The 461373-nt window shown below is 36.5% G+C and carries 387 protein-coding genes, 5 tRNA genes and 6 pseudogenes (1 of these 398 running past the window's edge); 193 read left to right on the forward strand and 205 right to left on the reverse strand.

Annotated features, from left to right (window positions below; translation table 11 throughout):
• Nucleotides 1-133 precede the first annotated feature (133 nt).
• Entirely contained in the window at nucleotides 134-1249 is a 1116-nt protein-coding gene (gene ald / locus DCC35_RS16120) for an alanine dehydrogenase (RefSeq protein WP_137091782.1), read from the forward strand.
• A gap of 47 nt (nucleotides 1250-1296) precedes the next feature.
• On the opposite strand, the gene DCC35_RS16125 is transcribed toward ald, so the two are convergent.
• The gene (locus DCC35_RS16125) at nucleotides 1297-1734 is read right to left on the reverse strand and encodes a type I restriction enzyme HsdR N-terminal domain-containing protein (RefSeq protein ID WP_137091783.1); all 438 of its coding nucleotides are present in this window, start codon (nucleotides 1732-1734) and stop codon (nucleotides 1297-1299) included.
• Between the two features lie 17 nt (nucleotides 1735-1751).
• Between DCC35_RS16125 and DCC35_RS16130 the strand changes: the two genes are divergently transcribed.
• From DCC35_RS16130 to DCC35_RS16140, 3 genes are all read left to right on the forward strand, one after another.
• Complete coding sequence (locus DCC35_RS16130) at nucleotides 1752-3419, forward strand: amidohydrolase (RefSeq protein ID WP_137091784.1); 1668 nt, start codon at nucleotides 1752-1754, stop codon at nucleotides 3417-3419.
• Nucleotides 3416-5197 (forward strand): SLC13 family permease, encoded by a 1782-nt coding sequence (locus tag DCC35_RS16135; RefSeq protein ID WP_137091785.1) that lies wholly within the window; start codon nucleotides 3416-3418, stop codon nucleotides 5195-5197. Before DCC35_RS16130 ends, DCC35_RS16135 begins: the two co-directional genes overlap by 4 nt.
• 120 nt (nucleotides 5198-5317) lie before the next feature.
• Nucleotides 5318-7180, forward strand: a complete 1863-nt coding sequence (locus DCC35_RS16140) for a DUF885 domain-containing protein (protein WP_137091786.1) — start codon at nucleotides 5318-5320, stop codon at nucleotides 7178-7180.
• 136 nt (nucleotides 7181-7316) lie between these two features.
• On the opposite strand, the gene DCC35_RS16145 is transcribed toward DCC35_RS16140, so the two are convergent.
• The 19 genes and pseudogenes from DCC35_RS16145 to DCC35_RS16235 form a co-directional block, all read right to left on the reverse strand.
• A complete protein-coding gene (locus tag DCC35_RS16145) occupies nucleotides 7317-9515 on the reverse strand; it encodes a DUF3857 domain-containing protein (RefSeq protein WP_137091787.1) in 2199 nt (732 codons plus the stop codon).
• Nucleotides 9484-11391 carry a transglutaminase-like domain-containing protein gene (locus tag DCC35_RS16150; RefSeq protein ID WP_137091788.1) on the reverse strand — a complete coding sequence of 636 codons (1908 nt, stop codon included), beginning with the start codon at nucleotides 11389-11391 and terminating at the stop codon, nucleotides 9484-9486. The genes DCC35_RS16145 and DCC35_RS16150 overlap by 32 nt, the downstream gene beginning before the upstream one ends.
• A gap of 114 nt (nucleotides 11392-11505) precedes the next feature.
• On the reverse strand, nucleotides 11506-12843 hold the full coding sequence (locus DCC35_RS16155; RefSeq protein ID WP_137091789.1) for an MFS transporter: 1338 nt from the start codon (nucleotides 12841-12843) through the stop codon (nucleotides 11506-11508).
• Between the two features lie 150 nt (nucleotides 12844-12993).
• Nucleotides 12994-13458, reverse strand: a complete 465-nt coding sequence (locus tag DCC35_RS16160; protein ID WP_137091790.1) for an ExbD/TolR family protein — start codon at nucleotides 13456-13458, stop codon at nucleotides 12994-12996.
• Nucleotide 13459: 1 nt separating this feature from the next.
• Nucleotides 13460-14017: an ExbD/TolR family protein gene (locus tag DCC35_RS16165; protein WP_137091791.1), complete on the reverse strand. Its 558-nt coding sequence runs from the start codon at nucleotides 14015-14017 to the stop codon at nucleotides 13460-13462.
• Between the two features lie 148 nt (nucleotides 14018-14165).
• Nucleotides 14166-14630 carry an ExbD/TolR family protein gene (locus tag DCC35_RS16170; RefSeq protein WP_137091792.1) on the reverse strand — a complete coding sequence of 155 codons (465 nt, stop codon included), beginning with the start codon at nucleotides 14628-14630 and terminating at the stop codon, nucleotides 14166-14168.
• Nucleotides 14630-15199: an ExbD/TolR family protein gene (locus DCC35_RS16175; protein WP_137091793.1), complete on the reverse strand. Its 570-nt coding sequence runs from the start codon at nucleotides 15197-15199 to the stop codon at nucleotides 14630-14632. Before DCC35_RS16175 ends, DCC35_RS16170 begins: the two co-directional genes overlap by 1 nt.
• 7 nt (nucleotides 15200-15206) lie before the next feature.
• Nucleotides 15207-15524 (reverse strand): hypothetical protein, encoded by a 318-nt coding sequence (locus DCC35_RS16180; RefSeq protein WP_137091794.1) that lies wholly within the window; start codon nucleotides 15522-15524, stop codon nucleotides 15207-15209.
• Nucleotides 15525-15572: 48 nt separating this feature from the next.
• Nucleotides 15573-16418, reverse strand: a complete 846-nt coding sequence (locus tag DCC35_RS16185) for a MotA/TolQ/ExbB proton channel family protein (protein ID WP_137091795.1) — start codon at nucleotides 16416-16418, stop codon at nucleotides 15573-15575.
• A gap of 77 nt (nucleotides 16419-16495) precedes the next feature.
• Nucleotides 16496-16588: transfer RNA gene (locus DCC35_RS16190), tRNA-Ser, on the reverse strand.
• Nucleotides 16589-16674: 86 nt separating this feature from the next.
• Nucleotides 16675-17094: a hypothetical protein gene (locus DCC35_RS21885; protein ID WP_317128951.1), complete on the reverse strand. Its 420-nt coding sequence runs from the start codon at nucleotides 17092-17094 to the stop codon at nucleotides 16675-16677.
• Between the two features lie 113 nt (nucleotides 17095-17207).
• Nucleotides 17208-17753, reverse strand: coding sequence for an asparaginase (locus DCC35_RS21890; RefSeq protein ID WP_317128952.1), 546 nt, complete (start codon nucleotides 17751-17753; stop codon nucleotides 17208-17210).
• Entirely contained in the window at nucleotides 17753-18526 is a 774-nt protein-coding gene (locus DCC35_RS16200) for a TatD family hydrolase (protein WP_137091796.1), read from the reverse strand. Before DCC35_RS16200 ends, DCC35_RS21890 begins: the two co-directional genes overlap by 1 nt.
• On the reverse strand, nucleotides 18523-19626 hold the full coding sequence (locus tag DCC35_RS16205; protein ID WP_137091797.1) for a glycosyltransferase: 1104 nt from the start codon (nucleotides 19624-19626) through the stop codon (nucleotides 18523-18525). The genes DCC35_RS16200 and DCC35_RS16205 overlap by 4 nt, the downstream gene beginning before the upstream one ends.
• The gene (locus DCC35_RS16210; protein ID WP_217495863.1) at nucleotides 19623-20270 is read right to left on the reverse strand and encodes a polysaccharide deacetylase family protein; all 648 of its coding nucleotides are present in this window, start codon (nucleotides 20268-20270) and stop codon (nucleotides 19623-19625) included. The genes DCC35_RS16205 and DCC35_RS16210 overlap by 4 nt, the downstream gene beginning before the upstream one ends.
• Nucleotides 20270-21495: pseudogene (locus DCC35_RS21605) on the reverse strand (PP2C family protein-serine/threonine phosphatase). The gene DCC35_RS16210 and the pseudogene DCC35_RS21605 overlap by 1 nt, the downstream one beginning before the upstream one ends.
• Nucleotides 21496-21499: 4 nt before the next feature.
• Entirely contained in the window at nucleotides 21500-22738 is a 1239-nt protein-coding gene (locus tag DCC35_RS16225) for an ABC transporter permease (RefSeq protein WP_137091800.1), read from the reverse strand.
• Nucleotides 22735-23928, reverse strand: a complete 1194-nt coding sequence (locus DCC35_RS16230) for a glycosyltransferase (protein WP_137091801.1) — start codon at nucleotides 23926-23928, stop codon at nucleotides 22735-22737. The genes DCC35_RS16225 and DCC35_RS16230 overlap by 4 nt, the downstream gene beginning before the upstream one ends.
• Complete coding sequence (locus DCC35_RS16235) at nucleotides 23919-24794, reverse strand: hypothetical protein (RefSeq protein ID WP_137091802.1); 876 nt, start codon at nucleotides 24792-24794, stop codon at nucleotides 23919-23921. Before DCC35_RS16235 ends, DCC35_RS16230 begins: the two co-directional genes overlap by 10 nt.
• A 21-nt stretch (nucleotides 24795-24815) precedes the next feature.
• Between DCC35_RS16235 and ruvC the strand changes: the two genes are divergently transcribed.
• Nucleotides 24816-25382, forward strand: coding sequence for a crossover junction endodeoxyribonuclease RuvC (gene ruvC, locus DCC35_RS16240; protein ID WP_137091803.1), 567 nt, complete (start codon nucleotides 24816-24818; stop codon nucleotides 25380-25382).
• 712 nt (nucleotides 25383-26094) lie between these two features.
• Here ruvC and DCC35_RS16245 read toward each other — a convergent pair.
• The 6 genes from DCC35_RS16245 to rsmA form a co-directional block, all read right to left on the reverse strand.
• The gene (locus DCC35_RS16245) at nucleotides 26095-26487 is read right to left on the reverse strand and encodes an HIT family protein (protein WP_137091804.1); all 393 of its coding nucleotides are present in this window, start codon (nucleotides 26485-26487) and stop codon (nucleotides 26095-26097) included.
• A 4-nt stretch (nucleotides 26488-26491) separates the two neighbouring features.
• The gene (gene greA, locus DCC35_RS16250; protein ID WP_137091805.1) at nucleotides 26492-26965 is read right to left on the reverse strand and encodes a transcription elongation factor GreA; all 474 of its coding nucleotides are present in this window, start codon (nucleotides 26963-26965) and stop codon (nucleotides 26492-26494) included.
• A 156-nt stretch (nucleotides 26966-27121) separates the two neighbouring features.
• Nucleotides 27122-27955, reverse strand: coding sequence for a pentapeptide repeat-containing protein (locus DCC35_RS16255; protein WP_246070048.1), 834 nt, complete (start codon nucleotides 27953-27955; stop codon nucleotides 27122-27124).
• Nucleotides 27956-27959: 4 nt separating this feature from the next.
• Nucleotides 27960-28898, reverse strand: a complete 939-nt coding sequence (locus DCC35_RS16260) for an NAD(P)-dependent oxidoreductase (RefSeq protein ID WP_246070050.1) — start codon at nucleotides 28896-28898, stop codon at nucleotides 27960-27962.
• A 2-nt stretch (nucleotides 28899-28900) separates the two neighbouring features.
• Entirely contained in the window at nucleotides 28901-30268 is a 1368-nt protein-coding gene (mgtE, locus tag DCC35_RS16265; RefSeq protein WP_246070052.1) for a magnesium transporter, read from the reverse strand.
• The gene (gene rsmA, locus DCC35_RS16270) at nucleotides 30237-31028 is read right to left on the reverse strand and encodes a 16S rRNA (adenine(1518)-N(6)/adenine(1519)-N(6))-dimethyltransferase RsmA (RefSeq protein ID WP_137091807.1); all 792 of its coding nucleotides are present in this window, start codon (nucleotides 31026-31028) and stop codon (nucleotides 30237-30239) included. The genes mgtE and rsmA overlap by 32 nt, the downstream gene beginning before the upstream one ends.
• A gap of 100 nt (nucleotides 31029-31128) precedes the next feature.
• Between rsmA and pdxA the strand changes: the two genes are divergently transcribed.
• From pdxA to DCC35_RS16320, 10 genes are all read left to right on the forward strand, one after another.
• Nucleotides 31129-32193: a 4-hydroxythreonine-4-phosphate dehydrogenase PdxA gene (pdxA, locus tag DCC35_RS16275; RefSeq protein ID WP_137091808.1), complete on the forward strand. Its 1065-nt coding sequence runs from the start codon at nucleotides 31129-31131 to the stop codon at nucleotides 32191-32193.
• 69 nt (nucleotides 32194-32262) lie between these two features.
• Nucleotides 32263-32796: a YceD family protein gene (locus tag DCC35_RS16280; RefSeq protein WP_137091809.1), complete on the forward strand. Its 534-nt coding sequence runs from the start codon at nucleotides 32263-32265 to the stop codon at nucleotides 32794-32796.
• Between the two features lie 31 nt (nucleotides 32797-32827).
• On the forward strand, nucleotides 32828-33019 hold the full coding sequence (gene rpmF / locus DCC35_RS16285; protein ID WP_137091810.1) for a 50S ribosomal protein L32: 192 nt from the start codon (nucleotides 32828-32830) through the stop codon (nucleotides 33017-33019).
• Between the two features lie 329 nt (nucleotides 33020-33348).
• Nucleotides 33349-34383 (forward strand): glycosyltransferase family protein, encoded by a 1035-nt coding sequence (locus DCC35_RS16290; RefSeq protein WP_137091811.1) that lies wholly within the window; start codon nucleotides 33349-33351, stop codon nucleotides 34381-34383.
• 128 nt (nucleotides 34384-34511) lie between these two features.
• Nucleotides 34512-34703: a 50S ribosomal protein L32 gene (gene rpmF, locus DCC35_RS16295; protein WP_137091810.1), complete on the forward strand. Its 192-nt coding sequence runs from the start codon at nucleotides 34512-34514 to the stop codon at nucleotides 34701-34703.
• 136 nt (nucleotides 34704-34839) lie between these two features.
• The gene (locus tag DCC35_RS16300; protein WP_137091812.1) at nucleotides 34840-35838 is read left to right on the forward strand and encodes a beta-ketoacyl-ACP synthase III; all 999 of its coding nucleotides are present in this window, start codon (nucleotides 34840-34842) and stop codon (nucleotides 35836-35838) included.
• Nucleotides 35839-35884: 46 nt separating this feature from the next.
• Nucleotides 35885-36448, forward strand: coding sequence for an elongation factor P (efp, locus tag DCC35_RS16305; protein ID WP_137091813.1), 564 nt, complete (start codon nucleotides 35885-35887; stop codon nucleotides 36446-36448).
• Nucleotides 36449-36453: 5 nt separating this feature from the next.
• The gene (accB, locus tag DCC35_RS16310) at nucleotides 36454-36972 is read left to right on the forward strand and encodes an acetyl-CoA carboxylase biotin carboxyl carrier protein (protein ID WP_137091814.1); all 519 of its coding nucleotides are present in this window, start codon (nucleotides 36454-36456) and stop codon (nucleotides 36970-36972) included.
• A gap of 28 nt (nucleotides 36973-37000) precedes the next feature.
• On the forward strand, nucleotides 37001-38344 hold the full coding sequence (gene accC, locus DCC35_RS16315; RefSeq protein ID WP_137091815.1) for an acetyl-CoA carboxylase biotin carboxylase subunit: 1344 nt from the start codon (nucleotides 37001-37003) through the stop codon (nucleotides 38342-38344).
• Nucleotides 38345-38387: 43 nt separating this feature from the next.
• The gene (locus DCC35_RS16320) at nucleotides 38388-39053 is read left to right on the forward strand and encodes a hypothetical protein (RefSeq protein ID WP_137091816.1); all 666 of its coding nucleotides are present in this window, start codon (nucleotides 38388-38390) and stop codon (nucleotides 39051-39053) included.
• Here the strand turns inward: DCC35_RS16320 and DCC35_RS16325 are convergent, their stop codons facing one another.
• A complete protein-coding gene (locus tag DCC35_RS16325; protein WP_137091817.1) occupies nucleotides 39054-39623 on the reverse strand; it encodes a DUF3109 family protein in 570 nt (189 codons plus the stop codon).
• Nucleotides 39624-39890: 267 nt separating this feature from the next.
• On the opposite strand from DCC35_RS16325, the gene DCC35_RS16330 reads away from it, so the two are divergent.
• The 5 genes from DCC35_RS16330 (at nucleotide 39891) to DCC35_RS16350 (ending at nucleotide 48018) form a co-directional block, all read left to right on the forward strand.
• Nucleotides 39891-42185: an ATP-dependent helicase gene (locus DCC35_RS16330; protein ID WP_137092676.1), complete on the forward strand. Its 2295-nt coding sequence runs from the start codon at nucleotides 39891-39893 to the stop codon at nucleotides 42183-42185.
• Between the two features lie 26 nt (nucleotides 42186-42211).
• Nucleotides 42212-42847: a DUF4290 domain-containing protein gene (locus DCC35_RS16335; RefSeq protein WP_137091818.1), complete on the forward strand. Its 636-nt coding sequence runs from the start codon at nucleotides 42212-42214 to the stop codon at nucleotides 42845-42847.
• Nucleotides 42848-44158, forward strand: a complete 1311-nt coding sequence (gene murA, locus DCC35_RS16340; protein ID WP_137091819.1) for a UDP-N-acetylglucosamine 1-carboxyvinyltransferase — start codon at nucleotides 42848-42850, stop codon at nucleotides 44156-44158.
• A 2451-nt stretch (nucleotides 44159-46609) separates the two neighbouring features.
• Entirely contained in the window at nucleotides 46610-47164 is a 555-nt protein-coding gene (locus DCC35_RS16345) for a DUF4352 domain-containing protein (RefSeq protein ID WP_137091820.1), read from the forward strand.
• Between the two features lie 272 nt (nucleotides 47165-47436).
• The gene (locus DCC35_RS16350) at nucleotides 47437-48018 is read left to right on the forward strand and encodes a DUF4352 domain-containing protein (RefSeq protein ID WP_175402843.1); all 582 of its coding nucleotides are present in this window, start codon (nucleotides 47437-47439) and stop codon (nucleotides 48016-48018) included.
• Between the two features lie 1406 nt (nucleotides 48019-49424).
• Here DCC35_RS16350 and DCC35_RS16355 read toward each other — a convergent pair.
• On the reverse strand, nucleotides 49425-50702 hold the full coding sequence (locus tag DCC35_RS16355) for an alginate export family protein (RefSeq protein WP_137091822.1): 1278 nt from the start codon (nucleotides 50700-50702) through the stop codon (nucleotides 49425-49427).
• A 93-nt stretch (nucleotides 50703-50795) separates the two neighbouring features.
• Between DCC35_RS16355 and nrfH the strand changes: the two genes are divergently transcribed.
• From nrfH to ccsA, 3 genes are read left to right on the forward strand one after another with little or no spacing between them, the layout of a single operon-like run.
• The gene (gene nrfH / locus DCC35_RS16360; RefSeq protein ID WP_137091823.1) at nucleotides 50796-51410 is read left to right on the forward strand and encodes a cytochrome c nitrite reductase small subunit; all 615 of its coding nucleotides are present in this window, start codon (nucleotides 50796-50798) and stop codon (nucleotides 51408-51410) included.
• Nucleotides 51407-52909 (forward strand): ammonia-forming cytochrome c nitrite reductase, encoded by a 1503-nt coding sequence (nrfA, locus tag DCC35_RS16365; protein WP_137091824.1) that lies wholly within the window; start codon nucleotides 51407-51409, stop codon nucleotides 52907-52909. The genes nrfH and nrfA overlap by 4 nt, the downstream gene beginning before the upstream one ends.
• 44 nt (nucleotides 52910-52953) lie before the next feature.
• Nucleotides 52954-56079 (forward strand): cytochrome c biogenesis protein, encoded by a 3126-nt coding sequence (gene ccsA / locus DCC35_RS16370; protein ID WP_137091825.1) that lies wholly within the window; start codon nucleotides 52954-52956, stop codon nucleotides 56077-56079.
• A gap of 1760 nt (nucleotides 56080-57839) precedes the next feature.
• On the opposite strand, the gene DCC35_RS16375 is transcribed toward ccsA, so the two are convergent.
• The 4 genes from DCC35_RS16375 to DCC35_RS16390 are packed head-to-tail and all read right to left on the reverse strand — an operon-like array spanning nucleotide 57840 to nucleotide 61049.
• Nucleotides 57840-58133 (reverse strand): leucine-rich repeat domain-containing protein, encoded by a 294-nt coding sequence (locus DCC35_RS16375; protein WP_175402844.1) that lies wholly within the window; start codon nucleotides 58131-58133, stop codon nucleotides 57840-57842.
• The gene (locus DCC35_RS16380; protein ID WP_137091827.1) at nucleotides 58130-58729 is read right to left on the reverse strand and encodes a leucine-rich repeat domain-containing protein; all 600 of its coding nucleotides are present in this window, start codon (nucleotides 58727-58729) and stop codon (nucleotides 58130-58132) included. The genes DCC35_RS16375 and DCC35_RS16380 overlap by 4 nt, the downstream gene beginning before the upstream one ends.
• 47 nt (nucleotides 58730-58776) lie before the next feature.
• Complete coding sequence (locus DCC35_RS16385; RefSeq protein ID WP_137091828.1) at nucleotides 58777-59646, reverse strand: leucine-rich repeat domain-containing protein; 870 nt, start codon at nucleotides 59644-59646, stop codon at nucleotides 58777-58779.
• Nucleotides 59646-61049: an eCIS core domain-containing protein gene (locus DCC35_RS16390; protein ID WP_217495864.1), complete on the reverse strand. Its 1404-nt coding sequence runs from the start codon at nucleotides 61047-61049 to the stop codon at nucleotides 59646-59648. The genes DCC35_RS16385 and DCC35_RS16390 overlap by 1 nt, the downstream gene beginning before the upstream one ends.
• Before the next feature lie 1376 nt (nucleotides 61050-62425).
• On the opposite strand from DCC35_RS16390, the gene DCC35_RS16395 reads away from it, so the two are divergent.
• From DCC35_RS16395 to DCC35_RS16450, 12 genes are all read left to right on the forward strand, one after another.
• A complete protein-coding gene (locus tag DCC35_RS16395; RefSeq protein ID WP_137091829.1) occupies nucleotides 62426-62869 on the forward strand; it encodes a hypothetical protein in 444 nt (147 codons plus the stop codon).
• A 1-nt stretch (nucleotide 62870) separates the two neighbouring features.
• Nucleotides 62871-63305, forward strand: a complete 435-nt coding sequence (locus DCC35_RS16400; protein ID WP_137091830.1) for a hypothetical protein — start codon at nucleotides 62871-62873, stop codon at nucleotides 63303-63305.
• 71 nt (nucleotides 63306-63376) lie between these two features.
• Nucleotides 63377-64123 (forward strand): NERD domain-containing protein, encoded by a 747-nt coding sequence (locus tag DCC35_RS16405; protein ID WP_137091831.1) that lies wholly within the window; start codon nucleotides 63377-63379, stop codon nucleotides 64121-64123.
• Between the two features lie 38 nt (nucleotides 64124-64161).
• On the forward strand, nucleotides 64162-64674 hold the full coding sequence (locus DCC35_RS16410) for a hypothetical protein (RefSeq protein ID WP_137091832.1): 513 nt from the start codon (nucleotides 64162-64164) through the stop codon (nucleotides 64672-64674).
• 49 nt (nucleotides 64675-64723) lie between these two features.
• Nucleotides 64724-65599 (forward strand): hypothetical protein, encoded by an 876-nt coding sequence (locus DCC35_RS16415; protein ID WP_137091833.1) that lies wholly within the window; start codon nucleotides 64724-64726, stop codon nucleotides 65597-65599.
• A 483-nt stretch (nucleotides 65600-66082) separates the two neighbouring features.
• Nucleotides 66083-69085, forward strand: coding sequence for a type I restriction endonuclease subunit R (locus tag DCC35_RS16420; protein ID WP_137091834.1), 3003 nt, complete (start codon nucleotides 66083-66085; stop codon nucleotides 69083-69085).
• Nucleotides 69086-69139: 54 nt separating this feature from the next.
• Complete coding sequence (locus DCC35_RS16425) at nucleotides 69140-70312, forward strand: restriction endonuclease subunit S (RefSeq protein WP_217495865.1); 1173 nt, start codon at nucleotides 69140-69142, stop codon at nucleotides 70310-70312.
• Nucleotides 70313-70315: 3 nt separating this feature from the next.
• Nucleotides 70316-71398 (forward strand): AAA family ATPase, encoded by a 1083-nt coding sequence (locus DCC35_RS16430; protein WP_137091835.1) that lies wholly within the window; start codon nucleotides 70316-70318, stop codon nucleotides 71396-71398.
• An 11-nt stretch (nucleotides 71399-71409) separates the two neighbouring features.
• Nucleotides 71410-73020, forward strand: coding sequence for a type I restriction-modification system subunit M (locus DCC35_RS16435; RefSeq protein WP_137091836.1), 1611 nt, complete (start codon nucleotides 71410-71412; stop codon nucleotides 73018-73020).
• Nucleotides 73021-73032: 12 nt separating this feature from the next.
• The gene (locus tag DCC35_RS16440; protein WP_137091837.1) at nucleotides 73033-73596 is read left to right on the forward strand and encodes a hypothetical protein; all 564 of its coding nucleotides are present in this window, start codon (nucleotides 73033-73035) and stop codon (nucleotides 73594-73596) included.
• Nucleotides 73597-73775: 179 nt separating this feature from the next.
• Entirely contained in the window at nucleotides 73776-74309 is a 534-nt protein-coding gene (gene xrtK, locus DCC35_RS16445; RefSeq protein ID WP_137091838.1) for an exosortase K, read from the forward strand.
• Complete coding sequence (locus tag DCC35_RS16450) at nucleotides 74293-77109, forward strand: MSEP-CTERM sorting domain-containing protein (RefSeq protein WP_137091839.1); 2817 nt, start codon at nucleotides 74293-74295, stop codon at nucleotides 77107-77109. The genes xrtK and DCC35_RS16450 overlap by 17 nt, the downstream gene beginning before the upstream one ends.
• A 128-nt stretch (nucleotides 77110-77237) precedes the next feature.
• Here DCC35_RS16450 and DCC35_RS16455 read toward each other — a convergent pair whose 3' ends face one another.
• The 7 genes from DCC35_RS16455 to DCC35_RS16485 form a co-directional block, all read right to left on the reverse strand.
• The gene (locus tag DCC35_RS16455) at nucleotides 77238-79544 is read right to left on the reverse strand and encodes a synaptonemal complex protein 1 (RefSeq protein WP_137091840.1); all 2307 of its coding nucleotides are present in this window, start codon (nucleotides 79542-79544) and stop codon (nucleotides 77238-77240) included.
• Nucleotides 79541-80308 carry a hypothetical protein gene (locus tag DCC35_RS16460; RefSeq protein ID WP_137091841.1) on the reverse strand — a complete coding sequence of 256 codons (768 nt, stop codon included), beginning with the start codon at nucleotides 80306-80308 and terminating at the stop codon, nucleotides 79541-79543. Before DCC35_RS16460 ends, DCC35_RS16455 begins: the two co-directional genes overlap by 4 nt.
• Nucleotides 80309-81084: 776 nt before the next feature.
• Nucleotides 81085-82239 (reverse strand): leucine-rich repeat domain-containing protein, encoded by a 1155-nt coding sequence (locus DCC35_RS16465; protein ID WP_137091842.1) that lies wholly within the window; start codon nucleotides 82237-82239, stop codon nucleotides 81085-81087.
• Complete coding sequence (locus tag DCC35_RS16470) at nucleotides 82202-86044, reverse strand: LysM peptidoglycan-binding domain-containing protein (RefSeq protein ID WP_137091843.1); 3843 nt, start codon at nucleotides 86042-86044, stop codon at nucleotides 82202-82204. The genes DCC35_RS16465 and DCC35_RS16470 overlap by 38 nt, the downstream gene beginning before the upstream one ends.
• Nucleotides 86045-89183: 3139 nt before the next feature.
• Complete coding sequence (locus DCC35_RS16475) at nucleotides 89184-89540, reverse strand: hypothetical protein (RefSeq protein ID WP_137091844.1); 357 nt, start codon at nucleotides 89538-89540, stop codon at nucleotides 89184-89186.
• A 23-nt stretch (nucleotides 89541-89563) separates the two neighbouring features.
• Entirely contained in the window at nucleotides 89564-89935 is a 372-nt protein-coding gene (locus tag DCC35_RS16480) for a hypothetical protein (RefSeq protein ID WP_137091845.1), read from the reverse strand.
• On the reverse strand, nucleotides 89923-91584 hold the full coding sequence (locus DCC35_RS16485; protein ID WP_137091846.1) for a hypothetical protein: 1662 nt from the start codon (nucleotides 91582-91584) through the stop codon (nucleotides 89923-89925). The genes DCC35_RS16480 and DCC35_RS16485 overlap by 13 nt, the downstream gene beginning before the upstream one ends.
• A gap of 2311 nt (nucleotides 91585-93895) precedes the next feature.
• On the opposite strand from DCC35_RS16485, the gene DCC35_RS20745 reads away from it, so the two are divergent.
• Nucleotides 93896-96796 (forward strand): eCIS core domain-containing protein, encoded by a 2901-nt coding sequence (locus DCC35_RS20745; protein WP_217495866.1) that lies wholly within the window; start codon nucleotides 93896-93898, stop codon nucleotides 96794-96796.
• Between the two features lie 89 nt (nucleotides 96797-96885).
• Here the strand turns inward: DCC35_RS20745 and DCC35_RS16495 are convergent, their stop codons facing one another.
• Nucleotides 96886-98226, reverse strand: a complete 1341-nt coding sequence (locus tag DCC35_RS16495; RefSeq protein ID WP_137091847.1) for a WG repeat-containing protein — start codon at nucleotides 98224-98226, stop codon at nucleotides 96886-96888.
• Between the two features lie 299 nt (nucleotides 98227-98525).
• On the reverse strand, nucleotides 98526-99554 hold the full coding sequence (locus DCC35_RS16500; protein WP_137091848.1) for a patatin-like phospholipase family protein: 1029 nt from the start codon (nucleotides 99552-99554) through the stop codon (nucleotides 98526-98528).
• A gap of 1228 nt (nucleotides 99555-100782) precedes the next feature.
• On the opposite strand from DCC35_RS16500, the gene DCC35_RS16505 reads away from it, so the two are divergent.
• Both DCC35_RS16505 and DCC35_RS16510 read left to right on the forward strand, forming a co-directional pair.
• Nucleotides 100783-102801, forward strand: a complete 2019-nt coding sequence (locus DCC35_RS16505; protein ID WP_217495867.1) for an eCIS core domain-containing protein — start codon at nucleotides 100783-100785, stop codon at nucleotides 102799-102801.
• Nucleotides 102802-102832: 31 nt separating this feature from the next.
• Complete coding sequence (locus DCC35_RS16510) at nucleotides 102833-103993, forward strand: hypothetical protein (protein ID WP_137091849.1); 1161 nt, start codon at nucleotides 102833-102835, stop codon at nucleotides 103991-103993.
• A gap of 624 nt (nucleotides 103994-104617) precedes the next feature.
• On the opposite strand, the gene DCC35_RS16515 is transcribed toward DCC35_RS16510, so the two are convergent.
• Nucleotides 104618-108118, reverse strand: coding sequence for a PKD domain-containing protein (locus DCC35_RS16515; protein WP_137091850.1), 3501 nt, complete (start codon nucleotides 108116-108118; stop codon nucleotides 104618-104620).
• A 3-nt stretch (nucleotides 108119-108121) separates the two neighbouring features.
• Complete coding sequence (locus tag DCC35_RS16520) at nucleotides 108122-108886, reverse strand: LamG domain-containing protein (RefSeq protein WP_137091851.1); 765 nt, start codon at nucleotides 108884-108886, stop codon at nucleotides 108122-108124.
• A 573-nt stretch (nucleotides 108887-109459) separates the two neighbouring features.
• Here DCC35_RS16520 and DCC35_RS16525 point away from each other — a divergent pair.
• On the forward strand, nucleotides 109460-110782 hold the full coding sequence (locus tag DCC35_RS16525) for an aminotransferase class V-fold PLP-dependent enzyme (RefSeq protein WP_137091852.1): 1323 nt from the start codon (nucleotides 109460-109462) through the stop codon (nucleotides 110780-110782).
• A 562-nt stretch (nucleotides 110783-111344) separates the two neighbouring features.
• On the opposite strand, the gene DCC35_RS16530 is transcribed toward DCC35_RS16525, so the two are convergent.
• Nucleotides 111345-112484, reverse strand: coding sequence for a hypothetical protein (locus DCC35_RS16530; protein ID WP_137091853.1), 1140 nt, complete (start codon nucleotides 112482-112484; stop codon nucleotides 111345-111347).
• Between the two features lie 236 nt (nucleotides 112485-112720).
• Between DCC35_RS16530 and DCC35_RS16535 the strand changes: the two genes are divergently transcribed.
• From DCC35_RS16535 to DCC35_RS16560, 6 genes are read left to right on the forward strand one after another with little or no spacing between them, the layout of a single operon-like run.
• A complete protein-coding gene (locus DCC35_RS16535) occupies nucleotides 112721-115960 on the forward strand; it encodes a SusC/RagA family TonB-linked outer membrane protein (protein ID WP_137091854.1) in 3240 nt (1079 codons plus the stop codon).
• 11 nt (nucleotides 115961-115971) lie between these two features.
• Nucleotides 115972-117396 carry a SusD/RagB family nutrient-binding outer membrane lipoprotein gene (locus DCC35_RS16540; RefSeq protein WP_137091855.1) on the forward strand — a complete coding sequence of 475 codons (1425 nt, stop codon included), beginning with the start codon at nucleotides 115972-115974 and terminating at the stop codon, nucleotides 117394-117396.
• A gap of 23 nt (nucleotides 117397-117419) precedes the next feature.
• Nucleotides 117420-118190: a DUF4886 domain-containing protein gene (locus DCC35_RS16545; RefSeq protein ID WP_137091856.1), complete on the forward strand. Its 771-nt coding sequence runs from the start codon at nucleotides 117420-117422 to the stop codon at nucleotides 118188-118190.
• Nucleotides 118174-119652 carry an SLC13 family permease gene (locus DCC35_RS16550; RefSeq protein WP_137091857.1) on the forward strand — a complete coding sequence of 493 codons (1479 nt, stop codon included), beginning with the start codon at nucleotides 118174-118176 and terminating at the stop codon, nucleotides 119650-119652. Before DCC35_RS16545 ends, DCC35_RS16550 begins: the two co-directional genes overlap by 17 nt.
• Nucleotides 119653-119655: 3 nt before the next feature.
• A complete protein-coding gene (locus tag DCC35_RS16555; protein WP_137091858.1) occupies nucleotides 119656-121425 on the forward strand; it encodes an Ig-like domain-containing protein in 1770 nt (589 codons plus the stop codon).
• A gap of 56 nt (nucleotides 121426-121481) precedes the next feature.
• Nucleotides 121482-122813 (forward strand): Ig-like domain-containing protein, encoded by a 1332-nt coding sequence (locus DCC35_RS16560; RefSeq protein WP_137091859.1) that lies wholly within the window; start codon nucleotides 121482-121484, stop codon nucleotides 122811-122813.
• Between the two features lie 93 nt (nucleotides 122814-122906).
• Here the strand turns inward: DCC35_RS16560 and DCC35_RS16565 are convergent, their stop codons facing one another.
• On the reverse strand, nucleotides 122907-123419 hold the full coding sequence (locus tag DCC35_RS16565) for a lipocalin family protein (RefSeq protein WP_137091860.1): 513 nt from the start codon (nucleotides 123417-123419) through the stop codon (nucleotides 122907-122909).
• A 119-nt stretch (nucleotides 123420-123538) separates the two neighbouring features.
• Here DCC35_RS16565 and DCC35_RS16570 point away from each other — a divergent pair.
• From DCC35_RS16570 to DCC35_RS16590, 5 genes and pseudogenes are all read left to right on the forward strand, one after another.
• A pseudogene (locus tag DCC35_RS16570) lies at nucleotides 123539-125325 on the forward strand (glycosyltransferase).
• Nucleotides 125326-125462: 137 nt separating this feature from the next.
• The gene (locus DCC35_RS16575) at nucleotides 125463-126071 is read left to right on the forward strand and encodes a hypothetical protein (RefSeq protein ID WP_137091861.1); all 609 of its coding nucleotides are present in this window, start codon (nucleotides 125463-125465) and stop codon (nucleotides 126069-126071) included.
• Between the two features lie 310 nt (nucleotides 126072-126381).
• Nucleotides 126382-127017 (forward strand): T9SS type A sorting domain-containing protein, encoded by a 636-nt coding sequence (locus DCC35_RS16580; RefSeq protein WP_137091862.1) that lies wholly within the window; start codon nucleotides 126382-126384, stop codon nucleotides 127015-127017.
• Between the two features lie 203 nt (nucleotides 127018-127220).
• A complete protein-coding gene (locus DCC35_RS16585; RefSeq protein ID WP_137091863.1) occupies nucleotides 127221-127856 on the forward strand; it encodes a DUF3244 domain-containing protein in 636 nt (211 codons plus the stop codon).
• 84 nt (nucleotides 127857-127940) lie between these two features.
• The gene (locus tag DCC35_RS16590) at nucleotides 127941-128750 is read left to right on the forward strand and encodes a J domain-containing protein (RefSeq protein WP_137091864.1); all 810 of its coding nucleotides are present in this window, start codon (nucleotides 127941-127943) and stop codon (nucleotides 128748-128750) included.
• Nucleotides 128751-128989: 239 nt separating this feature from the next.
• Here DCC35_RS16590 and DCC35_RS16595 read toward each other — a convergent pair whose 3' ends face one another.
• The 4 genes from DCC35_RS16595 to DCC35_RS16610 all read right to left on the reverse strand — a co-directional run bounded on the left by DCC35_RS16595 (nucleotide 128990) and on the right by DCC35_RS16610 (nucleotide 132524).
• Nucleotides 128990-129970, reverse strand: coding sequence for a helix-turn-helix transcriptional regulator (locus DCC35_RS16595; RefSeq protein WP_137091865.1), 981 nt, complete (start codon nucleotides 129968-129970; stop codon nucleotides 128990-128992).
• An 83-nt stretch (nucleotides 129971-130053) separates the two neighbouring features.
• Nucleotides 130054-130437, reverse strand: a complete 384-nt coding sequence (locus DCC35_RS16600; RefSeq protein WP_137091866.1) for a VOC family protein — start codon at nucleotides 130435-130437, stop codon at nucleotides 130054-130056.
• A gap of 47 nt (nucleotides 130438-130484) precedes the next feature.
• Entirely contained in the window at nucleotides 130485-131378 is an 894-nt protein-coding gene (locus DCC35_RS16605) for a bestrophin family protein (RefSeq protein ID WP_137091867.1), read from the reverse strand.
• On the reverse strand, nucleotides 131379-132524 hold the full coding sequence (locus tag DCC35_RS16610; RefSeq protein WP_137091868.1) for a cystathionine gamma-synthase: 1146 nt from the start codon (nucleotides 132522-132524) through the stop codon (nucleotides 131379-131381). It abuts the gene before it with no gap.
• A gap of 64 nt (nucleotides 132525-132588) precedes the next feature.
• Here DCC35_RS16610 and DCC35_RS16615 point away from each other — a divergent pair, with 64 nt between their 5' ends.
• Nucleotides 132589-133269: a TVP38/TMEM64 family protein gene (locus DCC35_RS16615; RefSeq protein WP_137091869.1), complete on the forward strand. Its 681-nt coding sequence runs from the start codon at nucleotides 132589-132591 to the stop codon at nucleotides 133267-133269.
• Here DCC35_RS16615 and DCC35_RS16620 read toward each other — a convergent pair.
• On the reverse strand, nucleotides 133266-134906 hold the full coding sequence (locus DCC35_RS16620; protein WP_246070054.1) for a mechanosensitive ion channel family protein: 1641 nt from the start codon (nucleotides 134904-134906) through the stop codon (nucleotides 133266-133268). The genes DCC35_RS16615 and DCC35_RS16620 overlap by 4 nt on opposite strands.
• A 468-nt stretch (nucleotides 134907-135374) precedes the next feature.
• Between DCC35_RS16620 and DCC35_RS16625 the strand changes: the two genes are divergently transcribed.
• The 4 genes from DCC35_RS16625 (at nucleotide 135375) to DCC35_RS16640 (ending at nucleotide 143011) form a co-directional block, all read left to right on the forward strand.
• Nucleotides 135375-136619: an ammonium transporter gene (locus tag DCC35_RS16625; RefSeq protein ID WP_246070256.1), complete on the forward strand. Its 1245-nt coding sequence runs from the start codon at nucleotides 135375-135377 to the stop codon at nucleotides 136617-136619.
• 124 nt (nucleotides 136620-136743) lie between these two features.
• Nucleotides 136744-140976 carry an AsmA family protein gene (locus DCC35_RS16630; protein ID WP_137091870.1) on the forward strand — a complete coding sequence of 1411 codons (4233 nt, stop codon included), beginning with the start codon at nucleotides 136744-136746 and terminating at the stop codon, nucleotides 140974-140976.
• 55 nt (nucleotides 140977-141031) lie between these two features.
• Nucleotides 141032-141661, forward strand: a complete 630-nt coding sequence (locus DCC35_RS16635) for a TetR family transcriptional regulator C-terminal domain-containing protein (RefSeq protein WP_137091871.1) — start codon at nucleotides 141032-141034, stop codon at nucleotides 141659-141661.
• A gap of 15 nt (nucleotides 141662-141676) precedes the next feature.
• Entirely contained in the window at nucleotides 141677-143011 is a 1335-nt protein-coding gene (locus DCC35_RS16640; protein WP_137091872.1) for an ABC1 kinase family protein, read from the forward strand.
• Nucleotides 143012-143056: 45 nt separating this feature from the next.
• On the opposite strand, the gene DCC35_RS16645 is transcribed toward DCC35_RS16640, so the two are convergent.
• The 4 genes from DCC35_RS16645 to DCC35_RS16660 form a co-directional block, all read right to left on the reverse strand.
• A complete protein-coding gene (locus DCC35_RS16645; RefSeq protein ID WP_246070056.1) occupies nucleotides 143057-143704 on the reverse strand; it encodes a flavin reductase family protein in 648 nt (215 codons plus the stop codon).
• A 6-nt stretch (nucleotides 143705-143710) separates the two neighbouring features.
• Nucleotides 143711-144418: an SDR family NAD(P)-dependent oxidoreductase gene (locus DCC35_RS16650; RefSeq protein WP_137091873.1), complete on the reverse strand. Its 708-nt coding sequence runs from the start codon at nucleotides 144416-144418 to the stop codon at nucleotides 143711-143713.
• 3 nt (nucleotides 144419-144421) lie between these two features.
• Nucleotides 144422-144586 carry a Lacal_2735 family protein gene (locus DCC35_RS16655; RefSeq protein WP_137091874.1) on the reverse strand — a complete coding sequence of 55 codons (165 nt, stop codon included), beginning with the start codon at nucleotides 144584-144586 and terminating at the stop codon, nucleotides 144422-144424.
• Nucleotides 144587-144655: 69 nt separating this feature from the next.
• Nucleotides 144656-145414 (reverse strand): sulfotransferase family 2 domain-containing protein, encoded by a 759-nt coding sequence (locus tag DCC35_RS16660; protein ID WP_137091875.1) that lies wholly within the window; start codon nucleotides 145412-145414, stop codon nucleotides 144656-144658.
• Between the two features lie 70 nt (nucleotides 145415-145484).
• Here DCC35_RS16660 and DCC35_RS16665 point away from each other — a divergent pair, with 70 nt between their 5' ends.
• From DCC35_RS16665 to DCC35_RS16675, 3 genes are read left to right on the forward strand one after another with little or no spacing between them, the layout of a single operon-like run.
• Nucleotides 145485-146192 carry a tetratricopeptide repeat protein gene (locus DCC35_RS16665; protein ID WP_175402846.1) on the forward strand — a complete coding sequence of 236 codons (708 nt, stop codon included), beginning with the start codon at nucleotides 145485-145487 and terminating at the stop codon, nucleotides 146190-146192.
• A 1-nt stretch (nucleotide 146193) separates the two neighbouring features.
• Complete coding sequence (locus DCC35_RS16670) at nucleotides 146194-147153, forward strand: L-threonylcarbamoyladenylate synthase (RefSeq protein ID WP_137091877.1); 960 nt, start codon at nucleotides 146194-146196, stop codon at nucleotides 147151-147153.
• Nucleotides 147154-147213: 60 nt separating this feature from the next.
• Entirely contained in the window at nucleotides 147214-148401 is a 1188-nt protein-coding gene (locus DCC35_RS16675) for a phosphoglycerate kinase (protein ID WP_137091878.1), read from the forward strand.
• Between the two features lie 342 nt (nucleotides 148402-148743).
• Here the strand turns inward: DCC35_RS16675 and DCC35_RS16680 are convergent, their stop codons facing one another.
• The 3 genes from DCC35_RS16680 to DCC35_RS16690 form a co-directional block, all read right to left on the reverse strand.
• A complete protein-coding gene (locus tag DCC35_RS16680) occupies nucleotides 148744-149187 on the reverse strand; it encodes a hypothetical protein (RefSeq protein WP_137091879.1) in 444 nt (147 codons plus the stop codon).
• Between the two features lie 121 nt (nucleotides 149188-149308).
• A complete protein-coding gene (locus DCC35_RS16685) occupies nucleotides 149309-150529 on the reverse strand; it encodes an NADH:flavin oxidoreductase/NADH oxidase family protein (protein ID WP_137091880.1) in 1221 nt (406 codons plus the stop codon).
• Nucleotides 150530-150567: 38 nt separating this feature from the next.
• Entirely contained in the window at nucleotides 150568-151530 is a 963-nt protein-coding gene (locus DCC35_RS16690; protein ID WP_137091881.1) for a hypothetical protein, read from the reverse strand.
• Nucleotides 151531-151606: 76 nt separating this feature from the next.
• Between DCC35_RS16690 and DCC35_RS16695 the strand changes: the two genes are divergently transcribed.
• Nucleotides 151607-152155 (forward strand): alpha/beta hydrolase, encoded by a 549-nt coding sequence (locus DCC35_RS16695; RefSeq protein ID WP_137091882.1) that lies wholly within the window; start codon nucleotides 151607-151609, stop codon nucleotides 152153-152155.
• Between the two features lie 80 nt (nucleotides 152156-152235).
• Here DCC35_RS16695 and DCC35_RS16700 read toward each other — a convergent pair whose 3' ends face one another.
• Nucleotides 152236-152859: a porin family protein gene (locus DCC35_RS16700; RefSeq protein WP_137091883.1), complete on the reverse strand. Its 624-nt coding sequence runs from the start codon at nucleotides 152857-152859 to the stop codon at nucleotides 152236-152238.
• 135 nt (nucleotides 152860-152994) lie between these two features.
• Entirely contained in the window at nucleotides 152995-153558 is a 564-nt protein-coding gene (locus DCC35_RS16705; protein ID WP_137091884.1) for a DNA-3-methyladenine glycosylase I, read from the reverse strand.
• A gap of 21 nt (nucleotides 153559-153579) precedes the next feature.
• Between DCC35_RS16705 and DCC35_RS22145 the strand changes: the two genes are divergently transcribed.
• Nucleotides 153580-153804: a DUF2905 domain-containing protein gene (locus tag DCC35_RS22145; RefSeq protein ID WP_137091885.1), complete on the forward strand. Its 225-nt coding sequence runs from the start codon at nucleotides 153580-153582 to the stop codon at nucleotides 153802-153804.
• A 9-nt stretch (nucleotides 153805-153813) separates the two neighbouring features.
• Here DCC35_RS22145 and DCC35_RS16715 read toward each other — a convergent pair whose 3' ends face one another.
• The 5 genes from DCC35_RS16715 to DCC35_RS16735 all read right to left on the reverse strand — a co-directional run bounded on the left by DCC35_RS16715 (nucleotide 153814) and on the right by DCC35_RS16735 (nucleotide 158553).
• The gene (locus DCC35_RS16715) at nucleotides 153814-154893 is read right to left on the reverse strand and encodes an NAD(P)H-dependent glycerol-3-phosphate dehydrogenase (RefSeq protein WP_137091886.1); all 1080 of its coding nucleotides are present in this window, start codon (nucleotides 154891-154893) and stop codon (nucleotides 153814-153816) included.
• Nucleotides 154871-156562, reverse strand: a complete 1692-nt coding sequence (locus DCC35_RS16720) for a 1-acyl-sn-glycerol-3-phosphate acyltransferase (RefSeq protein ID WP_137092683.1) — start codon at nucleotides 156560-156562, stop codon at nucleotides 154871-154873. Before DCC35_RS16720 ends, DCC35_RS16715 begins: the two co-directional genes overlap by 23 nt.
• Before the next feature lie 65 nt (nucleotides 156563-156627).
• Nucleotides 156628-157341, reverse strand: a complete 714-nt coding sequence (locus DCC35_RS16725) for a hypothetical protein (protein WP_137091887.1) — start codon at nucleotides 157339-157341, stop codon at nucleotides 156628-156630.
• A complete protein-coding gene (locus tag DCC35_RS16730) occupies nucleotides 157319-157561 on the reverse strand; it encodes a hypothetical protein (protein ID WP_137091888.1) in 243 nt (80 codons plus the stop codon). The genes DCC35_RS16725 and DCC35_RS16730 overlap by 23 nt, the downstream gene beginning before the upstream one ends.
• Nucleotides 157561-158553 carry a cation diffusion facilitator family transporter gene (locus DCC35_RS16735; RefSeq protein ID WP_137091889.1) on the reverse strand — a complete coding sequence of 331 codons (993 nt, stop codon included), beginning with the start codon at nucleotides 158551-158553 and terminating at the stop codon, nucleotides 157561-157563. The genes DCC35_RS16730 and DCC35_RS16735 overlap by 1 nt, the downstream gene beginning before the upstream one ends.
• A 222-nt stretch (nucleotides 158554-158775) precedes the next feature.
• Here DCC35_RS16735 and DCC35_RS16740 point away from each other — a divergent pair, with 222 nt between their 5' ends.
• A complete protein-coding gene (locus tag DCC35_RS16740; protein WP_137091890.1) occupies nucleotides 158776-160026 on the forward strand; it encodes an NAD(P)/FAD-dependent oxidoreductase in 1251 nt (416 codons plus the stop codon).
• Between the two features lie 29 nt (nucleotides 160027-160055).
• Here the strand turns inward: DCC35_RS16740 and DCC35_RS16745 are convergent, their stop codons facing one another.
• The 6 genes from DCC35_RS16745 to DCC35_RS21340 form a co-directional block, all read right to left on the reverse strand.
• The gene (locus DCC35_RS16745; protein ID WP_137091891.1) at nucleotides 160056-160790 is read right to left on the reverse strand and encodes a DUF3291 domain-containing protein; all 735 of its coding nucleotides are present in this window, start codon (nucleotides 160788-160790) and stop codon (nucleotides 160056-160058) included.
• Nucleotides 160791-160930: 140 nt separating this feature from the next.
• Nucleotides 160931-163375, reverse strand: a complete 2445-nt coding sequence (locus tag DCC35_RS16750) for a TonB-dependent receptor domain-containing protein (RefSeq protein WP_175402847.1) — start codon at nucleotides 163373-163375, stop codon at nucleotides 160931-160933.
• A 164-nt stretch (nucleotides 163376-163539) separates the two neighbouring features.
• A complete protein-coding gene (locus DCC35_RS16755; protein WP_137091893.1) occupies nucleotides 163540-164109 on the reverse strand; it encodes an acyl-CoA thioesterase in 570 nt (189 codons plus the stop codon).
• Nucleotides 164110-164120: 11 nt separating this feature from the next.
• Entirely contained in the window at nucleotides 164121-164276 is a 156-nt protein-coding gene (locus tag DCC35_RS21330) for a hypothetical protein (RefSeq protein ID WP_246070058.1), read from the reverse strand.
• 26 nt (nucleotides 164277-164302) lie between these two features.
• Complete coding sequence (locus DCC35_RS21335) at nucleotides 164303-164581, reverse strand: CBS domain-containing protein (protein WP_246070059.1); 279 nt, start codon at nucleotides 164579-164581, stop codon at nucleotides 164303-164305.
• A gap of 14 nt (nucleotides 164582-164595) precedes the next feature.
• Nucleotides 164596-165171: a DUF21 domain-containing protein gene (locus DCC35_RS21340; protein WP_246070061.1), complete on the reverse strand. Its 576-nt coding sequence runs from the start codon at nucleotides 165169-165171 to the stop codon at nucleotides 164596-164598.
• Nucleotides 165172-165620: 449 nt separating this feature from the next.
• Here DCC35_RS21340 and DCC35_RS16765 point away from each other — a divergent pair, with 449 nt between their 5' ends.
• From DCC35_RS16765 to DCC35_RS21345, 4 genes are all read left to right on the forward strand, one after another.
• On the forward strand, nucleotides 165621-166217 hold the full coding sequence (locus DCC35_RS16765; protein ID WP_137091894.1) for a hypothetical protein: 597 nt from the start codon (nucleotides 165621-165623) through the stop codon (nucleotides 166215-166217).
• A 151-nt stretch (nucleotides 166218-166368) separates the two neighbouring features.
• The gene (locus DCC35_RS16770) at nucleotides 166369-167370 is read left to right on the forward strand and encodes an amidohydrolase family protein (protein ID WP_137091895.1); all 1002 of its coding nucleotides are present in this window, start codon (nucleotides 166369-166371) and stop codon (nucleotides 167368-167370) included.
• Between the two features lie 165 nt (nucleotides 167371-167535).
• Complete coding sequence (locus DCC35_RS16775) at nucleotides 167536-170064, forward strand: WD40/YVTN/BNR-like repeat-containing protein (RefSeq protein ID WP_246070063.1); 2529 nt, start codon at nucleotides 167536-167538, stop codon at nucleotides 170062-170064.
• 8 nt (nucleotides 170065-170072) lie between these two features.
• Nucleotides 170073-170834: a hypothetical protein gene (locus DCC35_RS21345; RefSeq protein WP_246070065.1), complete on the forward strand. Its 762-nt coding sequence runs from the start codon at nucleotides 170073-170075 to the stop codon at nucleotides 170832-170834.
• A gap of 73 nt (nucleotides 170835-170907) precedes the next feature.
• On the opposite strand, the gene DCC35_RS16780 is transcribed toward DCC35_RS21345, so the two are convergent.
• The 14 genes and pseudogenes from DCC35_RS16780 to DCC35_RS16845 form a co-directional block, all read right to left on the reverse strand.
• Nucleotides 170908-171294, reverse strand: a complete 387-nt coding sequence (locus DCC35_RS16780; RefSeq protein ID WP_137091896.1) for a 6-phosphogluconate dehydrogenase — start codon at nucleotides 171292-171294, stop codon at nucleotides 170908-170910.
• A gap of 103 nt (nucleotides 171295-171397) precedes the next feature.
• Complete coding sequence (argH, locus tag DCC35_RS16785; protein ID WP_137091897.1) at nucleotides 171398-172690, reverse strand: argininosuccinate lyase; 1293 nt, start codon at nucleotides 172688-172690, stop codon at nucleotides 171398-171400.
• The gene (locus tag DCC35_RS16790) at nucleotides 172690-173790 is read right to left on the reverse strand and encodes a M20 family metallo-hydrolase (RefSeq protein ID WP_137091898.1); all 1101 of its coding nucleotides are present in this window, start codon (nucleotides 173788-173790) and stop codon (nucleotides 172690-172692) included. Before DCC35_RS16790 ends, argH begins: the two co-directional genes overlap by 1 nt.
• 2 nt (nucleotides 173791-173792) lie before the next feature.
• Nucleotides 173793-174578, reverse strand: coding sequence for an acetylglutamate kinase (argB, locus tag DCC35_RS16795; RefSeq protein ID WP_137091899.1), 786 nt, complete (start codon nucleotides 174576-174578; stop codon nucleotides 173793-173795).
• Nucleotides 174550-175530, reverse strand: a complete 981-nt coding sequence (locus tag DCC35_RS16800; protein ID WP_137091900.1) for an N-acetylornithine carbamoyltransferase — start codon at nucleotides 175528-175530, stop codon at nucleotides 174550-174552. The genes argB and DCC35_RS16800 overlap by 29 nt, the downstream gene beginning before the upstream one ends.
• Entirely contained in the window at nucleotides 175505-176668 is a 1164-nt protein-coding gene (locus DCC35_RS16805; protein ID WP_137091901.1) for an aspartate aminotransferase family protein, read from the reverse strand. The genes DCC35_RS16800 and DCC35_RS16805 overlap by 26 nt, the downstream gene beginning before the upstream one ends.
• Nucleotides 176669-176712: 44 nt before the next feature.
• Nucleotides 176713-177693 carry an N-acetyl-gamma-glutamyl-phosphate reductase gene (gene argC / locus DCC35_RS16810; protein WP_137091902.1) on the reverse strand — a complete coding sequence of 327 codons (981 nt, stop codon included), beginning with the start codon at nucleotides 177691-177693 and terminating at the stop codon, nucleotides 176713-176715.
• Nucleotides 177686-178886, reverse strand: a pseudogene (locus DCC35_RS16815) (argininosuccinate synthase). Before DCC35_RS16815 ends, argC begins: the two are co-directional and overlap by 8 nt.
• Before the next feature lie 56 nt (nucleotides 178887-178942).
• Nucleotides 178943-179572: a GNAT family N-acetyltransferase gene (locus tag DCC35_RS16820; protein WP_137091903.1), complete on the reverse strand. Its 630-nt coding sequence runs from the start codon at nucleotides 179570-179572 to the stop codon at nucleotides 178943-178945.
• A gap of 477 nt (nucleotides 179573-180049) precedes the next feature.
• Nucleotides 180050-181966: a RecQ family ATP-dependent DNA helicase gene (locus tag DCC35_RS16825; protein WP_137091904.1), complete on the reverse strand. Its 1917-nt coding sequence runs from the start codon at nucleotides 181964-181966 to the stop codon at nucleotides 180050-180052.
• Nucleotides 181967-182739 (reverse strand): annotated as a pseudogene (locus DCC35_RS22150) (enoyl-CoA hydratase/isomerase family protein). It abuts the gene before it with no gap.
• The gene (locus tag DCC35_RS16835; protein ID WP_137091905.1) at nucleotides 182736-184745 is read right to left on the reverse strand and encodes a ComEC/Rec2 family competence protein; all 2010 of its coding nucleotides are present in this window, start codon (nucleotides 184743-184745) and stop codon (nucleotides 182736-182738) included. Before DCC35_RS16835 ends, DCC35_RS22150 begins: the two are co-directional and overlap by 4 nt.
• 46 nt (nucleotides 184746-184791) lie before the next feature.
• On the reverse strand, nucleotides 184792-185229 hold the full coding sequence (locus tag DCC35_RS16840; protein WP_137091906.1) for a GNAT family N-acetyltransferase: 438 nt from the start codon (nucleotides 185227-185229) through the stop codon (nucleotides 184792-184794).
• Nucleotides 185226-186203, reverse strand: coding sequence for a PhoH family protein (locus DCC35_RS16845; protein WP_137091907.1), 978 nt, complete (start codon nucleotides 186201-186203; stop codon nucleotides 185226-185228). The genes DCC35_RS16840 and DCC35_RS16845 overlap by 4 nt, the downstream gene beginning before the upstream one ends.
• A 92-nt stretch (nucleotides 186204-186295) precedes the next feature.
• Between DCC35_RS16845 and DCC35_RS16850 the strand changes: the two genes are divergently transcribed.
• The 8 genes from DCC35_RS16850 to DCC35_RS16885 all read left to right on the forward strand — a co-directional run bounded on the left by DCC35_RS16850 (nucleotide 186296) and on the right by DCC35_RS16885 (nucleotide 194747).
• Nucleotides 186296-187072: an SAM hydrolase/SAM-dependent halogenase family protein gene (locus tag DCC35_RS16850; RefSeq protein WP_137091908.1), complete on the forward strand. Its 777-nt coding sequence runs from the start codon at nucleotides 186296-186298 to the stop codon at nucleotides 187070-187072.
• Nucleotides 187073-187176: 104 nt separating this feature from the next.
• Nucleotides 187177-188394, forward strand: coding sequence for a hypothetical protein (locus tag DCC35_RS16855; protein WP_137091909.1), 1218 nt, complete (start codon nucleotides 187177-187179; stop codon nucleotides 188392-188394).
• Between the two features lie 44 nt (nucleotides 188395-188438).
• Entirely contained in the window at nucleotides 188439-188729 is a 291-nt protein-coding gene (locus DCC35_RS16860; RefSeq protein ID WP_137091910.1) for a putative quinol monooxygenase, read from the forward strand.
• 68 nt (nucleotides 188730-188797) lie between these two features.
• Nucleotides 188798-188879, forward strand: a tRNA-Leu gene (locus tag DCC35_RS16865).
• A 113-nt stretch (nucleotides 188880-188992) separates the two neighbouring features.
• Nucleotides 188993-190057 carry a hypothetical protein gene (locus DCC35_RS16870; RefSeq protein ID WP_137091911.1) on the forward strand — a complete coding sequence of 355 codons (1065 nt, stop codon included), beginning with the start codon at nucleotides 188993-188995 and terminating at the stop codon, nucleotides 190055-190057.
• Nucleotides 190057-191334 (forward strand): hypothetical protein, encoded by a 1278-nt coding sequence (locus DCC35_RS16875; protein ID WP_137091912.1) that lies wholly within the window; start codon nucleotides 190057-190059, stop codon nucleotides 191332-191334. The genes DCC35_RS16870 and DCC35_RS16875 overlap by 1 nt, the downstream gene beginning before the upstream one ends.
• A 114-nt stretch (nucleotides 191335-191448) precedes the next feature.
• A complete protein-coding gene (locus tag DCC35_RS16880; RefSeq protein WP_137091913.1) occupies nucleotides 191449-194004 on the forward strand; it encodes an adenosylcobalamin-dependent ribonucleoside-diphosphate reductase in 2556 nt (851 codons plus the stop codon).
• 122 nt (nucleotides 194005-194126) lie between these two features.
• The gene (locus DCC35_RS16885; RefSeq protein WP_217495868.1) at nucleotides 194127-194747 is read left to right on the forward strand and encodes a Crp/Fnr family transcriptional regulator; all 621 of its coding nucleotides are present in this window, start codon (nucleotides 194127-194129) and stop codon (nucleotides 194745-194747) included.
• A gap of 27 nt (nucleotides 194748-194774) precedes the next feature.
• On the opposite strand, the gene DCC35_RS16890 is transcribed toward DCC35_RS16885, so the two are convergent.
• The 9 genes from DCC35_RS16890 to ric all read right to left on the reverse strand — a co-directional run bounded on the left by DCC35_RS16890 (nucleotide 194775) and on the right by ric (nucleotide 201865).
• Nucleotides 194775-195557: an ABC transporter permease gene (locus DCC35_RS16890; protein WP_137091914.1), complete on the reverse strand. Its 783-nt coding sequence runs from the start codon at nucleotides 195555-195557 to the stop codon at nucleotides 194775-194777.
• Nucleotides 195554-195898, reverse strand: a complete 345-nt coding sequence (locus tag DCC35_RS21350) for an AAA family ATPase (protein ID WP_246070067.1) — start codon at nucleotides 195896-195898, stop codon at nucleotides 195554-195556. The genes DCC35_RS16890 and DCC35_RS21350 overlap by 4 nt, the downstream gene beginning before the upstream one ends.
• A 17-nt stretch (nucleotides 195899-195915) precedes the next feature.
• The gene (locus tag DCC35_RS21355; protein WP_246070069.1) at nucleotides 195916-196320 is read right to left on the reverse strand and encodes an ATP-binding cassette domain-containing protein; all 405 of its coding nucleotides are present in this window, start codon (nucleotides 196318-196320) and stop codon (nucleotides 195916-195918) included.
• On the reverse strand, nucleotides 196317-197549 hold the full coding sequence (locus DCC35_RS16900) for a nitrous oxide reductase family maturation protein NosD (protein WP_137091915.1): 1233 nt from the start codon (nucleotides 197547-197549) through the stop codon (nucleotides 196317-196319). The genes DCC35_RS21355 and DCC35_RS16900 overlap by 4 nt, the downstream gene beginning before the upstream one ends.
• Nucleotides 197550-197556: 7 nt before the next feature.
• Nucleotides 197557-198009 (reverse strand): nitrous oxide reductase accessory protein NosL, encoded by a 453-nt coding sequence (locus tag DCC35_RS16905; RefSeq protein ID WP_137091916.1) that lies wholly within the window; start codon nucleotides 198007-198009, stop codon nucleotides 197557-197559.
• A gap of 7 nt (nucleotides 198010-198016) precedes the next feature.
• On the reverse strand, nucleotides 198017-198598 hold the full coding sequence (locus DCC35_RS16910) for a hypothetical protein (RefSeq protein WP_137091917.1): 582 nt from the start codon (nucleotides 198596-198598) through the stop codon (nucleotides 198017-198019).
• A gap of 67 nt (nucleotides 198599-198665) precedes the next feature.
• Nucleotides 198666-200627: a Sec-dependent nitrous-oxide reductase gene (gene nosZ, locus DCC35_RS16915; protein WP_137091918.1), complete on the reverse strand. Its 1962-nt coding sequence runs from the start codon at nucleotides 200625-200627 to the stop codon at nucleotides 198666-198668.
• Between the two features lie 27 nt (nucleotides 200628-200654).
• Nucleotides 200655-201128, reverse strand: coding sequence for a c-type cytochrome (locus DCC35_RS16920; RefSeq protein ID WP_137091919.1), 474 nt, complete (start codon nucleotides 201126-201128; stop codon nucleotides 200655-200657).
• A gap of 29 nt (nucleotides 201129-201157) precedes the next feature.
• Nucleotides 201158-201865 carry an iron-sulfur cluster repair di-iron protein gene (gene ric / locus DCC35_RS16925; RefSeq protein ID WP_137091920.1) on the reverse strand — a complete coding sequence of 236 codons (708 nt, stop codon included), beginning with the start codon at nucleotides 201863-201865 and terminating at the stop codon, nucleotides 201158-201160.
• A gap of 219 nt (nucleotides 201866-202084) precedes the next feature.
• On the opposite strand from ric, the gene DCC35_RS21045 reads away from it, so the two are divergent.
• The 7 genes from DCC35_RS21045 to DCC35_RS16955 all read left to right on the forward strand — a co-directional run bounded on the left by DCC35_RS21045 (nucleotide 202085) and on the right by DCC35_RS16955 (nucleotide 210165).
• Entirely contained in the window at nucleotides 202085-202648 is a 564-nt protein-coding gene (locus tag DCC35_RS21045) for a TolB family protein (RefSeq protein WP_217495869.1), read from the forward strand.
• Complete coding sequence (locus tag DCC35_RS16930) at nucleotides 202648-204468, forward strand: S9 family peptidase (RefSeq protein WP_217495870.1); 1821 nt, start codon at nucleotides 202648-202650, stop codon at nucleotides 204466-204468. Before DCC35_RS21045 ends, DCC35_RS16930 begins: the two co-directional genes overlap by 1 nt.
• Before the next feature lie 18 nt (nucleotides 204469-204486).
• Nucleotides 204487-204903: a (4Fe-4S)-binding protein gene (locus DCC35_RS16935; protein ID WP_137091921.1), complete on the forward strand. Its 417-nt coding sequence runs from the start codon at nucleotides 204487-204489 to the stop codon at nucleotides 204901-204903.
• A gap of 21 nt (nucleotides 204904-204924) precedes the next feature.
• A complete protein-coding gene (locus DCC35_RS16940; protein ID WP_137091922.1) occupies nucleotides 204925-205674 on the forward strand; it encodes a sulfite exporter TauE/SafE family protein in 750 nt (249 codons plus the stop codon).
• A 137-nt stretch (nucleotides 205675-205811) separates the two neighbouring features.
• Nucleotides 205812-207398 carry an ATP-binding cassette domain-containing protein gene (locus tag DCC35_RS16945; RefSeq protein ID WP_137091923.1) on the forward strand — a complete coding sequence of 529 codons (1587 nt, stop codon included), beginning with the start codon at nucleotides 205812-205814 and terminating at the stop codon, nucleotides 207396-207398.
• Nucleotides 207399-207401: 3 nt separating this feature from the next.
• On the forward strand, nucleotides 207402-208760 hold the full coding sequence (locus tag DCC35_RS16950; RefSeq protein ID WP_137091924.1) for an HlyD family secretion protein: 1359 nt from the start codon (nucleotides 207402-207404) through the stop codon (nucleotides 208758-208760).
• On the forward strand, nucleotides 208678-210165 hold the full coding sequence (locus DCC35_RS16955) for a TolC family protein (protein ID WP_175402848.1): 1488 nt from the start codon (nucleotides 208678-208680) through the stop codon (nucleotides 210163-210165). The genes DCC35_RS16950 and DCC35_RS16955 overlap by 83 nt, the downstream gene beginning before the upstream one ends.
• 53 nt (nucleotides 210166-210218) lie before the next feature.
• Here the strand turns inward: DCC35_RS16955 and DCC35_RS16960 are convergent, their stop codons facing one another.
• The gene (locus DCC35_RS16960; RefSeq protein WP_175402849.1) at nucleotides 210219-212315 is read right to left on the reverse strand and encodes a TonB-dependent receptor plug domain-containing protein; all 2097 of its coding nucleotides are present in this window, start codon (nucleotides 212313-212315) and stop codon (nucleotides 210219-210221) included.
• Between the two features lie 224 nt (nucleotides 212316-212539).
• On the opposite strand from DCC35_RS16960, the gene DCC35_RS16965 reads away from it, so the two are divergent.
• Entirely contained in the window at nucleotides 212540-212968 is a 429-nt protein-coding gene (locus tag DCC35_RS16965) for a hypothetical protein (protein WP_137091927.1), read from the forward strand.
• Nucleotides 212969-213065: 97 nt separating this feature from the next.
• Here the strand turns inward: DCC35_RS16965 and DCC35_RS16970 are convergent, their stop codons facing one another.
• Complete coding sequence (locus tag DCC35_RS16970; RefSeq protein WP_137091928.1) at nucleotides 213066-215174, reverse strand: TonB-dependent receptor plug domain-containing protein; 2109 nt, start codon at nucleotides 215172-215174, stop codon at nucleotides 213066-213068.
• Nucleotides 215175-215554: 380 nt separating this feature from the next.
• Complete coding sequence (locus tag DCC35_RS16975; protein ID WP_137091929.1) at nucleotides 215555-215998, reverse strand: RrF2 family transcriptional regulator; 444 nt, start codon at nucleotides 215996-215998, stop codon at nucleotides 215555-215557.
• A 225-nt stretch (nucleotides 215999-216223) separates the two neighbouring features.
• Between DCC35_RS16975 and DCC35_RS16980 the strand changes: the two genes are divergently transcribed.
• The 3 genes from DCC35_RS16980 to DCC35_RS21910 all read left to right on the forward strand — a co-directional run bounded on the left by DCC35_RS16980 (nucleotide 216224) and on the right by DCC35_RS21910 (nucleotide 218299).
• Nucleotides 216224-216571, forward strand: a complete 348-nt coding sequence (locus DCC35_RS16980) for a hypothetical protein (RefSeq protein ID WP_137091930.1) — start codon at nucleotides 216224-216226, stop codon at nucleotides 216569-216571.
• A gap of 82 nt (nucleotides 216572-216653) precedes the next feature.
• On the forward strand, nucleotides 216654-217580 hold the full coding sequence (locus tag DCC35_RS21905; RefSeq protein ID WP_317128955.1) for a SulP family inorganic anion transporter: 927 nt from the start codon (nucleotides 216654-216656) through the stop codon (nucleotides 217578-217580).
• An 8-nt stretch (nucleotides 217581-217588) separates the two neighbouring features.
• The gene (locus DCC35_RS21910; protein ID WP_317128956.1) at nucleotides 217589-218299 is read left to right on the forward strand and encodes a SulP family inorganic anion transporter; all 711 of its coding nucleotides are present in this window, start codon (nucleotides 217589-217591) and stop codon (nucleotides 218297-218299) included.
• 27 nt (nucleotides 218300-218326) lie between these two features.
• Here DCC35_RS21910 and DCC35_RS16990 read toward each other — a convergent pair whose 3' ends face one another.
• Entirely contained in the window at nucleotides 218327-218962 is a 636-nt protein-coding gene (locus DCC35_RS16990; RefSeq protein WP_137091931.1) for a 4'-phosphopantetheinyl transferase family protein, read from the reverse strand.
• A gap of 310 nt (nucleotides 218963-219272) precedes the next feature.
• Between DCC35_RS16990 and DCC35_RS16995 the strand changes: the two genes are divergently transcribed.
• From DCC35_RS16995 to DCC35_RS17010, 4 genes are all read left to right on the forward strand, one after another.
• Nucleotides 219273-225188 (forward strand): SDR family NAD(P)-dependent oxidoreductase, encoded by a 5916-nt coding sequence (locus tag DCC35_RS16995; protein ID WP_394347709.1) that lies wholly within the window; start codon nucleotides 219273-219275, stop codon nucleotides 225186-225188.
• Complete coding sequence (locus DCC35_RS17000; RefSeq protein WP_137091933.1) at nucleotides 225175-225609, forward strand: lipocalin-like domain-containing protein; 435 nt, start codon at nucleotides 225175-225177, stop codon at nucleotides 225607-225609. Before DCC35_RS16995 ends, DCC35_RS17000 begins: the two co-directional genes overlap by 14 nt.
• A 38-nt stretch (nucleotides 225610-225647) precedes the next feature.
• Nucleotides 225648-226058, forward strand: a complete 411-nt coding sequence (locus DCC35_RS17005; RefSeq protein ID WP_137091934.1) for a hypothetical protein — start codon at nucleotides 225648-225650, stop codon at nucleotides 226056-226058.
• A gap of 294 nt (nucleotides 226059-226352) precedes the next feature.
• Nucleotides 226353-226700 carry a hypothetical protein gene (locus DCC35_RS17010; RefSeq protein ID WP_137091935.1) on the forward strand — a complete coding sequence of 116 codons (348 nt, stop codon included), beginning with the start codon at nucleotides 226353-226355 and terminating at the stop codon, nucleotides 226698-226700.
• A gap of 53 nt (nucleotides 226701-226753) precedes the next feature.
• Here DCC35_RS17010 and DCC35_RS17015 read toward each other — a convergent pair whose 3' ends face one another.
• From DCC35_RS17015 to DCC35_RS17035, 5 genes are read right to left on the reverse strand one after another with little or no spacing between them, the layout of a single operon-like run.
• Nucleotides 226754-229180, reverse strand: coding sequence for a TonB-dependent receptor domain-containing protein (locus tag DCC35_RS17015; protein WP_137091936.1), 2427 nt, complete (start codon nucleotides 229178-229180; stop codon nucleotides 226754-226756).
• A gap of 54 nt (nucleotides 229181-229234) precedes the next feature.
• Complete coding sequence (locus DCC35_RS17020) at nucleotides 229235-230503, reverse strand: sensor histidine kinase (protein ID WP_137091937.1); 1269 nt, start codon at nucleotides 230501-230503, stop codon at nucleotides 229235-229237.
• 1 nt (nucleotide 230504) lies between these two features.
• Complete coding sequence (locus DCC35_RS17025) at nucleotides 230505-231176, reverse strand: response regulator transcription factor (protein ID WP_137091938.1); 672 nt, start codon at nucleotides 231174-231176, stop codon at nucleotides 230505-230507.
• A gap of 58 nt (nucleotides 231177-231234) precedes the next feature.
• Nucleotides 231235-232041 (reverse strand): magnesium/cobalt transporter CorA, encoded by an 807-nt coding sequence (corA, locus tag DCC35_RS17030; RefSeq protein ID WP_137091939.1) that lies wholly within the window; start codon nucleotides 232039-232041, stop codon nucleotides 231235-231237.
• Complete coding sequence (locus DCC35_RS17035) at nucleotides 232038-232310, reverse strand: hypothetical protein (RefSeq protein WP_137091940.1); 273 nt, start codon at nucleotides 232308-232310, stop codon at nucleotides 232038-232040. The genes corA and DCC35_RS17035 overlap by 4 nt, the downstream gene beginning before the upstream one ends.
• A 38-nt stretch (nucleotides 232311-232348) precedes the next feature.
• Here DCC35_RS17035 and DCC35_RS17040 point away from each other — a divergent pair, with 38 nt between their 5' ends.
• Nucleotides 232349-233332, forward strand: coding sequence for an NAD(P)H-quinone oxidoreductase (locus DCC35_RS17040; protein ID WP_137091941.1), 984 nt, complete (start codon nucleotides 232349-232351; stop codon nucleotides 233330-233332).
• A 5-nt stretch (nucleotides 233333-233337) separates the two neighbouring features.
• Here DCC35_RS17040 and DCC35_RS17045 read toward each other — a convergent pair whose 3' ends face one another.
• From DCC35_RS17045 to DCC35_RS17070, 6 genes are all read right to left on the reverse strand, one after another.
• A complete protein-coding gene (locus DCC35_RS17045) occupies nucleotides 233338-233649 on the reverse strand; it encodes a hypothetical protein (protein ID WP_137091942.1) in 312 nt (103 codons plus the stop codon).
• 443 nt (nucleotides 233650-234092) lie between these two features.
• Entirely contained in the window at nucleotides 234093-234359 is a 267-nt protein-coding gene (locus DCC35_RS17050; RefSeq protein ID WP_137091943.1) for a four helix bundle protein, read from the reverse strand.
• Nucleotides 234360-234464: 105 nt separating this feature from the next.
• Nucleotides 234465-234548: transfer RNA gene (locus DCC35_RS17055), tRNA-Leu, on the reverse strand.
• A gap of 66 nt (nucleotides 234549-234614) precedes the next feature.
• Complete coding sequence (gene egtB / locus DCC35_RS17060; RefSeq protein ID WP_137091944.1) at nucleotides 234615-235889, reverse strand: ergothioneine biosynthesis protein EgtB; 1275 nt, start codon at nucleotides 235887-235889, stop codon at nucleotides 234615-234617.
• A gap of 156 nt (nucleotides 235890-236045) precedes the next feature.
• Nucleotides 236046-236351: a rhodanese-like domain-containing protein gene (locus DCC35_RS17065; RefSeq protein ID WP_137091945.1), complete on the reverse strand. Its 306-nt coding sequence runs from the start codon at nucleotides 236349-236351 to the stop codon at nucleotides 236046-236048.
• 13 nt (nucleotides 236352-236364) lie between these two features.
• A complete protein-coding gene (locus tag DCC35_RS17070; protein WP_137091946.1) occupies nucleotides 236365-237762 on the reverse strand; it encodes an MBL fold metallo-hydrolase in 1398 nt (465 codons plus the stop codon).
• 176 nt (nucleotides 237763-237938) lie between these two features.
• Here DCC35_RS17070 and DCC35_RS17075 point away from each other — a divergent pair, with 176 nt between their 5' ends.
• The 14 genes and pseudogenes from DCC35_RS17075 to DCC35_RS22155 all read left to right on the forward strand — a co-directional run bounded on the left by DCC35_RS17075 (nucleotide 237939) and on the right by DCC35_RS22155 (nucleotide 253576).
• The gene (locus DCC35_RS17075; RefSeq protein WP_137091947.1) at nucleotides 237939-239864 is read left to right on the forward strand and encodes an endonuclease; all 1926 of its coding nucleotides are present in this window, start codon (nucleotides 237939-237941) and stop codon (nucleotides 239862-239864) included.
• A 122-nt stretch (nucleotides 239865-239986) separates the two neighbouring features.
• The gene (locus tag DCC35_RS17080; RefSeq protein ID WP_137091948.1) at nucleotides 239987-240532 is read left to right on the forward strand and encodes a hypothetical protein; all 546 of its coding nucleotides are present in this window, start codon (nucleotides 239987-239989) and stop codon (nucleotides 240530-240532) included.
• Nucleotides 240533-240562: 30 nt separating this feature from the next.
• Nucleotides 240563-241372: a glutamate racemase gene (gene murI / locus DCC35_RS17085; protein ID WP_137091949.1), complete on the forward strand. Its 810-nt coding sequence runs from the start codon at nucleotides 240563-240565 to the stop codon at nucleotides 241370-241372.
• A 132-nt stretch (nucleotides 241373-241504) separates the two neighbouring features.
• Nucleotides 241505-242602 (forward strand): complex I subunit 1/NuoH family protein, encoded by a 1098-nt coding sequence (locus DCC35_RS17090; RefSeq protein ID WP_137091950.1) that lies wholly within the window; start codon nucleotides 241505-241507, stop codon nucleotides 242600-242602.
• The gene (locus tag DCC35_RS17095; protein ID WP_137091951.1) at nucleotides 242602-243333 is read left to right on the forward strand and encodes a 4Fe-4S dicluster domain-containing protein; all 732 of its coding nucleotides are present in this window, start codon (nucleotides 242602-242604) and stop codon (nucleotides 243331-243333) included. The genes DCC35_RS17090 and DCC35_RS17095 overlap by 1 nt, the downstream gene beginning before the upstream one ends.
• The gene (locus DCC35_RS17100; RefSeq protein ID WP_137091952.1) at nucleotides 243333-243857 is read left to right on the forward strand and encodes an NADH-quinone oxidoreductase subunit J family protein; all 525 of its coding nucleotides are present in this window, start codon (nucleotides 243333-243335) and stop codon (nucleotides 243855-243857) included. The genes DCC35_RS17095 and DCC35_RS17100 overlap by 1 nt, the downstream gene beginning before the upstream one ends.
• The gene (nuoK, locus tag DCC35_RS17105; protein ID WP_137091953.1) at nucleotides 243844-244149 is read left to right on the forward strand and encodes an NADH-quinone oxidoreductase subunit NuoK; all 306 of its coding nucleotides are present in this window, start codon (nucleotides 243844-243846) and stop codon (nucleotides 244147-244149) included. The genes DCC35_RS17100 and nuoK overlap by 14 nt, the downstream gene beginning before the upstream one ends.
• Nucleotides 244150-244152: 3 nt before the next feature.
• On the forward strand, nucleotides 244153-246177 hold the full coding sequence (locus tag DCC35_RS17110) for an NADH-quinone oxidoreductase subunit 5 family protein (protein ID WP_137091954.1): 2025 nt from the start codon (nucleotides 244153-244155) through the stop codon (nucleotides 246175-246177).
• 102 nt (nucleotides 246178-246279) lie between these two features.
• The gene (locus DCC35_RS17115) at nucleotides 246280-247914 is read left to right on the forward strand and encodes a complex I subunit 4 family protein (RefSeq protein WP_246070074.1); all 1635 of its coding nucleotides are present in this window, start codon (nucleotides 246280-246282) and stop codon (nucleotides 247912-247914) included.
• Nucleotides 247914-249443 (forward strand): NADH-quinone oxidoreductase subunit N, encoded by a 1530-nt coding sequence (locus DCC35_RS17120; RefSeq protein ID WP_175402850.1) that lies wholly within the window; start codon nucleotides 247914-247916, stop codon nucleotides 249441-249443. Before DCC35_RS17115 ends, DCC35_RS17120 begins: the two co-directional genes overlap by 1 nt.
• Before the next feature lie 12 nt (nucleotides 249444-249455).
• Nucleotides 249456-251341 (forward strand): annotated as a pseudogene (locus DCC35_RS17125) (amidophosphoribosyltransferase).
• A 267-nt stretch (nucleotides 251342-251608) separates the two neighbouring features.
• A complete protein-coding gene (locus DCC35_RS17130; RefSeq protein WP_394347738.1) occupies nucleotides 251609-252517 on the forward strand; it encodes an isoaspartyl peptidase/L-asparaginase family protein in 909 nt (302 codons plus the stop codon).
• A gap of 277 nt (nucleotides 252518-252794) precedes the next feature.
• Entirely contained in the window at nucleotides 252795-253421 is a 627-nt protein-coding gene (locus tag DCC35_RS17135) for a pirin family protein (RefSeq protein WP_394347739.1), read from the forward strand.
• Between the two features lie 8 nt (nucleotides 253422-253429).
• On the forward strand, nucleotides 253430-253576 hold the full coding sequence (locus DCC35_RS22155; RefSeq protein ID WP_394347740.1) for a pirin-like C-terminal cupin domain-containing protein: 147 nt from the start codon (nucleotides 253430-253432) through the stop codon (nucleotides 253574-253576).
• A gap of 95 nt (nucleotides 253577-253671) precedes the next feature.
• On the opposite strand, the gene DCC35_RS17150 is transcribed toward DCC35_RS22155, so the two are convergent.
• From DCC35_RS17150 to DCC35_RS17165, 4 genes are read right to left on the reverse strand one after another with little or no spacing between them, the layout of a single operon-like run.
• Complete coding sequence (locus tag DCC35_RS17150; RefSeq protein WP_137091959.1) at nucleotides 253672-254085, reverse strand: TrmH family RNA methyltransferase; 414 nt, start codon at nucleotides 254083-254085, stop codon at nucleotides 253672-253674.
• Nucleotides 254086-254095: 10 nt separating this feature from the next.
• Nucleotides 254096-254839, reverse strand: coding sequence for a LytR/AlgR family response regulator transcription factor (locus DCC35_RS17155; protein ID WP_137091960.1), 744 nt, complete (start codon nucleotides 254837-254839; stop codon nucleotides 254096-254098).
• Nucleotides 254839-255876 (reverse strand): sensor histidine kinase, encoded by a 1038-nt coding sequence (locus tag DCC35_RS17160; RefSeq protein WP_137091961.1) that lies wholly within the window; start codon nucleotides 255874-255876, stop codon nucleotides 254839-254841. Before DCC35_RS17160 ends, DCC35_RS17155 begins: the two co-directional genes overlap by 1 nt.
• A gap of 6 nt (nucleotides 255877-255882) precedes the next feature.
• The gene (locus DCC35_RS17165; RefSeq protein WP_137091962.1) at nucleotides 255883-256611 is read right to left on the reverse strand and encodes a LiaF transmembrane domain-containing protein; all 729 of its coding nucleotides are present in this window, start codon (nucleotides 256609-256611) and stop codon (nucleotides 255883-255885) included.
• Between the two features lie 199 nt (nucleotides 256612-256810).
• Here DCC35_RS17165 and DCC35_RS21610 point away from each other — a divergent pair, with 199 nt between their 5' ends.
• Nucleotides 256811-258670 (forward strand): T9SS type A sorting domain-containing protein, encoded by a 1860-nt coding sequence (locus DCC35_RS21610; RefSeq protein ID WP_137091963.1) that lies wholly within the window; start codon nucleotides 256811-256813, stop codon nucleotides 258668-258670.
• A 2-nt stretch (nucleotides 258671-258672) separates the two neighbouring features.
• Here the strand turns inward: DCC35_RS21610 and DCC35_RS17175 are convergent, their stop codons facing one another.
• Complete coding sequence (locus DCC35_RS17175; protein ID WP_175402851.1) at nucleotides 258673-259614, reverse strand: hydrogen peroxide-inducible genes activator; 942 nt, start codon at nucleotides 259612-259614, stop codon at nucleotides 258673-258675.
• Between the two features lie 105 nt (nucleotides 259615-259719).
• On the opposite strand from DCC35_RS17175, the gene DCC35_RS17180 reads away from it, so the two are divergent.
• The 3 genes from DCC35_RS17180 (at nucleotide 259720) to DCC35_RS17190 (ending at nucleotide 261985) form a co-directional block, all read left to right on the forward strand.
• Nucleotides 259720-260196, forward strand: a complete 477-nt coding sequence (locus DCC35_RS17180) for a Dps family protein (RefSeq protein ID WP_137091964.1) — start codon at nucleotides 259720-259722, stop codon at nucleotides 260194-260196.
• A 164-nt stretch (nucleotides 260197-260360) separates the two neighbouring features.
• Complete coding sequence (locus DCC35_RS17185) at nucleotides 260361-261440, forward strand: mechanosensitive ion channel family protein (RefSeq protein WP_137091965.1); 1080 nt, start codon at nucleotides 260361-260363, stop codon at nucleotides 261438-261440.
• 29 nt (nucleotides 261441-261469) lie between these two features.
• Nucleotides 261470-261985 carry a hypothetical protein gene (locus DCC35_RS17190; protein ID WP_137091966.1) on the forward strand — a complete coding sequence of 172 codons (516 nt, stop codon included), beginning with the start codon at nucleotides 261470-261472 and terminating at the stop codon, nucleotides 261983-261985.
• Between the two features lie 15 nt (nucleotides 261986-262000).
• On the opposite strand, the gene trxA (DCC35_RS17195) is transcribed toward DCC35_RS17190, so the two are convergent.
• The gene (trxA, locus tag DCC35_RS17195; protein WP_394347741.1) at nucleotides 262001-262351 is read right to left on the reverse strand and encodes a thioredoxin; all 351 of its coding nucleotides are present in this window, start codon (nucleotides 262349-262351) and stop codon (nucleotides 262001-262003) included.
• 23 nt (nucleotides 262352-262374) lie between these two features.
• Between trxA (DCC35_RS17195) and DCC35_RS17200 the strand changes: the two genes are divergently transcribed.
• Nucleotides 262375-263562: an MFS transporter gene (locus tag DCC35_RS17200; RefSeq protein ID WP_137091968.1), complete on the forward strand. Its 1188-nt coding sequence runs from the start codon at nucleotides 262375-262377 to the stop codon at nucleotides 263560-263562.
• A 32-nt stretch (nucleotides 263563-263594) separates the two neighbouring features.
• Nucleotides 263595-264275, forward strand: a complete 681-nt coding sequence (locus DCC35_RS17205; RefSeq protein WP_137091969.1) for a hypothetical protein — start codon at nucleotides 263595-263597, stop codon at nucleotides 264273-264275.
• 2 nt (nucleotides 264276-264277) lie between these two features.
• Here DCC35_RS17205 and DCC35_RS17210 read toward each other — a convergent pair whose 3' ends face one another.
• From DCC35_RS17210 to DCC35_RS17220, 3 genes are all read right to left on the reverse strand, one after another.
• Complete coding sequence (locus DCC35_RS17210; protein WP_137091970.1) at nucleotides 264278-265477, reverse strand: glycosyltransferase family 4 protein; 1200 nt, start codon at nucleotides 265475-265477, stop codon at nucleotides 264278-264280.
• 164 nt (nucleotides 265478-265641) lie between these two features.
• Nucleotides 265642-266574: a DUF6624 domain-containing protein gene (locus tag DCC35_RS17215; protein ID WP_137091971.1), complete on the reverse strand. Its 933-nt coding sequence runs from the start codon at nucleotides 266572-266574 to the stop codon at nucleotides 265642-265644.
• Between the two features lie 84 nt (nucleotides 266575-266658).
• Nucleotides 266659-267039, reverse strand: a complete 381-nt coding sequence (locus tag DCC35_RS17220) for a VOC family protein (RefSeq protein ID WP_217495871.1) — start codon at nucleotides 267037-267039, stop codon at nucleotides 266659-266661.
• Nucleotides 267040-267244: 205 nt separating this feature from the next.
• Here DCC35_RS17220 and DCC35_RS17225 point away from each other — a divergent pair, with 205 nt between their 5' ends.
• From DCC35_RS17225 to DCC35_RS17235, 3 genes are read left to right on the forward strand one after another with little or no spacing between them, the layout of a single operon-like run.
• Complete coding sequence (locus tag DCC35_RS17225; protein ID WP_137091972.1) at nucleotides 267245-268504, forward strand: hypothetical protein; 1260 nt, start codon at nucleotides 267245-267247, stop codon at nucleotides 268502-268504.
• Between the two features lie 4 nt (nucleotides 268505-268508).
• The gene (locus tag DCC35_RS17230) at nucleotides 268509-270143 is read left to right on the forward strand and encodes a BCCT family transporter (RefSeq protein WP_137091973.1); all 1635 of its coding nucleotides are present in this window, start codon (nucleotides 268509-268511) and stop codon (nucleotides 270141-270143) included.
• On the forward strand, nucleotides 270140-270997 hold the full coding sequence (locus DCC35_RS17235) for a universal stress protein (RefSeq protein ID WP_137091974.1): 858 nt from the start codon (nucleotides 270140-270142) through the stop codon (nucleotides 270995-270997). Before DCC35_RS17230 ends, DCC35_RS17235 begins: the two co-directional genes overlap by 4 nt.
• A 46-nt stretch (nucleotides 270998-271043) precedes the next feature.
• On the opposite strand, the gene DCC35_RS17240 is transcribed toward DCC35_RS17235, so the two are convergent.
• From DCC35_RS17240 to DCC35_RS17250, 3 genes are all read right to left on the reverse strand, one after another.
• Nucleotides 271044-272423: an alpha-amylase family glycosyl hydrolase gene (locus DCC35_RS17240; RefSeq protein ID WP_137091975.1), complete on the reverse strand. Its 1380-nt coding sequence runs from the start codon at nucleotides 272421-272423 to the stop codon at nucleotides 271044-271046.
• A gap of 122 nt (nucleotides 272424-272545) precedes the next feature.
• A complete protein-coding gene (locus DCC35_RS17245; protein WP_137091976.1) occupies nucleotides 272546-273880 on the reverse strand; it encodes a carboxypeptidase-like regulatory domain-containing protein in 1335 nt (444 codons plus the stop codon).
• Entirely contained in the window at nucleotides 273870-274472 is a 603-nt protein-coding gene (locus DCC35_RS17250; RefSeq protein ID WP_175402852.1) for an RNA polymerase sigma factor, read from the reverse strand. The genes DCC35_RS17245 and DCC35_RS17250 overlap by 11 nt, the downstream gene beginning before the upstream one ends.
• A gap of 120 nt (nucleotides 274473-274592) precedes the next feature.
• Between DCC35_RS17250 and DCC35_RS17255 the strand changes: the two genes are divergently transcribed.
• From DCC35_RS17255 to DCC35_RS17280, 6 genes are all read left to right on the forward strand, one after another.
• Nucleotides 274593-276464, forward strand: coding sequence for a vWA domain-containing protein (locus tag DCC35_RS17255; protein WP_137091978.1), 1872 nt, complete (start codon nucleotides 274593-274595; stop codon nucleotides 276462-276464).
• A gap of 264 nt (nucleotides 276465-276728) precedes the next feature.
• Entirely contained in the window at nucleotides 276729-276980 is a 252-nt protein-coding gene (locus DCC35_RS17260; protein WP_394347742.1) for a DUF2141 domain-containing protein, read from the forward strand.
• A 53-nt stretch (nucleotides 276981-277033) separates the two neighbouring features.
• Entirely contained in the window at nucleotides 277034-277477 is a 444-nt protein-coding gene (locus DCC35_RS17265; RefSeq protein WP_175402853.1) for a DUF2141 domain-containing protein, read from the forward strand.
• A gap of 87 nt (nucleotides 277478-277564) precedes the next feature.
• On the forward strand, nucleotides 277565-279055 hold the full coding sequence (gene glpK / locus DCC35_RS17270) for a glycerol kinase GlpK (protein WP_137091980.1): 1491 nt from the start codon (nucleotides 277565-277567) through the stop codon (nucleotides 279053-279055).
• A gap of 11 nt (nucleotides 279056-279066) precedes the next feature.
• Complete coding sequence (locus DCC35_RS17275; RefSeq protein WP_217495872.1) at nucleotides 279067-280554, forward strand: glycerol-3-phosphate dehydrogenase/oxidase; 1488 nt, start codon at nucleotides 279067-279069, stop codon at nucleotides 280552-280554.
• Between the two features lie 85 nt (nucleotides 280555-280639).
• Nucleotides 280640-281377 carry an MIP/aquaporin family protein gene (locus DCC35_RS17280; protein ID WP_137091981.1) on the forward strand — a complete coding sequence of 246 codons (738 nt, stop codon included), beginning with the start codon at nucleotides 280640-280642 and terminating at the stop codon, nucleotides 281375-281377.
• Nucleotides 281378-281441: 64 nt separating this feature from the next.
• On the opposite strand, the gene DCC35_RS17285 is transcribed toward DCC35_RS17280, so the two are convergent.
• The 10 genes from DCC35_RS17285 to DCC35_RS17325 form a co-directional block, all read right to left on the reverse strand.
• Nucleotides 281442-282617 carry a YfcC family protein gene (locus tag DCC35_RS17285; protein ID WP_217495873.1) on the reverse strand — a complete coding sequence of 392 codons (1176 nt, stop codon included), beginning with the start codon at nucleotides 282615-282617 and terminating at the stop codon, nucleotides 281442-281444.
• Between the two features lie 8 nt (nucleotides 282618-282625).
• Nucleotides 282626-282820 (reverse strand): hypothetical protein, encoded by a 195-nt coding sequence (locus tag DCC35_RS21615; RefSeq protein ID WP_217495874.1) that lies wholly within the window; start codon nucleotides 282818-282820, stop codon nucleotides 282626-282628.
• Nucleotides 282821-282843: 23 nt separating this feature from the next.
• A complete protein-coding gene (locus DCC35_RS17290) occupies nucleotides 282844-283740 on the reverse strand; it encodes a cyanophycinase (protein WP_137091982.1) in 897 nt (298 codons plus the stop codon).
• A 69-nt stretch (nucleotides 283741-283809) separates the two neighbouring features.
• Nucleotides 283810-284958: a PKD domain-containing protein gene (locus tag DCC35_RS17295; RefSeq protein WP_175402854.1), complete on the reverse strand. Its 1149-nt coding sequence runs from the start codon at nucleotides 284956-284958 to the stop codon at nucleotides 283810-283812.
• 2 nt (nucleotides 284959-284960) lie between these two features.
• Nucleotides 284961-286322, reverse strand: coding sequence for a PKD domain-containing protein (locus tag DCC35_RS17300; protein ID WP_137091984.1), 1362 nt, complete (start codon nucleotides 286320-286322; stop codon nucleotides 284961-284963).
• Between the two features lie 11 nt (nucleotides 286323-286333).
• Nucleotides 286334-287659 carry a RagB/SusD family nutrient uptake outer membrane protein gene (locus DCC35_RS17305; protein ID WP_175402855.1) on the reverse strand — a complete coding sequence of 442 codons (1326 nt, stop codon included), beginning with the start codon at nucleotides 287657-287659 and terminating at the stop codon, nucleotides 286334-286336.
• Between the two features lie 10 nt (nucleotides 287660-287669).
• On the reverse strand, nucleotides 287670-290702 hold the full coding sequence (locus tag DCC35_RS17310; RefSeq protein WP_137091986.1) for a SusC/RagA family TonB-linked outer membrane protein: 3033 nt from the start codon (nucleotides 290700-290702) through the stop codon (nucleotides 287670-287672).
• A gap of 204 nt (nucleotides 290703-290906) precedes the next feature.
• Complete coding sequence (locus tag DCC35_RS17315; protein ID WP_217495875.1) at nucleotides 290907-292469, reverse strand: type 1 glutamine amidotransferase family protein; 1563 nt, start codon at nucleotides 292467-292469, stop codon at nucleotides 290907-290909.
• A gap of 20 nt (nucleotides 292470-292489) precedes the next feature.
• On the reverse strand, nucleotides 292490-292909 hold the full coding sequence (locus tag DCC35_RS17320) for a type 1 glutamine amidotransferase family protein (RefSeq protein ID WP_137091988.1): 420 nt from the start codon (nucleotides 292907-292909) through the stop codon (nucleotides 292490-292492).
• Between the two features lie 323 nt (nucleotides 292910-293232).
• On the reverse strand, nucleotides 293233-293559 hold the full coding sequence (locus DCC35_RS17325; protein WP_137091989.1) for a HesB/IscA family protein: 327 nt from the start codon (nucleotides 293557-293559) through the stop codon (nucleotides 293233-293235).
• A gap of 116 nt (nucleotides 293560-293675) precedes the next feature.
• On the opposite strand from DCC35_RS17325, the gene mce reads away from it, so the two are divergent.
• On the forward strand, nucleotides 293676-294080 hold the full coding sequence (gene mce / locus DCC35_RS17330; protein WP_137091990.1) for a methylmalonyl-CoA epimerase: 405 nt from the start codon (nucleotides 293676-293678) through the stop codon (nucleotides 294078-294080).
• Here mce and DCC35_RS20750 read toward each other — a convergent pair whose 3' ends face one another.
• A complete protein-coding gene (locus tag DCC35_RS20750) occupies nucleotides 294081-294236 on the reverse strand; it encodes a hypothetical protein (protein ID WP_175402856.1) in 156 nt (51 codons plus the stop codon).
• Nucleotides 294237-294296: 60 nt separating this feature from the next.
• Here DCC35_RS20750 and thiL point away from each other — a divergent pair, with 60 nt between their 5' ends.
• Nucleotides 294297-295358, forward strand: coding sequence for a thiamine-phosphate kinase (thiL, locus tag DCC35_RS17335; RefSeq protein ID WP_394347710.1), 1062 nt, complete (start codon nucleotides 294297-294299; stop codon nucleotides 295356-295358).
• 30 nt (nucleotides 295359-295388) lie between these two features.
• Here thiL and DCC35_RS17340 read toward each other — a convergent pair whose 3' ends face one another.
• Both DCC35_RS17340 and rlmD read right to left on the reverse strand, forming a co-directional pair.
• A complete protein-coding gene (locus DCC35_RS17340; RefSeq protein ID WP_137091991.1) occupies nucleotides 295389-295763 on the reverse strand; it encodes a hypothetical protein in 375 nt (124 codons plus the stop codon).
• 1 nt (nucleotide 295764) lies between these two features.
• Nucleotides 295765-297183 carry a 23S rRNA (uracil(1939)-C(5))-methyltransferase RlmD gene (rlmD, locus tag DCC35_RS17345; protein ID WP_137091992.1) on the reverse strand — a complete coding sequence of 473 codons (1419 nt, stop codon included), beginning with the start codon at nucleotides 297181-297183 and terminating at the stop codon, nucleotides 295765-295767.
• Nucleotides 297184-297258: 75 nt separating this feature from the next.
• On the opposite strand from rlmD, the gene DCC35_RS17350 reads away from it, so the two are divergent.
• The 4 genes from DCC35_RS17350 to DCC35_RS17365 all read left to right on the forward strand — a co-directional run bounded on the left by DCC35_RS17350 (nucleotide 297259) and on the right by DCC35_RS17365 (nucleotide 302774).
• Nucleotides 297259-299169, forward strand: coding sequence for a T9SS type B sorting domain-containing protein (locus DCC35_RS17350; protein ID WP_175402857.1), 1911 nt, complete (start codon nucleotides 297259-297261; stop codon nucleotides 299167-299169).
• A 62-nt stretch (nucleotides 299170-299231) separates the two neighbouring features.
• Nucleotides 299232-300038, forward strand: coding sequence for an SDR family oxidoreductase (locus tag DCC35_RS17355; protein WP_137091994.1), 807 nt, complete (start codon nucleotides 299232-299234; stop codon nucleotides 300036-300038).
• Nucleotides 300039-300366: 328 nt separating this feature from the next.
• Nucleotides 300367-301356, forward strand: coding sequence for a BspA family leucine-rich repeat surface protein (locus DCC35_RS17360; RefSeq protein ID WP_217495876.1), 990 nt, complete (start codon nucleotides 300367-300369; stop codon nucleotides 301354-301356).
• A 29-nt stretch (nucleotides 301357-301385) separates the two neighbouring features.
• Nucleotides 301386-302774 carry a BspA family leucine-rich repeat surface protein gene (locus DCC35_RS17365; protein ID WP_137091995.1) on the forward strand — a complete coding sequence of 463 codons (1389 nt, stop codon included), beginning with the start codon at nucleotides 301386-301388 and terminating at the stop codon, nucleotides 302772-302774.
• 260 nt (nucleotides 302775-303034) lie between these two features.
• Here the strand turns inward: DCC35_RS17365 and DCC35_RS17370 are convergent, their stop codons facing one another.
• Nucleotides 303035-303271, reverse strand: a complete 237-nt coding sequence (locus DCC35_RS17370) for an SH3 domain-containing protein (protein ID WP_137091996.1) — start codon at nucleotides 303269-303271, stop codon at nucleotides 303035-303037.
• Nucleotides 303272-303599: 328 nt separating this feature from the next.
• Between DCC35_RS17370 and DCC35_RS17375 the strand changes: the two genes are divergently transcribed.
• Entirely contained in the window at nucleotides 303600-304196 is a 597-nt protein-coding gene (locus DCC35_RS17375; protein WP_137091997.1) for an MCP four helix bundle domain-containing protein, read from the forward strand.
• Between the two features lie 211 nt (nucleotides 304197-304407).
• Here the strand turns inward: DCC35_RS17375 and DCC35_RS17380 are convergent, their stop codons facing one another.
• The gene (locus DCC35_RS17380; protein WP_137091998.1) at nucleotides 304408-305145 is read right to left on the reverse strand and encodes an SH3 domain-containing protein; all 738 of its coding nucleotides are present in this window, start codon (nucleotides 305143-305145) and stop codon (nucleotides 304408-304410) included.
• A gap of 93 nt (nucleotides 305146-305238) precedes the next feature.
• Between DCC35_RS17380 and DCC35_RS17385 the strand changes: the two genes are divergently transcribed.
• The 16 genes from DCC35_RS17385 to DCC35_RS17455 all read left to right on the forward strand — a co-directional run bounded on the left by DCC35_RS17385 (nucleotide 305239) and on the right by DCC35_RS17455 (nucleotide 322267).
• A tRNA-Lys gene (locus DCC35_RS17385) sits at nucleotides 305239-305311 on the forward strand.
• A 534-nt stretch (nucleotides 305312-305845) separates the two neighbouring features.
• Complete coding sequence (locus tag DCC35_RS17390) at nucleotides 305846-306586, forward strand: FadR/GntR family transcriptional regulator (protein ID WP_137091999.1); 741 nt, start codon at nucleotides 305846-305848, stop codon at nucleotides 306584-306586.
• 193 nt (nucleotides 306587-306779) lie between these two features.
• Complete coding sequence (locus tag DCC35_RS17395) at nucleotides 306780-309857, forward strand: SusC/RagA family TonB-linked outer membrane protein (protein ID WP_137092000.1); 3078 nt, start codon at nucleotides 306780-306782, stop codon at nucleotides 309855-309857.
• Between the two features lie 11 nt (nucleotides 309858-309868).
• Nucleotides 309869-311293, forward strand: coding sequence for a RagB/SusD family nutrient uptake outer membrane protein (locus DCC35_RS17400; RefSeq protein ID WP_137092001.1), 1425 nt, complete (start codon nucleotides 309869-309871; stop codon nucleotides 311291-311293).
• A gap of 23 nt (nucleotides 311294-311316) precedes the next feature.
• The gene (locus tag DCC35_RS17405; RefSeq protein WP_137092002.1) at nucleotides 311317-312174 is read left to right on the forward strand and encodes a PKD domain-containing protein; all 858 of its coding nucleotides are present in this window, start codon (nucleotides 311317-311319) and stop codon (nucleotides 312172-312174) included.
• A 1-nt stretch (nucleotide 312175) separates the two neighbouring features.
• A complete protein-coding gene (locus DCC35_RS17410; protein WP_217495877.1) occupies nucleotides 312176-312892 on the forward strand; it encodes a polysaccharide lyase family 7 protein in 717 nt (238 codons plus the stop codon).
• Nucleotides 312826-313041, forward strand: a complete 216-nt coding sequence (locus DCC35_RS21620) for a polysaccharide lyase family 7 protein (protein WP_217495878.1) — start codon at nucleotides 312826-312828, stop codon at nucleotides 313039-313041. Before DCC35_RS17410 ends, DCC35_RS21620 begins: the two co-directional genes overlap by 67 nt.
• A 20-nt stretch (nucleotides 313042-313061) precedes the next feature.
• Entirely contained in the window at nucleotides 313062-313355 is a 294-nt protein-coding gene (locus tag DCC35_RS17415; RefSeq protein WP_137092003.1) for a hypothetical protein, read from the forward strand.
• Nucleotides 313356-313381: 26 nt separating this feature from the next.
• A complete protein-coding gene (locus tag DCC35_RS17420; protein ID WP_246070260.1) occupies nucleotides 313382-315301 on the forward strand; it encodes a heparinase II/III domain-containing protein in 1920 nt (639 codons plus the stop codon).
• A 10-nt stretch (nucleotides 315302-315311) separates the two neighbouring features.
• Nucleotides 315312-315653, forward strand: coding sequence for a cupin domain-containing protein (locus DCC35_RS17425; RefSeq protein WP_137092005.1), 342 nt, complete (start codon nucleotides 315312-315314; stop codon nucleotides 315651-315653).
• 2 nt (nucleotides 315654-315655) lie between these two features.
• Nucleotides 315656-316915, forward strand: coding sequence for an MFS transporter (locus tag DCC35_RS17430; protein WP_137092006.1), 1260 nt, complete (start codon nucleotides 315656-315658; stop codon nucleotides 316913-316915).
• Nucleotides 316916-316951: 36 nt separating this feature from the next.
• Entirely contained in the window at nucleotides 316952-317704 is a 753-nt protein-coding gene (locus tag DCC35_RS17435) for an SDR family NAD(P)-dependent oxidoreductase (protein WP_137092007.1), read from the forward strand.
• Between the two features lie 2 nt (nucleotides 317705-317706).
• Entirely contained in the window at nucleotides 317707-319776 is a 2070-nt protein-coding gene (locus DCC35_RS17440; RefSeq protein ID WP_217495880.1) for a chondroitinase-B domain-containing protein, read from the forward strand.
• Nucleotides 319777-320075: 299 nt separating this feature from the next.
• Nucleotides 320076-321086, forward strand: a complete 1011-nt coding sequence (locus DCC35_RS17445; protein ID WP_137092008.1) for a sugar kinase — start codon at nucleotides 320076-320078, stop codon at nucleotides 321084-321086.
• A gap of 9 nt (nucleotides 321087-321095) precedes the next feature.
• Nucleotides 321096-321767 (forward strand): bifunctional 4-hydroxy-2-oxoglutarate aldolase/2-dehydro-3-deoxy-phosphogluconate aldolase, encoded by a 672-nt coding sequence (locus DCC35_RS17450; protein ID WP_137092009.1) that lies wholly within the window; start codon nucleotides 321096-321098, stop codon nucleotides 321765-321767.
• Between the two features lie 248 nt (nucleotides 321768-322015).
• Nucleotides 322016-322267, forward strand: coding sequence for a hypothetical protein (locus DCC35_RS17455; RefSeq protein ID WP_137092010.1), 252 nt, complete (start codon nucleotides 322016-322018; stop codon nucleotides 322265-322267).
• A gap of 44 nt (nucleotides 322268-322311) precedes the next feature.
• Here the strand turns inward: DCC35_RS17455 and DCC35_RS17460 are convergent, their stop codons facing one another.
• Nucleotides 322312-323040, reverse strand: a complete 729-nt coding sequence (locus DCC35_RS17460; RefSeq protein ID WP_137092011.1) for a hypothetical protein — start codon at nucleotides 323038-323040, stop codon at nucleotides 322312-322314.
• A gap of 460 nt (nucleotides 323041-323500) precedes the next feature.
• Here DCC35_RS17460 and DCC35_RS17465 point away from each other — a divergent pair, with 460 nt between their 5' ends.
• On the forward strand, nucleotides 323501-323866 hold the full coding sequence (locus tag DCC35_RS17465; protein ID WP_137092012.1) for a hypothetical protein: 366 nt from the start codon (nucleotides 323501-323503) through the stop codon (nucleotides 323864-323866).
• A gap of 22 nt (nucleotides 323867-323888) precedes the next feature.
• Here DCC35_RS17465 and DCC35_RS17470 read toward each other — a convergent pair whose 3' ends face one another.
• From DCC35_RS17470 to DCC35_RS17500, 7 genes are read right to left on the reverse strand one after another with little or no spacing between them, the layout of a single operon-like run.
• Entirely contained in the window at nucleotides 323889-324812 is a 924-nt protein-coding gene (locus DCC35_RS17470) for a radical SAM protein (protein WP_137092013.1), read from the reverse strand.
• A complete protein-coding gene (locus tag DCC35_RS17475) occupies nucleotides 324809-325534 on the reverse strand; it encodes an ATP-binding cassette domain-containing protein (RefSeq protein ID WP_137092014.1) in 726 nt (241 codons plus the stop codon). The genes DCC35_RS17470 and DCC35_RS17475 overlap by 4 nt, the downstream gene beginning before the upstream one ends.
• Nucleotides 325534-326322 (reverse strand): ABC transporter permease, encoded by a 789-nt coding sequence (locus DCC35_RS17480; protein WP_175402858.1) that lies wholly within the window; start codon nucleotides 326320-326322, stop codon nucleotides 325534-325536. The genes DCC35_RS17475 and DCC35_RS17480 overlap by 1 nt, the downstream gene beginning before the upstream one ends.
• A complete protein-coding gene (locus DCC35_RS17485) occupies nucleotides 326309-327148 on the reverse strand; it encodes an ABC transporter permease subunit (RefSeq protein ID WP_137092016.1) in 840 nt (279 codons plus the stop codon). The genes DCC35_RS17480 and DCC35_RS17485 overlap by 14 nt, the downstream gene beginning before the upstream one ends.
• 10 nt (nucleotides 327149-327158) lie before the next feature.
• Nucleotides 327159-328376 (reverse strand): ABC transporter substrate-binding protein, encoded by a 1218-nt coding sequence (locus DCC35_RS17490; protein WP_137092017.1) that lies wholly within the window; start codon nucleotides 328374-328376, stop codon nucleotides 327159-327161.
• A gap of 6 nt (nucleotides 328377-328382) precedes the next feature.
• Nucleotides 328383-331379 (reverse strand): TonB-dependent receptor, encoded by a 2997-nt coding sequence (locus DCC35_RS17495; RefSeq protein ID WP_137092018.1) that lies wholly within the window; start codon nucleotides 331377-331379, stop codon nucleotides 328383-328385.
• 31 nt (nucleotides 331380-331410) lie between these two features.
• The gene (locus DCC35_RS17500) at nucleotides 331411-332100 is read right to left on the reverse strand and encodes a DUF2064 domain-containing protein (protein ID WP_175402859.1); all 690 of its coding nucleotides are present in this window, start codon (nucleotides 332098-332100) and stop codon (nucleotides 331411-331413) included.
• Between the two features lie 215 nt (nucleotides 332101-332315).
• On the opposite strand from DCC35_RS17500, the gene DCC35_RS17505 reads away from it, so the two are divergent.
• From DCC35_RS17505 to DCC35_RS17515, 3 genes are all read left to right on the forward strand, one after another.
• A tRNA-Lys gene (locus DCC35_RS17505) sits at nucleotides 332316-332388 on the forward strand.
• A 475-nt stretch (nucleotides 332389-332863) separates the two neighbouring features.
• On the forward strand, nucleotides 332864-333172 hold the full coding sequence (locus tag DCC35_RS17510; RefSeq protein ID WP_137092020.1) for a DUF2752 domain-containing protein: 309 nt from the start codon (nucleotides 332864-332866) through the stop codon (nucleotides 333170-333172).
• A complete protein-coding gene (locus DCC35_RS17515; RefSeq protein WP_137092021.1) occupies nucleotides 333136-333504 on the forward strand; it encodes a TM2 domain-containing protein in 369 nt (122 codons plus the stop codon). Before DCC35_RS17510 ends, DCC35_RS17515 begins: the two co-directional genes overlap by 37 nt.
• Here DCC35_RS17515 and DCC35_RS17520 read toward each other — a convergent pair.
• A complete protein-coding gene (locus DCC35_RS17520; protein ID WP_137092022.1) occupies nucleotides 333501-333668 on the reverse strand; it encodes a PLDc N-terminal domain-containing protein in 168 nt (55 codons plus the stop codon). The two genes, DCC35_RS17515 and DCC35_RS17520, sit on opposite strands and share 4 nt — an antisense overlap.
• Before the next feature lie 49 nt (nucleotides 333669-333717).
• Nucleotides 333718-334461: a DUF4184 family protein gene (locus tag DCC35_RS17525; RefSeq protein WP_137092023.1), complete on the reverse strand. Its 744-nt coding sequence runs from the start codon at nucleotides 334459-334461 to the stop codon at nucleotides 333718-333720.
• A 141-nt stretch (nucleotides 334462-334602) separates the two neighbouring features.
• Here DCC35_RS17525 and DCC35_RS17530 point away from each other — a divergent pair, with 141 nt between their 5' ends.
• From DCC35_RS17530 to DCC35_RS20755, 3 genes are all read left to right on the forward strand, one after another.
• Nucleotides 334603-336069 (forward strand): DUF5687 family protein, encoded by a 1467-nt coding sequence (locus DCC35_RS17530; protein WP_137092024.1) that lies wholly within the window; start codon nucleotides 334603-334605, stop codon nucleotides 336067-336069.
• Between the two features lie 3 nt (nucleotides 336070-336072).
• A complete protein-coding gene (locus DCC35_RS17535) occupies nucleotides 336073-336780 on the forward strand; it encodes an ABC transporter ATP-binding protein (RefSeq protein ID WP_137092025.1) in 708 nt (235 codons plus the stop codon).
• 243 nt (nucleotides 336781-337023) lie between these two features.
• The gene (locus DCC35_RS20755; protein ID WP_175402860.1) at nucleotides 337024-337200 is read left to right on the forward strand and encodes a hypothetical protein; all 177 of its coding nucleotides are present in this window, start codon (nucleotides 337024-337026) and stop codon (nucleotides 337198-337200) included.
• 85 nt (nucleotides 337201-337285) lie between these two features.
• Here the strand turns inward: DCC35_RS20755 and DCC35_RS17540 are convergent, their stop codons facing one another.
• From DCC35_RS17540 to DCC35_RS17555, 4 genes are all read right to left on the reverse strand, one after another.
• Entirely contained in the window at nucleotides 337286-337702 is a 417-nt protein-coding gene (locus DCC35_RS17540; RefSeq protein ID WP_175402861.1) for an OsmC family peroxiredoxin, read from the reverse strand.
• Between the two features lie 24 nt (nucleotides 337703-337726).
• Nucleotides 337727-339076 carry an acyl-CoA dehydrogenase family protein gene (locus tag DCC35_RS17545; RefSeq protein ID WP_137092026.1) on the reverse strand — a complete coding sequence of 450 codons (1350 nt, stop codon included), beginning with the start codon at nucleotides 339074-339076 and terminating at the stop codon, nucleotides 337727-337729.
• Nucleotides 339077-339222: 146 nt separating this feature from the next.
• Complete coding sequence (locus tag DCC35_RS17550; protein ID WP_137092027.1) at nucleotides 339223-341064, reverse strand: tetratricopeptide repeat-containing sensor histidine kinase; 1842 nt, start codon at nucleotides 341062-341064, stop codon at nucleotides 339223-339225.
• Nucleotides 341065-341066: 2 nt separating this feature from the next.
• Nucleotides 341067-341855: an SDR family oxidoreductase gene (locus DCC35_RS17555; RefSeq protein WP_137092028.1), complete on the reverse strand. Its 789-nt coding sequence runs from the start codon at nucleotides 341853-341855 to the stop codon at nucleotides 341067-341069.
• 132 nt (nucleotides 341856-341987) lie between these two features.
• Between DCC35_RS17555 and DCC35_RS17560 the strand changes: the two genes are divergently transcribed.
• On the forward strand, nucleotides 341988-342407 hold the full coding sequence (locus DCC35_RS17560) for an ATP-dependent zinc protease family protein (RefSeq protein ID WP_137092029.1): 420 nt from the start codon (nucleotides 341988-341990) through the stop codon (nucleotides 342405-342407).
• A 3-nt stretch (nucleotides 342408-342410) separates the two neighbouring features.
• On the opposite strand, the gene rimK is transcribed toward DCC35_RS17560, so the two are convergent.
• The 3 genes from rimK to DCC35_RS17575 all read right to left on the reverse strand — a co-directional run bounded on the left by rimK (nucleotide 342411) and on the right by DCC35_RS17575 (nucleotide 344303).
• Nucleotides 342411-343283 carry a 30S ribosomal protein S6--L-glutamate ligase gene (gene rimK, locus DCC35_RS17565; RefSeq protein ID WP_137092030.1) on the reverse strand — a complete coding sequence of 291 codons (873 nt, stop codon included), beginning with the start codon at nucleotides 343281-343283 and terminating at the stop codon, nucleotides 342411-342413.
• Between the two features lie 74 nt (nucleotides 343284-343357).
• The gene (locus DCC35_RS17570; protein ID WP_137092031.1) at nucleotides 343358-343927 is read right to left on the reverse strand and encodes an NUDIX hydrolase; all 570 of its coding nucleotides are present in this window, start codon (nucleotides 343925-343927) and stop codon (nucleotides 343358-343360) included.
• Between the two features lies 1 nt (nucleotide 343928).
• A complete protein-coding gene (locus DCC35_RS17575; RefSeq protein ID WP_175402862.1) occupies nucleotides 343929-344303 on the reverse strand; it encodes a carboxypeptidase-like regulatory domain-containing protein in 375 nt (124 codons plus the stop codon).
• A gap of 117 nt (nucleotides 344304-344420) precedes the next feature.
• Here DCC35_RS17575 and DCC35_RS17580 point away from each other — a divergent pair, with 117 nt between their 5' ends.
• Nucleotides 344421-344789 (forward strand): Rid family hydrolase, encoded by a 369-nt coding sequence (locus tag DCC35_RS17580; protein ID WP_137092032.1) that lies wholly within the window; start codon nucleotides 344421-344423, stop codon nucleotides 344787-344789.
• Here DCC35_RS17580 and yaaA read toward each other — a convergent pair.
• The 3 genes and pseudogenes from yaaA to DCC35_RS17595 form a co-directional block, all read right to left on the reverse strand.
• Nucleotides 344786-345555: pseudogene (yaaA, locus tag DCC35_RS22160) on the reverse strand (peroxide stress protein YaaA). The gene DCC35_RS17580 and the pseudogene yaaA sit on opposite strands and share 4 nt — an antisense overlap.
• A gap of 84 nt (nucleotides 345556-345639) precedes the next feature.
• Nucleotides 345640-349539: a PKD domain-containing protein gene (locus tag DCC35_RS17590; RefSeq protein WP_137092033.1), complete on the reverse strand. Its 3900-nt coding sequence runs from the start codon at nucleotides 349537-349539 to the stop codon at nucleotides 345640-345642.
• Entirely contained in the window at nucleotides 349539-350849 is a 1311-nt protein-coding gene (locus DCC35_RS17595; RefSeq protein WP_137092034.1) for a hypothetical protein, read from the reverse strand. The genes DCC35_RS17590 and DCC35_RS17595 overlap by 1 nt, the downstream gene beginning before the upstream one ends.
• A gap of 313 nt (nucleotides 350850-351162) precedes the next feature.
• Here DCC35_RS17595 and DCC35_RS17600 point away from each other — a divergent pair, with 313 nt between their 5' ends.
• From DCC35_RS17600 to DCC35_RS17615, 4 genes are all read left to right on the forward strand, one after another.
• Nucleotides 351163-352170 carry a PorP/SprF family type IX secretion system membrane protein gene (locus DCC35_RS17600; RefSeq protein WP_137092035.1) on the forward strand — a complete coding sequence of 336 codons (1008 nt, stop codon included), beginning with the start codon at nucleotides 351163-351165 and terminating at the stop codon, nucleotides 352168-352170.
• Nucleotides 352171-352181: 11 nt separating this feature from the next.
• Nucleotides 352182-353435 (forward strand): M48 family metallopeptidase, encoded by a 1254-nt coding sequence (locus DCC35_RS17605; protein ID WP_317128958.1) that lies wholly within the window; start codon nucleotides 352182-352184, stop codon nucleotides 353433-353435.
• Nucleotides 353436-353517: 82 nt separating this feature from the next.
• Nucleotides 353518-355827 (forward strand): OmpA family protein, encoded by a 2310-nt coding sequence (locus DCC35_RS17610; protein WP_137092036.1) that lies wholly within the window; start codon nucleotides 353518-353520, stop codon nucleotides 355825-355827.
• 154 nt (nucleotides 355828-355981) lie between these two features.
• Nucleotides 355982-358954 (forward strand): glycosyltransferase family 117 protein, encoded by a 2973-nt coding sequence (locus DCC35_RS17615; protein ID WP_137092037.1) that lies wholly within the window; start codon nucleotides 355982-355984, stop codon nucleotides 358952-358954.
• Nucleotides 358955-359021: 67 nt separating this feature from the next.
• Here the strand turns inward: DCC35_RS17615 and DCC35_RS17620 are convergent, their stop codons facing one another.
• Nucleotides 359022-359801 carry a class I SAM-dependent methyltransferase gene (locus tag DCC35_RS17620; RefSeq protein WP_137092038.1) on the reverse strand — a complete coding sequence of 260 codons (780 nt, stop codon included), beginning with the start codon at nucleotides 359799-359801 and terminating at the stop codon, nucleotides 359022-359024.
• An 87-nt stretch (nucleotides 359802-359888) separates the two neighbouring features.
• Here DCC35_RS17620 and DCC35_RS17625 point away from each other — a divergent pair, with 87 nt between their 5' ends.
• Genes DCC35_RS17625 through DCC35_RS21930 form a run of 3 tightly spaced genes read left to right on the forward strand, consistent with a single transcriptional unit; the run spans nucleotide 359889 to nucleotide 361848 of the window.
• Nucleotides 359889-361088 (forward strand): GWxTD domain-containing protein, encoded by a 1200-nt coding sequence (locus tag DCC35_RS17625; protein ID WP_175402863.1) that lies wholly within the window; start codon nucleotides 359889-359891, stop codon nucleotides 361086-361088.
• A 5-nt stretch (nucleotides 361089-361093) separates the two neighbouring features.
• Complete coding sequence (locus DCC35_RS21925; RefSeq protein WP_317128959.1) at nucleotides 361094-361507, forward strand: TrmH family RNA methyltransferase; 414 nt, start codon at nucleotides 361094-361096, stop codon at nucleotides 361505-361507.
• Entirely contained in the window at nucleotides 361504-361848 is a 345-nt protein-coding gene (locus tag DCC35_RS21930; RefSeq protein WP_317128960.1) for a TrmH family RNA methyltransferase, read from the forward strand. The genes DCC35_RS21925 and DCC35_RS21930 overlap by 4 nt, the downstream gene beginning before the upstream one ends.
• On the opposite strand, the gene DCC35_RS17635 is transcribed toward DCC35_RS21930, so the two are convergent.
• The gene (locus DCC35_RS17635; RefSeq protein ID WP_137092040.1) at nucleotides 361839-362915 is read right to left on the reverse strand and encodes a mannose-1-phosphate guanylyltransferase; all 1077 of its coding nucleotides are present in this window, start codon (nucleotides 362913-362915) and stop codon (nucleotides 361839-361841) included. The two genes, DCC35_RS21930 and DCC35_RS17635, sit on opposite strands and share 10 nt — an antisense overlap.
• A 45-nt stretch (nucleotides 362916-362960) precedes the next feature.
• Nucleotides 362961-363929: a KpsF/GutQ family sugar-phosphate isomerase gene (locus DCC35_RS17640; RefSeq protein WP_137092041.1), complete on the reverse strand. Its 969-nt coding sequence runs from the start codon at nucleotides 363927-363929 to the stop codon at nucleotides 362961-362963.
• A gap of 89 nt (nucleotides 363930-364018) precedes the next feature.
• Between DCC35_RS17640 and recQ the strand changes: the two genes are divergently transcribed.
• Entirely contained in the window at nucleotides 364019-366217 is a 2199-nt protein-coding gene (recQ, locus tag DCC35_RS17645) for a DNA helicase RecQ (protein WP_137092042.1), read from the forward strand.
• Here the strand turns inward: recQ and DCC35_RS17650 are convergent.
• Complete coding sequence (locus DCC35_RS17650; RefSeq protein WP_137092043.1) at nucleotides 366214-366843, reverse strand: HAD family hydrolase; 630 nt, start codon at nucleotides 366841-366843, stop codon at nucleotides 366214-366216. The genes recQ and DCC35_RS17650 overlap by 4 nt on opposite strands.
• Before the next feature lie 160 nt (nucleotides 366844-367003).
• On the opposite strand from DCC35_RS17650, the gene purD reads away from it, so the two are divergent.
• From purD to DCC35_RS17665, 3 genes are all read left to right on the forward strand, one after another.
• On the forward strand, nucleotides 367004-368278 hold the full coding sequence (purD, locus tag DCC35_RS17655) for a phosphoribosylamine--glycine ligase (protein WP_137092044.1): 1275 nt from the start codon (nucleotides 367004-367006) through the stop codon (nucleotides 368276-368278).
• 150 nt (nucleotides 368279-368428) lie between these two features.
• Nucleotides 368429-369859, forward strand: a complete 1431-nt coding sequence (locus DCC35_RS17660) for a PSP1 domain-containing protein (protein WP_137092045.1) — start codon at nucleotides 368429-368431, stop codon at nucleotides 369857-369859.
• Nucleotides 369859-370353 (forward strand): gliding motility lipoprotein GldH, encoded by a 495-nt coding sequence (locus tag DCC35_RS17665; RefSeq protein ID WP_137092046.1) that lies wholly within the window; start codon nucleotides 369859-369861, stop codon nucleotides 370351-370353. Before DCC35_RS17660 ends, DCC35_RS17665 begins: the two co-directional genes overlap by 1 nt.
• Nucleotides 370354-370372: 19 nt before the next feature.
• On the opposite strand, the gene DCC35_RS17670 is transcribed toward DCC35_RS17665, so the two are convergent.
• Nucleotides 370373-374392, reverse strand: a complete 4020-nt coding sequence (locus DCC35_RS17670; protein WP_137092047.1) for an AAA domain-containing protein — start codon at nucleotides 374390-374392, stop codon at nucleotides 370373-370375.
• Nucleotides 374393-374436: 44 nt separating this feature from the next.
• On the reverse strand, nucleotides 374437-375357 hold the full coding sequence (locus DCC35_RS17675; protein WP_137092048.1) for a ComEA family DNA-binding protein: 921 nt from the start codon (nucleotides 375355-375357) through the stop codon (nucleotides 374437-374439).
• A 142-nt stretch (nucleotides 375358-375499) separates the two neighbouring features.
• Here DCC35_RS17675 and hemA point away from each other — a divergent pair, with 142 nt between their 5' ends.
• Genes hemA through DCC35_RS17690 form a run of 3 tightly spaced genes read left to right on the forward strand, consistent with a single transcriptional unit; the run spans nucleotide 375500 to nucleotide 379023 of the window.
• Nucleotides 375500-376768, forward strand: a complete 1269-nt coding sequence (hemA, locus tag DCC35_RS17680) for a glutamyl-tRNA reductase (RefSeq protein WP_137092049.1) — start codon at nucleotides 375500-375502, stop codon at nucleotides 376766-376768.
• A gap of 9 nt (nucleotides 376769-376777) precedes the next feature.
• Nucleotides 376778-378688 (forward strand): WG repeat-containing protein, encoded by a 1911-nt coding sequence (locus tag DCC35_RS17685; protein ID WP_137092050.1) that lies wholly within the window; start codon nucleotides 376778-376780, stop codon nucleotides 378686-378688.
• On the forward strand, nucleotides 378679-379023 hold the full coding sequence (locus tag DCC35_RS17690; protein WP_137092695.1) for a WG repeat-containing protein: 345 nt from the start codon (nucleotides 378679-378681) through the stop codon (nucleotides 379021-379023). Before DCC35_RS17685 ends, DCC35_RS17690 begins: the two co-directional genes overlap by 10 nt.
• Nucleotides 379024-379091: 68 nt before the next feature.
• Here DCC35_RS17690 and floA read toward each other — a convergent pair whose 3' ends face one another.
• From floA to proS, 3 genes are all read right to left on the reverse strand, one after another.
• Entirely contained in the window at nucleotides 379092-380081 is a 990-nt protein-coding gene (floA, locus tag DCC35_RS17695; protein WP_137092051.1) for a flotillin-like protein FloA, read from the reverse strand.
• A gap of 24 nt (nucleotides 380082-380105) precedes the next feature.
• Nucleotides 380106-380579 carry an NfeD family protein gene (locus tag DCC35_RS17700; protein ID WP_175402864.1) on the reverse strand — a complete coding sequence of 158 codons (474 nt, stop codon included), beginning with the start codon at nucleotides 380577-380579 and terminating at the stop codon, nucleotides 380106-380108.
• 126 nt (nucleotides 380580-380705) lie between these two features.
• The gene (gene proS / locus DCC35_RS17705) at nucleotides 380706-382181 is read right to left on the reverse strand and encodes a proline--tRNA ligase (RefSeq protein WP_137092053.1); all 1476 of its coding nucleotides are present in this window, start codon (nucleotides 382179-382181) and stop codon (nucleotides 380706-380708) included.
• 137 nt (nucleotides 382182-382318) lie between these two features.
• Here proS and DCC35_RS21935 point away from each other — a divergent pair, with 137 nt between their 5' ends.
• On the forward strand, nucleotides 382319-383902 hold the full coding sequence (locus DCC35_RS21935; RefSeq protein WP_137092054.1) for a hypothetical protein: 1584 nt from the start codon (nucleotides 382319-382321) through the stop codon (nucleotides 383900-383902).
• A gap of 110 nt (nucleotides 383903-384012) precedes the next feature.
• Nucleotides 384013-385536 carry an OmpP1/FadL family transporter gene (locus DCC35_RS17715; RefSeq protein ID WP_137092055.1) on the forward strand — a complete coding sequence of 508 codons (1524 nt, stop codon included), beginning with the start codon at nucleotides 384013-384015 and terminating at the stop codon, nucleotides 385534-385536.
• A 53-nt stretch (nucleotides 385537-385589) separates the two neighbouring features.
• Here DCC35_RS17715 and DCC35_RS17720 read toward each other — a convergent pair whose 3' ends face one another.
• From DCC35_RS17720 to DCC35_RS17740, 5 genes are all read right to left on the reverse strand, one after another.
• Nucleotides 385590-386924, reverse strand: coding sequence for an N-acetylmuramoyl-L-alanine amidase (locus DCC35_RS17720; protein WP_137092056.1), 1335 nt, complete (start codon nucleotides 386922-386924; stop codon nucleotides 385590-385592).
• Nucleotides 386925-386984: 60 nt separating this feature from the next.
• A complete protein-coding gene (locus tag DCC35_RS17725; RefSeq protein ID WP_137092057.1) occupies nucleotides 386985-387515 on the reverse strand; it encodes a shikimate kinase in 531 nt (176 codons plus the stop codon).
• Nucleotides 387516-387521: 6 nt separating this feature from the next.
• Nucleotides 387522-388577 carry an ABC transporter permease gene (locus DCC35_RS17730; RefSeq protein WP_137092058.1) on the reverse strand — a complete coding sequence of 352 codons (1056 nt, stop codon included), beginning with the start codon at nucleotides 388575-388577 and terminating at the stop codon, nucleotides 387522-387524.
• Between the two features lie 86 nt (nucleotides 388578-388663).
• On the reverse strand, nucleotides 388664-389764 hold the full coding sequence (locus DCC35_RS17735) for a BT_3928 family protein (RefSeq protein ID WP_137092059.1): 1101 nt from the start codon (nucleotides 389762-389764) through the stop codon (nucleotides 388664-388666).
• 13 nt (nucleotides 389765-389777) lie between these two features.
• Nucleotides 389778-390323, reverse strand: coding sequence for a DUF1599 domain-containing protein (locus DCC35_RS17740; RefSeq protein ID WP_137092060.1), 546 nt, complete (start codon nucleotides 390321-390323; stop codon nucleotides 389778-389780).
• 45 nt (nucleotides 390324-390368) lie between these two features.
• Between DCC35_RS17740 and folP the strand changes: the two genes are divergently transcribed.
• Together folP and cdaA are read left to right on the forward strand one after the other, a co-directional pair.
• A complete protein-coding gene (gene folP / locus DCC35_RS17745) occupies nucleotides 390369-391190 on the forward strand; it encodes a dihydropteroate synthase (protein WP_137092061.1) in 822 nt (273 codons plus the stop codon).
• Entirely contained in the window at nucleotides 391187-392062 is an 876-nt protein-coding gene (gene cdaA / locus DCC35_RS17750) for a diadenylate cyclase CdaA (protein ID WP_137092062.1), read from the forward strand. The genes folP and cdaA overlap by 4 nt, the downstream gene beginning before the upstream one ends.
• A gap of 66 nt (nucleotides 392063-392128) precedes the next feature.
• On the opposite strand, the gene kbl is transcribed toward cdaA, so the two are convergent.
• Nucleotides 392129-393325, reverse strand: coding sequence for a glycine C-acetyltransferase (gene kbl / locus DCC35_RS17755; protein WP_137092063.1), 1197 nt, complete (start codon nucleotides 393323-393325; stop codon nucleotides 392129-392131).
• Nucleotides 393318-393980, reverse strand: coding sequence for a hypothetical protein (locus DCC35_RS17760; protein ID WP_137092064.1), 663 nt, complete (start codon nucleotides 393978-393980; stop codon nucleotides 393318-393320). The genes kbl and DCC35_RS17760 overlap by 8 nt, the downstream gene beginning before the upstream one ends.
• A 138-nt stretch (nucleotides 393981-394118) precedes the next feature.
• On the opposite strand from DCC35_RS17760, the gene DCC35_RS17765 reads away from it, so the two are divergent.
• Together DCC35_RS17765 and DCC35_RS17770 are read left to right on the forward strand one after the other, a co-directional pair.
• Nucleotides 394119-394667: a redoxin domain-containing protein gene (locus DCC35_RS17765; protein ID WP_137092065.1), complete on the forward strand. Its 549-nt coding sequence runs from the start codon at nucleotides 394119-394121 to the stop codon at nucleotides 394665-394667.
• A 172-nt stretch (nucleotides 394668-394839) separates the two neighbouring features.
• The gene (locus tag DCC35_RS17770; protein ID WP_137092066.1) at nucleotides 394840-395796 is read left to right on the forward strand and encodes an NAD-dependent epimerase/dehydratase family protein; all 957 of its coding nucleotides are present in this window, start codon (nucleotides 394840-394842) and stop codon (nucleotides 395794-395796) included.
• Nucleotides 395797-396161: 365 nt separating this feature from the next.
• Here the strand turns inward: DCC35_RS17770 and DCC35_RS17775 are convergent, their stop codons facing one another.
• From DCC35_RS17775 to DCC35_RS17795, 5 genes are all read right to left on the reverse strand, one after another.
• Complete coding sequence (locus DCC35_RS17775) at nucleotides 396162-396365, reverse strand: hypothetical protein (RefSeq protein ID WP_137092067.1); 204 nt, start codon at nucleotides 396363-396365, stop codon at nucleotides 396162-396164.
• 12 nt (nucleotides 396366-396377) lie between these two features.
• Entirely contained in the window at nucleotides 396378-396560 is a 183-nt protein-coding gene (locus tag DCC35_RS17780) for a hypothetical protein (protein ID WP_137092068.1), read from the reverse strand.
• Between the two features lie 186 nt (nucleotides 396561-396746).
• The gene (locus DCC35_RS17785) at nucleotides 396747-397355 is read right to left on the reverse strand and encodes a hypothetical protein (protein ID WP_137092069.1); all 609 of its coding nucleotides are present in this window, start codon (nucleotides 397353-397355) and stop codon (nucleotides 396747-396749) included.
• 493 nt (nucleotides 397356-397848) lie between these two features.
• Entirely contained in the window at nucleotides 397849-399219 is a 1371-nt protein-coding gene (locus DCC35_RS17790) for a cystathionine beta-synthase (RefSeq protein WP_137092070.1), read from the reverse strand.
• Nucleotides 399220-399325: 106 nt separating this feature from the next.
• Complete coding sequence (locus DCC35_RS17795) at nucleotides 399326-400762, reverse strand: pyridoxal phosphate-dependent decarboxylase family protein (protein ID WP_137092071.1); 1437 nt, start codon at nucleotides 400760-400762, stop codon at nucleotides 399326-399328.
• Nucleotides 400763-400919: 157 nt separating this feature from the next.
• Between DCC35_RS17795 and DCC35_RS17800 the strand changes: the two genes are divergently transcribed.
• On the forward strand, nucleotides 400920-401501 hold the full coding sequence (locus tag DCC35_RS17800) for a hypothetical protein (RefSeq protein ID WP_137092072.1): 582 nt from the start codon (nucleotides 400920-400922) through the stop codon (nucleotides 401499-401501).
• 87 nt (nucleotides 401502-401588) lie between these two features.
• Here the strand turns inward: DCC35_RS17800 and DCC35_RS17805 are convergent, their stop codons facing one another.
• The 9 genes from DCC35_RS17805 to wecB all read right to left on the reverse strand — a co-directional run bounded on the left by DCC35_RS17805 (nucleotide 401589) and on the right by wecB (nucleotide 412959).
• Nucleotides 401589-402077 carry an Lrp/AsnC family transcriptional regulator gene (locus tag DCC35_RS17805; protein ID WP_137092073.1) on the reverse strand — a complete coding sequence of 163 codons (489 nt, stop codon included), beginning with the start codon at nucleotides 402075-402077 and terminating at the stop codon, nucleotides 401589-401591.
• A 159-nt stretch (nucleotides 402078-402236) separates the two neighbouring features.
• Nucleotides 402237-405755, reverse strand: coding sequence for a PKD domain-containing protein (locus tag DCC35_RS17810; RefSeq protein ID WP_137092074.1), 3519 nt, complete (start codon nucleotides 405753-405755; stop codon nucleotides 402237-402239).
• Complete coding sequence (locus tag DCC35_RS17815) at nucleotides 405748-406890, reverse strand: polysaccharide pyruvyl transferase family protein (RefSeq protein WP_137092075.1); 1143 nt, start codon at nucleotides 406888-406890, stop codon at nucleotides 405748-405750. Before DCC35_RS17815 ends, DCC35_RS17810 begins: the two co-directional genes overlap by 8 nt.
• A 3-nt stretch (nucleotides 406891-406893) precedes the next feature.
• Nucleotides 406894-407772, reverse strand: a complete 879-nt coding sequence (locus DCC35_RS17820; protein WP_394347743.1) for a glycosyltransferase family 4 protein — start codon at nucleotides 407770-407772, stop codon at nucleotides 406894-406896.
• 47 nt (nucleotides 407773-407819) lie between these two features.
• Complete coding sequence (locus tag DCC35_RS17825; protein ID WP_137092077.1) at nucleotides 407820-408014, reverse strand: hypothetical protein; 195 nt, start codon at nucleotides 408012-408014, stop codon at nucleotides 407820-407822.
• A 112-nt stretch (nucleotides 408015-408126) separates the two neighbouring features.
• Nucleotides 408127-409236 carry a glycosyltransferase gene (locus DCC35_RS17830; protein WP_137092078.1) on the reverse strand — a complete coding sequence of 370 codons (1110 nt, stop codon included), beginning with the start codon at nucleotides 409234-409236 and terminating at the stop codon, nucleotides 408127-408129.
• Entirely contained in the window at nucleotides 409223-410440 is a 1218-nt protein-coding gene (locus tag DCC35_RS17835; RefSeq protein ID WP_137092079.1) for a glycosyltransferase family protein, read from the reverse strand. The genes DCC35_RS17830 and DCC35_RS17835 overlap by 14 nt, the downstream gene beginning before the upstream one ends.
• The gene (locus DCC35_RS17840) at nucleotides 410440-411819 is read right to left on the reverse strand and encodes a lipopolysaccharide biosynthesis protein (protein WP_137092080.1); all 1380 of its coding nucleotides are present in this window, start codon (nucleotides 411817-411819) and stop codon (nucleotides 410440-410442) included. The genes DCC35_RS17835 and DCC35_RS17840 overlap by 1 nt, the downstream gene beginning before the upstream one ends.
• Complete coding sequence (wecB, locus tag DCC35_RS17845) at nucleotides 411820-412959, reverse strand: non-hydrolyzing UDP-N-acetylglucosamine 2-epimerase (protein WP_137092081.1); 1140 nt, start codon at nucleotides 412957-412959, stop codon at nucleotides 411820-411822.
• 227 nt (nucleotides 412960-413186) lie between these two features.
• Here wecB and DCC35_RS17850 point away from each other — a divergent pair, with 227 nt between their 5' ends.
• The 3 genes from DCC35_RS17850 (at nucleotide 413187) to DCC35_RS17860 (ending at nucleotide 415560) form a co-directional block, all read left to right on the forward strand.
• On the forward strand, nucleotides 413187-414263 hold the full coding sequence (locus DCC35_RS17850; protein ID WP_137092082.1) for an acyltransferase family protein: 1077 nt from the start codon (nucleotides 413187-413189) through the stop codon (nucleotides 414261-414263).
• Nucleotides 414264-414463: 200 nt separating this feature from the next.
• The gene (locus DCC35_RS17855) at nucleotides 414464-414667 is read left to right on the forward strand and encodes a hypothetical protein (protein ID WP_137092083.1); all 204 of its coding nucleotides are present in this window, start codon (nucleotides 414464-414466) and stop codon (nucleotides 414665-414667) included.
• 2 nt (nucleotides 414668-414669) lie between these two features.
• Nucleotides 414670-415560: a glycosyltransferase gene (locus DCC35_RS17860; RefSeq protein WP_175402865.1), complete on the forward strand. Its 891-nt coding sequence runs from the start codon at nucleotides 414670-414672 to the stop codon at nucleotides 415558-415560.
• Nucleotides 415561-415742: 182 nt separating this feature from the next.
• Here DCC35_RS17860 and DCC35_RS17865 read toward each other — a convergent pair whose 3' ends face one another.
• The 17 genes from DCC35_RS17865 to DCC35_RS17945 form a co-directional block, all read right to left on the reverse strand.
• Nucleotides 415743-416675 carry an NAD-dependent epimerase/dehydratase family protein gene (locus tag DCC35_RS17865; RefSeq protein WP_217495881.1) on the reverse strand — a complete coding sequence of 311 codons (933 nt, stop codon included), beginning with the start codon at nucleotides 416673-416675 and terminating at the stop codon, nucleotides 415743-415745.
• A gap of 96 nt (nucleotides 416676-416771) precedes the next feature.
• A complete protein-coding gene (locus DCC35_RS17870; protein WP_137092085.1) occupies nucleotides 416772-418109 on the reverse strand; it encodes a hypothetical protein in 1338 nt (445 codons plus the stop codon).
• Complete coding sequence (locus tag DCC35_RS17875) at nucleotides 418109-418741, reverse strand: acetyltransferase (RefSeq protein ID WP_137092086.1); 633 nt, start codon at nucleotides 418739-418741, stop codon at nucleotides 418109-418111. The genes DCC35_RS17870 and DCC35_RS17875 overlap by 1 nt, the downstream gene beginning before the upstream one ends.
• A gap of 8 nt (nucleotides 418742-418749) precedes the next feature.
• On the reverse strand, nucleotides 418750-419955 hold the full coding sequence (locus DCC35_RS17880) for a tetratricopeptide repeat protein (protein WP_137092087.1): 1206 nt from the start codon (nucleotides 419953-419955) through the stop codon (nucleotides 418750-418752).
• A 73-nt stretch (nucleotides 419956-420028) separates the two neighbouring features.
• The gene (locus tag DCC35_RS17885; RefSeq protein ID WP_137092088.1) at nucleotides 420029-421162 is read right to left on the reverse strand and encodes a DegT/DnrJ/EryC1/StrS family aminotransferase; all 1134 of its coding nucleotides are present in this window, start codon (nucleotides 421160-421162) and stop codon (nucleotides 420029-420031) included.
• The gene (gene prfB, locus DCC35_RS17890) at nucleotides 421159-422271 is read right to left on the reverse strand and encodes a peptide chain release factor 2 (RefSeq protein WP_137092089.1); all 1113 of its coding nucleotides are present in this window, start codon (nucleotides 422269-422271) and stop codon (nucleotides 421159-421161) included. Before prfB ends, DCC35_RS17885 begins: the two co-directional genes overlap by 4 nt.
• 78 nt (nucleotides 422272-422349) lie before the next feature.
• Nucleotides 422350-422853, reverse strand: coding sequence for a hypothetical protein (locus DCC35_RS17895; RefSeq protein ID WP_137092090.1), 504 nt, complete (start codon nucleotides 422851-422853; stop codon nucleotides 422350-422352).
• A gap of 144 nt (nucleotides 422854-422997) precedes the next feature.
• Nucleotides 422998-424062: a branched-chain amino acid aminotransferase gene (locus DCC35_RS17900; RefSeq protein WP_137092091.1), complete on the reverse strand. Its 1065-nt coding sequence runs from the start codon at nucleotides 424060-424062 to the stop codon at nucleotides 422998-423000.
• Nucleotides 424063-424265: 203 nt separating this feature from the next.
• Nucleotides 424266-424814, reverse strand: a complete 549-nt coding sequence (locus tag DCC35_RS17905) for a cob(I)yrinic acid a,c-diamide adenosyltransferase (RefSeq protein WP_137092092.1) — start codon at nucleotides 424812-424814, stop codon at nucleotides 424266-424268.
• The gene (locus DCC35_RS17910) at nucleotides 424815-425528 is read right to left on the reverse strand and encodes an ABC transporter ATP-binding protein (RefSeq protein ID WP_137092093.1); all 714 of its coding nucleotides are present in this window, start codon (nucleotides 425526-425528) and stop codon (nucleotides 424815-424817) included.
• Between the two features lie 92 nt (nucleotides 425529-425620).
• Nucleotides 425621-428521 carry a tetratricopeptide repeat protein gene (locus DCC35_RS17915; RefSeq protein WP_137092094.1) on the reverse strand — a complete coding sequence of 967 codons (2901 nt, stop codon included), beginning with the start codon at nucleotides 428519-428521 and terminating at the stop codon, nucleotides 425621-425623.
• A complete protein-coding gene (gene gatC / locus DCC35_RS17920; protein WP_137092095.1) occupies nucleotides 428521-428808 on the reverse strand; it encodes an Asp-tRNA(Asn)/Glu-tRNA(Gln) amidotransferase subunit GatC in 288 nt (95 codons plus the stop codon). Before gatC ends, DCC35_RS17915 begins: the two co-directional genes overlap by 1 nt.
• Complete coding sequence (locus DCC35_RS17925; RefSeq protein ID WP_137092096.1) at nucleotides 428805-429566, reverse strand: lysophospholipid acyltransferase family protein; 762 nt, start codon at nucleotides 429564-429566, stop codon at nucleotides 428805-428807. Before DCC35_RS17925 ends, gatC begins: the two co-directional genes overlap by 4 nt.
• A gap of 11 nt (nucleotides 429567-429577) precedes the next feature.
• On the reverse strand, nucleotides 429578-430474 hold the full coding sequence (locus tag DCC35_RS17930) for an MBL fold metallo-hydrolase (protein ID WP_137092097.1): 897 nt from the start codon (nucleotides 430472-430474) through the stop codon (nucleotides 429578-429580).
• Between the two features lie 18 nt (nucleotides 430475-430492).
• A complete protein-coding gene (locus DCC35_RS17935; protein ID WP_137092098.1) occupies nucleotides 430493-431851 on the reverse strand; it encodes a M24 family metallopeptidase in 1359 nt (452 codons plus the stop codon).
• A gap of 60 nt (nucleotides 431852-431911) precedes the next feature.
• Complete coding sequence (locus tag DCC35_RS17940; RefSeq protein WP_137092099.1) at nucleotides 431912-433267, reverse strand: MATE family efflux transporter; 1356 nt, start codon at nucleotides 433265-433267, stop codon at nucleotides 431912-431914.
• Nucleotides 433268-433276: 9 nt separating this feature from the next.
• Nucleotides 433277-433816, reverse strand: coding sequence for an NUDIX domain-containing protein (locus DCC35_RS17945; protein ID WP_394347744.1), 540 nt, complete (start codon nucleotides 433814-433816; stop codon nucleotides 433277-433279).
• A gap of 142 nt (nucleotides 433817-433958) precedes the next feature.
• Here DCC35_RS17945 and DCC35_RS17950 point away from each other — a divergent pair, with 142 nt between their 5' ends.
• Genes DCC35_RS17950 through DCC35_RS17960 form a run of 3 tightly spaced genes read left to right on the forward strand, consistent with a single transcriptional unit; the run spans nucleotide 433959 to nucleotide 437171 of the window.
• Nucleotides 433959-436235: a TonB-dependent receptor gene (locus DCC35_RS17950; RefSeq protein WP_137092101.1), complete on the forward strand. Its 2277-nt coding sequence runs from the start codon at nucleotides 433959-433961 to the stop codon at nucleotides 436233-436235.
• 19 nt (nucleotides 436236-436254) lie between these two features.
• Nucleotides 436255-436863, forward strand: coding sequence for a ribonuclease HII (locus tag DCC35_RS17955; protein WP_137092102.1), 609 nt, complete (start codon nucleotides 436255-436257; stop codon nucleotides 436861-436863).
• On the forward strand, nucleotides 436860-437171 hold the full coding sequence (locus DCC35_RS17960) for an antibiotic biosynthesis monooxygenase family protein (RefSeq protein ID WP_137092103.1): 312 nt from the start codon (nucleotides 436860-436862) through the stop codon (nucleotides 437169-437171). Before DCC35_RS17955 ends, DCC35_RS17960 begins: the two co-directional genes overlap by 4 nt.
• 49 nt (nucleotides 437172-437220) lie before the next feature.
• Here the strand turns inward: DCC35_RS17960 and DCC35_RS17965 are convergent, their stop codons facing one another.
• Both DCC35_RS17965 and DCC35_RS17970 read right to left on the reverse strand, forming a co-directional pair.
• Nucleotides 437221-443358, reverse strand: a complete 6138-nt coding sequence (locus DCC35_RS17965; protein ID WP_137092104.1) for a S8 family serine peptidase — start codon at nucleotides 443356-443358, stop codon at nucleotides 437221-437223.
• A 46-nt stretch (nucleotides 443359-443404) separates the two neighbouring features.
• Nucleotides 443405-446926, reverse strand: a complete 3522-nt coding sequence (locus DCC35_RS17970; protein WP_175402866.1) for a discoidin domain-containing protein — start codon at nucleotides 446924-446926, stop codon at nucleotides 443405-443407.
• A 638-nt stretch (nucleotides 446927-447564) separates the two neighbouring features.
• On the opposite strand from DCC35_RS17970, the gene gcvT reads away from it, so the two are divergent.
• Both gcvT and DCC35_RS17980 read left to right on the forward strand, forming a co-directional pair.
• Nucleotides 447565-448656, forward strand: a complete 1092-nt coding sequence (gcvT, locus tag DCC35_RS17975) for a glycine cleavage system aminomethyltransferase GcvT (RefSeq protein WP_137092106.1) — start codon at nucleotides 447565-447567, stop codon at nucleotides 448654-448656.
• Nucleotides 448657-448659: 3 nt separating this feature from the next.
• A complete protein-coding gene (locus DCC35_RS17980; protein WP_137092107.1) occupies nucleotides 448660-449367 on the forward strand; it encodes a 2-phosphosulfolactate phosphatase in 708 nt (235 codons plus the stop codon).
• Between the two features lie 150 nt (nucleotides 449368-449517).
• Here the strand turns inward: DCC35_RS17980 and DCC35_RS17985 are convergent, their stop codons facing one another.
• Nucleotides 449518-449880 carry a single-stranded DNA-binding protein gene (locus DCC35_RS17985; RefSeq protein ID WP_137092108.1) on the reverse strand — a complete coding sequence of 121 codons (363 nt, stop codon included), beginning with the start codon at nucleotides 449878-449880 and terminating at the stop codon, nucleotides 449518-449520.
• 250 nt (nucleotides 449881-450130) lie between these two features.
• Between DCC35_RS17985 and DCC35_RS17990 the strand changes: the two genes are divergently transcribed.
• From DCC35_RS17990 to DCC35_RS18050, 14 genes are all read left to right on the forward strand, one after another.
• A complete protein-coding gene (locus tag DCC35_RS17990; RefSeq protein WP_137092109.1) occupies nucleotides 450131-450715 on the forward strand; it encodes a PhnA domain-containing protein in 585 nt (194 codons plus the stop codon).
• Between the two features lie 112 nt (nucleotides 450716-450827).
• The gene (locus tag DCC35_RS17995; RefSeq protein ID WP_137092110.1) at nucleotides 450828-451526 is read left to right on the forward strand and encodes a hypothetical protein; all 699 of its coding nucleotides are present in this window, start codon (nucleotides 450828-450830) and stop codon (nucleotides 451524-451526) included.
• Nucleotides 451527-451656: 130 nt separating this feature from the next.
• Nucleotides 451657-452514, forward strand: a complete 858-nt coding sequence (locus tag DCC35_RS18000; protein ID WP_137092111.1) for a universal stress protein — start codon at nucleotides 451657-451659, stop codon at nucleotides 452512-452514.
• 7 nt (nucleotides 452515-452521) lie between these two features.
• Nucleotides 452522-454822, forward strand: coding sequence for a hydrogen gas-evolving membrane-bound hydrogenase subunit E (gene mbhE / locus DCC35_RS18005; RefSeq protein ID WP_137092112.1), 2301 nt, complete (start codon nucleotides 452522-452524; stop codon nucleotides 454820-454822).
• A 43-nt stretch (nucleotides 454823-454865) separates the two neighbouring features.
• Complete coding sequence (locus DCC35_RS18010; RefSeq protein ID WP_246070261.1) at nucleotides 454866-455225, forward strand: MnhB domain-containing protein; 360 nt, start codon at nucleotides 454866-454868, stop codon at nucleotides 455223-455225.
• 5 nt (nucleotides 455226-455230) lie between these two features.
• On the forward strand, nucleotides 455231-455578 hold the full coding sequence (locus DCC35_RS18015; protein WP_137092114.1) for an NADH-quinone oxidoreductase subunit K: 348 nt from the start codon (nucleotides 455231-455233) through the stop codon (nucleotides 455576-455578).
• Between the two features lie 6 nt (nucleotides 455579-455584).
• Nucleotides 455585-456433 (forward strand): proton-conducting transporter transmembrane domain-containing protein, encoded by an 849-nt coding sequence (locus DCC35_RS21625; protein ID WP_262710355.1) that lies wholly within the window; start codon nucleotides 455585-455587, stop codon nucleotides 456431-456433.
• Nucleotides 456421-457104, forward strand: a complete 684-nt coding sequence (locus DCC35_RS21630) for a proton-conducting transporter transmembrane domain-containing protein (RefSeq protein ID WP_262710394.1) — start codon at nucleotides 456421-456423, stop codon at nucleotides 457102-457104. Before DCC35_RS21625 ends, DCC35_RS21630 begins: the two co-directional genes overlap by 13 nt.
• A gap of 1 nt (nucleotide 457105) precedes the next feature.
• Nucleotides 457106-457609, forward strand: a complete 504-nt coding sequence (locus DCC35_RS18025) for a Na+/H+ antiporter subunit E (RefSeq protein WP_217495882.1) — start codon at nucleotides 457106-457108, stop codon at nucleotides 457607-457609.
• Nucleotides 457606-457893: a monovalent cation/H+ antiporter complex subunit F gene (locus DCC35_RS18030; protein WP_137092115.1), complete on the forward strand. Its 288-nt coding sequence runs from the start codon at nucleotides 457606-457608 to the stop codon at nucleotides 457891-457893. The genes DCC35_RS18025 and DCC35_RS18030 overlap by 4 nt, the downstream gene beginning before the upstream one ends.
• Complete coding sequence (gene mnhG / locus DCC35_RS18035) at nucleotides 457886-458239, forward strand: monovalent cation/H(+) antiporter subunit G (protein ID WP_137092116.1); 354 nt, start codon at nucleotides 457886-457888, stop codon at nucleotides 458237-458239. Before DCC35_RS18030 ends, mnhG begins: the two co-directional genes overlap by 8 nt.
• Before the next feature lie 54 nt (nucleotides 458240-458293).
• Nucleotides 458294-458959, forward strand: coding sequence for a metallophosphoesterase family protein (locus DCC35_RS18040; protein WP_137092117.1), 666 nt, complete (start codon nucleotides 458294-458296; stop codon nucleotides 458957-458959).
• 103 nt (nucleotides 458960-459062) lie between these two features.
• On the forward strand, nucleotides 459063-459419 hold the full coding sequence (trxA, locus tag DCC35_RS18045; RefSeq protein WP_137092118.1) for a thioredoxin: 357 nt from the start codon (nucleotides 459063-459065) through the stop codon (nucleotides 459417-459419).
• Nucleotides 459420-459629: 210 nt separating this feature from the next.
• On the forward strand, nucleotides 459630-461373 hold the 5' portion of the coding sequence (locus DCC35_RS18050; RefSeq protein ID WP_137092119.1) for a DUF2075 domain-containing protein. It continues 230 nt past the right edge of the window; only the first 1744 of its 1974 coding nucleotides appear in the window; its start codon is at nucleotides 459630-459632; its stop codon lies beyond the right edge, outside the window.

Genomic DNA, 461373 nt, shown 5'->3' on the forward strand with positions numbered 1-461373 from the left:
CTTCAAAATCAAAAATACATTAAAAAATTAATTGCTTTGTTTTTGTATTTTTCGGCTAATTTTCAAGGCAAAAAGTAACAAAATATTATTTCGCGCTTACTATATTTGCATGCACTTAATAAACAACATTATTATGATTATCAGTGTCCCAAAGGAGATTAAAAACAATGAAAACAGGGTAGCACTTACCCCTGCTGGCGTGAAAGAATTGGTTAAGAGAGGCCATGAAGTGCACGTGCAGCAAACTGCCGGTGAAGGTAGTGGATTTAGCGACGACCTGTATGTTCAGGCCGGAGCAATTATGGAACCGACAATTGAAGCTGCATATGCTGCCGGGGAAATGATAATGAAGGTGAAAGAACCAATCGAACCTGAATATGGTCTGATCAAAGAAGATCAGTTGGTCTTTACTTATTTTCACTTTGCTTCTTCAGAGCCATTAACTAACGCAATGATCAACAGTAAAAGCGTTTGTCTTGCGTATGAAACTGTTGAAAAAGCAGACAGAAGCCTTCCTCTTTTGATCCCTATGTCAGAAGTAGCAGGTAGAATGTCAATCCAGGAAGGGGCTAAATACCTTGAAAAGCCTTTGAGAGGACGCGGAATTCTTTTAGGTGGTGTTCCAGGAGTACGACCTGCTAAAGTTCTTATTCTTGGCGGTGGTATCGTAGGTACTAACGCTGCAAAAATGGCTGCCGGACTGGGAGCTGATGTCACCATCATGGATGTAAACCTGGGTAGACTCAGATACCTGGATGATATCATGGCTGCAAATGTCAACACAATGATGTCTAACGAATACAACATCCGCGAAATGATCCAGACACATGATCTAATCGTCGGTGCTGTACTGATCCCGGGTGCTAAAGCTCCAAAGCTTGTAACAAGAGACATGCTAAAAGACATGCGCGAAGGTACTGTCTTAGTAGATGTTGCAGTTGATCAGGGTGGTTGTATCGAAACTTGTGAACCGACTACTCATGAGAATCCTACCTTCGTGATCGACGATGTCGTTCACTATTGCGTGGCTAACATGCCGGGAGCTGTACCGTATACTTCTACCCTTGCACTGACTAATGCAACTCTTCCATATGCAATTGAACTTGCTAATAAAGGCTGGAAAAAAGCATGTGCCGGTAATAAAGAGCTTGAACTAGGTCTAAATATTATTAAAGGAGAAGTTGTTTACAAGCACGTTGCGGAAGCATTTGACCTTCCATATACTCCTGTAGATAAATTTCTTAAATAAGAATATATTAACAGATATCAAACCGGGACTGAAAAGTTCCGGTTTTTTTATTTGTAATCCGGAAAGCCCTGGTGAGGTTGATACTGACCATCAGCATTTACCTGGAAGCAGAAATGATTTAACCCATTTGTCAGCATTAAATATTTTGCCCCAATAGTTTTATTGTACATAGCAGCCTGCTCAAAAACTTCTTTGGTGATCTTAACTTCCGGAGCCTTGCACTCGATCAGCATAAAAGGATTTCCCTGCCTGTAAACCAGCGCATCAGATCTTTTCTGCCTGACATTTACTTTTAAACCTCCTTCTATATTGATTAATGAAGCAGGATAATTCAGGTCGTGGATCAGATACCGGATAAAATTTTGACGCACATATTCCTCCGGGGTAAGCACAAGAAATTTTTTCCTGACAATATCCCAGATAAACTCTTTCCCACTTTCCCTTTTAGTTTTTATATTGTACCCTGGTAAATTAAGCTTAATCATTAACCTACATTTTTCTAATGCGAAATAAACATATAATACTCTATTCAACTATTTTTATTTCTTTTTTGACAACGATTTGCTCTTGTGACAAACCTCAAAAAGCCGATCTTGTTGTACATAATGCAGTGGTTTATACTGTTGACTCGTCATTTTCAACTGTTGAGGCCTTTGCAGTAAAAGACGGTAAAATAATTGAAACCGGAGCCAATTCCGATATCCTGGAAAAATTTGATGCCGAAAGCACGCTTAATATGGAAGGAAAGTCAATCGTACCGGGACTGATTGATGGACATGCTCATTTTTTCAGGTATGGACTCGGCCTCGTCAATGCAGACCTTACGAATACGACTTCGAAAAAAGATATCATTGACAGACTGGCCGCTCATCGCGAAAAATACCCTAATACTCCCTGGGTTATTGGCCGTGGATGGGATCAGAATGATTGGCCGGAAAAAGAATTTCCCTCAAGAAGAGACCTTGATAGTTTATTTCCCGACGTCCCTGTTTACCTCATCAGAATCGATGGGCACGCAGCTTGGGTAAATACCGCAGCGATAAACCAGGCTGACCTTACTCCGGAAAACACCGAAATCAAAGTAGATGGAGGAGATATCGTACTCGATGAATATGGCATACAGGGGATTTTTGTTGATAATGCCATGGATCTAATTAACAGACATATTCCTGAGGCTACACCCGAACAACAAAGACAAGCTCTTATTCAAGCACAGAAAAATTGCTTTGAAGTAGGACTTACAACAGTGGTCGATGCCGGACTGGATAAATCCACAATCGACCTGATGGATGAAATGCATGAATCAGGTGAATTAAAAATGCGTATTTATGCAATGTTAAATCCAACTCCGGAAAACAAGGAACACTACTTTGCCAATGGTCCTTATTTCACCGATTATCTGACAGTTTCTTCTTTTAAGATCTATTCTGATGGGGCTCTTGGAAGCCGCGGCGCATGCTTAATTGAACCCTATGCAGACAAACCGGAACAAACCGGATTCCTGCTTCAAAATCCGGAGTACTTTGATAAAACGGCAAAGGAAATGGCTCAACACGGTTTTCAGATGAACACCCATTGTATCGGTGATTCTTCAAACAGGGCCTTATTAAATATCTATGCGAAATACCTCGAACCGGGTAATAACAAAAGATGGCGAATCGAGCATGCGCAGATAGTAAACGACAAAGACGTTTCCACATTTGGGGAATATAACATCATACCGTCTGTGCAACCTACCCATGCTACTTCAGACATGTACTGGGCAGACGAGCGACTGGGAGAAGAAAGAATTAAGGATGCCTACATATTTAAAGAGTTATTAGATCAAACCGGATACGTAGCACTTGGCAGTGATTTTCCTGTTGAAGACATTAATCCGCTTTATGGATTTTATGCAGCCGTTGCAAGAAAAGACCTGAAAGGGTATCCGGAAGAAGGATTTCAAACTGAAAATGCACTTTCAAGGGAAGAAACTTTGAGAGGTATGACGATCTGGGCAGCGAAAGCCAATTTTGAGGAAGAAAAGAAAGGGTCATTGGAAACTGGTAAATTCGCAGATTTTATTGTGCTGGAAAATGATATTTTAAAAATTCCCGCTCAGGAAATACCAAATACAAAAGTTCTGCATACTTTTGTTGCCGGAAAAGAAGTGTATAAACGTCAACAATGATACCATTACCCTATCAACCCTATATAGTATTTCTGGCAATAGTATTTATGTTTATTGCGATATACAGAAACTGGCTGCGTCCCGTAGTCAGTTTCGCTTATACTATAATATTTTTTGTGGTGACGGGTATTATTTCTGGTCCGACTGTGATCAAAGGTCTTTCCAATGATAAAATCGCCAGTATCGTACTCCTAATTCTTATCACTACTGGAATAAGAAAGAACTTTAATATTGAACTTATATTCAAAGGCATGTTCCGTGACGGGATTTCTTATCGAACTTTCATCTCGAGAATGATGTTTCAGGTGGCATTTCTTTCCAGTTTTATTAACAACACACCGGTAGTCGCATTAATGACTCCATACGTTATCAAATGGGGTAAAAGACACAAGATCGCCCCCTCAAAACTATTGATCCCCATGTCTTTTGCTACGATCATGGGTGGTATGATAACTATAATCGGTACTTCTACTACATTACTTTTGATCGGGTTCCTTCAAAAGAATAATGAACCGCTGCTCAAATCAACTGACTTACTGATCATTGGAACTGTTATAACGATCATAGGAATATTATTTCTCACCTTCTTTGCAGGAAGATTACTGCCAAATTACAAAGACCTGATCGATAGTTTTAAAGAAAAACAACGGGAGTACCTGATCGAAACCAAGGTCAAAAAAAATTCGGAGTACCTGGGGAAAAGTATTAAAAAGGCAGGTCTTAGAAATATGAAAGGGGTGTTCCTGGTTGAAATAATCAGGGAAAACCAAAAGATTTCTCCTGTAGAACCCGAGGAAGTAATCCTAAGTGGGGACGTATTAATTTTCGCCGGAAATACAGATCATATAATTGATTTGGCAAAAAGCAACAACGGACTCAAACTACCACAGGAGGACCTTTACTCAGTTGAAGATGAAATAGAAGTGACTGAATGCGTTGTAAGTAATTACAGTAGCATGGTCGGTAAAACCGTAAAAGAAGCCAGTTTTAGAAACAGGTATGACGCAGCCGTGGTTGCCATTCACCGCCAGGGTCAGAAATTAAGTGGTAAAATAGGCGACATTCCGCTTCAGGCTGGTGATGTGCTCTTATTATTTAGCGGAAAAGATTTTAAAGAAAGGGTCGAATTATACAGAGACTTGTTCATCATCTCTTCCACCAGGGAAGTAGTTCAAAGCGATAAAAAGAAATACTATGTCCTGGGAATTATCGGAGCCCTGATCGCAGGACTATTGATCTATGGTCAGATTTCTTTATTTACTTCTTTATTGATCATCTTTTCAATTCTGGTAGGATCGAACATGCTTACCCTTCAGGATGTAAAAAGAGAACTTGACTTAAATATGGTTGCTATCCTGGTCATGAGTATTGCTTTGGGTGAAGCCGTATTTAATTCCGGTGCAGGCAATATCATAGCTAATTTCATGATCAACAATCTGCTTGACTATGGAACCATGGCTATTCTCGCCGGCTTAATGATCGCCTGTATGGTATTAACCAATGTAGTATTTAACGCAGCAGCAGTTTCCATAGCCTTCCCCATTGCTTTTGAGGTTAGTCAGCAACTAGGCATATCCGGGATGCCCTTTTATCTTGGTATTGCTTTTTCAGCTTCATGTGCATTCCTGACACCAATCAGCTACCAGACACATTTAATAATTTTTGGACCCGGTGGATATCAATTCAAAGATTTTTTCAAGGTAGGTCTCCCCGTAACACTGATCTATCTGACTACCGCTTTTGTTCTAATAACACTATTATATCCCCAGATAATTTAACCCATTTAAATTAAAGTACAACCCTTCATAAAATTCTTAGAATCCCGCTTTTCTGAGGGCGTCTCTGTAATTAAATTAGTGACAATATTTGTCATATTTATTAATGAAAACTGAATTTCAATGAAGCTATTTAATTATGGACTCATTGTATCTTTATTTGCTTTGCTTTTAACAAGCTGTGGAAATGAAAAAGATACAAGCGAAGCTCCAACGTATACAGAAGCTGATATTAAAGCAGAATCTCAAAAAGCAAATCACTTTTTCGACTCTGTATTTGATGCATCTGTGGATAGAAGTCCGATGTACCAAAGTTATCTTGGTATAAAAAAGGATTACGGGAAATGGGATGATATTTCTGATGAAAACGCCAAAAAAGAACTGGAAATCGCCAAAAAAGAGCTGCAGTATTTAAAAGATTCAATTAACCCTGAAGCTCTCGATAAACAGACCAGGATCAGTTATGAATTATTTAAAGAAGACAGGAAAAATGAAATCGAAGATTTTAAATGGAGATTTCATAACTATCCCGTCAACCAGATGTTCGGATTACACTCACAAGTACCGGCGATGCTGATCAATATTCACCAGGTCACTGATTCAAGTGATGCTGCTGCCTACATTTCAAGACTTAAAGGGATAAAACCTCTTTTTGACCAGCTAATAGAAAACTTAAGAATGAGAGAGGACAAAGGAATTATTCCTCCGAAATTCGTATTTGATCATGTAATTGACGGATCAGAAAATATAATAAAAGGAGCTCCTTTCACAAATGGAGAACCAAGTACCCTTTTAGCTGATTTCACAAAAAAAATAGACGCACTGGGCCTGCCTGAAGAAGTGAGAAATAATTTTATCAACCAGGCAAGAGAAGAACTACTAAATTCTGTTCAACCTGCATATACCAGTTTACTTTCTTTCTTAAAGGCACAGGAGGAAAGAGCTAATACTATGGATGGTATCTGGAAATGGCCTGGAGGGGATAAATATTACAACGTTGCTTTAAATAGAACAACAACCACAGACCTAACTGCTGAGGAAATTCACCAGATCGGACTTGATGAGGTACAGCGCATACATGGTGAGATGAGAGAAATCATGAAAGAGGTTGGATTTGAAGGCTCTTTACAAGAGTTTTTCACTTTTCTGAAAACCGACGATCAATTTTTCTATCCGAACACAGATGCAGGGAAAGAAGATTATATGGATAGCGCTAAATCGATCATCGACAATATGGAAAGCAGGCTTGATGAATTATTCATTACTACTCCTAAAGCAAGAATCCAGGTTAAGAGAGTCGAAAAGTTCAGAGAAAATTCTGCAGGTAAGGCATTTTACCAGTCGCCGGCGCCGGATGGTTCAAGACCGGGAACATATTATGCGAATCTCGCTGACAGTAGAAACATGCCAAAATATGAAATGGAGGCCCTTGCTTACCACGAAGGAATCCCGGGGCACCATATGGATCGTACTATAGCTCAGGAGCTGACAGGAATTCCTAAGTTTAGAAAGTTTGGTGGTTATACAGCTTATATTGAGGGATGGGGATTATACAGTGAATTTATTCCTAAAGAAATGGGACTTTACGAAAATCCTTATTCAGATTACGGGCGACTTGCCATGGAGCTTTGGAGAGCATGCAGACTTGTCGTGGACACTGGTATCCATTCAAAAAAATGGACAAGGGAAGAGGGAATTGATTATTACCTGACCAATACTTCAGGAAGCGAAAGAGAATGTGTGAGAATGGTTGAAAGACACATTGTAATGCCATCTCAGGCTACTGCTTATAAGATCGGTATGTTGGAAATCCTTAAGTTAAGACAAAAAGCAGTGGATGAACTCGGAGATAAATTTGATATCAGAGAGTTTCACGAAGTAGTATTGACAAGTGGAGCAGTACCGCTAAATGTACTTGGAGATCTTGTAAACGAGTATATCGAAGAAACAAAAAATGAAACTTCTGCTGAAAACTCAGAAGTTTAATAGAATCAATATCAGAAAAATATAAAAAAGGTCCGAGTTTAAACTACCCGAACCTCACTTACACAGTTTTTTAGATACTACCTTTTTAGACACTACCTAAAAAAGGCAAGCTAATTAGCTTGCCTTTATATTTTCTTTAAAGATTATCTTTTTTTAGAAGAATTTGAACCTGGGAAAAGTCATGAGCTGCTTCTAAAAATTCAACCATAAGTGGCCATTTTTCTTTTTGAAAGTAATTATCACTGTAATACTTTTTCGTATCAACAATCAGCTTGCCATCTTCTATTTTAGCTTCACTGATAAAGCCTCCTGTTTCATTTTCTACGTTCTTATTCAGTTTATCAACTCCTTCTACAGTAAACCCTTCAGGAATATTCAAAACAATCTGGTAATCAAATGACCGGGCATATGGCTGGTATATATCGTATTGCCTGTCTTTTTCTTCTTCTGACAGATCAACCTGGCCTCCTATGAATTTACCTATTTCCAAAAGATAGTTTTGACCAACTCTTTTGACAACATCGCTTAATTCTGCTTTAAATGTATAAATGAAAGCTGGACTATCTTCATATCTACCGGTTTCTATAACTTTATATTCACCAACTTCTTCAACCTTAAAATCCAAATCATTTTCAACAATTGTTTTTAAGTTCTCTTCTAAGTTTTCGTCTCTCTTCTGCAGATATTCTTCCTTCTTTTTAAGAAGTCCTTCTCTCTCTTTTCTTTTTCTTTCTTCAAAGTTTTCTTCAATTTCATACCGCTCTTTATCCTCATCTACATAGTGATAGTAATCAAGCAGGTATTTTTGATAGAATTGTTTATTGATTCCCTTAGTCTCATTTCTGACGCTAATTTCAACCTTATCACTATCCAGATCAGCAATTTCAATTTCAATTTTAGATTTACCGTTATTGTCTTTGTAAGACATCTTTGGAATAGAAGTCTTAGTCATATCGAAATTGTAGAGATTACTGCTTCCATCTACGCTATAAGCCTCAACTCCCTGGAGATCTTCAGGTATAATTGTTGGGGTTGAATAATTGCTAAAATTACCAATATAAAAAGGCTCTGAAGTGTTTACTTTAATAAGATATTCTAATTCATTCATTAGAATCACATCATCAACGTGAGAAATAAATCTTGGAACAGTAACTAAAAATTCGTGAGGAATTTCTTCCCTTCTAAAATATTGAGACAGACCAATTAGATCTTTAAGATTATTGCGGCTACCATTATACCCCTTTACAGTAGCAGCTTCTTCGTACTTAACTTCATTAAAATGACGAAATGCATAATACGCTTCCCTGGCGAAAACATTTTTGTCTTTTTCCTTTTTAAAATTTTTCTTCATGTATTTTCTTACTTCCCAGGTGTTCCCAAGAATCATTCCATAGAATCTTCTTATTAAATATTCCATTTCTTCCTTGGAAACCTCAGATTTCACTTCTTCAGGCTTACCCAGGAAAAAAGGTAAATCATTGGCCTGAGTGGCTGAAGCATATATCACCTGGAACTTTACGGTTGGAAGCTGACGATTTGGGAAAAACCATCTTAAATCCTTTGCACTTTCACTATCGCTATATTCCAATACCCATTTATTAAGATCACCCTTTTCATTCCTTGTATTTTTAAATTTCGGGGCACCATTCAGCGTTTTTAAATTAATGTAGCATCTTCTCATTACGTCAAATGAGATTTTCTGCTTCATAATAGGATAATCATCATTTAGCTGAAATAATTTGGGGTCAAATATATGGTAGGTAATATTTTGAACTATCTCTTGTTCTTCAGCAATATAATAATCGATAATATCACCTATTTCAAGATTAGGCACAGCAAGTTTATAGTATTCATACTCTTCATTATTTAACTCCTGCTCTTGTTTAACCGCATTTTCTAATGAAACCTCTACCTCCCTGCCATCAGATTTAATAATCTTATAGCCAGAATACACATCGTAACGGTTTCGGCCTTTTTTTCTACTCCCCGGAAAAGAAAACTGTGAGAATTCTTCAACAGCAGACTGATCTAAAAGCTTAACCCTGTGATGGAAGTAATGGTCATATTGCAATACCCCTGCAAAAGCCGGCTTGCGATAAGATAAGAAATGCTCCTTCGCTATTATAACTGCTGATTTCCCATTCCACTTCTCCGGGATTTCAGTGACCTTGAATTCTGAATCCACCGTCTCCCACATTAATTTTTTAATTTCCTCCGCTCTCTTGTCTCCAAATGGGTTAGGATTGGCCACCAAAACACTTTGGGAAGCACCTATAAAAAATAGCATCCCAATAAAGGCAATATTATTGAGCTGCTTGTAAAATAATCTGATCATTGTAAAAATTGTTAATTGTGTTAATAGCTTTATTCCAATTGATAAATTCTTCTTTAGGAAGTATGGGTTTTAATATTTTAATTTCTTTGAAGTAAATTATCCTGTCGCCCTTCTGTCGAAAATGCATATTAAACGAATAATAATCACTTTTAATTTCAACAGGCTCTGGCAAATAATTAACCTTATACCCTACCGGAATTTTAAGTTCACCTGTTGTTCTATTAAAAGATTTATCGCCAAAACTGTATAATACTTTTCTATCCTCTTCAATCTCTCCTTTTGAAAATTCTTCATAAAAATCCAAATCGACATAAATCTCATCACCAAAAGAATTGAGATTGTTTTCGAGCTTCATGGAATAGGTAACATTAAATACTTTTTCACGATCAAAAGCTGAATATTCATTGATCATGAAGTTATCCGGATCGTCAGAACCACAGACTACTGCTTTTAGAATTTTCTCCAGATCCTCACTTTCCTGATTACTCAAAAAATAAAGTAAGTCTTTCTTCTTTTCACCCTTTAATATTGTTTCACCAATTCCTGCTAAAACGCCATCCTGAATGGTGAAATTCCAATTAGATTCTTTAAGGTACTTTTCTATTGGCTCAACCCTTACAGTATCGATCAGGTATCCGACTCCATTTTCGATCATAATTTGTTTTCCCTGGATCCTTTCGGCATTATAATCCAGTTTATTAAACTTCTCCGTTGGATCTAAAAAGTATTTATTGTCATTGAGATAGGCCACACAGATCATATGATTATCTACAGCTAACGAAGGAATGTCATAGGTATATGGGATTCTATTAGTACCAAGCCAACCTAATCTGGCATCAATCCCGACGATGGAAAGCATTTCTCTGGTTAGGTTCGCCATTCCCTTACAATCGCCATAAAGATTATAATATACTTCTTTAGCATCTTCCGGTTTAAATCCTGCCAGGCCATCTTCAAATGCGATATACTTTATATTATCCTGCACCCAGTAATAAATTGCTTTCATTTTATCCAGGTCAGAATCTAATCCTGCTGTGATTTCTTTGACCTTGGCTTCGAAAGATTTTGAATCTCTTGAAATTTGTTTGGTCAACTGATAATACCAGCCATAAAGGTCTTCTGTAGAAGAAAGAACGGTTCTTTTCTCCTCATTTATGGTATATGATTTGGTTAAGATCAAAATATGAGGAAGGAAATGCAGATATCCGGGAGTCCTTTCCAGATCTGAAAAATCTTCAACTTCACTCAGCGTATAAGTGTAAGTTGTAATCTCATCTTGCTTACTCTCCTTCTTTTGAATATTATATCCATCAAAATTCACTTCAACCAATTCGATATCGGCATAATCAGGTACTTTTATCCTGATCAGGCGTTCTTCCACCGGTAGATCGTCTGAAAAGAATATCTTAGTCAAATATTTAGGATCAGTAAAAATTGTTTTGGATTCGAAATTGATACCTCTTCCCCTGTAATCAAACTCAAAATTGTAAGCACACACTTTAGCATCGGAATAAAAAATATCTCCGGACTGTACATGACCACAATACTTTTCATAATCTACAGATCTTCCACGATCATTTTCAATATCGTAGTCGTCTATAAAAGAGTTATCACTAAAGTAGTTACGTTTGATATATTCAGTACCGGAACTAAGCGCCAGAAACTCTAGATTTTCCGATAAAGAGGCATGCAATTCATCAGTTTTGTTATCAATGTAATACTCATAGTCTGATATGGATTTAAGAATGACCATATCCTCATCTTCGTACTTATCCTTTAATTTATTTGCTTTTGATACTAACTCGTCATCTAATTTTTGAGCAAAGGAAATAAACTGACAAAGAATAAGAAGTAATAAAAAATTAAGCTTATTCATAGTTGAAAAAATATCAGATTGCAATAATAAAAAAATAAAAACTAAATAAAAATCTTTGCATCAAGGAGTTATTATCAACGCTTCGTTAATAAAGGAATTATTGTAATTATTAAATCAATCCTCAGGTACTTCTTTTATCTTAAATGCCTTTGATAAAGGAATAGTAACCAGTATTATCAAACCAAGAATAAAAAGGATGGTTAACCAGATCACAGAGTTGCGCATATTACGTGTTACCTGTTCTACTATACCCCAGCCGAGGGTGCCGATTACAATTGATATATTAAAGGTGACATCATAAAAGCTAAAATACCCGGCATGATCAATGGTTTTTTCAGGAATCATTTTAGCAAATGTAGCTCTGGATAAACTCTGGATCCCACCCATAACCAGGCCTACAAAGAAAGCGATGGTTATAAATTGAATTTTAGTATAAGTAAAATAGGCTCCAAAGCATATGGCTATCCACATAATCAACATGATCACAAGGGAGAACTTATTGCTTTTTTTAGTAGCCAGATATGCAAAAAATATAGCTCCTAGGATTGCAACCAGCTGAATAACCAAAACAGTAAGAATAAGAAAATCCCCCTCGAATTTCAGTTCTTTTTCTCCAAAAGTTGCAGCGAGATACATGGTAGTCTGCACACCCATGTTATAAAGGAAAAAGGACAAAAGGAACTTTTTCATTAAAGGTAAGTGCCTGAGCGTTCTGAAAACTTTTCTTATTTCTTTATACCCACTGGCTAGTACCTTGGTAGTTACTTTCCTGTTATAAGGGTTTTCAGGTAGTCTGTTGAAACTTATTTGAGCAAATCCTGCCCACCAAACACCCACTAGGAGAAAACTAAATCGAGCTGCCTGATCGTCGTCTGAAAGAAAAAATGTATCCGGTGACTGGATCATGAATAAATTAAGTACCAGTAAAAGAACTGAGCCAGCATAACCAAAAGAATATCCACGGGCACTGACTTTATCAATCCTGTCCTCAGTAACGATTTCCGGCAGGTAAGCATCATAAAACACCAACCCACCACTATAACCTATACCGGCTAATACCGTAAGAATGATTCCATACTCAACATTACTACCATTAAAAAGAAATAAACCTGCACAGGATAAAGACCCCAGGTAGGTAAAAAACTTCATGAACTGAATTTTCTTACCACTGTTATCTGCTATTCCGGATAGTAGTGGCAATATTAAAGCGATAATCAGAAAACTGGCAGATAGTGCATAGGAATACAAAACGGAGTTTTCTATTTGAAGCCCAAAAAAAGGAATCTTATCTCCATCGTAAAATGCCCTTGTTGCTGAAGTAAAATATATTGGAAATATAGTGGAAGTGATCACGAGTGAGTAAACTGAATTAGCCCAATCAAAAAATGACCAACCATTAATTATCTTCTTATCATTTAATTTATGAGTTCCTTTATCTAAAACTTGCTCCATAAATAAAAAATATATCCTGGCGCAAGATAAAGAAAGACATTGTAATAACTCAAAAGGAAGCTAAATACTTAATTAATATTTAACTCATCCTACAAAAATTATAATTATCCCGACAGGAGCAACTTTAAAGCCGGGATAATTGCCAACATCTCATTGTTCTTTATCAACAAGTTGTGGTGTATTGTACATAATTTTTAAGGCGTTTGCTTCTCTCAATTCTTGTTGAACATCGGAAACAATACCCATTTTAGTTTCCTGATCTACCTTTAAAGAAATCGTTATGGCATTTTTATCGATCTCATCAAGCTTATCTCTTTCCCTGGTTACCCAAAGTACTAACTCATCCATCCTTACAAAAGCATCGTTTGCCTGAACAAGTGGTTCCTGACCGAATTTCTCTTCTTTTGGCTTTCCTACGTACAAATGAGACACCAGCGACTTTCTTTCAAGTTTGGTTATATCTTTTGCGTCAGGAAGCTTTTGTTCAACTAAAAGCTTATCCTGCCTGATAACTGTTGTAACCATAAAAAAGAACAGAAGCATAAAAATAATATCCGGTAATGCAGCAGTCGGAATGTCCTGTTTAGCTTTGTTTCTCTTTCTGAATTTTGACATATCAACCTCCTATTTTATTTGGTTCAGCAATGGAAATTCTCATCGGAAAAGCTTCTTTAGCTTTATCAATCTTAGCCTTATGTTCAGGATTCTTAGGATCCAGATTCAGGTATTCAGATGCACTAAGATCAAACATGCTGCCCCTTGATTTGTAGTAAGCACCCTGTACCTGATCCAGAACAGTAATGAAGAGATCATAGCTCGTACCCCTATCTGTTTTAATTGACACAATACCTTCAAGAGGACTATCTGATAATTCAGAATTCACTCCATTATTATTTATGAATTCGAAAACCATTTCTTTTAATAAACCGGGATCATTAAGATCCTCCTCTTCTACTAACAGCTGATCATTGGAATTAATTAATATTTTAAAAAGATTTCGATCTGGTATGTCAACTTGAGGTTTATTCTCTTCATCAACCTTTGGTGGAAGTTTAATCTGTAGTCCTTTATCCGAATTTATTTGTGTCGTAACCAGGAAAAATATTAATAGCAAGAAGGCTATATCAGCCATTGAGCCTGCATTTACTTCCTGTTGTTGCCTATTCCGTGCCATATAATTTCGATTTATTATTAATAATGTAGTTATATAACTAATATTTAAGTTATATAATCTTTCACTAATTAACTAATCTTTTAGTTATTAATAATAAAAAAAAGCCTCTCTGAAACCAGAGAGGCTATATATATTTTGCACAGTGGGATTAAATATCGTCTTTTACTAACTGTGGCGTATTATACATGATCTTCAAAGCGTTAGCTTCACGAAGTTCCTGTTGTACGTCAGAAACGATACCCATTTTAGTTTCCTTATCAACTTTTAAAGAAACTGTCATTTGATTTTTGTCTACTTCGTCGAGTTTATCTCTTTCCTGAGTAACCCAAAGGATAAGCTCGTCCATTCTGATAAAGGCATCATTAGCCTGAACTAATGGCTCAGTACCAAACTTAGCTTCTTTCGGTTGCCCTACATAGAGATAAGAAACAAGCGATTTTCTTTCCAGCTTTGTGATATCTTCAGCAGCCGGTAAGCTTTGCTCAACCAAAATCTCATCTTCTCTGATCACGGTTGTCACCATAAAGAAGAAAAGAAGCATGAAGATAATATCTGGCAAAGCGGCCGTTGGTATATCCTGACTGGATTGACTTTTCTTTTTAAACTTTGACATTATTGACCTCCTAACTTATTCGGTTCAGCAATTGAAATTCTCATCGGATAGGCATCTTTAGCTCTATCGATCATTTTCTCTTCATCAGGTTTTTTGGCATCAAGTCCAAGATACTCCTCTCCGGAAATACCCAGTACTCCACCTCTAGCTTTATAATAAGCTCCCTGAGCGTTATCCAGTACTTGAACAAACAACTCATAACTAGTACCTCTATCCGCTTTGATAGATACCACGGCATCTTGTGGACTATCAGATTGTTTCGGATCGACACCATTATTAGTTATAAATTCATGTACCATATCTCTCAACGCATACGGATCATTTAAAGGCTCATCCTCTACCAGCAACTGATCATTCGAGTTGATCAAAATTTTAAAGATATTTCTATCTTTCATTTTGATATCTGGTGGTGGCTGAGTTGGATCCAAAGGTGGTGGCAATTTAATTTGCAACCCCTTATCTGAATTTATCTGAGTAGTAACCAGGAAGAAAATAAGTAGTAGGAAGGCGATATCCGCCATAGATCCTGCATTTACTTCCTGATTACCTCTGTTTTTACTTCTAGCCATAAATTAATTATCTAATTAACTTAGCAATCATTGATACGAAAATACCTACAAGTCCGCCTACGATTAAGATGTAAGTCATGATCAATAATGCACTAACAGACTTGGAAACTCCTGCACCTAGTCCAGGAAACTTTGCATAAGATGTAGCTTCTGACATGCTGTATCCAATGAAGAATAAAACAACTAGAGCCAAAAGACCGGCACCAACTTTAAGCAAAGATTTTGGGTCACTCAATGAGTTGATCAAAGGAAGGATGATCACTGAAACAGTGGCAATTCCGATCAACGCATATGATAAATATATTAATATGTCAGTTAATTCCATAAATCTTTAATTTACTGTGTTATAATATCTAACGACGACTAATAAATTTTATTTAGTCAATTGGTGCTTAACAAGCAAGTCAACCAATGTGATAGAAGCATCTTCCATCTGGTTAACCAAAGAGTCGATTTTAGAAACACAGTAGTTGTAGAATAACTGTAGGATAACCGCAACGATCAAACCAGCAACAGTTGTTAAAAGTGCTTGCTTAATACCACGAGCAACAAGAGAAGGCTGGATATCACCTGCAGCTTCAATTGAGTCGAATGCGTCAATCATACCAATTACAGTACCCATGAAACCAAGCATTGGAGCAAGAGCAATGAATAGTGAGATCCATACAAGACCTTTTTCTAATTTACCCATCTCAACAGAACCGTAAGCAATGATTGATTTTTCAACCATATCAACACCTTCAGACATTCTCATAAGTCCCTGAGTGAAGATTGAAGCAACCGGGCCTCTAGTGTTTCTTGTAACTTCTTTAGCAGCTTCAACACCACCTTGCTGAAGAGCGTCTTCAACGTTAGCTAACAATTTCTTAGTGTTAGTAGTCGCAAGGTTAAGAGTGATGATACGCTCAATAGAGATAGCAAGACCGATGATCAGACATGTTAATACAACAGTCATGAAACCAACACCACCTTCAATGAATTTTTCTTTGATAACCTGATGGTAATCAGCAGCACCTTCAGACTCAACTTCAATAACGTCTTCAGCAGCTTCTTCTGCAGGCTCCTCTTCTACTGGAGTCATTTCTTCTGAAGCTTCTTCAGTAGTAGCCTCAGTAGTATCAGTTTCAGCATCACCCATTTCGTCTTGAGCGAAAATTACTGACGTAGAACCAAAGTTTAGAACCCCAGCTAGTGCAAATAAAGTAAGTAACTTTTTCATAATTCAGTTTTTAAAATAATCTGTTTACTCAGTTAAGTGTTAAATTTATACTTTTAAATAAACTATTCAAAAAAAAGTGGCGGAGAGAGAGGGATTCGAACCCTCGGTACCGGTTGTGCCGGTACACCCGCTTTCCAGGCGAGCACCTTCAGCCACTCGGTCACCTCTCCAAATTATACCGCAATATACTTTTTTCCAATTTAGCAGCACAAATAAATCAATTATAACGCCTTTTTGCAAGTTAATATATGCTTTTTTAAGTGGCTGTTATAGTAATTTCTCCGGCAATATTTTCTCGTAACCGGCGTTTTACCTCGTTTACGTCTGATATTGAACCCAATAGAAACATTAATTTTGTAACAGCAGCCTCCAGGGTAATGTCATCTCCTGACACAACTCCCATTTCCTGAAGCTTTTTACTGGTAGCATAACGACCCTGAATTACTCTCCCTCCAATGCACTGAGATACGTTATAAACGATTATCCCTTTATCCATAGCCTTTTTCAGGGCATTGACAAACCACTTTCGGGTAGAAGCATTACCAGAACCATAACTCTGTAAAACCACTCCTTTCAACTTTTTCATCGAAAGAATTGCATTTACATATTCTTCTGTTAAACCTGGAAACAAAGGCATAACTGCCACACTGCGATCAAATTGATTCTGAAAATTCAATCTCTTACCCGGGATAAATGGCTTAATTGCTCCATGGTTAAACTCAATCGTAATTCCCGCCTGGGCTAGCTTCGGATAATTTTCCGATTTAAATGCTCCAAACTGAGAACTTCTTATCTTTTTGATCTGTTTCCCCTGATCAATATTGAATTAAAGAGTATACAAACTTCGGTGATCAATGGATTGCCATTCTCATCTTTTGCAGAGGCCATTTCCAGACTGGTAAGGAAATTCTCCCTCGCGTCAGACCTCATCACCCCTATCGGTAATTGTGATCCGGTAAAAATAACCGGCTTATTCAGTCCGTCTAACATAAAACTTAATGCCGATGCTGAATACGCCATGGTATCCGTACCATGTATTACAACGAAGCCATCATATTGCTCGTAATTTTCATCGATAATGTATCCGATGTCCTGCCAGTGCGTTGGTGAAACATCTGATGAATCTATCGGCTTAGGAAATGAAATTACCGTTAACTTTAAGTTGTAATTTCGAATGTCAGGTAATTTCTCGAAGATCTTGCCAAAATTGAATGGAGACAATGAACCATCAGCATCCTTTTCCATCCCAAGGGTTCCTCCTGTATAAATAATTAACAGGTTGGCAATGGGTGGTTGCGGCAATGCTGTATTTATATTTACTATTTTATAGTTCATCACTTCAGTTCAAATAGTTTTTCAGCATTATCTGCTGTGATTTTTTTCAATTTGATCAGAGGTATATCCAAATATTCAGCAACTTTTTCTGCTACATATTCTGTATATGCCGGCTCATTTCTTTTACCGCGGTATGGCACAGGGGCTAGATATGGAGAATCAGTTTCCAAAACTATTTTAGAAGGATCCATATCCGGTATTACCTTGTCCATCCCTCCGTTTTTAAAAGTAGCTACACCTCCCAGACCAACGAGAAAATCCAGATCAATAATCTTATTATATTGATCCTGATCTCCTGTGAAGCAGTGAAAGATCCCTTTTAATGAAGGATATTTATTTTTTTGTTCTGCTACTATCTCTATTGTCTCATCAATAGAATCTCTGCAGTGCAATACTATCGGAAGATCGTACTCTGCAGCAAGGGCTATCTGCCCAATCAAGGCTTGCTTTTGTTCTTCAAATAGCGATTTATCCCAATATAAGTCCGTGCCAATTTCACCAACTGCTATGAATCTGTCATCTTTTTTTAACCAATCTGCTACAAATTCAACTTGTTTCTCCCATTCTTTATTTACAGAACACGGATGGATACCCATCATTGCATAACAAAAACCAGGATTCTTTTCGACCACCTCAAGCATTTCATCAACACTTGACTCATCAATGTTAGGAAGCAGTATTTTAGTGATTCCGGCTGATTTAGCCCTCTCAATTGTTTCATCAAGGTCACCTTCAAACTTCTTACCGTACAAATGCGCGTGTGTATCGATCATGATCTAACTTCTCTTCCTTTCCATTCAGGGCTTTTACCTACCCCCCATTTTACAAGAACCGTAAAATTCAAGATAAATGAATAGAATTCAAACAATATCACCGCTGAAATATAATAGAAAAATGCAATTTTTTTAAATGAAAACGGTAAACTACAATTATATAACATCTTGAGTACAATTCTTCCGGTTAACCAGGCAAATGCTGAAACACCAAATCCGGAAATTAAAAGAGTGATGAAAATTAAAATCCATAAAGCTTCAGCCAGGTAAAAGATCAACCATCCCGGTGCTTCTGAAACACCTCCGAGCCACCATCGCAATCGCTGACTTACCAGTTCATCCCATCTTAATTTAGGTTGGGTGCGTGCAATAACCTGATTATTAGCAACCACTCCGGCTCTAATACCTGTTTTTTTTCTTACCAGGTAAAAAATGGCAGCATCTTCTGTATGTGAACGGTGAGTAGCCTCATACCCTCCGCTTTCTTTATACGCCTTAGCTGGCATCGCCATGTTGTTTCCATTTCCGGTTACCGGGACACCGATTCCCTGAACAGAAACTACCCTTCCCAAAGCCATAACCCAGTCCACTCTTTGTAAAGCACTTAAAAAAGAACTGACCACAGGCACAGTAGGAGCAATAACTATCTCATTGTGCTTAACTACCCTGGCTGCCATATTTTTTAACCATCCGGCATTCATAATGCAATCAGCATCAGTAAATAAAAAAACTTCTCCCCTTGCCTGGTTAGCCAGATAATTTAATCCCTGTGCTTTATTATTTAAATGCTCAATAGTTGGATAATCACCACCAAACACCCTTACATTCTCATTTTCCTCATATCGCTGTAAAATTTCAGCTGTTTTATCGGTACTATTGTCATCACAAACCAGGATTTCAAATTTATCCCTTGGGTAAGCCTGGCTTAACAAGGAGTCAATGCATGAAGAAATATGATCTTCTTCATTTCTGGCCATTATCAATACTGAACAAAATGGCAGTACCTCCTCATCCGTTTTTTGCTTTTTGGATCTCAGATAGAGAAATATATACCAGAGAATAAAGTCAATCGTTAGTACTGTAATTACAAAATAGATCATCTGACAGACTTTAATAATTTAAACTGAAATCCCTCTGAAATACAATATTTAATGAATGGCTCCAAAGTAGACTTCATTAAAGCCTCTGCTTTTAATGAATCATGAAATACGGCTATAGTCCCCGGCTGAAGATGCTTTTTTAGTTTTTTTAATATGACATCAGAATTTAACGAAGGCGAAAAGTCCCCACTTAAAAGCGACCACAGAACCAAATCATATCCTTTAGACGAAATTTCTTTTATTTGCCTGGGTTTAATTCTACCATGAGGGGGTCTGAAGAGTAGATTATCATCATATCCATTCTTCACCATTTCCTCCTTACAAAGTTGAATATCTTTATAATACTCTTCGTCTGTCAACTGAAACCCATTTTTATGGTGAAAAGTGTGATTTGCGACTAAGTGTCCATTATCAATTAATAATCTAAACACTTCAGGATGTTTTCTGACATTATCACCAACAAGAAAAAAAGTGGCTTTTATATGATATTTTTCGAGTAAATCCACAACCCATGGAGTTACTTCGGGAATTGGACCATCATCGAAAGTGAGATAAATATCTTTATTATCTGTATCTACCTGCCAAATACACCCGGGATAGACCTTCCTCATCCATTTCGGAGTATGATGCAGAAACACTGCCATTATTTATTAAACTTAATACTCAGTAAGGTAATATCATCAGGAAAGCGTTGATTTTCCCTAAACCGATCAAGATTATTCATTAACACACCATGTACCACATCCGGAGTGTACTTGATATTATCCGATACAATTTCACTAACCCGTTCGATGCCCATTTCTTCATCATTATTATTCCGGGCTTCGACCAATCCGTCGGTATAGGTAAATAAATAACTTTCTTTTATCCCTTCAATTATTCCATGGTTTAAAAAAGGAAGTTCTTCAAAGGCTCCTAAAAGGGTTGTACCTTTATCCAGATAAGAAACTTTCTTATTCTTTAAAATCATAGGGGGTTATGACCACAGTTTACATAAACCAAATTGTCTTTTTCAAGATCTACTAATCCAATAAAAAAAGTAATAAAGTTCTGTCCGTTAGCGCTCTGGAAAATATGTAAATTAAGGTCATTAACAATTTCTTCAAGGTCTGTTGTTCTTCTGACCAAAGTTCTTAATGCAGCCTGGAAATTCGACATCAACAAAGCTGCAGGGACTCCTTTTCCACTCACATCTGCAATACAGAAAATAAACTGATGATCATTAACAGTAGGAATGTAATCATAATAATCACCTCCAACATTTTGATGAGGGAGATAAAAAGCATTCATAATAACTTTATCATCATGCCTTAGTTCATCGGGGAAGAGGTAGTGTTGAACATCCCTGGCAATTTCCAGTTCCCTTTTCATTGCCTGTCGTTTCAATTCTTTCCTGGCCAGTTTTTTATTTTCAATTGCCACCAGTAACAAATTAGCGAGTGTCTGGGTAAAACTAAAAACACCCTCACTCACATCACCTTCACCGGCAATCGTTGAATCTCGTATATATAAAAGTGCAAGTAAATTTTCTTTATGCCGAACAGGAATCACCCAGTTAAACTGATCGAAAAATGGATTCTCGACTCCATTAACAAAGGTAGGCGCCACTAAATTCACATGGTGTATTGGCGGTTCTGATTCCAGGTCAGGGTTTTTAATTCCAAAGGAAGATTTAAGATTCCAATTATATTCATTAACAAAAAGAGCTAACCCGGAAAATCTCAGATTAACTCTTAAAGTAAATTCAAATATTTTATACAGGGATTTTTCAGGCAGGTTTTCATTTATCGCCTGCGTTACCTCGAGCAAGGCCTGTAACTGAAGTTCTTTAAGGTCAAATTCGCTTTTTAATTTTTCGAGATCATCCATAAGATCATTTTAACAGCGACTTAGGATCAAGCGCATCTCTAAGTCCGTTACCTAATAAATTAAATGCCAATACAAGCAAAGAAATCGCTATACCAGGCAATACGATCAGATGCCATGAGTTTGGAGTACCTATTGAGTCAAAGCCCTCACTGATCATAATACCCCATGATGGTGTTGGCGGTTGTACACTCAGTCCAAGAAAGCTAAGTCCTGCTTCCAGAATAATTGCAGCAGCAAAGTTAGAAGTTGCCAACACAACCAGTGACCCGACTAAGTTAGGTAAAATATGTTTAAAGATGATCCTTCTGTTCTTATATCCAAATGCTTGTGCGGCTTCTACAAACTGTTTTTCTTTCAATACTTTAAATTGTCCTCTTACAACCCTCGCTACTTCGACCCACATAGTAAGACCTACAGCAAGAAAAGCAACCATTACACCCTTATTCTGAAGTCCCATACTTATGGCAATAACCAGCATAATACCAGGTATAGACCAAATCACTGAGAACATCCAGACAATAAAACTATCTATTTTACCTCCAAAGTATCCGGCTATTGCTCCAAGAAAAACACCCAGAGTAAGAGATATCAATACAGCAAGAAAACCAATACCTAGCGAAATTCGCGTTCCATATAATAATCTTGAAAGCATATCTCTGCCGGATGAATCTGTACCGAGCCAATATGTTCTTGATTCTATCAGTTCGTCTTCGATAGTAGAGATCAGCTCTGATCTTGAAATGGTTTTGATCTCATTATTAATATTCACATACGTGATCGGATTAGTTGAATAATCAACATTTGATTCTCCGGGAAGTTTATCACTATCGCCTACAAACACAGGTGCTATTACATTTACCAATGAAAATCTTGACTCCTGCATGGAATCTCCGTAAGGCGTAACCACTATTTCATCACCTTCAATTCGGTAATCCTGAAGAGGTACTATGCGATATTCACTTTCCTGCCCCTGATAAAGAGCTTCCAAAAATCCTGCTTCATCAACTTTATGGTTCTTATGGATATGGAGAATATCAACTGTAAAAAAAGGTAATTGCTTTTTAATCTGCGGTGAACCCTGATTAGTCTGCGGCGTATTATCCGGAATTATCAGGTAGCCCAATACGGTGATTAAAACTGCAACAATTATTATCACAACACCAAACATTGCCAAACCATTTGACTTCAGGTTTAAATAGGCATAATAGTATGGTGAATGATGTGAATTATGATTTTCTGTCATTTCCTGTCTAAATTAGAAAATTCCGGATTTCCCATTTCCCAAACTCCGGAATTATCAGCTTTTCTATCCTTCCAGCTAAATCCTTTAAACAAGGATAGCATACCAAAAAAAACTGAATACAGCGGATAAAACACCGCCAGTAAAAGTATTCTTGAAAAGTAAAACGATTTTCCGAAGAATGAAAAGACTCGCTTTAAAAACACTACCTCGCAAATCGTTTTAACCATCAGTGACAAAAGTACAATAAGTGAATTATAAAAGACAAAATTTAACGCTATTAATATTAAACTGATTAACACAAGAACATACATCAGAAAGATAATTCCCCCGCTTATTCTTACTCCGATTGGCTGTTTACCTGTTTTCCATTTTCCTGCCCAGCGTATTCTCTGATGATAAAATTGTTTTAAATCATTTAAAGGATCAGTTTTTACTATTGAATCGCGATCATAATTATATTCAATAGCACCAGCTCCATATTTTTCGTAGATATATTGCATTAAAAATATATCATCCCCACTAGCCAGCTCCATTTTCATACCTTCTTCAAGAGCTGATAAATAAACACTCTTTTCGAACATCAAATTTGCAGCATTGCACATAATCGGGTTCCCATCACCTAATGTTGACATTGTTACACCTTGTAATGCTGCGAATTCATAAGTCTGAAAATCTTCAAGAATTCCCCCTCGCTGGTTCATCCATACCGGTCCGACTATTAGCTTTAGATTTTCTTGTTCGACAAATTTACTAGCCATGCTACCCAACCAATTCGGTCCAAATGTACAATCCGCATCCGTGGTGATAATCACTGTTCCTTGTTCACTATAATTAACAGCATTTCTTACTGCTTCTTTCTTTCCGAATCCTGATTTTAAATTTAATAACTCTGCATCAACATCTGTCTTTCCAACCCAGTTGGATACTATGTTATAACTCTCATCATCAGAATGATCGTTGATCAATAATACTTTAAAGTTAAGTGAATCAGTCTCTAAATGATCAATACAGTTTAATAGTTCAGGAAGGTTTTTTTCTTCATTTCTGAAGGGAATAATCAATGTTAGAGGGGCATCAAATGAAGATTTTTTCTCTTTTTTTACGTGGTTAATATATTTTAAGGACCTGATAAGGGAAAAGGAATACAATGATACTATCCCAAGAGTGATGAAATAAATTATCATTTCCATACAACCTCCCTGTTTTTATGTATCCAGAAGCATAAGGAAGTCATTACATTATTGGAAAACCAGACTATAAACACTGCTGTAGTAATCAATATCACTTCATTAGAAACAGCATCAAATATATATAAAGCACTGATTTCTCTTACTCCTACCTCACCAATCCAGTGAAAAACAGGAATAATTGATCTCAGAAAAAGAACTAAACTCATTCCGGTAATTATCTCTAAATTACTATGAGGTAATCCCAAGGCTTTAAATGCTAATACAAATTGAAATAGGATCAATAAAAACCGAATCGCATGAAAAGAAGAAATTTTCAAAATCATGGGAAATGAAAATATATCTTTATCTAATTTCCTGATAAAGAAAATGATTCCTGTGGAGATTAAAATACCGGAAATTATTATAATCCACCAATTATTAAACAAGACTGGATATTTATTGATTCCAATAAAAAATAAGGAACAAACACCAAACAGGGAGGAAACTATTCCGGCACTTAATTTAAGTGTCGTCCAGGCGGCAACATTGGCTTTAGCTTTTATTGCAGAAGGCAAATAACGTTGTCTCCCAATTATTTCTCCCGGTGAGGCTAACATAAAACGAAACAGCAAACCATTTAATGTACTCTTCCATGCGGTAGAAAAATCAATATTCAGAGCGGCACGCAATCTAATGGCTTCTATTCCCCAGGTAATTGGTGACAATACCAGTAATAAAAAGATATAGGAAACACCTGCAAGTTGAAATGTAAAGGAGCTTATTGAAGTCTCAGCAATTTTAAAATAAGCCGCTGCAATCAGAGCTACTAAAGAAATAATATTTAGTGCCTGATTGAATTGCCTTGATTTCAAAAAGGTAAAGCTCATAAGAATGTTTATCTTGCAGTAATGGTAAAAATCAATACAAATCCTAAAAAGGAAAGTATTATCCTTGGTCTCGATCCGGGTACCCAGGTAATGGGATACGGACTAATCGAAGTTAAAAATACACAAATCCGATTAATTCAATATGGTGTTATCCATTTAAAGAAATATTCAAGTCACGAATTGAAATTAAAAAAGATTTTTGACCGGATCACATCTCTGATTGATGATTACTTACCTGACGAAGTCGCTCTCGAGGCTCCTTTTTATGGAAAGAATGTTCAGTCAATGTTAAAACTTGGCCGTGCCCAGGGTGTTGCTATGGCTGCAGCGTTAAACCGGGATATTCCGATTTTTGAGTATTCACCAAAGAAAATCAAACAATCGGTAACCGGAAATGGAAATGCTTCCAAGGAACAAGTAGCCTCAATGCTTCAACAATTATTAAAATTTGATCATACCGAAAAACTTCTCGATGCGACTGATGCTTTAGGCGTGGCCTTATGTCATCATTACCAGGATGGAGTGGTGACCAGTTCTCCAAAATCATGGAAAGCATTTATTAATGAGAATCCCGGGAGAGCAAAATAAAAATGGTCAACACTAATCAGGGATGCTCAATTCACATTTATTAAATAAAAACCAATAACCATTAACTTATCTGCTAACTGCTGTCTTGGTTCTTGTTTCCACGAACCGGTTTTCGGATCTAAGATCCTAAATTATCTATAGTTCCAGATGCGCTTCGCTAACATCTTGAACAGCATCATAAGGGCACCAGCGAGACGCTGGAGCCAGGAGCAATTTTATTAAATGATGCAAATTATAATTTCTACGCCCTGGTCGTGTCCTCGCGAACCGGTTGAGACTTTTGTTAACTAATAACCAATAATTCAATCTCTATTAACTTAATTCCTAATAACTCAATAATCAATAACCTATTAACAAACTACCGCCCTGGTTCGTGTCTCCACGAATCAGTTGTAACGGATCTAAGATCCTAAAGTATTTCAACCTCGAGATGCGCTTCGCTAACATCTCGAAGAGCAGTATAATTGCGTCAGCTTTTCCCCATGACGATCTCCTACCGTCGATATCAGGGTCTAAGGATCTGTGTACTCTATGCGTTCCCCTTGACGACTTCCTTTCAGTCCTTGTCAGGGTCAAAGGATTTGCGGAGTGTTATATTTTTTAATCGAGTCCAGCATATCAATAACTTAATAACCCAATCTCTAATAACTTATCACAAATAAAAAACCGGGCTGTTTATACAACCCGGTTTTAATTTTAAAATATTTTATTTTTACAATTCGTTTTTGATCTTCTCAGCCATTTCAGCAAGCTCATCATTTGAAGGCTCTAATTTGGGCCTGGAGAAATTAATATCCCCCATTGAATTCATCGGTACCAGGTGCACGTGAACGTGTGGAACTTCCAGTCCGATCACTGCAACACCAATTCGTTTACACTCAACAGCCTTTTTGAGGCCTTCAGCTACTTTCTTAGCAAAAAGCATCAGTCCCGAATATGTCTCATCATCAAGATCAAAAATATAATCTACCTCCTCTTTAGGAACCACCAGCAAATGCCCGTGAACCAAAGGCTGAATATCCAGAAAAGCGATATAGTTATCATCCTCAGCAACAATATGGCCGGGAATTTCTCTGTTTATGATCTTTGTAAATATTGATGACATGCTATTAAATACTGATATCTAATATTTCAAATTCTATTTTTCCTGCAGGAGCTTCTACGATAGCAGTTTCTCCGACTTTCTTTCCTAATATACCTTTTCCGATCGGTGATTGCACAGAAATCTTTCCTTCTTTAAGGTTAGCCTCCTCTTCTGAAACAAGCATATACGTTACTTCCATGCCGTTCTTTTTGTTCTTTAGTTTTACTTTGGCAAGTAAGGACACTTTTGAAGTATCAATCTTGGTTTCATCAAGTAATCTGGCATTAGCAACAAGGTTCTCGAGCTGTGAAATTTTCATTTCCAACAATCCCTGAGCATCTTTAGCTGCGTCATACTCTGCATTTTCACTCAAATCTCCCTTATCCCTGGCTTCAGCGATTTGCTTGGAAATATCTGATCTCCCTTTGGTTTTAAGGTGTTCCAATTCACTTTTAATACGCTGTAAACCCTCTTTAGTATAGTAAGATACTTTTGACATAACTCTTTAAATATTTTTTGAATTTTTTCTTCGGCTTTGACAATAAAAATAACGGAACTGGAAAGAGCCCCGTTAAATTGAATTTGGTGTTTTATTTCATCAAACTCTAGACAAAGATAATCAAAATACGGAAAATAGTAAAGTCTAGAGCCTTTCTTATTTACCAAGTAGCTCAGGATACAGCTCTTTGATCTGCTCTTCTAGTTCAGGATCCATCTTTGCAAGGAACAACGAACGCACCTCCTTAAATTGCTCAGCATTTAGGCCAATCGCTCCTCTGAGATCTGCTTTATAAAGGTTGGCCTGAGCGAAATCAGCCCCGGTAAGATAGGCCTCCCTCAAATCAGACTCCATTAAAAACCCATTATTGAAATCTGCTTTGATTAAAAATGCTCCCCGGAAATTAGCTTTGATCATAAAAGCATCTTTAAATATTGCCCCGGAAGCATAAGCTTTCTGAAGGTTTGCCTGGTTAAGATTAGCATTTTCAAAATCTGTCTGGTTCAACCGGGCATTTTCAAGGTTAGATTCAATAAGCTTCGACCCTGAAAGATTTGAGTTATTTAAATTACTACCTTTTAAAATTACGTAATTCAGATTCGTTCTTGCAAGGTGAGTATTAACCAGGTTAATATTGTAAATCTTATGCCTGTTTAGTCTTTTGATATTACCTACTGTCCTGAAGGCTGCTTCATCAGATTCCCACAGTCTGAAATCATCTATTTCATCTTTATAAGTTTTGATTCTCTGGCGCTCCTCCCCCTTCTGATTTAACCAATAAAGCAGAATACCAATTATTGCTAGGTCAAACAGCATACCGTGAGCCTCAGCAAGAATAGCTTCTCTAAAAGCATCAGGATGAGTCAGGTAGTAATCAAAACTTAAAAGAAACACCACAAGAGAAGCTCCGAGTAACACCAATGAAGCTGTTAAAATCGGATTTTCAGGGATCCGCTTAATACGGGTAAATATATTTTTAAATTTTTCCAAAAAGTCAATTTTTATTCAACACAAGGGCTATCTTTTCAACAATAACCTCACTGATCTTTTCATAACTTTCAAATGTCCAGCCAGCTACATGAGGAGTAAATAAAGTGTTTGGCATTTTAGTTAATTTATCAAAAAGATCTTTCTCTTCACTAGTTAGCTTATCCAGTTTTTCAACAGGAAGTACATCTAACCCCATTCCCCAAACCTTCTTGTTTTCAAAGGCATTAACCAGCGATTTAAAATTTGATATCTCCCCTCTCGCTGTATTAATAAATAAAATCTTATTCCTGAATTTATTAAAAAAATCGTCATCAACCATATTCCTTGTCTCATCAGTAAGTGGAATATGTAAACTCACCACGTCCGCATTTTGCTGTAATTCTTCTAAAGTGACCTTTTTAGCAAAATCATCATCTATTTTAGGTAAATACTTATCATAAGCTAAGATCTCAGGCTTAAAAGGCTGCAATTTCCTTGCTACGGCCCGGCCCATATAACCATATCCGATCAGTCCGATCGTTCGGTTTTTCAGTTCAAAACCACGATTCCCCTCACGATCCCAGATTGATTTCCGTACTTCGATATCAGATTTTGGTATATAATTAAGGAGTGAAAGCATCAACGCAAGTGTGTGTTCAGCTACCGCATCCCTGTTTCCTTCGGGAGCATTAATTATCTCAATACCTTTTTCCTCCAGTAGATCGGTATCCAGATTATCGATACCTGCACCGGCACGGCAAACTATCTCCAGGTCATCGGCATTCATCAGCAAAGACTGATCGATTCTGACCTTAGACCTGACTACCAGAATATTGATACCTTCGAGCTGCTCCGGTAACTCATCCGGAGTCAGATCAGGTTTATATTCTACAGCAATTTTTAATTTTTGCAGTCCTGTAATGATGCTCTCATGCATCTTATCAATGATCAGACATTTTTTCATTTCTATAATAGAATATGGGCAACGGTAAAATAAACAGTCAGACCGAGAATATCATTTGCGGTGGTAATAAAAGGCCCTGAGGCCAGAGCTGGATTAACACCAAATTTTTCTAAAATCAGCGGGGTCAATGTCCCCATAAAAGATGCCAGGATAACCACGTTGAATAATGCGATTGAAATCACAAATGCGAGATCATAAGGCATGCTAAGCACCACTGAAGCTCCAAATACGATCGCAGAAAGCACCAATCCATTGAGAAGAGCTACTGACAGTACTTTTATCAACCTGGTGAACATTCCCTTTTCAAATGCAGACCTTGTGGCAAGAGACTGTACTACAAGCGAAGAAGACTGAATACCTACATTTCCTCCTGTTGCAGTGATCAGCGGGATAAAAAAAGCCAAAGCAGTGACTGCCTGGACCTGTTCGTCAAAATAACTGATTACCCTTGCACCGATCATCCCTCCAAGGAGACCGATCAACAACCATGGCAATCGGGCACGAGATAACATCCAGACGCCATCGTCTTCCTCCACATCTTCGGAGATACCGGCCATGATCTGTCTTTCTTCTTCAGCCTGTTCGGTGATCACATCTACAATATCATCGATAGTAATTCTTCCAACGAGCTTGCCCAGAACGTTAATCACCGGTACTGAATCAAGGTCATATTTACGCATCAGATCGGCTACCTCTTCCTCATCCATCGAGGTTTCTACTGAAATAGCTTCCGGTTCATATATATCAGCAATCAGGGTATTATCCTTTGAAAGAATAATTCGTTTAAGTGATACCCTGCCGAGAAATTTTTCATCATTATCAACTACGTATAAGCTATAAATACGCTCTACATTTTCAGCCTGCCTCCTGATCTCATCGATACACTGATTAACAGTCCAGTTGACATTACATTTAATCAACTCTTTTGCCATTAGACCACCTGCACAATCTTCATCGTACCGCATCAGATCGAGAACATACCCCCTCATTTCTTCATCAGGAAGCCGCACGATCACCTCATCTTTTTCTTTGTTAGGCAGCTCATTAATAATATCCACTGCATCATCCGAATCGAGGTGATGAAGATATTCAGCAATCTCTTCAGCATTAAAAACCCGTAGAAATTTAACCCTGGTACTTTCCTCAAGTTCATTAATAATATCTGCAGCAGTCTCATCATCAATAAGCTCGAGAATGTATTTTGAATCTTCCGTATTGAACTCGTAAAGAATATCGGCAATATCAACATAACTGGCACCCTCCAGCAGATCTATAACCCGGGAGCCATTGCGTTCTTCTACTGCCTCCTGAAGTTGCTGAAGCAGTTCGTTACTTAATTCAAACGGTATTTTCTCTTCTGTGCTGTTCAAGATCTTTAGTTAGTTTTAAAAAGTCATCGACTGAAAGCTGCTCTGCCCTCTTACTATAAAACTCATGTTCCTTCATGGAAGGAGGTAAATTTAAAGGTTTAAGTGCGTTCCTCAATGTTTTTCTCCGGTTTTGAAAGCCTTGCTTTACAACTTGAAAAAAAAGCTTCTCATTACACTCAAGACTTTGCCTTTCATTTCTGGTCAACCTGATGACCGCCGATCGTACTTTAGGAGGTGGCACAAATACTCCGGGCTCAACAGTAAATAAGTATTCCAGGTCATAAAAAGCCTGAAGTAAAACACTTAGGATACCGTATTGTTTATTACCGGGAGGAGACACCAGTCGATCGGCTACTTCCTTTTGGATCATTCCGACTACTTCAGGAATTTTATCTCTGAAATCGAGTACCCTGAAGAAAATTTGCGAAGAAATATTATAAGGAAAATTACCTATAATTCCGAACGGTTCTTCGAAAAACGAAAGGTCTTTTCTCAGGAAATCAGCCAGTAAAACCTGGCCTTTTTTTTCCGGATACTTTTCATGAAGGTATTCTACCGACTCCTTATCAACATCAAAACACCATACGTCAAACTCATCTTTTTCAAAAAGAAATTGCGTAAGCACCCCTGTGCCTGGACCGATCTCAAGTAATTTATTGTACTTGTCTCCACTCTGAAGTGAATCGGCAATCTTTCTGGCAATATTGAGGTCTTTTAAAAAATGCTGCCCCAGGTGCTTTTTTGGTTTGACTTTTTGCAAGATATCAGATGTTAATTTGATTTATATTTATCTATATAATAGATTTCCCTTAAATTAGCATTCGATTTACCACAATTTCAAAGAAAAACTCGCATTTACAATGGAAAATGGAAGTAAAGATGATCTGCCCAAAATTGGAATTACCATCGGTGACCTTAACGGTATCGGAACTGAGGTGATCATTAAGTCACTCATTGACAACAGGATGACTAAGCAATTCACCCCTGTAATCTATGGGTCGACAAAAACGCTTTCATTTTATCGAAAAGCGATGAACGTTGATAATTTCAACTATTCACACGTAAAGAATGACAATAATTTCATTCCCAAGAAGATCAATGTTGTAAATGTCTGGGACCATCCGGTAGAGATAAATATGGGTAAATCGACTTCCGAAGGTGGTGAATATGCTTTTAAAGCACTGGAAAAAGCTGTCAGTGATGCCAAAGAAGGACATATCGATGCATTAGTTACTGCGCCTATCAACAAACACAACATTCAACAGGATGACTTTGATTTTCCGGGACACACTGAATACCTGGCAAATCGTTGTGGAATCAATAACGAGTTGATGTTTCTGGTAAGTGAGGATTTGAGAGTCGCGGTGATGACCGGGCATATCCCACTTAAAGATGTAGCTGGCAAGCTCAACAAGGAAAAGATCATTGATAAGCTAGAAGTGATGATCAATAGTTTAAAGCACGATTTTGGTATAAAAAAGCCAAGAATTGCTGTTATGGGCTTAAATCCTCATGCCGGGGAAATGGGTCTGTTAGGCGATGAAGAAGAAAACATTATTTCACCGGCTATCATAGAAGTGAAAAATAAAGGCAACCTGGTGTTTGGACCGTACCCTGCAGATGGCTTTTTTGGTACTGCAAGTTTCAAAAAGTACGATGCCATCCTGGCAATGTACCACGACCAGGGATTAATCCCATTTAAAACATTAGCCTTTGAAACCGGTGTGAATTATACAGCGGGACTTCCGATCATCCGGACATCTCCGGACCATGGCACAGCATATGATATTGTAGGAAAAAACCAGGCTGACCCAACCTCGATGATGCAGGCTATCTTTACGGCTATTGATATCGTTAAGAACAGAAAAGAGTATGATACTTTTGAATCTGCTCCACTAAATGAGGGAAATCCTTCAAAAGGTTAGAGTCTTTTACCAAAAAAATTCGTCAAATAAATAATTATTGCTAAATTTGCGACCTTAATTAAACAGGTAGTGTCTAAGAAAGCTGAACATATCGTTAATATCCAACGACTTAAGGCAGGTGAGCACGAGTTTGACTATCACCTGGACAAGGAGTTTCTGGAAGAACATGAATATGATGAAGCAACTGATGCAGACATCAAAACGAAACTGACTGTTGATAAGTCAGAAACGATGATCAATGCAACATTTGAATTTGATGGCACTATTGGTTTAGTTTGCGATCGTTCGCTGGATGAGTTTGATTATCCGGTTGATCTGAAAGAGCGCATAATATTTAAGTTTGGCGATCACAATGAAGAATTGGACGACAACTTATTTCTTATAGAACGCGATACAGACGAGATCGATTTCGGACCGCTGATGTTTGAATTGATAAGGGTATCGATCCCAATGAAAAAGCTTCATCCACGATATAAGGATGATGATGACGATGAGGAAAACTGGTACACTTTCGGTGGAGATGATGACGGAGATGATTCTCCCGATGATGATGAGGTGATCGATCCGAGATGGGAAAAATTAAAAGGATTAAAAAATAAATAGATTAGAAATAAGGCTTTAAAAATAGATTAAAATGGCACATCCTAAGAGAAAAACGTCGAAAACGAGAAGAGATAAGAGAAGAACTCATTATAAATCTACTCCAAAAACTCTAGTTGAGTGCAAAGTAACTGGCGAGCACCACATGCCTCACAGAGCTTACTGGCACGAAGGCAAACTTTACTACAAAGGTAAAGTAGTTTTAGAGAAAGAAGTTTTAGCATAATCTTCTCTGATAAAAAGATTAAACCTCGTCTGAAAATTCCAGACGGGGTTTTTTATTTTAATCAAGTTCCACCCCGCTCCATTATCAGATCAAAAGTTTATTACATCATTCTTCAAAAGGATCTGAAAATTGTCATAAATTCGAATCCTAATATCTCAACGATTCAGGGGTTATCCCAATGTCTGTAATGTTAAGGCCAATTCTGCGCCTTATAAATTGGTTCGGTAAGCCTGACTGAATTATCCTTGCAAGCTTTATTGGATTAAGTGCTAACACCGCTTTTTCTAATAATTAAAATATGATTTTGAATTGCAGGGAGAGGAGAATTAATGAAGATATTTTATATCACCAGTCCACGGTTTGATTATATGCAAGATCTGCTTTACAGCGGATTATGTAAAGTTTATGGCACCAGTAATATCAGGGTGTCCCCAATAAATAAAAGTTATATTCTTCCGGTAAGAGATTATCCCAAAAACCTGGGGTATCAGAAAAACAACATTTTCAGGTCCTTAATCCCCCGGTTTTCTATAAAAGAAGCAGACCTTGTCATAGTGGCCTCAGCAAAACCTGAAACTCTGAGGGAGTATCAACAGGTGATCGATGAAATTCCGGCAAAAACAAAGGTGATATTTATCGATGGTGGTGACAGAATCGATATTGGAGGAGATTTCTATAGACGGGGTGTCGGTCAGTTATATGATAAACTAACTGAAATAAGACCTTTTGATTTTATTTTTAAGCGCGAATACCTCCCTGAGCATCAAGCTTTGACCAACGTCTTTCCACTACCGTTTTGTTTTAATTTCGATGTATTAAAGGGAGTAGACCTGGAAAAAGATTACAAGTATGATGTATCATTCTGGGCTGTTGAATCTGCCCCAATCAGAACCAGGGCTCTTGAATTATTAAACGACAAATACGATTGCAGGGAAAACGGAACTATCAAAAATCAACAATTTCATAAATATCAAAGAAAAGGTGATTACTACCTCGAAGAAATAGCTTCATGTAAAATCGTTTTAAATTTCAGAGGAAACGGCTGGGATACGATGCGTTTCTGGGAAACACCGGCCCTGAATACATTTATGATCAGCCAGGAACCGGAGATCAACATTCCTAACTCATTCACTCATGGTGAAAACATCATTTATTGCAAACCAGACCTTTCTGACTTGACTTATCTGATTGATTATTACCTTGAAAATGAAAAAGAAAGAGAGCGAATAGCAAAAAATGGCTATGAGCATATTAAAAAATATCACACTGATGTTCAGCGAGCTAAATACGTTATCAATACTGTAACCAAAAACCAGCACGTGAGAAACAATAAGCATTTCAGCCTGATTAATTCGATTACCTGAATGACAATTATTTGAACATCACTTGAATATAAAGATTCAATTGATTTAGTTTGCAAACGCAAAATTGGTAAGGCTTAATTACGGAATGAGTTTTTCTAATTATAATTAAAAGATAATATACAAGAAAGATGGCGCATCCTAAGAGAAAAACGTCGAAGACCAGAAGAGACAAAAGAAGAACACATTACAAATCTACTCCAAAAACGTTGGTAGAGTGTAAAGTGACAGGAGAACATCACATGCCTCACAGAGCTTACTGGCATGAGGGGAAATTGTATTATAAAGGTAAAGTAGTATTAGAAAAAGAAGTTTTAGCTTAGATATTTAAGTAAAAAAAGCGCAACCTCGCTTAATTAATTTTAAGTGAGGTTTTTTTATATTAAATGCAGTCTTAAATTTGTCGGCAGGCAATCGAATTTAAGACAGCCGCTTTTTCGGCTATAACAAAATATTATAATGACAAAAGTACAAGCAGCTATAACAGGTGTACAGGGTTGGGTTCCTGACTATGTCTTAGATAATAAGGAACTTGAAAAAATGGTGGACACGACAGATGAGTGGATCACTACCCGTACCGGTATTAAAGAGAGAAGGATTCTGAAGGGCAAGGATCAGGGCACATCTGTTATCGGTATCAATGCAGTAAAAGGTCTTCTGGAAAAAACAGGCACCTCTCCTGAAGAAATAGATATGATCTTGTGTGCAACGACCACACCAGACATGCTATTTCCTGCTACGGCAAATATCATTGCCAATGGCGTAGGAGCTAAAAATGCTTATGGCTACGATGTTCAGGCAGCCTGCTCAGGTTTTCTGAATGCACTAGTTACAGGCAGCCAGTTTATCGAAACAGGAAAAGCAAAAAAGGTAATCGTTGTCGGGGCAGATAAAATGTCATCGATCATTGATTACAAAGACAGAACTACCTGCATTATCTTCGGTGATGGTGGTGGAGCTGTAATGCTTGAACCTAATGAGGACGGTTTTGGAATCCAGGACAGCATACTAAAAGTTGACGGTTCAGGTGAACAATACCTGCACATGAAAGCCGGAGGTAGCCGAAGACCTGCATCTCAGGAAACTCTTGCAGCCGGAGAACACTATGTTTACCAGGAAGGATCAGCAGTATTTAAATTTGCTGTGACTAACATGGCTGACGTAGCTGCAGAGATCATGGAAAAAAACGACCTTACCAGTGATGACGTAAGATGGCTGGTCCCTCACCAGGCTAACAAAAGAATCATTGATGCTACCGCCAACCGAATGGGTGTAGGTGAGGACAAAGTAATGCTTAACATCATGCGTTACGGCAATACAACCAGTGGAACGATCCCTCTTTGCCTTTGGGATTATGAAAACCAATTAAAAAAAGGTGACAATATTATATTAGCTGCATTTGGTGGTGGTTTCACTTGGGGATCGGTCTATATTAAATGGGCTTACGATCCGAAATAAACTATCACTCTTTTTAAGATTAAATTCGTAAATTAGACTTTAAGATATGGCAACAACTGCGGATTTTAGAAATGGATTGTGCATAGAGTATAATAATGGACTTTATACTATTGTAGAATTCCAGCATGTAAAGCCCGGTAAAGGCGCAGCCTTTGTACGAACCAAGCTTAAAAACATCGAAACAGGTAAAGTGGTTGAGAACACCTTTAATTCAGGAGTTAAAGTCACTACCGCTCGTATCGAGCGAAGACCTCACCAGTTTCTTTACCAGGATGATATGGGATACCATTTTATGGATTCCAATACATTTGAGCAGGTTCAGCTTCAGGCAGATCTCGTTGAAAATGCCGACCTGATGAAGGAAGGTCAGGAGGTAGAGATCATTTACCACGCAGAAACTGAAAAACCATTAAATATGGAAATGCCTCCATTTATTGAGGCGACAGTAACTTATACAGAACCAGGCTTGAAAGGCGACACGGCAACCAACGCCACCAAGCCTGCAGAACTAGAATCAGGTGCAACTATTCAGGTTCCCCTATTTATTAACCAGGATGAAAAAATTAAAGTAGACACCCGAACTCGTTCGTATGTTGAACGCGTAAAATAACAACCATGAAAGCAAAAGAAATCCAAGATTTAATCGATTTTATCTCAGAAAGCGGACTGGAAGAAGTTAATATTGAAACTGACCAGATCAAGCTTAAAATCAAAAGATCAGCAGCGTTGAACGAAAAAGTTCTAGACATGCTGAAAAATATGCCGTCTTCAGCACCTAGTGCTCAGGCTGCACCGGCTCCGGCACCTGCACCAGCACCGGCTGCTCAGACACCACAACCTTCTGCTCAACCATCTCAGCCTTCAGCACCTGCTGATTCAGGAGATGAGGGTAATTATGTAACTATCAAATCTCCGATGATCGGTACTTTCTACCGCTCGGCTAATCCTGAGAGTGATCCTTTCATCCAGGTGGGCGACGAAGTAAAAGCAGGTCAGACTGTGTGCATCGTAGAAGCGATGAAGTTATTCAATGAAATTGAATCAGAGATCAAAGGAACAATCGTTAAAATCCTAGTTGACGATGCATCTCCAGTTGAATATGATCAGCCATTATTTTTGGTTGACCCATCTTAATTGATTGTCTGATTTAAATATATTCGTTGTGTTTAAAAAAATATTAATTGCTAACCGGGGTGAGATCGCATTGCGTGTAATCCGAACCTGTAAAGAAATGGGAATCAGAACAGTGGCTGTTTACAGTACTGCTGACAAAGATAGTCTCCATGTGAAATTTGCAGATGAGGCCGTATGTATTGGCCCCGCGGTTAGTAAAGACTCATACCTGAGCATTCAAAAGATCATCTCTGCAGCTGAGATAACCAATGCCGATGCAATCCATCCGGGATATGGTTTCCTCTCTGAAAATGCAGAATTTTCACAGGTTTGCCAGGACTACAATATTAAATTCATTGGTGCCTCACCGGAAAACATCGACAAGATGGGTGATAAGGCTACAGCCAAAGCGACCATGAAAGAAGCTGGAGTTCCGACTATTCCGGGATCTGAAGGATTATTAAAATCTCCAGGCGAAGGTAAAAAGCTTGCCAGCAAGATCAAATACCCTGTTATCATCAAGGCTACTGCCGGTGGTGGCGGAAAAGGTATGCGTATCATCAAAAGAGAAGAAGATTTTGATAAGGCATGGGCCAGTGCCAGGCAGGAAGCAGAGGCTTCATTTGGTAATCCAGGGCTATACCTTGAAAAATTCATTGAAGAGCCCAGACACGTTGAGGTTCAGGTGATGGGCGACCAGTATGGAAAAGCCTGCCACTTGTCTGAGAGAGATTGCTCTATCCAGCGTCGTCACCAGAAGCTTGTAGAAGAGACTCCTTCTCCGATCCTCGACAAAAAACTTCGTGATAAAATGGGTAAAGCTGCGATTAAAGCTGCTGAATTTATCCGTTACGAAGGTGCAGGTACAGTTGAATTTCTCGTGGACAAACACGGTGACTTCTACTTCATGGAAATGAATACCCGTATTCAGGTAGAGCATCCAATCACTGAAGAGGTAACTGACTTTGATCTGATCAAAGAACAGATCAAAGTGGCCATGGGAGAAAAAGTTTCGGGTAAAAATTACTACCCTAATCTGTTTTCCATGGAGTGCCGTATTAATGCGGAAGATCCGAGCAGAGATTTCAGGCCTTCACCAGGTAAGATCACCAACCTTCATATTCCGGGTGGTCATGGTGTAAGAGTTGATACTCATGTATATGCCGGATATTCTATTCCTCCGAATTACGATTCGATGATCGCCAAGCTGATCGTTAGTGCTCAATCGAGAGAAGAATGCCTCGTGAGAATGAAGCGTGCTCTTGAGGAGTTTGTAATCGAAGGAATTAAAACGACAATACCATTCCATATCAAGCTGATGGATGATCCTGACTTTAAGAAAGGTCAGTTCACAACAGCTTTCATGGATACATTTGATTTAACTGATCTTTAATAATAAATTACCCTGACATGCGAAGCTTCGTCAGGGTTTTTTTATGCCTAAATTTTTAAGTCTGATATCGGTTTTTATACTTTTTTCTTTCTCACTCAATGCCCAGGATACCACAAAGACCGAGAGTATTGAGAAAAAGGAAAAACTATTCATGATAACGGGAGGTCCGATGGCTTATCGTGGTGACCTGGGTAATGGATACGACCAGTTCAGATTTAATTTTTCAGCTGCTTATCATTCCCTCAATTATAAAACGCTTCATTTCGCTGTAAATCTAATGGCCGGGAGTATATCCGGTGGATCTTTTTCTACCAGGGCCGCAGTAGATAATACTAACAGTTATTTCAAATCATCAATAATTAGCATTTACCCTGAGATCAACTGGTGGTTTATCGATAGTGATCAGTGGAAAGGAGGACTAGGGGCCGGAATCGGAATAATCAGGTTTGATCCGGAAGATGCTGAAGGCAACCGCTTGCTCGATATTCCCCAGACGAGAAACCAAAATGAAACTTATGGAAATATAAGTGCAGTTATTCCATTGACCTTCACTATACAGTATTACCCATATGATTATCTTGGTATCACAGCAGCAGCCGGATTTCTAAATCCTACAACAGATTACCTGGATAACATTAGTGAAAGGGGAACTCAAAATCTGGCGGATAATATTCTTTTCTTCCGTGCCGGAATAGTTATCAAACAATAATTATTCGTCTTCTTCCTGAATTATTCTGACCAGTTCTTTATACCAGTCTTCACCATACTTACGAATAAGCGGTTCTTTTAAGAATTTGTAGATCGGAACATGAAGTTCTTTTCCAAAAGAACATGCAGGAGAACAAATATCCCAGCGGTCATAGTTTAATGCTTCAAGATCCTGAAACTTGCTTAACCTGATCGGGTATAAGTGGCAGGAAATCGGCTTCTTGTAATCAATTTTCCCGTCGATATAAGCTTGCTCAATACCACATTTGAGAATACCTTTTCCGTCGTAAAAGGCATACGCACATTCTTTACCATCAATTGTCGGAGTAGAATAATCGCCTTCAAAATCAACAACATAGGGACCTTGTTTTTCAATTTCTTCCCTGCCCTCTTCACTCAGATATGGCTTAACATGCTCCTGGATCTCTTCCATTTTGTCAAGCTCATCAAAATTTAAAGGGGCACCAAGGTCACCTTCAACACAACAAGCTCCTTTGCACTTTTCAAGGTTGCAAACAAAAAACTTGTCTTTGATGTCATCTGAAACCAACTTATCCCTGACGATTAACATTTCTTATCTCCTCTATTAATTCAACTGCAAATCTACCTAAATAAAACCATTTGAGCGAAGTAAAAATGAGACATGAAAATAAATTCCTTTTCAGATAGAACATTCTCAAAGCACAAAAGCCTTTATTATTAAAGATGAAATTTCTGTCCTCTCAATGCTTCTAAAAATATTTTTTTGACATCCTGTGACAATAAGGCTTTCCCTCACTTTCTCTCCGTTATTTTTTTCTAAATTTGTAGACTGATGAATATGGACAATAGAGAGAATTTGGAATATCTGGACCACCTGAACCCTCCGCAGCGGGAAGGTGTCCTGAATGTGGAAGGCCCGAGCATGATCATTGCAGGCGCGGGCTCAGGAAAAACAAGAGTACTAACCTATCGAATCGCCCATCTGATTAGGGAAAAGAACGTTGATCCTTTTTCGATTCTGGCGCTGACCTTTACCAATAAGGCAGCGAGAGAAATGCGTGAGCGTATCGAAAATGTGGTCGGGCCTGATGCCAGAAGCCTCTGGATGGGTACTTTCCACTCGGTTTTCGCGAGAATATTACGGGCTGAAGCTCATCATATCGGGTATCCGAGCAACTTTACTATATACGATACAGACGATAGTAAACAACTTATCAGACAGTTGATCAAGCAATTTAATCTTGATGACAAAACATATAAAGTTAATAGTGTACTCGGTAGAATTTCCGGAGCAAAAAACCGGCTGATCTCCTGGCAGCGCTATAAACAGGATGCAGCGATCAGGGCTGAAGATGAAGCAGCGATGAAGCCAAAAATGGCTCAAATTTATGAGGAATATGTAAAGCGCTGTGTCAAATCTTCAGCAATGGACTTTGACGACTTGTTATTCAACACCAATATTCTATTCAAAAATTTCCCTGATGTCCTGTTAAAGTATCAACATCGATTCAAATTTGTGATGGTCGATGAGTTTCAGGATACTAACCTGAGTCAGTACCTGATCACCAAAAAACTGGCTGCGGTTCACCAGAACATCTGTGTGGTAGGTGACGATGCACAAAGTATCTATGCTTTCCGTGGTGCTGACATCAGAAACATACTAAATTTCGAAAAAGACTATCCCGAGCTAAAGATTATCAAGCTCGAGCAAAATTATAGAAGTACTAAAAATATTGTTCAATCAGCCAATGCGATCATCGCAAAGAATAAGGCTCAGCTAAAGAAAAGCGTTTGGACATCTAATGAGGCCGGTGACCAAATCGAGGTCATCAAAGCTCAAAGTGATAATGAAGAAGGAAGGCTGGTCGCCCAGTCCATCTTTGAAGAAAAGATGAATAACCAGCTCGAAAATAGTGATTTTGCGATCCTCTACCGAACCAACTCACAATCGAGATCGATGGAGGAAGCGTTGAGAAAAATGAATATACCATACAAGATCATTGGTGGTCTTTCATTCTACCAACGTAAAGAGATCAAAGACCTGATCGCTTACATGCGGTACACGGTCAATCACGATGATGAACAATCACTTCGCCGGATAATTAACTATCCGAAACGTGGAATCGGGAACACAACGGTAGAAAAGATCATAGTTGCAGCATATGAAAACAACCTATCTCTCTGGGAGGTGATACAAAATCCTCATCGCTTCTTTTCCGGACGGGCAGCTAATGCGATTGATGGTTTTACCACCCTGATCAAAAGTTTTAAGAAAGAAGTAGAGCAAAAAGATGCCTTTGATGCTGCGACAGCTATTGCCAAAGGATCGGGAATTTTGCGTGAGCTTTATTCAGATAAGACTGTTGAAGGACTGAGCCGATATGAAAACGTTCAGGAATTACTGAATGCGATCAAAGACTTTGCTGAGAGTGAAGATGTTGAAGACCGTTCAATGGATGCATTCCTTCAGGATGTTGCCCTGCTGACCAGCGCAGATGATTCATCGGCTGAAGATAAAGATAAGGTCACACTGATGACCATTCACTCGGCTAAAGGACTGGAGTTTCCATATGTCTATATTGTCGGAATGGAAGAAGACCTATTCCCCAGCCAGATGATGCTTAATAGCCGTGCTGACCTCGAGGAAGAACGAAGACTTTTCTACGTAGCGATAACACGTGCGGAAAAGAAGTTGTATCTTAGCTTTGCGACCTCGAGATACCGGTTTGGAAACCTGAAAATGTGTGAAGCGAGCCGTTTTATCGATGAGCTCGATCCTCAATATATTAAAATGAGTACACGCTATGGTAGCCGGCAACCGGAATCAATGCCGGGTCAAAGGCCTAGTTTTGCCGGAGGCGGATCAAATGCAGGTGGATATGCAAAAAACCTTGTATCGAGTATAAATAAAGACCGGACAAAAAGCCAGCAGCGTCAGCCTGCCAAAGAGCATACGCCGAGTGCCGGATTTGAAGCTTCGGACATAACAAATCTGAAAGCCGGGGATAAAGTCGAGCACCTTAAATTTGGTTTTGGAGAGGTACTTGAGATCGATGACAGAGGTCCCGGAAAGAAGGCAAAAGTTAAATTTGAACATTTTGGAGAAAAAACATTGCTCCTTAGCTTTGCTAAGCTGAGGATTATTGAATAGATTTCAGCGGTTAAAACAACCATATAATGGATTATAACACACAGAGAAACCACCTTATTCTCAGGGAATATGGTAGAAACGTTCAGAAATTAGTCGACTATATCACCCATGAAGTCGATGATAAAGATCAGCGCACCCGTTACGCTAAAGCACTGATAGAAATGATGAAACAGATCATTCCTGATCTGAAAGACACGAAAGAAAACCTCCAGAAATTATGGGATGACCTTTTTATCATCTCAAAATTTCAACTGGATGTAGACAGTCCTTTCCCTAAGCCGAGCCCTGATACACTGGAGAAAAAACCTCGAAAGGTTGAATACAACCAGCACAACCATATGCGTTATCGCCATTATGGGGTGAACATCGAATTGCTAATCAAAGAAGCAATGGAGATGGAGGATCAACAACAACAAACAGAAGCGGTAGTCTATATTGCCAGGTTGATGAAAACTTTTTATATGACCTGGAATAAGGATAACATCGAAGACAACGTTCTTATTGAACAAATTGAAAAACTAGCCGGTGGAAAGCTGGAAGTAGACCGGGATGCTATTTTAGGTAAAAACCTGATCAACCCCTTATATCGAGATAAAGAAAACAGGCCTTCGTCGAGCAAAGGCGGAAAAGGCGGCGGAAAAAAGAAAAAGAGAAAATACTAAATGGGATCATTTCGAATTCAGGGTAATGCAAAATTGAAGGGGGAAATCATTCCCCAGGGAGCGAAAAACGAAGCATTACAAATACTTTGTGCAGTTTTACTGACTGAAGAAACAGTAACTATTCATAAAATCCCAAACATCAGGGATGTAATGAAGCTTATCGACCTGCTCGACGATATCGGGGTAGAAGTTGAAAAGCTGGGTGATGAATCATACCGATTTACAGCTAATAATATTGACCTCAAATACCTTGATTCTGACGAGTATAAGAAAAAAGCTGCTTCACTACGTGGTTCAGTAATGATGCTGGGGCCTCTATTAGCACGATTTGGCAAGGCTTCGATTCCCAAACCAGGTGGAGATAAAATAGGTCGACGTAGATTAGATACTCACTTCCTTGGTTTTAAAAAACTGGGCGCTGAATTCAAATATGATAATAAAACTTCCCATTTCAGCATTGAGGCTAAGAATGGCCTGACCGGAACATACATGTTGCTTGAAGAAGCATCAGTAACTGGTACTGCTAACATCATCATGGCAGCAGTAATGGCTAAGGGAAAAACCACGATATATAATGCAGCTTGTGAACCATACATTCAGCAGCTATGCCGCATGATGGTTCGCATGGGAGCAAATATCCATGGCATCGGATCTAACCTATTAACCATCGAGGGGGTAGAACGACTTTCGGGCACTACCCATACCATGCTTCCGGATATGATCGAGATTGGTTCATTTATTGGCATGGCTGCTATGACTCAGTCAGAAATCACAATCAAAGATGCCAGAATTGACCAATTGGGAATCATCCCTGAGATGTTCCAGAAGCTGGGAATTAAAATGGAATTCCATGGTGATGATATTCATATTCCTGCCCAGGATTCTTATACCATTGATACATTTATTGACGGATCAATATTAACCGTTGCTGATGCAGTCTGGCCGGGCTTCACTCCTGACCTGTTGAGTATTGTATTAGTTACAGCTACCCAGGCACAGGGAACAGTGCTTGTTCACCAGAAGATGTTTGAGAGTCGTTTGTTCTTCGTCGATAAATTGATTGATATGGGAGCCCAGATCATCCTTTGTGATCCACACAGAGCAACAGTGATCGGACTTGACAGAAAAGTAAATCTCCGGGGCATCCAGATGACCTCCCCTGATATTCGTGCGGGAGTATCGCTATTGATCGCCGCACTATCAGCTGACGGCGAAAGCGTAATACACAACGTAGAGCAGATTGACAGAGGATACCAATACATTGACAAGCGATTGAATGCGTTGGGAGCTAATATTGAGCGGATGGATTAAAATTAAAACTTCATCGTAAGTTTATCGCTTCTGGCGAGCCGAAGGACCCTGAAACTAACAACAGGAAGTCGTCATGGGGAGATCTGCAACATTTAAATTAGATATTCATATAAAACCGGGTTGTTGATTGTAGCCCGGTTTTTTTTTGTGTCCGAATAATAACTTCATCACTGCCCCTGGCGCCGGAGTCGCGCTGGTGCCATTAAATTATTACGCTGATGCTCTTCCAGATGTTAGCGAAGCGCATCTGGAAGTTTAGATACATTAGGATCTTAGATCCGTTACAAAAAGATATAGTTATTAGAGATTAGGTTATTAAGTTATTGGTATGCTTGACTCGATTAAAAAATAAAACACCCCGCAAATCCTTTTACCCTGACACGGACTGAAAGAAAGTCGTCATGGGGCGCTAAGAACGCTAAGGAACACAGCAAGCTGTTTATATTTATTACCAAAGAGGGCACTGAGTACACAGAGAATTGCTGACGCAATTATTCTGCTCTTCCAGATGTTAGCGAAGCGCATCTGGAAGTTTAGATACATTAGGATCTAGATCCGTTACAAAAAGATATAGTTATTAGAGATTAGGTTATTAAGTTATTGGTATGCTTGACTCGATTAAAAAATAAAACACTCCGCAAATCCTTTTACCCTGACACGGACTGAAAGGAAGTCGTCATGGGGGTGCTAAGAACGCTAGGGAACACAGCAAGCTGTTTATATTTATTACCACAGAGGGCACTGAGTACACAGAGAATTGCTGACGCAATTATTCTGCTCTTCCAGATGTTAGCGAAGCGCATCTGGAAGTTTAGATACATTAGGATCTAGATCCGTTACAAAAAGATATAGTTATTAGAGATTAGGTTATTAAGTTATTGGTATGCTTGACTCGATTAAAAAATAAAACACCCCGCAAATCCTTTTACCCTGACACGGACTGAAAGGAAGTCGTCATGGGGGTGCTAAGAACGCTAGGGAACACAGCAAGCTGTTTATATTTATTACCACAGAGGGCACTGAGTACACAGAGAATTGCTGACACAATTATTCTGCTCTTCGAGTTGTTACCGAAGCGTATTTCGTAGGTCAGATAAAATTGCATCTTAGATCCTCATTAAGCAAATCATATTCTTAAAATCACCGCAGAGACGCAGAAATCGCAAAGGAAACAGCAAGCTGTTGTGTTTTTTTACCACAGAGAGCATAGAGAACACGGAGGAAACATCAAGATGTTTGAGTTAAGTAACACCGAGTCCGCAGGGTTCAAAGAGAATTACAGACTAAATGAAATTAATTCTCTTATCATAGAAAAAAGGGAGGTTTCACATCCGATGCTTCAATCTTTTATTAGTTGATTCTTAGAAGGGTGCGGTAGGAATGGCAATATCCCGAGGGTAGGGAGGAATGGGCGCTAGGAGGATCGATATTGTCTTGACCTTTTTGCTTCGTTTTTGTGTCAAGACAAAAATGAAGAGAAAACTGTTTGAATCAAAATTAAGAAGATTCAAAAATAAACAGGATTGACCTTAACTCGAGTAAAACACACACCGCAAAGGCGCGAGGACGCGAAGGAACAGCAAGCTGTTTATATTTATTACCACAGAGAGCACAGAGTACACAGAGAATTGCTGACGCAATTTATACAGCTCTTCGAGATGTTAGCGACAGCGCATCTCGTAGTTTTAATAAAAGAAGATCTTTGATCTGTCATAACTGGTTCGTGAGGACACGAACCAAGGCGTCAGTTAGTTGATAAGTTATTGGTTATTGAGTTATTAGGTTATTAGGTTATTAGTTATTAGGAAGAATGCAACATTTAATTTTTCTACATATATAAAAAATGTTACTGGCATCAGCATCACGTTTATGCCCTTACCCTTCCCCCAATTAGTCCATTTTCATGACACAAATCTTTAAAATGTCATAGAACTGCACTTTTTATAATTTTTTCAAGATTTTAATCATCAAAAAATGTCATTTAATGACAAAATCGATTTTATAAAAGGGTCGACAGGGGTATATTTGACTACTGTCAACCAAAACAATAATGCGATCTGCTATGCTAATCTCTATCAAGGTTTGGAAACTAAACTGCAGATCGCATTTACTTTAAGGGTTTAATTGTGTACTAATTATGTGAGACAGCTGGTTGTTGGTACTTCTAAGGAAGATTAACTACATCTAAATGATTATAGTTTGGTAACACTTGTGGTAAGGTGGTATCTGTTTAACAGTTAATTTGGCTCAACTTCCGATGACACGTATCAGCAACCTTTTTTCTCCGATTTTCATTTAGGTTTTAAAAAAGTACACGGGTTAGGAAGATCCCGGTGAACCATGATTCACCGGGATCTTTTATTTTAAACAATTATCAACTAAAGCTCTCTTAAAATTTCGATTCCTGAATGATTACCTATAAATTGAGATAGAGAACACATAAACATTAATATGAATACTAAAACTTCAACTCTGTTTCTGGGAATGTTAATTAGCTTTTCAATATTTTTCTCCTGCTCTTATGAAAAAGAAGGTGAGGATGAAAATGAAGAAGAAACCAAAGCTCCAAAGCCATCGATGGCTGTTAAAAACACGGAATCATATTACAATAATGTAATGAAAGGAAGTATGAATGAGACTGTGGTAATGGATGGCAAGGAAGTCACGATCTTAGAATATGGTGAAGCTAAACCAAAAAACACTGATCTGTTCAAAGTAGCTCCGGACAAAAAGCTTGTTTATGTAAAAGCCAGTGTAACGAATACCGGCATCGATCCGTGGCAGTCGAGTATGGTTCAATTTTTTCTCAGGGATGCATCCGGAAAGGAATACGCTCCTGCCCTGTACGAAATAGACAAAGGCGAAAACTTCCCCAATACAGAACTAGGCATGGGAGCCACCTCAACAGGATATATTGGCTTCGAGGTTGATGCGTTATATTCTGATCTGGCAGTAGCTTACGCCGTTGACCTTTCAGAAGGTAAGGTGATTGTAGTTGGGTTGTAAGAATAGTTATGAGAGATTTGGTTATTGGTTATTGAGTTATAAGGGATTAAGTTATTGGTTATTGGTTAATAGTCTTAACTGGTTCATGGGGACACGAACCAGGGCATACCGGATTCAAATCCGGTTTATTACCGGTTCGACATGCCCTGCGGAACATGTCGAACAGCAGCATTATTTGGTTGATACCACAGTCAAGTCAAAACATGAAAATATTTTTCCTTAGTTAATAAATCCCATTATATTGCGGCTTTTTAAACACTATGCGTACTATCATGAAAACCAAACCATTTTTTTTAATTGCCTTGATCGCATTTTCGTCGCTGGTTTATTCTTGCACTGAAACCAAATCAGATGAGAAATCTGAAACTACCGAAGAAATCAAGGCGACTGTTGAAGAAACTGAAGTAAAAGAATCCTCTCCTTCTGCTGTTGAAAACACTGTTGCTTATTATGGTGATGTAACAACCGGTAAAATGAACGAGGTAGTAGAAAAGGAAGGTAGAAGAATCATCGTTTTAGAATTCGGTGATGCCAAATCGAAATTCCCTGACGTTTCTGAAATACCTGAAGGAAAAAAGCTTGTCTACATCAAAACGAGGGTAGAAAATGTCGATGCAGAAGAATGGAAGTCCAGTATCCTGCAGTTTTTCCTTCGTGATGCAACAGGTGAAGAATATGCTCCTTCTCTATACGAAGTTGACAAAGGAGAAATGCTTCCACAGGTAGAGCTTAACAAGGGCGATATGTCTGAGGGATATATTGGCTTTGAGGTAAATCCGGAAATAAAGGATTACTGCCTTGCTTATACAGTAAACTTAGGAGAAGGAAAAATGATCGCAATAGATCTGAAATAAGATATTTAAGATTATGATCCCAAGGGCCTGGTCGAGAGACTGGGCTCTTTTTGTTTAGTTAGGTTTTTAGTTATTAGAGATTAGGTTATTAAGTTATTAGTACGCTTGACTCGAAATTGTCTGAACTAGGATTTTTAGGATTAATAGGATGATAGGATTGCTTATGACTCGAAATTGGAGAACCGGGATTGACCTTGATTATAAAAGATAAACAGGATTGCTATCAACTCGCAAGAAAAAAACACACCGCAAAGACGCAGAGATCGCAAAGAAAAACAGCAAGCTGTTTATGTTTTATACCACAGAGAGCGCAGAGTACACAGAGAATTGCTGACGCAATTTATAATGCTGTCTCACTGGCGCCAGCGTCGCGCTGGTGCCTTATAATAACATCTAACAATCACCTCCTTGCTGCTTCGTATCTCGACTTCGAATGAAATGATGGGTTTAGGTTGGTTTATATCTTTTAACCGGTTCGTGGAGACACGAACCAGGGCGGTTGTTAGTTAATAAGTTATTGGTTATTCAGTTATAAGGGATTAAGTTATTGGTTATTAGCTAATAAAAGTCTCAACTGAAGCATCACAAAGTCCTCAGGGATCAAAGAGAATTACAGACTCAATGAAATTAAATCTCGTACATAGAAAAAAGGGAGGCTCCACGTCCAATGCTTCAATCTTTATATAATTGATACTTAGAAGGGTGCGGTAGGAATGACAATATCACGAGTATTAGACCCTGACATCGACGCAAGGAGATCGTCAAGGGGGTGGGGAGGTTGGCGAGCTAGGAGGATCAATTTTGTCTTGACCTTTTTGCTTCGTTTTTGTGTCAAGACAAAAATGAAGAGAAAAACTGTCTGAATCAGAATTAAGAGGATTCAAAGATTAACAGAATTACCCTTAGCTCGAATAAAATAAACACACCGCAAAGACGCAGAGATCGCAAAGGAAACAGCAAGCTGTTTTTTTCACAACAGAGAACACAGAGAATTGCTGACGCAATTTATAATGCTGTCTCACTGGCGCCAGCGTCGCGCTGGTGCCTTATAATAACATCTAACAATCACCTCCTTGCTGCTTCGCATCTCGACTTCGAATGAAATGATGGGTTTAGGTTGGTTTATATCTTTTAACCGGTTCGTGGAGACACGAATCAGGGCGGTAGTTAGTTAATAAGTTATTGGTTATTGAGTTATAAGGGATTAAGTTATTAGAGATTGAGTTATTGAGTTATTAGTTATTGAAGATTAAGTTATTACCAATTACTCCACCATTTCTGCTGTTTAAGATGTTAGCGAAGCGCATCTGGAGCTATGGATAATTCAGGATCTTAGATCCGAAAACTGGTTCATGGAGACACGAAGCAGGGCGGCAATTAGTTACTAATAATTAAGTTATTAGCTCTTACTCTTCCTCCCCTTTCAAATTATGTGTAAAGAGTCGGGGATTAACGAATAGCTGAACCCAGGCCCAGTTGTTCGTATTTTCATTGGTCGTCCCTCCTTTTATGGCGCTCATTTGATCAGTAGCAAACATGTGGGAATATCCCACCTGTGTCTTTACATTTTTATTAATCTTATGAGTATAAACAAGGTCTATTTCAGTTCCCAGGTCACGATCATCTGTGCCGATTATATCTGCATTAGACATAAAATAATGAACTGCCATTTTTAACGAATTACTTTTTCCCGGCTTAAATGTTGTACTCAGGTAATAATCATTTAACCCAACATTGTTAGCGTGGTTTCCTACGTAAAAATAATCCATATACCCGTTGAAAGCATGGTTGGTTCCATACAGAGGAAAAAAGGACCTGTTCCTATCATCGCCTGCCTGATCTGTCCCACTCAGAAGCTCCATCCCGGCAGCAAAAACTGTTTTATTCGGACTAAAAGCTACTTCCAACCCAAGGTCATAAGCACTCAGATCTGTATCCTGGCTAGCCTTGCCCGACTGGTAATATCCGAAACCTTTGAAGGTAAAATCTCCGGTCGGGGCGGAGAAATACAATCCAGTGGTCTGCCTGTTATACACGCCATCAGTAATAGTATTGGCTGAATCAGCATAAGCCTGAAACCCGTTATTTAAAAACAAGAAGCTCACGACAGTCTTATCCCATTTTTTGGACAAGTAAGCATATTGCATCGTTTTATAAGAAAAGAATCCGGTGATATCGTAATCATTTCCGTTTATCGGTTCCCCAACCTGGTTGAAGGCAAATCCCAAATCTCCCTTTAAGCTTTCTTTATCATACCTTACTAATAATGCATCGTGAGTTCTTCCCTGCATTGCCCAATCCAATCCACCAAGTATCCGCTGATTATCATACGAAATGGGCTGCCTTCCAGCCTGAATAGCCCAGTAATCATTTAAATATATTTTCGCCCAGGCTTCAAAAAGCATAAAAGAATCATTTCCATCAGAAGGCAAAATCTGCCGGGTGTCTCCCCAGGTACTCACATCCTGCACACTTAATTTGATCTCAAGAAGTTTACTAACATAACCCAGCTTCAATCTGGCCCTTTGGCGAACAAAAGCTGCCGGTTCGGTATTATCGGGAAACAAAGTTGAAAACCCATGTCGGTATTCAAATCGATCGCGCAGATCAAGATCCATAGTAAATTCCTGTGAAAAAGAGACATAGGCAGTTAACAAAAGTAGGGTGATGAAAAATGATTTCATTTGTTAAAAATTGAGGTGATAAATGAATGTGTTTCTCTTTGATAAATATAATTTAATTAATTAACTTTTGACAAGTAAAACGACTTATTCCTATTGTCACTTTTTAAGAACATTTTCCCGAAGAAAAAATCCAGATGGAGGACCATAGCAACTGTCTCTATTGCCAGTTTGTTAGGACTGGGTGCTTTCATTGCTTATGAAGCACATGTCACTTCCTATCTTTCGGATGATCCACAGGCCTGTGTAAACTGCCACGTGATGACTCCAGTTTATAACAGTTGGATGCACAGTTCGCACCGGGAATGGGCTACTTGCAATGATTGCCACGTGCCGCATGATAATGTTTTCAATCAATATTACTTTAAAGCGAAAGACGGATTGTACCACGCTTCGATATTCACTCTCAGAGCCGAACCCGATGTGATTTTCATGAGGGAAGAGTCTGAGAAAGTGGTTCAAAACAATTGTATTCGCTGCCATGTACAGCAGATAACTCAAGCGAAATACGAAGACTGGATAGAGTCGCACAAATCAGACCGATTAGACAGAACATGCTGGAGTTGTCACCGCACTGTCCCTCATGGCAGGCTGCACGGATTAACTACAGTAAAATATAATATAGCACCAGTACCAACCAATCAAACAGAGGTAGTAATACCCGAATGGCTGGAAAAAGAAATTGATGAATCCAAAACCGCTGCGAAATGAAAAACAAAGTCCTTTTCATCGTAACCCTGGTAATCGTTTTCCTATTAGGATTACTTGCATCCAGTATCATAAATCGAAAAAATGAGGCCAGGTATACTTCCTATGTTCCCCAGGCTGATATAATGAAAAATGACCCAAGAAATGAGGTGTGGGGTGAATACTATCCGCAACAATATCAATCGCACCTTCAAACTTCTGACACGAATTTCGTTTCCTTTCAGGGTGGCTCAGCCATGCGGGATATTCTTGAAGAGGATCCTAACCTGGTAATTCTCTGGGCTGGATACGGGTTTTCTAAGGATTACAACCAGGGCCGCGGTCATTTCTATTCTATCGAGGACATTCATAATACCCTGCGTACAGGAGGACCTGACGGACCCAATGACGGACCGATGCCTTCAACATGCTGGACATGTAAAAGTCCGGATGTACCCCGGTTGATGAATGAAATAGGCATTGCTGAGTTTTACGATGGAAAATGGGCAGCAAAAGGCCCCCAGGTAGTGAATCCGATCGGTTGTGCCGATTGCCACGATGCGAATACGATGAAATTAAAGATTTCAAGGCCTGCGCTGATTGAAGCGTTTGATGCGATGGGCAAAGACATCAAGAAAGTGACTCACCAGGAAATGCGGTCTCTTGTTTGTGCTCAGTGCCATGTTGAATACTACTTTAATAAAAATTTACCTGGAAAAGAAGGCACTCCATACCTTGTGTTCCCATGGAAAGAAGGAATGAGCGCTGATGACATGGAAAAATACTATGACAATATCGAATTTTCAGACTGGACTCACCAGATAAGTAAGGCTCCGATGCTGAAAGCACAGCATCCGGGATATGAAACTTACTTAACCGGTATCCATGCCAAAAGAGGTGTTTCCTGTGCAGATTGCCATATGCCATACAAAAGTGAGGGAGGTCAGAAATTTACCGACCACCATATTCAATCTCCATTAAACAATATTCAAAACTCCTGCCAGGTGTGTCACAGGGAGGAAGCGGAAAAGCTGAAAGAAAACGTTTATGAAAAGCAACGAAAAGTAAAAGAAAACAGGTTGGCACTGGAAGAAATGTTGGTGAAAGCACACATTGAAGCCAAAAAATGCTGGGATCTTGGTGCGACAGAAGAACAAATGGAATCTATCTTAATGGATATCAGGCATGCGCAGTGGAGATGGGATTTTATCGCCGCAGCTCACGGAGCAACATTTCATGCCCCAACAGAAATATCAAGAGTATTAGCTTCGGGAATTGTTGTTGCCCAGGAAGCCCGCGTAAAACTGGCAAGGCTTTTAGCTGAACTCGGACATAATAAACCTGTCCAAATGCCCGACATATCTACTAAAGAAAAGGCCCAGGAATACATTGGCCTCGATATGGAAGAGCTCAGAAAAGATAAAGAAAAATTCAAGGAAAATCTTTTACCAAAATGGTTGGAGCAGGCAAGGGAGAGAGAACAAAAATGGAATAATGAAAACGTCTCTGCCTCGGCTCAGTAGCACTATCTTTTATTCTGTTTAGTATTTAAAGTTTTCAAAATTATATGCGATTTTTTTACCGCTTATTCGGCTCATCTGTGCTAGCACTTTTATTGTTGTTGACGTTTGCTATTTCCATGGCAGTAGCAACTTTCATAGAAAATGATTACGGAACAGCTGCAGCCTGGCAAATAATCTATGATAGCTGGTGGTTTGAACTGGTAATGTTCGGTCTGGCTTTAGCTTTTCTTACCAACATCTATAAATACCGACTTTACAGGAAACCCAAATGGCCAATCCTCTTATTTCACATTTCCTTTCTGGTCATTATCATCGGGGCTTTTATCACTAGATATTATTCTGAAAGCGGAGTAATGCGTATACGGGAGAACGAATCTTCCTCCACTATAATTTCAGATAAAAAATACCTCCAGGTGCATTTCACCAAAGATGACCAGCATAAAGGCGTTTCCCAGGAAGTCCATTTTTCTAATCACACTGATGAAGATATTATCTGGAACCCGGAATTTGATAATCGTGAAATTGAAATTGAGTTATTGGAATACATCCCGGATGCTTCGGTAGAAATTAACAGCGATGAGGAAAGAGGTGAGCCATTTATCGAAATGGTAGTTTCCGAAGGTCAGGGGCGCGAAACTCATATTTTAAGAAAGGGGGAAACCAAACTCTTTGGCGATCACGGACATGCGATTGGGTTTAATAGTGACAATGAAGAGGCAATAAATATTCTTCAGGACGGAGATGAATTCTATATTGAGTCTCCCCTCCCACTTGATTACTTTATCATGGCCAATCAACAACCCGGACATATATTAGCAGATAGCCTTCAAAAAATTTCACTACGTACCGTTTTCCGACTACACAACCTATCATTTGTTCCTTTGAAATATCATGACAAAGGTGTAATTGACATTATCAGCAATCCTGAAAAGCCCGGTGATAATGATCCGGTAAAGGATGATGTAGTTCGAATGAAAGTATCCGTTGGAGATGAAAGTGAGGAGCTGGACGTCTTGTATCGGGAAGGATTTTTACCGACAGTTCATACAGTTGAATTGGCAGATCTATCGATTGATGTTTCGTATGGTTCCAAAGGTATTGAACTGCCTTTCTCTATAAAGCTCGAAGATTTTCAGCTGGAGCGTTATCCCGGATCATCAAGTCCTTCGTCTTATGCCAGCGAAGTGGTGGTTCAATCTAAAGCGGAGTCTTTTCCCTATCGGATCTATATGAACAACGTACTGGATTATTCCGGATACCGCTTTTACCAGGCCAGTTATGACACCGACGAAAAAGGAACCGTATTATCGGTAAACAAAGACCGGCCGGGAACGCTGGTAACTTATGCCGGATATATTCTACTTGGAATTGGCATGTTCTGGACGTTATTCGGAAAGGGCTCACGATATACACAGCTAAATAAAAAGCTTAAAAACCTGAAGAATCAGACGAACATACTGATCCTATTAATGGCATTTGGTTCGTCAATAATTATAAACGGACAGGAAAATCAGCAGGAGAAAGCCGTTATCATTGATGAGCAACAAGCTGAATACTTTGGCAGATTGCTCGTTCAGGATCTCGACGGACGAATTAAACCCATCAATACTCTTTCATCAGAGTTTTTAAGAAAAATCTCAAGGAAAACGTACCTGGAAATCCCATCAGGAGAAAAGACAATCCGCCTCAATCCGGACCAGGTATTTATCTCGATGATGATGTATCCATCACTCTGGCAAAACATCCCAATAATTAAGATCGATGGTAAAAAATTAACGTCTGTTCTCGATGAAAACCTGACAGAAAAAGAACGCATTCCTTTTTCAGCATTACTCGGTAAAAACGGACAATATATTCTTTCTAAAGAAGTAGAAGAAGCAAATAAAAAGAAGCCGGCAAACAGGACTGAACAAGACAAGGAAGTCATCAAAGTTGATGAGCGTTTTAATATTGTTTTTAATGTGATTTCCGGAAATTACCTGAAAATCTTCCCAAGGAAAAATGACAAAGAAAAAAACTGGTATAGTTTCAACCACGATTTTTCTAATTTCAATGCCGAAGACAGGGCTTTTGCGCAAAACATTATCCCTGCTTACTTCAGCGACCTGCAATCGGGAAATTATTCCGATGCCGTTGAGAAAGTAGATTACATTCATACTTATCAGCAGGTATTGGGTGCAGGATACATTCCTGATTACAAACATGTGAATGCCGAGATCTGGTACAACAAGCTCAATCTAAACTTCTGGTTATTCCAGGCATGCTTTACCATTGGTATTATTCTTCTCGTGTTGGCGATAGCTAAGATCTTCAAACAGAATAAGCCTCTGAATATCCTGTGGAACTCGATGATCATCATTTCGTGGATCACCTTCCTGATCTTTACCGCCAACCTGGTGTTGCGCTGGTATGTTTCCGGTCACCCACCATGGAGCAATGGCTATGAGATGCTGGTATTCGTTTCCTGGGTACTGCTTTTATGTGGATTTATCGTTCACCGCAAGTCAGATTTCACCCTGCCACTGACGATGTTATTTACCGGGGCATTATTGTTTGTGAGTTACCTGGACTGGATCAATCCGGAAATCACTAACCTGATGCCAGTGCTCAAGTCTTACTGGCTAAAAGTGCATGTAGCAACAATAGTCAGCAGTTATGCTCCGTTGGCTCTGTCAGCATTGATCGGAGTCATGGTCATTGCATTGATATTAATGAGGAAGAGTTCGAACGAAAAAGAAATTAACATTCGGATAAAAGAGCTGACCTATATTAATGAGATATCCATGACCATCGGACTGTTTGTATTGACTATCGGAACATTTTTAGGTGGAGTCTGGGCCAATGAATCATGGGGACGATACTGGGCCTGGGATCCAAAAGAAACCTGGGCATTGATCAGCATTATTGTATATGCGATCGTGTTACACCTTCGATTCATTCCCAAGCTTAATAACTATGTGGTATTCAATATCGCGAGTATGTTCGCCTTCTGGTCGATCATTATGACCTCCTTTGGCGTGAACTACTACCTATCGGGATTACACAGCTACGCGGCAGGCGATCCGATGCCAATTCCTGATTTTGTGTATGTGACGGCTATATCGATGGTCGTGTTGAGTGTATTGGTAATTGTTAAGGTTAAGAGGTTTGGGGGGAGAATTGGATATTAGGTTATTGGGTTATTAAGTTATTAGTTATTGGAGATTAAGTTATTGGTTTCATTTAGACACTGAACCATCACTCTTCTGTCCCTGGCGCCAGCGTCGCGCTGGTGCCGATTAATTATTCAAAAACTACTGAAATTAGAATACTCAGCTTTGTCGATTTACATAAATAATTGTCAGAATCAGGATTTACAGGATGGAAGGATTTACATGATTTCTCTCGACTCGCAAGTAAAAAAACACACCGCAAAGGCGCTAAGTACGCTAAGAAAAGCAGCAAGCTGTTTAGGTTTTATACCACAGAGAGCGCAGAGGAAACAGCAAGCTGTTATATTTTACCACAGAGAGCACAGAGTACACAGAGGAAACATCAAGATGTTTGAGTTAAGTAACACCGAGTCCGCAGGGTTCAAAGAGAATTACTGAATCGATGAAATTAAAATGTTACATAGAAAAAAGGGAGGTTTCACATCCGATGCTTCAATCTTTTATTAGTTGATTCTTAGAAGGGTGCGGTAGGAATGGCAATATCCCGAGGGTGGGGAGGAATGGGCGCTAGGAGGATCGATATTGTCTTGACTTTTTTGCTTCGTTTTTGTGTCAAGACAAAAATGAAGAGGAAACTGTCTGAATCAGAATTAGGAGGATTCAAAGATTAACAGTATTGCCCTTGACTCGAATAAAAAAACACACCGCAAAGCCGCAGAGATCGCAAAGGAAACAGCAAGCTGTTTAGGTTTTATACCACAAAGATCACAGAGTACACAGAGAATTGTTGACGCAATTTATTTATATCACGGTAATACTTAGACCCTATAGCTCCAATTAAATTTAATGATTCTCCGCTCTCACTCTCACACTCACTCTGCTTTCCGGAGGTGGGGAGGAATGGGCGCTAGGAGGATCGATATTGTCTTGACCTTTTTGCTTCGTTTCTTGGATGCTGACATGCGATAGCATCGTCAGTTTTTGTGTCAAGACAAAAATGAAGAGAAAACTGTCTGAATCAGAATTAAGAGGATTCAAAGATTAACAGAATTACCCTTGACTCGAAATTGGAGAACCACTATTTACAATGATTAAAAAAGATTAACAGGACTGCTCTCGACTCGCAAGTAAAAAAACACACCGCTAAGGCGCTAAGGACGCGAAGAAAATAGCAAGCTATTTTAATTATTACCACGGAGCACACAGAGATCGCAGAGAAAAACAGCAAGCTGTTTTATAGAAACATTCTTTTTAATAGAAACAGTTTATCCAGACATCGAAGAATGGAGATCGTCGTCTTTACGTTAAGGATACAAGGAAATTGTAGATACAACATGTTCGGAAAACGAGTATCAAGAAGGTAATAGTAATTGCATCCTATATAAAACGTTGCATAGAAGGGCGCGGTAGGATTGACAATATCACGAGGGTGGGTTGGTTGTGTGTTTGGAGATTTGATATTGTCTTGACTTTTTTGCTTCGTTTTTGTGTCAAGACAAAAATGAAGAGAAAACTATCTGAATCAGAATTAACAGGATTCAAAGATAAACAGGATTGCCCTTGACTCGAATAAAAAAATACACCGCAAATCTTTGACCCTGACACCGACGCAGAAGGTCGTCAAGGGGGCGCTAAGGAAGCGAAGAAAATAGCAAGCTGTTTTATTTTACCACAGAGAGCACAGAGTACACAGAGGAAACATCAAGATGTTTCTATATCAATCGCTGCCGTGCAGATCACTTAAAATCATATATTAATTACTTGAGATCAAATCATTCTTAATATTGAATATTCACTTTACCCTGAAATTTTTCACTAATTTCTCTCAATTCTTCTTTTGTGAGCTGAAGATTATTATGACTAATATCTAGTTGTTTTAGATTTTTTAATTTGAACAGTACTTCAGGAAATTCTTTGAATTGATTATAACTAATGTTTAAATATTGAAGAGAATCGAAATTGACGAAAGAGTTTGGTAATTCATTTAAATTATTGTTTTCTAAATTCAGAACCTTCAATTCAGTGTTGTTTTTATCAATTTCAGGGAAGCTTGATATAAAATTCCTTCTCAAGGAGAAAAAACTAATATTACCTTTATCAAAGATAGCAGGTGATATTTTTTTATATGATTAAAGTCTGCTATCAACGTATCTATATTTCCATTTTCTATTCCTGATAACTCTTCAATGAAATTATTTCTTATTTTAAGATTCCTTAATTTTTGAAGATTCCCTATGTTACTGGGAATAAAAGTAAGGTGGTTAAATGAGATATTTAATTCGGAAAGATTAGTCATATTAGAAATAGATGGAGGTAAACTATTTATCTCGTTTTTAGACGCATTTAAAACTTCCAGACTTTCTAATTCTGTTAATTGTGATATATCTCTAATATTATTTCTACTGATGTTTAAATATTTAGTATCTGATAACCTTTTAGAATGAGAAGGTTGTATTACACTCAGTGAATTTCCTGATATGTTAAAATTAATGGGATACTTTTCTTTCTTCAGCCAACCATACTCATCATATTTATCTTCAGGCAAATCACTGACATGAAGTATTTTGTTGTTGCGATCAGTATTATCGTTTTTACATCCTGTTAAGGAGGCCTGAATTATTATTAAAGCAAAAAACAGAAGTATTTTTTTTCGATTAAATAAATACATATATACGTTTGCCCTCAAATTATTTCAGCGTAGTAAGAGGCTATTTCTTAATCAACAAATTCAATTCTGATAGGTTTAAAATCTTCTCTGATACTATCTTCCAGGTCTTCGTCTACAATATATTTAGAAAAAATTATGGTTTCCAAGCTAGTAGATTCTTTAAGGAAATAGGGAAATTCTTTTAAATCAATATTATGAAGATATAAATAATTTAAATTCTTTAATTTGATAATTTCTTTGGGAATGGAGTTAATCGGATTATTTCCTATAAAAAGAGTTTCTAAATTTTCACATTTCAAAATTGACTTCGGGAAATCTTTAAGATGGTTATCATTTAAGTGTAATTCACTCAAACTTTCCAAGCTCTGACCACTGATTTCAAATGAGCTAATTATATTTTCACTTAAGTCTAGTTCGATAAGGCTTATGTCAGGGAATTCGTTTATTTCTTGTATCTTATTTTTTCTTAGTTTCAGGTATTGCAGGTGTTGAAATTTTTCAAGACCAGCAGGAAGATTTTTTAAGTTTGAATAAACTATATTGAGATATTGCAAACAGTTGTTTTTATAGAAATTTTCTAACACCGAATTATCAATATTCTGATCCTGAATATCAAGCCATTTTAAATTTCTTAAATTCGACAACTTCTTTTCGTTCAGTTTTATAGCAGTTGAATTTACACTTTTAACTTCATCAAAGTTGATATTATTATCATCTTCGAAATCATTAATGTCTTTACCTACAAAATAAGTATTCAATGCAAACAAACTATCATAATCTAACGAAGTACATTCTCTGCGTTTTTCCATACCAGTTTCTGTGATATTTTTTGATTCAAAATCATCGGTTGATCTATTTTTACAGTATGTTAATAATATACATACTGGAAGGTAAAGGATTATAAATATCTTTCTCATTAGGTATCAGGTGTTAAATCAGCTAATTTGAATTTTTTAAGTACCGTCTTCCACTCAATCTCAGTATCATCACCTCCAACTTTATTATTTTTCTCATCAAGGAAAAACCTGTCTGTCCATAATTGATCTGCCATTGATATATCTTTTTTCAAAGGTAGATCCATAATAGGATAATCAGGTGAAAACGCATCTTTTAAAGCTTGAAGTGTGCCTTCTGGCCCTGTTGTATCATCTATTTGGGCATGCATCAGTTCATGGCTCTTCTTAACGTAATTGTAGCGGGTTGAAATTTCTATATATGCGCTTTTCCATCTACTAAAAGACCAATCGTAGCCATCTTTTGAATTTCTAATCCATTTTAATACAATTCCCTGTTTAATTATTTTTTGACTGGGGAATATATTATCTGCACGTCTTTCTGCTTCCATCACTAATTTATCGCCGCTAAGTCCTTTAAAGTAATTCTTGTTTGCAGCTAAAAACTTTCTATAATAATCCTCTTTTAATTTATTATTATCATGTATACTAATGAAGCCATTATCAATTAAGGAAAGAAAGTCTCCAGCCGAGATATTATTAATATTATTTACCTTATTATAAATTTCTGTGGCTGCATATGCTAAAATTTCGTAACCAATTGCCCACATGGGATTACTTTTACCTGCTGCTGTAAGTGCAGATTTAATGATTTCACCTACGAAACCTGGAATCGATGCATCCTTACTTTTTTCTGCGTTTGTAAGTTGGCTAAAAGTACTTATTAGGGAAATTCTACAGGCATTTATGTTAGATCTGTATTGATCAAAAAAATTACCAGAAATAATAGCTAATTGTTCATCAGAAAGTTGATCTTCTTGTTTTGCTTTCTCTTCCTCTTCAATTAATGCGCCATTCTCTTGTTTGCTTTTTATTTCCTTTACTTTTTTCCCCTCAGCTGCTTTCTTACCCATCTCATCAGCTTCTTTTTCAAGGGCTGGATCATCATTTACCGCCGCTCCTTTGGCCTGGGTTGTAGCTTTTACTCTTCCCTGTTTTTGCTGTACCACATGGGTAAGCTCATGACCGATCAGCTCCTGCCCGGATTTGGTATCAGGATTATACTGGCCTGGAGCAAAATGGACTTCATTGCCCTGTGCAAATGCCTTTGCTCCCATTTTAGTAGCCTCTGGAGAATCTTTGTGCACATTGACATCGGAAAAACTTGTTCCAAAAGAGTTTTCCATCTTTTGCTTTACATTTCCGGAAAGGGATGATTTTCTGGACTGTGACCCCGGTGCAGGAGCATCATTACCAACTCTAAAGCCAGGTTTTTTCAGGAGCTGGAGTGTTTTTTCTTTATTGTTTTTTTTATCGGGCTGCCTAAATCGTTGATGATTTTGATCTTCTTTTTTTGCGTAATCCACTGAAAAAAATGTAATGGTTGATGAAATCAAAAGTATAAGTTTGGTGACTATATTCCAAAAGAGGATTGAGTTTTATTTAAGACTTAATTTCATCTTTTAGTCAATATTTGTGTCAGGCTATTTAGTGAAAGTTATTAGAGATTAGATGGATAGTTATTGGAGATTAAGTTATTGGTTATTAGAATGCTTGACTCGAAATTGTCTGACCTAGAATTTTTAGGAATTAAATAATAGGATGACAGGATTGCTCTCGACTTGTGATTGGAGAACCGGGATTCACCTTGATTATAAAAGATTAACAGGATTGCCCTTGACTCGAATAAAATAAACACACATCAAATCTTCAGACCCTGACATCGACGTTAGGAGATCGTCAAGGGGCGCAGTGATCGTTAAGGAAACAGCAAGCTGTTTTATTTTACCACAGAAAGCACAGAGTACACAGAGGAAACATCAAGATGTTTGAGTTAAGTAACACCGAGTCCGCAGGGTTCAAAGAGAATTACTGAATCGATGAAATTAAAATGTTACATAGAAAAAAGGGAGGTTTCACATCCGATGCTTCAATCTTTTATTAGTTGATTCTTAGAAGGGTGCGGTAGGAATGGCAATATCCCGAGCCGAAGGCCCTGACATGCGATAGCATCGTCAAGGGGGTGGGGAGGAATGGGCGCTAGGAGGATCGATATTGTCTTGACTTTTTTGCTTCGTTTTTGTGTCAAGACAAAAAATGAAGAAGAGAAAACTGTCTGAATCAGAATTAAGAGGATTCAAAGATTAACAGGATTACCTTTGACTCGAAATTGGAGAACTTGGATTGACCATGATTAAAAAAAATTAACAGGATTGCTCTCGACTCGCAAGTAAAAAAACACACCGCTAAGGCGCTAAGGACGCGAAGAAAATAGCAAGCTATTTTAATTTTTACCACGGAGCACACAGAGATCGCAGAGAAAACAGCAAGCTGTTTTATTTTACCACAGCGAGCACAGAGTACACAGAGAATTGCTGACGCAATTTATTTATATCACGGTTATGATTGGATCTCTATAGCTCCAATTTATTTTAATGATTCTCCGCTCTCACTCTCACACTCACTCTGCTTTCCGGGGGTGGGGAGGAATGGGCGCTAGGAGGATCGATATTGTCTTGACCTTTTTGCTTCGTTTTTTGGATGCTGACATGCGATAGCATCGTCAGTATTTGTGTCAAGACAAAAATGAAGAGGAAGATAATTCATCATTGTATATAGAAGATTCAAAAGAGAAAGAACTACCATAAAACAAAGTACCTACCTCCTCTCCCCCTCTCTTTCAAACCACCAAAAAAAACCCTTATTATTGACCCAACTTTATCAACATCAATTTTTTAAACTAATGAAATTCTTAAACTTTTTCATTTATCTGGCATTCACAATTTTAGTTCTGATAATTTTAGGGGCAATCGGTGCAGGCTTGATTTATCTGTTTATAATGAATAATATAGATGTCCGTTCAGGACCAATACAGCGCTTATCCGAGACGATTTATTTGACCTTACCCCTCTTTATTGGAATTGGAATAGCAATTCAGTCTTTGATAAACAAAATTCTCGGAGCAGGACGAAGCAAATTTTTCACTGCTTTTTATTTTACAGTTATGCTGCTAATAATCGGTTCCGCTTATTACTTCAAAGTGTGGGACGGAACTTCTGTTAATGAATTCTTCTGGATCGGAGTCCAGGGTTGTTATTTATTAGGTTCGGTATTATTTGCTATACCCAGGACGAAAAAGGTATTCATTAAAGAAAAAAGCATTAGTTCGGATCCGGAAATATTATAATATGAAAATAGCAGGAAAAATAATCATAGTAATACTTGTACTAATTTCATCATACCCGGCAACACTTGTATTAAATCTAATTGCTGTCCTGACATATGAATCAGTATTTATTGAGCCTGTAAACAATAAATTACTATTTATCAGTATACCTTTGGCAATTACTTATGGATTAGCTGTCCAATCTTTTACCATTTGGGCGACCAATATGGTAACAGCAAAAGTATTTAACTGGATATATACATTACTAGTCTTCGGATTTGTGACATTCATGTTAAGTTCTAATGCGAGAGAATTGATATTTAGAGACCTTTCCATGTTCTCGTTATTCATAATCATGATCTTCATAGGAGTTGGCGCCTGGCTAAGAGTGTTGAAGATAATCGATAATCGATTTAAAAAAACTAAAACTGAGAGTGATATTCTGGATATGAAGTGAGTGGAATTTACTTTTTAAACTGAATTACCATATATTTATGTAACTGAATTTAGAGCAATTCAAACTCACAAATGGAAATCATCTTATTAATTTCCTTACCATTGATTGCGATAATTATTTTATCGCTTTATCTGAATGCTAAAATGCCCCAAATCATTGGGTCTATTGGAGAAGGTAAGGTCGCTCGAAAATTGAAAAAGCTGAACAAGAAAGAGTATATCGTTTTCAATGACATTTACTTGGAATTTGATGGTAGAACCACCCAGATTGACCACCTTATTATATCTGTTTATGGGGTTTTTGTTATCGAAACAAAGAATTACTCCGGATGGATCCATGGTAGTGAAAAATCAGAATATTGGCACCAAACAAAATATAAAGCTAAATGGAAGCTTTGGAATCCTATAAAGCAAAACTTAGCACATGTATATTTCTTGAAAAAATTGCTATCAGAATTCGGTCGACTTAATTATATCCCGGTGGTTGTTTTTGCTGGAAATGCTATTTTAAAGAATGTTCATTCAGATACTCCAGTGATTTATGTAGAAGAATTAAGATCATTTATCAAGGACTATTTCATTGCTTATTATTCGGAAAGTGACATTCTTGCCATGGCCAATAAAGTCGAGGCATCAATAACCAAAAACAAGAAAGGCCATCGAAAACATGTAAAGAAAAACCTCGAAGAAAAAAACTATAAAGCTTGGGCCAAAATCTGCCCGAAATGTGGTAATGATTTAGTTCTAAGAAATGGTAAATACGGGCAGTTTTATGGATGTTCGAATTTCCCGGCTTGTAAATATTCGGCAAGGGATTAACCTAAGTGTTTTTATACTTTAAAACAACCAATTCAAACATGAAAAAAGACTACTCATTTGAAGAACATGTTCACCGCTATGCCTGCTGGACAGCTGCACGTGCCGCACAACGAAGTTTTACAAATTCAGAAAATATTAAAAATGCTATCGAAGCAACTGATCTAAGAAAGGTTATCAACTCAAAAGAGAGCTTCACTGAAGAAAACTTTGATATTCAACATAAAATTTGGGCTAATGGTATAATCAACCATTTAAAGTCTCTTGGTATTGATGAGGATAAAGTAACTTATGGAAGAGCAGCTAAGATCATTAACATCTACATCAAGACTGCTGTTGTATTAAGGGATCCATATTGCAACCTATCAAAGATTGCTCACCCTCCAATTGATCGGATTCTTTTACAGAATATACATAAAGAAAATAATCAATATGGTTTTGATAAAGCCAGCTGGACTTCCTTTGATGAGCAGGAGTATTTTGATGTAATTGAAAAGTTAAGAAAGTTAGAGTTTGATTATTTATGGAAATTGGAAAGGTTTTGGGAGATTTAGGAAAAATCAAATATCTTTAAAATAATATTTTTCAACTATTTACTCGACTATGGTTTTAAAACAGAATCCTTTTTCATTTTACGATTTTTTAGGATATCTAATACCAGGTATTTTCTTTCTTTCTAGCATTTATTTCACCTTAGATCATTTTAATTACATTGATGCAAAAAATTGGTTAGAATCAGTTTTATTAGATAATCCTATTGACTATTTTATTCTAATAATTGTAGCCTATGTAATTGGGCATATTATCAATTACTTATCTTCAATAACTATAGAGATTTATTCAAATTGGAAATATGGATTTCCTTCAAAAACCTTAATTGCTAGAAAACCAAAAGGATATTTTGATTTTGACTGTAAAAAACCCAGGAATTGGATAAAAAGATTAATTCTACTCCCTATGTTTTTATTACCCTTATGGCCTACAGACTTTATATTTGGAAACTTATTTGGAATTAAAGCCCATTTAACTCGACCTATGGATCGACCATATATAGATATTGCTAAACTCAAAACATATTCTCTAATAAAGATTAACGGGTATTTAGAAGCTGATAAGATGGGTAGTGCTGATTCATTAAATTTTTTCAGGTATCTATATCATTATGTTTTAGAGAATTGCCCAAACCATGTTCCTAAATTGCAGAATTATGTGGCACTATATGGTCTACTAAGAACTTTCAGTTTAATATTTAATTTCCTATTCTTTATATGGTTTATTCTCTCAATAACAAAAGAATATAGTTTGATAAATTATATAATTGCCGGAAGCTGTATGGCAATATGCTACATTTGCTTTATGGCATTTATGAAATTCTATCGAAGATTTTCATTAGAAGTAATTATGGCTCATATTGTCACGTATAAAATACCTGAGTCTAATAACAACGGATTTCTTAAAAAGATTTTAAATTTATTTTAAATTTCGCCTTTAAGGCATTCAAACTAACCACTTCAAAAATTGGAATAAATCATAAGTCTCAAGTTATTCGAATTCATATAATCTCTTCTCATTTGTCTTCGATTAAGTAAAATCTTTTAAGCCTTTATCTTATACATATACCAGCCTAAAATTACTACAATTCATTTCCCCTCCTAAAACCGTATTTTTAATTCTTTATAAAGAGCTAATAAGTACAAGTACTTGATTTTTTAACCTGACTTTCATTTTTAAACATGTTTAATAATAATCTTACGCTTTCATTATTTATTAAAGCAGATATTTCGTCTCATAGTTTGTGATAAATTTGTAATTTAGATCAAATTATTTTTAAACCTGATTATCAACTGAGGATACTTCACTATCGCTTTAGAATTGGATAATCAGTTTGAATAAACAGAAAGTTTTTAAACTATAGCGTTGATTTAAAAGACTATCAAAAGGATTTATTGAAAGAAAATTTTAATGACTAAAGAACATCAAATAGAAAAAAATCTGATCGAACAATTAAAAGGGTTAAAATATACTCATCGACCAGATATTGATGATAGAAAAACACTTGAACAAAATTTCAAAACCAAGTTTGAAGCACTAAATAGAGTTCGATTATCTGATAGTGAGTTTTTGCGCTTGCGTGAAGAAATAATTGAACCTGATGTCTTCGAAGCCTCCAAATTACTTCGTGAAAGACAGTATTTTCAACGAGAGGATGGAACTCCTTTGCATTACACCCTTGTAAATATTAAAGATTGGTGTAAAAATGAATTTGAGGTTGTTAGTCAATTAAAAATCAACACCGAAAACAGTAATCAACGATATGATGTCATTCTACTTATAAATGGATTACCGGTTGTTCAAATTGAATTAAAAAAATTAGACATTTCTCCACGAAAGGCTATGCAGCAAATTGTGGATTATAAAAATGAACCGGGTAATGGTTATGGGAACTCACTTATGTGCTTTATGCAATTATTTATTGTGAGTAATCGCAGTAACACATTCTATTTTGCAAATAACAAAATTCAACATTTTCAATTTAATGCCGATGAGCAATTTTTGCCGATATATCAGTTAGCTGATGAAAGCAATAATAAAATAACTCATCTTGAAACATTCACAGAAAAATTCCTATCTAAGTGTTCGCTTGGTGAGATGATCAGCAAATATATGGTGCTGGTTGAAAGTGAAAAGAAAATGCTTGTGATGCGCCCATATCAAATTTATGCGGTAAAAGCGATTGTTGATTGTATTCACCAAAATAGAGGTAATGGGTTCATCTGGCACACTACTGGTAGTGGTAAGACATTAACTTCATTTAAGGCTTCTACCCTATTAAAAGATAATCATGATATTGAAAAATGTCTTTTTGTAGTAGATAGAAAAGATCTTGACAGGCAAACACGCGAAGAGTTCAATAAATTTCAAGAAGGCTCGGTAGAAGAAAACACCAATACAGAAACTTTGGTAAGACGAATGCTTTCTACAGACTATGCTGACAAGGTAATTGTAACTACCATACAAAAATTAGGTCTGGCGCTTGATGGAACTAATAGTCGCAATTATAAAGAGCGGTTAGAGCCGTTAAGTGATAAACGAATAGTTTTCATATTCGATGAATGCCACCGCTCACAATTTGGAGAAAATCATAAAGCAATTAAAGAGTTTTTCCCAAATGCCCAACTTTTTGGCTTTACAGGAACGCCTATTTTTGATGAGAATGCAACCTATAAAATACGCGAAGAACAATATGAAAAATACAAAACAACAGAAGCCATATTCGAAAAGCAGTTGCATGCCTATACGATAACCCATGCAATAGATGATAGAAACGTTTTACGATTTCATATAGATTACTTCAAGGGCAAAGGTGATAAAACACCTAATCCAGGAGAGCCAATCGCTCAGCAAGCTATAGTAGAAGCAATTATTAATAAACACAATGCAGCTACTAATCAACGAAAATTCAATGCAGTGCTTGCAACTGCTTCAATAAATAATGCAATTGAATATTATCGTTTGTTTAAAGAGGTTCAAAATAGTAAATCGGCTGAAGACCCGGATTATATCCCACTTAACATTGCCTGTGTTTTTTCTCCACCTGCTCAATTAATTGCTAAAAATGGAGATAAGCAAAGCTTAAAAAATGCAGCTGACATCAAACAACTTCAGGAAGATTTACAACAAGAAAAAGAAGATAATAAGAAAAACCCTGAAGAAAAGAAAAAAGCATTAACAGAAATAATTACTGATTACAATAATCAATATGGCACAAATCATAATATCAATGATTTTGATTTGTACTATCAGGATTTACAGGCTCGCATTAAAAATCAAAAATTTAGTAATAAAGATTATCCACACAAGAATAAAATAGACTTAACAATAGTTGTGGATATGCTACTTACCGGGTTTGATTCTAAATATTTAAACACCCTGTACGTAGATAAAAATTTAAAATACCATGGTTTGATCCAGGCATTTTCAAGGACAAACCGTGTGCTCAATGACACTAAACCGTATGGCAACATATTAGATTTCCGTTCCCAACAAGATCCAGTAAACCAGGCTATCACACTTTTCTCTGGTGAGGATGGTAGTAAGGCGAAGGAAATCTGGATGGTAGACCCTGCACCGGTAGTGATTGAGCAATACCGCGATGCTGTAGAAGCATTAGGTGATTTCATGCAAGAACACAATCTGGTAAACGAACCTCAGGCAGTTTATAATCTTCGAGGTGATGCGGCAAAAATTGCTTTTGTAAAAAACTTCAAGGAAGTACAACGACTTAAAACCCAACTTGATCAGTATACCGATTTAGATGATGAGCAACAAGCTACCATTGAAGCCATTTTACCTAAAGATAATTTACAAGAATTTAGAAGTTCGTATTTAGAAACAGCCAAACAACTTCGGGAGATTCAACAAAAAGAAGGTGATAATGCCCCAGAAGATATTCAACAATTAGACTTTGAGTTTGTCTTGTTTGCCTCTGCTGTTATTGATTATGATTATATAATGAATCTCATTGCAGAAAGTACACAGCAAAAGCCATCAAAGCAAAAAATGAGCAAGTCTCAAGTAATTAGCTTGTTAAAATCAAACTCTAATTTGATGGATGAAGAAGCTGACTTATCTGAATATATAAATCAAGTAGATTGGAGTGTTGGGCAAACCGCCAATGAGCTAAAAGAAAATTATGAGACTTTTAAAATTGAAAAATACGATAAAGAATTAGCCCAAATAGCAAATAATCATGGCTTACAAACAACAGAACTAAAAAGTTTTGTAGAACAGATAATGAATCGAATGATTTTTGACGGGGAAAAACTCACCGATCTGATGGAACCATTAGAATTGGGGTGGAAACAACGAAGTAAGGCAGAAACTGCACTAATGAAAGAATTAACCCCTCAATTAAAGAAATTAGCACAAGGTAGAGAAATATCAGGATTAGCTGCTTATGAATAAAAAAGGAAAATTAATACCTAAAATACGTTTTCCTGAGTTCGTTAAAAATGGGCAGTGGGAAGAAAAAATGCTTGGCAAGCTTGCAAAAAGAATATTAACCAAAATAAAAATGGAAAAATCACTTCTGTCTTTACAAATTCTGCAACTGATGGCATAGTAAATCAGCGAGAATATTTTGATAAAGATATTGCTAATAAAAAAAGCTTAAATAATTATTATTTAGTAGAGGATGGAGACTATGTATACAACCCTAGAATATCAGTTCATGCCCCAGTTGGTCCATTGTCAAAAAATCGATTAGGAATAACTGGAGCAATGTCTCCGCTTTATACAGTTTTTAGATTTAATGATAAACAGAATAGTTTTTACGAATATTATTTCCAAACCTCACATTGGTATAAATCAATAAAAGCTGCCTCAAACACAGGAGCAAGATTTGATAGAATGAGCATTACTGCTAGTGCATTTATGGAAATCCCTGTTTTGTATATTAGCTTACCTGAACAACAAAAAATCGCCTCCTGCCTTTCTTCTTTAGATGAGTTAATCGCAACACACAATGAAAAGCTTGAAGCTCTAAAAAACCACAAAAAAGGATTAATGCAAAACCTCTTTCCTCAGGAAGGTCAAAAAGTACCAAACTATCGGTTTCCGGAGTTTAAAAATGATGGGGAGTGGGTGGAGAAGAAGTTGGGAGATGCCGCTGATTTTATTAATGGCAGAGCATACAAGAAAGAAGAATTGCTCACATCAGGGAAGTATCGTGTTTTACGAGTTGGCAACTTTTTCACTAACAATGAATGGTACTATTCAGACCTAAAACTTGGTGAAGACAAGTATTGCGACAATGGCGATCTTCTTTATGCTTGGTCAGCATCTTTCGGTCCACGAATTTGGAAGGAAGAAAAGGTTATATACCACTACCATATTTGGAAGGTTGTTGAAAGAAGCGATATAGATAAGCAATTCCTCTTCGTCCTACTTGACTTTGAAACTGAAAATATCAAAACAGCACAAGCAAGGGGGCTTGGAATGCAACATTTGACTAAATCAGGTATAGAGTCTTGGGAAAGTAGAATTCCACCAACCAAAGAAGAACAACAAAAAATTTCTTCTAGTTTTTCTGCTATAGATGAACTTATCACTGCTCAATCAGAAAAAATTGAACAGCTGCAGCAACATAAAAAGGGCTTAATGCAAGGCTTGTTTCCGAAAATTGATAGTTAAAAAATGAGTGGTCAAAAGAAACTGCATAAATTTAAATCGCTGAAGGAGGTTGCTATTAGGCTAAGAAGTGACCTAAATGATCATAACTTTGTACTACTCTATGGCTATAATGGTACAGGTAAGACTCGTTTATCTGTCGAATTTAAGGATAGAAGTAAGAAACGTAAAGAGAATCCTGAAACTGATACACTATATTATAATGCCTACACCGAAGACTTATTTTATTGGAACAATGATTTAGAAAATGACTCTGAAAGGCATTTAATTATAAACAAAGAATCAAGTTTTTTTGAAAGTTTCAAACAATTAGCACTCGAAGAAAAAATATTTGTCTTTCTTGAGCGATATGCCAATTTTGACTTTAAAATTGATTATGAAAAATGGACTATCTCATTTAATAAGGGGAAAGAACCATATATTAAAGTATCGAGGGGTGAAGAAAATATATTCATCTGGTGTATTTTCCTGGCTATTATTCAATTGACAATAGATGATGATGATAAATCAGGTCCATACAAACATGTAAAATATATTTATATAGATGACCCTATCTCCTCTTTAGATGACAATAATGCAATAGCTGTTGCTAGCGATCTTGCTCAATTGCTAAAAAGAGGGAAAGATAAAATTAAATTTGTTATTTCTTCACATCATTCATTATTCTTTAATGTAATGTATAATGAACTTAAAAAAATCAAACACAAGTGCCATTTCCTACACAAAAACAATGGTGATGGATACGTGCTACAAGCTACTAACGACACTCCATTTTTCCATCATGTTGCAATGCTAACTGAACTAAAATCAGTATCAGAGTCAAACCAAATAAAAACTTATCATTTTAACATGTTAAGAAGTGTACTTGAGAAGACTTCAACTTTTTTTGGATATGACGAGTTTTCCAGGTGCATCTATGGAATAGAAGATGAGGTGTTATATTCACGTGCTTTAAACTTATTAAGTCATGGGAAGTATTCCATTTATCAACCTGTTGAAATGAACCCTGACAATAAAGACCTATTTAAAAGAATATTAAAGGCGTTTCTGGATAAACATGAATTTCAATTACCAGAAATATTTGCTTAAAAAATTTAAAAATGACACAAACAGAACAAGATAAATTAGGTAAAACCCTTTGGGCAATAGCAGATAATCTCCGAGGAGCAATGAATGCAGATTCGTTTCGTGATTATATGCTTTCATTTTTATTCTTACGCTATCTATCCCACAATTACGAAGAGTCAGCAAAAAAAGAACTAGGTTCCGATTATCCAAAATTGGAAGAAGGTGATAAACGCACTCCACTTGGTGTTTGGTATGAGCAAAATCAGGAAGATGTACCTGAATTTGAAAAACAAATGCGTAGAAAGGTTCATTATGTTATCAAACCAGAGCACTTATGGAATAATATTACCGAAATGGCTAGAACCCAAAATGGAGAATTACTTCTCACTTTGGAAGAAGGCTTTCGATACATTGAGAATGAATCTTTTGATAATTCGTTTCAGGGTTTATTCTCTGAAATCAATCTTAATTCTGAAAAACTTGGTAGAACACCTTCTGATAGAAACAAAAAGCTTTGTACTATAATTCAGAAAATATCAGATGGTATTTCGGAGTTTTCAACCGACACTGATACTCTGGGTGATGCTTATGAATATTTGATTGGTCAATTTGCCGCTGGTTCAGGTAAAAAAGCCGGAGAGTTTTATACGCCTCAGCAAATTTCAACCATACTTTCAGAAATTGTCACATTAGACAGTCAAGATCCATCCACTGGCAAAAAAAGTAAGCTAGACAACGTACTAGACTTTGCTTGTGGTTCGGGTTCTTTATTACTAAACGTTAGAAAGCGAATCAAAAATAATGGTGGAACTGTAGGTAAAATCTATGGTCAGGAAAACAATATAACTACCTACAACCTGGCTCGAATGAACATGCTTCTGCATGGCATGAAAGATACTGAGTTTGATATTTATCATGGTGATACCCTTCTAAATCATTGGGATTTATTAAACGAAATGAACCCATCAAAAAAAGTAGAATTTGATGCCATTGTAGCAAATCCACCATTCAGTTTGCGTTGGGAGCCTAATGATACCCTTGCTGAAGATTTCCGGTTTAAGAGTTATGGTATGGCTCCGAAATCAGCTGCAGATTTTGCCTTCTTACTTCATGGTTTTCACTTTTTAAGCAATGATGGAACCATGGCAATCATCCTGCCTCATGGAGTATTATTCAGAGGTGGTGCTGAAGAAAAAATCAGAACAAAACTTTTAAAAGACAATAACATTGATGCGGTTATCGGGTTACCATCCAATCTTTTTTATTCAACAGGCATCCCCGTATGTATTTTAGTATTAAAGAAATGTAAAAAGGAAGATGGTGTACTTTTCATTAATGCGAGTGAACACTTTGAGAAAGGGAAACGCCAGAACTCTTTAGATAACAAACATATCAATCAAATAGTAGAAACTTATAAGTACCGAAGAGAAACTGATCGCTATTCTCGCAAGGTTTCTATGGAAGAGATAGAAAAAAATGGCTATAATCTCAATATATCAAGGTATGTGAGTACAGCAGAAGAAGAGGAACCAGTAGACCTGGCTGAAGTGAACAAAACATTAACTTCAATTAATGCACGCATTGAAGAAAAAACCAAAGAACACAATGAGTTCTTAAAAGAACTGGGGCTAGACACAATATAAAATAGATTATTAATGAGCCTAATTTCTGCTAAGAATTTCATATCCCTTTGGAAAAGCGTTTTCAATCCAGACCTATTAAAGGAAGAAAGTTTGTTATCAAAATACCTAAACAGTAATTTGTGGACTCATTACATTTTTAAGGAGAGTGATATTATAAATCGAATTAAGGAAACATTTGATTTAAGATATCGAGCTGAAGAATACAAAATAGATGCTGCTTTTGCTCCCAATAAAAATCTAAGTGAAATTTCTAGCTTAGTGCCTTCTGATGAATTCTTCCCTCCTTGTTATTCAATCATCCTCGAACATGAAAACAATATCAAAGATTGCTGGCGAGAGATGTCTAAACTTACTCATTACAAAGCCCGGCTTAAAGTACTGGTTTGTTATAAAGACTATGATGAGTCAATTTCTGAGGAAGGCATAACCAATAGATACCTTAAGGATTTTGAAGCAATTGTCAGAGAATCTAACACTCACTACTGCGAAAATCCGGAAACGGAATATCTTATGATCATTGGTCAGCGGAATAAAGAGGGTTTAAATTGGAGGATTGATTCTTTTTCGGTTAAATAATTATTTGTTTAATACTATAACACTTCTCTCTTTGTTAATAATCCCTAAATAACCCTAATAATCGTTGGGATAAACCTCTCTATCTTCTGATTCTGTTATGGTTGACTTATATTTAATTAATCTTAGATCGGCTTCTGTCGTTTCTCTAAAACATTTTTTATTTTTTTCAATTCTTCCAAATGATTAAAAGAACCAATTTGTTCTATTTCCTTATCGGTTTTTCAATCGTCCTGGTCATTAAATATAGCCTGAGATTTATGGAGCTGCCGCACCTGGAATTCCTGCTCTATCCGACTACTCAATGGATCGAGATTTTATCAGGCTCTCAATCTGAATTCATCCCCAGGGAAGGTTACCTGTTTGCCAATAGAAATTTCATCATCAACGAATCGTGCTCCGGCATCAATCTTTGGCTGATTGCCTCCTCCATGCTGATCTACCTTTTCTCGAAAATAAACTTAATGGGAATTAAGAAAATCGCAATGTTTATCCCGGCTTTTGCTATTGCATGGCTAATAACGATACTATCCAACGGATCCCGGATCTACATTTCTTCTACTTTCCAGGATCAATTGCTATCTGTTTTCAACTTATCGACTCACACTATACATGAATCGCTTGGGGTTGTAACCAATCTTACATTTCTAATCATCACTTATTTTTTAATTGAATACCTACTAATCAATAAATCAAACTATGAAAAAGCTGCTTGAAACTAAATGGATACTAATAACCAATACCGCCCCACTAATAGTACTCTTGTTATTACTTAACTGGGATTACCAGGTATTTAAATCAACTCTTTCTGAAGAAAACATTAAGATCTGGCAATGGACCTGGGGTATCATTATCGGTTATGGTATTCTGAACCTGATATTTTCTTACTCATCCAATAAAATGAAAAGAGGTCTCCAGGCGCTGATTTCTTTTATAAATATGTTGCTGGGGATCGGAATAATTTTCTTTGCATTCTATTATTCACATGACATTCACCCAGGGAGTATTCCGCTATGGATGACTAACAACTTTTTGGTTCTCTATTTCCCAACCTTCATCATGCCGACGATCGCTTACTCGATCTATTTGTTAATTATCTACTTTACTCCGAACCCGGAAGATAAAAAAGCCTGGAAGAGCTTTTTGATAGCATTAAGCGTTCCTTTACTATTTTATCTGCTTATCACATTGTTTATTCCTCTGTTAAAAACAAGTTTCAAGGATATTGATAATTATATTTATATACTTGGAGCAAGCATCGGCCCTGTAATTTTCTTGTTTTTCCTTTTACAAGGCTTTTATGTCCTGTTAAAAAACAAATCCGGTTTCTGGAAGAAAAATCAACTTACTATAAAAATCATTTTTGCGCTGATATTACCAATCGCCGGTCTGATCACTAATTTTGTTATTACCAATGAAGGATTCGAAACCAGGCGTCCGGGTGTTTTCGGAGATTTTCACCATTTTTGGTTTTATGCTCTAACTATAATCAACGGTATATTACTATGCGTAAATAACCCTCAAGATCGATCCAAAAGGCTGTTTCTTTTTCTACTACGGTGCATAACTTTCTCATTTACCATTTATTTCTTTCTGGTATTCTTACCATACATGCCATTATCTATCCTGGCTGTTATTTTAATCGGATTAGGCTTTTTAACCCTTACCCCGATAATTTTGATGCTATTGCATTCAATGACCATGAAAGAAGACTGGAATTACCTCAAGGCGTATTTTTCCAGAAAAAGGCTTTCTCTTTATGCGGTTGGTAGTTTTCTGGTTATCCCTATCGTACTTACTATTTACTTTGGTTTTCAACGGGTGAATCTAATGAATGCATTGGATTACGTTTACAATCCGGATTTTACAGAATCAAAAGCAATCGTATGGGATGGTCCATTAAAGAGTACGCTGGATAAAATTTATAAGGCAAAGTCAAACAGAAATTCGCTTTTCATGGGTTATAACCAACCTTACCTGAGTTCATATTATGACTGGTTGGTTTTAGATAACCTTGTATTATCCGACAGCAAGATTAAAAGGTTAAACAAAGCATTTTTTGATGAGGAAACCGACCTGCCCAATCGCAGACAACCTAATCTGAGGCCTGAAAATCCGGATATTAAAATTGAAAATGTGAAGGTTGACAGTGAATATGACCAAATAACAAAAACCTGGACCTCTACTATTGACCTCGAAATCAATAATACCTTAAATCTTAGCATGCAGGAATATTCAACCTCTTTTACCCTACCCGACGGGTGCTGGATCAGTGACTATTACCTGGATATTGAAGGTCGCAGGGAAAAAGGCATTCTAGCAGAAAAGAAATCCGCTTTTTGGGTGTATACGAATATTGTAAATGTCCGCCGAGATCCGGGAATACTTTATTACGAACATCGTAATGACATTTCTTTCCGGGTATTTCCGTTTGACAGTAAGCAAACACGAACTACCGGTCTGGAATTAATTCACAGTTCTCCAACGGAAATTATCATCGACGGTCATACCATTAAATTGGGTAGTGAACAGGTAATTACTACACCGGTGAGCTTTGATTCAAATGAAGACAATATCCGGATCGTCACAGCCAAAGAAAAACATACCTTAGAACGAATCAACAGACAGCCTTATTTGCATTTTATAATTGATTATTCAGCCAATTCACCAAAGCTGCCATACCAGGAGATCGTCGATGCGGTACTAAACAAACATTCATCGTGGACTAAAAAGGCAAAAGTGAGTGTGGTCAATTCCTCTATCGCAACCTTTGATCTTGATGAAAATCTTGAAAAGAATCTGTTATTTGAAGATAGAGAAGGTGGTTTTATGCTTGAAAGAGCAATGAAAAAGCTATTGTTTGATAATTATTCCAATCCTTCTGAGGAAATTCCGGTTTTTTGCGTGATCACCGATGATTTTTATGACGCTATCATAGATAAAAACAGTCTTTCTGATTGGAAATTCACTTATCCGGGAAATGATCTGTTTTATACTACTAATGGTGAAACGATCAATACTGAACGTCTTTGGAATGACTTAACTCATTCTTCAAGTGAAGATAAAAACTTTTATACCAGGAAATTAAAGTTGCCTAATGGTGAAACCAGGTATCTGAGAGATGACAAAAAAGATGAATTCGTCCTCCTCGATCCCTATTTTGAAATTGATGAGGATGATCTTTCAGGCAAAACAATCGAATCTGCTTTACTAATAGAGGGATTAAGACGTTCGGAAATTCTCTATCCTGAGGAAGCTGCTGACAACTGGCCAAACCTGGTTAAAGCGAGTTTCCAAACAGGCATCATGACTCCGGTTACCTCCTATATCGCATTGGAAAACGAAGCTCAAAAAGCAGCCTTACTTCGAAAGCAAAAGCAGGTATTATCAGGCAAAAAAGGACTTGATGCTGGTGAGGAACCTGATCAAATGAGTGAACCGACGTGGTGGTTCGTTGGAGGTTTGATGATTTTGCTTATTTGTTTTAGGAGGAAGAGGTTGGCGATTAAGGGTTAATCAAATTTCATGTGAAAATTTATAACTACCTAATTATCGATTCTCCCCCTGATATAAAACATAGAAGCTTATCCTAAATTTCTAATAACATATTAAAGATCAATTTACGGAATCAAATCAAAAAAAACTTAATTAGAACTACCCATACCTGGTTCATTTTTAAGTAAAAAGAATGAATACCCAAACTGTAACTGACTAAAATTAGCCGAGGTATTTCCTGCCTCCCAGAATAATCTGTATCGTAAGTACCATCTGCCATTTGATTTGGAAGGATTTGATGGTTGATAAAATACTCTTATCTCTGTATTGTGAAGTAACTTATCGCACCAATCATTAGAAAAGTTTTGATTGGAAATATCTTTTTTTGAAAGCTGTAAAAATTTGTCTGTATATATATTGAAATAATTTATTCGATATCCTAATTCTAACCCATAACGTTCATCGCCTTGAAATTTCACAGAGAATTCAGGAATAATTTGAAAAGAATTGACTTTGTATTCTTCAACATCAGCATTTAATACAAGTGAATCTTTTATGTTAGTAATCCCATATCTTATACCTAGATTTCCATATAGAGTAGCTTTTAAATAAGGAACATCTATAGTAAGATACTTCAACTTAAAGCCCATTGACAAAGCTTCATACCTTCGTAATTCAAGTGTAGAAGCATGCTTAATATTAAAATTTTCACCATTTAATATTTGCCGATTAAACTGTAATGGTAAATTCTTATTATTTTCCTCCAGTTTAGATAAAGTAATTGATGGTGTAATAGCTTCAAACCAACTGAAATTAACTTGAAAAAATTTACTTGGCCGATATCGAGATGTATTTAAAATTATCTCCTTTTTAACTTCGGTTTGAACTAAACCGTTTGGGTTAGTTTCATTAATTCCCACAAAATCTGTATATACCTCAGCTTCTAATATTTTTTTTGATGATTCCTTATATAAAACTTTCTTTGAAGTCTTGTTTTCTATCGGTTTATAAATAACAATTTGATCTTCTGGACTAAAATCATTTCGATCAACCTCCATTTTTTTATTATACAATTCTAATACATCTGTTAAATGGAGAGACAAGGACCTATTTGAAATAGCATAATTATTGAAAAAATAGATATTATTTAATTCTTTTAAATCCATTGTTCTAGAGAATCCAATTGGAATTTGGTTCTCAAAAATAATAGTACCAGAATTATTAAAATTATAAAATTCCGATTTCCTGAATGGCGTTTCAATCTTACCAAGAATCTCAATTCTCTTCATGTAACCATCATTTATCTCAAATTCTACTTCTTCAACCTTAAACCGCTTTAACCCGTCATTTACTTCTTGATTAGAAATATTCTTACTTTGAGATTGTATTTGATTATTTATTGTTTTCTGAGCTTGTGTTAAATCGTTTAGCCTTAAATTAACATTTGAAAAATTTAAATTTTCTGTTAAATGACTTCCATTATATGATTGTATTAAGCTATCCAACTCTTTTCTTTTTGACGAAATCTCCTCTAATAATTCAATTGACTCTTTAACAGAATCATCCTTCTTGAAACTATTAAGATATTTTTGTTCAGCAATTACTTCTTCTAATAAATCCGCATTCCCCAAACCCAACTCCTTATTTTCCAGTCGTTTACTCACAATAGTAGAATCGGCTGGATTAATTAACAAAATCGTATTACTGCTAATTTTATCTAATGGTTCTAATATCTCTTCTACTTGATTCAAAATTCCTAATTTCAAACTAATTGAATCTCTGGATTCTTTCATTCCTTCCAGTTGCTTATACATTTCATTCAATTCCCTTTTTGCCTTCCCGTTTAAAACATTAATAAATGCATTTAATGCATTTTTCTTGCCATATACCACCAATAAATCGTTAAAAACGGATGAGGATTCATCTTTAATTGTATATTTATCTTTTCTTATGAGCCTACTTTTGGTTTTTTCAAGAGTTATCCCATTATTAGACACCTTTTTATCACCCTTTTTAAGTTTATCTTTAAAAACAGTTCTTCTTTCTAACTGATCAACTGAAACATAAATGACTGGATTAAAGGTAACCTCTCCAGCTATAGGTTTATTTTGTTCTGTTACAATTGTCCGTTCATATGAGATATAATAATAAAATAACTTTAAAGCCTCTGTTTTTATTTTTTCTAAAACTTCCTTTCCCAAGGATGAATTGAGAGCTAAACATTTGGCGGTCACAAGTTTTACAAAGTTGTCCTTATCCATTATATTCAAGGAAAAAGACTGCTCGGAACTATTTGATTTATCAGTAATAGTAAATGAATAAACTGAATAAGGTGTAAATGATCCTTTAATTTCATATTTACCATCGTACAAGTCTAAATTCGGGTAATTTGACTGGCCCTGGACAGTGTATGCAGCTAAAAATATAAATACTACTAAAAGAATATTTTTAATCATCGCAATAGAAGATTTAGAGACATAGTTAATTTTTCTTGAACATTAGTTTTCGAAGTAAAGTCAATTTCCACTCTCTTTCTTATTCCCTTACTAATGTTTATGGTATCTGAAAATACATGGGTGGTATCATTGTTGAAATCTATCAATCCGCCTGTGTAAATACTATCCTGATATATTGTAAAATTTAATGTATTGAAAAGGGAAGATTTAAAATAGATTTTGTTTTGGTTTTCCAGGTTTCTGTATCCTAACAAAGGACCTATTTCAGCTATATAGGAACTATCTTCATCGTAATTTATCAATGCAAATTCTCCACCATATTCCCCTCCCGGATCGCCTGTTTGGGTAGCCAATATCTGATAATCCAAGTCGTACAACGAAAGATACTTTTCTCCAGGTAAGTTGTCTATTTGTATGGTATCTTTAAAGGTCTCATCGGGAGCAATCAACGAGTCTACTCGCTGGCTTTTGATAAACTGTAATGTGTTAAAGGTAAATTCACCATCTTTATCGGTTCCCATTAAAAGATATTGATAACCCTGAAAATCATCATTGCTATTATTGGTTAATTCAATTCTGGAAAAGATCGAATCTGACGATATATACTTTTGGATTATTTTGAATTGTGAAAGTCCCGGTTCGATAAAATCTACCTGACTTTCATTTTTAGGAAAATTTTCCAGATCAGTAAAATCTTTTTCAGAGCACGATAACAGAAGAAAAAACAAAAATATGCTTCTTAAGCTCTTTAATAAACTCCTCATTGTCTTAGTTGTAAATTATAAACAAATTCAAAATATATGTTTTGTTACAAAAAAACAAAGAAGTATTATATTTTTTATTAGTCAAATAGCTATTAATAATTTATTGAAATGAATACAATTAATAAGAATTTGTATGATCTGTCAACTCATTTAATTAATAAGGAGGAAAGGAAGAATTTTGTTTTTGAGATGGTGATGTGATAAGAAGGGCTTAGTTTAATCTGGGTAAAAAAGCTTACTTCAATTCTTCTTTATGAATGTGAATGAATTTTTCTTCCCTTCATTTTTGTCTTGACACAAAAACGAAGCAAAAAAGTCAAGACAATATCAAATCTCCATACACACGACCAACCCACCCCCTTGACGATCTCCTTGCGTCGATGTCAGGGTCTAAGACTCGGAATTTTGTCAAGCCCATCGCACCCTTCTAAGAATCAATAATTAAAAAATTAAAGCTTCGAATGTGCAGCCTCCGTTATTTTTACGTAACATATTTGATTTTATTGATTCAGCAATTCTCTTCGATCCTTGAGGATTTAGTGATACTTAGCTAAAACATCCTAATGTTTTCTCTGTGTCCTCTGCGTTCTCTGTGGTAAATTCTTAAACAGCTTGCTGTTTTTCATTGCGAATTCTGTGCCTTTGCGGTGTGTTTTTTTTACTTGCGAGTCAAGAGCAATCCTGTAAATCTTTGAATTCTGAAAATCCAGTTTCAGACAATTTTTTCTAATCCTATCATCTTATAAATCTTAAGCATCCTAGTTCAGACAAAATAATCAATCTATCCCATACCACTTATACCCTTTTCTAAATTGCTCCTCACTTACCGGGATATCGCTTAGAGGATTGCCTTCAATAACAATTGTACAAGGCTCTTCGCGCTCAACATCAAACATACCTTCGGGTAAGGTGGTGATGTTGTTGTATTCTACGTCTATAAAATTTAATTTCTTAAGTTTACTTAGAGAAGCTGGTAATGTCTCCAGCCTGTTTTCTTCGATATGAAGACCAGTGAGGTTTTTAAGATTGCCTATCTCTTCGGGTATTTCAGTAATTAGATTATTGCCTAATCCGACCGTGACAAGATTAGGTAATTCTGTGATCCATTGAGGGAATTCGGTAAGTCCACACCAATTTAACCCTAATCCTTGAAGGTTTTTACAGTTGCTTAAATCCGGTATTTGAGCTTTGAGTTTTGGGGAACCATCAAGTGAAAGATTTTCTAATTCTTCTACTTCAGCAAGATGAGGAGAAACATAGTTTAACTGATTATCAATCATCCATAATTCCTTTATTCGCATTTGAGAAACTTCATCTGGAATAGAATCAATTTTTGTACTTGATAATTTTAATTTAATTGGAAACTTTGATTCTTTAACAATAGGAAACTTAGATAATTCTGAATCTGTGGCTTCAATGAAATCTAATTCCTTCCAACTTTGTAAAAGTTCTATTGGGATTTCTTCCATATCCAAATGAGAAATTCCAAGAAAATTAACTTTTTTGAGTTCACTTAAAAATAAGGGCAGGCTTTTCAATTTGGTACTTCCAATGGAGAAATATTCAATGTTTTTCAATTCAACAATCCATTTTGGTATTGAATTAATCTCATTTCTAGCTAAATAAAAAAATTTCAATTTCTTGAAGACTCTCAATTCGATGGGCACCTTTTCCAAACCCATATCAATTAGCCAAACCCCTGTAACTCTACCTGTAAGAGAATCCACTTGATATTTCATTGCATCAGGTCTTGATACTATTTTCCTTAATTTAGACAAGGCTTTTATTTCCAATTTAATTTGAGTAGAATCTAAATTAGTCTGATATCTATCTGACTTTTTACTACAGTTAGTAAAGAAAAAAAATGATAGAGTAAATATTATTAATGAATAACTACCCTTCTTTCTTATAGTTGAAATAATCCCATTCATGTTTTCTATTGTCTTTATATAAATTAAATAATACAAATTCTTCAAATAAGTATAGATTAGTATCTACAAAGGATTCTGGATCCTTTATATCAGCATCCTCCATATAAAGATATTTCTGACTAACAGCTTCATTTGGTCCTCTTCCCAAAAACCTCCCAGCATCCTCCCGACTAATCGTCATCAAATTCACATGGTTCCAGTTGGTATCATTCCTGTGCTTAACAATTGGATCGAGGAAGTTAGCAAACAGTTCTTTAAGCTTCTCGCCATGTTTCCCCTTATAGATCTCCCACTTTTCGTTGGTAAATGGTGTATCTTTCTTTGGGTTTCTCCGTTCCTCATAACTTTTCCAGTAGGCATCGATGATTTCCCGCTCTCGCTGTTTACCCACCGCTCCACTGGTCATTCTTGCTTTCTGGGCCTTATCGTATGCCTTCTCACGTTTTTCTTTTTCATCCAGGCTGTCAGCCATTCCCATAAAGGCATTGTAAACGGTACTCACATAGCTTAATGTATCTGTTCCCGGGGCTTCGTTTAGCATGTATTCTACCGCTCCCTCAAATTTATAGCCTACTGAAGCATTCGCCACTCCATAAGCAGACGCTACCATTTTCTCCTGTCCGGCCTGAATCGATCCATACACCAGCGAACGCTTATATTGTAGCTTTGGCATCAGACTCTTTCCTTCTAAAACATAGTGCAGATTAAGCTTAAAACCCAGATCTCCATCTACGGAATTCCTGACTTTTCCTATGCCTTCTTCATACTCCATCTTCAACCGCTTATTCTCAGCTCCATAAATAGCTTTTGCGGTATTTTCCAGGTCCGCGATCTTCGCTTTCCCTTTCTGAAAGTTATCCACCACGGTATGTAGATCGCCGATCAAATTCTCCGAAATATCAAAATATGCATTTTCAAGTGCCTCTTGATGCTCTTTCTCTTTAAGCCTATTTGTCATTTTTTTCACAAAGCTTACTGACTCTTTTGCATCTTCGGTATCAAATTTCAAAAGCTTCATCAGGTTACCGATACCCAGCCTGAATTGCACATCTAAATACTTTCCTTCGTTATCTTTGTTTACCTGGTGTTGAACTTCTGAATAGGTGACCTGAACAAAATCTGATTGAAATAATATCACATTCAACTCTTCTCCTTTGACATTTCTTTCTTCGAGATATTCTCTGGATGCCTGCTCAGGTAAGGTGGTCGTTTCTGAGCTTCCTACATACTTTAAGCCTTCTACTTTCCCCGTATAAGAACGCTTGCTTTGAGCTCCCAATCCACTATTATGGCTGACTGATGTATTTTTGAGCTTTAGTAAACTATCATCTACGGTTCCCGGCACATAATGGGCTCCCCGAAGCAAATCACGGTTTTCTTTCTTATCCCAATAATCAATATATGCTGGCAGGTATTGTCCTTTTTTCAATAAAATCAAATATAAATCATGGTTGAGGCTTACGGCAAAATTTTCTACCGAATCATACCCTACTGTATTACCAAGGATCTTAAAATTTTGATTAAAAGCTCCCAATCCATTGATTCCTTCTTCTAACCTCAAATCAAGGGATGTGCTGATCCAAAACCTCCTGTCATCGCCAATTGATCCACTGATCGAGCCTCCAAGTCCGGCTTTAACATAAATCAGGAATATGAGCTCTCCTTTTATATAAATCTCTAAACCAAAGCTTATCGAACCAACTCCTGTTTTGTTATTACCTGTTATTATCGCTGTTAGTATTTCTGCCAGGTATTGTGGATTTACTTTTTCCGCATCAACATGAATGTTTTCTCCACTGTTAAAATGTACACCTTCGGGCATTTCTCCTACTTTGTACACTTCATTCCCAATAACCTCATAATGGTCAGTATAATATGCTCCGGCCTCCGGAATTGAAATAACTGTTCCCGGTTTAAGAATCAGTTTTTCGTTTGCCCCGGTAATGATCGATCCATCATTGTTAATTTTCTCCCATCCATTTTCATAGGTCAGTCCCTGAAGGTTTGTTTTGAATTTTTTAGCTATACCCATTGGATTATCACCACTGGCAACCACATAATAAAAAAGTTCTGCTGCATTCGCATTTTTAGATACCCGGTGGTGAATAACACTCCCCGGACTGAATTCTTTCCCGAAATCATTCGCCCCCCAGTCGTCTTTTACCAGGGCATATTGACCGGTGACATTTTCTCTGACTACCATCTTTTGCCCATCATAAAGTGGCATATTCAGATACTTCAGGGCTGAATTATATAGTTCTTCCTTATTTTCCAGATCATACAATGAATTACGTGAATGTCTCATGTATGCATCATTGACCGGCACAGAGGCTAACAACATTGGATTTGTATGAGGTACATTCGGTTCGAAATTCAACACCTTATCTTGTAGATCTTTATCAAACATCGGATAAGCCTCTTTGAACGCATTGATGTTCGCCGGAACCCCTCTTAACGATGCCAGTACAGCAAACAATTCTTTTATGTCTGGTTTTGTATGTTTTTCAGTAGGTGACAAGGCTGTTTGTGCCCTTTTTACCAGTGATTGAATGGAAATATTTTCCCATAATTCAACCTGAGCATTTTTACTGTCAAAATCTTGATGGGATGTATTAAGTGTTCTTTGATTATGATTGAGGGCTATTTGTTTTGTGGTATCGGATTTGAATCGAATTTTCAACAAATTATAAATTTCTTTTTTCCGCTCCACTTTTTTCTTATAGGTAGAAATTGATGCTTCAGTATACGTTCTAATCATCATAAAGCCCAATGTCTCATTCCAAAAGAAACTATCATGAATTGCTTCCTCCAGGGTTTCTCCTTCAGCTTCATAAAAACCCCTTTTTATCAGGTGTAGCATCAACGGATCTCCATCGATTTTTTTCAACAGTTCTTTCAATTCTGTATGACATTTCGGATAACCTTGATCTACTAGTGCAATAATTTCCCTGGTAGCCTCTTCAGCTGTAAATGGAATTGGTTTATTAACGATTCCAGCATTGGGTTCAACATATCGGATGTGGCCATCGCTAAAATATTTGATTACCGGTTCGCTTATAATATAGCCTTCACCAAAATTCAATATTTCTCCCACATTAAGGAACCGGGTTTCACCTTCCGGGTCAATGTGTTTATTTCCTTTTGTCAACTTCCAGCTATTTGCCATGGCTAGCTTTTCTGCTGTCAGCCCAAACCGTTCTCCGATGGAAGCAAAAGATTCCCCGGCTCCAACTCTATATTTTAAGACCTGTTCTCCTTCATTGAAAAAAGCTTTCCCATCAGCTTCTCCCATAAAAGATTGCTCTTCAGACTCAACTAATTTATCCAGGTAATGATCGATATTTTCGCCTTTGCCAAATCGATTAACAAATTCCTGATCATGTTTTTCTTCTGAAAGGGCATTGTATACATCATCGATCTGCCTTAGAATAAGGTCAGAGTCTCCTTCTAAAATACCATCATCAATTTTTTCACGCAGAAGTCTTAACGTCTTTTTCGAAATACCTACGAGCTCATTAGTATCACAATTTCTTATAATTGCTCTTGCCAGGTTATCTTCATTCCACCAACTTGCTTTATCAAAGATTGCCTTCAATAACTCAATATTATCCAGATGCCCATTTAACAGGTAGATAGCTAAACCCTCTATATTGTCATCATACTTCTCCCATAGCTTTTCAGCTTCTAATTCTTCATCTGAAAAAGGAGATGGATTGAAGTCGATATCTAATTCTACTCCAAGATTATTTCGTGATTGGGTTCCTGTAGAGGATTGTGCTTTTTTCTTCTGATCAAACTCGCTCATCAGTTGATAAAAAAATATGTTTTGTTGGTTGAAAGATTTGGAATAAACTAAAAAATCGGATTATTCATTCCATCGAGTAAATATAAAGGATTGAAGTTAATAATAGCAAGGAAAAGAGGGTGAGAGTGATGTGTGTAGAATTCAGGTAGTATTAATATTTAGATGACTGTGTGTCATTTTGATTATCTTGTGTGGTGAGCCGAAAGGTGAAATAGCCAGAGGAAATTTGTTTGTGAATGGTATAAATTTATTTGGTATAGTCAATATCCAACTGGTACGTTCTTTCTCTTTTGAATCTTCTATGTGATTTTTAAAGTCTTTGTTATTGTTCTTTTTTCTTGATAAAACCCGTGACGAAGCAAAGCTTGTCAGGGTCTCAAGAAATGGACCAAAAAAATCAAGACAATATCGATCATCCTAGCGCTCATTCCTGCCCACCCTCGGAATTTTATCAAGCCTACCGCGCCCTTATAAGTATCAACTTTTAAAAGATTGGGAATAGGAGGTGAAACCTTCCTTTTTTCTACGTAAGATATTTGATTTTATTGATTCAGTAATTCTCTTCGATCCTTGAGGATTTAGTGATACTTAGCTAAAAACATCTTGATGCTCTCTCTGTGTCCTCTGTGGTAAAGATTTAAACAGCTTGCTTTTTCCTTAGCGATCTCTGCGTCCTTGCGGTGTATTTTTTACTTGCGAGTCGAGAGCAATCCTGTTTATCTTTGAATCTCGTAAATTCAGATTCAGACAGTTATTCCTCTTCATTTTTGTCTTGACACAAAAACGAAGCAAAAAAGTCAAGACAAAATTGATCCTCCTGATCCGCCAACCTTCCCACCCTCGGAATTTTGTCAAGCCCACCGCACCCTTCTAAGAATCAACAATTAAAGAATTGAAGCTTCGAATGTGAAGCCTCCCTTATTTTTACGTAACATATTTGATTTTATCGATTCAATAATTCTCTTCGATCCTTGAGGATTTAGTGATACTTAGCTAAAAACATCTTGATGTTCTCTCTGTGTCCTCTGCGTTCTCTGTGGTAAAGATTTAAACAGCTTGCTGTTTTTCTTTGCGACCTTAGCGTCTTTGCGGTGTTTTTTTGTTTTCAAGTCAGGGGTAATCCTGTTTATTTTTGAATCTCCTTAATTTTGATTCAAACTGTTTTCTCCCCTTCATTTTTGTCTTGATATAAAAACGAAGCAAAAAGATCAAGACAAAATTGATCCTCCTTTCCCTAATTCCTCCCCACTCCCGAAAAGCAGAGTGAGTGTGAGAGTGAGAGTGGAGAATTATTAAATTAAATTGGAATTATAGAGATCTAAAAATACTGTTAGTTAAAAAACTCTGTGCTCTCTGAGTCCTCTGCGGTATAAAACCTAAACAGCTTGCTGTTTCCTTTGCGCCTTTGCGGTGTGTTTTTTTTAATTTTCGAGTCGAGAGCAATCCTTTTAATCATTTAAAATCAAGGTAAATCCCGGTTCTATAATTTCTAGTCAAAATCCAACTGGTATGCTCTTTCTATTTTGAATCTTCTATATGATTTTTAAAGTCCTTTTTATTGTCCTTTTTTCTTGATAAAAAATGGACGAAAAAATCAAGACAATATCGATCCTCCTAGCGCTCATTCCTGCCCACCCTCGGGGTATTGCCATTCCTACCGCGCCCTTCTAAGTATCAACTTTTAAAAGATTGAGGCATCGGATGTGAAACCTCCCTTTTTTCTATGTAAGATATTTAATTTCATTGAGTCTGTAACTCTCTTTGAACCCTGCGAAATCGGTGTTGCTTAACTCAAACATCTTGATGTTTCCTCCGTGTTCTCTATGCTCTCTTTGATATAAAGCCTAAACAGCCTGCTGTTTATCTCTGTGTTCTTTGCGTCCTCTGTAGTAAAATTAGCAGCTTGCAGTTTTTTCCAATATGTCCTAATGCATCAGGGGCTATGGATTTGCTGTATGTATTCGAAAGAATCTCATAGTTTCCTAAAATCTCAATTATTAGTAGCCGTTTACTTCCGTTTACTAATGTCTATATATTTCCAAAAATTTGACTTCTTTTTCAGGACATCGTATAATTGAACTCTTAAACGCTATGCCTAAATACAAATTAACACCTCCAAGAATTGTCATGTTTCTGATTCTCTTATCAGTAGGATCTTATTTATTTTTAACAGGGGAATTCAAGAAATTAAACACATACCAAACTGTATTAACTATATTTTTATTTATCGCATTAACTGTACTTGTTTTTGATAAAATCATATCCTATTTCAAAAAATAATCATCTTTCTATATTTAAATAATATAAAACTGCTAGTTCAAATCTTCTGAAAGGTCTGAGTAATCTTTATCTATCTTTCTTCTCGATATTCTTATAAGCTATTGAAAAATTCGATCTAATCTTGGCAGATACTGATATCTTCGAGATGCAGTCAACCAATTCCTTCCCTATTTAATGTTAAGAACAAATTGCATCAGCAATTTCCTCCGTGCTCACTGAGTCTCTCGTGACGACCTCATGCGTCGGTGTCAGGTTATGAAAATTTACGGTGTGTTTTTTATTCGAGTCAAGGGCAATCCTGTTTATCTTTGAATCTCGTAAATTCAGATTCAGACAGTTATTCCTCTTCATTTTTGTCTTGACACAAAAACGAAGCAAAAAAGTCAAGACAATATCAAATCTCCTGCCTCATAAACCTCCCCACCCTCGTGATATTGTCAATCCTACCCCACCCTTCTAAGAATCAACTTTTAAAAGATTGAGGCATCGGATGTGAAACCTCCCTTTTTTCTATGTAAGATATTTAATTTTATTGAGTCTGTAATTCTCTTCGAACCCTACGAAATCGGTGTTACTTAACTCAAACATCTTGATCTTCCTCCGTGTTCTCTATGCTCTCTGTGGTATAAAACCTAAACAGCTTGCTGTTTACTTAGCGATCTCTGCGTCCTTTGTGCTCTCTGTGGTAAATAATATAAACAGCTTGCTGTTTTTCCCATGACAATGAATGTCAGGGTTTTTGACTTAGCGATCCCGTGACGATCTCCTAACGTCGATGTCAGGATCTATCGATTTGTGGTGCATTTTTCATTTGTTATCCGAGTCAAAGAGCAATCTTGGTTAATTACAATCCCAACATTTATTCAAATCCCTCATCTGTAAGTATGAAATAGTATCTTCCAGATGATAATTCAATCCAATTATTTCGTTCAAAAAAATGATTAGTTTTATTCTGTGCATTATCATATGCAGGATGCCTGTAAATCAGGGTATCTTTTACTTCCTCCTTAATAAAAATCACTGAATCTACAGTAGTTATCCCTCCGCCTCCAGTATAAATATCTTGGCCTATATCTATTTCCAATGGTTGAGCCCGATTTATTCCAGAATTATAACTATCCCATAAAATATTTTCTGAAGTATTGTTCTTCACATAATATTTTGGTTCATCTGAATTATGAGGTTCGATCACACATGAAAAAAAATGAAATGACACCAAAAATGCTTAGTATCAACTTCCTATTCAAAATCCTCATCGGTTAATGTATAATAATAATTATTGTGTTCCTTTTTAACCCAGCTTGAGGTATTAAACACATCATTTGCGACATTAGAATTACTGCCATTTACAAACTTAATTGTATCAAGTGTATTAATCTTAATAAAAACAATTGAATCAATTTCAAGAATTCCTCCGCCTCCGGTGTATTCTTTTCCATTTATTTCAATAGTTAAATAACGGCTCTCGATTCCATCATAGCTAGTTTTATATTGGATACCTGAAGATGTTTTATTCAAGAAGTAAAATTCGATTTCATTAACATTATGAGGTGTAATATCGCATCCAACTAAAATAAATAAACTCAATAAAATATTAATTATTTTTCCCATTGGTGAAAATAGTTTATTAGGTTGTCTTTTTGTTTTGGTCGTTTTTGAATCAGATTATCTCGCCATTCTTTCATAGCTGTATTAGTCTTATTAGAGTTTACTCTCTTTAAAGAATAAAAAATTTCTGAGAGTGTAAAGTTTTCAACATCATCATAAACGTCACATTCTAGTCTATTTGGATCAAATTCATTTCTACTATCAATTAAATCTCTAATTAATACTAATGGATATCCATCATCAATCATATCTTGTAAACCAACACCATCAAGGCTTGCCCAACATTTCCCATATAATTCTGGTAATGATTTAAACTTTATTTCATAAACTTCATAAGCAACACCAGACGCCCAGGCCTCTCTTACCATCTTCTTAGAAAACATCATATTCCATGTTTTAGTCGGAACCCAGTCTCCAACTAATTGCCAGTGCGCTGCATGTCCCAGTTCATGGATGACTGTTGAATAAAGAATATTATAACCATCGTGTTTATTACCAACTCGAATATCCGAAAAGACCCATCTCCCAAGACCTAATGTTGGGTATTCTGTAATCTGGTGCAACATATTCATTGAGCCACAATTATTTTCGGCACAAGCTCTGAATTTGATATCATTCGGAGGTCTTCCTATATTAAATTCTGGTGCCCAAATATAATGATAATCATAAACCCCTCGCATTATCGTTCCCCATAAATAGGATCTGCTACCCTTGTGTGACCTGTATTCCCATCGACCACTTTTCTTAGGACCATCTAAAAATGCCGGTCCGAATCCAACCGCTACCGGTTTTAAGGATGCATGGTGATTAGAATATTTTATACCATAATTCACTTCTCTATTTCCACCAAAAATATGTTTAATAACAAACTCTCCATTTTCATTAGTATAGGCTGTTTTAATTTTAAACCATTTTCTGGCCCTTGCTTTTACTTTAGGTACACCATCATAAAATTTACCATCTCTATATATTTTACCACTGTATGGATTTTCAATCAATATTTGACCTCTGGGACATTTATCGCATTCTCCTGAAGGTCCTGATCCCACTCCACAGTCCTCTTCAATAGGAACAATATCAGCGTAATTTTCTGTAATCCTCATCGCTTCGTTTACTAAATATGGTTGAAGACATTCATCCATTGGATTTATTATTCTACCCCCAGGAGTATGACCAGTTTCATCAGGAAGGAATAGATTATCCAGAACTTCATACTCTATTTCCGGAAACTTATAATCTGCTAATACTACAGTGTATTGAAAAGTTGGTTGATCTAAAGGGATCGAAGGATCATGATATGGGGTCTCTCCTGAAAAAGTTCTTTCCCTGTCTAACGGATACGTATATAACTCAAGAAGCGAATCCTGTAAAAGGAGATCTAATTCAATAGAATCCTTGGGTGAAAATCTGACATAATAATGAGTGGTTGTGATATTAACACCTTCTAAGTTAAACCTACCGGATTGAGATAATTCTGGTTTAACGTTCTCCCATGCTTTTTTCATGTTTTCTACTGCATACGGGTTCTTCAGTTTTTTACCAAAAATATTTTCCTTTTCATCCTTTTTAAGGATATCCTCATCCTGGCAGGAATTAAATACCAGGGTCGCAAATAAACATAAGAATCCCAGGCGACAAATTCTTCTAATCATAGTTGATAAACTTTTTAATTATGTAAAAATGGAATTCCGCAATAAGGGTTATCCCAGAATTATTGTTTTGGTTGATGGCACCAAAAGTAATATTCACAATCTGAAAAGTCGGACTAATTGAGATATTTAGTCGTTAGTAAACGGAAGTAAGCGTTTGTTATCAGGCAATAGGAAGATAAACCCCTCTCTTATATTGATTCCTATCTTAAATAAAGTAGTCATTTTTTGTCTTACTATTGACGAGGCTGTCGCTTTTCAGGATCCTAGTGTCAAAACAATATTGCCCCGGAAAGCAGAGTGAGTGTGAGAATGAGAGCGGAGAATAATCATATTAAATTGGAGCTATAGAGATCTAATAATACTGATAGTTAAAAACTCCTTGCTCTCTGAGTCCTCTATGGTGAAATAAATAGCTTGCTGTTTTTTCTGCGATCTCTTCATCCTCTGTGGTGAAAAACCAAAACAGCTTGCTGTTCCTTCGTGTCCTTAGCGCCTTAGCGGTGTGTTTTTTCTTCGAGTCAAGGGTAATTCTGTTTATCTTTGAATCCTGTAAATTCAGATAAAGATAATTATTTCTCCTTCACTCTTATAAAATTTCGGTATCTGAATTAATTCTTTTTGTCCTAAATATCCTATGCCGGATTGGATCAACAAGATATAAAGCCAGGCCTACTTCGATCATAGGTAGAGATAATCTAATGAAGAGGTCTCCATATGCTATTCTCTCTGATTTAAATACTGATAGTAAGTCTATATTAAAAGCATTGGTTAAAATATAAAAGCTGATTAGAATAATAGCGAAGTATAGAAAGCAAAAAATCAAACATTGCATTTTTCCCCTAATCTTATGAATGATTAGTTGAATAATAAATCCAATAATTACAAAAAACGGAAGTAGACAAAGAAATAAAGGAGAATAAACCGATGAAGAATCTTCATGGAGGAAGGGCAAAATTGATAGAGTAATGATTAATGCCATAAGCAAAAAAGACGCTATTGTCGCACCTATATAAGTTAGTATATCAAAAAGTATTTTCATTAGTATAAAAAATTGATGTTGATAAATTCGGGGTAATAATAAGGTTTTTTTTTGTGGATTGAAAGAGGATTAAGATGGGAGAGTAGGGTGTTTGTTTAATGGTGAATTTTTCCTTTTTGAATCTTTAGATTAAATAGTGGATTATATCTTTTATCTCCTTTTTTCTTGATAAAAAATGGACCAAAAAATCAAGACAATATCGATCCTCCTAGCGCTCATTCCTGCCCACCCTCGGGATATTGCCATTCCTACCGCGCCCTTCTAAGTATCAACTTTTAAAAGATTGAGGCAAAGAATGTGAAATCTCCCTTTTTTCTATGTAAGACATTTAATTTCATTGAATCTGTAATTCTCTTTGATCCCTGCCGACTCGGTGTTACTTAATTCAAAAATCTTGATGTTTCCTCCTTGTTCTCTGTGCTCTCTGTGGTAAAACAAAACAGCTTGCTGTTTCCTTAGCGATCTCTGCGACTTTGCGGTGTATTTTTTCTTACGAGTCAAAGGCATTCCTCGTCGCCCTGGATCGTGTCTCCACAAACCGGTTGATTTGAAGAGATTCTTTTAAGAATGTGAAATATTTTTCTTTTAAATCTTCTATGTATGATGTTAAATATTCTTTCTCTTCATTTTTGTCTTGACACAAAAACGAAGCAAAAAAGTCAAGACACTATCAAATCTCCTGCCTCACAAATCTCCCCTCCCTCGTGATATTGTCATTCCTACCGCGCCCTTTTAAGTTGCATTTTATTAAAATGAAATAATTATAATTTTATTGATACTCGTTTTCCGAACCTATTGTGACAGCTTTTCTTTATGTCCTAAGCTTCCAGACGACGATCTCCATTCTTCGATGTCTGGATGAACTGTGACTATTAAGAAGAATTTCCACTGCGATTGATATTAAAACAGCTTGCTGTTTTCTCCGTGTTCTTTGCGTCCTCTGTGGTGAAAAAACAAAACAGCTTGCTGTTTCCTTTGCGATCTCTGCGTCTTTGCGGTGTATTTTTTTTCTTGCGAGTCGAGAGCAATCCTGTTAATCTTTTTTAATCATGGTCAATCCAAGTTCTCCAATTTCGAGTCAAGCATACCAATAACCAACAACATAATCTCCAATAACTATTCATCTAATCTCTAATAACTTTCACTGAATAGCCTTACACAAAATATAGACTGAATGAAGAATTTAAGTCTTAAATAAAACTCAAACCCCTATTGGAATATAGTCTTCAAACTAATACTTTTGTTTACTTCAACCATTACATTTTTTTACCATTGGAATACGCAAAAAGAGAAGATCGAAATAACCAGCGATCTAAGCAGCCCGATAAAAAAAACAATAAAGAAAAAACACTCCAGCTTCTAAAAACGGACGGATTTAGAGTTGGCAATGATGGTCCCCCACCGGGATCTCAGCCAAGGAAATCCTCTCTTTCTGGTGATGTAAAGCAGAAAATGGAAAGTTCTTTTGGCACTAGTTTTTCCGATGTGAACGTCCATAAAGATTCTCCGGAAGCAACTAATATGGGAGCAAAGGCTTTTGCTCAGGGAAATAACATCCATTTCGCGCCTGGTCAATACAACCCGGAAAGTATATCTGGCCAGAAATTGATCGGCCATGAACTCACCCATGTAGTGCAGCAGAGGCAAGGACGAGTAAAGGCTACTACTCAAGCTAAGGGAGCTCCGGTAAATGATGATCCAGCCCTGGAAAAAGAGGCGGATGAAATGGGAAATAAGGCTGCACAGTTTAAAGCCGGAGATCCTGTTCAGGAACCTAAAAGCGTAAATCAGTCTCAAAGTGGTTCCCAGGTTGTGCAGCGATTTGAAGCACCATTACATGAAAGTGCTTCACGTAATGCATTGACTGATAATGGAGACTTTTCGCAAGACGAAGCCAGTATGATCTACTATGGCAACTGGATGCGTGATGTCAACCAGGGCTTTGTACCATCTGCCATGGAAGTATTAGGAGCTGACACAGTTTATGCAATGCTTAATTATGTGGCATATCAAAAATTTGGAAAGGCACCTACCTCAGAGCAAATGGGGTTTTACATTTTATCAGAACACCTGGATAGTCCAGTCGGTGCCATCAAAGACTCAGAATATAGTAGTACCCCTCCTAAGATCAGTCCTGAACTGGAATCTGCAGATTATGTAAACCCGGAAAAGTCAGCTCCGGTACCTAACCATTTAAAAACAAAAGTCCCTTCTACCGAACCAGATGCTAAAGCAGTTTCAGGAAGCGACATGGGGATTTTTGATGTAGATAGCTCAGGGGTAATGGGATATATCAGGCGTACGAACCAACATGTGGAAAAAAGATTGACTCTGGCAGCTGAAAAAGGCAGAAACGAAGAAGGTTTTTTACATTTTGGAGCGGCAATGCATGCTATTGAAGATTTATTTGCCCATTCAAACTATGTGGAAATAGCGGCAGAAGAAATGCTTAATAGCGAGATGAAAGGCACCTTTCCTGAATTAGAAAATATGGAGGGTAAAATAGAAATTCAGTCTTTTAGTCCGGAAGTAGAAGTACCTGGTACTACAGCAGGAAGTAAAGATAAACGAAAAGTACTTGCAACGGGCTCGTTTTCATCTTTGGATACAGTAGAATCTGTTGGGCACGAAATGGTCCATATGCTGAGGCAGCCACCTAAATATCCGGCTAGCATAGATGAAATTAAGGCCATGAATAAGTTTATGGAAAGTTTAAGCTCACAAATCGATGGGGGCATATCAAATGAACAAAACGAAGCCATACTAAAAAAACATTTGGGCTTCGGATATGGTATTGCTAAATCATTCGCAGAAAATATAGGTTTTACTACTCTTCTTCAGGGTAGTAATAGGGTTATGGAATATCTATATTCTAACTATCCTGATGAAATTAGTGATGCACTATATGAAATGAGTTTATTGGTTCACCAAAATGCAATGCTCCCTATAGCTGATCAGGTTGACTCTCTTGTTCTGGAAAGCAATGTTGCAAACACAAGTATGGTAGAGGTCTTGGAATCAAGCCAGCGAATAAAGGCTAATAATGGAGAATTAAATGATTATGTTCAGCCCACAATGGAAAGGTTAGGGCAAGACAAAAATCTGGAAAAATCCCGTCTGGAAGAGGCTACTAAAAGAAGTGAAATATTAGAAAACACTCCTGCAAAGGCAGTGGCCGGCCCTTCTCACTCTCAAATCTCCAAAGACCATAAAAACAGTGTATTCTTTGGTTTAGGATTTAAGCTCGCAGTAGAAGCTGATAAAATGATCAAAGATAAAATACTGGCAGCATGGGGTAGCAAGAAAGCTAATGTTGGTTATCAGGATAGCCTGACAAAGCAACGCAATAATAATGCTGATGAGAATTTAGAAATGGGAAAGGAGATACTGACTCAAGGTTATGCCACTGGTAAAAAACCGGATTTACAAGCTAATATTAATGAAACTGCAGAGTCTCTTAAAGAGGTAGCTGATTTATTAGTTGCCTTGGATCAATCTCCAGCACATGCACGCGCCTATTTAAAAGGAAAACAAGAGCTAATCGCATCCTCGGAAATAGATGGAAGTAACCCTTATATTGGTAATAAATTGAATCAGATACTAAATGTTGCTAATAGTGGCCTGGTTTCTGTTCAACAACCACTAAGATCGTTTGAGTTTGAAGAGGCTGCCCGGGATCTTAATAATTTAGCTTTAAGGACTAAAAAAGCAAAAACACTACAGGAAAGAGAAGCTATTTACCTGGAGCTCACCACGTTAAGAATGCAATTCATCCAGCATATTACGACCATTCAAACTGATCCATCCTTTACCGGCAATAAATTAACATATGCAACCGTATTGACTGCAATGGATAGGGCAATAGCAGCGAATGCACCAAGCTTTACAACCCATCAGGTAAATGTACTAGAAGGAAAGGAAAAATTAACTGGAATGGATGATTCTCTGCAAGGAGATTTAAAAGTCAATTCTTTTAAAATGGGTAATCAAAAAACCGGAGATACGAAAATAGATGATTTAATCAATACCAGCAGGCAGATCATCGACCATCCAAAAGAAAATGATTGGTGGAAGCCGATTATGAGAGAATACATCAGTGCAAATAAACAGGTATTAAAAGACTTTATTAAAGCTAGAAATATGGGATATGCAACTTTTAGAAGCAATCATTAATATTGTTTCAATGTTCTATCCTTATACCTCATCTTAATTAAATGGTAACTTCCTATATTTATAAAAGGATATAAAAGTCTTATTGAGGTTTATAATTTTTCATATACGATATCAAGAGATGAATCGATTCTAAATTCTTCGTAGGAATTCTCTAGTATCGGTTCTCCATTAACATTAAACACATTCATAGATGGCCCATCACAAAAATAAAACTTACCATTAACTACTTCGATTGAATTAAACTTTAAAGGAATAACTTCATTGCCTGACTGATCAACGCAACCAATTTCACCATCCTTCATCACCTTTGCCAAACCGTTTTGATCGAAGAAGAAAGCTTGATCATAAATATTATCAACTTTGACAACTCCATTTTGACCAAGGTATCCATATTTACCCTCTAATCTGAAAGCTGCTCTACCATATTTAAATGAATTAATCCAAGAATATATAGGATCTACTATTTTAGTTCCATTTTGATTAATCAAACCATAAAACATTTCATCATCCCTTTTAATTCCGAATACCGCTCTTCCTTCAGAAAAAAAACTGATGTAAGCAAAATCCTCAGGAAGTTTAAGAATTGTTTTATTGTTTCGGTTAACATACTTGAATCCCTCTTCTGATTTATAAGGTAAAACATTTATTTCTCCAACTATATTTAATGGATAGCTTAAGTTCTCCTCTAATATTTTTTTTCCTGCCAGAATATCAATTAGAATTGTTTTACCCCCAATTTCTGCGAAAACCTCATTGTATAAAACTTTACTTTTATAAAAATCAAAAATGACGTTTGGCAAAATCATGGTATAGTTAAACGAAACTATAACATTATTAGACTCATCTATCACTCCGAATCTTGTATTATTTTTAGCAATATACCTATTGATATAAGCAACATTAATATTTTCATACTCAAACGGCACCATCACTTTCCCCTCATCATTAACCAGGCCCCATTTTTCATCTTTCACAGCTATAAATCGGCTTTCGTTGGAAGGATCTTCTTCTAACTTTTCATACACAGGCTTCACTAATATTTCACCATCTTTATTCATAGCACCAACACCTGTGCTAACCTTATAAAGTATGTGATTGAAATTATTTGTAAACTCAGCTTCAATTGCTTCGAAAATAAATATTTCCTTGCCTCTATTATTCACCACCACATGTTGGCGCATTTCACCCTTGGCTTTGGTAGAATCTTTTAGGAAAGTAACTATTGCCAAATCATCTGTTACTGAAAGACAGTTGGCATACTGAGGTTCCACTATCCATTTCTCCATGCCATTTATCAATCCCCATTTACCCTCCTGCTTTACCCAGATCTTTAATGCTTTTTTCTCCTTTTTAGATTGCGCTTCCAGAACAGAACAACCTGAACATAATATGATAATTAGTAGTAAGTACTGAAAAAATGAGTGCCTCATAAATAATTAAAAATGCTAAAATCAAATATAAGTGATTAAATAGATAAATGGTCGTTTCGAGTTTTCAAATATGAAGTTTGAAATACGAAAAAGTCACTATTCCTGCTATAAAAATTGCTTGAATAAAATATCTACAACAGTGCAGAGTTGCCTCCAACTGAAGAATGGACTATATATTTTATGTGAAAGATTCCTCTCCATAAAGGATTCGGAATGACGAATAGATTTACACAGCAGACATATTAGGTAGCCTATGTAAGTAATCACTAATAACCAATCTACCGATATCTAATAACTAACTACCCCACATACTCAACTAATTTCTTAGCTATTGCATCCAGTTCTTCGTCGATTTCGCTTTGGGAGATGTAATTCAGTGCATCTTCTTTTAACATAGCCATGTTTTCCTGAGAGGCATTATCCATTGCAGAATCTGCCGTCAACCGTTTTGGAGTCAATCGATGATAGTTATTTCTGTCTGACTTATTATTCAGTGTGTCATAGATCTGGCATAGGTGATGGTCAACCGTCTGTGAATTTCCATCCATCATAATATCTAAAGAAGGCTTAATCCATGATACCGGGCCCCAGTCTTTGGCTTTTTTATATTCAAATCTTTTTGGCGTGCTTCCAGTCCCTAACGATACGATCATCATATCCTTGGCAGTTGGGTTTTTGATATTTCCAAAGGTCATCGTTCGCGCTTCGGAATAAGAAACTAGTGAAGGATTATTGACAAACACTCCACCATCGATCAAGGGATAGGATGTCCCGATCTCATTTTTGACCAGTGCACATTCAAAATAAGTCGGAGCAGCAGAAGTTGCCCTGGCCACATCTTTAACCTTAAAGTTATAAATCTCATTAGTGGATCTATGCTGCTTGAAGAAATGAGGCTTCCCATTCTTTATATCATACGAAGAAATAATGCACGGTTTGATCAGTTCGGATAACCAGAGTTCTTTAAAAGTATCGTCCAGAGCTTTTTCAAGTTCTTTGGCATCATACTTTTCATCCGAAACACCTTTAAAGCTCTTTATTGCCTGCCAGATATTAACATCAAATATTTCGTCTCCCCTATCCAAATATATTTTAACAGCATCATTAGCGGTGAATTTGGGCTTGCCATTTTCGCCAGGAACTAAATAATATAAAACTAAAATTGCCCCGGTGCTGGTACCTGCCATAAAATCAAAATAGTCCGCTAATTTCGCATCGGTATTTCCCGATTCTTTCTGCAGCTTTTCCTCCAGTCGGGCTAGGATTAAACCAGGTATGATTCCGCGTATACCTCCACCATCAATAGATAAGATCCTGACTTTCTTCATTCTTTAAATAATTAGTTATTAATATAATTTAATAAATAAGGAGTGAATAAAGTGAGGAATTGATTAAGAAAGTGATGATTTGAAAGGAAATCGAGTCATTTCGCTCGTTTTTTTTGTTGTTAATATGGAGGAGAAATCAGATAGTGAGCGGCAGAAATTTATTTTGTATAGCACCAGGGAGCTATTGAAAGCTAATATTGTTTTATTATGATACAATCAAAACGGATCTAAGATCCTAAATCATTAATACTTCGAAATACGCTATGCTAACATTTCGAAGAGCTGAATAGATTGCATCAGCAATTTTCTCTGTGTGCTCCGTGGTAAGAATCAAAACAGCTTGCTGTCCCCCCTTGACGACCTCCTACGTCGGTGTCAGGGTCTGAAGATTTGCGGTGTGTTTTTTTACTCGAGTCAAGGGCAATCCTGTTAATCATTTATAATCAAGGTCAATCCCGGTTCTCCAATTGCGAGTCAAAATCCAACTGGTACATTCTTTCTCTTTTGAATCTTCTATATAATTTTTAAAGTCTTTTTTCTTGTCCTTTTTTCTTGATAAAAAATGGACCAAAAAATCAAGACAATATCAAATCTCCTAGCTCGCCATCCTTCCCACCCTCGTGATATTGTCGTTCCTACCGCGCCTTTCTAAGTTTCATTTTATTGGATTGTAATTACAGTATTCCTTTTGCTTCTCGTTTTCCGAACCTATTGTGACAGCTTTTCTTTATGTCCTAAGCTTCCAGACGACGATCTCCATTCTTCGATGAGTGGATGAACTGTGTCTATTAAGAAGAATGTTCCCATTGCGATTGATATTAAAACAGCTTGCTGTTTTCTCTGTGTTCTTTGCGTCCTCTGTGGTAAAAATTTAAACAGCTTGCTGTTCCTTTGCGTCCTTAGCGCCTTTGCGGTGTACTTTTTTACTCGAGTCAAGGGCAATCCTGTTAATCATTTATAATCAAGGTCAATCCCGGTTCTCCAATTGCGAGTCAAGAGCAATCCTATCATCCTATTTATTCCTAAGAATCCTAGTTCAGACATCTTCGAGTCAAGCATATCAATAACCAATAACCTAATCTCCAATAACTATTCATCTAATCTCTAATTTGTTCACATAAAATACAGACTAAATGATGGAATTAAGCCAAATAAAAATTCAAACCCCTATTGGAATATAGTCTCCAAACTTATACTTTTGTTTACTTCAACCATTACATTTTTTTCAGTGGAATACGCAAAAAAAGAAGATCGAAACAACCAGCGATCTAAGCAACCCGATAAAAACAATAAAAATAAAACACTACAGCTCCTGAAAAGCGGTGCTTTGAATATTGGTAATGATGGTCCGGCACCTGGATCACAGCCCAGGAAATCATCCCTTTCCGGTAATGTAAAGCAAAAAATGGAAAATTCATTTGGTACTAGTTTTTCCGATGTGAATGTACACAAAGATTCTCCGGAGGCAACTAATATGGGTGCAAAGGCCTTTGCACAGGGAAATGATGTCCATTTTGCCCCAGGCCAGTACAACCCTGAAAGTAAATCTGGCCAGGAATTGATCGGTCATGAGCTTACTCATGTAGTTCAGCAAAAACAAGGAAGAGTAAAAGCTACAACCCAGGCTAAAGGAGCGGCGGTCAATGATGATTCGGCCTTAGAAAAAGAAGCTGATGTGATGGGGCGTAAAGCTGCAAAAGGAGAGCCTGCTAAAGTAAGTGGATTAGGTAGTGGAGTGCAGAAGAAGAATGATGATGAAAAGGTAATTGAGGAATTAAATAATAGAGCTCAGGGCAATGAAGAATATGATTATCAGTATAATTATAAAGAAGCTAAAAATAAAGCCAAAGAAAGAGCAGACGGTTATTTTGAAAATGCTTATGGTGAAGAAAACATGGGTAGTTTTCTTTTTACAAATATAATAAGAGATACAAAAACCATCTATGATAGAATAAAGTCAGGTCAAAACTCAGCCATTACAGCTATAGAATCCTCTATTGAGGATGAAAAACAAAAAATGCTAATTTACAAAACTGCTTTAATTGGCTTAGCATCAATTGTTGCTGCCTGGGCCCCATTAGCTTCAGCTGGAATAGCCTCTGTACAGTCAAGGTTATTTTCAAAAATCAGCTCACAATTGGGCAAGGGAGTAACACTTAAGAGTTTGAAAATACCCACTTATGCAAAAATGATACAAGCATTTGGAGAAAATAAAATGGTTGGACCATGGATGTCTACTATCTCAACAATAAATGTCTTTGCCAACACCTTTAAAAGTAAATATGAATCTCCAAAAGATGCCATTGACAAAAGTTTAAACTTAATGAGCGACAGAACAGGATATGCAGTTGCTGCCTTAATTCTGGAAATGAGCCAAGTGGCAAAAAGTACACCTAAATCCCAACTATCACCTGATGAAATAGGTGACCTTCGTACTGAGTTAGAAATAGCTATTTTAAGAACCATTTTCCCGGAATATTCTAATATAATTTCAGATACTGGCAGATTTGACCAAATTCATGAATTAGCAAAAACACAATTTCTTAAAAATATTATTATTAATTCTGGTGAGATTTCTAAAAGTCAATTTAGAGATTCCTGGGATGAAATAGAAGGCAATAAAAATAAAGAAGGATCAAGCATTGTTAAACATGCCTTAAATGCGCTTGGTGGGGAAAAAGCTTTAGCAGATGAATTAAAGAATCCTTATGAGTTTGCTTATGGTTCCTTAAATTCATCTCTTGCTCATTTAGGCCTAGAAATTAATACTACTTCTGAAAATAAAATAAAATCTAGAAACCAAGATTTTCTGGCTACTAAGAGAGGATTTCATGTTTTTATAAAAAATCAAGATCTATTTAAAAAGCTCCTTAACTCCACCCACCTATATAGATCCTTCACTTATGAAGCTAATTCAGGACCTATAAAATCTATGGAAGACAACTATCCTGTTGAAGAATCTGGCTTAATTGTTACAAATAGTATTACCAAATATGGTTTTGATTTTGAAGATGTTAATTTTGATAATATGGAAGTATGGATAAAGCCATCGCAACAAACATCTATGCTTGAAGGAAAGATAATAGACTTTAACTCATTTGATCTGAAATTTGACTCTTCGGGAATGGCTGATGTTTATAAATGTAAAATAACCTCTCATAGTGGGTATGGAGGAAGTTTACCACCTTTTACTCATCATGGCAAACACCCTGTAAATGGTCGAAATAAAATCAGAGTAATATTCTAGAACGATAATATTTCACTTTATTTTTTTAAAAATGATATACAGACTACTACTCATTTTTTGTATTGTTATATTAATAATTGGATGCACTAATAAGAACGATAATCAAGAGAATCATAATAACTTTCGAATTGAAAACCGAAACAATGGATTGATCGGAGGAGGTTTCAATACATATTATGTTTCCCCTGCTGATAGCAATGTATGGTTACTAAATAATCCATTGGCTGCAGATGCTTTCACCACTAACGCGGGTATTACCTGGGAATATTTAAAATGGCCAACTCAAACATCTGGCACGAGCATTTTAAATAGTAAGGGAAATATTTTACGAATAGCCAAGGATAAAATTTATAAACTGGATGTATACGAAAACAAAACCAGTGAAATAGCAATTCCTGATTCAGTTAGTTCTACTTCATTTTATCTACTTGGTCATCATGGTTATGTTATAATTTATAATACTGACAATAATAAATATCTTTTTCCTGGTGCAGATCTTACGGCTACACCTGTTCCTATTAGTCAGCAATACGAAGACAGCTTGAAAAGCGTCATCATTAATACCCAAAAGAAAATTTATTCTGACTCTAGCTTTTTGACTATGAATTCCGGCCATTTATTTTATAAAAATCCGGAAACAGGAAAGTGGGAAAAAAGAATGAATGGATTAAATAAACCTCAAATAACACATTTGCTACAACAAAATGTTAATTCTGAAACGGTTTATGCGATTGAATGGGATAATCCAAGGTGGTATCACAAAAATTACTACTATGTTTATGAAACTAATAATTTTGGGAAAAGCTGGGCTTTAATCGATAGTACTGATAATTTAAACAACCTCATTTCAAACAACAAATTAAAGAAAGCACACGATTTTACTGATTCTAGAATCAATATCCCAAAACAGGCCTTTACTGCAAGTCTAGATGTAAATGATAGCTTAAAATTCTATAGAAAAAATGACAGAATTCACATAGAGAGTGATGAGAGCATATACACCTATATAAATAGACCCCTTAAAAATAATACCCTTTCTACTATTACACCTGAAACATTAGGTATTAATGATTATCCTTCTTACGCTTTTATAGTTGAAAATGATTCAATTCAGGTTTTATTCGCAAACAAAAATGGAGGTATAGGCTATTTTAAAAGTCCATTAAAAGGAAAACTAAAAAATTCAAAATAACCAATAGTCTTTTTATTATAATTCACCGCCCTGGTTCGTGTCCCCACGAACCAGTTAATACGGATCTAGGATCCTCTTTTATTAGAGCTACTGATGATAAATGTCAGCATAATTACTTTGAAATTCGCTATCGCTAACATCTCGAAGAGCTTTATAAATTACGTCAGCAATTCTTTACGACCTTTGCGTCTTTGCGATGTATTTTAAAATTTAATTTTTTCATTAGACAGATCTCCCCATGACGTCTTCCTGTCGTCAGTGTTAGAGTCCATGACTCACCACAAGCAATAAACTTACGATGACGATAAGAGTGATGCTTCAACAGCATAATGAAATTAATAACCAATCTCCATTAACTAATAACTTAATTGCCCATTCTCTATTGCCGCCCTGGTTCGTGTCCTCACGAACCAGTTAAGTCGAGTCTCATATCGTATCTATTCAATCTACTGATAAAAATGTCAGCATAATTGATTCGAGATGCGCTACGCTAACATCTCGAAGAGCTTCAATATTTAATAACTAATCACTTAATCTCTAATAACTATTTTGAACACTTTAAAATAAAAAAGACAGCCAATCCGTGCTGCCTTTTCTAATCAACACTCAATTCAAATCTAAACTCTAACGAATTACCGCAAATCGTTTAATTATTGGTAATTGATTTTTTTCTGAACTTATTTTTAAATAATAAACTCCTACCGCAAATTTGTTTACCCCTATAGTTTGATCTCTTTCTCTTAAGGCTCCCTCTTTGATTAATGAGCCATCCAAACTGTAAATTTCATATTGTACTTCTCCTGAAATGTTAGATGGCCTTTTAACACTGATTAAATTTCTTGCTGGGTTTGGGTAAATAAGAAAATATTCTCCTACCCTTTCATTATCAATTCCTGTGATAATATTCGGAGGTGGTAGATTATTTATTTTAACTGATGCTCCCTGAACAATTTCCTTAGTCTGCTCTATATCCTGGGCACGAAACAGATATGCCACGAACTCATAATCTGCATTCAGATCAAGATCACTATAATAATCTGTCATGTAGGTTAAATGAACTACTTTTTCTACTGTATCTACTGCTGTCCAATCTCTTTGAATTGTGATGCCACCTGCATTAGGGATAAATTCTCTCAGGATATTTTTATATTCATAACCATCCAGTATTAATGATTTTTGAACTAAGCCAACCATTAAAACCAGGTCTCCTTCAAAATCTTCAGCGGTAATATTTTTAGTGATCCTGGCTGTTAGGCTAATACTGTCCGCATATTCAGTTTTTTTAAGTTCAAGATTAAAGGGTGCGAAAATTAATGATTTGCGATCATAAGTATCCCTTCCAAAATCATACTGAAATACAGGAAAATCAAAGCTAATATTGAACGCACCATCAAAGACTGTCCTGGGAGCTCTATCTATACCATAATGCAATCTCTTAGCACTAAAGTCTGCTGGATTTAATTGATTAACAGGATCTCCCGGAATATCAGCAATGTGATAGCGGATATCGATTACCTGATCCTCTTTACCCTCTAAAAAATTGTTTAAATATTGATCTGCTTGTTCATAATGTTCGGAGTGAATATTGGTGAACGTTTCAATTACCATTTTTCGATTTCTCTCTACTATAGAAAACTCATCAATTGCAAATCCACTCAATGTATCATCGATCGGATTGTCTGCGTTTGAACCAAAGGAAAATCTAAACTTTACGGGATTGCCCGCAGATACCTGTTCATCCCTAAGCGTATTGAGTTGATAAGCAGCCTGTTGCCAGTCAAATTCTCCGGTCCACCCTTCTTTATCTGTATTATTTTCATCTGTACCCGGAGATCCCAGTAAGTTCTTTTCATTATACCAACCCAATCCATTGTCAAGCTTACCGAACTTATGCCAATTTCTACCTCCGTCAATTGTGTATTCTACGATCACACCATCAGCCTGATGATCAGTATCTGATGCGATTTTCAAATCCATCATTGGATTATTGGTTTCACCAAGGATAAAACAAGGAGATTCCAAATATGAGTTTTCAGAGTTGTAGTATGAACCACTATTTTTATTCGTAACCCATACTCCTGCTTTACCTTTAAACAGATCATTCTCCAGCCAACTTGAATTATTTTCATTTCTGATTTGCCCACTTGAAATCCATCCCGGGTAAACATTATCGTCAAAAGTCTCAAAGTAATTAAATACATCTATCACTGGCTGAATAAAAACTTTCCTGGTAACAGATGATTCACATCCTGCTTTGGTAGCTACTGATAGAGTAATTGAATCCATTCCATTAGAAGTAAAGGTATGATTTAACACCTTCTGTGATATTTCATTACCATTATTTATTTTCCAATTCCAGGAAGCTATTTGAGATTCAGGAAGAATATCTGAGTTTAACAGCTCTGGTACCAACTCAGTATTTTGTCCGGAACACCCTCCGAAATACGAGAAGTCAATTTCAGGATATGCGGTGATATTGATGAATTTATTATCCGATTTTCCTACACATCCTTCCTTACTGGTTACTTTCAAACTTACAGAGTAAGCACTTTCCCTATCGAAAGTTCTGGAATCTATTTTGTTAGTAAGGGAATCACCATCTCCGAATCTCCATAAATAGGATGCTCCCTCAATTTCGGTACCCGGAGAAGTAAAAGTCACCTCTTCTCCCACACAAGCTTTTTCAGGAAATTCTGTTTGAGCTAATGGAAGTGCTACTACTTCTAAAGAAATCTCATTAGATTCCTGTGAACAAAACCTGTAATCTGTATTATCCTCATTGTATGAATATTTAAATGTATAAGTACCTTCTGGAAATGTTGATGGTATAAACTCATCTGTAGGAAAAGATTTATATTCTCCTCCTTCATAATTAAATTTTAAAATTCCTTTTGTTGAATCAGGTTCAATATTATTATTTAAACCTTCAAAGTCATTCGAAAAATAAACAGGAGTATCATTGTTTTTGCAAAAAGCAGGTGATTCATCAGATATAGATAAAACAGGTAAAGGATCATTTCTGGTATAAATATATGATGCAGTAATTGGATATGTAGTATCGTAAATATCTCCGTCATTATACTTTGTTTTACACTCTGCCGTACCAGTGACTTTTTTTACCCTTCTTCTACTTCCTGCAATTTTCAAATATAGATAGCTTACATCTGATGGCAGATTAGAAGGAATGGTAGCGCTACCAACCCACCATCCATCTGCATCTTTTGAATAAGTAACATTAACCTTTTGACTTCCACTATTAAAATATTCCAGGTAAATATTATCTACACTGGTTTGGGTAGTAGTATATGAAATCCCACAGCCATCACTAGTAGTATATTGAGTTGAAATATACGGGTCAATTTTAAATTTAAAATTATATGTATACCCTGAAGTCACACTTTTGCACAGGAAATTTCTGTTTTTCAATTCAGATGCTTCATTAAAAGTAATGTAATTAAAATTGTTGCTATTAACTGTTACAGTCACTTCTACAGGTTCTGCTTTGCATTTAATGTCGGAATGCTGAATATAAGGTTGATAGAAAACAGAATTCTGACCAGGGTTAACACGATCAGGATAAAAATATCTATCACCAAAAACCCCATCTCCATAATAAAAATCCGTTGCAACATTAGAGTTACTTGAGCCCCCATCAATAAATACCTGGGAATCAGTATTGGAATAAGTATTATCCTGGGCGTCTTTGTCTATTAATGTAAAACTTTCAACTGAAGGTGTTTCTCTTACGGTAATTGTAAAACCGGAGGCAATTATCTCATCGTCTTCATTCGTATTACCTGAGGGGATTACTATTGATAAAATATGGTCACCAGGAGAGGCTTGGTTATTTATAACTTTAGTTACTTTCAAATAACCATTATTAGCATCTGTAAAATTTAATTGGTGGTAAGTGCTATATGTCTCATCTTTAAATCGGTAATTTTCTTCATCACCTCTGTTATAGCCTGTGGGCTTCTCAAAATAAAACGTGACTGAAGAACCTTGACAATAAGTTCCGGCTTGTACGAATTCACCTTTTATATTAATTGCATATAATTTCCCATCATTAAATGAAAAAGCAGAAATTGAAAATACGGAACAAATAATAAAAACAAATAACCTCATATGTTATTTAGTAATATTTTGTTTATACAGCTGTTCCACTTCGCTTGGACTTAATAGTCTATTGTAAATAGCGACATCATCCCCCACGCCTTCATAATCCTCCGAATTGAATCTGGTTCCAAATAACTCAATTTGACTTCTTGTTTTATACAGATCTTCAGCTTCATTATTAATTCTAGAATTATTTAGATTACCATCTACATAAATTTTCGCTTCTCTATTTGCCCGATTGTATGTGAAACAGACATGATGCCATCCCGAAGGATTTGCAAAATACTCCGAGGTAATGTACCAATAATTTCCTCCTGACATAAGAGCTACAAACCTATTTATATCATTAATAGAATAAGCTAATTGATATGCGTTTGATGTGATGAAATATTCTTCAGTCTTTTTATTCTCGTTTCTTTCTGCTTTAACCCATAATGAAACCGTAAAATCATTTTCAAATATAAATTTTCCATTATCTGCAAATAAGTACGGTTCAAAATCTGTATAATATGCACTATTTGGATTCCCGAATCTGTCTTTAACAAAGTTACCGCTTCCTCCTCTTGCACTAAGATGAGCTGCTGAGTCCCCGGTCCCACTCTCATCATTGAAATTTCCATTAAATGGATAAAAAGCAACTAGTCCATCGCGGGGAATGTCGATAACTTCTCCTTCATTATCTGGTTTTACTTCTTCTTTAGTACATGATATGTTTATTGCGATTAAACATAGTGATAGCACAGCAGCGATACCTGCATTGATTTTAAAAATTCGCATGTCAATAAAATAGTTTTGGTTGAAAAAAATTCCGACGTAAATATGAGCGTCTATACTTTTATTTTGAAATATTCGATATCGAAATATTCACTTTTAATATAATTTCTTTATCCTTCATTCTTCATTTGTCAAGATTATTGGCATTAGCCGTTTATTGGTCAAGGATTATTGGATTTATAAATTGTGTTGAACCGCGATTGAGAGGATTGAAAAAGATTTACCTTGATTTTTAAATCTGTTGATAAATTATTATCCGGGTATCAATTTACCGCCCTGGTTCGTGTCTCCACGAACCAGTTACGGATCTAAGACCCTATTTTATTATAGGTTCCAGATGCGCTGCGCTAACATCTGGAACAGCATTTGTGTGGAGTAATTTAACGGCACCAGCGAGACGCTGGCGCCAGAAGCAGACAATTTCGAGTCAAGCGTACTAATAACCAATAACCTAATCTCTAATAACTTTTATCATATTCGAGCCAAGTATACTATCAACCAATAACCTAATCTCCAATAACTATTTTCCCACCAAAATTCACTAACTTATATAACTATCAAACCATTTACCTTACCATGGACAGACGTAAATTCCTCCGTTCGTCAGGTTTTGCCATTGGCCTGACTGCAGCACTACCCGCCTCTCTTGCTGCTTCTAATAAAAAGAAATCCATTATTGATGACCCTAAACCACTCGATGGCAGCTGGGAAAGTGTCCGGTCGCAATTCCTGCTGGATACTAGTCACGTGCAAATGGCCCAGATGCTATTAGCCTCACACCCGAAACCGGTACGCGATGCCATACAGAGACACCGGGATGAATATGATAAAAACCCGGTTTTGTATTGGGAGGAAGCAGGCGAGAAAGCAGAATGGGATGTTGCCAAAGCCGCTGCAAGATATATGAATGTCCAACCCGAAGAGATCGCTCTCACAGACAGTACTACTATGGGAACTGCCATTCTCTTCGCCGGAATGAAGCTTAAACCGGGAGATGAAATACTTTCAACTACTCATGATCATTATGTCACTGATATGTCGATCGACTATGCCTGTGAAAAAACAGGTGCAACAGTAAAAAGAATTGATGAATATAAAGATCCCCGTACTATTACAGTCGAAGAAGTGACTTCCAATATTGCTAATGCCATTACGGATAAAACACGGGTAGTAATGGTTACCCATGTTCATTCTTGTACCGGAGTGAAACTTCCTATCCGGGCAATCGCCGATGTAGTGGAGGAAGCCAATGCAAGTCGCAGTACTGAGAAAAGAATTTACTTTGCTGTTGATGGTGTTCATGGATTTGGCAACCAGGATGAAGATATTTCTGCCATGGGATGTGATTTCTTTTCAGCGGGCACTCATAAATGGATCTTTGGTCCTCGGGGAACTGGTGTTTTATACGGTAAAAGAGATGCATGGGACTTTGTTAGTCCAACGATTCCTGCATTTTCAATGAATCCATATATTATGTGGATGGGTTACCCTCCTCAGGGTGAAGTTACATTCAATCAGCTGATCTCTCCGGGCGGTTTTCATTCTTTCGAACATCGATGGGCATTAAATACTGCTTTTGATTTTCAAATGGAAATGGGCAGAAGTAATGTACACCAGAGAACAACCCAGTTGAATACCAAATTGAAAGAAGGAATTAAAAATATTAAAGGTGTAGACCTCCTCACTCCGATGGACCCGAATTTATCTGCAGGGATAAATTGTTTTATCGTAGGGAAGCAATCAGCTAGGGATTCAGTGAAGCACTTCCATGACCGTAATGTCATTGCCAGTTCTTCTCCTTATCGCATTTCTTATGCACGACTAACTCCTTGTGTGATCAACACTGATGGTGAAGTCGATGAAAGCCTGAATGTGCTGGAGGATATTTCGAGGATATGATATAAAATTGTTAGACGGCACCAGCGCGAAGCTGACGCCATGGGTAGAAGAGAAGAATTAAGTGTAAAGTTTGAATGAAGCACTTTTAAACTCGTATTACAAATTTAAAAGCTGCTGTTCGATATGTTCCGCAGGGCATGTCGAACTGAAAATAATCAGGATTTTAATCCGTCAATCATTACCGCCCTGGTTCGTGTCTTCAGTAACCAGTTAAAACGGATCCAAGATCCTAATGTATTTAGGCATCGAGATGCGCTGCGCTAACATCTCGAAGAGCAAAAAAATTACTTTAGTAATTTTCTCTGTGCCCTCTGTATTCTCTGTGGTAAAAATTAAACAGCTTGCTGTTTTTCCTTGCGACCTTTGTGCCTTAGCGGTGTATTTTCATTTTTTATGCGAGTCAAGGGTAATCCTTTTAATCATTTAATCCTGTAAATCTTGATTCAGACAATTTCGAGTCAAACATACTAATAACTTAATAAGCTATTCTCTAATAACTTTTACCATAATAGAGTCAAGCACCCTAATAACTAATTGCCTAATCTCTAATAACTAAATTTCCTCAATTCGACACGACCTTCGATCGGCACTTGTTTTTAATAAACTGATCGACCAATATATAGCTTTTAGAATAATCAATAGACATTCGGGATGTAGTCAGCTTACAAGCAAAAGACAGGAGATCTCCATCCTGGTATTCGTGAAAATCTTCGCGGGGAAGGCTTGCCGGGATACAAGATATCGGTCGGCTAAAATCTTTTAGTCGGTTAGCAGCGATCTGATTCAATTCATTTTTAATATCTCTGATCAATTCCTCAGAACCGAGCAATTCTAACAATTTCTCATTGTCAGAAAATTCAAGATCTCTACCGATTACTTTTCCGGTTCTATATATAAATCCGGAATCTATTTCAAATTCATTTCTAAAGAAAGTATGTAGGGTAGCAAGCTTCACGAAATTATCATCTTCGGCAAATATCATATTCTGATACTCTTCAGTCAACCCTGTTTTTCTTGATTCTTCAATAAACGTATCGAATGGGAGTTCGCGTTTGTCGTACCATATTTCATGCTCCTGGTATTCATATCCTTCTAGCAATTCACCTTCCGGAGATCTTTCTGTAAAACACCTGGAGTACATGGTCACTTCAGTAGCGAGGTAATGGAAGCCGTTTCTCTCCCTGAAAAAAGGCAGTTTGTAAGTCTTATCAAGTTCCCACTTCCCCTGTAATTTGTAACACGGTAAATCACAGTCAGCAGGCATGTCATCAAGTTTGCGATAAGAATTGATAAAAGAAGTTTCAAAAGCCCAGTTGAGCATATCCCCTCTTGGCGTGTCAGTTGCCTCTACCACAGTAGGAGTATTAGAAAGTCTGATTCCAAAATAAATAATCGATGCAGCAATTATTACACCGATAAAAATGATAAAATATTTTACGTAAGGAATTCTTTTTCCTTCGAGGGAATTAACCTTTTTCTCCAGGTGGTTAATTCTTAATATTCGCTCAACATTTTGGATCGCCCGATGGTATTCACCTTCAGACGCAGAATTGTTAATCAATCTTGAAAACTGGGCATCGCTGTATCCCAACTCCCTGGCTATTTCGGAGTTACTGCTCTTTTCAAATCTTTTATGCTCTTTGTCATACGATCCGAACAGTTTTGAGAGCTTCCTTACAAATTCTGAATGCAAATCTTCCATTAGAATTTAAATATACGGAAAAGTGTTACTTAAACAATACAAAAATTAAAGACTCGGATCGTTGAAATTCGATAAAATCCGATAAAAACGCTTATAGTTTACTAAAAAGCCACTTTTTATTTTTTTTCCTCTTATACTTAAAAATAGATTGTGAATTGGAGTTTTATCAAAATGCCCCGATAAAACTTGAATTTAAACTGATAAATAACCCAATAAATTACCTAAATCAAGTAAACATGAAAATCAAATCGCATTTACTGCTATTATTTGCTTGTGGTTTCTTTACTCACTTCACAACCTTTGCTCAAATCAATGTGAGCGGTCGTGTTGTGGATAATGAAGGCCAGCCTTTAATAGGAGTGACAATTATTCAGGAAGGGACATCTAAAGGTGCTACGACCAATGTCGAAGGTCGGTATGCAATTTCTGAGGTGGATCCAGACGCAACTTTAGTATATAGCTTTGTAGGCTTTGAAACTAAAAAAGTGCCTGTAAACAACAGGACTACTATTGATGTAATTATGCAGGAAGACCTCGAACAGCTGGAAGAGGTGGTTGTTACTGCACTTGGATTCAAGGAAGACAAAGATCGCATTGGCTACGCCAACACTGTAGTTTCCGGAGAGGACGTAACGCGGCAGCAGGAATCTACTTTAATTAATTCCTTAAGTGGCCAATCTTCCGGTGTAAGGATATCCAGAAACAGTGGTGACCCTGGTGCCGGGGCTTACATTCAAATCAGAGGTCTTTCCACTATAGACCGGAATGCACAACCCTTAATTGTTATCGATGGTGTTCCTGTAAGTAATGACGTACGAGGTAATGCTGATGGTAGAATTGCCCAGCAATCAAGACTGAACGACATTAACCCGAATGACATAAAAAGTATAAACGTCCTTAAAGGCGCTAGTGCAGCTGCTCTGTGGGGTACCCAGGCATTAGGTGGTGTGATCGTAATTGAAACTAAATCCGGTAAGTTTAATCAAAAGGTGAAAATAAATATAAAAAGCACCTATTCTTTAGACAGGATTAACCGGAAATATCCTTTACAGACAAAATTCGGACAAGGAAATAACGGGATATATGAACAAGGAGCCAGAGATTCCTGGGGAGATAAAATCTCTGAACGTGAAGGCGGTAGTGATGTCTTTTTAACTGATGGAGAGTTCTTTATTGATCAAAATGGAAATGCATGGTATCCTATTCTTACTAAGAATTCCAGAGAGATTTTTGATGAAAGCAATTTTGACCAGGTATTTCAGGATGGTCATTTCTTCGAAAATAACATTTCACTTACAGCAGGAGGAGAAAGTAGCAACGTATTTTTCAGTATTAGTGACATGAATCAGGAAGGAATAATCAGAAATAATTCTGATTATCGCAGATCGACAATTCGATTAAATACGGAGCACCTTCTGGGAACAAAAGTTAATCTAAAATCAACATTCAATTATTCAAGAACTACTTCTAACAGAATACGAAGAGGCGCCAGTTCTTCGGGTCTTTATCTTGGCCTTTTAAGAAATCCGGCTGATTTTGATATATCGGGTTACAGAGGAGATTATTACGAATCTCCAACCTCAGCTCCGATATCAAACAGACAAAGAAGTTACCGAACTCCACTAGGCGAAAGTCCGGCAGCAGGTTATAATAATCCACTATGGACAATCAACGAACAGGAAAACCGGGCATTGGTCGATCGGTTTATCAGTTCAATGAAATTCACTTATTCGCCTACTGAATGGATGGACTTAATTGCCAGAGCAGGCTTAGACCACTATAGTGAAAGAAGAAGAGAGTTTTTCACTCCTGGCTCTGCAGCAGGAGCCTATAGATTTGGATCATTTGGTTCTGAATTAGCTACAAATACAATTCTAAACATTGATCTGATAGCCAAAGCTGCTCACAACTTTAACGAAAATTTCTCAATTAACGGACTTGTAGGATTTAACTACAATAGTAAAGCGAGAAGCACGGAAGGAGCTGAAATTTCTAATTTCATAATATTTACAGATGTTGATAATCCTACCAGGGATATTGATAATGCTCAACCTGAAAACCGATCGGATGCAAGTACATTTGGATCTGAGCGAACAGCTGCTTTATATGGATCTGTTTCCCTGGATGCATTTAACCAGTTATTTGTTACTGCTACTTTAAGAGGAGAAACAGCCTCAACTTTTGGTACGACAGCGGATAATACATTTATCTTTCCTTCTGTCTCTGTTGCATGGCAGTTTACCGAAGTAGTTGATTTATCTCCAATGTCATTTGGCAAACTCAGATTTTCTTATGGAGAAGTTGGTGTGCAACCATTGCGATACCAGACTAACAATGTATTTGTATCTCCTCGATACTCAGATACATTTGGTGGAAACCTCAGCACTGGTTTGTATGGCAATGGAGGATTTGTACCAAGTACAGAAAGAGGGAACCCTAATCTGAGACCTGAGAGAAAAAAGGAAACCGAAATAGGTTTCGATCTAAGATTCTTTGAAAACAAGCTTTCTTTAAGCACAACATATTTCTACAATACCACTGAAGATGTTTTATTAGACTTTCCAATTGCAAACAGTAGAGGATATGACAGAGTCTACTTTAATGGTGCAGAAATTGAAAATAAAGGATGGGAGGTTGATTTAGGTTATAACATCCTCCGAAATCAGGACTGGAACTGGCAAATAAACCTTAACTATACCAGGATCAGAAACAAAGTTACAGACCTGAGGGATGTTGAATCGTTTGATATGGGTGGATTAGCAGCAGTGAATAATAGAGCGGTTGAAAGCTATCCTGTAGGAGTACTATGGGGTTCCAGAACATTGAGAGATGAAAGTGGAAACATTGTTTTTGATGAATATGGATTTCCGGAGCAAGATGATAATGAAGGAGTAATAGGTAACCCTAATCCGGATTGGCAGGGAGCGATGTCCACTACAATATCTTATAAAAATTTCACACTGTCAGCACTGTTTGAAACTTTCCAGGGCGCAGATATATATGCTGGTACAAAATCAGTTCTTTATAATCTTGGTCGTTGGGAAGACTCTGCTATCGAAACAACATTTGATCAAAATCTGGTCGATTATGATGGTAATGTAATCCCTGCAGGAACGACCTTCAGAGGAGTTGTAAAAGATTTTGGTGCCGGTCCTGTAGCATTGACCGAACCATGGTACTTAGGAGATGGTGGTTTCTTCGGAAGTGGAAACGATGAACTTTATATCGAAGATGGTTCATGGACAAGAATGCGTGAACTTTCCCTTTCTTATTTACTGTCTAATGATGGTTTAGAGAGATTTGGAATTGAAGGAATGACATTTACAGTTACCGGAAGAAACCTATTATTATGGTCGCCATTCGAAGGGAATGACCCGGACACTAACCTGAATGGCGTAAGCCCGGGCCGTGGAATTGATTACTTTAATAATCCAGGTACGAAATCTTATGTTTTCAGCTTAGGTATTAACTTTTAATTGAAACGATCATGTTAAAAAAATATTTATATATACTAGGAACATTTGCATTATTTGCTTGTGATTCTCTCGTCGGGGAGGACACAAATATAGATCCTAACAACCCAACCACTGCACCTTACAGTAATGTGTTAACAGGTGCAGAAGTCGGCAATATCATCCTGCAAACGGGCGAAACCGCACGTCGTTCGGGGATATTCAGTGGGTATTATACTGGTATAGACAGACAATATGAAGGATTTAATTCTTATACCGTAACTACTAGTGATTTTGACAATATCTGGGATGATGCTTTTGTGAACACTCTCAGAAATGCAAAAGTCACTCAAGCACTTGCAGAAGAAGAAGGTATTCAGGGAGTAACAATTGGTATTACTCAAGTTCTTCAGGCATTGGCGCTGGGAACCAGTACTTCACTTTACGGAGATATCCCTTTTGATGAAGCTGGTGATATCGAATTTGAAAACCCTGAATATGAGGATCAACTTGTAGTGTATGATAAGCTTCAAATGCTTTTAGATGATGCGATAGTAAACCTGAATACCGGTACCGGACTTCCTACTTCCGGGTCAGACATATACTTTGACGGTAATAACGTTAGCTGGCTCGAAGTAGCATATACTCTTAAAGCCAGGTATTATATGCATGCTAAAGATTATGCAAATGCGTTAGCATCAGCTCAACAAGGAATATCTAACCTGGAATCTTCAATGATGGCACCGCATGGTACCGCTGAGGATGATTCTAATCTTACTTACCAACTTTTTGATGTACAATCCAGGGGATCGGATATAGTTGTCTCTGATTTTGTTATAAGCTTAATGAATCCTGATGGGGCTATAAATCCTAATCCAATGATGTATCGGGGTAATGCTAAAACAGATGAGACCGGAAGGTATAATTATTATTTCATTTCAGATGAAATTGGATATCAACCAAATACCAATCCAGATGGCTGGGCGGCTCAGGATGCTTCAGCTCCTATCGTAACGTATGAGGAAAATCTATTAATCATTGCCGAAGCTAGTTTCAGAACTGGTGGTTTTGATGATGGACTTACTGCCTTAAACGAATACCGAGCATTTATGAATGGCGGAGGTTATATGATTGCTGATCCGGCTGATGTTACTTATGAAGCTTATGTGGAAGCTGATTTTCAAAGCGGTGGAATAGAAAACCCGGATGGCATATCTCAGGATGATGCACTCTTAAGAGAAATTCTTGAAGAACGATATGTAACTCTTTTCGGACAAATCGAAGGCTTTAATGATACTCGCAGAACCTATAATGAATCGGTGGTAAGAGTACCTGTACAGCCTAATACTGGTGATGATCTACCTCAACGCTTTATCTATCCTCAATCTGAAATAGATAGAAACAGTAGTACACCAGACCCGATCCCAGGAATATTTGAACCAACTCCTGTGAATCAATAATTAATTTTTTAATGAAATCGAGAATGAAGAATAGACATATAGTGTTGTGGGTCTTATTGCTTTTGATCTCATCACCACTTTCTGCACAAAATGATACAGTAAAAGTATTATTTGTAGGGAACAGTTATACTTATTTCTGGAACCTGCCGCAGGTGGTTGAAGCGATGGCAGAAACACAAGACTATCCATTGATCGCCCGGCAGTCGACTGCCGGTGGAACATCATTGGAACAACACTGGAAGGGAGAGAAAGACCTCGAAACGATTTCAATCATCAAAAGTCAGCAATGGGATATAATCGTGTTTCAGAATCATAGTATGAGCTCGATCGATAACCCGGAAAGCTTCATGGAATACGGTAAAAAATTCATAGAACTGGCCAGGGAACAAGGTGCTGAACCCTATTTATACATGACCTGGGCACGAGAAGCAAACCCAATGATGTTTGATACAATTCAAAAAGCATACATAAAATTGGCTAAGGAGACCGGAACCAAACTTGTCCCGGTTGGTGAAGCATGGCAAATGGCCAGGCAAAATAATCCGGATATTGACTTATACGATCCGGATGGCACTCATCCTTCTCCTACTGGCACTTATTTAATTGCCTGTATGTTTCTTAATCAATTGACAGGTCTTCCAGTAAATGATATTCCAAAGCGGATCCAAACAACAGACCGCAACGGACAGAAATTGTATTTGATGATCCAGCCACAACTTCAAGCTGATTATTTACAAGCTATAGTTATGGAGATCGCTAAGTCAGGAAAGGGGGAATATGAATCCAGTAAGTAGACGGAAGGTATTTATTATTGCCGGGCCACTGCTTTTTTTGATTCTCCAGCTGATCGGCCGGCCGCAATCAATGAACGCTGAGGCATTTAATGTCCTTTGTATCACAATATGGATGGCTGTATGGTGGATCTCCGAGGCATTGCCAATTGCTGCGACGGCTTTATTACCGATCGTACTATTCCCGCTTCTCAATGTGATTGAGATTGGAGAGGTATCTTCTGCCTATGGGCATAAATACATCTTTCTTTATATGGGTGGGTTTATGATCGCGATAGCTATAGAGAAGTGGAATCTGCATAAACGGATCGCATTGAACATTATTTATGTGATCGGTGCAGACCTAAAGCGAATCATCCTTGGCTTTATGATAGCCACTGCATTTTTATCCATGTGGATATCAAATACGGCAACCTCAGTAATGATGCTGCCGATCGGTATGGCAATCATATCCCAGGTAACTTTAAAGGATGGTAAAAAAGGCAAAAGTTACTTTGGCAAAGCCCTGATGATCGCAATTGCTTACAGTGCCAGTATTGGTGGTTTTGCAACGTTGATTGGCACACCCCCAAACCTTGTTTTAGCGGGGATACTCGAGCAGGTGTACAATGTGAAGATAACTTTCGTTCAGTGGTTGTCTTTTGGATTGCCGTTATCGATCGTCTTATTTATCATTTGCTGGAGATACCTGGTGAGATATGCTTTTGATTTTTCGAAAGAAGAATTTCCCGGAGGAATGGATCAATTAAAAAAGCTTCGTGAAGACCTGGGAAAAATGTCTTATGAAGAAAAAGCAGTGCTGGTTGTATTCATTTTTACAGCCGTGGCCTGGATATCCCGTTCATTCATTGAAAAAGTGATCCCGGCAATCGATGATACAATCATTGCAATGATCGGTGGACTTGCGCTATTTGTAATTCCTTCCTCTAAAAAGGGAAAACCGATCATAAACTGGAAAGATGCCAAAGGTATCCCCTGGGGAATCATCATTTTATTTGGTGGTGGTATAGCACTGGCAAAAGGATTTACAGATACAGGCCTTGCAGAATATATTGCCAGCAGGTTAAACTACATGCAGGGCCTTTCATTGATCTTATTAATCCTTGTTCTGGTAGCGATGGTTAATTTCCTTACCGAGATCACCAGTAACCTGGCAACGATAGCGATGCTTTTACCAATCCTTGCTCCTATTGCAGCAGCATTTGACCTCCATCCATACATGATCATGGTATCGGCTACAGTAGCCGCATCATGCGCATTCATGTTACCGGTGGCCACACCACCCAATGCGGTGGTTTTTGGGTCAAACCTGCTTAGCATCAGGGATATGGTCAAAACAGGAATTGCGATGAACATTATCTCAATTCTGTTGATTACAGTAGTAACTTATTTTGCTCTTCCGGTTATGTGGGACTTTATTCCTTCTCAATTCCCGGAAATGTTTAATGCACAAGTAAATAAATAAACCATGAAAATATTTAACATAAAATATCTTAAAACAATGGCAGGCCGGTCATTACTCTTGCTTGGCGCCTGCCTAATGCTCACAATGGCCTGTGAGGATGAAACAGAAGCTATATCAGATAACCTTCGGGTTATTTTAGTAAAAGCAAACGGTGAAAATGCCGTTTCAGGTTCAACTGCAATCGAACCTAATGAAGCAGAAATCCAATTGATCTTTTCCCACCCGGTAGTTCAGTCAGATTTTGAATCTGCCCTGTCTATAACCGGTGATCCGGAAAAAACCATCACTTATGATGAAACAGGATCTTTTGTAACCATTAATTTCCCACTGTTAGACTATAATGCTGATTATACGATCAGTATTCCGCAAGGAGATTATAGCCAGGAAGGAAATCCAATGGAAGATGATTTTAATTTTGATTTCACAACAAGAGAATTTGTTGCTCCGGTTATTTCTTTTTCTACTGATGCAGACTTTCTGGAAGAAGGCCAGGAGGCAGTAATAAATGTTACTCTCAATAAAGATATACCAATTGAGTCTTCTTTTGAACTTGAATTAGGTGGTAATTCTGAGGTGGACTCTGATTATACTGTCGATCCGGTTACTTTTACATTTGCTCCGGGAGAGACATCAAAATCATTTACGGTTTCTACTATAAATGATGGAATTGCCGAAGGTGAAGAAACGTTAGTAATTGGTGCTACTGCCCTGCAAAACTTACAACTCAATACTAATTTTGAAATATCAATATTCGATAAACTTCCGTCATTAGAATTAAAGGGAGTTACTGCAATACGCTGGACTGGTGAAACCGATGGTAACAGTGGTAAATCAATACATTTAAGAGCAACGGAAGATATTGCTGACTTAAGTGAATACGCTTTAGGTGTTGCTAATAATGGTGGTGGTACCGATGGAATTGAATATACATTCCCGGCCATTTCAGTTAATGCCGGTGATGATATTCTGATCACGAGAGAAGCTGCTGCATTAGAATCTTATTACGGAACTGAATGTTTTGCCAGGTTTGAACTGGTTATCGAAGAAGGACTGCCTACTCAAAATGGAGATGATGCCATCGAGTTATTCCAGGATAGTGTTGTAGTAGAAACGTATGGTGATGCCAACGTTGACGGTACAGGTCAGGATTGGGAATACAGTGGCTCATGGGCTTACAAACTTGGGTCAGAGTGGATCACTGGAGGCGTCGACTGTACTGTAGGTTCTACTACAACCGCAGATGCTTCGTGTACTTATCCATTATGTGATAGTCCGGTTGCCCTAAAAGGTGTTATGGCCTTACTATGGGACGGATCAGGCACAAACGGTGGTAAGGCAGTTCACCTTGTGGTAAACAGAGATGTTCCGGATTTGAGTATATATGGTGTAGGAGTTACCAACAATGGTGGTGGTACCGACGGCATCGAGGTTACACTTCCTGCTGAACCTGCTTCAGAAGGTGACCACATATTAATAGCCAGAGAACCGGCAACGATCGGAAGCTATTTTGGTGATTGCATTAACAGATATGCACTGGTAATTCAGTCTGATGCTATGAATCAAAATGGTGACGATGGTGTAGAGTTATATGAAAATGATGTGGTAATAGAAACGTATGGTGATGCCAACGTAGATGGAACTGGTGAAGCCTGGGAATACTCAGGAGCCTGGTCTTATAAAGTAGGTGGTGTATGGCAATACAACACATTAGATTGTGCTGCAACAGCTACTTCTAACGCCAATTCTGATTGTCCTTATGCTTTTTGTCAATAATATAAAATAGATTAAATTGGTCAGCATTTTTGCTGACCAATTTTTTTATACAACGAATGAAACTTTTTTACTTTTCAACATTAATTACACTATTAATTCTTACGGGCTGTTCTGACAACGAAGGACAGGAACCGGAGATCAAGTTAACTTCATCCACTGTCAATGGGACACCACTACAGGATGGAATGACCGGGTTATCTCCTGAATCACAAATAATTCTGACTTTTAACTCAGAAGTAAGCATTAGCGATTTCAGAGATAATTTTTCGATAACCTCAGGGGTAGAATCCGCCGATTATACTTTATTATTTCAAAATGCAAGTACAAAAGTCACCATTCAGTTAAACGCTGATTTCAATACAACTTACCAATTAATTTTAGCTCCTAATCGAATTGGAACCAATGGAGGTGTGTTATCCGAGGGTCTGAATCTTAGTTTTACTACAGGAGAGCACAATTTCGCTAGCAGCCCATGTCTACCAGGAGGTAACTGTCAAAATACTTTTTCGGTTGTCACCGGGGATAGTCAGGAATCATATTTTAATTATAACAGTAACTATCCTTTACAAACTGAACTTGGAATCGAAGAAAATATAACCAAAGCTGTTTTGGTGATACATGGGATAAACAGAAATGGCGAGGATTATTTCAATTACATGAGTAACACTTTAAGCGATCTGAGCATTCAGGAAAGCACTCTTCTTATCGCACCCGTTTTTGAAGAAGTATCTCAGGCTCCGGGTTATAATTATTGGTCAGGATCGAGCTGGAGATCTGGAGGTAACAGTAGCAATACAGCCGCGATAAGTTCATTTACTGTTATAGATCAAATGATCCAGGAATTATTGGATATCGGAAACTTTCCTAACCTTACGGAAATTGTAGTTACCGGACATAGCTCCGGAGCGCTATTTACCCACCTGTATTCAGCTTCAAGTAAAATCGAAGACAATAGAATTACTTATATGGTGGCTAATAGTCAGTTCTTTTATTATCCTGATGCTCGTCGGTATGACGAATCAAGCGGATCTTTTTATACTGTTGAAAACTGCAACGGAATTGAATTCTGGCCTTATGGTTATTCAGCAACTCCTGCTTATCTATCAGGAATACCAAAAGAAACTTTCGATCTTCAAATGCGCACCAGGAAAGTAATCTATTTACTCGGCAATGGTAATCAGGCTGATCCATCATTAAATACTGAAGACTGCCAGGCTACCGTTCTGGGAAGCTCACGGTTTGACAGGGGGAAAAATATATTGAGATATATGAATAACTTTTATCCTGCCTCAAATACCCATTCTGAAATTATAGTAGAAGGAATCGGGCATGATGGACAGGGAATGTATAGTTCAGAAGAATTTAAGACCTGGCTTGGCGGTTTATAGAAGTGAGATTTACTTCTACCAGAAGGCTAACAGAAATAATAATCTGTTAGCCTTTTTTATTAAATATAATGAGGCCTGAATTTTAAGCGTAAACTACGATTCACAACCTTCCTGGGGTGTTTTTTGAAGCTGTGAAGTATCGAACCCATTATCCTCCGCTAATTTAACCAACCGATTAAATAAGTCATCATCAATTTCCCTGGTTCTGCTTAATATCCATAGAGATCCTCTCGAAGGTGCTCCGACTAATGCATATTCATAATTATCACCTACATCGATTACATAATAGTCTCCTTTAAAAGGCCAGAAAAATTGCACTTTCAACTTCCCCTCTCCTGCAGGAAATGCTTTACCGGAAATATCACTCACTTCTCCATCCTGAATACATCGGTTATAAACTTTAATATAATCTTCTTTTTTTGTGTATTCAGCATAAGTACACTTACAACCTTCCTGAAAAGTGTTCGGGAAAGAGGCTATCTCATACCATCTTCCTGTATATTTTTCAAGGTCGACAGACACTGTTTCCAATGGGTCGTTTTCATCGCCACTTTCATTACAACTAAATAATAGTAATAAAATAAGAGGCACTACTACATATTTCATATTTAACTAATTGTTTTATTCAAACGATTAAAATGTTAACCTGTTTACAAATGATTAGTTACATAACTTATACAATTTTCTGGAATATTTCCTAACTTTTAGGAAACCTGTATGAAACTATGACCGAATCAACGTATCTGATTGAAATTGCCTGGGAAGTATGCCACAAAGTTGGTGGAATTTATACTGTAATACGTTCAAAAGTACCTGCTACAAAGGAGGTATGGGGAGACAATTATTTCCTGATCGGCCCGGCGGTTGAGGATCAGTATCAATACGAATTTGACCCGACCGATGATTTAAGCGGGCCTATTGGAGCCACAGTTGAACATATGAGAAATATGGGATACGAAGTTCAATATGGCACCTGGCTGGTAACAGGCAGACCAAAAATTATCTTGTTAAAACCTCAAGCCACTTTTAACAGGTTAGAAACAATTAAAAAAGGCTTGAGTGATAACTTCGGGGTTTCTTCAGCTGAAGATAATGACTTATTCGACCAGGTTTTGATGTGGGGTGACCAGGTAAGGACCTTCTTATCGGTACTCTCACAAAAAAAGGTGATAAAAAAGCAATTGCCCAGGTGCATGAATGGCTTGCAGGCGTTCCTCTTTTAGGAGTCAAAGAAATGAATCTTCCGATTTCTACTGTTTTTACCACTCATGCCACAGCCCTCGGCCGTAGTCTGGCTATGAACAAACCAGATTTTTACAAATCGCTGCCCACGACTGACTGGTACCAGGAAGCTAAAAAATACTGGATTCTTCCTATCGTTCAGATGGAGAGAGCCTGTGCTGAAAATGCAGATGTTTTTACTACAGTAAGTGAATTAACCGGGGAAGAATGTAAATACTTATTAGGAAAAGAACCTGATCTGATTACTCCAAATGGATTAAATATAAAACGTTTTAGTGCTACACATGAGGTACAAAACCTCCATGAAGAGTTTAAAGAAAAGATCCATAATTTTGTAATGGGCCATTTCTTTCATTGCTATAGTTTTGATCTAGATAATACGTTATACTTTTTTACTTCGGGAAGATTTGAATTTAAGAACAAAGGGTATGACATTACTTTAAAAGCATTGCGACGGTTGAATGAATTAATGAAAAAGGAAAAGGTAAATAAAACCGTCGTATTCTTCTTTATAACCCCGAGACCTTCCTGGTCTATTAACCCGGATGTACTGCATACCCGGGCTGTAATGGAAGAAATCAATAAAACCTGCGAGAAAATACAGGAACAGGTAGGAAGAAAATTATTTTATTCGGCAGCCGCTGACCAGGAAAATTTCACCCTTCCGGATCTGAATAACTTTGTTGAAGAATACTGGAAACTCAGATATCGCAGGATATTACAATCATGGAAAACCAATCAATGGCCAATTGTCGTGACGCACAATCTTAAAAATGATATTGATGACGATATTCTCAAATATTTGCGGGATAATCAATTTGTAAATAGCCCGTTGGATAAAGTGAAGGTTGTTTATCATCCAGAATTCATTAATTCAACCAATCCACTATTTGGAATCGATTATGAAGATTTCGTTCGTGGCTGTCATTTAGGAGTTTTCCCTTCTTATTACGAGCCATGGGGCTATACTCCTCTTGAATGTATTGCTCGTGGAGTCCCCGCAGTTACTTCTGACCTTTCAGGCTTTGGAAACTACGTTTCAAAGAATATGAAAGATTATGAAGACAAGGGAGTCAATGTTTTAAAAAGAAAATCGGGCAATGAAACTAAAACAGTTGAAAACCTCGCTCAATATCTGCTTCATTTCACAATGACTTCACGTAGATTCAGAATGATACAAAGAAATAAAGCCGAAGATCTGTCAGAATCTTTTGACTGGAAAGAACTGACAAAGTATTATAATGATGCCTATAAGAAAGCATTGGGATGAAATTGAGACACTGATGTCCGCTTTTATTACACTTTCGAAGACGGGCAAACCACTTAAACAACTGATAATCAACAAATTAATTTATTGGTCTTATTTTAGCATTGATATGTATATAGTTATGATAAAATATCAATGTTATGAAACCTTATATCAAAAAAATCGCGAATGCAATAATAGTTATTGCTCTGATCAGCTCCTCTTTTTATGGTTATTCTCGCTCACTGGATCCTAAAACATTTAAATCAGGTCTTACCTTTGAGTCAATTAAAGTTGAAGAAGATTTGAAACTTAATTTAATACTTGATCAACCAGAGAATAAACTTGCCATTGTAAGTCTGTCTTCCAAAGATGGAGAAGTATTATATAAGTTTTTTACAAGTAATAAAAAACACAATCAACAATTTGACCTGTCCCATTTCGGGTATGGTGAATATGAAATTTCAATAACTTCAGAAGGCGAGACCATTACAGAAAAAATAGTATATGAATTTCCGGAAGTTTTAAAGCCAAGAATAATGGTAACTCACAATCCGGAGACTAACCTGGTCGTAATTTATGGAAGGAATCTGTCTGAAGAAACCTATATAAGTATTAAAGACTCTAAGGGTAAAATATATTATAAAAATAAAATCACAAAAAAGGATTTTAATGAAAAGTTAAATATTAAAAACCTTCGTTGGGGTGACTATACTATATACACTTCAAATGAGAATCTATCTAGTGAAACAAAGATAAGTAAAAAGTAGCACGACATTTCATGCGCTTTGGAAGAGTGGCTTCTGCCACTCTTTTTTGTTTAATAAGTTATCCCCCAGACTGTGGTAGTATGTTATGTGAATGAATAACCCACTTTTTTAGCTACTACGATTTAGCAATAAAGGTTACCTGTGTCACTATTGAAAACACAATGTTCATTACCGTACGCTTTTTATAATTCCTGGAAACCGCCAAAACACATAACCACCTGACTTACAGTAATTTATATATTTCTGGCATCCCTTTGGCATTATACTAAACACAAAATGATTTAATAAAAAATACAAATTATACAACGCCATGAAAACTCTAACAAAAACAATTTTCGCTTTAAGTCTGACATTAGCATTTGCATTATCATCTTTTAGTGCTGTTGCAAACACCAACGATGAACCAGGTAATATCTTCGATCCTAAAAAAATGAGTTCAGGATTAATTTTTGATCTGGATCATATTTCAGAGGATCTTTTGAAATTCAGATTAAATATCCATCAACCTGAAAAGCATCTATATAATATCACAATATATGACAAAGATGGAAACCAACTTTATACAGCCTACACAAGTAAAACCGATAACAGCCAGTTATTTAATCTTGAAGGTTTAGGTTACGGTGAATACATAGTAGAAATAAACTCTCTGGGTGAAACAGCTTCTGACAGAATAGTACTGAAGGAACCTGAATATTTAAGACCTATGGGATTCATTAAAGAGAGTGAAAAAATTAAAAATAAAGTCACTATAGTTTCTCTTAACACTGAATCTACTGTTAAAGTAAAAATAACAGATTCAAACGGTAAAAAAGTATATGTAAACTCTTATTACCTGAAAAACTACAGAGAGCATCTTGACCTTAATTGGTTACCAAAAGGTGAATATACAATGACAATGACATCAGACAACTTTTCTGAAACTGAAAATATCACAATCAAATAAAAATAAGGGGGTGGTTTCACTCCACCCCCTATTAGAAGTTTTACCAATAGTTACAAGTCCTTAAAAAACAGATTAAGTCAACCGGGTAAATAAATACAAACTGTCTAAGCCTTAAACACTGATATTAAGAACTAAATAATCACCTTATCTAGCACCTCTTTAATCAGAAAATTAAATTTTAAAAATATAATCTATACAAGGCCATGAAAACTCTAGCAAAAACAATTTCGACAGTAAGTTTAATACTTATTTTTACCCTGATTTGCTCTACTGCTTATGCGGGTGTAAATGAAAACTCAAACAAGATTTTTGATCCAAAAAAAATGAGCTCAGGATTAATATTTGACTTAGATCACATATTTAATAATCCAATGAAATTTCGACTCGACCTGCATCAACCTGAGAAGCATTTGGTACAGATCTCCATTTATGATAAAGATAATAACAAGGTATATTCTGCTTTTACTAGTAAAACTCAAAACAGCCAGTTATTCAATTTATCAGAATTAGGTTATGGAGAATATACAGTTGAAATCACCACTTTAGGAGAAGTCGCCAGAGATAAAATAATCCTGGAAAAACCAGCTTATTTAAACCCTGTAGCATTTATAAAAGAAAGTGAAACAACAAAAAACAAGGTAACCATCGTTTCTTTAAATGCAGGTTCTCCTGTTAATTTCACTATCACGGATGAAGGTAACAACGTTGTTTACAATGACATCTATTACAAAAAAGATCTTAGAGAGAATATCAATTTAAATGAATTACCTCAGGGAGATTATACTCTCACATTAGAGTCAAATGATGTTTTCGAATCTAAAAATATAACTATCAAGTAATAAAGTCCTACAGAGTATGGCGAAAGAGAGTGGCTCAGGCCACTCTTTTTTTATGTCTATTAAAGGTTACTTTAGCAGATGCCTATGGACAAAAATTACTATGAAATACTAAATCTTTCCCGGGACGCTTCCCTGAAAGAGATAAAATCAAACTACCGAAAACTGGCATCTAAATATCATCCCGATGTCAATCATGAGAAGAATGCCCAGGATATTTTTATAAAGATTAGAGAGGCTTATGATGTATTATCAGATCCGGTAAAAAAAGAAGATTACGATAATAAACTCAATTATGCTGAATTATTAAGAGATACGAGAAGAGTGGTTCCCTCAAACCATAGACCAAAATGGCATCAGTATTCTCCTTACCGCACTAGCAGACAACGATATGACTATAAAAACATTCCTCAAAATCAGGAATTTCTTATTCGTAATAAAAAAACGTTTATCTCCATCAACTGGTTCATTATCATCATGGGAGCACTGCTATTAAGTGATTTTCTTACCATAGAGCCAGCTGAAAGATTCTATTTTGAAGCTTTTGAAGTCCGCGAAGTACCGAATGAAGGAATGATATACAATATTGAAATAGGAAGTTATCTGAAGACTCTCGGCCCTTTTAAAGAACTCAGTGAGTCAGAACCTGCTCAACTATTCAGAACCAAGCTGTTTGGTAAACGGAAAGGATATGAATTATATTCAATTGATGGAACTGCTAATTTTGTATCTGATCGGGCACCGGTATATGGTACTTTGATATTTTTTCCAGCAATCACAGTCTTATTAAGTATTATTGGATTATTCATCAAAAAGCACCCGGTCACTTTTGCTAATTTATCAATAATTTCAACCTTATTTGCTATTTTCAGCCTGGTGATATTTCTATTGTCCTGAAAAGAAAAAAACCTGTCTTCCCGAGAGGAAAACAGGTTTAATTAACCCAACCATGAAAACTCATACCGACAATTAATCTGCTAAGCCACCGTCACAACCAAATTCGGGTGGCAACATCTTAACTAAACACGACATCTGGTGTGTTAGTCGGAATTCGTATTACAAATGTATCATTAAAGGGTTAATCAGTATATACAATTTTAACTAACTAATGTCAAAATATGACTATCTTCTCATTATCAAGCTCTTTTCCACTCACTTGGAAGCATTCCATACTTATTTTTAAAGAGTGAGGCAAAATGTCCGGGGTTGTTAAAACCGATCAGATAACTAATAGAAGAAATACTATAATCTGAGTTTAATAACAAATTCCTGGCTTCTTCTAACCTTGCTTCCTGTAAATATGAATAAACAGGCATACCAAATACTTCTTTAAACACACTTCGCATCCTGCTAGGCGACAAAGCAGCTTCATCGGCCAATTCTTCTACATTAGGTTGTTTTGATAGATCTTGAAGCAATTTTTCCCTCACTTTATAGATCCGCTCATATGCATCAGTTTTACTTTTTTCAATCTTTGACCCAACAGAAAAATCCCGTTCATCGACCTTATTAAAAAATAACATGATCAGTTCCTCGGTACGGACTTTTCTTATATTTTTTGAAAAAGCATCATCTCCCACAATATTATGGATATCGCTGATTAACTTCTTCATTTCGAGAGTCAGCATTTCATGGATAATTATATCCTGCTCTGCCTTTAAAATGTGTCTGGAGAAAGAACTATCTTTTTCAAACTTCCTGATAAATTCTTCCTTGAGCCTGACAGATAAAAATCTTAATTCCTTTTCGATTGGTAAAAACATCTCACTTGGCTCGGTTGTCATGCCAAAAGAAACTCCATGTAGAGAATTACTACCAACGTTTACCTGACCCAATTCTGGGATTTTAAATTGTATTGCGGGGGAATCTATAAATAAAACCGGAAAAAAATTATTAGATATTTTTCCATGACGAAATATTCTCACAGGTTTTCTGCATATGCATTCCCTGGTTATTATCAGGTCAAAAAATCCTTCAAACTCCTCAATTCGGACATCGAGCTTTAAATCTTCATTATCAACTAATAGCCGGTTCCCATTTACTTTAATATCAAATTCACGGGCAATTTCATGCAGGATATCCCGTGAGGCATCCGGATGAATATTCAATGTAATCATGTACTGGTTGGGTAACTTAAGTGATAAAGATAACGGCTCCCCGCCAGAAAGGATTTAAAAAATTAAACTTTTATAATTTTTCTCTATAATTGATCGTCAATCGGCTCCCAAAGTTCAATTTTCCTACCCTCAGGATCCATGATCCACGCAAATTTCCCATAAGGATAATCTTCCATCTCCCCGACCTGCTTAATTCCTTTTTTATCCAGTTCACCAAGCAATTCGATCAGATCATCCACCCGATAGTTGATCATATAATCATGATCTGACGGACTAAAATATTTCGTATTACCAACAAACGGGCACCAGGTAGTCGAGCCTTTTCCATCCGGTTGTCCGTCTTGCCATTTAAATACCCGACCATACTGATCATAATCGATACCTAAATGTTCTTTGTACCATTTTTTTAACTTCTCGGGATCCGGGGACTTAAAAAACACCCCTCCTATTCCTGTTACCTTGGCCATGAGATATAATTGTTTTTACAGGAATTTACTGGGTATCAGATTAATAATCAATCTTTTCCAAGCAAGATTTCACCAACATTGATCGCGATCATATCAGCCAGCTTATCAGTAGGCAGATCATTAGCGTCTGTACCAAACGGATCTTCTATCTCTAAACTGACCTCTACCATAGAAAGAAGTAAATAAGCTATGAAAAATACTACGAATACCGAATACCAGCCCATTGATTCTACCAGTCCAAATGGCAGGGATAATAAATAAAGCCAGACAATCGAAGTAACAAGAACCTGATGGCCTGAAGCTATAGGAGTGTTTTTGATCCTTTCACATTTACCGAGGTAGTCTGTTAATAAACCACCCTGATCTGTCAGCTTGATATACTGATAATCTGTAATTTCACCTGATGCAAAAGCTTCCCGAAACCTTTGTTGCATGAGCATAATCAATGCATTAGGTTTATGATCCATTTTTTTCACAAAGGCAAACTCTTCCTCTGAAAGAAAATTATATGCCTCTTCATCATCCTTATTCCTTAGGTGATCTTTTAAAACATGAGGAAATGCAGAAAGCAAACCTGCAAAATCTTCAAGCCTGTTAGGGTTATTTTTAAACAGCTCTTTAATCAACATGGCCATATGCCTTGAGGTATTAACAAGAGTACCCCAGATTTTACGTCCTTCCCACCAGCGATCGTAAGCTGTATTATTTCTAAATACTAAAAGAATACCCATTGCAGCAGTTAAAAACCCAGCAAAAGAGATTCCCACTTTCGTAGAGAGTATTTTTACATCAAGGGTAAGATAGGCGATTAACGATGCACACAATACCACAAGAATTAGCTTGGGCATCAGTTTCATCAACATTGACCATTTAAATTTGATTAACGGACGTGAATCATATTCACTCTTAAGTTGATCGAGGTAGACAGTTACTTTACTCATTTAATTTTCCAATGCTTGTTTAAGGTCTGCAATTAAATCCTCTGAATCCTCAATTCCAACACTTAACCTAATCAATGAGTCAGTAAGACCAACTTTTAACCTCTCTTCTCGAGGAATAGATGCATGAGTCATCGAAGCCGGATGCCCACAAAGAGACTCCACACCTCCAAGAGATTCGGCGAGACTAAAAAGCTTAAATTTTTTAAGTACTTCGAAAGCAGCCTCTTGTGTATCTTCCTTCAAGGAAAAAGAAATCATACCACCAAACCCTCTCATCTGAAGCTTTGCGATATCGTGGTTCGGATGATCCTCAAAGCCCGGCCAGTATACATTTTTAACAGTAGAATGAGCAGCCAGCCAATTGGCAATTTCTTCTCCATTCTGACAGTGGCGCTCCATTCTTAAATGGAGTGTTTTAATCCCTCTCAAAACCAAAAAGCAATCCTGTGGACCAGGAACAGCACCACTTGAATTTTGAATAAAAGCAAGCTGCTTTGCCAGGTCTTCATCATTTACCACTAAAGATCCCATAACCACATCGCTATGACCTCCGAGATATTTGGTAGCCGAATGCATTACAATATCAGCTCCCAGATCTATTGGAGATTGAAGTATTGGTGTGGCAAACGTATTATCAACAGCCACAAGGATGTCTTTATCTTTGACCAGATCAGCTACTCCCTTAATATCAATTATATTCATCATGGGGTTGGTTGGTGTTTCCAGCCAGATCAATTTAGTGTTGTCATTGATCAGGCTTTTCACCTTTTCCACATGATTCATATCAGTGAAATGAAATTTTATTCCAAAGTTTTCAAAAATCTTTGTAAATATGCGGTAAGATCCGCCATAGAGATCGTTGGTACTGATAACCTCATCTCCAGGTTTAAGCATTTTGACTACTGCATCGATAGCGCCAAGACCTGAAGAGAAACACAATCCATACTTTGCATTCTCAAGAACTGCAATGCTTTTTTCCAGGGCATGTCTTGTTGGATTTTGAGTTCTCGAATATTCATAACCTTTATGTTCTCCGGGTGCATCCTGAACATAAGTTGTTGTTTGATATATCGGTGTCATTATCGCACCAGTTGCCGGATCTGGCTCTACACCTGCGTGAACTGCTTTCGTTCCCAGTTTAGTCATGAAAAATGAAATTTGTTTTCTGATGAAGAATAATTAATCCAAAAATGAGTTATAAAAATAATAAATGTTAGGTACCAGGACATTCATTCGCAACGTTATTTCTACATTTTGGGGAGCATGGCAGTTTGTTGGCCCGCTGATCTGCAGCTCTACCTTGCTTGGCTACCTTGTTGTCAATAATGTCACCTCAGTTCCTGCAGGTTTATTGGAAACTACCATCTATTTTTTTATTGCTGCTATTGTTATGGGGCTTGCTCTTCTCCCAACAACACTTACTGCCGCTATTTGGGGATTTTACCTTCCCTGGCATACTTTCCCTTTTCTTATCGCGGCCTACATGCTGGGAGCTTTAATAGGATATTTAATTTCACTTAATATTGAAGACCGATGGCTATATACCATTATTAATAAAAACTCAAAAAGAAGAAGAGTCTTTGAAACCCTAAGAAGAAAAAGCCTGAAAACTGTCATTGCTGTCAGGCTGTCCCCGGTTTTACCTTTTGCCGTGATGAATCTATTAATGGCTGCTTCGGCAGTGCATATTAAGCGTTTCATGTATGGCAGCCTGATCGGAATGTTGCCTCGAACTGTTTTAGCTTTTCTTACCGGAGCATCAGCCTCCTCGATCTATTCTATAATAGAATCAAAAAAACCGCTGCCTGTGGAGACAGCGGTATGGATTACTTTATTTTTTATATCTACAATTTGGATCGGATTAATGATCCGCAAAGCAATCAAAAATTAATTTAATCCTTTCTTAGAGTAAAAAGCAGCAAGTTTTTCCTTTAACTGCTCAGGAGTTTCTGTGTATTCCGGAGTAAGACTTTCTTTTTCCGGAAAAGTTTCCATATGAAGAGTCTGAGTAGGAAATGCAAACCTCACTCCTAATTCTTCTGATAGTTCGATTATCCGGATCATCAGTTCATGACGGGCTTTTAACTCCCCACCCCAATCCGGTACTCTGAAAAACACATAATACATAATTTCAAGAGCTGAGCCTCCAAATTCATTCAGATAAATGTGATAATTATCTTTTCTGGTATCAGGATGATCTGTAGTTAATTTTCTTAATCCATCGACAAAAGCTTCGATCACATCCGGTGGAGTATCGTAAGTAATGGCAAGTTTGGTGTAAAACCTTCTGTATACCCTAAGTCCATGATTATCGACAGTCATATCAGCCAGCTTACCATTAGGTACTGAGGTAACTGAGTTTCTGAAGGTCCTGATTCGCGTCGATCTGAACCCCACTTCCTCTATGGTTCCATCAATATCACTTCCCGCGGTGATCCAGTCTCCAATCTGAAAAGGCCGGTCAAGAAAGATCATAATACTACCAAAGAAGTTTTTGAGCGTATCCTGTGCTGCCAAAGCAAATGCCAGACCACCGATAGACAATCCGGTCAGTATTGGTATAACATTGATCTCAAGACTACTTAAGATGAAAATTACCCCGATCAATACTACAAAAATCTTTAAAGTTTTACTGACCAGTGGTACTAATTGATCATCTAAAGTTGACTGGGTTTTTTCTGCCATTCGATGCATGTAAAGACCAAGTACGTCCACCAACCTGTAAACTATAATAGTAGCAAAAAATGGCACTAAAGCTTTCAGGATCAAGATTGTATAATGAGCAAAATCGATTGGCAACTGGAGTACCCTAACAAACACGCTCATTAGAAAGACTACGAGAAACCATGCAGCAGGGCTTGCAATTGGTTTTACAAATCCTTTGGCTATATCTTTATAACCCGCTTTTAATAATGTGGCTGTAATTACCTTTCTTAATAAAAAGGTAAACAAATTATGAATAATGACTGCAGCCAAAATGAGAATAGCCAGCCCAATAATTTGCCATAAATACAATCCGAGATATTTCTTATTGCTTGTTTTAGGAAGAATATTTAGTAATTGTGCAGTCCCAAACGGATAAGTATCCCGATGTAATTCATTGACAATGTCAGCGGTATTTTCCGAATAATACCATTTCTCTCCCACCTTAGCCAGTTTGATTCTGGGCAGGGAATTTGTCAGCTTATATAAATTTTGATTATTGGCTGCAGAATCCGCATAGTCAGGGTTATTAGGAATCGCCTCCAAATCAATTATTATACCTTCTCCATCCAACACCTGTTTAAGCTTGATAGCCAAATCTGCTCTTTCTTCTTTCGAGTGATTGTCAGGATTAAAAACCGCTGCCGCAACCTTTGGATAGTACGATTCGGGTTGAAGGTTTTTTAAATGAGTTTTAACTGTATTCTGAGGTGTAGACAGATTCAGAAACTTATCGTCTTTTTCATCTTCCTGGGCGGAGATCATATTAGTCCCCAGAAACAATAACAGGATGATTACAAATTGGTATTGTATTGAAATTTTCATGCTTATGAATTTTCAACAAAATAAACACCCTTTATTCTATTATTCAACTAACTGAACTTTATTGATAATATTTAAATAATAGAGAGATCTGATATGTTTTTAACAATAAAACCAACAAACCTTGTTAAATTTACTAATACAACATAGCCTTTATTAAAAAACATCCACTCACAACCTTATTTTCAACAAAACCACTACAACTCTTTCAAAAATACCCCTCAACAATTACAAATTTCATTAAAAATTATAATTCAAGATTATTTAACACCCTGTAAATTCTTTTTAAACAAAATTTATATAAAATTAGGGTAATTATTAAACCTAAAACTTAAACCTATACATTTTTTTACTGAATTATAAGTTCATATGCTAACCGAAATTATTCATGAATTATTAATCAGTACAGGAAACGAACTTTCAGTACTGGCAGATGTTGAACCAGGTTCATCGACCGCTTCATCTTTAGCGATGGCGGAAATTGAATCATTAAAAGAACAACAAGAATTAAATATATTAACTACTAATAATACCTGGATGATGCTGTGTACAGCCCTGGTGTTTATTATGCACCTCGGATTCGCAGCTGTAGAAGCAGGATTTACACAAGCTAAAAATACCGTTAATATCCTTTTCAAGAACACATTAACCCCCGCGATCGGCTTGTTAACTTTTGCTTTCTTCGGATTCAATCTTATGTATCCTGCATTTGCAGACGGACCGGGATGGTTTGACTTTTCAGGCTTCCTGTTAAGTGATTCTTCTGGCCTGAGTTATAATTCAGGATACACATATTGGACCGACTTTCTGTTTCAGGGAATGTTTGCCGCTACTGCTGCCACTATAGTTTCAGGTGCTGTGGCTGAACGAATTAAAATTAACGCCTATTTTATCTTTACCGTGATCTTTGTTGGGTTGATCTACCCTGTCATTGGTAGCTGGAAATGGGGTGGCGGAGCATTAGATGCGATGGGTTTTTATGATTTTGCCGGCTCAACACTTGTACATTCAGTGGGTGGCTGGGGAGCGCTTGCCGGAGTTATCATAATTGGCCCTCGTATCGGCAAATATGTTGATGGAAAAGTAGTCGATAAAGAAGGAAGTAGCGTGCCTCTTGCTACAATAGGAGTATTCTTATTATGGCTGGGTTGGTTTGGTTTTAATGGAGGATCGGTACTTTCTGCAGATCCGATGGCTACTTCAGTGGTATTAGTTAATACTAGTCTGGCAGCGTGTGCCGGAGCACTGGGTGGTTGCTTCACAGGCTATTTCATGTTTAATCGTCTTGATTTCGGAATGGTCCTTAATGGCGTTCTTGCAGGCCTGGTTGGCATTACAGCGGGAGCTGATGTAATGAATATAACTGATTCGCTTATTATTGGACTGATCAGTGGAACTCTCGTAGTTTTCTCTGCTGTGTTTTTAGATAAATTAAAACTTGACGATTGTGTCGGAGCTATTTCTGTACACCTCACCTGTGGTGTTTTTGGAACTTTGGCCGTTGGCATATTCGGCTCTATGGCTGGCTGGAGCCAGTTTTTAACACAATTAAAAGGTGTTGCAATATGTGGTGGTGCTGCCTTTACCTCAGCATTTATCATATTCTTTATAATGAAAAAGACATTTGGAATCCGTGTGTCAGCTAAACACGAAGTTGAAGGCCTGGACAGCCATGAACACGGAATCAGAGGATATACAATCGTTTACAACGACTAAGTAAGGTCTTCCTTAATTCTTCACCTGTTATGAGCAATCTGACCCCTGAACTGCGCCTGCAGCTAAGGGGTCTTTTTTTTATGAAGGTTTTTGTCTAAACTGCATAATAATAGTTTGTAATAGTATGCCCGAAGGAAAAACAAGACATAAAAAACCATTTTATCGTCGCCACGGTGTGATCATCGGTTTTTTCTTATTGGTATTATTAATCCCTTTCTTTTTTATCACAAAAAATCTTACAAAAACTTACCTGTATAACTTCCTTGAAGAAAAAATAGAAGAAAAGACTGAAGGTAAGTATCAGTTTAGTTATTCAGACCTGTCCGTTTCATTTTTAGCAAGCAAAGCTGAGTTTAAGGATATTCATCTAATACCTAAAGATTCTTCTGATTTTTACAATCATCAGGACACTACTAACATGGTGAAGATTGCAATTCCTGATCTCACACTTGATGTCAAACAACTCATTTTAGTTTATTGGACCAAAAAACTGGAAGTTCAAAGTATAAGACTTGATTCACCGGTAATAACTATAAAAAACTCTGGCAGGCAAAGCGGTACTTCCCTGAGCGGTGAAGTAGGTAAAATATATAATCAGATTTCAGAATACCTCGAAGAATTTAAAATTAATAACCTCAACATTAATAATGCCGATGTAGAATACCTCCTTTTAAAAGAAAAGCAATTATGGCCGGTCGTACTTGAGAATCTGAACCTGAATATTGATGATTTCTTATTAAACAGATCATCAGTTGAAAACAAATCAAAATTTTTAAGTGCTGATAACGTCACCTTTCAGTCCGGGCCTCAGAAGATCTTTCTGAAAGACTCTGTTCATTTTGTCAGTTTTGACAGTTTAAAAATAAACACGCTAAACTCAGCCATCCGCATCATTGACTTTACTATTCAGCCATCTGAAAATATTTCTCATGATGAAGTTCAAAATTTATTCTACTACAACACTCCGGGGCTGGAGATCAGAAATATTGATTTTAACAGGTCTTATCAAAAAAACATATTAGATGTAGGGTCAATAACACTTACTGAGACCACATTTAACACCAAGAACCATTGGGTTAAGAAAATGATCAGTGGAGAAAACACTGAAAAACAAGACAATAACTTTTCTGCGTTCTTATCATCTGTTTTTAAAACCATCGAAGTCGACACTTTTACAATGGCTCATGGAAAAATGATCTTTGAACAGGAAAACGGAGGCGTGCTACATTTACCTCAGATGGAGATTAGCGTCTATGATTACATATTAGATAGCACCATGATCTCCACAGGAAATTACTTCCCATCATATACCGACCTGGGGGTTAGATTCTTTAGCCCAAATTATCGTTCAGGAAATCGCGAATTAAACTTTAATGCTTCAAGTATCGAATTTTCATCGAAGTCGGAAGTACTAAAGGTCAATAAATTAAAGATCAATAAGCAGAAGAGCGGTGTTAACACACCGGATTTTGAAGCTTACTTACCGGAAATCATTCTCGCAGGGTTAGATAAAACCATGCTTAATAAAGACAGTATGGTTTCTTTAAAAGAAGTTTATCTCAATAGCCCGGATTTCTACATTAAGTCATCCAATGTAAACAGGAACCAAAACAAAGACAACATCCTTAAAGATCTACCGAAAGCCTGGTTAAATGCTAAAATTGAAAACCTTGTTATTGATAATGCAAGGCTTGAAATTAGTCGATATCGAGGTTATAGCGCACCACAAGTTTTAACTACAGGTATGAAGATCGATATCGACAATATGCTTTGGTATGAAAACATGGGTCTTGACGAAAGTTTAAACCAGGCCACAATAAACACAGCCTCAACAGAATATATAACCCTCACCTTAAATAATGGTGGAATTATTAAATCCAGATTTCCGGTTGTAAGAAATGATTTTAACAGAATTTTCATCCAGGACCTTGAATTTGAAAAAGCCCCACAGGATAGTTTATCTTCAGATGTAAAATATACAGGCGAAGGAATCAGGCTTTACAGGTTGTCTAAAAACCAATTAATTAAAGACCTGGTAATCTCTGCAGATAGTGCTTCCATTGAAAAAGGTAATTTAGAATATCTAATCCGAAAAAAAACCCGAAAAGATTCAGTTAGTTCTCTTTCAAGAAAAAAAACCATTAAAGGAATTAACTTGAAAGCAGTAAATCTCAAAGAAACAGAATTTAACATAAAACGTGATTCAACCTGGCACCTGACCACTCAGAATGCTGCTTTCTATACTACTGATCTCAAATGGAATAACACAACAGACAGTATCGAATTTGGTTTCAATAAATATAAGATTGATTTTAAAGAATTACTCCTAAAGCACCTGGGGATGGGGCATGAATTAAGTGCTGACAGAGTATATTCAAGCTCTAGTTCCGATAAAGTTATTTTTGATAGTCTTTTGATTAAATCAGATGATACAAAGCTAAAACGAGGAATAACAATTAATGCAGACATCCCATTATTAACTGCAAATGCTTATGATCTTTCTAAAGGTATCAACAATAGTGAATTGAGTTTTCGTTCAATTGAACTGGAAGAACCACAGATAAGAATAGATATCAACAAAAGAAATATAACAAAAAAGGAAGCAGGTAAATTTTCATTTTTATCTGAAAACACCTCGATCAATAACGGAAGCCTTTCTGTTAGCCTTACAGATTCTATCGGAAACATTACCAAAATAAGTACTGACCTGATCAATGGTTCTATAAGCGGACTTGAAACATTAACAGATTCCACCGGCATTCACTGGCCTGATGGTGGAATGTTTACTTTTTCAGAAGTGGATTTCGAAAATAAGGACGTCATTATTAAAGCAGATAGCATTACAACAGGTATGGATCCTGGATCACTGGTTATTACCAATGCAGAAGGAACTCCAAAGGACAGCACAAAAAACTGGCAGGCCAATACTGAGAGAATATCAATCAATAACTGGGACATTCCTGCCTTGTTCACTCAAAAAGAATTTCTAGCCGGATCTTTAATCATTGACGGAGTTACTTACACCAAACTACTTACAGGAGATAATATTCGGGGTTCAGATAATTCTGATGTTTTTAATCTAAAAGAAGAAGCGAATGACTTTATTATCAAAAAGTTTAATGCTCTTTCAAAAATAGACGTTAATAATTTCGCTGTAAATCAGGTTAACTTTTCAATTGCCGATCCATACCAGGAACGACTTGCTGTCCAGGGTTTTCGTCTTGGCTGTAAAGAGCTTACAGCAGATTTCACCAAAAATAAAGACACCTGGAGCTACCGTGCACTTGAAACCGGTTTTGACTATTTTTTCTACCCACTGGCATCATACAACATACAAAGTGGATATACCATCTGGAACGATGTTTCTCAAACATTAACAGTCAGAGACTTCCGAATAGTACCTACTCTGCCACCGGAGATCCTGGCTGAGTCTCAAAATTATGAAGAAGATATCGTTACTCTTAGACTTGGTGAAACGGTCATTAAGAACTTTAATACCCTTGAATTACTCAATGATTCGACTTTTGTAGCTAAAGAAATAATTATTAAAAACCCCGAATTAAATATTTACAGGGATAAGAATAAACCTGTTGATAAAAGTAACAAAAAGCCTTTTCCCAACGAATTTGTTCGCAATAGTCCGCTGGGTTTTAACATTGACAAAATCACTACTTTTGGAGGATTCCTTAGATACAGGGAGGTTCCCGAAAATGGCCTGCGTCCCGGAGATGTAATTCTGACCGATGTTTCGGGTGACCTGACTAATATATTCAGCAATCCACCAGACAGTTCTCATATGCTGATCAGTATGAAGGGTGACCTGATGGGCACGAGTAAACTTACACTGGACCTTGACTTCAATATGAATAGTGAAGATGGGGCGTTTAAGACAACCATCGGCCTGGCGCCTATGCCGTTACCGGAAATGAATGCTTTCCTAGAACCGTCTGCTATGATCAGGTTCAATTCAGGACAATTAGACACAGCCATGGTCTTTGCACAGGGATATAAAGACAATATTTATGGTAACATGGGTTTCTATTACCAGGATATGTCAATGACTCTGTTAAAAGTAAATACAGATAAAGAAGGGGGCGTTCAGGGCACCCTGGGTGGATTTTTCGCCAATATGATCCTTAAGAAAAATAATACCGAAGAGTGGTACAAGAAGCCTCGCTATTTATTTTACGAGCGATTAGATCATCGATCATTTATTAATTTCCTGGTAAAAGCCAGTTTAACAGGAATAAAGAGTAATATGGGAGCTGGAAGAAACCTTAAATTCATCAGAAGATTTTATCAGGATGAATTCAAACCGGAGATTGAGGAACTGAAAGAATCCAGACTTAAAAATTAATCAAATAATTTATTAAAATCCTCCAACAATATGTTACCTCATTTGTTTAAAATACATGGTAACATCACAAAGATTAAAAAACAATTACATAAATCATCTATTAGTTGATCCGGAACCATTGCGTTCGGTACTGGCATTCTGCAAGAAACTAAAGATCAAAGAAGAGGAGTTCTATTCCCATTATAGTTCTTTTGAATCATTGGAAGCTGACATTTGGCAGGGATTTTTTGATGATACAATTAAATCATTGGGAAAAGAGGAAGAGTACGAAATGTATCCGGTAAGGGAAAAAATGCTGTTCTTTTACTACACCTTCTTTGAGATCCTTAAAAATAACAGAAGCTATGTACTGTATCGACAGGATGCTTTCTCAAAGGCACAGAAAACTCCGGGATACCTGAAACCTTTCTACAAATCATTTAAAAATTATGTAAATGAACTGGTCGATGAAGGTGTTGAAGGTGGAGAAATCATCAAACTTCCGATTCAGAGTCAACTAAAGAATCCATTTTTAGCTCAGTTGGTCTTTTTAATGAACTTCTGGTGCAATGACACTAGTAAAAACTTCGAGAAAACTGATGAGGCAATAGAAAAAAGTGTAAGGCTTGGTTTTGAACTAATTAGTGGTGGAGTTTTTGATGCAGCAGTGGATTTTGGAAAGTTCATGTTCAGACAATTTCGATAAAAACTAAATGTGCAGATGACAAAGAAGAGACAGGATAGTATTCCCGCCGGAAAAGTAAAGCGGGCTAGTAAATTTTTGAGTACAGGATTCAAGGTAGGTGGCAATTATGTAAAGCATTATGCCAAAAAAGCTACTGGTGGTAAAGCAACCCAGGAATCTCTTGACGAAGCTAATGCTGAAGATATTTATGGACTTTTAAGTGAGTTGAAAGGTTCGGTATTAAAGGTGGCACAGATGCTGTCAATGGAAGACCAAATGTTGCCAATGGCTTACCAGGAGAGATTTGCATTGAGTCAAAATCGAGTCCCACCGTTAAGTGGTCCTTTGATCAAAAAGACTTTCATGAAGTATCTGGGTAAAAAGCCTTCAGAAATTTTTGATCACTTTAGTGCAGAAGCTAAATATGCCGCTTCAATTGGCCAGGTACACAAAGCGTCAATTGGCGATGAAAATTACGCAGTGAAAATTCAATATCCAGGTGTAGCAGACAGTATTCAGTCAGATTTGAAAATAGCCAGACCATTAGCCGCCAAATTATTGAATCTTTCATTAAAAGATCTGGACTACTACGTAAAAGAAGTAGAATCAAAATTAATAGAGGAAACAGATTACGTACAGGAATTAAGCCAGGGAATATACATTTCTCAAAAATGTAATCACCTGGACGGAGTAGTCTTTCCGGAGTTCAAAAAAGATCTTTCCTCAGAGAAAATACTTGTGATGGAATGGCTCGAAGGCCCTTCTTTAAAAGATTATATTGAAAAGAACAAAGGCACTGACCGTGCAGGAGCAGATCAGATCGGTCAGGCTTTGTGGAATTTTTATAATTACCAGGTACATCAGTTAGGCATCGTCCATGCTGATCCACATCCGGGCAATTTTGTAATAACCAGCAAAGGTGATCTGGGTGTACTTGATTTCGGATGTACAAAAGAAATTCCGGAGCACTTTTACAATTCTTTCTTCGCATTGATCAACCAGGAAGTACTGGATAATGATGAAATGCTGGAGAAATATTTAATCGAACTGGAGATAATAAGAAAAAACGATACTGCTGATACAAAAAAATATCTCATTGAAGTGTATCGGGAAATAATCGGTATGGTTGCTGAACCAATCATCGCAGGTAGATTCGATTTTTCAGATCGGAGTTATTTTGAAAAAATAAACAATACCGGTCAGGCATTGAGCAAGGATAAAAAACTTAAAAAGATCGGCACCGCCAGAGGTTCAAGGCATGCCATTTACATAAACCGAACCTATTTCGGCTTATACCGCCTCCTGCATATGCTTGGAGCAACAGTGGACACAACCACATTCATAAATAAAACTGAAATATCTGAAGCTTAAAAAGTAACCAATAAAAAAAGCTCCCAATTGGGAGCTTTTAATCTATTATAAACCTAAACTTTCTAATTTTTTATCGGGTTTGGCATAGGAAAGACGATCTATTTTTTCTGTCTGATAATAACCGTCCAAACCAGAAACTGTTAAACTACCGGCGTTATGTATATCTAAAAATCCATCTTCACCAACGATACCTTCCGGCACATGTATTTGAATTACTTCGCCAATAAGGATTTTTGTCCCGTTTGTTCTAATATCTATCTCTTCGATCAGTTTAAACCCGGTTTTAATAACCGACTCAGCGACAAATGGGGCTTTAAAATCATTTAGAAATTCTGCTGTGAGACCTGTTTTTTCAAATTCAGAATCTTCACTATCATATCTGGCTGCCGATTGATGGGCTGCTTTATAAAATTCTTTTGATACATGATTTAAAGTGTAATAACCAGTTTCAATTATATTTTGATAGGTATGTCGGGGTACTGAAACCGGTCGGATGATCATACCCTGTAAAGGGGGATCAGCACCGATATGAACAACAGAACTAATGGGTGCTACATTGGTCACTCCTTCTGAACTGATTGTTCCGCATAAATTCAGGGATTTGAATCCTGATAAGCAATTTATAAGATTAGTACGAAAACGCTTGTCCATTTTCACAATAGACAAGCGATCTATCATCAGTGCATTTTTCATTACTTATTAATTGGGAATTTGTAAGGAACCCATTCCTCCATCTATTTTAAAAATATGTCCGGTTATCCAGGAAGCTTTTCCTGATAATAAATAAGCAACAGCTTCGGCTATATCTTCAGGTTCACCTACTCGTTTTAAAGGATGTCTTTTTGCTCCTGTCTCTCTTTTCTTTTCATCTGATAATAATTGAGAGGCCATTTGAGTATCTGTCAAACTTGGAGCAACCGCATTTACTCGAACTTTAGGAGCCCATTCTGCTGCAAGTGTTCTTGTCACTCCTTCAATCGCCCCTTTGGAAGCCGCTACGGATGTGTGATAAGGCATTCCTGTCTGAACAGCTACTGTACTAAAAAGGACGACGGAAGAATCATCACCCTTCTTCAGTGCTTTCATCGCTGCACCTAAAACTTTCATTGCACCCAGCACATTAATATTAAAATCCGATTCGAAATCTTTTGATTTTAAAGACTGAAAGGGTTTAAGATTAATTGACCCCGGGCAGTAAGCGAGTCCATCAAGTTTATCAGGAAATATTTCATCGCTTATCTCATCATCAGTTACATCTAACTCAGTATGTGAAACATTATCAATTTCTTCATCAAAACTTCGGGAATAAACATGTACATCATGACCTGCCTCAGCAAGTATTTTTACAGTTGCAAGTCCGATGCCACTACTTCCGCCTATAACAGCTATAGTTTTCTTATCAGCCATAATCTATTTTTTCAATTCATCAATTTTTTTCTCTAACTCATTCACCTTCGCCATCATTTCATCTGAAGCCTGACGATCGGAATGAGATAATTTGTAAGCTTTCTCTAAAAGCTTTTTGCGTTCTTTTTCCAGCTTTTTAACCGGGTCTGTTTTGAATAATCCGAACATATCGTTTTTATTAATCAAACCAGTTAAAACACAATTTGTTTAACTTTTATGGGTAATAATTAAACAGAATTAATACCAACGATCAAAATCTTGTTTATAATAGGTTTTAAGGATTTTTTCCGAATCTGATGAGAGTGAATTCTTTTTGTTACTTACGTTCAATCTTGGAAAAGTAAACCGATCCGCATCAATGATGGGTAATTTTTGCAGGCCTTCTTCAATCTTATAAACCTGGGGAAGTTTAAAAGCCATATCGATTAAATAAGATTGAGATTGAAAGTGATCATCTAAAAGTCGTTTAGGTATCAACGTCATTCTTTTCAATACCTCATTAATTTCTAGTCCCTTTGGAAGAATTTCAAATAAATAGTTTTTTAACACATACGGATCGCTACTTTCAGAGATATTAGTATAAGCAGAGATAAACCGCTCTTTTGGGTGTCTGATGACGGTGATAAGATTTCTCTCCGGATTCCGTACTATCACAGACAATTTCTTATCAGCAATATTGTTAATATCACCTGAATTTCCGGAAAGATTAAAATCATAATATTTTTCCAGCAGATATTTGATCAGCGAAGTACTGCCTGTTTTAGGAATACGGTAATAAATAAAATCTGCATTTGGTGGCTCCAGATATCTTGCCCGTTTAGAGGCATTATGAAATAAAATATATTTAAGCTGATACAAAAAATAACCCAGATAGGGTATGGTCAGAACACTGTGTTTCCAGCCACTGGTAGTGGATTTACTGTCATAAGCAGAAAGATATTTTTCACACTTCCCGTGTTTGAACAGTAAAAATATAAACTTCAACCACTTAATCATTGACACAAATTAACAGTATATATTGTAAGCTGGCATTTTACCCTCTAATTTTGCAGCAAATTTTATGAAAATGAAAAATCTGATACAAATAATATTTGCTATAATTATTCTTGCCGGATGTAGTGCAAGTGAAGAAGAACTAGTCAGTGAAGCAAGGAAAAGAATGCAGGAAGGGAGAATGGGTGATGCTCTGCCGTTACTGGAAAATGCACTTGAAAAAAATCCAGACAATTATGATGCATTAGTCCTCAGGGGTGTGATTGCTTTTGAAGAGAGTGAGTTTGAAAAAGCCGAAGCATATTTCACAGAAGCAATCACTAATGACAGTACTGATTACAGGGCTTTTTATAACAGAGGCAATGCAAGAAGAGAGCTTGAAAACTTTGATGCCTCGGTACAGGATTATTCGCGTTCAATAAAAATTGACAGCACAATAGCCGATATTTATAATAACAGAGGAGCAGTATTACAAAAACTTGGCTTTCATCCGCAATCTCTGGAAGATTTTAATAAAGCAATCGAGATAAACCCTGAATATGCATTGGCCTATGCAAATAAAGGCAAGAGCCTGATCGCATTATACAGACTTGATGAGGCACTTGAAGCACTTGAAGTATCATTAAACCAGGACCCCGAACTTCCTTTTGCTAATTTCTGGATGGGTTATGCAATGATAAATAAGGGCGATAAAAATGAAGGCTGCCGGTTATTAAACAGGGCTAAAAACCTGGGGTTTGCAGAGGCACAAGCGGCGATAAACGAATATTGCGAAAAATAATATGGGCAGGACAGAAACAGGAAAAGACATTCAAAAAGCAGTTAAAGTCCTTAAAAAAGGAGGTTTGGTAGCTATTCCTACCGAAACTGTGTATGGTCTTGCAGCCAATGCGCTTGATCCTGAAGCTGTCACCGGGATATTTGAAGCAAAGCAACGCCCTTCTTTTGATCCACTGATTGTCCATACCGACACACTTGATAAAGTCAGTTCCTTTACTACTCATATCCCTGAAAAAGCCCGTATACTTGCTGAAAAATTCTGGCCCGGGCCATTGACTTTAGTACTGGAAAAACAAAATATCATCCCGGATATTGTGAGTAGTGGACTCACGACTGTTGGGGTAAGAATGCCCAACCATCCGTTAACTCGTGAACTGCTGTCACAAATTGATTTTCCCGTTGCAGCCCCAAGTGCAAATCCTTTCGGATATATCAGTCCGACATCTGCAGAACATGTAGCTGCCCAGTTGGCTGAAAAGGTTGATTACATACTTGATGGGGGTGAATGTAAAGTAGGGATTGAATCTACTATTATCGGATTTGATAATGAAGAACCGGTAATTTTAAGACTCGGGGGACTTAGTATTGATGAAATTGAAGACGTGATCGGCAAGGTTAAAATAATGCCACACAGCTCTTCTAATCCGCAAGCTCCCGGCATGTTAAAAAGTCACTATGCTCCAAAAAAGAAATTCTACCTTGGGGAGATTGATGAATTATTAAAAGATCATCCGGGAGAAAAAGTAGGAGTACTGACCTTTGAACCGATGGAAACCGGCCATCCATACCATTTTGCCTTGAGCAAAAAAGGAGATATGCATGAGGCCGCTGCCAATCTTTTTTCTTTGATGAGAAAATTGGATAATAGTCCCATTGAGACTATTATTGCAGAGAGAGTGCCCGACACCGGACTTGGAAAGGCTATAAATGACCGCCTGAGCCGTGCTTCGGCACAATCCTGACAACAACCTGAAATTTACTGTGCCCCCTGCACATAAAACGATCTGTAAAAACACTAACACATGAAGACAATTGAAGATTACAACTTCGAAGGTAAAAAAGCTCTTATCAGAGTTGATTTTAATGTGCCTTTAAACGATAAGCAAGAGATCACTGATGAGAACAGGATCCAGGCAGCAGTTCCAACTATAAAAAAGGTTCTTAATGATGGTGGAAGTGCAATTTTAATGTCCCATCTCGGTCGTCCGAAAAGTGGTCCGGAGGATAAATTTTCTCTGAAGCACCTAGTAGGAAGATTAAAAGAGATCTTTGATACCGAAGTGGAATTTGCTTCTGATTGTATCGGATCTGAAGCTGAAGAAAAAGCAGATAACCTTAAGCCTGGCCAGATCTTACTTCTTGAAAACCTTAGATTTCACGATGAAGAGACCAAAGGTGATTCTCAATTTGCCAAATCACTTTCGAAATTAGGTGATATCTGGGTGATGGATGCATTTGGTACTGCTCACAGAGCACATGCATCCACAGCAGTAATAGCACAGTTTTTTGACGAAAAAGCGTGTGGATATGTAATGAAGGCTGAGCTTGAAAATGCTGAAAAAGTTTTAAGCAAAGCTGATAAGCCATATACGGCAATCATGGGTGGAGCTAAAATTTCTGATAAAATCCTTATTATCGAAAGGCTACTCGACAAGGTGGATAACATGATCATCGGTGGAGGCATGTCTTATACCTTCTTTAAAGCTATGGGTGGAACGATTGGTAATTCACTTGTTGAGGAAGACAAGCTGGACCTTGCTAAAGAACTGATCCAGAAGGCCAAAGAAAAAAATGTGAATCTTGAATTGCCATTTGATTCAGTATGTGCAGACGACTTTTCAAATGATGCCAATATTGAAATCATGCAAAATGGCCATATCAAACAAGGCTGGATGGGACTAGACATTGGTCCACAGGCAAGAGAAGTTTTTTCTAAGATCATTAAAGACAGCAAAACGATCTTATGGAATGGTCCGATGGGAGTCTTTGAAATGAGCAATTTCAACAAGGGAACTTTTACTATCGCTGAAGCCGTTGTTGAAGCAACCAAAGGTGGTGCATTTTCATTAATCGGTGGTGGTGATTCAGCTGCTGCGGTTAATAGTCTTGGCTTCGGAGATGATGTAAGTTATGTTTCTACCGGAGGCGGAGCACTACTGGAATATATGGAAGGTAAAACCTTACCGGGAGTAGCTGCTTTGAATAGCTAAACATGGAATTAATATAAAAACTTAAAAGGCCATGACTAATTAGATTGTGGCCTTTTTATTTATAGTTCTCTTATATAATTGTTATAGTTTTCAAAAAAATCATCAGAAGGAACTATCTCCTGAAAATCGTGATTCATTATTAAATCCCTACCGCTATATTCTTCAAATTTTGCCAATTAATATAGTTTGTTATGATTATTTGCTCAATTTTTCTCTTATTCAATACAAAAGAAGGCATAAAATCATTTTTTATTACTGCAAAATAAATGTAAAATTCCTATCCAGCTAACCTAGCTTATCCTAGATATTTTTAATTCTTTTTTGATTAATAAACTACTTAAATCAAAAAATAAAGCTTTTATATGATTCTCCTTTACTCATAATCATCACAGAGCAGATCTTATTGTTATTTATCATCAAAGTAGAAACAATCTGGTTATTAGCAGTTATAAAGTAAACCTCTGCTGCTTCTTCTTTATGCAAAACCTCATACTCCGGAAAAGCATTTTTGACCTCTTCAAAATTAAGGATGCTTATATTCTGATTGTTCCGCTTTGCTTCTTTAATTTTCTGCGAGGTATTATTAAATACAGTAATTACTACAGAGTCGACTTCAGAAGGATAATCAGTGTATCGCTTATCTAAGATTGATAATAGCTCTTTGTCGGATTGTAAATCGCTTAGAGTAAACTGATCTTTTGATTCTAAATGCTTAATATATCTTTCGATTACATCATTATTATTTTGAAAAAAACCGAAAAATGCTAATACGTATAAAATATTCATGGTTGATTGGATTGGAATTAATACATAGTTGAAAAGCGAATTTTCAAATTATATTTTTAAAATCCTACCAATTTTATGAAATGTATATCGTGATCCAGGCAAATCTACCTGTCTGTTTTTATCAAAACATCTTTTTCGCCATTGCCTTTTTAAACTCATGAATTATCAAAAATGAGGAACACCAGAGTGGACTCATATTCAATTTAAACGGTTTACCCTTTGAGAGTCTGATCAATTGCCTAGCATAGAATCCTCCTTCCGCCCCATCTTCGAAATTTTTAATTCCAGTCCTTAATACAAGGTTTTCTAGGTGATCAACGTCGCCATTAATAAATCCCATAATCTGATGCATATTGGTAATAAATGGCCTACCCATACCGATTAGATCAAGCTCTCCCGAGGACAACACTTCATTACAAAAGTCATAAGACCTGAAACCACCTGTAATCATTAAAGGCAGGTTACTAACCTCCCTGATTTTTTTAGCAAAATCAATAAAATAGGCTTCCCTTTTTTTAGTACTTTCCTTTTGGTCTTCATTCATTAAAAAGAAAGCCAGTTTCTCGTAGGTTCCACCGGATATTTCTAAAAGATCAATATTCAATTCGTCCAGCATTTTCACCACCCACAATGAATCCTCCTCAGTAAATCCACCTCGTTGGAAATCTGATGAATTAAGCTTTACAGAAATAGGGAACTCTGGTCCGACAGTTTCCCGGACTTTCTCTATAATAATTCTAAGTAAACGACTCCTGTTTTCTATGCTCCCACCCCACTTATCATTTCTTTGATTAGTTCTGGGTGATAAAAACTGGCTTAATAGATACCCATGAGCAGAATGGATCTGCACACCTGTAAATCCGGATTTTTTAGCAATATCTGCTGCCCTGACGAAACCTTTAATAACCTGCTCAATATCTTCTTCTGACATTTCCCTGGGCTTACCAAACAAGCCAAGTTTTTTTAGTTGAACCTCAGAAGGTGCCTTTGGACGAACTGCATTAAAAATATTAGTCTGACGACCTGAATGAGATATCTGTACCCAGAAATGATTATCGTTTTTAGTCCCCGCCTTTGACCATTTCTTTAGTTTTGGTATCATTTCTTCACTATCAAAGCATACATTACCAGCTGATTCAAGATGGTTGCGATCGATTACCACATTTCCTGATATTAAAAGCCCAGCTCCAGTATCAGACCAATCTGAATACAATCTTTCATGACCTCTGGTTGGACTAAAATCAACATCACTGATACGTTCAGTCATCGCTGATTTTACTAATCTGTTTTTTATAACCGCTCCGCAGGGAAGTGTAATAGAAGAATTTAATTTTATGCTCATTGAAAATAGATGCTAAAGCTCAGAATTATTCTAAAAAATTATTTTTTTGATAAATTATCTTTCTCTAATATTCTTTGTATTTCTTTTATCCTGGTATCAAGTTCATGCAAACTTGGAAATAATTTTTCATCTATTTCTGCATGATCCATCTTATTATCTCGATAAATTTTTTGAAGATTTATTAACCCAAAAACCCTGCAAAATGGACCTCTCAATAAGTGAGCATTGTAAAAAGCGTGTTTTTTTAATCTTTCATTTTGAATTTCAAGCTCACTTGTCCTTTCTTTGACTGCAACTTCTAAATTTCTATTCAATTCATCCAATTGATTTTTTTTAATTTCAATTTCACTTTTACTAGAATTTAATCTATCAATAAAACCTTCTACCACTTTTTGTATATAAAATATAACTAAGTTAAATAATAGCCAATACAGTATTCCATCATATAAATAATATTTATCTCCAGTCATTTGATCTGGTATGTCAAAATCTGAATCATACAATTCCAATACAAATGAGATGTTAATTAGGAGCAAAAAATTCAATAATAATAATGGATAAAATAAAAAAGGTTCTTTTGGCCTTGAGAACATCAATTGAATTAAAATACTGTGAAAAATTATACCAGCTGGGTATGCAAAAAAATAATCTTTTGGAGATTTAAGCAGTATGATTGGAAGGAGATGAAGCAAAATTGGCCATGAAATTATGAAGGCTATTCGTGATAAAAATATTCTATTATAATAATTTAATATTAATCCTGAAAGACAAATAAATATAATAATCGGTACAACAAGTTGATCAAAACGCATTTCGTCGAAAGGCATTAGGTATACCTGATAATCGACAGCCATAAAAATTGCATAAACTATAGGGAGAGATAGAAAAACTATATTTGAAAAAATAATTTTTCGCTTAATATCTTCTTCATATAAGGAATTTATAGCTTCATGTTCAAGAAGGATTATTTTCTTTAATTTTGATTTAAGAGAGTTAAACATCCAAGGATTTAATTGGCTTGTACCTAATTTTATGAAATTAAATATGAATATTTTACTTTTATGATTAAACTTTTCAATGATTAACCAAATATTCTATTTAACTGGTTATAACGGATCTATTAAGAATGGACTAGGGAAAAAGCTCAATGATGAGTATACCCTCACAGCAATAGAAATCAATGATGAATTTTTGAACCAGAATTTCAACGATCAATTATCTCAGATCAAAAGCTTATTACAATCTTTTTATCTCTCTGGTGGCAGAGTTGTAATTGCTAATTCTATGGGTGCCTATTTAATTTTGCATGCAATAATAGGATTGTCAATCAGAGATTTTAACATTTTGTTACTTTCCCCGGTTCTGGGCAAACTGGCTCTAAAGGAAAGACCCAGTTTTCCACCCGAAACTGATCGGCTTAAGGAAGCTATTAAAAAACAAAAATTAAATTACAGAAAACTTAAAATCGTAGGTGGTTCTGATGATGATATTATCGATTTTGAAGTACTTCATCTGATAAATAAATTTCTAAACTCCTCAGAAATAAGTATAATAAATAACCAGGGGCATCAATTAGACCATGTAATTGTTTCTGCAGAAGTAAACAAGATTGTTAATTCTGTATAAGTAATGATCCTGTTAAAGAAAACCAGAAATAAAAAAGGCCACAAAGTCTGTGGCCTTATAATTAATATTGATATTTAGTATTAATTTCCTGAACCAAATTTATATCCAACACCAACCTGCCACATCCTTGTTCTCACTTCACCATCATCAGAGTTATCTTCATTTAAATTATTTAGTCCAAGGTTATAACGTATATTCACCTGAAGGCCAAACGGAAGACTTAATCCACCCCCTAAGTTCAGATACCATTCTGTTTCTTTGTAAGAAAGGTCTTCCTCTGTAGTAGATGTACCGCCTCCTACTGAACTATCAACAGTTTGAGTCACCTTTTGATTTACTAAAAAGCTTGCCTGAGGACCTGCTTCAAAATAAATCATCTCTCCTAAATGGAAATGTGCCATAATTGGTAATTGAATAGCATTCATTTCATAATCATTTGTATATGTAACACCAAGTGACTCGTATGACGAAGTTGTAGCATATTTTGTATAAATAAGTTCTGGCTGTAATCTGAAAGTATTATTTACCGGAAGATTTAAAAATACACCACCATAATAACCAAAATCATAATCTGAAGGTTGTTCAGTTGTTAACTTGGTCATATTTATCCCGCCTTTAATTCCAGCACCAGCAGACTGGGCTTTAGAAATAAATACACTAAATAGTAATACAAGTGAAGCAAAAAATATCTTTCTAATTTTCATACTGTAAAAAGTTAAATCTAATTCTTATTTCTAATTCACAAATAGATTTCCATGGTTTATACCTTTAAAACTCAAATGGTAATCCCTTTCTCAAAAAATAATATATGCCCTCAACCTTATTAATCTAAATATTAACTAGTAAGCCTTAACATGACAGTCGATTATATGATCATCCACCATTCCGGTTGCTTGCATAAATGCGTAGCAAATAGTCGATCCAACAAACTTAAATCCTGCCTTTTTCAAATCCTTACTCATTTTATCAGAAACAGAGGTTGATGCAGGAACTTCCTCTAAAGTTTCCGGATGATTAATCACCGGTTTTCCGTCTACATAAGACCATAGAAACTCACTAAATGAACTCTCTTTTTCGATTAGCTTAAGATATGCACGGGCATTAATTATGACACTTTGAATTTTTAATTTATTTCTGATAATACCTTTATCATTCATCAATCTTTCAACATCCTCATCGGTCATACCTGCAATCCTTTCAATATCCCAATCGTAAAATGCCTTTCGATAATTATCCCTTTTGATAAGTACTGTGTACCATGAAAGACCGGCCTGTGCTCCTTCAAGAATTAAAAATTCAAAGAGTTTCTTATCATCATACTCAGGCTTACCCCAAATCTTATCATGGTATTCCTTATAAATTTCATCCCTCAGGCACCACTCGCATCGTTTTGGTTCTTTCATGCTTTCTTATTAACATTAATTATGCATCAACAATACGGAAAGATAATCTTGATCATCGGAATTATTATTATGATCATTGGAATCGTGGTTTATTTTTTTGGAAATAAAATTCCCACTCCCGGTAGTTTACCCGGAGACATTAAGATAGATAAAGGGAACACCAAAATATACATCCCTATAACCACCATGATCATTTTAAGTATTTTGATCACCGTAATTCTAAGATTAATAAATAAATTGTTCTGATATCTGAATTTAAGTTGCTTCTGAAATGCGATCAGGCATAGAAACATCAATATTAAACGGATATTTCATCAGTGTGTCAATCGCTTCATTTACCGGCTGATTTTCGAAAAGAACACGATAGAGGTTTTCTGTTATCGGAGCACGTAGACCAGCAGATTCTGTTAACTTCTTTACAATTTTAATTGTATTAACTCCTTCAGCAACCTCTTCCATATCATTGAGAATATCTTGAAGAGATTCCCCTTTTGCCAGTCGATTACCAACAGTAAAGTTTCTACTATAAGTACTATAGCAAGTGGTCACCATATCTCCAATTCCTGCCAACCCCATAAATGCTTCAGGTTCTGCACCGAAAAATTTACCGATATGCATCATTTCCATCATACCCCGACTGACAAGAAGCCCCCGGCTATTTTCACCCATTCCCATTCCGGCAATGCCTCCAGATGCTATAGCAATAATATTCTTAAGGACACCACATAATTCGATTCCGATGATATCGCGATTTCCGTAAACCTGAAATTTATCATTTTTAAGTAATCGAATACCTTCCTGAATAACTTCATTAAACGGACTGGCTACTACAGTAGCTGCAGGATAGCCCTGGGCGAGTTCCGTGGCCAGATTAGGTCCGGCAAGTGCACCAACTCTTACCACGACCGTTTCATCCCTGATTACCTCGCTCATTGTCTTCACTTGTTTTTTTGTAATCCTTTGTTCTTCAAAAGGAATATCACTTTCAAGTTGTACATCAAGCCCTTTTGTACCATGAATTAACACATGGTAAGGATGAAGCATTGGTGCGATTTTATGGATGAGATCACGAAAACCAGATGAAGGAACTACAGGAAACAATGTCGTGCATTGTTCGACCACCATCTGAAGATCATTCGTAGGTGTTATTCTTTCATGAAGTCTGACACCATTATGTTCTCTCGAACTTTTCATTTCCTCCACTACCTCTGGTTTACGGGCATAGAGGTAAACCGGGCTATTTACAGCGAGCAAATTAGCCACAGCAGTCCCGAAACTTCCGGCCCCGAGAACAGCAACTGGTTGTATATCGTTATTTGAGATCTTCGAGTCCATATCCCATCATTCTATTATGATAATAGAAAAGTGTATTAAGATTTTCAGAGGTAATATCTCCAGATTTGGTAAATATTAATGGCCTTTTGGCATGGTACATTCCAACGTTGTCCACACCATGCTTGATTACTTTATCAACATCCTGGTTCATGTGACTGGCAAATCCAACTTCGTCTTTCTCATTTAATTCTTTCAAATAATTCAGGTAAAAAATAAATTCTTTTTTAAACTCCTCATAAGGAATCACCTGATCTTCATCAGGCAGTCTTAAAAGATTATATAAATCAAGCTTCGGATGTTTCTTTTGTAATATTTTAAAAGCAGTAAAAGCTGCCAGGTGAGAAGAAAATACCCGGTTAATTTTATGAAACTCCTTAACTACTTTTTCACTTAATATTTTAGTGTATTCAGCATCACGCTGGTCATCTCTTTCGATCTTCTTATCATGCATGAAGTATTCACGCGTATAGATCCTCTGTCCGTTCTTATCATAACTATGACCATCATCATCCACGTAATTACCCAGAACATCCATCCCCTTTCCGATAGATACGGAAATGCTGGAACCTTTCGTGAAAAACTTCACGAGGAACTTCAGGATTTTATATGAAGTGGCATATTCATCATTTTCTACGTAGAACCTCTCCTGACCCATCATCTTCAAATAATCATTGATTAGAGCCGGAGCTTCCAGGGTAAAATGATAATTAATCGTAACAGGGACTACAAAGATCTTCCTGTTCTCTTCAGGGAATTTCTCATAATTGATCCGTTGTGCATCAATCACACTTCCAAGAAGACCACGCTTAAGTTTTTTCTCAATATGTCCTGATCTGGCTCTTGTTCCACCAGGGAAAAATAAACTATGTACTCCCTTTTGAAGAGCTACATTAGAATAGGTTTTCAGGGTTTCTATATAAATAAGGTTTTTCTTCCTCCTATCTACCTTGTATGCCCCAAGGCTATTCATGAAATAAGCAATTATTCCAATATTAAACAGGTTAAGCCCTGCCCCGTAAATAAAAGGAGGTAATCCAAGCGAATGGATGACCCACCCGATCAAAATACTATCAAGGTTACTGAAATGTGTGGGTAGAAGAACAATTGTTCCCTTTTGTGCGAGGGTTCTGATATGTTCAGTTTCACCAACTATATGCAGTTGATCGTTGAGTGTATATTTTTTACTCCATAAAGCTGACCAGCCTTTTACATGTGTAGCATTTAATAACCTGGTAAAGCCGGTTTTGACAAATGAACGGGCAAATCGGTAAGAACTTGGTTTGAACTTACTTAAAATCTCATTTGCATACCTCGAAATAATGGTTTTAAGTAATTCGTCAAGTTTCTCATCAACTGCAGGATCATCAGGGTTTCCAGTGATTGAAGCAAGTTCAGACCTTAACCCGGCCCAGAATTCAGAATCATCCGGCGGATCTACCTTCCATGGATTTCTTTTTACTCTGAGTTTTTCCCTGTATAATGTTGTTTCCAGCTCTTCGATCAGTTCTTCACGGGTAGACTTGACCTCCTTGATCCTGTCAAAGGTGTCATCGATCACCTCTTCGATAAATTGCTTGCTGTTCTTACTTAACTGTACAACAGGCCATTTTCGTGGAGCTGGTATTATTGGTTTATATCTTTCCTGACGTATTGATTCGTCTGACTGCATATAATAGTTATCAGATTCAACCGGCAAATATATACATTTTAAATTAATCAACTAATGTTGAAAATTCACGACGTTGCCGAATAAACCCATTGTTTTACCTGGGTCTTTCTTAATTTAAAATCTTTAACCGCAATATCCAATTTATTACCTTTCATACTTATCAAAACATCTTTGACCGGCCAATTAATTAATACCTGGTCACGTCCATTTCTTAGAGGATTGATCAGCAATTCTCTTCTTCCTTTTAATTCAACCTCACCATTAGTCTCCAGATTTGCCAATTCTTCATCAGTCAATGGCAACCAGAGTGAATCAACATCAGTTAATGATTGCCTTTTTATCGCATAAAATGCTTTGATAAGCTTCTGAAAATCTGCAGGTCTCTTTTTTAGCAAAACCAGCGTAGGGTTCTTCGGTTCATTTAATTGAATTGCCGGACCTCCCATTCCACCAATATAGATCAACATTATACCGACAAAAAACAAACTGATCATTAAAAGAGGATGGTCATAATAGGTAAATAATGCCACCATTGAAAGTGATGCCAACACACCTCCTGCCCAGATAAAACCTAAGTAATGGCCCTTCACTAACTGAATACCATTGAGGCTTTTTATTTCGTGAAGATGTTTTTCATTTCGGCGCTCTATTTCCAGATGCCTGGTGAATAACCGGATATAGCCGGGCTTTGATCCATCCATCCATTTAAGCTCGGCAACAGGAAAAGATTTTTCCGGTGGAGTATGGGTGACTTTTTTATCCCAATTCCTGAAGCGCATCTTTATACAAGTTTCCTAGTTGATCAAACTGTTTATTTACCTGGTCTGAAAAATTACCCTCTACGAATTTCTCCCAATCCGGTTCGCCAAGCAGATCAAGCTCATTGAATTTCAGCGTTACTTCCAACGGACCTTTTTCAGCTTTTAATAAAAACTTTTCATTCCATGTGAAAACGCTGTACCTAATGTTATTACTTAAAAACTCTTTTATTACTCTCATTAATCAAGATCTTTTACTGTGTGCTTACGGTTTTTCAACGTGTCCTGAACTTTCCAGATAACTGTTCCCTGGTAAGGAGCGTGTCTTACCGGACAATCAGATATACGACAAACAGGACAACTGGTTGGGATACACGGATCAGCATGAATAAAAAACTCAGTCTCCCGAAACTGCCTGGAAATTAGGTCATCCATTATTTTCAACTCTTCATGAGATTCCTTAAGCGTCAAATAATATGGCAAAGTAACGTGAGCATCAACATGTACCAAATGACCAAAACGCTGTGTCCTAAGGTTATGAACATCGATCCATTTATCTCTGCGATTTTTATCGAGGGTATTTACTATACTTTCAAGTACATCCTCATCGGCTTCATCCATTAGCCCTCCGACAGAGTGCCTGATCACTTTGTATCCGGAAAATATTATGATCAGGCCAAAAACGATTGCTATAGCGCTGTCAATCCAGTAGATTTTTGTAAAATAAATAAGAAGTAAACCCAAAACGAGTCCGATACTGGAAAGAAAATCAGAAAACAAATGCCTTCCTGCAGCAACCAGAGTAGGAGATTGGATTTGTTTACCTTTTAGCTCTGAGATTTTTCCCATTATACCATTTACTGTTCCAGCGATGACTGTCAGCCAGATACCGATGGTAAGATCATTTAATTCCTGTGGTACAAAAAGATTATATACAGACTTACCTATGATCATCAGACCAGCTATAATTATTAGCGTCCCCTCTATCGAAGCGCTAATAAACTCTATTTTTCCATGACCATAAGGGTGATTCAGATCTCTTGGCTGTTGAGCCAGATATAATGAATACAAAGCAAAACCACCTGTAAGTACGTTAACAATACTTTCCAGGGAATCAGATAATATGGCATTCGAACCGGTAAAATAAAAGGCTATGAATTTAATGATCATTAACAGTACGCCAACTGCCAGAATTGTCTTTTGAAAAGAAAGTATCTTTTGATCTTTAGCCATCAAACCCGGTTATTCTCGAAAATATTTTTGTAGTGAATATAAACTATAGCAATTGGTTATCATAGCTAAATAAAAGTCTTTATGTATAAGTACTGTCAAACCACTTGAGAAACTATTCAGATTTAGTCAAACTTCTTCTTAAATCATTATTGTGGGTGATAATTATCACAGTTTCCAATCGAAAAAAATGCTTAATTGTAATCAAACAAAACAGCTAAAAAGATGAAGTACGATGTTCTTATAATAGGGGGTGGAACAGCAGGAATAATGACAGCAGCTCAGCTGGTAAGAAAATCACCCCAAAAACTAAATATTGGTTTAATTGAACCTTCTGATAAGCATTTTTACCAACCCGCCTGGACTTTGGTTGGTGCCGGTACTTTTAATATGAAAAACACCATCAGGGAAGAAAAAGAGTATATTCCCGAAGGTGTAAATTGGATCAAAGACTATGCTGAAACTATTGATCCGGAAGATAATCTGGTACAAACAAAGAATGGTCAGCAGTTAGCATATGATTACCTGGTTGTTGCTCCGGGTATTCAGATAAACAGGGATGGCATCCCCGGCTTGGCTGAAGCACTCGATAAAGGTGTTGTTTGCAGTAATTACACTGATCCTGAGCACACCTGGAAAGTCATTAAAAATTTTAAAGGTGGAAACGCTCTTTTCACCCAGGCCAATACACCAATTAAATGCGGTGGTGCTCCTCAAAAGATCATGTACCTGGCTTCCGACTATTTTAAGAAACATGGACTGGCAGAAAAAACTAATGTGATTTTTGCCTCTCCCGGGGGAGTGATTTTTGGTGTTAAAGATTTTGCTGACACACTTAATGAAGTAATAGATCGATATCATATCAATACAAAATTTCACTACGTCCTGTCCAGAATAGATGCAGATAATAACACTGCATACTTCAAAGTTAATACAGACGATAGCGTAATTCCTGACGGCGCTATCGGAGAAAAGCTACTGAATGATCATGAAGTAGCAATACCTTTTGATATGCTTCATCTTGCACCTCCTCAAAGTGCTCCGGATTTTATTAGAAATTCGCCTTTGACATTAAAAGAAGGACCAGGTGCAGGATGGGTTGATGTTGACATTGAAACTCTACAGCATTTAAGGTATCCGAATATTTTTGCGCTGGGAGATGTAGCTGCCCTGCCTACTGCAAAAACTGGTGCAGCAGTTCGTAAGCAAGCCCCGGTTGTCGTTGCAAATATCCTTAACCTGATCAAAAACAACAGTTTGGATAACCCGAGATACGAAGGCTACAGCTCATGCCCCTTAGTTACAGGCTATGGTAAAATGGTCCTGGCTGAATTCAAATACAATAATGTTCGTGATAGCGATCCACTCTTGAGCAAATTCTTAAATACAGCTAAAGAAAGTTGGTTTTTATGGATACTTAAGAAATACGGATTACCATACCTCTATTGGAATAAAATGCTGAAAGGTAAAATGTGATTTGTTTTGTTGGTTGACTTGAAGCACCGTTAATTGCCCCCATTAATGGTGCTTCTGTCTTTTATATTCAGATCTATACCCGAAAACTCTCCTATTGTATCAAAAATAACAAACCTGGCAAAGAGTTCCTCCTTGTACCAATTATGCTTATGAGTTCTTTTAATTGCTCCCTGGTGACCTTTGGATCCATAGGCAAAATTGGTCATTGATTTGAAATTCTTCCATATACTGAAGGTAGCCATTTGAACTACCGGGATTTCACCCACTCCCTTGGAAAATACAATATCCGAATTATTTTTTAAGGCGTAGCTGGATCGCGGTACATAAGACCAGAATTTAATGAGTTTTGAAGTCTTAATCGTCGCACGGGTCAATACAGCAACTGGTTCTTCTTCCAAAAGGTCTGAAAATTCCGGATCAGGTGTAAACGGCTCTTTCCCTGACCATTCACCTTTTGATTTGGCACATTTCATTAAACCAGTCCATTTTTCAGACATATATTGATCGTAGTGTTTGAAAAAATAACTGTTCTTGAAAAATTCCGTTGCTGACTCTGTATCTTTCCAATTGGTCAACAGGCAATACACAGACCAATCAGGGAAAGGATTAAATCCATTCCCTTTTCCACTACCCATTAATTTATAGAAGTTGAGACCGCTCACATCAGCTAAGTACTGATGTCCCTCATTCATCATAGTAAGTGCTTTATACTTACTTTTAAAATCAGGAAATCTCATAAAAGTAATGGCAGTAATTTCTTTCATTTATAATTATATCTGAAGGTTAAGATAGAGCTTAAAATCAAATAAAAATAAAATAAAAACCTTTAACCCTGTTAAATGTAAAAAAAATAGCCGGACTCCTCAGAATCCGGCTTTTTGCAAGGGTATCGCAATCAACTTTCTTAATTACCACCTGCACGATTTAATTCCTCAAGATTACCTCTGTTTGTATTTACTCTGAATTGTTTTCCCTGACTAAAGTTGTATCTGACTGTGAAATTCAATGATTGAGAAGAAAATCTGTTTCCGATATCTGTGCTTTGATCTGGTAATTCAAACGACCCCTGGAACTGACGAGTATGGAAAATATCATTAAAATTAAGACTTAATGTAAGCTTGTCATCCAATAAACTTTTCTTCACTCCCAGGTCGGCCCATGCTTGTTCATCCATTCTGAAGATACCCCAAACATTTGGACCAATATAAGTTCCTGACAATTCCACTTTAAATCCTTTAGGTAACACAAAACTAAACCTGGACTGGAAATAAGTGTTAAAACGTTCATTTACTACCTTTTCATCGTTAATCACACTGCTAAACTGCTTATATGAAACAACTGCTACATTATTTATTGAAAACCAATCTTTTACATCAACTGGTAAAATTAATCTGGCATATGCATCATGAGCATCATCTAGGTTTCTCGGGCTGAACACAACTAATCTACTATCCACATCAGCCTGAGGTACTTCTGTAAACACATTTTCAGATTTATTATATCCTAAACCGAAGATATATTTCTTTTTAAACGTCTGGTTTAACTCTACATTATGAGAGAATACAGGTTGCAGATTCGGATTGCCAGTAGCTACTGTATACCTATCAATGTATAAAAAGTAAGGATTTAACATTTGGTAGTTCGGTCTGTTTATTCTTCTGCTATAGTTAAATCCAACCTGGTAATTTTCACTCACATTGTGATTAACAAATAAGCTTGGGAAAAATCCTGCATAACTTCTGTCATTTACCTGGTTTAAAGTTACTGACTCACCTTCAGCTACAGTATGTTCATATCTCAAACCGGCTTTTACACTGATTTTTTCAGTAAGAGGGAAGCCATAACTTGCATATGCCGCATAAATGTTTTCAGTATAAATGAAGTGGTTTGAACGCGTAGGATCTAATTCCCATTGACCATCAGTTAATGCTTCAAAACGGACTTCGTTATCTGATACAACCTGGCTGAACTTCACACCTGCTTCCAGACTTTTCCCTTTACCAAAAGGCTTAGTTAAATCAGCTTTAGCAGAATAAATATCAAATTTGTTCGGATTTATATTTCTAAAATTCTCTTCAACTAAGAATTCTCCGCCTTTGCTTGTATAAACTTCATTATTGAATGAACCAAAATCCTCACTTACTTTGTTTACATAATCAAGATCAACACTCAACTTAGTACCATTAGTATCTAATTTAGCTATATAATGGAAGTTGACAGAGTTATTTTGGGTATTGTCATTCATATCATTGTCAGCCTGTACAAACCCGGGGAACTCATTACTTCCAAAATTGAAAGTTTCAACATCAAATCCTATGGTACCATCACTATTGAATGATTTCACCATAAAACCTAAAGAATGACGGTCATTGATATCATAATCCATTCCAAGGTTCAAGTTGATATTATCAAATGTATGTTCATTATATGCATATTGCTCCATGTACTGACCTTCACCCTGGGTGATGAATTCACGACGCATTGTTAGTTCTCTCCAGCGAGCTCTATGGCTATAATCAGCCTGCAAGAATGAACTTACCTTTCCTTTTTTATAGTTGAAATTAACTCCACCGTTATAACTATTGCGCTCGTTATAATTGTAACCAAGGTTCACACTACCATTAAAGCCTGTGTCGATACCTCTTTTTAATTTTATATTAATTATCCCTGCAGATCCCTCAGCATCGTATTTTGCAGATGGATTCGTGATTAATTCTATTGATTTTATATTATTTGCTGACATTGAATTAAGAAGAGACTGAAGCTCTTTAGCACTCATAAATGTACGCCTGTCATCTATCATTACCAGAACACCAGCTTTACCGTTTAGTTGGATATTACCATCCTGGTCTACCCATACCCCAGGTGATTTTTCCAGAACTTCTAAAGCGGTGTTACCTTCAGTAAGGGCTGAGTTCTGAATATCAACAACCGTTTTATCTGCCTCTACGATTACAGATGGTCGAGTCGCTCTTACTTCGACACCATCAAGATTTTGAGTTTCTTCCGGAAGAGTCAGATTTGACCAGTGCTTGGAATATCCTTCTCCTTCGATTTTAAATGGCCTGGAATATTTCTTTTCATATCCAATTGCACTAAGTCGAACTATATAAGTACCAGTTGTTTTAGGTGAACCCATTGCAAATTCACCACTCTCATTGGTTACCGCTCCGGTAACTAAAGAAGAATCTGTTTGATTTAAAATTGCTACATTAGCGAAAGGGACCGGCTGAGAATTCTGGTCTGTTACCTTTCCCGAAATTTTGCCTGCCTGCTGAGCATTGGCTGCGAAGCATAATAGAAATAATGCTAAAAATAAAAAGGGTCTATTAAGTAATTCTCGATTCATAATCATGCGATTTAAGTGTTCACATGATATACAAGAAGATTCATGCCAAATGAAAAATTTTATTTAATTAACTGATAATCAGTTATTTAAAAAATATAACATTATAAAAGAGTGTTCAAAATCGTACAGGTGGTTTACATCTTCGAACAGGGCTGTTCTAAAAATCAGCTTAAATCATCAGACAAAACACACCGCTGATCTTTGAGATGAGAAAGTTCTTTTTCCAGGTCGAAAGTCTTCTTTTCCTCGTCCATTGTTTCGGCAATATGCTTTTTTAGCTTGCGTCTTTTTATTGATTCCACAAACCTCCTGACATCAATAGGTGATTCGAGTAATAGAGGTGGCACTTTAACAGTTTCTCCCTGTTCATTTTTAGCAACCATTGTGAAATATGAGGTGTTGGTGTGCTTGACTTCTCCCGTTTTCACATTTTCTGCAATAACCTTTATCCCGACAACCATACTGGTATTCCCTACATAATTAACCGATGCCAGCATCGAAACCAGGTCACCTACTTCAACAGGTAGTAAAAAATCCACCGCATTTACAGAAACTGTCACACAGTAAGCCCCTGAATGCTTGCTGCTACAGGCATAAGCAACTTTATCCATCATAGACAATAAATATCCTCCATGGATTTTTCCTCCGAAGTTAGCGGAAGAAGGTAGCATTAATTCGGTAATGGTAGTTACAGAGTATTTTACGGATCTGGGTTCGAGATTATTTTCGGGCATAAGAGTTTATTTTATTCTTCATCAGGAAATATACCAAGCTGGCGGGCACGTTCCTCCCATTTTTTTCTGGCTAGCTGCTGCATGTCTTTTGTATTATCCAGCTCATCCTGAATTTCAAGACCTAATAAAGTTTCAATAATATCTTCGAGTGTAACAATCCCGGCCATTCCACCATATTCGTCAACAACAAGGGCTATATGTTCTTTTTAGTCAATAATTGTTCGAATACCTGTGGGATTGCCTGATGCTCATAAACAATTAATACATTACGCTGGATCTCTGACAACTTAGCTTCATACTCATTATGAGCAAGCTTTTCCATGACATCATTTTTTAATACAAAACCAGTGACATGATCTATTGTCTCCTTAAAAACGGGAATTCTGGAAAATTTCAAAAAACTTTTCTTATCAAAAAACTCCTGAATTGTCATTGTAGAAGGTGCTGCCAATACAACAGTACGAGGAGTCATTACATCTTCAACCTTTATTGATTTAAATCTGATAAGGTTATTAATAATATTAAATTCACTTTTATCGAATATCCCTGCTTCTGTACCAAGCTCTGCCATTGCAGCAATATCTTCTCTTCCCGGAGCTGCCACATGGCCTCCTCCCCCATTAATCTAGTTATTCGTTCTGAAATCCAAACAAGGGGAAACATCAAAACTACAAGTATCTTTAATGTTCTTGATACAAATGGAGCAAGAGATTTCCAGTATTTTGCACCTAGTGATTTTGGAATAATCTCTGAAAAAATTAATATTAATACTGTTAGAATAGCAGAAATAATTCCGAAATAGGCCTCTCCAAAAACAATACTGGCTTGGGCACCTACACCGGCTGCACCTATAGTATGAGCTATGGTATTTAATGATAATATTGCTGCAAGTGGCTTGTCGACATTTTCTTTTAATAGCTTTAGCTCTTTGGCATAAGCTGCTCCCTCTTGTTCTTTGGCTTTAACGAATACTGGAGTAATGCTCAATAAGGCAGCCTCAAGAATAGAACATAAAAAGGAAAAACCCAGCGCCAGGGCCAGATAGAAAAACAAAAGAAACATATATTGATTAAAATAGAATTATTATCGGATTCATTTAAGGGCAATTTAAAAAATAAATCCGATACTGCACTTTCTACTAAATTTTAATCATCTCTTCTGTTTAGTTGATCATATACTTCCCGTTGTATTTGTGAAAGGGTTAACAGATTTTTTGAGACAAATCTGTGAAAATTCTTGATTGGGTATTGGAATATGGATATCCCAGCATGATCATAATGCTTTTTATATATAACTTCTTCACCTCTCTTAATTTTAATTCAAACAATGAACCTACAAGCTGGAATATTGTTTCGAAAATAATCATAACCTTATCTTCAGGGGTAATTTTCAAAGAAATTTACAAACTGATTATCAGACATTTAACTACCTTAATAAAAACTTAAATGTAAGAAAAATAGATTTTTGGCACGACGATTGTTCCTACCATAATGAATCAAATTTTTAAAGCTATGAGAAAAGCAATACTTTTTATCGCGCTGGTTTTATTTGGATTCGCTTCTGAATTGCAGGCCCAGCATTTTGTAACATCATTCGGAGTTTCTCATGAGTGGGGTGTTCCGGGAAGAGTCGCTCGTTCAATCACATATGACTTCAGAGGATACAATTGGATTCATACAAATAGATACAGGGATCATGGCCATTTGTTTTTCACAGTAGTGTTACAGGGAAGACGTGGATTTTTCGAAGTGACTTACGATGATTATGGTCGTGTAGTAAGAGAAAGAAGACTACGAGCAAATCCAATGCACGGGCATCACTGTGGTAATCATTGTGGATTCCATGAGGTGTATTATCAAAGAGTTTACCAGCCAAGATACGGAGCATGTTGTGATTCTCATAGAAGAAATCACCCGGTATTCAGAGAACATCCGGGTCGTGGGCATGGACATCATAAACATAAACATAAACACAAGAAGCATAAAAGACATGATCGCGATCATTGTGACGATTGGGATGATGACGATGACTACAGATATTCAAGACGTGGGGGAGGTCGCTCAGGCGGACATGTAAGAGTTAGCGGCGGCATCTACACCAGTTGGTAATATTTTTTCATAATTGCGGATTTTTTGGTTAGAACGAAGGAGGGTTACATGGAGCCCTCCTTTCTTTTTATATTATATCGCAGCTATTAATAGCTATTTGACTCTGGGGTTATTTTTCTGTAAATTAATATTAAGAGCAATTCCTTATACCATGAAATCAATCATTAAATCTATCCTTACGATAGCCTGCATTAGCCTTTTGCAAAGCTGTACTCCAACTACAGCAAACAAAGACTCTGAAAACTTATCTGAGAAAGAATCCTCTAAAACCTATACCGGTCCGATTATCGACATGCATATGCATGCCTATAGTAAGCCGAACCCTTTGTTTGGCGAAATGGTCAATCCGACAACCGGAGATAAATATATCGGTTCTAAAGACGTTACCAGCCACGAAAAAGAAACTGCGGATATAATGAGAAAGCATAATATTGTTAAGATCATGCTTTCTCCCCCAACTCATCAGACTATTAAAAAGTGGTTAAAGATGCACCCGGAAAAAATTATCAGTGGTCAGATAATATCCGACCCAACTAAAATTCCACTGGATACATTAAGAGCATGGCATAAATCTGGTGAATTAGATGTTATCGGTGAAGTAGCTCCAAATTATGAGGGTATTAAACCCGATGATAAAAAAATAACACCTCTTTTTGATTTGGCAGAAGAACTAAATATTCCTATTGCATTTCACATTTTACCAGGTGGCCCGCCGGGTGGAGTATACTTCGCATATCCTAAAACTAGGGCTTCACATGCAAGGCCGCTATTAATTGAAGAACATTTGATCAGTCACCCTAAAGTACCTATATATATTATGCATGCCGGATGGCCTTTTGCAGATGAAATGAAAGCATTGATGTATGCACATCCACAAGTGTATGTCGATGTAGGAGTTATCTCCTGGGTACTCGAAGAATCCGAATTCCATTCTTATATTAAAGAACTTGTCGATGCGGGTTTTGAAAAAAGAATAATGTTTGGAAGTGATCAAATGGCATTTACCAGTATGATCGAAAAAGCAATACACAATCTAAATTCTTCAGATTTGACCCTAGAACAGAAAGAAGATATTTTCTATAATAATGCTGCACGATTCCTGAATCTTTCCGATGAAACAATAAAAGAACATAAACAAATGGCTTCTAAATAAAGCGATATAAATTTATAAGCAAGAAGGAATCAATAATTGATTCCTTCTTTTATTTCCGGTTAATACCCAGAGCTAATTTTCGATTTTCAATTCTATTGATCAAATTATTTTGATTACAAACAACTGAGTATTATTTTCATTTCATACCTTTTACTCAATAAATATATGATCAACAATAAATTAACGACCATTATTATAATCATCCTGATGGTCTTTTCATTATCGTTTGTTAACGCTCAAAGAAGAAAAAAGAGCAATGCGAGCAACTCAACTCCAACAAAATTAACCGACTCCACATTTTCCGGTATTAAATTCAGAAACATTGGCCCTGCTTTTATGTCCGGAAGGATTGCTGATATCGCTATTCACCCGGAAGATGAAAGTACCTGGATCGTAGGAGTTGGCTCAGGCGGTGTCTGGAAAACAACCAATGCCGGCACAACATGGAAACCAGTCTTTGACGATCAATCTTCCTACTCCATCGGATGTGTGACTATAGACCCTTCTAACCCCAATGTAGTTTGGGTAGGAACCGGTGAAAATATTGGAGGAAGACATGCCGGTTATGGTGATGGAATCTATAAAAGTTCTGATGGAGGGCAATCCTGGCAAAACATGGGTTTAAAAAACTCAGAACACATTTCTAAAATCATCATCCACCCTATAAACTCTGATATCATCTGGGTTGCTGCTCAGGGTCCACTTTGGAGTAAAGGTGGCGAACGCGGTTTATATAAATCAACAGATGGTGGTAAAACCTGGAATAAAACACTTGGTGGAAGTGAGTGGACAGGAGTAACCGACATATTGATCGATCCTCGAAATCCTGACCTATTATATGCTGCCACATGGGACAGGCACAGAACAGTGGCGGCTTATATGGGCGGCGGACCAGGAACCGGCCTTCATAAAAGTACTGATGGAGGCGAAACATGGAAAGAACTAACCTCAGGTCTGCCGGAAGAAAACATGGGAAAAACAGGTCTTGCGATGTCTTATGAAAATCCGGATGTAATCTATGCGGCAATAGAACTAAAGCGCAGAACCGGAGGAGTTTATATGTCTTCTGATCGCGGGGAGACCTGGACCAAACAATCAGATGCAGTTGCAGGTGCGACAGGACCTCATTATTATCAGGAACTGTATACTTCACCTCATCAACCCGGCAGATTATATCTGGTCGATGCCTGGATGCAATACTCGACTGACCATGGCAAAACATTTAAACGATTAAACAACAAGCATAAGCACGGAGATAATCATGCTATAGCATTTAAAAAAGATGATCCTAATTACCTTCTAGTAGGTACTGATGGTGGTCTTTATGAATCTTTTGATCTGGGAGAAAACTGGAAATTTGTTAAAAATCTGCCCGTAACACAGTATTATAAAGTAGCGCTGGATGATGCAGAACCATTTTATAATATTTATGGCGGAACCCAGGACAATTCCACCCAGGGAGGCCCTTCCAGAACAGATAATTACCACGGCATTCAAAACTCAGACTGGAAAGTAGTACTAAACTGGGATGGCCATCAACCAGCAACAGAGCCGGGCAATCCGGATATTATTTACGCCGAAAGACAGGAAGGAAATCTTTCAAGAGTGGATATGATCACCGGTGAAGCAACGGACATTCAACCTCAACCCGGTGAAAACGAGCCGCACGAACGTTTTAACTGGGATGCTCCTATCCTGGTTAGTCCTCATAATCCAACGACCATCTTCTTTGGTTCCTACAGAGTTTGGAAATCAGATAACAGAGGAGATTCATGGACAGCTATCTCCCGTGATCTAACAAGAAATCAGAACAGGATAGAACTACCCATCATGGGTAAAAAGCAAAGCTGGGACAATTCATGGGATTTCCTCGCAATGTCAAACTATAATACCATCACTTCACTGGCAGAATCACCGGTAACAAAGGGTGTAATTTATGCCGGAACAGATGATGGATTGATCCAGGTGACTGAAGATAGTGGTGAAAACTGGCGAAAAATAGAGGTCGGTTCGATTCCCGGAGTTCCATCAACTGCCTTTGTAAATGACATTAAAGCTGATCTTTATGATGAGAGCACTGTTTATGTGGCTTTGGATAATCATAAATACGGTGATTTCAGTCCTTATCTTGTCAAAAGCACTGATAAAGGTAGAACATGGGCTTCAATAAGCGGGAATATTCCCGATAACACATTAGTCTGGAGATTAGTACAGGATCATGAAGAAAAGAATTTGATGTTTGCTGCTACTGAATTCGGTATTTATTTCACCGTAGATGGCGGATCGAACTGGATAAAGTTCGAGAGCCTCCCTACTATTTCTTTCAGAGACCTGGCCATTCAAAGGAGAGAAAACGACCTTGTTGGAGCCTCTTTTGGAAGAGGGTTTTTCGTATTAGATGATTACACAATGCTAAGAGATGTATCTCAAAGTAGCCTGGAAGAGGAAGCTGTTTTATTTCCTACCAGAAAGGCCTGGTGGTATGTTCCAAGATCAGTATTAGGGTTTAATGAAGAAAAAGGATCAATGGGTGCAGCTCACTACACCGCTCCTAACCCCGAATTTGGAGCAGTATTCACTTATTACCTAAAAGACGAATACAAAACAAAAGAAGAAAAAAGACAGGAGGCTGAGAAAAAGTTACCGGGTCTGACCAGGACATACCTTTTCCTGGTTATGAAGAACTGGCTTTAGAAAAGACAATGCCGGATCTAAAAGTATGGCTTACTGTAAAAGATATGAGCGGAAATGTAATCAAGCGCATTGCCGGAAGCACAGACGAAGGGTTCCATCGCGTAGCGTGGGATCTGCGATATCCGGCTCCGGAATCGATCACACTGGAAAAGCCTGAAGAACCTGAAAATGATCTTGAATTTGATGGTCTTTTAGCCCCTCCGGGAAAATATACCGTTACTCTATCTAAAGTGATCGATGGAGAAACAACCGTCTTATCCGAACCTGTAGAATTTGAAGTAGTCGAATTAAGAGAGGGAGCTCTTGAAGGGGCAAGCCATGATGAGTTGTCTCAATTCTTAAGAAATTATGAGGATAAGATAAAGAGAACAACTGCAATCGGTTTACAGCTTAATGCATTAAATAAGCAGGTTAAAGCCATAGAAAGAGCGATAGCAAAGTCACAGGCAGAACCAGGCACATTTGATAAGAAGTATCAGGAATTAGTAACAGAGTTAAACGATCTCAATACTATGGTTCAGGGTAATGCTGCAAAACTTGAAGTAGGTGAAAAAACAAAACCAACCATCGGTGACCGCATGTTTGCCCTTTATAAAGGAGTGAGTCACTCGACCTATGGACCTACAGAAACACATAAGCAAACCATGGATATCATCGAAAGTGATCTGGCAGAAATAGAACAGGAAATCAGCGAAGTTAATTCAGCTGTCAAAAGCCTGGCTGGTGAACTGACCGAAGCCGGAGCTCCTTATATTGAGGGGATAGATTAAGACTTTTAAAAAAGTAAAAAAGGCTATTTGCAATAAAACGCAAATAGCCTTTTTTATTTCCTTCTAATTAAAATTACTTGGTCACAGGCTCGACCTCATAAACAAAATATTTAGTGTCTCCCTGCCAGAAAAAGCGGACATATTTTTCTTTATAATGTAATTTTACCCGTTGGCCTTTGTCTATCGCCTCATTTAAGTTTTCTCTTACTCCTTTATCACTTCCATGAATAGAAAATTCCCAGGTGGTTGGCATTACTCCTTCCGATGAACTGGTCAGTCCACCGATGTTCATCTCCCCTTCCCAGGTTTTGATTACCATGCCTTTTTTACTTAATTTGATCGGTGTCCCCACCCGGTAACCGGAACTGTAACTGGCGTAATTAAAAAACAAAAATATCGCCAGCCCTCCGACAATAATAATTCCGATCGTCCACTTTAAGATCTTCTTAAATTTTTCCATAAATCTATAAGCTTATCAACTGATAAAAACTCTAATAAGTTAAAGAGAAAAATTTAAAGTAATTAATGGAACAAGGAATTTTTATTTTTTTATAAGGTCCTGGTTATATCCTGTCAATCTTTTTTTGAATCTCTTCAAATCCCGGATTACCTATGCTACCAATGTGAGTATATTTCTGCTCTCCCGGTTTTACTTTAAATTCTCCGGATTCAACCTTTTCACCAACGATGCGATATGCTTCCCTGAAAGGCTTTCCTTTTAGTACTTCAGCATTTACTGCCTCGACGGTATACATTAGTTTGTATTTCTCTTCTTCGGTATCGGGACCCTGAAGTTTGATCTGAGGCACTGCAAATTCAAGAATATCAAGAATTGAATTAATATCTGTAAATGCCGGAAATAATAGTTCCTTTAATAATTGAAACTCGCGATGATAACCTCCGGGCAGGTTATTCATTAAGGAAGTAACCTGGAATGGAATACCCTGAAGAAGATTGCACTTTCCGCGAATCAACTCAAAAACATCCGGATTCTTTTTATGGGGCATAATACTGCTACCGGTTGTAAGTTCATCCGGCAAAGTCAGAAAACCAAAGTTTTGACTATTGTAAAGACAAACATCCATTGCGAACCTTCCCAATGTCTGAGCAACAGAAGAGATAGCATTCGTGATCGTCTTTTCAAGCTTTCCACGATTCAACTGGGCAGCAAAACTATTTACCTTCATTGAAGCAAACCCCATTTCATCGGTTGTAATCTGTCGATCGATAGGAAATGATGATCCATACCCCGCAGCTGAACCCAGTGGATTTTGATCTGCTACTTCGTATGCGGCTTTCAGTATGATCAAATCATCGGCAAGTGCCTCGGCATAAGCAGAAAACCACATCCCTCCGGATGAAGGCATTGCCACCTGTAGATGGGTATATCCCGGTATGATCGTGTCATTATATTTTTGCCCCTGTTTTAATAATAACAGGGCAATATTTTTAACCTGGTCAATTAACTCTGACAGAGACTCTTTGCAATAGAGATGAAGGTCGGTCAATACCTGGTCATTTCTAGATCGGGCAGTATGGATCTTTTTACCTGTATCACCAAGTTTAGCCGTCAGTTCAGCTTCCACCCATGAATGAATATCTTCAAATCCGGCAGGAATTTCAAAATCTTCCCTGGTAACGGTTTTAAATATTTCATCGAGTTCTTTTACCAGATCATCACCTTCTTTTTTATAGATCAATCCGGTCTGAGCAAGCATCTTAGCATGAGCTTTTGAACCGATAACATCATATTTGGCCAGGATCTTATCAAATTCCAGGTCTCTACCAATAGTAAAAGCCTCTATCTTTTCAGACAGGGGCTTTCCTTTTGACCAAAGTTTATTTTTACTATTCATTAGTTATGCTCAACCTGCTTGAGCAGGGTTATATACGTTTTGATTCCATGTTTGATCTCATCGAGCTTGATGTACTCATCCGCAGTATGAGATCGCTTTGAATCACCAGGTCCCATTTTCACCGAGGGTCCTTCAATCATAGCCTGGTCAGACATCGTTGGTGATCCAAAAGTGACAATATCGAGATCTTTTGCTGCCTTTACTATTGGGTGATCATCAGAAATACCTGATGGTCTCAATCGTGTAGAAGCTTCTTTGATATCAGATTTGATGTTTTCTTTTACCACTTTCATCACTTCCTCATTAGACACTTTATCTGTCGTTCTGATATCGACAGTAAAATCGCATGTATCCGGCACAACATTGTGCTGAGTTCCGGCATTGATTACAGTAACTGTCATCTTCACTGGTCCTACCTTTGGAGAATCGTTTCCAAATTCATAGGTCTTGAACCAGTTAATATCTTCCATTGCTTTATAGATCGCATTGTCACCAACATCCCTGGCTGCATGTCCTGAAACTCCTTTGGCAGTACATTCCAGTACGATAAGTCCTTTTTCGGCAGTAGCCATTTCCATTTGAGTTGGCTCACCCACAATAGCATAATCAAAATTCGGTAATTCAGGAATCAGGTTGTTCAATCCGTGTGGTCCTGAAGTTTCTTCTTCTCCCGTACCTGCAAAGATCAAATTAAAGGGAACATCCCCCTCCTGAGAAAAGTACAAAAATGTCGCAAGTAAACTCACCAAAGGACCTCCGGCATCATTACTTCCAAGACCGTAAAGCGTCCCATCTTCTACAATTGGAGAAAAAGGATCTTTTGTATAGCCTTCATTTGGTAGTACTGTATCGTGATGGGAATTTAATAATATAGTTGTTTTAGACTCATCAAATTCCGGTGAGGTAGCCCACACATTATTGTGTTGCCTGTTTGGTGTGAAACCATATTGTTTCAACCAATCTTCCAGAATTATAGCAGTTTCTGCTTCCTCACCTGAAAAACTCTGCTTAGAAATGAGCTTTTTAAGTGTTTCAATCGCTTCGTCTTGAAGTTTACTTAGTCTTTCTTTGTTTATTTCTATCTGTTTATCTGCAATCATGTTTATTTGATCAATGTTGTTCCTGATTCGGTCCCTAAAGTTGAAGCCTCCTGAATATGTACTTTTGACACTCCCGATTCTATTGCATCAAAAGCATTATCGAGTTTCGGGATCATCCCGTCTTTTACTACTTCATCTTTTTTGAGCTGATCGTAAAGAGTCGGATCTATTTCCCTGATCAGGGAATTCGGGTCTTTAATATCCCTCATCACTCCCGGCATTTCAAAACAATAGGTTAATTCAACTCCTGAATATTTCTGTGCCATCCCGGCTGAAAGAGCAGAGGCAATGGTATCAGCATTGGTATTTAAAAGATTACCATTTCCGTCATGAGTGATAGCACAAAATACCGGTACAGCCCCGGTATTTAATAGTTTATCTAATTGCTCAACATTTACAGAATCAGCTTCGATATCTCCTACCCAACCGAAATCGATCGGATCTTTAGGTCTGATGCTACATTTAATCAGGTTCATATCTGCACCTGTTAATCCAACAGCATTAGTTCCTAAAGACTGAAGCTGAGCAACAATTTTTTTGTTAACCAGTCCTGCATAGACCTGAACAGCTACATCAATAGCCTCATCATCAGTAATACGTCTGCCTTCGTGCATTTTTGCTTTAATTCCCAGCTTTTCTGATAAGGCAGTTGCCTGGCGTCCACCTCCGTGAACAATTATTTTTTTACCTTCAAGTTTGTGGAATCGCGCTAAAAAATCAGCGAGTTTATCCGGGCTTCCTGTTATGTTTCCACCTATCTTAACGATATGCAAATCTTCCTTGCTCATTTATATTTTGATTCTCCTTTTCGTAATTCAATAATTCATTTAATACAGCCTGTGCCGCCCAGACTCTGTTTCCAGCCTGGTTAATTACCACCGAATCATTAACAACCTCATCAGTTGCAATCATATTCCTTCGCAGTGGCAGGCAGTGCATAAATGAGGCATTGTTAGTCAACGCCATTTTTTCTTTTGTAACAGTCCATGAACGATCGGTAGAAAGAATATGACCATAAGCTGAATAAGAAGACCAGTTTTTAGCATAAACTATATCAGCACCTTCCAGAGCCTTATTCTGATCGTATTCGATCTTGCAGTCTTGTGAAAACTGAATATCCAGTTCATATCCTTCAGGATGTGTCACCACTACTTCTGCATCGGATTTTGTCACCCATTGCAGAAAAGAGTTGGGCACAGCCTGCGGCAGAGCTTTGGGATGAGGAGCCCATGTTAACACAACTTTAGGCTTTTTGATATCCAGCTCCCTGATCGTCATCATATCCGTCAGCGACTGTAGAGGATGCAATGTTGCGCTCTCCAGGCTTAATATCGGAACTTTGGACAATTGTATAAATTTTGTCAGAATCGCTTCAGAATAATCCGCCAGTCGGTTTTGCAATCCGGCAAAAGTTCTCACTGCCAGTAAATCGCAATAGCTACTCATTATCTGAACCGCTTCATTAATATGTTCGGGTTTATCACCATCCATTATTACCCCGTCTTTCGTTTCGATGGCCCAGCCATCTGCTCCGGCATTCAAAGCAATAACATCCATCCCAAGATTATAAGCAGCCTTCTGTGTGCTCATCCTGGTACGAAGGCTCGGATTAAAAAACACCATTCCCAAAACCTTTCTTTCTCCAAGGTAACTGTGAATCGGGTTTTGTTTAAAGAACAATGCCTTTTCGATCAGGGCTTCTACATTTTCTACATCATGAATTGAGGTGAATTGTTTCATTTTCTTCTAATTTGGAAATTGCTTGTTTGATTGTATCCACAAACAACTGCATTTCCTCCTGGCTCACGTTTAAAGGCGGCAATAAACGCAGTGTGTTTGGGTTACCGGATGAACCGGTGAAAACTCGGAAATCTTTCAACAAGCTTTTCCTGAGCTCAGCTACCGGGTAGTTGAACTCTAATCCGATCATCAGACCGGCACCACGTATTTCCTTAACACCAGACAGGTCTTTTAGCTGATCAATCAGCCACTCACCTTTTTCTGTTACTTTATTGAGAAGGTCTGCTTTTTCAATCACTTCCAAAACTGCCAATGCAGCAGTACTTGCCAGGTGATTTCCACCAAAGGTAGTTCCCAGCATTCCTTTCCAGGGTTCGATATGAGGAGCAATCAGAATTCCACCAACAGGGAATCCATTACCCATACCCTTTGCCATTGTTACTATGTCAGGATTGACATCAGATAACTGGAAAGAAAAGAATTTACCACTTCGTCCGTAACCGGCCTGTACTTCATCCATGATCAGCATGGTTCCATACTTCTTACAAAGCTCTTCAGCTTTTTTCAGGTAACTTTTTTCAGGCATGTAGCAACCTGCCACACCCTGAATACCTTCGATGATCAACGCTGCAACATCTTCATTCTTTAAAGTATTCTCTAAAGCGGATATATCATCCATTGGCAAATGTTCCACTTCATGGTTAGCATTTACCGGAGCTACGATCTTTGGGTTATCAGTTGCAGCAACAGCAGCACTGGTACGACCATGAAACCCTTTATGTAAAGCGACTACCTTCTTTCTCTTCGTATGAAAAGAAGCTAGTTTGATCGCATTTTCATTTGCTTCCGCTCCTGAATTACACAGGAACAGTTGATAATCTTCCATTCCACTCAACTCACCAAGCTTTTTAGCAAGCTCCTTCTGAATAGGATTTTGTACTGAGTTAGAATAAAAAATCAATTTCTCAGCCTGAGATTTTATTCTATCCACGTAATGTGGATGGCTATGCCCTATAGAGATCACTGCATGACCTCCATAGAAATCCATGTATTTATTTCCTTTATCGTCGTATATCCAAGTCCCCTCGCCTTTTACAGGTGTAATATCAAATAGCGGGTAGACATCAAATAATTCCATTTTCTTAAGTTTTTTGTTTTTATATTGAAATAAACACTCGTTAATTAAAAGGATACTGGTTTAAGACCGAGACCTAATTTCTCTGGCCATCCCATCATCAGGTTCATATTTTGAACTGCCTGACCGGAAGCACCTTTTAACAGGTTGTCGATCATTGAAGTGACCATGATCTTATCTCCGTGCTTTTCAACTTTTACTACTCCCTTATTACTGTTTACCACCTGTTTTAAGTGAACAGGATCTTTTGAAACATGAGTAAAAGCAGCGTCAGCATAGAAATTTTCATATAATTCCTGCGCTTCTTCTTCACTCATATCACTTTTAAAGTAAACAGTTGCAAAGATTCCTCTAGTAAAATCTCCTCTCATTGGCACAAAGTTGATTCCTTTTACATCCTGTCCCTGCACCTCGTTCATCTGTTGTTCGATCTCTCCAAGATGCTGGTGAGTAAAGGCCTTGTAAACTGAAAGGTTGTTGTTTCTCCAGCTAAAATGTGAAGTATTTGTAGGCTTTTGACCTGCACCGGTAGATCCGGTTACCGCGTGAACGTGAGCCTCTTCATCTTTAAATGCACCTACAGAAGCAGCTGGTAAAAGCGCCAATTGAATTGCAGTAGCAAAACAACCAGGGTTAGCAATTGCATGAGCTTCTTTAATCAGATGTTTATTCTTTTCCGGCAGACCATAAACGAATTCTTTTCCATTCCAGGTATTCTCCGGTTTAAGTCTGAAATCCCTGCTTAGGTCTACTATTTTAATATTTTCTGATAATCCTTTTTCTTTGAGAAATTTTTCTGAGGCACCATGACCCATACATAGAAATACGAGATCTACATCATTGCTCAACTCATTAGTAAAGTCAATATTAATTTCTCCGATCAAATCCTGGTGGATCGACCATACCGGCTTACCGGCCTGACTGTTACTGTGAATAAATTTGATCTCCACTTCAGGGTGATTGATAAGTAATCTGATCAATTCACCTGCTGTATATCCTGCTCCTCCTATTATTCCTGTTTTAAGCATTTTTCTCTAGTTTGTTAACTTTATAGTATAATTTAGATGCGTTCGATAATATCTTTGTAAACCCTTTAACGTCTTCACCAGACCAGGCGTTATTCATTTCGCCGTACTGACCTGCGTCCGACTGCATGATATCAAATTGACTTTCGACACCATTTAATTGAAATCGATAAGGATAAAGGGTAATAAACACCTTACCGGTTACTGAACTCTGTGTACTTTCAAGAAAACCTTCAATATTTCTCATTACCGGCTCCAGATATTGAGCTTCGTGTAACATCATCCCGTACCAGTCACCCAATTGCGATTTCCACTGCATCTGCCATTTTGAAAGCGTATGTTTCTCCAGCAAATGATGAGCTTTGATTAGGATCATTGAAGCAGCTGCTTCAAAACCGACACGTCCTTTGATTCCGATAATCGTATCACCGACATGGACATCCCTGCCAATTCCAAATGGAGCAGCTAATTCCTGAAGCTTAAAATTAATTGTGTAGGCGGTAATATTTCTCCGTTTAGAGCAACACACTCGCCCTTTTCAAATTGTAGAGTAATGTCTACCGTCTCAGTTTTTGTAATTTGTGTTGGCCAGGCAGACTCCGGTAATGGTTTGTCTGAAGTAAGTGTTTCAGCACCTCCTACAGATGTCCCCATAATCCTTTATTAACAGAATACTGAGCTTTCGACCATTCTTTTTCCACACCATGAGATTTCAGAAATTCAATTTCATCTTTTCGACTGAGTTTTTGATCTCTTATTGGTGTAACAATCTCAATTTCAGGCGCAAGAACGTTGATCATCAGATCAAATCTCACCTGATCATTACCAGCTCCTGTAGAACCATGGGCTACTTTACCAGCATTGATCAGCTGTGCATATTCCACGATAGCTTTCGCCTGAAAAGCGCGTTCTGCACTAACGGATAGTGGGTAAGTATTATTACGAAGAACATTACCAAAAAGCAAAAACTTAATTGCTTTCTGGTAAAACTCTTCTGTCTTCTCTAAAGTCTTATGTGATTTAACACCTAGTTGGTAGGCGTTTTGTTCGATTTCTTCAATTTCACTTTTAGAAAATCCTCCTGTATGTACAAATGCCGAATGAACTTCAAGCCCTTTAACTTCAGATAAATATTTGACACAGTAGGACGTATCCAGTCCTCCACTGAAAGCCAAAACTATTTTTTTATTTTCCATTTTTAGGATACGGTTTAACCTTCAACCGTAGGATAGTGAATGAATTTTTCAGATTATTAAACAGTAGCGGGCTTAGGGCTACGCCTGAAAAAATTCTTCATATCTGAAAGTCCTTTCTTGATTTTAGGAACTTCAACATTTGCAAGGGTAGATTTTTGCTCTTCAGGATCAAAAACCATTCCTGTGCACAGACAATGCTTACGACCGGTTCTCATTAGAACGTCGTGATTTTTACATTGTTTACAACCATCCCAGAACTCGTCGGTTTGTGGGAGCTTATTGAATGTAACCGGCTTGTATCCAAGATCAGAATTGATCTTTAAGACAGGCAAACTGGTAGTAATACCAAAAATTTTAGCTTTCGGATATTTTTCGCGAGCAAGGTCAAATGCTTTTTGTTTCACAAGCTTTGCTACACCTCGACCACGAAACTTAGGATTTACGATCAATGCGGAATTGGATGCAAAATTTGCTGTTTCATAAGATTGAACATAACAGAATCCTGCAAGCTCTTCTCCAACTAGCGCAATAACAGCTAAACCCTCCATCATCTTTCTTTGAATCTGGAGAGGATGACGTTTTGCGATACCCGTGCCTCTCTTTTTAGCAGCTTTCTCAATAAGTTTACAGATGTGTGATGCGTACTGCAAGTGCTCTTCACCTGCTACTGCAACTTTTGTTTCCATCTTAGTATAGATAAATAGTTTAGTTTAATTAAACTTTGGTTTTTCTTTTGAAAATTTTTGACTGAATGCGTCAATATAACGAGGAGAGCCGGGTACGTAACCCAACTATATCAGATAGTGCCCGCTAGGGGCCTCCTAGATCTGATTGCATAAAATAACGGAAGCACGACAGGAGTGTATGTCGCGAAGAATGATTTGCTATATGTTCCGTTAATATTCATCAGTTGTTCAAAATAAAGTAAATACTTTTAATAAAGCAATTACTTTCTCGCATTCGTGAACTTGTATTATTATAATCGTAATAGAAAACAAAAAGTTTTGCTTTTTGATAAAAATTTAAATTTCTTACTAAAATAAATTAAAAAATTAGCAAAATACAATACGAAAAATGTAAATATTATAATGCTTTACTATCAAAACCCAAAATATTATCCCTTAAAAATACCATTTTCAGAAGAAAAGTTGGGTAAAACTGTTTTATGCAGAATTTGACAAACTCAACACCCCTTCATGATCCATTCTGATCTTATCCCAGTCAATTAGTTGCCTGATCAAAATTTCCAGCGTTTTTTTATCTATATCAGGAAAAATCTCAACGATTTCATCTGTTGTTTTCGGATTTAAGGAAATTATTTCAAGTATATCTTTTTCAAGACTTTTGCTCTGTTGATCCCTGGATTTTTCCTGTTGTTTTTTCTTTATACATAAATCACACTTTCCACAAGGTTCTGTTCCCTGTTCTCCAAAATATTGCTGAAGGTATTGCATCCTGCACCCTTCAGTTAATTGCACATAATCTATTACTGACTGTATCTTTTCTTTTTCAATGCTTTTCTGATTTTGAAGCATTGTTTTGGTAATTGGTATTTTCTCAATATCCAATCTAGGAGTTAAGAATGTAATTTTTGGATTATCATTTTTAGGTACATAATATATGTAGTCGCGATCTTCCAGCTTCAGGAGTAAATTATGAATTTCCCTCGCCGGAACTGCTGCTGCTTTAGCTACCTTATATTCATCAATCACCATTACCTGTGAATAAATCTCTCCTCCATACATTCTAAGAATGGTCTTCAGTAACTTTTCGTAAGCTGAATTAGCGATCATGAATTTATACATCTCTTCATGACTGACCTCAAACTTAACTTTGGAAGGAGTATGAAAGGCAGTATTTAATTCCATCAATCCATATTCCGACAATAACTCAAGGACCTTAAATGTTTTGATTACATCGAGCGAATAGGTATCGCAAAATCTCGTCAGATCTATATCATAGCTTTCAAATTCAGCAGATCCGATAGCTAGTTTATAAAAATTGGCAATAGACTGATATACCTTTTTAATATATGGCAAATCGGGAAACATTGCTTCAAAGCGTTTCATGACCTGCTCAGTTTCGTTGGAATATACCAGCAATACTGCAAATGATTGTTTTCCGTCTCTTCCTGCCCGACCCGCTTCCTGGTAATATCCTTCCAGGACGGTAGGCATATCATAATGGATCACAGACCGGACATCCGGCTTATCGATACCCATTCCGAAGGCATTTGTCGCAGCAATTATTCTAATCCGGTCATTGAGCCAGTCATCCTGCCGGGCAGTACGGTCATCATTTTTTAATCCAGCATGGTAATAATTGGCTGTTACATTATGATTAACCAGGTATCGGGCGATTGCCCCGGTTTGCTTTCGACTGTTAGCGTAAACGATAGACGACCCGGGAATCTTTTTTATGATCTCCTCTAGTTTTTTATCTTTATTTTCTACCTCCCTGATTGACAATGACAGGTTGGTCCGGGCAAAAGAACCCATATAAAGATCCGGGTTATCCAATTCAAGTAAATCGATGATCTCATCCCTGACTTTTTCAGTGGCTGTGGCTGTAACCGCAATAACCGGACAACGATCGACATACTCAAAAAAATCCTTTATCTGCAGGTAGGAAGGCCTGAAGTCATGACCCCATTGAGAGATGCAGTGTGCTTCATCAATTGCGAGAAGAGAAACATCAGTTCTTTTCATTCTCTCAATAAATAACTTCGTATGTAACCGTTCTGGAGAAACGTATAAAATCTTAACAGCTCCCTGAACGGCATTTTCCAATGTGATATCAACTTCTCTCGATGACATCGATGATTGAATCGATGCCGCAGGTATTCCACGGCTTTTCAAAGCCTGAACCTGATCTTTCATCAATGCTATTAGAGGAGATACTACAACGGTCAATCCCGGTAATAAAAGTGCAGGTATCTGATAACATACAGACTTACCACCCCCTGTTGGTAATAGAGCAAGCACATCTTTACCAAACAATGCGGAAGAAATGATCTCCCGCTGTTTGGGCCGGAAATCATTATATCCCCAGTATTTACGAAGTATCTCTTCTGGAGTCATCTACCAGGTTAAAGGTTCTTTATTTAAAAATGAACTAATTCCTTTTTTACAATCGTCAGTAGCTCTTGCTTTTGCATTCATCTCTGAAGCATAGTTTAGGGCTTCGTCAAGAGAAAGATTCTGAACCTTGTGAATCATCTTTTTAGTTATGGAAATCGAATCCCCGGAATTAGTTGTATTTAATTTTTCAGCAAAAGACATCACGTAATCTTCCAGATCTTCAGCATCAATAACTTTATTAACTATCCCTATATTGGCTGCCTCCTCTGCTGAAATCAGATCTCCACTTAATAATAATTCTTTAGCTTTAGCCTCTCCTATTTTTCTGAGAAGAAAAACCAAAACCATAGCAGGAACGAATCCGATCTTCACCTCTGTATAGCCAAACTTTGCTTCCGGAACAGAAAAAGTAAAATCACATACATTGGCCAGGCCACATCCCCGGCAATTGCGTGTCCCTGAACACATGCTATGATTGTTTTTGGATAATCATAGATCATGTAAAAAAGTTCTTTCAGGTGATTAGAATCAGCAAGATTTTCTTCAAAAGTATTTGTTTGAAGGTCCTGAAGGTAGGCCAGGTCTGCACCTGCACAAAAAGCCTTCCCGCTCCCCTTTATTACTACAGTTTTTACCGAAGTCTCATCCTCCCAGGCTAAAAGCTGTCCTTTTAATTCTGAAACCAATTCCTGGTTTAGCGCATTTCGCTTTTCAGGTCTGTTTAAAGTAATTACTCCGGTACGTCCTTCAATATTAGTAACTATTGTTTTCATTTAGATAGGGTTAATGAGTGATATTCACTCAAAGTTAATCGCTTTATTCTTTTTTCCTTACCAGTGATTTCCTTTTCCGAAATTAAACTTTGGTTACCGATTAATATAATTGCATCGATAGAATTAATAAACCTTTCTTTCAAAAAATCATCATTTTGATCATTAAATAATATCAAATATGATTTCATGGTTCCCTCTTCATTAACATTCAGTATCAAATTCTTATTCGCATCCTCCTTACTATCTCTGATTTTTATCTCGCCTTCCCCATTATTATATCTATGTAATCCATCAAGGATGCCCTTTTTAAATCCAGTAAGACTTTCTTTTCCGGAATCCAATCGGTCTGCGATTCCATTCTTGCAATTAATCAACAAAACTTCATCCTGAAGTCTGACAAGTTGCAAAGGGTTGGTATTATTCTGAAGCCCGAAAATTATTCTCGAAAAAACTAAGCCTGTTAAAAGAAGAATAGAAATCGCAGTTGTGATCTTCTTTGATTTTTCGGCTATACAATTTACTAACAACAGAATCCCAATTGAAAATATCCCAAATTCGTAAACAGAAGGTTTTGGAAAATAAAGAATCCAATCTAAATCTGATAAAGAATCCATCACCCGGTGCTGGTAACTAATCAGCCAATCGACAATACCTGAGAGTACATCAATTTTGACATTTAATTTCCATAGAATAACCATTATCCAGCCTCCATATAAATATAAAGGTATCAAAATGGCCATAGGAATATTAATGAGTAATGACAATGGAGACCAGTAGCCAAAATGATAAAGCATCAATGGGAAGGTTGCGATCTGGGCAGCCAAACTAACATTTATCAATTTAAAAATATTATTCAACCAGTTAAACTGGCTTCCATAAAGGCTGTTTAATCGGGGGTACAATAATACAATACCCAGAACAGCAGCATAGGATAATTGAAAAGAAAGTCTAAAGAGATTCGCCGGATCGAAAAGGCATAAGAAAAAAGCCGATGCGAAAATACTGTTTATTACAGAATAGTTCTTATCGAGGCATTTTCCTACCCATATTAGAGTAAACATAAATGCTGCACGACAAACCGAAGGAGCAGATCCACTTAGTAAAGCATAACTCCATAAAACAAATATTCCGATAATAATTAAAGTCAGTCGAAAAAATGGAATCTTATCTTTAAAAGAAGCTATTAATTTATAAAGCCAAATCAACAACATAAAAACTAAGCCAACATGCATTCCGGAAACAGCCAAAACATGAAGTAAGCCTAATGTAGCGTATTGCTTTTCCAGTCTATCATCAAGTTCAGACCGGTCACCAAGTGACAGTGCATTGATTATGGCCCTGGAATCTTCTCTTTGTAAACCTAATTCGTTCTGAATAGCCTGCCTGATATCATATCTTAAACTGTAAATTCTATTTTTGATAGAATAGATTAATCCTTCTCTCCTTTCAATCAATTCTACCTCATGACTTTTAAGATATAATAGGCCCGTAAAACCTTCATTTAATAAATATTGCTGATAGTCAAATACTCCGGGAATCATCATTTTGTCAGGCATAAAAACCCGTCCTTTAACTTTGAGTAGGTCACCGGAATAAAATCGGTTAGACGCCGCTTGTTTTTCGATGTTTAATTTTATCCTGGACGAAGCAGGATCGCTCATTACCAATGCAGAAGCCTCAATTTTCGCTGTATTTTCTTTAGTGATGGATTCAATTTTGACGACATGTCCGTCACCCTCAATTTTGCGTAACTGAGTTCGGGTTTCTGAGGAAACAAACATGCCCGTTAAAAAAATAATTCCTAACCCAGCCAAAGAGATTAACCGGATTTTAACCCCTGTAGTAAAACTGAATTTAGGTACAAAACCAATTAGAAATACCAGTAAAACCAGGTAAAGAAAATCCTCAACACCGACAGAGTAGATCCCGGATCTTTCCAGTATAATACCGGTTATTAATGTTAAAAAGTATTTAAAGAAAGGTTGAAAGCGCAAATTTATATTCACGCCTGAAAATTAATAAGCTAATATATTAGAATGAAAAAATAGCCGTTTAAAAAGATGGTTTAGTCATTTTATAGTGCATGATATCGCATTCTTCGAATTGGTCGCCTTCTTTAGCAAACCCAAATCTACTATAAAGTGAAACTGCGGGTAATTGGGCATGAAGGTAAAGTTGCTTCCCTTCTGCCTCTGGTGTTTTCATAATATCCTGAAGTACTTCTTCAACAAGATGATGCCCTACTTTATGACCACGATATTCTTCAAGTACAGCAAAACGCTCCAGTTTGATACCATTTGAAGTGAACCTCCACCTGGCAGTGCCACAAGGTTTACCATCATAAAATGCCAGAAAATGCCTGCTTGAATCTTCAAATTCATCAAACTCATCATCAGGCTCAACGTTTTGTTCCTCAACAAAAACTTTTCTTCTGATTGCAAATACCTGGTCTAAATGACGATCTTCTGAAACGCGTTTTACTTCGATCATTTTTCAGTTTTCTTTTCTGTTTCCGATTTTTTCTTTTCGAAAGCTTTATCGTAGGCATCAATAATACTTCTAACAAGTTTATGCCTGATCACATCACCTCCATCAAAGTAAACAAATTCGATACCTTTTACATTCTTGAGAATTGACATAGCCTCCAGCAAGCCTGATCGCTGATTTTTAGGAAGGTCTACCTGAGAACGGTCCCCATTAATGATAAGCTTGGAATTAGGCCCCATCCTGGTCAGAAACATTTTCATCTGCATGGTAGTGGTGTTTTGTGCCTCATCAAGCAGAATAAAAGCATTATTTAGTGTCCGACCCCTCATATATGCCAGTGGTGCAATTTCTATTACCCGATTCTCCAGGTAATATGTCAGCTTTTCTGAAGGAAGCATGTCATCAAGGGCATCATAAATAGGTCTTAAATAAGGATCTATTTTTTCCTTTAGGTCACCCGGTAAAAACCCAAGATTTTCTCCGGCCTCTACAGCAGGTCGGGTTATAATTATTTTTTTTACTTCTTTATTTTTTAATGCTCTGACAGCAAGAGCAACAGAGATATAGGTTTTACCTGTACCCGCCGGACCAATGGCAAAGATCATATCATTATCCACGATCTTATCTACTAAAACCTTCTGATTTTTGGTTTTAGGCGTGACTTTAAATCCTTTGGTACCATATATTACAACTCCGTCAGTTGCTGCTGCAGCGACATTTTCTTCTTCCTTCTGAATGTACACGCGAACATTGTCAGACGTTACCTTACCATATTTATGATAGTGGGCCACCAGCGCATTAAGGATATCATTTATCCTTAATATTTCTGAAGTATGTCCTTTGATCTTTATTTCATTACCGCGAGATATTATCTTGCTTTTCGGAAAAGCTGCTGCGACTTCATTTATATTTGAATTATCGACTCCCAGAAAGTCAATAAGGGAGACATTTTCAAGCGTAATAGTTTTTTCTACCAAATGATTTTCAATTTATATAGTTCAATACTGAATACTAGGTAAAAATTTTTAGTTTTGCCACAACAAAATTAATCAATAATTTAAACCCTCGTATGGCAATAGTCACTTTTCTGTCAGATTTCGGTAACACTGATCATTACGTTGCAGCCGTAAAGGCTAAAATGCTTCGTGTAAATCCGGGTTTACAGATCATTGACATCTCTCATTCTGTGAGAAAACATAACCTTATTCATTGTTCATACCTACTGAAAAATGTTTTTAGAGAATTTCCTGCTGGTAGTGTTCACCTGGTCTGTGTTGCCGGAGGTCAGGAAGGCGATGGTGAATTTATTGCAGTCAAGCTGGAAGAACATTATTTTGTCGGTAGGGATAATGGATTATTTAGTTTGCTCTCTGACCATGCTTCGATGGGTGTGGTAGAATTAGCAAATAAAGCAGATCAGACTTTCCCTGAAAAGGTTGCTTTGGCCGAAGCTGCTGCCAGATTAGCCAGTGGAGAAACAATACATAATTTGGGACCACGTAAGCCAGAGATGAGAAAACTACTTAACAGGACATCCCGCGCTACAAAAAAGCAAATTCAGGGACATGTCATACATGTGGACCATTTTGGTAACCTTGTGACAAATATCCTCAAACAGGACTTTGATATCCTTACTAAGGAAAGGGGTTTCACAATTATTTTTGGCAGGGAAAAACACAATAAAATTTTTAAAAATTACAATGAAGTTGAGCCCGGAGAATGCTTTACCTTGTTTAACAGCGATGGTGTAATGGAGATTGGCATCTCTCAGGGAAATGCTTCCGAACTTCTGGGCCTTGATTTTGATAGTCCGGTGAACATCATTTTCGATGAATCCACCCCTTAGAAATCGGTTTACCTCATAAACCATACATTGCTAGCATTTGAAAATTAATTCATTTTTTTAGAAGCTCTCTGATAGACAAATTTGCGTAAGCTAAGTAAATAACTATGTCAGAGACTTTTTCACATATCATTCAGGACAACAGAATTAACGAAAAGCAAAATCTATCCCATCTTACAGAGCCGGTGGTGATACTTGATCAGGCCTGGTTTGAATTAACCGCAAAGCTGATCGAATCTACGGGTAAAAAGAATGAGATAAACAAAAAGCTTTTCTCTTTTGCATCTGAATTGTCGAGAAATATGTTTGTGAAATATTTCGAAGACAAAGAATTCAGCTTTTCAGATAAAAAGTTTACTATCTCAAGATACCTTAAAGACAGTGGGCTCGGTAATGTTGAATTATCAACCATCTCAGAAAAAGGAGGCGAAATAATTTCAACCACCTTGTGCAAGAGCTTTGATAAAGAGATCGATAAAGATTTTTTTAGCAATCCTTATGCCATGGGAGTATTGTGCGGAGGACTAAGTGCCGCTTATGATCTTGAGGAAGAAGAATCTTTTACTTATTCAAAAGTGTCTTGCAAATCGGCAGGAGACAGTTTCTGCTCATTTAAAATTGAGAGAATAAGTGAAGAGAACCCTTACTGTTATAATTCTCCGGAATGGGGTAGTTTTCAAATAGCTAATTCATTTACAGTTAATAATCATTTCGATATGATCACGGAGACAGCTATCTCACTTCCGTTTTATGGTGATCATAATGGCGAGATTCAGTGTTTAAATAACTCCTTAGTTAAAGTTTTTAGCAATTACCTGGCATTTTTCCCTTTCCTGATCTGTGAAATAGCTAAAACAGACTCTGAAGGAATGCCGGTATGTAAAAGATATAATAGATTAATATCAGATCTGTTTATTCATTTCTTCGAACATCTCTACAGGTCTGCAGAATGGAAAGGACTAACAATTGATTCTATTCATAAAAATCAGGATATGGCAGATTGCTTAATAGCATTCGTTAATGCCTTAGGTTATGGAAAGTTTATTCGCAAAAGCTACAAGGACAACACGGAGCTTTCTATTATCTGTATTAATAATTTTGAATCAAATTCACAGATCGGATCTAGGCTTATAGAGGATGAAGACCTGAGCAATTTATTTACGACAGGAATGCTCACCGGGCTGATGAGGTTCATTCAAAGTAAAAAAGATCAGAAAAAGCTCTTCAAACTGAATGGAATTGGTTTAAAATCCTTCAAAGCCGAACAATTATCTTCAAGAGTAAAAGGTGAAGATGAAGATATTTTTAGGGTTTACGCCAGGTAAACTGATGATATTGTCAGGTTAACGGATTACCTTTAAAACAAAAAATGCTAATAAGAATAGTCCGTATGAGCTTTGAACCTTCAAAGACGGAAGAGTTTGTTGAAATATTTAAGACCAGTCAGAATAAAATAAAGGCTTTCGAAGGATGTCAGCATGTTGAATTAATGCAGGACCTTGAACATCCGAATGTTTTTTCAACGTATAGTATCTGGGAAAGTGATCTGCATTTACAAAAGTATCGACATTCAGAACTTTTCAAATCAACATGGGCTAAAACAAAAATATTGTTTAACGGCAAACCTGAAGCTCACAGTTATAAAAAGAAAATAGAGTAACAGATCAAAAATTGTTTGATTTGTTTTGACGTTTTAAAAATCTTTAATCAGATTTGCAACCCGAACAAGCCAAAGTGGCGGAACTGGTAGACGCGCACGACTCAAACTCGTGTTCCTTCGGGAGTGAGGGTTCGATTCCCTCCTTTGGTACTAAAAGCTATCGGATATTCCGGTAGCTTTTTTTTATTCTTCCACATCTTTTTTCTATGATCCAGGTCATAAATAGGTAAGGGTCCTAGGCGCTATTTTTGTAAAAAAAACCAATGGTCCTTAAAAATATCATAATAAGAATTATACCCGCCCTAGGTCTTATTGCCCTTATAACAGGAATTTGGACCGGCTTACAACGTATGGGTTACTCTTTACCCATGATATCTCTTTCTGCAGCTTCTCTTCATGGACTTATTATGACAGGAAGCTTCCTGGGAACTTTACTTTCTTTTGAAAGAGCAATGATAAGTCGATATAAAATTTCATTGATCGTTCCAATTATCGCTGGAATTAGTGGTGTGTTCCTTCTTACAGGCCAAACTAATATTGGTCAGATTCTTCTATTAATCGCCAGTATCGGTTATTTGACCATTATTTTCCCTATTTATCTGAAATTCAATACACCAGATATTTTCTTCAATCTGGGAGGTCTCTGCTGGATATTGGGCAATGTATTAATTATGAAAACCGGATTGTTCCCTCAGGCTCTGCCCTGGTGGATCGGATTTTTATTTTTCACAATTTTCGCCGAACGCCTGGCTATTAGTCAGTTTTTAAAAAAATCTGTAGCTGCATCTGTTTTAAAATGGATAATCCTGGTTCTTTTCCTTTTAAGCCTGATGATACCATTTCACAATTCCGGCAATATTGTTTTTGGAATCACTTTAATACTAGCCTCTCTCTGGTTACTAAAGTTTGATATGGCGATTTTCTCTTTAAAAAAAGCTGGATGGCATCGATTCTCTGGCATTACCCTTCTTATCGGTTATGTCTGGCTGGGGATCAGCGGAATTCTTTTCCTATCTGATAAAATGGATCTATTTAATTATGATGCCAAGGTCCACACCTTTTACTTAGGCTTTGTCTTTTCCATGATCTTTGCCCATGCAACACATATTTTTCCTCCACTTTTAAAAGTAGCGGCACCTAAATTCAATCCAATTTTTTACATAATCCTGATTCTTTTTGAGGTCGCACTGATTACCAGAACTATTTCAGATCTTTTTCACCTTCCTGAAATTAGAATCTATTCAGGAATAGTTTCCGGGTCAGCGATACTCCTGTTTTTTGCTACACTTGGTATTATGACCTATCTTAAGCAAAAAGATAATTCTTAATGAATAAATCGGAAATTCCAAAATCCTGGGTTTATACTGCTTTCTTTCATCTGCTCATCGTAGCATTAATCGGGTGCTTATTAAGACTTATGTTTGTTTCTCCCGTTACCTGTGTTACTTACAAATATATCCTGCACGCACATTCACACGTAGCATTCCTGGGATGGGTATTTTCTGCCATTATGATTTTACTACTTAAAACATGGCTCCCCGGTTCTATTTCCAAATTCAGAAGTTTATTCTGGGCAATTCAATTTTCGGTGGTCGGTATGCTGATCACTTTCCCAATTAAAGGCTATTTTCTGTGGTCGATAATTTTTTCAACCCTACATATGGTCTTGGCGACAATATTCGCAATTCGCTTTTATTTAAAAACCAAATCAAAAATTCAAAAAGGTCGTACCTATGATCTAAAATTCATTTACTGGGGTTTTATTTTTATGATTATCTCTTCTATCGGACCTTTTGCCCTGGGTTATTTAATGGCTAATAACATGGGTGGATCGGATTGGTACAGCCTGTCAATTTATTTCTACCTTCATTTTCAGTACAATGGCTTTTTTACTTTCATTCTTATTGGACTTCTGATTTATTTTCTGTCTTCACGAGGAATTGATTTTTCCAAAAAGAAATTAAAATTGATTTTTTATTTAATGGTCATTTCGTGTTTTCTATCTTTTTTTCTATCGACGACATGGGTATGGAAAAACATATATGTTTATGCTATTAGTCTGATTTCTGGTATCCTTCAACTATATGCCTTTTTATTGATTATCACTGAATTAATTCGAAATGTTAAACCTAGCCGAACTAAATTTGGTCGCAGTTCAACCCTGTTAATCAGTATTTCACTGGTTATTTTAATGCTGAAAGGTATTTTGCAGCTGTTAACTGCATTCCCATATTTTGCAGAGCTGGCATTGGTATACAGGGAATTGGTCATCGGATATTTACACCTGGTATTTTTGGGCTTGATAACCCCATTATTATTTGCTTACCTTTTAATTCAAAAATCAATTATCGCTAATCTTTATTTTAGAATTGGTATCCTGATTTATTTTACTGCATTTATATTTACAGAAATATTGCTCTTTGGAGAGAGTTTATATCGCGCTTATTTTTCTAATTCCCTCCCCTACTATTTCGACCTTATTTTTGGGGCCTCTTGCCTTTTCCCCTTTGCAATCTTTATCATGCTTATCTCTCAACACTCTTCCATTATATTTTCGTATAAAAGACAAGGAAACAAGAAAGAAAAATGCCTTGGCCCAATATGATTCAAGTCATATAAAAGTGTGGATACAGGTCTTAGATTTAACTCCTGAAAGAGAGGGAGAATTTACCTTGCTGAACTTTAAAATTCCTGATTAACGAAAATAAAACCATCAATAATGAAATCTACCACTTCTATAGAAAACGAATCACTAAAATCATATCCTGAACCTGAAGTATCTGAAGCAAGTAAAAAGTATTTCAATGGAGATACTCTGGCTGCGGAAGTATGGAAAAATAAATATGCCCTAAAAAATGGTGAGGGTGAATATTTTGAAAGAACTCCGGATAATATGCATAAAAGGATTGCCAGGGAGTTCTCAAGAATTGAAAATAAATATCCGACACCATTAAAAGAAAAAGAGATTTATGCCTTGTTAAAAAATTTCAATTACATCATCCCACAGGGTAGTCCGATGGCCGGTATCGGGAATGACTTCCAGATCTCATCGCTATCGAATTGCTTTGTAATTGGTGTAGAAAACGATGCTGATTCATATGGAGCAATAATGAGTCTGGATGAAGAATTGGTGCAATTGATGAAAAGAAGAGGTGGTGTAGGATTAGATCTATCTTCCGTAAGACCAAAAGGCAGTAAAGTCCACAATTCGGCTTTAACTGCAACGGGAATCGTACCTTTTATGCATCGATTTTCTAATTCAACAAGAGAAGTAGCCCAGGGAGGCCGTCGGGGTGCATTGATGCTAACTCTTTCTTCAAAACATCCAGATGCGCTTGATTTTACAAAAGCCAAAAGGGATACTACTTCTGTAACAGGAGCAAACATTTCCTTAAAAGTAGATGACGAGTTTATTAAAGCAGTAAAAGACCACACTCAATATATTCAGCAATTTCCTTTAAATTCTGAAGACCCTAAACTGACAAAGAAAATTAAAGCTGAAGACCTCTGGGACGAGATAATAGAAGGTGCCTGGAAGTCTGCCGAGCCCGGAGTAATATTCTGGGATACGGTACAACGCGAATCACTTCCTGACAGGTATCACAAACATGGTTTCACCACTACATCAACTAATCCATGTGGTGAAATACCGTTATGCCCGTATGACAGCTGCCGGTTACTCGCTATAAACCTTTATAGTTATGTAAAAGAGCCTTTTACTGAAAAGGCAGCTTTTGATTTTGATCTCTTCAAAGATCATGTTCACAAGGCATTAAGATTAATGGATGACCTTGTAGACCTTGAATTAGAAAAAGTCGATAACATCCTGAAAAAAATAGAGTCAGACCCGGAACCTGATCAATACAAAAACAGGGAAAAGAAATTATGGACTAAAATCAGGAACAAAACAGCGAAAGGCAGACGTACCGGACTGGGAGTAACAGGCCTTGGTGATATGCTTGCCGGATTGGGTATTCAATACGGATCAGAAGCTTCCATCATCCTGGCGGAAAAAGTTCAAAAAACTCTGGCTCTTTCTGCATATTCCAGTTCCGTGAAACTCGCTGAAGAAAGAGGAGCCTTCCCGGTCTATGATGAAAATTTAGAGAAGGATCATCCGTTTTTAAACAGGATAAAAGATGAAGCCCCCGAGGTTATAGAAGGAATGAAGAAATTTGGCCGAAGGAATATCGCCATGCTTACCATTGCACCTACCGGATCGACCAGTCTTTTAACACAGACTACCTCAGGTATAGAACCGGTGTTTCGAATTTACTATACCAGGAGAAAAAAGGTCAATGATTCATCAGAAGTCACAGGAAAGCAATACTTCACCGATGAAAATGGAGATAAGTACGAAGAATTTGCAATCATTCATCACAAATTCAGAAACTGGTTAAGCTCCAAAGGCTTTACAGACGAAGAAATCACTCAATTAAAACCAAAAGATCTCGATAAGCTTATTAAAGATTCTCCCTACAGGCAGTCGAGCAGTGAACACATCGACTGGAAATCGAAGGTTAAGCTACAGGGTAAATTACAGAAATGGGTTGATCATTCGATTAGCGTGACTGTAAACCTACCGGAAAAAACCAGTCGTGAAGTGATATCCGGTTTGTACATGGATGCCTGGGAAGCTGGATGTAAAGGAATTACAGTTTACCGGGAAGGCAGCAGATCTGGAATCCTGGTTAGCGATGAAAGTAAAAAATCAACAGACTTCCAGGAGACGATAGCTCCAAAAAGACCTGAAATTCTTGATGCTTCTGTCATTCAGTTTCTGAATAATGACGAAAAATGGGTGGCAGTTGTCGGTTTATTAAACAATAAGCCTTACGAGATATTCACAGGTAGAGCTGATGACTCTTTTTCAATTTTATCTAAAGTCAAAAAGGGCAGAGTAATAAAAACCAAAGGAAAAAACGGCAAAAACAGGTATGACTTCCAGTATTTGGATGCCGACGGGTATAAGGTAACGATCGAAGGTTTATCCAGGACATTTAATGAAGAGTACTGGAACTATGCAAAATTAATCAGTGGTGTTTTACGCCATGGTATGCCACTAAAATATGCTGTAGAGATGATTGATGACCTCTACCTTGATGCCCCTACACTAAACACATGGAAAAACGGGGTTAAACGTGCTCTGCTACAATTCATTCCTGATGGTACCATACCAACTGATAATTTATGTCCGAATTGTAAATCACCTGCGATGAGCTATCAGGAATCATGCTTATTATGTAACAATTGCGGTTATAGTAAATGCGGTTAACCCTTCCAGGCTGTCAGTTTAAAACTGGTAGCCTAATTCCCACCCAATAATCATAAGAACAATCATTTGAGATCATGAGGAAGGTCATATCCATGCCCTGCGTGTGTTATTAATTTACACTCATGATCATTAATCCAGTAATATTAGAAAAATACGGTGCCAAACCGATTTTATTCAAAAAAGGTGAAATTCTTTTCAGAGAAAGATCCGAAGCAACGCATTTTTACCAGGTTGCCAGTGGAATAGTCAAAATGAATAATTTCAATGAAGAAGGGACTGAATTTATCCAGGGAATGTTTCATGAAGGAGAAAGCTTTGGTGAACCGCCTCTTTTTGGTGATTTTAAATATCCTTCTAATGCAGAAGCGGTAACAGAATCCGTTCTTTGGAAAATCCCCAAAGAAAATTTCCTCAACCTCCTCAAAGAAAACTTTGACCTGCATTTAAAATTCTGTTCGTTATTAAGTCAGCGTCTTCAGTTTAAGGCTATGATTGCCAAGGAGATTTCAACAAACACTCCTGAACACCGAATCCTGACACTCATTGAATATTTTCAAAAAAAGTCATCAAAGAATGCAAACTGTCCATTTTTTGAAGTTCCTTTTACCCGTCAGCAAATTGCAGATATGACCGGATTAAGAGTTGAAACGGTAATCAGAACGATCAAAGCCCTGACCAAGGAGAATAAGCTACAAATCATCAACAGAAAAGTTTTTTACCCAGCTGAAAAAGAACTGGCCTGATACCGATCAAGTACCAGGCCTGTTAGATTAAAAATCCTTTGCTTTACATTGCCAGGAAATTGTCCATACCGGACCGGCAACCCAAAGCAAGGAAAAAAACAATGAAATGATTATCCCCAGGGAAGTCCCAAAGAACTTATTAAATACTGCGCCTGTATATCCCAGCAAAGCAGATATATCAAGCTGTAACATCACTAATGTGCGACACAGGTCGATTGGGTTAATCACGGTCATTGCCAGTGAAAAAGTTTCTAAAGGGTATTCTTCAAATATAAATAATGACATGAGAAACAATCCATCATAAATAATGGCCATAAACAACCAGATGATAATGGCCAGTCCAAATCCTTTTATCTTGTTTGAATTTTTCATTGCCACCAAAAACGAAATTGCCAGGAAGGCCATAGTTAAAATTGATCCTGCGATTAGAATAGTCAGAAAATTAAGTATGGTATCGGCTCCACCAAATCCATAGAAAATAAACGGGATGGTGATTCCAGCGATAAAACTGATGACAATGGAAAATGCTAACCCAAAATACTCACCGAGAAAAATATCCCGTCTTTTTATAGGCTGAGCCAGTAATAGTTCGATAAAGTCTTTTGAATTATAATAATACATCACTCCAAAGAGCGTTCCGATAAGCGGACAAAGGATAATTACAATATTCATCAGGCTGGCAAGAGCTCTTGAAGAATCATTACTCATGTATAGTAAAGAAGAAGATGTAATCAGAAAAAACAGAAAATAGAAGATGCTCCATCTGCTTCTGATCATATCGAAAAAGCTATATTTCAGGATCCGTTTCATAGCCCTACCTTGTTTAATTTAAATCTAAAACCGTTTTTTTGAGATGAATCTTCTTTTCCTTTCTGCTCCTTTAAAAGAAGCTGTGCGATAGAAGCTTCCACACCTTGTGAACCAGTAAGCTCATCAAGTTTGTCCTGGTCTCCCTGGAAGTAAATCTTACCTTCCATTAAAAAAATGATTTCATCAGCCATTTTTTCAACTACATCCATAATGTGAGTCGTTAAAATAATTATCTTCCCTTCCTGCTTCTTTTCCTCAATCAGTTTTCTCAAAGCGATCATCGCTACGGGGTCAAGCCCGGAAGTAGGCTCATCAAGTAAGATATATTGTGCATCAAACATGAAACAAATAACCAGGTTCACCTTTTGCCTGGTCCCCCGGAAAGCGAACTAAGTTTATAAGACAGATATTTCTCCAGACCGAATCGTTTGATCAGGTCTTCTGACTTTCCTTTTTGCCCACGAAGGTCGGAGATCATTTTAAATAACTCTTCGACCTTTAAGTTATCCGGAAACCTGGCTATTTGAGGGAGGTAACCAATGTTTTCTCGATATAAATGCTTTCTGATTACGGCCTCTCCACCAACAAAGACGTCTCCTTCATCAGGCAGAACCATTCCGAGTATACATTTCATCAGGGTAGTTTTTCCCGATCCGTTTGGTCCGAGAACAGCATAGACCCCTCCTTTTTCCATTTTAAGGCTCACTCCTTTTAAAACCGGGACCTTTTTATATGCTTTATATATATTTTTGAGCTCGATCATTGTATTGGTTTCATTTTAGGTGATTCATCTTTTAAACTTTCCGGAGTAAATACCGGGGTAACTTTCTCAGCATAATTGAGCAGATCAACGAATAAGCTTCTTAATAAGATTATGGAAGATTCAGACTTAGTGATCACATGAGAAAACAAGCTTACAGGACGGTACGGAACATCTCCATATCCATCTTTATTCAGGTCGTAACCAGTATATTCATCCCAGTAATTACCCTGGTAAATGTTATAATTCCTGGAGCTATTGGTGGTAACATCAAAGGTATTACCAATGAAATTATTTGATACCACTTCGTTATCCATGCAGCTACCAAGGATTTTTAACGCCCAGCCATTTTGATGAAATTCATTATTGCTGATCTTTATTCGGGTAGCACTTTCACCATAAATACCAATGGTGTTTTTATAAAATTTGTTATTGATAATTTCAGCATCGTAAATTTCTTTTAGAAGCAAGCCATAAGAAGTCGTTCCCCAGTTTTTTTCAAATAGATTATCTTCCATTATGATGAATTTTGAGAACATTACTGCCACTCCGGCACCATTATCACGGAGAACATTGGATATATAATCATCCCAATTTGAGAACATGAAATGGAGGCCGTATCTCAGGTTTCCTTCGCTTATGTTATTCACGATCCGACTACTATCGACAAACTCAAGGTAAATGCCGTCCCGATGATTTTTTACCTGGTTATGAATGATTTGCATATTATCACAATGCCACAGGTGTATGGCATTTCCGGAGGAAATTTCTTTAACTGCATTACCCTTAATCACATTACCTTCAATCGTACCATAAGACGATTTCTGATAGTAAACTCCGAAAAAGCTATTTTCCAGAATGTTACCTTTAATATTGACGAAGTCACTATTGATAATATTAATAGCAGCAAGATCTTTAGTGTAGCTTACCCCAACATTTATAAGTTTAAGTCCCTGAAGGGTAACACTATCAGATTTTATTGTGAAAATCTCAAATTCAGACTCACCATCTATTACCGGATAATCTTCACCAATAATATATAAAGGCTTTTCTATCGTAATATTCCCCTCTTTGTAAACACCGCTTTTTACAATAATTGTGTCATATGGAGAAGATAATTTTATCGCCTCTTTAATAGAAGTATAAGGACAATCCGGACATACCTTTAATTTTTGCGAATGCAAATTGATAGTTCCGGTAATCAGGATAAAAAGCATCAATAAATTTTTCATAACCTGATCAGTTGATGTTCATTTCTGGCAAGCTGCCAAACTTTTTTAACAACTCATTCCAGGTATAAATTTCACCGCCATGTTTTTCCTGAAGCTCTTCAGCAAATTCATGATCAGACAAGCCATTTAGGTACTCACCCATGGGGCTGGGTAATTCGGGAGTACGCAAGTAAACACATGATTCGGCACTGGTCAGGCCTTCGGAATCAAATGGAGATATCAACTTTAAGGAAAATTCTGTATCACCATTTTCATTAATAAAGTTCAGAAGACACTCGACTGCATCAAACTTATAGACTTTTGATTTACTCGTTACTGCTTCTGCAGCATACCTCGAATCAACTATTGTCATTTTACAATAATGACAACCGTCTTCCCCGTAATTAATCGGTTGAGGTTTTGGAGTACAGCTAAATAAAAAAATGAGGATAAATATCGATAGGTTAATTGGATATTTCATACGTTTATTATTTAGTCTTTTTGAAAACGCCAGCTAAATACCACGATAAAGCTGCAAGAATTATTGAAAGTCCCAGCCAAAGTCCTCCCCAGTATGGGTATGAATCTGCTTTGAAGTTCAATAACATTTTAGACCCAAACAAAGGAGGCTGATATGACATGCCTGGCACTTTAATTGGAGCCTTAGGGTCAAGATTATGGCCATAATCATATTCCCATAAATAGAAATCATACAAACCAAGGCCACATAGAACGACAAGTATGATCAACCAGGTTAAAACCAAGGATCTTTTACCAATCCAGGCTACCACTAAGCCCAGCAAACTCATTGCACCGATGATAAATGGAAAGTACTTTAATTCAGGAATAGAGTCAGGCTCTATATATTTCATTCCGACATAATGATTCAGGATATTTATATTCTGTAGAGTGTGTGGTGTATCTCCGGTAATTTTATTTATCCAGATATACATTGTGACACCATCAGGATATTGTGGAGCTTCAAGAGTTATTCTCCAAAGAGGTGTTACGAACAGCAAAAGCAGGGCTAATGCTGAAATACTCATGATTATTTTTGCTCGTACATTCATCAGTTTTGTTCTTTAGTATGGAAGAGGCCGCAAAAAAGCGCGACCTCTTTTTATCCAATTAACCAAATCATTCTTCGCCGTCAAGCGACCACTTTATAGGTACATCAGCTCCTTTTGGAGAAACTCTGATATATCCTTGCATTTCCTGGTGTAAGGCAGAGCAGAAATCTGTGCAGTAGAAAGGATAAATACCTGCTTTCTGTGGTTCCCACACCAGAGTTTCAGTTTGGCCCGGCATTACAAGAAGCTCTGCATTTCTGGCTCCCATTATGCTCAATCCATGAGGAGTGTCCCAATCCTGTTCCAGGTTCGTCAAATGAAAATAGACCTTATCCCCTACTTTGATTCCTTCAATGTTATCCGGATTGAAGTGGCTTCGTATTGAGGTTAAATAAACCCTGACTACATTACCATCTCGTTCAACACGCACATCCTTTTCGTTTTTCACTGCATGTGGGTGTTTATTCTCCTCGATTGGATAGATTTTTTTAGAGTTTTCCATTACTATATCGGCTGGAATAGCTTGTGCATAATGTGGTTCTCCTATTGTTGGAAAATCTAATATCAACTCCATTTTATCACCTGAAATGTCATACAATTGAGCTGAATGGTTCATTTCAGGTCCGGTAGGCAGATATCTGTCTTTAGTAATTTTATTTAAAGCGACAAGATATTTACCCCATGGACTTTTTGAATCACCACCAGGGATCATTAAGTGACCCACAGAATAGTAGCATGGCGCACGATCAAGCACTTCCCAGGTTCCTAATTTCCATTTCACTACTTCAGAAGAGATAAAGAAAGTCGTATATGCATTTCCTTTACCATCAAACTCAGTATGCAATGGTCCTAATCCTCCACTAGAAACTGTTCCGGCACTAACTGCGTCTAATTTTAAAATTGGAATTCCATCTACTTCACCTTCGAATTCTTCATTTTCGATTGCAGTGAGCATTTTACTAAAAGAGTGAACTGTCAGGTCAGCAGATAATTTTCCGTTACCAACGATGTATTCACCAGTTGGATCAACATCCACACCATGGGGCGATTTAGGAGTTGGTAAATAGTATATTAAACCGGGGCATTCTGATGGTATCAAAACAGTCACTTCCTTTTTCTCAGTAGAAGTTGCTGTATGAGTTTCCTCATCATAGTAATTATGTATGTAGTCCGATGGCATTTTTTTACCCTTTCCTTGTTCCAGGTATTCTTCTGCCTTCTTCCAGTTTACCGCAGCGATAAAGTCCTTATCGTTTTGAGAAGCATTTACTTCTTTTAAAGTATGACTTTCCTCTGTATTATAAGTGGTAAAAAAGGTCCACCCATGTGATTTACCTTTTCCTGAGTGAGCCAGATCATAATCATAACCCGGAACGAGAATTTGGAAGGATACGTCCATATTCCCGGGTTCATCGGCTTTAATGTAGGTCAATGCACCTTTGAAATTCTCTTTATATGAATCGATCGGTACGTCCTTTTGAGGGAAAGGAACACTAAATCGTGTACCCGCTACTACATATTCTGAATTTTCGGTAATAAATGGGGAACTGTGATTACCTCCACTATTTGGAATTTCGATAATCTCAGTAGTTTCAAAGGTTGTAAGGTCAACCCTGGCTATACGAGGTGTATTATTTCCATTAATGAAGATCCACCTTCCATCAGGCACACCATCAGTTTGAGATAACTCAGGGTGGTGAGCATCATCCCATGGCACAAAACCGTATGAGGTGTTTAGCATCGGTTTTGTTTCCTCATTGTAGCCATATCCTTTTTCAGCATCTTGTGAGAAAACAGGTATCACCTTCAACAACCTACCCGAAGGGAGGCCGTAAACGCTTATCTGCCCACTAAAACCACCAGACATAAAAGCGTAAAATTCATCATATTCTCCAGGGGCTACATACACTTTTTGTGCCGCATCCCCGGTATTCATCATTCCTGAATCCTTTTTGTCTCCTGAGTTACCACAAGCAGCCAAAAAGATCAGAAATATAAATGACAGCAATATTGAGAAGGTATTTTTCATAATACTTAACGTTAATAATTAAGGTTATCAGAGTGTTCGAATGTATTCTAAGATTTTCCTGGCCTGATCTCTGGTGAGATTTTGATTGGCCATTGGAGCGCCATTGGCCTCAATTAAGAGTTGCTTGGCTATTGGATCCTTCTGAATCATTTCCTCCGGATTCAACATCATGTTCATTGCCCACTCTGGTGTCCTTCGGTCTAATAATCCCTTAGGAGAAGGACCGATAAATTTCTTATTTACTTTATGGCAGGCAGTACAAAGTTCTTCGTAAAGCTTTTGTCCTTCAGCTGCAATTTCAGGATCTATTTCTCCCAATTCCACAGAACTTACAGGACCGATACCCTTGTTATCCTGCCAGTTTTCCATTGGATCCTCAGGTTCAGAAATCATGGACTGAACTTCTCCGGAAGATTCCTCAGATTTTTGATGATTTGAATCGCCACCACAGGCAGAAATTATCAGCATTAAAACCAGTGCTATTAAACTATTTATTTTCATTGCTTTTATATTTAGAGTTTTTAATCTTTTCAGTTGCCATTGAAGAATTTTGGAAACAACACATTGTTTTCCAGGTGGATATGAGTATTCAGGTCCTTTTCAAATTCTTCCAGTTTTTGATATAGTACTTTGAAGGTTGCACAAGCATCTTCGGGAGCCTGGTAGCCATTACTTAATTCAGAAATTGAATGAATAATGTCTCCCGCAGTCTCATGCTCTTCATGCATTACCTCCAGAGGATCTGTATATGTTACCTCATCCGAAGGTTTAGAATCCCAAATCGATTGAAGCAGGTTATGGCGATATAGCATAGAAGGAAATATTATCTGTTCTTCTTTATACAGATGGGTAATAAGATCGTCCGCAAGCTTTTTGATAAGTCTATGGATGGTTATAGTCTCAGGGTGAGCATGACCATGAACCCGGGCTACTTTCCAGGAAAATTCTATCAAAAGAGGAATTGCTTCCTTTACATAGGAATGATGAACATTAACTATGTGTTCTATTAATTTGACAGTATTCCATTCTGAATAATCAGGATATTCAGAAGGTCTTTCAGTTACCTCAGAAAGGTCTTTAATCACCTGATCAGGACTAACAGATTGTTTATCACAAGCATCCTTTAAAGGTATATTTCCCTTACAACAAAAGTCAATTTGATACTTTTTGAAGATCTCTGCATACTTGTAGTTATCTGCAACAATTTCCGCGACTGTTGAATCAATAAAATTTTGCATGGGATGATTTTTTCTTTTGTTATACCACAAATTTCATCACCAGTTCTCCATTATTTTATGATTCAAATCATATTACAAAAACAGCTTTCTCCGAGTTTTTATGACCATTAAGACTTGTTTAATCCATGTAAAAAACTTGCATTTGATTGAATCAAATCGCATTTTGACAAACATTTTCACTTAGATAAGTTTTATAATCTGTATTAATCACACGGAAACATGTTTAAACAAGCCTTAACCCTACTTTTCCTATTAGTATCCATTGGAATTCATGCCCAAACTGAGCCTTATGAAAGCACTTCAGCATTAAAAATTGAAGACTTCATGAAGGGTGAAAATTTTGTTGGTTTTCAGCCTGAAAACATCCGATGGTCAAACGATAGTAAAAGAATACATTTCGAATGGAACCCTGAGAAAAATTTATTATCAGACCAATACTATTATGATCTTGATGAGGATAAAATAATAAAGATTGTACCGGAAGATTATTCACTGATTCCGGAAACAGGAGAATGGAATAAAGAGCATTCAAGAAAGGTATATAGCAAAAATGGAGACATTTATTTATTTGATGTTGATAAAGAAAATTTAATCCAGGTTACTAATACTGTCAGTACCGAAACTGGACCGGAATTTTCCGGAGATGAAAAATCTATAATCTATAGAAGAGGAAATAATTTATTTTCTTGGAATTTAGAATCAGGTACTACTACGCAGTTAACGGACCTTAAGTCTGGAAGTGAAAAAAAAGAATCTGAAAATACTGAACAAGAAGGATTTTAATGGCTGAGGAAGAGGCATTATTCAATACGGTAACACAAAGCTTAGCCAAAAAGAATTTAAGAGAACAGCGATCTGAAAAATCAGGTCCGGAAAGACCAAAAACAATCTATATAGGAAAAAAGAGAATCACCTCATTTAAGGTTTCCCCTGATACACGCTTTATCGGTTACTCGCTTTATGAACGAGCTCAAGCTAAATCTACTAAAATGATGGACTTCGTTAATGAAACTGGTTACACCAGGGAATATAATGCCAGGCCAAAAGTAGGTAGTCCGTTAAGTTCATTTCAAACATATATTTATGATAGAGAAAGAGACACTACATTCACCTTTGATACAAAGCAGCTACCGGGTATTTATGAAAAACCTGAATTTCTCAAGGAATATCATGATGAGGAAGATTACAATGAAAAATATGATGACCCTAGAGATGTGGTTCTGGTAGATCTTTTATTTAATGAGAATAATGAAGCTGTGGTAGTCTACAGATCCGAAGACAATAAAGACAGATGGATAATGAAAGCAGATCTGGAAACCGGCGACCTGGACCTTCTGCAAAGAGAACACAATGATGCATGGGTAGGAGGTCCCGGAATTAGTTCATGGAACTATTACCCTGGCAATATTGGCTTTACTAATAATCCTGAAGTTCTTTACTATCAGTCTGAAGAAACTGGTTTTTCACATTTGTATACTATCAACATTAATTCGAAAGAAAAAAAGCAGTTAACTTCCGGATCATGGGAGGTTTTAAAAGCAAACCTTTCCAACGACAAAGAAACATTCTTTATAACAGCTAATAAAATAAGTCCATTCGACCACCACTTCTTTACGATGCCTGTTGAAGGAGGTGAACTTGAACAAGTTACCACCGGCCAGGGAAATTATGAAGTTACTGTTTCCCCGGATGAAAAATGGCTGGCTGTACGTTACAGTTATTCTAATAAACCATGGGATTTATACCTTATGCCTTTTAAGGCTGGCAAAGAAATGGAAAGAATTACAGAAAGTACTACTGAAGAATTTAACCAATATACATGGAGAGCACCTGAGATCATCACCTTTACAGCAGATGATGGTGAAGAAGTTCCGGCAAGAATCTATATTCCTGAAGAAGACAATAAAAACGGGGCAGCAGTAATCTTCGTTCACGGAGCAGGATATCTTCAAAATGTACATCATTGGTGGTCATCATACTTCAGAGAATATATGTTCCACAATTTCCTTGCTGACAATGGATATACAGTTTTAGATATTGATTATCGTGGAAGTGCAGGTTATGGTGAAGAATGGCGAACTGCCATTTACAGGCATATGGGTGGAAAAGATTTATCAGACCAGGTGGACGGAGCTGAATTTTTAATTGAAGAACATGGCATTGACCCGGAAAAGGTCGGGATTTATGGAGGGTCTTATGGTGGATTTATCACATTGATGGCCCTTTTTAATGCATCAGAGACATTTAATGCAGGAGCCGCAATTAGGTCGGTTACCGACTGGGCTCATTATAATCATGGCTATACTTCTAACATTTTAAATACACCCATTGAGGATCCAAAAGCATACAGAAGAAGTTCTCCAATATATTTTGCAGAAAACCTGAACGATCCTTTATTAATTCTTCATGGGTTACAAGATGATAATGTCCAGCCTCAGGATGTAATTAGATTATCCCAAAGGCTGATTGAACTCGGAAAGCATGGCTGGGAAACAGCTTATTACCCGGTTGAACCTCATGGGTTTAAGGAGGCAGCCAGTTGGACAGACGAATACACTAGAATATATAAGTTATTTCAAAAGCATCTGTTAGATAAAAAATAATTAGTTAAATTATTAACTATGAAAACTAAAACTTACAGCAAAGGAAATACAACCGTAGTCTGGCAGCCTGATAAGTGCTACCATTCAGAAAATTGTTATAAAGGATTACCAGAAGTTTTTAATCCCGAGAAAAAACCCTGGGTCAATATGGCCGGGGCTTCGGAAAAAGCTATTAGAGAACAAGTTGCCATGTGTCCTTCAGGTGCATTAAGTATAAAAGAAAAAGACCAGGAAGATAAAATTAACGATATGAGCGATGTAAAAATTAAAGTCAGTCCTGCCGGACCGTTAATGGTTTCAGGAAATTGTACAATTGAACTTAAAGATGGAAAAACAGAAGTTGTAGAGAAGGTAGCTGCCCTGTGCCGATGTGGTGCCAGCAATAACAAGCCTTACTGTGACGGCTCTCATTCCAAAGTTGACTTTGATAAATAACTAACAACCATATCTTAAGCTATGTCATTCATAGATAGCGAATTACTTTCCTATCTGTTGTTATTTATCCTTGGAGCAGGGGCCTTCATTCTGTCTACTATTGCAGGAGGGGGTGGTGCTCTTGTTCTTGTTCCTGTATTAAATTTTTTGATTGGAGTAAAATCAACTGCTCCGGTTTTAAACCTGGGAACTTTTATCGGGCGGCCAGTAAGACTATGGCTATTCAGAAAAGATATTGACTGGAAAATCTCAGCCTATTATATCCCCGCAGCACTAATAGGCTCTGCTGTTGCCGGTTGGTTTTTTGAAAAAACTAATATTGGTATACTTCAAGTCTTAGCAGGTATATTTTTGATTAGTACAGTATTTCAATATCGTTTTGGCAAAAAGGAAATATCATTTCCTGTAAAAAAATATCATTTCTTCTTCCTGGGATTAATTGTAACCTTCATCAGTACAATAATCGGCGCTGTAGGCCCGATTCTTAATCCATTTTATCTCAATACCGGAATATCAAAAGAAAAACTTACCGGAACTAAAACAGCAAATTCATTTTTTACTGGAATTTTTCAGATCAGTTCTTATTCTTTTTTCGGACTTTTGCATGAACAATTAGTCTGGTATGGTGTTGCTTTAGGTTTGGGAGCGACAGTTGGTAATATCATCGGGAAAAAAACCCTCAATAAAATGACAGAAAAAGGATTTAGAAAGTGGGTCATAGGCATGATGGTTATCAGCGGTATCGTCCTGATTGTAAAGAAGTTTGTTTAAATTTCTATATAAATAATGTTTATAATTATGATAATCATAAACAAAAATTATATAAAATTGGTTATACATAATTAATTAGTTAACAACCTTAAGGCTAAGATTAGCGTAATTTGTATTGAATTACCTTAAAAGAAAATATGGACGGTAATAAGACCACTAAATTGGCATTTAAGCGTTTCTTCAGGCTTATTAAAAATGATAAGGAAAATATCCTGAGGATATATATGTACGCATTTTTTCAGGGAATTGTATACTTAAGTTTGCCATTGGGTATTCAGGCGATTATTAACCTGATCATGGCCAGGCAGGTTACCACTTCATGGATTTTACTGGTTCTTCTGGTTCTGGTGGGTTTATTAGTTCATGGATGGTTGCAGGTAAAACAAATGTATATAACTGAAAGCATCCAGCAGAAGATTTTCACAAGGTCAGCCTTTGAACTTACTTATCGGATACCTCACTGGGAACCGGAGCACATAAAGAAAAATTATCCTCCTGAGCTTGTAAACCGATTTTTTGATACAATCAACATCCAAAAAGGATTCTCAAAGCTATTATTTGACTTTACAACAGCTGCATTGCAAATTCTTTTCGGACTGTTATTACTCGGGTTATATCACCCAATTTTCCTCGCAATCTCAATAATATTATTTGGCGGTTTACTACTGGTATGGAGATTTACAGGTGAAAAAGGTCTTAGAAGTAGCCTTGATGAATCTGATTATAAATATAAAACAGCTTTCTGGCTGCAAGAGGTAGCCAGAACAAAAGAAGTCTTTTACGACCAAAATGCAGGTAAAAGAGCATTTAACAGAACAGATGATTATGTTTCCAATTACCTGGATAGTCGTAATCAACACTTTAAAGTACTGGTGAAACAGTTTTATAGTCTCCTAACTCTTAAAATATTAATTGCAGGACTACTCCTTATCCCGGGAGGATTACTGGTTATCAATGATAGTATGAACCTGGGTCAATTTGTGGCTGGTGAAATCATTATCATTATGCTCATGAATGCTGTTGAAAAGCTGATCTTGAGTATGGAGACTTTATACGATACACTCACCGCATCAGAAAAACTGGGTAAGCTTGTCGATATTCCATTGATTGATGAAAAGAGCCAGGAAAGAACAGGAAGAGGTTCATTTACTCTGAACATATTTGATACAGAAAATAAGAAGAAAAGTTCTCTAAATATCCGTAAAGGTCAAAAAATAAAAATCAAACTTCCTCATGAAAGTGATATACAAAACGTTTCTTTCACGATTGAACAAAATGTCAAATCCCCATTCAGGATTGGATTATTGAACAGTACAGAAAATATTTTTGATGGAACCCTGAGGCAAAATGTTAGCATTTATGAAGAATTAGATGATTCTGAGATTATTGCCCTCCTTAAAAAATGTGGGTATAAATTTAAGATGGATGAAGAGGCAACATGTTCAAAACATATCCAACCTAAAGGAACTAACATCGATTTTGAAAGTCGACATGCGATAATTGCTGCTAGATGTTTAAGTATGAATCCTGAGATCATTTGCTGGAATGAGGATACATTTCACGAAGAATTTTTAACTGAAGAATTAATGGAATACATAATTCTTAATGATATTCCTCTTGCTGTTGTAACTAAAAAGGAACACTTAAAATTCGAAGGGTATGATTTTGATAAATTATACTCCTGGCCAAAAGATTTTTCTCCAGCTGAATTATTAAATATTTAAAGGATGCTAAATCTAAGTGAAAGAAGGGTTAAAGACGACATAGACACATCCTCTTATAAGTCGTTTGATAAAATAGAAAACTTTGAGCCACGGCCATCAAAGAAATATAAATATTTCTGGCTGTTACTTATTCCTATTTCTTTTTTTATTCCATGGACTCAGAATATTCAAACTGAGGGAGAAGTTACTGCGCTCCTTCCATCTGAAAGACCTCAATCTATCCAGAGCTTTATTGACGGGAGAATTGAAAAGTGGTACGTTTCTGAAGGTCAGGAAGTAAATAAGGGTGATACAATTTTAAAAATCGCTGAAGTTAAACCTGAATATCTTGACCCTAATCTTATTAGAAGAACAGAATCTCAGGTAAATGCTAAAAGAAGTGGTATGGGATCATATCAAAGCAAAATAGAGGCTTTGAATAATCAGTATAACGCCTTGCTTTCAGCAAAAAAATTCAAACTTCAGGAAGCTACTAATAAACTTGAACAAGCCAGACTGTCAGTTCAGATTGATAGTATGGAATGGAATGCTGCAGAAACTAACCTTGATGTGGCTGAAGCCCGGTTTGACCGAATAAAGGCACTTTATGAAGATGGACTGAAATCAAAAACTGAATTTGAAACAGGTCAGATGAAACTTCAGGAAGCTAAGGCTAAACGTACAGCTGCCTATAACAAGTATTTGAAATCTCAAAATGAACTGATAAATGCCAGAATTGCTTTACAAAGCATTGAGGCAGACTATAACGATAAAATTGCCAAAAACAGATCTGAAAAAGCAGAAGCTGCCAGTAATCTGTATTCTGCCGAGGCAGACCTGGCTAAAATGGAAAACACACTTAGTAATTATGAACTCAGGTCTTCTTTTTATTTTATAACTGCACCCCAGGATGGTTATATTACCCAGGCATCAATGACCGGTATTGGTGAAAATGTAAAAGCAGGAGAAAAGCTGATAACCATTATGCCCAAGGATTATCAACTGGCTGCTAATTATTATGTCAACCCTGTAAACCTCCCTCTGCTTGAAAAGGGACAGGAAATAAGATGTATTTTTGATGGATGGCCTGCGATCGTATTCAGTGGTTGGCCAGGTGCATCTCATGGAACATTTAGTGGTGAGATTGTCGCTATCGATAATTTCAGCCAGCCAGACGGAACTTACCGAATATTGGTAGCCCCAAGTAAAGAAGATGTTGCCGACTACTCATGGCCGGATGCTTTAAGACCCGGGTCAGGAACCAGAGGCATTATTCTACTGAAAGATGTACCTTTATGGTATGAAATCTGGCGACGTATTAATGGATTCCCTCCTGATTTCTACAAAAAGAATACTAATCAGAATTCTGAAAAAGAAAAATAATATGCAAAGACTGGTAATCTTATTTTTTCTGCTGGTCAGTATTTTTCAAACCAGCGGCCAGGATTCCTTAAAGTTAGAGGATGTTATCAGATTGATTGATAACCATCCTGAGGCTTCCAGGATATGGTGGTCTGTAAGGGAAGCAGAAGCAGAATTATTATCGAAAAGAGGGGCTTTCGACCCTAAATTATATGGTAATTACGACACCAAAAAGTTTAATGGTTCCGATTATTTCACTCACAGAGAAGGTGGAATAAGTATACCTACTGCTGCTGCCGGCCTTGACTTTAAAGCGGGTTATGAGCAAAATGAAGGTTTTTACCTAAACCCCGAACTTACCGTACCTGATGAGGGTTTATGGAAAGCCGGCTTAAGTTTTGACCTGGGGCGTGGACTGATTACGGATGAACAGCGGACAGAATTAAGAAATGCTAATTTAAAAGTTGATAAAACCAGTGCTGAAGCGGATTTACGATCAAACTCGTTAATTTTCTCTGCAGCGAGTGCTTTTTTCGAATGGCAGGCAGCTTATGAATACCTTCAGCTACAGCAAGAATTAATAGACATAGGCCTGCAACGTTTCCGTGGTGTAAAAAGATCTGCGGAACTCGGAGATTATGCAGCAATTGACACCCTTGAAGCACTTACTCAGTTAACTCAAAGACAAACTGACCTGATCGATGCTCAATTAACTTACCAGTTACAGAGTCAGCGTTTGGATTTATACCTTTGGCAGGATTCTCTCAAAATAGATACAGATCTAACCTCCGAAAAAATTCCGGATCAGAATATGATAGAGCCCTTGGTCACTGGCTTAATAGATTCCCTGGCTTATGACCATCCTATTTCAAGGTATTACCGTTCAGAGATAGCTATTTTGGAGAATACTACACAATTGATGAGGCAACGGCTTCTTCCCGAAATACTGCTAGAGGGATACTACCTGTTTTCTGATTTTGAAAACGAAAGCCAAAGAAAGAGCAATTCCATCGATGAAAACTTTACGGCTGGTGTTAAGATCAACTTTCCGATTTTCCTTAGGAAAGAACGTGGTGGATTGAAAACTCAAAAAGCCAGATTAGAAATGACCAGTCTTCAATGGAGGTATAAACAAAATGAATGGCTAACAAAACAGCGTCTGGCATATACCCAATGGCAAAATCTGTCTGAACAGCTGGAAACAGTAAGGAAAAATGCCGAATATTTCAGATTGATGATGGTAGCGGAAAGAAAATTGTTCGATGCCGGTGAGTCGACATTATTTTTAGTCTTTTCAAGAGAGAATAAATATATGGAAGCTCAGATAAAACTGATTAATCTTATAAAAAAGACTCAAAAATCATATCTGAAGTGGCTTGATACCTCTGGAAATATAAAAGAATGGAAAGAACAAATTGTTCAATAAAAAAGGAGCTGAAAATTCAGCTCCTTTTTTTTAATCTTTTATGTATTTAAATGTTATAAATTAACATTGATTCCCGCCAAATAAAGAGCCCCGATTCTGTCTGCAAAACCAAACTGATCTTTTTCTCCGGCAAGAAGATTTCTAGCATTTACAAATCCTTTAAATCCTTTAGCGAATTCATAAGAAGCCTTAATACTTAAAGTTGTAACCGGATCTATTGTAGTAGTACCTAATTGCTCAGATGTAGATGCTCGTTCATGACGATAAAACTGCTCACTCATATAATAAAAGCTTGAATAAATCGAAAGTTTATCCAAAGGTCTGTAATTAAACGTCATACCACCATAAAAATTTGGTGTACGTTTATTTTCCTGATCAACCCTATTATAAGTTGGAAGTTCCATAGTAAACGGATTGATACCTGTTTCTTTTTTATCATAATTTTCTAGCTCAGTCTTTTGAACAGTTCCGAAAACCCTCATTTGTATTTTATCTGATGGAGCAAAATTTAAAGCAGTTGTCACACCACTCTGAGTAGAGATTAAATCACTATTAAAGTAATTAAACTCAATTATCGGACCTTCTGCACTATTATAGAATTCTGTCGGTTGAAAATCTACAGCGTTTTCAAATACTGTTCTGAATGCCTCTACATCCAATATTAGCTTTTCAGAAAGTTTGCCTCTATATCCGAATTCAACCATATTCATTGTTGGTAAAAGCAACTCTCTATTACCTACATATGCTACATCAACTTGTCCATCCACATAATAATCTGCATAAGAGTCGATAAAGAAAGAACTTCTGTTAGATTTTGATGCAACGGCCCTTATTAAATGGTTCTCATTGAATTTATATGTAGAAATAAACTGATATGTGAAGTATACATCATCAGGTACATTGTATTTATCTAATCTACCCGCAGCTACCAATCTTAGTTTATCATTTAATAACTTATAATCAGCTTTTAATGAAAAGCCATAATTACTTAGCTGCTGCTCCGCATTCATTAAGCCTATAGTATTTGGCTCTATATAAGGCACATCAGAATAAGTAGCCTGCTGATAATTAAATGCTGGCTGTAGTGATAGATTACCTAATTCAAAAGAATAATCAAGGTTTAAATCTATTTTATTATAATCCATTGTAGAAATAAAACCAGAACCTCTTGCAATATCCTGAACACCACTTTCTGTGGAAGCTTGAATATTTAAGCCTTTAATCTTAGAGGTCAAATCTATATAAAATGACTCTGAAGTCCTGTCTCCTAGAACAGAATAAAAGTTCTCAAAAAAGGCTGATTGAGAAACTGAATTTTGATATCCTGTTTTCAGGTCAATATTCACATCCTTATTAATATCATAAGAGATAAATGCATTAACCCCTAAACGCTCCTTAGCCATTTCGACTTCTTCAAACCAACCATAAGAATCTTCAATCTGATTTCCATTATTATAATTAACTAACTCAGACCTTGGAGTATACTCTCCAGTCCACCAATTATAATACTCTTCGTGATCTCTATCTCGCGTTTCGATATTACCACTTAATCCGATTGAAACCTTATCATTTTTTAACCTCTTTAGAGCATTGAAACTTCCGATTACCGTCCCTTTATTTCCTCCCTGCACATTTGCAGTTACCGAAGATTCAGAATTTGAAAATCCTTGTTTAGTAATGATATTGATCACGCCACTTACTGCATTTGGTCCGTAAAGTGGTGACGAAGGACCTCTTACTACCTCAATCCTTTCTACATCTGCTAGGCCAATTGGAAGTGCCTCCCAAAAAGTACCTCCATTTATGTAATTGTAAACCCTACGCCCATCGATCATAACAAGCGTTAAACTATTTTCTGTGAAAAAAGTAAAGTTACCAGGAGGTAAAGACTCATTTCCTCTGACATGCACGTCATAGTTACCATTTGATTCCTCTCTTACTATCATTCCAGGTACTAATCTAAGTGCTTCTTCGATCGTGGTAGCTCCTGATGCTATGATTTCTTCTCCTGTAATTACAGTAGAAGAAAGTGGAGCATCAAAACTACTTTCCGCCTTCTTTGAAGCTGAATATATTTCAACTTCCATCAATTCCTCCAGAGACATATCAAATAGATCCCTGTCACCCTCTTCAGTATCTTGTGCTGACATTGTGAAAAAAGAGATTAAAAATAAAAAATTAATCCTAATTAATGATTTAAACATTTTAATAAATTATTGATTGATTTATGTATTATATTCTTATAAGAGTCCATTGGTAACCAATAACTTGACAAAACGTGACAAAATAGTCATGAACAATGACAAATTATCGATGAATCAAAAAATCAAATAATTAGTGCCTTTTATTATCTTTGTAGCAAAATCTCAGGTAAATGATTCGATTTAAAATTTTAATATCTTTTTTTTTATTATTTATTATTTCTTCCGGGTGCAAGAAATTTGAAAACACCCATGAGGAAATTAACCCCAATGACCTGAATATCAGGATAGCCCTTGCAGCCGAAAATGATGAACCGTGGACAAAGCAACCTCTTTCAACTATACAACACTTTTATGATTACCCGAATGATGCGGCCAAATTTGCATTAGTCGAAGATGTACTGAGTAAACGACCTGCCAGAGATAGTGTAAGAATTACTGTTTACAGAGAATTATTACCCGATAAATCTACTTATGGAATCAGAACTGAATATTATATGAAACCTAAATCTGATTTCTGGGAAATCACTACGATTAGAAAATCATATAAGTGTAACCAGGGGTTTGGCAACCCTTTCTATAGTGGACAGAAATGCAATTAATTGATTACTTAATGATTAGAGATATTAAAATTTATTATTACTAAACAAAAATGGAGCTGATTGCTCAGCTCCATATTATTTTATAAAAATGTATTTTTTACAAACTAAAGTTTAATCCAGCCAGATATAAAGCACTGATTCTGTCAGTAAAACCAAACTGTTTTTTACTTGCCCCAATGTTTCTAGCATTAACAAAAACTAAAAGGTTTTCAGTTACCTCGTAACTCACTTTCGTATTGAAAATAAAGTTTGATGGAATATCATCATTCAATACATATTCTCTGGTTTGCCCCATCATATTAATTATATAATCTTCATGGTCTAGAATATGTTCAGCCATATAGTAGCTAGATAAATTAATATTAAGCTTAGATACCGGTCTATAATTCATGAAGAAACCACCAAATACTGATGGTGTACTTTCATGTTCTAAATCTATTAGCGTGTTTTGATCGTCTACATCTGGAGCAAAATTATAAGTATCAGTTTGCTGATAAGTTGCAAACAACCTAAGATTTAGGTTTTTCACTGGTACAAGATTTAAACTAGCAGTTGCACCATATTGCTTTGCCTCAGCCTCAATATTTTGCGCACGTCTAACTTCATATTCCAAAGGACCAAAAGTAGGATGGTTTCTCGTTTCAGTTCTATGGTAAAACACTCTCGTAAAATCTCTAATTGTCGAAGTAAATACCTCAAAGTCCAAGGACATATTGTCCGTTAATTTTGATCGATAACCTATTTCTACCATATCCATAGTTGTCAGCTTAATATTTGGGTTACCCTCTACTGCAATACCTTGTCCTATTGGAGGAATTGGCACATCTATATCAGCGTACAAATTAAAAAGGAATGGGGCGGTATTAGCTCTTGAATAGATTATTCGAACCATGTTGTCTTCGTTAATATTATACGTACCACCTAGCTGCCAAGAAGCATAAATATCATCTGGATCACTATATTTATCACCCCTTAAAGCGGCGATTAATCTTAAGTCCCCCATCTTATAGTCAGCTCGTAAAGACAAAGCACCATTTTCAATATATGAGCCTTCTTTTATTGATTCCCATTCATAATCTGCCCTATTGTAACTTATACCAGGCCTTAATGTCAAACCACCTTTTACAAATGAATATTCCAGACTTGTTGCGAGGATATTATAAGGTATACCTGCTGAACTGTAAGAGGTTTGTTCACCAAATGTATTTGATATTTTAAAGTTAAATCCTTTATAGCCTGCAGTTAAATCAACATAAGATGAATATACATCATTAGTATTAAATGGGGTATCTGCTAAACTAGAAAATACTCTTTGTGCCCGTGAATCCTGATGTCCTGCACGTAAACTAATCGCTAAATCATCATCATTATAATTCAAAGCAGCATTTACACCATATTTCTCCATTGAAAGAGCAGGTTCAGGAAACCTAGATGTGAATTCAAAGTTTGGTCTTGGAATAGCTAATGAAGTTACGGTATCTGGCAGTTCCATATACTGACCCCTGTCAAAAATATAATAATCTTCTTCGTAACGATCACGTTTTTGATAATTACCCGACACCAAAAAACTCCATTTATTCTTCATATATCCAACAGAAGCATTTGCAACAGTAGTTTTTAATGTTCCAACTTGTGCATTTGCAACACTGTAAACACCATCTTCTTGAGGGTTTCTTGTTATAATATTGATTACACCAGTAACTGCATTGGGACCATAGAGTGCGGAAGAAGGCCCTCTAATGACTTCAATCTTATCAACATCATTTAAATCGATTGGAAGGGTTTCCCAAAAGGTACCTCCATTAAGATAATTGTAAACGATACGATTATCAATCATTACCAGCGTCAATTGATTTTGTGTATCAGTAAACTGACCATTTGGAGGAACATTGTCCATACCACGAATGTGGATATCATAAGTTCCATTAGTTTGCTCTCTAACAATAACACCTGGAACAAGCCTTAATGCCTCTGGAATAGAAGTTACACCTGATTGTAAGATCTCCTTACTTGTAATTACAGTCGAAGACAACGGAGAATCGAAAATACTTTCAGCCTTTTTAGAGGCAGAATATATTTCAACTTCCATTAATTCCTCTAATGACATGTCAAAAAGATCCTTCTCTTCCTTGTTAGAATCCTGACTTAGTGCACTAAAAAATGAGATAGCCAGTAAAAAATTAATCCTAAAAAGTGATTTTATCATTTTATTAAAATTTATTTGATTTTAACGTTATATTCATAACGAATAAAATATGTAACCATCAATTTGACATAAAATGACAATTAATATTTTAAGTAGCGAAACAACAAAATCAATATAATGTACTTAAATAATAAGCTTTTTAACTATTCCAACACTTTTTTAAATGATTATAATATATAGATATAATAATCTAAATTATAGCTTAGAAAAAGAAAGAAGTAGGTAGTGATTGAAAAAAAATAATCTTTTGATGAGCCTATTTAATCAAGTAATCAAAAACCAAAATAATAAACTGCACTATTCTACCATTAAATAGAACTATAATACTTAGTTATTAACAGGGGAAAATTTAGATGAGTAACCTATAGTTAATATAAAAACTAACTTTTGTACAATCCCGCAAGTGTTGTTTCTCTTTCAATTATTTTTTCAAGAGTAGCATTTTTAAGCAGTTCGACTGTGGCATTTCTAACATTTAAAAATACATCTCTAATACCACAAGTTTCTTCGTCTTTACATTCTTCACACCTTTCGTAATATTTGTAAGTAACACAGGGTAAAAAAGCAATAGCACCATCAAAGAGTCTCATCACTTCAGCCATATTTACATCAGCGGGTTCTTTAAATAAAAAGTACCCACCGCCTTTCCCCTTTTTACTTCGGAGAATTCCAGCTCTTTTCATATCGAGCAAAATAGCTTCTAAAAATTTTTGAGGTATTTTTTCGGATTCGGCTATATGACTAATCTGGACAGGACCTTCTCCCTTTTTCTTAGCAAGAAAAACAAGTGCATTAATAGCATACTTAGCTTTTTTTGAAAGCATGAATTTCAATTAGTGTTGTCTATACAATTTTAAGTCAATTAACAGGAAAATAATAATTCAAAAAATATTAATTGATAAATCTTTACTGACTAGCATAAATAGTCATGTTTAAGACTATATGATCAATATTAAAAAATACCATCAGTTGTAAATATTAGTTTGAACCTATAATAAACAAGTACTGGTAAGATTTTGATCATAATTATTTTTTATATTTGTGATTAAATGAAATCATGGAAAGCAAAATATAGCCTGATCAGAGCATTCAGATCAATTCCTATAACATTACTGTTACTAAGTTCGCTGTGGTTTTTTTGTAATTCCATATTGATAAATGTCACACTTGATGCTTATAATGAAATCAGAAAGGAATATCATCACAATCAGGCTAATGATGGATTCACTTCAAATGTTTTGCTAGAAGAAGAAGATAGCCCGGGTTATCTGCATGGATTTTTTGACATTGACGATAAGAATTTTACAGTTCCGAAATCTATAGAGGTACCTTATTTAATCTCACACGAGGAACCATGTCAGGAAATGAGCGTCCCTCCTCCCCGGCCTTTTATTTAATTTCCGGCTAATTAAATAAGATTTTTTCTATTCTTTATTTAAGAATAGTTATTGATATTGAATATTTTCAAAAATTAAAATTATGAGCTTAAAAGAGGGATTTTTCTCAAATATTAAATATGACTTACCAGCAAGTATAATTGTCTTCCTGGTTGCGGTACCCCTATGTTTAGGGATTGCCCTGGCCTCCGAAGTTCCAATGTTCGCAGGTATCATAGCTGGTATAGTTGGTGGTATTGTAGTTGGTTTTTTTAGTGGATCTTCACTGGGTGTTAGTGGTCCGGCTGCCGGGCTTGTGGCTATTGTTATTAGTGCTCAGAATACACTGGGATCATTTGAAGCATTACTGGCAGCAACTGTTCTTGCAGGTATTATGCAGATTACTCTTGGCTTTATGAAAGCAGGAATTATCGGCTACTATTTCCCGAATTCAGTAATTAAAGGAATGCTTACAGCAATTGGTATTATCATTGTCCTTAAGCAAATTCCTCATGCTGTAGGTTACGATGCAGATTACGAAGGCGACCTGAGCTTCTGGCAAACGGATGGACACAATACATTCTCAGAGCTGTATTATATGCTTGACTTTTTAAGTCCAGGTGCTATTTTGATCACACTGATCTCACTTGCAATTCTTATTATCTGGGAACAGCCATTTATGAAGAAAAATAAAATTTTCACTTTAATACAAGGTCCTTTAGTAGCAGTCGTAGTTGGAATCATATTAAATTATGTTTTTAAAGGTAATAACACCTGGGGATTATCATCTGACCAGTTGGTTTCTCTACCTACACCAGGATCCTTCAATGAGTTTTTAGGAAATTTCAGAACACCAGACTTTAATGTTTTTGCTGATAAACCAAGTGCAATACTTTTAGCTGGAGTAACAATTGCTGTAGTAGCATCTATCGAGACGTTACTTTCTGTTGAAGCAACTGACAAGCTAGACCCTCAAAAAGAGTCACACCAACTAACCGTGAGCTTAGAGCACAGGGTATTGGTAACGTAGTTTCTGGTATGATAGGTGGTCTTCCTATTACTCAGGTAATTGTTAGAAGTAGTGCAAACATTCAGTCGGGTGGTAAAACTAAGGCAAGTGCTATTATTCATGGTATGATGCTTTTAGTTTCTGTGCTTTTATTTCCTGAGGTATTAAACCAAATTCCATTCGCATCTCTGGCAGCAGTACTATTTTTAGTTGGATATAAACTGGCTAAACCAACCCTATTCAAACAAATGTGGAAAAATGGTTTCACTCAATTTGTACCATTCATTGTGACAGTTGTTGCTATCGTAGCCACTGACTTACTTATTGGTATCGGTATAGGACTTGCAGTAGCCATTTTCATAATCTTGTTTTACAACTTAAAAAATCCATTTTACTTCAATGATGATGATCATGTAGAAGGTGAAAAAGTAACGATTGAATTATCTGAAGAGGTTTCATTTTTGAACAAAGCAGCTATTCTTAAAGCTCTTAACAGTGTCCCTGATAATAGTTCAATAATTGTTGATGCTACCAAAACAAAAGTAATGGACTTCGATGTTCAGGAAATACTAAAAGATTTCAGAACAACAGCAGGACATAAAAATATTAAATATAAGGTCATAGGATGGCCTAAAGACAAACCTTTAAAAAACTCTGAAAAGCATTTTGTCAAAACAATGGACGACGCCATTAAAAAAAACAATAACGAGCTCAGCAAGAAAGAGGAATCTAAAAATTAACAAAACAGCCCGGATATTACTTCCGGGCTATTTTTTTATTACTTCTTTTATAACAGTATAATTATTCAGATCGGTAGTTTCAATTGCATAACTAATCCAATAACTATCCAATTTCACACTTTCTACTTTAAATAATTGACTATCAAAGCCATACATACTTTCATTATATCGTTTAACTTCATCTACTTCATCTAACGACCTATCTGATGCTTTGATAATCGATTCAATAATCGTCCATCTGTAAATAAAATCATCAGAATTAGTACTTTCATTTAGAATATTTGATTCCAGACTATCTATTATCTCTTTGTAATCTAAATCATCAAGTACTTTTTCTACATCGATTCCAACTCGCATTGATGATTCTGTAATAATCAATGCGATTAAACTTCCTGAATGAGAAATGTTAAAATTTATTCCCTCTATATATGGTTTTCCACTTTCAGAAAAATTCACATTCTTTATCAATGAAGAACGATAAAGTTTATCCAATCCTCTACATAACAATAACCTCCCAGCAAGGAATTGTAACCTGGACTTTTTATTAATGAATGTTTCGCATTTATTTATATCTTCAGAATTTAATATCTCTCTTAAGTCATAAAGAGAAATATTATGTAACAAATCATCAATAAGAGAATGAAAAACAAATATTTTAACCATTACAATAATTAATAAAAGAGATTAATAAAATTCTTCTGATGCAATATTTTTTTATTAGTAGTAATCTATCAATTGATTTATATTAATCTTGATATTTTATCACATCACCATTCAGACTTACTTATCAACACTTGTCAAAATTCTTTAACATAAAATATCAAATTTTGACGATTGTAAAGAATCTTTGCATCACTTTAATGATAGAAACATCTCACAATTACATTGTATACTTAGCAATTAAATTGACCCCATTTTCTAGTTAAGTTAATAGTTACTTTGTACTGTTAAGTATAACCAAAACAAATTTATCGTGTGTAAAGTTGCTATTGTTTCAATGTCATGCCGATTTCCCGGTGGTAGAACACCGGGTGAATTCTGGAATTCACTTACGGGGGGAGTGGATTGCATCGGTAAAATGCCTGAAGACCGTTGGAATTTCAAAGATTTTTTTGATCCGGATCCAAGAACTGCTGAAAAAACATATCAAAATAAAGGAGCATTTCTAAAGGACATCAATGATTTTGATGCTCAATTATTCAATATCTCACCAGCTGAAGCAAAAGAGATGAATCCATCTCAAAAATTGATGCTGGAGTTAGTCTGGGAAGCCATTGAAAATTCAAGATCAACATTTAATCATTGGTTAGGCTCTAAAACAGGTGTTTACATTGGGAACATATGGAGCGATTTTGAGCATCACAGAAAAAATGTTTACGCTTCGACAACCTCACATTCAGCAGTAGGACAGGCTTCTAATGTTATAGCAAACAGAATTTCTTTTTACTATGGTTTTCATGGAGCAAGCCTCGTGGTAGACACAGGTTGCTCATCATCTATAGTTGCTCTACATATGGCTGTTCAAAGCATCATGGATAATAGTATCGAACAGGCAGTAGTTGGTGGAGTTAACCACATTCTTGATCCTGAGCAATATGTTCTCCTGTCAAAATTTGGTGGCTTATCCAAAAATGGTAAATGTAGTACTTTTAGTAATGAAGCTGATGGATTTGTAAGAGGTGAAGGTGCTGGAATTGTCCTTTTAAAACCACTTGACAAAGCAATAAAGGATAAAGATGAAATTTTAGCAGTAATTGAAGGCACCGCTGTAAACAACAATGGATATAACGCATCACTTCCGGCAACAAGCACGGATGGACAAATAAGCATGTTGCGTGATGCATTTAAGAATGCAGATATCAATCCTGCTGAAGTACAATACGTTGAAGCTCATGGAACTGGTACTAAATTGGGAGATCCTACTGAAACTAAAGCTCTTGGGTTGTTTTTTGGAGAAAACAGAAGAACACCTTTGCGAATTGGTTCTGTGAAAACAAATATTGGTCACCTTGAAGGTGCTGCTGGAATTGCCGGTCTTATAAAAGTGTTGCTGGCAATGAAGTATAAGAAATTACCACAAAATCTTAATTTCAAAACACCAAATCCCGAAATCAAATTTGAAGAATGGAAACTTGAAGTTCAGAAACAACTTACTGACTGGCCTACTGTAGAAGATAAATTAATAGCCGGAGTTAATTCATTTGGTTGGGGTGGTACAAATGCGCATGTTGCATTAACTAATTATATCCCTGTACCCGACAATAATGATTTCAATTATAATTTCCCTGGTTTATTATTGAAACTTTCGGGTAACAATCCACAGGTAATAAAAGATCAGGCTGATAATATTGTCAATCAATTAATAAAAAACGATTTAAAATATGCACAAAATCTTTGTGCAGCTTCTATAACTAAAGGATTACCGATTAATCTGTCTGTAACTATTGCAGCCAGAGATAAAGATCAGCTTATTGATAAATTGACTAATCTGGATGTCTCAAATCTGGAATTAAAAGCAAAGAAAAAATTTAATAGCCAAAAAGTATGTTTTGTTTTCCCTGGCCAGGGTAGCCAGTGGGTAGGCATGGGAAAGCAACTCATGGAAAACTTCCCGGTATTTAAAGAGGCTATTAAAGAATGTCATACAGCTCTTGAAAATAATTGTGATTGGAGTTTAATCGAAGTTTTAGAAAATAACTCTCCGGCAGTAAACTCTGATATTTCAATAATTCAGCCAGCACTATTTGCAATAGAAATAGGCCTGGCAAAGCTGTGGGAATCATTTGGAATAAAGCCGGATGCTATCATTGGTCATTCAATGGGCGAATGTGCAGCTGCTTATATTTCAGGTGCTTTAACCCTTGACGATGCTGCAAAAATTATCACCGACAGAAGTAAACTAATGTCTACAGTTTCCGGACAGGGATATGGCATGGCAGTAACTGAATTGAATAAAGATAGTGCAGAACAATATACTGAAGGTAATAACTCCCTTTCAGTGGCTGTTTATAATTCTGCTCAAAACACAGTTATTGCAGGAAAAGAATGTGACCTTTTACCACTAATTGAAAAACTGGATGAAGAGGGTATTTTTTGTAAGCAGGTAAAGGTTGACGTAGCGAGTCATAGCTTACAAATGGAACCACTCACTTCATTATTGGCTGATGAGATAAAATCAATATCTCCAGCACCATCCGTAGTACCTTTTTATTCTACTGTTTTACCGGACAATACAACTGATCAAATTCTCAATCCTGATTATTGGGTAAAAAACCTTAGAAACCCTGTTCAGTTTCATAAGGCAGTAAAAAATGCGCTAGAGGATAGGATTGAAATTTTCATTGAAATGAGTCCTCATCCTGTATTGAATCAGGCTATAGAGCATACTATCAAAGAGACTGATTCAAACAGTATTACTACATATAGTTTGCTAAGGGAAAAGGATGAGGTAATCAGCATTTTAAATTCAATCGGAAACCTTGTAATGGCAAATGTGCCTATTGATATACATAAAGTATTCTTTAAAGGCACACCGGACCTTAATATTCTTCCGAATTATCCAATGCAACGCAAAACTCTGGTCCCAGACTTAAGACTTACTAAGAAATCAAAAGGAAAAAATGGAAATAGGTTTTCCGGAGAAAAGCTGGATATCTGCGATGAAAGCATTTTAATATGGAAATCAAGTTTTTCACTTCAGGACTTCCCTCTTTTTGAAGGACACAAGGTAAATGAAGAAGTAGTATTGCCAGGTACGACATATATCAGCATGGTCAGTGAGATCATGTCGGAATTAAAAATTGAGAATTATTTCATTGATAAGTTAAAATTTGAACGGGCAATAACTCTTGATAATAATTCTACTGTTGATTTACAGATTAAAACTTCGATTGAAGATGACAGCTTCAACCTGGAATTTTATTCTTTACAGGATAATAGCTGGCAACGCACCGCTAATTGTACAGTAAAAACAAACCAGAATTTTAGTTTTCCTCTTTTAGACAGAACTTCAGAAAACATTCCGGAGATTACCGCAGGAGAATTTTATAAAATCACAAATTCTCTCGGTATAGAATATTCTGAAGCATTTAAAAGTATTGTGAATATTCATGGTAAAAATGATTATTTCTATGGATTGATTAAGTTACCTGAAAACACTCCACTATATTCTGATACCAAGGTTCACCCTGCATTATTAGATAACTGCCTGCAATTAATTTTCTCAAAATCATCGGAGAATGGAAATATCAGTTCTGCGTATCTCGAAGAAATTGAAGGTATAAAAATTTATGATTCTTTAAATACAACAGAACCTTTATTGGTTGAGATCAGCTACTTATTCAGCGAAGATGCTTTTAATCCATCAGCAAGGATATTTATATACAATATGTATGGTGATCCGGTTGCAAAAATTAACAAAGTATCAGCGAGACTAATTCCATCTATAGAAACGAATGAGAAATCTCCGAAAGTATTTCAATTAAACTGGACTGAGATTACAGGAGTCAAGAAAGACTCATCTCTAGATAATCTAACTGTGATTTGTACTGAAAACAATGGTCATTCACAGCTTATTGAAGAGATAGAAAAACCGATCGGTAAGGTAAACATAATTTATATTAATTCTTCAGAGAATTCTATTGACTTGTCTGGAATTAAGGGAGCAAATGTTTTATACATCCCACATAGCGATAACCATAATGTATCGGAAGCAGCGTCTTTTAACTTACTTGTTTTAGGTGAAATACTTAATAATAAAGTAAATTCTTTAACAGTATTGACTCTTAAAGCCAGTGGATATACAAGTCCTGTTGATCTTTCACTAATAGGAGTTTGGCAGGCAGGTAAAACCGCTATTAATGAACACCCTGAGGTTCCTGTGAAAATTATTGATATTGGGGATAGTTATTCAACAGAAGATATTAATATCCTTGTAGATATATTGGGATCGAATAAGTCAGTTCAGGCAGCCCTGAATAATTCAAAATTATATTCACAAATCCCTGAGAATTTCAAAGCAAAAACGATCATTCCTGGGAAATTCGAATCTGATGAAGTAATTGTTCTCACAGGCTTTAAGGGAGCGGCATTTTCGTTCGTTGAATTACTAGCTAAAGCAGGAGTAAGAGCAATTGCCCTGGTAAGCCGTAACCCGGAATTATCTAAAGAGCAAAGTGAAAAAATAAAAGACTTCAGAAAAACCGGGACTATAATTGAACGTGTAGCCTGTGATGTTTCAAATATTAAGGATTTCACACAGTGTCTCGAAGGTATTCAGAATAACCTTGGAGAAATTACTGGCTTTGTTCATGCAGCGGGTCTTATATCTCCAGAAAGGCTTGATAGTCTGAGCTCAGAAACAATCCGAAAAATCTTATCAGTTAAGATCAATGGAGCATTAGCGATGGATAAATTCGATACGAAGGGTAAGCTAAGGCATTTCATTACGTTTTCATCTGCATCAGTATATTTTGGCTTGAGTGGTCAGGGAGCATATGTTGCTGCAAATGCAACACTTGACGCTATTGCCGCAAACAGAGTTCAAAATAACAAACCAGCCTTGTCAGTCAACTGGGGAGTAATAAAGGATGCAGGTATGGTTGCAAACAATAATCATCTTGAAAGGTATTCTGAGGCTGAAGGATTTATTTCTATGAAAATGAATGAAGCGTTAGGGTTATTTGTCAACCAATATGATCCTTTTGGAAAATCCTTCTCAATTATGGGTATTGACTGGAAGAAGTCTAAAGAGTATCATAAAAAATTAGCCGAATCATTTTTTTATAGTAAGGTTGAAAAGGTTGAGAGTGGAATTAATATTTCAGGATCACTAATTAAAGATTTGCAGGATCTTTCTAAAGAAGAGCAAAAATCAACTATTAAAAACTATTTGATAGAAGGCTTATCAAGAATCACCCAGTTAGCTGCCACAGATATTCCTGCGCAGGCTTCATTTAAGAGTATGGGACTGGACTCGCTTATGGCAGTTCAATATCGAAATCATATAGAAAAAGGATTTGAAATCAAGCTGGCGATATCAAAGATCTGGAAAGCAGATAATATTGAAAACCTGACATCTCTTCTATTTGATGAAATTTCTTTAAGGAATTCTGATAAAAAATCAATTGCCTGGACTAAAAAGGACACAGCAATCACCTATTTCGGTGATAAATCTTCCAAAAATCAAATCATTGCCATTCATGATGCAGGAGGAAGCTCTGCCTTATTTAGTTCGATGAATGATGAGAAACTACCTGAGGAAATTGGGCTAATGGCAATTGATCTACCTGGAAGAGGCCTTGCAGATGAGTTCCAACCTTTTGAAACGCTGGAACAATGTGCCGTTAACATTGCGAATAAAATTACCGAAGCAAACCTTGAAAGTGTTTGGCTGATTGGTCATAGTATGGGTGGAGCAATAGCTACTGAGGTAGCATACTTACTGGAAATGACGAATATCAAAATCAACAAACTTGTTGTTTCTTCCACTCCGGCGTTGAATTCATATAATCCTGAACGATATAAAAGTGACTTGCCGGATAATGAGTTGATCAGATTATTTCCTCACATCAATGAAATCGCTTCAGATGAAGAATCATTAAAGTATCTAATTTCACTATTAAAAAATGACCTGAAAATGGTAAACAAATACCGTTTTAGTCACCAGGCTAAAATTCAGAATAATGTTGAGGTTTGGTATGCATCAGATGATGACCAGGTTTCTGAGAAACAAGCTCAAAACTGGAAATCACTAGTAGAACACCCAATTACAATAAGAAAATTTCAGGGTGGACATGGTTATTTATATAAGGAAGAATATGCAAAGGTGGCTATTCCTTTGATTCTGGAAAATATTAAAAATGATTTGATAAAAGATGAAAATTACTAATCAGATTATAGGGGCATGGAGATTGGTCGAGTGGGTTTTCGAGAATGAAACTACCGGAGAAAAACACTCATTTTATGGTGATAACCCGGATGGCTTACTCATATTCGACAATTCAGGGTGGATGACCGTTCAAATTGCTAAAGAACCAAGAAAGGACCTTAAAAGTAATTCATTTGATTCAGGAATCCCTGAAGAACTCAGTGATGCTTATAAATCATACATGGGTTACTTCGGGAAATTCAGGGAAACAGAACCCGGGGTGCTGGAGCATACCGTTCAGAACTCTTTATATCCAAATTGGAGAGGGGATATTCATATCCGGTATGGAGAAGTTAACGGAAATTTATTAACCCTAAGCACTCCACCAACAAATACTGAAAATGGAAGTATTTCCTTCAAAATAACGTGGGAAAAGCAATAATAATCACACTTAATTTTTTACATCAAATTCTAACAATTATGACAAATTCATTTGCAACAGCGAAAAATCACAAAGTTTTATTAAAAAGAAAAAATATTATAGTTGAACATAATAAAGAACTTAACTACGTTTACTTAAGATGGGTTGGCTACCAAAAGGAAGCTGATATTAAAGAAAGTGGAGAGGAAATCCTTAAAATCTTTAAGACAATGGATTGTAAGGATATATTAAATGATAACAGAGAAGTCAAGGGGCCATGGAACACTGCAGCAGACTGGACAGTAAATGACTGGTTTCCAAGAATGATTGATGCAGGAATGCAAAAATTTGCCTGGGTTTTCCCTGACAATATATTTGCTGAGCTTTCAGCTACAAAGGCAATGCCTGATAATGAATTAGTGAAAAAATTTAATTCATATAATGAGGCTGAAGCCTGGTTACAGGAATAATTATTTTATTCATATACTTAGATCGATAAAGCAGCCAATAATTTGGCTGCTTTTTTTATTAATAGATTTTCATTAAAATTTTCAATAACATTCTTTATTTGAAACTTGTTGATTGGAAAAGTTGGTAATATTGTAAAATTACTTTAAATAAGAATAACTAGGTTTAATCATATTTCAAAACTCTGGTTTTGAAGTTTTAAAACAAGTAAATTAACATATAAGGAAGTTAACATACATATGGTTCACCCAGAAAGCGTAAACAAAACTGTAATCCTAAGTCAGAATAATTTAACGATGGAATATATCAGTGATTTTGATTATATATATCTGAGATGGATAGGATTCCAGTCCGATGAAGAAATACGTTCAAGCGGAGAAAAAATACTTCGAAAATTTAGAAACCATAAGTGTAATAAAATTTTAAACGACAATAGAGATGTTAGGGGCCCCTGGAATACTGCATCAACCTGGACTTCTGAATACTGGTTCCCTCACATGGTAAATGCCGGATTGCAAAAATTCGCATGGATATTTCCTGAAAATATTTTTGCAGAATTTTCTGCTCAGGAAGCTATGCCCGAAAGTCTGACGATTCGAAAGTTTAAGGATTTCGACAAAGCACATAACTGGTTAATAAACTAAAAGGAGATCCATAAGTATGAATCTCCTTTATTATTTTTTTCTGAATACTTTTTTTAAAAGTCACCCATATCTCCTCCACCTTCATAATTACCTCTTCCTCTTTGAGGACGTTTCTTCTGATTAATTCTATATGTTAATGAAAGAGTGAATTGTCTTGGTCTCCACTGAAATGTACTTTCTGAATACAGATTTGCAAATTCAGTTTCCGATCTCCATTTACGCGAATTAAACACATCGCTAACATTCAATGTAAGAGTCCCCTTATTCTTAAATATGTCTCTACTTATGGCAAAGTCCATAACAAACATGCTTTGTCGCCTACCCTGGGCTTGATCCTGAGGAGCTATGTACCTCGAGTTAAGTTGCATATCAATTTTATCACCAATCTTAAACCTATTGCTCATCCTGGCATTAAAAGACATTGTTTCAACGTAAAACTCCTGCTCTTCAAATGTCCCTTGCTGGAAGGTTCCCTCAGTTTCATTGTAGAAACCATTAAGACTGAGATTCATATTCCACCATTTAGTGAAATCCATATTATAGTTTATTTCAACTCCAAGATTTCTTCCTACTCCAAGGTTCGAAGGAATTGAATAATTTATTGAATCAATTCTATACCTGGCTCTAAAAATCACATCCTGAGTCTGTCTGTAATAAACTGCTGTATACAAGGATCCTTTATCAAACTCATTTAAAAAGCCAAACTCATATGAATCGGTAAACTCAGGATTTAAATTCGGATTTCCCGCTCTGATATTCTGATCATCGGCGATTGTGAAAAAAGGATTCAGATACCAAAATCTAGGTCGTTGAATTCTTCGACTATAGTTAGCTTGCAGGGATTGCTTTTCTGTTATGTTATAAGTAAGGAATACACTCGGGAATAGATTCAAATAATCTCTTGGATTTTCTTCGCCGGTAATTCTCAATTCTGTTAGGATATCAGTGTATTCTAATCTCAATCCACCTTGATAAGACCATTTACCTGATTCATTACCAAACTGAGCATATAATGCCTGTACATTTTCCCTGTAATAAAAATCGTTTGTGAAATCCGGGTCAACTACAAGTTCTCCATTCTCCCCTTCATTAAATACTGTATAGTCATTTTGAATAGTCCTCACCTGCCCGCGATAACCAGTTTCAAAATTCCCCTTTTCTCCTATTGGGTGCTTATAATTTATTTGGCCAAACCATTCAGTTTCAGCCTCATCATTTTCTGATTTTTGAAATGTAGTTGGAATTCTGTTTCCGTTTTCGATATCATAGCCAAATATATCAGCTGCTTCAACTTCACCACTATTCTCATATTGTAAGTCAGCAGATAATTCCTGGCCTTTTTTATCAAAGGTCCTTTTATAATTTATAGAAAACTGATAATTACCTTCATCTTCCGATTCTTCCTGTACCCTCTGTCTCTGATTTAACAAATCTCCACTTTCTGATAAACTGTCTATATCGATGACAAACTCATTTCCATCATCACCTATTCTATATAGTCCTGAAACAGTAATTGTATTTTTATCATTAAGGAAAAATTCACTTCCCATTCTAAAACTTTGATTTAATCCCCAGCGGGTATAATTTCTATCCCTTTGTAGAATTGAACTCTCATTGCCAAAATCATAATATTGAGTTTCCAATCCTCCACCAGGAGACTTTCTATAGCTAATCCCATAATTCAGGAATAAATTATACCATTTTCTCCTGAAGTTAAGATTTGCAGATACCCCATGATTGTGAGGATAACCGGTATTCATTTGAATAGATCCGTTGATACCTTTTCGTTTATCTTTTTTCAATATAATATTGATAATTCCTGAAGTTCCTTCCGCATCATAACGAGCAGAGGGATTGGTAACTACTTCAACTCTTTCGATCATCTCTCCTGAGAGCTGTTGTAGTCCCTGAGCTCCGCCTCCAATTCCTAATAATCCGGAAGGTTTACCATCAATTAAAATTCGAACTCCCTGTCCTCCTCTGAGACTGACGTTACCATCAACATCGACTGTTATACTAGGCAACCTGTCTAAAACATCCGATGCAGTTGCAGCAGTATTAGAAAGGTCTTTACCAATATTATATACCCTTTTATCGAGCTTTACCTCAACCTGTGTTTTTTCTCCCGCTACTACAACTTCATCTAATGTCGTGGATTCCGGAGATATTTTGATGGTGCCCACATTAGTCTTTCCTGAGACATCATATGGACCAGCATATGAATTCTTATAAGAAATAAATTGTACCATAACCAGGTACCTGCCCTTTGTAACGGGAATTTCAAATTTACCTTCAGTATTTGTGATATTTCCTGTTACTAATGCCGAATCCGTAGGATTAATTAATCCTACTGAAGCAAATTCTACAGGCTTACCGGTTTCTGCATCGATAACAGTACCTGTCACTATAGCCTTAGACATCTGCCCGTAACTACTTAGTGCTAAGAAACTTAAAAAAATAAGTGCGATCTGTCTCATCATTAATGTTAATTTAGATTGTAAATCTACGTGCAGATTTTGAAGTAAACCTGAAGATTACATCAGATTAACACTAATTGTGTGTATAAAGTTTTCTTTATCAAACTTATACTTTATATCAAATCCATAATAATCTCCGATCTTTTTGACGATTGACAAACCAAGACCGGGACTTTCAGCAGATAAATCCCCTTTCTTGAAACGTTCAAATAGAATTTCAGGATCACCTTCTACTTCCTTACCTGAATTTTCAATAATAAGTAAACATTTATCCAGACTAATTTTTACAAATCCATTTCGAATATTATGCTTTAACGAATTCTGAAATAAATTCATCAAAAGTATTTCAATCAAGGAAGGATCTGCATTTATTTGACATTCTTCAATGTTTGATGTCTTAACTTCGATTTTTTTCAACTCATACAATTCCTTGAATTGTTTAATCTTATTGATTAATTCTTTCTTTAAATCAATCTCAGCACTTTTGTCGTATTCTTTATTATCGATCCGCATTAATAATCCCAGAGACCTGCTAAGTTTGCTAATACTTTTTAAAGCATTTTGAGCAGAAAGAATTAGGGTATTCTGTTCTTCAGACATGTTTTCTCCATGCCTTTCAAGCAAAATATCTAATTTACCCCGGGCAATTGCTACAGGAGTTTGCAACTCGTGACTCGCATTTTCAGAGAATTCTTTAAGGGAATTATAATCCCTTATGATTTTTTCAGACATTATGAAGAGTTCTGCATTTAATTCCCTCAACTCTTTAGTTTGTGTTTGAGGCAGATTAAGCGTATCTCCTTTTTTAAGAGAGAAATTCTGTAACTCTTTTAATGTATTATAGAAAGGCCTCAATAATATATTAGAACTTATAACCGATACTACAATTGTTAAAATTGACAACAAGGCAAAAACCTTAATCATAGAAGATCTAACTCCATCTTCTATATCATCACTTTCAATTATTACGTCATAAAGAATTACTTTATAGGCCAGTGTATCAAATCCATAATATGCAGTAAGTTTTAGATGGGGTTCAAGTCGTTGTAGCTGGGAATGCATAACCAATGTATCTGAAAAACTAATAGATTCTTCCTTAATCAGAGTATCTATTGGATAAACCCCATATTTAGGTATAACAAAAGGTTCAGTTGGCCTGTAACGCTCTATTCTTTCTTTTGCATTATCAAATCGTTCTTTTAGAAATCTTTTTTGCTCAATATCGATTTCACTTTCCATGGCATTATACACGATCACCCCTCCGATAAGAAATGCACAGATCGTAATAAAAAGATAAATTAAAGTGAGTTTTATTATAAGTCTCATATCAACCAAATCGATATCCAAGCCCATAGACAGTTTTTATCTCTGGAATAGAGCCGGCATCTTTTAATTTTTTTCTTAAGTTTTTTACATGCTGGTAAACAAAATCATACGAATCGGCATCCTCCATATAATCTCCCCATAAATGTTCTGCTATTGCATTTTTTGAAATCAGCTTTTTTCTGTTCACAACAAAAAAAAGTAATAACTGAAGTTCTTTACCAGTAAGATCCAGGGTCGTTTCATCTACTTTAGCCAGACTACTATCAGTATCAATACAGATGTTTTCGAGCTTAACTTCTGAAGAGCCACTTAAACTTCTTCTTCGATATAAAGCTCTGACCCTGGCAAACAATTCTGTTAGATTAAATGGTTTTGGAAGGTAATCATCCGCACCCATATCCAGTCCTTTTACTTTATCCTCCACACCATCACGGGCGGACATGATCAATATACCTGTTGAAGGAAAAGTTTCTTTTAAATATGGGATTAAGTCAAAGCCTTCTTTGTCTGGTAGCATAAGATCTAGCAGAACTACATCGTATTCAAATGACACAAGCTTTTCTATAGACTGATGGTAAGATGATGCAATAGATACTGTTACACCTTCTTTTTCAAGATAAGTATTGATATTATCAGCTAACTCCGGATTATCTTCAACAACAAGGATTTTCATCTAAAAATATTTACTGTAATATCAAAACTACTGATTGATTCTGAAGCAACTTTGAATTTTACAGCCAGTTTTTCCGTTTAAAAAAGATTAACATACTTACTACTATTAAGGCCATTACAGTAAGTGTAATTGCAAAACCATCAGGGTCACTCAAGCCGTACATTTTGTCGAAATTCATTCCAAAAACACCCGCTATAAATGAAATAGGAATAAATATTGAGGATATAATGGTCAAAACCCTGAATATTTCATTGGAGTTCTGACTAAGATTAGAAAAGTATAGATTACTTAAACCATCGATGATATTTCGATTAAATTCAACCTGTTCGATAATGTTTTGTACGTTATCCTTAAGGTCATGAAAATACTTCATATTTTTCTTTTGAATGTATTTCTGCCTTATCTCAAGACTAAAAGCAGCATCTTTTAATGGATTGATAACCCTCATCAGGTTATTTAACTTCTTTCGTTGAGTCTCTATATCGATCAATACATCCCGGTCATAATTCCCCAGAACTTCCTCTTCTAATTGCTCTATTCTACCAATTACCTGATCCAGAACGTAATAATATTGATCAATTACAGAATCAAGTAATGAAAAAAGGAGATAATCACTCCCTTTGGATCTTACAACACCAGAGTTTTTCCTTATCCTTTTCCTCAATTCTTCAAAAATGTCTGCTTTCTTTTCCTGTAATGAAACAACATAATTTTTACCCACAATAAAGTTTATCTGTTCGATATTCATTTCATCATCATCGTCCACCCTGGCATTGGTAATAGATTTCAATGTAAAAAACAGGTAATCTTCCATTTCTTCCAACTTAGGCCGCTGCCGGGTATCAAGCATATCTTCCATGATCATATTACTGATGGATAATTGTTCCCCAGAGCTTTGATATATTTCACTTCACTCAACCCATGAAAATTTAACCAGCTGATATGTTTTTCATCCATTTGTTCTTTAAATTGTTCTAATTCAAAATAGGATGTGTTTTCATCAAACCAATCAGCATTATATCTGATGAGTTGAATATTGGTTTTTTGGTCAACATTTTGCCCGGTATAGACCAGTGATCCCGGCTGAGATCCGGGTTTCGGAGGTGTACGCTTAATACGGTAAGTTTTAATCATCTTTTTAAATTAGAAAAAAATAGCATAAAGCAGAAATAATGAAACACATAATATACAATGAAAGTGGGGATATTGATTCGATGGACTGGAAATCAGGTGAGCCATTAAAACCACGGGGCGAACAACTTAGAATTGAAGTAAAAGCTTTTGCATTAAACAGGGCAGATCTTCTTCAACGAAAAGGAAAATACCCTCCACCACCGGGTGAAAGTGAAATTTTGGGACTGGAGTGTGCTGGCATCGTAGTCGACAAAGGTGACGACTGCAATAAATTCGAACCAGGTGATAGAGTGATGTGTTTGCTGGCCGGAGGCGGTTATGCTTCTGAAGTGGTGGTCAATGAAAATCTATGCATGAAAATACCGGAGAACCTGGACTATGCTGAAGCCACTTCAATTCCGGAATCTTTTCTAACTGCTTTTCAATGTCTGCATCTGATTGCGAAAATAAACAGGGGTGACAAAGTGCTTATTCATGCCGGTGCCAGTGGATTGGGAACTGCGGCTATACAACTTTGTAAACTATTTGAAGCAGAAAGCATCATTACTGCTGGTACCGAAGAAAAAATAGAATATTGTAATTCGTTAGGTGCATCTCTCGGCATCAATTATAAGACCGACAATTTTAAAGAAATAATAGAAGAGAATTACGGGAAAAATAAAATAGACATTATCATGGATGTTATTGGTAAACCTTACGTCAGCGATAATATCGATGTGATAAAAACTGATGGCAAATGGGTTTTAATAGCATTTATGGGTGGTGCGAGAGCAGAAAATTTTCCTTTATTTAAAATTTTAGGTAAAAGAATTCAACTTACAGGAACAACACTCAGAGCCAGAACATTAAAATACAAAGCTCATCTTATTGATAAATTTACAGAAAAAGCATTACCAGCTTTCGAGGAGAAAAAGATCACACCAGTAATACACGAAGTATATAAATATCAGGACATAAAAAAAGCTACCCGAACAATGGAAAATAACCAAAATACCGGGAAGCTTGTTTTAACCTTTAACTAAACGTATTAAAATTCTGAAATATTAGTTGAAGTTTCTCCTCGATACTCAATTCCACCATAGGTAATAGAATATGAAACTTTAGTGATTTCGCTGTAATTACCTTCAACTGTTAAGGAAGCCCTTGAAGGGAATTTCACTACGGCATTATCAGGTTGTGCAGGATTGTAATCCTCAATTGCAGTAACAGAAACTGTACTTTCAGATAACTCATATTCCCCTGAAAGCTCAGTGGAATTAATTACAAAACTAAAATAATCTCCTGTACCTTCGAGAACCCCATTAGTACCGACAGTTATCCTGTCAAAATAAATATCCACAAAGTAATTATCTCCAACATCTCTTATTACAACACCTTCAGGATTTTTTGTTTCAGTTGGAGTTTCAGAGTCATCAGATGAACAAGAAGAAGTAAAAAAATTGTTAATACTGCTAAAAAATAAATTGATCTTTTCATAATAAATGAGATATAGTTGAATGAGGCACTAAAAGTAATCAGCCTCATTTCTAATTACACTTCAATTTGACCTGATTTATTACCTGGATCGATAATTAATTATATAATACCTGGAAGGGATTTATAAAATGTCAAACATCTTTACAGTATTATAAAATTACTAGAGTGAGTATTGAGAAAACAGTACTCAGAATTCTCGCTCTCGCTCGCACTCTCGGTACTGTTTTAGGAATCGAACCGTTTTATCAATCCATAAAGCATCTTAGATAATTCTTCCAAATTAACATACAGCTTTTGATACTGTTCTTAGGTTATTTCCTGGCTTTCTTTTAATAACTCTAGAATTGCAAGGCATTCGAAAACACTTCCTCTGGAAATCACCATAAAATGTTTGCGATCTTTTAGTGTGAATCTGGAAGATCCTTCAGCTATATTTAAAGCTATACTCATTGAAGCTCTGGATAACTGATCCCTGGTTGTTCTGTCAAATTTGTTTTCGAAAATTAAAGATCGGATTGATTTCCTAAAATCTTTGGAACGATGATAAACAGTCAGTTTTTGAAAATCGAACATCTCTTTTTTGGTTGATAGATTTGAAAGATTGAGTGTGAGAGTGAGTATTGAGAAAACAGAACCAAGAATTCTCGCTCTCGCTCGCACTCTCGGTTCTGTTTTAAGTGCCCAGAGCGGGAGTCGAACCCGCACGCCCTAACGGACACATGGCCCTCAACCATGCCTGTCTACCAATTCCAGCACCTGGGCAGTGCTAATCAGGGCAGCAAAACTATTGCATATCGCAATATTATCCCAGCCTGACCATATAATTTTTTAAATATATTCAGCCAGCCTCAATCCGGTCATCCAAAACCTGTCTGTAGGTGAAACTCCTAGGCGGCAGGTATTTCTTATAACTTCTGAAGAACTCAATGACGACCCTCCTCTGACTACCTGTCCTCCTGCTACCGGCCGCATAAATTTACCCAGTGGCATTGAGGTGGTTTTATAACCAGGATATACCGACATCGGACTGCTGGTCCATTCCCAGCAATCACCATAAAACTGGAAGGTCTTCTCTACTCTTGCTAAAGGATGAAATTTTCTCTTCTCTAAAAAATTCGCAGTCTCCGGTATTTCTTCTCTAAGCTTTTTACAAGCTACCTCCCACTCATACTCCGTAAGAAGTCGCTTACCTCTCCACTTAGCAAACGCTTCTGCTTCATAGAAACTAATATGAGCTAATGGTTCATATGGATTTAGCTTATCATATCCTCTTAATGTATATTCATACCAGCTTTCCTCTCCATTTTCCCAATAAAGAGGACAATTAATTTCATTCTGTTTTATATACAACCAGCCTTCTTCTGTCCAGTAATCTTCTTCTTCATATCCACCAGCCTCCATGAATTCAAGGTATTCACCATTTAAAACAAGCCTGTCTAATACCTGGAACGCATCGAGATAGACATTATGCTGTCCTCGCTCATTATCAAAAGAAAAGTGATTATTCAGTTTGCTACCTATTTCATAAATCCCATCGTCAAACTCAAGGTAATTTTCTTTGAAGATCTTCAAATTGGGTTCAATCCCTGAATCAAACTTATGATATATAGGTTTAAATGGGTTACTTCCCAGTAAAAACTTTATACCATTGAGCATTCTCTCAACGTGATTTAATTCATGATTAATTCCTGCATTGATCAGAAATTCAATTTCTTTAGTTTTATCCTTATCGTTCTCAAAGAGATCAAGCATATGCTGATCTACGTGATTACGATATTTAATTATCTCTTCAACCGATGGCCGGCTGTATTGAATGGAGTGTTGTTTCTTTTCAAAAGTTTCAGAATAGGTCAGTCCGGTATTAAACCATTTCTCCAATTCCGGCCTGAAAAACTCGTAATTCTTTTTGTGAGGCTGAAGTACAAAATATTCAAAAAACCAGGTTGTATGCCCCATATGCCAGGCAACTGAATGGTGATCGACATTTGGCTTAACATAAAAATCTCCTGGATTTAACGGAGCAGTAAGTTCCAGAACCATATCCCTTACTTTAAGGAATTTTTGACTGAGTCCGGAAACATTTAAAGCTAGAACTTTTTCCATAGGCTAATTGTCAGATTTGAAAAATAAGTAAAAAAAGGGAAAAATACATTTCTCAAACCTTGCCTAATTTTAAATAACCTGACATATCACAAAAAAAACCGGGTTTTCTTTCAAAAACCCGGTCTTCTCTTTAAATTTTAAATTATTGTTATCTTTTTATTCGGTATCACCATCCCAGTCAAGCATACCTCCGTCGAGATTATATAAGTGAGTAAAACCAACGGAAGACATATACTGGCAAGCCTTGCCGCTGCGATTTCCACTACGGCAAACCATCAAATACTTCTTGTCCTTATCTAATTCAGTGATTCTTTCAGTAAAATCCTGATCCATTATATTCATTTTTAATGCTCCGGGAATAATACCTTCTTCCCATTCCTGTGGAGTCCTCACATCAATGATTACTGTGTCAGGACCGTCCATCAATTCTTTAGCTTCTTCTGTATCGATATCTTTATACATGATTGCTGTTATATTATTTTATAACCTCTGAATCAGAAACGATTTTCATTCCTGTTTGTTTGATCTGATTAAATCCTCCGATCACATCCGTTACACCCTGATATCCTCTTGATTTTAATATCGATGCTGCGATCATACTTCTGTATCCGCCACGGCAATATAAAGTCAGGTGCATTTCTCTAGGATATTCATCCTGCCAATCGGTTATGAAATCTAATGGTTTAAGGGGTGATCCTTCCACATGGCTCGTATCATACTCTCCCGGTTTCCTCACATCAACTGGCTGTTCGATATTTTCATATGATCCCGCAAATGTTTCTGCATCTATTCGATTTATGGTCTGAATTTCTTCACCTGATTCTACCCATGAATTTATACCTCCTTTAAGATACCCCAATGTATTATCGTATCCTACTCTTGAGAGTCTTGTCACAGCTTCCTCTTCCCTGCCTTCCGGCGTGATCAATAAGATCGGTGTATCCAGCTCTGCGATCAATGCACCTACCCATGGCGCAAAACTACCATCTATACCAATGAATAATGATCCTGGAATGGATCCCTCAGCATATTCATCGGCTGTTCTTACATCTAGTACCAGCGCATTATTATTGATATAATTTTTAAATTCATCGGCAGAAAGTGCTCGCGTCCCCTTTTCAAGGATTTCGTCAAGACTTTTAACACCGGATTTATTTAACTGGGCATTCTTAGCAAAATATTGAGGCGGCGGCATGATACCACACGTTACTTCTTTAATAAAATCCTCTTTCGAAAGATCTTCCGCCAGGGCATAATTAGTTTGCTTCTGATTACCCAAAGTATCAGAAGTTTCACTACTCATATTCTTCCCGCAAGCTGAGCCGGCTCCATGTGCTGGATACACAATAATATCATCAGGAAGTCTCATAATTTTATTTCTCAAACTATCATAAAGCATTCCTGCAAGATCTTCCCTTGTAAGGTCTGATTTAATCGCAAGATCGGGCCTTCCAACATCACCTATAAATAAAGTATCACCTGAAAATATAGCATGTGGCTTACCTTCTTCATCATACATTAAATAACAGCTGCTTTCTAAAGTATGACCGGGAGTATGCAAAAGTTCAAATTTCAATTTACCCACTTCAAAAACATCACCCTCCCCAGCCTCAACTATATCATACTTGGTTTTTGCACCGGGACCATATACTATTTTGGCACCCGTTTTTTCAGCAAGTTCCTGGTGACCGGATACAAAATCAGCATGAAAATGAGTTTCAAGCACATATTTAATCTTTGCACCAGAACTTTTAGCCCTTTCTATATATGGCTTTGTTTCTCGTAACGGATCTATCACCACTGCTTCACCATCCGACTCTATATAATAAGCTCCCTGCGCTAAACAACCAGTATATATTTGTTCTAACTTCATGATATAATTTTAATTCAGACCGCAATTTAATAAAATTTCAGAATCCCTCTCAGCCTATCAAGCTTGATATTAGCCTAACCTTAATAAATAATTAATCTGGCAAATTTTCATTTTCTATAATAAAATATTTTATTCACGAAACTTTCAATCATCTATCAACCAAATATTTACACCTGATGAAACTCTTATCTTATCGATCGATCATGCCATATATGGTATTGATATTCCTGAATAGCATCATCTATGGTCAAATCTCCAATGGATCTTTTGAATCCTGGACTAGCAATTCTCCGGATGAATGGACTACAATAGATAATGGAATCTCAGTCAATCCCTCATCCTTTACCAGCTCAGGTAATTATTCTGCAAAGGTCACTGTAATGACCGGCAGCCAAAGTAGTACAGATCTCAGACAAACTATTTCAGTGACGCCGGGTCTGTCATATGTATTTTCTGTGTGGGTTTACCATACAGAAGGTAGCGTTGCCGCCAGATTATATGTCGATGGCTACAGAAATTATTCTAATGAAAACATTACCGGCCAATGGCAAAAAATTGAATATGCTTACACCCCCTCAACCAGTTCAATCGAAATCGGACTTAGATTTTACGATCGCTCCGGATTTGATGGAAACGAAGTAGTTTATGTAGACGACTTCCAACCATCATCTTCACAATTGCCTCCGGACAACGGTGACAGCTGCATGGAAACTGAAATAACCTTATCTCTAACCACTGATAATTATGGGTATGAAACCTCCTGGATTCTAAAAGATCAATCTACCGGAGCGACAATTTCTTCAGGGTCGCAATATCAAAGCAGCTATAGTTATTCTGAATCATTTTGTCTTTCTGACGGGGATTATTCTTTCACAATCTATGATAGTTATGGCGATGGAATCTGTTGTTTTTACGGCTACGGAAGCTATTCTCTTGATTATAATAACCAAAACATTGTTTCTGGAGGCAATTTCGGTAGTTCTGAATTAACATATTTCAGTATAAGTACCGGAGGTGATAATGGCGGTGGAAGTACATTAGACGGGTATTATAGAAGCGCTAATGGCTTAAGTGGTTTTCAACTTAAATCAGCACTCCATTCGATCATTAAAGATTCTCATATTCCAGAATCATACAGTTCAATCTGGGATTTCTATTCTAACAATAGCAGAGATATTTATTATGAGAATGATAATTCATTTTTAGATATCTATAGTGAGAATCCAAACGGAGCCGATCCATATGTTTATACCTCAACAAATTCACAATGTGGAAATTATAGTGGAGAAGGAGATTGTTATAACCGTGAGCATTCTTTTCCTAAAAGTTGGTTCGGCGGTTTTGCACCAATGGAAGCAGATATCCATCACATTTTCTTAACAGATGGTTATGTCAATAGTAAAAGAGGCAGCTACCCATATGGAGAAGTAGGTTCTGCATCTTACATTTCAGCAAATGGCAGCAGAGTAGGTTCAGGAACATCAGCATCCGGGTATACAGGGATTGTTTTTGAACCAATCGATGAATTCAAGGGAGATATTGCCAGAACATATTTTTATATGGCTACCCGTTATGAAGATCTGATCGCCGGCTGGGAAAACAACAACACTTATTCTGATGCCATGCTTAATGGAACTTCATCGACTGTATTTGAACCCTGGGCAGTTCAATTATTACTCAACTGGCATAATAATGACCCTGTAAGCCAGAAAGAATTATCGAGAAATGAAGCCGCTTACCAACACCAGGGAAATAGAAACCCATATATTGATCATCCTGAATTAGTTTCAAGTATTTGGGGTAATTCATCTTCCCGGCTAACATATAATAATGAAGTAATAAATATCAATTCCATCACTCAGGATCAGGATAAAAGAAATTACCAGATCTTATATTCTGATGATAATAATGAACTAATTATAAAGGTTAAAAAGGATTATAAAGGGAAGCTTTCAATAATTAATTTATCCGGACAACAGGAATATCTAATTAATATAGACCAGCCTGAAACAAGGTTTAAAACCAATCTTAAGGCAAATACAATATATTTATTTCGCTTCGATAATGAAGCAAACGACCATACCGTTAAATTTATTTATTAGAATTTAACCAGATACATTTAAGGACTTGCATTAAAATGCAGGTCCTTTTCATATCTTAATCGACTAAACAGTTAAATCAAAACTTTATTAACTTTGGCTTCATCAATCCGTTATCAAATTTGATGAACAAGCTAACTATTATCTTATTTTTCTTAGCGACTATTATGAGTATGGATCTATACTCTCAAAATGTTTGTGGTGCCAAAAACGACCCCGTTTATGCTGCGGATATTATTGTCGGTAGAGCAGAATACGACAAATACTTGTTAGAGGAAAAAGCCCATCAATTCATCGAGTTATATTTTAAAGAAAGAGAGGATGATTTTGTTGTAAGTGATAGTGTGATATTCATACCCTTAAAGCTTTTCCTATACGAATTAGCCTCACCTGAAAACAGAAAATCGGTGTACGACTCTTTAAGAATACTCGATAGTTATAATTATTTTGAAGATTATAACGATCCGTTAATACCTCACGGAAATAAAAAGATAAATCAGGAGAATAATGTGTTGTATTTCTCTAAACCTGAAAACAATAGATTAACAGCGATGGTAAAGGAGAATAATGCGGAAACCACCTATTTTCTATTCATATTTGATAAGGAGAAGAACCTTAAAATGGTCAAAAGTGTAAATTCGACTGTTGATTCTAATAGATTTTCAGAGTAATTTTTTAATCTTTGTTGCAAATTACTTTCGATGCAAGCAAAACAACCTATTGGTATTTTTGATAGTGGAATTGGCGGGCTTACTGTAGCTCGTGCAGTAAAAGAACTGCTTCCAAACGAACAAATCATATACTTTGGCGACACCGCACACCTCCCTTATGGCGATAAATCCACTGCTGCTATTCAATCATATTCTGTAAAAATCAGCCAGTGGCTGTTAGAAAAGAATTGCAAAGTTATTTTGATCGCTTGTAATTCGGCCAGTACAGCTGCCTATGATCTTATTAGGGAATACACAGGAAAAAAAGCGAAAGTTTTTGATGTGATAAACCCGGTCATTGATCATTTAAGGGAAAAGTACAGGGACAATAAAGTGGGTTTGATCGGAACATTGCAGACAGTAAACTCCGGTGTTTACCAGAAAAAAATAGACGATATTAAAGCGAATATTGATTTTTCTTCACTCGCCACTCCTTTATTGGTACCAATGATAGAAGAAGGTTTTCATAAAAAAGAAATTACTGAGGCGATTATTTCAGAATACCTCGAAAATCCTGTATTAAAAGACATTTCAGCATTAATTCTTGGTTGTACGCACTACCCGGTGATCAAAGAAGAAATTCAATCTTTAATCGGTGAATCGACTGATGTTATTGACAGCAGTGTGATCACAGCAAAAGCATTGAGGGGATATTTAGAATACAACAATCTTCTAAATGAAAAACCTGAAGGAGAAGATCACTTTTACGTCTCGGATTACACGTCAAATTTTGAATTCAGCACTCGATTTTTCTTCAAAAAAGAAGTTCATCTTGAAAAATATCCATTATGGGATGATTAGGTCTTCTGTTTATTGTCATTTAAGCAATTCAGTATTACATTCGTATTAGAATTCAGTTAACAAATAAGCCCCCGAACAGTTAATTGAAACATTAAATAAAAGTTAAACGCCTAAACCTATTTTTACGGCGATATGATAAGCTTTTTATTCTTTTTAGGTTTTCTGGTTTTTTATGGTCTGATAGCTATTTATGCAGAACGTAAGATCAGTGCTTTTATTCAGGATCGATATGGTCCGATGGAAGTTGGCTATAAAGGTCTTTTACAAACTTTTGCAGATATTTTAAAATTGCTTCAAAAGGAACATATCTTCACTTTTGCTGCTGATAAACCATTATTTGCTATAGCACCTACGATTATCTTCGTAGCCATGTTTGCTGCATTTGCAGTTATTCCTTTGAGTGTAAACATCACTGGTTCGGCGGTAGCTACGGGAGTTTATTATGCGCTTGCCATCGTATCACTTGATATTTTAGGGATTTTAATGGCTGGCTGGGGCTCAAATAATAAATATGCGATTATAGGTGCTTATCGTTCAGTTGCGCAGATCGTTTCTTATGAAATCCCACTGGGATTAGCAGTTCTTGGAGTAATAATGATGAGTGGAACGTTAGATCTTCAGGAAATAAGCCTTCAACAAAGCATATTTTATGAAGGAGCCACTAAAAATGCAGAAAGCTATCTATTTGGGCTTAAGTTTTTAGGTATTAATGTTGGTAAATATGGCGGAATTTTATCCTGGAACATTTTCAGAATGCCTCCTCTCATTATTGGTTTTGTAATCTTCTTCATAACCTCCCTGGCGGAAAGTAACCGGGCTCCTTTTGATTTACCAGAGGCAGAATCTGAACTTATAGCAGGATTTCACACAGAGTATTCAGGTTTTAGATTTGCCGTTATCATGCTGGCGGAATATGGAGTAATGTTGTTAACGTCATTCCTGGCTGTGGTTTTATTTCTTGGAAGCTGGAGTACACCATTACCAAATATTGGAGCACTGAAACTGGCAGACTGGACATCAGGCACACCCGGTTCAATATCTGCTGACCTGTGGGGTATTTTCTGGCTATGCCTGAAAGCGATGACACTTGTATTGGTTCAGATATGGATCAGATGGACTTTCCCACGCCTGAGAGTGGACCAGCTGATGAATTTAGGCTGGAAATATCTTACTCCTGCAGCTTTGATTATTATATTTATTGTCGGACTTTGGAAATTGGCATTATTGTGATGAAAAGAAAAGGAGCAAATAATACATATTTTGGAAATATAACCGAGGCTTTTGATACCCTGATTTCAGGATTAAAAACAACCTGGAAGCACATTCCTCTTGCCAGAAAAAAACGCAGCGCAAAAAACGTTGACAGCGATAAATATTTCGAAAAACAAGAAGGGTTATTTACTGTGCAGTATCCCCGGTTTGAAATGCCTGTTCCGGAGAAAGGAAGATATCAGCTTCACAACGAAATAGAAGATTGTATTGTATGTGACAAGTGTGCTAAAGTTTGCCCGGTAGATTGCATTGATATAGAGCCTGTTAAAGCTACTGAGGAGATTGGTAAAACATCAGATGGTACTCCAAAACGAATCCATGCAGCCAAGTTTGATATTGACATGGCTAAATGCTGTTTTTGTGGATTATGTACTACTGTTTGCCCTACGGAGTGCCTGACTATGTCCCAGGACTATGATTATAGCACCTTTGACATTACAGATCATAATTTCCCTTTCAGTAAAATGACTGAAAAAGAAATTAGTGACGCCAGGGCTGATCTGGAAAAAGCAATGGAGGAGAAGGCGGCAAAGGCCAGGAAAAAAGCTGAAAACAGGGCTACATCAGAAAGCAGTGAAAAGTCTTCAGAAGCGGCTAAACCTAAAGCGGCTAAACCAAAATTTAAACCGCGACCGATGAAGAAAAAGATAGATAGTGATACGGATGATAATAAAAAAGACGACAACTAATGCCTGACGCAGGAACTATATCGGTTTACTCTTTCGCAGTCATTACTGTAATTAGTGCCTTGTTCGTACTGATTACCAGGCATATTTTACATGCTGCCTTCGGGCTGCTGGTATGCCTTTTGGGTATATCCGGCCTATACCTTCTGGCAGGAGCTGAATTTTTAGGGGTTACCCAATTGTTGGTATATGCAGGTGGTATACTTGTTTTAATAATCTTTGGTATTATGCTTACCAACAGGGCCGATGGAAAAACGATTAAAGCAGGTAATCATCGTGTCATCCCCGGAATACTTGCCGGAGTGGCAATTTTTCTACTTTTCACACAGATCTATTCTCAAAGTAGTTTTCGTGATTCTCTTAGGAGCACAGAAAATAATATCCCCTTAATGGGACACCCAATAGAATCACTTGGAGTTGAGATCATGACGAGATACTTACTTCCATTTGAATTAATAGCAGTTATCCTGTTGGTGATACTCATCGGTTCATTATTTATATCGAAAAAAGAAAATGACACAAATTGAATTGTATTTTCTAATCAGTATTATTCTGTTTTGCATCGGAATCATGATCGTTTTGATTAAGAAAAACGGCATTATGATTCTTATGGGAATAGAACTTATGCTAAATGCGGCAAATATAAATTTCGTTGCTTTCGCGATGAAATCACCGGAGGCTATTCATGGAATTATGTTCAGTTTATTTTTAATAGTAATGGCTGCTGCAGAAGCTGCGGTAGCTCTGGCTATAATCCTCAGAGTCTACCGATTTTACAAAACTACTGACGTGGACGAAATCGCTGATTTAAAAGGCTGATAAATGAAGCACAACGATTTTATCATAATTATTTTAATCTTATGCGGTTGGCTAATTCCTCTCTTATGTGGAATATCAGGCATATTTTTAAAGAACCGTAAAAATTCAGGTCTCCTCGTTTCTGGTGCACTTGCATTGAGCACCCTTGTGCATTCAATTATATTGTTCTTTTTATACGAAGGCAATGAAATTATAGCCGGACTGCCATGGATCAAAATTGGCAATCTCGACATATCACTGGGCATTTGGGCTAACGATGCATCAATCAGTATGGCATTATTGGTTTCTTTCATTGCCACCCTGGTCTCATTTTTTTCCAGGAAATACATGGAAGATGAGCCGAGAATTCATCATTATTTCGCATTCCTTGGATTCTTCACTTTTGCCATGATTGGCATTGTCTGGAGTGAAAATTTATTCCTGATGTTCGTTTTCTGGGAACTTGTCGGATTAGCCTCCTACCTTTTAATTGGCTTCTGGTACACAAAGCCCAGTGCTGCAAAAGCAGGCCTTAAAGCTTTTGTAATGAACAGAATAGGAGACTTTGGGTTTCTGGCTGGAATGGGAATATTGTTTGCATTGTTTCACAATCTCTCGATTACAGAACTGTCTGTAGAATACCTGAACACCTCTCCGGATAATGAAAACATATTCTGGATCATTTTAGCGGGTCTTGGAATCTTTATGGGAGCAATGGGAAAATCTGCCCAATTTCCACTACAGGTCTGGTTGCCAGATGCCATGGAAGGCCCCACACCTGCTTCCGCTTTAATACATGCAGCAACTATGGTAGCAGCCGGTGTTTACATGCTATCCAGAACAGTATTTTTATATATCGGATGGGTAAGTGACTTCATCGTTATAATCGGAACAATTACTGCTTTGATCGCTGCATTTTCTGCAATCAAACAAAATGACATAAAAAAAGTACTGGCATTTTCAACTATCTCCCAATTGGGATATATGATCGTAGCTGCTGGAACTGGTTCAGCAGGAGCTGCCATGTTTCACTTATTTACACATGCATTTTTCAAAGCAGGTCTATTCCTCGGAGCCGGTGCAATAATTTATTATATGCATCAAAGGGAGCATTCGGAAACTGATCTTCCTAAATATTTCGATGCCCAGGATATGCGGTTTATGGGTGGATTAAGAAAAATAAATCTGATATTATTTATTGGATATACCATTATGACCGCTTCCTTATGTGCCATCCCTTTTAGTTCCGGGTTTTTATCTAAAGAAAGTGTGATCAAGCATGCTCTTATATATGCTCAGCAAGGTGATTTCAGGTTTCTGGTACCTGTATTACTACTAATAACATCAGGACTGACAGCCTTTTACATGGGAAGGCAATGGTATTTAGTTTTTATGGGGAAAAGCCGACTTAAGAACAATGAGTCTTTCAAGTTGCCAGCACTCAACACGAATACTAACAAACAGTTAGTTATTCCTGTCGCAATATTGGCTCTGCTTTCACTGTGGATACCTTTTTCGCTTAATCCTTTTCATGCAAATGAAATTAGTTTATTTAGTTCACTAACCTCTTATCCTCAAAACATTGAATATTCAGCACCGATATGGTTGCCTGCAACTGCGGTAATTCTTACAGTTATCGGTTTATCTGCTGCAATATTTGGATTGACCAGAAGAAGAATAAGTTATGCTTCTCCTACTTTTACTTCGAAAACACCATTTTTGAAGTTAAGCAGGGAGCAATTATATTTCAATGATTTTTACAACCTTACCATAGTTCCGGCAACGATTAAATTAGGAAGCTTTTTAGAAAAAGTCGATCTGAAAGTAATTGATGGAATTCTACATGCCATTACAATAGGAACAGTGATTATTGGTCAGATCACAAAGGTCGTAGAAAAATATTTTGTTGATGGATTGGTCAGAATGGTGGTTTATATCAGTGGAACTACTGGTAAAATAACCAGGCAAATGCAAGGTGGTAGAATACAACTCTATATCTTGTATGCTGTGATCTCTATTGTATTTTTAATGTTAATGTTTTACCGCTAAATACATTACCGAATGGATATCGGATTTATAAGTTTGATAATTTTTCTTCCCCTGGCGGGAATTCCGATAATATTACTACTGCCCGACAGAAGTGGGTATATTATGAGGCGATTAGTGACCGGGATCTTCGGAATTGAAATCCTTTTATCACTCATTGCTTTTTATGCTTTCAATCCGGTTGGAGATGTCAATACTCCTAATATGATTTACGACTGGATGAGCCTGTCCTTTTATGATGAATTACCATGGATAAGCATGGATCTGGGAATGTTAGGCGAACTAAACATTAGTTATAGCCTTGGAATTGATGGATTGAGTATATGGTTAATCATTCTCACATCATTCATTATGCTGGTAGCAACATTAGCCAGTCACACGATAAAGGTCAAACTAAAAGGATATTATGTCCTTTTATTACTCCTGGGCACCACGATATTCGGTTGCTTTGCAGCAATGGACCTCTTTCTTTTCTTTTTGTTTTTTGAGTTCATGCTGTTGCCAATGTATTTTCTCATTGGTTTATGGGGAGGACCAAGAAAAGAATATGCTGCCATCAAATTTTTCCTATATACACTCGCCGGTAGTATGATGATTCTGGTCGTAATGATTGGTTTATATGTTTCTGCCATAGACCCAATTGCTACCGGGGAAAAAGCAGGCCTGATAGATATTCAACAGCCGCTGACAGAACAAGTGGAAGTTGTTCAATCTGAACTTGCTCAGGGAAATATAGAAGAACAATACTGGGTCAGGACTTTCAAGTGGGCTTACCTGACTGATACAGGGAATTATCTTCCTAACAGCATTTTCTCTTCAAACGACTTTAAAATTTGGGGTGAATCTGCACGTAGCCTGGCTTTCCTGGCCTTATTTATCGGATTTCTGATAAAATTACCTGGTGTACCATTTCATACCTGGCTTCCAGATGCTCACGTTGAGGCCCCCACTCCTATTTCTGTAGTGTTAGCTGCACTATTACTTAAAGTCGGAGGGTATGGTATTCTCAGAATGGCCTATTCTATTTTTCCGGAAGGAGCAATTCAATATGGTTACCTTATTGGAATACTTGGAGTAATCTCCATAATTTACGCGGCGTTGGTGGCCCTTGCTTCAAAGGATCTTAAAAAAATGATTGCTTACAGTTCGGTAAGTCATATGGGGTTCTTCCTTTTAGGTATTGCTTCATTAACCAATGAAGGATTTATGGGGGCAAACTTCCAGTTATTCAGTCATGGGCTAATCTCAGCTATGCTTTTCCTGATAGCGGGAGTTGTTTATTCAAGAACCCATGACCGAACGATTAATCATTATGGCGGTCTGGCTAAGAAAATGCCAAAATATACATTTTTTGTGGTCATTGCCTTTTTTGCATCATTAGGCTTACCCGGATTTTCAGGGTTTATCGCAGAAATTTTTGTTTTCCTTGGAGGATTTTCATCATCAACCGAGAACGGGATTTTACCAAGATCTTTAGTAATAATCGCAGCCATCGGATTGATATTAACAGCAGGATATTATTTATGGACTTTACAAAGAATGTTCTTTGGTAAGTTTTATTACAGAGAAAAGGAAAAAGAACGCTCTTTGGTGGATCTTGAACCAGTGGACTATTTAATGTTCACACCACTGGCCATTGCCATTTTATTTTTCGGGCTGTTCCCCCAGATTTTTATAGATGGTGTAGCTCCAACTGTTGAAGGGCTGATCAATCACATCATGTCAAGTACTACTAAATGATGAGTATGATTTTAGCTGCAGACATATCAGGTTATATAGATGAAATCATCAGGTCGTTACCTTTACTGACGACTGAATACACCCTTGTATTATCAATTGTTGCCATAATAATGATGGACCTCCTATTTGGGAAACAAAATCCTCAACTATTATATATGGCAGCGACAACAGGGTTATTAGTAGCCTTGATTGCCTCAATAAATGACTGGAATACCGTTGAAGGTCCTCAGAATATCTTCGAAAATATGATAAGGGTGAACAGACTTAGCCTTTTTCTTTCGATATTATTAATCATTGCCACCTTACTAACTATTCTGATCACTTCATTTGAAAAACCATTTAAAGAAGAAAAAAAGGGTGAAGGAGAATATTTTTCATTATTGACCCTTATCACCCTGGGATCCATTCTGATGGTAAAAGCAAATCATTTCTTAATGTTTTTCCTTGCTATTGAAACAGTCAGTATGGGTTCTTACCTGATCGCAGGATTCAGATTTGATAAAAAAGGATCTGAAGGAGCAATGAAATACGTATTATTCGGAGCTTTTGCTTCTGCGATAATGCTGTATGGAATCAGCTTACTTTATGGGTACACGAATAGCTTCGGCTTTATTGATCTGACAGAAATAGCTGCTCAGGGCAGGCAAATTGACTTTGGACTGGGTTTCGCCTTGATAATGATTATTTCAGGCCTGTTCTTTAAAATATCTATTTTCCCATTTCATGTATGGGTGCCTGATGTTTATAAGGCTGCACCGACAAGTATTACCGCCTTCTTTTCGATAGTTCCAAAAATCGCGGGATTAATGATGATGTTCAACATTGTTAATCGGATGGGAATAAATGATCTTGAAATATCATCGATTTCCCTTCACCTTGATGAAATGCTTGGGATCGCTGCAATATTTACCTTGATTGTATCTAATTTTTCAGCTATCTGGCAAAAAAGTGGCAAACGAATGATGGCTTATTCAAGCATCAGTCATGCCGGTTTTATGATGATAGCTATATTATCCCTGACAGAAATGGGACTCTATGCCCTGTTATTCTATATTTTTGTTTACATACTGATGAATTACGGGGTGTTCTTTATCCTGATAAAGTTGGAAAATGCCACGGGTTCTGATGAAATCAAAGACTTTAAAGGAATGGGAAAAGCAGCTCCTGTAGCGTCAACTGCTTTAGTGATTTTAATGATCTCACTGACCGGCCTGCCACCTACTGCAGGTTTTACTGCTAAATTCATCCTGTTTACCACAGTATGGGAGAATTTTGAATTATCTGGACAGTATATATATTTGTTTTTATTGTTAATCGGCCTGGGAATTTCAGTGGTAGCCTTGTTCTATTATTTAAGGATCCCGTATTTTATGTATTTCAAAGAATCTGAAGATAAAAGGGAGCCGGTGACTTTTAATTTATTTGAATTAATATTTCTGTTATTTCTTACAACGCCAATTTTTCTACTATTCTTCCAACCTGATTGGTTGTTCGACGTAATTAATAGTATTAATTTTGCATCCAATTAAGAAGGGGACCGAATGAGCGATTCTATTAAACACGAATGTGGTATTGCAATGTTAAGATTGCGAAAGCCACTATCTTACTACTTCGAAAAGTATGGCACACCGACCTACGCCATGAGTAAAATGTATCTGTTGATGGAAAAACAACACAACAGAGGACAGGATGGAGCAGGTATTGCCAATTTCAAACTGGATACTAAACCTGGTCAGCGATATATCAGCAGGTACAGATCAATTGATACCAACCCGATTCAGGATATATTCAGAAAAGTAACTAAGAAGTACAGAAAAGGAATTAAAAACGGGGGTGATAAATTTTATGATCCCGATTGGTTTAAAGAAAATGTGGCTTTTTCAGGAGAAGTCTGGCTCGGACATTTGAGATACGGGACTCATGGAACCAACAGCATTGAAAACTGCCATCCTAAGTTACGTCAGAATAACTGGAGAAGTAGAAACCTGGCAGTAGCGGGAAACTTTAATATGACCAATGTCGATGAGCTATTCGACATTCTTGTTAAGCTTGGTCAGCACCCGAAAGAAAAAGCCGATACTGTCACTGTTCTTGAGAAAATCGGTCATTTCCTCGACGACGAAAATCAAAAGATTTTTGAAAAATATAAAGGTGAACTCTCAAATATTGAGATCACTGAACGAATTGAAACTGAACTTGATATTCAACGCATTCTTCAGCGTGCTTGTAAAGACTTCGATGGTGGATATGCCATGGCAGGATTAGTTGGATCGGGAGCATCGTTTGTTGCTCGTGATCCATCAGGTATCAGACCGGCTTATTATTATGCGGATGACGAAATAGTCGTTGTAGCTTCAGAAAAACCGGCAATCAAAACAGCCTTTGGCATGGATTATTCTGAAATTCATGAGATCAAACCTGGCTATGCATTAATAATAGAAAAGATGGTTCGTATTCTGAAAAACCTTTCAGAGACCCATTAGAGAAGAAATCATGTAGCTTCGAAAGAATTTATTTCAGCAGAGGCAATGATCCTGAGATATACAACGAAAGAAAAGACCTGGGCAAACTATTGCTGCCTCAGATCTTTGAATCAATTGATTACGACCTTAAAAACACTGTATTCTCGTATATCCCTAATACTGCAGAGACTTCATTTCTCGGTATGATGGAAGGAATAGATGAGTACCTGGCTAATTACAGGAAAGACAGAATTATAAAAGGTGATCTCAATGAAGATGAGTTGAGAGACCTGATGCTTTTACATCCAAGAGTTGAAAAACTTGTCTTAAAGGATGCAAAACTCAGAACTTTCATTACAGATGACAATGCCAGGGATGACCTGGTTTCAAATGTTTACGACACTACTTATGAGGTAATCAATAAAAATGTTGATACCCTTGTGGTGATCGATGACAGTATTGTTCGTGGAACTACATTAGAAAAATCAATTCTCCGCACCCTTGACAGACTTGAGCCAAAGAGAATTATTATCGTTTCATCCGCTCCACAAATCCGATTCCCTGATTGTTATGGAATCGATATGTCCAGGATGAAAGAGTTCATTGCTTTCAGAGCAGTACTTGAATTGCTCAAGGAACGCGGAATGGATAATCTCATTGATGAGGTATATGAAAAATGTAAAGTTGCTGTAGAAGAGCGATCAAATGTTAATTACGTGAAAGAACTTTACGAACCATTTACGGACAATGAGATCAGCGAAAGAATAGCAAAGATCGTTACCCCGGAAAATATGAAGGCTGAAGTATCTGTTATCTATCAGACAGTTGATAGCTTACATAAGGCTTGTCCTAATCATACTGGAGACTGGTATTTCACAGGAGATTTTCCTACCCCTGGAGGCATGTACGTGGTAAACAAAGCCTTCTTGTATTTTATGGAAGGAAAAACAGTTAGAGCTTACTAAATAAGTAAACATCAATATAAAATGAGGCAAGTGTTCAAAGCACTTGCCTTTTTTATTTGTTTTAATTATATTTGTCTATTACATTGTTCATAAATGAAAAGAGATTTCCATATATCTTGTAAGCCTCTGGGGCTTTTAAATTTACAGCCAATCTTTGACTGTTAGTTACTATTTCATCTCCTGAATGTTCCTGATTCGGAACAATGCTTCATTTATTACTAACAATTAAGACTCGAAAATGTCAAAAATACAAGATATGCCCTTGCTATTCACGGGGGTGCTGGCACTATTCTCAAAGAGCATATGACCAGCGAAAAAGAAAAAGGATATAGATCTGCACTTGAAACTGCACTTAAGGCTGGTGAAAAAATTTTAGAAAAAGGAGGCTCAGCAAGTGATGCAGTAACAGAAGCTGTTGCGAGCATGGAAGATAGTGAACTGTTTAATGCAGGGAAAGGATCTGTCTTCACAAATAATGAAGATCATGAACTCGAAGCTTCTATTATGGATGGTAAGACACTCAATGCCGGAGCGATCTGTAGTGTAAAACATATAAAAAATCCCATAAAATTGTCAAGGGTGATCATGGATGATCCGGAATTTGTTTTTCTGGCTGGAGAAGGAGCAGAAGAGTATGCAGAAAAAAAAGGATTCAGTCTCGTAAGTAATGATTATTTCTTTTCAGAGTTCAGATATAATCAGCTCAAGAGTATAAAAAACGAGGGCTCGATGAAACTCGATCATGACAGTGATAAAAAATTTGGTACTGTTGGTGCTGTAGCGATCGATAAATATGGAACCATTGCAGGAGCAACAAGTACCGGGGGACTCACAAATAAAAAATACGGACGTATTGGTGATAGCCCTGTTATAGGCAGTGGTGTTTACGCAGATAATGAAACATGTGCTATAAGTTGCACAGGGTATGGAGAATTCTTCCTCAGAGCTGTAACGGCATATGATATTGCAGCGACCATGAAATACAAGAACGTTTCCTTACAAAAGGCTGCAGATGAGGTGATCATCGAAAAAATGACACGGTTTGGAGGTGAAGGAGGAGTTATAGGTATAGACTCTTCAGGTAATATAGTTTTTTCATTCAATTCCGAAGGTATGTACAGGGGAATGGTAAAAGAAGGAGAAGAGATAAAAACCATGATTTATAAAGATAACTGACCAAAATGCCATCTAAAAGGTACCTTTTTTAATAAAACACCTAAATCAGACCACCTTTTCTATTATTTCACGTTTGTTATACTAACTAATAAAATTGAAAAGCAGTATGATTAAATTCTAGCCTCAATAACTTAAAGGTTTATTTACAATTCAATTGTATAAACAAGTTTAATTATATTAGATGCTGAGCCAAAATTAACATGGAAAAGGAACGGTCTATTGAATATAAAGTTAGCGCATTAAAAACTCGTGTTGGCAATCATCCCATTCTACAGGCATTCCCTCAACCTGGAATGGATCACGCCAACCCTTTTTTGTTATTACACCATTTAAAAATAGACAGGCATTCCGGAGATCATCCATTGCTTTATGTCCCCCACATCCTCACAGGGGGTTCTGTCCAGTTTCACTTGTTTTCGAAGGTGCTGTGGAACATAAAGACAGTCTTGGTAATGAGGAAGTCATTGAAGAAGGAGGAGTTCAATGGATTACTGCCGGTAAAGGTATTATTCACAGTGAAAAAGAAGCGCTTAAAGAATCCGGAAAAAAATATTGCGATTTCCAGCTAATTCAACTTTGGATAAACCTCAGGGAAGAGGACAAGCTAAGTGAACCCTCATATCTTCCTCTAACCAGAAATCAACTACCTAAAGTTCCTTTCCAAGGAAGAGAATCAGAGGTAAAGCTTATTTCCGGAAATTACAGAAGTATTGTCGGACCTGAAAGGCGTACTTCTGACATCAATATATTCACCATCGAAAGTGTAAAAGGAGAACATTTGTGCTTTGATTTGCCTCACAAACACCAGGTAATCGTTTACCAGCTAGAAGGTGTATCAAGAATCGGAAATGATTTTATCGAGCCTGGGATCTGGTCTATTTCGAACCGGAAAAAGGAAAAATAAAAATCTCTATTTTAGAATCAGGTAAAATCCTACTGCTTTCAGCTGAACAATGGAAAGAAAAAGTGGTAGCCCATGGTCCGTTTGTTATGAATAGGGAAATTGAAATTATGGAAGCAATAAGAGATTTTGAAACCGGGCAAATGGGAAGAATGTGATCAGTTTGAAGACTTCTGCCTGATAATCTCAAATAAACTGACCGATAATGCATTAACAACATTTAGAGAAGAACCTTTACCAAAAAGAGGAATCATCACTGCCTCATCACATAATGCCAGAATATCTGCAGATACCCCCTCGATTCGTTTCCGATTATAATTACAATTTTATCCATTGCTCCACAATCAAATTTTCTGAGATCGATACTTTCATTCGTCAATTCGACAGCAACGATATGATAACCGGCTTCTTTGTAATCATTTATATGCTGACCTAATGAAGAAAGGAATTCGAATTCTATCCTTTCATATGCTGATCTTGATACTCTCTTAGATTTCTTAGATAGTTCTTTTGTTTCAGATTTAAACATCACCTTTTGAACCCCGAATCCATCCGCAACTCTAAGGATCATACCAATGTTATCAGCGTTTTCAACATCATCGCATATTAATACGATTTGATTATCGTGATTTTTAATTGGTGTTTCCTGGTGATTAAGCTGTTTCAAAACCTCTCTGTTACAATCCTAATTTTTCTCTTAACAAACTATAACCATTTTTTGAAACACCTAATCTCTCTCCATTCTTAGTGATAAGGACATACTGTTGCTTCTCCAATGGTTCAATTCGCTCAATAAAATCAGCATTTACAAGGCTCGAACGATGTATGCGATAAAACTGATCAGGCGGTAAAACTCCCTCAAGGTATTTTAGAGTCGTTTGTTTTAAAAATTTACCCGAAGAATGAATAATATTAACATAATCGTCATCAGCAGTAAAACAGATAATTTCTTCAATAGGAAAAACATGAACTTTGCTACCCTGTTTAACAGCTATTCGGTTAAGAAATTCATTTTCATCTCCGATCATCCTTTTAGAAAGCTTTGAATAATCGGCTTTTTCTCCTGAATTAATTTTATTTCGCGCTCTTTCGATAGCAGAAGATAATCTTTCCTCTTCGATTGGTTTTAGTAGATAATCAATAGCCTCCAATTCAAATGCTTTCACAGCGTATTGATCATAAGCTGTAATAAAGATTACCTGGGGTGGTTCATCTAACAACTCCAGCATCTCAAGTCCATTAAGCCGTGGCATATGGATATCCAGAAAAACCAGGTCCGGATTTAAATCTTTAATACTTTTAATACCACTGAATCCATCTGATACAGCACCAATCAATTCAATATCATCATAATTATCAAGATAATATTTAAGAATATCAGTTGCCGGTTTTTCATCTTCTACAATAAGTACTTTAATCATTAATATTGTTCGTCCAATGGAAAATAAAGATTAACGGTGAATTTACCATCTCCTTTTGAAATGTTCAACAAGTCTTTTCTGCCGTAAATTAAATTTAATTGCTTCCTGACATTTTCCAGTCCCCAACCCGTACCTTTTTTATGTCCTGGCATTTCTCCTACATCATTTGAAATAGCCGCTTTAAACATTCCTTCGCTTACCCTGCCTTTGAATGTGATCAATATTGGCTTGCTACTTTCATTTACCCCATGTTTAATGGCATTTTCAATTAAAGGCTGAAAAATAAAAACCGGTATTTTAACTTCTCCACGGTTATATTCCAGATCCTCTATCCATTCAAGCCGATCTCCAAAACGCAGCTTTTCTAATGATATATACCTCCGGATTTGTTCTAATTCATCTTCGAGGAAAACAATCTTTTCAGTTCTCTTAGATAAAATAGTCCGAAGAAAAGCAGACAATTTTCCCAGATATTCAGGCATTTTACGATTATCGGTAATACTTAAAGCTGCTAATGAATTCAAGGCATTGAATAAGAAATGAGGATTTAACCTGGCCTTAAGTAGATTTAATTCAACCTCATTCTTTTGGGCTTTCCAATCAGCTTCAGCCATAATTTGTTCCCTGAAGGCTTTATAATAATAGGTACTATAAAAATATATAAGAGTACCGATAAAAGCTGGTACAGAAACTAATAGTTTAAGGTATAATGATTCATTAATAAAAGGGACTGGTTCTCCTGTAATTAAAAAACTTATTCCTCTGGACCCCATGTGGGCGCCAAAAATTATCATTATAGTCAGAATCAAATAAGAGATTATCAACTGAAATAATTTTTGAAATCCCGGATTTAAGAAATTGATAATTTGAGGAATGGGCAGGAATAAAATTGATGCAAAGATAAAAAAACTAATATTTGACGTATAAATAACGGACTTTTGCCCTCCAAGAACTTTTAGTTCAACGTAAGAGAGCAAAAGCCCGATTAAAATATAAATTATAAGTAATCCTGAGGATGATTTTAGTTTTTCAGACATTTGTATTTACACTGTTCTGGGTCTTTTCGGATAAGATCTTATCTCCATGCCACCAAATAACACTGTCCCTGTAAGTTTCAACACTGGCCTTTCTTCTTCACCCGTTTCGCTTACAATATAACCATCTGTTCTAATTCTTTTATCACTATATCCTCCAAATGCCGCTGAAAGATCATTTTTAATTATCCAATGTGACGGAACTGCCAGATCAATACCACCGAACATTACAAATACATTTAATTCATTTGTACCTGGCCCCAGTTTTGCATTGGTTAGATCAATATCCGAGCCACCAAAAATTGCTGTCATCTTTCCACCCTTAAACGATTCGCTATCGTAATATCTCTCACCTCCACCAAAAAATGACAGATCGTCAATTTCATCCGGAGAAGGTTCGTCATCACTCAACTTTTTTTTTCCACCAGTAATTATACCTGCGTGACGCAAAAATATCGATGCACCGATTATAATCAGGATTGTCGGCCAAAGAACTGCCCAGCTTATGCGTGGAAAGTCAATCAGGTCATTTAAAAGACTAATACCTCCTATAGCAAGGAATATTACTCCGGGGGTTTTATTTCTTTCTCCAATTAATAAAACTGTACCGATGGCAATAAATATCATCTCCCAACCAAAAAACTCCCTGGGAAGAATATCTATTCCTAAGTTTCTTAATAAATAGGCTATACCTATTAGTAATAATACAATGCCGACGTATGCTTTCCTATTTTTCATAATCTTGTGATTTATAGTTTTGAAGGTAAGTGAGTATTATTATTTATCACAGACTAAATCGGTAAAGCGACTTTTTAGCAGGGTGAATGGATACACGTTCCAAATCCATCAAAAAGTTGTACTATTTGGATATTTTATTATTTTTTCAGTAATTAAACTTCTATTAGTACAATAGTCATTTTTTAAGGCACCACAACTTATGAAATTATTTTTTAGCAGGGCTATTATATTATTAATCGCCATATATCTTTTGCAAGACAATATTGTAATTGCTCAACAAGTAAATGCATTTGCAGCAGTAACCTCTCTTTCAGGAAATAATATTACTGTATCAGAGGTCGATGAAACATTTGACAGTTTCGAAGTCGGGGAAAAAATCCTGATTATGCAGATGCAAGATGATGTAATTGGAGAGACAGGAAATAATACAAATTTTGGAGATCTGGGTGATATAAGATCAGCCGGATTGACCGAGATGGTTGAAATTACAGCAATTAATGAGGCATCAGGAATCCCGAATTCAATAACAGTAGATAATATCAGCAACAGTTTTAATATCTGCAGTAACTGTTCTGTTCAGATAGTTTCATTCCCTGATCTTGGCAACAATTATTCTACCAGTGCTGACATAACCTCTAAAGCCTGGGATGGAAAAACAGGCGGTGTTGTAGCTGTCCGCGTTAGTGGCGTTTTAACGTTAAATCATGATATTATTATGGATGGTAAAGGTTTCAGAGGTGGAGCCAGGGATAATAATACGATATCCGGGAATTGTGACGATGCTGAGCATTTCTCATCATCAGATGATCGGTATGCAGGTAAGGGAGAAGGAATTTATAAAATTGATGATAGTAACTATCTATATGGACGAGGCAAAATCCTTACCGGTGGCGGTGGTGGAAATGAACACAACGGTGGCGGTGGTGGCGGAGGAAACTTCGATATCGGTGGAGACGGTGGTGCCGGTTGGAATTGCAATGGTTCAACTGCTGGAGGTATAGGAGGATTAAGTTTATCGTCCTTTATAAGTTCCTCCAGAATGTTCCTTGGAGGGGGCGGAGGTGCTGGTGAAGGTAATAATAATGTGAATTCTAATGGAGGTAATGGAGGTGGAATTATCATTCTTCAGGCTCAGACACTGAAAACTGTGGGAAATGACAGAAGATTAATTTCGGCTAATGGTGAGACTGCTTCAGATTCAGGTAATGATGGAGCAGGTGGTGGGGGCGCAGCTGGAAGCATATTTATAGATGTAAATACATACAATATTCTTGGTGCTTCAGGAGCAGATATTACAGCGAATGGAGGAAATGGAGGAAATGTAAATCATTCCAATGCTCATGGCGGAGGTGGAGGTGGAAGTCAGGGGGTAATTATGTATTCAGCAGCTCATCCACCTGAAATAATATCGTATACGATGATAGGCCTCGCAGGATGTAATAATTTCTCTTGTTCCTCAACCGCTTCAGATGCTGGTGGAAACAACTATGATGGTATAATGGTAGGTGCAGGTAGTCCTCTTCCTGTGGAATTAATTTCTTTTGAAGCCAGGATTAATCAATCAGAACTAATTGTGAACCTGAAATGGGCCACGGCCACTGAAATAAATAATGAAAAATTTATAGTACAAAGATCAATAGATGGTTCAACCTGGATGCCTGTCACTGAAGTTCAAGGGGCAGGTGATTCAAATGAAATATTATATTATTCTACTTCAGATGATAATCCAGTGTTAGGAAAATCGTATTACAGACTGAAGCAAATTGATTTTGACGGAGATTTTGAATATTCACCAATAGTATCAGTAAACCTCTCCCCAAACAATCATTCGATAATTTATCCTAATCCGGCTAAAAATATCGCTTATATAAAGCTGTTAAATAACCAGGAAATAAATAATATTCAATTGATTTCTTCTACCGGTTCTATAGTCACACCTGAAATCAAGCTCAGCAATGGTGTTCATTCATTTCCTGTCATTCAATATGCAGCCGGTGTATATAGTTTAATAATTAATACAGAAAAGGAAAAAATAATTCGTAAGCTAATAATTAAATAAAATTATCTCCATTCGACTACCTGTCCCCTATCTTTTGATAACATCACTTGTGGTACGTGGTTCTTTATATTTGCCTCCAGCAAGCTAATCAATCGTTCCTTGGCAAAATTCCGAACCACAACCAGACTAACTTCCCGAAGAGGATTAACCCCTCCAAATTCTTTCAGCAAAGCTTTTTCCTTATCATTAAACTCATTTACTGCCAGTTCGGGTAGAAGAGTAAATCCACCTTCTTTCTCTACTAGTTTTTTAAGTGTTTCAAGAGATCCGCTTTCGTATTTAAAGGGCAGTTCAGCTGTGCTTTCCTGCTTGAAAGCACATAAATTTAAAACCTGATGCCTGAAACAATGCCCCTGGCTTAACACCCAAATATTAGGTGAGGCAAGATCGTTTACCGACAAAGTTTTCTTCTTGCTCAGATCGTGACCAGGATTAACGTAAGCTTTTATTTCTTCATAAAAGAGAGGCCGTTCTTTTATACCAGGCTCTTTTAATGGGGTCACTAATATACCCGTATCCAGTTCATCTGTTTTAAGCTTGTTTACTATTTCTTCGGTAACAAGCTCTTGAATTTCTAATTCAAGCAATGGATAGGTCTTGGCGATATGACCAACAAACATGGGAACCAAATATGGAGCCAGAGAAGGAATTATCCCAACTCGCAATTTACCCGAAATTGTACCTTTAAACTCTTCTACTATTGAAGATAACTTATCCCTCTCCCTTATAATATTCCTCGCCTGTTCAATAATTACTTTTCCTGCCTCAGTAGGCATAACAGGTTGTTTTGTTCGATCAAAGATTTTTACATCTAACTGCTCTTCCAGCTTGCGAAGCTGCATACTTAAAGTTGGCTGAGTTACATGACACTTTTCCGCGGCCTTTGCAAAATGACGATAAGTATCTACTGCAAGAATATATTCTAATTGAACTAAGGATATCATAATCACAAAAATATAAAATAGATATCATCTATCATAATATAAATATTATCGATTTGATTTATAAAACCTATTACCCCAATTTTGTATCAATAAAAAAGGAAGAATATGAACAGCACATTAAATTTTATAGGATTAGAAAAAGATAAGTCAGAAAAACTAAATCATTCTCTTAATGATCTTCTCGCTGATTACCAAATATTCTATCAAAATCTAAGAGGTTTCCACTGGAACATAAAAGGAGAAAATTTCTTTGAATTACATGAAAAATTCGAAGAGCTCTATAAAGATGTCAGGGAAAAAATAGATGAAATAGCTGAAAGAATACTCACACTAGACGGACAACCAGTACATACTCTTTCAGACTATACAAACATGTCGGAAATTCGAGAAGCAAGAAATATTGAGCATGGTCGGGAAGCTGTTGAGATAACCCTAAATGGGTTCCAGATCATCCTTTCAAAACAAAGAAATATAATGAACATTGCACAGGATGCTGAAGATGAAGGTACTATCACTTTGTTGAGTGATTACATAGCCAATCAAGAGAAAACAGCATGGATGCTCAAATCGTGGCTAAGATAATTAAATCAAAAATTTAAGCTTGAAAATCGGGCGTGGTCGTAAGATCACGCTTTTTTATTTTAGCTTTTTATCATAGCACAAGACAATTCAATATAGTAAATTACAGGACTTCCCGAGAACATGAAATTCCATTAATTTATTAAAGAAAAATTAAATTGAAGAGTATGAATCTTGCGCTTCAAATCGATAAAGCTATACAAAATACACCAGGTCTTTCGATAGGACTAAAAATTGCCCTGGCATCTTTTATTGGGGTAATGATTTATTTTATAATTATTAAGATAATCAGTAAAATTTCGAATAAGAAGAGGAATATCTCAGGAAAAAAAATAGCGCAGAAGATCAAATATCCATTTGTACTGGTTTTGATGATCCTCGGGGCTCAAGTTCCAATTGCAACCTATCAGAAAGAATTTGAATTTCTTTCATATATAAAACCTGTATTAAATGTACTATTGATTTTTTCTATCGCCTGGCTATTGATTCAAATTGTCGCGGTAATTAAAATGATCATGGTAACGAAATTTGATGTTTCAGATTCAGACAATTACCGTGCTAGAAAAGCCTTTACACAAATCCAGGTAGCACAACGAGTATTAACTTTTATAATCTTATTTCTCGCTTTTGCTGCTTCTTTGATGACTTTCGATCAGGTAAGAGAATTAGGTGTCAGTCTTTTTGCTTCTGCAGGAATTGGAGGTATAATCATTGGTTTTGCTGCTCAAAAGGTAATTGGGTCCTTTTTAGCGGGTGTACAGATTGCCATTACTCAACCGATTAAACTTGATGATGTAGTGATTGTTGAGGGTGAATGGGGATGGGTGGAAGAAATAAACCTCACCTATGTTGTGGTCAAAGTGTGGGATCAACGGAGGGTAATACTACCTACTCCTTATTTCTTAGAAAAACCATTCCAGAACTGGACTAAAACATCAGCAGATTTACTGGGGACTGTTTATGTCTATACAGATTACAAAATCCCAATAGAAGAACTTAGAAAGTTTTACGAAGAATTAATTCATAAACAGCAATTATGGGACGGGAGGGTTCAAAACCTTCAAGTTACTAATGCGACTTCTGATACTGTTGAATTAAGATTTATGATGAGCGCCATCAATTCTCCTGTATTATGGGATCTGAGAGTTAAAGTCCGTGAAGAAATAATTAAGTTTATTCAGGACAAATTCCCTGAACATTTACCTCGCACACGAGTTGAATTAAAAAAACCTGATAATCAGGACTAAAAAAGAATCATATTTAGTAAATTAAAGTCATGTGCAGAAAGGAATTATTTTTATTATCATTTGTGATAGTGCTGATCTCAGGATGCAAAGACAATATATTTAAGGAAAACACCGGATCGGTAAGTTATTATCTCGATGAGAAATTAATAGAAAGCAATGCTTCAGACGTGGATATTACTGTAAACCCAAATAGCAAAGGGTTTATGGAGGTTTATTTTAATGCCTATACATTTATCAAAGAGAAAAATCAACCGGGATATCAGAACCTTTTTATGTTTTTTCATACAGATGACCTGATCGGTAAATATGTCTACGGTGAAGATTTCGGCGTTTCCAGAATGGGACTATGCAATGATGAAAATAATATTGCGTGCATGTCTTCTCAATCCTGTAATGACAGACAATTCAGTCTGACTATAACTTCCTACAATAAAGAAACTCAAACTATCGACGGTTTTTTTGAGGGAAAAGTTTGCGACAACCGTTCAGAACCTGTTTATATAACAAAAGGCGTTATAAAAAACGCCCTTGTCAGATTTGAATAACAAATAATATTTTTTTTAAGCAGATATATTCTCAGCTATTTTAGCTGCAATTTCAGGTAATTGCACTACTCCGGATTCTCTCCATTTCAATTCCCCATTCTTAAACAGCATAATTGTCGGCACCCCTCTTATCTGAAGTTTCTCAGCTAACTCCTGATTTTTGTCAACATCAATTTTTAATATTTTGGCTTTCCCTTTGAATTGCTTTGCTGCTTCATCAATAATAGGTGACATCATTTTACATGGCCCGCACCATGAAGCATGAAAATCTATTAAAACGGGTACATCCTGATTTACTAAATCCTTAAAACTTGCCATTTTATTTCTCTGATTATTAAACCTCTTATTTAAATTTTCGTTGTTTATCTTTTTAGTGCCACACGATCTGCATGCAAAAGAAACAACTATATACACGTCAATTCTGGCTACTTTGTTTAAGTTCCTTTTTATTTTTTGCAAGTTTTAATCTGATCATACCCGAATTACCAGCTTACCTGAAAAATTTAGGTGGTGAGGAATACCTCGGTTGGATAATCGGCCTATTTACAGTTACTGCAGGCCTAAGTCGTCCGTTTAGCGGAAAGCTTACCGACACAATCGGCCGTATTCCAATTATGATCTACGGTGTATTTGTTTGCGTAATAGTTGGATTTATTTATGCTGAAATCACTTCAGTAATTGGCCTTTTGATTTTAAGGCTGGTACATGGAATGTCAACAGGTTTTAAGCCAACTGCAACTTCGGCTTATGTAGCTGATATTAGTCCTGACCACCGGAGAGGTGAAGCTATGGGGATCCTTGGAATGTTTGGTGGATTAGGCATGGCAATGGGCAACACAGTATCCAGCTGGATAACCAATACCTTTTCAATCAACGTCATGTTTTATACAAGTTCCATATTAGCTTTAGCTTCAATATTGGTACTTGTAGGAATGAAAGAAACCCTTGAAGAGAAACGGAAATTCAGATTTTCACTGTTGAAAATTAATTTCAAAGATATTTTTGAACCGCGAGCAGTACCTGCAGCATTAACAATGATGCTATCTGTCTTTTCATTTGGCGTGGTCCTTACTATAATGCCAGACTTTAGTGAATATCTTGGGCTCGAAAATAAAGGGATATTTTTTGGGATCTTCATGAGTTCTTCAATTGTAATGAGGTTTGTCGCAGGGAAGTTATCTGATATATATGGTCGTTTGCCGGTATTAATTACCGGTATAGCAATGCTTAGTTTCACTATGTTCCTGATAGGCCTGAGTACTAATCTAACATTACTGTATACCGCAGCAGTAATATTTGGTTTTGCAGCTGGTATAAATTCGCCAACGATATTTGCATGGACTATTGACCTGGCTGATGATCGTCACAGAGGAAGAGCACTGGCTACTGTATTTATTGCACTTGAAATAGGAATTGGATCGGGTGCATTTATTTCAGGAGAAATTTATGACAATATGCCTTCTAATTTTAAAGATACATTTTGGACAGGTGGAATTATAGCTCTATTAGCTGTTATATGTGCATGGTACTTTTATCGTAGAGAACGGAAGATGATCATAAAAGAAACTGAGTCGTGAATATTTATTAACTTCGAAAAAATATTTTTTTTATGAAGAATTTGATTTTCGCTCTTTTCTGCCTGGTAATCATGTCATCCACGGTGAAAGCACAAAACGTGGCAGTTTCATTTTCATATTTCTTTCCTAAGGATGGATATCCATCAGTCCCGGTAAGTCCGTTTTCCATCAGAGGTATTGGAGTTGACCTGAACGATTATCTTGCAATTCAAACAGGTGGTTCACTTTACCTGATGAGCGGGATGCAAATTACTGATCTTCCTCTGGAGAGCAGCAAACCGTTATCTGGCCCATCTTTCACAGTGATGGTTCCGGTAGAATTATTTTTATCATTTCAATCAAATAAATTTGACTATAATATTAAAGGAGGTGTCTTTGGTTTTTTTAATATCTGGCAAAAATTAAACACGGGAAATTTCGATCGGGCGATACGATCTCACGAAAATTGGGAAGTAGCAAATAGTGATCTCGATTTTAAGAAAAAACCAGGATGGGGATTCCATGGAGGCCCGGAGCTTGTCTTTTATCCAAACAATAAATACGGTATTTCTCTAGAGTTTATTTATTACCTGGGTGGAGCGAATATGCCGATTACAGGTAATTACAAAGGAGGAAATTCAGGCGAACCATTGCAAACAGTAGATGTGAATTATGAAGATGCTATACTGGATTATACAGGCTTCGAAATTAGTATTGGGGTAATCATTTTATAAAGTCAGGATAGACTATCATATAAATTCAACAATTTTCTATTTTGAGATTCAGTAGCGTAATGGTGGATTAGTGCATGGTATGCATTATCACCCAATTCTTCTCTTGTAACTGGGTTCTTTAAAAGATATTCAATTGATTCAACTAACTCATCTATATTAGAGAAAGACAACCCACAATTATGTTTTTTTACCAATTCCATTTGTGGTCTGCTATCTGATACTATAAGGGGTTTTCTTCCATACATGTATTGAAACACCTTATTTGCAACACCGGATTCATGTTGTGGATTTTTATGAATAGGTGAGATACAAACATCAATAAGGTTTAAATAAGTAGTTAATTCAGATAATTCGATCCACGGAATATATTTTATAGACTTCTTTGAACTGGAAGTATTCAAAATCTCTTGAAACAAATCCTGGTCTGCTTTATCCACCGGACCTATAATCAATAGGTTTACATCATGACCCTTTGAGTTGACTTTTTCTAAAGCCTTAACAGTATCAAATACTCCTCTTCTTTCAGCTATTATTCCAAAATATAGTAAAGTCAAACCTTTAAAGGGTCTGCTCTTTGAATGGTCAACCGGGTATTGATCAAATTTCTTTATATCAATAACATTTGGATATACTATAAATTCTTTTGCATTCAACTTCGGATACTCATCGATCAATTGTTCTTTAAAATGTTCGGCAAGAACAATAATTTTGTCAGCTGCAATTAAATAATCGAATTCCCACGCTTTCCATTTCTTCGGATTTGCCAAAAAGTTTCTGAGCCATCCTTTAGTCCAATTATATGATAAAATTGCAAAAGGATAATTTTCATGGAGATCAAGAATTAAAGGTACTCGTTTACCACAATTGGTTATTGCTTTTTTTGCAGGCTTTGAAAGATACAGATCATGAACGTGAATAATATCCAGATCATGTCGTACAATGAATTCTTTTATATTTTTTTTCCATAAAATTCTGTAAAAAGGAAATCTCACGTTAAAAAAGTAAAGCCGGTTTTTCCTTTTCCTGGAAATGTTTATCCGGTCAACGGTCAATCCTTCATGTGAATCATAGTCGGAACCTTCAAAACCGAAACAAAGAACATGAACATCATATCCAGCTTCTTTTAAAATATTCACTTCTTTTGTAACCCTGATATCATGATCAAAATCGTTATCAACTACAACACCAACTTTTTTACTCATCACTGACTTTTTAAGAGCTCAATTTACTGAATAGAAATAAAAATCCCCGAAATGTAAACCAAATCGAGGATTAATTTTTCATTGATATTTAGAGACAGTTATAATTTTAAGGACTTTGCCTGGGAATTATCATAAATAATATTGTTTGATTCTATCCTATTAATTTAATCAAACGAACTAGTTGTTTTTGAAGGGCTCCATTCAACACCAAAACGCCTTGCATATTCCTCTAAGGGACCTAATCCTACCTCTGCTCTTCTTGAATTTACATTTTGAGGGTCAACTAAATCGTAAACCCTGCTTTCCCCGGTTTCAGAATCTGAGGTTATTTGTGAACCATATATTTGTGGGCGACCATTTCGCATCTCAATGCGATCGACTAATAAGGCCAGGTGACTACCCGAAGACTCTCCTTTTTTTACAGACTCCTCAAGCAAAGGAATATATTTCTCCTGAACTTCTAACGGAGCATGTTGAATAACTAACCATAGTGCTGCATTAGCCTTACCTCCTACTTCACTTCGACCGACCCAGCCATGCTTTTCGATAATAGAAACGACTTCCTTTAAGAGTCTATCGTCCTCTTTACTCATCAATCCCCATATATAAGCCATATTTTCTGAGCCTCGACCAAATTTCTCCTCCGCAGGACCTAAAAGATGTCTTAAAGTTTGATCTTCAACATAAATTCGTTCAAGTTGTGCCTGTAATTCCTTATCAAAATCTTTTTCATATTCCGCCTTATTCGCAAGTACTTTATCTACGATCTTTTCCCAATTCTCATTATCGTGCAAAGATGTTAAATCCTTATCCCTTTTCATCCAGTCTATTGCTTTATATCCAGCATCAGTAGACTTTTCAAGGTAATAAAAAGCTCTTTCTTCATTACCTGCTAAAGCAAAGCTACAGGCAGCATTGTAATTTTGACTTGCTGTTCCTGACTTTTTACTTAGAGCTTTTTCATATAAATTGGCCGATTGCACATACTCTTCATTATCGTATTTTTCACCGGCTTGAGAAATTAATTCATCAAAAGATTGAGAAAAGACGGGATTGGCAATGAATGATAAAATAATCAGAGTTAGAAGATTTTTCATGGTTAAATATTTTTAATTCTAGTTAAACTAAAACACTTTTTCTGGAAATAACTAATGTTTAAGTTAAAAAACTTAACTTATAGTTTATTTATCAGAATGGAGAGCCAATCTATTTCCTTCTGTATCAGAAAAAACTGCCATATATCCATGTTCAGGAGAAATTTGTCTTTTATGGATCATAATTGTGCCCCCGGCTCCTTCAATCCTTTCCTGAACAGTTTTAAGATCAGGATTGGCATTTAAATAAATCATTGGGCCTTGCTTACCGGTTTTATAATATTCATTTTTTACAAGGGCTCCTCCTACCTGATCAAAAGGGAAAATGCCCATTTTAAACTCTCCGAAATCCTGAATATCAATATTGATGTCAAAAATTGTATCATAAAACTTTTTGGCTCTTTCCAGATCATCTACAGGAATTTCAAACCAGCTGATTAACGATGGTGGCATTGGTGATGGTGACATGATTTTTTATTATTGAATTTAATAAAATACCCGGAAAAAATCCGGGAAAGTAGCCTGTCCAAAATATATAATGCTAACTAACTGTGATATCTCCCTTATTTATCCTAACTTATAAATAAGCATTAGTTATTATATATACCTCAAATAATAATAGTTCTTTTATTGCCCCATCATTATCAGTTTAGTGTAAATAAGTAATATTTATATGAAGCAACTGTATTTTCTTATTCTCTTCATTTCCTTACCAACACTGGTATTCAGCCAATATAAAGACACCACCTATATAAATCTTGGAGGAGCGGTAAGATTTAACACCATGTTTACTATCTATGAAGGCGAGACCTTTAGTCTGCCAACTGAAAACAGAAATGGAATATTCTGGGATGTAGTTCGCTTTGAAGTTCACGGTAAGGCGAAAGGAGTAGGCTTTGATTTCGAATACAGGGTATATCCGGGCTTTAATTGTCATTTTCTTAAAATGGGTTACCTAACTTATGAATTCAGCGAAAATAGCAATATAGAACTTGGCATCACCCAAAAGCCATTTGGAATGCTTCCATATCTTGGAAACTCATGGTGGTTTCAGTTACCATATTATGTCGGTCTGGAAGATGACTACGATACAGGGATAAAATATTCTCATGTATCCGCATCCGGTAATTTCCGCTGGAAAGCAGCATATTATATTATGGCGGAGCCCAGAGGCCAATCAGACCCTGCATTTGGTAATTATATGTCAGCAAGATATTCTTATGATGTAATTCCAGAAGATGGTTATAATGGTAATAAGGAAAGAAATCAATTAAACCTTTGGCTTGAGACTGACCTGACTAATTCGATAACAGGCGGATTATCATTTGAGATAGGACAAATCTACAATTCCAATGCTGATGAAAGCACACCTCACTATGCATTTGCAGCTCATTCTTCCATCGATATAAATGAAAGGATGAATATAAAACTTCAAGGTACCTATTATAACTATACAGACATCCTGAATGATGAGGGAACTGAACAAGTAGACTATATTAACCTTGGTGCTTATGGATTTGGCACTTATCGGGCAGCGAAAGAAGCAACAATTCTATCTATTGGACTATCATATAATTTACCTGTTGAATGGGGACCGATCCAATCACTCACATTTTATGAGGACTACAGCTATATGTCTAAAAAAGGCACAATAGAAATAGATGGAAATACCTTTTCATTTGTTGACTCACATCATAATGTACTGGGCTTCCTTGTTACAGCAGGATATATATACACCTACTTCGATATTGCATCGGGTATCAATCAGCCATGGTTAAGTAATGCTTTTGGCGGATCTGCTTTAAGCACAGGGCGTGGCGAATCACCTGGAGTATTACCAGGGGATCTCGATGAAAATTCGCAAGTAAATCAATTAGATGAAGATCCCTCGATCAATACGCGGTTTAATATAAATATTGGATTTTATTTTTAAGAATATGGGAAAGGGAAAGAACAAGTATTTCGATGTACACGGACCAGTTTTCTGGCCTGCTTCAATATTAATCGTCATTTTTATTGTGGTAACACTGATTGTCGGTGAACCAATGGAAAAGGTATTCGACAACATTCAAAATGGAATATCAGATTACGCCGGTTGGTTTTTGGTGCTAGCTACTAATTCATTTTTAATCTTTTGTATTGTTATTGGATTTAGTAAATACGGAAAGATAAAAATCGGTGGTGATGACTGCCAGCCTGAATTTAGTACAGGAGCCTGGTTTGCTATGCTCTTTAGTGCTGGAATGGGTATTGGAATTATATTTTGGGGTGTAGCCGAACCGATGTTTCACTATACCCAACCTCCTATAGAACAGGGAAGTCAATCGGAACTTGCAGAACAAGCTATGTCATTCAGCTTTCTGCATTGGGGGTTACATGCATGGGGCATCTATGCACTGGTGGGATTAGCCCTTGCCTTTTTTGCATTTTCCAGAAAACTACCACTAACTATCCGTTCAGTATTTTATCCTATGCTTAAGGATAAAATCTATGGTCCTATTGGCGATGTTATTGATGTTATTGCAGTTATTGCTACATTATTTGGTTTAGCCACTTCTCTGGGTTTTGGAGTACAACAGGTTAGTTCGGGAATGAATTATCTTTTCGACATCCCCGACACAGTCGTTACGCAAGTAATACTGATTGGTGTAATTACTTTAATCGCTACAGGATCGGTTGTATTAGGAATAGATAAGGGAGTTAAATTCCTAAGTGAATTAAATATTCGAATAGGTGCAGTCTTTTTAATATTCATTATTGTTGTTGGTCCAACCTTGTTTATACTAGACAGCTATATGGAAAACCTGGGGCATTACTTCCAGAAATTCTTTTTCCTGAGTACCTGGACAGAAGCCTATCAACCTACCGATTCTGCAGGATGGCAAAATAGCTGGACTGTATTTTATTGGGCATGGTGGATTAGCTGGTCTCCATTCGTTGGAATGTTCATCGCTCGCGTATCAAAAGGCAGGACAGTTAGAGAATTCATTATGGGTGTATTAATAGTTCCGTCGTTATTAACCTTTTTATGGATGACTGCATTTGGAGGAACTGGTATCTGGGTTGAAATGGCTAATCCAGGAATAATTAGCGAAAGTGTAATGGACAATGTTTCGACTTCTTTATTTGTACTACTCGAACAATTTCCTCTCGCAGAAATTGCCTCAGCGGTGGGAGTCATTCTGGTAATAAATTTCTTTGTAACTTCTTCGGATTCAGGATCGCTGGTAATTGACAGTATAACTGCCGGAGGAAAACTGGACGCTCCGGTTGGACAGCGAATTTTCTGGGCAGTATCTGAAGGAACTGTAGCAGCCGTTTTATTAATCGGTGGAGGACTGGGAGCTTTACAAACAGCAGCAATCACGACTGGACTCCCCTTCACCTTTGTATTGATATTGATGATGGTCAGTTTATTGAAAGGTCTTAAAAAAGAATATGCGAAATCCATTCAAATGGATAAGGAAACTGATATTAAAAAATACAGTGAGCGAATTGAAAAACTGATCAATAAAAGAAAAAAATACATCAGGAACAGGAAGAATCTGAATCAAAAAACAACTAAGCCATGACTCAGCTACTATTATTTTTAGACCTCAGTGAGATGGATATATCCATAATGCAAAGTGCATATCGGATTACCAAAAAAATGAAAGTAAGCAAAATTGGTCTATGTCATTATGTAGAAATCCAGGAACATGCTTATAGTATGGAATCATTTTATAATCATCCTGACAGACCAATAAAAAAGCTCATCGAGGAAGAATTAAATGAAATGGCTGCAGAATATAATCTCCCAACTGACATCTGCGAAACGATCGTGCACGACAAAGGAGGAAAAGAAGATCTGCTAAATAAATTAAATAATAGCGATTATTCCTTATTTGTTTTAGGTAAAAAAACTATTCATACAGGAACAGGAGCCTTTTCTGCGAAACTTTCAAGGATGATAGAAAAACCAATTCTATTTGTAACAGAATCTACCAAACTCGATCTCCAAAAAATTCTCATCCCGACAGAATTTTCTAAACACTCAAAAATAGCAGCAAAGCTTCTCGATGATTTTGAAGGATTTAAACCGGATGAAGTATATGTTCTTCACGTTTTCAGGATACCTCCTTCCTATTTTCCTTTTTTTGGTAAAAAATCGGAAAAACTCATTAAAGAAATTGAAAAGAAATCATCCAAAAAACTAGACTCTTTTTGTGAGAAGCAGTTAAAAGGATATGATGTACATAAGGTGCTTATCTATGGTGAAGATAAATCTATCTCCAAAGTCCTATATGATTATTGCAAAACGAATCAAATCGACTTGATAGTAATGGGTAAAAAAGGAAATACCGATGATGATGAAGACCTGATCGGTTCAGTAGCAGCTAAAATGATTCAAACAGATAAAGATATACCAGTGCTGCTTGTCGAATAAAAAAAGCCGTTCAATATGAACGGCTTATACAAATTTTTAAGGTAATTTATTTTACAAGTATCAAATATTCCCAGGGCTGTAGATTCAATGGTTGATCTACAGTTAGACTAACTTCTTTTCCTGTAAATTCATCACTATAATTACCAGCTACCGATGCGTCAGTTAAATTCATCACCTGGGGCTTTTCTGAGAAATTAAATATTCCGATTACCTGGTTTCCATTTTTCTCACGCTTAAACGCATAAACCTCTTCATCGTCGTTTATGTGAATTGTAATGCCTCCAAATTCACCTGCATGTAGAGCTTTGTTTTCAGTGTGAATTTCGATTAATTTTGTGAAAAATTCCTCGTAATTATTTTCATCAGACCAGTTTATTGTATCCTTATCAAAAAACTTTAATCTTTTATCCAAACCAGATTCTTGTCCACTATATAACATGGGAACTCCATATGCTGTAAAAGTCATAGCAGCAAATGTTTTATATCCTTCACCATATCTTTCAAACACTGTTCCTTCCCATGAATTCACATCATGATTTGTCGTCATAGTCAGCCTGAATGGTTTCCTTCCATATCTCTCCTGATCATTTTCTATATATTCAGCTATTTCTTTTCCTGGTTTCTTCCCTTCTCCAACTTCGTTGGTCACTCCAAGCAAACCCCAGGCATAGGTCGCATCAAATTCAAGATGGGCACGTGGTTCATCAACTTCTGCCAGCCAGAAAAGATCTTTCATCTGATCGATTTCTTTAGTTGCTTCCTCCCAAAAATACATTGGTATATCGTGAATAGGATGATCACACCTGAAACCATCGAGATCAGTTTCTGACACCCAATACTTCATTTCTTCGATCATCGCTTTTCTGGTCTCCGGATTCGTATGATCAAGTAATGCGATATCAGTCCAGTCAGCTTCATATACAATTTCACCTTTTTCATTTTGTGAATAAAACTCCGGATGTTCTGTGATCCATGGATGATCCCATGCAGTATGATTGGGTACCCAATCCAAAATAACTTTCATGTTCATTTCATGGGCTTTGTCAACCAATGCTTTAAAATCACCCATAGTACCAAACTCCGGATTTACAGTCTTATAATCCTGAATTGAGTAATAACTTCCAAGTTCTCCCTTTCTGTTTTTAACACCGATTGGCTGCACGGGCATTATCCAAAGCATATCGACTCCCATTTTATGGAGCCTGTCCATATCATCCATAAAGGCTTTGATAGTTCCTTCGGGTGTATGCTGCCTTATATTCACTTCATAGATAATATCTGAAGCTGCTTTTTCAGGATAAGAAGATTCGATTTTCTCTTCTTCTACATCATTATTGATATTCTGATCAGACTGGGTTTGTGTTTCACTATTACAGGAAGCTATAAATAGTGAAAGTCCGGAAAATAAATAAAATAATCTCTTCATGTTTACTTAGGTTATATTTGAAGAGAAGGAATATAATATTTTTTACCAATTTTTCCTTTTAAGTATACTGCAGTTCAAAAAAATGAGGGAAATATGGCAAAAAAAGACTGGAATGGAGGTGATTAATCTAGTTTTTTAAGTTTGATACGCACTTTAACGTCCATTTCCTGAGGGTTTCCGTCAACGGTTCCGGAACTCCAGGCTGGTCCGTTTTTCAATAACCTGATTGCCTCTTGAGTAAACTCATCACCGTCGGTCTTTTCTACTTCAATATTTCCAAGTTCACCTTTTTCAGTAATTGAAACAATGAGTTTAACAACAGCTTTATCTACTTCAGATCCTTCTGGAAATAATTGATTTTCTTTCACATAATTTCTTAATGCACGATATCCTCCCTCTGGTCTTGGTAATATGATTTCAGGTTCATAAAATTCTTCTTCACGACTAGTTCCATAACCTGTCACTACTACTTCACTTAATTCAGAAACATCCTCTGAAAGCATGACATTTATGAAATTATTATCCTTCTCAAGATCAATATTTTGAGAAACATATCCTACCGTAGAAATTAACAATTGTGAATCTATTGAATCTAAGAAAAGGGTGAAATTACCCTGAATATCAGTTACAGTTCCTTCTGCTGATCCCTGGATTACTACATTAACACCCGGAATACCTTCACCATCTTCTCCTACAACTTTCCCTCGTACACTTTTTATTTTAGAATTCTCACTTGATTTCTGGTTGTTTCTAGTATCAACTTCATTTTCAGAAATATCGACAGACTCTTCCCTGAATATTGCTGAAGGCCTTAAACTATAACTTTTTTGTTTTTTGAGATTATTATCCTGTAATTCAACACCCGCAACATTTTCTGACAATTCGATATTCAAATCGACCTCTTCTTCAGGTATTTCTTCATCATTCACCATCATTTCCTGTAGTTCTAAATCAGGTGTTTTTGATATCTTTTCCTCCTCATTTTCTATAGAAAAATCATTTTCTTCCTGATTTATATCCTCTGTTTGTGATGGTTCAGAGTAAGCAATTTCCTCTTCGGAATTCGTTTCTTTGCTTTCTTGAGATATAGAAACTGTCGAATCTAAAACAATGGCTGGCTCTTCCGGCTTTTGTGTTAGTTCCTTTACTTCTTTATTTTCAAAAGCAATCTTTTCAGTTTCAGACTGAGAATAATACCAAACTGAAACTCCTGCTATGGTTACAATTATTAATGATGCTGCAATAGAAAACCAGGGTATACCCGAAGAATGATCAGTCAGATTACCTTTAAGTTCTCTTACATCAGATTCAACTTCTTCTGTATTAAAACTTTCATAGCCTTCAATAGCATCAGACAAGAAAGGATCATCCAGTGCTTCACGCTCTATTTTATGCTCCTCTTTTGAACTCAGTTCTCCTCTGAGGTATTTCAATATGGTTTTAAAATCAATGCGCATGATTCTTACTGCGTAAAGCAGTTTCCATACATATTTTTAAATTTCTCTTACCGTTTTGAATATAACTTTTTACTTTTTTCAATTTTATTTTCAGTTCTTTTTCTATTAGACTGTAGCTTTTTTCCTGTAGAAAAAACATTTCGACACATGTTTTCTGTTCTGCTTTCAGTTTTTCTATGCACAACTTTAATTGTTCCAGATTATCCTCGAGTCGAATCTTCTCTTCAATATCATGATGCCCATTATCCGATAATTCCATAAATGCAAGATCCTTTTTTTCACCATTTACGAATAATTGAGGCTTTTCTCTCCTTACCCGCATTAAGGAAGCATTTTTTACTTTAACATATAGCCAGGAAGAAAAATTATTGATCTCATATTTCGCGAGATCTTCTTCTAGTTGAGCATAGACCTCCATCACAATATCCTTGGCATATTCCCTGTTCTTAAGATATTTAAGAGCTACACCATAGGCTTTATCGATATACCTGTCGTAAAGTATTGATATATATTGATGATCAGGTTTTATATTGAATTTTTCAATAATCTCCTGGTCTGAAAGTGACGATATGTTTTTGCGTTTTAGAAACAAGATCAAAAAATAACTCTCAAAAATTGAACCTTTTTAGGCGAAATCAAAAAAAATAAAACTTTTTTTATGGAATAATTCCAACCTCTGCATCATGGCTATGAACACTAAAAGCTAAAAGTCATGAAACGAATTTTTCCAATCTTAAGCGCAGTAATATTTTTACTTGCCTTTAATATCGAGAAGACACATAAAGTAAAGGGAGTAGTCACTGATCAAAGTGGCGAGGGCATACCCGGGGTAAACGTAGTAGAAAAAGGAACTACTAACGGAACAGTCACCGATATTTCCGGTGCCTATGAAATCACATTACCTGCTCAACAAGCAATTTTAACATTTTCTTCTGTAGGATATAAAACTCAGGAAGTTAAAGTAAAGGGTAGAAATGAGATAAATATTACCTTAAAACAAGATGTGAGTAAACTTAATGAGGTGGTCGTTACTGGAATGGCTGTAGAAATGGATGAAGAAAGAAAAGTAAGTAATTCCAGTATAAGAATCCGCGGAGTTGCATCAGGGGTAAACCCGCAGCAAAGTTATGTTATACAAAATGATCATTATACCAACCACAATACAGAAGATTATGCTGTAATCAATGAAAACCAATTTCATAAACCTGAAGACCAACCTCTGTCTACATTCAGTATTGATGTTGATGCGGCTTCATACAGCAATGTCAGACGATATTTAAATAATGGACTTAAACCACCAACAGATGCCGTCAGAATTGAAGAGATGATCAATTATTTCAATTATGATTACAAAGAACCTACTGATGAGCATCCCTTTAGTATAAATACAGAAATAGCTGATTGCCCATGGCAGGAAGGTCATTATTTACTTCACGTAGGATTACAGGGAAAAAGAATCCCTAAAGAAAATATCCCGGCATCCAACCTGGTTTTCCTGATTGATGTGAGTGGTTCTATGGGCCAAACTAACAAACTACCATTGCTAAAAAGTGCGTTTAAAATGTTAGTGGAAGAACTACGTCCCGAGGACAGAGTTGCGATCGTGGTTTATGCAGGTGCTGCCGGCATGGTACTACCTTCTACTTCAGGATCTGATAAAGAACAAATTATTAAAGCCCTGGATAATTTAAATGCCGGTGGATCCACTGCAGGTGGGGCTGGAATAAAACTTGCTTATAAAATCGCTGAAGAAAACTTTATTGAAGACGGAAATAACCGCATTATCCTGGCTACTGATGGAGACTTTAATGTCGGTCAGAGCAGTAATGGTTTTCTTGAAAATCTAATTGTTGAAAAAAGAAAATCAGGGGTTTTCTTAACTACTTTAGGTTTTGGGATGGGTAATTATAAAGATGATAAAATGGAAATCCTTGCTGATAAAGGAAATGGTAATTATGCCTATATCGATAATATTTCTGAAGCTAAAAAGGTATTTGTCAATGAATTCGGGGGTACGATGTTCACTATCGCCAAAGATGTAAAGATCCAGATAGAGTTCAACCCGGAAAAAGTAGCCGGTTATCGTTTGATCGGATATGAAAACCGGAAATTAAATGCTGAAGATTTCAATGATGATAAAAAAGACGCCGGCGAATTAGGTTCAGGTCATTCAGTAACTGCTATTTACCAGGTCATTCCAATCGGTGGGCCTGCCGATGACTTTTTAAAGTCAGTCGATGATCTTAAATATCAAAAAGGTAAATCTAAAGGTCGTAAATATTCTGATGAATGGGCTACAGTTAAATTCAGATATAAAAAGCCCAATGGATTTAAAAGTATATTAATGACTCAGGCCATCGATATAACTCCGGGATCATTCGAAGAAACCTCAGATGATTTCAGGTTTTCTGCTGCTGTAGCATCGTTTGGATTATGGTTAAGAGAAAGTGATTTTATGGGAGAAAGTAATCCCGAGATGGTTGTAAATATTGCTAAAGAATCCCTGGGAAAAGACGAATTCGGTTACAGACACGAATTTCTAAAAATGGTCCGGTCATCTAAGTATATGGCTAAGATGGATTGATTTTAATAATAAACTTTTATAAATAGGGCCATTTGAAAGAATGGCCCTATTTTTTTGTAAATTCAGGTAAGATCAATCTATAAAAATGAATAGACACATTGGGTTTTTAATTTGCTTTATAATTAATGCTACGTACGTTTATAGTCAAACTGAAAATCTGATTATAAATATTAAAAATATCAAAACTAAATCAGGAGAAATCCAGGTATCAGTATATAACAAAAAAATAAATTCCTTTCAACTTCAGATATATATAAATACGATATTTTCTCTCCCTCCAACTCAAAAGAAACTGTAAAATTTTCCCTGCCACCCGGGGAGTATGCTGTTGCTACTTATCATGATATTGACAAAAATGGCAAGATGAACAAAAATATTATTGGCATTCCAAAGGAGCCATATGGATTTTCAAATAACTTCACTTTAAAAATATCTGCCCCTAAATTCAAAGACTGTAAATTTGAAATTAAACCAGGTGAGATAACCAGTATTGAAATCGAATTGAGCAAGTATTAGAAAAAAATACTGGTTTTCTTCAAACAATAAATGCGCTATTTGATTTTAATAGTGTGTTTAAAAAAGCAATCATATTAATATCCGTAATTCTGATCAGCACAGGCTTTGTCTCAAATAAAAATGATGACAGAGGCGAACTTGTAATTATCATTTCTAATATTCAAGATCTTTCAGGTAAACTAAGGATTTCTGTTTATAACCAGGAGAATGAATTTTTATCGGAATCTGATTTATATAAATATCACATCGAAAATGTCACGTCCAAAGACCTCAAAATATTTTTTAAATTACCGGAAGATGCTTATGCAATTGCAGTTCACCATGACCTGAATGAAAATGGCGAAATGGATAAAAATATAATCGGAATCCCTAAAGAACCATTTTGCTTTTCTAATAACGTGTGGCCTAAAATAAAAGCTCCTGAATTCGAAGAATGTATGATTAATTTACGGAGAGGGGAAATCAAAGAAATACAACTCAATCTGGATACATATTAAAAATTTTATAATACTCACCCCTTATTTACTCTGTTATGTAGGGTTAATTCACTAAATTAATAAGTGTCTAACTCAAAACATTAACAAATGGGTAAATACATCCTTTCCCTGGATGCTGGCACAACTAGTAACAGGGCAATCCTATTTAATTATTCCGGTAAAATTGAAAGGATATCTTCAAGAGAATTTGAACAGATCTTTCCACAATCAGGATGGGTGGAGCACAATCCGGAAGAAATTTGGGCAACACAAAAATTTGTAGTGAGAGATGTGATCAAAAAACACCATATTTCTGCCAGCAATATAGATTCAATAGGAATAACGAATCAACGAGAAACCACAATTATCTGGGACAAAGAAACTAGTCAGCCAGTATATAATGCGATCGTTTGGCAAGACAGACGAACTGCTCAATATTGTGATAAACTTAAAGAAGCCGGACATACTGAAACGATTCATAAAAAAACCGGACTACTAATTGATGCTTATTTTTCAGCATCTAAGATCAAATGGATATTAGACAATGTTGACGGAGCAAGGGAAAAAGCTGAACAGGGAAAACTGGCTTTTGGTACTGTTGACACCTGGCTTTTATGGAGATTAACTCATGGTAATGTTCACGCTACAGACGTTACTAATGCTTCCCGCACAATGCTTTACAACATCCATGACCTTAAATGGGACAAAGAGTTATTAGAAATATTTGACATCCCTGAAAGTCTCCTACCTGACGTAAAGCCAACCAGTGTGGAATATGGAAAGACTATAAAAGATCATTTTGGTGCTGAAATACCTATTGCAGGCATGATTGGAGACCAGCAAGGCGCACTTTTTGGCCAGATGTGCATTGAAAAAGGTATGACAAAAAACACCTACGGAACAGGATGCTTTGTTGTAATGAACACCGGTAAAGAAGCCATCATTTCAAAGAATAATTTATTAACCACCATTGCCTGGCAATTAGATGGAAAAGTGAATTATGCCCTGGAAGGAAGCATTTTTATTGGTGGTGCGGTAGTTCAATGGCTAAGAGATCAATTGCAGATTATTCGAAATTCTTCTGAGATTGAAAACCTGGCTTTAACTGTAGAGGATAATGGAGGTGTTGTGTTCGTTCCTGCATTTGTCGGCCTGGGAGCTCCTCACTGGGATCAATATGCAACCGGTACAATTATCGGTCTAACCCGGGGAACGGGAAAAGCTCATATTGCAAGAGCAGCTTTAGAAAGTATTGCATTACAATCTATGGACGTGATATCAACTATGGTCAAGGATTCAGAAATAGAAATAGTTGATCTGAGAGTTGACGGAGGTGCTGCTGTTAATAACTTGCTAATGCAAATCCAATCTGACCTAATCGGTCAAAAAGTTGTACGTCCGGCTATTACTGAAACAACTGCATTAGGGGCAGCATATATGGCAGGCCTCGCAACCGGATTTTGGTCTGGAATTGAAGAAATCCGGAAACTTTGGGAAACAGAAAAGACCTTTGAACCTCAGCATCAAAAGGAACATGTAAAAACAACCCTTAGAAACTGGAAGAAAGGACTCGAAAGAGCCAAAAACTGGAATAATTAAAAGCGAGTCTGATGAAACGAGAAAAACAATTAAAAAAATTAGCGGGTAATCCAGATCCATGGGATGTATTAATTATCGGAGGTGGAGCAACCGGTTTGGGAATAGCCGTTGACTCAGCATCCCGGGGATTCAAAACTCTATTATTAGAACAATCGGATTTTGCTAAAGGCACTTCAAGCAGAAGTACAAAATTAGTACACGGCGGAGTACGATACCTTCAACAGGGTGACGTTTCTCTTGTTCTGGAAGCATTAAAAGAACGAGGGTTAATGATGCAAAATGCTCCTCATCTGGTCAGGAATTTATCATTTGTGATTCCTTCATATGAATGGTGGAATGGGCCTTTTTATACAATCGGATTAAAAGTATACGACTTAATGGCAGGAAAACTTGGCCTGGGTCCCTCTAAAAGTATTTCTAAGGAAGAAACGATTGATGCATTACCTACGATATCCCAGCGTGATCTGCGAGGGGGAATCGTTTACCAGGATGGTCAGTTTGATGATGCCCGCATGGCAATTAGCCTGGCAATGACTGCCGAAGAATACAATGGTGTGTTATTAAACTACATGGAAGTTGTAGATTTATTAAAAGATGAAGAAGACTTAATGATCAAGGGTGTAACAGCTAAAGATCATGAAACCGGAAAAGAATACTCAATTTTTGCCAAATCAGTAATCAATGCCACTGGTGTCTTTGCTGATTCTATAAAGAAAATGGATGAGCCGGAGGTGAAACCGATGATCCGGCCTAGCCAGGGAATTCACCTGGTCTTTGATCAAAGTTTTCAACCGGAAAGTTATGCGATTATGGTTCCTCAAACATCAGATGGGCGAGTTATGTTTGCGGTCCCATGGTATAACAGAGTCGTCGTTGGTACCACTGATACTTTAATTGATAACATAGACCTGGAACCACAGGCATTAGAAGCAGAAATAGAATTTATACTTGAAACAGCTGGTCAGTATCTGTCTAAGAAGCCTACCAAAAAAGATATAAAAAGTATTTTCGCCGGGCTGAGGCCACTTGCTGCTCCTGAAGATGGCGATGAAATGAGCACAAAAGAAATTTCGCGCCACCACAAGGTATTAATTTCTCTTTCCGGGCTAATCACCGTGATTGGTGGAAAATGGACTACTTACAGAAAAATGGCTGAAGATGCTGTTGATAATGCTATAATGATCGCCGGTCTGGCAGATCGAAAGTGTATTACCGAACGATTGCCAATCGACGGATATGACAGGAATACAGAACCGGGTAGTAATCCGATGTCAGTATATGGAAGACATAAAGAGGATCTACTCGAAATAGAAACCAATGAACCTGAATATAACGGATGGCTGAGTGAGGAACTACAAATAAAAAAAGTACAGGTAGTCTGGGCAGCCAGGGAAGAAATGGCACAAACTGTAGAAGATGTGCTTTCCCGTCGTACAAGAGCTTTATTACTCGATGCCCGGGAAAGTATACGGATAGCCCCGAAACAGCTAAAATACTAGGAAAAGAACTCGGGAAAGATGAAAATTGGGTAAAAAATCAAATTGAAAATTATAACAAACTGGCTTCACAATACTATATTCAGGAATGAACGAATATTTTGCAGAATTTATCGGGACCTTTTTATTGATTTTATTAGGAAATGGCGTAGTTGCAAATGTTGTCCTGAAGGATACTAAAGGAAACAATAGTGGATGGATAGTCATTACTTTTGGATGGGGAATGGCGGTTTTCATTGCTGTCTTTATTGTTGGTCAATTTAGTGGTGCTCATATTAATCCCGCTGTAACTTTTGGGTTAGCATTATCAGGTCTTTTTGAATGGTCGAAAGTAATACAATATATCATCGCTCAAATGGCCGGAGCAATGCTGGGAGCATACACAATCTATCTCTTTTACCTGGATCATTTTAAGCGTACCCAGGATGGAGAATTGAAAAAGGCCTGCTTCTGCACCACTCCGGCAATTAGTAACAGATTCAATAATTTATTTTCAGAGATCATTGGAACATTTGTACTGGTATTCGCAGTACTTTATATGAGTAAACCATTATTAGAAATTGATGGAATCGAGTCTGCAAGAGTGGGTTTAGGTGCTCTGGATGCGTTACCGGTAGGGTTACTTGTATTTGGTATTGGCCTTAGCTTAGGTGGCACAACTGGATATGCTATTAATCCGGCAAGAGATCTGGGACCCCGGCTTGTATATTCATTTCTGCCTATACGAAAAAATGCTAAAACAGACTGGAATTACGGCATTATACCTGTGTTTGGCCCACTCATCGGAGCTGCAATAGCAACTGCTATCTTTTTATATATCAAATAAAAAGCCAGCGAAATAGTATCTCGCCAGCCTTTCGGTAAACTAACAGTGAAATTTTACTTGTTTATTAATTCCATCCAAAAATCACAGTAGGTAAAATCAATAATATTCCCGCTGCAATAACCATCAATATAAAAAGTGGCAACATCCACTTCAACCATTTTTCATATGAAACATTACCGATAGAAAGGACTCCCATCGTCACTGCGCTTGTTGGAATTATCATATTAGAAAGGCCATCTCCAAATTGAAAAGCCAGTACAGCTGTCTGCCTTGACACTCCTAAAAGATCACTTAATGGCGCCATAATGGGCATGGTTAATACAGCCTGCCCACTTCCGCTTGGAAGGAAAAAGTTTAGTAAACTCTGAACGACAAACATCATCTCAACAGAAATTGCTTTTGGCCATCCCTCTGCCAAAGAAGCTAATCCATGAAGGATAGTTTCAATGATCTTACCATCCTCGGCAAGGATCAAAAGTCCTTTACTTAATGCCACTACCAGTCCGGCTGTTAAAACATCCCCAGCTCCGGTTTTAAAAGCATCGACAGCTTCCTGAACGTTCATTCTGTTAATTATGGCAGATAATAGCCCCATACCAAAAAACACTGCCGCAATTTCATTTATATACCAGCCAAACTGGGTTACGCCAAATAAAATTATTGCTAATCCACCAAATAATAAAAAGAGTGTCACCTTCCTTACCGGAGTAAATTCAATCTTTTCAACCTGACTCTCCTTCCCAGTTTCAACTATGGCAGGATCGTAGATTTTCCGAGTATACCTCATTATATAAAATACAGCCAGGAATGTTAACACCACCCATACAATCATTCTATATTCATACCCGCTGAACATAGGCACTTCTGCGATTTCCTGCGCAATTCCAACAGTAAAAGGATTGGTAATAGCCCCTGCAAACCCTGCCCCTGCTCCAACAAAGGGAATAGCTATTCCGGTTATGGTGTCGTAACCCAGCGATTTTGCCATTGGAATAGTGAGCAAAACAAAAACAAGCACCTCCTCACTCATTCCAAAGGTTGCGCCCATTACTGAGAAAAATATAATTATCAAGGGTATGATTACTCCTTTTGCAGATGGGTATTTTTCACAAAACCTCACCAATGACTGCAGGGATGCAGTAACAGCACCGGTTTTATTAAAAACAGAAAAGGCTCCTCCTACAATAAGGATAAAACCAATGATTTGAGATCCACCAATAAAGCCTTTTATCGGAGCCATCAAGAAATCTAAAAATCCCTGGGGTTCTCCTCCACATAATGATACGTCCCGGGTATTAACACCTCCCGCTCACTCCCGTTTGAAAGAGTTATAATTTCCTTTTCATATTCGCCAGCAGGGATTATCCAGGTAAGAATTGTAAATAAGATTAAAAAACAAAATATTATTACCAGAGTATCAGGAACTCTTCTAAATTTCATCATTCGTATCTGTTGTGTGGTTTCAATTATTTCTGTTTGAGGTAAAATTTATCACCCGGAAGATAAATATCCAGAATTATTCCTTTCGTCCCAAGCTTTCCATTCTTTCTATTGACATTTTGATTGGAATTTTCAAAAGTAATCACCTGGCTTTCGCCAATTACCTCTGCAGAGTCTCCTTTAACTATTATTGCTGTTGACTCATCAATACCAACTCCAATTTCATCAGGAAAAGTCATTATTGCTGTAAACAACCTGTTATACCTGGATCTTTTAACAAAATGCTGATCGATAATCACCCCATCGATTAGAGCTAATCCTTCTGTCCAGTCAAAGTTTTCCTCTTCAAGATGCCTGTATGTCGGATAATAATCAGGGTATTTCTTTTCATCTCCGGTTATCATTCTTCGGCTTTGAACAGCAGCACCTGCAGATGTACCTGCTATCACAGCTCCTTCAGCATATCTGTCTCTAATTATATTCCCTATTCTCGTGCCAGCTATTCTTTGCATAAACCGTCTTTGATCCCCTCCTGAAATATAGATTAAAGAAGCATTAGCTAATGAATCGATTTGTGATTCTCTATAACCTGAAACAGAATCATATTCAACACCATAAACATTTTCATATCCCAGATCGCTAAATTGCTTAATAGCATACCAATTTGACGAGTCAGGCTCAATACTAGACATAGGAAGGGTCATGCCATAACCTGCAGTGTCAATTCCGGACTCGGTTACAATTCTTTTAATCATTTCCTCAGGCCTGCTTCCTCCACCTATAATTATCAATGCTCCTTTATTCAAATTAACCTGGGTAGTATCTGCCGAAGTACTTTCATTCACTGTGTTATTGTTTTGATCGTTGCTTTCTGTACAGGCATAAAAGAATAAGCAACTAAGAAACAGATAGATGTATTTCATGATTTGAATTTTAAAAATAAAAGCGGTAATCAATTTAATGATTACCGCTCAATTATACATTAACCAAACTTACTGAATACCCACTATTTGTATTCCCACCGGATCTGTAAGACCTGATGCAATAGTCTGAACATCAGTACCATCAAAATTCGCTCTCTTTAAAAGTCCATTACCGGATTCAGTCCAGTAAACTTTCTCTTCAGAGTAGGAAATTGAAATTCCAAAACTTCTTCCGTCTACTCCATTATTATCACCTGCAGGTGATACTAAAGTACTGACATTGGTACCGTCTAAAGCAGCACTTAAAAATTCCGGCCCTTCGTCATTGTGGAAATAGATCATATCACTCTGCTGGTTTACAACTATTGAATATCCAAATCCACCAGCAGAATATCCGATTATCCTTTCGAAACTTCCGTCCGAAATATTAACCTTCCATACCGCCTCAGCATCAAAATCCACTGCAGTCACATAGACGAACCCATCATGGTAATCAATTCCTTCAGGTAATGAAAATGTAGCCTCCTGAGAATCTGAAAACAAGATCGTTTTCGTACTGTTTTCCAGATCTACTGTATAAACGGCATTATCTCCCCTGTCAACAACATACGCTTTTCCCGATGCCTCGTCTACAGTTATACCATGAGGATTTGAGAAGCCATCCACTATCATTTCCGGAACATCATCACTAAATCCTAACGAATAAACCGCACCAGCGTCAGTGGCGGTAAAATAGATCTTTTCTCTGGTTGAATCAATCGCAATATCAAAAGGAGATACCTCTAAAGAAACATCTAAAATGCCCGTTTGAGCATCATATATTCTTTTACCTGAATTTGAAGCTACAATTACCGGGAAATAAGATCTGTTAGGATCCCTAACCTCTATTGTAGTGGTTTTACTATCTGTATCTCCTTCACCGACAACGGTTAAGGTTACCTCGTAAAATCCCGGCTCTGTATATAAATGAGTAGGATTAGCTACATCTGAAGATGCTCCATCTCCAAAAGCCCAGTAATAAGATATATCATCGCCCTCTGTAAAAACAACATCACTATTAAAGGTTGCTGTGGCCGGGGCAAATAAATCATTATCTAACTGATAAGAAAAGTCTGCCTTTACTATTGTAAATGGAGGTATCAATGGTTCTTCTTCTTTACATCCAGCTATAAAAAGCAGGACGCAAACAGACATTACTAATATTTTTAACGTTTTCATAATCATTGATTTTTAATGAGTGTTAAACCTCTCGGACTTGAAAGTGATCCGGCAAGTGTCTCAACATTTTCACCGGAAAGATCAGCAGCTCCAATCAAACCACTATCCCTGTTCGTCCAGTAAATTTTACCAGTACTGACATCAACAGAAATGCCATAGACCCTGTCAGCTGCATCCAGCAAATTAATCGCCCAGCCTTCTTCAACATTACCACCAAGGTCAGCACGCTTAATTGCTCCAGCATCCTGGTCATGGAAATAAATCATTCCATTGGTCTTGTCGATACCAATCCCGATTCCACCCATTTCCGGAATAATTTGTTCTACAGAAGATCCGTCATACGAAATTTTCAAAATTCCGTCGAGTACCGGATCATTGAGATATACATTGCCATCGTAAACAGATATGCCTTCAGGATATTCAAACCCATCCAGATAGGTGGCGATTGTTTGAACATCGCTTCCATCAAGATTAGCTCGTTTCACATCTCCGGTAGAAAAATCAGTCCAGAATATATACCCGGCATTTCCATCTACATCAATCAGCCATGGTTCCGTTAAACCGGTTACCAGTTCTTCCAGTCCGCTTCCATCAGGATTTAGTCTCCATATTTTATTAACAGATTCATCAATGTTATCCGCGTCGGTGATATATACCATTCCATCCACCGTATTAAAAGATATACCCACACCCCAACCTGGCATCTCTACAAGGTCCTGGGTGATCACATCTGACCCAAGTAAAGTTCTTCGGAGGAAAAAATCAGATGGATCCATAAAATAGAGCTCATCAGGCCTTGTGCGGATCGTAATATCCTGCGAATATTCTGAAGCGCCATCCTCATTTGTTGCTATAAGAGTTACAGTATAAATACCTGGCTGTGCATATTTATGCACCGGATTCACATCAGTTGAGGTTGCCCCATCTCCGAAGTCCCATTCATATGTCACTCCATCTTCAGAAGTATTATTAAATACCACATCGCTATCGGCAATCAACCTGTCAATATTCTCTACTTCAAATGAAGCAATTGGCAATATTCCTGCGATTGTTATTGCCTGTTCAAGTTTACTCGACCCGGCTTCGTTTTGAACCACTAATGTTAATGTGTATGATCCTTCAGTAGAATAGGAAAATGAAGGAGACTCACCATATATCAGTTCACCATTACCCAAAGACCATTGGTAAGTTGCTCCATTCTCTGAGGTATTGGTCGGCGTAATTACTTCTCTTGCCTTAAATGTTGTGGAAGGCAAGGTAAAACCTGCTTCCGGAGCCGGAATGTTTTCTTCATCATCACACGAAGTGAAAACAAAAAGAAATGTCAGCACCAGAAGACTATATATTTTAAAATATTTCATCATATCTTCTAATTTTAATATCCCGGATTTTGAAAAATAGCCTGATCATCAGTGATGTTTAATTCTCTCAATGGAATCGGGTAAATTCTTCTGAAGGCTTCACGATTAAGCACTTCTCCGAGCTTATCCAGCCTTGACAGATAATACCAGTAAACTCCCTCTGCAGGAAATTCAAGCCTTGCTTCCCTGGTCAGAACATCATTGAAATCTTGTAATGAATTAACTGAAGAGGCATCAATCGGTCCCAGTCCAGCTCTGGCTCTCAAAACATTGATATCCGGAAGGCCAGTCGTCGGACCATTATTTCTTGAAGCTGCCTCAGCCCTGATCAGGTACATTTCTGCCAGTCTAATAACAAAGGCATTTCCCTCTCCATTATCCTGATTAGTTCCGTATTTCGTGCATCGGAAAAAGTTTCCGATATTTTCTATCAGTAAACCTCTCTCATCATTACTCTGATACATTTCAGCAGCTTCATCGGTCATTACGATCTCTGCTTCTGTACCAAACATTAAAAAGGTATAATTACTAAAATCCTGCTGAGTGAAATCCACCTCAAAAATAGATTCTGATGTGCCTTCAGAAAATATATCTACATAATCATCCTGTAAATCATAATCGAAGTTTTCGATCACATCATTAGCATAATAAAACGCAGAATCGTATTCACCTTTATACAATTTGACTCTGGCCATAAGTGCTTCAGCTGCCCCTTTATTTGCAAAAATAGGATCACCTGAGGCTGGCAGCCTGTCAATTGCTTTAAATAAATCACTTTCAATTAATGCGTAGGCATCCGCTACATTAGATCTTGGCGTCACAATGGGTGCAGTTGCTACTTCAGTTGGAAGTGGAATACCATATTCACTGGTATTATCCCAGTACTCTCCCCATTGTCTTAATAATTCAAAATGTGCCAAAGCCCGACTAAAATGAGCAGTACCGGTAAACTCGGCTTCTTCACTCTCTGAAACATCATTCAATTCGGGTACTTTAACAATAATGTTATTAGCATTATTGACAATACTATACCAGGCGATCCAGCTATCTTCAACATGAAAATTGGCTGAGGGAACAATCCCTGAACCTAATTCCTGCCAGACAGCTTGAAACTTAACAGCCTTCATGTTTTTGGCCATTAATTCAGTAGCATATACAGCATCAGAACCATAAAGGCTCCCGTCTTGCATTTCATTATACAATCCAACTACTGCAGCTTCAGCTGATACTCTGTCAACTATAGCCTCATCCGTAGGTATTGTATTTGGCAATTCCTGATCCAGCAAATCACAGCCGGAAAAGGTAAATATTGCTGTTAGTGTATATATTAATTTCTTCATGGTCTTCATATTATAATCCTATATTTAAACCGATTGTAATCGTTCTGGCTTGTCCCAGCGTACCGAAGTCCTCACCCTGAAGAGTATTCAAAGAACCATCAGAAGCAGTATTAGTACTTACCTCCGGGTCAAAACCTAAATAATTCGTGAACGTGAGTAAGTTTTGAGCCTGACCATATATTGTCAGTGACTGCAGATTCAGTTTTTCAAGACTTTCAGTAGGGAAAGTGTATCCCAGTCTCACGTTTTTAAGTCTCAGGTAACTACCATCTTCCAGGTATTGAGTTGAGAACCTCTGAAATTGTGCTTCCGGAGAAAACTCATCCGCATGACTTGGTCTTGGAATATCTGTTATATCTCCAGGCTCTTTCCAGTAATCCAGAGATCGGGCATTTTGATTACCAAATGGTAAACCGCCTTTCAGCGTGCCGTAATTTTCAAAAGCATATCTGCTTTGGTTGAATATCTCGTTTCCATGCTGGAACTGGAAGAAAATACTTAGGTTCCATCCTTTATAACTAAAGTTATTGGTAAATCCACCGTAATAGTCAGGCTGTGCATTTCCAGCTACTACCCTGTCATCAAGATTGATTATACCATCGCTGTTTGCATCCAGAAATACTGCATCTCCGGTCTGTGGATCCACACCCAGAAATTTTATCAGATAAAAAGTGCTTAGCGGCTCTCCTTCTTTAAGGATGAAGTTTCGACTTAAGATTTCTCCATCATTGATCACATCGATTACCTCATTCTCTAACCAGGTAATGTTAAACGAAGAAGTCCACCTGAAGTCTCCACTTTCCACATTGATGGTATTAAGCGATAATTCAACCCCTTCATTAATAATATTTCCGTTATTAGATATTAAAGAACGGAATCCTGTAGATCCCGGAATATCTGCATTCAAGAGCAAACCATCTGTGTCCTTCTTAAAATAATCTGCAGTCACTTCAAGTCGGTTATTAAAAAATCCAATGTCTATTCCTATATCAGACTGGACTGTTTTCTCCCAGGTAAGATCAGGATTACCAAGCTGAAGTGCTGAAGTACCTCCCTGCCCGGCATAACCGGCAGAACTTCGGTATGTTGCTTGTGCAATGGTACTACCAATTGACTGGTTACCAATTGCTCCATAAGACCCGCGTAACTTTAAAGTAGTAAGGAATGAATCGTCAGGGAAGAATGATTCATTATGCACATTCCAGCCTACAGAACCTGAAGGGAAAAATCCGAATTTATTATTCTCACCAAATCTACTTGAGCCATCAGCCCTACCTGTAAAGGTAAAGGTATATCGATTATCGTAAGTATAATTCAATCGAGCCAGGTAAGATACCAATCCAAACCTGAAACCTCCGTCTGAAGCATTAGTTATCTGACCTGCTGCTGCAGTTGAAATAACCTGGTTGGTTGAATACCCCGAAGCATCAATTACTGAAAATTCTTCTACCGATTCCTGAAAAGTAATACCAACTAAAGCATCAAAGAAATGATCATCGTTAAACGTATTAGTATATTTCAGAGTGTTTTCATTAATCCAGCTCGAAGACTCAAAAGTACCATATGTACCCAGACCGATATCTGTCTGATTATAACCTTTTGGAACAAAACCCCGGTCTATCAGAGAATTATAATCCAGACCTCCACTTGATTTAAATGTCAAATTTGGTGTAATGTACCACTCCAGGCTAAGTGAAGACTGCAATCTGGAGTTTTTAGAAGTGTTTACATATTCCTGAGCGATCAGTAGCGGATTTTCAAGTGCCCACCAGCTATAAGTATCAAAAGGATTTATGTATACTCCATTTTCATCTACTAATGGGAATCTGGGATCCCATGCCTGAGCATTTACAATAACTCCATATTCATCATTCTCGCCAATTGTTCTATCGTGAAAACCCCTGGCAAGAAATGTCGTTGTTGAGATCTTCACTTTATCATTAGGGCTATAGTCAACGTTAATTCTTCCGGAAATTCTTTCATAGCCTTGCCCCACCTGGATACCTTTTTGATTGAAGTAATTACCAGACAGGTAATAATTGAATTTTTCAGTTCCGCCTGAATAACTGATATCTGCGTTATTTATAGTACCTGTTCGAAGGACTTCATCATAAACATCATAGTTTGGAAGATTTGGGTCGTTTGGATCTCCCAGGATTTCATTCCAATAGTTTTCTCCTAATCCATCAAATTCAGCAGCTGCATTTAAGAATCCTATCCACTCAGACGAAGACATCATATCAGGGACATTAGTTGCCTCTGAGAAGCCGGCATAATATCCAATATTTAATTTATCACGACCAGCTGATCCTCTTTTAGTAGTAATCAAAATCACACCATTCGCTCCTCTTGATCCATAAATGGCCGCTGCCGAGGCATCTTTTAATATAGTTACCGACTCAATATCATTTGGGTTTAATTCAGCCAGTGGGTTTATCGGCTGAATATTGCTGCTTAGTACTGAGTTATTTTTCACTTCAACTGGTATCCCATCAATTATAAACAAAGGCTGCGAAGAAGCTGAGATAGAAGTTGCTCCTCTGATATTGATGTTCGTTTGTCCTCCGGGAGTACCGGATGGTGAAGAAATATTTAATCCTGAAGCCCGACCCTGAATTGCAGCGTCAAAACTACTGGTTGGAATGTCATTGAATTCAGATTGATCAATCGTCGATACGGAAGAAGAAATATCCTGCTTCTTTTGAGTACCATACCCTACGACTACCACTTCTTTGAGTGACTGAATATCAGAAATTAGCTCTACATTAATCTGAGTACGTCCATTTACCGGGACTTCTTCAGATTCAAAACCAACACTGGAAAAAACCAGTACTGAATCTCCTTCTTGTAATTGAAGATTATAATCACCTTCAAAATTTGTAGTGGTTCCTCTCGAAGTACCTTTTACCAGCACGTTCGTGCCTGGTACTGGTTCTCCTGACTGAAAGTCTGTGACTTTACCTTTGACTACCTGCTGCGCCTGAACTGATACAGCAGAGAATCCTGATAAGAGCAACAGACAAAATAGTCCTAATTGCTTCATAAGGTTATTGTTTAGGTTTTAATTACGTTAAGTATTTAATAATATATGCTTGATACAGACCTGGAATGGTCAATATCAAATGGTTGATTTTCAGGGATATGTTAACAGTCAAAGATTGGCTGTAATCCCATCTGTTGCAAAGACTTGGCAGCCTGCACAGGTATCTCTCTAGAACCGATATTTATAATATTCGAATTCAAAGCTTTATTTAAATAGGAATTTGCTTCTTAAAATAACATTATTTTCAATATCTGTCAATAACACTAGCACAATAGTATGAGATTTTTCTTGTAATATGACTCTATCTCTTCTGCTTGCATTAGTTTTTATCAACTCCTGACCTGAAATTGAATAGACACTTATATTTAAGTGGTCGTAATTACCGGAATCGAACCACAGAGAATTTCCATCCTGAAATAATTTCACTCCTGTAATTACATCATTAATTCCAGTTACCGGATTTTCATTATTTTCCCATCCAAGATCTTCAGGTTCTCTATTGATGAATTCTCCTACCTGAACGATATAATTTTCATCAGCGAAAGAATAGGAGCCCTCGTTAAATCCAACTATCTGGCGAGTCAACCCGTTTGCATCATTTCCAAATATCACGTTACTATATTCCGTAGCCATATTATGAAAAACAATACCCGGAACACTGCCATGTACAGTTAAACTAGCTTCTTGATCCGACCCGTATACTTTAAGATAGGTTTCATCCTGTAAAAAGATTGAATTGCTCAGGCCATATTTCATTGCCGCCCAATGTCCGGCAGAAGTCTTATTTTCATAAAAATCTGTTGAAAAAGCATAGGTATCTGCAATTACTATCGTAGAAGATATGAAATTGAAACCATCGCTAAACTGAAGAGAACCAGAAAAGGACGCTAAAGGATCGTCCTCACAATTAATGCAATACTTTTGGCCAATAGCGTTTGCGGTAGAGCCTACAGCTGCTATAGTAATACCGGCATTATTAATCGCTCTTTGAAGTAACTGACCTGTCTGGCCTGAAGCAAAATCATCCAATTCTTCCGGACTGACATTAAATATTATAAAATGACCGGCTTGCCTGATCTTATTTCTAAGCTCTACCTGCAATGCACTATTACTGGTTTCACTAAGCTCAATCCACGTAATCTCGGATTCAAAAGAGTTTCTTAAATCATTTACTAAAACTCCTGCTTCCGAATCTCCGGGATTGCTGATCAAAATTACACTGTCCGCACCGGTAAAGAAATCTGTAAACAATGGACCCATTTGGCTATACTCAGTTTGCTGCTGTGCAAATATTGTCTTATCCAGATTACTTTCACTTACAGTTAAAGCCTCTTCGTATTGTGGCCTTGTGGTTAAATCATCTAAATTGACTGATTGCCCGTCTATAATAGAAAAGGTTTTAACTCCTCCACCTACAAGCTGGTCATTAATAATTTGTGGATCTGAGTTTTCAAAATAATAGAAATGTGCTCCTCCTGTACCGTACGAAGTTGCAATATTATTTTCATCAATTGCTAAAGCCGTTTGATCATCGACACCGATGCCTTTAATCAATTGCTGGTGATCACTATAGTATCGGGCGATAAAATGAATTAAACGAGTAAATCTTCCTCTTTCAGAAAAATGAGTATCAAAAATATATCCTGGTTTAAAAGGCAGGAAGTCGCTTTTCAATGTTATATCTGAAAGATTTATATTTTCGAGAGTCTGATCCGGGTAAATGCCGGATCCTTCAGCAGTATAATCTACCCCTCCTAAAATAGCCATTCCAGCACTTGTGCCACAAATCACACCACCCTGTTATAAACAGAAAGAATAGCTTCATCAACTTTAGTACCTTTATATTCCTGGTAGTAAATCGATTGGTCACCACCTTTGATAAAAATAACATCTGCATCTAGGAGAAGATTATAAACAGCATCTGTTTGGGCCGAATTTCTATCCGGCACAGAAACGTTATATGATTCGACAGCACCTAGAGAATTGAAATAATCAGGAAGCCATTCAGATGGATTCTGATCATAAGTTAAAATAGCTACTTTTTTATTTTCACTATTATCTATTGCCCATTGGTAAGGTGTATTACTCCATCCCCAGGATTGATCTTTCTCTGATCCTCCTCCGATAAGAAGTAATTTCCCCTGACCTTTTAAATCAGAAAGGCCTAATACCACTAAGCAAATTAAAAATGGAAATATAGATTTCATTTAAGTTAACACATAGATAAGTTCTAATTATATTCGATATGAAACAAATAGAACGTGCTAACAATCAAAGACGGGCTGTAAATTACGAAGGCTTATCGGCTTAAAAGCACCCGATAAGTCACGAAGTTTTGGATTAATATGTTCGTAATTCACTTTCATTGATTCCAATATTAATAAAAAATCAATTTTTAAACAAAAATAAATTTTAAAGAAAATATTGTCAACGAATAATAATCAGATAAAATACGGTGTCAAAATATGCCTAAAACAAAAAAAGCACCTGTAAAAGGTGCATTTAATAATATTTTATTTTATGATCTTATTTATACTGCAAAACTTTCTCCGCATCCACATGTACGAGTAGCATTAGGATTGACAAACTGGAATCCCTTTCCATTTAGTCCGTCGCTAAATTCAAGTGTTGTACCGGCCAGATAAAGTAAGCTCTTCTTATCAACTAACACCTTAATCCCTTTATCTTCAAATACCTGATCTGAGTCCTGTATATTTTCGTCAAAATCCAGGTCATACATTAATCCGGAGCAACCGCCTCCTTTTACAGATACTCTCACATGGTGATTTTCCGTCAGGCCGTCTTCAGCACGGAGAACATCTATTCGGTCTTTTGCTTTATCTGAAATTTGAATCATAATTCCTCTACCTTTTTATCTGTAACATAAATACGCTTAAATTGCGCATATGTTTTCCCTTTTTGGGATTTAATACAAAAATAACACTTGAAATACCATAAAAACAACTTTAACTGATGATAGATAAAATTGAACACCTGGGTATAGCTGTTAAAGACCTGAAAACAGCATCTGAAACTTATGAAAAACTGTTAGGTATCAAACCCTATAAAGAAGAAAAAGTCGAATCTGAAGGTGTTACTACCTTATTTTTTCAAACGGGTGAATCTAAGATCGAATTACTGGAAGCTTCACATGAAAACAGTCCGATAAATAAGTTTATCGAGAAAAAAGGAGAAGGCATCCACCATATCGCTTTTGCTGTAAAAGACATCAAAGCTGAAATGGATAGACTTAGATCCGAAGGATTTAAATTATTGAATGAAGAACCTAAAAAGGGTGCCGACAACAAACTGATTTGTTTCGTTCATCCAAAAGACAATCATGGAGTCCTGATCGAATTATGTCAGGATGCAGAATAATCAGTTACCGTAATAATCCTTCTGGTTATAGAGGGTTTTTTCATATCGCTTCTGCTTCTTTTTACCCTCTGCAGTTTTGTAATATGGCTTAGGTCCGCATGAAGCGAAAAAACCAACAACAAACAATAATAATACAACTGCTTTAAAAATCTTCATATCAAGCTGGTTTAAACTTTAATAGATGCAATTTAAAGATAGTATTAAATAATTGTAAATTTGTCGCATGAAAAAGAAAGCAATCAACAGGAAAATAATACATCAAGGACAGAACTTGGGAAATTAGGTGAGTTTGGGCTCATTAAGGAAATGACCAAAAACATCAAAATTCAGCACGAGGAGTCTATTCTCGGTGTGGGTGATGATGCTGCGATAGTTAAAAATGATGATCAGACACTGATTACAACGGATATGCTCCTGGAGGGCATCCACTTTGACCTGAGTTATACTCCATTGACACATTTGGGATATAAGGCAGTAGCTGTAAATGTTTCAGATATAGCTGCCATGAATGGAATTCCTAAACAAATTACAGTCAATTTAGGACTTAGTAACCGGTTTTCGCTGGAAGCAGTTGAAGCTTTATACAAAGGGATTTATGCAGCTTGTGATGATTATAAAGTAGATTTAATCGGTGGAGACACGACATCCTCAGGATCAGGGCTGGTTATTTCCGTTACTGCGATTGGCCATCAGGCTCAGGACAAGATAGTCAGAAGAAATTCAGCTAAAGATAAAGACATTATCTGTGTTTCCGGTGATCTTGGTGGAGCTTTCATGGGACTCAATGTTCTTGAAAGAGAAAAACAAGCTTATAAAAGCAATCCGGACATTCAACCTGACCTGACGAAATACTCTTATGTAGTTGAAAGGCAATTAAAACCAAAAGCTCGTATGGATGTAGTGTATGAGCTGAAGGAATTAGGTATTCTTCCTACTGCGATGATCGATATTAGCGATGGACTTGCAAGTGAATTATTTCATATTGCCTCGCAGTCAGAATTAGGTGTTCAGATCTACGAAGACAAAGTTCCGATAGCAACTAAAACATATGAAACAGCTGTAGAATTTAATATTGATCCGAATACAGCTGCTTTAAATGGTGGTGAAGATTATGAATTGCTATTCACAATCTCACAAGAAGATTATGAAAAAATTAAAAATCATATGGAGCTAACCACTATCGGATATATGCATGCAAAAAGTAAAGGCATGAATTTTGTTACAAAGAACAACCAGGTAGTGGAACTCAAAGCACAGGGATGGCAACATCTTAAATAATTAAAAAAGCCCCGAAATCGGGGCTTTTATTTAATCTTCCGGATAAGGAATGTAAATGAAATTTGTAAAATCCTGATCGACTACAAACAGGCAACAAAATTCATCGGGATCCTTATACGATTGTTTAAATTCTTCTACTTTATCTTCTTCGATAAGTTTACGCTGAACAAATTCATCTAAATAAGTGGCATAAACATTCCAATCGATAGCCATTTCTTCCTTAGCAATCAGCATTTGTCCTATTGGCTGATCAACTTTTGAAACAGGAAAAATCGGATGTTCACTAAATTTTCTTGACCTTATCTGGTAACTGGCTTCTTTTAAAGTATCAGCAATTACAGCAAAATCTTTAGTAATTGTCCCGAGGTATTTCCCTTTTAAATTTAATTCCGGATCGTTCTGCATTTTATTTAAGATCTAAAAGTGCAACATTTTCAATGTGGTGAGTATGCGGAAACATATCCACCGGTTTAATTCTTTTTACTTCGTATTTATCTGCTAATAAGGCTATATCACGTGCCTGGGTAGCAGGATTACAACTAACGTATACGATTCTCTTAGGTTGTGCCTCTAATAAAGCACTTACAACATCCTTGTGCATTCCTGCGCGTGGTGGATCAGTAATTACTGTATCGGGATAACCTTCTTTCTCAAACATGTCCTTATTCAGGAGATCTTTCATGTCTCCGGCATAAAAAACTGTGTTATCAACATCGTTATTAGAAGAATTCACCCTTGCATCTTCCACTGCTGCCTCCACATATTCTATTCCTACAACCTTTTTGGCAGAAGAAGCGACAAAATTAGCTATTGTTCCCGTTCCGGTATATAAATCATAAACAACTTCATCTCCATTAAGGTCAGCAAATTCTCTGGCCAGATTATATAATTCAAAAGCCTGGTCGCTATTTGTCTGGTAAAATGATTTAGGGCTGATCATAAAAGAAAGATACTCATCACTTCCTTTCCCGAGAGGCATTCTTTCTTCAATATCAGGCTTACCGTGATAAACAATTACTTCCTGATCAAAAAATGTTTCGTTTTTCTTTAAATTCACGATATACTGGAGACTGGTTATTTCAGAGAATTCATTCTTCAGAAATTCCATTACCAACTTAATTTTTTCAGGTTGATCCTCACCAAATTGAACGATCACCATTAGCTCTCCTATTGAAGAAGTTCGGATAATAAGATTTCTCAATAACCCTGTATGAGATTTAAAATCGTAATAAGAAAGATCATTTTCAATAGAAAAATCCCTCAAAGCATTTCTTATCTCATTACTTGATTCAGTTTGAAGCCAGCATTTTTTCACATCCACCACTCTGTCGTGACGTCCCGGAATATGAAAACCTACACCGTTTCGGTCCAGATCTTCTTCTGAGGCAATTTCATCCTCTTCAAGCCATCGTTGGTTACTAAAAGTGTATTCAAGCTTATTTCTATAAAAAGTCGTTTTGGCAGAACCTAAAGGGCTTTCGATCTCAACATCCTGAACCCCTCCAATCCGTTTAAAAGATTCTACTACTTGAACATGCTTAAATTCAAGTTGCTTTTCATAGGCAAGATCCTGCCATTTACACCCGCCACATAATCTGAAATGCTCGCAAAAAGCTTCCTCCCTGAATGGCGATGGAGATAAATTAGCTAACACCTTACCCTCGGCATATGAAGGTTTATTTTTATTAACCTTTACTTTTACTATATCACCGGGTACCGCACCGTCAACAAAAACGACTTTATTGGCTGTTCTACCCACTCCACGGCCTTTATCAGCAATTCCGGTAATCTCTAAAGAGTCTATTATTCTACTTTTTCTTCCCATCAGATTGCAAAACTATAAAAAAGTAAAATGGTCAACACTATAATAATCAAGTATATATGTTATATTTATATAGTTATGAAAAATATTTTTATTGTTATAATTATTTTTATAACCTCAACCTGTCAAATCAAAGCATCTCATATAGTTGGTGGAGAAATAACACTACAGCACCAAAACGGCTTTAATTATAAAGTAATAATGACTTTATATTTTGATCAGGTAAACGGCTTACCAGGTGCCGAAGATCAGGAGGTTACACTTTATCTATGGGAAAAAAGAACCGGTGCTATGCGAACAAGCATAACCATGCCTCAATTCTCGAATAATCTTGTAGAATATTCCCAGCCAGAATGTGTGGATGCCAGGCTTCTCACAAAAAAAATTGTTTATGAAGCGACAATTTATCTCGACCCGGAACGATATAATGATCAGGAAGGGTATTATATAACCTGGGCAAGATGCTGCAGAAATTATGTGATTGATAATATTTTCAGTTCTGATCCTGAAACCGGGGGCATAGGTGCCGGTCAAACTTTTTATACCGAATTCCCGGCAGTAGTAGATGAAAATGGAATTCCAACCAATAATTCAACACCGATCAATTTCGAACCATTAAGAGATTATGCATGTGTGAATAGATATTTTGAAGCTGATTTTTCCGGAATAGATACTGATGGTGACAGCCTTGCATATTCCCTGGTACATCCATTGAGTGTAGTAGAAGCTGTTCCACTTCCCCCAGCTACACCGGCACCTTATCCTGAAGTTGTTTTCCAGCCCGGTTATTCACTTGAAAATATGATTCCGGGCAATCCCGAAATATCGATATCAAATGAAGGCCTTTTATTCTTAAATCCTTCTCTTACAGGACTATTTGTATTTGCTGTTAAGGTAGAAGAATTTAGAAATGGTAAAAAAATAGGTGAAGTAAGGCGTGATTTTCAAATGCTCATTATTGACTGCCCTACTGAAGGTAACAAACCAAAGCTTACCGTTAATGAACCAGAAACAAATGAAATAACAGATAATGATATTGAAGTTGTTTTCAGTGGTGAAGATCAGACATGCCTCGAATTCTTTATACAGGATGAAGACGGAGGCGAGAATGTTGAAATTAAGGCGATACCTGTAAACTTTAGTGCATCAGATATTGATGGCTTATTTAGTATTAAAAGTGGATTTCTAAACGGAAGTGAAGACACCTTAAAAACAAGTATTTGTATACCGGATTGCCCTTATATCATCAACGAGCCAATGATAATTGATTTCGTGGCTATAGATGACAACTGCCCTCAGCCACTTTCAGATACATTGAGAATATCATTAACGATTATTAGACAGGATAATGTCGCACCCGAATTAAATTTAGATCGAACTGAAGTAACGATTGCCCCTGGAGATAATTTTGTCTTGCCATTTGATGCATACGACTTTGATTCGGATTCGATATTCGCACAGTTATTTGGATTAAACACCAGAGATCTACCTGATAGTTTGAAATTTGAATATCTCTCACGATTTGATGAATTAAATGGCGTTTTAAGCTGGAGTCCCGAATGTTCTGACCTGAATCCGGGCCTGAGTCCGGTTTCATTCGACATGCAAATACTTGTAAAAGATGTTGATAAATGTAATCCTAAGTTTGATACTGCTACCGTTTCCATAACCTTAGCTGATGATGAATCAAATTTTGATGGTTATGAGCCCGCTAACGTAATTACTGCCAACGGCGATGGTATAAATGATGCCTTTGTTAGTTGTGAATTTGGAGATTGCGATAATTCATTCATCCTTCCACCGGATAATTGTTCTAATCAGTACGAAGGTATAACTATCGTAAACCGATGGGGACAGGAAGTTTACCATACTAAGGAAAGAGATTTCTACTGGGATGGAAATGACAATTCTGCCGGTATTTATTTTTACGAGATTAAATATAGTAACCGAAGTTATAAAGGGCACATATCTTTATTGAGAGGTAATTGATTTATTAACCGATTAACCTTTATCCATATTTGTTGTAGTTTTGCAGATAAATTAAATGAAGGATGAAGGATAAGATCGTTTTAATTACAGGAGGAAGTTCAGGAATTGGCAAAGCCCTTTCAGAAGTATTTGGTAAAGAAGGAGCCCGAATTGCTATTACCGGAAGAAATAAAGAAAAACTGGAAGAGCAAAAAAACAAACTACATTCTGAAGGAATTGAATGCCTGGCAATTCAGGCTGACTCTTCATCTGAAGACGATAATTACCGAACAGTAAGTGAAACGATCAACACCTATGGAGGCATTGATATCCTTATTGCTAATGCCGGAATCAGCATGCGGGCAATGTTTGAAGACCTGGATATGAAGGTTTTTGAAAAGGTCATGAATGTTAATCTATACGGACCTGTTTTTCTGATCAAGGCTGCACTTCCCTATTTAAAAAAATCGAAAGGAAGTATTATTGGCGTTTCTTCATTTAATGGTTTTAAAGGAACCCCCGCGAGGACAGCCTATACAGCGTCAAAATTTGCATTAGGAGGTTTTCTTGAAGCACTTAGACTGGAACTTATACCAAAAAATATTCATGTAATGACCGTTTACCCGGGCTATACAGAATCAAACATCAGAAATACCGCTTTGACTGCCAAGGGAGAGGCACAAGGTAAATCACCTTATGAAGAGGGGAAAATGATGTCCTCAGAAGAAGTTGCTTTAAGAATATTCAAGGCTACAAAAAAGAAAAAGAGAGAATTGTATATGGGCTTTGAAACGAAGATGGGACGATTACTCAATAAGTTCTTTCCTAAGCTTACTGACAAGATGGTTTATAACCACATGAAAAAAGAAGAGGGCTCTCCGGTTAAGTAAGGTGTTTTTTGATATAATAAATTGAAAAAATCAGTCTTGAGAGGCTGATTTTTTTGTAGCACTTAACCTGAAAATCTAACCGGACAATAATTATCATTGATCGAAAACTGGCATTAAACATAAAATGACATTTTGTTTTTGAGAGATAAAAATTTATTTTCGCATCGAGTAATTTATTAACTATTGAATTTCATATCACGATAAATAAGAGTTTACAATTCAGATAATTCAACCATTTTTCCTGAGGATAAGTATTTTTTTATCCAGACATAACTATCTCAATTAAGGTCTCCTTTTATCGTCATGCTATTTTTAAAACATATAAAAAATGAACAAGTACTACATTTTTTTAGCTTTCCTTTTATTGGGATTATCAAGCTGTGAAAAAGAAGAAGTAATTCCCACAAATACATTAACTACTCAAGTTGATGGATCTGGCTCAATAAATCAATCGGATGAAGACCCAATGCCAGGGGACACTGTTTTATTAACCGCGATTGCGGATGAAGGATACATATTCGATGGCTGGACAGGTGATATTACTTCGGATGAAAACCCATTAGAAGTGATATTGAAAGAAAACCTTAATATCACTGCAAATTTCAGAGAGATCACTGATGCAGACATGATTCAGTTAGCTGATAATGGTGTCACCTTATATTGCCTGCCTCAGGCAGAAATCGGAAAGAAATATCCTTATAATGGTGAAATGTATGAAATTGTTGATAGTGCCAGGCTTTATACTATGGCAGCATATAATGAGGATGTAACTCACGTAATTACAACATTCATCACTGATATGAATTCTTTGTTTGATACTAAGTTCATTAATCAGGATATTTCAACCTGGGATGTAAGCAATGTTGTTGACATGCAACATATGTTCTTTTATGCAGAGTTTTTTAATTCGGACATATCAAATTGGGATGTGAGCAACGTGACTAATATGGAATCTATGTTTCACCATGCCGAAAGTTTCAACCAGGATATATCTAAATGGGATGTGAGTAAAGTAACTAATATGCAAACAATGTTTGGTCGAGCCTGGAGTTTCAATCAGGATATATCGGAATGGGATGTTAGTAATGTAACCGATATGTCTTTTATGTTTGGTAATGCACAAAAATTCAACCAGGACATTTCCGGATGGGATGTAAGTAATGTGACTGACATGAGTTTTATGTTTTCTTCTGCAATAACATTCAACCAAAACCTTTCTTCGTGGAATGTATCAAATGTAATTTGGTGCCTGGCATTTGCAAATGGAGCCTATAGTTGGAGCAAACCAAAACCTTATCTTAGATGTGCACAGCAGTAATTTTTTAATTTTCATTTATAAATGACCAAATGACCAGATATTATATTTTATTAGCCTTCCTTTTATTTGGATTATCAAGCTGTGAAAAGGAAATAATAGAAGAAAAAGAAGAAATCATCATCTATAAACTAACAACTCAAGTTGAAGGGAAAGGAACAGCATCTCCCCTATATGATGAGTATTTGTTAAATGATTCGGCAATTGTAACTGCCACACCAGATCCAGGGAATGTTTTCACAGGTTGGACGGGAGATATTACAACAACTACAAACCCGCTAATCATGAGAATGTATAAGGATATTAACCTGACTGCTAACTTCTTAGACATTTCATCCGATTCAGATAAAGATGGTGTTGAAGATTATATCGACCAATGCCCTGAAACACCATCAAAATACATTGTTGATGAAAACGGATGCCCAAAAATGATCCAGTTAGCTGAAAACGGAATTACTTTATATTGTTTACAGGAAGCAGAGATTGGTCAGGAATATGAGTATAATGGTGAAATGTATAAAATTGTTAATAATAGCATCCTTCGCTCGATGGATGTATATAATGATGATTTAACCCACATAATAACAACATTTGTAACTGATATGAAATCATTATTTAGTTCAAGATATAATTTTAATCAGAATATTTCCAGGTGGGATGTTAGCAATGTAACCAATATGCAAGCAACATTCGTTGCAGCAAAATCATTTAATCAGGATATATCTTCATGGAATGTCAGTAATGTTACTAATATGGCAGGAATGTTTTCCGAAGCCAGTGCTTTTAATCAAGACCTCTCAACATGGGATGTGAGTAATGTCACGAATATGAGTACCATGTTCTATAGCACAGAATTCTTTGATCAGGATCTTTCTAATTGGAATGTAAGCAACGTAATTTATATGCAAAACATGTTTAGGAAAACAAAATCCTTTAATCAAGACCTCTCAGCATGGGATGTAAGTAAGGTTCAAAATATGGAATATATGTTTAGTGAATCGCAGGTTTTCAATAATGACATTTCAACTTGGGATGTAAGTAGTGTAACTAATATGGAAAGCATGTTTTCTCATACAATCAGTTTTAATCAAGACATATCTAATTGGAATGTTAGCAATGTTACAAGAATGGTTTCAATGTTTGAACGAAGCAAAGCATTCAATCAGAATATTTCTAACTGGGATGTTAAAAATGTGATAAGAATGAATAGTATGTTTAGAAGGGCAGAAGCATTTGATCAGGATATTTCTGATTGGAATGTTAGTAATGTCTATAATATGGAATTCATGTTTGCTTATGCGGATAAATTCAATCAAGATCTATCCTCCTGGGATGTTGGTAAAGTAGAATATTGCAGTTTTTTTGCATTTGCAGCATTTAATTGGTCCCTACCTAAACCCGATTTAACTTGTACACAATAACTAAAACAATCTTTTAAATAGCAGGATGCTAAATTAACCCTCTAGTTACGAGGTCAATGGAATTAAATATATAGAAAGATAAAAATGAAGAGAGTTAAATAACCCTGCATTTCCCCAAAAACAACAGCTTAAAGTATAAAAATTCACTCTTATACTTTTAAGCTATTTCTCAGCATTTTTTTTTAGAATGACAGCTTTTAAATTTGATCATATGGTTAAATAGAAATCAGTTACTGAAGCATACTTCTATAAATGAAAAATCAAATCATATACCGCAAAAACTTCTTCTTGACATAAGCCTCTGTGCCTTCCCATTTGATCCTTGCCCAGACATCCTGCTCATCGATAATTTCGACCTGGGGACCGGGTGAAACTGTTTTAATTAGGTCAGCGACAGACGATGGACCATCCGTTGTTAAAGTTTTCTTTTCAAAGATTATCCCTTTTTTATTTGGGGTAAGAAAGTTTACCTGGAGAACGAGGAATGCTAAAAACACAAAGAAAAATATCGACGAGGCGATTGGGAATGATTTGTTTTTCTTTCTTTCAACCCTTTCTAATACAGTTAACAGGAAAACAATCGCCAGATTTACAATTAATTTATAATTCTTATATCGCTGATAAAGTGAGGCCGGAGCAAAGTCAGAATAGAATGTACATTATACCCTTTAGATTTAATCTCATTAGCTAATTTAATTAAATATACCCTTAGGATATTATTTCAAACTACTAAACTAATAAGCCTCATTGAAAATCAGCCTTTTGGAGGTATAAAGGATATGTAGTATTTTTCAGAAAGCACTTAAAAACAAAAAGTAATCCTCGATGACAATAATTAACAAGATAAAATGGGTCATAGCTGTCTTATTAGTTTTCTTAATTGTTTTAATGACTAATCTGGTCGATAAAGAGAATTTTAACAGGCTGAAAAATTCGGTTACTACAATATATGAAGACAGAGTGGTAGCCAGCGATCTTATATTTGATATAACTTTATTGATTCAAGAAAAGGAAATTGCTCTAGCCACTTCAGATACAGCATTTTTCAAATCGAAAAATCGTAAAATAAATGAAGACATTAAGGACTTTATCAATAAATTCGAACAAACTAAGCTTACCACTGAAGAGCAGGAAACTTTCAATAACCTGAAGACTGAACTTAAAAAGTTATATAGTCTTGAAGAAAAGTATGCTGACTCCAATTTTGATAATGATATTAACCTTTTTAAAACAATAGATGACATTGTGCACGATTTGCATGATTTATCAAAAATTCAACTTAAAGAGGGCAGAAGGCAAATACTTTTAAGCAAAGAAGCCATGAAAACCATAAATTTATTTACACAAGTTGAAATAATAATTCTTATAATCCTGGCTATACTGATACAAATCATCATTTTATATAAACCAAAAGAAGATTAATTCTGGAATATAAAATTTTGGATAAGAGCAATTTTTATTTGGTCTCTATAATTAAAACCAAAGCAATATTTTAAGGTGATAAGATTAAAAGGGCAAATTACGTTGACTTCAAATCCGATAAATAAAAACTGTTAAGTACTTACAATAACATTACTCAACGATAATAAAAATGATTTCAGTCATTTTCTTTTAGCTTAGGATACTAATGTGATCAAATCATATATCTCAATGACTTCTTCTTTATATACGCTTCAGTACCATCCCATTTAATCTTTGCCCAGACATCCTGCTCATCGATGATTTCGACCTGGTGACCCGGGGATACAGTTTTAATTAGGTCAGCCCCGGCTGATGGACCATCCATAATAAATGTCTTCTCCTCAAAGATTATCCCTTTCTTATTTGGGGTAAGAAAGTTTACCTGGAGAACGAGGAATGCTAAAAACACAAAGAAAAATATCGACGAGGCGATTGGGAATGATTTGTTTTTCTTTCTTTCAACCCTTACTAATACAGTTAACAGGAGTACAATCGCCAGATTTACAATTAAAATATAAATCTTATATCGCTGATAAAATGAGGCCAGAGCAGAGTCAGAATCCACACTATACCCTTTATAATCATTTTCATCAGCTATTTTAGCCATGTGTTCCCTGATGACATTATTCCTGGTCTTATCATAAGCCACACCCAACAGATAAAGTGTTTCGGGGTATTCCTGAAGTGCTTCTTTGATATAAGCCATCTTCAGCATCATCGAATTTGAATATTTTTTTTCTTCCAAATAAAGTTTCTCATAAAGGTTATAAGCTTCTGTATATTCACCCTGAACAAACAGAGTGTCAGCTTTTTGCAAAACTTTATTTGGAGGCATTTCACTACCCTCCTCCTGAGCCATTACCAGGAAGGTCGAAAAAAATAATAAAATTATAATTCTTAAGTGTGGCATTTTACCTCTGAGTGGTTATTTTTGCATCGCAATTAAGGGAAACAACTGTATTAAAACAAGCTTGAAACCCTTAATTTACGTTAAAAAAACGACGATTCCGTAGCTCAGTTGGTAGAGCATCTCCCTTTTAAGGAGAGGGTCCTGGGTTCGAGCCCCAGCGGGATCACAAAGAGTAAAGCCTGGTCATTTTTGATCAGGTTTTTTTGTTTTAAGCCTATAGAATTATAGCCCAAAGGATTAAAATTAAGTCCTAACAACTAAATACCTCTTATATTAAATTTAAAAGACTATAAATGGTCTTGAATTCAACTATGGATTTTCAAATATATGAGAATCTATTTTTTTTAAATGAGGCACTGGTAATATTTATTTTTCAAGAGATAATTATTCAAACAATTAGAATAATCACTCCCTTAAAAAAATATTGAACAACCAGTAATAATGGCACTACTATATATATCAACTCAAATAATTCTCTCTTTTAAAAAAATCTAAATTTTAATTAGCTAAAAATGAATTAATCTTTTAACACTAAGCTTACCATAATTATAACAACCATAGATTTTGCCCAACACAAATTCTAAACTATCAATTAACCACATAATCAAAGACTATTTTTTGTGAATTTTTTAAAATAATATTTTGATTAAAAAAAATATCTATATAAATTGGTTGACCAATCGCTGGTAAACTAGATGATATGAAAAAAGAATTATTAAATAACTTCAGTGAAATAGTCATAGAAAAACCTGTTGATAAAATCATTCAACAGATTAAAGAACTTATCTCTACGGGTCAGCTAAAACCTGGTGACAGATTACCATCTGAAAGAATGCTGTGTGATAGATTTGGCGTTGGACGAACATATGTAAGAGATGCTATCAGGAAATTAGAGTTTTATGGAATTTTAAAAACCTTGCCACAAAGCGGAACTGTTGTAGCGGGCTTTGGTATAACTGCGTTAGAGGGCTTGATTACAGATGTACTCCAATTAGAAGGAAATGATTTTCATGCCCTTGTTGAAACACGAGTTATACTTGAAGTTAACTCGGCAAAATACGCAGCAATTCGAAGAAACAGGGATGATATCGTTGCAATGCATAATGCATTAAATGAGTATGAAAAAGCTGTTAAAGACGGCGTCGATTCAGTGGAATATGACTTAATGTTCCATCTCAAAATAGCGGAAGCAAGTAAAAACTCAGTATTAAAATCATTAATGCTAATCGTTACTCCTGACATTCTCACATATTTTCAAAAAAATAATATCTGTGAAGGTGATCGACCACTTCTTGCATTAGAGGAGCACAAAATAATATTAAACCATATAGAAAATCAAGAACCTGAAAATGCAAGCCTGGCAATGCGGGCTCATCTTGATGATTTAATGAATTATTCAAACAAACAAAATAAACTTAAAACCAATGATAATGAAGAGTAATACAGAAACAACGATGGATTAGCACAAGGCTAATCCATGGAAGTTAGATTGGCATCAAAATACTTCAATCGCGAAACTGAACAGTATTTCAAGCCATTCAATTATTACAAATATAATAATCTTATTTCTCTTTTTGAGAAATACACTTCCCGTTTTTTCTTTTTGTCAGCATTATCATAATACCCTTAAAACCATGAAAAACTATTTACTGCGCTTTGCACAGTCTAAAACCTGTCTGCTGACACTTCTTTTTAGCATGTGCATTTTATCAGTTTTTGGCCAAAACAAAAATGTTAGTGGTCAAATTCTATCAGACGAAGATGGTTATCCTTTACCAGGAGTTACTGTTCTTATCAAAGATTCTAAAAAAGGTACAGTCACAGATGCAAATGGAAACTTTACAATTTCGGCAGCACCGGACGATGTGTTAGTTTGTACATTTATTGGGTTCGAAAAAACTGAAGTCCCGATTGCTAATCGAACAACAGTTAACATTAGAATGACTCCAGACATAACCCAAATGGAAGAAATAGTCGTAGTCGGTTATGGAACACAAAAGAAAAGCCATTTAACTGGAGCTATATCGAAAGTAGAGAACGAAAATCTGGATCAAATGCCCGTATCCAGAGTAGATGAAGCTTTAGTTGGACAAGTATCTGGGGTAAATATACGTTCAACCGAAGGAGAAGCAGGATCTTCCCCTACTATCCGAATAAGAGGAACAGGATCTATTACGGGAAGTTCTGCCCCAGCTATTGTAGTTGACGGACTGGTCGTAGACAATGATTTCTTAGCAAATCTGGATATGAATACTGTTGAATCTTTTGAGGTATTAAAAGATGCAGCATCCTCAGCAATATATGGATCAAGAGGTGCAAATGGCGTTATATTAATTACCACTAAACAAGGAAAGGCAGGGAAAACCAAATTTAGCTATAATGGATATTACGGTGTAAAAGAAGCATACCAAAGTGATGCATACTATTTCTCAGTAGCTGAAACAGCTAAGGCTGAATTAGCTGCTAATGGGGAATTATCCAGTCGAACACTTTACAAACAATTAATAGGTATCGATAGAGATTGGCAGGATGTAATTTTTGATGGAGGCACCATACAAAACCATTCAATCAGTGCTCGTGGTGGGAACGACAGAACAAAATTCAGTGTCTCACTAAGTTATTTACATGATGAAGGTGTTCTATTAACTGATGACTTTAAGCGATACAACCTAAGATTAAAAATAGATACTGATATAAATGATAAGTTATCTTTCGGAGCTTCAATAACACCGTCATATTCGGATCGAAGAAGATTTGACGGCTCGACTCATGATATTTTACGTCAAACACCATGGTTACCAGTTTATCACGATGAGAACACAATTCAGTTTGTTGATAGAAACACATATCCTGATGTCCAAATTGGCGATTATGCACTCCAACGACACTTTGACAATTATGATTTGTATGGTGACGGTAGTGAACTTGTTGACATTAGTAACACTTCTAATACTAATCCTGCAGCTAAAGTTCTGGAAAGAGATAGAAATGATTACAAATTCAAAACATTTGGTAACATCTACCTACAATATGAAATAATTGATGGTTTAAAATTCAAAACTGTTTTCTCAGGTGATTATCAAATCACAAAACGCGACCGATGGCAAGGCGTTTTATCCAATAGAAACGGAGCTGCAGCTGCACAATATGATGTTTCTAACCTAGATCGAATACATCTTGTTACAGAAAATTATTTTACCTATGAAAAAACTATTGGAGCTCATGATATAAATGCTGTTGCCGGATTTTCAGCCGAATCATATGATACTCGAATAGAAAGTATAACGGGTACCGGATATGATTCAGACTTGATAAAAACAATTTCAGCTGCAACTCAAATTGCAGGTGCTGAATCAAGTTCATTCGAAAATAACTTCATGTCTTTTTATGGTCGAGTAAACTATTCTTACCTGGATAAATTCTTAGCTTCAATTAGCATAAGAAGAGATGGAAGCTCTGTATTTGGACCTGAAAATAAATTTGGCAATTTCCCTGCTTTCTCGGTTGGCTGGAGACTATCTGAAGAACCATTTATGGCTACATCAAAAGTCGTAGATGAGCTAAAACTACGTGCTAGTTATGGTTTTACGGGTAATAATAGACTCAATACAGGGAACGACCTGGTTGATAACTATCCATATTTACCACTACTGGAGGCTAACACCGCTGTAGTTAATAATTCTATTGTAGGGGCTTTTAACGCATTAAACATTGCTAACCCGGAATTACAATGGGAAAGATCTCGAGAATTTAACCCGGCAATTGATTATGTATTATTTGATGGTACTTTATCTGGCTCTATTGATTATTATGTTAGAACGAGTGATCAGTTATTACTTTTCAATCCGATTTCAAGCACAACGGGATTTAATAATGCTCTTGTAAATCTTGGTGAAGTTAAAAATAGTGGGGTTGAAGTCGAATTCAGAACCAGGAATATTAACAAAGAGGATTTTAAATGGTCAACTACACTTTTATTCTCAAAAAACGAAAATGAATTAGTTGATTTTGCTGAGTCCAATGGTCAGATCCAAAATGTTGATTCTAAAAGAGCTGCAGAATGGATAAACCTTGAAGGACATCCAATTTCTTCATTTTATGGATGGGTTGTTGATCGAGACATCCCATTAGAATATATTAATAATCCATATCACCCGGTAGGTGGTGAAGCTCAGGATGTCTATGTAAAAGATTTAAATGGGGATGGTTTAATCGATGATGATGATAAGACTATAATTGGTAATCCGTATCCTGATTTGATTTGGAGTGTTACAAACTCATTTACATTTAAAAATTTCGACCTCACCTTCTTATTCCAGGGTAGCCATGGTGCCGAAATCAGAAACATGGGCGATCAATACCTGTTTAATCACTTTAACAGTTCACAAGATTTTGATCCGGCTATTACACCTGATCAGGGATTTATCAAACAAAAAATCTTCACAAATGACATTGTTCAGGATGCTTCTTATGTAGCATTAAGAAACCTAAACATAGGATATAACTTCTCAAGCTCCACACTTTCTAAAATGGGGTTGACTTCATTGAGAATATATGCTGCAGGTCAAAACCTCCTTTACTTTACAGCAAATGACTACACCGGCTTTAATCCTGAGTCCATTTACACCACCAGTTCAACAACATATGGATACCAACGAGCTGGTTCTCCGATATTCAGAACAATTTCTCTAGGTTTAAACCTTGAATTTTAAGAATAAATATCATGAAAAATTATATATATATATACTTGTCAATATGCATGCTATTAATGGCATGTGGGGATGATTATCTCGAACCAATACCTACTGCCGCTGTAACAAGCGCCGGATACTTCAATAATGATAAAGAATTAGAAACTGGGGTATTAGCTATGTATGACGGCATTCAGGGCATAAATAGCACTTCTACTAATGATAATCACGGTATACAAACCGAGTTTTATATCACAGAGATGAGAAGTGATAATACAAGAACCAAATCAAGTGAGGGTGAACCTGCCCAGTTTGAGCAATTCAATATCGAATCGACTAATGGGATAGTTCTTGATTATTACCGAAGCTTTTATAACGTAATATATCGAGCCAACACGGTTTTGGAAAATCTAGATGCTGCAGAATCTGAGGAATCAGCAAATCGATTTGAGGGTGAAGCACGTTTTGTAAGAGCCTATTCATATTTTAATCTGGTAAGATTGTTCGGAGATGTACCCTTAGTTGACAGGGTTATAGGACCATTAGAAACTGATATAGCATTTACCAGAGTTGCAACAAATGAAGTATATGAATTGATAATTTCTGATCTTCAGTTTGCTGCAAATAATCTGGATAACACTTATAAGAATAGGGCTTCTCAAGCAGCTGCACAAGCCTTACTGGCTAAGGTATACTTAACACTCGGTACAAATTATGTTGAGGCACAACAACTATGCGAGGCAATAATCAATAGTTCTCAATATTCACTGGAGCCTAATTTCAAAGACATTTATTATAACGAATCTAATAGTGAAGTAATCTTCGCCATAGGCTATGTTCCCGACAACACGAATGACAGTCAAAACTTCTCTTCTGAATGGCTAAATGCTGTTGGGCGAACTAGCGGCGTTAATTATTTAACCTATGATATGAAAGATGCCCTTGATAACATGGGTGGTGAAAGAACAATTTATTCATATCGACAGGATCAAAGACAACCAACTCAATATCAGGTAGTTAAATATCTTCCAAACGGAGATGAGAGCCTGGGTATAGAACCTACTTCCAGTGATCCGACATTAGCAGGAAACGATTGGATAATAATAAGATATGCTGATGTTCTTTTGATGCATGTGGAAGCAATAATGGCAGGTAATTCTGACACGAATTCTTCTGCCGGTCTTAATTCTTTTCAATTAATCAGAAACCGTGCCGGTCTTACAGATCCTGTAGGCTTAATAACAAAAGAAGACTTGCTAAATGAACGTAGAGTTGAACTTGCCTTTGAAAATCACAGATGGTTTGATCTGATTCGATTCAATGCTGCCCAACAAGTGTTATCGGATTTTGCGGATGCCAATGGCTACACTTTTAATTCCACAGATCTTCTTCTTCCAATTCCACAAGCGGAAATTGGGTTAAGCAATGGACAATTAGAACAGAATCCAGGATACTAACAATCACTAAAAACCGAATCAAAATGAAACCAATATATAAAATTCAAACTTGGAATATACTTAGAATTTCAACAGCGGTTATTATTGTACTCTTATCTTCATGTGACCTGACGTTCGAACTTCCTGAAGAAGGGTCTATTCCTGACAAGACACCACCGAAAGCTAATTTCAGTGCTGCCCAAAATGAAGTTGATTTTTTGCTCTATTATTTTTCAAATGAGTCAATTAGTGCTACCGATTATCAATGGGATTTTGGTGATGGTAATACTTCAACTGACAAAGATGGAATCAACACTTTTCCAGCTGAAGGCACCTACACAGTTACTTTGACAGTTTCTGATAAGCTTGGTGTTTCTGATACTTATAGTATGGATATTGAGGTTATAGAACCTGAAGCCCCTCCAGCTATTATACCAGTAATTCTGGAAGCTGGTTTTGAAGATGGAACATTACCAGATGGCACAGGAGACGGTAGAGATTCCTGGAGAAATGACTTTGGAGGGGTGATTCAAATCACAAGCAGCCCGGTTCATGAAGGATCTCAAGCATCAAAATATCCCTCAGCTGGTGATCGCATCGCTTATCAGGAAATGGCTGTAACTCCAAATACAGACTATATCTTAACTTATTATTATACTCTTAAAACGGATGCTCCAGGCTCGATAACCGTTTCAGTTTTAGCTAATGGTATTACTGACCTTTCAGAAGTGCCTGAAGCCACTTTAGCTTCCTTTGAAGGAACTGATCAAACTGATGCCGATACATACACAAGAGTAGATCTTCCATTTAATTCTGGTGCTAATAATAAAATAGCATTATTGGTTACAAATCAAGATGTAGAAGCTAGACTAGATTCATTTTCAATAAGCTTATTAGAATAATATGAGATATTTAATTGCTATTTTATTAATAACATGTGCTAGCTGTGTTTCCTGCCAAACTTCGCAGGAAACACCTACACCTGTTGTCATCGAAAAACCTTCAACCAATTATAAGCTCCCTGACATTGATTTGAGTAACTGGAAAGTTACCTTACCCATTGGAAGGCCTACTGAGGTAAAACCTCCCGAAATTCTAGACTATGCAACCAATGAAACTTTAAAGCCTTTCATGTACAATGACTCCACTGATGGATCACTAGTTTTTTATACATATCCGGGAGCAACGACTACTAACACCTCATATTCTCGAACAGAACTTAGAGAACAGATGGAGCCAGGAAGCAATTCGGTCAACTGGACATTTAAACAAGGTGGAAGAATGAGAGGTACTCTATCCGTACCTGAAATTTCAACTAATTCAGATGGCAAAAAAGACCGGACAATTATTATGCAGATACATGGTCGTCTTACTAATGAACAAAGAGATTTAATTGGAGAAGATGACAATAATGCCCCGCCTATTTTAAAAATTTATTGGGCAAATGACAAAATCAGGGTCAAGTCTAAAGTCCTGAAAAATACCGAAGCAACATATGAGGAATTACTTCATACCTCAGCCTGGGGGATGACGAAGGTGTCTACTTTGATGAAGTGGTCGGTGATGAAAAATTCACCCTTGAAATTGTCGCATCAGAAGGAAGAATGGAAGTCACATTGAATGATAGTCAGACACTTATTTATGAAGGTATTCATATGGAAAAATGGGGTGTGTTTGAAAATTATTTTAAGGCCGGAAACTACCTTGCATCCATTGAAGAAGGTGCTTATGCCAAGGTGAAATATTATTCTCTCGAAGTATCACACTAATTTTTAAAAGCAAGCTCTTCATGGTATCTAAATTTATTATAGCAATATTTTTTGTAATTGGACTTTGTGATCTTTCAGCTCAAAATCACCCATCTATTTATTTAACCACAGATGGTGTGACTGAGATTAGAAAAGGGTTGGATAATGCACCAATGTTTGATTCTATATTAAACAAAACCATTGATGAAATTGAATTTGAAGTGACTAATGGTGTCGATGTTCCTGTACCCGTTGACCTCGCTGGGGATATACTCACGAACGTCATAAATCAAATTTCTTTGTACTTCAAAAAGCAGGGCTTCTGTTTCAGATAACTGGAGACATAAAGTATGCTGAATTTATTAAAAACACGCTTTATAAGTATAGTGAGTTGTACCCAAAATTGTCTTTACATCCGGCTAAAAGATCATATGCCAGAGGTAAATTATTCTGGCAGTGTTTAAACGATGCAAACTGGCTGGTTTACACAAGTCAGGCCTATGATTGTATCTATGAATGGCTCTCAAGAGAAGATAGGGCATTTCTAAATAAAGAGTTGTTTCGACCTATGGCTGATTTTCTATCAATCGAAAACCCGCAATTCTTTAACCGAATACACAATCATAGTACGTGGGGAAATGCTGCCGTAGGCATGATCGGATTAGTAATGGAAGATGAGGATCTAATTGAAAGAGCTCTCTATGGATTAAAAAACTTAAAATCAAATAAAATAAGCGAGGATAATGATGGTGGAACAATATATTCAGAAAATCAAAGGGCTGGGTTTCTTGCTCAAATAGATGAAGCCTTTTCTCCTGACGGATATTATACTGAAGGCCCTTATTATCAGCGATATGCTATGTATCCGTTCTTGATTTTTGCTCAAGCTTTATCTAATACATCAGATTTAAAAATATTTGAATATAGAGATGGAGTACTATTAAAGGCTGTTTATGCGCTTATAAACCTTACTAATGGTAGTGGAGAGTTTTTCCCAATAAACGATGCGCAAAAAGGGATGTCTTTCCATGCCCATTCTGTGGTTGCTGCTGTGGATATGGCGTATTATCAAAGTAAAGACCCTTCCCTGTTATCGATAGCTAAGGAACAAAATACAGTCACATTAGATATAAATGGATTCACAGTAGCCAGAGATATCGATAATAACAAATATGAACCTTATATCAAGCCTAGCATTATGTTGACGGATGGCCCTAATGGTAATAGCGGTGCAATCGGGATTCTTAGAAGCTATAATAATGAAGAAGAAACTTCTTTATTAATGAAATATGGCAAGCATGGAATGGGACATGGCCACTTTGATAAGTTATCTTTCTGTTACTATGTAGGCCGGGAAGAAGTTATTCAGGATTATGGAGCCGCTAGATGGGTAAATATTAAACAAAAAGATGGCGGTGGATACCTAAATGAAAACAAATCGTGGGCAAAACAAACAATTGCACACAATACCGTCACAATAGATGAAAAAAGCCAGTTTAAGGCTTCTGTAAAAACAGCCGATTTATTTTCACCGGATTCTTTTTTCTTTAGTTCCGATAATCAGAAAGTTCAGGTCATGAGTGCTGTTGACGAAAACAGCTATCCCGGCACCAGGTTACATCGAACAATGATTTTATTAAATGATTCAGTTTTTTCAAAACCACTTTTAATAGACCTATTTAACGTACAGTCAGATACAGCTCATAAAGTAGACTTACCATTCTACTATCTAGGTCAGTTACTAGAAGTAAATTTTCAATTGTCAGATCAAAAATCACAAATATTAGGTGATGATTATGGATTTCAGCATCTAAGAGTAGAAGCAAAAGGAAAATCTCCCGAAAATAATTCAGCACAATTAAGCTGGATTAAAAGTAACAAGATATACACACTTACTTCTTATTCTGATCCAGATGATGAATTACTTCTCACTCAAATCGGTGCGCATGACTCGCTATTTAATCTAAGAAGAGATCCGGGATTTATGATTAGAAGAAATAATAGTAAAAACACATCATTTGTAAATACCCTTGAAAGTCATGGCAATTATTCACCGGTAAACGAACGACCTGTTAATGCTTATGGTAAGGTAGATAACATTACCATCATACAAAACACACAAGATTACATCGCAACTACAATTCAACTAATAGATAATAGCCGATGGCTTATTGCAATTTCACTAAAGGATAACAATAAAAGCATAACACATAAAATAGATTACCGGAACGAAAAAATAAGTTGGCAAGGTCCGGTGTTGGTAAAGAAATTTTCAAAGTAAATAGAAGAAGATGAAAAATAGCAAAGAATTTTTATTTGGGAAAGAGATTGAATGGGAGGAAATGGCTCCCGGAGTTAAAAGGCAGATTTTAGGTTATGATGATAAAATTTTAATGGCCAGGGTAATATTTGAAAAAGGTGGAGTGGGCAGTCTGCATAAACATCATCATAGTCAGGCTACCTATGTAGTTAGTGGGAAATTCGAATTACAGGTAGAAAACGAAAAAAAAATACTATCCGAAGGTGATGGGTTCTACATCCCTCCGAATGCAATGCATGGGGCTGTTTGCCTTGAAGAAGGAGAACTAATCGATGTATTTAGCCCGATAAGGGAGGACTTTTTCACTAATTAGATATGAAAATTAAAGGATTACGATGGTGGATTATAGGGTTAATTTGTCTGGCTACTATAATAAACTATATAGACCGAACGGCATTGAGTATTATGTGGCCGAGTATTTCTAAGGATCTCGACATGGGTAAAAATCAATATGCATTGATCCTCAATATTTTCATGATTGCTTATGCTATAGGACAAACCGTATCAGGTAAAATATTTGATGCTATTGGAACAAGGTTGGGTTTTGTTTTTTCAATAGGTGTTTGGGGAATAGCCACTATTCTCCATTCGCTTGCTCGGGGTATTGTTAGCTTTTCTTTTTTCAGAGTTTTATTGGGAATTGGTGAAGCTGGCAATTGGCCCGGTGCTGTAAAAAGTAATGCAGAATGGTTTCCGGTTAAAGAAAGGGCTATAGCCCAGGGTATTTTTAATACTGGTGCTGCTCTGGGGTCTGTAATTGCTCCTCCCTTGATTGCATTATTATGGGCTGCATTTGGTTGGGAAATAACGTTTGTTGTAGTAGGAGCTATAGGCTTGATATGGATCATACCTTGGTTGATTATTAATAAAAAAGTACCAAAAAAGCATCCATGGATTACCGAAGAAGAAAAAGCATACATTTTAAGTGGAAGACAATCTGAAACTGAAGAGGATAATAAAAAGGGGTTATCAATTAGAAAGATACTTTCCTATAAGGAGTCATGGTCGGTTCTTATTTCTCGATTCTTTATTGAGCCAATCTGGTGGCTATTTGTTGGCTGGATGCCAATATACCTCGCAGAAACTTATGGTTTTAATGTAAAGGAAATTGGTTTTTTTGCATGGGTACCCTATGTAGGAGCCGCTTTAGGTTCATTATCCGGAGGATATTTTGCAGGAAAATTGATGCAAAAAGGAGCTACTGTTGATGCTGCCAGAAAACGTACAATTTTAATTGGTGGCGCAATCATGTTTTTTGGATTGATTACTACTATTCTGTTTGCAGATACTCCATTGAAATTTGTATTAATTGTGGCTGCAGTTTTATTCGGTTTCCAATTTGTAATCAGCAATATACAAACAATCCCAAGTGACCTGTTTAGCGGTAAATCAGTAGGATCTTTAGCCGGCTTAGGTGGCACTATTGGTGTCTTTTCAGTTATAATCATGAATTTTTTAGTACCGGTAATATCAAAAATATCATACATACCAATTTTTATTATGATAGCCGTATTTGTGCCTTTGGGTGTAATATCCATTTATATACTGGCACCAAAGATTAAACCATTGGATTAAATCAAAACAAACTTTAGAAATTAAAATAATAGAAAAATGATGTTAGAAAACAAAGTAGCAATCGTAACAGGAGGCGCACGTGATATTGGAAAAGCAGTCTCAAAGAAATTAGCAGCTGAGGGCGCTAAAGTAGTGATAAACTACTTTAACAATGAAGACCAGGCTGAAGAAACACTTAGCGAAATCTTAAAAGATGGAGGTGTAGCAACCATTGTACAGGGCGATATGACTAAAAAAGCCGATGTGGATGTAGTTGTACAACATGCTCAGGACACTTATGGACATGATATCGACATCCTTGTTAATGTAGCCGGTGGTTTGGTATCCAGAAAAACTTTAGATGAAATGGATGAGAACTTCTTTAACACCGTCATTCAATTGAATTTGAATTCAGTCTTTCTAGTGACACAGGCTGTGGTACCTTTTATGCCAAAAGGAAGTTCAATTGTTAACTTCTCATCACAAGCAGCGAGAGATGGTGGAGGCCCAGGAGCTTCAGCTTATGCTACTGCCAAAGGTGCAGTAATGACTTTCACAAGATCATTGGCTAAAGAATTAGGGCCAAGAAACATAAGGGTCAATGCATTATGTCCAGGAATGATTGCAACAACTTTCCACGATGTATTTACTAAAGATGCGGTAAGAGAAAAAGTAGCTAATGGCACTCCACTAAGAAGAGAAGGAGAAGCTGAAGAAGTAGCTAATCTTGTTGCTTGCCTGGCATCTTACGAAACATCATTTGTTACTGGCGCAAACCTTGATATCAACGGAGGACTGGCATTTTCTTAATTATGAATAGATCAATTATTTGTTACCTGATTTTTTTGACATTCATTTTCTCATGTGAAAATATTCCTGAGAAAAATGAACAAATAGTTACTAATCAAGCTGAGTTGGCTGAGGTTATAAATGTTCTCAAACCTGGTGATGTCATCGTTTTAGCAAAAGGGACCTGGAAGGATCTGGAGTTGAATATTAAAGGATTCGGAACTTCTGATAATCCCATAATAGTTAAAGGAGAGGTCCCTGGAGAAGTTTTTATCGAAGGAAAATCATTCCTGAAGCTTGGCGGTGAATATATCATTGTTAGGGACTTAATATACCGGAATGGATATACTCCAGTTAACTCAGTTATCGATTTCAAAATTGATAAAGACCAGGTAGCAAATAATTGTAGAGTTACTAATTGCGTGATTCTAAATTATAATCAATTACAACGTAACCTCTCTGATCATTGGGTTGAATTTAGTGGTAGAAACAACAGACTTGATCATTGTTATCTATCGGGAAAAACAAACGATGGTCCAACCATTAGAATTAGATTAGCTGGTAATCAAAACATATTAAATCACCATAAAATTGACAATAATCATTTTGGCCCTAGGCCCAGAAAGGGTGGACCTCATGGTGAAACAATCCAGATCGGGAGCAGTAGCACTTCTATGTCTCCATCATATACAAGTGTATCAAATAATCTTTTTGAACGATGCAATGGCGAAGTAGAGGTAATCTCCAATAAGGCGAATTTTAATGAGTTTAGAAATAATATTTTCAACAAGTGTGAAGGTTCTCTGGTAATGCGTCATGGAAACTACTGCCGAATCGATGGAAATATGTTCATTGGAGATACTATTTCAAATGTTTATGGAGGTATTCGTATTGTAAATACTGGGCATTGGGTTACAAACAATTATTTTTACCAGTTGAAGGGTAATGATTTTCGGGCCCCATTATCTGTTATGAATGGAATTCCGAAATCTCCCTTAAACCGATACAATCAGGTAACAGATCTTACAGTAGCGTACAATTCCTGGGTAGAATGTGAAAACCCAATGCAATTTGGTGTCGGAGTCAATCTCGATCAAAAAGAGGTTTTGCCAGCTTCAGAAATCCGCTCGGCAAGACCTATAAGAACTGTCGTCGCAAATAACTTGGTTTATAATGAAAACGGGACATCCCCTGTTATCGCTTATGATCAAATTGATGGTGTTTCATTCTTTAAAAATTTCATCAATAAGTTATCAGATGATACTTTGAATATTAAGGGATTTAATGAAGAAAAAATAATCAAGACCCAGTTAGAAAATGAGGTTTATAATATTCAAACCAAAAATGAATTCAAGCCTTACCAGGGTTTTGATTTTAACTCTATAGAAAAGGACTTATTTGGAAATCCCAGAAATAAAACCACATACTTAGGTGCAATAGCACCATCAGCAAAACCAAAAAGTCTTCTTTCAGATTCACTGTATGGTCCATCATGGTTTAGTATCAATGAAAATATTGAACATCAAACATTTCAGGCTTCCCAAAGTAAATTATTAAAGACTCTTCAAAAAGCTAAAAACGGAGATGTAATTGAGCTTACAGATTCTATTTATGTGATTCTCAACCCCTTGAAAATCAATAAACAAGTCACCTTAAAACCCGTAGGAAATTTAAAACATGTAACTATCAAGTATAATGGAACACCTAATACACCATTATTCGAATTGTTACCCTATGGAAATCTAAAATTAAAGAATATTCATTTAGTCGGGAATAAAGAATTATTAGCTTTTTCTCCAAAAGAGAAAGCAATGTCAGGGCATTATAACCTATCTGTTAATGAAAGTAAGATTTCGAATTTCAAATATGTATTAAAAGGGTATAAAAATTCATTTGCAGACAGTATTAATTTCACAGAAACCATTATCATTGATTGTAAAAATGGCATTGAGCTATCTGCTGAAAAAGATAATACCGGAGATTATAACGCTGAATTTGTTACAATTATAGCCTCCGAATTTATAAATGTTAAAAAGATGTTATCAATTACTACCGTGGCGGATATGATGAGTCTACTATCGGTGGAAACCTAACAATAGAGAATTCAATCTTTAAAAATTGTGGTGGTGAACAACCCAATAAAATATTAATCAACACCCATGGGATTATCAACGTAATGTTGAGAGGCAATAGTTTTGAGTCTAACCCTGTTGAATTAGTTGCATTATTGTGGGGTTCTAAAAACAACCATCACAGTGCAAATAAATTAATCAACTCAGGTGAAATTAAGGTTGTACAAAACCTTAAGCAGTCTTTAATGTATTGACTTTAAGCTAGCAGTTAAAGTATCACCAATAATCATCTTATAGTTTAAAAATTGTTTTCATTACGTATGAATAAAATTGTCACCTTTGGAGAAATTATGATGCGTCTGGGCACTCCCGGAAATACCAGGTTTGAACAAAGTAATAGTTTCGATGCAACTTTTGGTGGTGGAGAAGCAAATGTATCAGTATCCTTATCACATTTCGGATTGGAAAGTATGCACATTACAAGGTTTCCTGATAACGCTATCGGTCATGCTGCGACAAATTTTCTCAGGTCGAATAAAGTAGATGTTAGTGGAATCCAATACGGAGGTGAAAGAATAGGACTATATTTTCTTGAAACAGGAGGTAGCGTCAGACCAAGTAAAATAATTTATGATCGTAAAAATTCAGCCTTCGATGAAATCCAACCAGGAACGATTGATTGGGATAGTATTCTGGATGGTGCAACCTGGTTTCACTGGACCGGTATTTCTCCTGCAATTTCAAAAGGAGCCGCCGTATGTTGTAAAGAAGCAATTGACGCTGCTCATCAAAAGGGCATAACAGTTTCCGGAGATTTGAATTATAGGAAAAACCTCTGGCGATACGGTAAAACACCTCAAGAAGTTATGCCAGACTTAATATCTAAATGTGATTTACTAATTGCCAGTCCATGGGATGCAGAAAATATAATGGGTATAACGACCGATAACCCTGACAATGAAAAAGAAGAAATTTTGGTCTACTCGAAAATAATGAAACAATTTCCTAAAGTGAAAAAAATCATAAATACCAAACGAACAACAATTAGTTCAAACCATAATCTACTAATAGGTCAATTATTTGATGGTAAAAACATCATTAAATCAAAACAATATGAAATCAACCCAATTGTCGATCGAATTGGCGGCGGAGACGCATTTGTTTCGGGTTATATATATGGAAATTTAATACTAAAAAATAATCAGGAAGCAATTGAATTTGCAGTTGCCGCCTCCGTCTTAAAGCATACCATTGAAGGCGATGTAAATATCACAAATGTCGAAGAAGTTAATAATCTTATTAAAGGAAACACAGGTAAATTAATCAGGTAGTCAATCACTATGGCAAGATACAATAGAATTGAAGTTATCGAACAAATGAAAGTCACTGGCATAGTACCGGTATTTCATCATCATGATATTAATATATGTAAAAAGGTAATTGACGCATGCTATAAAGGAGGCATCAGAGTCTTCGAATTCACAAATCGTGGTGAAGGCGCATTTCGAATATATGATGAGTTAAACCAGTATATTAGTAAAAACCTTCCAGATTTAATTTTGGGCATCGGATCCATTATTGATGCTCCAACTGCTGCATTGTATCTTTCAGCTGGTGCAAACTTTATCGTTTCTCCAATTTTTAATCCTGAAATTGCTAAAATATGTAACAGACAAAAAATTGCCTGGGTCCCTGGGTGTGGGTCTCTTACGGAAATCAACAATGCTGAAGAAATGGGTGCTGACCTGATTAAAATATTCCCGGCTCGACAAGTTGGTGGTCCGGAATTTATTAAAGCCGTAAAAGGCCCTTGTCCATGGACTAATATAATGCCAACCGGCGGAGTCAACCCCAATGAATCTGATTTAAAAGATTGGTTTTCAGCAGGAGCACACTGTGTAGGTATGGGTTCAAAATTGATTACAAGTGATATTATTAATAATAGTAATTATGATGATCTGACACACAGTGTTCGAATTATTATTGATAATATAAAATTGTTAACGCAATAAGTTATTCTTTGGCTACTATTTGAATCTCTGTAATGGTAATACGCTTAGCATCAAGGAATTTTATTTGATTTCCCTTCAATCATTTATTAGCATCTCAGCTCAATAAAATCGTATCTTTACTATGAATAAGCTAGGGGAAAAAGCAAATTTTCTCAAATCTCTAAATAAATGGAACAATCCATACAAAATGGGAATGCTGCAGCTCTGGTAAACTAATTTACTATAGATTTTTTTTCAAGTTACCTGATATGGAACCAGTAACTTCGCATTTCGGTGTTGTAAAAGTCCATGAGAAAATGCTTGCTAATGGTCTTGGTATTAAACCAAGTACTGATGAAGTAATCATATCTTGTAATTTTGCTGTTGAGCCAGGAACTGTTGAAATGTCCAGTAAACAAGGAAAGGTATACACAAAAGCACAATACCTGACTCTATGGAAGAAAATATATAGAGGATGGAAAATCTACAGAGATGTAGTATATGTCTTTCCTGCTGAATAGTTAAATCCTTAAGAATGACCTATTTATTATTCAGGTCATTCATATTATGAATTTCTTTTATATTCCCTGCGCTCTCTACGATCTTCACGGCGTTCTCTTCCATCTTCTACAGACTCAACCTTATCCTCTGCCAGTTCTTTCTTTGTGGCTGCAATATCCGCTTCCATGGTTTGAGAAAACTCTTCAATTAAACGAACTAGTCTTTTTGACTTCTCCTTCAGGAAATTAACAGCGTTGAAATCTATATTTTCAATTTCCTCTAATATACTCTTTTGACGAGCAGTTCTGGCTTTTTGGATTTCAAGATCAGAGCGATCACCGCGTTTATCCCGCTTGTCATTTCTCTTGTCTCTCTTATCATCTCTATAATCTCTTCCTTCACCAATATATCCATCCCCATTGGTAATGTCACGGGCAGATCGATTAACCTCTCTTCGAGATGAATTTAATTCAGACCTACTTTGAGTAAGTTCTTTTTTATCTTGAAATATTTTATGCTCGCTCTGTTCAATCTCACGACGCATGTCATCAATTAAATTATTTTTGATACCCTTTGCCAGAACCAAATTGCTGGCTGCTATTGATCCCTTTAATTTTTTTATCCTAAGGTTAAAATCATTTAATTCTGAAATATCACGTTGAAGTTGAGCACGACTAACCTTAATGCCCTTATGGTTATCAACAGCTTCTTTAGTATTTACAACAACTTGAGCATTCATACTTGTTGAAATATAAACTTGAAAAAATGCGAGTAAAATAAAAAATCTATTCATGGTACGTTTATAATTGTTTTTTCCTTTGATATAGTTTGAGATAAAAGGTTTAATTCAAAAAAAATAAATTCAGTTATGTGTTTTATTGATTGTTTAAATAATATGGTAGCTATCGATATTTAAGTGCTTATAGATAACCTTATTAGGATGATCACCCATTCAATTTTATGGAAGAGTAAATATAAAGTATACTTACCAATCATTAAATAGATTACCAATTTCAACAAGAATACAAGCAATAATGAGTAATCAAAAAAGTCATTTTGAAGTTGTTTAAATAATATAATTGAATATATACTATCAAATCGTTTTTCATCTTAGTTAAAAAACTAAATAACAGGTGAATTGACTATCTTATTTATATAAAGGCTTTTTTTGAGTAGATGTAAGTTTTGATCAAAGGCCAACTAGCAAAACATCTTTCAATTTGATATCATTACAGATATTAAATATTTTGATTATGCGACCAGCTATTACTATTGAGACTTTCATCGGAAAGCTAGATACTATCCAATTTCAGGCTAACCAGGTTTTAAAAAGCAGAGCACTTCCCGAAGCTATTAATGCTTACTCCAGGTATTCGAAAAATCTTAAGGAATCAATCCTAGAACACGTCAAGGATGAAGAGATAATAGAAATTGCTAACAATATTCCTGAGTTTACTTATGAACCCGCTGAAATTAAAGCATGGCATTATATTGTCTTCCCTGTGGCAATGACAAAGAGTTTAAAAAACAAAAGTCGTTTGAGACAATGCCTGGCAATGATCACTGACGGACGAAATAAATATTCAAAAATTGAATTTTTGATCAGGGGCGAATATTAAAAATAAATTCAGCCGACCAAATCTATTTTTTACCCATCTTTTTCATATCAAAATGCTGCTTAAAAAACTCGTCACACCACAGACAAACGTTTTTTAATTCACCACACCTTTTTCTCGCATGCTCTTCAGTAATTCCAATTGACTCTCCCATTTTGAAGGGATCTCCTTTATCTATCATTTCGAACACCGGATGACCAGCAACTCTTTTTAAAACATTACTAACTTTTTCTTTCCTGGCATCACCCATAGCATCTACTGTACCGGGACAACATGGATTTATCGCCCACAGTTGAATGCTGATTTCCTGAGGGATATCATCTCCACCATTTAAAAAGCCAATTCCCCCACTCAACACTCCACAAAAGTTATGCTCAGGATCTTTTTTCCAGATGTTCTTTTGTAAGGCTCTGCCTCTCGCCCAGTTTCCACCGAGCCACATATCTTCATTAGCACCCCAATATCCCCAGGTAACTTGTTCCTTTTTCAGATAATTTTCCTTGTCTATTAATGGGTCTTTATCGTCTCCACTTACTCCGCAACTTTCAAAGATTTCAGAAAGCTCCATCAACCGATTCCCCTGGTGTTTATGATATCGATCTATACTGGCTATGTCAAAGCGCGTTATTCCTTTCTCGATTAAGGTCTGAAGTATTTCTTTGGTTAACAGGTCTCCATTTGTTTGGAGCATTACCTGGGTATCATCGCCATATTTTTCTTTGATCTTATCGAGAATCAAATACAATTTCTTTTTCTCTGCAAGTGGTTCCCCTCCTGAAAGAATTAACCGATCTATCTTCTCAGGCATATTATCTATCACCTGCAGGCATTCTTCTTCAGAAATCCTGGTACCATGTGGACCACTATTATTATAACAATGATCACATTTATCATTACACAATTGAGTAAAAACCCAGTATAAAGACTCTATATGATTAAAATCTCTCATTTTGATTCAAGTTCCTTCCAAAAATTAATTTCATTCTGTAACCCCGTTACCGAATCTTCTTGCATCTCTGATACCGAAGAATACTCCTTTAACGCTCCTTTTTTTAATAGACCATAACGATCACCCATCAAAAGAGCTTCTTTTAAATCATGGGTAACGAAAATCGAAGTAATCTGATGCTCAACAGCTATCTTTTTATAAAACGTCTGCATCTCTGACCTTGTTTGGGCATCAAGATTTCCAAATGGCTCATCAAGCAATAGCAACCGGGGACTTGCCAGCAATGCACGACCAAAATTCACTCGTTGTTTCTGGCCTCCCGAAAGTTGACCGGTGTGCTTATCCAACTGATCTGCAATCCCAAGCTCTTCAGCCATTTCCTCAGCTTTCCTCCTGACTTCTTCTTTAGATATTGTTTTATTTAACCTTAAAGGAAACTCCAGATTCCCTCTTACGGTCAAATGAGGAAAAAGTAATGGCTCCTGGTATAAATAAACTACTTTCCGCAGTTCAGGCTCCTGATTACTTATATTAATATTATCAAACACGATTTCACCACTATCCTGCCTCGAAAGACCAGCGATAATTTTCAACAATGTAGTCTTCCCTCCTCCTGATTTCCCAAGGACGCTTAAAGTTTTATTTAATTGCAGATCAAAAGAGATATTTTTTAATACCTCCACTTCTGAGTATTTCTTTGATATATTAGTTACCTGTAACATTATTTCAATGGTGAAAATTTTATACTTTCCGACATCCACTGCCTGTTTAAAAGTAAAAGTAAAATAGGTGGTGCGATCATCAGACAAGAAGCAACAGCAGCATAGTACGGATTTGCCTCCTGAATGTACATATAGATCTGCACAGGTAATGTCTTTACCTTTCCCACTCCCAGTAAATTAGTCAGTCCAAATTCAAACCAGGCTATTATGAAACACTGAAAAAAACAAAGACTGATGACTGGCTTACTCACCGGAACAATAACTTTAAACCATGCAGACATTTTACTTCCACCAAGTGTTCTTGCCAATTGCTTCATATTAACAAGATCATCGTTCCAGTATCCCACAAAAAACAATACTGAATATGGATAAACGATCATAAACAAAGCTATAACTACACCGATCAAGCTACCTGACAATCCCGCTTTAACAAAGAATACCTGGAGCATTAACGCTAAAACAACCGGTGATAATACATATGGCAAATATGCAGCTAGTAGTAGGGAGTTTTTATATCTTGACGTGTAAATCACTTCAGAGGTCACAAAACCAATAGAAACAGACAATAAAGCGGTTATCAGGGAGATGATTAAAGATAAAAGCAATCCACTCAACAAAAGGCTTTCTGAGTCTAATAGTCTTTTCCAGATATTAATATTGAAATCACCCGTGCCCAATATGGAAGGAAAAGTCCAGTTTGTAAAAAAAGAAAATACAAATATCCAGATTATCGGAAATATGATAACTGTGTAAATAAATACTTTATAAATATTTTTAAATTCTGCCATCATCTGCTTTAACTGATTTCTTAAGCGAAAACAAAACGATAATCAAGACAATTAGAGCATACAAAAATGCGGATCCATAAGCGACCGGTTTATCAGATAAATCAAAGCGCTGCATTTTATCAAGGATAAATACGGTAATCATTCTTGGCGACTGGCTGCCCAGTAACAAAGGAACTTCATAGGATCCGGCTACAAATACCAGGTACAAAATCAATAAGACTTTGCTTTTTATAAATAGAATTGGAAATCTGACTTTCAAACCAGCCTCTAAATTAGATGCTCCGAAGTTCTTTGCCAGAGTAATCAAGCTATCGATCTTCTCCGAATTATGAACCCTGATGAAATAAAGAACGAAAAAAGGAAAAGCCATTACTACATGAGTTAGAATAACGATAGAACCTAAATTATCATTTACTAATACAGGGAAATCTCCGGGAACATTAATAAGTCCTAATTGGTAGGATAGCCTCGAAATAAAGCCACCCCCAGTAAAAATCAGGTAATGGAAAAATGCCCAGACCATCGGCGGGATACTCAGCGGAACAAACAAAATTAACTGCCCTCTACCAAACCGATCTTTAAAAAGCGGATAGATAAAATAGGCTAAGAAAAAGGAAATGATTATAGTTATGATCCCAATGAATAAACTATATAATAATGACATAATAAAACCTGAAGACAATATCTCATTCCAATATTGAAATGTCATTCCCTTACTGAGGACACCTATGATACCCAGACTATAAAGAAAAGCGTATACCAATCCAGCCACCACCGGTATGCCGGAAATAATCAGAAATAGCGCTATGAGAATGCTTTTCTTCAATTAATTAATATTATTCCTCGATTATTTTTTCTCTGAAATCCTCAAAAAGCCTGATCATATACTCAGGAGCGGGCTCTTCTAATGCATGCTGATAAATCTCCTCTCTATCTGGAGCATATTTCCTTTCTTCAATAGAATTAAAAGCTACTCTGACACTATCCGGTAGTTTATTCATTGCCAATACAGTACCATCCCCCCAAACAGAAGGCTTCATTTTGTGCAATTGAGCCTCCGGACTGATCAGAAAATTAATCACTAAAGCTGCAGCCTCCTTATTGTCTGACCCTTCTACGATTCCCAGGTAATGAGAATTTCTAATTGTCCCTTCGTTAAACACGAATGATCGTGAAGATTCTGGAAACAGTCCCTGTAATATTTTATTATCGACCTCTCCATCATTATTGCTCATTGTAAATGCTAATTCTCCATTGGAAAACAATTGATGCATTTGAGCAATATTAGCCGGGAATGTGTTTCCTCCACGCCACATATAGGGTTTAATTTCCCTGATATAATCCCATAACTCCTCACTGTATTTGGCATAAACCTTCTCTGAAAATTCACCGGTAAAGAGCTGAGGATTTCCAGATAATCCGATCATCCATGATTTTAATAATGTTATCCCGGTAAAGTCGTTACTCAGAGTAAATTGTCCAGGGTTATTTTTCATCCACACTTTTAACTCTGTAAGAGATTTCGGTGGTTCATCAACTTTACTTTTATTATAAATCAAAGCTAGTTGTACATTTCCCCAGGGACACTCAAAACCATCGATTGGCTGTTGAAAATCTTTGTTAATAAATTTATTGGAAAAGTCTATCAAATCTGTATTGGGCAGTTTATTAAGAAATGGACCGTGAAGGGCGTCGATTTGACGTAATTGATAGAAAGTTTCACCGTTGATCCACAACATATCCAGTTCACTAGCTGAGTTTCCCGCCTCCAACTCCGCAATTAACGTACTAACAATCTGATTCCCCTGTCCTGAGACAATTTCCAGATCGATCCCAAACTTTTCTTTCACATTTGGGACCACATAAGAAGAAACATACTCATTAATGTAGGGATCACCCTGCCACATCATCCAGGTTACTTTCTTACCCCTGGCTTCGTTGAGCACTTCATTCCATTCATCAGAAATCTCTTTACTATCTGTACTATGTTGTTTTTCTGAATCACACCCGGAAAGGATGATTATCAATACAAAAAATATATTTCTAAACATCATTAATTATTAAAATAAATACCTGACCCCAAATTGAAACTGCCTTGGAGGGGCAGCATTTCTAAAGGTGAATGTGTTACTGCTTTTCGCTCCTGCTTGTATTTGGTTACTCTGGGTTGCATTATTACTGTAACCACTATAGTTAACGGCATTAAACAAATTAAACACATCAGCTCTGAATTCTAGCTTATTATCTAACAGATCAAAATGATATTGAACACCCAGGTCAAAAGTATTAGACCAGGGTAGACGATCATTATTCCTGCTTTCTCCGGGATATCTATCTGAATTACCTACATAGGCATCTCCGAATGAAGATCCGTCACCATTAAGGTCAGTTGTTCCAAATCCATCCGGAATTCTGTTAACAGGCTGTCCGCTTTGAATAAGTGCAGCCACTGAAACTGTTAACCCGTCGACCGGATAATAATACAGCATAGCATTGATCACATGACGCCTGTCATTGATTGATGGCCCCCACTCTTTCTCAAAATTATTGGCATCCAATGCCCTGAAGTTTATATCTTCAGTATTGTTTTCCAGTTTTGAAAGTGTGTAGCTTAATCTATAGGCAAAATCACCATCTGACCTGTCTTTGATCAAATTTAAATTAAGCGCCCAGTACCTTGATTCACCTTCTGACTCTGACACCACTACATTTCTTGCTACTCCGGTTAACGTTTCACCATTTATAACAGCAGAATTATTAATAATAGGAATTGTCCGGGTAATATCCGCTTCATCTCGTAACCTAACATCTTCTTGTGTAAAATCCGGATCATAAACCACGGGATAAGCCTCCGGAGCATTCAGGTTTCTGAGCCTGAATAAATTATAAGATCGTGTATGGATAAGATCTGCATAAAACAGAACATCATCTTTTACCTGGTATTGATAACCAATATTAAACTGATGGGTAACCGGGTTTTCAAAGCCCTCAGGATTTAAAATTCTTCTTTCTCCCGAAAAAATAGCATCCCGTTCACTTGTTACCTCTTCAGGTGAAGGACCATCTAAATATGTAACTTCCGCACCATCAAATGTTGCTGTTAGGTTTCCATCAAAAGTAATCTCCTCAATATCAGTATCTGCAGGTAATTCACCTGCATCAATTAACGCCTGAAGTTGTTTTCTATAGTCTGTTCCAGTCGTATTTTGCTGAAGCGCATCGCTTACAACAGCATATAAGATCTTTTCATAAAACATTCCGTATCCGGCCCTGATACTAATCTTATCATTTAGCTTATAATTTGCATTAAAGCGAGGAGCAAGATTATTATAATCTCCATTACTTCCGCCAATCGCAGACAGGTTATCGTAATCGTATCTTAGTCCAAGTGTTAAATTAAGATCTGAATTGACTGACCAAAGATCTTCCAGGTAAATACTATATCGATTTTGAACTTGTCCGAACGACTGAGGCCTGAGCTCAACATTATATTGAAGAACCTCAACATCTGAGGGAATATCATTCACATTTAAATTTGCTCCCTTATTTAAACCGGCAAGGTCATCAAGTTGCTGCTGATTAAGCTGAACATCATAATTACCATTGGGATTTCCCCCTCCAAATAACTGATGGTCACTCCTGATATATTCAATCCCGGCTTTAAAAGAATGATTTTCCAGTATCCAGGTTTGTTTGTGCTGGAAATTCAATGTATTTTCAAGTTGATCAAATACATAGCCCGGATGTCCTAAAACAGCTATAACCTGGCCATCGGGATTTCTAACCAGAACTTGTGGATCATCCGGATTTTCCGGAGTAGCATAATCCCACTTAAACTTTCCATATTGAAAATTAGTCTCTGCTGTTCCTCCGCCAATAGGGTAAGTATTCTGAAGTGCTATTAAGAGAGAATTTCTTTTTTGAGAGTTGCCTGCTGAGGGAAAAGACACTCCTCCTTCTAATCCACCTCCCTGTCTTTCTATATCGATTAAACCTGCATTAACTCTAAGCGAAGATCTCACCCGATTATTCCATTTATGATCGATTTTTGTTGAAAAGTAAGAGAATCTGTTTGAACCGCGAACTGTTTCAGTTACCCCAAGCTCAGGAGAAGACAATAAGTTATCTTTTGTATCAAAAGTTTGTTCTGCATTGAGGTATATAAAGGTTTTATCTTTTTTAAGTGGTGCACCAATCCCAAACCCAAATTGATGCCTCATAAATCCATCCTTCACCTGGTTGCCACTTAGATCTCTTTGAGCAAATGGAGAAGAGGAATCAATCACTGGTCCCGGACGGGTAAGATAAAAGACTTCTCCATCCAGCTCATTTGTACCTGACTTGGTCGTTATGTTAAAAATACCGTTTCCTGTCCATCCATATTCTGCACTATAATTATTTGTCAGCACAGTGATATTTTGAGTAAAACCAACCGGAACATTAAACTTCATTCCCCCCAGGAAATTCTCATTATTCTCCATCCCATCGATCAGATAATTGGTATACAATGAGTTAGCCCCATTTATCGAAACATTGGGAGCTTCAGGGAAAAATCCGGTAGCCTGGGTGACATTTGGAAGTCTATACAGCGCCCTGGTTATGTCTCTACCTTCAACGGGAAGATTCTGAATATCCGACTGCTGAAGTTCTGATGATACTTCTGCATTAATGGTATTAATTTTCGCCAATCCTCCGGAGGTTACTGTAAATTCCTCCAACTCCCTGGTTTTCTTTGGTAGAAGGGCAATAATAAAGCTTGCTTTCTGATTAGACCTCAATCTGAGATCACCCTGGTAGAAAGCTGCAAAAGAATCATTCCCATCAAATTCTAAACTATACTTACCCGATGTACTTAATCCGTTTAATCTGATTTTACCTTGTTGATTAGTCGTGATTTCTTTTGAAAAACCAATATTTTCATTTTGGATCAAGATCTTAATGTCTCTAACTGGCCTGTTATCTTCGACAGATACAACACTTATTTCCATACTAGCCTGACCTAATGATAGAAAAGCAGATGAAATAGTAAGCAAGGCCATTATATAAAATGGTCTCATTAAAAGATTTTAAGTTTTGTCAATTGATTATTTAAAAGTGAAGGGATGCAGATTGCGGAGGGCCTCGTTCGGAAAATACAAACAAATTTTCAGAGGGGGTATATGCTGTATGATAAGTCTGGAAATAATCAGGATTTAATAACCTTTTTAACTGTAAAACCAGATTGTTTTCAAATCCTGTTTTTATTAAATCAATTATATCAGTGTATGTATGAATTTCTGTTAACTCAGATTTCACAATACAGTCCGGATATAAATCTTTTAGTGCTTCAAATACACGGCTGGTATTCCAGGGGATTTCGCTAAACTCATTTTTCTTCCAGAACTTAAAAGGAACAGCTATCAGGTAAGTACCTCCTCTTTGAGTTGGCCCCAATACTGCATTTCCTTTTTCAAGTTCCGATTTGACCAGGGAAAAATCTAAATTCAGAAGTTCAGGACTGTCACTTCCGACAGTTATCACATTTTCATATCCCTTTAGAAAAAGGTCATCAATAGAATTGGTTAGTCTTTCAGAAAAATTATTACCAATCTGCTTGGATTCATCATATTGATAAACAGGTAAACCAGTTGATATCAACTTAGTTTTGATACTTTCAATGAGTAACCCAACTACCTGCCTGTTTTTACTTCTGTTTTCATGAACTATTCTTACAGCAGACTCGGATTTTGGAGTCCTGCTAAAAAACAATATTGCGGTATTATCTGAAAAATAATTCACTATACAATATTAAGCTTTTATCTGCGAAAAGGTTGTCGGAGAGTTGACAGAATACATGAAATATCATCCATAAATATGCGCAGATTAGGCGATTAAAAATCAATTTTAAAAAAAGATAAAGAAAGGTTGGCAATTTTAAACAGGCTACATATCTTTGCAACCCATTTAAGGAAAAACGGAGCGATTCCGAACCATAAATGGACTTATAAAATTAAGATTCCGTAGCTCAGTTGGTAGAGCATCTCCCTTTTAAGGAGAGGGTCCTGGGTTCGAGCCCCAGCGGGATCACTTCAAAAACCTGATCAATAAAAATGGTCAGGTTTTTTTTATTTTATCTGTTTCTATCCCAAGGTGCTGACAAGCGTTTAAATTGATATTTATTCAAATTGCTTCCCTATAATCTTGAATTAAATAAAAGAGAATAAGCTTCCTCAGTACCCCAGCGGGATCACAGAAGCTTCAACAAAAATTTGTTGAGGCTTTTTTTTAACATCCACCATTTTTTATCAACTCCATTTATATCCCTGACAATCCTAAAACAATAATCATAGAATTACTCGATATCATTATTATAGCATTATAATTAAAATCCTTATAGGACTCGTCAGTAGATTACCGAAGATATAATAACAGGTGCTAACTATTCTTTCAAACTCATTCCCATACCATAAACAAAACTTATGCAACCGAATAAACTATATATACTTCCCCTTATCAAAATTAATTTCTGTAATTAAAAAAAATATTTTAGTTTGCCGATTAAATGAACATTTTGATCAATCGGATAATAAAGTACAATGAATTAATAATATGGATTGGAGCTGTAATAGCTCTTTATATTATCACACCTTCAGGCAATCATTTCACTTTATGTCCGCTTTCAAATTTGGGATTTGAATATTGCCCGGGTTGTGGACTTGGAAAAGGAATACATCATATACTCCATGGAGAATTAAACAACTCTATAGATAGTCACTTTCTTGCAATCCCGGCATTAGTAATACTTTTAAATAGAATCTATAAATTATCACTAAAATGCATCAACGAATCATACAGGAAATCCCCGGTGTAGAGGGTGAAGAGATCGTAATGATAAATGAATTGACAAAAGACATGTCAAATGAATCATTCCGTACTTTTTCGAGGATCTATTCAGGAAAACGTAAGTCAAGCGAATTGATTCTTATACTAACAATAGTAGGATTTTTCGGTATCGCCGGAATTCAAAGAATTATCACAGGCGAAATCGGACTTGGTATTCTTTATTTTTTCACTGCTGGTCTTTGTTTTATTGGTACCATAGTAGACCTTGTGAATTATAAAAGAATTGCTTTAGAGTTTAATCAGAAAATGGCTGTTGAATCTGTAGCCATAACTCAGAGTCTTATGAGATCAAACTCTTAACGACGACCAAAAATAGCATAAACAATCGCAGTCAGAATATTAAAAAATATGGCTGCGATTGTCCATATTATTTTACCCACGTTATCATACCTGTCTTTAGACCAAACATCATATATCACCCACACCATACAAACCAATCCAACTAAATAAAGTAACTTATCCATAGTTATTAAATTATCATTTTGCCTTAAGATATTAATAATTAACAAATTACTACCGCTTCGACGGATTTTTTCTTAGCCTGTATTTATGGATCACAGAACTGATAATTGTTGAATAAACTATCGCGGAAATTGTTATAACAATTACATGACCGATCTTTACTTCTTTATTCTCAGACATAATAATCATTCTTATTACAAAGATCATAACAGCTATCACCAGGAATAAAACTGTCATTAAACTACTTCCTTTATTCTTTTCTCCTGATTTTTCTAATTTAGAGAACCAGTAAAAAAACAAGATGAGTCCTATAGCAGTACTAATATGTTGAAACATATAAAAAATCGGATAGGAAGTATCTAAAACAGGTATTCTTGTTTTAAGAAAGGGCAGTACCTTAACCATCAATCCATTGCCATGTGTAAAAGAATCCCAGAAAACGTGAGTTAAAGTCCCAATCAATACACTCAGAATAATCCAAAGCGCATTTTGTTTAAAATAAGGCATCCATTTAAATTCCCTGAATTTCACCATCCTTTTAAAAATATAGGGAGGTGAATTATCTATTATGAATTCTTTACACAGCTGGTGATAAATAAAACAAATTGCAATACCCACAGGAAGATCAAAATAGAACACACCTAAGAATTCATGACTAAACTCACTTTTTAGACTCATTCGTAAAAAATATTCGAAATCAGGCGTCATGCTCCCAATTATCAAACCTGTTAAGCTTAATATCTTAATTTCTCTTAATGGCAATACTGCGACGGTATGAGATAAAGTAAATGGCATGCTATAATTATATCTATTGGTAAATTACAAATCAATTACTTAATAACAATTCATCAGGATTATTAACCACTGAAATAATTACTATTTTGTTAATCTTTATAAATTCTACATTTTTATAAAAATTATTCAATCAAAAATACTATGTTGTTTTTTACTCTTATTAAACATCGGTTTCTGGAGGCTTTACGCTCAAAAGTTCTATCCAAGAATCTGGCAATTATGCTTGTAATGGCATTCTTGTTTATTTATTTCAGCTCTGTATTTATATCATTGGGTTTTTTCCTGGGTGATATACTTAGAGGGTTTTACCCGGATAAACCGATTCTAACAAGTTTTTTCACGGTAATAGTCTATTATTATCTTGCTGAGATACTTCTGAGATATTTCCTAATGGATATACCTGCGGTAAAATTTCAGCGATATATCCTCCATCCTTATAAGAGAAAAAGTCTGGTTAATTCCGTATTACTTTCTTCAGTCTTTGATCTTTTTTATCTTTTTCCACTGATGATTTTCATACCATTTATTTATCAGTACGATCTGGATAACAAATGGATGATCTGGGCAGCATTTCTTATTTTGAGTACAGGAAATCATTTTTTTGCGCTGTTTTTGAAAAAGAAGGGAGGATCTTCGCCATTCACGGGTATTATTTTACTCCTGTTCACTGCTACTGTTATCTATCTGGATTCAATAGAAGTACTCCCTATAACTCCATTTATCGCGGAATACTTAACCAGGGCAACAGAAAGTCCGGTTCTATTTCTCATAATATTGATATACCCGGTAATTTCATACCTGGTTGCATTTTTATGGATGCATAACCACGCATATATGGATGAAATATCAATTAAAAAGAAAAGCAATGACCGCCTGACTACTAATCTTTCATTCGGCAAAAAGTATGGTAAAATTGGTCAGTTAATGGAATTGGAAATACGATTGATACTTAGAAATAAACGAACTAAGCAAACACTCTTTATTTCCATATTTTTCCTTTTATACGGGCTTATTTTTTATACCAATGAAATCTATAATGAACAGCAATGGCTCTTAGTATTTGTAGCAATTTTCATTACTTCTATGTTTGCTATGCAGCACCTGCAGTTTACCTGGTCATTGGAAAGCAGTTATTTTGATCATCTGTTAACAAACCCGGTTTCCTTTAGTGAATACATGGAGGCTAAATTCAGGCTTATCGCTGCTTATTGTGGTGGACTTACATTATTAAGTATGGGATATGCCTTTCTCAACCCTGCCCTGATCTATCATCATATCGCAGCATACATATTTGGCATGGGAATTCTTATCCCCCTTTATTTCTACTTTGCAACCTTTAACAGAAAGAAAATTGACCTGGGAAAAAGTGCCAGTTTTAATTTTCAAGGTCAAAGTGGGCATCATTATTTAGCAATTATCCCTGTTCTGGTCGGGCCTTGCATTATTTTCTGGCTGATATCTCTTTTATCATCTGAATTAATCGCGTGGATATCTCTCGGGTTGATCGGACTGATCGGACTCAGCCTCAGAAAAGTGATTTTTAAGGCCATTGAAAGAAGGCTGGAAAACAGTAAATATTTAATGTCATCTGGATTTAAAGAAAACTAAAAAATGGAAAATATAATTGAAGCAATAAATCTGAAAAAGGTTTACGGAGAGCAAACTGCATTGAACATTGACTCTCTTAATATAAAAAATGGAGAGATTTTTGGTTTGGCCGGTAATAATGGAGCTGGAAAAACAACTTTGTTTAGTTGCCTTCTTGATTTGATCAGACCAACTACAGGTGAGATAAGCATCAAAGATAAACCTGTTAATAAAAATTCAGAATGGAAAAATATAACAGGTAGCTATCTTGATGAAAATTTCCTGATAGATTTCCTGACACCGATGGAATACCTGAAGTTTGTGGCAGGGTCTCATGATGTTAATCCTAACGACATGCAACAACTATTGGAGCCATTTCAAGGATTTATGGGTGAAGAACTTATGAATTCAAAAAAATATATTAGAGATCTATCGACAGGTAACAAAGTTAGGGTTGGAATTACTGGGGCGATGTTTTGGTCACCGGAACTATTGGTTTTAGATGAGCCTTTTGCTCACCTCGATCCATCTTCCCAAATAAAACTCAAAAATCTACTTAAAGAATATAACCAAAAAACGAATGCTGCAATTTTGGTGAGCTCACACGATTTGAGACATGTAACTGATTTATGTTCAAGAATTGTATTGTTACATGAAGGCTTAATCAATAAAGACATAAAAACTTCAACAAATACTCTTCAGGAACTCGAAGAATATTTCTCAGTTGGGTGAAAAATTGAAATCTCAAAAAAATCATAATAAGACCTGATATTTTTCAGGTCTTTTTTTGTCAAAAATCTTGAATGAACGGTGTTACTTTGGTCACATTATTTGCACTATCAAATAATTAAATTGATTTTATAATATTTATAATAAAAATTTCAAACGATTGAATAACCTAATCAAACGGGTAATCGTATTTATTATTGATAATCATACTGTAAAATCATTGTATAACTTTAAACAGTTGTAGTTATGAACATGTCCCTTCTTTCATACTCCAAAACGATCCTTTCAAAAGTTAAGTGTTACCCAAATATTTATAAAAAAGAATATAAAAAAGCAATTAAAAATCTTGATCCTCAAGAGGCAAGAGAATTAAAGGAATGGTTACAACAACAAGAAGTCGAATACTCTGAAATGACGGCCTAAAAAGGTCTTTTGTTAAAGTAGATGATTCAAGATCCGGATTAAAAATTAATTAGGGCTGTAAGGATCAGCCCTAATTAGTATTATTTTAAAGTAATTCAGCTTCCAGATTGATCTTAGCATCAAGTAGCTTTGAAATTGGGCAATTGTCCTTTGCATCATTCACCATTTCAGTAAATTTATCATTTTCAAGGCCGGCTACTTTAACTTTTGTTATTAGAAACACTTCTTTGATAGCTCCATCTTCAAGGATCACCTGAGATTCAGTATTAATTTCTTCAGCTTCGAAGTCATTTTCCTGTAAGACAAAAGCAAGCTTCATTGAAAAACAGCCTGCATGAGCTGCCCCAACAAGTTCTTCAGGATTTGTACCTTCACCATCTTCAAACCTGGACGAAAATCCATAATTACTGTCTTTTAAAACCCCGCTTTGGGTAGAAAGTGTTCCTTTACCTGTTTTACCAGCTCCCTTCCAGACAGCTGTAGCTTTTCTTTTAATTTTCATATCACTTTATTGGTTTATGATTGATTAAATAAATGCACTTTTTCCTGTTATTGCTCTTCCGACAATTAGTGAATTAATTTCCTTAGTCCCTTCATAGCTGTAAATAGCTTCAGCATCAGCAACAAATCTGGCGACATTATATTCTAATAAAATCCCATTTCCTCCCATCACTTCTCTGGCTGTACTCACAATATCACGGGTTCTTAGAGTACAAAAAACTTTAGCAAGACTGGCATGTTCATCTTTTAATTCACCATTATCCTGCATTTTAGACAATCTATAACACATGTTCTGCATGGCTGTCAAATTACTTAACATCGTAACGAGGTGGTCCTGGATAAGTTGAAAGCTGCTTATAGATTTACCAAATTGCTTCCTGTCATGAGTATATTGAACTGCATATTCATAGGCTCCTCGTGCACATCCTACTGCCTGCCACGCAACAGAAGCCCTCGTCATTCGCAATACAGCAGCAAGATCTTTAAAAGAGTTTGCTTTTTCGAGCTTAGCAGAATCAGGCACCTTACAGTTTTCCATGGTGATCGTTGCATTTTGAACGACCCTCAGAGCCATTTTATCCTTGATCTTTTCAGCTTTAAAACCAGGTGTATCTGTTTCTACTATAAAACCCTTTACGTGTCCATCATCAAGATCCCTGGCATAGATGATAACAATATCAGAAAACGTAGCATTACCTATCCATTTCTTTTGTCCGTTTAAAATCCAGGAATCTCCTTCTTTTTTAACAGTAGTAGTTAGTCCTCCGGCTACTGCAGAACCTACTTTAGGCTCTGTAAGTCCGAAAGCACCTATTTTTTCAAACTTTTGTAGTTTTGGCAGCCAGTATTCCTTTTGCTCTTCGGATCCTAAAAGATAAATCGACCCCATACAGAGCCCACTTTGTACTCCAAAAAAAGTTGAAATACTTGTATCTGTTTTAGCCATTTCCATAGCTACAAATCCTTCTAAAAGAAAACTTTTTCCTGGACATCCATATCCCTGGTAAGTCAAACCACAGATATCTAGTTCTGCTAGCTTGGGGATTAACTCTTTAGGAAACTCATCTTTTCGCCAATAATCATTGATAATTGGAGCTACTTCCTGATGCATGAAATCTCTAACCTGCATTTGCACCTTTCTATCTTCCAGGGGTAGAGTAGAATGCAAATTATAAAAATCCCCATCTATCCATGGCAGTTCATTATTTTCATCTCCGCCTTTTAACATCTTCATCATTTGCTTAAGCTGCTTATCATCTAATTTATCTAAAGCTGAAAGGGCTTCGTTAAAATCTATTTTTTGAGCTAAAGCATTTACTTTATCAACATCAAGACTTTTTACAAGACGAATGATAGATTTGAATTTATTGAGCATAGGGTCTATTGCTTTTTATGATTAAGTGTTCGATCGTAAGCGATGACCGATACACTATAATTTAATCCATAAAAATCAGAAATGTTTAATTTATCTGAAGTATCAAAGCAATATCCTGTTTAAAAGAATCCTTACAGATATTATTCTTAGATATAATTATTTATTTTAGGAAGACGAAGAATAAAAGTACTTCCTTCCTGAGGATGAGATTCAGCGGTAAGTTGTCCGTTTAATTTTCTTGCCAGATCATAGCATAGCATTAAGCCAATACCTACTCCCTGAGTTAGACCACTTCTGCCTGTAGCCTTCCATCTAAATAGGTTTTCTATCTGTTCGGGTGGGATACCAAAACCAAAGTCCTGGACTTCAATAATTAACTCATCATTACTTTTGCTGGCATTTACATGGACTATGCTATTATCTTTACTAAATTTCATTGCATTCGATATGAGATTTCTCATAATAAATAAAAATGCATTCTTATCAGTAATAAATTTCATTTCCTCCGGAACATCAAGCCTGACATCGAGTTGCTTTTGCCGGGCAAGATTATCAAAAGAGCTGACAGATTCAATTAGAATTTGCTTTACAGTAAAAGATTCCGGAATTAGTTGTTGATCATCGATACTACTTTTAGCCCAATGTAAAAGATTTGTGAGCATTTCATCTGTCTGATCAAATCTCACCAGCATTTCTGCCGTTAGAAATTGTAATTCTCTATCTGAGATACCTCCCATTTTCATTAATTCCAGCATACCTCTAAGAGATTTCAAAGGTGCTCTATAATCGTGTGATATGATAGTAAACAGCTCATCTTTGATCTTTACCAACTCCTGGAGTTCTTTGTTTGCTCTTACCTTTTGCTGGTAATACAATGATATAACGATAATAAAACCAATTAGTAGAATGATCAATCCAGCGAGAAGAAGGTTATTCATTTTATTTCTGGCCTGAACTTCTCTCGCAAGATTCAATTCGCTTACCTTATCCTCCAATTGCCTGCTCAACTCAAGGCTGGCTACCTTAAGTTTTTCTTCTTTAAGATTTAGCGAATCTCTTAGATTATTGTATTGCTCCATCACATACAATGCCTCTGGAAGCCTTCCCTTCTCTTTTAATAGATTATACTTTACCCGGTAAAAATCCATTAGCAGCGGGCCTCCCGAATAATCCTGAGCGACTTTTATCCCTTTATTAAGTGTTGTAAGAGCTTTTGATGTATCTCCTCTGCGCTTATATAAATCAGAAGATTTTAATAAAGTATAGGCAATTCCATAATTATCCTTGATGTGCTCCTTAATATTTAAAGAAAGATCGAAGTAATATTGTGCAGAATCAAAATTATTCAATTTCAGATGTGATTCTCCTATATTGTTATAAAGATAGGCCATACCTCTGCTATCATTGGCCTGTTCCATATAAACCAAAGACTTTTCGAAACTATCAAGAGCTTTCTCCGGCTGATTAATAGCCAGGTATAAAATCCCTTTATTGTTATCAATCCTCGAAATGTATTCATACAGTTTTATATCACTCGCCAATCGCTCTGCTCTGTCATAGTAATCAAGAGCCAATTCCTTTCTTCCCATTTGATAATAAAGTAGCCCCATGGCATTCGTAACTACTACCTGACCTTTGACATCATTGATTTCTTCATAAGATCTTAATCCTTTTAAATACAATTCTGTCGCCTGGGAGTAGTTACCAAGCATATAATTAAGATATCCTAAAGTTTGAAGTGCTGCGGCCCTCCCTTTTGTGTAATCTATTAAAATAGACTCATTCATAACTGCTTTAGATATATCGAGGGAAGTAGATATATCTGATGATTTTATCTCCCAGGCGTATGCATTTAAAGAATCTATCGCTTCTATTTTATCACCATAATCAAGTTCTTCAAAAAAGAAACGGTCTACCTGGGCAAATCCTTTATAGGGAAATACCGAAATAAAAAAAAATGAAATAAAATATAAAAAAACGCTTTTCACAATTATTGAACAGGGGTCTTTCCTCCATCAACTGATAAACTCACTCCGTTAATATACGATGCTTTATTCGAAGCTAAAAATACAACGATATTTGCAATTTCCTCAGGTTCTGCAAATCTTCCTGCCGGAACTGACTTCATCATTCGATCTTCCATTTCCATATAAGATATTCGCTCGGCTTCTGCCCGACTTTGAATTAAACTCTTCAATCTATCGGTTTTAGTAAGCCCCGGAAGTACATTATTTACGGTAATACCAAAACCAGCTAATTCAGCTGACAATGTTTTTGACCAGTTAGCAACAGCTCCTCTTATGGTATTAGATACCCCTAATCCTGGAATAGGTGCTTTTACGGAGGTAGACACGATATTTATCACCCGACCGAATTGTTGATTTTGCATATGAGGCAATAAAGCCTGAAGTAAAATTTGATTAACAATGAGATGAGCTGAAAAGGCATTTTGATAAAGAGCAGGTTCTGATTCAAAAGCCAGACCTGGTGAAGGTCCTCCGGTATTATTAATAAGTATGTCTATATCTTTTCCTTCGCTTAAATAGGTATTCACTGCTTTTTCTACCAAATGAGGCTCATTGAAATCAGCAGAAATTACATCATGGACTTGCCCCATTGACGTGTCCAATTCAGCTGCTACTTGTTTCAGCCTTTCCTTATTTCTGGAAATCAGTGTGATTGACGCTCCTGAGGCTGCCAGACCTATAGCTATTGCTTTACCAATACCTCTGGAGCTCCCACAAACTAAAGCTCTGCGATTTTTAAGCGATATCTCCATGGATAAACTATTTTATACAAAAACATTGTTATACGATATTAACATAAAAATACATATCTAATTAGTTTTTCGAATAAAGAATTAAACTTTAGCATGAATAATCAGAATTATTAATAATATATTTGACTTAGTATGGAAATAATAGGCAGACTTGAATTGGTGGATCTCCCTGAATTACACCTGGAAAGAATCGAGGCTAAAATTGATACAGGAGCGTATAGAAGTGCGATTCACTATAAAGATTTAAAGGTTAAAACAATTAAAGGGAAAGAAACCTTGATAGTTACTCTTGACCTTATGGGTGACACTCCAATAGAGAAAAGATTTACAGACTTTAAAGTAACAAAAGTTAAAAGCTCGTTTGGTGATCGATTAAAGAGGTACTTTATCAGAACTAAAATTAAAATCGGTCATAAGTCCAAAATGGTCGACCTTAGTTTTAGCGACAGGTCTGATATGAGATACCCAATATTAATAGGAAGAAAGGTTCTGGCTAAAACATTTCTCGTGGATGTTTCAGCTAAACATTTACATACCCCACATCAAGATTAACTATTAGCTATTGGTTTCTATAAATTTGATAATCTCACCTGCGACATCCTTGCCCGTTGCCTTTTCGATTCCTTCGAGTCCGGGAGAACTATTCACCTCAATAATAAGAGGTCCTCTTTCCGACTGAAGCATATCTACACCTGCTACCCCCAACTTTAAAGATCTGGCAGCCCTGACAGCTGCTATTTCCTCTTCTCTGGATAATTCTATAACTTCAGCAGTACCTCCCCGGTGGAGATTTGACCTGAACTCCCCTTGTTTACCCTGCCTTTTGATTGCTCCAACAACTCTACCATCCACTACAAAAGCACGAATATCAGCACCTTTTGCTTCGGAAATAAACTCCTGAACTATCACTCTGGCTTTAAGCCCATTAAAAGCCTCCAATACTGAACTTGCAGCTTTTCTGGTTTCTGCTAAAACAACCCCAAGACCTTGTGTCCCTTCAAGTAGCTTTATAATAAGAGGAGCTCCACCTACCTGTTCAATAATAGATTCAACATCCCTGGAATAATTTGTAAAGACGGTTTTGGGAAGACCTAAACCTGCTCGACTTAATACCTGAAAGGACCTAAGCTTATCACGAGACCTTACTAATGATTGCGAATCTACTGTAGTAAAAACATTCATCATTTCAAATTGCCTCACAACAGCAGTGCCATAAAAAGTAACTGAAGCTCCAATTCTAGGAATTATAGCATCGACATCTTTAATCTCTTCTCCATTGTAGAAAATTTGAGGGTTTTTCTTTTCAATCAGAATATTACATTTAGTGTGATTGATAACTCGAGTTTCATGACCGCGGGCTTCAGCTGCCTCAACCAATCTACTAGTCGAGTAAAGAGACGGGTTGCGTGATAAGATTACAATTTTCATTGGCAAGTTTTCTTTAGGCGGTAAAAATAGCCGCTCTTTTCAATAATCCCAGAAATAGGTTGTCTTTAATTTAACTAAGCTCCTTGAGTTTCCAAAAGGTTCTTTTGAATACTAATTATTTTTTTTTGAATTCTGACAAAGGAACTTTCACCACCCGTAAACTCTGCCAACTCTTTAACAGGAATCCACTTTAATCCCTTAGATTCCTTATTGCTTCTTACCTCATTCAAATTATCAGTTATCCATAAAAACCTCAAATCATAATGTTGATGTTCAGGTTCATTCTTGTTTTCTGGAATTGTATGAATATCCAGATCGAAAGGAATAATATTCATCAGCTTTGCGCTGACAGCGTTAGTTTCTTCATGTAATTCCTTCATCGAAACTTCCGGTAAGCATTTATTACCATCTGCATGCCCCCCTGGTTGTAGCCAACGGTCTAGTTTTTTATGATGAAGTAAAAGGATGTTTTCAGCTGCCGAATCAATCAATATCGCCGATGCAGTAAAATGTGCCTTTAAAGACTCCCTGCTATAGGCCTTGGGCTCTTTAAAATGTAACCTTAGCATCAATTTTAAATACTCCTTCTCTTTCGGGTCTGTGATATTTATTTGATCCAGTACCAGCGGAAGTTCAAATACCATATTAATTAATAATAATATTTGCTTTATTCAGCTTAGCATTTTCTAAAGGGCCAACTATATTACCAGTCATGTAGTTATTAAGGTCTCCTTTCTCCACATTGACAAAATATTTCTCAGCATCAAGATCTTTGATAGTTACCCTACCTCTTTTATCAGTCTTAAAAACTTCCTTGATATGATTTTCAGAGGCATTATAATCTTCTTCATTTTCGTACAATTTTATTGTAGCTCCTTCAACAGGATTACCCATTTCATCTAATACAGTTAACTTCAGATTCGTATTAAATATTTGATCATCTGTCCGGTCAGTATTAGTAAATGAAAAATTAGCAAATGAAATTGTCGCTAGAAAGACTATTAATAAAATGTTTTTCATAACCCTTATAATTAATTAATAATGAAATAGTTAGTTGCTTTATAATTGTGTATATTAATATATAATTAATTTAATATTAAAAACAGGTTCAGTACAGCAAGTTATTCATAGACCCACATGGAAACTATAAAAAAGCACTCAGACAATGTTCTATCAGCACCTGATGCGATAATTACAGAAAACTTTTTATTCTGTTCTGCTCAAATCCCGCTTGACCATAATAATGGTCGCTTGTCAGGTAACGATATTGAAAGTCAAACATTGCAAGTAATGTTAAACTTAAGGGAAGTTCTCGAATTAAAACAGTTAAACTTCGTGGACCTGGTCAAAACGACAATATTCGTTACAGATATTGCTGAGATCTCAAAGATTAAAAGAACATATGAATCTTTCTTTAAACTTCAACAGCCAGTATGTTCTGTAATTGAAGTTAACAGATTGCCAATGGCTGCTAAAATCGCTATTGAAGCAATTGCTAAACTTTAAGATTCCCGGGTAAAAACCCATTCAGATTTATTAGATAAATCTTCATTATAAGAATAACCCATTCCCTCAAATGATTTTATTTGTTCGGGATCATAAATCTTATTTTTTATTATAAAATCAGCCATTTCACCCCTTGCCTTTTTGGCGAAAATAGCAACTACCTTTGCTTTATCACCTTTAATCTCTTTAAATACAGGCGTTACAATATCAGCATCCAGTTTTTTCTTATCTATTACTTTGAAATATTCATTTGAAGCCAGGTTGAGTAAAATTTTATATTGGTGATTTTTAAATTGCTTATTTAGTTTTTCCGTAGGCCGGTCTCCCCAGAATTTATAAAGGTCTTTCCCCGCTCATTCCCAAGTTTGGTCTTCATCTCCAATCTGTAGGGCTGAATCAAATCCAGAGGTTTTAATAATCCATATAAACCGGATAAAATTCTTAGGTGATCCTGCGCAAATTCAAAATCACTTTCCGAATAACTTTCCAGATCAAATCCAGTATAGACATCACCTTTAAATGCAGCAAGGGCCTGCTTTGCATTACCCTCATTAAACGGGGTTTTAAATTCATCGTACCTCTGAGAATTTAACTCAGCGAGGTTTTTGGATATATCCATCAAAGATTCTAGTTCCGGGACAGATAGCTTTTTCAGTTCTTTTACTAATTTTTTAGATTCATTCAAAAATTCCGGTACTGAGCTATCTATTTTAAAATCAACATCAGAAAAATCCTGTGTTTTTGAAGGAGATATTATCGTGATCATAAAAGTCTTTTTTATTTATTGTTCACAAAAATAACGGCAAAAACCGGGTTGCTGTTTTAAAAACTAACTTCATTAAAAATAAATTTATCTCAAAACTGTTACACCACCCCGTTGATTATAATATTCTCCGTCATCGAATTCACTTTTAAAAGTAGCTACATAAACATATGATCCAACCGGAACATCTTTCCCGTTATGGGTTGCATCCCATTCAAAATCTATATCATTGGTATAGTAAATCAATTCTCCCCATCGGTTGTAGATTACGAGTTCAAAATCATCAGGAGATACAAATCTCGGAAAGATTTTAAACCGTTGATTATCATCCACGCTGCTATTTGGTCTGATAGCATTTGGAGCACCAAATGTAGGTGTGCAATTGTCTTCTACTATTACAGAATCAGTAACCACACATCCAAAAACATTTTCCATTGATACTGAATATTCCCCTCCAGGTCTCCCTACTTCAGTTGTGTATTCCGGAGTATTAGTACCAACCGGAGTACCCTCATAAAACCACTGGTAGGTCAGGAATTCATTATCAAGATCAGCAATTAAAGTTGTCGTTGATAATTCAGGATTTTCACTTCCAATAAATGAACAAATCTCAGCTCTGTCCTGAAGCTCACTAGTTCCGACAGGATTACGGTTGATAACCAGGTTTTCTCTTACTGAGCAACCATTCTCATCGGTAACTTCAACCGAAATCACACCACCTTCAGCATTTGTTTCAAAAGTAGGCGAATTAGTGTCAGGTATCGGATTCCCATTAACACCAAACCACTCATACGTAACATTGGTTTTATTCGCTTGTGCAATAAAAGAAACATCACTTCCATCATTACATTGTACAGAGTTTGGCGATGCAAAAACTTCTAATGGTTCATAAACCTCAACATCAGTTGATAATTGGTTTTCACAGCCTGTAGTTACACTTATCGCTGTTAAACTATAAGTTCCCGAAGCAGCCGGGTCAGTTATGGTTAATGAGGGACCGGTAGCTGTTGTTCCATCAGGACGCATCCATCTGAAGGCATAATTTTCAGTAGTGGGACTTGCAGAGGCTAATAATACAACCTCTCCTTCACAAGCATTACCATCCTGATTTATGATTGCTGAAGGATTATTATTGACTTCAATAAATTCAGCATCTGCTACAGTACAACCTGAGGCATCAGTAACTTCTACACTATAGTCACCTGATTGAGATATTTCAATTGATTGAGTGTTGCCATTTGGAAAAGCAACTCCATCCCTGAACCAGCTAAAGGTTTTATTTGTATTATCTCCTACCAGAAACACTGCATCTACTGTAAAAGTTTCTCCGGCTGCTCGACAAATTACAGTTGATTCAGGCTGAACATCAATCTCAAAATTAGATGGATTTTCTATTAGTAGATCTGTAAATGAATAATTACACGCTACATGTTCAACTGAAACATTATAATTACCATAAATCAACCCATCTAATAAAACTTCCCCGGAAGCATCAGAAGAAATATTTGATCTTACTTCCGTTTGATTTGTTTCAGTATTTGTGATTTCAAAATCAAACATTCCAGAAGGAAGATTCCCTACTAAAATAGAGTTGGTTCCTTCTTCACATTCTACATTCACTGCTGAAGTAAGATTAAAAGCACTACTGTTCACAGTGACATTATCCTGGGCAGCACAAGCAGTTTGTTCATCAACTACGTTTACCAAATAAATCTCTGCTGGAATATCACCTGTAACAGGGATATTGACTGGTCCTGTTACTCCCGTTTGACTGGTCACTAAAGTATTATCACCTGTATTTGTTACATCAAAAGTATAAGTACCTGTGGAAGTGATATCTAAATCAATTTGCCCATCATTTGCTCCACAGACAATTTCATTTCCTGTAAGATTAAATAATGGCGTCTGGTTAACTTGAATTGTTACTGTATCTCTAACCAGGCAGGGTTGTGCAGGATCACTTGCCGGATCCCGAACTTCAACTACATATTCAAATAATCCCGGAACAGAAGTATCTACGTCTTGTGTATTGGTATTATTTCCCAGGCTTGAACCATCTACATACCAGTTGTGCAAATCATTTCCTGCAATTCCTGTATCAAATGTTAATTCTTCACCTTCACACAGAGCTGCATCCGGACCAAGATCTAATGGAATTGGTTCAATAACTAAAACTTCACCAGTGGTTTCACAACCTCCTTCGTTTATTATACTAAATTCATAGGTACCAATATCCGGAACGGCCAATGTGGCGGTACTATCGATTACTGCTCCACGTGTAGACCAGGTATAATAAACAATATTATCATCACCGTTAGTTGCATCTAATGTTAAAGGTGGTTCATCACATAGCACCTGACTTGGTTCTAACATAGGATCTGTTGGCAACTGGTAAACTGTTACAGTATCTGTTAACACATCATCAGGAACAACGGTGCCTCCACACCTTGTAAGCCTTAAAGTAACTATATATTCTCCTGGTGCAGAATATTGATGTTGTGGATTCTGCTGGGTAGATGTGTTTCCATCCCCAAAATTCCAGGTATATGTATCTATATCATATCGATAGTTACCAGTAAATAAAGTTGGTGAACCAAAACACGCCGGACCGCTCGCTATTGAAGGTGTCTGACCTAAACTTACTCCTCCCTGCCTGTTTCTTGGAAGCAGTTGACCTACTGTACCGCCAGTATCAATTCCCTGATCATAATTTATGGTGGAAACCATTCCGGTATCGGCTGCAATTACCGGAAACAATTGAGACTGACCTTCTATAGCAAGATAAATAGTTCCATTTGGGGCGGTTTGTAAAGCACCAATATTACCTCCTGGCGCTGACCCTGTAGCATTTAATGCAGTTAAAGATGCTTGTATTTCTGCAGCATCAAAAGAAGTAAGATCGATTTCATAAACTGTACCATCACTTGTCGATATTGCAAGCTTTCTTCCCCCGCTATGAAATTCAAGTCCAAAAGGTGTGGAACCAAGATCTATTCTTACAGGGTCTGAAATCGTACCCGTTGAATCATTAAACTGAAAGATTTCGATCGCATTTTCACCAGGAACTGTCGTCGCTAACCAATTCACTTCAGTGCTATCAACCATCCCACCTAAATACAATTCCATTTCTCCGGTCGAACCTGTTCCATGCACTGATCCCACCTGAGATTTAATAGGAGAACCGACTCCTTCCGCTGTAATTTCCCAAGCAAGGAAACTATTCGTTTCTAATTCATGAGCAATCAACCATCGGTCATCATCAGAAATAGCAACAGCATCTGTAACATCATTAAACAGATAAGATGATTGCTCAGTTGCCACGGCCTCTCCTATCTGAGTATTTTGAATTTCAGTAAGATCGACCAGAGTCATCCCCAACCGGTAAGTCCCATCTGCACTGGAGCCATAGGGTTCAGTGGTAAAAATATATTTCATCGATTCATCTCCCGGTACATCTACTATTATTGTTGATTGTGATGCTTCCCCATCTTCGATTAAAGATCCGCCAGGCATGAGATCGTGACTTATAGAATTATCCATACCAAATGTATTATAGACATTTACACCATCGGTATAAAACCAGACTCTACCCAAATTATCTACATAAGTGTCTCCACCTAATAAATTATTTGTAAGACCGCCTGGTGATACTTGCGGACCGTTTTCAAAATCAAAATAAATTCCGGCACCATCGCCAAAAAACCAGTATGAGTCTTGCTCATTTAAGGTATCACCGACAACAGTAACCTGAGAACGGGCAGATGTGGCACATCCTGTGATCTCATCCTGTACAGTTACCCAGTAAATTCCGGAACTATCAACATCGATTGTCGGGGAAGTTTCATCTGTAGACCAGTAATAGGAAAAATTACCAGAACCACCACTCGCCATCGGATCAAGTGTGATTGTACCCGGGCATATCGTTGTATCTTGTAATTGAGCTGTTAATCCCTGGGAATCCTGTATTGTAACAGGAAGTGTTGTCATTACGGAATCACCCCGTAATATGCTGTTACAGTCACATTCACATTACCGGGATTATCAAAGATGACCCTCGGAATCATATCCCTGCTTATTACTGCTCCATTTGATCTCCATACAATACTATCCGGTGATCTTTCAAATTCAGGATAAAGGAAGGTTTCTAATTCAGAGCATGCTCTTGTATAACCAAAGCTCAGATTTGGATTGGCTAGATTATATCCGCTGAATTGAGGAAAACCACTTCCATCAAAACCGGAACCTGTCAATGTTGTTAGTCTTTCTACATCAAAAAAGAAGTTTGTACTATCAGGATTATTAAACCGGTAAGCATCTACGGCTCCTGACCCTGTTCTACCGAGAAAGTAAATATTATCATCCGGTCCGATTGTAATTCCAAGAGTTTGATTTACGGTCTGATTAAGATTATCCAATAACCCTGTCATTAATACATCCGGATTTTGCATATCATATCGATAGACATTATCTAATCCGGTATCATGATCAAAAGAAATGTATAAGAACCTACCCGAAGGAGACCACGCCATACTCACAGCTTCGCCTCCCTTTGAATTAAGATTCATTATATATTGATCAAAAGTCAGTGTGTTAGTACTCAAATCAACATCGGCGATAAAGGGATTTGGTAAAGTAGAACCTGTATTGATCGCTAATTTGCCAGTTGGCCCGTGAAAAGCAAAATTCTCTACTGTAAAATTATTTAAAGAAGGAAATGATATGTCCTGTGATGATTGAATTCCATCTGTTAGTGATATTAAAGAAACGGTAACTGTATTTGTATTCGCCTCTTGCGATAATAAATAATATCCTCCAGCCCCATCTGACACGACTAATAAAGCTCCTGATCGGTTAGGCAAAGGGGTTGCAGGTTGATTATCGATTGATATAATTTCTCCAAGGGGTTCAGCAGTAGTGCCATTTCCGGGAAGAGACATATCGACAATAGCGTATAATACTTCGCCTCCTTTTATATAATAAACATAATATTGCTCAGGTTCACCCAGCCTGGGAATAATTGCAACTGGTTGAGTGGAAGTATTATCACCTCCTGGCATAACACCAGCCATTTGATTCCCATCCGCATCAATAATTACATTTCCATCTGTATAAAACAAGACCTGACCGGTTTGAGGATCTGTCAGCACAGCGGAACCTCCTTGACCTATTGGAGTTTGGCCATTATTTAGCTGAAACTCTCCGCCTGAAAAAGAAATAAACTCGCTGCTATTTCCAAAATACCAAATGCTGGTAGAAAGATCCTGACTCATACCGGAAAAAGCAATAAGAAAATACATCGCTAACACAGGTATGGCTCTATAAAATTTAAAAAATGATGGTAAATACATATTATATCAATTTCCGGTTAGAGGAATTTATACGAAAATATAACAAAAAAACGTATTGTAAGTATTGATAATTATAGTTTTGTCAACTAGTTTACTTCGAATATGTTTTTTTGTATGAAAGATTACAATAATTTATTAAAATTGGTACAAAAATTGTGCCGTTTGCTAAATAAATATTTTGCTTATCAATTATTAATTTTTCGTTTTTAAATTAACGTAATTTGAAGAGCAAAGTCACGGAATCAATTAAATAGCTGACCTGATGAATAAATTTTTTCTGTTAATAACCGGAATTCTGCTGACCCTGAACATTAACGCACAGGACCCACAGTTTTCCCAATTTTATTCTCACAACTTATACCTGAACCCTGCTTTTACAGGCTCACATCAGATGGGTCGGGTGGGTGTAATTTATCGCTCACAATGGCCATCAATAAATGCAACATTTGAAAGCTATTCAGCATATTTTGATGGATATATCGAAAAATATTATAGTTCGGTCGGTTTAATGATCCAAAGAGACCGCGAAGGATTATCCGGGTTAACTTCAACTTCGATAAACGCGCTCTACAGTTATGAGCTTTACTTAAATGACAACTTGGTATTCCGGCCAGGTGTAGATATTGGGTACGTTATAAGGGGTGTGAATTTTACAGAATTAACCTTTGGAGATCAGTTTGATCAAAATGGTTTTATCAGTCAGGAGACAGCCGAATCACTTAACACAGGTGACAATGTAAATTATTTTGATGTCGGGCTGGGTGGACTGTTATATTCATCAAATTTCTTTATTGGTCTTTCTGCCCATCATTTAACAACACCTGATCAAAGCATTCTTGGTGATGAAACCAGCAGATTACCTGTTAAAATGTCCGTGCATGGTGGTTATGTACTTCCTTTTGCAACCAACCGTACCGGCAGAGAAAGAAACATCACTCCGACATTCCAGTATAAACGCCAGGGTAGCTTTCAACAATTAGATATTGGTACTTATGCCACTTTAGAACCCCTGGTTCTTGGTGTATGGTACCGTGGTTTACCGATTCAGGGCGACGGAGGAATCAATCTGACGGAATCTATAGTCGGATTGGTAGGACTTATGCCTAATGAAAATCTAAGAATTGGTTACTCATTTGATTTCACCATGTCAAAAGTCGGCCTTGATGCTGGCGGAGCACATGAAATAACCATAAACTATCTGTTTAAAATGCGAGACCACCCTTACAGACCTCCGCGAAGTGTTATGTCTGTTCCTTGTCCAAACTTTTAAACTTGATAAAAATGAATATCGACCCTCAGGTATTGCTGATAATTATATTAGCATTAATAATATTGGGATTCATATTTGAAAAGACCCTTTCTTATATAAACTTAAAACATGGTGAAAAGCCAGTTCCTGAAGACCTGAAAGATGTTTTCAGTGATGATCAATATGAGAAAAGTAAGGAATACAGGAGAGAAAACTATAGGTTTGGATGGATCAGCGGTAGTTTTTCCCTCATAATTACAGTTTTATTTATTGGGTTAGGAGGTTTTGGTGAATTAAACACTTACCTCGAATCTCAATTCACATTATCACCAATAGTTCAGGGATTAGTTTTTTTCGGGATCCTTTTTATTGCTTCTGATCTTATTTCTACTCCGTTTTCCTGGTATCACACCTTTGTGATTGAAGAAAAATTCGGATTTAATAAGACGACCCAAAAAACCTTCTGGACGGATAAAATAAAGGGTTACCTTCTGGGAGCAATTCTTGGCGGAATTCTGCTTGGTGCTCTTTTATATTTATTATATGAATTAGGTACAGACTTCTGGTGGATATTCTGGATAGTAATTACAGTATTCATAATTTTCATGAATATGTTTTACACCACTTTGGTAATGCCATTATTCAATAAATTCACACCGCTTGAAGAAGGAGACCTGAGAACCTCCATAGAAGACTACAGTAAAAAGGTGAATTTCCCGCTGACAAATATTTTTGTCATCGATGGTAGCAAAAGATCGACGAAAGCGAATGCATTTTTTTCGGGTTTTGGAAAAAATAAAAAAGTAGTATTATATGATACACTGATAGAAAATCATTCTGTTGAAGAATTAACTGCGGTTTTTGCTCATGAAGTCGGCCATTTTAAAAAGAAACACATTATAGGCAGTTTGATCTTAAGCATACTACAGACCGGTCTGATGCTTTTTATAATGAAAGAATTGATCTTTTTACCGGAATTATCCAAAGCCCTTGGAGCAGATTCTCTAAGTATTCATATTAACCTGATTACATTTAGTTTGCTTTACAGTCCGATTTCAGCTGTCCTGGGAATCGGAATGAATATATTCAGCAGAAAAAATGAATTTGAAGCAGATCATTATGCTAAAACAACCTATTCGGGAGGTCCTTTAGTTACAGCACTTAAGAAATTATCTTCAGATAACTTGTCCAATTTGACTCCACACCCGTTTTATGTTTGGCTGAATTATTCACATCCTCCACTCATTAAACGAATTAAAGCTTTGAATGCTAATCAACCCTTGTAAGTTTATACATCATATTAAATTATTTTTATATCAGGTTATCATTAATATTGCAGTACATTAATTAATTCATATCTAATATAATATGAAATACAATTTTTTAACCTTTACGATTTTTATACTTTTTGCTTTTACAGTGAATGCCCAGCAAGGAGATGTTGAAAAAACATTATACAGGGCTGATCAGTATTTCAAGATCGAAAATTATAATGAAGCACTAAAGTATTATGAAAAGGCTGTCGAAATGGGAGCTGATGACGCAGTATCACTTTATCGCTACGGTGTCACTCTTTCAAACCTTATTGATGTCCAGGGACAAAAAAATGCCTTAGAACATTTAGAAAAGGCCATAAAAAAGGACGAGGGAAAACTACCGGTTGAAAAATACTGGTATTTAGGTCTAGCTGAATTGAGAAATGAAAATCCTGTCCAGGCGATTGAATCATTCAATAAATTTCTGGATGAGGCAAAACCAAACAATAACCTAAGAAAAAAGGCAGCTCTATATAAGGAAATGGCCTTTAACGCCCAAGCTTTCCTTGCAAACCCGAAACTAGTAGAATTAAGAAGTTTCAGCTCTGTAGTCAATTCAGACCTCATTGAATACAATCCGGTTATATCTGCTGATGAGTCAGTAATGGCTTATACTGTATTTGACCCAGTCACTAAAGGAGCTAAAGAAAAAATCTTCATAGTCACGAAGAAGGATGATGGAACATGGGGAAAACCAGAAGAAATTAATATAAAAACGACCGGTAATATCGGAACAGCAGGCATATCTGCTGATGGCCGACAACTTTTAGTTTTTGTAGGAAATGAATCTGACCCTGGGGACCTTTATACAATACATAAGATTAAAGGTAAATGGCAGGCTCCTGTATCACTTGGTAAAAATATAAACAGCCGCTACACGGAAACTGCTGCTTCGTTAACTTCAGATGGTAAAACAATCTATTTTGCTAGTAACAGACCTGGCAGCATAGGAGGTTTTGATATTTATAAGTCTGAAAAAAATGAAAAAGGTGTTTGGGGACAAGCTAAAAACCTAGGCCCGGTTGTAAACACTGAACAAAATGAAGAAGGTCCGTTTATTCACCCTGATCAAAGAACTTTATTCTTTACCAGTGAAGGACATAAATCAATGGGTGGTCGGGACATCTTCCGCACTGTAAGAGCAAACGGAGAATGGCAAACACCAGTTAACCTAGGATATCCAATCAATACCACTACAGATGATAATTACTTTACACTTTCTGCTGATGGTGAAACAGGTTATTTTTCATCAGATAGAGTTGGTGGACAAGGAGGTCAGGATATTTACTTCTTCGACATGCCAGAAGGAGGAAATAATATTGCTTTGACACTAATCAAAGGTTTGATTCTGGATGGCGATACAAAACAACCAATCAGTTCTAAGATCAAAGTAGTTGAAAAAAATTCAGGAAATAAAGTTGAATATGTTTATTCTCCGAATGAAAAAGGTGAATATTTAATAATTTTCCCTCCAGGTAAAAGCTATGACCTAATAGTCGAATCTGAGAACTATTTACCTTACACGATAGCAATCGATATCCCGGATCAGGAATATTTTTATGAGCTATATCAGCGAATTTTACTTACTCCAATAAAGCAATTTGATGTCGTAGTTGGTCAGGAAGTAAAAGTGAGCAATGTTTTCTATGACACTGAAAATGATACTAAAATTTCGCCAAGAATGGCAAACGAGGCAAATCTGATAAAAAGTGACAGCCTTGACCTTTTAGATATAATGGATGGTATTATTGCTACTTCTGACACTATCGCGCTGGATTATCTTATGACGATAATGTTTGCAACCAACCCAGTTGAAGAATTTGATTTCGACGACTCAAGTAATGATAAGATTCAACATGCATCGCAGAAATATTACTATGATGAAAACGGAGAAGAAAGTCTGGAAAAACGCATTGTAGATGGAGAACCGATATTTAGTTTGCCGACATTTAATGTATCGAAAAAAGCTTTAAAAGAAGATAATGATAAAATTTCCGGATCGGAATATGATGAAAGTCTTTTAAATAAAAAGGTTTCTATTTACTTCAATGTTGGAGATGCTAGCATGCAGGAATCTGATAAGAAAAAACTAGCAGAAATGCTTAAATTAATAGATGACAATCCAGTTTTGGGGCTTGAAATTTCAGGTTATGCTTCACAAGACGGAGATGAAGAAACAAACAGAAAATTAAGTAATGAAAGAGCTAAAGAAGTTCTGAATTACTTCAATACACGAGGAATTGTTAGGAGAAGGATCATAGCTAAAGGTTATGGAGCTGTAGATAATTCAAATTTATCCAAAGAAGAAAGTCGAAGGGTAGATGTCAGAATTGTCGACCTTAACAAGGAACAATCGTTATAAAATAAACAAGGCTTACCTAAAAATCTGAAAGGACATCTCTATACAGGGATGTCCTTTGTTTTAATATACAATAAGTAATTATTAACAAGAATTAACTGACATATCCTCAATAATTTCTTATTTTCGCCCGAGTTAGTGAACCTAAAAACAATTCATGAAAGATTTTAGAAGGATAAATAACATTACCGGATGGCTACTTTTTATCATAGCCACCATTGTTTATACTTTGACCGTTGAAGAAACTGCAAGCTTTTGGGATTGCGGAGAATTCATTGCTGTATCTTATAAGCTTGAAGTTCCTCACCCTCCCGGAGCACCTTTATTCTTAATGCTGGGTAGGTTTTTCAGTATGTTTACAGATGATGTAACTCAGGTTGCATTTGCTATAAATATGCTTAGTGTTATTGCCAGTGGATTTACCATATTGTTTTTATACTGGACAATAGTGCTTTTCGGAAGAAAGCTTTTAAGTGCTAAAATAGGTCAGGAAACAAAAGAACAGGGATTATTGCTACTTGCCTCCGGAATAGTCGGGGCTTTAGCTTATACATTTAGTGACACTTTTTGGTTCTCAGCAGTTGAGGCCGAAGTTTATGCCCTTTCATCATTCTTTACTGCTTTTGTAGTATGGGCTATGCTTAAATGGGAACTCGTTGATGACCAGAGGATGGCCAACAGATGGTTATTACTCATCGCATATATGGTAGGACTTTCAATAGGTGTTCACTTATTAAACCTGGTAACTATTCCTGCCCTCGCTCTAATAATGTATTTCAAATACCGTGACGATAAATCTTCATTAAAAGGTGGTGTGATCGCCATTTTACTTGGATTAGTGATTGTCGGTGTTATCCAGATAGGTATTATCCCTGGTTTACCTTCTATCGCAGGCAAATTCGAGGTGTTTTTTGTTAACAGTCTTGGTTTCGGTTTCGGATCAGGTATCATATTTTTCTGTTTACTATTATTTGGTGGGTTGATCTTTGGTATATGGTTCACTCAAAAGAAAGGATTGGTTAATCCTAACACAATTCTACTTGCATTAACTTTTATTTTAATAGGTTATTCTTCTTATACCATGGTTGTAATTCGTTCAAATTACAACCCACCAATCGATGAAAACGACCCACAGGATGTGATGTCTTTCGTTTCTTATTTAAAAAGGGAACAGTATGGAAGCAGACCTCTGTTATTTGGCCCGTATTATAACACAGAATTGCAAGATCAGGTATCGGGTGAGCCTGTTTATGTAAAAGGAAAAGATAAATATGAAATTGCTGATTATAAAGTAGAAAACGAATGGGCTGAAACTCATTTCTTTCCTAGAATCTGGAATTCCGAAGCCAGATACCAGCAACAATACCGAAGCATGCTCGGATTACAAAAAGGAGAAGATCCGAATTTTAGTGATAACCTGTACTTTATGTTCACGCATCAAATCGGCCATATGTATCTGCGATACTTTATGTGGAATTTTGCAGGCAGAGAAAGTGATATTCAAGATGCCGGTTGGATGACCCCGTGGCAGTCAGATGATGGACTTCCGTATGAGATCAAAGAAAATAAAGCCAGAAATCAGCTTTTTATGCTACCATTATTGCTAGGGTTGCTAGGTCTGGTCTTTAATTTTTCTAAAAATCAAAAAACCGGAATTATAGTAACTCTTTTATTTTTACTCCTGGGTGTTGCCCTGGTAATGTATCTGAATTCACCTCCTTCAGAGCCACGGGAAAGAGATTATATATATGCCGGTAGTTTTTACGCCTTCTGTATTTGGGTAGGCTTTGGTGTAATGGCTATTGCTGATATACTTAAAAATGTATTAAAAAATAGTACTGCAAGAGTTGGGACTGCCTTTATCTTATCGATGATCGTTCCAGTTATCATGGCATCAGAAAACTGGGATGACCATGATCGTAGTAACAGATACTTCTCGGTAGATGCAGCAAGAAACTACCTTGAATCATGTGCTCCGAATGCAATATTATTTACAGGAGGAGATAATGATACCTTCCCGTTATGGTATCTACAAGAAGTAGAGGGTGTCAGAACTGATGTTAGAGTAATTGTATTGTCTTACTTTAACACTGACTGGTACATTGAGCAAATGCATCGTCAGGCATACGAATCTGACCCATTGCCTTTTACTCTTTCAATTGACATGATTCAGCAGGGAGGACCGGTAGATTATTTACCTTATGTTCCTTCAAATGAAAAGATCAATCAGAATGGAGTTAATCTCAATGAATACCTAAATCTGTTAAATAAAGGCTCGAGATCGATAATTACAGCATTTGATGGAAAAGACTATGCGAGGTTACTATCCAAGAAATTTTTCTTATCTGTTGATTCAGCAAAAGCTGCTTCAATAGTACCGGAAAAATACAGAAACGGAATAGTCGACAATATGTGGTTTAACGTGAAAGGAAATGGTCTTTATAAAAATGACTTTATGATCCTTGATCTTATAGCGGGAAATAACTGGGAAAGACCAATCTACTTCAATTCCACTTCAATGAGATCAGTAAGATTCGACATTCAGGATTACCTGGTTCAGGAAGGATTAACTTACAGGCTAGTACCGTCAAGAATGAATAATTCTGATTTTGTAGAAGCTACTGACACTGACGAGATGTATAAAAATGTCATGGAAAAGTGGCGATTCAGAGAATTAGACAATCCTGATTCATATTATAATGAAGACTACAGAGGATTTGTTCAGAATCACAGATATGCTTTAAATGCACTAGCCGAAGGATTGATAAATGATGGTGAAATTGAAAAAGCGCATGAGATTATCAATAAAAGTTTGAACGAAATGCCTGATAAGGCTGTTCCATATGACTTTTCGTTACTGCAAACAGTAGAGATTCTGTTCAAACTTTCTTCCCTGGGAGTAAGCGGTGCGCACGATCAGGCTGTTGAAATGACCAGATTAGGATCTGAAAGAATGTTTGATTTATCCAAATACTATATCGATCAGACATATCAGCTACGAGAAGCTGAAAGACAGCTTATGGGATTAAATGTATTAGCTAACCAGGCTAAGAATAACGGAGAAACAGAACTCGCTCAGGAAATCAGTCAGAAATTCAATACATTGGCTGGTAGAATTGGCGGAAGATGATAAATCACAATTCATAAGACATAAAAAAAGGTAGCCGGGGCTACCTTTTTTTATGTCTTACTTTATTTTATCTATTTTTATATCCTATATAAAACAGATCCAGGGCTTTCTCAGGATTATCAATTACCAGGTAATCTTCATGAGTGATTCCGGTAACTAGTCCTGAATTTTGTTTTGATAGATTATTTCTATTTATCCTGTTTAAGATATCATAAGGAATTCTTAAAATCGAAGCGGGAAGTTTATACTGCAGATCAAAAATATCAAAGCGAGTAATCTTCTCTACTGACTTTTTATTCTGTTTATAATAATCCCATACTTTTTCATTACCACCAATACCCTTAGTCTCCACCTTATCAAAATACTTATACATAAGGTTTTCTAACTCTTTTGGCGTGTATTCTCTTTCATGCCAGGGGTTTCTGGTAAGTGTATAGTTTATATTAGGAGTGGTAACCAATAATTTACCACCGGGTTTTAGAAGTCTGTATAACTCTTTTAAAAACAGGCCATCATCTTTTATATGCTCAATAACCTGGAAGGTAACGATAGTATCAAATTGATTACTTTCCCAGCCATCAAATGGTGGAATATGCGCTTGAACAAAATCTACTTCAGGGTATTTCGCAGATAATCTATCAATCACCTCACCGATTTTATCGACTGCCTTATATTTCGTGGCTTTGGGTTTTAATAACTCCACACCTCTTCCTTCGCCACATCCTACTTCAAGTAAACTTCCAGACACAAAGGGTATCGCGGCATAATAAGCCTTTAATAACCTGCTATGAATGGGTTTATCAGATGAAATAGTATCAGAAGCGATCTCTGTAGTATACGTTGCCATATTAGTTTAATGATAATTAGCAAAATTAGGCCTTTTTACTTTGTCAAAACAAAATAAAGCAAATAACTTATGTTAAAATTTATAAGCATGAAATTTTTATACAGTCTCTGCACCATTTTTCTGATATTTTTAAACGGTTTTATTGCTAACGCTCAGTCTCTTGACTCACTTGATTTGTCTTTTAAATATTATCAGGGCAAGGGTTTTGAATATGAAAGCAGAATATTCGTCACTGAAAATGAAACAAGAAAAGCTATTCTTTTTGTTCAATTAACAAACTTATCTTCAAGCGAAAGGGATGTAGCATTTTCAACGTCAGCACATATTGATCTGGATGAAAAAGTTCCGGATCAAATTAACTATCAAAATAATTATGTGTTGAAGGGAGGTGAATCGCTGCACCTTCAGCTGGAACAGGAATTGACAGATGATCAGAATTGGGTTTTCCTCTCCATGCGAATAAATAACCTCATGTATCCTGATCTTTTTTTGGTTGGAGAACGATTCATTTTTAATTCTCCGTCAGCATACCCTTCATTAAATGGTTCTGATGATAAAACAAACACTTATTTTAAAGAGGGTGATGAATTAACATTTAATACTTTCCATGAAAGTACTGACATAGATTCTATATTAGTTTACCAGCTTAAATATGACTTTAAGCCAGCTTACCCCCCGATGTTTGAAACCTTTAACCAAAATGAAGGGGGACCGGAGAATCTAAGCACTACTCAAATTGGGATAGCTCAGCCATTTAGGCTTGATTCAGCAGGATTATATCAATATAAAGATTCAGAAGAATCAATGAAAGCCCAGGGATTCAGAGTTGAAAAAAGTTATTTCCCGAAACTTCAAACTGTAGAAGGCATTATAGGGCCACTTCGATACATTTCCTCTAATAAAGAATACAATGAACTGGACTCTTTAAAATCGAAAAAAGCACTCGATCAATTCTTTCTAAATGCATTTGGATCTCCGGGAAGGGCAAAACCTAAGATCAAACTTTATTTTAACCGGGTAGCCAAGGCAAATTATTATTTCACAAACTATAAAGAAGGCTGGAAAACTGATCAGGGAATGCTTTACATCATTCTTGGATCTCCAACAAATATTAAAAAAGATGGCAATTATGAAATATGGTCTTATAAAAAAGGACTTAATTCAAAGCTATCATTTACCTTTGTGCAAGTAAAAGATCCGTATTCAGGGTATCATTTTGTTTTGATCAGAAAGGATGAATATCAAAACGATTGGTTTAAAGCAATTGATGCATGGAGAGGTAGATAAAATTTATGAGAACAGGTCCAAAGAAAGAAGATTACATTTTCGGTACTAGAGCAATAATTGAAGGAATTGAGGCTGGTAGAGAGGTTGAGAAATTACTATTGCAAAAAAACGAGAGAAACCAGTTAATGCAAGAGCTGGTTAAACTTGCTAAAGCCCATGAAATTCCTGTTCAATATGTCCCTCAGGAAAAATTAAACCGGATAACCAGAAAAAATCATCAGGGTGCAATAGCTTTTATTAGTCCTGTAAAATATTTACCTATGACTGAGGTTGTGACCAGCCTCTATGAAGAAGGTAAAAATCCATTTCTGGTAATATTAGATCGAATTACAGACGTAAGGAATTTTGGTGCCATAGCCCGGACCTGTGAATGTATGGGCGTAGATGCCATAATTGTCCCTTCGCGGGTAGTGCCATGATTACCGGCGATGCTGTAAAAACATCTGCAGGAGCATTGAATCACATAAAAGTATGTAGAGAAAATAATCTCAAAGAATCGATAGACTTCTTACAGGATTATGGGGTGAATGTAGTTGCTTGTACAGAAAAGACAGACCATCAAATTTCCTCTATAGATCTCACCGGTCCAATAGCACTTCTTATGGGATCGGAAGAAGATGGTGTCTCTCCTGAATACCTTAAGAAAGCTAATGAAGCTGGTAAAATTCCTATGAGTGGAAATATTAGTTCACTAAATGTATCTGTAGCAGCCGGAATGGCCGCTTATGAAGTTGTCAGACAAAGACTGGATCATAAATAATCTTCTCCCCAGTTGTCTTTCACTTTTTTAGCATAGTGTTTGATCTTAGCTGCATCACCCTTCGGGGTGATCAATAAAACATCTTTGCAATCTGTTATGAGGTAATTTTCCAGTCCATCAACCAAAATTACTTTGTCTGAATCACAAGTTTTGACATAACAGTTATTTGCATTTAAAAATGTCACTTTACCATCTGCTACATTCCCATTTTCATCAGTCTCTTTCATCTCATGAATAGCATTCCAGCTACCCAGGTCTGACCATCTGAAATCTCCTTTCACAACGTAAACATTTTCAGATTTCTCCATTATTGCATAATCAATAGAGATATTCTTACAATGTGAATAAGACTTTTCTATAAACTTTGATTCTTCAGGAGTGTCATACAATCCTCGGCCTTCTGAGAATGTTTCTGCAATATCCGGGGCATGATCCTCAAAAGAATTAATAATTGATTTAACATTCCAGACAAATATTCCCGAATTCCAGAGAAAATCTCCGGATTCCAGGAACTTTTCTGCAAGTTCCTCATGAGGCTTTTCAGTAAATGTTTTCACCTTTTTTACTCTCCCCTCACCTTCTATAAATTGAATATAGCCATATTGGGTCTCAGGCTTATGAGGATTAATTCCGATGGTAAGAAGTGAATCAGTTTGTTCAGCTTTTTCTATCGCAACTTTCAAAGTATCGATAAAATGATCTTCATCGAAAATGGCATGATCAGCCGGAGATACCACCATAACTGAATCAGGATCTCGTTCATTTATTTTATAAGCAGCATAGGCAATACAAGGAGCTGTGTTTCTTCCCAATGGTTCACCTAAGATCTGGTTATCATTTAAATCAGGTAATTGCTCTTTAACCTTGCCTACATAATCAGCATTAGTAACGATAAGTATATTTTCAGGAGCAACTATTTTTAAAAATCGTTTGTAGGTCATTTGAAGTAATGACTCTCCTACCCCGAGTACATCCAAAAATTGCTTGGGTTCAGCATTTCTGCTGTATGGCCAGAAGCGGGAACCAATCCCACCAGCCATAAACACAACATAAAGGTTTTTTTGCATAGATTTTATTATTGAAAGGGGATTTAACCCCGTTACTCAATTTAATTAAATAATTCCTTCTCTCAAAAGATCATGCAAATGTACAAAACCTACAAATTTTTCTTCATTAGTTACAATTATTTGTGTGATATTATTTTCCTGCATCACATTAAAAGCCTTCACAGCATACTCTCCTGCTTCAATAGTTTTCGGATCTTTGCCCATTACATCAGAAGCAGTTAATCCATCAAGGGATGGATTTTCTTGAAGCATTCTTCTAAGGTCCCCATCGGTGATCACACCGATAATTTTATCATCCTTATCGATTACCACTGCAGCTCCCAGTCTTTTACTTGAGATTTCTATGATACAATCTTTTAGCGGGGTATCAGTACTAACTATCGGTTTTTCATTAGCCGGATAAATGTCATCAACTTTTAAATAAAGCTGTTTCCCAAGAGCTCCTCCCGGATGATATCTACCGAAATCCTCACTGGTAAACCCTTTAGCTTCCAATAGTGCTACTGCAAGGGCATCACCAAGCGCTAAATGAGCTGTAGTACTGGTTGTAGGAGCGAGATTATGTGGACAGGCTTCCTCTCCTATTGTCGCATTAAGAGTAAAGTCAGAATGTTGAGCAAGAAAACTATCGGTATTACTTACAAGCCCGACCAGCGTACATCCAGTTCTCTTAATCAATGGAACCAATACCTTTATTTCAGGTGTATTTCCACTTTTTGATATGCAAATAACGAAGTCATCGGGCTGGACCATCCCAAGATCACCATGAATAGCATCGGCAGCATGCATAAATAATGCCGGTGTACCCGTTGAATTCATGGTGGCTACAATTTTGTTCGCAATTATGGCGCTTTTACCAATCCCGGTAATAACTACCCGTCCTTTTGACTCAATTATTGCTCTTACTATCGCTTCAAATTCGTCATCAATGAGCAAAGCAATGTTTTTTATTGCATCTGACTCATTTATAAGTACATTTTTAGCGATTAATTTTATATTTTTTGCTAAATTCAATGTCTAATAAGTGTTTAGTTTCAGAACTTTGTAAGACAAATTTTTGATTTTTTTTTCAAATAAGCTAGAGATTAAGGTAATACCATTATATGTCGGAAGTTAGTACAGATTTACTGCGATCCACTTTAAAGGAAGTTTTTGGCTACCACCATTTCAGGGGAAATCAAGAAAATATTATAAATAATATTATTAATGGCAACGATACATTTGTCATTATGCCCACTGGTGCTGGTAAGTCACTATGTTATCAACTTCCTGCTGTGGTTCTTGAGGGGACGACTATTGTTATCTCGCCATTGATCGCTCTGATGAAAAATCAGGTTGATCAGCTAAGAGCGCTTGGGCTTACTGCCTATTTTTTAAATTCTTCGTTAAGCAAGAGTGAAATCACTAAGGTTAAAAAAGAAACTTTAGCCGGAAACACCAAATTATTATACGTGGCTCCGGAATCATTGACCAAAGAAGAAAATATTGAATTCCTTAAAAAGATCAATATTTCACTCGTTGCTATTGATGAGGCACACTGTATATCAGAATGGGGACATGATTTCCGTCCTGAATACCGTAGAATTAAAACAATCATTGGTGATCTGGGAGAAATGCCGGTCGTTGCTTTAACAGCAACAGCTACTCCTAAGGTTCAGATAGATATTCAGCGTAACCTGCAAATGGATAACGCTACGGTCTTCAAATCATCATTTAACAGGCATAACCTGTATTATGAAGTCAGACCAAAACAGAATATTAAGAAACAGATCATTCAGTTTTTAAAGCCCAGAAAGGGTCAGTCAGGCATCATCTATTGCCTCAGCAGAAAAAAGGTGGAAGAAATCGCCCAGTTTCTTGCTGTCAATGGCTTCAGGGCTGCTCCATATCATGCGGGACTGGAAAGTTCAGTCAGGATGGCTAATCAGGATGGTTTCCTCAGCGAGGACATTGACATCATAGTGGCGACTATTGCTTTCGGAATGGGTATTGATAAGCCTGATGTACGTTTTGTCATTCATTATGATACGCCTAAGTCTATCGAGGGATATTACCAGGAAACCGGACGTGCCGGAAGAGATGGTCTCGATGGGCACTGTCTGATGTTTTACAGTTACAATGACATTCTCAAACTTGAAAAATTCAATAAAGACAAGTCAGTAACAGAGCGTGAAAACGGCAAAGTCTTATTGGAAGAAGTCTCGGCTTATGCAGAATCTGCCGTATGTAGAAGGAAGCAACTTTTACATTACTTCGGAGAGTCCTGGGATGAAGCGGAATGTCAAAGTACTGCGGGTTGCGATGCTTGCAATAATCCTCCTGAATCTTTTGAGGGACAGGAACATATTGTTACTGCATTAAAAGCAGTCTCAGAAACAGGTGAAAGATTTGGTATCGGCCACCTTGTCGATGTGATCCGTGGATCAGCAAATCAATACGTTTTATCCTACGGCCATGATAAAACTTCTATTTACGGGAAAGGAAAAGAAGAACCAAAAGAATTATGGTCTTCGATTCTACGTCAGGCACTGATTTTTGAATTCATCGAAAAGGATATCGATAATATCGGAGTTCTAAAGCTCACTGGTAAAGGAAAAGACTTTTTAAAGTCACCTCATGATATAAAAATCACTAAGCCTCACGACTACAGTGAGCTTACCAGGGAAACTGAAGAAGAAATGGATGAGCCGTCAGCTCCAACAAGGGGTTATGATGAAAATTTATTTTCTCTTTTGAAAGACCTCCGTAAAAAACTCGCGTCTCAAAAGGATCTGCCTCCTTATGTGATCTTTCAGGATAATTCACTGGAGGAAATGGCTACCACTTACCCTACCGACAGAGATCAACTTACAAAGATCAATGGTGTCGGAACCGGTAAAGTATCCAAGTTTGGCAAACCATTCATTGAGGCGATAAAGAAATATGTGGAAGACAATGATATTATCAAACCAGATGATATTCTAATAAAAACATCCGGAGATAAGTCAAAACATAAGATTCATATAATTTCTCAGATTGACAGACAGATCGATCTTGAAGAGATCGCTGAATCAAGAGGCATCTCCTTTGAAGCCCTACTAGATGAAATAGAGAATATCGTTTATTCAGGAACCAAATTAAACCTCGACTATTATATCGAGGATTACCTTGATGAGGATGCTGAAGAAGAGTTATTTGATTATTTCATGGAGGCAGAAAATGACAGCCTCGAAGATGCCCTGGACGAATTTGATGAAGACGAATACTCAGAAGAAGAAATTCGACTGATCAGAATAAAATTCTTATCAGAGGTAGCTAACTAACTCAGATACTCTCTGACATCAACAATTTTCATATCGAGAGCCCGGGCTGCAACAATTCCGGGTTCTCCATCTTCAAACACCAGGCAGTCAGAAGTTTCGACTCCCATTAACAGAGCACATTTTGCAAATGTTTCCGGATCAGGCTTTCCTTTTGACACATCATCAACTGTTATGATATGATCAAAATAAGGGGTCATATGAAGAGTCTCTATTGTTTTCATCCCCATTTGTCTGCTACTACCTGTACCGATGGACATTGGTAATTTTCCGTGCCATTCTCTCACTATATCAAATACCGGCTCAATCCTGTTAACAAGATGAAAGTTCTTTTTGAAATTTTCTCTCTTTCTTAAGGTACAATCAACTGGATCCATATCTTCCAATTGATACATCTCCTTAAGTCGTTCGAATGTAGTAATAGTCGGGGTGCCGGCCCAATCGTAGAATAACTGCCTGGAAAAATCTATTCCATAAGTATCAGTCACTTTTTTATAAGCCTCATAATGCACTTCCATGGTGTTGGCCAGAGTACCATCCAGATCAAAGATCAGTGCTTTTGCGCCGGTTTTTTCAGGTAGATCGATCATGGCGCAAAAATAAGTACCAGGATCCTTAATAACACTCAATTGTTAAAAATATCCCGACAGGCTACCAATATTTATCAATTTTAATACCTGAAGATTATATGGTTATTATATTTGTAGAAATAATACTTATTCGGCATCTGTTTTTCTAAAAGCAGATCAAAATTAAGACCGTAATAACTCAATAAAAGCTAAAAAACAAATGAATATACTAGTAGTCGGATCTGGTGGACGCGAACATGCCCTATCATGGAAAATAGCAGAAAGCAAACATTGTGATCAGTTATTTATCGCTCCCGGAAACGCTGGAACTGAAAATATCGGAAAAAACATTTCTCTTAATATCAGTAATCATAACGAGGTTGCTGATTTTATTTTAGACAAAGAAATCGGAATGATCGTCGTAGGACCTGAAGCACCACTTGTTGAAGGCCTTAGTGACAGCCTTAAGTCTGACAAAAGATTATCTGATTTGATAGTAATCGGACCGGAAAAAGCTGGTGCAGAACTAGAGGGAAGTAAAGATTTCAGCAAGCAGTTTATGTTAAGAAACAATATACCTACTGCTAAGGCTCAAACTTTTTCTAAAGATAATATAGAAGAGGCATACAAATATCTGGAATCCCTTTCAGCACCTTATGTATTAAAAGCAGACGGACTTGCAGCCGGTAAAGGTGTTGTGATTGCTCAAAGCATGGAGGAAGCAAAAGACACACTAAAAGAAATGCTTGTTGATGCAAAATTTGGTGATGCAAGTTCACAGGTGTTAATCGAGGAGTTTCTTTCAGGTATTGAGCTTTCAGTTTTTGTCTTGACCAATGGCAAGCAATATGTTGTTCTACCCGAAGCAAAAGATTATAAGAGGATTGGAGAAGGAGATAAAGGATTGAATACTGGTGGAATGGGTGCAATCAGTCCGGTGCCATTTGCACAGGGAGATTTCATGAATAAAGTTGAAGAACAAGTCATAAAACCCACTATTGAAGGGTTAAATAAAGAAAACATTCCTTACCAGGGGTTTATATTCATAGGCCTGATGAACGTTGATGGCAATCCATATGTTATTGAATATAACGTCAGGATGGGTGACCCTGAAACTGAGGCAGTAATACCAAGAATAAAAAGTGACCTTGTTGAAGCTTTCATAGCTACCAATGAGCATTCTCTTAATCAATACAAACTGGAAATTGATCAGGACACAACGGCCACTGTAATTCTTGTTTCAGGAGGTTATCCGGAGAGCTATGAAAAAGGTAAAGCGATTAACGGTCTGAATGAAGATCATGAAGCGACCATCTTTCATGCCGGAACAAAATCGTCTGAAGATGGATCAGTTTTGACCTCCGGAGGCAGAGTTTTAGCTCTAACCGGTAAAGGAAATTCGATGGATGAAGCCTTACAAAAAGCTTATTCATCAGCTAAAAAAATCTCCTGGGATAAAATGTATTTCAGAAAGGACATTGGTTTCGACCTGTAAACCAGGATTATTGTAAAGCTTTACCTTACTGAATAAGGAAACCGCAAAAAAATTAGTATTTTAGACATTGGGAGTTGTGAATATAACTGATAATGTTTGCCACAACGATGTGTAGGAACAGGTATTTGCGGACAAAGGAAAAAATTAATTATGGCTTGTAGTACATGCGCAACTAAAAATAAAGATGGTAACGTTTCAGGATGTCAGAACAACGGTGCTTGTGGCACCGGTGGTTGTAACAAAATGAATGTATTCGACTGGTTGTCGAATATGGAATTACCATCAGACCAGATATTCAATATCATAGAGGTTAGATTCAAGAACGGAAGAAAAGAATTTTTTAGAAATTCAGACTATTTGGATCTCACCACCGGTGAACCTGTTATTGTTAATGTTCCCAACGGACATCATTTAGGTCATGTCTCTCTTCAGGGTGAATTAGTAAGGCTTCAGATGAAGAAAAAGGGAGTAGAGGAAGATAGTGAAGAGGTAAGAAATATTTATCGAAAGGCTACTGATAAAGATCTTGAGAAATACGAAGAGGTCAAAAACAGGGAAATGCCTACTCTTTACAGAACCAGGGAAATAATCAGAAACCTTGGACTCTCTATGAAACTTTCTGAAGTAGAATATCAGGCTGATAATTCTAAAGCTACTTTCTTTTATTCTGCTGATGACAGAGTTGACTTCAGAGAATTAATTAAAGTTCTGGCAGCTGAGTTTAAGATTCGCGTAGAAATGAAACAAATATCTCTCCGCCAGGAAGCAGGAATGCTCGGAGGCATTGGCTCTTGCGGCAGAGAACTGTGTTGTTCAACATGGCTCACTGAATTTAAGAGTGTTTCAACTTCCGCAGCCAGATATCAAAACTTGTCATTAAACCCGGGCAAATTATCCGGTCAATGCGGCAGGCTGAAATGCTGTCTCAATTATGAGCTTGAAACCTATATGGATGCTTTAAAAGACATCCCGGAAATGGAAAACGAAACCATTGAGACCGAAAAGGGTAAAGCACGTCTTCAGAAAACTGATATCTTCAGAAAAATTATGTGGTTTGGCTTCTCTGATGAAAACACCTGGCACCCGGTTGAAGCAGGTCGGGTCAGAGAAATAATCGAACTTAATGAAAAAGGTATTAAGCCTGCTACATTATTCGAAGATGAGATCGAGCTTAACCTGGGTAGTAGTCTTAATAGTGATCTGGAACGATTAGACAAGAAACTTAGTAAGGGTAGTAAGCCGAAGAAAAAAAGAAAGAAGAGAAGAAAGAAGCCTCAAGGAAACCGGCCTGACAATCAGAACCAGCAACAAGCTGCACCAAAGAAAAAATCAGGAAGTAATAAACCAAAAAATCAAGGAGGTGGCCAACCTGCAAAAAATCAGGGCGGTGGTCAACCTGCAAAAAAACAAGGCTCAAAATACTCCAGGCAAAACCATCCTAAGGCAGAAAATAAACCTCAGGGGACTTCAACTGAAGGGCAGGATAAAAGAGCCAAAGGAAAACCAAGAAGCAATAACAAAAACAGAAGATTCAAAAAAGGAGGAAGAAGAAATCCAAACAATAACGATAATAAGCAATAATGAGATCAATTTTTTATTTGACAACTATATTCGTTCTCGCACTTTCAGGCTGTGATACCACAAGAGTCTATGAAGAATATAACGATTTTGAAAATAATACCTGGAATCGGAATAATTCAATAAATTTTGAGTTTCAAATATCAGATTCAGAATCTCCTTATCATTTATATTATAACATCAGGAATACAAATGATTATCCATTTCATAATTTATACCTCGGAGCAGAATTAACAAATGCCGAGGGAGAGGTTTTAGTCAAAAACATGGCACTGGAAAATCAGCCTGATGAGATAATGATCTTTGACAGAAAGTCTGGAGAGCCTCTGGGAGAAAGTAGCATTGGCAATCTCTACACCATACAAGCTCCTTTTAAACAATCATTTCAATTCCCGGATACCGGAACCTATAAAATCAACATCACTCATTTTATGAGGGATCAGGAATTATCCGGTTTACAAGCAGCCGGATTTCGGGTTGAAAAAGTAAAGGAATAAAAAAATTAAACAGGGCTGATCAGTGAATGATCAGCCTTAATTTATCATTAACCTTTTCTGAATCAAGCCAGTAATTTCTGGAATAGAAATGATTATACTTCCATTCTTTTTCTTTTAATGCAATCGGTAAATAAGCAAACCAGTCTTTACCACTCACCCCTTCATAAAATTGCTGATCATCTGTTAAAATTAAAGCCTCATAATCACCTGATTTTGATATAACTGTTAAGTCAGCAAAAGGCATTTCTTCTTTCAAGACAAATTCATGGGCGTTTTTAGATGATAACTGCTTAAGCTTATCTGTAAGATATACTCCTGATTTGCTTACATCATACTCTATTCGTGAAGGCGTAAATTGTCCATCAGATACTGATTTAGCATACTCCAGGTATTTCTTAAGTAGTTTTGGCCCAGGGAACTTTGAAGTCTTAACCTTTAACTGCTCAGGCAGAATAGAAGTCACAATAATAATTTTTTCTTTTGCACGGGTCACTGCCACATTCAGCCTGTTTTCTCCTCCATCCTGATTTAACAAACCAAACTGCATTTTCATTTTACCTTTGGTATCAGGGGCATAAGCAGTACTGAATATCAAAATATCAGTTTCATCTCCCTGAACATTCTCTATGTTCTTGACAAAATAATCTGACGGTAATCTTTTTCCTTTCATTATCTCGGATTCAATCAGATCATTAATCAGGTCTTGCTGCCTCGCATTAAAAGTCACCACTCCTGCTGTCTTTCCCGGATAATCATCTGGAATGGAGATCAGTAGATCGATCACTTTTTGTGCCTCAATTTCATTTTTATGATCTGACCAGATTCCATCTACCTTAATATAATCAATAGCCCCTTCGTTTTGATTAACATCTTTCAAATTAGGAAGCAGCCTTAAATTATTATTATAAAACTCCTCGTTTGAAAAAGAGATCAGATCAGGAGTTTTACTTCGATAATGTCCTTTTAATTGTACTGAAGGTAAATATCGTTTAGAAAGGTCAAGCAGGGAATCAATATTCAAATCAGGATGATCAAGTTCGTCATCATCCCATCTCACTTTATAAAGATCATGAGGTCGTAATTGCTTTTCATCTCCCGCCACAACTACCTGACTACCTCTGTAAATGGCAGGTAGGCCCTTTTCAACAAAGCACTGACTCGCTTCATCAAAAATCACAAGATCAAAAACCTTCCGATTAAAAGGGAATACCGCGGAAACGGTTTCCGGTGAAGCCAGCCAGCAAGGAAGTAATTTAAAAATCTCCTCTTCAAAATTTTCAATCAATTTCCTGATAGGCCAGATCTTCCGTTTCTTAGTTACCTGATGTTCAAGATCACGGTAAGTAACCCGATTATTTAACCTGTTAAATTCAAGATCTTCATACGTCTTTTCCCTGACATTCAAAAGAGTAATCTCAATGACCAACTCCTGCTTTTTCTTCACCAAATACTGAAGCTCTTTGATCATCTGTTTGAACTTAGTGGTACTGACTAATCTCAATACCGGATATTTTACTTCAATATGCTCTATCCAGGATAGGTAAACCGAATTGAGGAAGATGGCTTCAAAATTTAACTGATCGTCATTTTCTGAGTTTTGAAACTCAACTACCTTATTAAAAACCTCTTTCTCATGTTCTGCAAATGACTCCCAGAGCTTGTCAAATTCACATAAATCATCAAAATCGTCTAAAACTGCTTTTTCAACGTGCTTAATCCTTTCTGGTTCAGACATCAACCTGTTGATTAGCTTTTCTGTGAAAAATTTAGTCCAGTCTGATTTGTATTCAGGAATAACAGCAAACTCTTCAAGCAATTGCTCTAACGTTGCTTTTAATTCTTTATTAGAAATATTCTCAAGGTTAAAGTATTCCTTAAAATTTCGAAGATTTGAAAATTCAATTTTGGCAGTAAGTGCTTTTTTCTGATTAAAAAACCAGGTTTGGAAATTCACCTTTTCATAGGATTCGGGAAGATCACTCAGCCATTTTTTATTTTTAATATCAGAAAGATTATGTTCCAGATTTAATCTGTTGTCTATTTTCTCAACCAGAATATTAAACCCCTCCCTGTCATATTTCAGACCATTAGCAGTTATTACCCTTTTAATAAAAAATTTATCTTTAGAAAATAGTCTCCATCTTATCCACTTAAAAACATTTCTTCTTTTGGTCATCGCTTCTTCCAAAGCTTCCTGGAATCGACCAAGTTCAGATGCTTTTAAAGAGATCTCAGGTCCATACTTTTTAAAACAATCATTGATTATTCTCTCCTTGCCTGATAGCCATTTAAGATCCGATTTTCCATCGTTTGAGTAGTTGACCATTCTGACGAAAGCCCTATAGACCTGCTTACTCTTGATCAGACTCAGTAAGTTTTCTATTTGTTCACCGGAATTATAGATATATTCAGCCTCATGAAATGACAGATCTCTTTTCAACAATGAGTTACTGACATCCTTTATTTTTTGAGCTGCATCTGGCATCTGTTCCAGATATTTCAAAATAGTTTGTCGGTCATGGATCGATAATTTAGAAAAAGACATTCTGGAACTCAACGGATAATTATCCTGAGTGAATTTAGTTCCGAAAGAACGGATAGATTTTGACTTTTGAAGAAACTCCTCTGTCCGCAATTGATCGAATTCCCGATAATATTGCCTCAGATCTATCTTTGGTTTATTAAGATCTGTTTTTAGATATAAATCTTTAATTGACAAACCGAATTCTTCCAGATCGAATAAAGCCGATTTGTATTCCTCAAGTTCTTCATTTATTTGATCAATTCTTCGACAGGTTTGAAGAAAATCTCTCTCAAGCTGAATAGTATCCAGTCCATTATTTAATCTTTCAAATTCCCGAAGATCACTGATAAGTCTATTAATTTTATAATAAATATCTCTCCTGTCCTCTTTAAAATCATGTACTAATGCTGAAAATTCATCTAACCCAATGTCAGACAACCTTTTATATACAACATCAAGAGCAACTCTCTTCTGACATACAACCAGAACATTTTTCCCCCTTGAAATATAATCACTAACCAGATTACATATTAACTGTGATTTACCTGTGCCCGGAGGTCCATGTACAACAACACTATTTCCATTTTTAACAGTTTTAATTGCGTCTTCCTGGAAGGCATCCACCTGGAAAGGTAAAAATAATTCTTCTTCTTTGATGGGAGAATGATATCCCGAAGCAGTTTCTTCATGAAGGATATTCTCAATTTTCTTAGTCATGAAAAATGATTCAACATCTTCATATTCATCTTTTTCTATCCACTTCAAATAGTCAGGAACCTGGTAAGAACCAGTTTGAGGAAACAAACCAAGAATCGCATTCATTTCTAGTTTAATTTCTCCCGGTGATCCGGACTTTTCAATTTCTGGTTTTAATTTTTCCTGAAAGGTTTCCAGTTCTGTAGAAAAAGTTTCCGAATTAAAATTTAATTCAACAGAAGATTCTTTAAGAAGAGAATAAACTTTCGTTTTAAAAGCTATATCGTCTCCAAGGGCATCATCTAGAACCCTTTCCATTAAATTTTCATCGGGTGGCAGATCATTATAATAAGCATATGCAAGGATAAATGCTTTATTCAAAGAGATGGATTCTTCAGACCTGGGCTTTAAATACCATTTATTAGATTCGAGCCAAAGTTTTACAGGGAAATAAATTAACGGTGTCCTTAAATAAGTTCCGTCAGTAAACTTCCCTTCAATAAACGGCCATCCTATATAAAGATCTCTCGCTCCTCTTTCTTCATAGACAAAATTGTCCATTCGCTGCAACTTTCGAAGCCTGCTACTTAGTTCATTACTTTCACCATCCCGAGGATCTATAAACGGGCACAGAAATATCTTTTTATCCTTTTTTATCAGGCCTTCTATTATATCATAAGATTTTCCTTCTGCAGTTACAGTATGAAATTCATGAATATCCAGAAACTGGGCTTTAGGAAGCCTAAGCATTTGCAGCGTTCTATTAGATCCGCTGATATTAGTTAACTTTTTTAGGTATTCACGAAGAAGCGTATTCATGTATAATTGATCTATAAAAAATCGAAAATAACAAAAGTACAGAACTAAAACGTCAGGTAAGGCAAAATCCTTGTAACAGAAGCTGAATCTATCGCATAAATTTTATAAAAATCCTCTTTTCTAAATCCGTCTTTATGTGACTGATAATATGACTTCAATAGTCTAGCCTGTTTAAACGAAAGATATGGATGTGAAGCCAAAGAATCAACCGGAGAATTTTCGATGGAAAATTTCCTGGGATTAAATCCATTATTTATCGTGGCATACTGTAATAATTCCTCTGCAACAGCCTTTTCAAGTCCCCAAACCTCATAAAGTTGATCAGAAGAAATAAAGCCTCCGAGGGAATTTCTGTATTTAATAATTCTCTGACTTAAAACACTACCTATACCATAAATCTGCTTCAGATCTGTTGTATCTGCTTCATTAATATCAAAAGCATAAATCACTTTAGGCTTAAAAGGCTTATATTTTGATTTTGAAGAATCAGAATAATAAGACCTGGTCTTTTTTCTTTTTAGCTTCTGTTTTTGAATGTATGTAGCTTTATAATATGGATGAATCTCATTATACAGACTATCACTCAATCCATATATCTTTTTGAGATCACTTTTCTTATAAAACTTCCCTCCTTTACTTCGATAATTAATTAACCTGTCAGCAAGGTACTCAGGCAATCCGGAGGATATCAATTCCTGCCTTGAAGACACATTTGGATCAAGTGAGTTATTTAGGACCTCAATTTCAGACGGAATTTGTCCGGATGTTACATCAGACGAAACAGAACCTTCAATATATTGATATTCAACATGATAATCGTTACTTTCGAATAAAATATCTCCCCATTTTAAAACAAAAATATAGGAGATCAGTAAAATAGCTAAGAGTAGAAACCCTGAAGCTTCGCTACGGTTAAAATAAAAAGAAGATAAAAGCCTTCTTAAGGTTCGGGTGATAAATCTCATGGTTGATAAAGATATAATTCAGTATTAGGGACGCCTGAAATATGACAAAACTATTTAAATTTGATTTAAATTGTGCGTTTTTACTACATAATTAAGTGATTTTACGTATTGAAATGTATCTTTGCAGGTAGTATTTTTGGTTATGGTGAAAAATTTTAAATCATTAGCATTATCTTATAAAAGCACTCCTTTAGAAATAAGGGAAATGGTTGCTTTATCCGAAAGCGAGATTAAGCAACTATTAGCTCGTTTTAAGGAATTGACTAATGGAGAAGACTTTCTTATTTTAAGTACGTGTAACAGAACTGAATTTTATTACAGTTCTGAAGAAATTCTTAATAATCTCATAATTACAGAATTATCTTTACTTAAAGGCCTGTCCAACTCAAAAAAACTAGCTGAATATTTTGAAACAATCGCAGATAATAATTTAGCTGTTGAAAGATTATTCAGAGTTTCTATGGGGCTTGAAGCCCAGGTAGTTGGCGATATTCAGATATCAAATCAGGTTAAAAGAGCCTACCAATGGTGTGCCGATGAAGAGATGGCTGGTCCGTTCCTTCACAGATTGATGCACACGATATTTTTTACTAATAAAAGAGTAGTTCAGGAAACTCCATTCAGAGATGGAGCAGCAAGTGTATCATATGCATCCAGTGAATTAGTGGAAGACCTTAAAAACACCATGGTTAATCCGACAATACTTGTAGTCGGCCTTGGAGAGATAGGTATTGATGTTTGTAGAAATCTAGCCGGAACTACTGACTGCGAAATTGTAGTGGTAAATCGTACTCAATCAAAAGCCGATGCAATGGCTCTTGAATGCGGTTTCCAAAGTGATAAATTAGAAAACTTGCCCGATCTTGTTGATAAAGCACAAATTATTATTAGCTCTGTCAGTTCACCAGAGCCAATTATAATTCCGGAAATGATCAGGCATTCGGTTATCGCCAAGTATTTTATAGATCTTTCCGTGCCAAGAAGTATCGATACATCTATAGACAATGTATCAGGTTGTATGGTATACGGGATTGATGATATTCAGGCAAAAGCAACAAGTGCTCTTGATCGCAGACTTGAAGCTATCCCACAAGTAGAAGAAATCATCACTGAAAGCATAACCGAATTTAATGATTGGGCGAAAGAAATGGTTGTTTCGCCTACGATCAAAAAATTTAAAAGCGCTCTTGAAGATATTAGAAAAGAAGAGCTATCCCGTTATCTGAAAAAAGCTTCTGAAGAGGAGATGAAAATAGCAGAGCAGATCACAAAAAGTATGATGCAAAAAATCATCAAGCTTCCTGTGATCCAGCTAAAGGCAGCCTGTAAAAGAGGAGAGGCTGATACGCTTATTGATGTGTTGAATGATCTTTTTAACCTGGAAAAAGAAGAACAGAAGAACCTAAAATAGATTTTTTTAATGTCTTATCTTAAAATATTTTTGTTACCGATCGTCATGCTGACTTTCGGTAGCTCTGTCATTTTTGCCAATTACGAAATTTTTAAAAAAGATGGCAAAGAAGGATTGTTAAATCCAGATGGCAAAGTCGTGGTTCCTGCAATGTATGATAAACTAGGCTGGAGTAACGGTTCAACCGAAATTATCGACAACAAATACCTTGGTTATAAAAAGAACAATCGATGGGGCATACTCGAGATCGAAGAGCAATCAGTTCCCGATCCTGTTTATTATTCACTTTATCCAGTCTTTGATGATAACTTTATAGCCGCCAAACCTAACAGTAAATCTGAATTAACTTTTGGTTTAATCAACATCAAAGGAAAAGAGCAAATAGCTTTCGAATATAACTTTCTTGAAGTATCTGCATCAGATGAATATCTGATAGCAACTAAATGGATAGACGGAAAGCAATTTAAAGGAATAGTTGATAAAAAAGGTCGGATTCTTTTATCATTCAAATTTAAATCTATTGTAGAAATAATTGATAATAATTTCATTCTCTCAGAAGATGGAGATTCTTTTTATTGCTATGATCTGGAAGAAAACCTAACAACTTCTGCAGCTTACGATAAAATAAGTGTTTTAAAAGACAGAATCCTTATAGGAAATCACAAGGGGAAAAAAGGTTTGCTTGATTCAAATGGAAGAGCACTGACTGATGTCATTTATTCCTCGATATCAATAAAGGGTAATGAAATCATCCTTCAGGAAAGCAATAGCATCCATATTTTATCAGAACTTAATAAAGAACAAAAATTACTCCTTAATGACAGATTAATACCAATAAAGAACAATAAAGGCTATATAGCTGCATCGGGCAACCAGTGGCAGCTATTAGATGAAAATTTTTCACCAGTTAATAATATCTGGTACGATTCAATAGCTTTTAGTCATTCTGCTAATTATCTGATCCTGAAAAAAGGAAATAAATATGGAGTTGCAGACAAATCATTGAGTGTATTCTCTGATTTCAATTATGATTTCATAGAATCTGCCGGTCACTATTTTGTAGGAGCAAAACATAATGGTCAAGAGTATATCTATACCATATTAAATGAAAGGCTAAACCCTATTAATGGTGAAAAATACGATTCCGTAAGTATCAATGATAATGGTGGGTTCATCGTAAGTAAAAACGGAAAACAGGGATACCTTGATAAAAACGGCAATAAAATCACTGATATTAAGTTCTCTTATGCCGGTCATTTCATGGGCGATCTTGCAAAAGTAAAATACCAGGATACATTCGGAGTAATAAATACTGAAGGTGAATGGGCTTTAATGCCTTACTACTCTTCATTAAAAAGAGTGAACGAGGAAACTTTTATATTCACTAAAAAACAGCAATATGGAGTTTTTAACCTAACAGATGGCATCCAGTTTGAAACTGGAAACAAATTATCAGTTCATCCTGCAGGTATCCTTGAAGAAAGCTCAGAAAAAATTAAAGATCTCTATAAATTAAACGGCAGGAGGTTATTCCCTTACTCCTTTAATGAAATTCAAACCATAAACGACACCTTATTCTATATTTTTAGTGAGAAATATGGACGTTACCTCCTAAATAATAAAAGTGAAAAATATAAAAAACTCGAGAAAGAGATAATTGAATTCGGTGGATTTAGAGATGGTTTTTATTCTGTAAATATCGATGGGCAATGGGGATATGTTGATACGGAAGAAAGACTGAGAATTAGCAATAGATATGATACTGTTGGTCTTTTTTCTCAAAACATGGCTCCAATTATGATATTAAATAAGTGGGGGTATATAAACTTAAGAGAAAATATAGTAATTCAGCCAAGATATGAATCAGTCATCTCACACAACAATCTAATATTAGCTAAAAGAAAAGGTCTTTGGGGCTAATAGACAGAAAAGGAAACGAAATAATCGAGTGTATTTATAATGAGATTACTGGTCTTCCAAATAAAGAACACTATCTGGTCAAAAGAGGAAACTATTCTGGTCTTATCAAGACGGATGGATCCCAATTACTCTTCCCTAAATTTGATAAAATAATCCCTCTTGAAAATGGGGATTACAGAGTCCAAAAAAGAGGTAAATGGGGGATTTACGATTCAAATGGAATAAATATAATTCCCGATATCTATGATGAATTGTATTACGATAAGCAAAATAAGCAGTATGTAGGTATGACAACTGGTAAAAAATCCACAGAGCCAATCGCAAAATATCTTTAAAGAATCCGAGTCATAAAAAAAGCCTTCCGAATCAGATCGGAAGGCTTTTTTATTGCTGATTATATTAATCAATCATCTTTGTCTTTATCCTTACCAGAATCATCCGGTCCGGCAATGGAATTTCTCATATCAGTATCTGATTGAATATTTTTCATTTTATAAAAATCCATGATACCCAGATTCCCCTGCCTGAATGCTTCAGCCATAGCTTTTGGAACTTCAGCTTCAGCTTCAATCACTCGAGCCTGCATCTCCTGAGCTTTAGCTTTCATTTCCTGTTCAACGGCAACAGCCATTGCTCTTCGTTGCTCAGCTCTTGCCTCAGCTACTTTGAGGTCAGCATTTGCCTGATCAATCTGAAGTTTAGCACCGATATTGTCTCCAACATCAATATCAGCCACGTCAATCGATAGAATCTCAAAAGCCGTCCCTGCATCAAGACCTCTTTCCAGTACAAGTTTTGAAATATTATCAGGGTTTTCAAGAACCTCTTTATGTGTTTTAGCCGAACCAATAGAGGTAACGATTCCCTCACCTACACGAGCAAGAATTGTTTCTTCACCGGCTCCACCTACTAATCTTTTAATATTAGCTCTTACTGTTACCCTTGCTTTAGCAATCAACTGAATACCGTCTTTTGCAACTGCAGCCACCGAAGGAGTATTAATTACTTTTGGATTTACAGAAGTTTGAACTGCCTCAAATACATCTCTACCAGCCAGATCGATCGCAGCAGCCTGCTGAAAATCAAGTGCAATATTTGCTTTATCTGCAGATATCAACGCATTGGTCACCTGCGGTACATTACCACCAGCTAGATAATGAGCTTCAAGTTCGTCACGAGTAAGTGATAAGCCTGCTTTACTAGAGGTAATCATTGCATTTACAATAACTGAAGGCGGCACCTTCCTTAACCTCATAAAGAATAACTGGAAAAGGTTAATATAAACCTTTGATAAAAGTGCTGACAACCACAATCCGAAGATCTGGAAAAACATCAGAAAGAATATCAATCCAATGATGGCCAGTACTACATAAACAACGATCATTACATTCATAAAAATACTTATTTAAAAAGGTGTCTATTTTTGTTTTACCATTACTTTTCTTCCTCCTTTTTCAATGGAAATAATTTCAATTGTTTTTCCACTATCCAGGAATTGACCTGCAGAATATACTTCATATCTTTCCCCGTCAAATTCAGCCTCACCTGACGGCCTTAATGCTGAAACTGTCGTTCCGACCTGTCCCACTTTCAATTTTATATCTGCATCACTTCTTATTCTTCCTGATACTGATGAACTGACTGAAAATTTTTGCCAGACCTTCAATTTAAAGGCTAGAAAAACCATCCCGGAAAAGATTAATATTGAGCTCCCCAGGATAATATTACCTGCTGTATCTCCGTGATCGAGATAGGCAATTACAATTCCGGTAACAACAACCCCAAGCCCCAGAAAACCAACAATAGTAGTTCCGGGAATAAAGATAATCTCAGCTGCAATCAGAAGAAATCCTAATAAGATCAACACAAGAACAGGGATCCATTCAGCCATAATCATTTAATTTTTAATAAATGTAAAAAATTTGTATTTGATCCGAAGAAAAAAACAACAAATAAATTCCCAATAAAAAAGGCGACTAAAAAGCCGCCTCTATATTACTAAATTTTTATTTCAGACTTAGTATGCTCTGGCAAAAATAACTCGCTGTTTACTTGGGTTACCAGTATAAATGCATTTCCCCTCTTCCATTTCGTTGTCTAACGGAATACATCGTATTGTTGCCTTAGTTTCATTCTTTATCTTTTCCTCTGTTTCAGATGTTCCATCCCAGTGAGCTTTAATAAACCCACCATTCTCATCAAGAATCTTTTTAAACTCCTCATAAGTATCAGCCTTCCTTATGTTTTCATCTCTGAAACTTCTGGCACGTTCAAAAATACTGTTTTGTATTTCATCCAGCAGATCAGGTATTCTGTTCTCAATCCCCTCAATTTCTACTGTGTTTTTCTCTTTAGTATCTCTTCTCGCCAGCTCAACTGTACCGTTCTCAAGATCTCTGGGGCCAATAGCAATTCTTAAAGGAACTCCTTTCAACTCATATTCAGCAAATTTCCATCCTGGCTTATGAGTATCTCTATCATCAAATTTTACTGAATATCCTTTATCCTGTAAAGCCTTTTTAATCTGGTTAGCCTTTTCAGAAATGGCCTGTAATTGTTCATCCTTTTTATATATAGGAACAATGACAACATGGATCGGAGCAAGGTTTGGAGGCAATACAAGTCCGGCGTCATCACTATGAGCCATTATCAAAGCTCCCATCAAACGAGTACTCACACCCCAGCTGGTTCCCCATACGTGTTCAAGCTTACCATCTTTACCGGTAAACTTCACATCAAAGGCTTTTGCAAAATTCTGTCCTAGAAAATGACTTGTACCAGCCTGAAGAGCTTTACCATCCTGCATAAGTGCTTCAATACAATAAGTCTCAAGAGCACCGGCAAACCTTTCGTTTTCTGATTTTAGTCCTTTAATCACAGGGACACCCATGAAGTTTTCAACAAAATCAGCATAAACATTTATCATTTGCTCGGTTTCTTTGATTGCTTCATCTTTAGTAGCATGGGCCGTATGCCCTTCCTGCCATAAAAATTCTGCAGTTCTCAGAAACAACCTTGTCCTCATTTCCCATCGAACAACATTTGCCCATTGGTTTACCAAAATTGGCAGATCTCTGTATGACTCTACCCAGTTTTTATAAGTATTCCAAATGACTGTCTCCGATGTAGGACGAACTATTAGTTCTTCCTCAAGCTTGGCCTCAGGATCTACAACTACTCCAGAACCATCATCCGCATTTTTTAACCTGTAATGAGTTACTACTGCACATTCCTTTGCAAACCCCTCAACGTGGTCAGCTTCACGACTTAAATAAGATTTTGGTATAAAAAGCGGGAAGTAGGCATTAGTGTGACCAGTATCTTTAAACATTTTATCAAGGGTCTGCTGCATTTTTTCCCAAATGGAAAAACCATACGGTTTTATCACCATACACCCTCTTACGGCCGAATTTTCCGCCAGATCAGCACGTTTTACCAGTTCATTATACCAGGCTGAATAGTCTTCGCTTCTCTTTGGCAGTCCTTTACTCATAAACTTTGGTACGTTTTTTGTGTTATATTAGACAAATAAAATTTGTTTCGGCAAATATAATTCTTTCCGGATAATTATATCCATTATTGCGTCGGAACGTTTATATTAATGAAAATCAATTAAAAGAAGGGGTTATTATGAACCAATATATTTTTACAAGACGATTAGCAATTATAGCATTAGCTATAATAGGCTTTACTGTCGAAGCTCAGGTGGTTGATGATATGTATTTCACACCTGCGGACAGGCAAGAAAAAGCAAAAAAATCTGAGAATAAAAACGTTGAGGCTAAGAACAACCAGAAAGCCAGCCCGGATTATGCAATTTTGCAAAACGGGACAACTGATCAATCATCAACTACTCAGATTAACCCGGATTATTTGGGTAGATATACAAATGAGGTAGTTAGTAATGCCGACACAGACGAGCCGGAATATTACAGAAACACTGAAAACAACCTCAATGTAAATTCTTATAATACCCAGGGTCAAAATACGCAGTATAATGATGCGAATGGAAGAAATCAGGAAGTTTTACGAGATGGTTCCAGAACAATAATTGTAAATAATTATATTCCGACCACCTACGCAAACATGGGTTATCGCTATAACAATGCTTTTTATGATCCATGGTATGATCCGTTTTGGTACGGAAGAACAGGATGGAATTTCAATATGTCAATTGGAATAGGATTCGGATGGGGCTGGAACAACTGGTCTCGACCATGGGGATGGGGTAACCCGTATTATGGTTACGGAGGTTTTTACGATCCTTGGTATGGTGGATACGGTGGATGGAACCGCCCAACCTGGGGATGGGGATACGGCAATAGCTGGTATGCTTATAATAGCGGATTTAACAATGGATACTGGTGTGGATATAATGCTGGTCTTTCAAATAATTACTATAACTACAATAATGGAGATTATTATATAGGAAATAGTCGAGTAGTAGGAACCAGACCTGGAGGATCATCCTCATCAAATGATAGTTATATCTTAAGTCAAAGAAGAACAACTACATCTAGTAGTCGTGATAGAGTGGATAGAAAACCAAATGGAAGATCATCTGCTAATTCAAGGACTGCGAATGCACGTTCTACACGAGCACGAGCTACCAGAGATAACAGACTTGCTTCGTATGACAGAGATTCGTATAGCTCAAGAAATACGTCAAACAGGTCTTCATACACTGCAGGCAGAACTACACTTGCTTCGTCAAGCGATAGGTCTTCTGCAAGAACAAGAGATTACTATAGCAGATCAAACACAAGATCAAGCTATACTCAAAACTCAAGAAATTATAACTCTGAAAGAAGTAGAAATTATAACTCTGACAGGTCTGTGAACAGATCTACTAATAGTGATTACAGAACAAGAACTTATCAGAGATCTAATTCAAATAATTACAACAGAAGTAACAGAACTACTCCTTCTAGAAATTACAATAGAAGTGGAAATTCTAACAGAAACTATCAGAGGTCTACTCCTTCTAGAAACTACAATAGAAGTGGTGGAGGGTCATCCAGAAGCTACAACAGAAGTGGTGGATCATCCAGAAGTAGTGGAGGATCATCTTACCGAAGCTCTGGATCTTCAAGAAGTAGTGGAGGATCATCATACCGAAGCTCATCTTCTAGCAGAAGTTCTTCATCGAGCAGGGGTTCATCTTCTGGCAGAAGTTCATCAAGAAGTAGCAGAGGTGGCGGAAGAGGAAATTAATTGATCAACCCCTGAATTGATTTTAAAAAAAGGTGCTTTACATAATGTCTGACATTAGATAGAGCACCTTTTATTTTATAAACTGATCAACTAACTATTCTATATTCAATATGATTTCTTTAAACAAATTATATCTAACCCTACTTTTTTTAATATTCAGCATTCCCCTTTCAGCACAAACCTATGTTGAAATTGTTGAGAAAGCTGCAAATACAGAAATTAGTGGAACAGCAAGAATGCAGGCTTTGGGAGGAGCACAAGTTTCTCTGGGAGGTGATATAAGTAGTATTTATTCAAATCCTGCAGGACTTGGATTTTTCAATCAAAGTAATTTTGGCCTAACAGGAGGTTTTAACTTTCTTAATTCAAAGGCGAATTTTTACGGTAACGATACTGAGGATAGTGATTTCAGATTTAATACCCCTACCCTTGGAGCTGTCTTCCAAAATGATGGAAAAAGTAATAGTATTATAAAATCACAAGGGTTTGGATTATCTGTTACAAGTACTGCCATATACGACCAGACTGAATATTTCACTGCATCAAATCCTCAAACAGATTTTAGCGGTGATTTTTATGATTATATATACAGCATTTATGATCAAAATTCCTTTAGTCCTGAATTTCAAAACACACTACCAGAACTAGCTTATAATGCGTATCTGGTCGATGAAGATAATCTCGGACTGTATTATATAGAGGGTACTTATTATCCTTCACTTCCCGCATCTATAACCTATTCATCTGATACCAGAGGACAAAACAGTAGTTTTAATCTTGCCTATGGAATAAATATCAATGATAGAGTTTACCTGGGTGCAGGATTGAACTTTAACTTTTACAGCTTCACAACAGAAACATTTTATACTGAAACAAGGAGTGAAGATGCCCTGGCTACATTAAACTATAATCAATTCATCGATGTTAATGGAGGGGGAATTAGCGGGACCTTCGGTATTATTGCCCGTCCGGTAAATAATATGACTGTTGGTCTTTCATACCAGACAAGAACTTCATACAGAATGAATGATTATGCTGAAATTCTCGTTCAGGGAATTTTTAATAATTATGAATATGATACCGGGGAGGAAACGATAATCTTAAACAATGAAACAGCTATACAGGCTTACGAATCAGAATATAGATTTTCTACTCCGGGGAAATTAAGGGTTGGTGCTACATATTTATTTGGCAAAAAGGGATTTATTACTGCGGACGTTGAACATATTAATTACGCTGGTATGAGTCTACGCAGTGGGTCGAATATAGACTTTAGTGATGACAACAATTTCATAGAAAACAACTATGAGTCTGTATGGAACTTTCGAACCGGAATTGAATACCGTCTTTCAAAAGCTTTCTATTTAAGAGGTGGTTATGCCAATTATGCCAGCCCAATGGAAAATGATGAAAATACAGGCGCAACAAGTATTTATAGCGGAGGATTAGGATACAGGAGTAGTAAAGGCTTTTATATAGACCTTACCTATCAAAATAAATCTCAAACAGGCGTGAATAGGTCTCCATTCACAATAGCAGAACCATATGCTACTGACCTTGACAGAAATGCTCCTACAGCTACTATTGACCGATCCACATCTTCAATATTGGTAACCATGGGTAAGGCATTCTAAAAATTTAGTTTAGTATAAAAAGGAGCAGTGAATAATTACTGCTCCTTTTTTTATTACTGATTTTTAGATTGATCAGCCTCTTTATATTTGAGATAATTTTCTATTGCCAGAAAATATGACCTGGCAACTTCTTTTAGCCTTTCGTTCTTTAACAATTGCTCATAAGTTAAGCCTGATCTGGTCAGCTTTTTAATTTCATCTATATTATCCTGATATAAGCTTTCACCATACACCACTGCTCCTTTTACAGCGCGGGTTAGATATAAATTTCTGTGGTAAACTCCTTCCTCCCCTGAATAAATATTAACATACTCAATATGACGCAGACTATTATCTTCCGGCAAAGCTGGTACTCCCAATGTCTCTTCATGGTCATTTATATAAGCACTTGCCAATTCTTCACTGCGATCTATATCATCACTCAATAATAATCTTAAGAAATCGATTCGCTGATCGACTTTTTTTAATTCATTCTGAAGAAAACTTCCAGGAATAAAAGCCATGGCATAATTTTCTTTTGTAGGAGTAGTAAATCCTTTCTTATCACGTGGATTATCTTCCTTCGCATTATAGTGAATTACCACGGTAAGATCTGCTTTGTAATTATTTATCACGTCAGCACGACCAGTAAAATCAAGGTATTTATATAATTTAAAAAAAGCATTTTTTGGTCCCGGATCAGCTTTCAGACTTTTACACATGCTTTCAGGTAGTTCATCATTACCACAGATTTCATCTCTTACCCTAATAAAATCCTCTTTATACCATTTATCAAAGCTTTTCCCAACAGCTGACTCACCCTGAACTCTGGTCAACTTCACGCTTGCCAGTTCATTTTCCAGCATTTCTCTTAAAATTTCAGCAGTTGCATAGGTAAGTTGGGCTTCATAAAAGAATAAATCCTTTCTTTGACCTATCTCATTTCCTTTTATTTTTAGAAACTTAGCTTCTTGTTTTGCTTCCCTTTCATTACCGGCAAAGTGTCCCGGGTCAATGGCTACGCGCAGACCTGCAAACCGCGTTGGTCTGTCTAAGGAAAACTCATCGTATTTTTCGGCAATGGATTTTGGAAAAGCTGAAGTCCCTTTTCTTTGATAAAAATCAATAGCTTCTTCTCTCGAAGCATTATAGATAATCTTTAGAAAGAGGGGTATTTCAGTGTAATACAATCTAAATTCAGGAGGTCTTCCTGTTCTTTTATCAGATGGGTGTTCAAAAACCTCTAAATAATTTTCTTCAAAATTGAAATGATTTTTAAGGCTTTCATGTTTGATCAGTTTGGGGAGATGCCTCTCAATTCTCTTCTTATATAATTCAACATCAACATCCTGGGCAGTTCCATTAACAGTAAACAGAAACACAGTGAGTAATAGTGCAAAAAACCTCATAGTGAGTAAATTTTGATTTGACAAGTAGAATATTTTTTAAAAATATATCAGAATATAAAATTATTGTCTGATTTCTGAAAGAATTAAATCAGCAATTTCTATTTCAGTTAATCTTCCGGTATCCACAATTAAATGTGCATTTTCATAATATGAACTTCGGTCTCTTAAAAGAGCTTTATATTTAGATTCTATATCAACTGCATTAAAAAGTGGTCGGTTATCCTTTTCAGTCAAATTGCTTTCTATTCTTTTAACCAAAACATCAATATCTGTTTTGAGGTATACCAACAAACCAGTGCTTTTCAGAAGCCTTATATTATCATTATAACAAGGAGTTCCACCACCGGTTGATATTACAGTCCCGGTTACAAATTTATCTGAAAGTATTTCCAAAGCATGTGTTTCCAGGTCCCGGAAGTAGTTTTCACCTTTTACTGCAAATATTTCTTTTATCGAGGTTTTCTCATTTTTCTCGATCCATTCATCAAGATCGATAAAATCACAATCAAGTTTGCTGCTTAATACTTTACCTACAGATGATTTACCTGAACCAGGCAATCCTATCAGATAAATCAGGCGTGAAAACTCCATAAATTTTTAGCTTATTCTTACCCTAGGATCTATTAAGGCATATAATGCATCCACCAGAATATTTACAAAAACGAAGATCAATGCAATTATCAAAACCGCCCCCATTACTACAGGGAAATCGAGACTTTCTACAGCTTTAATGGTGACGTAACCAAAACCTTTCCAGTCGAATACCAGCTCGACAAAGAAAGCACCGGCCATTAAGGAAGCCAACCAACCTGAAACTGCTGTAATCACAGGGTTTAAAGCATTTTTTAAGGCATGTTTTATAAGTACCTTCTTATAAGGCAATCCTTTTGAATATGCAGTTCTAATATAATCCTGCTTTAAGACATCAAGCATACTACTTCTAGTAAGCTGCATTATAATAGCAAGAGGCCTGATCCCAAGTGTAAATGCAGGGAGTACAAGATTTTTTAAATTTAGTGTTTTTCCTCCGAAAGGACTGTAGTCATATAGTTGTCCTGTTAGCCCTAAACCAGTCCAGTCAGCCAGGTAATAACCGAAAATCATCGATATAATTATTGCTGCCACGAAAGATGGCAGGGAAATACCAAGAACAGAGCCCGCTACCAGAAAATTATCCAGAAACTTATGCTGATTGACTGCTGAGATGACGCCTATAGCTATTCCAAAAATCGTAGCAAAGGCCATTGCTGCCAGTGCAAGCCAAATAGTTGGTTCGAGATTTTCCATTAGAAGCTCTCCTACCCTTTTATTGGTTTGGAATGATCGTCGTAAATACGGAGCTTTCAATACTAAAACATCGTCCCCGAGGTTTATCAATTCGGTATACTCGTATTTATCCTGATTTTGAGGAGTGTCTTCATGGATAGAAATTGGAGAAAGATCTTTTAGATAAAGATAAAACTGAACAGGTAATGGTTTATCAAGACCAAATTCTTTATTAATCGCTTCAATGGTAGTTATATCAGATCGCTTTCCAGCAACCATTCTCGCAGGGTCTCCTGGTAAGAGATGAAAAAGGAAAAACACAATTACTGTCACCCCCATCATAACCAGCAAGCCGTATCCTAATCTTCTACCTATGAACTTAAGCATTAAAAAAATTATCTTTGAATGATTATCAGATGGCTAAAATAGTCGAAATTAATTCGTTATTAAAGCCAATGTAGTAAAAAACACCTCTAATCAATTAAACTATGGATATCCGCAGGAGATGGAGTGTCATTATGATGCCATTTCCCTTTCACTACACCATTTTGAAGCAGCATTATTCCAGGATTTGACCTGATCATTGCTTTTAAAACGGTGTGATCAGTGAAGTAATATGGAACACCTAATTGTACTTCATGCCTGAATTTATCAAATTCACCCGGACCAACTGCAGTTAACACCATTGGTTCTATGCCCGGCTTCAATCCTGAAAGAAGGCTATTTATTTGAGAATAAGCTTCTTTATCTGTCTTTTCAAGGCTTTCAATAATGATCAGTAATTTTATACCTTCAAAGGTTCTTTGTGTCGCATCATCTCCAGTTATTGATTCAACGCTATAATCTGTAATTTCCGGCTCAGATTCATCTTTATTGATCACCTCATTTGAAACATACTCATACCCTTCGTCCTGAATATATTTTTGAGACTTAATCTCTTCTCCGTCTTTAATAAAAGTATATTCAAATATTGGATCCTCCGCCGGTTGCATATTTTCAGAAATACTCTCTCCTACAGCATATGGACGAAAATCGATATAGGGCAAATGATTTATTGCATAAATTCCTACAATGGTAAAAATCACAGTAGAAATTATTAAAATCGCATTTGCAGTAAATGACCTGAACATTTTGACAAAGTCCTTTCTATTAAAGAACAACCACAAAGACATAATCAGAAGGACAATATCTTTGTAAAAAGATTCCCACGGAGTCAGTGGAATTGCATCTCCAAAACACCCGCAATCAGTCACCTTATCAAAATATGCAGAATAGAATGTGAGAAAAGTGAAAAACAGGATCATAGCCAGCAATACCTTAGTGGTAAATTGCATCTTATAATTGATCAGCAAGGCTATTCCAACCAGGATTTCAAAAATGATAATGATAAAAGCAATTGGCAAGGCTGCCGGTACCAGGTAGATAAAAGGATCGAAAAAATCCTCGGCAAATACCTGAAAATACTCAGTCATTTTAATCGCAGTTCCCTGAGGATCATTTAGTTTGACCAGGCCTGAAAAAACAAACAGGGCACCTACGAAAATTCTAAACAGATTATTTATAAAAGTTTTCATAAAGAAAAAAATATCATTTTACAAACCCACTTAATATAAGAGCAAAAACTGAATAATTAAGCATATCCTGGTAATTAGCGGAAACTCCTTCAGACACAAGGGTCTGTCCCTCATTATCTTCAATTTGCTTTACCCTATATACCTTCATTAAAATAATATCGGTAATTGAAGATACTCTCATATCACGCCAGGCTTCTCCATAATCGTGATTTTTACGCTGAAGCAATTCTAACGTTTCATTTGCATACTTATCGTATAATTCCATCAGTTCTTCAGCAGGAATCTCTATTCGTTCATCTTTAGCCAATCCCAACTGAACCATAGCTATTATACTATAATTTATTATTGCAACAAATTCATCTTCAATTGCTTCATTGATTTGCTGCATGCCTTTATCCTGAATCGAACGAATACGATTTATTTTTATATAAATTTGATCAGTAATAGAAGGCATACGCATAATTCGCCATGCTGTACCGTAGTCTTTAGCTTTTTTTTCAAAAAGCTCCCGGCAATGAGAAATCACTTGTTGGTATTGATGTATGGTTTTTTCTTCCAAAACTCCGAATTTTGTTCAACGGCGAAAGATAATAATTTTAGAATAATGACACTTAACATAAAGGGAAAACTATTTGAATTATCCTCACCCATAGTGATGGGAATAATTAATCTGACTTCAGATTCTTTTTACAAAGACAGCAGGACAGATGAAAGTTCTTTATTGGAAAAGGCTGGAAAAATGATCAGTGAGGGGGCAAAAATTCTTGACCTGGGAGCCTATAGCACCCGCCCGGGAGCTCCTGATGTTCCTTTAGATCTGGAAATGCAAAGAATAGAATCTGCCATAAAAATCCTTAAGGCACATTATCCGGATACGATTTTATCTATTGACACTTTTCGGAGCGAGGTGGCCAGTCGTTCCCTGAATTTGGGAGCTGATATAATAAATGATGTATCAGGCGGAGATGCTGATGAAAATATGCATGATGTGATCAAAGAAAAAAATGCTCCATATATCGTTATGCATATGAGAGGAACACCTCAAACAATGAAATCTCTGACAGACTATGAAAATGTCACGAGAGAGGTTTGCTATTCACTTGCTGAGAAGGTAAAAAATCTCCGGGAATCGGGAGTTACGGATATCATAATAGACCCCGGATTTGGATTTGCAAAAACACTCGAACAAAATTATGAAATGCTCAAAAATTTGGCTTATTTTAAGGAAATTGGAGTTCCTTTACTCGTAGGCGTCTCCAGAAAATCCATGATACACAAGCCATTAGGAATAAATGCTGACTCGGCTCTAAACGGAACCACGGCAATTAATATGGTAGCATTGGAAAGAGGGGCAAATATCCTAAGAGTACACGACGTCAAGGAGGCAGTCGAATGCGTTAAACTTTTTAACCTGATAAACACTTGAACTTATTGTTTAAAATCGGATTTCTGAACATTAGCTGGATAGATGTTATTGATATCTTCCTGGTTGCTGTTCTTATGTATCAGCTTTATAAGCTGATGAAGGGATCTGTTGCTGTAAGAGTGTTTTTAGGGTTCCTTTCTTTATATCTGATCTACCTGGTAGTTCGAGCCTCAGGAATGGAGTTGCTTTCGTCTATTCTCGGAGAATTTATGGGTGTTGGAGTACTTGCTGTTATTATTTTATTTCAGCAGGAAATCAGAAAGTTCCTCCTTATCATAGGTCGAAGTACAGCGTTTAATCGAGAATCTTTTCTCGAATTGCTGGGAATAAAAAATAAAAAAGAAGTATTCAGCTTAAATGTTTCTGCAGTTGTCGAAGCTGCTAAAACGCTGGGTGGTTCCAATACCGGAGCTCTAATCGTTTTCTCCAGGAATTCAGAACTTAAATTCTACTCAGAATCGGGTGATATGATGGATGCGATCATATCCAAAAGAATACTACTTTCAATATTTAATAAATATAGCCCATTACATGATGGTGCCGTCATAATCTACAATGGCCGTGTAAAAGCTGCCAGATGCATATTACCTGTTACCGAGCAAACTCTTCCGGCTCAATTTGGGTTACGACACAGGGCAGCTATCGGAATGAGCGAAAACACAGATACCCTGGTATTGATAATTTCAGAAGAAACAGGTCAGTTATCTCTTGCCCGTGGCGGTAAAATTGACCATAATCTCTCTCCCCAGGAAATAAGAAAGAGAATTAATGAGTATTATCACACTGTCGAACCTTCACTTGACCAGGTAATAACCAAACAAGTCGAAGAGGATAAAAAGAAAAGAAAGAAGAAAAAACAACAGAATCATTAGAAGAAACCTCATAAAAAAAGCCTTCGTTAAAAAAACAAAGGCTTTTTTTTATTTATAATCAGATTATTATTTAATCACTTCCAGATCCTTACCGATCTTAATAAATGCGTTAATCGCCGTATCCAAATGGGCTTTTTCATGTGCGGCAGAAACCTGGACTCTTATTCTCGCCTGACCTTTTGGTACTACAGGATAATAAAACCCTATCACATAAATACCTTCATCAAGAAGTCTTTCTGCCATTTTTTGAGCTAATGGAGCATCGTATAACATGATTGGTACGATCGGATGCTCGCCTGGTTTTATGTCAAAACCGGCCTCAGTCATCTTTTCCCTGAAATATTTAGTATTATCTTCCAGTTTATCTCTTAACTCTGTCGTTTCTGTTAACAAATCAAAAACAGCTATTGACGCACCAACAATTGCAGGAGCCAGAGTATTACTGAATAAATAAGGTCTTGATTTCTGACGAAGCATTTCAATAATTTCCTTTCGCCCTGAAGTAAACCCACCCATGGCTCCTCCTAATGCTTTACCAAGTGTACCAGTGATTATGTCTATTCTTCCCATACAATCAGTATGTTCATGAACGCCACGGCCAGTTTTACCCATAAAACCTGTTGAATGACACTCATCAGACATCACCATCGCACCATATTTTTCGGCCAGGTCACAGATCTTATCAAGTTGAGCAATAGTACCATCCATTGAAAACACACCATCAGTAACGATGACCTTATGTCTGGCCCCTTGCTCTACTGCTGACTTTAATTGCTTTTCAAGATCCTCCATATCATTGTGCTGGTAACGAAAGCGCATTGCTTTACACAACCTGACACCATCAATAATTGAAGCGTGATTTAATGCATCAGAGATTATAGCATCTTCTTTACCAAGAATCGGTTCAAACACACCTCCGTTTGCATCAAAGGCTGCAGCATATAAGATCGTATCTTCAGTGCCAAGAAATTCGGAGATCTTTCTTTCCAGCTCTTTATGAATATCCTGTGTTCCACAAATAAATCTTACGGATGACATTCCATATCCATGGCTATCAAGCGTATTATGTGCAGCTTCAAGTATCTTAGGATGAGATGACAACCCCAGGTAATTATTTGCACAAAAGTTAATAACTTCTCTACCCTGGTCTGTCTTTATTTCGGCTCCCTGGGGAGTTGTTATTACTCTTTCAGTTTTATACAATCCTGAGTCTTTCAACTCTTGAATTTGCTGCTGTAATTCTTCTTTCAATGAATCAAACATCGTTATCGTCTTTATTTGGTCTTTTAATTTTGGGTTTCTTCATTACTGGCCTTGGCATTTTTTTGCTTTTGGCTTTTGTTTCATCAGCTTTAGTTTCGCCGGCCTGATCACCGCTCTTCTCAGTTTTCTTTTTCATTACCGGTTTAACCATCTTAGCTTTTTTAGGGTTTACCTTCTTAGTAGCTTCATTTTCTTTATCGGCTTCCTTCTCCTTATCAATGGTTTTTTTTGGTTTTATAACCGGCCTGGGTTTTTGAGTCGCTTTAGCCTGAGTAGTCTCCGATTCATCTTTCTTTTTAGACTTTATAATCGGTTTAGGCCTTACCGCTTTTGGTTTTACAGCCTTTACATCTGTTGTATCAACCGATTCATCAGCCTTTTTAACTTTAGGTTTGATAACGGCTTTCTTTCCAACAACCTTTGCTGCAACAGAAGGTTTTGCAAGAGGCTTTTTTGGCTTTTCAGGTTTGGGGATTTCTCCTTCGTAGGGATGAGCCCGCCTGATTTTATTTATTCGGAAAAGTTTTTGCCTGACAAAGCTATTCGGATGAACATATCCATAAAGGATCTCCCACGAATGAAATAAACTGGGATCAGCTTTTTTCAAACTTTCAGGGTCTATTCGCTTTGTTTTAAGGAATGAACTGAAATCCATAGCACAAATATAACCGACTAAATTCAAAAGCGTAAGAAGATTCGTTTTTATCTGCCAGCTGACATATGTGCTTTTTTTAAATATATAGAGGCAACCATTTAACCTAATTATTTGTATTAGTAATAAAACAATTTTTTTATGCTTGAGACAAAAGTAATTGCTCCATTTTTTAAGGAGATCGATGTTTTCGACCGGGAAATAGATATTGATAATTATAAAGGTAAAAAAACTCTAATTGCCTTTTTCAGACATGCCGGATGTCCTTTTTGCAATCTAAGAGTTCACACCTTAACAAAGCTTCACGAAGAAATGAATGATCCGAATTTTAAAATGATCTTTTTCTTCGAATCAAAAAGAAACGTTATTGAAAGAAGTACTTTTCACCAGGGAGTCTCTCCTATTCCAATTATTTCAGACCCTGAAAAGATTATTTATGGAAAATATGGTCTGGAACCTTCGGGAAAAAATTCTGCGATAAGTCACGTCACTTCATTTGTTCAGACTGCATTTAAAGCAAAGATGAAAAATCTACCCATGGGTATGCCTACAGAAGGCGAATCTTTGAGTACCATGCCTGCAGAATTTCTGGTAGATGAAAACCTCACACTTATACATGTGCATTACTCACAAAGATTGAATGACAGAATGAAATTAGATCATATTCGGGATTTTATTTCAGGGAATTAATAAAATACGATTGGTGATTTTGCACAAACGTGAAAAAGGGAAATTTTAAATCAACATTTAATCACCTCATATTTAAATAAGGAGCGAAATTTCAGTCAATAAATATAAAATCTTTAACATGGAGTTTTTTTAGCGACTCATTATTAATAATTTCGCAAAAAAAATTGCTTCAATGACTAAGATTTTGGTAATCGGATCCCTGGGACAGCTCGGTACAGAATTGGTAATGGGATTGCAGGAAGAATACGGAAGAGACAATGTTATTGCATCTGACCTGAAACCGTCTGCTGAAGTAGATGGAGATTTTATCTACGAACAGCTGGACGTGATGGATAAAGATAGATTGATCAGTTTAGTAGAAAAATACAGGATTAATCACATTTATCATCTTGCTGCCATCTTGAGTGCCAAAGGCGAAAAAGACCCTCAATGGGCGTGGGATTTAAATATGGGGAGTTTATTTAATGTCCTCGATCTGGCCAAAAACATTGATCATGTAAACAGAATTTACTGGCCAAGCTCTATTGCAGTCTTCGGTCCGGATACACCTAAAATAAATACCCCTCAACTTACAGTTACTAATCCAACAACTGTCTATGGTATCAGTAAACTAGCCGGTGAACAGTGGTGTCAATATTATTTTGAAAAATATGGAGTGGATGTCAGAAGTATACGGTACCCAGGCTTGATTGGCTATAAATCATTACCAGGAGGTGGAACCACTGATTATGCTGTCGATATATATTACAAAGCCTTAGCAGATGAAAAATTCGAGTGCTTCCTGGATAAGGATAGTGCGCTTCCTATGATGTATATGCCGGATGCAGTAAGGGCTACCATTGAACTTATGAAGGCAGAACCTTCAAGGGTGAAAGTAAGAAGCAGCTATAACCTGTCAGCCATATCTTTTACTCCAGAAAAAATATTTGAAAGTATAAAAAAATTCAAACCCGATTTTGAAATTGAATACAAGCCGGATTTCAGACAGGAAATTGCCGATAGCTGGCCCGATAGCATCGATGATTCTTGTGCGAGAAATGATTGGGGATGGAAACCGGAGTTTGATTTAGATCGAATGACAGAGGATATTCTAAAAAATTTAGAAATTTTGCTCGAATCAAAGAAATAATCAGAACCTTATCAAGGTACAAATCGTATATATAAGTACTTAAACAGTGCAAATAGTTGGTATTAGCCCTGGCGGAATTTTTTTCGTCAGGGTTTTTTATTTTTTTGAATCTGCTTTGAGTTTATTGAGCGATTTTAATCATCCAGCCGCGAAACTTTAAGGATATAATAGCACATAGGTGGTAGATTAAACAAAAGCAAACACCTATACTAAAAGTATTGATTTACCCATAGTACTATTTTCCAGCATAGGATTTGTCAACACTGCATTTCCCGATATTCGGGACAGGCTAAGTTACGGCCTAACGGCCACTCGAATGCTTAGTTATTGGTTTGCGTTTTATTTTTCCTTTTATACATCTCGAATTAATAAACAGTTAACCCAACTCCGCCATGGACGTATATAGAGTCTCTTTTATTGATTAAATTTCTCTTAGTATAATGCCAATTCTCGTAAGGCCCATTTTCAACTGTGATTTTTGTTCCGTTTACAAAAGAGATCCAAAGATTCCCCTCTGTATCGGCAATGGCTTCTTTTATCTCTTCACCAAACTGGTCGTAAAAGAACATTAAACACTCTTTTTAATTTGGATGAAGTTTTGATTCTTGATTAAACTGGTCGACAATGAAATCGTTGTGAAGGTCTAAAAAGCTTTTTTCGCGGTCGTTGAATACCAAACGCAAAAGTCCATCGAAAACGATCTGTTCGATACATAGTCCACCTATGGGTAATTCAAGATATCTCCCTTTTTTCTTTAGTTCCATTTTCTAATGCAAGCTAACGTTTAGTATATGCAAAGTAGGCAATTGCGGGCTTTAAAGTTATCAAACCGTCACAATTTTTAAGTGGGCTTTAACCCTTGAATTTACTGATATTCGCCTTTTTTACATATACAGTGTTGTGTATAGTTTTCTTATACATATGATTGTTTGAACTATGCGGTAACTCTATTATATAATGTTACAAGATTTTTCAAATTCTTCAATGAGTTTTATAACTCCCTCTTCGTTATTTTTAAACTTTCCTTTTTTAATTGATTCCAAAATTCCTGGACAATTTTTAAAAATCTTTTTTGCACTTCTTTCGAAGGATCTTTGTTTTCTGAGAATCAACATACTGTATTCATCGGGTGATGATATATCACTGAAAAAATAGAGATCTGGAGTGTATATACTTATACTTTTATATAATTTATATCTATTACTTTCATAAACGAGAGCATGAAGAATTTTATGCTTTCCCTTAAAATTTAATGCTTCTAAGAGTATTTCATCCTCACCCAATATTTTAACATTTTTAATGTCATCAAATTGCTCCCAATCTTCGACAACGGATTCATTTGGTTTATTTCTTGTAAAAATTAATTCACTATAATCAATTGGATTTACGAATCCAAAACCAACAACGGTGCTGTCTGAATTGGTAGTTATAATAACTGATTTAAATAAATGAGAAGGTTGCTTTGATTTTAAACTTGCAGTTGGTAATTGGGCGTAAACTAAATTTGAAAAGCAAAGTGTAAGTAATAATAGAATTGAGTAATGCTGTAGATTTTTCATATCAATTTAAATAATAAACATTTTTATAAAAGATTAAAGAAACAGGAGAATAAATAAGATTATTAAACGATTATACAATATTAAAAAAAATAACAATCACAAAAGTCACTCTAACATCTGTTCGATTAAAATTTTTAGAAAATTATACACAACGATTGGCTAAGCGCAACTCTGTCGCGCTTATTCCATATATAACTTTCGTTGTTTTGGTTATTATTTTCTTCCTTAAAAGCTTAAAAATACCTGTTTGTGGTTCATAATCAAACATTTTCCTTATTTACACCAGTTAGTAAACGGTTGTAACCGACTGTAAACGTTTACGAATGGCTAGGCTTTATGAATAACAAGATATTAATGGCAAATCAATCTTGCATCAGGCCTCCAAAAAACTCAAATCGCAATCTTTTTTCCCCAACAAATCCTGACGAAACATAAAAAAAAGAGCACCCTTTTCAGGATGCTCTTAATTAAGTTTATCTTTTACTTATATAGTTTATTTAGTCATCGCCATCAGCAAGTCATGCTGAGTAATGATATGAACCTCATCTTTATTATCTCTCACTAAGATAGCTTTGTGTTCTTCATCAATCAGCGAGGATAATACATCCAGGGTATTATTCGCTGAGACGAATTGGAACGGATCATCCATGATCTCAGACACGGGCTCTCCTTTAATATCCGGATTGTCTATTAATTTTCTCAGAACCTTTGAATCAGTCAATGAACCAACAAAATCATCTCCATCGGTAACAGGAATTTGAGATATCCCCTTTTCATTTAAAAGACTGACAGCATCCATCACCTTAGTATTTTTATCAAGAGTCACCAATTTACCATTAGTTTCCTGCTTCTTGATAATATCTTCAGCTGTAGCATAGCTTCTTGCCTCGATAAATCCATGATCTTTCATCCAGTCGTCATTGTAAACTTTACCAAGATAACGCGTACCATGGTCTGGTAATATCACAACCATCAGATCGTCTTCTTTTAGATTATCTTTAGCCCAGTCTAAAGCACCCTTTACTGCTGCACCACAAGACCAGCCGATAAACAATCCTTCCTCACGAGCTAATCTTCTCGTCATTATTGCAGCATCTTTATCTGTCACTTTCACAAAGTGATCGATCAGGCTAAAATCTACATTTTCAGGCAAAATATCTTCACCGATACCCTCTGTCAGATATGGGTAGATCTCTTTTTCGTCAAACTCCCCTGTTTCTTTATATTTTTTAAAAACAGATCCATAACTATCTATCCCTACAGTTAATATATCAGAATTTTGCTCCTTTAAATATTTCGCAGTTCCACACATCGAACCACCAGTACCTACACCTGCTGCATAATGGGTGATCTTACCTTCTGTATCTCTCCAGATCTCAGGACCTGTCGTTTCATAATGCGCTACCGCATTTGAAAGATTGTCATATTGATTTGGAAAGAACGAATTAGGAATTTCTTCATTCATTTTTCTGGCTACTGAATAATATGATCTTGGATCATCCGGGCCAACGTTGGTCGGACAAACAATTACTTCAGCACCCATCGCCCTCAAAATATCTATCTTCTCTTTAGATTGCTTATCAGCAAGAGTAAAAATACATTTATAACCTTTAGCTATTGCTCCAAGGGCTAATCCCATACCGGTATTCCCAGATGTACATTCGATGATAGTTCCTCCCGGTTTTAACCGACCGTCTTTTTCGGCATCCTCGATCATCTTTAATGCCATTCGGTCTTTCATCGAATTACCAGGATTAAAATACTCGACCTTAACTGCTACAGTTCCTTTAATTCCTTCTGCAACTTTGTTAAGTTTAATTAGCGGGGTATCCCCGATCGTGTCTATAATTGAATTGTAAATCATTGTCTTTTGGATATTTGCGCAAAATTATATAATCCTGCAACAACCAGCACATTGATTGTAGCTTTTATCTAATTATACGTAAATAAGGTAATTTTTATCGTTAATATTAACTCTTATCTATCTCCGAAATTACTTCCGAAGCTAATTCTTCCATCAAAGATATTAATTCTTCTACATGTTTTTCGTGGACGTTTGTCTGACCGATAACAACACGGATTGCAAATTTATTCTTAAGCCGTGTATGCGTCAGAAAAAACCGACCAGTATCGTTGATTTTTCTCATCAATAATTCTGAAGCACTATCAGCCTGCTCATCAGTCCATCCCATTTTAATAACCCTGAAACAAATCAGGTTCGCTATTACAGGAGCTAATATTTCGTAATGTCCTATTCGGGCTATATGACTTTTAAATTTATCAGCCATCTTAATATGACCTGAAATAGTTTTTTTAATTCCTGAAAGGCCAAAGCTCCTTAGTACGAACCAAAGCTTCAACGCCCTGAATCTTCGACCCAACTGAATTCCCCAATCCCTGTAATTTTTAACCTGCTTATCAATATCTGTTTTGAGATATTCGGGCATCACAGAAAATGTCTTTTGAAGTAATTCAGTATCCTTAACAAAATATGCAGAGCAATCAAAATTGACCATCATCCACTTATGAGGGTTAAAAACAAAACTATCTGCATTCTCAATACCTTCTATCAAATATTGATATTTTTCCAGTATTAATGCTGTCCCTAAATAAGCTGCATCCACATGATGCCAGATATCATAATCTTTGGCCAATTTCCCTATTTCATCTAAAGGATCACAAGCCGTAGAACTGGTAGTTCCCAGAGCAGACACAATACACATTGGCTTATATCCTGATCTCAGGTCTTCTTCGATAGCCTGTTTAAGAGCGATTGGATCCATCGAGAAATCATCTTTTACAGGTACTCTAACCAGATTATCCTCTCCTAAACCAGCTATTCTTATAGCCTTATCGATACTACTATGCACTTGATCAGATGAATATATGCGGAATTTTTCTCTTCCCGTAAAACCACTTTTATTAACCCTGAAGTGCGAGTACTTTTCCCTGGCAGTCAAAATTGCAACTAAAGTGGCGGTTGAGGCTGTATCCTGAATCACTCCAGTAAACTCTTCAGGCAAGCCAATGGCATTTCGCAACCATTCCATCATCCGGTCTTCTAATTCCTCTGCTGCCGGAGAAGTAAGCCAAATCATACATTGTGCACCCATACCTGAAGTAAGCATCTCAGCCAGAATAGAAGGAAAACTATTATTAGCAGGGAAATATGCCATAAACCCCGGGTGCTGCCAGTGAGTCATTCCCGGCAAAATATCCTCTTTAAAATCGTTAAATATCTTATCAAAAGCTTCAGGCTCGTCGGGATATTCAGAGGGGATTTTATCTTTAATAACACCGGGGCTAATATCCGGCTTTACAGGTAGGGATTCTAAATTGTTAAAATAGTCAGCTATCCAATCGACCATTTCATATCCCCTTTTCCTAAATTCTTCAGGATCGTGCATGTTCGTAAAATCTTTATTAAAAAGTTAATTTAATCATTAAACATTTAAGTGATAAACAATAGTTAAAAGAGAAAAAATAAATTGGAATATCTAATTTTTATATTAGAAAAATACCATTATATTAGTGTAGTTGCATTTGAAATAACTAATCCCAGATATGCCAACAAACCAGCAAAACCCTAAAATTAAAGTCACCTCATTAAGTGAAAGTTTTAGCGAAGGAGACTTATACAGAGAAATTAACAAATCCCAATATGATAATGCATTGCTTTTAGGGCTACCTGCGATGCTTCTTCATTACCCAAATATTCTAATGAATAAGGAAGTTGAAAATATTTTCGATAGCGGGACTGTTGAGAACTACAATCAATTTTGTGACTTCTTAGAAGATATAGACAGCATCGGATTTAGAAATCTATATGGAGGGGAAATAGATGACAGCGATGAAATGACGGCATATGACCACAGTTGCTCAATCATGTATACCCTTTGGGCTTATGATAACAAGATTATAGATGAAAGAGAAAATAAAATCCTTTCCTGTGATTATGGATATAAGCTCAGAAAAAAATATAATTCGACAAGACAATTTATTGATGACTTTTGTCTAATCGCATTAATTTCAGGGTATAGTAAAGAAAACATCACCCTCCTTAAAAACAAATTAGTGAATCCAACTAATGGAATGCTAAAGGATTTTAATTTGAAAAAAATAAAATTCACCCAGATTCTTTCATAACCAGGGTGCATGCCTGCTGTTAAAGTTTGAAACTTTTCCTGTAAATCAATAAAAAAGCCGATGAAATTCATCGGCTTCTATATTTAATTATTTTAAAATCCCATCTGGGACAGGCATCACCTTACTGTCTTTAAAAGTAGAAAGAATCACCATCGACTGAAGGTTATCTACCACTTTAATTGCCGATACTCTTTCTAGCATCAACTGCTGGTAAGCAGCAATATCGCCAGTAATAATCTTAAGGATGAAATCACCTGAACCGGTAATATGGTGACATTCGATTACTTCATCTATCTTATTGATTTCTTCGATAAAGATCTCAATTATATCTTTATTATGCCCGGTTAAACTTACCAAAACAAAAGTATTAACCCCTAATCCTATTTTAGAAGGATTTAATTGTGCATGATAAGAATGGATAACACCTGACTGCTCCAGCTTTTTAACACGCTCTAATGTAGGTGCCGGAGATAATCCTATTTCTTTAGATAACTGACTGTTAGTGATCTTGGCATTTGCCTGAAGAATCTCGAGGATTTTTCGATCAATCTTGTCTAGCTTAACTGGAATACTCATTTAACTCTCTATTTATTACCAAATATTTGGCAAATATAGAAATAATAAGGCAACCAAACGAATTTATTTTTACCAAATTGAATAATAATAAAATAAAATTAGGCTGAATTAACAGGCCAATTATATTTTTGAGCTTATATTAATTAGCCTGAAACCTAATTACTGTTTAATGAATTTGACACTAGTCTTTATATTCTCATTACTAATGTTAACTGGGTAAACCCCTGGGGATAATTGAGTTGCCTTAAATGGAATGTGATTTAATCCTTCTTTTAATTCATATTCAAATTCTAATGCTTTGCTACCTTTCGAATCAAGAACCTGAATTAATACAATTTCATTATTAGGAGAGGTGATTTTTAAGTAAGAATCCGTTCTGGAAGGGTTTTTAGTAAAACCTATTAAACTCAGTCCACTATTAAATGTAATACATTGAGAATTATTGTATTTATTAATTTCACGTTCAACCTCATCATAACTCACTTCAACACATAAGTTTTTAACTGAAGTCAAATCATGATTGATCGGAAATGTAAAGGAATCGCTTGTGTTAAATTTCATTTTTTCTTTTAGAAATTTTTGAAAGACCTCTCCATTAGACAATTCAACGGAAACAAAAAGATTTCTCACAGGTATATTTCCAATATTTGAAACTTTGACCTCAAGAAAATTTTCACCATCTATTTCAATGAGCTCAATTTCATTAAGCTCAATATCAACAACGGGGTTCACTGCAGAAATATTCAAAGATGAAGATGCAGTACAACTATCCTTAGAATAGCCAGTCAACTCGATAGTATAATCCCCTCTAAACTCGTATAAATGTGATGGTTCAAATTCATATGAAATTGATCTATTACCTCCTTCAAAATTCCATTTAAACGTTTCAGCATATCTACTTTCATTAGAAAGCTCAACTAAAAATGGAACCCCACCTTCGGTGTTGGAAACAGAGAAAACTACTTCAGGAATTCTATTTATATTAATCTCTTTTGTAAGTGTATCCTTACACCCATTTTCTGCGGTAACAACATGTTGAATAGGTTTATTACCCGATTGAGAAAATATCCATGATGATTCTTTTCCGGACAGAATAATATTATCATCTACAATCCAGTTGTAATCAGTTACATTTTCTGTAGATGACCTTAAGATCGTCTCTTCTCCTTCACATGGATTCTCAACTTCAAAGTTTACAGTCGGTGATTGTTTAATAGTAAATTGCTTTACTGTATCTTCTGAACAAAGATTATTAGCAATTACATTTAGCTTAACTGAATATTCACCAGGGGCGGAATAGAATTTTTCAATACTTTCACCTAAATATTCTTCCCCCTGAATAGTCCATAGCCAGCTTTTAATATCAGAAGCATTTTGATTCTTAGTATGTGAAAACGAAACAAAACTTTCTGAACAGGCATTTTCTATATCAAAATCCGGATTCGGTGATTTATTAATTTCAATATTTTTAATTGTATTTGACTCACAACCGAACGAAGACTTTACTTTTAATTCAACTTTATAATTACCGGCAGAATCAAAATCAATATTAGGGTTTCTGATAGAATATTTTTCTGTATCATTTACTAACCATTGCCAGGAGCTTATTTCATCACCTGTAATGCCAGATCTGTCAGTAAACTTTACAGGAATATTATCACAAGCTAGGGATGTAGAGAAGTCAGCTCGTGGAACATCATGAATATACAAACTATCGAACTTCGTGTTCACACAGCCACTCTCATTGGTTAGAGTAAGAGAAATATTATAATATCCGTTTTTCTCAAAGAAAATATCGGGATTTAACTCATTGGATTCAACACCATTATCAAAATCCCATTTTCGTGAAACAATATTAGATCCGCTTGAAAGATTATTAAAGCTGACAAATGAATTCTCACAAGCTTCCGCAAAAGAAAAATCTGATTTTGGTCCTTCTTTTATTTCAATTTCCTTGGATATAGAGTCATAGCATCCAGGAATTGTGGTTTTTAATGATACAGAATAAATACCCGGTAATTCAATTTTCTCAGTATAGTTTGTGTTGTTTGTTACCAGGTTATCATTTAAGTACCATTGATAAGAAGCAAAATCATCAGCTCCATTTAAGATGGATTGATTTTCAAATAATAAGTCAGTATTAGAACAAACAACAGTTTGGTCAGAAGAGAAATTGGCGATTGGTTGCTGATAAATACTGATCGTATCGAAGGCAATATTTGAACAACCTGTATTCGCATCTGTCACATCCAGCCTTATCGGATAAGCACCATCTGCGGTATACTGGTGAGATATAGATTGTCCAGAGGCTGTATTACCATCACCAAACTGCCAGTTCCAGGAGTTAAGATTAGATTCTGAAGAGGCTGAAAAATCTATATTCTGTTTAGTGCAGGAAATTGAATCACTCTTAATAAATACATTTGGAGAAACAAGACCTGAAACATAAGTAGAATCAATAATATAACCTGAGTACCCGCTATTATTTAAGTAATTCAAAATCAAATACTTACTACCTCTATTATTATAATTATTAATTAAATTATTAGCACTGGAATAAAAAACAGGACTTCCTGCTGAAGAATCAGAACTGAATTTAACCCTAACTAATTCTCTATTTTTTAAATCTATAAGAAACAAAGACCAATCAGATTTATCTTTAACCATCTCCAAACCAAATCCCTGGCTAGAAGTAGGTAAATCTAGTTCCTCATTTGAATAATTTAATTGACCAAGATTATACCCCAAATTTATTTTATATGTGTTACCTAATGCGCCTTGTATAAAAGCATAATACCCGCCAACCTCAAATTCGATATCGATTGTAGCTGGATATCTTAACCGACTCCCTGTCAAATTAATTGTTTCTATATTAGGTATGTCCATTAAATTAGAACCATAATTTAGTTTTAAAATCTTTTCTTTAGTATATGACAGAACATATCCAGTATAAGACCCACATTCTTCTACAATATCTATTCCTCTTAAGGTATGACCTCTTCCTACTTCAAATAAAAACTCCTGAGGTTCATCAGTGATTTCATCTTGAAATTTCAACATCAAAACCTCTTCATAGCAAGAAACTGCTGCAAAAATATCATTTCCCGTTTTAATAATTTTGATATTATTAGGGGAATCAATACTAGATTGGATTGCTATTTTAGAAATGGCAATATCGTTACTCAATAGACCCTGGTTAAATTTAATCCTCAGTAAATTATCTCCACCAGTGTTGGCCACAATGATATTCCATATCCCCTTACTTTCAACGATATCAAAACCAAATGACCTATTGATCTCAGATTCTACATTTTCCAAATAAGAAATTTGAGGTGTGTTTTCCAGGCTCGATCCAAAATTGAGCCTGAGGAGTTTATTATTAGTCTGACTTAATGCAAAGCCAAAAAACATCCCATCGTCCTCTACTATTTTTATAGATCTAGCTCTATAAAAGTCATTATTTGTAATTAGGCCTTCTGCAGAGTAATCATTATCTAAGAAATCTCCTGCGGTGAAATCAATTGAATATTCAGATAATTGTTCATCATCGAGCTCAACCGCAAAGTTTTGGTGAATACAAATATTATCATCAATGGTAAATGAAATATCATCACATTGACCAAATACTTCTATTGAAAAAGTAGAATAGAGTAGTATAATAAAAAAATATTTATTCATCCTTTAACTCAAAATTATCAAAAAAAGCAGCTATCATAGCACCTGCTTGATTCTCATTATAACTGATATCCTTCTGTGTTTTTGTTTTAATTTTAATAATATCACTTATATACTCATCAACTATTATGGGTAATTCACCCTTTCCAAGCTGATTAATTTTGATTAATTTTGAAGAATTCTTCAGCATTTCATGAACGTTTCTTAACTTTTCTTCCAATTCAATAATCACTGAAGGAATCCCCAACATTGCTGGAATAATTGCACCATGAGCTCTTGAGGTTACAAGAACAGTATATTCCTTTAATTTTTGTAAAAACCAATTCAAATCACATTGATCTACCCACGGATCCCAAATCAACACTTCATCAAAATATCTCCTAAAATCTAACAATCCTTTATCATGATTTTTATCAAAAAGGATCAAAGAAATTTCATAGCCCTTATCCTTGAGATTTTTAACGTCTTTCAATAGGGCATTTAAATACTGGTCGTCGCCATCCCAGTGCCTAAGGATAAAACCTATTTTACGTGCATCTGTATATAGATCGGTTTCAACGGTATTTGGTAACCAATACTTTTTCAGGAATGCCAAATCAATTCCTCTGAAAGGATTAGTTTTCAGATTCATTTCGTTAATCCTTTTTAAACTTCTATCATCTCTGACTGCTAAAAAGTCAAATGTCCCTAATTCTACTGCTGCGTCCCTGAATTTACGTGAGGTGGAGGTAAATGAGCCCACCCCTATTCCTATACCAAGTCTTTTCTTAAAAGAAAGAATTGGCCTTCCCATAATCCTTTTTAGGTATGTGAAAAATGTGGAGTAATTTTTAATCCCTATCGTTTTTATGAAAGAATTAATAACAAGGTTTTTAAAACTTCCTTTTTTAAAATCGAAGTAAGTCCCACCACCACCATGTACCAGATATGAATAATTACCCGTATTTTCCCAATTAACTACCTTAAATTCGTAATCGATTAATTTATTTAAATACTGGTTCGACTCACTATTTGAGAAAATATGTAACTCAGAATCTTTCTTTATACTCTTAATTAAGTTAATCGTGGTGACCATTAAGACATCATCGCCAAAATTCCCAAATCCGTAATATCCCTTTATAAGTATTTTATCAGACATCTATCATTTATAAATTTCTAATATTTTCTCACTTGTTACATTAAGGTTAAATTTCTCTTTTATTCTAAGGTATGCCGAATTCCCTAATTTTTCTCTCATTTCTTTATTTTCGCAAAGCTTATTTAAGAAGTATATTATCTGCTCTGGTTTATCCTTATCAACAAGTACTCCTGATATTTCATGCTCTATTAATTCTTCAGGCCCACCACATCTTGTAGCTATTACTGGCTTACCTCTACCCATTGCTTCAAGAACTACAAATGAAAAAGACTCACTTTCACTAAATAACATTACTATATCAGAATCATCGATAATGGCATTTATGGAGCTTGAAAAATCATTTAAATTTACTTTATCGACTAAACCAAACTGTTGGACTTTATTAAGTAACATAGATTTATATTCTTCATTGGCAGTTTTATTCATTGTGCTACCATAAAAATCTAATTTTGCGTTAATACCTGTGTCAATTAATTTTTTAAAAACCAAAAGGGCAAAATCCTGACCTTTACCAGAAATATAGTTACTTAAATATAAGAATTTCAAAGGCTTCTTTATTGGTGCTTCTCTCTGATTAATCGGCAGTTCTTCAACATTCAATCCATCATAAACTAACTTAACTTTATCGTTCTTCTTTATACCGGCAGACACCACTTTAGAAACACTAATTATTACATCTGCATATTTTGTTATCAAGTTTAACCATACTTTATAGAGCTTTTTAACATAAGAATTTGGGAGCAACCTAATATGATAAATTACTTTAATTTTAGGATCAATGATTTTAACCATAACTCCAATCATATTATATAAATCATTAATATGAATGATTTGGATGTTATTGGATCTTAAAATTTTAATAACCTTCAAGCTATTCACCACCAATAGTGGAAAATATAAAACAAGCGATTTAATGTTTTTTGATATTTCTATGAACGACAGAAAATATCTTTTTTAATTTTCAAATCATCTTCTATACACTTAGCTTCAGAAGGTTGAATAAAAAAAATATCAATTTTATCACCAAGCTTATTAATCACCTGGCTAATTGCTTTATAGGCCCCGGTAAAACCTATCGAATTATCTAATATTAAGACTCTGGTTTTACTATTTCCCGATGCCATAATTTAAGGATTTTTGTCTTTGAAAATTTTTGTATCCAAAGGGAACTATTTTTTGAAATGGTATTTAATAATTCGTTATCAGACAATACTTCTTCTAAACCATGAATCCATTTTATATTTTTTTATCTTCTAATGGATCACTGGGCAAAAATGCGGGCATTAACACCCCTCTATCAAATATTTGGGGATAAGTTATGTTAGCAGGCTTGGTAACCTTACCAGTTATTATCCTTCTTGGTCCATCAGGACAATCAGCTGAAATAACAGGCGTTCCTACTATCATAGCTTCATTTAATACATTTGGGCCACCTTCTGCCGTAGAGGTAAGAATAAAAGCTTTACTTCCTTGAATCCATCTATATGGGTTTTTATCATAGCCAACAAAAAACACCTTTTTATCTTTTAAAGACAAAAAATCACTATTCATTCCTTCCTGCCAAATTAACCTTGTACCAAAATATTCTTCAGCAATCCGAAGAAGGGATATTTTCTCGGTACCATCCCCTACAATGATTAGTTTGAAATTCTTATTACTCTTATCGAATTTATAGAAAATACGTAAAAGGTAATTTAATCCTTTTTCAGGCGCTAATCTTCCCGCAGAAACTAAAATATTACTTTCTAAATACAGTTTTTCAAACCCACCTGGCTTAGCCATTTTACTTTCTAATTGTATACCATTGGAATCATAGAAATTTGGTATAACACGTACTTTATTTGAGGGAATTGTCTTCATCGAAGCTACCTCTCTTTTTATACCTTCATTCAATACGATAATGCTATCTGCTTTAGAATATATTAAAGGCATTAATGCGAACTTTCTTAAATATCCAATAACCCCATTAATATTTTGATCTGAGTATATACTACCTCTTAGGCTAATGATTTTATTTTTGGCAATAGAAAGACAATTCAAATAGTTCGCCCCTTCAAGATAACTAATTACCGTTTCTACCTTATAAGAGGATATATAATGGTTTAATTTATTTAATCTACTTTGGAACGATTTAACTTTTCCCAATATATTATCAGAGGATTCAGGATCCAATTCGTGAATTTTAATCTGCTCATTTAAGTTAAAACCTATTTTACCAGGAATATAAAACACGCAAACTATCACATTAAAATCATCGGAAAGGGCATTTGCTAATGAGACAAAACTTCTTTGAGCTCCACCATATTCAATATTTGGGATAAGCAGTATAATATCATCCTTTCTCATCTACCAGCTGTTGAAAGTTCTGTAATAAAATTCCCCTTTGATAGGAGGCAGAATAAAATTCAGGAGGCTTTTTCTTAATCAAAGAACTTAAATCATAATCTCCAGTTACGATCTCAATTAAAAATTCAGCTATTTTAGTTATTTGATCATGGTCTAAAGCCACTCCATATTTATCTTGTATTAAATTAAAAGTTTCACTATCCTTTGATGTTATTGCTAACACTGGCTTTCTTAAAACAATGTAATCCAATACTTTTGAGGGTAAAAAAACTTTATCAATTTCACTTTCAAATTTCTTATCAATCACCAAAAGCAAATCAGAATTACAATTTAAATCTTCACATTCTTTTTGAGTAATTACTCCCAGATAGTTTATGCAATCAAAATCATATAATTCTATTTCCTTTTTTACTTCAGATTGTATATTCCCTGCAATATTAATTTTGATTTGCTTTAAAACATCAGGTTTATTTTGATGTATTAATTTTAAAGCCCTTAATATGGATGAAAAATTACGTTCTCCATATAAATTCCCAGTATATGATATCGTTATTTTATCTTTCTTTAAAGACTTTTCATTTTCTGACTGTAAGCATTCATCTTCATAAACATTTGGTATAACCAAAAATTTATTTTCATATTCAGAATATTTTTTACTATAAAATTCTTTTGTCAAATAAGTTGTAAAAGAGATTAAATCCGATTTTTTAATAATTTCCAATTCGGCTTTCCTTCTAAACTCATTTTTACTTGAATAAGGATTAAAATAAAAGGGATCACTAAAATGAGAAAACATAGGAACTTGAAAATACTCTTTTAATTTAAGTCCCAGCAATAGTGAGGAAAAAGGAGAAGCTCTTGCATATATGATATCCGGTTTAACATCAATCTGCTTAATCACACTTTTCCATTTTTTGTAAAATAAAAAATCCGCATCAGGTCGGTTTAAAAAATCCCTGTCAACCTTCCCTGCTAAGAACCTTACATATTTATTTAAATTAGTATGAACATGAATAACTTTATTAAGATCCTTCAAATAATGAGTTAAAGATGCATCAGTTTTTTTCCACCCCTCATTTAATGGCTTAGAAGTAACAAGGGTTACATTTCCAAATTTAGTAACCTCTGAAAGGAATCTTGCAACCTGTAAACTTTCCGCGCCTGTTTTTGGAGGTGCTGATACACTTATAAATAATATATTCATCAACTTGCCACTAAATAGTTTATTGCCAAAATAAATCCATAAACGAAAAATACAGTCAAAATAGATTTTAAGATTATGACTATAATAGATTTAATAGAACTTCCTAAGAAACTAAATGTCATCCCAATTCCTGTCAAATATACCAGAATGTTTCCATAGGAATAATATTTCATTGACATCAGAAATGATTGACTACTTAAAGACGAAAATAAAGCCAAAACAATAATGCATACCGAAATCACTTGATAAAAGAAAAATTCTTTTTCTTTTCTCTTGACTCTATAAATAATTGAAATCGGTATAGCACATGTTTGTATGACAAAATACATTGACATTATAGATGCTACTTCGCCTGACGCTCTCCATTGGTCACCCAAAATTATTGAAAATATTTCCTCACCAAAAACAAATAAAACAGCAAATGGTACAGTTACGATATATAAAAGTTTAAAAAACAGATTTTCTGTTTGCTTCCTTAGACTTTTTTCAGCTTGTTCAACTTCTACTGCCTTTTTCAGAAAAACCGAAGCCACAGAATTTCCTAGAATATTCAATGGAATGATTAATAGACCGTTAGCCATTGAATATAGACCAACATATTCAAGATTATAATAATGACTTAAAAAATATATCGGTATCTGTAAAATTAATGCCTGTAACCAATTAGCTGGGAGAGCAAAAAGTGGATATCTTTTATACTCTAATGCAACTGATTTAATTTGATCTATATTTATATTAGTTATAAGGAAATTAAACCTTCTCATCAATTGCTTTTTCAAAAGGAATGAGATGAAAAATAATTTACCTACTAATTCGCCTATCAATATCCCAACCAAATTGAATGGTTTCATATATCCAATTAGAATGGCTGTAGACTTTCCGCCAAGAATTCCAAAAAACTTCGATTTTGAAATTGATTTAAACTCACTCAGACGTATTAACCAGCCATTTAATATTTGTATTAGGCCAGAAAAAAAAACTAATACTGGAATAGTGTAAAGCCATAAATTATTTACCGGTAAAGAGACTTTCAAATATATAAACTTACCAAAAACCAATAAAACCAAGGAGATTATTACTGTGGTTACAGATAATGAGAATAAACAGATCTGTACTAGTCTTAAAAACTTATGATTTGATTTGGGCAAGACAATGGCATTGGTATAATTTAATGTAGATAACATTAGAACTACAGCCACAATTGAATTAATTATCGAAAATAAACCATATGCCTCGGGTGGGTATAGACGAGAAATTACTGGGGTTAGAAGAAATCCAATAACAAACCCTAATCCATTTCCCGTTACAGTAACTAGTATCTGATTGAGAAATTGAGATGACTTAAGCTTTAGAAGAAGGCTTTTTATTGATTTCAACATTCAAAAATCAAATTTCAGGATATCTTCAATTATTCTTTTAGACGCTTTGCCATCGCCATAAGGATTTAGTTTTTCAGACATTGCAGCATAGTATCTTTTATTTGATAATAAATTCTGAACTTCTTTAATTATTAAATCAGTGTTGGTTCCTACTATTTTAACTGTTCCACTCGTTACTGCTTCGGGCCTTTCTGTTTTTTCTCGCATGACAAGTACAGGTATCCCTAAGCTTGGAGCTTCCTCTTGGACACCGCCTGAATCTGTGAGTATTATAAATGATTTAGACATTAAAAATATAAAAGAACTGTAATCCAATGGTGGGATTAAATGGACATTTTCGAGGTCACTCAAATGTTTGTGAACAACTTTTTTAACATTTGGATTTAAGTGAACAGGATAAATAATTTCTAACTCTGAATTATTTAGTGCCAATTGTCTTAATGCAGAACAAATTGAAATAAATCCCTCTCCAAAATTCTCTCTTCGGTGCCCTGTTACTAATAAATATTTTTTTTCATTATTTTCTACTAAACTAAGTATATCTTCTCCTATTGAGATACCCCCACTTTCAACCCTTTCTAACACATAAAATAAGGCGTCAATTACAGTATTTCCTGTTATTTTAATTTTACTTTTATCAATATTTTCTGACAAAAGGTTTTCTTGAGAGTTTATAGTTGGAGCATAATTTTTGTATGCTATTGAAGAAATAATTTTTCGGTTTACCTCTTCTGGAAATGGAGCATAAATGTCATTAGTTCTTAATCCTGCCTCTACGTGGCCGACTTTTATTTTATTATAAAAACCAGCCAATGCACCCCCCATTGCCGTAGTAGTATCCCCATGAACCAAAATCAAATCATATCTTTCCTTTTGAAATAAATCATCTAACATTGATACAACTTTTGAAGTTATACCTGCTAAAGTTTGATTGGATCTCATTATATCTAAAGAATGATCCACCTCAATATCAAACAATTTAGTTACATGATCCAACAACTCTTTATGTTGACCAGTTGAAATGACCGTTGTTTGTATATTTTCTTCGGCTTTAAGTGCGTGAATAACAGGGGCCATTTTTATTGCCTCTGGCCGAGTACCAATAATTACAGCAACTTTTTTAAGGGGGATTTTTAACATAAAATATTCAATTCTAAAATAACAACACTTCTCCTTTAAGCCTGCAAAAATTAATATTTATTTAAATTGAGCATAAAAAGAGAATTTAAATCTAAATTAAAATATGTGAATGCGATAATTTTACTTTTGAAAAAGAGTGTAATAATTTGTTTTAAGCCAAATTTTATAATTTCCATACTTTTATAAACTCCAATAGAAGCAAAAATTAAGCTCAGGATATATTTATTATGAAGAGGTTAGAAATATTAGACTACAGTAGATTTTTTGCTGCAATATTTGTATTACTATTTCACTACACGTTTAATGGAATTACAAATGGAAAGATACAATCAATTAGTCACATTCCATGGTTAATTGATTTTACAAAATATGGTTATTTGGGTGTAGAGCTTTTTTTCATGATTAGTGGATTTGTTATATACATTTCTTCTAAAGAAAAAAGTCCAATCTCATTTTCAATAAACCGTGCCACCAGACTTTATCCAACTTATTGGTTTGCTGTATTGCTTACTTCATTTTTTGCATTTTTCCTGGGCGGTGAATTAATGTCGGTAACTGTAACACAAATTTTATCCAATTTAACAATGTTACAGTCATTCTTAGAAATTGAGCATATAGATGGAGTTTATTGGACCTTAATATTCGAAATCAAATTCTATTTTGCTTTTTTTATATTGCTTTTACTTGGCTTGCAGAAATTTTTAAAATATATATTCATTTGCTGGCCTTTACTTTTTTGTACTGCTTTATTCTTTGGTAAAGAATCTATTATTTATTTAGGGGAATATTACTATTTCTTTTGTGCTGGTGCACTGTTTGGAATAATTAAAGAGAATAATAAGGAATGGAGCGCCATTTTAAGTTTAATCATTACTTACTTCTTTTGTATTTACTTTTCTATCAGTAAATCCATGGAATTATCTCAAATTAAAGAAACCTTTTATTCGCAGCTTATTACAGGAACAATAATTTCTTCATTTTTTATACTATTCATTATTCAGAATCTTAATAAAGTTCAAAATTTAAAACTACCGTATTCTAAAACTGCTGGAGGTCTTACATACTCTTTATATCTAATACATGCTCATATTGGCTATATGCTAATTAATTATTTCGCTAATGATACTAATTTAGTACTAGCATATATCTTGATATTTTTAACTATTATAGCAATCTCATTTTTTATCCATAAAGTAATTGAAATTAAGCTTCATAATTATTGGAAATCCTTTTTCAGCTATTTAATCGGAAGTTTTAGTCGTTTAAAAAAGTATTACTCAAACCCAGCAAAAGAAAGGTATTAAAATAATCTTAGTTTTACAGAAAAGAATTAATCATCGCTTAAAACCTTTCACCAAATTAAAGACCAATATAAGTCTTAATTCCTATAAGTGTAATATGCAAATAACTCTAGATTAATAAAATGAAGTTTATGAATCAAAAATGATATATAACTTTTAAATTTCATCCAAGAATTAATTCTAAGTTGAGATATAAAAAATAAATGATCAAAAAAGATAACTCCAGATCCTACGAAAGAAATATTCTGTTTTTAACACCCTATCCATTTAACGAAGCACCTTCACAACGCTTCAGGTTTGAACAATACTTCAACTATCTCAATCAAAAAGGAATTAAATACAGACAAAACACTTTTTTTCTGAAAAAGGATGGAAAAACCTTTATTCTTCAGGTAATATTCTTTTAAAAGTGTTTTATACTCTTTCTGGCTTTCTAAGTCGTTTTGTTACCCTCTTCAGCATTTCAAAGTATAACTACATTTTCATTCATCGCGAAGCAACACCTTTAGGTCCTCCATGGTTTGAATATATTGCATCAAATATTCTCAATAAAAAAATCATCTACGATTTCGATGATGCTATCTGGTTGCCTGACAAATCTGAGGTAAACAAATTAGGCCAATTATTAAAAAATCCGGGCAAGGTTAAATTAATATGTAAATGGTCTTATAAAATTTCTGTTGGGAACAAATATCTTGCTGAATTCGCATCTCAGCACAACCAAAATGTAGTCATTATTCCTACAACTTTAGATACAGAATACCATAAACCTGTATCACTCTCAAAAGCAAAAGATATTGTAACTGTAGGCTGGACCGGAACACATTCAACTATCAAATATTTATTTCCGCTTTTCCCTGTCATCAAAGAGTTACAGCAAGATCTATCTTTTGATTTTTTGGTTATCTGCAATATAGATCCGGAGCCTGATATTAGTAATTACAAATTTATTAAATGGGCTAAAGCCACTGAAATTAAAGATCTTAATCACATAGACATTGGAATCATGCCTCTAACAGATGATCCATGGAGCCGGGGTAAATGTGGTTTCAAGGCTCTACAATATCTTTCTCTTGGAAAACCAGCTGTGGTTTCTCCGATAGGAGTTAATAAGGAAATAATTACTCATGGAAAAGAAGGATTTTTTGCGAATAACCAAAGTGAATGGAAAGACTATATTTCAGAACTTATACAAAATTCAGAATTGAGAATAAAAACCGGGAAAAAAGGTGTTGAAAAGGTAAAAAGTAAATATTCAGTTATTGCTAATAAAGAAAGGTTTTTAAGTCTTTTCACCTAAATATCACTTTACTAATACAATAACCTAAGAACATAAAAATCAATATTATTGAAACATTAAATGTTGTAAGGGTGATCCATTATATGGTAAATATCTAAAGGTGATCTCATTATTTCAATCCTCTAACCAAGCTTCAGGAAGTTTCTCCTCAATTTCTATATTTTCAAATTTAGGAGTGCTTCTTACTCCTTCTTTTTTACCCAGTCTGCCATTTCTTTTAAACCTGCTTCCAGGGTAATAAGTGAATCTTGATCAATACCAAAAACTTTTTCCGCTTTTTCATGATCAGCATATGCGTGAACTACTTCATTTCTGGTTTCTAAATTTCGAATTTCTCCATCAATACCCATTACTTTCATAACTGTATCAGCAAGTTCCTTCACACTATATTCAGTGTCCCCACCGATATTAAATATTTCGTTATATGCTTCTTTTATATTAACGCAATTGGCTATATGAGGTGCTACATCATCAATATGACTAAAGGCCCTGGTTTGGCTACCGTCTCCAAAAATTGTTAATGGGATATCCTGAAGTAATTGATTCATGAATATACCTATCACATTTCTATATCTGTCACCAATATTTTGCATAGGACCATAGACATTGTGTGGTCTGAAAATCACATATTCTAAGCCAAACATCTTGTATGCTGCTTTAAGATCCATTTCGATGGCATATTTAGCTACTCCATAAGGATCTTCAGGCTGTGGAGTGGCAGTTTCAGTCATTGGTACTACTTGTGAACCATAAACAGCAATTGAAGAGGTAAAAACAAAACACTTTACCTTATTTTTAACCGAAGCATTAATCAAATTCACGCTTCCGATAAGATTATTATTATAATTAAACCTTCTTATAAAATGACTTAATCCTTCAGCAGCATAAGCAGCTAAATGATACACATAATCAAATTTATATTTACTAAATAATTTATTGACCAATTTATAATCACAAATTGAACCCTTCATGAATGTTGCTCGAGAGTTGATATTTTGTTCAAATCCTACACTAAGGTCATCAAGGACAATTACCTCATGGCCCAACTGCCATAAACTATTCACAACATGTGAACCAATAAAACCTGCACCTCCGGTTACTAATGATATTGCCATTAAAAAGTCATTTCAGTGAAAAAACTAAGTCAATTCGATTCTTAATACTCAATACTATTTAGTAAAACTATCAAATATTTATACCGATTAACTTTTTTAATATTTCATAAAAGCCAATTTTTTATCAAATTTTCTTACCTCCTGATAATACCAGATTATCAACAATCCAAGTACGTAAAACGGAAGCAGAGGAATACGATATCTTGAGAGAGTCCCAAAATTAAAAGTTGATATACCAGTTGCGAAGGCAAATCCAAAAGAAAATGCCAGGCAAAATAATACCTCCGGTCGTTTCAAATTAATTATCATCTCCTTAATACCTGTCCTGGTAAAAATATAAAGCGTAAAAAGCATCATACCCAAACTTTCTATCATCGAAAGAACCATAAGTGGGTTTCTCACCTCCCAGGGATATGGTCTAAATAACGCGACATTTATTGCTTGAGGCGCAAGCCTAAACATGCTTTCCCAGGTACCATCCAGCTCACCCAAATCATACGTCGAACCTGCTCCTCGACCTGTCCAAAATGCTATATCATAAGCCTGAACCTGAACAGTTTCCGCTATGTTTTCAAGCTTATATTTTTTATTTTGTTCCCCTACTATGATCATGGCATAATAAGATCCAACTAACAAAACACTACCGATAAAAGGCATAGCCAACGCTTTAATCAGGGGATCTTTAATTTTACCTATATTTCTACTTGTCCACCATAATAATAAGCACGGCACAGCAATTAGAAAAATATAAATCTTCACGTAAAATAAAGTGTAGGCTGATAAAATAGCCAATAATATTAACCACAAGCTTCTTCTTTTCTGAATAAAGAACTCAATAAAGAAGTAAACTAACCAGCACAGCGCAGCCAATGTAATTGTATCTTTTAATATCCCAGAACCCCAAAAAACTATGGATGGAATAAATAACACTGCGTATGCTATATACCTTCTAATTGCAGGAAACAATCTTGAAAAAGCCCTGTACATCATCCAGTGGCTCAAAAAAGCTATAAAGGCAAAACAAAAAGCAGTTCCCACATAACTTCCGAAAGTAAATGTATCAAATAAAGCGGCGGCTCTAACTACAAAATAAGATGCAGAATCTCTAAAAACCCAGATATTCCTGGCATATTCAAATGACTTAGGCAAATATTCACCCGGTTGTGTCATCAATTGCCACCAAATTACCGGATCATCAAAAAGCGAGGACCATATGATTCGACTTCCATGTCTGTGGAATGTAAATGTATCGCCTCCTCCATAATAAAAATCATATAGCAAACCCAAACCCAGGGCTCCGAATAATCTCAACAATAAAGCGGGAAAAAAATACTTTCGATCTTCTTTTTGAGTCACATTCCTCCTGATCATCCATGCTATCGAAAGGATAATAATCAGAAATAATGGACCGATGAGAAAATCTTTAAATTGCATCAGCTTACTTTTTTAGCAGGCGCCCCAATATAAACGCCAGATTTGGTGATGTTTTTGTGAACGTAACTTGAAGCTCCAACAACTGTATCTTTACTGATTTCTACACATTGAGCAGTTCTTGCTCCACTACCCAGGAAAGATCCGTCTCCTAGAATAGCTTCCCCATTTAAAAACGCCCCCGTAGATATGTGGCAGTGTGATCCTGTGAAAGCATCATGTTCAACCACAGCATTTGTGTTAATGATATTGTTAATCCCTACCTTTGCTGCGGCATTAATAATCGCTCCATGCATTATAACAGAACCTTCTCCAATCTTAGCATGTTTGCTCACATGTGCATTCGGAGAAATTATAACCGGTAGATTCGCTCCGAGTTTTTTTAATTCCTTATAAAACTTAATTCTGATTTTTGCGGAATTGATCTGACCGATAGTAATCAAAAAGTTGTTATATTTTTTTACCAATTCCGGTATATCTGTGTCCTTTCCAGAAATTTCATAATTCAATATTTGATCACCTAACTTTTCTTCTACATCAAGTATTTCGGCGATTTCATATCTTCCCTGGCTTTCAATTACATCAATGACAGAACGGCAATGCCCACCCCCACCGATCAAAACAATTTTTTCCATATGGGAAATTAAAAAATTCCTAAAAATTTACCTTCTCTTTTCTCTTTTCTTCTTTCTTTCAGATATTTCCTTGCTGCCTTATTAGCCGGATGTTTGCGATCAGAATGATCCCTGATCGCCTCTACATATTCTTCGGCAACTTCATGATCTTCTTCTTCATCCGCAATTCTTAGCAGGTTCAATAAACTATATAAATGGTATCCTGACTCTTCCATTTCACCAACTTCACCAAAATCAATAGCCCTGCGATAATAATACTTAGCCTTTTCATTTTCTCTTTTGGCTTTATAATGTTCCCCAAGGAAAAATGCGGCATACTTTCCGGCCCATGGCCCATAACCAAACTCATTGGCATCTATTCGCGTCATAATGGTGTCACACACCGGAACCATTTGCGACCACCTTCCGGAATTATAAAGCAATCTTGCATAATACATCATAAAGACAGAATTCTTCGGATAGGTATCCATCAAAAGCTTTGCTACAAGAAGGGCTTCGCTTTTGTTTTTCTTTTCTGAATTTAAAATCTTTACCAGGAAATGCTGTGCTTCTGTCCTGGTATAAAATGCATTGTTTGCTACTTCTCTCAGTTGTTTAATACCCAGATCTTTATCGCCCTTCTTAAAAAATATCAAAATGGGTTTAAGAGCAGGGTAATTATCGGGAATCCAGACTGAATAATAGTTATAAAGTGCATGACCGAAAAGAAATTCAGGACTCAGATTTGTGTATTCTTCAGAATCCTCCAAATATTTCAAGGCTTTTTTTCCTGCTGATGCAGCTTTCAACCATTCCTCCCTTTCACTTAAAAGTCGTCCTTTAAATCCATATGCTGCGGCTAAAAAGAATGAGGCTTCAATTTTGTTTGGTGGCTTTTTATATAAAAATTCAGCCAGGTATATCGCCGAATCCATATAAGCATGAAAGCGATCATCACGGCTTTTATCCTGCATATTTGGCAAGATTTTCCACCACTCTGACAACCCTCTCAAAAAGTAACCCAACGGATGCCATGGATATTCCTGCTGTAACCAACCAAATTGCAGATCAGCCTTTTCAAATCTGAAATTATAAAGATTATTTACAGCATCAGTCGATTCGATCTGAACTTTAGGGTTTTCCAGTAAAATAAAAATTGAATCCTGCGTCTGCGCTTTACTGTTAAAAAATAAAGTAAAACTTATTAAAATTGAATAAATTATTTTTCTATCCATCCTTGTTATAACGTTCAAAAGTCAATTTATTTTCTGCTTTTAAAATACCTTAACAGAAAACAATATAGGTATCCTACTCACAAAATGTATTAATTGTTTCAACCACATATTCAACTTCTTCATTTCTGAGTTCTGAATGGATTGGAATTGAAACTATATTATTCACCAGCCAATTACTATTTCTCAAGTCATTTTCTTTTTTAACATATCTTCTGAAAGCAGGCTGATTATTGAGTGTTACCGGGTAATGGATTTGCGTTTGAATACCCTTACTTTTTAAATATTCCCGGAATTCATCTCTTTTCTCTGTTTTAAATGTCAATACGAACTGATGAAAAGTATGATAGGCTTTTGGATGTACAAACGGAAGACTGAAATATCCATTAGGCTTCAATTTATCAAAATACATCTTTGCATTTAACCTTCGTTTTTCTATTAAGTCTTCCAGATGCCTTAGCTTAACATTTAAAATAGCAGCATGCAGATTATCCAGTCTGGAATTGACACCAGTTAAGACATGAAAATCTTTTTCAATTTGACCATGATCACCAATCATTCTGATCTGCCTGGCTAATTTTTCATCGTTAGTCATGCAGGCACCGGCATCACCGATGGCTCCAAGGTTTTTAGTCGGATAAAATGAAAAAGCAGAAACGTCTCCATAACCCCCGGCAGGAATTGTTTTTCCGGTTTCAGGGTCTTCCCAACGACTACCTATCGCCTGGGCTGAATCCTCAAGTATCCACAATTCGTGCTTTTCCTTTAGTTCGGCAAAATCATTCATTGGAATAACCTGTCCATACAGATGAACTGCAATTATTCCAACAGTCTTTTTATTTAATAAAGGGAGAATTGTATCGCTTGTCAGTGTAAATGTCTTAGGATCCACATCAGAGAACACAGGTCTGCCACCGCATAACAATACCGCCTCAACGGCAGAGGCATGACCATTGGCCGGAATTATCACCTGGTCTCCACGCCTTACTTTTAATGCTTTTAAAGCGATAATTAGTGCCCCGGTTCCTGAGCCACTACCAATACAATATTCTATACCCTGGAATTTCGAGGCATTTTCTTCAAACTCTTTAACAAAAGAACCCTGGATGAACATGGATTCATCCATGACATCATCCAGGGTTTTATGGATATCATTCCTTAATGAGGCATGTTGCCTTTTCAGGTCGACCATATCGACCTTCAAACTCATACTTCTTCGGTGTTTTCGCCGTGCTTATCGTACTTTTTACCCATTAAGAATGCTTTTATATAGTCATTTATATCTCCGTCAAGCACATTTTGAACGTCAGTTCGTTCAACTCCGGTTCTGGCATCTTTTATTAACTTATAGGGATGCAGGACATAATTCCGGATCTGGCTACCAAAATCAATCGCCATCTTTGAGCTTTCAACTTCTTCTCTGGCTTTATTTTGTTTTTCTATCTCTATCTGATAAAGCCTGGAACGAAGCATATTCATTGCCTTTTCCTTATTTTGCAACTGGCTTCTTTCCTGCTGACATTCGACAACAACTCCCGATGGAGCATGTCTTAAACGTACGGCTGTTTCTACCTTGTTTACATTCTGACCTCCTTTTCCACCAGCACGAAATGTTTCCCAAGTAATATCAGCAGGATTGATATCGATACTAATAGAATCATCTACCAGAGGATAGACATATACTGATGCAAATGATGTATGTCTTCTTCCTCCACTATCAAATGGAGATATTCTGACAAGTCGGTGAACCCCAGTTTCAGCTTTCAGATATCCATATGCGAATTCTCCGGTAAACTCCAACGTAGCAGACTTCAATCCTGCAGTATCTCCAGGCTGATAATTCACCTCTCTGACTTTAAATCCATTTTTTTCTCCCCACATCACGTACATTCTCATCAGAATGTCTGCCCAATCCTGACTTTCGGTTCCTCCGGCGCCCGGATTGATCTCCATCATGGCACTTAATTGATCCTCCTCATTTGAAAGCATTCTTTTAAACTCGAGCTCCTCAAGAGCATCTTCAAGTTTCTTATAGCTTTCATTTACTTCTTCTTCTGAGGCTTCATCCATAGTATAAAATTCATGGAGTGTTTCTACATCTCCATACATGGTATCAATACTATCAAATGCCTTGGTCCATTGTCTGAGGGACCTCATTTTTTTCATTACTTTTTCTGCCTCATCCGGTTCATTCCAGAAATCAGGCTGGGCAGAAAGATCTTCCATCTCTTTGATTTCGTCTACTTTCTTATCGTAGTCAAAGATACCCCTCAAGGCCTCTACTCTGGCCTTTACACTCTTAAGCTGATCTGAAGTCATATATATTAGTAAAAAATTATTCGATTAATTTATCTGATGCAAAGTTATGAACATTTTGTTTAATCTTGAAGAAGGTAGCTAGTTAGATACATCCTTAAAACTATCAATATTTATCAGGCGCAACTCCCAACTTTTATCGAGTCGATATTTCTTCCTTCTAAGTAGTTTATAGATCAGGCCTGCACCAATCATTGTACCTCCTGCAATAAAAATACCACTGTTTGGCTCATAGTCAGCGTCCTGAACGACTTGAATGTTTAAGAAATCTATCGTAATCAGAATTGCTCCACCGGCTATTAAGTAACCGGAAAACCTATCCATAAAATTTGTTTCAGTTTTATAAACGGTCTGTACTTCTTCTGGTTTTAATGTCTCATAAGTTAATTGAAAAGTTGAATCTGTTACTCCAACCAATTGATCTTTATAAACTGTATCATCATTATATAATTTATAGATAAAGGGATCTCCGACGTTTATAACTTTTCTCTTGGAGCCAGATTTATTACTTAACCTAATAAACTGCTGCCCATAGGTCATTGAAAAAGAAAAAATCAATATGAGTGTTATCAACGTCGATCTCATAAAAGAGTATTTACTTGGTGATGAATCAATTTATTAAGAAATAGCCACAGATTTCTCGTTTGCTATATAAAAGGTAATTAACTTATTATTCATAAAAAAATCACGACCTCTGGCCGTGATTTTAATTAAAAAACTTTAAAATTCTTATAATTTATAGTTCCAGCCAAATTTATCTTCTGCCTGGCCGTATTTTATCATATCAAGTTCTTTCAGAAACTTGTTTGACCATTCTCTTTCCTTGATCGGAGGCAATTCATAGTCTGCTCCTTCGTACCCGATCTTTTTTATATGAGCGATGGTTGCTGCAGTTCCTGTACCAAAAGCCTCCTGAATTCTACCTTCCTGGGCTGCTTTTACTACTTCATCAACTGATATTTTTCTTTCTTCAACTTTATATCCCCAATCTCTCGCTAATTTCAAAACACTATCTCTGGTAATACCCGGCAAAACAGAATCACCAGTATGAGGAGTAATTAATGTATCATCGATTCTGAACATGATATTCATTGTCCCAGATTCTTCGATATATTTATGGTCCTGACCATCCGTCCAGATCAATTGCTGATATCCTTCCTGTGCAGCTAATTTCGCAGGATACAATGATGCCGCATAATTACCGGCTGTTTTAGCATATCCTACTCCACCTTTCGCTGCCCTTGTATAATGTGTTTCTATTTTTACACTAACCGGTTCAGCATAATACGATCCTACCGGACAGGTAATTATCATGAATTTATAGTTATCAGATGGTCGTATTCCGATAAAATCATCCGTTCCAAATACAAAAGGACGAATATATAATGACTTACCTACCTCTTCAGGAATCCAATCATTATCAATTTCAAGCAATGCTTTCATTCCCTGTTCGTACAATTCTTTTGGTACTTCAGGAATACACATTCTTTCAGCGGATTTATTTAATCTCTCGAAATTAGCGAAAGGCCTGAAGACAAGAGTTTCTCCTGATTCGGACTTATATGCTTTTAATCCTTCAAAAATAGACTGTGCGTAGTGAAGAGTTGTCGTGGCCGGATCAAGTTCCAACGGACCATAGGGTAAGATTTCAAAGTTTTGCCACTTTCCATCTATGTAATCGGCCATAAACATGTGGTCGGTATAAATACGACCAAATGGGATATTATCAAAATCAACTCCCGGGAGTTTGGATTCTTTTATCCTCGTTACTTTAATATCAATAGTTTCGGTCATGACGGGTTATTTCGGGTTTTCTGAAGATTGTGCTCCAGGATTAAAATATCTGCAAAAATATCAATTTTAAATCTTGTAACCCAATGATTACTTATAATAAAAAGAAGACATCTTTTATTCTGTCAAAATTAAATATTGACGGATTCAACATTTTATCTAATCAACAAAATAAAATTTCAAATCATTATACCAGCAACCTTGATTTACTTCTCCGGGATCCAGGGTGTTTCGGTAGCATTTAATTCTTTGGAATTCATTCTTGAAAGGACGAATAAGTAATCAGAAAGTCTGTTAAGGTAATGTATCACCTTTTTATCAAGAGCCTGGTGTTCATTAAGTAACACTACTGCTCTTTCTGCCCTGCGACAAACTGTCCTCGCTATGTGAACATAACTTACCGATTGGTTTCCTCCGGGAAGAACAAAGTTTTTCAATGGAGGCAGGTTTTCATCCATTGAGTCCATTTCAGCTTCAAGGTCTTTTATATCTTTTTCTTTTATTTCAGGAATAGCAACCTTTGATTTTTCAGGGTCTGATGCAAGGTATGATCCTAAAGTAAAAAGCCTGTCTTGAATTCTAACTAGGAAATCATTGCGATTTTCATTTACTTTTTGATCTCTAACCATTCCTATCCAGGAGAGCAGTTCATCGACTGTTCCATAGGCTTCAATTCTGATATGAGATTTGGGTAATCGTGTTCCACCAAGTATGCCTGTGGTACCGTCGTCACCGGTTTTTGTATAAACTTTCATTTAAGCTTCAATTTTACCTGTACGAATATCGGTATTTACTTCGTCAGATTCAATCAATCCATCGCGAAGCCTAACAATTCTGTGAGCATAATGTGCTATATCATCTTCATGGGTAACCATAATTATGGTGTTTCCCTGGTCATGAAGTTTCTGGAAAAGATCCATAATCTCATAAGATGTCTTTGTATCCAGGTTACCGGTTGGTTCATCTGCAAGAATAATACTCGGGTCATTAACCAAAGCCCTGGCTACAGCTACACGCTGCCTTTGTCCTCCTGACAATTCATTTGGTTTATGATCAGCTCTATCTCCTAACCCGACACTTTTAAGCACTCCCATAGCTTTTTCCAGCCTGTCAGATTTTCTCATTCCAGCATAGATCAGTGGCAGGGCTACATTTTCCAGAGCCGTTGCTCTCGGCAATAAGTTGAAAGTCTGAAAAACGAATCCTATTTCCTTGTTCCTGATCAAAGCCAATTCATTATCTGATAAACTGGATACATCATGATTATTAAGAACATATGATCCCGCTGTTGGCGTATCCAGACATCCTACGATATTCATCAATGTGGATTTACCGGAACCAGACGGCCCCATAAAGGCTACATATTCTCCTTTATCTATAGAAATGGTGATACTTTTAAGGGCCTCAACTGTCTGAGTACCCATTTTATATATCTTGGAAATGTTACTAGTCTCAATGACCTTGCTCATGATCTTATATTATTTAGCAATATAAATTAACCAACAACACAGCATTTTCTGTATCAATAATTTATAAGCGGAAGGAAATAATGACAATCGGATTATTCCCAGTCTGTTGATGGTTGTTGAAGCAGGTCTTCAATCATTAATTCTAAATTTCTAACTGAATCTGCAGGGATAGAACTTCTTATATCGCTAAATGTTTTCCTGGCATAATCTTCAAGACCTGCATTTGCACTACTAATTACGTAAGCGATCTGCAGAGCTTCATTCTGTGGCTGAATATTAAATGCATTGGCTAAAACATTATTTGCTTTTAAAATCTCATCACGAGAAGCTAATTCTTCTGCTATAATTAAGATCAAAGGAGTTTCATATAATAAATCCAAAGCCCTGGCTTCGAGATCATCAGAAGAAAGATCTTTGTAATTGTCGAAAAACTGACTATAAATCTTTTCTCTTACTGATTCAGATTGTTCTACCGGACCATTGATTCCAAGAATCATCCCAGTGACCGGTTCTACCTGGGCCTCAATGCCATTTACTAACTTTTTAGCCCGATCGATCCGACCCTTTGAGGCTTCAAATTTACCCAGCTCAATTCTTATTTCTGAAGGGATCGTATCAACACCAATTAGCTTACTCACCTTAATATATGGGTTTTCATTTAACAGTTCTTTCAAGACAACTGTTTGATCCTGAATGCCAGAAATATCCATATTTATTAAAAAAGATTCATGCTCCTTAAGATAATCAGGTGGGACAGATCCTGAATTTATTGCATCGTTATAAATATCTCTGGCTCTTGATAATTCTCCGCTTTCAAGTAAGGCAACAATACCAACCCAGGCACTACCTTCAAATCCACTTTCCTCAGCTCTAAAGAAATAATCCGCAGCAAGGTCCGGATGATACATATCTGCCATTAGCATCCCTTGTAAAAACCTGTAATAGCTTCCGGTAGAACTACCGGCGAGTCCGGCGAGCTCATAAATTGATGCTGTAAAATCCCCCTTCACATAATTCCTGAAAATACTAAGCTGTTCAACATTACCTAAAAATTCTGCATTTTGAATTTGGTATCGGTAACGCTCCAATTCCTCAATCGAATCTTTCAGATTCATTATCTGATTCACTACACCGTTATTCAACAGAATGAAAGAAGGCTTATCTAAAACAGAGTCTGACCGGGTAAAATTAAAATTGGACAATTCTTCTTTCTGATAATTTTTCAAAGCGATCAGGTTTCCCCTATATAGATCTGATTGATCTTCAACCGATATAGCATTATTAAGAGAGTCAGTATCTTCACCTACACTCAACAGACTTTCTACTGCCATTATATTGGCTATTGCTTTTTCTTCAAACCCTAACTCATACGCCTTCTCAAAACTCCAGACTGCAGAATCATATATTTTAACATTGGAATAAGCTGCTCCTCTTGCTATCCAATATTGTGGGTCGTCACTATAATATTGTTCCACTTCATTGATATTGAATAATGCTTCAAATTCTCTTCCTTCCTCTCTGAGTAATCGTATAGAATTTAGCTGAGCTCTGAGGTCAGGAGATAGTTTAACAGCCTCTGCATAAAACACCTGTTCTCTAACCTTTTCACCTCTCAATCTCATTAAAGATGCGAGAGCCATATTAGCATGAATATTTCTATTGGCAATGAAACGGGATCTTCTAAAATAGACTTCTGCCTGCTGCCGCTGATCCAGAAAATAATAATAATCTCCGATCAGACTCTGGTGTGAAGCTTTTCCATATTTGGTTACAAGTTGACCAGTAATAAAATACAAACCGAGTCCAATAACAGTTCCAAGTACAAATACACTTACATAAGGAATGATTTTAGGGCGATACAAATTATCACCTATTCTTATTCCCTGTTTTAGAAACTGGTTAAAGTTGATTATTACATATATGAAAAAACTAAATAGAAGACCGAGATGTAAAAAGATAATCAAATCATTGATCGAGTATAAAAGCGTATCAACTGACGTTGCTGCCTGGAAACCGATCAATCCTAAACTCACCAAACCGAGACCCAGATATAAGAATTTACCATCGACATTCCAGTCTATAATAAATTCACCTTCTTTAAGCTTTAACTTCCATGAGATCCACCCTCCAAGGTAAGCACCGATAAATAAAATAATTGCCGGTGCGAGTACCAAGTCAATATTCTGATCTTCATGAAAACCAAGATATAACAATATCAGGTTACCGGATAATAAAAGGAAGGCAAAAATGAACTGTAAATAAGTTGGATTTGAACGAGTATTTCCTCCGATATAATATGCAACTATTGTCAATAAATCATGTGCAGTGAACAAAACTGTTACTCCAAAGATAATCAGGCTACCATGAATCAAATTAGCTGAAAGAAGCATCAACGGCCTGTCCAACTCACTAAAATTGATCACTATTAAAGCAAAAAACAGAATAGTAAGCAGATTGATCATCCATCTTCTACCAAACTTGGTTTGTTTCGATCTGAATTTAAAAAATAGAGTAGGTCCTAAAAGCAAAATAATAGTCAATACCACCGGTATTTTATCCAGTCTGCCAAAAAGCAGAAGTGACCCAACATCAGACCAGATAAGAATGAGCATAACCAGAGTTATACCGATATAAAAATAATATTTATGCAGAGCAGGTAAAGCACTTAAAATTACTGACAGACCAAGGAAGAAAATAATTAAATGATAAAAGAACGGATCTTCCTGTATTGTCATCAATCCGGAACCATAGGAAATAATACCTACAAAATTTTCTGCTAGAATATTAAATTGACTGGTTACAAGGGAAAATGAAAAAAGTGGTTGTGTGACTTTTTGTAAGCTATATAATTCATTCCAGGGAAAAATATCCTCACCATTATTTATATAGGCGACAATGCACCAGGCTCCGGCACCTATAAATGCCAGAAATAAAACATATAGAAGAATTTTACCTGTGATGCTCTTTTTTTTAGCTAAAAAATTATTGTTCATTATTCTACTACTTTTGGAACAATAAAAAAGTCATCGTCATGTTCTGGAGCATTTTTTAACGCTTCTTCATGAGTTATGGTTAATTTAGCTTCATCTTCCCTCCACCGGTTAACTTCACCTGATATATTGATCAATGGCTCGACTCCTTCCGTATCTAATTCATTGAGTTTTTCTACCCAGTCAAGGATTTCTGATAATTCACTGATCATACTCTCTTGCTGTGATTCATTTAACTCGAGCCTGGCAAGATGAGCAATTTTTCTTACGGTTTCTTTATTGATCTTCATGCATTAACGGTTTCTGTTACGGAATCATGAGCCGGAAAATGATTATTTAATTCATTTTGAATGATATTGTAAACCCGGTTTTTCAAAATTGGGATATCCTTTTCATCCATCTCATGGGTTTCTATTGGCTCATGAACAATGATTTTTTGTTTATGCCAAGAGAACAAAAATTCATTATCAGGTAAAACTAACCAATTATAAGGAAGTGTGACAGGCACTATTGTAACATTTTGTTCTATGGCAAGTCTGAAAGCACCATCTTTAAAAGGTGCCATTACAGGAGGGTTTTTAGCCCTTATCCCTCCTTCGGGAAATATTGCCAGACTTTTTCCTTCTTTAATCTTTTCGAGACCTCTTCTGTATGCGGCATACTTATCTTTCGCTCTGCTTCTATCTACTGTTATATGCAACTTTTTAAACATGTATCCGAAAAGTGGTACTCTTGCAATTGAGGCCTTTCCCATAAATATGAAGTTATTAAATAACCAGGTCATTATGGCTATATCCATATAGCTAAAGTGGTTGGCTACAAAAATCACCTGCTTCCTGGAAGAAAACTTCTGCTTTTTAATCACATGTACAGGCATTCCGACAAAGGTAAACCAGATTCGTGCCCATATATGATTTACAAAATGAAGATTTTTTTGAAGAGGCTTGATAAAGATCAACAATAAGAAAAAAGGATATAAAAACAGGAAGACAATAACGAAAGTTATCGCACCATAAATAGTGTAAACAAGCTTAAAGAACTTTTTCATTTTAAAAATGCTTATTTGGCAGCTTTCTTTTTCCAGTATCTTTTTAATCCCGCTACAGACATCCAACTTGGATTTGCAGCTTCATATTGTTCCAGCATTCCAATAGTGGCACCATTTTGCTTTAGATGACGATGCATCTTCTTCTGAAATTCCGGAATTATTTTTTCATCCGATTCACCTTCCTCTACATATGGTTTTATCCAATCAGATATTTCATGTAAACTTTCCTGAAGTTGATCTAAGTGAGCCTTTACATTTTCCCTTCCGGAAACCTCTCCAAAATGAGTTAAAAATAATCGTGCTGGATCAGCCTTTCTGAGGACTTCGATCGATTTGTCCCAGGCTTCAATATCTATATCAGGTGGGGGACATGGTGCTACTACCGGACCATTATTGATCTTAACCCCACCAACATCACCGGTAAAGATTGAATCATTTACCTGCCACGCGATATGGTGAGATGCGTGACCCGGAGTATGAAGTGCTTTAAAATCTACTCCACCAATTGACACAATATCATTATCTGCAACCTCCTTTATTTGATTTTCAGGAATAGACTTCATCTTTCCCCATAAGGTATCCATGCTATCACCATAGATTCTACCGGCACTTTCCATCAATTTATCAGGGTTGGCCAGATGCTTCGACCCTTTAGGATGAACGTGAATATCTGCTCCACCAATAGCTAGTTTCCAGGCAGCTCCAGCATGATCAAGGTGAATATGCGTTAATAGCACATTCCTAACATCTTTTATTTCAAGCCCACGTAATTTAGTAGCCCTTCGTAAAAACCTGTAGGTCGAATGCGGCCCTGTTTCTATTAAAACAGGTCCATTATCTGTCTCCACCGCGAATGCAGCAATCGACTCTCTTATGTTTTGAAAATTCAGATCTAATATATGTATCATATCAAAATATGATTTGTTCTATTTTATCAAAAGAAATTCTTCCTGGCGACCATCAATGTAAGTCACTTTTTCCCCATCAAAATATGCATCTTCTTCAAGCATTATTCTGATTTCCTTTCCCCATGGTTCTATATTTACTGCATGATTTAATTCGATACTGTAGGCCGTTCTCGAATAAAGCGGATAATCTCCCGGACCCGGAACTCCACCCTGAGCATCCCACATTCCAATCGTTGGACCTGCAGCATGACCATGATAACCTATTGGATGAGTATATATGGTGGCTTTTATACCCTGATTATCTGCCTCGGCTAAGGCATTTGCCAAAATATCATTTCCGCTTCTTGCCAAAAGGAATTGATCGGTCAGAATATCCTGAAGTTGATTGCCGGTCTTTAACGCTTCAACCAAATACTCAGGAGCCGACTCTTCTCCTTCTTTAAGGACATAGGCATGCTGTTGAGTATCCGTATTTAAACGCAAATAAGTTATACCAAAATCTACATGAAGAAGATCTCCGGGCATAATAACTCTGTCTCCCGGGCTATCGGAGAAGCTACGTAAATGATCGAAATTCTCAGAATCAGATCGCTGAACACTTACAGTAGGATGAAACCATGCTTTTAAACCAAGTTCGTTAACTCTTTGTCTGAAAAACCAGACCACATCATCAGTTGTGGTTTCTCCCGGGGTAATAACTTTATTTGAAAACCCTTCTGCAATGATCTTATGAGCAATATTGCAAATATCTTTATAAAGAGCCATTTCTTCATTAGTCCTGGTCTCCAGCCAGCCAACTGCAAGACCTTCCGCAGAAACAATTTTGTTGCCATAATTTTGAGGTAATGCTTTCAACAAGGCATCGTATTCTGTTTTTGGCATTCCATCTGCCAGGGCAAAATCCCTGGAAATATTGATACCAATTTTGTTTGGCTTATGCCGTTCGACTAACTTCCGTAGTGCCATCCACTGATCGGGCTCTTCTTCTTTATCCCAGGCTTTTTTAAATACATCTCCAACATTGTACCTGGCTATGGCATAAGTATTCAAACTATCACCGTTATAAGAAATAACTAAAATAGTCCTTCTTCTTGCTGACATCCACTCTGCAGGAAGCATTGTTTCAAGAACGGGATCTTCATTATACTCCCTGCTAATCAATATCCACATATCGATACCTGTTCTATCCATCAATTCAGGCAAGACCTTATTGATTCTGATTTGCAAAAGAGAGTCTATAACTTTAGCCCTCTCTTCCATCGACATGATTTCATAATTGCTACCTTCCTGATCGGTTTTTTCTACCTTTTCCTCTTCTTTACAAGCGGAAACAAACAATAAAGTGCACAGAAGAAATAATATGTTGTATTTACTCATGATAAAAATATCTTAATTCATAAAGATGCATTTTTTTTCTCAAATGTCGAAAAATGAAGGTTATGATTCGACTCTGTAACTATTTCTTTTTACTACTGCATTAGTATACCATTCGAAACGGATCAATGAAAGCACACCTGCAATTGTCAATCCAATCAACAGTCCATACCATATTCCTTCGGCTCCATAACCGAGCTTAAATCCAAAAAGCCAACTCACCGGCAAACCAAAAACCCAATAGGCCAGCATAGTAATAATAGTTGGGATTTTAACGTCGGTAAGTCCTCGTAGAGCTCCCAGGCAAACAACCTGCAACCCATCAGATAGCTGAAAAACAGCAGCAACAATTATTAAATTCGATGCCAGGGATATTACTTCCGGATCATCGATAAATAATGTTGGCAACCATTGACTGGCCAAAGCAAAGAAAAGTCCGCAAATACCCATAAAAACCAGTCCCATTGCAAATAAAGTATGAGCCGCCTTCTTTAAAGTAGGGAAGTCCTTTTTACCAAGCTGATTTCCTACCCTGATCGTTGCAGCTGCTGAAAGTCCGGAGGCCATCATATAGGAAACAGATGCCAGGGAAATAGCCACCTGGTGTGCGGCTTGCTCAACTTTTCCCAGCCAGCCCATCATGATTACAGCTAAGGCAAAAGCACCCACCTCAAATGTATATTGGATTCCCCCGGGAAGCCCTACTCTTAATATCTCTTTAATTGTTTCGGTTTTAAATCTCGCCCTGAGGGCAAAACGCCGGTGAATATTAAATCGCTTGTTCTTTGCTACAAAAAACCATATTGCAAGCATCATTACTACCCGGGAAATAAGAGTGCTATAACCAGCTCCCAGAAGCCCCATTGCAGGCATACCAAGCTTACCAAAAATGAATATATAATTGAGAATAATATTCAATACGTTAGACAATAAAATAATGACCATTGCTTCCCGGGTAAAAGCAAGACCTTCTACAAATTGCCTCAAAATCTGAAACAACATTAACGGGATCAATGAAAATCCGATTACAGCCAGGTAAGGTTTAGCAATAGTCACCACCTCCGGAGGTTGATTAAAATAGGGTAATGCCGGAAAAACAGCGAAAACGAGCAGACATAACAGGAGACCTCCTCCAATGCCAACAATCATTCCGTTATAGAGAAGTCCACCAAGTCTCTTATAATTTTTCTCACCATCAGCTGCAGCAACAAAAGGAGTAACACCGATCGATAGTCCTATACCAAATGTCATTGCAAGACTAAAAATACTTCCGGCAAGAGCTGATCCTGCCAAAGGAGTTTTTCCCAGTTGTCCGACCATTGCGCTATCAGCCACATTTACCATAATGTGGCCTAACTGGCTGATCATTACCGGAACTGCCAGGTTAAAGTTTATTTTAAAATGCTCGAAATAATTCATTTAACTTTCTCAGACATTGAGAATTCTGGCTGCCTTCAATAAACCAGCAACTGATATTGCATCGGTTATTTTTCCCTCCATGACCCATTCCACTGCTTCTTTAAGCGGTAATTTCTTAACATTAAGCACTTCAGTCTCCTCTGGTTCTGGGTCTTTCTGAGTCAATCCGGTAGCCAGATAAACAAAGCCTTCTTCATCTGTAACTGAATTACTCGTATGGATTCTCATAATATTTTTCCAATCTGAGGCAACGAGTCCTGTTTCTTCTTTTAATTCTCTTTTGGCCGATTCGAGGTGATCAAGCTCATTTGGCCCTCCACCCATCGGAATTTCCCAGCAGTATTCATCTAAAGTATAACGGTATTGCCCGACAAGCCAGGTATTACCTTCTTCATCTACCGGTATTATACCTAAGGCTTTATTTTTAAAACTTACTTTACCATAAATCCCTTTAGAGCCATTTGGAGTTAGAACATTGTATTCCACGACTTTAATCCAGGGGTTTTCATAAACTTCCCGGCCATCAAGGGTTTTCCACGGGTTGTACATTTCATCCATAGCACAAATCTAACATCTTTTAGGTATGCCTGCCTTATTATGAATATTAAATAATTTTACATTTTCACTCTTAATTTTTAGACTACTCTAAAAATATTTTTATTATCTTTGAGTAAAATTTTAGATTTACCTTATGAATCGACTAATAGTTACTTTATTCTTTTCTGTTTCAATATATTTTTGTCACGCCCAGGAGTATATGATCAAAGGGATAATTACTGATGGGAACTCACCCATACCGGGAGCTGTTGTGAAAACAGATAATGGGATTGGAACGGTCACTGATGAACATGGCGAATTCGAACTAAAAGGATTAACTGGTAAAAATCACAACCTACAGGTCAGTTGTCTTGGATTTAAGACACAAATGGTAAAAGCGTCAGGAAATAAACCGCTTAAAATTGAATTACAGGAAAATATTCTAGGGTTAAATGAAGTAACTGTAACCGGGACGATGATGCCTAATGCACGAAAGAATTCACCAGTTAAAGTTGAAGTCATTTCTTCCCGGCAACTGAATAATTTTATTCCATCAGGTGGTTCATCATTAATGGAATCATTTAAGATGATCAATGGAGTCAATGAGGTTGTTGCATGCGGAGTTTGTTATACAAATTCTGTCAGTATCAATGGCCTGCCTGGCGCATACACTGCTATATTGATCAATGGCACTCCTCTATTTGGCAACCTGGCCAGTGTTTATGGTCTGAATAGTATTCCTTCTTCAGTTATTGAAAGGCTGGAAGTTGTCAGAGGCCCGGCTTCCACTCTTTATGGTTCGGAAGCGATGGCTGGAGTTATTAATGTGATTACTAAAGATGATTACCATATGCCTAAAGCCTCTATCGATTTGATGGGAACCAGCTTTGGAGAAGTTTATGGAAATGCTGTTTACAGCACTAAAATTGGAGAGACTGACGGTGTTATCGCATTAAATGGTGGATATAAAAGATCTTTCATCGATAAAAATGAAGATCTTTTCAATGACATGATCGATTTTGAAAGAATATCCATGTATACCAACTGGAACATAGCTCAAAAACAAGGTAATAATTTTGAATTAGGCGCCCAGGTATATTATGAAGACAGAAGAAACGGAATTGAACCCTATTTAAAAGATAATGCCTATAGAGAAATAAGAGGAAATGATTCAATCTATGGTGAAAGCATCTATACAAAAAGAGTAATGATCTTTGGGGAATATGAAGTCCCTGGTGCTAAAAATTTAAACATCAACTTTTCACTGAGTAATCATGAGCAGAACTCTTATTACGGGAGTGATTTCTATGAAGCCACTCAGAGAACAGGATTTATTACTTTAAGTAAAAATTTTAATATAACAAATCACAATATACTCTCCGGAGCGACTTTCAGATTGAATCATTATGATGACAACACCGTAGCAACCGAGGAAACCGTTGGATCAGGACAGGTGATCAACAATCCTTCGGCTCAATATAATCCTGGAATATTCATCGAAGATAACTGGGAAATAAATGATTCATGGAATCTTCTTACCGGATTGAGACTTGATTATTACAATGCTCATGGGTTGATACCATCTCCACGAGTGCACTTAAAGAAAAAGTTTTCTCCCGTTACCTCCTCTTCGCTGAGTTTTGGTACTGGCTTTAGAATTGTAAACTTATTTACAGAAGATCACGCCTTTGTTTCCGGTCAGAGAGAAATTGTTATTGAGGAGGATCTAAAGCCTGAGCAATCGTATAACATTGCGTGGAACCTGAATCACGTTTATACATTTAATAATAACCAGGGAATGCTTGATCTGGATGTATTTTATACCCGGTTTTCAAACCGTATCACTCCTGATTACGATACTCCCGGGCAAATCATATATGCTAACACCCAGGGTCATTTTATATCGAGAGGTATAAATCTTTCCAACGTTATAGATTTTCAAAACGGGATTACTATCAACCAGGGATTGAACATCCAGGAAGTTTATGAACAAACCGATGAGGGATATCAATCAATTGAATTTGCACCGAAATGGACAGCCTTAACTTCGATCGCATATACAATTCCTAAAGCTGGTTGGACTCTGGGATTAAACATGAGATTAAATGGCCCGGTCAGGATGCCATTGACTTTTGATCAATCTCCAAGCGAAGAATTGGTCGCCAGACCAAGATGGACACCAACCTATTTCGTCGCTGACCTGAAGGTTGAAAAATCATTTAAAAAGGGTTTTGCTGCCTATGCAGGTGTAAATAACATTTTTGACTACATCCAGGAATACTCTCCGTTATCAGGAACAGGAGACCCAGATTCGCCAATTGGCTTTGCAGACAACTTCGATACTGCTTATAACTACGGGCCTGTTGCCGGAAGAAATTTTTTCCTGGGAATAAAATGGGAATTACCTCACAAGGATTCACATTCTCATTAAAATGCTATAGTTTTGTAATGTGTTAAAGTCATTTTTTTCAGATACTTATCAATTTGAAGCGGGGTGCGATGAAGCAGGACGAGGATGCCTTGCAGGTCCGGTAGTTGCCGGGGCGGTGATCCTGCCCAAAGATTTTGAACACGATATACTTACCGATAGCAAAGCACTAAATAAAACAACCCGCGAATCATTAGTCAATGACATTAAAGAAGTTGCAATAAGCTGGGCTATCGCTGTGGTGGAACCTGAAGAAATCGACCGAATTAATATCTTAAAAGCTTCATTTCTGGCTATGCATAAAGCCGTTGATCAATTAAAAACCAGACCAGACCTGTTATTAATTGATGGAAATCGCTTCACTCCTTACCCGGAGATCAGTCATGAATGCATTATTAAAGGAGATTCAAAATATTTCTCAATAGCCGCTGCCTCTATACTTGCTAAAACACATAGAGATATGTTGATGGAACAGTATGCCGAGGTACATCCTTATTATGGCTGGGAAAGAAATTATGGATATCCAACCCGACAACACAGAGAGGGAATTCGCACCTATGGAATTTCTCCTTTACATCGAAAGAGCTTTCAACTATTACCACGACAATTAGATTTATTTAAAGAAAAATGATCGCCAATACTCCTAAGCCTCCTTATTATGCTGTGATCTTCAGTTCTATTCGAACATCAGTTGATAATGGTTATGAAGAAACAGCAGAGAGAATGGTCGAATTAGCAAAAGATCAACCCGGGTTTTTAGGAGTCGAATACGCCAGAAACGAAGTAGGAATTACCGTATCTTACTGGAAGGATCTGGAATCAATAAAAAACTGGAAAAATAATGTTGAACATTCTATTGCCAGAAAAAAAGGAAGGAAAGAATGGTATAGCTCTTTCAGATTAAGAATTGCGAAAGTAGAAAAAGATTACGGTATGTAAATATGGCCGTCTCAATTTGAGACGACCACAAAAACAACCGGACTAATAGTTATTCTTTTAATATCTTTAATACCGTCACTTCCCCATCATAGTCTGTAAGTTTAAGGAAATAAGTTCCCCTGTATAAACCTCCAAACTTAAATGGCAATTCTGCAAAATCATCAGAGTTTAGCATAACCTCACTTGAACCATAAGAATTATATTGAGAATCATATAGCTCGACTGTCCACAGACCGTCTTTATTATTATTTACTTTCAGATTCACCACATCCTGAGGAGGATTTGGATAAGCCAGGACAGCCATATTCATCATCGAAGCAGATTCCGTGGATGGAGTACACACCCCATACACTTCAATTTCATTGATATTAAATCCCCATGGCCCTGACCTGGTGAAAGACCATAATCGAATAGCATCAGTAGAGACTGATCCATCAAAATCAATTTGATCATTGCCACCATCAGCACTTAAGTCTTTATAGAATACCCTCCAGATGCCATCAGAATCGCGATATTGGAGTTCATACCAGGTAGCAAAATTAACTCCCCAATCGATATTGATCTCGTGGATATTATAAGTGTCTCCTAATTCAACATACCACCATTGATTATCTGCAAATTTTGATCGCCAGTCGGATTTTAAATTCCCATCATTAGCCATTTCAGCTTCAAAGATTAGACTTTCTTCGCTAGAAGCCACTGAGGGTTTATTCAAAGACAGACTGCCCACAAGAGATACACTACATCCATTGCTTACTACTGATCCTGCTACTGATTTTGTTATTCCATCAGCTGTTAATGTTACTTCATATTCTCCGTCCATCAAACCGGTAAGCACACCGGTTTCTGAATCAATATTTACATTTCCAGATGCCCCCCAGGTAGCATTAGAAGGGATATACTCTTTACCAAATTGATCTTTTGCAGTAAACTGATATTGTAATTCTTCTCCCGGGGCTAATGAATAATATTCTGGTGTAATATCAATTGTTGTAAGTATTGGATCACCTTCAGCACAACCTCCAAACAATTCGAATTCAAAAAGTGAATAACCAAATACTGTCGCAGGACTGTTAAGTTTTAACCTGACATATCGTGCATTAATTTGAGTAAGACTGAGTTCCGTTAGTTGTTCTGTATTATTTATTTTAGAATACCATTTGGTCCACTCCTCTGATTTAGAAGAGCGAACTAGAATATCAAAAGATGATGCATAATTATAATCCCATAGTATTCTCACACTATCGATCATATTAACCTTACCCAGATCGACATCATAATATTGTTCTGTATCAAAAGTTGAATGCCATTTGGTATAAGGAAGGCCATCTGCTGCTCTGTTTGCAATCTGCCATTCTGAAGCAAAAGAACTTGCCGATACGTTACCGGTCATTGTTTGATTTGTTTTTGAATTAATTTTACAGGGCTCATCAATAACTTCAAAATCAAAATTGATATCCAAAGATTCTAATTCATATCCCATATATGATGCCTTTAATATCTCATTAAACTCTCCAATATTTAATCTCCCCGCATCAACAATAAGATTTACTGGTTTGGATTCTCCGGGATTAAGGTTTAAAATTTGGGTTTCAGATCTTACAATCGGGAATTTGGGTTTACCATTAATCAATTCAATATTATCTATTTTAGCTTCATCTGTATCCTCAATTAAATATCTATTAGCAAAATTAAAATAGAATATAGGCTGCCTGTAATCCAGAATCGTTTTAATAAGCTTTCCATTATAATAGATCTTATTTTCTTTAGTGGTCTTGTTATAGGTTAAAACAATATGTTTATATCCTTTTTCGTCACCATATTCTAATAATTTCTCATTATCAATACTCAAACTCCTACTACCAAATTCTATATCCTCAGTAAAAATCCTGGAATTGTTATTGTTAGTAGATAAATACCAAGCATAATTAATTAAATCAGTTTTGATGAACATAGAAAAACTGGAAACAGAGTCAGTGGGATATTCGATAGTAGGATATACTTCTGATCTGATCGATCCGGTAGCCTTCATTACCAAATGGTTATTTGGAGTATAAGGATCAATGTTATCAATTATTACACGATCGTTAGCAATAATTTCATGCTTTTGTTTTATAGCTCCTGTCTCAAGGTCATCAAAATCTTCTGATAAGATTTCTTCTTTAAAATTAAGCTTAGCCTCAGGTGGCAAGTTATATTCAAAGTCTAATTTGACAGGACTTTGACCCTTATTAGTAATAATAACCTGTTGACTTACATCAGTTCCATGACCAATCGAAAAATCAAAGTATGACTGATCAATTATTGGAATTCCAGGACCAAGCACTTCAATATTTAAATCGAAATTTTGAGAAAATTCTTCTCCCGAGGTAATGACTTCTGATTTCACCAAATAATCTCCATCTTTAACATCTGTAGAATTGATGGAAAGTGGAAAGGTTTTGATTGCACCAATTGGAAGAAAAACTCCGCCGCTATTATTTGAGACTAAAGCACTTTCTTTTGCTACAATTTTTATTTCGTCCAGGTAACCTTCACTTGCATAACCAATTCCATAGGAATGCCATCTAAGTTTAAACTTTCTTTCTTCTCCTAATATTGGTTTCAGGTCTACCTCTACCCTTTCACATTCATGCCTTACTCTGTAATCATCCCATCTTAACACATTATTCCATGTTTGTCCATTGTCGTAAGAAATATCCAGATCCATGACATTTCCTCCCAATCCATTACCATGGGTGGTCAAATAAGAGACGGTCACCTCGTTTGTATTTACTATCACCTCGGGCGAGATAACTTCCGTATCCAGATCACCGACTGCTCCTTCAATTATATCGCTATACCAAAGCCCGGATCCATAACTAAATTCAATACATTTCAAATTATCAGGAATTTCCTGTCCGTGATCGGATTGTGTTCCCCATACAATACCTGAACCTGAATTATCTATAAAATACCATGCATCAAATGAAAAAAGAGATTGGAATTGTTGGTAAAGGACTACTGTTTCTTTTTTATCAGATTGATCAAACTGATCAGAAAAATTCATATTCACCCATAAATCCTTTCCGCCAGTATTTTCTACATCAACATATCTCAAAGTGTCGTTGTTGAAGTAAACTTTCTGATATATTTCAGTAGGACTGACTTCAATTTTCTCATCATCGAACAACTCAATTTTCGCTGTATGACTTAATGAAGGTTTATTACCTGAAAGCATAAAAATATCCTTATAGAATACTCCTGAAGTTGCATTTTCGGTATTGATTTTACCTGTTACTAATGCTTCCTCTCCTGGATTAATACTAGCAGGGAATTCAAAGTCTAGAAATGAATAATCAGAGGTTCTATATCCTCCATACACATTAATATAATTATCAATATCTACATATCCATCGCCATTATAAGTACTCGTGAGATAGAGTTTACTTACACCAAAAAAGGTTTGTAATTTTGCAACAACTTTACCGTTAATTAAAAGTTTTTGAAAGGACCCTTCAAAATTAGTCACAGCTAATTCAAAATACTCCCCTGGCACAAAAGCATTAGGTATAGTTATAGTTTCTGCCTGATAGTTGTCATACAAATAGTAAAATTCTAAACTCCCATCTGAAGGATCAAAATATGCATATGCACCTGGCCAATTATCATCAACAAACTCAACAGACCAGGGATTATCGCCCACAATTCTCATATTAATCTTAACCATAGTAGGATTAGCATAAACATAAGGATTTAACTCATTTAATGGCATCCTGTATTGGTCATATTCCGACAGTTCAAATACTCTTAAATGCTTTTCTCCTTCAAAAGGGTGCTCATCGGAGACTATAGCTTTCCCGGAATTATAAATTTCAATAGGAGTAGTTTCATCCAGACTTAATTTTTCAAAGCCATTAGAATAAAATACTTTTTCGTCCCCAAAGCCATATCCTCCGGGCTGGTGAATAACGGATGGCTTTGCAGGCAATTCTCCAATATTTTTTACTCCAAAAGAAAATTCTTTATCCACGCCTTTATTAACAGAAATTGAGGATTTTTCAGATAAAACAACCAATTCCGGCCCTAATACTTTAACATCAAAAAATAAGGTATCCACATTATCTACAGGTTCATTCGTTTCAAACCTAACACCATAATTATAAGTACCCCTGGGCACTCCCCTGGCATCGATTTTCATTCGTACCTGGTCTTCTGTATTGACAGGAGTTTCTCCGGTAATATTAACAATCGTATTGATCGGATATCCATCGCCCTGGGGTCCTACGAGAGATAATTTGTAGGTTAGCTTAACGTTTCCAGTATTTTTAAAATCAAACCGAAACTCATCAATAGTTGAATTATCGATCACTACATCTTCGTAGAAATCATTTAAAGTTAGAATAGGTGCAGAAAGAACATTCCCGGACACAATTATCTCCTTGACCGGATCATTTTCATCATTCGAATAGATCATTAACTTTTCAGAAAAAGGACCCGAAGCATTTGGAATGAATTCAAAATTTATTTCAGTTCTAAAAAACGAACGAAGAGGTGACTTATTAAATTTAATTTTTTTAAAAACTCCAGATTCAGACTCTATCTTTGAAATATTCAGTTGTTCAAGTCCAAGATTACCAACGACTAAACTTATGGGTTTTGATGTACCAAAATAGATATCCTCCAAAATCAATTCTTCAAACTGAAAACTTAAAATGGCACCTCTGTTGACACTAGCTTTAAATCCTTTTTGCGCATTTAACCGTCCCCAACCCAGTGAACCAACAAAATCAGGATTTCTGGCATCAATATTATCAGCGGAAGAATACATTAAAGCTTTCACCTTTTCGGGCGTAAATCCCTGTTTTCCAAATGCAGAGACCATTAGGGCAGCTACTCCGGAAACATGAGGACATGACATGGAAGTCCCGGAAGAATAAGCGTAACTATTATTTATATATGTGCTTGCAATACTCACCCCGGGGGCCGAAATATCCACCCAATCGCCGTAATTGGAAAAACCTGCACGTTTATCTTCATTATCTGTTGCTGCCACGGCAATCACCTGGTCGAGATATGAAGGAAAAATTCGTTCTTTAGTATTGCTATTACCTGCAGAAAACATCACCAAACCACCTGCCATTGGGCCAACCTGATTACCAAACTCATCCTTACCTGCTTCATTGATGAAGTAATTAATAGCTACTTCATAAGAAGGCAAATAAATATTTGGGGTTCTGAAACTCCATGAATTCTGTGCAATAACGGCGCCGTTATCAGCAGCATAAATAAAACTCTCCTGAAATCCGCCATTACCATTTGGACTAAATGTAGCACAAGACATTAATTGGACACCAGGCTTATCTCCTGATCCCCCGGCAAGTCCGGCCACTCCTATTCCATTGTTGCTTGATGCACCAACTGTTCCGCCTACATGTGTTCCATGACCATCTGGTGTGTAGTCACCCTTTCTCTCTCCAAAACCATAGCCGTTGTAATCATCTTTGTAACCATTATTATCATCATCAATTCCATTATTGGGAATTTCATCCTCGTTAACCCAAAGATTTTGCTTTAAATCCGGATGAGTTTTTTCAATACCTCCATCAATCACTGCCACTATAACTGCTTTATTTCCTGTATTTTGTTTCCATGTAGGCAAAATACCCACATCTCCACCATCATTCATAGTGGTATTTTCAAAAGAATATTGAAGATGAAATAAGGGATCGTTTGTCCCCTGTGGTAATGTGCCAGCTTCAGAATAATCTATTAAAGATTCAACAGGTTCTTCATAGTCTGGTATCATTACCGGTTCGGCAATTTCAACGTACTCCAGACCTTCATAACTTTTAACTACATCTTCAATCGATGCTCCTTCATCAATCCTGAGAGTAAACCATTGATGAAGTCCATATTTTCTGTGTTTTTGATCAAAACGTGGATTGAAGGGAAACAACCGTGTTATTTTTTGGCAAGAATATTCTGATGATAACTTATCAATTTCCGGATTCCCGGTCTGAACTACGGTTTCGGACATATTTCTCAGCGTTTCATTGAGCTGGCTTGCTACCTCTTCAGTAACTTTTATAGTCACCATTCCGGTTTTACAATGCTGCTGAGCAGATAAATTTAAATTGAATACTAATAGAATAATTAACAGGTAGAGTGATTTGGCTTCAACTCCTGGCAGGGTAAAGTTTTTCATGGCAGATAATTATGGGACCTTATACTTAACTATGTAATTATATTGACTATTCCTTAACCAGTTTTATACTACTGGTATCCCCGTTTTCACTTACCAATTTTAATATGTAAACTCCAACCGGAAGTGCAGATAAATTATAGGGAAGATCAACGGGATCAAATCCTAGCTCAATTTCACTACTAAAATACAAATTAAAATTACTATCGTACAATTTTAACGTGTATTTTTCCTGCCTTTCCGTGCTTAATTTCAATTTTAAACTTTGAATGATCGGGTTCGGGTATGCAAACACGCTTGTAGATATTGATTCGTTTGTGCTTTCCTGATCTGAACAGCTACCATAAACCTGAAATTCGTGAATTGAAAATCCATACTCAGTATTTCTTTCGAATCCCCACAAACGTATAGCATCTGTCTGAATATTGCCTTCAAATTTAAGTTGTTCTGTTCCTCCATTTGCGTTCATATTCTGATAAAACACATTCCATTTACCAGTCTTATCTCTGTATTGCAATTCATAAGAACTGGCAGCACTGTAATTCCAGTCAATATTAATCCCGAGTATTTTGTATACTTCGTTCAACTCAATATAATACCACTGATTATCTTTAAAATGGCTGGACCATCGGGAATTAAAGTTTCCATCATTCGCTTTGCTGGCCTGGAAGACCGGATTCTCCCAGCTGGAACCATAAGAAGGTTTGTTTAGAGCTAGATTAATAGTTGGATCTATATTACAATCTCCTGGTTTAACAAAGCCGGTTCGTTCCAGAGTAAGATTGTTGAATTGATAATAAACAGTAAAGACACCTGGTGATAAAGCGGTTAATATTCCGTTTTCATCGACAAATACATTTTCACCATCTATACTCCACTCTCCATCAGGCATTTCAATCACCGTAAAGTCACTTCTGTAGATGTAGGCTTCCAATGCTAACTTTTCACCTACTTCCATATATAGTGAATAGGGAATTATATTTCCCCCAGCAGGTAATACCGGCTGATTCACACAACTACCATAGATTTCTAATTCTTTAATAGAATATCCATATGTTGTAAATGGTACTCGACAAACAATCTTAAGATATCTTACAGATATACTTTTAAATAATAATAAGTTATAAACCGCTTCATTATTCAGTGAGCTATAAATGAGTCCCCAATCATCTTGTTCATTTATCTTAGAATAAATGGCATAACTCCTGGCCCTTGCGTAATCCCAATAAATTTTCATTTCATCTAACCCCACTACATTCTGCAAGTCTAATAAAATTTCAGCCTGATCTTCAGAAGTGGACCATCGAGAGTGGGGATTCCCATCAATCATTCGATCTGCCTGCCACCAGGAAGCAGCACTTGAACTCGTGTTTATATTACTGGAAATACTTAAGTTTTGATTAGTGAAAGAGCATGCATTAAATTGTGCATTTGAGTAAATAGTTGTTCTTGCTACATTTTTCAATGTATCATTTCCAATAATTTCATCTAAAAAAACTTTAGTATACTGAACACCGGGTATTGCTCTCCAATTAGCTTGTAATTCATTAATAATATTACTTTCTGCAGCTGAGTGAACTAATTCACCCGTTTGTATCAAAAGTGGATATCTGTCTTTAAAAATGTATATCTTTTGATTATTGAATGGTGCTATGGAATTAATATTCCTGTAAATATAATTTTCCCCATCCATGCTTTCCAATCCAACCGTTTTACGTATACCTGGAGTATTATCAAAGTCTCCTTCTTTTTCGATTAAAAGGTCACCATTTTTTAAAATCAACAGCTTGCAAGAAAACAAAGCATCATCAAAACGCGATTTGAAATTATGAAAATACAACGCAGCAATTCTCTCACCCTGTATTAAGACTTCATCGTAAAATATACCTGATAATTCATCTTCCTTATTAAACCTTATTTCTCCAACGAAAGGGACGATTAGACCATTAGGTTCACCAACGTCGCCGGGTTCAAAATCATACGGAGGATAATATTGAGAAGAAGGGGGTAGGTATCTGGCTAAATATCCATACTCACTTAAAGCCATATCTTTGAGATACGTTTCCCCATCAAAAAAACTAAACTTGAAAGTACTATCAGGCCTATTGTTATAAGCTAAAATATCTCCAAATCGAGCCACTCCACCTCCAAGAGGTGTATAAAAACCAGGAAATGAAAGTTTATTTTCTGGTTTGATAATATCTGGAAACTTAAAGTTATAAGAAATGATTTCCCAGTTACCATTTTGCTTATCCAGAGTAATATCTTCATACTCAAAAGAAGCATAGATACTATTATTAGAAACAAACTTATCCTTATCTATCAAATCATAACTGGATGGTGCAGTTTTAATAATAAAATCCCTTTCTTTAGTATCTGAATTAATAATCTTTACATCAATTGAGCTAAGATCATTACTTCCAACTGTCCAGGTAGCAATGGGGTCAGATTCTAATTTAACTTTGTTAGATAACACGGTTGCAAATATGGGAACCTTGTATAATTCCTCATTACTTTTAGAAATTATAACATTGGTATTATACTGACCTTCACTTAAATTTATTCTTGGATAAAAATCAATTGTTACTTCTTCATTCGGTTCAAGTGTTATTTGATCTATTTCCGGAACTAAAATGTTAGTAGGCTCATATTTAAAAGTTCTTGATAAATCAGTAAAAGTAACAGTTTCCTCATATGGACATTCTGGACCGACAATATTAATCATATGCGTTGATTTACCATCAAGAGATTCCATTCCGGTAAATAAACCTACTGCATTACATGGTGGGTAATATTCTAACAATTTATAATTAAAAGAAATGTCTCCGTTACTCTCGATCTTTATTTGATAAATTGAACGGTTATTTCGTGATATCCAGGTTCTGAAATTAAATTGAAGAATAACAAAGTTTTCATATTCTTTATAAAATACAATCTCAATCTCAGGAACGACTGATAGAATGGGAAATATAGCTCCATTGAGTACTGGATCATCAAAGGGATAACTATAAGAAAAAAAGTCACCATCAGCCTCTGGAAAATATCCAATTCCACCCTGAGCACCGATTGAAAAATTTTTCAAATTAACTTCTTCTCCAAAAAATGGAAAAACAAATTGCGAATCCTGCCCTTTGGTTAGTAAATCCTTAATTTTTGTTGTTGGTGGATCTGCTGTAGGATATCCCGGACTCCATAAAATATATTCTTCTTTTTCTATGTCATACCATTCAAATTGAGAAACTCCAGTATCTAATAACACATAATCAGTATTTTGTATCAAAACACCATATAGTTCATGAATAAAATCGGATTGTGATTCATTATTAAGTACTTCAATATGGTAAACAGATGTTTCTCCTGAGACATTCTTTAACTTCAAAGAGTAAGCTGAAGTAGAATTATTGCCTTCTCTCCAAACCACTTCGTTTCCGGAGCTTTGAACCTGTATCTGATCATCTTGAAAGGCATAAATCTGGTAGGTATTACCAGATAATAAACAAACGAATAGTAGTGCTACATCATATAATAAAGTTATATGGGATTTTAGTTTGTGGGTAGATAATGTTTTCATGAAAAGGGGCATGTAAATTCATAAATTCCTGATTTTTAATTAACAATATGATTCCCTGAAAAACAGGTAGATGAACGCTCTTTAACTACCTATAAATTAATCATTTACTATAATTATTCCAATACTTCATTGTACTTTAATTGTAAATTTAAATTAGACTAAATAAAAAAACCGCCTGTTACCACATCAGGCGGTCAGCTTCTCAGCCATCATGAAAATTAAACCTATACCACACCACAGTTTAATTATCTTTATAACATCAAACAGATATTTTTGTTTCCAAAAAAAGAAAAATATTTGAAGCATTTTAAGAAAAAGGAAAAACAATCGGCGGTACCTTAAAAATAAGGTACCATATATTCAGAAAAACAACTGAGTTGAATGGGATCAATCCGAATATGCCGATATGAATCTCTTTCAATAAATTAAGTATTTGATTACTTGCTTATTGAGATAAATATTTTCGGAATGAAAGATAGTGTTGACACTAAAGTCCGACAATTATTTATCAAAACCAAAATTCCCAGTTTATTAAATCATTAATTATGTTAATAAATCATCACTTAATATATAATTCCCTAAACGAGATTTAAGCTTTTTTACTACCTTTGTGCCGATTTTCAATAAACATAAACGACATGGAGCTCAAAAAAATTGCATTAAACGATGTTCATGAAAAATTAGGGGCTAAAATGATGCCTTTTGCCGGTTATAATATGCCTGTGAGATATTCATCAGACATCGAAGAACATAAAACAGTTCGCGAAGGTGTTGGTGTATTTGACGTTTCTCACATGGGCGAATTTTGGGTTGAAGGGCCTAAAGCTATCGAATTGATACAGAAGGTATCTTCAAACGACGCTTCTAAACTGGTCGACGGTCAGGCACAATACAGCTGTCTGCCGAATGAAGATGGAGGAATTGTTGATGACCTGATCATCTACCGATTTAATCAAGAAAAATACCTTCTCGTAGTTAATGCAAGCAATATTGAAAAAGATTTTGCTCACATACAGAAATATAACGAGTCGATCGGGGCTGACTTAAAAGATGTTTCTGACGATTATTCTCTTTTTGCAGTACAAGGACCAAAAGCGGTAGAAGTACTTCAAAAGCTTACTGAAATTGACCTTTCGGCAATCAAGTTCTATCACTTTACTGTAGGTAGTATTGGTGGAGCGAATGATGTGATCATTTCCGGAACCGGGTATACAGGATCAGGTGGATTTGAGCTTTATGTAAAAAATGACCTGGCTCTTCCTCTTTGGGATGCAATTTTCAAAGCTGGTAAAGAAGCACATATCAAACCGATCGGCCTTGGAGCCAGGGATACTTTAAGACTGGAAAAAGGTTACTGCCTGTATGGTAACGACATCGATGAAACTACTTCTCCCCTTGAAGCAGGACTTGGATGGATCACCAAATTCACAAAAGACTTTGTGAACTCTGAAAATCTTAAAAAGCAAAAAGAAGAAGGTGTTGACAGAAAATTAGTTGGCTTTATTTTAGAAGAAAAAGGAATTCCGAGAAAAGATTACCCGATCGAAGATGCAGAAGGTAATGAGATCGGAATGGTAACTTCAGGATCACAATCTCCAATGCTTGAGAAAGGAATCGGCCTCGGGTATGTTAAGAAAGAATTCTCAGCTCCAGGAACTGAAATTTTCATTGCGATCAGAAAAAGAAAACTGAAAGCAAAGGTAGAAAAATTACCACTTTACAAAGGATAATTTATGAGTAAAACGATCGATGTTTGCCTTTCACCGGAACTACTTCACCTGTATTCTTTTGGGGAGAAGTTGGTAGTGGTTGTAGACATTCTAAGGGCTACTTCGTGTATGACAGCAGGAATCGCCAATGGTGTTGAAAGCATTACTCCAAAAGCAAACCTTGAAGAATGCCGTGCATTAAAGTCTGAAGGATATATCATTGCCGGAGAACGAAATGGCGAAAAGGTAGAAGATTTTGATCTTGGGAATTCTCCATTCGGATACATGAACGAAGATCTAAAGGGTAAAAAAGTAGCTGTAACCACTACTAACGGTACCGTAGCTATAAATAAAAGCCGGAATGCAAAAGAAGTGATCATTGGATCATTTTTGAATTTAAGTGCTGTAGCCGATCATTGTAAAAACAGTCCGCATAATGTGTTAATCTTATGTGCCGGATGGAAGGGTAGAGTAAACATGGAAGACTCGCTATTTGCCGGAGCATTAGTTGAGGCATTATCTGATACACATGAAAGTGCATGTGACCCTCCATTGATGACAGCAAAAATGTATGAGGCTGCAAAGCATGATCTGATCGGTTTTGTTGAAAAATCATCGCATGTAAACAGGTTGAAGCGAATTGGAATTGGTAAGGACATAGAATTTTGCCTGTCGATCGATAAATACTCTGAAATTCCGGTACTGAAAGGCGAAAAATTGATTAAATTATAGTAAGAAAGGTAATTAACCTAGATTAATAATCGCCGGGTAGCTTTTTAGCTATCCGGTTTTTTTTATTTTGAATCGTTTGATCAAATAAAATTTAAAACACGCCCCGATCAGAAGGCGTGTTTTTGGTTAAAGGGTGTCTATCAATTTAACCTAATCTAATTCTGCGACTGCTTCTTTTTTCGCATTATTGAGCATTAGCATATCCTGCGCTACTACCTCGGTAACAAATTTCTTATTGCCATTATTATCCTCATAAGATCGGTGAATCAACTTTCCATCGATAACTATTTCACGGCCTTTGGTTAAGTATTTACCTGCGATCTCAGCGAGCTTGTCCCAAAGCACGATGCGGTGCCATTGAGTATCGTTAATTCTTTCTCCTTTATTATTCAAATAGGATTCCGTTGTGGCAAGACTTAAAGTTGTCATCTTCTTGCCGGAGTTGAACTCCTTAATTTCAGGATCTGCACCTAGATTTCCAATTAATTGTACTCTGTTTCTTAGCGAATTCATAATAAATAAATGTTTTGGTTGAACATGAATTGTCGTTTGACAGTGATACAAAGGAAGGTCGAAAGATTTGAAATAAGAAAATACAAACGTCTACTAACCGGTTACTTTCGTTTACTAACGTTTACTAACGGATAATCTACTTTTAATCCCTCATATTATATCCTACCGGATTACCAGTTTTAGTTCCATTATTACTAACTTCATGACAACAAACTATAGTACAACTCCAATAATCAAATTAACCAGTATCATGGATTTAAAATTGGAACTATTAGAACGTAGCGGAAATAAATGTGAATTATGTGAAGGGAGTAACCCGGAGCATACCTTTTTAGTTCCACCCGATAACGAAGAAAATATTGATAAAGCGATCATATTATGCGACACTTGTTTTAAGCATATAAATGACCCCGCATCGGGAAAGATCAACCACTGGCGGAGCCTGGGTAATACCATGTGGAGTCCAACGCCAGCAGTTCAGGTTGTTGCCTGGCGAACGTTAAATAAACTCAAATCTGAAAACTGGGCGCAAGACCTTCTAAACATCATTTACCTGGATGAGCCAACGATGGCGTGGGCAAATAAAGATTCGGCAAAAGAAGAAGAAGATCAAACTAATGTCATTCACAAAGACAGTAACGGGGCTACCCTGGAGGCAGGAGATACAGTCGTTCTAACCAAAGACCTCAATGTTAGTGGTGCTGGATTTACTGCTAAACGAGGAACAGCTGTCAGGAACATATCTCTCGTCGATGATCATGCGGAGCAGATTGAAGGAAAAGTAAATGGTCAGCAGATCGTGATCCTTACTAAGTACGTAAAGAAATCAAAATAGCACCTCGAGATAAAATTGAGTTTCTGGAATTGACTTTCACGCCAGATTGTACAATATTTATAATTGATCATATATTTCAACAAAACATTAAGAATTAAATCAATCCTTTAAAGTGGCATTAAAAAAGCAAGATTGGAAAAATTATACAATCGAATTTTTATCCGTTTTTATCGCGGTAATCTCAGCATTCGCCTTAAATAACTGGAACGACAATCGTAGAGATAATAACGCTGAAGAAAAAATTTTAGCAGAAATCTTAAATGGACTGGAAAAAGACGCGGAGGATGTGAATGTGAATATAGACGGCCATAAACAAGGAATTAAAGCGTGCCAGTATTGGAGAAATATAGTAATGGATCAAGAGGTTAAAAAAGATTCATTGACAAGATATTATTTCATGATAACCCGTGACCTGATTTCCATACAAAACACTTCTGGTTATGAAACCCTTAAATCAAGAGGGTTTGAGCTGATCAAAAATGACTCTTTAAGAAGTGATATAATTTCCCTTTATGAATACGATTATCAGATGTTAAGAAAATTAGAGGAAGAATACCCGGAATCTCAACTTCATGCATCCTATTATGAAAACTTTAATAAATCTATCGCTCCCAATTTTGAATTTGATGAGGAAGGGAATTTAATTGACATCAAACTTCCTTTAGAGATTACAACAGCTGATCATAAAATTCTTTTATCCAACCTCTGGAGAATCGAAGTCAACCGAAGGTTTATTTTAGCAATCTATGAACAGGTTCAGCAAAACATCGATAATTTGGTGACCAGAATCAATTCGGAATTGGATAATTAAATTCCATTATTTCAAACTAAAAAGATTCCTTTTCCAGCTAGAATAAAACCTAAAAAATTAGGGCTTTTTGGCTTTTTGTTGTATATAATTAGAGAAAAGACCAATAATCAACAAAAAGTCATTCAGATCCATGAAAAATATTCTAGTCGGACTTGATTTAACTTCTACAGATGATTCCATCCTATCCTTTCTTGATGAAAACCAGGACATTCTCCTGAATAATAAAATCTATTTTATTCACGTCACTGAAAAAGTAGATTCCGGAAAACGAGAAGAAATTGAGCAAAAACTATCTGAGAGCATAGAAGGGTATGTTCCTAAAGACAAATTAGATTATGATCTACGGGTAGTCGAAGGTGATCCGGGTGATGAAATATTAAAATGGAGCCTTGAGAAGAAATCAGACCTGATGATCATCGGACACAAGAAAAAAGATGACCACCAGGTTAAACCGCATAAACTGGTCGAAAAAGCAGCCTGTTCGATAGCACTCATTCCGGAGAGGGATCACTACAAACTTAACAAGGTAGCAGTTGCAGTAGACTTTTCTGATAAGTCTTACCAGGCACTGAAAGAAGCAGAAGAGATCGCTACCTCAGCAAATGCAAAATTCATTGGTATTCATACTTACGAGGTTCCTTCAGGGTATCATTATTCGGGCAAGGATCACAAAGAGTTTTCCAAAGAAATGGAAGAAAATGCACGGGAAGATGCTGAAAAATTCCTTAAAGGCTCAGGAATAAAGGATATTGAGATGGTCTACATTTATGAAGAAGGTGATGACTCATCTAAAACCATCGCTGAGTATATTAAAGAAAACGAAATTGATCTTTTCGTGACCGGCTCTAAAGGAAGAACGGACGCTGCCTCGATAATAAAAGGAAGCGTAGCCAAGGACATCATCAAATCGATCGATAAGATCCCAACCGTTATTGTTAAGGATGAGGATAACAAAATGGATTTGCTAGATGCATTAAAAGAGATATAAAAGCCTAATGCTCATTTCAATTTTTCTAATTTTTTTAGCCAGTTTAATCACCTCATACTTTTATAAAAAGTTTGAAAGAGGAATACAGGTAATTCTCTCAGCATTAACGCTGGGAATAATAATTTACTACTGCACTTTTATCGCACCTGTTTCCGGTGGAGAAACCTTTACTTTTTACCATGCCTGGGTAGATTCACTCAACATCCATTTATCCTTTTACATCGATGGACTGAGTTTGTTTTTTACCTTGTTGATCAGCATTTTCGGGCTCCTGGTACTCTTGTATTCTTTCAAATACATGGAGGAATACAAACAAAGAAACCGATTTTTCGGATACCTCCTGTTTTTTATGGGATCAATGCTCGGGCTGGTACAATCTTCGAATCTCATAAGTCTTTTTATATTCTGGGAACTCACAAGCTTTAGTTCTTTTCTTTTAATTGGATTTAACGCCCATAAAGAGGAATCAAGAAGAGCTGCCAGGCAAGCGCTTCTCGTTACAGCAGGTGGCGGACTCGCCTTAATGGCAGGATTTATTTTCCTGGAAATCATTACGAATAGCGGTTTTAACCTTGTTGAAATACTCAATAGCTCAGATAAAATCGTTGATAGCAGCCTGGCTCCTGCAGCACTGGTACTCATTGCCATCGGTGCGATATCAAAATCGGCCCAGTTTCCACTTCATTTTTGGTTACCAAATGCGATGGCCGCACCAACACCGGTAAGCGCCTACCTGCACTCGGCTACCATGGTTAAAGCGGGTGTTTACCTGATCTTTCGCTTAAACCCGATCTTCCAGGATATTCCTCTATGGGGATATTTAATTGGCATAACCGGTGCGGTAACAATGACCTTTGGTGCTTTTAAAGCTTTTCAGGAGGATGATCTGAAAAGGATCCTGGCCTATACTACCATTAGTGCACTGGGAATATTCTTTATGATGACCGGTGCAGGAGGAAAAGAAGCCTTTAATGCCGTAATTCTTTACGTATTGGCTCATGCCCTATACAAAGGTGGATTGTTTCTCACCGCCGGAAGTATTGACCACCAGGCCGGAACCCGGAATGTCTCTCAGCTTTCGGACCTATCCAGGAAGATGCCCTATACTTCAATAGCATTAACGTTGTGTTTTGCTTCGATGGCAGGGATTATCCCATTTATCGGTTTTGTTGGTAAAGAATCACTCTATGAGGTGCTATATCATTCCAATGAACCATTAGCCACTGTTTACCTGGTCCTTCTGTTTATCGCCGGCGCATTATTCACAGCAATATCTATTGATGTAGTCTATAATGCTTTACTGGTAAAAGGAAAATTACACGATAAAAAGATATCAGAGGCTAAATTCCTAATGGTTCTGTCTCCCCTGGTTCTTGCAACAGGTGGTTTTATCATGGGTCTTATTCCCGGAGTTAGTGTCGAACCATTATTGAAATGGGCTTCCGTAAGCATTTACCCGGCTGATCCATCGATGAAATTGAAATTATGGCATGGATTCAACTTTGTGTTATTACTAAGTGTGCTTACAATCTTCACCGGGGTGGGAATATATTTCATTCGGAAAACGTTAATAAAATTCACCAAACCAGAATTGCTTAAAGCTGATTTCTGGTATGATAAAACCATTCAGGGCATTGGTACCTCCTCCAGGGTTCTCACCGATATCGTACAGAATGGCTATCTGAGAAACTATGTTTCCATGGTCATCATGACCTTTTCGATAATCATTATCCTTGTTCTTATCAAAGAGAACCTCCTCTTTTTACCGGCTTTGGAGGCCATTACCGAAGGGATGGAGATCTATGAAATAGTGATAATTTCCCTGATTACAATTGCAGTAATCATTCTTTTTAATACCAAATCACGGTTGATCGTTACAGCTACCTTTGGCATAATCGGGTACAGCATTGCCCTGGCCTATACTCTTTTTAGTGCGCCGGATGTAGCCATCACTCAATTCCTGGCAGAGACCCTGACGCTAATCCTGCTGATTCTGATCTTGCATAAGCTACCAGCTTATACACTCAAACGACTTAAGTCACATAGAAAATATTTACCGATAGCAGTAGTATTCGGGTCGATCATGACTTTTATATCCTATACGATGCTGAATTATGAAAAAGATTCTGATCTAAAGACCTTTTTCCTGGAAAAAAGTATCTCTGAGGGTAAGGGAGAAAATGCAGTGAATGTTATTCTGGTTGATTTCAGAGCACTCGATACCCTCGGTGAAATCACCGTGCTGACCATTACGATGATAGGGATTATTGCCCTGTTAAGAGTTCAATACAAGAAGCGAAAAATATGAGAACATTAATAGTAGCTACAATACTCAGGATTCTTGTCCCGCTATTTATTGCTTTTGCGATCTATATGTTTTTCAGGGGCATGATAAACCCGGTGGAGGATTTATCGCCGGACTGATCGCTGCGATACCATTCATGATTCATTCCATGGTTTTCGGATATGATTACACGACAAAAAATTTCAGAATAAATCCCAGGCTAATTGCCGGATTGGGACTCCTACTGGCATTTATTAGCGGAATGTTTGCCGTATTTAATTTCGAACCCTATATGACCCCGGTCTGGGTGGAAGAAAAATTACCATTTATCGGAAAATTGGGAAGTCCAATATTTTTCGATATCGGAGTTTTCTTTGTGGTTTTTGGTGTCGTACTGCAAATCACCTTTTTATTAACTGAAGAATAATCAATATGAACCTGATTATATCATTAATAGTGGGAATATTATTTACAGCCAGTGTCTACCTGATGTTTCAGAAAAGCTTTTTTAAGCTGATCATCGGGGTGATCCTTTTCGGTTATGCCACGATCTTTTTTCTTTTTACTGTGGGTGGCATTACCAAGGATTCTCCTCCGATCTTATCAGCCCAGCAAGCATCAGAAGGTATCGCTGACCCGTTACCCCAGGCACTGACCCTAACGGCCATCGTCATCAGTATTGGTGTGCAAATTTTTGTCATTGTTCTTTTAAAGAAAGTATATCAAAACTTAGGCACCGAAGATCTGGACGAATTAAACACAACTGATAAAATAGATTAATTTTTTATGTCAGATATCCCGACGATATTATTTCCCTTATGGATACTCATTGCAGGATTTGTGTTCTGCATACTGTTCTGGAATCTTTATAAAATTCAGATTGGGATTGCAATTACTGCTATCACATTGTTTTTTGTTTCCGCCATAGCCTTATTGGTAGACGTTTATAAAAACGGAATCCAGGTAGTACAGATCGGCGGTTGGCCGGCTCCTTATGGCATCACCCTGGTGGCAGATATGCTGGCCGCAATTATGGTGCTTATTTCAGCGATCATTGCCTTTGCAATTGCCTTCTATTCTACCCAGGAAATATCTAAAAGACGAAAGAAATTTGGTTTCTACCCCGTATTGATCGCAATGATGTTTGGTGTTTGCGGTTCTTTTCTTACCGGTGACATATTCAACCTTTATGTTTGGTTTGAGGTGATGCTGGTATCCTCTTTTGTATTGATCGTGCTGGGAAATAAAAAGGCACAACTCGAGGGCGCAGTTAAATATGTGATACTCAGTTTTATTTCATCAGGATTCTTATTGACCGGGGTGGGTATTTTATACCGATTAACCGGTGCCTTAAATATGGCCGAGCTGGCAACCATTATTCCCAATCATCCGGACAAAGGTCTGATCACGGTGGCCGGAGTATTCTTTTTTATGGGTTTTGGTATTAAAGCAGCGTTATTTCCGCTGTTTTCATGGTTGCCTGCCTCCTATCCGACTCCACCCATGTCGATTGCCGGACTAATGGCCGGGTTGCTTACCAAAGTGGGTGTATATGCGCTGATTCGCTTTTTACCCTACTTTATACTTATGATATTCCGCTTACCCATACCTTCTTGCTGGTGGTGTCCGGATTGACTATGTTTTTTGGAGTAATGGGAGCGATTGCACAAAACGACATTCGAAAAGTGCTGTCATTTCACATCGTCAGTCAGATCGGATATATGGTGATGGGACTGGCCCTGTTTACTCCACTGGCATTGGCGGGATCAATATTTTATATCATTCACCATATACTGGTAAAAACCAACCTGTTTTTAATCAGTGGAATTATAAAAGAGACCAACGGATATTATAAGCTCAAAAAGCTGGGCAGCGTGTATAATTTATTCCCGTTTGTGACCTTATTGTTTGTGATCTCTGCGTTTTCCCTTGCCGGAATTCCTCCCCTTTCAGGGTTTTGGGGTAAATTTATTCTGGCAAAAGCCGGTTTGGAACTGGAGCAATATTTCATCGTAGCGGTCTCCTTATTAGTGGGATTTCTGACATTATTTTCCATGTCAAAAATATGGCGATCAGTCTTCTGGTCTCCGGCCCCTGCTAAATATAAAAAAGAAATCAGGTACGACGGCAGGTCATTATTCAAGTCAAAATATGCGATGATCCTGTCTTCTGCTTTCCTGGCCGCCTTTACGCTTTTGCTTAGCTTTTTTCCCGATCTGCTCAGCACATTTTCACAAGAAGCTGCCGAGCAGTTGCTGAATCCTTCAATTTATGTTGATGCTGTGTTAAAAACGAATTATAAATAATATGTACATTATAATAAACCTCATACTTACTGCCCTGATGACCTGGTTTACACTCAGGATCTATCCGGAAATTCCTTCATCGGGGTTTATGGTTTTACTTGTTTTTATCATTTGGAATGTCGCTCTCTGGCTGATTTCCTTCTTTTACAACAAAAAAGCCTTTTATAAAACCCCGAAGATCGGTGCTCTGATACTCTTTTACTTTAAAGAACTTCTCATCGCATCCGGAAGGGTAGCCTATGAAGTGGTTACGCCTACCGACCACATGCGACCGGCTGTGGTGGCAATTCCACTGGAAGCAAAAACAGACCTGGAAATAACATTACTTGCCAATTTCATCACCTTAACACCCGGCACGTTGAGCATCGATGTTTCCAGGGATCGCAAGACTTTGTACATTCATGAATTGTATGTCAAATCGGGAGATAAAGAACGGCTGAGAAGACAAATAAAAGATGGATTTGAAAAGAAAATTTTAAAAATAACCAGGCGACATTATCAATGAGTTTTTTTCTACTATCAGCATATATAGCCATAGCAATTATCAGTGTAAGCATGATCTTAACACTGATACGGTTTATCCTGGGGCCCAGTTTACCAGACCGTGTCATCTCGCTGGATGTTTTTTCGGCAAACCTGCTGGCAATACTAGCCATTTATTCAGTGCTTGCTGAAGAAAAGACCTATTTAAACGTTGCATTGACCATGTCGCTCGTGGCCTTTGTGGGGACGATGACTTTTGCCTATTACCTGGTTCAGAAACGAGATAAAAATCGAGAAAATGAATGATATTTTAAGTTCCATATTTATCCTGATCGGTGCAGTATTTATGCTGATTTCAGCAATAGGAATGATCAGATTACCTGATTTTTATATACGGAACTCCGCCAGTACGAAGTCTGTAGTTCTGGGAGTATTTCTCATTCTTGTCGGGGTGGCATTTCACTATAACGACATAATGGTATTTATTGAAATCATTGCCATTATGTTTTTCATATTTCTTATTGCTCCCCTTGCCGCACATATTGTAGCGAGAGCCGCAGTAATAACAAAAGTAAAATTCTGGGAAAAGACCGACATCAAAGACCTCGAAGACTACGATAAACAGCGAACCCCGGAAGACGAAGAAATTTAAATTACCTGTCCGATACTACAGATTGACTAAAAACAATAACTAACCAGGAAAAACATGGCGACATATGCAATAGGAGATATACATGGCAGTCTGAAAGCACTAACCACCCTCTTTGATCAGAATACCATAAAAAAAGATGACCTGGTTGTTTTCCTGGGAGACTATATCGACCGGGGTCCGGATAGCAAAGGGGTGATTGACTGGCTGATCTCGAAGGATAAAGACTACAATTTTAAGTTCATCCTTGGAAACCACGAGATCATGATGCTCAATGCGATGGAAGGGCCTAAAATATTAAAAGACTGGCTTGAATCTGGTGGCAAAAGCACCTTGGAATCCTATAACATCAAAAACTATCAGAAATGGGTAAAGGAAATCGATAATTCACACTGGAAATTTCTCGAATCCTGCCTGCCTTATTACGAAAAAGGTGATCACATCTTTGTCCATGCCGGATTAGAACCGGGAAAGAAACCCAAAGAACAGGATGACTTCCACCTGTTCTGGAAAAAATACGAACAACCGGAAGAATACGACGCTTCAAAAACAGTGATTTGCGGACATACCTCCAGGAAAGACGGCGAAATCGCTGACTTTGGCCATACGATCTGCATCGACACCTTTGCACACGGTGGTGGATGGCTGACCTGTCTTAATGTCGAAACCAAGGAATATATCAAAACCAATAACAAAGGAAATGTTGACGAAGGACAGTTATAAATGAATTTGCATTTATTTAAGCAACTATTGAACATTTCCGATGTGATCATAGTTACATATACTAAGCTCTTTGAAGAGTAATTTTGTAAAAAACGATCATGTTATGGCGACGATAAATTTAACAACCGACAAATTCAAGGAAGAAATATTTGATTATACAACAGGCAAAGAATGGAATTACAAGGGAGATGTTCCTGCGATAATCGACTTTTATGCCGACTGGTGCGGACCGTGTAAAATGGTCGCCCCGATTTTAGAAGAACTCTCAGAAGAGTACGACGGCAAAGTAAATATTTACAAAGTCGATACGGAGGCCGAGGAAGAACTCTCAGCAGTATTTCAGATCCGAAGCATTCCGAGTATGCTATTCATTCCGAAGGAAAAACAGCCAATGATGCAGGCCGGAGCATTACCAAAAAACACCCTGGAAGAAATAATTAACAAAGAACTTATTGATTAAATGATATAACAAGAAAAAGTTGGAGTTAGGAGGAAGCGGTAACGCTTCCTTTTTTTATGGATTATTTTTTGATTCAATCATATTATTATCGCTAATTAGCAATAGTTAAAAGATTTGAAAATTAGAATAATTAATTGGTTACTATATTTCATTAATAAGAATTAATAAAGAAAAATACTTTCAAATTGAGCTGTAGAGAGCCTACCCCATATGAATAGAGCTTATTATTCAGATACAATAAACAATTTTCTAAATACTGATGATTCAAGTATTATTGGAGACCTTACAATTTCTCATAATCATTCGTTGGAGGACTTACAAAAAAATGCTTGGAGGCAACAAATATCAATTTTAAAATCAACCTTAAATAATTTATCTGGATTTGTATTCTTTGAATTTGCGATTCCGAGAATGGGGAAGCGAGTCGATAATGTAGTAATAATTAACGACTTAATTTTTGTAATTGAATTTAAGGTTGGTTCAACTACTTTTGATAATTATGCCATTGAACAAGTCATTGATTATTCTTTGGATTTAAAAAATTTCCATGAAGGTAGTCATCATAGAAAACTAATTCCAATTTTAGTAGCGACTAATGGTCCAAACTTAAAAACTGAATTCATAAAATTTGAGGATGATTTATATGAACCCTTATTAGCTACTGAAACTAATCTAAGAAAAACTATTGTAGAAGCTTTAATTAGATCAAATGGAAATCTAGTTAATGGCTTTGATTGGGCAGATTCTTTATACAAACCAACGCCTACAATCATTGAAGCCGCCCAGGCTTTATATAAAGGCCATAATGTAAAAGAAATTTCACGGTCTGATTCAGGTGCAAAAAACTTATCAATCACTGCTAATTGTATTTCTGACATTATCGATTATTCTAAAAATAATAGCAGAAAATCCATATGTTTTGTTACAGGTGTGCCAGGTGCCGGAAAAACTCTTGCTGGTCTTAATATCGCAAGTTTAAGAACTAAAATTGCTGAAGATGAACATGCTGTATTTCTATCTGGAAATGGTCCCCTTGTAGATGTCCTTAAGGAAGCCTTAGCTCGAGACAAAGTTTTAGAAGCAAAAGAATCTGGTGAAAGATTACTTAAGAAAAAAGCAGATTCTCAAGTGAAATCGTTTATTCAGAACATTCATCATTTTAGAGATGATGCATTAAGAACTAATGAACCTCCAATTGAAAAAGTTGCTGTTTTTGATGAGGCGCAAAGGGCTTGGACTAAAGAGCAAGCTTCAAAGTTTATGCAGCAGAAAAAAGGAAGAGCTAATTTTAATATGTCAGAACCTGAATTTTTGATTGAGGTTATGGATAGACATAAAGATTGGTGTACAATTATATGTTTAATTGGGGGCGGGCAAGAAATTAATACTGGCGAAGCTGGCTTAGAAGAATGGTTTAGAGCTTTTGAAAATAGATTTGATGAATGGGATTTATATTATTCATCAAAAATTGTTGAAGACAAAAATTATTTAAAAGACGATGTAGTCATAAACCAAATTGATAAGCTCAATACTCAATCTAAAGATGAATTACATCTTGCGGTATCTGTAAGATCATTTCGTGCTGAGAAACTCTCTGATTTAATACAATTAATCATTGATTTAGATATAAATAAAGCACAGAGTATTTATAGCTCACTCAAAAAGAACTATCCAATTGTCTTAACACGTGATTTTGAAAAAGCTAAAAATTGGTTAAAAAGCACTGCACGAGGAAGTGAGCGTTTTGGAGTTCTTGCTTCATCAGGCGCTTATAGATTAAGACCACACGGATTGAATGTCAAAGCAAAAATTAATGCTCCAGTATGGTTTTTAAATCCAAAAGATGATATTCGTTCCTCTTATTTTTTGGAAGAAGTTGCCACAGAGTTTGATATTCAAGGTTTAGAATTAGACTGGACGTGTATAGCTTGGGACATTGACTTCTATTTTAAAG

This window comes from Mangrovivirga cuniculi (genome assembly GCF_005166025.1).
GTDB lineage: Bacteria > Bacteroidota > Bacteroidia > Cytophagales > Cyclobacteriaceae > Mangrovivirga > Mangrovivirga cuniculi.

What these genes read in the sequence shown, in the direction of transcription:
- DCC35_RS16135 (WP_137091785.1), top strand. Translation starts at nt 3,416, where the DNA reads ATGATACCATTACCCTATCAACCCTATATAGTATTTCTGGCAATAGTA.
- DCC35_RS16780 (WP_137091896.1), bottom strand. Translation starts at nt 171,294, where the DNA reads ATGGAAAAATTTAAGAAGATCTTAAAGTGGACGATCGGAATTATTATT.
- DCC35_RS17295 (WP_175402854.1), bottom strand. Translation starts at nt 284,958, where the DNA reads ATGAAAACGTTAAAAATATTAGTAATGTCTGTTTGCGTCCTGCTTTTT.
- DCC35_RS16910 (WP_137091917.1), bottom strand. Translation starts at nt 198,598, where the DNA reads ATGAATGTACGAGCAAAAATAATCATGAGTATTTCAGCATTAGCCCTG.
- DCC35_RS17610 (WP_137092036.1), top strand. Translation starts at nt 353,518, where the DNA reads ATGAAATACAATTTTTTAACCTTTACGATTTTTATACTTTTTGCTTTT.
- DCC35_RS16730 (WP_137091888.1), bottom strand. Translation starts at nt 157,561, where the DNA reads ATGAGAGTAATAAAAGAGTTTTTAAGTAATAACATTAGGTACAGCGTT.
- prfB (WP_137092089.1), bottom strand. Translation starts at nt 422,271, where the DNA reads ATGACTTCAGATCAGCTTAAGAGTGTAAAGGCCAGAGTAGAGGCCTTG.
- DCC35_RS17215 (WP_137091971.1), bottom strand. Translation starts at nt 266,574, where the DNA reads ATGAAAAATCTTCTAACTCTGATTATTTTATCATTCATTGCCAATCCC.
- mce (WP_137091990.1), top strand. Translation starts at nt 293,676, where the DNA reads ATGATAGATAAAATTGAACACCTGGGTATAGCTGTTAAAGACCTGAAA.
- DCC35_RS16680 (WP_137091879.1), bottom strand. Translation starts at nt 149,187, where the DNA reads ATGAATATTTTATACGTATTAGCATTTTTCGGTTTTTTTCAAAATAAT.
- DCC35_RS17230 (WP_137091973.1), top strand. Translation starts at nt 268,509, where the DNA reads ATGGGAAAGGGAAAGAACAAGTATTTCGATGTACACGGACCAGTTTTC.
- DCC35_RS16690 (WP_137091881.1), bottom strand. Translation starts at nt 151,530, where the DNA reads ATGTTTAACTCTCTTAAATCAAAATTAAAGAAAATAATCCTTCTTGAA.
- DCC35_RS16800 (WP_137091900.1), bottom strand. Translation starts at nt 175,530, where the DNA reads ATGAAACAATTCACCTCAATTCATGATGTAGAAAATGTAGAAGCCCTG.
- DCC35_RS17010 (WP_137091935.1), top strand. Translation starts at nt 226,353, where the DNA reads ATGGAATATATCAGTGATTTTGATTATATATATCTGAGATGGATAGGA.
- DCC35_RS17320 (WP_137091988.1), bottom strand. Translation starts at nt 292,909, where the DNA reads ATGAAATCTATATTTCCATTTTTAATTTGCTTAGTGGTATTAGGCCTT.
- DCC35_RS17120 (WP_175402850.1), top strand. Translation starts at nt 247,914, where the DNA reads ATGAGTATGATTTTAGCTGCAGACATATCAGGTTATATAGATGAAATC.
- DCC35_RS16130 (WP_137091784.1), top strand. Translation starts at nt 1,752, where the DNA reads ATGCGAAATAAACATATAATACTCTATTCAACTATTTTTATTTCTTTT.
- DCC35_RS17935 (WP_137092098.1), bottom strand. Translation starts at nt 431,851, where the DNA reads ATGAGTAAATACAACATATTATTTCTTCTGTGCACTTTATTGTTTGTT.
- DCC35_RS17445 (WP_137092008.1), top strand. Translation starts at nt 320,076, where the DNA reads ATGAATAAAATTGTCACCTTTGGAGAAATTATGATGCGTCTGGGCACT.
- DCC35_RS16920 (WP_137091919.1), bottom strand. Translation starts at nt 201,128, where the DNA reads ATGAAAATAAATAGTTTAATAGCACTGGTTTTAATGCTGATAATTTCT.
- DCC35_RS16200 (WP_137091796.1), bottom strand. Translation starts at nt 18,526, where the DNA reads ATGATCGATACACACGCGCATTTGTACGGTAAGAAGTTTGAAGGTGAC.
- DCC35_RS17480 (WP_175402858.1), bottom strand. Translation starts at nt 326,322, where the DNA reads ATGGCAGAATTTAAAAATATTTATAAAGTATTTATTTACACAGTTATC.
- DCC35_RS17285 (WP_217495873.1), bottom strand. Translation starts at nt 282,617, where the DNA reads ATGGCTCCGATAAAAGGCTTTATTGGTGGATCTCAAATCATTGGTTTT.
- DCC35_RS17730 (WP_137092058.1), bottom strand. Translation starts at nt 388,577, where the DNA reads ATGCTTAAGTTCATAGGTAGAAGATTAGGATACGGCTTGCTGGTTATG.
- DCC35_RS16900 (WP_137091915.1), bottom strand. Translation starts at nt 197,549, where the DNA reads ATGAAAAATTTATTGATGCTTTTTATCCTGATTACCGGAACTATCAAT.
- proS (WP_137092053.1), bottom strand. Translation starts at nt 382,181, where the DNA reads ATGAGTAAAGGACTGCCAAAGAGAAGCGAAGACTATTCAGCCTGGTAT.
- DCC35_RS17155 (WP_137091960.1), bottom strand. Translation starts at nt 254,839, where the DNA reads ATGATTAAAGTACTTATTGTAGAAGATGAAAAACCGGCAACTGATATT.
- DCC35_RS17225 (WP_137091972.1), top strand. Translation starts at nt 267,245, where the DNA reads ATGAAGCAACTGTATTTTCTTATTCTCTTCATTTCCTTACCAACACTG.
- DCC35_RS16350 (WP_175402843.1), top strand. Translation starts at nt 47,437, where the DNA reads ATGAAAACCAAACCATTTTTTTTAATTGCCTTGATCGCATTTTCGTCG.
- DCC35_RS16615 (WP_137091869.1), top strand. Translation starts at nt 132,589, where the DNA reads ATGTTAGGTACCAGGACATTCATTCGCAACGTTATTTCTACATTTTGG.
- DCC35_RS16430 (WP_137091835.1), top strand. Translation starts at nt 70,316, where the DNA reads ATGAGTGGTCAAAAGAAACTGCATAAATTTAAATCGCTGAAGGAGGTT.
- DCC35_RS17905 (WP_137092092.1), bottom strand. Translation starts at nt 424,814, where the DNA reads ATGAAAGTTTATACAAAAACCGGTGACGACGGTACCACAGGCATACTT.
- gcvT (WP_137092106.1), top strand. Translation starts at nt 447,565, where the DNA reads ATGGAGCTCAAAAAAATTGCATTAAACGATGTTCATGAAAAATTAGGG.
- murI (WP_137091949.1), top strand. Translation starts at nt 240,563, where the DNA reads ATGCAAGCAAAACAACCTATTGGTATTTTTGATAGTGGAATTGGCGGG.
- DCC35_RS17875 (WP_137092086.1), bottom strand. Translation starts at nt 418,741, where the DNA reads ATGGAAAAAATTGTTTTGATCGGTGGGGGTGGGCATTGCCGTTCTGTC.
- DCC35_RS17510 (WP_137092020.1), top strand. Translation starts at nt 332,864, where the DNA reads ATGAACATTTTGATCAATCGGATAATAAAGTACAATGAATTAATAATA.
- DCC35_RS16955 (WP_175402848.1), top strand. Translation starts at nt 208,678, where the DNA reads ATGAAATCTGGCGACGTATTAATGGATTCCCTCCTGATTTCTACAAAA.
- DCC35_RS17785 (WP_137092069.1), bottom strand. Translation starts at nt 397,355, where the DNA reads ATGAAAAATCTACAGCATTACTCAATTCTATTATTACTTACACTTTGC.
- ruvC (WP_137091803.1), top strand. Translation starts at nt 24,816, where the DNA reads ATGGTAAAAATCAATACAAATCCTAAAAAGGAAAGTATTATCCTTGGT.
- DCC35_RS17615 (WP_137092037.1), top strand. Translation starts at nt 355,982, where the DNA reads ATGAAAGATTTTAGAAGGATAAATAACATTACCGGATGGCTACTTTTT.
- DCC35_RS16605 (WP_137091867.1), bottom strand. Translation starts at nt 131,378, where the DNA reads ATGAGTAAAGTAACTGTCTACCTCGATCAACTTAAGAGTGAATATGAT.
- DCC35_RS17005 (WP_137091934.1), top strand. Translation starts at nt 225,648, where the DNA reads ATGACAAATTCATTTGCAACAGCGAAAAATCACAAAGTTTTATTAAAA.
- DCC35_RS18015 (WP_137092114.1), top strand. Translation starts at nt 455,231, where the DNA reads ATGAACCTGATTATATCATTAATAGTGGGAATATTATTTACAGCCAGT.
- ald (WP_137091782.1), top strand. Translation starts at nt 134, where the DNA reads ATGATTATCAGTGTCCCAAAGGAGATTAAAAACAATGAAAACAGGGTA.
- DCC35_RS16150 (WP_137091788.1), bottom strand. Translation starts at nt 11,391, where the DNA reads ATGAATAAGCTTAATTTTTTATTACTTCTTATTCTTTGTCAGTTTATT.
- DCC35_RS16225 (WP_137091800.1), bottom strand. Translation starts at nt 22,738, where the DNA reads ATGACAGAAAATCATAATTCACATCATTCACCATACTATTATGCCTAT.
- DCC35_RS17305 (WP_175402855.1), bottom strand. Translation starts at nt 287,659, where the DNA reads ATGAAGAAATTAATATATACACTAACAGCAATATTTACCTTTTCCGGC.
- DCC35_RS16620 (WP_246070054.1), bottom strand. Translation starts at nt 134,906, where the DNA reads ATGAAAATTTCAATACAATACCAATTTGTAATCATCCTGTTATTGTTT.
- DCC35_RS16435 (WP_137091836.1), top strand. Translation starts at nt 71,410, where the DNA reads ATGACACAAACAGAACAAGATAAATTAGGTAAAACCCTTTGGGCAATA.
- DCC35_RS16750 (WP_175402847.1), bottom strand. Translation starts at nt 163,375, where the DNA reads ATGAATCGAGAATTACTTAATAGACCCTTTTTATTTTTAGCATTATTT.
- hemA (WP_137092049.1), top strand. Translation starts at nt 375,500, where the DNA reads ATGGTGAAAAATTTTAAATCATTAGCATTATCTTATAAAAGCACTCCT.
- DCC35_RS16485 (WP_137091846.1), bottom strand. Translation starts at nt 91,584, where the DNA reads ATGATTAGAAGAATTTGTCGCCTGGGATTCTTATGTTTATTTGCGACC.
- DCC35_RS17200 (WP_137091968.1), top strand. Translation starts at nt 262,375, where the DNA reads ATGCAAAAGAAACAACTATATACACGTCAATTCTGGCTACTTTGTTTA.
- DCC35_RS16185 (WP_137091795.1), bottom strand. Translation starts at nt 16,418, where the DNA reads ATGAAAAAGTTACTTACTTTATTTGCACTAGCTGGGGTTCTAAACTTT.
- DCC35_RS17415 (WP_137092003.1), top strand. Translation starts at nt 313,062, where the DNA reads ATGGTATCTAAATTTATTATAGCAATATTTTTTGTAATTGGACTTTGT.
- DCC35_RS16905 (WP_137091916.1), bottom strand. Translation starts at nt 198,009, where the DNA reads ATGAAATATCCAATTAACCTATCGATATTTATCCTCATTTTTTTATTT.
- folP (WP_137092061.1), top strand. Translation starts at nt 390,369, where the DNA reads ATGACACTTAACATAAAGGGAAAACTATTTGAATTATCCTCACCCATA.
- DCC35_RS17885 (WP_137092088.1), bottom strand. Translation starts at nt 421,162, where the DNA reads ATGAGTTTGAAGGTCGATATGGTCGACCTGAAAAGGCAACATGCCTCA.
- DCC35_RS17925 (WP_137092096.1), bottom strand. Translation starts at nt 429,566, where the DNA reads ATGAAAAAGTTCTTTAAGCTTGTTTACACTATTTATGGTGCGATAACT.
- DCC35_RS16355 (WP_137091822.1), bottom strand. Translation starts at nt 50,702, where the DNA reads ATGAAATCATTTTTCATCACCCTACTTTTGTTAACTGCCTATGTCTCT.
- DCC35_RS17185 (WP_137091965.1), top strand. Translation starts at nt 260,361, where the DNA reads ATGAATCTTGCGCTTCAAATCGATAAAGCTATACAAAATACACCAGGT.
- DCC35_RS21345 (WP_246070065.1), top strand. Translation starts at nt 170,073, where the DNA reads ATGCCGGATCTAAAAGTATGGCTTACTGTAAAAGATATGAGCGGAAAT.
- DCC35_RS16495 (WP_137091847.1), bottom strand. Translation starts at nt 98,226, where the DNA reads ATGAGGCACTCATTTTTTCAGTACTTACTACTAATTATCATATTATGT.
- DCC35_RS20755 (WP_175402860.1), top strand. Translation starts at nt 337,024, where the DNA reads ATGAACATGTCCCTTCTTTCATACTCCAAAACGATCCTTTCAAAAGTT.
- DCC35_RS17815 (WP_137092075.1), bottom strand. Translation starts at nt 406,890, where the DNA reads ATGTCTGATAAAATACTTATAAAGGGATATTACGGATTTGGGAATTTT.
- rimK (WP_137092030.1), bottom strand. Translation starts at nt 343,283, where the DNA reads ATGAAAATTGTAATCTTATCACGCAACCCGTCTCTTTACTCGACTAGT.
- DCC35_RS17455 (WP_137092010.1), top strand. Translation starts at nt 322,016, where the DNA reads ATGGAACCAGTAACTTCGCATTTCGGTGTTGTAAAAGTCCATGAGAAA.
- DCC35_RS16170 (WP_137091792.1), bottom strand. Translation starts at nt 14,630, where the DNA reads ATGTCAAAGTTTAAAAAGAAAAGTCAATCCAGTCAGGATATACCAACG.
- DCC35_RS16650 (WP_137091873.1), bottom strand. Translation starts at nt 144,418, where the DNA reads ATGGCTGATAAGAAAACTATAGCTGTTATAGGCGGAAGTAGTGGCATC.
- DCC35_RS17070 (WP_137091946.1), bottom strand. Translation starts at nt 237,762, where the DNA reads ATGAAGTTAGAACAAATATATACTGGTTGTTTAGCGCAGGGAGCTTAT.
- DCC35_RS16510 (WP_137091849.1), top strand. Translation starts at nt 102,833, where the DNA reads ATGATATACAGACTACTACTCATTTTTTGTATTGTTATATTAATAATT.
- DCC35_RS17850 (WP_137092082.1), top strand. Translation starts at nt 413,187, where the DNA reads ATGAAGAGGTTAGAAATATTAGACTACAGTAGATTTTTTGCTGCAATA.
- DCC35_RS17020 (WP_137091937.1), bottom strand. Translation starts at nt 230,503, where the DNA reads ATGAGACTTATAATAAAACTCACTTTAATTTATCTTTTTATTACGATC.
- nrfA (WP_137091824.1), top strand. Translation starts at nt 51,407, where the DNA reads ATGAAAAACAAAGTCCTTTTCATCGTAACCCTGGTAATCGTTTTCCTA.
- DCC35_RS16825 (WP_137091904.1), bottom strand. Translation starts at nt 181,966, where the DNA reads ATGACTCCAGAAGAGATACTTCGTAAATACTGGGGATATAATGATTTC.
- nosZ (WP_137091918.1), bottom strand. Translation starts at nt 200,627, where the DNA reads ATGAAAAATACCTTCTCAATATTGCTGTCATTTATATTTCTGATCTTT.
- purD (WP_137092044.1), top strand. Translation starts at nt 367,004, where the DNA reads ATGAATATACTAGTAGTCGGATCTGGTGGACGCGAACATGCCCTATCA.
- DCC35_RS16610 (WP_137091868.1), bottom strand. Translation starts at nt 132,524, where the DNA reads ATGACTAAACTGGGAACGAAAGCAGTTCACGCAGGTGTAGAGCCAGAT.
- DCC35_RS17220 (WP_217495871.1), bottom strand. Translation starts at nt 267,039, where the DNA reads ATGTCACCATCACCAATGCCACCATCGTTAATCAGCTGGTTTGAAATT.
- DCC35_RS17765 (WP_137092065.1), top strand. Translation starts at nt 394,119, where the DNA reads ATGCTTGAGACAAAAGTAATTGCTCCATTTTTTAAGGAGATCGATGTT.
- DCC35_RS17780 (WP_137092068.1), bottom strand. Translation starts at nt 396,560, where the DNA reads ATGGAACTAAAGAAAAAAGGGAGATATCTTGAATTACCCATAGGTGGA.
- DCC35_RS17840 (WP_137092080.1), bottom strand. Translation starts at nt 411,819, where the DNA reads ATGTTGAAATCAATAAAAAGCCTTCTTCTAAAGCTTAAGTCATCTCAA.
- DCC35_RS17015 (WP_137091936.1), bottom strand. Translation starts at nt 229,180, where the DNA reads ATGATGAGACAGATCGCACTTATTTTTTTAAGTTTCTTAGCACTAAGT.
- DCC35_RS17985 (WP_137092108.1), bottom strand. Translation starts at nt 449,880, where the DNA reads ATGAATTCGCTAAGAAACAGAGTACAATTAATTGGAAATCTAGGTGCA.
- DCC35_RS17570 (WP_137092031.1), bottom strand. Translation starts at nt 343,927, where the DNA reads ATGGTATTTGAACTTCCGCTGGTACTGGATCAAATAAATATCACAGAC.
- DCC35_RS17035 (WP_137091940.1), bottom strand. Translation starts at nt 232,310, where the DNA reads ATGATTAAAACTTACCGTATTAAGCGTACACCTCCGAAACCCGGATCT.
- DCC35_RS16385 (WP_137091828.1), bottom strand. Translation starts at nt 59,646, where the DNA reads ATGAGAAAGATATTTATAATCCTTTACCTTCCAGTATGTATATTATTA.
- DCC35_RS16880 (WP_137091913.1), top strand. Translation starts at nt 191,449, where the DNA reads ATGAAATCTACCACTTCTATAGAAAACGAATCACTAAAATCATATCCT.
- DCC35_RS16395 (WP_137091829.1), top strand. Translation starts at nt 62,426, where the DNA reads ATGAAATTCTTAAACTTTTTCATTTATCTGGCATTCACAATTTTAGTT.
- DCC35_RS17825 (WP_137092077.1), bottom strand. Translation starts at nt 408,014, where the DNA reads ATGGCATCGGGAAATAGTAAAACCAGAGTCTTAATATTAGATAATTCG.
- DCC35_RS16685 (WP_137091880.1), bottom strand. Translation starts at nt 150,529, where the DNA reads ATGAGCATAAAATTAAATTCTTCTATTACACTTCCCTGCGGAGCGGTT.
- DCC35_RS16595 (WP_137091865.1), bottom strand. Translation starts at nt 129,970, where the DNA reads ATGATTACATTGAATATTCATCCGGATGCCTCACGGGATATCCTGCAT.
- floA (WP_137092051.1), bottom strand. Translation starts at nt 380,081, where the DNA reads ATGAATGTAATGATCGTTGTTTATGTAGTACTGGCCATCATTGGATTG.
- DCC35_RS17315 (WP_217495875.1), bottom strand. Translation starts at nt 292,469, where the DNA reads ATGGCTATTTTAGGAGGGGTAGATTATACTGCTGAAGGATCCGGCATT.
- DCC35_RS16145 (WP_137091787.1), bottom strand. Translation starts at nt 9,515, where the DNA reads ATGATCAGATTATTTTACAAGCAGCTCAATAATATTGCCTTTATTGGG.
- DCC35_RS17665 (WP_137092046.1), top strand. Translation starts at nt 369,859, where the DNA reads ATGAGATCAATTTTTTATTTGACAACTATATTCGTTCTCGCACTTTCA.
- DCC35_RS16755 (WP_137091893.1), bottom strand. Translation starts at nt 164,109, where the DNA reads ATGCCCGAAAATAATCTCGAACCCAGATCCGTAAAATACTCTGTAACT.
- DCC35_RS17790 (WP_137092070.1), bottom strand. Translation starts at nt 399,219, where the DNA reads ATGATTTACAATTCAATTATAGACACGATCGGGGATACCCCGCTAATT.
- DCC35_RS17620 (WP_137092038.1), bottom strand. Translation starts at nt 359,801, where the DNA reads ATGGCAACGTATACTACAGAGATCGCTTCTGATACTATTTCATCTGAT.
- DCC35_RS16245 (WP_137091804.1), bottom strand. Translation starts at nt 26,487, where the DNA reads ATGTCATCAATATTTACAAAGATCATAAACAGAGAAATTCCCGGCCAT.
- DCC35_RS17775 (WP_137092067.1), bottom strand. Translation starts at nt 396,365, where the DNA reads ATGTTCTTTTACGACCAGTTTGGTGAAGAGATAAAAGAAGCCATTGCC.
- DCC35_RS17675 (WP_137092048.1), bottom strand. Translation starts at nt 375,357, where the DNA reads ATGAGATTTATCACCCGAACCTTAAGAAGGCTTTTATCTTCTTTTTAT.
- DCC35_RS17575 (WP_175402862.1), bottom strand. Translation starts at nt 344,303, where the DNA reads ATGAAAAACATTTTATTAATAGTCTTTCTAGCGACAATTTCATTTGCT.
- DCC35_RS16230 (WP_137091801.1), bottom strand. Translation starts at nt 23,928, where the DNA reads ATGGAAATGATAATTTATTTCATCACTCTTGGGATAGTATCATTGTAT.
- DCC35_RS21925 (WP_317128959.1), top strand. Translation starts at nt 361,094, where the DNA reads ATGAGAACAGGTCCAAAGAAAGAAGATTACATTTTCGGTACTAGAGCA.
- DCC35_RS17880 (WP_137092087.1), bottom strand. Translation starts at nt 419,955, where the DNA reads ATGGATAGAAAAATAATTTATTCAATTTTAATAAGTTTTACTTTATTT.
- DCC35_RS16655 (WP_137091874.1), bottom strand. Translation starts at nt 144,586, where the DNA reads ATGTTCGGATTATTCAAAACAGACCCGGTTAAAAAGCTGGAAAAAGAA.
- DCC35_RS17425 (WP_137092005.1), top strand. Translation starts at nt 315,312, where the DNA reads ATGAAAAATAGCAAAGAATTTTTATTTGGGAAAGAGATTGAATGGGAG.
- DCC35_RS16460 (WP_137091841.1), bottom strand. Translation starts at nt 80,308, where the DNA reads ATGAGGAGTTTATTAAAGAGCTTAAGAAGCATATTTTTGTTTTTTCTT.
- DCC35_RS17380 (WP_137091998.1), bottom strand. Translation starts at nt 305,145, where the DNA reads ATGCCACACTTAAGAATTATAATTTTATTATTTTTTTCGACCTTCCTG.
- DCC35_RS16575 (WP_137091861.1), top strand. Translation starts at nt 125,463, where the DNA reads ATGAAACCTTATATCAAAAAAATCGCGAATGCAATAATAGTTATTGCT.
- DCC35_RS17325 (WP_137091989.1), bottom strand. Translation starts at nt 293,559, where the DNA reads ATGATTCAAATTTCAGATAAAGCAAAAGACCGAATAGATGTTCTCCGT.
- DCC35_RS17180 (WP_137091964.1), top strand. Translation starts at nt 259,720, where the DNA reads ATGAACAGCACATTAAATTTTATAGGATTAGAAAAAGATAAGTCAGAA.
- DCC35_RS16980 (WP_137091930.1), top strand. Translation starts at nt 216,224, where the DNA reads ATGAAATCATGGAAAGCAAAATATAGCCTGATCAGAGCATTCAGATCA.
- DCC35_RS16410 (WP_137091832.1), top strand. Translation starts at nt 64,162, where the DNA reads ATGAAAAAAGACTACTCATTTGAAGAACATGTTCACCGCTATGCCTGC.
- DCC35_RS21615 (WP_217495874.1), bottom strand. Translation starts at nt 282,820, where the DNA reads ATGATGAAATTTAGAAGAGTTCCTGATACTCTGGTAATAATATTTTGT.
- DCC35_RS16565 (WP_137091860.1), bottom strand. Translation starts at nt 123,419, where the DNA reads ATGAAATATGTAGTAGTGCCTCTTATTTTATTACTATTATTTAGTTGT.
- ric (WP_137091920.1), bottom strand. Translation starts at nt 201,865, where the DNA reads ATGCAAAATTTTATTGATTCAACAGTCGCGGAAATTGTTGCAGATAAC.
- trxA (WP_137092118.1), top strand. Translation starts at nt 459,063, where the DNA reads ATGGCGACGATAAATTTAACAACCGACAAATTCAAGGAAGAAATATTT.
- DCC35_RS17960 (WP_137092103.1), top strand. Translation starts at nt 436,860, where the DNA reads ATGATCGCCAATACTCCTAAGCCTCCTTATTATGCTGTGATCTTCAGT.
- DCC35_RS18040 (WP_137092117.1), top strand. Translation starts at nt 458,294, where the DNA reads ATGGCGACATATGCAATAGGAGATATACATGGCAGTCTGAAAGCACTA.
- DCC35_RS17435 (WP_137092007.1), top strand. Translation starts at nt 316,952, where the DNA reads ATGATGTTAGAAAACAAAGTAGCAATCGTAACAGGAGGCGCACGTGAT.
- DCC35_RS16890 (WP_137091914.1), bottom strand. Translation starts at nt 195,557, where the DNA reads ATGAAACGGATCCTGAAATATAGCTTTTTCGATATGATCAGAAGCAGA.
- DCC35_RS16875 (WP_137091912.1), top strand. Translation starts at nt 190,057, where the DNA reads ATGAATAAATCGGAAATTCCAAAATCCTGGGTTTATACTGCTTTCTTT.
- DCC35_RS17375 (WP_137091997.1), top strand. Translation starts at nt 303,600, where the DNA reads ATGACAATAATTAACAAGATAAAATGGGTCATAGCTGTCTTATTAGTT.
- DCC35_RS17715 (WP_137092055.1), top strand. Translation starts at nt 384,013, where the DNA reads ATGATTTCTTTAAACAAATTATATCTAACCCTACTTTTTTTAATATTC.
- DCC35_RS16935 (WP_137091921.1), top strand. Translation starts at nt 204,487, where the DNA reads ATGAAAACTAAAACTTACAGCAAAGGAAATACAACCGTAGTCTGGCAG.
- DCC35_RS17115 (WP_246070074.1), top strand. Translation starts at nt 246,280, where the DNA reads ATGAGGCGATTAGTGACCGGGATCTTCGGAATTGAAATCCTTTTATCA.
- DCC35_RS21355 (WP_246070069.1), bottom strand. Translation starts at nt 196,320, where the DNA reads ATGATCGAGCTCAAAAATATATATAAAGCATATAAAAAGGTCCCGGTT.
- DCC35_RS16695 (WP_137091882.1), top strand. Translation starts at nt 151,607, where the DNA reads ATGATTAACCAAATATTCTATTTAACTGGTTATAACGGATCTATTAAG.
- DCC35_RS16335 (WP_137091818.1), top strand. Translation starts at nt 42,212, where the DNA reads ATGGATTATAACACACAGAGAAACCACCTTATTCTCAGGGAATATGGT.
- DCC35_RS17590 (WP_137092033.1), bottom strand. Translation starts at nt 349,539, where the DNA reads ATGACAACACTTCCTGTTACAATACAGGATTCCCAGGGATTAACAGCT.
- DCC35_RS16735 (WP_137091889.1), bottom strand. Translation starts at nt 158,553, where the DNA reads ATGGCTAAAGATCAAAAGATACTTTCTTTTCAAAAGACAATTCTGGCA.
- DCC35_RS16525 (WP_137091852.1), top strand. Translation starts at nt 109,460, where the DNA reads ATGGACAGACGTAAATTCCTCCGTTCGTCAGGTTTTGCCATTGGCCTG.
- wecB (WP_137092081.1), bottom strand. Translation starts at nt 412,959, where the DNA reads ATGTTAAAAATCCCCCTTAAAAAAGTTGCTGTAATTATTGGTACTCGG.
- DCC35_RS17000 (WP_137091933.1), top strand. Translation starts at nt 225,175, where the DNA reads ATGAAAATTACTAATCAGATTATAGGGGCATGGAGATTGGTCGAGTGG.
- rpmF (WP_137091810.1), top strand. Translation starts at nt 34,512, where the DNA reads ATGGCGCATCCTAAGAGAAAAACGTCGAAGACCAGAAGAGACAAAAGA.
- DCC35_RS17080 (WP_137091948.1), top strand. Translation starts at nt 239,987, where the DNA reads ATGAACAAGCTAACTATTATCTTATTTTTCTTAGCGACTATTATGAGT.
- murA (WP_137091819.1), top strand. Translation starts at nt 42,848, where the DNA reads ATGGGATCATTTCGAATTCAGGGTAATGCAAAATTGAAGGGGGAAATC.
- DCC35_RS17970 (WP_175402866.1), bottom strand. Translation starts at nt 446,926, where the DNA reads ATGAAAACATTATCTACCCACAAACTAAAATCCCATATAACTTTATTA.
- DCC35_RS18025 (WP_217495882.1), top strand. Translation starts at nt 457,106, where the DNA reads ATGTACATTATAATAAACCTCATACTTACTGCCCTGATGACCTGGTTT.
- DCC35_RS16930 (WP_217495870.1), top strand. Translation starts at nt 202,648, where the DNA reads ATGGCTGAGGAAGAGGCATTATTCAATACGGTAACACAAAGCTTAGCC.
- DCC35_RS17075 (WP_137091947.1), top strand. Translation starts at nt 237,939, where the DNA reads ATGAAACTCTTATCTTATCGATCGATCATGCCATATATGGTATTGATA.
- DCC35_RS21610 (WP_137091963.1), top strand. Translation starts at nt 256,811, where the DNA reads ATGAAATTATTTTTTAGCAGGGCTATTATATTATTAATCGCCATATAT.
- DCC35_RS21045 (WP_217495869.1), top strand. Translation starts at nt 202,085, where the DNA reads ATGTTTAAACAAGCCTTAACCCTACTTTTCCTATTAGTATCCATTGGA.
- DCC35_RS17725 (WP_137092057.1), bottom strand. Translation starts at nt 387,515, where the DNA reads ATGGAGTTTTCACGCCTGATTTATCTGATAGGATTGCCTGGTTCAGGT.
- DCC35_RS17160 (WP_137091961.1), bottom strand. Translation starts at nt 255,876, where the DNA reads ATGTCTGAAAAACTAAAATCATCCTCAGGATTACTTATAATTTATATT.
- DCC35_RS17685 (WP_137092050.1), top strand. Translation starts at nt 376,778, where the DNA reads ATGTCTTATCTTAAAATATTTTTGTTACCGATCGTCATGCTGACTTTC.
- DCC35_RS17280 (WP_137091981.1), top strand. Translation starts at nt 280,640, where the DNA reads ATGAACGAATATTTTGCAGAATTTATCGGGACCTTTTTATTGATTTTA.
- rlmD (WP_137091992.1), bottom strand. Translation starts at nt 297,183, where the DNA reads ATGGGAAGAAAAAGTAGAATAATAGACTCTTTAGAGATTACCGGAATT.
- DCC35_RS17930 (WP_137092097.1), bottom strand. Translation starts at nt 430,474, where the DNA reads ATGATACATATATTAGATCTGAATTTTCAAAACATAAGAGAGTCGATT.
- DCC35_RS16840 (WP_137091906.1), bottom strand. Translation starts at nt 185,229, where the DNA reads ATGATCGAAGTAAAACGCGTTTCAGAAGATCGTCATTTAGACCAGGTA.
- DCC35_RS17595 (WP_137092034.1), bottom strand. Translation starts at nt 350,849, where the DNA reads ATGTATTTTCTTATTGCTTTTTCCGGTATGAGTCAGGATCTTTCTACC.
- DCC35_RS16770 (WP_137091895.1), top strand. Translation starts at nt 166,369, where the DNA reads ATGAAATCAATCATTAAATCTATCCTTACGATAGCCTGCATTAGCCTT.
- DCC35_RS16550 (WP_137091857.1), top strand. Translation starts at nt 118,174, where the DNA reads ATGAATCCAGTAAGTAGACGGAAGGTATTTATTATTGCCGGGCCACTG.
- DCC35_RS22145 (WP_137091885.1), top strand. Translation starts at nt 153,580, where the DNA reads ATGCATCAACAATACGGAAAGATAATCTTGATCATCGGAATTATTATT.
- DCC35_RS16465 (WP_137091842.1), bottom strand. Translation starts at nt 82,239, where the DNA reads ATGAATGGGATTATTTCAACTATAAGAAAGAAGGGTAGTTATTCATTA.
- DCC35_RS16155 (WP_137091789.1), bottom strand. Translation starts at nt 12,843, where the DNA reads ATGGAGCAAGTTTTAGATAAAGGAACTCATAAATTAAATGATAAGAAG.
- recQ (WP_137092042.1), top strand. Translation starts at nt 364,019, where the DNA reads ATGTCGGAAGTTAGTACAGATTTACTGCGATCCACTTTAAAGGAAGTT.
- DCC35_RS17110 (WP_137091954.1), top strand. Translation starts at nt 244,153, where the DNA reads ATGAAGCACAACGATTTTATCATAATTATTTTAATCTTATGCGGTTGG.
- DCC35_RS16670 (WP_137091877.1), top strand. Translation starts at nt 146,194, where the DNA reads ATGGGCAGGACAGAAACAGGAAAAGACATTCAAAAAGCAGTTAAAGTC.
- DCC35_RS16630 (WP_137091870.1), top strand. Translation starts at nt 136,744, where the DNA reads ATGCCCGAAGGAAAAACAAGACATAAAAAACCATTTTATCGTCGCCAC.
- DCC35_RS16590 (WP_137091864.1), top strand. Translation starts at nt 127,941, where the DNA reads ATGGACAAAAATTACTATGAAATACTAAATCTTTCCCGGGACGCTTCC.
- accB (WP_137091814.1), top strand. Translation starts at nt 36,454, where the DNA reads ATGAAAGCAAAAGAAATCCAAGATTTAATCGATTTTATCTCAGAAAGC.
- pdxA (WP_137091808.1), top strand. Translation starts at nt 31,129, where the DNA reads ATGGAAAATGGAAGTAAAGATGATCTGCCCAAAATTGGAATTACCATC.
- mnhG (WP_137092116.1), top strand. Translation starts at nt 457,886, where the DNA reads ATGAATGATATTTTAAGTTCCATATTTATCCTGATCGGTGCAGTATTT.
- DCC35_RS16860 (WP_137091910.1), top strand. Translation starts at nt 188,439, where the DNA reads ATGCTAATAAGAATAGTCCGTATGAGCTTTGAACCTTCAAAGACGGAA.
- DCC35_RS17165 (WP_137091962.1), bottom strand. Translation starts at nt 256,611, where the DNA reads ATGAAAAATAGGAAAGCATACGTCGGCATTGTATTATTACTAATAGGT.
- DCC35_RS17770 (WP_137092066.1), top strand. Translation starts at nt 394,840, where the DNA reads ATGACTAAGATTTTGGTAATCGGATCCCTGGGACAGCTCGGTACAGAA.
- DCC35_RS16640 (WP_137091872.1), top strand. Translation starts at nt 141,677, where the DNA reads ATGACAAAGAAGAGACAGGATAGTATTCCCGCCGGAAAAGTAAAGCGG.
- DCC35_RS17255 (WP_137091978.1), top strand. Translation starts at nt 274,593, where the DNA reads ATGAAACGAATTTTTCCAATCTTAAGCGCAGTAATATTTTTACTTGCC.
- argH (WP_137091897.1), bottom strand. Translation starts at nt 172,690, where the DNA reads ATGAATAGTAAAAATAAACTTTGGTCAAAAGGAAAGCCCCTGTCTGAA.
- DCC35_RS17395 (WP_137092000.1), top strand. Translation starts at nt 306,780, where the DNA reads ATGAAAAACTATTTACTGCGCTTTGCACAGTCTAAAACCTGTCTGCTG.
- DCC35_RS16940 (WP_137091922.1), top strand. Translation starts at nt 204,925, where the DNA reads ATGTCATTCATAGATAGCGAATTACTTTCCTATCTGTTGTTATTTATC.
- DCC35_RS17460 (WP_137092011.1), bottom strand. Translation starts at nt 323,040, where the DNA reads ATGAATAGATTTTTTATTTTACTCGCATTTTTTCAAGTTTATATTTCA.
- DCC35_RS18000 (WP_137092111.1), top strand. Translation starts at nt 451,657, where the DNA reads ATGAAAAATATTCTAGTCGGACTTGATTTAACTTCTACAGATGATTCC.
- DCC35_RS17495 (WP_137092018.1), bottom strand. Translation starts at nt 331,379, where the DNA reads ATGAGACCATTTTATATAATGGCCTTGCTTACTATTTCATCTGCTTTT.
- DCC35_RS17540 (WP_175402861.1), bottom strand. Translation starts at nt 337,702, where the DNA reads ATGAAAATTAAAAGAAAAGCTACAGCTGTCTGGAAGGGAGCTGGTAAA.
- DCC35_RS17940 (WP_137092099.1), bottom strand. Translation starts at nt 433,267, where the DNA reads ATGAATTATTTCGAGCATTTTAAAATAAACTTTAACCTGGCAGTTCCG.
- DCC35_RS17400 (WP_137092001.1), top strand. Translation starts at nt 309,869, where the DNA reads ATGAAAAATTATATATATATATACTTGTCAATATGCATGCTATTAATG.
- DCC35_RS17350 (WP_175402857.1), top strand. Translation starts at nt 297,259, where the DNA reads ATGAAAAATATTTTTATTGTTATAATTATTTTTATAACCTCAACCTGT.
- DCC35_RS17555 (WP_137092028.1), bottom strand. Translation starts at nt 341,855, where the DNA reads ATGGAGATATCGCTTAAAAATCGCAGAGCTTTAGTTTGTGGGAGCTCC.
- DCC35_RS17040 (WP_137091941.1), top strand. Translation starts at nt 232,349, where the DNA reads ATGAAACACATAATATACAATGAAAGTGGGGATATTGATTCGATGGAC.
- DCC35_RS17290 (WP_137091982.1), bottom strand. Translation starts at nt 283,740, where the DNA reads ATGAAATACATCTATCTGTTTCTTAGTTGCTTATTCTTTTATGCCTGT.
- glpK (WP_137091980.1), top strand. Translation starts at nt 277,565, where the DNA reads ATGGGTAAATACATCCTTTCCCTGGATGCTGGCACAACTAGTAACAGG.
- DCC35_RS16645 (WP_246070056.1), bottom strand. Translation starts at nt 143,704, where the DNA reads ATGAAAAATGCACTGATGATAGATCGCTTGTCTATTGTGAAAATGGAC.
- DCC35_RS17050 (WP_137091943.1), bottom strand. Translation starts at nt 234,359, where the DNA reads ATGTTCGATTTTCAAAAACTGACTGTTTATCATCGTTCCAAAGATTTT.
- DCC35_RS16205 (WP_137091797.1), bottom strand. Translation starts at nt 19,626, where the DNA reads ATGATCTATTTTGTAATTACAGTACTAACGATTGACTTTATTCTCTGG.
- DCC35_RS16790 (WP_137091898.1), bottom strand. Translation starts at nt 173,790, where the DNA reads ATGATTGCAGATAAACAGATAGAAATAAACAAAGAAAGACTAAGTAAA.
- DCC35_RS17810 (WP_137092074.1), bottom strand. Translation starts at nt 405,755, where the DNA reads ATGAATAAATATTTTTTTATTATACTACTCTATTCTACTTTTTCAATA.
- DCC35_RS17450 (WP_137092009.1), top strand. Translation starts at nt 321,096, where the DNA reads ATGGCAAGATACAATAGAATTGAAGTTATCGAACAAATGAAAGTCACT.
- DCC35_RS16405 (WP_137091831.1), top strand. Translation starts at nt 63,377, where the DNA reads ATGGAAATCATCTTATTAATTTCCTTACCATTGATTGCGATAATTATT.
- DCC35_RS17835 (WP_137092079.1), bottom strand. Translation starts at nt 410,440, where the DNA reads ATGAATATATTATTTATAAGTGTATCAGCACCTCCAAAAACAGGCGCG.
- DCC35_RS16580 (WP_137091862.1), top strand. Translation starts at nt 126,382, where the DNA reads ATGAAAACTCTAACAAAAACAATTTTCGCTTTAAGTCTGACATTAGCA.
- DCC35_RS21330 (WP_246070058.1), bottom strand. Translation starts at nt 164,276, where the DNA reads ATGGCCGGGATTGTTACACTCGAAGATATTATTGAAACTTTATTAGGT.
- DCC35_RS16820 (WP_137091903.1), bottom strand. Translation starts at nt 179,572, where the DNA reads ATGGAAACAAAAGTTGCAGTAGCAGGTGAAGAGCACTTGCAGTACGCA.
- DCC35_RS16855 (WP_137091909.1), top strand. Translation starts at nt 187,177, where the DNA reads ATGTCAGAGACTTTTTCACATATCATTCAGGACAACAGAATTAACGAA.
- DCC35_RS16665 (WP_175402846.1), top strand. Translation starts at nt 145,485, where the DNA reads ATGAAAAATCTGATACAAATAATATTTGCTATAATTATTCTTGCCGGA.
- DCC35_RS17275 (WP_217495872.1), top strand. Translation starts at nt 279,067, where the DNA reads ATGAAACGAGAAAAACAATTAAAAAAATTAGCGGGTAATCCAGATCCA.
- DCC35_RS16470 (WP_137091843.1), bottom strand. Translation starts at nt 86,044, where the DNA reads ATGAGCGAGTTTGATCAGAAGAAAAAAGCACAATCCTCTACAGGAACC.
- DCC35_RS17945 (WP_394347744.1), bottom strand. Translation starts at nt 433,816, where the DNA reads ATGTACAACCCGTGGAAAACCCTTGATGGCCGGGAAGTTTATGAAAAC.
- DCC35_RS17545 (WP_137092026.1), bottom strand. Translation starts at nt 339,076, where the DNA reads ATGCTCAATAAATTCAAATCTATCATTCGTCTTGTAAAAAGTCTTGAT.
- DCC35_RS16545 (WP_137091856.1), top strand. Translation starts at nt 117,420, where the DNA reads ATGAAGAATAGACATATAGTGTTGTGGGTCTTATTGCTTTTGATCTCA.
- DCC35_RS16950 (WP_137091924.1), top strand. Translation starts at nt 207,402, where the DNA reads ATGCTAAATCTAAGTGAAAGAAGGGTTAAAGACGACATAGACACATCC.
- DCC35_RS16480 (WP_137091845.1), bottom strand. Translation starts at nt 89,935, where the DNA reads ATGGGAAAAATAATTAATATTTTATTGAGTTTATTTATTTTAGTTGGA.
- egtB (WP_137091944.1), bottom strand. Translation starts at nt 235,889, where the DNA reads ATGGAAAAAGTTCTAGCTTTAAATGTTTCCGGACTCAGTCAAAAATTC.
- DCC35_RS16555 (WP_137091858.1), top strand. Translation starts at nt 119,656, where the DNA reads ATGAAAATATTTAACATAAAATATCTTAAAACAATGGCAGGCCGGTCA.
- DCC35_RS16345 (WP_137091820.1), top strand. Translation starts at nt 46,610, where the DNA reads ATGAATACTAAAACTTCAACTCTGTTTCTGGGAATGTTAATTAGCTTT.
- DCC35_RS17210 (WP_137091970.1), bottom strand. Translation starts at nt 265,477, where the DNA reads ATGAGTAAAAAAGTTGGTGTTGTAGTTGATAACGATTTTGATCATGAT.
- DCC35_RS16325 (WP_137091817.1), bottom strand. Translation starts at nt 39,623, where the DNA reads ATGTTAATCGTCAGGGATAAGTTGGTTTCAGATGACATCAAAGACAAG.
- DCC35_RS16585 (WP_137091863.1), top strand. Translation starts at nt 127,221, where the DNA reads ATGAAAACTCTAGCAAAAACAATTTCGACAGTAAGTTTAATACTTATT.
- DCC35_RS17720 (WP_137092056.1), bottom strand. Translation starts at nt 386,924, where the DNA reads ATGAGGTTTTTTGCACTATTACTCACTGTGTTTCTGTTTACTGTTAAT.
- DCC35_RS17870 (WP_137092085.1), bottom strand. Translation starts at nt 418,109, where the DNA reads ATGCAATTTAAAGATTTTCTCATCGGTCCATTATTTCTGATTATTATC.
- xrtK (WP_137091838.1), top strand. Translation starts at nt 73,776, where the DNA reads ATGATTAAAAGAACCAATTTGTTCTATTTCCTTATCGGTTTTTCAATC.
- DCC35_RS16530 (WP_137091853.1), bottom strand. Translation starts at nt 112,484, where the DNA reads ATGGAAGATTTGCATTCAGAATTTGTAAGGAAGCTCTCAAAACTGTTC.
- DCC35_RS17475 (WP_137092014.1), bottom strand. Translation starts at nt 325,534, where the DNA reads ATGTTACAGGTAACTAATATATCAAAGAAATACTCAGAAGTGGAGGTA.
- DCC35_RS16260 (WP_246070050.1), bottom strand. Translation starts at nt 28,898, where the DNA reads ATGAAAAAATGTCTGATCATTGATAAGATGCATGAGAGCATCATTACA.
- DCC35_RS17700 (WP_175402864.1), bottom strand. Translation starts at nt 380,579, where the DNA reads ATGGCTGAATGGATCCCTGTTCTTGTGTTGATCTTATTAGGATTTCTT.
- DCC35_RS21905 (WP_317128955.1), top strand. Translation starts at nt 216,654, where the DNA reads ATGAGCTTAAAAGAGGGATTTTTCTCAAATATTAAATATGACTTACCA.
- DCC35_RS17205 (WP_137091969.1), top strand. Translation starts at nt 263,595, where the DNA reads ATGAAGAATTTGATTTTCGCTCTTTTCTGCCTGGTAATCATGTCATCC.
- DCC35_RS17190 (WP_137091966.1), top strand. Translation starts at nt 261,470, where the DNA reads ATGTGCAGAAAGGAATTATTTTTATTATCATTTGTGATAGTGCTGATC.
- DCC35_RS17855 (WP_137092083.1), top strand. Translation starts at nt 414,464, where the DNA reads ATGATCAAAAAAGATAACTCCAGATCCTACGAAAGAAATATTCTGTTT.
- DCC35_RS16600 (WP_137091866.1), bottom strand. Translation starts at nt 130,437, where the DNA reads ATGGCCAAGGTAACAGGAATAGGAGGGGTGTTTTTTAAGTCCCCGGAT.
- DCC35_RS16125 (WP_137091783.1), bottom strand. Translation starts at nt 1,734, where the DNA reads ATGATTAAGCTTAATTTACCAGGGTACAATATAAAAACTAAAAGGGAA.
- DCC35_RS17600 (WP_137092035.1), top strand. Translation starts at nt 351,163, where the DNA reads ATGAATAAATTTTTTCTGTTAATAACCGGAATTCTGCTGACCCTGAAC.
- DCC35_RS16700 (WP_137091883.1), bottom strand. Translation starts at nt 152,859, where the DNA reads ATGAAAATTAGAAAGATATTTTTTGCTTCACTTGTATTACTATTTAGT.
- DCC35_RS16660 (WP_137091875.1), bottom strand. Translation starts at nt 145,414, where the DNA reads ATGATTAAGTGGTTGAAGTTTATATTTTTACTGTTCAAACACGGGAAG.
- DCC35_RS17525 (WP_137092023.1), bottom strand. Translation starts at nt 334,461, where the DNA reads ATGCCATTTACTTTATCTCATACCGTCGCAGTATTGCCATTAAGAGAA.
- DCC35_RS16960 (WP_175402849.1), bottom strand. Translation starts at nt 212,315, where the DNA reads ATGTCAGCACAAGATACTGAAGAGGGTGACAGGGATCTATTTGATATG.
- DCC35_RS17245 (WP_137091976.1), bottom strand. Translation starts at nt 273,880, where the DNA reads ATGCGCATTGATTTTAAAACCATATTGAAATACCTCAGAGGAGAACTG.
- rpmF (WP_137091810.1), top strand. Translation starts at nt 32,828, where the DNA reads ATGGCACATCCTAAGAGAAAAACGTCGAAAACGAGAAGAGATAAGAGA.
- DCC35_RS21890 (WP_317128952.1), bottom strand. Translation starts at nt 17,753, where the DNA reads ATGAACTATAAAATAGTAAATATAAATACAGCATTGCCGCAACCACCC.
- DCC35_RS16415 (WP_137091833.1), top strand. Translation starts at nt 64,724, where the DNA reads ATGGTTTTAAAACAGAATCCTTTTTCATTTTACGATTTTTTAGGATAT.
- DCC35_RS16745 (WP_137091891.1), bottom strand. Translation starts at nt 160,790, where the DNA reads ATGAAAGAAATTACTGCCATTACTTTTATGAGATTTCCTGATTTTAAA.
- DCC35_RS21930 (WP_317128960.1), top strand. Translation starts at nt 361,504, where the DNA reads ATGATTACCGGCGATGCTGTAAAAACATCTGCAGGAGCATTGAATCAC.
- DCC35_RS17900 (WP_137092091.1), bottom strand. Translation starts at nt 424,062, where the DNA reads ATGACCGAAACTATTGATATTAAAGTAACGAGGATAAAAGAATCCAAA.
- DCC35_RS16705 (WP_137091884.1), bottom strand. Translation starts at nt 153,558, where the DNA reads ATGAAAGAACCAAAACGATGCGAGTGGTGCCTGAGGGATGAAATTTAT.
- DCC35_RS17560 (WP_137092029.1), top strand. Translation starts at nt 341,988, where the DNA reads ATGGAAATAATAGGCAGACTTGAATTGGTGGATCTCCCTGAATTACAC.
- DCC35_RS17800 (WP_137092072.1), top strand. Translation starts at nt 400,920, where the DNA reads ATGCCAACAAACCAGCAAAACCCTAAAATTAAAGTCACCTCATTAAGT.
- DCC35_RS16675 (WP_137091878.1), top strand. Translation starts at nt 147,214, where the DNA reads ATGAAGACAATTGAAGATTACAACTTCGAAGGTAAAAAAGCTCTTATC.
- DCC35_RS16725 (WP_137091887.1), bottom strand. Translation starts at nt 157,341, where the DNA reads ATGCGCTTCAGGAATTGGGATAAAAAAGTCACCCATACTCCACCGGAA.
- DCC35_RS16885 (WP_217495868.1), top strand. Translation starts at nt 194,127, where the DNA reads ATGATCATTAATCCAGTAATATTAGAAAAATACGGTGCCAAACCGATT.
- DCC35_RS16175 (WP_137091793.1), bottom strand. Translation starts at nt 15,199, where the DNA reads ATGGCTAGAAGTAAAAACAGAGGTAATCAGGAAGTAAATGCAGGATCT.
- DCC35_RS16320 (WP_137091816.1), top strand. Translation starts at nt 38,388, where the DNA reads ATGCCTAAATTTTTAAGTCTGATATCGGTTTTTATACTTTTTTCTTTC.
- DCC35_RS17100 (WP_137091952.1), top strand. Translation starts at nt 243,333, where the DNA reads ATGCCTGACGCAGGAACTATATCGGTTTACTCTTTCGCAGTCATTACT.
- DCC35_RS17310 (WP_137091986.1), bottom strand. Translation starts at nt 290,702, where the DNA reads ATGAAGCAATTAGGACTATTTTGTCTGTTGCTCTTATCAGGATTCTCT.
- DCC35_RS16210 (WP_217495863.1), bottom strand. Translation starts at nt 20,270, where the DNA reads ATGGCAGTGTTTCTGCATCATACTCCGAAATGGATGAGGAAGGTCTAT.
- DCC35_RS16990 (WP_137091931.1), bottom strand. Translation starts at nt 218,962, where the DNA reads ATGGTTAAAATATTTGTTTTTCATTCTCTTATTGATGATTTGTTACAT.
- DCC35_RS16520 (WP_137091851.1), bottom strand. Translation starts at nt 108,886, where the DNA reads ATGCGAATTTTTAAAATCAATGCAGGTATCGCTGCTGTGCTATCACTA.
- DCC35_RS17360 (WP_217495876.1), top strand. Translation starts at nt 300,367, where the DNA reads ATGAACAAGTACTACATTTTTTTAGCTTTCCTTTTATTGGGATTATCA.
- DCC35_RS17515 (WP_137092021.1), top strand. Translation starts at nt 333,136, where the DNA reads ATGCATCAACGAATCATACAGGAAATCCCCGGTGTAGAGGGTGAAGAG.
- DCC35_RS16235 (WP_137091802.1), bottom strand. Translation starts at nt 24,794, where the DNA reads ATGAGCTTTACCTTTTTGAAATCAAGGCAATTCAATCAGGCACTAAAT.
- DCC35_RS16975 (WP_137091929.1), bottom strand. Translation starts at nt 215,998, where the DNA reads ATGCTTTCAAAAAAAGCTAAGTATGCTATTAATGCACTTGTTTTTCTT.
- corA (WP_137091939.1), bottom strand. Translation starts at nt 232,041, where the DNA reads ATGATCATGGAAGATATGCTTGATACCCGGCAGCGGCCTAAGTTGGAA.
- DCC35_RS16560 (WP_137091859.1), top strand. Translation starts at nt 121,482, where the DNA reads ATGAAACTTTTTTACTTTTCAACATTAATTACACTATTAATTCTTACG.
- DCC35_RS17795 (WP_137092071.1), bottom strand. Translation starts at nt 400,762, where the DNA reads ATGCACGATCCTGAAGAATTTAGGAAAAGGGGATATGAAATGGTCGAT.
- DCC35_RS17440 (WP_217495880.1), top strand. Translation starts at nt 317,707, where the DNA reads ATGAATAGATCAATTATTTGTTACCTGATTTTTTTGACATTCATTTTC.
- DCC35_RS17580 (WP_137092032.1), top strand. Translation starts at nt 344,421, where the DNA reads ATGGAAACTATAAAAAAGCACTCAGACAATGTTCTATCAGCACCTGAT.
- DCC35_RS16450 (WP_137091839.1), top strand. Translation starts at nt 74,293, where the DNA reads ATGAAAAAGCTGCTTGAAACTAAATGGATACTAATAACCAATACCGCC.
- DCC35_RS16625 (WP_246070256.1), top strand. Translation starts at nt 135,375, where the DNA reads ATGGCGGAAATTGAATCATTAAAAGAACAACAAGAATTAAATATATTA.
- efp (WP_137091813.1), top strand. Translation starts at nt 35,885, where the DNA reads ATGGCAACAACTGCGGATTTTAGAAATGGATTGTGCATAGAGTATAAT.
- DCC35_RS16180 (WP_137091794.1), bottom strand. Translation starts at nt 15,524, where the DNA reads ATGGAATTAACTGACATATTAATATATTTATCATATGCGTTGATCGGA.
- DCC35_RS16715 (WP_137091886.1), bottom strand. Translation starts at nt 154,893, where the DNA reads ATGGACTCGAAGATCTCAAATAACGATATACAACCAGTTGCTGTTCTC.
- DCC35_RS17910 (WP_137092093.1), bottom strand. Translation starts at nt 425,528, where the DNA reads ATGAGCAAGGTCATTGAGACTAGTAACATTTCCAAGATATATAAAATG.
- DCC35_RS17635 (WP_137092040.1), bottom strand. Translation starts at nt 362,915, where the DNA reads ATGCAAAAAAACCTTTATGTTGTGTTTATGGCTGGTGGGATTGGTTCC.
- DCC35_RS18030 (WP_137092115.1), top strand. Translation starts at nt 457,606, where the DNA reads ATGAGTTTTTTTCTACTATCAGCATATATAGCCATAGCAATTATCAGT.
- DCC35_RS16160 (WP_137091790.1), bottom strand. Translation starts at nt 13,458, where the DNA reads ATGTCAAAATTCAGAAAGAGAAACAAAGCTAAACAGGACATTCCGACT.
- DCC35_RS16140 (WP_137091786.1), top strand. Translation starts at nt 5,318, where the DNA reads ATGAAGCTATTTAATTATGGACTCATTGTATCTTTATTTGCTTTGCTT.
- kbl (WP_137092063.1), bottom strand. Translation starts at nt 393,325, where the DNA reads ATGTTTGATTCATTGAAAGAAGAATTACAGCAGCAAATTCAAGAGTTG.
- DCC35_RS17095 (WP_137091951.1), top strand. Translation starts at nt 242,602, where the DNA reads ATGAAAAGAAAAGGAGCAAATAATACATATTTTGGAAATATAACCGAG.
- DCC35_RS17520 (WP_137092022.1), bottom strand. Translation starts at nt 333,668, where the DNA reads ATGGATAAGTTACTTTATTTAGTTGGATTGGTTTGTATGGTGTGGGTG.
- DCC35_RS21340 (WP_246070061.1), bottom strand. Translation starts at nt 165,171, where the DNA reads ATGTTTCTTTTGTTTTTCTATCTGGCCCTGGCGCTGGGTTTTTCCTTT.
- DCC35_RS16420 (WP_137091834.1), top strand. Translation starts at nt 66,083, where the DNA reads ATGACTAAAGAACATCAAATAGAAAAAAATCTGATCGAACAATTAAAA.
- DCC35_RS16850 (WP_137091908.1), top strand. Translation starts at nt 186,296, where the DNA reads ATGGCAATAGTCACTTTTCTGTCAGATTTCGGTAACACTGATCATTAC.
- DCC35_RS16165 (WP_137091791.1), bottom strand. Translation starts at nt 14,017, where the DNA reads ATGGCACGGAATAGGCAACAACAGGAAGTAAATGCAGGCTCAATGGCT.
- DCC35_RS17895 (WP_137092090.1), bottom strand. Translation starts at nt 422,853, where the DNA reads ATGAGATCGACGTTGATAACACTCATATTGATTTTTTCTTTTTCAATG.
- DCC35_RS16635 (WP_137091871.1), top strand. Translation starts at nt 141,032, where the DNA reads ATGGTAACATCACAAAGATTAAAAAACAATTACATAAATCATCTATTA.
- DCC35_RS17465 (WP_137092012.1), top strand. Translation starts at nt 323,501, where the DNA reads ATGCGACCAGCTATTACTATTGAGACTTTCATCGGAAAGCTAGATACT.
- DCC35_RS21935 (WP_137092054.1), top strand. Translation starts at nt 382,319, where the DNA reads ATGAACCAATATATTTTTACAAGACGATTAGCAATTATAGCATTAGCT.
- DCC35_RS17915 (WP_137092094.1), bottom strand. Translation starts at nt 428,521, where the DNA reads ATGAACAATAATTTTTTAGCTAAAAAAAAGAGCATCACAGGTAAAATT.
- DCC35_RS21910 (WP_317128956.1), top strand. Translation starts at nt 217,589, where the DNA reads ATGATAGGTGGTCTTCCTATTACTCAGGTAATTGTTAGAAGTAGTGCA.
- DCC35_RS16805 (WP_137091901.1), bottom strand. Translation starts at nt 176,668, where the DNA reads ATGGAATTATTTGATGTCTACCCGCTATTTGATATTACACCTGTAAAA.
- DCC35_RS16500 (WP_137091848.1), bottom strand. Translation starts at nt 99,554, where the DNA reads ATGAAGAAAGTCAGGATCTTATCTATTGATGGTGGAGGTATACGCGGA.
- DCC35_RS16775 (WP_246070063.1), top strand. Translation starts at nt 167,536, where the DNA reads ATGATCAACAATAAATTAACGACCATTATTATAATCATCCTGATGGTC.
- DCC35_RS17990 (WP_137092109.1), top strand. Translation starts at nt 450,131, where the DNA reads ATGGATTTAAAATTGGAACTATTAGAACGTAGCGGAAATAAATGTGAA.
- DCC35_RS17605 (WP_317128958.1), top strand. Translation starts at nt 352,182, where the DNA reads ATGAATATCGACCCTCAGGTATTGCTGATAATTATATTAGCATTAATA.
- DCC35_RS17175 (WP_175402851.1), bottom strand. Translation starts at nt 259,614, where the DNA reads ATGATATCCTTAGTTCAATTAGAATATATTCTTGCAGTAGATACTTAT.
- DCC35_RS16300 (WP_137091812.1), top strand. Translation starts at nt 34,840, where the DNA reads ATGACAAAAGTACAAGCAGCTATAACAGGTGTACAGGGTTGGGTTCCT.
- DCC35_RS17410 (WP_217495877.1), top strand. Translation starts at nt 312,176, where the DNA reads ATGAGATATTTAATTGCTATTTTATTAATAACATGTGCTAGCTGTGTT.
- DCC35_RS17470 (WP_137092013.1), bottom strand. Translation starts at nt 324,812, where the DNA reads ATGAGAGATTTTAATCATATAGAGTCTTTATACTGGGTTTTTACTCAA.
- DCC35_RS17805 (WP_137092073.1), bottom strand. Translation starts at nt 402,077, where the DNA reads ATGAGTATTCCAGTTAAGCTAGACAAGATTGATCGAAAAATCCTCGAG.
- DCC35_RS17430 (WP_137092006.1), top strand. Translation starts at nt 315,656, where the DNA reads ATGAAAATTAAAGGATTACGATGGTGGATTATAGGGTTAATTTGTCTG.
- DCC35_RS16515 (WP_137091850.1), bottom strand. Translation starts at nt 108,118, where the DNA reads ATGAGGTTATTTGTTTTTATTATTTGTTCCGTATTTTCAATTTCTGCT.
- ccsA (WP_137091825.1), top strand. Translation starts at nt 52,954, where the DNA reads ATGCGATTTTTTTACCGCTTATTCGGCTCATCTGTGCTAGCACTTTTA.
- DCC35_RS16535 (WP_137091854.1), top strand. Translation starts at nt 112,721, where the DNA reads ATGAAAATCAAATCGCATTTACTGCTATTATTTGCTTGTGGTTTCTTT.
- DCC35_RS17535 (WP_137092025.1), top strand. Translation starts at nt 336,073, where the DNA reads ATGGAAAATATAATTGAAGCAATAAATCTGAAAAAGGTTTACGGAGAG.
- DCC35_RS17625 (WP_175402863.1), top strand. Translation starts at nt 359,889, where the DNA reads ATGAAATTTTTATACAGTCTCTGCACCATTTTTCTGATATTTTTAAAC.
- greA (WP_137091805.1), bottom strand. Translation starts at nt 26,965, where the DNA reads ATGTCAAAAGTATCTTACTATACTAAAGAGGGTTTACAGCGTATTAAA.
- DCC35_RS16455 (WP_137091840.1), bottom strand. Translation starts at nt 79,544, where the DNA reads ATGATTAAAAATATTCTTTTAGTAGTATTTATATTTTTAGCTGCATAC.
- DCC35_RS17965 (WP_137092104.1), bottom strand. Translation starts at nt 443,358, where the DNA reads ATGAAAAACTTTACCCTGCCAGGAGTTGAAGCCAAATCACTCTACCTG.
- DCC35_RS21350 (WP_246070067.1), bottom strand. Translation starts at nt 195,898, where the DNA reads ATGTTTGATGCACAATATATCTTACTTGATGAGCCTACTTCCGGGCTT.
- DCC35_RS16945 (WP_137091923.1), top strand. Translation starts at nt 205,812, where the DNA reads ATGGACGGTAATAAGACCACTAAATTGGCATTTAAGCGTTTCTTCAGG.
- DCC35_RS17530 (WP_137092024.1), top strand. Translation starts at nt 334,603, where the DNA reads ATGTTGTTTTTTACTCTTATTAAACATCGGTTTCTGGAGGCTTTACGC.
- DCC35_RS17865 (WP_217495881.1), bottom strand. Translation starts at nt 416,675, where the DNA reads ATGGCAATATCATTAGTAACCGGAGGTGCAGGTTTTATTGGTTCACAT.
- DCC35_RS17760 (WP_137092064.1), bottom strand. Translation starts at nt 393,980, where the DNA reads ATGGATTTCAGTTCATTCCTTAAAACAAAGCGAATAGACCCTGAAAGT.
- DCC35_RS17735 (WP_137092059.1), bottom strand. Translation starts at nt 389,764, where the DNA reads ATGAAAACTTTTATAAATAATCTGTTTAGAATTTTCGTAGGTGCCCTG.
- DCC35_RS17355 (WP_137091994.1), top strand. Translation starts at nt 299,232, where the DNA reads ATGAAGGATAAGATCGTTTTAATTACAGGAGGAAGTTCAGGAATTGGC.
- DCC35_RS16290 (WP_137091811.1), top strand. Translation starts at nt 33,349, where the DNA reads ATGAAGATATTTTATATCACCAGTCCACGGTTTGATTATATGCAAGAT.
- DCC35_RS16965 (WP_137091927.1), top strand. Translation starts at nt 212,540, where the DNA reads ATGATTCGATTTAAAATTTTAATATCTTTTTTTTTATTATTTATTATT.
- DCC35_RS17340 (WP_137091991.1), bottom strand. Translation starts at nt 295,763, where the DNA reads ATGCAGAACGATCCGGAATTAAATTTAAAAGGGAAATACCTCGGGACA.
- DCC35_RS16970 (WP_137091928.1), bottom strand. Translation starts at nt 215,174, where the DNA reads ATGATAAAATCACTTTTTAGGATTAATTTTTTACTGGCTATCTCATTT.
- DCC35_RS17405 (WP_137092002.1), top strand. Translation starts at nt 311,317, where the DNA reads ATGAAACCAATATATAAAATTCAAACTTGGAATATACTTAGAATTTCA.
- DCC35_RS17830 (WP_137092078.1), bottom strand. Translation starts at nt 409,236, where the DNA reads ATGAGAAAGGATGATATTATACTGCTTATCCCAAATATTGAATATGGT.
- DCC35_RS17300 (WP_137091984.1), bottom strand. Translation starts at nt 286,322, where the DNA reads ATGATGAAATATTTTAAAATATATAGTCTTCTGGTGCTGACATTTCTT.
- DCC35_RS21335 (WP_246070059.1), bottom strand. Translation starts at nt 164,581, where the DNA reads ATGACTCCTCGTACTGTTGTATTGGCAGCACCTTCTACAATGACAATT.
- nuoK (WP_137091953.1), top strand. Translation starts at nt 243,844, where the DNA reads ATGACACAAATTGAATTGTATTTTCTAATCAGTATTATTCTGTTTTGC.
- DCC35_RS16400 (WP_137091830.1), top strand. Translation starts at nt 62,871, where the DNA reads ATGAAAATAGCAGGAAAAATAATCATAGTAATACTTGTACTAATTTCA.
- DCC35_RS16440 (WP_137091837.1), top strand. Translation starts at nt 73,033, where the DNA reads ATGAGCCTAATTTCTGCTAAGAATTTCATATCCCTTTGGAAAAGCGTT.
- DCC35_RS16740 (WP_137091890.1), top strand. Translation starts at nt 158,776, where the DNA reads ATGAAGTACGATGTTCTTATAATAGGGGGTGGAACAGCAGGAATAATG.
- mbhE (WP_137092112.1), top strand. Translation starts at nt 452,522, where the DNA reads ATGCTCATTTCAATTTTTCTAATTTTTTTAGCCAGTTTAATCACCTCA.
- DCC35_RS17490 (WP_137092017.1), bottom strand. Translation starts at nt 328,376, where the DNA reads ATGATGTTTAGAAATATATTTTTTGTATTGATAATCATCCTTTCCGGG.
- gatC (WP_137092095.1), bottom strand. Translation starts at nt 428,808, where the DNA reads ATGAAGATCAATAAAGAAACCGTAAGAAAAATTGCTCATCTTGCCAGG.
- DCC35_RS17390 (WP_137091999.1), top strand. Translation starts at nt 305,846, where the DNA reads ATGAAAAAAGAATTATTAAATAACTTCAGTGAAATAGTCATAGAAAAA.
- DCC35_RS17090 (WP_137091950.1), top strand. Translation starts at nt 241,505, where the DNA reads ATGATAAGCTTTTTATTCTTTTTAGGTTTTCTGGTTTTTTATGGTCTG.
- DCC35_RS16870 (WP_137091911.1), top strand. Translation starts at nt 188,993, where the DNA reads ATGGTCCTTAAAAATATCATAATAAGAATTATACCCGCCCTAGGTCTT.
- DCC35_RS17950 (WP_137092101.1), top strand. Translation starts at nt 433,959, where the DNA reads ATGAATCGACTAATAGTTACTTTATTCTTTTCTGTTTCAATATATTTT.
- DCC35_RS16380 (WP_137091827.1), bottom strand. Translation starts at nt 58,729, where the DNA reads ATGTATTTATTTAATCGAAAAAAAATACTTCTGTTTTTTGCTTTAATA.
- DCC35_RS17065 (WP_137091945.1), bottom strand. Translation starts at nt 236,351, where the DNA reads ATGTATAAAGATATCGATACAGAAGAAGCTAAAGAATTGATGGACGGT.
- DCC35_RS16720 (WP_137092683.1), bottom strand. Translation starts at nt 156,562, where the DNA reads ATGCAGTCAGACGAATCAATACGTCAGGAAAGATATAAACCAATAATA.
- DCC35_RS17240 (WP_137091975.1), bottom strand. Translation starts at nt 272,423, where the DNA reads ATGAAGAGATTATTTTATTTATTTTCCGGACTTTCACTATTTATAGCT.
- DCC35_RS16765 (WP_137091894.1), top strand. Translation starts at nt 165,621, where the DNA reads ATGAGAAAAGCAATACTTTTTATCGCGCTGGTTTTATTTGGATTCGCT.
- DCC35_RS17670 (WP_137092047.1), bottom strand. Translation starts at nt 374,392, where the DNA reads ATGAATACGCTTCTTCGTGAATACCTAAAAAAGTTAACTAATATCAGC.
- DCC35_RS17660 (WP_137092045.1), top strand. Translation starts at nt 368,429, where the DNA reads ATGGCTTGTAGTACATGCGCAACTAAAAATAAAGATGGTAACGTTTCA.
- DCC35_RS21625 (WP_262710355.1), top strand. Translation starts at nt 455,585, where the DNA reads ATGTCAGATATCCCGACGATATTATTTCCCTTATGGATACTCATTGCA.
- DCC35_RS17235 (WP_137091974.1), top strand. Translation starts at nt 270,140, where the DNA reads ATGACTCAGCTACTATTATTTTTAGACCTCAGTGAGATGGATATATCC.
- argB (WP_137091899.1), bottom strand. Translation starts at nt 174,578, where the DNA reads ATGAGCAAGGAAGATTTGCATATCGTTAAGATAGGTGGAAACATAACA.
- DCC35_RS17025 (WP_137091938.1), bottom strand. Translation starts at nt 231,176, where the DNA reads ATGAAAATCCTTGTTGTTGAAGATAATCCGGAGTTAGCTGATAATATC.
- DCC35_RS17980 (WP_137092107.1), top strand. Translation starts at nt 448,660, where the DNA reads ATGAGTAAAACGATCGATGTTTGCCTTTCACCGGAACTACTTCACCTG.
- DCC35_RS16540 (WP_137091855.1), top strand. Translation starts at nt 115,972, where the DNA reads ATGTTAAAAAAATATTTATATATACTAGGAACATTTGCATTATTTGCT.
- DCC35_RS20750 (WP_175402856.1), bottom strand. Translation starts at nt 294,236, where the DNA reads ATGAAGATTTTTAAAGCAGTTGTATTATTATTGTTTGTTGTTGGTTTT.
- DCC35_RS17365 (WP_137091995.1), top strand. Translation starts at nt 301,386, where the DNA reads ATGACCAGATATTATATTTTATTAGCCTTCCTTTTATTTGGATTATCA.
- argC (WP_137091902.1), bottom strand. Translation starts at nt 177,693, where the DNA reads ATGCTTAAAACAGGAATAATAGGAGGAGCAGGATATACAGCAGGTGAA.